311 protein-coding genes and 4 tRNA genes are annotated in these 416,440 nt (G+C 34.9%); 186 read left to right on the forward strand and 129 right to left on the reverse strand.

Annotated elements, in window-relative coordinates; all coding sequences use genetic code 11:
* Positions 1-558: 558 nt before the first annotated feature.
* From A8L32_RS00005 to A8L32_RS00020, 4 genes are all read right to left on the reverse strand, one after another.
* Positions 559-924: an alpha-L-fucosidase gene (locus A8L32_RS00005; protein ID WP_075589647.1), complete on the reverse strand. Its 366-nt coding sequence runs from the start codon at positions 922-924 to the stop codon at positions 559-561.
* Between the two features lie 321 nt (positions 925-1,245).
* Positions 1,246-1,968 (reverse strand): carboxypeptidase-like regulatory domain-containing protein, encoded by a 723-nt coding sequence (locus A8L32_RS00010; RefSeq protein ID WP_158027178.1) that lies wholly within the window; start codon positions 1,966-1,968, stop codon positions 1,246-1,248.
* 332 nt (positions 1,969-2,300) lie between these two features.
* Entirely contained in the window at positions 2,301-3,878 is a 1,578-nt protein-coding gene (locus tag A8L32_RS00015; protein ID WP_075589649.1) for a sulfatase family protein, read from the reverse strand.
* On the reverse strand, positions 3,878-5,425 hold the full coding sequence (locus A8L32_RS00020; RefSeq protein WP_075589650.1) for an alpha-L-fucosidase: 1,548 nt from the start codon (positions 5,423-5,425) through the stop codon (positions 3,878-3,880). Before A8L32_RS00020 ends, A8L32_RS00015 begins: the two co-directional genes overlap by 1 nt.
* Before the next feature lie 680 nt (positions 5,426-6,105).
* Here A8L32_RS00020 and galB point away from each other — a divergent pair.
* Positions 6,106-8,559, forward strand: coding sequence for a beta-galactosidase GalB (galB, locus tag A8L32_RS00025; RefSeq protein ID WP_075589651.1), 2,454 nt, complete (start codon positions 6,106-6,108; stop codon positions 8,557-8,559).
* 245 nt (positions 8,560-8,804) lie between these two features.
* The gene (locus tag A8L32_RS00030; protein WP_075589652.1) at positions 8,805-9,245 is read left to right on the forward strand and encodes a hypothetical protein; all 441 of its coding nucleotides are present in this window, start codon (positions 8,805-8,807) and stop codon (positions 9,243-9,245) included.
* Between the two features lie 223 nt (positions 9,246-9,468).
* Here the strand turns inward: A8L32_RS00030 and A8L32_RS23600 are convergent, their stop codons facing one another.
* The gene (locus A8L32_RS23600; RefSeq protein WP_075589653.1) at positions 9,469-11,340 is read right to left on the reverse strand and encodes a hypothetical protein; all 1,872 of its coding nucleotides are present in this window, start codon (positions 11,338-11,340) and stop codon (positions 9,469-9,471) included.
* Between the two features lie 188 nt (positions 11,341-11,528).
* Here A8L32_RS23600 and A8L32_RS00040 point away from each other — a divergent pair, with 188 nt between their 5' ends.
* The 4 genes from A8L32_RS00040 (at position 11,529) to A8L32_RS00055 (ending at position 16,106) form a co-directional block, all read left to right on the forward strand.
* Positions 11,529-13,145 (forward strand): tetratricopeptide repeat protein, encoded by a 1,617-nt coding sequence (locus A8L32_RS00040; RefSeq protein ID WP_075589654.1) that lies wholly within the window; start codon positions 11,529-11,531, stop codon positions 13,143-13,145.
* 175 nt (positions 13,146-13,320) lie between these two features.
* The gene (locus A8L32_RS00045) at positions 13,321-13,977 is read left to right on the forward strand and encodes a toxin-antitoxin system YwqK family antitoxin (RefSeq protein ID WP_158027179.1); all 657 of its coding nucleotides are present in this window, start codon (positions 13,321-13,323) and stop codon (positions 13,975-13,977) included.
* A 124-nt stretch (positions 13,978-14,101) separates the two neighbouring features.
* Positions 14,102-14,632: a PH domain-containing protein gene (locus A8L32_RS00050; RefSeq protein ID WP_075589656.1), complete on the forward strand. Its 531-nt coding sequence runs from the start codon at positions 14,102-14,104 to the stop codon at positions 14,630-14,632.
* On the forward strand, positions 14,625-16,106 hold the full coding sequence (locus tag A8L32_RS00055) for a PH domain-containing protein (RefSeq protein WP_075589657.1): 1,482 nt from the start codon (positions 14,625-14,627) through the stop codon (positions 16,104-16,106). The genes A8L32_RS00050 and A8L32_RS00055 overlap by 8 nt, the downstream gene beginning before the upstream one ends.
* Before the next feature lie 69 nt (positions 16,107-16,175).
* On the opposite strand, the gene A8L32_RS00060 is transcribed toward A8L32_RS00055, so the two are convergent.
* The 5 genes from A8L32_RS00060 to A8L32_RS00080 form a co-directional block, all read right to left on the reverse strand.
* Positions 16,176-17,648 (reverse strand): sulfatase family protein, encoded by a 1,473-nt coding sequence (locus A8L32_RS00060; protein ID WP_075589658.1) that lies wholly within the window; start codon positions 17,646-17,648, stop codon positions 16,176-16,178.
* A 103-nt stretch (positions 17,649-17,751) separates the two neighbouring features.
* Positions 17,752-21,576, reverse strand: a complete 3,825-nt coding sequence (locus A8L32_RS00065) for a T9SS type A sorting domain-containing protein (RefSeq protein ID WP_075589659.1) — start codon at positions 21,574-21,576, stop codon at positions 17,752-17,754.
* Between the two features lie 400 nt (positions 21,577-21,976).
* The gene (locus A8L32_RS00070) at positions 21,977-25,867 is read right to left on the reverse strand and encodes a VPS10 domain-containing protein (protein ID WP_158027180.1); all 3,891 of its coding nucleotides are present in this window, start codon (positions 25,865-25,867) and stop codon (positions 21,977-21,979) included.
* A 324-nt stretch (positions 25,868-26,191) separates the two neighbouring features.
* The gene (locus A8L32_RS00075) at positions 26,192-27,541 is read right to left on the reverse strand and encodes a sensor histidine kinase (protein ID WP_083631110.1); all 1,350 of its coding nucleotides are present in this window, start codon (positions 27,539-27,541) and stop codon (positions 26,192-26,194) included.
* Between the two features lie 251 nt (positions 27,542-27,792).
* Positions 27,793-30,252 carry a hypothetical protein gene (locus A8L32_RS00080; RefSeq protein ID WP_075589662.1) on the reverse strand — a complete coding sequence of 820 codons (2,460 nt, stop codon included), beginning with the start codon at positions 30,250-30,252 and terminating at the stop codon, positions 27,793-27,795.
* A gap of 179 nt (positions 30,253-30,431) precedes the next feature.
* Between A8L32_RS00080 and A8L32_RS00085 the strand changes: the two genes are divergently transcribed.
* On the forward strand, positions 30,432-31,619 hold the full coding sequence (locus A8L32_RS00085; RefSeq protein WP_143524961.1) for a hypothetical protein: 1,188 nt from the start codon (positions 30,432-30,434) through the stop codon (positions 31,617-31,619).
* 8 nt (positions 31,620-31,627) lie between these two features.
* Here A8L32_RS00085 and A8L32_RS00090 read toward each other — a convergent pair whose 3' ends face one another.
* The 6 genes from A8L32_RS00090 to A8L32_RS00115 form a co-directional block, all read right to left on the reverse strand.
* Complete coding sequence (locus A8L32_RS00090; protein WP_075589664.1) at positions 31,628-33,256, reverse strand: Na/Pi cotransporter family protein; 1,629 nt, start codon at positions 33,254-33,256, stop codon at positions 31,628-31,630.
* A gap of 388 nt (positions 33,257-33,644) precedes the next feature.
* Positions 33,645-33,875, reverse strand: a complete 231-nt coding sequence (locus A8L32_RS00095; RefSeq protein ID WP_075589665.1) for a bacterioferritin-associated ferredoxin — start codon at positions 33,873-33,875, stop codon at positions 33,645-33,647.
* Positions 33,876-33,962: 87 nt separating this feature from the next.
* On the reverse strand, positions 33,963-34,817 hold the full coding sequence (locus A8L32_RS00100; RefSeq protein WP_075589666.1) for a LamG domain-containing protein: 855 nt from the start codon (positions 34,815-34,817) through the stop codon (positions 33,963-33,965).
* Between the two features lie 57 nt (positions 34,818-34,874).
* Entirely contained in the window at positions 34,875-37,436 is a 2,562-nt protein-coding gene (locus A8L32_RS00105; RefSeq protein ID WP_075589667.1) for a VPS10 domain-containing protein, read from the reverse strand.
* A 22-nt stretch (positions 37,437-37,458) separates the two neighbouring features.
* Positions 37,459-39,009, reverse strand: a complete 1,551-nt coding sequence (locus A8L32_RS00110; RefSeq protein ID WP_075589668.1) for a sulfatase family protein — start codon at positions 39,007-39,009, stop codon at positions 37,459-37,461.
* A 279-nt stretch (positions 39,010-39,288) separates the two neighbouring features.
* Positions 39,289-41,517: a glycoside hydrolase family 3 N-terminal domain-containing protein gene (locus A8L32_RS00115; RefSeq protein ID WP_075589669.1), complete on the reverse strand. Its 2,229-nt coding sequence runs from the start codon at positions 41,515-41,517 to the stop codon at positions 39,289-39,291.
* Positions 41,518-41,862: 345 nt separating this feature from the next.
* Between A8L32_RS00115 and A8L32_RS00120 the strand changes: the two genes are divergently transcribed.
* Positions 41,863-42,096 carry a putative signal transducing protein gene (locus A8L32_RS00120; protein ID WP_075589670.1) on the forward strand — a complete coding sequence of 78 codons (234 nt, stop codon included), beginning with the start codon at positions 41,863-41,865 and terminating at the stop codon, positions 42,094-42,096.
* Positions 42,097-42,233: 137 nt separating this feature from the next.
* On the opposite strand, the gene A8L32_RS00125 is transcribed toward A8L32_RS00120, so the two are convergent.
* Positions 42,234-44,831 carry a sialidase family protein gene (locus tag A8L32_RS00125; RefSeq protein WP_075589671.1) on the reverse strand — a complete coding sequence of 866 codons (2,598 nt, stop codon included), beginning with the start codon at positions 44,829-44,831 and terminating at the stop codon, positions 42,234-42,236.
* Positions 44,832-45,107: 276 nt separating this feature from the next.
* Here A8L32_RS00125 and A8L32_RS00130 point away from each other — a divergent pair, with 276 nt between their 5' ends.
* Entirely contained in the window at positions 45,108-45,506 is a 399-nt protein-coding gene (locus A8L32_RS00130) for a hypothetical protein (RefSeq protein WP_143524962.1), read from the forward strand.
* Positions 45,507-45,742: 236 nt separating this feature from the next.
* On the opposite strand, the gene A8L32_RS00135 is transcribed toward A8L32_RS00130, so the two are convergent.
* The 7 genes from A8L32_RS00135 to A8L32_RS23455 all read right to left on the reverse strand — a co-directional run bounded on the left by A8L32_RS00135 (position 45,743) and on the right by A8L32_RS23455 (position 55,284).
* On the reverse strand, positions 45,743-47,203 hold the full coding sequence (locus A8L32_RS00135) for an FISUMP domain-containing protein (protein WP_075589673.1): 1,461 nt from the start codon (positions 47,201-47,203) through the stop codon (positions 45,743-45,745).
* Positions 47,204-47,579: 376 nt separating this feature from the next.
* Positions 47,580-49,082: a sulfatase family protein gene (locus A8L32_RS00140; RefSeq protein WP_075589674.1), complete on the reverse strand. Its 1,503-nt coding sequence runs from the start codon at positions 49,080-49,082 to the stop codon at positions 47,580-47,582.
* Position 49,083: 1 nt separating this feature from the next.
* On the reverse strand, positions 49,084-50,631 hold the full coding sequence (locus A8L32_RS00145) for a sulfatase family protein (protein ID WP_083631134.1): 1,548 nt from the start codon (positions 50,629-50,631) through the stop codon (positions 49,084-49,086).
* A gap of 287 nt (positions 50,632-50,918) precedes the next feature.
* Positions 50,919-52,412: a sulfatase family protein gene (locus A8L32_RS00150; protein WP_075589676.1), complete on the reverse strand. Its 1,494-nt coding sequence runs from the start codon at positions 52,410-52,412 to the stop codon at positions 50,919-50,921.
* Positions 52,413-52,596: 184 nt separating this feature from the next.
* Entirely contained in the window at positions 52,597-54,132 is a 1,536-nt protein-coding gene (locus tag A8L32_RS00155) for a sulfatase family protein (RefSeq protein WP_075589677.1), read from the reverse strand.
* A 443-nt stretch (positions 54,133-54,575) separates the two neighbouring features.
* Positions 54,576-55,133: a DUF6261 family protein gene (locus A8L32_RS00160; protein WP_143524963.1), complete on the reverse strand. Its 558-nt coding sequence runs from the start codon at positions 55,131-55,133 to the stop codon at positions 54,576-54,578.
* The gene (locus tag A8L32_RS23455) at positions 55,069-55,284 is read right to left on the reverse strand and encodes a hypothetical protein (RefSeq protein WP_075589679.1); all 216 of its coding nucleotides are present in this window, start codon (positions 55,282-55,284) and stop codon (positions 55,069-55,071) included. Before A8L32_RS23455 ends, A8L32_RS00160 begins: the two co-directional genes overlap by 65 nt.
* 769 nt (positions 55,285-56,053) lie before the next feature.
* Here A8L32_RS23455 and A8L32_RS00170 point away from each other — a divergent pair.
* The 3 genes from A8L32_RS00170 (at position 56,054) to A8L32_RS00180 (ending at position 58,461) form a co-directional block, all read left to right on the forward strand.
* A complete protein-coding gene (locus A8L32_RS00170; RefSeq protein ID WP_075589680.1) occupies positions 56,054-56,614 on the forward strand; it encodes an SUKH-4 family immunity protein in 561 nt (186 codons plus the stop codon).
* A 186-nt stretch (positions 56,615-56,800) separates the two neighbouring features.
* Positions 56,801-57,616, forward strand: coding sequence for an energy transducer TonB (locus tag A8L32_RS00175; protein ID WP_075589681.1), 816 nt, complete (start codon positions 56,801-56,803; stop codon positions 57,614-57,616).
* A 329-nt stretch (positions 57,617-57,945) separates the two neighbouring features.
* Positions 57,946-58,461 (forward strand): GNAT family N-acetyltransferase, encoded by a 516-nt coding sequence (locus A8L32_RS00180; protein ID WP_075589682.1) that lies wholly within the window; start codon positions 57,946-57,948, stop codon positions 58,459-58,461.
* A gap of 356 nt (positions 58,462-58,817) precedes the next feature.
* Here the strand turns inward: A8L32_RS00180 and A8L32_RS00185 are convergent, their stop codons facing one another.
* Positions 58,818-59,438 carry an NAD(P)H-dependent oxidoreductase gene (locus tag A8L32_RS00185; protein ID WP_075589683.1) on the reverse strand — a complete coding sequence of 207 codons (621 nt, stop codon included), beginning with the start codon at positions 59,436-59,438 and terminating at the stop codon, positions 58,818-58,820.
* Positions 59,439-59,631: 193 nt separating this feature from the next.
* Between A8L32_RS00185 and A8L32_RS00190 the strand changes: the two genes are divergently transcribed.
* The gene (locus A8L32_RS00190; protein ID WP_075589684.1) at positions 59,632-60,534 is read left to right on the forward strand and encodes a LysR family transcriptional regulator; all 903 of its coding nucleotides are present in this window, start codon (positions 59,632-59,634) and stop codon (positions 60,532-60,534) included.
* Between the two features lie 218 nt (positions 60,535-60,752).
* Here A8L32_RS00190 and A8L32_RS00195 read toward each other — a convergent pair whose 3' ends face one another.
* Positions 60,753-62,699 (reverse strand): serine hydrolase domain-containing protein, encoded by a 1,947-nt coding sequence (locus tag A8L32_RS00195; protein WP_075589685.1) that lies wholly within the window; start codon positions 62,697-62,699, stop codon positions 60,753-60,755.
* A 380-nt stretch (positions 62,700-63,079) separates the two neighbouring features.
* Positions 63,080-63,490, reverse strand: a complete 411-nt coding sequence (locus tag A8L32_RS00200) for a MotA/TolQ/ExbB proton channel family protein (RefSeq protein ID WP_075589686.1) — start codon at positions 63,488-63,490, stop codon at positions 63,080-63,082.
* Between the two features lie 539 nt (positions 63,491-64,029).
* Between A8L32_RS00200 and A8L32_RS23460 the strand changes: the two genes are divergently transcribed.
* Entirely contained in the window at positions 64,030-64,431 is a 402-nt protein-coding gene (locus A8L32_RS23460) for a LytR/AlgR family response regulator transcription factor (RefSeq protein WP_158027181.1), read from the forward strand.
* A gap of 300 nt (positions 64,432-64,731) precedes the next feature.
* Here the strand turns inward: A8L32_RS23460 and A8L32_RS00210 are convergent, their stop codons facing one another.
* The 4 genes from A8L32_RS00210 to A8L32_RS00225 form a co-directional block, all read right to left on the reverse strand.
* On the reverse strand, positions 64,732-65,688 hold the full coding sequence (locus A8L32_RS00210; RefSeq protein ID WP_075589688.1) for a mevalonate kinase family protein: 957 nt from the start codon (positions 65,686-65,688) through the stop codon (positions 64,732-64,734).
* 74 nt (positions 65,689-65,762) lie between these two features.
* Positions 65,763-66,836 carry a diphosphomevalonate decarboxylase gene (gene mvaD / locus A8L32_RS00215; RefSeq protein ID WP_075589689.1) on the reverse strand — a complete coding sequence of 358 codons (1,074 nt, stop codon included), beginning with the start codon at positions 66,834-66,836 and terminating at the stop codon, positions 65,763-65,765.
* Between the two features lie 33 nt (positions 66,837-66,869).
* A complete protein-coding gene (locus A8L32_RS00220; protein ID WP_075589690.1) occupies positions 66,870-67,820 on the reverse strand; it encodes a GYDIA family GHMP kinase in 951 nt (316 codons plus the stop codon).
* Between the two features lie 56 nt (positions 67,821-67,876).
* Positions 67,877-69,166, reverse strand: coding sequence for a hydroxymethylglutaryl-CoA reductase, degradative (locus A8L32_RS00225; RefSeq protein ID WP_233145433.1), 1,290 nt, complete (start codon positions 69,164-69,166; stop codon positions 67,877-67,879).
* A gap of 252 nt (positions 69,167-69,418) precedes the next feature.
* Between A8L32_RS00225 and A8L32_RS00230 the strand changes: the two genes are divergently transcribed.
* The 11 genes from A8L32_RS00230 to A8L32_RS00280 all read left to right on the forward strand — a co-directional run bounded on the left by A8L32_RS00230 (position 69,419) and on the right by A8L32_RS00280 (position 84,429).
* Entirely contained in the window at positions 69,419-70,831 is a 1,413-nt protein-coding gene (locus A8L32_RS00230; protein WP_075589692.1) for a sulfatase family protein, read from the forward strand.
* Positions 70,832-70,979: 148 nt separating this feature from the next.
* On the forward strand, positions 70,980-72,644 hold the full coding sequence (locus A8L32_RS00235) for a sulfatase-like hydrolase/transferase (RefSeq protein ID WP_075589693.1): 1,665 nt from the start codon (positions 70,980-70,982) through the stop codon (positions 72,642-72,644).
* Positions 72,645-72,873: 229 nt separating this feature from the next.
* A complete protein-coding gene (locus A8L32_RS00240; protein ID WP_198931706.1) occupies positions 72,874-75,789 on the forward strand; it encodes a glycoside hydrolase family 2 protein in 2,916 nt (971 codons plus the stop codon).
* A 156-nt stretch (positions 75,790-75,945) separates the two neighbouring features.
* Positions 75,946-77,559: a DUF5060 domain-containing protein gene (locus A8L32_RS00245; RefSeq protein WP_075589694.1), complete on the forward strand. Its 1,614-nt coding sequence runs from the start codon at positions 75,946-75,948 to the stop codon at positions 77,557-77,559.
* A gap of 133 nt (positions 77,560-77,692) precedes the next feature.
* On the forward strand, positions 77,693-78,124 hold the full coding sequence (locus A8L32_RS00250; RefSeq protein ID WP_075589695.1) for a VOC family protein: 432 nt from the start codon (positions 77,693-77,695) through the stop codon (positions 78,122-78,124).
* A gap of 158 nt (positions 78,125-78,282) precedes the next feature.
* Positions 78,283-78,600 carry a hypothetical protein gene (locus A8L32_RS00255; RefSeq protein ID WP_075589696.1) on the forward strand — a complete coding sequence of 106 codons (318 nt, stop codon included), beginning with the start codon at positions 78,283-78,285 and terminating at the stop codon, positions 78,598-78,600.
* Positions 78,601-78,763: 163 nt separating this feature from the next.
* Positions 78,764-80,143, forward strand: coding sequence for a sodium:proton antiporter NhaD (gene nhaD, locus A8L32_RS00260; protein WP_075589697.1), 1,380 nt, complete (start codon positions 78,764-78,766; stop codon positions 80,141-80,143).
* Between the two features lie 9 nt (positions 80,144-80,152).
* Positions 80,153-81,601: a TrkH family potassium uptake protein gene (locus tag A8L32_RS00265; RefSeq protein ID WP_075589698.1), complete on the forward strand. Its 1,449-nt coding sequence runs from the start codon at positions 80,153-80,155 to the stop codon at positions 81,599-81,601.
* A gap of 35 nt (positions 81,602-81,636) precedes the next feature.
* On the forward strand, positions 81,637-82,401 hold the full coding sequence (locus tag A8L32_RS00270; RefSeq protein WP_075589699.1) for an exodeoxyribonuclease III: 765 nt from the start codon (positions 81,637-81,639) through the stop codon (positions 82,399-82,401).
* A 29-nt stretch (positions 82,402-82,430) separates the two neighbouring features.
* Positions 82,431-83,387 carry a TIGR04222 domain-containing membrane protein gene (locus tag A8L32_RS00275; RefSeq protein ID WP_075589700.1) on the forward strand — a complete coding sequence of 319 codons (957 nt, stop codon included), beginning with the start codon at positions 82,431-82,433 and terminating at the stop codon, positions 83,385-83,387.
* Entirely contained in the window at positions 83,284-84,429 is a 1,146-nt protein-coding gene (locus A8L32_RS00280) for a radical SAM/SPASM domain-containing protein (protein WP_143524964.1), read from the forward strand. The genes A8L32_RS00275 and A8L32_RS00280 overlap by 104 nt, the downstream gene beginning before the upstream one ends.
* A gap of 362 nt (positions 84,430-84,791) precedes the next feature.
* Here the strand turns inward: A8L32_RS00280 and A8L32_RS00285 are convergent, their stop codons facing one another.
* The 3 genes from A8L32_RS00285 to A8L32_RS00295 are packed head-to-tail and all read right to left on the reverse strand — an operon-like array spanning position 84,792 to position 86,806.
* The gene (locus A8L32_RS00285) at positions 84,792-85,358 is read right to left on the reverse strand and encodes a hypothetical protein (protein ID WP_075589702.1); all 567 of its coding nucleotides are present in this window, start codon (positions 85,356-85,358) and stop codon (positions 84,792-84,794) included.
* A 44-nt stretch (positions 85,359-85,402) separates the two neighbouring features.
* Positions 85,403-85,591, reverse strand: coding sequence for a LytTR family transcriptional regulator DNA-binding domain-containing protein (locus tag A8L32_RS23820; protein ID WP_083631113.1), 189 nt, complete (start codon positions 85,589-85,591; stop codon positions 85,403-85,405).
* A gap of 18 nt (positions 85,592-85,609) precedes the next feature.
* Positions 85,610-86,806 carry a dipeptidase gene (locus A8L32_RS00295; RefSeq protein ID WP_075589703.1) on the reverse strand — a complete coding sequence of 399 codons (1,197 nt, stop codon included), beginning with the start codon at positions 86,804-86,806 and terminating at the stop codon, positions 85,610-85,612.
* A gap of 306 nt (positions 86,807-87,112) precedes the next feature.
* Between A8L32_RS00295 and modA the strand changes: the two genes are divergently transcribed.
* From modA to modC, 3 genes are read left to right on the forward strand one after another with little or no spacing between them, the layout of a single operon-like run.
* Complete coding sequence (gene modA, locus A8L32_RS00300) at positions 87,113-87,868, forward strand: molybdate ABC transporter substrate-binding protein (protein WP_075589704.1); 756 nt, start codon at positions 87,113-87,115, stop codon at positions 87,866-87,868.
* A 3-nt stretch (positions 87,869-87,871) separates the two neighbouring features.
* Entirely contained in the window at positions 87,872-88,597 is a 726-nt protein-coding gene (gene modB / locus A8L32_RS00305) for a molybdate ABC transporter permease subunit (protein ID WP_075589705.1), read from the forward strand.
* Positions 88,594-89,694, forward strand: coding sequence for a molybdenum ABC transporter ATP-binding protein (modC, locus tag A8L32_RS00310; RefSeq protein ID WP_075589706.1), 1,101 nt, complete (start codon positions 88,594-88,596; stop codon positions 89,692-89,694). The genes modB and modC overlap by 4 nt, the downstream gene beginning before the upstream one ends.
* Here the strand turns inward: modC and A8L32_RS00315 are convergent.
* Positions 89,680-90,174 carry a hypothetical protein gene (locus A8L32_RS00315; RefSeq protein ID WP_075589707.1) on the reverse strand — a complete coding sequence of 165 codons (495 nt, stop codon included), beginning with the start codon at positions 90,172-90,174 and terminating at the stop codon, positions 89,680-89,682. The two genes, modC and A8L32_RS00315, sit on opposite strands and share 15 nt — an antisense overlap.
* Before the next feature lie 157 nt (positions 90,175-90,331).
* Here A8L32_RS00315 and A8L32_RS00320 point away from each other — a divergent pair, with 157 nt between their 5' ends.
* Positions 90,332-91,483 (forward strand): BamA/TamA family outer membrane protein, encoded by a 1,152-nt coding sequence (locus A8L32_RS00320; protein WP_143524965.1) that lies wholly within the window; start codon positions 90,332-90,334, stop codon positions 91,481-91,483.
* Positions 91,484-91,544: 61 nt separating this feature from the next.
* Here A8L32_RS00320 and A8L32_RS00325 read toward each other — a convergent pair whose 3' ends face one another.
* The 3 genes from A8L32_RS00325 to A8L32_RS00335 are packed head-to-tail and all read right to left on the reverse strand — an operon-like array spanning position 91,545 to position 97,969.
* Positions 91,545-93,317, reverse strand: a complete 1,773-nt coding sequence (locus A8L32_RS00325) for an alpha-amylase family glycosyl hydrolase (RefSeq protein WP_083631115.1) — start codon at positions 93,315-93,317, stop codon at positions 91,545-91,547.
* Positions 93,317-95,968, reverse strand: coding sequence for an alpha-L-rhamnosidase-related protein (locus A8L32_RS00330; RefSeq protein ID WP_075589710.1), 2,652 nt, complete (start codon positions 95,966-95,968; stop codon positions 93,317-93,319). Before A8L32_RS00330 ends, A8L32_RS00325 begins: the two co-directional genes overlap by 1 nt.
* A gap of 27 nt (positions 95,969-95,995) precedes the next feature.
* Positions 95,996-97,969: a glycoside hydrolase family 97 protein gene (locus A8L32_RS00335; protein ID WP_075589711.1), complete on the reverse strand. Its 1,974-nt coding sequence runs from the start codon at positions 97,967-97,969 to the stop codon at positions 95,996-95,998.
* A 317-nt stretch (positions 97,970-98,286) separates the two neighbouring features.
* Between A8L32_RS00335 and A8L32_RS00340 the strand changes: the two genes are divergently transcribed.
* The 8 genes from A8L32_RS00340 (at position 98,287) to A8L32_RS00375 (ending at position 105,856) form a co-directional block, all read left to right on the forward strand.
* A complete protein-coding gene (locus tag A8L32_RS00340; RefSeq protein WP_075589712.1) occupies positions 98,287-99,762 on the forward strand; it encodes a cobyric acid synthase in 1,476 nt (491 codons plus the stop codon).
* A 289-nt stretch (positions 99,763-100,051) separates the two neighbouring features.
* Positions 100,052-101,389, forward strand: coding sequence for an NADP-specific glutamate dehydrogenase (gene gdhA / locus A8L32_RS00345; protein ID WP_075589713.1), 1,338 nt, complete (start codon positions 100,052-100,054; stop codon positions 101,387-101,389).
* Between the two features lie 156 nt (positions 101,390-101,545).
* Positions 101,546-102,319 (forward strand): TatD family hydrolase, encoded by a 774-nt coding sequence (locus A8L32_RS00350; RefSeq protein WP_233145434.1) that lies wholly within the window; start codon positions 101,546-101,548, stop codon positions 102,317-102,319.
* A gap of 19 nt (positions 102,320-102,338) precedes the next feature.
* Positions 102,339-103,364, forward strand: coding sequence for an asparaginase (locus A8L32_RS00355; protein ID WP_075589714.1), 1,026 nt, complete (start codon positions 102,339-102,341; stop codon positions 103,362-103,364).
* 153 nt (positions 103,365-103,517) lie between these two features.
* Positions 103,518-104,336 (forward strand): MotA/TolQ/ExbB proton channel family protein, encoded by an 819-nt coding sequence (locus tag A8L32_RS00360; RefSeq protein ID WP_075589715.1) that lies wholly within the window; start codon positions 103,518-103,520, stop codon positions 104,334-104,336.
* A 7-nt stretch (positions 104,337-104,343) separates the two neighbouring features.
* Positions 104,344-104,790, forward strand: coding sequence for a hypothetical protein (locus A8L32_RS00365; RefSeq protein WP_075589716.1), 447 nt, complete (start codon positions 104,344-104,346; stop codon positions 104,788-104,790).
* Between the two features lie 17 nt (positions 104,791-104,807).
* Positions 104,808-105,380, forward strand: a complete 573-nt coding sequence (locus A8L32_RS00370) for an ExbD/TolR family protein (RefSeq protein ID WP_075589717.1) — start codon at positions 104,808-104,810, stop codon at positions 105,378-105,380.
* Between the two features lie 5 nt (positions 105,381-105,385).
* Positions 105,386-105,856 carry an ExbD/TolR family protein gene (locus tag A8L32_RS00375; RefSeq protein ID WP_075589718.1) on the forward strand — a complete coding sequence of 157 codons (471 nt, stop codon included), beginning with the start codon at positions 105,386-105,388 and terminating at the stop codon, positions 105,854-105,856.
* 115 nt (positions 105,857-105,971) lie between these two features.
* Here A8L32_RS00375 and cobT read toward each other — a convergent pair whose 3' ends face one another.
* Positions 105,972-107,030, reverse strand: coding sequence for a nicotinate-nucleotide--dimethylbenzimidazole phosphoribosyltransferase (gene cobT / locus A8L32_RS00380; RefSeq protein WP_075589719.1), 1,059 nt, complete (start codon positions 107,028-107,030; stop codon positions 105,972-105,974).
* 127 nt (positions 107,031-107,157) lie between these two features.
* A complete protein-coding gene (gene gdhA, locus A8L32_RS00385; RefSeq protein ID WP_075589720.1) occupies positions 107,158-108,510 on the reverse strand; it encodes an NADP-specific glutamate dehydrogenase in 1,353 nt (450 codons plus the stop codon).
* A gap of 262 nt (positions 108,511-108,772) precedes the next feature.
* Between gdhA (A8L32_RS00385) and A8L32_RS00390 the strand changes: the two genes are divergently transcribed.
* Complete coding sequence (locus A8L32_RS00390; RefSeq protein WP_233145435.1) at positions 108,773-111,673, forward strand: PEP/pyruvate-binding domain-containing protein; 2,901 nt, start codon at positions 108,773-108,775, stop codon at positions 111,671-111,673.
* Here A8L32_RS00390 and A8L32_RS00395 read toward each other — a convergent pair.
* Positions 111,670-113,409: a response regulator gene (locus A8L32_RS00395; protein WP_075589722.1), complete on the reverse strand. Its 1,740-nt coding sequence runs from the start codon at positions 113,407-113,409 to the stop codon at positions 111,670-111,672. The genes A8L32_RS00390 and A8L32_RS00395 overlap by 4 nt on opposite strands.
* Positions 113,410-113,841: 432 nt before the next feature.
* Between A8L32_RS00395 and A8L32_RS00400 the strand changes: the two genes are divergently transcribed.
* A complete protein-coding gene (locus tag A8L32_RS00400; protein ID WP_075589723.1) occupies positions 113,842-114,690 on the forward strand; it encodes a hypothetical protein in 849 nt (282 codons plus the stop codon).
* Positions 114,691-114,817: 127 nt separating this feature from the next.
* The gene (gene ettA, locus A8L32_RS00405; protein WP_075589724.1) at positions 114,818-116,503 is read left to right on the forward strand and encodes an energy-dependent translational throttle protein EttA; all 1,686 of its coding nucleotides are present in this window, start codon (positions 114,818-114,820) and stop codon (positions 116,501-116,503) included.
* A 43-nt stretch (positions 116,504-116,546) separates the two neighbouring features.
* Here the strand turns inward: ettA and A8L32_RS00410 are convergent, their stop codons facing one another.
* On the reverse strand, positions 116,547-117,653 hold the full coding sequence (locus tag A8L32_RS00410; protein ID WP_075589725.1) for an adenylate/guanylate cyclase domain-containing response regulator: 1,107 nt from the start codon (positions 117,651-117,653) through the stop codon (positions 116,547-116,549).
* A 12-nt stretch (positions 117,654-117,665) separates the two neighbouring features.
* A complete protein-coding gene (locus A8L32_RS00415; protein ID WP_143524968.1) occupies positions 117,666-118,799 on the reverse strand; it encodes an adenylate/guanylate cyclase domain-containing protein in 1,134 nt (377 codons plus the stop codon).
* Positions 118,800-119,065: 266 nt separating this feature from the next.
* Here A8L32_RS00415 and A8L32_RS00420 point away from each other — a divergent pair, with 266 nt between their 5' ends.
* Positions 119,066-119,536, forward strand: coding sequence for a WbuC family cupin fold metalloprotein (locus tag A8L32_RS00420; RefSeq protein WP_075589943.1), 471 nt, complete (start codon positions 119,066-119,068; stop codon positions 119,534-119,536).
* 49 nt (positions 119,537-119,585) lie between these two features.
* Here A8L32_RS00420 and A8L32_RS00425 read toward each other — a convergent pair whose 3' ends face one another.
* On the reverse strand, positions 119,586-119,759 hold the full coding sequence (locus tag A8L32_RS00425; protein WP_075589727.1) for a PLDc N-terminal domain-containing protein: 174 nt from the start codon (positions 119,757-119,759) through the stop codon (positions 119,586-119,588).
* A gap of 182 nt (positions 119,760-119,941) precedes the next feature.
* On the opposite strand from A8L32_RS00425, the gene hisS reads away from it, so the two are divergent.
* Positions 119,942-121,303 (forward strand): histidine--tRNA ligase, encoded by a 1,362-nt coding sequence (gene hisS, locus A8L32_RS00430; protein WP_075589728.1) that lies wholly within the window; start codon positions 119,942-119,944, stop codon positions 121,301-121,303.
* A gap of 172 nt (positions 121,304-121,475) precedes the next feature.
* Positions 121,476-122,981 carry a histidine ammonia-lyase gene (gene hutH, locus A8L32_RS00435; RefSeq protein ID WP_075589729.1) on the forward strand — a complete coding sequence of 502 codons (1,506 nt, stop codon included), beginning with the start codon at positions 121,476-121,478 and terminating at the stop codon, positions 122,979-122,981.
* 51 nt (positions 122,982-123,032) lie between these two features.
* Here the strand turns inward: hutH and A8L32_RS00440 are convergent, their stop codons facing one another.
* From A8L32_RS00440 to A8L32_RS00450, 3 genes are all read right to left on the reverse strand, one after another.
* Positions 123,033-123,512 (reverse strand): hypothetical protein, encoded by a 480-nt coding sequence (locus tag A8L32_RS00440; RefSeq protein ID WP_143524969.1) that lies wholly within the window; start codon positions 123,510-123,512, stop codon positions 123,033-123,035.
* 10 nt (positions 123,513-123,522) lie between these two features.
* A complete protein-coding gene (locus tag A8L32_RS00445) occupies positions 123,523-123,951 on the reverse strand; it encodes a hypothetical protein (RefSeq protein ID WP_075589731.1) in 429 nt (142 codons plus the stop codon).
* Between the two features lie 115 nt (positions 123,952-124,066).
* Positions 124,067-124,627 (reverse strand): RNA polymerase sigma factor, encoded by a 561-nt coding sequence (locus A8L32_RS00450; protein ID WP_075589732.1) that lies wholly within the window; start codon positions 124,625-124,627, stop codon positions 124,067-124,069.
* 274 nt (positions 124,628-124,901) lie between these two features.
* Between A8L32_RS00450 and ychF the strand changes: the two genes are divergently transcribed.
* Positions 124,902-126,002 carry a redox-regulated ATPase YchF gene (gene ychF, locus A8L32_RS00455; protein ID WP_075589733.1) on the forward strand — a complete coding sequence of 367 codons (1,101 nt, stop codon included), beginning with the start codon at positions 124,902-124,904 and terminating at the stop codon, positions 126,000-126,002.
* Positions 126,003-126,137: 135 nt separating this feature from the next.
* Positions 126,138-126,740, forward strand: coding sequence for a DUF4294 domain-containing protein (locus tag A8L32_RS00460; protein ID WP_075589734.1), 603 nt, complete (start codon positions 126,138-126,140; stop codon positions 126,738-126,740).
* Between the two features lies 1 nt (position 126,741).
* Here the strand turns inward: A8L32_RS00460 and A8L32_RS00465 are convergent, their stop codons facing one another.
* From A8L32_RS00465 to A8L32_RS00485, 5 genes are all read right to left on the reverse strand, one after another.
* Positions 126,742-127,488 carry a LytR/AlgR family response regulator transcription factor gene (locus A8L32_RS00465; RefSeq protein ID WP_075589735.1) on the reverse strand — a complete coding sequence of 249 codons (747 nt, stop codon included), beginning with the start codon at positions 127,486-127,488 and terminating at the stop codon, positions 126,742-126,744.
* Positions 127,489-127,885: 397 nt separating this feature from the next.
* Positions 127,886-128,533, reverse strand: coding sequence for an isoprenoid biosynthesis glyoxalase ElbB (elbB, locus tag A8L32_RS00470; RefSeq protein WP_075589736.1), 648 nt, complete (start codon positions 128,531-128,533; stop codon positions 127,886-127,888).
* Positions 128,534-128,578: 45 nt separating this feature from the next.
* Positions 128,579-130,387 carry an alpha-amylase family glycosyl hydrolase gene (locus tag A8L32_RS00475; RefSeq protein WP_083631117.1) on the reverse strand — a complete coding sequence of 603 codons (1,809 nt, stop codon included), beginning with the start codon at positions 130,385-130,387 and terminating at the stop codon, positions 128,579-128,581.
* Positions 130,388-130,903: 516 nt separating this feature from the next.
* Positions 130,904-131,287, reverse strand: coding sequence for a DUF3859 domain-containing protein (locus A8L32_RS00480; RefSeq protein WP_075589738.1), 384 nt, complete (start codon positions 131,285-131,287; stop codon positions 130,904-130,906).
* 7 nt (positions 131,288-131,294) lie between these two features.
* Positions 131,295-133,493 carry a tetratricopeptide repeat protein gene (locus tag A8L32_RS00485; RefSeq protein WP_075589739.1) on the reverse strand — a complete coding sequence of 733 codons (2,199 nt, stop codon included), beginning with the start codon at positions 133,491-133,493 and terminating at the stop codon, positions 131,295-131,297.
* 167 nt (positions 133,494-133,660) lie between these two features.
* Between A8L32_RS00485 and A8L32_RS00490 the strand changes: the two genes are divergently transcribed.
* The 3 genes from A8L32_RS00490 to A8L32_RS00500 are packed head-to-tail and all read left to right on the forward strand — an operon-like array spanning position 133,661 to position 135,544.
* Complete coding sequence (locus A8L32_RS00490; RefSeq protein ID WP_075589740.1) at positions 133,661-134,590, forward strand: alpha/beta hydrolase; 930 nt, start codon at positions 133,661-133,663, stop codon at positions 134,588-134,590.
* The gene (locus A8L32_RS00495; protein WP_075589741.1) at positions 134,587-135,330 is read left to right on the forward strand and encodes a L,D-transpeptidase family protein; all 744 of its coding nucleotides are present in this window, start codon (positions 134,587-134,589) and stop codon (positions 135,328-135,330) included. Before A8L32_RS00490 ends, A8L32_RS00495 begins: the two co-directional genes overlap by 4 nt.
* A 28-nt stretch (positions 135,331-135,358) precedes the next feature.
* On the forward strand, positions 135,359-135,544 hold the full coding sequence (locus A8L32_RS00500; RefSeq protein WP_075589742.1) for a hypothetical protein: 186 nt from the start codon (positions 135,359-135,361) through the stop codon (positions 135,542-135,544).
* On the opposite strand, the gene A8L32_RS00505 is transcribed toward A8L32_RS00500, so the two are convergent.
* On the reverse strand, positions 135,541-137,778 hold the full coding sequence (locus tag A8L32_RS00505) for a peptidase U32 family protein (RefSeq protein ID WP_075589743.1): 2,238 nt from the start codon (positions 137,776-137,778) through the stop codon (positions 135,541-135,543). The two genes, A8L32_RS00500 and A8L32_RS00505, sit on opposite strands and share 4 nt — an antisense overlap.
* A gap of 284 nt (positions 137,779-138,062) precedes the next feature.
* On the opposite strand from A8L32_RS00505, the gene bla reads away from it, so the two are divergent.
* The 4 genes from bla to A8L32_RS00525 all read left to right on the forward strand — a co-directional run bounded on the left by bla (position 138,063) and on the right by A8L32_RS00525 (position 141,633).
* The gene (gene bla, locus A8L32_RS23265; RefSeq protein WP_083631118.1) at positions 138,063-139,319 is read left to right on the forward strand and encodes a subclass B1 metallo-beta-lactamase; all 1,257 of its coding nucleotides are present in this window, start codon (positions 138,063-138,065) and stop codon (positions 139,317-139,319) included.
* On the forward strand, positions 139,306-139,686 hold the full coding sequence (locus A8L32_RS00515; RefSeq protein ID WP_075589744.1) for a diacylglycerol kinase family protein: 381 nt from the start codon (positions 139,306-139,308) through the stop codon (positions 139,684-139,686). The genes bla and A8L32_RS00515 overlap by 14 nt, the downstream gene beginning before the upstream one ends.
* Before the next feature lie 3 nt (positions 139,687-139,689).
* A complete protein-coding gene (locus A8L32_RS00520) occupies positions 139,690-140,262 on the forward strand; it encodes a class I SAM-dependent methyltransferase (protein WP_075589745.1) in 573 nt (190 codons plus the stop codon).
* A 198-nt stretch (positions 140,263-140,460) separates the two neighbouring features.
* Positions 140,461-141,633 (forward strand): DUF418 domain-containing protein, encoded by a 1,173-nt coding sequence (locus A8L32_RS00525; protein ID WP_075589746.1) that lies wholly within the window; start codon positions 140,461-140,463, stop codon positions 141,631-141,633.
* 1 nt (position 141,634) lies between these two features.
* Here the strand turns inward: A8L32_RS00525 and A8L32_RS00530 are convergent, their stop codons facing one another.
* The 7 genes from A8L32_RS00530 to A8L32_RS00560 form a co-directional block, all read right to left on the reverse strand.
* Positions 141,635-142,759 (reverse strand): hybrid sensor histidine kinase/response regulator, encoded by a 1,125-nt coding sequence (locus A8L32_RS00530; protein WP_075589747.1) that lies wholly within the window; start codon positions 142,757-142,759, stop codon positions 141,635-141,637.
* A 39-nt stretch (positions 142,760-142,798) separates the two neighbouring features.
* Complete coding sequence (locus A8L32_RS00535; RefSeq protein WP_075589748.1) at positions 142,799-144,388, reverse strand: methyl-accepting chemotaxis protein; 1,590 nt, start codon at positions 144,386-144,388, stop codon at positions 142,799-142,801.
* Between the two features lie 152 nt (positions 144,389-144,540).
* The gene (locus A8L32_RS00540) at positions 144,541-145,983 is read right to left on the reverse strand and encodes a sigma-54-dependent transcriptional regulator (RefSeq protein ID WP_075589749.1); all 1,443 of its coding nucleotides are present in this window, start codon (positions 145,981-145,983) and stop codon (positions 144,541-144,543) included.
* 4 nt (positions 145,984-145,987) lie between these two features.
* The gene (locus tag A8L32_RS00545; protein WP_143524970.1) at positions 145,988-148,858 is read right to left on the reverse strand and encodes an ABC transporter substrate binding protein; all 2,871 of its coding nucleotides are present in this window, start codon (positions 148,856-148,858) and stop codon (positions 145,988-145,990) included.
* A gap of 295 nt (positions 148,859-149,153) precedes the next feature.
* A complete protein-coding gene (locus A8L32_RS00550; RefSeq protein ID WP_075589751.1) occupies positions 149,154-150,449 on the reverse strand; it encodes a porin family protein in 1,296 nt (431 codons plus the stop codon).
* The gene (locus tag A8L32_RS00555; RefSeq protein ID WP_083631119.1) at positions 150,433-151,002 is read right to left on the reverse strand and encodes an RNA polymerase sigma factor; all 570 of its coding nucleotides are present in this window, start codon (positions 151,000-151,002) and stop codon (positions 150,433-150,435) included. Before A8L32_RS00555 ends, A8L32_RS00550 begins: the two co-directional genes overlap by 17 nt.
* 15 nt (positions 151,003-151,017) lie before the next feature.
* Positions 151,018-151,803 carry a hypothetical protein gene (locus A8L32_RS00560; protein WP_075589753.1) on the reverse strand — a complete coding sequence of 262 codons (786 nt, stop codon included), beginning with the start codon at positions 151,801-151,803 and terminating at the stop codon, positions 151,018-151,020.
* A 188-nt stretch (positions 151,804-151,991) separates the two neighbouring features.
* Here A8L32_RS00560 and A8L32_RS00565 point away from each other — a divergent pair, with 188 nt between their 5' ends.
* The 9 genes from A8L32_RS00565 to A8L32_RS00605 all read left to right on the forward strand — a co-directional run bounded on the left by A8L32_RS00565 (position 151,992) and on the right by A8L32_RS00605 (position 160,341).
* Complete coding sequence (locus A8L32_RS00565) at positions 151,992-153,638, forward strand: dipeptidyl-peptidase 3 family protein (RefSeq protein WP_075589754.1); 1,647 nt, start codon at positions 151,992-151,994, stop codon at positions 153,636-153,638.
* 108 nt (positions 153,639-153,746) lie between these two features.
* A complete protein-coding gene (locus tag A8L32_RS23465) occupies positions 153,747-153,911 on the forward strand; it encodes a hypothetical protein (RefSeq protein ID WP_158027182.1) in 165 nt (54 codons plus the stop codon).
* A gap of 180 nt (positions 153,912-154,091) precedes the next feature.
* Positions 154,092-154,574: a hypothetical protein gene (locus tag A8L32_RS00575; protein ID WP_075589756.1), complete on the forward strand. Its 483-nt coding sequence runs from the start codon at positions 154,092-154,094 to the stop codon at positions 154,572-154,574.
* A 12-nt stretch (positions 154,575-154,586) separates the two neighbouring features.
* Positions 154,587-155,021 carry an energy transducer TonB gene (locus A8L32_RS00580; RefSeq protein WP_075589757.1) on the forward strand — a complete coding sequence of 145 codons (435 nt, stop codon included), beginning with the start codon at positions 154,587-154,589 and terminating at the stop codon, positions 155,019-155,021.
* 169 nt (positions 155,022-155,190) lie between these two features.
* Positions 155,191-156,687, forward strand: coding sequence for an IMP dehydrogenase (locus tag A8L32_RS00585; protein ID WP_075589758.1), 1,497 nt, complete (start codon positions 155,191-155,193; stop codon positions 156,685-156,687).
* 188 nt (positions 156,688-156,875) lie between these two features.
* Entirely contained in the window at positions 156,876-157,913 is a 1,038-nt protein-coding gene (locus A8L32_RS00590) for an SMP-30/gluconolactonase/LRE family protein (protein ID WP_075589759.1), read from the forward strand.
* A 117-nt stretch (positions 157,914-158,030) separates the two neighbouring features.
* Positions 158,031-158,939, forward strand: coding sequence for a helix-turn-helix domain-containing protein (locus A8L32_RS00595; RefSeq protein ID WP_075589760.1), 909 nt, complete (start codon positions 158,031-158,033; stop codon positions 158,937-158,939).
* 22 nt (positions 158,940-158,961) lie between these two features.
* Complete coding sequence (locus A8L32_RS00600) at positions 158,962-159,771, forward strand: SDR family oxidoreductase (RefSeq protein WP_075589761.1); 810 nt, start codon at positions 158,962-158,964, stop codon at positions 159,769-159,771.
* 156 nt (positions 159,772-159,927) lie between these two features.
* Positions 159,928-160,341 carry a hypothetical protein gene (locus A8L32_RS00605; protein WP_075589762.1) on the forward strand — a complete coding sequence of 138 codons (414 nt, stop codon included), beginning with the start codon at positions 159,928-159,930 and terminating at the stop codon, positions 160,339-160,341.
* A 51-nt stretch (positions 160,342-160,392) separates the two neighbouring features.
* Here the strand turns inward: A8L32_RS00605 and A8L32_RS00610 are convergent, their stop codons facing one another.
* Positions 160,393-160,854: a DUF4293 domain-containing protein gene (locus A8L32_RS00610; protein ID WP_075589763.1), complete on the reverse strand. Its 462-nt coding sequence runs from the start codon at positions 160,852-160,854 to the stop codon at positions 160,393-160,395.
* A gap of 108 nt (positions 160,855-160,962) precedes the next feature.
* Between A8L32_RS00610 and A8L32_RS00615 the strand changes: the two genes are divergently transcribed.
* A complete protein-coding gene (locus A8L32_RS00615) occupies positions 160,963-161,331 on the forward strand; it encodes a cytochrome c (RefSeq protein WP_143524972.1) in 369 nt (122 codons plus the stop codon).
* A gap of 59 nt (positions 161,332-161,390) precedes the next feature.
* Here A8L32_RS00615 and A8L32_RS00620 read toward each other — a convergent pair whose 3' ends face one another.
* A complete protein-coding gene (locus tag A8L32_RS00620; protein WP_075589765.1) occupies positions 161,391-162,548 on the reverse strand; it encodes a tetratricopeptide repeat protein in 1,158 nt (385 codons plus the stop codon).
* 179 nt (positions 162,549-162,727) lie between these two features.
* Between A8L32_RS00620 and A8L32_RS00625 the strand changes: the two genes are divergently transcribed.
* The 3 genes from A8L32_RS00625 (at position 162,728) to A8L32_RS00635 (ending at position 166,119) form a co-directional block, all read left to right on the forward strand.
* The gene (locus A8L32_RS00625; RefSeq protein WP_075589766.1) at positions 162,728-163,603 is read left to right on the forward strand and encodes a nucleoside phosphorylase; all 876 of its coding nucleotides are present in this window, start codon (positions 162,728-162,730) and stop codon (positions 163,601-163,603) included.
* A gap of 15 nt (positions 163,604-163,618) precedes the next feature.
* Positions 163,619-164,485 carry a transglutaminase-like domain-containing protein gene (locus A8L32_RS00630; RefSeq protein ID WP_075589767.1) on the forward strand — a complete coding sequence of 289 codons (867 nt, stop codon included), beginning with the start codon at positions 163,619-163,621 and terminating at the stop codon, positions 164,483-164,485.
* A 176-nt stretch (positions 164,486-164,661) separates the two neighbouring features.
* Positions 164,662-166,119 (forward strand): aminoacyl-histidine dipeptidase, encoded by a 1,458-nt coding sequence (locus A8L32_RS00635; protein WP_075589768.1) that lies wholly within the window; start codon positions 164,662-164,664, stop codon positions 166,117-166,119.
* Between the two features lie 38 nt (positions 166,120-166,157).
* Here the strand turns inward: A8L32_RS00635 and A8L32_RS00640 are convergent, their stop codons facing one another.
* Positions 166,158-168,272 (reverse strand): sensor histidine kinase, encoded by a 2,115-nt coding sequence (locus A8L32_RS00640; RefSeq protein ID WP_075589769.1) that lies wholly within the window; start codon positions 168,270-168,272, stop codon positions 166,158-166,160.
* 193 nt (positions 168,273-168,465) lie between these two features.
* Between A8L32_RS00640 and nrtS the strand changes: the two genes are divergently transcribed.
* From nrtS to A8L32_RS00715, 16 genes are all read left to right on the forward strand, one after another.
* Complete coding sequence (gene nrtS, locus A8L32_RS23470; protein ID WP_158027183.1) at positions 168,466-168,603, forward strand: nitrate/nitrite transporter NrtS; 138 nt, start codon at positions 168,466-168,468, stop codon at positions 168,601-168,603.
* A 214-nt stretch (positions 168,604-168,817) separates the two neighbouring features.
* A complete protein-coding gene (locus A8L32_RS00645) occupies positions 168,818-169,120 on the forward strand; it encodes an ArsR/SmtB family transcription factor (RefSeq protein WP_075589770.1) in 303 nt (100 codons plus the stop codon).
* Positions 169,121-169,192: 72 nt separating this feature from the next.
* Positions 169,193-169,426, forward strand: coding sequence for a thioredoxin family protein (locus tag A8L32_RS00650; RefSeq protein ID WP_075589771.1), 234 nt, complete (start codon positions 169,193-169,195; stop codon positions 169,424-169,426).
* Between the two features lie 15 nt (positions 169,427-169,441).
* Positions 169,442-169,945, forward strand: a complete 504-nt coding sequence (locus A8L32_RS00655; protein ID WP_233145436.1) for a nitrophenyl compound nitroreductase subunit ArsF family protein — start codon at positions 169,442-169,444, stop codon at positions 169,943-169,945.
* Complete coding sequence (locus A8L32_RS00660; RefSeq protein WP_075589772.1) at positions 169,945-170,643, forward strand: aromatic aminobenezylarsenical efflux permease ArsG family transporter; 699 nt, start codon at positions 169,945-169,947, stop codon at positions 170,641-170,643. Before A8L32_RS00655 ends, A8L32_RS00660 begins: the two co-directional genes overlap by 1 nt.
* A gap of 10 nt (positions 170,644-170,653) precedes the next feature.
* On the forward strand, positions 170,654-171,700 hold the full coding sequence (locus A8L32_RS00665) for a permease (protein WP_075589773.1): 1,047 nt from the start codon (positions 170,654-170,656) through the stop codon (positions 171,698-171,700).
* 147 nt (positions 171,701-171,847) lie between these two features.
* Positions 171,848-172,273 (forward strand): Holliday junction resolvase RuvX, encoded by a 426-nt coding sequence (ruvX, locus tag A8L32_RS00670; RefSeq protein ID WP_075589774.1) that lies wholly within the window; start codon positions 171,848-171,850, stop codon positions 172,271-172,273.
* Entirely contained in the window at positions 172,270-172,821 is a 552-nt protein-coding gene (def, locus tag A8L32_RS00675) for a peptide deformylase (protein WP_075589775.1), read from the forward strand. Before ruvX ends, def begins: the two co-directional genes overlap by 4 nt.
* Positions 172,822-173,033: 212 nt before the next feature.
* Positions 173,034-174,017, forward strand: coding sequence for a methyl-accepting chemotaxis protein (locus A8L32_RS00680; RefSeq protein ID WP_075589776.1), 984 nt, complete (start codon positions 173,034-173,036; stop codon positions 174,015-174,017).
* Between the two features lie 242 nt (positions 174,018-174,259).
* The gene (locus A8L32_RS00685; RefSeq protein ID WP_075589777.1) at positions 174,260-175,021 is read left to right on the forward strand and encodes a polysaccharide biosynthesis/export family protein; all 762 of its coding nucleotides are present in this window, start codon (positions 174,260-174,262) and stop codon (positions 175,019-175,021) included.
* A complete protein-coding gene (locus A8L32_RS00690) occupies positions 175,018-177,393 on the forward strand; it encodes a GumC family protein (RefSeq protein ID WP_075589778.1) in 2,376 nt (791 codons plus the stop codon). Before A8L32_RS00685 ends, A8L32_RS00690 begins: the two co-directional genes overlap by 4 nt.
* A gap of 12 nt (positions 177,394-177,405) precedes the next feature.
* Entirely contained in the window at positions 177,406-178,533 is a 1,128-nt protein-coding gene (locus A8L32_RS00695; protein ID WP_075589779.1) for a glycosyltransferase family 4 protein, read from the forward strand.
* Between the two features lie 20 nt (positions 178,534-178,553).
* On the forward strand, positions 178,554-179,804 hold the full coding sequence (locus A8L32_RS00700) for a glycosyltransferase (RefSeq protein WP_075589780.1): 1,251 nt from the start codon (positions 178,554-178,556) through the stop codon (positions 179,802-179,804).
* Positions 179,797-181,023: an O-antigen ligase family protein gene (locus tag A8L32_RS00705; RefSeq protein ID WP_075589781.1), complete on the forward strand. Its 1,227-nt coding sequence runs from the start codon at positions 179,797-179,799 to the stop codon at positions 181,021-181,023. Before A8L32_RS00700 ends, A8L32_RS00705 begins: the two co-directional genes overlap by 8 nt.
* Positions 181,007-181,900 (forward strand): glycosyltransferase family 2 protein, encoded by an 894-nt coding sequence (locus tag A8L32_RS00710; protein WP_075589782.1) that lies wholly within the window; start codon positions 181,007-181,009, stop codon positions 181,898-181,900. Before A8L32_RS00705 ends, A8L32_RS00710 begins: the two co-directional genes overlap by 17 nt.
* Positions 181,897-182,862, forward strand: a complete 966-nt coding sequence (locus tag A8L32_RS00715) for a glycosyltransferase family 2 protein (RefSeq protein WP_075589783.1) — start codon at positions 181,897-181,899, stop codon at positions 182,860-182,862. The genes A8L32_RS00710 and A8L32_RS00715 overlap by 4 nt, the downstream gene beginning before the upstream one ends.
* Before the next feature lie 39 nt (positions 182,863-182,901).
* Here A8L32_RS00715 and ppk2 read toward each other — a convergent pair whose 3' ends face one another.
* From ppk2 to A8L32_RS00735, 4 genes are all read right to left on the reverse strand, one after another.
* Positions 182,902-183,732 carry a polyphosphate kinase 2 gene (gene ppk2, locus A8L32_RS00720; RefSeq protein WP_075589784.1) on the reverse strand — a complete coding sequence of 277 codons (831 nt, stop codon included), beginning with the start codon at positions 183,730-183,732 and terminating at the stop codon, positions 182,902-182,904.
* Between the two features lie 119 nt (positions 183,733-183,851).
* Positions 183,852-185,711, reverse strand: coding sequence for a [Fe-Fe] hydrogenase large subunit C-terminal domain-containing protein (locus A8L32_RS23810; protein WP_075589785.1), 1,860 nt, complete (start codon positions 185,709-185,711; stop codon positions 183,852-183,854).
* Between the two features lie 153 nt (positions 185,712-185,864).
* Positions 185,865-186,584 (reverse strand): LytR/AlgR family response regulator transcription factor, encoded by a 720-nt coding sequence (locus tag A8L32_RS00730; RefSeq protein WP_233145437.1) that lies wholly within the window; start codon positions 186,582-186,584, stop codon positions 185,865-185,867.
* Positions 186,581-187,765 (reverse strand): sensor histidine kinase, encoded by a 1,185-nt coding sequence (locus A8L32_RS00735; protein WP_075589786.1) that lies wholly within the window; start codon positions 187,763-187,765, stop codon positions 186,581-186,583. Before A8L32_RS00735 ends, A8L32_RS00730 begins: the two co-directional genes overlap by 4 nt.
* A gap of 328 nt (positions 187,766-188,093) precedes the next feature.
* Here A8L32_RS00735 and A8L32_RS00740 point away from each other — a divergent pair, with 328 nt between their 5' ends.
* Positions 188,094-188,759 carry a DUF805 domain-containing protein gene (locus A8L32_RS00740; RefSeq protein ID WP_075589787.1) on the forward strand — a complete coding sequence of 222 codons (666 nt, stop codon included), beginning with the start codon at positions 188,094-188,096 and terminating at the stop codon, positions 188,757-188,759.
* A 128-nt stretch (positions 188,760-188,887) separates the two neighbouring features.
* On the forward strand, positions 188,888-189,364 hold the full coding sequence (locus tag A8L32_RS00745) for a hypothetical protein (protein WP_075589788.1): 477 nt from the start codon (positions 188,888-188,890) through the stop codon (positions 189,362-189,364).
* An 8-nt stretch (positions 189,365-189,372) separates the two neighbouring features.
* On the opposite strand, the gene A8L32_RS00750 is transcribed toward A8L32_RS00745, so the two are convergent.
* A complete protein-coding gene (locus tag A8L32_RS00750; protein WP_075589789.1) occupies positions 189,373-192,654 on the reverse strand; it encodes a sensor histidine kinase in 3,282 nt (1,093 codons plus the stop codon).
* Positions 192,655-193,077: 423 nt separating this feature from the next.
* Here A8L32_RS00750 and A8L32_RS00755 point away from each other — a divergent pair, with 423 nt between their 5' ends.
* Positions 193,078-193,881 carry a carbonic anhydrase gene (locus A8L32_RS00755; RefSeq protein WP_075589790.1) on the forward strand — a complete coding sequence of 268 codons (804 nt, stop codon included), beginning with the start codon at positions 193,078-193,080 and terminating at the stop codon, positions 193,879-193,881.
* A 106-nt stretch (positions 193,882-193,987) separates the two neighbouring features.
* On the opposite strand, the gene A8L32_RS00760 is transcribed toward A8L32_RS00755, so the two are convergent.
* From A8L32_RS00760 to A8L32_RS00790, 7 genes are all read right to left on the reverse strand, one after another.
* A complete protein-coding gene (locus A8L32_RS00760; protein ID WP_083631120.1) occupies positions 193,988-194,614 on the reverse strand; it encodes a tetratricopeptide repeat protein in 627 nt (208 codons plus the stop codon).
* Positions 194,602-195,927, reverse strand: coding sequence for a tetratricopeptide repeat protein (locus A8L32_RS00765; protein ID WP_075589791.1), 1,326 nt, complete (start codon positions 195,925-195,927; stop codon positions 194,602-194,604). Before A8L32_RS00765 ends, A8L32_RS00760 begins: the two co-directional genes overlap by 13 nt.
* A gap of 32 nt (positions 195,928-195,959) precedes the next feature.
* On the reverse strand, positions 195,960-198,176 hold the full coding sequence (locus A8L32_RS00770; protein WP_075589792.1) for an urea transporter: 2,217 nt from the start codon (positions 198,174-198,176) through the stop codon (positions 195,960-195,962).
* 58 nt (positions 198,177-198,234) lie between these two features.
* Complete coding sequence (locus A8L32_RS00775) at positions 198,235-199,593, reverse strand: type III PLP-dependent enzyme domain-containing protein (RefSeq protein ID WP_075589793.1); 1,359 nt, start codon at positions 199,591-199,593, stop codon at positions 198,235-198,237.
* A gap of 338 nt (positions 199,594-199,931) precedes the next feature.
* Positions 199,932-200,981 carry an ATP-grasp domain-containing protein gene (locus A8L32_RS00780; RefSeq protein WP_075589794.1) on the reverse strand — a complete coding sequence of 350 codons (1,050 nt, stop codon included), beginning with the start codon at positions 200,979-200,981 and terminating at the stop codon, positions 199,932-199,934.
* 2 nt (positions 200,982-200,983) lie between these two features.
* Positions 200,984-201,229 (reverse strand): PqqD family protein, encoded by a 246-nt coding sequence (locus A8L32_RS00785; RefSeq protein WP_075589795.1) that lies wholly within the window; start codon positions 201,227-201,229, stop codon positions 200,984-200,986.
* A gap of 225 nt (positions 201,230-201,454) precedes the next feature.
* Entirely contained in the window at positions 201,455-202,294 is an 840-nt protein-coding gene (locus tag A8L32_RS00790) for an ATPase (RefSeq protein ID WP_075589796.1), read from the reverse strand.
* 114 nt (positions 202,295-202,408) lie between these two features.
* Here A8L32_RS00790 and A8L32_RS00795 point away from each other — a divergent pair, with 114 nt between their 5' ends.
* Positions 202,409-203,908: a glycoside hydrolase family 10 protein gene (locus A8L32_RS00795; RefSeq protein WP_075589797.1), complete on the forward strand. Its 1,500-nt coding sequence runs from the start codon at positions 202,409-202,411 to the stop codon at positions 203,906-203,908.
* Between the two features lie 71 nt (positions 203,909-203,979).
* On the opposite strand, the gene trxB is transcribed toward A8L32_RS00795, so the two are convergent.
* From trxB to A8L32_RS00820, 6 genes are all read right to left on the reverse strand, one after another.
* The gene (gene trxB / locus A8L32_RS00800) at positions 203,980-204,978 is read right to left on the reverse strand and encodes a thioredoxin-disulfide reductase (protein ID WP_083631121.1); all 999 of its coding nucleotides are present in this window, start codon (positions 204,976-204,978) and stop codon (positions 203,980-203,982) included.
* Between the two features lie 137 nt (positions 204,979-205,115).
* Positions 205,116-205,988 (reverse strand): DUF4249 family protein, encoded by an 873-nt coding sequence (locus tag A8L32_RS00805; RefSeq protein WP_158027184.1) that lies wholly within the window; start codon positions 205,986-205,988, stop codon positions 205,116-205,118.
* Between the two features lie 93 nt (positions 205,989-206,081).
* Positions 206,082-208,739, reverse strand: coding sequence for a TonB-dependent receptor (locus tag A8L32_RS00810; protein ID WP_075589799.1), 2,658 nt, complete (start codon positions 208,737-208,739; stop codon positions 206,082-206,084).
* Positions 208,740-208,771: 32 nt separating this feature from the next.
* Complete coding sequence (locus tag A8L32_RS00815; RefSeq protein ID WP_143524973.1) at positions 208,772-209,767, reverse strand: FecR family protein; 996 nt, start codon at positions 209,765-209,767, stop codon at positions 208,772-208,774.
* 18 nt (positions 209,768-209,785) lie between these two features.
* On the reverse strand, positions 209,786-209,923 hold the full coding sequence (locus A8L32_RS23475; protein ID WP_158027185.1) for a hypothetical protein: 138 nt from the start codon (positions 209,921-209,923) through the stop codon (positions 209,786-209,788).
* A gap of 96 nt (positions 209,924-210,019) precedes the next feature.
* Positions 210,020-210,610: an RNA polymerase sigma-70 factor gene (locus A8L32_RS00820; RefSeq protein ID WP_075589801.1), complete on the reverse strand. Its 591-nt coding sequence runs from the start codon at positions 210,608-210,610 to the stop codon at positions 210,020-210,022.
* Positions 210,611-210,871: 261 nt separating this feature from the next.
* On the opposite strand from A8L32_RS00820, the gene A8L32_RS00825 reads away from it, so the two are divergent.
* The 13 genes from A8L32_RS00825 (at position 210,872) to A8L32_RS00885 (ending at position 232,668) form a co-directional block, all read left to right on the forward strand.
* Positions 210,872-210,946: transfer RNA gene (locus tag A8L32_RS00825), tRNA-Pro, on the forward strand.
* Between the two features lie 285 nt (positions 210,947-211,231).
* Positions 211,232-211,846: a hypothetical protein gene (locus A8L32_RS23605; protein WP_075589802.1), complete on the forward strand. Its 615-nt coding sequence runs from the start codon at positions 211,232-211,234 to the stop codon at positions 211,844-211,846.
* A complete protein-coding gene (locus A8L32_RS23610; RefSeq protein ID WP_075589803.1) occupies positions 211,847-212,215 on the forward strand; it encodes a site-specific integrase in 369 nt (122 codons plus the stop codon).
* A gap of 280 nt (positions 212,216-212,495) precedes the next feature.
* Positions 212,496-213,635: a helix-turn-helix domain-containing protein gene (locus tag A8L32_RS00840; protein WP_075589804.1), complete on the forward strand. Its 1,140-nt coding sequence runs from the start codon at positions 212,496-212,498 to the stop codon at positions 213,633-213,635.
* A gap of 367 nt (positions 213,636-214,002) precedes the next feature.
* Entirely contained in the window at positions 214,003-215,673 is a 1,671-nt protein-coding gene (locus tag A8L32_RS00845; protein WP_143524974.1) for a coiled-coil domain-containing protein, read from the forward strand.
* A 155-nt stretch (positions 215,674-215,828) separates the two neighbouring features.
* The gene (locus A8L32_RS00850) at positions 215,829-218,924 is read left to right on the forward strand and encodes a SusC/RagA family TonB-linked outer membrane protein (protein WP_075589806.1); all 3,096 of its coding nucleotides are present in this window, start codon (positions 215,829-215,831) and stop codon (positions 218,922-218,924) included.
* Between the two features lie 17 nt (positions 218,925-218,941).
* Positions 218,942-220,372, forward strand: a complete 1,431-nt coding sequence (locus A8L32_RS00855) for a RagB/SusD family nutrient uptake outer membrane protein (RefSeq protein ID WP_075589807.1) — start codon at positions 218,942-218,944, stop codon at positions 220,370-220,372.
* A gap of 21 nt (positions 220,373-220,393) precedes the next feature.
* Positions 220,394-221,833, forward strand: a complete 1,440-nt coding sequence (locus tag A8L32_RS00860) for an FISUMP domain-containing protein (RefSeq protein ID WP_075589808.1) — start codon at positions 220,394-220,396, stop codon at positions 221,831-221,833.
* A 73-nt stretch (positions 221,834-221,906) separates the two neighbouring features.
* Positions 221,907-229,433, forward strand: a complete 7,527-nt coding sequence (locus A8L32_RS00865) for a S8 family serine peptidase (protein ID WP_083631123.1) — start codon at positions 221,907-221,909, stop codon at positions 229,431-229,433.
* 234 nt (positions 229,434-229,667) lie between these two features.
* Positions 229,668-230,318, forward strand: a complete 651-nt coding sequence (locus A8L32_RS00870) for a hypothetical protein (protein ID WP_075589810.1) — start codon at positions 229,668-229,670, stop codon at positions 230,316-230,318.
* Positions 230,257-230,994, forward strand: coding sequence for a hypothetical protein (locus A8L32_RS00875; protein ID WP_143524975.1), 738 nt, complete (start codon positions 230,257-230,259; stop codon positions 230,992-230,994). The genes A8L32_RS00870 and A8L32_RS00875 overlap by 62 nt, the downstream gene beginning before the upstream one ends.
* Before the next feature lie 128 nt (positions 230,995-231,122).
* The gene (locus A8L32_RS00880) at positions 231,123-231,449 is read left to right on the forward strand and encodes a hypothetical protein (protein WP_075589812.1); all 327 of its coding nucleotides are present in this window, start codon (positions 231,123-231,125) and stop codon (positions 231,447-231,449) included.
* Positions 231,450-232,329: 880 nt separating this feature from the next.
* A complete protein-coding gene (locus A8L32_RS00885) occupies positions 232,330-232,668 on the forward strand; it encodes a hypothetical protein (RefSeq protein ID WP_075589813.1) in 339 nt (112 codons plus the stop codon).
* A gap of 344 nt (positions 232,669-233,012) precedes the next feature.
* Here the strand turns inward: A8L32_RS00885 and A8L32_RS00890 are convergent, their stop codons facing one another.
* Positions 233,013-233,435 carry a PepSY-like domain-containing protein gene (locus A8L32_RS00890; protein WP_075589814.1) on the reverse strand — a complete coding sequence of 141 codons (423 nt, stop codon included), beginning with the start codon at positions 233,433-233,435 and terminating at the stop codon, positions 233,013-233,015.
* 272 nt (positions 233,436-233,707) lie between these two features.
* Between A8L32_RS00890 and A8L32_RS00895 the strand changes: the two genes are divergently transcribed.
* From A8L32_RS00895 to rimK, 4 genes are all read left to right on the forward strand, one after another.
* On the forward strand, positions 233,708-234,118 hold the full coding sequence (locus tag A8L32_RS00895) for a hypothetical protein (RefSeq protein WP_075589815.1): 411 nt from the start codon (positions 233,708-233,710) through the stop codon (positions 234,116-234,118).
* Positions 234,119-234,457: 339 nt separating this feature from the next.
* Positions 234,458-235,441 (forward strand): sensor histidine kinase, encoded by a 984-nt coding sequence (locus A8L32_RS00900; protein WP_075589816.1) that lies wholly within the window; start codon positions 234,458-234,460, stop codon positions 235,439-235,441.
* A gap of 6 nt (positions 235,442-235,447) precedes the next feature.
* The gene (locus tag A8L32_RS00905) at positions 235,448-236,095 is read left to right on the forward strand and encodes a response regulator transcription factor (RefSeq protein ID WP_075589817.1); all 648 of its coding nucleotides are present in this window, start codon (positions 235,448-235,450) and stop codon (positions 236,093-236,095) included.
* Between the two features lie 102 nt (positions 236,096-236,197).
* Positions 236,198-237,571: a 30S ribosomal protein S6--L-glutamate ligase gene (rimK, locus tag A8L32_RS23895; RefSeq protein WP_075589818.1), complete on the forward strand. Its 1,374-nt coding sequence runs from the start codon at positions 236,198-236,200 to the stop codon at positions 237,569-237,571.
* Positions 237,572-237,624: 53 nt separating this feature from the next.
* Here rimK and A8L32_RS00915 read toward each other — a convergent pair whose 3' ends face one another.
* The 6 genes from A8L32_RS00915 to A8L32_RS00940 form a co-directional block, all read right to left on the reverse strand.
* Positions 237,625-238,173, reverse strand: coding sequence for a hypothetical protein (locus A8L32_RS00915; RefSeq protein WP_075589819.1), 549 nt, complete (start codon positions 238,171-238,173; stop codon positions 237,625-237,627).
* A gap of 20 nt (positions 238,174-238,193) precedes the next feature.
* Positions 238,194-238,763 carry an RNA polymerase sigma factor gene (locus A8L32_RS00920; RefSeq protein WP_075589820.1) on the reverse strand — a complete coding sequence of 190 codons (570 nt, stop codon included), beginning with the start codon at positions 238,761-238,763 and terminating at the stop codon, positions 238,194-238,196.
* 289 nt (positions 238,764-239,052) lie between these two features.
* Positions 239,053-240,117 (reverse strand): magnesium/cobalt transporter CorA, encoded by a 1,065-nt coding sequence (corA, locus tag A8L32_RS00925; protein WP_075589821.1) that lies wholly within the window; start codon positions 240,115-240,117, stop codon positions 239,053-239,055.
* A gap of 9 nt (positions 240,118-240,126) precedes the next feature.
* Positions 240,127-240,702, reverse strand: a complete 576-nt coding sequence (locus A8L32_RS00930) for a glutamine amidotransferase-related protein (protein ID WP_075589822.1) — start codon at positions 240,700-240,702, stop codon at positions 240,127-240,129.
* A gap of 23 nt (positions 240,703-240,725) precedes the next feature.
* A complete protein-coding gene (locus A8L32_RS00935) occupies positions 240,726-241,058 on the reverse strand; it encodes a hypothetical protein (protein WP_075589823.1) in 333 nt (110 codons plus the stop codon).
* A gap of 62 nt (positions 241,059-241,120) precedes the next feature.
* The gene (locus A8L32_RS00940) at positions 241,121-242,656 is read right to left on the reverse strand and encodes a carbon-nitrogen hydrolase family protein (protein ID WP_075589824.1); all 1,536 of its coding nucleotides are present in this window, start codon (positions 242,654-242,656) and stop codon (positions 241,121-241,123) included.
* A 149-nt stretch (positions 242,657-242,805) separates the two neighbouring features.
* Here A8L32_RS00940 and A8L32_RS00945 point away from each other — a divergent pair, with 149 nt between their 5' ends.
* The 3 genes from A8L32_RS00945 (at position 242,806) to A8L32_RS00955 (ending at position 247,816) form a co-directional block, all read left to right on the forward strand.
* Positions 242,806-243,720, forward strand: coding sequence for a mechanosensitive ion channel family protein (locus tag A8L32_RS00945; protein ID WP_075589825.1), 915 nt, complete (start codon positions 242,806-242,808; stop codon positions 243,718-243,720).
* 117 nt (positions 243,721-243,837) lie between these two features.
* Positions 243,838-246,786: a hypothetical protein gene (locus A8L32_RS00950; protein ID WP_143524976.1), complete on the forward strand. Its 2,949-nt coding sequence runs from the start codon at positions 243,838-243,840 to the stop codon at positions 246,784-246,786.
* 37 nt (positions 246,787-246,823) lie between these two features.
* Positions 246,824-247,816, forward strand: a complete 993-nt coding sequence (locus A8L32_RS00955) for a mechanosensitive ion channel family protein (RefSeq protein WP_075589827.1) — start codon at positions 246,824-246,826, stop codon at positions 247,814-247,816.
* 2 nt (positions 247,817-247,818) lie between these two features.
* On the opposite strand, the gene A8L32_RS00960 is transcribed toward A8L32_RS00955, so the two are convergent.
* From A8L32_RS00960 to A8L32_RS00980, 5 genes are all read right to left on the reverse strand, one after another.
* On the reverse strand, positions 247,819-248,211 hold the full coding sequence (locus A8L32_RS00960; protein ID WP_075589828.1) for a response regulator: 393 nt from the start codon (positions 248,209-248,211) through the stop codon (positions 247,819-247,821).
* A gap of 128 nt (positions 248,212-248,339) precedes the next feature.
* Positions 248,340-250,487 carry an ATP-grasp domain-containing protein gene (locus tag A8L32_RS00965; protein ID WP_075589829.1) on the reverse strand — a complete coding sequence of 716 codons (2,148 nt, stop codon included), beginning with the start codon at positions 250,485-250,487 and terminating at the stop codon, positions 248,340-248,342.
* A gap of 9 nt (positions 250,488-250,496) precedes the next feature.
* Entirely contained in the window at positions 250,497-251,342 is an 846-nt protein-coding gene (locus A8L32_RS00970; protein ID WP_198931708.1) for a mechanosensitive ion channel family protein, read from the reverse strand.
* Between the two features lie 29 nt (positions 251,343-251,371).
* Positions 251,372-252,202: a mechanosensitive ion channel family protein gene (locus tag A8L32_RS00975; protein WP_075589830.1), complete on the reverse strand. Its 831-nt coding sequence runs from the start codon at positions 252,200-252,202 to the stop codon at positions 251,372-251,374.
* Between the two features lie 581 nt (positions 252,203-252,783).
* Positions 252,784-253,647: an AraC family transcriptional regulator gene (locus A8L32_RS00980; protein ID WP_075589831.1), complete on the reverse strand. Its 864-nt coding sequence runs from the start codon at positions 253,645-253,647 to the stop codon at positions 252,784-252,786.
* A gap of 102 nt (positions 253,648-253,749) precedes the next feature.
* Between A8L32_RS00980 and A8L32_RS00985 the strand changes: the two genes are divergently transcribed.
* The 3 genes from A8L32_RS00985 to uxuA are packed head-to-tail and all read left to right on the forward strand — an operon-like array spanning position 253,750 to position 257,961.
* Positions 253,750-255,828 (forward strand): glycosyl hydrolase 115 family protein, encoded by a 2,079-nt coding sequence (locus tag A8L32_RS00985; protein WP_075589832.1) that lies wholly within the window; start codon positions 253,750-253,752, stop codon positions 255,826-255,828.
* A 55-nt stretch (positions 255,829-255,883) separates the two neighbouring features.
* Positions 255,884-256,690: an SDR family oxidoreductase gene (locus A8L32_RS00990; protein ID WP_075589833.1), complete on the forward strand. Its 807-nt coding sequence runs from the start codon at positions 255,884-255,886 to the stop codon at positions 256,688-256,690.
* A 53-nt stretch (positions 256,691-256,743) separates the two neighbouring features.
* Complete coding sequence (gene uxuA / locus A8L32_RS00995; RefSeq protein ID WP_198931709.1) at positions 256,744-257,961, forward strand: mannonate dehydratase; 1,218 nt, start codon at positions 256,744-256,746, stop codon at positions 257,959-257,961.
* 5 nt (positions 257,962-257,966) lie between these two features.
* On the opposite strand, the gene A8L32_RS01000 is transcribed toward uxuA, so the two are convergent.
* Entirely contained in the window at positions 257,967-259,142 is a 1,176-nt protein-coding gene (locus A8L32_RS01000) for a hypothetical protein (protein ID WP_075589834.1), read from the reverse strand.
* 259 nt (positions 259,143-259,401) lie between these two features.
* Here A8L32_RS01000 and A8L32_RS01005 point away from each other — a divergent pair, with 259 nt between their 5' ends.
* The 3 genes from A8L32_RS01005 to A8L32_RS01015 all read left to right on the forward strand — a co-directional run bounded on the left by A8L32_RS01005 (position 259,402) and on the right by A8L32_RS01015 (position 266,364).
* Positions 259,402-262,260 (forward strand): glycoside hydrolase family 2 TIM barrel-domain containing protein, encoded by a 2,859-nt coding sequence (locus tag A8L32_RS01005; RefSeq protein ID WP_198931710.1) that lies wholly within the window; start codon positions 259,402-259,404, stop codon positions 262,258-262,260.
* Positions 262,261-262,344: 84 nt separating this feature from the next.
* The gene (locus A8L32_RS01010) at positions 262,345-263,739 is read left to right on the forward strand and encodes a glycoside hydrolase family 30 protein (RefSeq protein ID WP_075589836.1); all 1,395 of its coding nucleotides are present in this window, start codon (positions 262,345-262,347) and stop codon (positions 263,737-263,739) included.
* Positions 263,740-263,787: 48 nt separating this feature from the next.
* Positions 263,788-266,364 (forward strand): glycoside hydrolase family 3 C-terminal domain-containing protein, encoded by a 2,577-nt coding sequence (locus A8L32_RS01015; RefSeq protein WP_075589837.1) that lies wholly within the window; start codon positions 263,788-263,790, stop codon positions 266,362-266,364.
* 196 nt (positions 266,365-266,560) lie between these two features.
* Here A8L32_RS01015 and A8L32_RS01020 read toward each other — a convergent pair whose 3' ends face one another.
* Positions 266,561-267,709: a hypothetical protein gene (locus tag A8L32_RS01020; protein ID WP_075589838.1), complete on the reverse strand. Its 1,149-nt coding sequence runs from the start codon at positions 267,707-267,709 to the stop codon at positions 266,561-266,563.
* A 239-nt stretch (positions 267,710-267,948) separates the two neighbouring features.
* Between A8L32_RS01020 and A8L32_RS01025 the strand changes: the two genes are divergently transcribed.
* The 3 genes from A8L32_RS01025 (at position 267,949) to A8L32_RS01035 (ending at position 272,332) form a co-directional block, all read left to right on the forward strand.
* Complete coding sequence (locus A8L32_RS01025; protein ID WP_075589839.1) at positions 267,949-269,247, forward strand: glycoside hydrolase family 117 protein; 1,299 nt, start codon at positions 267,949-267,951, stop codon at positions 269,245-269,247.
* 181 nt (positions 269,248-269,428) lie between these two features.
* Positions 269,429-271,213 (forward strand): glycoside hydrolase family 2 protein, encoded by a 1,785-nt coding sequence (locus A8L32_RS01030; protein WP_075589840.1) that lies wholly within the window; start codon positions 269,429-269,431, stop codon positions 271,211-271,213.
* A gap of 663 nt (positions 271,214-271,876) precedes the next feature.
* On the forward strand, positions 271,877-272,332 hold the full coding sequence (locus A8L32_RS01035) for a DUF1801 domain-containing protein (RefSeq protein ID WP_075589841.1): 456 nt from the start codon (positions 271,877-271,879) through the stop codon (positions 272,330-272,332).
* A 2-nt stretch (positions 272,333-272,334) separates the two neighbouring features.
* On the opposite strand, the gene A8L32_RS01040 is transcribed toward A8L32_RS01035, so the two are convergent.
* A complete protein-coding gene (locus A8L32_RS01040; RefSeq protein ID WP_233145438.1) occupies positions 272,335-273,483 on the reverse strand; it encodes a metallophosphoesterase in 1,149 nt (382 codons plus the stop codon).
* Positions 273,484-273,708: 225 nt separating this feature from the next.
* Positions 273,709-275,796: a S9 family peptidase gene (locus A8L32_RS01045; RefSeq protein ID WP_075589842.1), complete on the reverse strand. Its 2,088-nt coding sequence runs from the start codon at positions 275,794-275,796 to the stop codon at positions 273,709-273,711.
* 482 nt (positions 275,797-276,278) lie between these two features.
* On the opposite strand from A8L32_RS01045, the gene A8L32_RS01050 reads away from it, so the two are divergent.
* Positions 276,279-277,868 carry a methyl-accepting chemotaxis protein gene (locus A8L32_RS01050; protein WP_075589843.1) on the forward strand — a complete coding sequence of 530 codons (1,590 nt, stop codon included), beginning with the start codon at positions 276,279-276,281 and terminating at the stop codon, positions 277,866-277,868.
* Here the strand turns inward: A8L32_RS01050 and A8L32_RS01055 are convergent.
* The 4 genes from A8L32_RS01055 to bcp all read right to left on the reverse strand — a co-directional run bounded on the left by A8L32_RS01055 (position 277,849) and on the right by bcp (position 280,789).
* The gene (locus A8L32_RS01055; protein ID WP_198931711.1) at positions 277,849-278,247 is read right to left on the reverse strand and encodes a n-acetylglutamate synthase; all 399 of its coding nucleotides are present in this window, start codon (positions 278,245-278,247) and stop codon (positions 277,849-277,851) included. The two genes, A8L32_RS01050 and A8L32_RS01055, sit on opposite strands and share 20 nt — an antisense overlap.
* A gap of 66 nt (positions 278,248-278,313) precedes the next feature.
* Positions 278,314-279,201 carry an EamA family transporter RarD gene (rarD, locus tag A8L32_RS01060; RefSeq protein ID WP_075589844.1) on the reverse strand — a complete coding sequence of 296 codons (888 nt, stop codon included), beginning with the start codon at positions 279,199-279,201 and terminating at the stop codon, positions 278,314-278,316.
* Between the two features lie 103 nt (positions 279,202-279,304).
* Positions 279,305-280,312, reverse strand: a complete 1,008-nt coding sequence (gene recA / locus A8L32_RS01065; RefSeq protein WP_075589845.1) for a recombinase RecA — start codon at positions 280,310-280,312, stop codon at positions 279,305-279,307.
* Between the two features lie 9 nt (positions 280,313-280,321).
* Positions 280,322-280,789 carry a thioredoxin-dependent thiol peroxidase gene (gene bcp / locus A8L32_RS01070; protein WP_075589846.1) on the reverse strand — a complete coding sequence of 156 codons (468 nt, stop codon included), beginning with the start codon at positions 280,787-280,789 and terminating at the stop codon, positions 280,322-280,324.
* A gap of 276 nt (positions 280,790-281,065) precedes the next feature.
* Between bcp and A8L32_RS01075 the strand changes: the two genes are divergently transcribed.
* The 26 genes from A8L32_RS01075 to A8L32_RS01205 all read left to right on the forward strand — a co-directional run bounded on the left by A8L32_RS01075 (position 281,066) and on the right by A8L32_RS01205 (position 311,424).
* The gene (locus A8L32_RS01075) at positions 281,066-283,585 is read left to right on the forward strand and encodes a PD40 domain-containing protein (protein WP_075589847.1); all 2,520 of its coding nucleotides are present in this window, start codon (positions 281,066-281,068) and stop codon (positions 283,583-283,585) included.
* Positions 283,586-283,699: 114 nt separating this feature from the next.
* Complete coding sequence (locus A8L32_RS01080; protein ID WP_075589848.1) at positions 283,700-283,975, forward strand: ATP-dependent Clp protease adaptor ClpS; 276 nt, start codon at positions 283,700-283,702, stop codon at positions 283,973-283,975.
* A gap of 6 nt (positions 283,976-283,981) precedes the next feature.
* Entirely contained in the window at positions 283,982-284,449 is a 468-nt protein-coding gene (locus A8L32_RS01085) for an NfeD family protein (RefSeq protein ID WP_075589849.1), read from the forward strand.
* A 6-nt stretch (positions 284,450-284,455) separates the two neighbouring features.
* Entirely contained in the window at positions 284,456-285,439 is a 984-nt protein-coding gene (gene floA / locus A8L32_RS01090; protein ID WP_075589850.1) for a flotillin-like protein FloA, read from the forward strand.
* A gap of 200 nt (positions 285,440-285,639) precedes the next feature.
* A tRNA-Ser gene (locus A8L32_RS01095) sits at positions 285,640-285,728 on the forward strand.
* 29 nt (positions 285,729-285,757) lie between these two features.
* Positions 285,758-285,832, forward strand: a tRNA-Pro gene (locus A8L32_RS01100).
* Positions 285,833-285,862: 30 nt separating this feature from the next.
* Positions 285,863-285,937, forward strand: a tRNA-Pro gene (locus tag A8L32_RS01105).
* Between the two features lie 298 nt (positions 285,938-286,235).
* Positions 286,236-287,498, forward strand: coding sequence for a site-specific integrase (locus A8L32_RS01110; protein ID WP_075589851.1), 1,263 nt, complete (start codon positions 286,236-286,238; stop codon positions 287,496-287,498).
* Between the two features lie 89 nt (positions 287,499-287,587).
* The gene (locus tag A8L32_RS01115) at positions 287,588-288,421 is read left to right on the forward strand and encodes a hypothetical protein (RefSeq protein ID WP_075589852.1); all 834 of its coding nucleotides are present in this window, start codon (positions 287,588-287,590) and stop codon (positions 288,419-288,421) included.
* Between the two features lie 123 nt (positions 288,422-288,544).
* Positions 288,545-288,730 (forward strand): hypothetical protein, encoded by a 186-nt coding sequence (locus A8L32_RS01120; protein WP_075589853.1) that lies wholly within the window; start codon positions 288,545-288,547, stop codon positions 288,728-288,730.
* Between the two features lie 194 nt (positions 288,731-288,924).
* Positions 288,925-289,194 (forward strand): helix-turn-helix domain-containing protein, encoded by a 270-nt coding sequence (locus A8L32_RS01125; protein WP_075589854.1) that lies wholly within the window; start codon positions 288,925-288,927, stop codon positions 289,192-289,194.
* 14 nt (positions 289,195-289,208) lie between these two features.
* Positions 289,209-289,916, forward strand: coding sequence for a hypothetical protein (locus tag A8L32_RS01130; RefSeq protein ID WP_075589855.1), 708 nt, complete (start codon positions 289,209-289,211; stop codon positions 289,914-289,916).
* Between the two features lie 11 nt (positions 289,917-289,927).
* A complete protein-coding gene (locus A8L32_RS01135) occupies positions 289,928-290,575 on the forward strand; it encodes a P-loop NTPase family protein (RefSeq protein ID WP_075589856.1) in 648 nt (215 codons plus the stop codon).
* Positions 290,576-290,690: 115 nt separating this feature from the next.
* Positions 290,691-291,272, forward strand: coding sequence for a hypothetical protein (locus A8L32_RS01140; RefSeq protein ID WP_075589857.1), 582 nt, complete (start codon positions 290,691-290,693; stop codon positions 291,270-291,272).
* Positions 291,263-291,724 (forward strand): DUF5675 family protein, encoded by a 462-nt coding sequence (locus A8L32_RS01145; RefSeq protein WP_075589858.1) that lies wholly within the window; start codon positions 291,263-291,265, stop codon positions 291,722-291,724. The genes A8L32_RS01140 and A8L32_RS01145 overlap by 10 nt, the downstream gene beginning before the upstream one ends.
* 446 nt (positions 291,725-292,170) lie before the next feature.
* On the forward strand, positions 292,171-292,926 hold the full coding sequence (locus A8L32_RS01155; protein WP_075589859.1) for a hypothetical protein: 756 nt from the start codon (positions 292,171-292,173) through the stop codon (positions 292,924-292,926).
* 56 nt (positions 292,927-292,982) lie between these two features.
* Positions 292,983-293,165: a hypothetical protein gene (locus tag A8L32_RS01160; protein WP_075589860.1), complete on the forward strand. Its 183-nt coding sequence runs from the start codon at positions 292,983-292,985 to the stop codon at positions 293,163-293,165.
* 1,445 nt (positions 293,166-294,610) lie between these two features.
* Positions 294,611-295,135: a YceI family protein gene (locus tag A8L32_RS01165; protein ID WP_075589861.1), complete on the forward strand. Its 525-nt coding sequence runs from the start codon at positions 294,611-294,613 to the stop codon at positions 295,133-295,135.
* A 36-nt stretch (positions 295,136-295,171) separates the two neighbouring features.
* Positions 295,172-297,157, forward strand: coding sequence for a caspase family protein (locus tag A8L32_RS01170; protein ID WP_075589862.1), 1,986 nt, complete (start codon positions 295,172-295,174; stop codon positions 297,155-297,157).
* A gap of 14 nt (positions 297,158-297,171) precedes the next feature.
* On the forward strand, positions 297,172-298,362 hold the full coding sequence (locus A8L32_RS01175) for a CHASE2 domain-containing protein (protein WP_075589863.1): 1,191 nt from the start codon (positions 297,172-297,174) through the stop codon (positions 298,360-298,362).
* A gap of 5 nt (positions 298,363-298,367) precedes the next feature.
* A complete protein-coding gene (locus A8L32_RS01180; protein WP_075589864.1) occupies positions 298,368-299,213 on the forward strand; it encodes a hypothetical protein in 846 nt (281 codons plus the stop codon).
* Between the two features lie 119 nt (positions 299,214-299,332).
* On the forward strand, positions 299,333-300,226 hold the full coding sequence (locus A8L32_RS01185) for a hypothetical protein (RefSeq protein ID WP_143524977.1): 894 nt from the start codon (positions 299,333-299,335) through the stop codon (positions 300,224-300,226).
* Positions 300,227-300,335: 109 nt separating this feature from the next.
* Entirely contained in the window at positions 300,336-300,989 is a 654-nt protein-coding gene (locus A8L32_RS01190; RefSeq protein ID WP_075589866.1) for a hypothetical protein, read from the forward strand.
* 25 nt (positions 300,990-301,014) lie between these two features.
* Positions 301,015-304,050 (forward strand): caspase family protein, encoded by a 3,036-nt coding sequence (locus tag A8L32_RS01195; RefSeq protein WP_158027186.1) that lies wholly within the window; start codon positions 301,015-301,017, stop codon positions 304,048-304,050.
* A 27-nt stretch (positions 304,051-304,077) separates the two neighbouring features.
* Positions 304,078-308,217 (forward strand): caspase family protein, encoded by a 4,140-nt coding sequence (locus A8L32_RS01200; RefSeq protein ID WP_075589868.1) that lies wholly within the window; start codon positions 304,078-304,080, stop codon positions 308,215-308,217.
* Between the two features lie 42 nt (positions 308,218-308,259).
* Positions 308,260-311,424 carry a caspase family protein gene (locus tag A8L32_RS01205; RefSeq protein WP_075589869.1) on the forward strand — a complete coding sequence of 1,055 codons (3,165 nt, stop codon included), beginning with the start codon at positions 308,260-308,262 and terminating at the stop codon, positions 311,422-311,424.
* A gap of 77 nt (positions 311,425-311,501) precedes the next feature.
* Here A8L32_RS01205 and A8L32_RS01210 read toward each other — a convergent pair whose 3' ends face one another.
* Both A8L32_RS01210 and A8L32_RS01215 read right to left on the reverse strand, forming a co-directional pair.
* Positions 311,502-312,293 (reverse strand): tetratricopeptide repeat protein, encoded by a 792-nt coding sequence (locus A8L32_RS01210; RefSeq protein WP_075589870.1) that lies wholly within the window; start codon positions 312,291-312,293, stop codon positions 311,502-311,504.
* Positions 312,294-312,305: 12 nt separating this feature from the next.
* Complete coding sequence (locus A8L32_RS01215; protein ID WP_075589871.1) at positions 312,306-312,866, reverse strand: RNA polymerase sigma factor; 561 nt, start codon at positions 312,864-312,866, stop codon at positions 312,306-312,308.
* A gap of 156 nt (positions 312,867-313,022) precedes the next feature.
* Between A8L32_RS01215 and A8L32_RS01220 the strand changes: the two genes are divergently transcribed.
* From A8L32_RS01220 to A8L32_RS01270, 11 genes are all read left to right on the forward strand, one after another.
* Complete coding sequence (locus tag A8L32_RS01220) at positions 313,023-313,352, forward strand: hypothetical protein (RefSeq protein WP_143524978.1); 330 nt, start codon at positions 313,023-313,025, stop codon at positions 313,350-313,352.
* A 54-nt stretch (positions 313,353-313,406) separates the two neighbouring features.
* A complete protein-coding gene (locus tag A8L32_RS01225; RefSeq protein ID WP_143524979.1) occupies positions 313,407-313,886 on the forward strand; it encodes a hypothetical protein in 480 nt (159 codons plus the stop codon).
* A gap of 225 nt (positions 313,887-314,111) precedes the next feature.
* Positions 314,112-314,984, forward strand: a complete 873-nt coding sequence (locus A8L32_RS01230; protein WP_075589874.1) for a thioredoxin family protein — start codon at positions 314,112-314,114, stop codon at positions 314,982-314,984.
* Between the two features lie 13 nt (positions 314,985-314,997).
* Positions 314,998-315,795, forward strand: coding sequence for a hypothetical protein (locus tag A8L32_RS01235; protein ID WP_075589875.1), 798 nt, complete (start codon positions 314,998-315,000; stop codon positions 315,793-315,795).
* Positions 315,796-315,853: 58 nt separating this feature from the next.
* Positions 315,854-316,783: a glucosaminidase domain-containing protein gene (locus A8L32_RS01240; RefSeq protein WP_075589876.1), complete on the forward strand. Its 930-nt coding sequence runs from the start codon at positions 315,854-315,856 to the stop codon at positions 316,781-316,783.
* Positions 316,784-316,786: 3 nt separating this feature from the next.
* Complete coding sequence (locus tag A8L32_RS01245) at positions 316,787-317,533, forward strand: TonB family protein (RefSeq protein WP_075589877.1); 747 nt, start codon at positions 316,787-316,789, stop codon at positions 317,531-317,533.
* Between the two features lie 49 nt (positions 317,534-317,582).
* Positions 317,583-318,104: a YceI family protein gene (locus tag A8L32_RS01250; RefSeq protein ID WP_075589878.1), complete on the forward strand. Its 522-nt coding sequence runs from the start codon at positions 317,583-317,585 to the stop codon at positions 318,102-318,104.
* Between the two features lie 78 nt (positions 318,105-318,182).
* On the forward strand, positions 318,183-319,073 hold the full coding sequence (locus A8L32_RS01255; RefSeq protein ID WP_075589879.1) for a toxin-antitoxin system YwqK family antitoxin: 891 nt from the start codon (positions 318,183-318,185) through the stop codon (positions 319,071-319,073).
* Positions 319,066-319,287, forward strand: a complete 222-nt coding sequence (locus tag A8L32_RS01260) for a hypothetical protein (protein WP_075589880.1) — start codon at positions 319,066-319,068, stop codon at positions 319,285-319,287. The genes A8L32_RS01255 and A8L32_RS01260 overlap by 8 nt, the downstream gene beginning before the upstream one ends.
* 125 nt (positions 319,288-319,412) lie before the next feature.
* The gene (locus tag A8L32_RS01265) at positions 319,413-320,177 is read left to right on the forward strand and encodes an ankyrin repeat domain-containing protein (RefSeq protein ID WP_083631127.1); all 765 of its coding nucleotides are present in this window, start codon (positions 319,413-319,415) and stop codon (positions 320,175-320,177) included.
* 3 nt (positions 320,178-320,180) lie between these two features.
* On the forward strand, positions 320,181-320,654 hold the full coding sequence (locus A8L32_RS01270; protein ID WP_075589882.1) for a hypothetical protein: 474 nt from the start codon (positions 320,181-320,183) through the stop codon (positions 320,652-320,654).
* A 933-nt stretch (positions 320,655-321,587) separates the two neighbouring features.
* On the opposite strand, the gene A8L32_RS01280 is transcribed toward A8L32_RS01270, so the two are convergent.
* Positions 321,588-322,466, reverse strand: a complete 879-nt coding sequence (locus A8L32_RS01280; protein WP_075589884.1) for an AraC family transcriptional regulator — start codon at positions 322,464-322,466, stop codon at positions 321,588-321,590.
* 362 nt (positions 322,467-322,828) lie between these two features.
* On the opposite strand from A8L32_RS01280, the gene A8L32_RS01285 reads away from it, so the two are divergent.
* The 12 genes from A8L32_RS01285 to A8L32_RS01340 all read left to right on the forward strand — a co-directional run bounded on the left by A8L32_RS01285 (position 322,829) and on the right by A8L32_RS01340 (position 341,389).
* Complete coding sequence (locus tag A8L32_RS01285; protein WP_075589885.1) at positions 322,829-325,897, forward strand: SusC/RagA family TonB-linked outer membrane protein; 3,069 nt, start codon at positions 322,829-322,831, stop codon at positions 325,895-325,897.
* Positions 325,898-325,915: 18 nt separating this feature from the next.
* Positions 325,916-327,574 carry a RagB/SusD family nutrient uptake outer membrane protein gene (locus A8L32_RS01290; RefSeq protein WP_075589886.1) on the forward strand — a complete coding sequence of 553 codons (1,659 nt, stop codon included), beginning with the start codon at positions 325,916-325,918 and terminating at the stop codon, positions 327,572-327,574.
* Positions 327,575-327,588: 14 nt separating this feature from the next.
* Positions 327,589-329,307: an IPT/TIG domain-containing protein gene (locus A8L32_RS01295; protein ID WP_075589887.1), complete on the forward strand. Its 1,719-nt coding sequence runs from the start codon at positions 327,589-327,591 to the stop codon at positions 329,305-329,307.
* Between the two features lie 78 nt (positions 329,308-329,385).
* A complete protein-coding gene (locus A8L32_RS01300) occupies positions 329,386-331,335 on the forward strand; it encodes a glycosyl hydrolase (RefSeq protein WP_075589888.1) in 1,950 nt (649 codons plus the stop codon).
* A gap of 197 nt (positions 331,336-331,532) precedes the next feature.
* Positions 331,533-332,639 (forward strand): glycoside hydrolase family 26 protein, encoded by a 1,107-nt coding sequence (locus A8L32_RS01305; RefSeq protein ID WP_075589889.1) that lies wholly within the window; start codon positions 331,533-331,535, stop codon positions 332,637-332,639.
* Positions 332,639-333,820, forward strand: a complete 1,182-nt coding sequence (locus A8L32_RS01310; protein ID WP_075589890.1) for a glycoside hydrolase family 130 protein — start codon at positions 332,639-332,641, stop codon at positions 333,818-333,820. Before A8L32_RS01305 ends, A8L32_RS01310 begins: the two co-directional genes overlap by 1 nt.
* Positions 333,821-333,888: 68 nt before the next feature.
* A complete protein-coding gene (locus A8L32_RS01315; protein WP_083631129.1) occupies positions 333,889-335,109 on the forward strand; it encodes an AGE family epimerase/isomerase in 1,221 nt (406 codons plus the stop codon).
* A 12-nt stretch (positions 335,110-335,121) separates the two neighbouring features.
* Positions 335,122-335,331, forward strand: a complete 210-nt coding sequence (locus A8L32_RS01320; RefSeq protein ID WP_075589891.1) for a hypothetical protein — start codon at positions 335,122-335,124, stop codon at positions 335,329-335,331.
* 78 nt (positions 335,332-335,409) lie between these two features.
* Positions 335,410-336,786 carry an MFS transporter gene (locus tag A8L32_RS01325; RefSeq protein ID WP_075589892.1) on the forward strand — a complete coding sequence of 459 codons (1,377 nt, stop codon included), beginning with the start codon at positions 335,410-335,412 and terminating at the stop codon, positions 336,784-336,786.
* Between the two features lie 136 nt (positions 336,787-336,922).
* The gene (locus tag A8L32_RS01330; protein WP_083631130.1) at positions 336,923-338,692 is read left to right on the forward strand and encodes an arylsulfatase; all 1,770 of its coding nucleotides are present in this window, start codon (positions 336,923-336,925) and stop codon (positions 338,690-338,692) included.
* Positions 338,693-338,706: 14 nt separating this feature from the next.
* Entirely contained in the window at positions 338,707-339,957 is a 1,251-nt protein-coding gene (locus tag A8L32_RS01335) for an AGE family epimerase/isomerase (RefSeq protein ID WP_075589893.1), read from the forward strand.
* A 151-nt stretch (positions 339,958-340,108) separates the two neighbouring features.
* Positions 340,109-341,389, forward strand: coding sequence for a glycoside hydrolase 5 family protein (locus A8L32_RS01340; RefSeq protein ID WP_075589894.1), 1,281 nt, complete (start codon positions 340,109-340,111; stop codon positions 341,387-341,389).
* Between the two features lie 177 nt (positions 341,390-341,566).
* On the opposite strand, the gene A8L32_RS01345 is transcribed toward A8L32_RS01340, so the two are convergent.
* Positions 341,567-342,643: a hypothetical protein gene (locus A8L32_RS01345; protein ID WP_075589895.1), complete on the reverse strand. Its 1,077-nt coding sequence runs from the start codon at positions 342,641-342,643 to the stop codon at positions 341,567-341,569.
* Positions 342,644-342,914: 271 nt separating this feature from the next.
* Positions 342,915-344,321 carry a sugar porter family MFS transporter gene (locus A8L32_RS01350; protein ID WP_075589896.1) on the reverse strand — a complete coding sequence of 469 codons (1,407 nt, stop codon included), beginning with the start codon at positions 344,319-344,321 and terminating at the stop codon, positions 342,915-342,917.
* A gap of 107 nt (positions 344,322-344,428) precedes the next feature.
* Here A8L32_RS01350 and A8L32_RS01355 point away from each other — a divergent pair, with 107 nt between their 5' ends.
* The 3 genes from A8L32_RS01355 to A8L32_RS01365 all read left to right on the forward strand — a co-directional run bounded on the left by A8L32_RS01355 (position 344,429) and on the right by A8L32_RS01365 (position 348,592).
* Positions 344,429-345,250 (forward strand): helix-turn-helix domain-containing protein, encoded by an 822-nt coding sequence (locus A8L32_RS01355; protein WP_075589897.1) that lies wholly within the window; start codon positions 344,429-344,431, stop codon positions 345,248-345,250.
* Between the two features lie 108 nt (positions 345,251-345,358).
* Positions 345,359-347,632, forward strand: a complete 2,274-nt coding sequence (locus A8L32_RS01360) for a pyruvate formate lyase family protein (RefSeq protein ID WP_075589898.1) — start codon at positions 345,359-345,361, stop codon at positions 347,630-347,632.
* Between the two features lie 15 nt (positions 347,633-347,647).
* Positions 347,648-348,592, forward strand: a complete 945-nt coding sequence (locus A8L32_RS01365) for a glycyl-radical enzyme activating protein (protein ID WP_075589899.1) — start codon at positions 347,648-347,650, stop codon at positions 348,590-348,592.
* Positions 348,593-348,853: 261 nt separating this feature from the next.
* Here the strand turns inward: A8L32_RS01365 and A8L32_RS01375 are convergent, their stop codons facing one another.
* Positions 348,854-351,637, reverse strand: a complete 2,784-nt coding sequence (locus A8L32_RS01375) for a TonB-dependent receptor (protein ID WP_083631131.1) — start codon at positions 351,635-351,637, stop codon at positions 348,854-348,856.
* Positions 351,637-352,353, reverse strand: a complete 717-nt coding sequence (locus tag A8L32_RS01380) for a hypothetical protein (RefSeq protein ID WP_075589901.1) — start codon at positions 352,351-352,353, stop codon at positions 351,637-351,639. Before A8L32_RS01380 ends, A8L32_RS01375 begins: the two co-directional genes overlap by 1 nt.
* 233 nt (positions 352,354-352,586) lie before the next feature.
* Between A8L32_RS01380 and A8L32_RS01385 the strand changes: the two genes are divergently transcribed.
* The 5 genes from A8L32_RS01385 to yidC all read left to right on the forward strand — a co-directional run bounded on the left by A8L32_RS01385 (position 352,587) and on the right by yidC (position 361,029).
* Positions 352,587-353,783 (forward strand): DUF4249 domain-containing protein, encoded by a 1,197-nt coding sequence (locus tag A8L32_RS01385; RefSeq protein WP_075589902.1) that lies wholly within the window; start codon positions 352,587-352,589, stop codon positions 353,781-353,783.
* A gap of 115 nt (positions 353,784-353,898) precedes the next feature.
* A complete protein-coding gene (locus A8L32_RS01390; protein ID WP_075589903.1) occupies positions 353,899-355,098 on the forward strand; it encodes a DUF4249 domain-containing protein in 1,200 nt (399 codons plus the stop codon).
* Positions 355,099-355,147: 49 nt separating this feature from the next.
* Entirely contained in the window at positions 355,148-357,385 is a 2,238-nt protein-coding gene (locus tag A8L32_RS01395) for a hypothetical protein (protein WP_143524981.1), read from the forward strand.
* Positions 357,386-357,526: 141 nt separating this feature from the next.
* Complete coding sequence (locus A8L32_RS01400; RefSeq protein ID WP_075589905.1) at positions 357,527-359,128, forward strand: CTP synthase; 1,602 nt, start codon at positions 357,527-357,529, stop codon at positions 359,126-359,128.
* Between the two features lie 35 nt (positions 359,129-359,163).
* Entirely contained in the window at positions 359,164-361,029 is a 1,866-nt protein-coding gene (gene yidC, locus A8L32_RS01405) for a membrane protein insertase YidC (protein WP_075589906.1), read from the forward strand.
* 307 nt (positions 361,030-361,336) lie between these two features.
* On the opposite strand, the gene A8L32_RS01410 is transcribed toward yidC, so the two are convergent.
* Positions 361,337-362,326: a diacylglycerol/lipid kinase family protein gene (locus A8L32_RS01410; RefSeq protein WP_075589907.1), complete on the reverse strand. Its 990-nt coding sequence runs from the start codon at positions 362,324-362,326 to the stop codon at positions 361,337-361,339.
* 116 nt (positions 362,327-362,442) lie between these two features.
* Here A8L32_RS01410 and A8L32_RS01415 point away from each other — a divergent pair, with 116 nt between their 5' ends.
* Both A8L32_RS01415 and A8L32_RS01420 read left to right on the forward strand, forming a co-directional pair.
* Positions 362,443-363,138, forward strand: a complete 696-nt coding sequence (locus tag A8L32_RS01415; protein ID WP_075589908.1) for a phosphatase PAP2 family protein — start codon at positions 362,443-362,445, stop codon at positions 363,136-363,138.
* 293 nt (positions 363,139-363,431) lie between these two features.
* Positions 363,432-363,701 carry a DNA-binding protein gene (locus tag A8L32_RS01420; RefSeq protein WP_075589909.1) on the forward strand — a complete coding sequence of 90 codons (270 nt, stop codon included), beginning with the start codon at positions 363,432-363,434 and terminating at the stop codon, positions 363,699-363,701.
* A gap of 71 nt (positions 363,702-363,772) precedes the next feature.
* Here A8L32_RS01420 and nhaA read toward each other — a convergent pair whose 3' ends face one another.
* The 5 genes from nhaA to A8L32_RS01445 all read right to left on the reverse strand — a co-directional run bounded on the left by nhaA (position 363,773) and on the right by A8L32_RS01445 (position 371,096).
* On the reverse strand, positions 363,773-365,143 hold the full coding sequence (gene nhaA, locus A8L32_RS01425; protein ID WP_075589910.1) for a Na+/H+ antiporter NhaA: 1,371 nt from the start codon (positions 365,141-365,143) through the stop codon (positions 363,773-363,775).
* Between the two features lie 42 nt (positions 365,144-365,185).
* Complete coding sequence (locus A8L32_RS01430; RefSeq protein ID WP_075589911.1) at positions 365,186-365,920, reverse strand: nucleotidyltransferase family protein; 735 nt, start codon at positions 365,918-365,920, stop codon at positions 365,186-365,188.
* Positions 365,921-366,250: 330 nt separating this feature from the next.
* A complete protein-coding gene (locus A8L32_RS01435) occupies positions 366,251-367,675 on the reverse strand; it encodes a RapZ C-terminal domain-containing protein (RefSeq protein WP_075589912.1) in 1,425 nt (474 codons plus the stop codon).
* Positions 367,676-367,739: 64 nt separating this feature from the next.
* Entirely contained in the window at positions 367,740-368,189 is a 450-nt protein-coding gene (locus A8L32_RS01440) for a hypothetical protein (RefSeq protein WP_143524982.1), read from the reverse strand.
* A 15-nt stretch (positions 368,190-368,204) separates the two neighbouring features.
* Positions 368,205-371,096 (reverse strand): PD-(D/E)XK nuclease family protein, encoded by a 2,892-nt coding sequence (locus A8L32_RS01445; protein ID WP_075589914.1) that lies wholly within the window; start codon positions 371,094-371,096, stop codon positions 368,205-368,207.
* A gap of 171 nt (positions 371,097-371,267) precedes the next feature.
* Here A8L32_RS01445 and A8L32_RS01450 point away from each other — a divergent pair, with 171 nt between their 5' ends.
* Entirely contained in the window at positions 371,268-374,087 is a 2,820-nt protein-coding gene (locus tag A8L32_RS01450; protein WP_075589915.1) for a 2-oxoglutarate dehydrogenase E1 component, read from the forward strand.
* A gap of 69 nt (positions 374,088-374,156) precedes the next feature.
* Positions 374,157-375,410 carry a 2-oxoglutarate dehydrogenase complex dihydrolipoyllysine-residue succinyltransferase gene (gene odhB, locus A8L32_RS01455; protein WP_075589916.1) on the forward strand — a complete coding sequence of 418 codons (1,254 nt, stop codon included), beginning with the start codon at positions 374,157-374,159 and terminating at the stop codon, positions 375,408-375,410.
* 136 nt (positions 375,411-375,546) lie between these two features.
* On the opposite strand, the gene A8L32_RS01460 is transcribed toward odhB, so the two are convergent.
* Positions 375,547-376,920, reverse strand: a complete 1,374-nt coding sequence (locus tag A8L32_RS01460) for a right-handed parallel beta-helix repeat-containing protein (protein WP_075589917.1) — start codon at positions 376,918-376,920, stop codon at positions 375,547-375,549.
* Positions 376,921-377,341: 421 nt separating this feature from the next.
* On the opposite strand from A8L32_RS01460, the gene A8L32_RS01465 reads away from it, so the two are divergent.
* A complete protein-coding gene (locus tag A8L32_RS01465) occupies positions 377,342-378,556 on the forward strand; it encodes a glycoside hydrolase family 117 protein (RefSeq protein WP_075589918.1) in 1,215 nt (404 codons plus the stop codon).
* Between the two features lie 21 nt (positions 378,557-378,577).
* Positions 378,578-379,918: a T9SS type A sorting domain-containing protein gene (locus A8L32_RS01470; protein WP_075589919.1), complete on the forward strand. Its 1,341-nt coding sequence runs from the start codon at positions 378,578-378,580 to the stop codon at positions 379,916-379,918.
* Positions 379,919-379,983: 65 nt separating this feature from the next.
* Here the strand turns inward: A8L32_RS01470 and A8L32_RS01475 are convergent, their stop codons facing one another.
* Positions 379,984-380,427, reverse strand: coding sequence for a hypothetical protein (locus tag A8L32_RS01475; RefSeq protein WP_143524983.1), 444 nt, complete (start codon positions 380,425-380,427; stop codon positions 379,984-379,986).
* Between the two features lie 414 nt (positions 380,428-380,841).
* Positions 380,842-381,558 carry a DUF6261 family protein gene (locus tag A8L32_RS01480; protein WP_075589921.1) on the reverse strand — a complete coding sequence of 239 codons (717 nt, stop codon included), beginning with the start codon at positions 381,556-381,558 and terminating at the stop codon, positions 380,842-380,844.
* A gap of 865 nt (positions 381,559-382,423) precedes the next feature.
* Between A8L32_RS01480 and A8L32_RS01485 the strand changes: the two genes are divergently transcribed.
* Both A8L32_RS01485 and A8L32_RS01490 read left to right on the forward strand, forming a co-directional pair.
* Positions 382,424-383,815, forward strand: a complete 1,392-nt coding sequence (locus A8L32_RS01485) for an OmpA family protein (RefSeq protein ID WP_075589922.1) — start codon at positions 382,424-382,426, stop codon at positions 383,813-383,815.
* Positions 383,816-383,822: 7 nt separating this feature from the next.
* Positions 383,823-385,838 carry a hypothetical protein gene (locus tag A8L32_RS01490; RefSeq protein WP_143524984.1) on the forward strand — a complete coding sequence of 672 codons (2,016 nt, stop codon included), beginning with the start codon at positions 383,823-383,825 and terminating at the stop codon, positions 385,836-385,838.
* A gap of 216 nt (positions 385,839-386,054) precedes the next feature.
* On the opposite strand, the gene A8L32_RS01495 is transcribed toward A8L32_RS01490, so the two are convergent.
* The 10 genes from A8L32_RS01495 to A8L32_RS01540 all read right to left on the reverse strand — a co-directional run bounded on the left by A8L32_RS01495 (position 386,055) and on the right by A8L32_RS01540 (position 396,811).
* The gene (locus tag A8L32_RS01495; protein WP_075589924.1) at positions 386,055-387,779 is read right to left on the reverse strand and encodes an ABC transporter ATP-binding protein/permease; all 1,725 of its coding nucleotides are present in this window, start codon (positions 387,777-387,779) and stop codon (positions 386,055-386,057) included.
* 104 nt (positions 387,780-387,883) lie between these two features.
* Complete coding sequence (locus A8L32_RS01500; protein WP_075589925.1) at positions 387,884-388,630, reverse strand: hypothetical protein; 747 nt, start codon at positions 388,628-388,630, stop codon at positions 387,884-387,886.
* A gap of 416 nt (positions 388,631-389,046) precedes the next feature.
* Complete coding sequence (locus tag A8L32_RS01505; RefSeq protein ID WP_075589926.1) at positions 389,047-391,158, reverse strand: TonB-dependent receptor plug domain-containing protein; 2,112 nt, start codon at positions 391,156-391,158, stop codon at positions 389,047-389,049.
* 71 nt (positions 391,159-391,229) lie between these two features.
* Entirely contained in the window at positions 391,230-392,042 is an 813-nt protein-coding gene (locus A8L32_RS01510; RefSeq protein ID WP_075589927.1) for a hypothetical protein, read from the reverse strand.
* 125 nt (positions 392,043-392,167) lie between these two features.
* Positions 392,168-393,100: an MOSC domain-containing protein gene (locus tag A8L32_RS01515; protein ID WP_075589928.1), complete on the reverse strand. Its 933-nt coding sequence runs from the start codon at positions 393,098-393,100 to the stop codon at positions 392,168-392,170.
* Complete coding sequence (gene moaC, locus A8L32_RS01520) at positions 393,100-393,546, reverse strand: cyclic pyranopterin monophosphate synthase MoaC (RefSeq protein WP_075589929.1); 447 nt, start codon at positions 393,544-393,546, stop codon at positions 393,100-393,102. Before moaC ends, A8L32_RS01515 begins: the two co-directional genes overlap by 1 nt.
* A gap of 15 nt (positions 393,547-393,561) precedes the next feature.
* Entirely contained in the window at positions 393,562-394,365 is an 804-nt protein-coding gene (locus tag A8L32_RS01525; RefSeq protein ID WP_075589930.1) for a GTP 3',8-cyclase MoaA, read from the reverse strand.
* Positions 394,349-395,521, reverse strand: coding sequence for a molybdopterin molybdotransferase MoeA (locus A8L32_RS01530; RefSeq protein WP_075589931.1), 1,173 nt, complete (start codon positions 395,519-395,521; stop codon positions 394,349-394,351). Before A8L32_RS01530 ends, A8L32_RS01525 begins: the two co-directional genes overlap by 17 nt.
* A gap of 162 nt (positions 395,522-395,683) precedes the next feature.
* Positions 395,684-396,061 carry a winged helix-turn-helix domain-containing protein gene (locus A8L32_RS01535; protein ID WP_075589932.1) on the reverse strand — a complete coding sequence of 126 codons (378 nt, stop codon included), beginning with the start codon at positions 396,059-396,061 and terminating at the stop codon, positions 395,684-395,686.
* Between the two features lie 18 nt (positions 396,062-396,079).
* Positions 396,080-396,811 carry a HesA/MoeB/ThiF family protein gene (locus A8L32_RS01540; RefSeq protein ID WP_075589933.1) on the reverse strand — a complete coding sequence of 244 codons (732 nt, stop codon included), beginning with the start codon at positions 396,809-396,811 and terminating at the stop codon, positions 396,080-396,082.
* Positions 396,812-397,323: 512 nt separating this feature from the next.
* Here A8L32_RS01540 and A8L32_RS01545 point away from each other — a divergent pair.
* Positions 397,324-399,243 (forward strand): aldehyde ferredoxin oxidoreductase family protein, encoded by a 1,920-nt coding sequence (locus tag A8L32_RS01545; RefSeq protein ID WP_075589957.1) that lies wholly within the window; start codon positions 397,324-397,326, stop codon positions 399,241-399,243.
* 96 nt (positions 399,244-399,339) lie between these two features.
* A complete protein-coding gene (locus A8L32_RS01550; RefSeq protein ID WP_075589934.1) occupies positions 399,340-399,573 on the forward strand; it encodes a MoaD/ThiS family protein in 234 nt (77 codons plus the stop codon).
* A gap of 98 nt (positions 399,574-399,671) precedes the next feature.
* On the opposite strand, the gene A8L32_RS01555 is transcribed toward A8L32_RS01550, so the two are convergent.
* Both A8L32_RS01555 and A8L32_RS01560 read right to left on the reverse strand, forming a co-directional pair.
* Positions 399,672-401,768 carry a beta-galactosidase gene (locus A8L32_RS01555; RefSeq protein WP_075589935.1) on the reverse strand — a complete coding sequence of 699 codons (2,097 nt, stop codon included), beginning with the start codon at positions 401,766-401,768 and terminating at the stop codon, positions 399,672-399,674.
* A gap of 238 nt (positions 401,769-402,006) precedes the next feature.
* Positions 402,007-406,140, reverse strand: a complete 4,134-nt coding sequence (locus A8L32_RS01560; protein WP_075589936.1) for a hybrid sensor histidine kinase/response regulator transcription factor — start codon at positions 406,138-406,140, stop codon at positions 402,007-402,009.
* Between the two features lie 304 nt (positions 406,141-406,444).
* On the opposite strand from A8L32_RS01560, the gene A8L32_RS01565 reads away from it, so the two are divergent.
* From A8L32_RS01565 to A8L32_RS01580, 4 genes are all read left to right on the forward strand, one after another.
* Positions 406,445-409,567 (forward strand): SusC/RagA family TonB-linked outer membrane protein, encoded by a 3,123-nt coding sequence (locus A8L32_RS01565; protein WP_075589937.1) that lies wholly within the window; start codon positions 406,445-406,447, stop codon positions 409,565-409,567.
* Positions 409,568-409,619: 52 nt separating this feature from the next.
* On the forward strand, positions 409,620-411,467 hold the full coding sequence (locus tag A8L32_RS01570) for a RagB/SusD family nutrient uptake outer membrane protein (RefSeq protein ID WP_075589938.1): 1,848 nt from the start codon (positions 409,620-409,622) through the stop codon (positions 411,465-411,467).
* Positions 411,468-411,499: 32 nt separating this feature from the next.
* Positions 411,500-413,059 carry a hypothetical protein gene (locus tag A8L32_RS01575; RefSeq protein WP_075589939.1) on the forward strand — a complete coding sequence of 520 codons (1,560 nt, stop codon included), beginning with the start codon at positions 411,500-411,502 and terminating at the stop codon, positions 413,057-413,059.
* 466 nt (positions 413,060-413,525) lie between these two features.
* Positions 413,526-416,045 carry a glycoside hydrolase family 2 TIM barrel-domain containing protein gene (locus A8L32_RS01580; protein WP_075589940.1) on the forward strand — a complete coding sequence of 840 codons (2,520 nt, stop codon included), beginning with the start codon at positions 413,526-413,528 and terminating at the stop codon, positions 416,043-416,045.
* Positions 416,046-416,440: the final 395 nt, after the last annotated feature.

Here is a 416,440-nt window from a genome sequence, read left to right on the forward strand (position 1 = left end):
TTTTTTAAATTTAAAATAGCGTTTCAAACATTATGCCTATGTTGTAACTATCTGATAAAGTATGGTTGTTGTTTCTATATACATACAAAAACGTAAGCTTATACGTTAAGAAAGTACAAAAATGTAAGGGATTTATTTTAACTAATGCAAGTTGCATTTGCTTGGGGGTATGTGAGTGTAATATTCATTTTAACTGCTAGAAAGGTAAATAGCTAATTGTCTATTTGTCCAATAACTATTTACCTATAATTTATTTTTATTTGTTAAAGAGTCCTGATCTTACTATTCTGTTAGAATTTTCAGAGGATTTAAGAATAGAAGATTTAGTATTAGAAAGTGGTTCTAAGATAAAAGCCTCATCATCTTCAATTATTGTTAGTTTTGTGTAAGTTAATTCAGGAAATTGCACAGCACCTTTAACATCTCAACTCGATTATAGATTCCATGAATAAATCAATTGTGTTCATGACTTCGAAAAACAAAACGGTTAATTCTTGTTACGTTCCTGCTACTGGTTCATCATCGATTGTAATCCATTTCCAAGATTTACATAACAGATTAGTAATTCATTTCCTTTTGCTTAGAACCATTAACAATAACCTTATTGACAGGGTTACTGTTTAGTGAAAGTGAAAAACCATCATGGTGTTCGGCTATAGAACCAATAAACTTAGCACCCGAACCTTCAAACATATCTACCCACTCTTTGGTATTAAATTTGGGCGCCTTCCACATGGGGATAAAATCGTGGTAGTCAAAATCATCACCGTAGGTTTCTCTGTGCGTTTTGTATATTTTACCTCCCCATTGATTAGGATCTCTATCCGGAACATACATCCAGCGTGGGTACCATTCGCCATCGGTAGCAGGAACCGAGTACACTCCCCAATGGAAGTAAATACCTAGTTTGCATCGGCAAACCATTCAGAAACGGCTTTATATTGTTTTAAATTTTCCCAATCGGTAGTGTACTTATTTTGTGCATAAGAGATCTTTATTAAGCACAATAATAATAAGGTTGAAAATCTAATTTTTAGCATGATTTAAATGGTATGATTTTAAAAATGCAACTTACCGTTTACTTGGGAATGCGCATGGCGTTAATTGGGTTAACTAAAGGGGGATAATTTGCTAATAATTGTAGTTTTTCGAACATGATCTGGTGTTTTACATGGTCTTTCTTATTCTCTATCAGTCGTCTCTTAGCTGCTTTGATGGTATAATTCGCTATGTTACAGATCTTAATCAATTTCCGATTTTCTTTACAAAGTAAACTCCTTTACCTAGTTCATTTGTTTCTTTTGATTGCAATTCAATACTTATTTTATCAAAACCGTCGACTAATTCGGAAGGATTAGAAACTTGTTGATTGTCCTTGGGTTTTAAAATTTGAACTACATATGCAAACATATGCTTTTCGCTTCTGGTATATTCTCTAATTTTATCAATGGTTACTATCTTTGCTGTTAATCCATTAACCTTAATATCTAGCTCTTCTGCTGAGATATTTGCTGGTGCAATATTTAATGTGTCGGCAGTGATCTCTTTGGGTAAGCTTAATGTTTTTGTTAAACTCATTGGCCTAAAGTAAATCATGTATGAGTTAAACGGACCGCTTTGGGGTTCGAACGCATTAATTCCATAAATTTCAATTCGGTCATACTTAGGGTTTATTTCTAAATCTTTATAGATAGGTAAGTTCCATGCCCAGTATTCAAGTTTTGTTTTACCATAATCAACTTCTTTAATAGCATACAAGCAATAATAGGTGCCAGGTTTTACATCTATTGAAAACATCCCGTTTTTATCCGTAAATGTTTCGTAACTATTTTTAAATATTCCTTCTTTATCTTTAATAGACAACGAATCTATATTTTGTTTTAACCATACAGAAGCACTATCAACGGGTTGATTATTTGCATCTGTGACCTGACCATAGAGCCGTACTTCATTCTGTCCAAATAACATTGATGAAGAGATAATTATCAAGATTATTGCTGAAAAAAACTTATTTATTTTCATGTTTTATTAAAGATGTATGATAATACCATTTAAATAAAGTGAATAACAAATATAATAAGTATTTATGTTAATTATTGTAGTGCTTTGTGTTTCTAGGGGATTAGATATTGTAAAGAACAATCGTATTAAGTGCGAATTTGCTTGATTAGGCGAGCTCGCTACTATAATTATTTTACAAGAATGAGGTAAAAACGAGCTTGCCGTGTTATAAAAAAATAACACCTCACAGCTTATAAAGAACTGTGAGGTGTATTAGTTTTACTATTTTTAATGGGAGATTACCAGTTCTCATCTACAATTTTTTGAATATGTGGATAGTCGGCATCTGTTTCGTTGTATTCTTCGCGTTGTCTTTTTAGCTCAGCTTTAAGCTCTTTGATGATATCGGCGTAAGCAGGATTGTTGTATAGGTTATTTACTTCGTGCGGATCTTTGTTTAAATCGTAAAGCTCCCAGGAAGGTGGAGTTGGTCGTACTTCAAAAGACTTGTCTTTCTTTAGCCAGTTTCGCGATAGCTTGCCTGTTTCATTTAAATCCCAGTGTCTCCCGTAAAAAAAGATAAGTTTGTAATCTTTAGTTCGGATACCAAAATGCCCAGGAATATCATGATGCGTTAGGTGCAACCAATAACGGTTGTAAGTAGCCGTTCTCCAATCGGCAGGTTCTTCGCCTTTTAATAAAGGAGTGATGCTTTTACCTTGCATCTTTTCCGGAACTGTTCCGCCTGCTAAATCAATGATGGTAGGCGCAAAATCGGTGTTGTTAATTAATAGCTTGTTACGTTTACCCGCTTCAATTATTTTAGGGTAACGAATGATAAATGGCATCTGCATCGATTCTTCATACATCCAACGTTTGTCTACCATATCGTGCTCTCCCAGCATCATACCTTGGTCGGCAGAATACACAATGACGGTGTTGTCATATAAATCATTATCCTTTAAATACTCAAAGAATTTACCCAAATTATCATCCACGCCTTTCACACAACGTAAATACGATTTAATGTACTTTTGGTAAGCCATAGAGGTCGCTTCATCATCAGGAATATTCTCGTCAATGTTATAATATTTGGCATAACCATTGAATTTATGTCTGCGCGAAACAGAGGTGCCAATTTCATGAATCAGGCTATCGTTTTTGCCTCTGGTTCCTTCTGAGCCCCAGTTGGGCTGACTATACATATTTTCAGGCTCAGGTACTTGTGTATCTGCTAAATAACTTTCGTAGCGCGGTGCGTACTCAAACCAATCGTGGGGTGCCTTAAAATGATACATCAAAAAGAAAGGTTTCTTCTTTTCTTTTCGGCCTGTTAACCAATCCATTACTTTGCCCGTAATTACATCAGAAGAATGCCCTTTGGTTTTTACAATATTATCAGGATAGGTACCATTCCCTTTTTCATAAAAAACCGGATCGAAATATTTACCCTGACCTTTTAATACACTGTAATGATCAAAGGCTGAGGGTTCGCACATCAAGTGCCATTTACCGATAACTGCTGTTTCATAGCCTTGCTTTTTCATCTCCTCAGGTAAATACTGCTGTGATGTTTTTAACGGTCGACTAAAATCTAATATCTGATTACTTTGGCTATACTGACCTGTGATGATAGTAGCACGGCTAGGTGTACAGATAGAATTGGTAACAAAACAATTTTCAAAAACCATTCCTTCGTTAGCCAATTGATCGAGGTTAGGAGTCGGGTTTAAGGTTGCCAATCTGCCGCCATAAGTACCTATAGCATGAGCAGCATGGTCGTCGCTCATAATGTATATGATATTGGGTTGCTGTGGTTCCTGAGAGCAACTGAAAGTAACAAGAGCGATCAGTAAAAAATAAATGCAATGCTTCATTATTGTTTGATATTAAGTTTGTAAACCAGTGCTTTATCGTTAGGGAATGTGTTGGGTGCGGTAATGCTCAATCCTTTATCGGATTGCGACCATTTTATTTTCTCATCGCTACCTAATAGTTCCACTTGATTGATAGTGTAGCCACTTGCCACGCTATCTGTCGCAAAAGAGTGTAATATAAAGTCTTCTCCGCCTTTAGGCATGGCCAATTGCGTAATGTATAAATTTTCTCCGTTGGTTGTAAATCGAAAATCTTTTGCTTGATAGTTAATGCCAAACCCCTGAACACCACCAAAGTGATTTTTCTTAAGCTTGGTTACGCCTTCGCCATAGGTAACAAACGGACGCGTGTTAAATACGGCCTCACCATTGGTTTTTAACCATTCTCCAACTTCTAGCAATCCTGTTCGCATTTCTTTAGGAATTTTACCATCGTGTGTTGGTGTTATGTTTAAAAGCAAGCAACCGTTTTTACTCACAATATCCACCAACTCTGTAATGATAACATCAGGTGTTTTTAGATCTAAGTCAGCTCTCCAGCTCCAACCATGCCAGGCATACGAATCATCTGTTAACCAAGGGAACTCGGTTTTTTCATCCATCCTCCCTTTTTCTAAATCAATCACACCCACACCTTTGGGTAAATCGTTGTTTTTGTAGGTTAATACCAACTCCTTATTCCATTCCTGCTCTTTGTTATAATAATGAGCTACCATTTCTTGTCTATCCTTTTCGGGGATAACAAATACGCGACTATCAAACCAAAGTAAATCTGGCTGATATCTATCCACCACCTCATAAACCTTTTCTTTCCAAGTGTCTACAAACTTACGCGATGGGGCGTATTTTGGGTCTATATTATGGCTGCCTTGTCCACTGGCTGCAAATCCAGCACTCATTTTACCAAAGGTTTCAGGAGCAGTCCACTCACCATAAAATTCATCAAACTCCACATCGGTAGTATCAATATAACCGCTCCATCGGTTGTACCAAGCCCATTCCCAACTATGATGAAAGGTGGTTACAAACTTTAAATCTTGCCCTTTAATGGCTTTTTCTAGTTCGCCCACTAAATCGCGCTTTGGACCATAATTAACGGTATTGTATTTATTGACTTTACTATCCCAGTTGGAAAAATTATCGCAGTGTTCGGCTACAGGACCTGCAAATTGAGCACCCGATTTTTTAAATAGCTGTGCCCAATCATCCGCATCAAAATGTTCGGCGGTAAATTCAGGAATAAAATCGTGATAGTGCACAGAATCACCATAGGTATTTAAATGATGTTCGCGCAACCAATGATTCCAACCTTTGTCCTTGTCTTCGTACATTTGTCGTGAGTACCATTCTCCTTTACCCATGTAGGAATACACACCCCAATGAAAGTAAATTCCAAATTTAGCGTCTTTAAACCATTCAGGCGTTTGGTGCTTTTGTAGTGATTCCCAGTTGGCCTCATATTGGGATTTAACTTCGTTTTTAGTAGCCGTTTTTGTTTGGCATGCACTCAGAGTAATGAGTAGTAGAATGATAAGATAGTTTTTCACTGTAGTAGACTTTGATGATTCAGTACAAATGTAGCTAGCATAAGTCACGAAGCTTTGTACTATTCCGACATATCTTAGGACTTATTCGTTTTGTATTTTCTAATGGCTTAGATATCAGTCTTTTTAATATAACGAGAGAAGTTGGGTTTTGTTTTTGTGTCTTTTGTGTTGATATAGTATGGGTTACGGAGGTGTGTATAGATATTGTCCAGTTGCTTGGAGTATTAGAATCTTGAAGATAATTATTGAATGCTCAAATATATTAGATAATTAAACGAATTAATAATATTCGAAAAGATTTATGCTGATCGTTTACCCTTATCCACTAAAGAGAGAACTTGAAACTTCTATGTGTGATGGTGATTCTCCGCCTAGAAAGTCAGAGGGTGTAGTTAGGGAACTGATTACTCATTACTCCTTTTATCCGATACTCACAAACTTGAACGTTGTCATGATTTTTCGTCAATGTACATCAAGTTAGAATATTACACTCTAGTTAAATCGGATTTAACCATAGTTTTAACCTGCAAAAAACATAAAGCACCCTTGTAATTACTTCAATTTTACCCTGCTCAATCCTTATTAATTGGGTAATTTCACGATAAGTAAATTCAAATAAAGAATTCCTTTAAATCAAATCTGGTAGAAATGCTGGATATAAATCAATAAACATTACAAACATGAAGAAGTTAATTGGATTAACGCTGGTGTTTTTAGGACTGTTTGTTAGTCTTAATGCGCAGGACCAAAGTTTTAACGACTCATGGCTTTTCTTTAATGACAAAGCCGATGGAGCGGAAAAAGCTTCCTTTGACGACTCCGCTTGGAGAAACGTAACATTACCACACGATTGGGCTATTGAAGGACCTTTCGATAATAAGTATAACGCCCGTTGCGGGGGATTGCCTTTTCACGGAACAGGTTGGTATCGCAAACACTTTAATGTACCTGCTTCTGCCAAAGGAAAAGTGGTGAGAGTAGAGTTCGAAGGAGCCATGTATAATGGCCATGTATGGGTCAATGGTGAGTTTGTAGGAAAACGACCTTACGGATATATTGGTTTCGAATTTGACATTAGTAAATATCTAAAATATGATGGTTCGAAGAATGTAATTGCGGTGCGATTAACACCAGAGGATTTATCTTCGCGTTGGTATCCAGGTGCGGGACTTTACCGTAATACTTGGTTACACATTGATGAGCCTGTTCATGTGGGACAGTGGGGTACGTTTATTACCACGCCTACTGTAACTGATGTTAAAGCGTCGGTACAAAACGAAACTACCATTGAGAATAAAAGCAATAAAGCCGTTGAAGTAGTTGTGGCGCACGAGTATTTTTCTCCAGAAGGAAAATCGGTGGCAAAGGTCGAGGATAAAATGACTGTTGAAGCTAACTCTTCTAAAATATCGGGTACCTGGTGTTACGTTAAAAACCCAATGCGATGGGATTTAGATACACCTAATTTGTATAAAGCGGTAACTACCGTTAAGCAAGATGGAAAAGTGGTAGATACTTATAACTCGCGTTTTGGTATTCGTCATATTGGATATGATAAAGATGGTTTTTACTTGAATGGTCGTAAGGTTCGTTTTAACGGAGTCTGTTTACATCATGATAACGGTTCGTTGGGAGCTGCAGTTTATCGCAGAGCGGATGAACGTAAACTTCAAATCATGAAAAGCATGGGTGTGAATGCTATTCGTACAAGTCATAACCCACCTTCAAGAGAGTTGTTAGAGCTTTGTGATGAGTTAGGTTTAATGGTTCAGGACGAATCGTTTGATGTTTGGAAAATGGAGAAAGTACCAAACGGATATAACGTTTTCTTTGATGAATGGGCAGAGCGCGACATTAAAGATATGGTGCGTAGAGATAGAAACCACCCATCCATTGTAATGTGGAGTATCGGTAACGAAATTATTGAGCAAAAGGATAAGAAAAATGGCTGGAGAGTAGCTAAAATGTTGAACGACTTTATCAAGGAGATTGATACTACACGTCCAACTACAGCTGGTTTTAATCATTACTCAGGACCTTATGATAATAATATGGCGCAGCAAGTGGATATTGCTGGTATCAATTATAAACCTACGAAGTATGGCGAGGTAAGAGAAAACTATCCAGACCTTCCTATCTATGGTTCGGAGACTTCGAGCTGTACAAGTAGTCGTGGTGTATATCATTTACCTATTGAGAAGTATAAAACACACGAATCGCTTCAGGTAAGTAGTTACGATTTAATAGGGCCACCTTGGGCTTACCCTCCAGATATTGAGTTCCACTTTCAAAAGCAATTCCCACATAGTATGGGTGAGTTTATTTGGACTGGTTTTGATTACCTTGGAGAGCCTACTCCATACGGAGGTAAGGATAACTCTACCAATGGATATTGGAATGGTGATTGGCCTGTGCATAGTTCTTATTTTGGAGCTGTGGATATGTGTGGTTTTCCTAAGGATAGATATTTCCTTTATCAGAGTCAGTGGACAACAGAACCGATGGTTCACCTGTTACCGCATTGGAACTGGAAAGGCATGGAAGGAAAAACAATTCCTGTATTCTGCTATACGAACTGCGATGAGGCCGAGCTTTTCTTAAACGGAAAGTCCTTAGGTAAAAAAGTAAAAGGTAAAGATTTAGCTGAGATAATAGTTGGTTTCTTACGTTATGAGCCAAAGACCTTTGATTCGCCATACCGTTTGTCATGGGATGTACCCTATCAAGCAGGTGAGCTAAAAGTTGTTGGTTATAAAGACGGAAAAGCTATTGAGGAAGAAGTTATTAATACAGCAGGTAAGCCGGCTAAGGTAACGCTTTCTGTAGATCGTAAAGAGATTGATGCCGATGGTGTTGATTTATCTTATGTAACGGTTCGCGTTGAAGATAAAAAAGGGAACCTTTGTCCAATGGCTGATAACCAAGTATACTTTAAAGTAAAAGGGGCTGGTTCATTGTTAGCGGTAGATAATGGTAATGCAGCTTCTTTGGAGTCGTTTCAGGCGAATCATCGTAAGGCATTTAGTGGAATGGCATTGGCCATCCTTAAGTCGTCAGACCAAGCAGGAACTATTCAACTTACAGCCACTTCAAAAGGTTTAAAGTCAGCCAATGTAGTGGTGACAACTAAGTAAAAGTTTGTGGATTCTATATTTCTATCGGGGGCTTTGTAGTGATACGGAGCCCTCGATTTCTTTTTGATTCTGTCTGCTAGTATTGAGGCTAGAATTCCCATAAAGATATTTTTGGTTGTGTTTGTTGAACAGCTGATAGAGCTAGATGTAAGAATGGACTAGGCATTTCAGAAAACAAGAAATCATAAGGCTTTGTACCTAGTTTTATAATGATTAGTTTTATCAATTATTTAAACATCCATTAAATGCATTTCTTAACCATGCGACTCTTCAAAATACAAACAATAGCGCTACTAGTCGTAAGTTGCACAACACTTCTACTATCTTCTTGTCGTAACGTATATAAAACAACAGAATGTGTAGTTGTTAATCAATCGGATGAGGATTTTACCATATACTTTTCGGATAGAGGGCAAGGTGATTTTATTAAGTCGGGTGCAGAAAAGGTGGTGCATACAGGAGAGGCTAGGGATAATAATTTGTCCTTTCCCTTTGATTCGGATACGGTTAGAGTGAAGTTGGATGATAGTAAAATTGTACTATTTTTCGCGGAAAAGAATTTGGAGGAAGAGGATAATATTTTTGATGTCTATAATTGGACCTATCGTAATTATACCAACGAATATACGGTTGCAACATATACTTTTACCAATAGAGTTTTGGATAAAATGGAGGAGAAACAATAGTTTTAAACTTCACTTACTTCTTTCTGACAAAGGAATTTGCTAGTGCTTTTATTACTTCCCGTACAATCTCAATCGATTTTGATATAATTAAAACTCTAATCAGATGAAGTGTGATACCAAATCATTCTTTGCATGAAACAAAGCTGAGGTTTGTATTCATAAAGAAAACTCTGTGTTAAACTTCTAATATTAAGCTTTGCACAGAGTTTTAAATATCTACATTTTATTTCAGTACGATTTTTTTGGCTAACTTCTCAGCCTCCTCAAAACTCATGTTTTTATATAAAACAAATTTGTCTATTTGCAGAAACTCAGACCTTCCAGAAACTTGGAGGGTATAGAAACCTGGTTTATCAAACTTAACAGTCAACCATGGTTGTTTTCCATGTAGGTCCAACTGACCATTAAAGCCAAAGTCTCCTTTACTTCTTCCAACAAACTTATTGAAGCCAGTAATTGTTTCATGTCCTATTTGAGTAGCATCAGGAAAGTTTATCCATGCGTCATTCGATTTATCACCTTCTGCATTTTCTGGCTGGCGCATCATCCATTTAACTGTATAAGTACCTGCCTCTTTTACTTCGAACTGAGTCTCGCAAGTATGCTTTTTGATTACTTCAGGATAGTTATTCGCTCCCGTATACTGGATGTATCTTCCTCCACTCGCTGTTTTATCGCTAATGAATTCCCATTTGCCGTGTAAATCAAAATGCTCGCCTTCAATTACAATAAAGTCTTTAGGTGTGGCTTCAATTGAATTTTTCTTGATACACTCAAATTCTATCATTGTCCATCTGCCACGCGCAAAAGCAAAAGCATCACCTTCAGGTATTTTTCCGTTACTATGCGAATTAAATTCAACTTGAATATCGTTTCTTTCATTCAAAGAGATATTCTTGAAAGTATGTTTTAGTGCTTCGTAATCCTTATCTGAAGCGGTATTTTGAGTTTTTCCAATAAGCTCTCCATTTACGTGTAAGCGATATTCCGATTCCCCGTCTATTTCGGTTAAAGTAGTTAGTGTAATGTTATATATTCCTTCGGGAGCTGTTAAATGCACTTTTGAAGCGGCAAAATCACCTTTGTAGTGAACCGCATCAATAGCCATTGCTTTTCTGTATTTATCGATATATGGAGGAACAAAGCCAGGGATTGTAATGATAGGGAAGTCTTCCATGGCACTTAGTGTAAAACGATTGTTACTGTCCAACTCCTTAGTTACAGCGATTCCTTCTGCTGCATTAGGGATTCCATCACCGAGGAAATTTTTAAATTTCTCAGGACTTCCATTCTCATCACCAGTCAATAACCAATACACCATACCTACATCCGATATGTCTGCCTTACCAGTATCGTGAGCTTGGGCTCTGGTATACATCCAGCGAATACTTTCATCCTGATGATCTCTCATCCAATACCAAGGCGAAAAATCTTTACCCGAACACCATAGCACATCTTTAATGCCGCATGCATTCTGGTCTTTAATTTTATGATATTGAATACGGTTACCGCATAACTTCTGAATGTCAGCCCAAGTGCGATGCCAATCTCTTCGGGTTTCATTTTCGTTAAACCCACTGTGTGAAACGAGTTTTACATGACGAAGGTTTTCCATTCCTCCCATCTCAATGGCTTTCTCAACCGCTTGGTAAACAAATTCAGAAAGTCCTGCATGTATAAAATACAAAGGGTTATCTTCGGTTGAGATACTCATTTCTTTAGCCAGACTAGTTTTGGCAGCTTCCAATTGGGTGGTGACATCATAAAATTTAGAAGCATTAAAATGCCAATATATTATGCCTCCATCACAACTTATTTTGTTTTGGTTTTCACTATCAGGACCTGCAGGAGCATCAATAAAGTTATTGTAAGAGTAGTGTACAAGTTGATCTTGCAGTTCTAGTTTAGCCAATGTCGCTAAAATGGCTGCGTTTGCACCCCAATCATCCGGATCGCCAATTGGCCATTTATATTCATGATCAGGTGCGCTGTTTCCATCAGCACTAACTGCAATTCTGTTTTTATTATATCCCCACGATTGAGCATTGGCGATACTAAAAGATACCATTAAAAGGAATATTCCAAGTAATCTCATATTTTTAGTTTTAATCTAATTTAAATGTTTTAATTGATGAGTGCAAGTTGTTCATTTGAGCGCTTTTTTTCTCTTTTTGTGACTTATCTAAAACTTAACAAAGATAAATTTTTAGCATTTAGCAACTTAACAGGAGATAAAAAATGCCTAATTTTAGAGGGTGATATTTATTTATATAGTTGCTGTGTATGTTGTTGTTTGCTAGAGGTAAAAGATTAGATGTTTGCTTTGTTGTTTTTTTGTTTTTGTTGATGACTGTTTATGCAAAAGGTTATGCGCAAGATAAAGATGATATTAATAAACTTTACAAGAAGGCTAAAAGCCTTTCGGATGAAAAGCCCGACTCTGTATATAGTATCTTAGAAAATTACACCGAATATTTTGCTCGAAATAAAGATACGTCTAGGTGGATAGATGGCATTTTGGTGATGGCAGATATTAAAAAAAATAAAGGTGACTTTGGAAAAGCTTATGATCATTCCTGGGAAGCTTTATTGCTATCTGAAGAATTTAGGGATACTTTAAAAATAGCAGATTGCCATCAGTTGATTGGTATGATGTATGGTATTTTCAATAATCATGATCTAACCATACAGCATATGAAGAAATCGCTGGAACTAAGAAAAGCTTGGGCACATAATAATAGCTATAGACGGGCTAATATATCGAAACCATATTTTAGTATGGCTGTGCAGTATGTAAAATCGAAGCGGTACGATTTAGCGAATACCTATTTAGATTCTTGCTTGTATATAACTCAGAAGTTCCATAATAATACTGGTTTTATTCAAGTTGAACGGGCCTATATTGCAATTAAACAAGATGATTTAGATAGGGCTGAAACTATTTTAAAAGAGATTACGCCTTATTTTATAGAGAATAATTTAAGCTTTATGGTTATGATTTACTCTTATTGGGGTGAGCTATACCAAAAACAGAACAAGTCGATTGAGGCGTTATTGAGTTATAAAGCTTGCTTGGAAACTATGGCTGCCACTAATAAACACACGGACATTAGACCTAAAGTGTTAGAAGAAATGTCCGCTATTTATATACAAAAAGGAGAAAATGAAAAGGCAATATATTTTCTTTTGGAATCAAAGGCCTTGAATGACAGTTTGTTTAGTGCTCGAAATAATAACAAACTACTAGAAGTAAAAAATACCTATAGACAGGCTATTCAGTTGAAAAATAAGGAACTGGCCGAGCAGGACGTGTTACTTGATAAACGAAGAGACGCCAACTTTCGGTTAAAAGTAATTATTGGCATGATATTACTGGTTTTAGTTATTGCTTTACTGGTTATTAAGCAACGTTTCGAGCGTAAAAAGTATTTGCAAAGTAAAAAAGAGTTGGAGCTAAAAGCAAAGCTGGAGATGGAAAAGATGGATGAGGTGATGGAAGCCAAAAACAAAGAAATTACGTCGTACACACTGCAGTTGATAGATAAAGAACGTTCGGTGGATAATTTACTGGAGCAATTAAAAAAGAATATGGATGATAAGACCTTTAGAGGTATTCGTAATTCGGTAAAGGACACCAATAAAAACTTGTGGGATGAGTTTAATGCACGATTCTCGCAAGTGAATACCAGCTTTTACGAAAAACTGCTTATACAATTCCCTGTTCTTACCCCAACCGATTTAAAGCATTGTGCCTTAATTAAGCTCAATTTTAATGGTAACGAAATGGCCCAACTACTTAATATTTCCTTACCGAGTGTACATATTGCTCGACATCGTCTGCGTAAAAAACTAGGCTTAAAACGAGAAGATAATTTGGCTGTTTTTATTAGTCATTTGTAGAATTTGTTTGAAGATGTAATTATTTAACTCAATATTCAGGAAATCAGGGGTTAAGTTGTGCGTTATATTTTCAAATTATAAAATATTGACTTAGTTTTGCAAAATATTTCTATCTATAGTAATTAGATATGAAATTTTGTAATATTTTGAATATAGGATTCTTTAAACTATGGGTATGAACAATAAGAGTTTGTTTTTTTTAGTGTCTCTCCTGTTATTTGTAGGTTGTATTCACCGAAATGGTATATCTACAGAATATTATAAATCAGGCCAACTTAAATCCGCGGGTAAAGTTAAGAATGGTAAACAGAATGGAATAGTTAGAACCTATTATGAATCGGGAAGGCTGATGACCAAATCTAGTTTTAAAAATGGAAAGAGAGTAGGCGAGAAATTATCTTTCTTTGAAAATGGAGTGGTGAAGGAGCGAGAGATTTACAACAGAAAAGGAGTTTTAGACGGTAAGTATGAGAAGTATTTTGAAAGTGGTACCCTGCAGTATGAAGCTTTTTATAAATCCGGATTACTTGAAAGACTAGCGATTGAATTCTATGATAATGGTGATATTTACAAAATGTCGCAGTTTAAAAATGGCAAGTTAGAAGGGGAGCAACTAGCATATCATACAAATAAAGTTCTTGCTTTAAAAGCGTTTTCAAGAAAAGGGAAACAACATGGCGAATGGGTGTATTTTGACCTAGAAGGAGATACGCTGAAAAAAGAGGAATTTAAAAATGGATATTTAATGAATTCCGTGATGTATCAGGAAATAGAATCAGAATCTCTTTATAAGCTTGGTTTTGTTCAGCTACCAAGTAATCTTACTCCTTAAATATAGCGGCAAACATATAAATAACATGAGCTGTTTATTGGATGGCAAATGTTTTATGAAATAATTCTTTCAAATTGTCTATTTTTAGAAAGCCTAAAGTTTAGGATAACTTAATTTTAAAAATATGTCATTAAATAAAGAATTTTCTAATCTGGTTGTTTTGCCAGAGCAGCTTGCTCCGCTGGAACAGCAAGATTTTGTTGGGCTCGAAAATAAACTTAAAACTTTAAAACTGATATCTACAGCTATAATGCTAGTTGTAGTTACAATTGTATTCTTTGTAATTGGCTTGGTTTTATCTGACAATACTCCTCTTTCTGTTTTAATATCTGTTCCTTCTGCTTTTGTGGTATTAAGTACTTGGCGTGGTATAATTGTTATGCTTGGTTTTCCTAAAAAAGGGTATTTATTAAGAGAGCAGGATATATCCTACCGTAGCGGCTTGTTTTTTTATAAACTTACTACTATTCCGTTTAATCGTATTCAACATGTTGAAGTTAGTCAAGGTATGATAGAGAAGGCAGTTGGCTTGGCGAGCGTAAAGCTATTTACTGCAGGAGGCAGTGTGAGCGATCTTTCTATTCCAGGACTTTTGCCCGATAAAGCACATCAAATAGAATCGTTCTTGTTATCTAAAATAAGTAAGCATGAATAAGCTGGATTTGTCTATACCAACCCGACAAGAGTTGCGAGGTTTTCTGGTGATTTTTGCATTTCAGGCACTTAAAATGATGCGTGCCTTATGGCCCATGTTGATTATTCTTTTTACCAAAAGAAACAATCTGCCTAATGGACTGACAGTCCCTATGATACTAGGAATTGTACTTGTGTTGTTACTGGTTCATTCCATCCTTTATTATCTTAACTTTTACTTTTATGTAGAAGGTAATCAGTTCATCCTTAAAAAGGGTTATTTAAAAAAGGTGGTACTTTCTATCCCGTTAGAACGGATACAAAGTGTAAATACCAAACAAAATATTCTTCAGCAAATACTAAATGTTTATTCCTTGGAGATTGATACGGCAGGTTCGGCGGGGAAGGAGTTGAAGATTTACTCTTTAAGCGGATTGTATGCCAACGAGTTAACTCAGTTTTTGCAGTCGCATAAGGAAAGAGAGGTTGAGGAACAAGATGAGTCTGCTACTGAAGTTACAGAGGAGGAAGAGGTGATGAGATTAAGTCCTGCCGCTTTGCTACGCATTGGAATTAGCCAGAACCACATTAAAACAGCTATCATTATTATTGTGTTTGGTTCGCAGATAATAGGGCAAATAGAGGAGTTGTTTAAGCAGCAGACAGAAGCTTATTCTGATTCGGTTCATAGTGTTGTAACCAATTCTGGCGTAGTTTTTATAGTTGGGCTTGTTGTTTTATTTTTAATAATTTCTATCCTCTCAACGCTAGTATACACCGTTATTAAATACTTCGATTTTAAATTGGTGAAGCAGCAAAAGAGTTATAGAATTACAGCGGGACTGATCAATAAACGTAAGGTCTTGTTGCCTTTTAGTAAGGTGCAACAGCTCAACTGGGAAACGGGCCCTATAAAGAAGTTGTTTGGTATTTATAAAATTAGCTTTAAACAAGCAGTTAGTAAAGAGGTAAAGCAAAAGCAAGTGGCCGATGCTCCTGGGTGTCTACATCATCATATTCAAAGAATAAGAGAGGAAGTATTTAAGGGAGATTTGCCCGATGATGGCGAAAAGATTTATGCGCATCCTCGGTACTTTAATTTGCTATGGTTTTGGTCGGGAATGATACCAGCTTTGCTTCCTATACCCTTGTATATTTATGAACCCCTGTGGATAATTGCTGGAGGTGCATGGCTGTTGCTTTCTGCACTTTATTGCAGACTGATGTTACGAAAGCGCTATTTTCAGTTTAATAAAAGTCAAATTATTATTGGAAAAGGCGCTATATCTACAATTTGGCAACAGGTGGAATCTTTTAAAACTCAATCGGTGGATTTTCGTCAGTCGTTTTTTCAGAAACGAAGAGGACTCGCTTCACTTAATGTAAATAATGCCTCTGGAAAAATTGAGATACTGTACATACCTGAAGAAATGGCTCATCAACTGATGAATTATCTTCTTTATCATGTAGAAACATCTCGCGAAGAATGGATGTAACCATAGGGGGTAAAAGTGCTCAGTAGAAAGAAACTGGGGTAAACATAAATATGCAATTAATTAGAATAATTACTGGCTGATTACATCGTCTACTTTTGTGCCTGAAGGTACTTTATCTAAATTTAGAATTTGGTGAGCATCAATTACCTTATCACCTGTTTGTTTTTGCCAGGAGAATAAGGTTTTTTGAAATGAGTTTACTTTTTTCTGGTACTCTGGAAGGCTAACTAGATTATTGATCTGATGCGGATCTGATTCAAGTTGGTATAGTTCAATGGCTTCTTTTTCTTTATTAAAGTAGATACTTTGCAATGGATTGAGTTCATCTTTTTTGTATAGCGCAAGCATGCTTTTAAAAGTGAGTGCTCTTTTGGCGTATGAATTCGCTCTGTAAGGAATCTCAGGAAAGAAATGATGGATGTATTCATATTCTTTAGTGATGATAGCACGAGAGCAATCAAAGTAACCATCAAGACCATCTCGAGTCGCAAAAATATGCTTTCTTTTACTCTGCTTTTTACTGAGCAAATCTACGCCTTCCATGTTTGTAGGTACTTTTTGCTGACAAGCATTGAGAATGGTTGGTGCTATATCAATAATACTGGCGAGTTCATTATTTTGTATACCTGATTTAACATAACTAGGCCAACGAATAATCAATGGTATATGAATACCTGTTGTCCATAGGTTTTGTTTGTGCCGGGGTAGTGTAGCTCCATGGTCAGATAAAAGAATAACAATGGTGTTATCGCTCAGACCATCTTTGTCTAATGCATCCAAAAATTTACCAACTTCAAAATCTACATGAGAAACAGCATCTAGCGCGCTAGCTAATATATATCGCACTTCAGGTGTGTCAGCGTAATGCGGTGGTATTTCAAGGTCCAAGGAGTCAATGGCAATACCTCGATCTTTAGCCCAAACTCGCCCAGGTTCAAAACCATGCTTTTTACCTGTTTCAATATTCGCGTAAGCAAAAAATGGCTGATTATTAGCTTTATTATTCCAAACGCCTCCTTTAAAATAGGTTGAAATATCTGTTGGGTCAATAATTTGTAAATGTTCAAATACTTCTTTGCCACTTTCTAAATTATTCTCAGGTTTTCCTCTATCAAAATTTAAATCAGTTTTAGCGGTTGCGCCATAAATTTTGTTGTACATGCGATCTCCGTTACTCTTAAAGTTTACGTTAAAGTAGCCTGCTGAACTCATTATTTCTGTAAGTATCGTATATCCTTTAGGTAATTGTTTAATGTAATTGCTTCGGTGATGAGGACAGCCTATAGTGGTGGTGTAGCAGCCTGTAAAAAGTGATGTGTGGCTTGGGCTACATACGGTGCCCGCGGCATAAGCATGCGTATATAAGATGCCTTGATCAGCCAATTTATCTATGTTAGGTGTAGTAACCAAAGTATTTCCATAACATCCAAAATCTGGGTCTAGATCATCCAAAAATAAAACCAAAACATTGGGTAGAGATTGAGAATATGAACCAATTGAGAATATAAAAAATAATAAGAAGCTTAGTGTATACTTGCTCATGGTTTACTGTGTTTGGCTATTCAGGCTTTGGGATAATTAGAATAAAGGCACTAAAGTAAAAATAGACTATATATTTTACCCAGTGCCTTTTTATTAATAGGTATTATTTTTTTATAAACTTTTTAAAATAATGGTCACCACTAACTTTAACATTTAGGATGTAAACACCCGTTGATAGTTGGTTGGTGTTTACTACTATTTTATTAGCGCCTATTAGAGCAGCTTCATTTTTACTAATCACTTTTCTTCCATTGATATCAAGGATGTTGAGTTGCACATCATCAGGTTCCGTTAGTTCAAACTCAACAATACATTGGTTTCTTACAGGATTAGGATAAAGTGTTATTGTTTCCTTACCAGTTTCCTCTATAATGGAGTTGTCATCACCATCTTCTGGGGTATACTCGTTTACAATTACACCTTTTTCTATGGCTCTGGCCCAACCACTACCTTTTAGAGCACACCAATAAACACCTTCCTGATCAGGATCTGGTCTTAAATCAACAATTGTATTGGGCTGCCCAAGGTTTTTATTTACTTTTCGCCATGTAGCACCTCCATCAAGTGAAACATATGCACCCGGGTTAAATAGTGATCCTCCTTGCGATTCGTGAGGCATAGCTGCATTTACTAAAATGATATCTGGGTTTATGGGCGATGTTTCTGCTTGCCATATCCAAGGTAGGTAGAATATCTTTTTCCAACTTGCTCCGTTATCAGTGCTCTTCCACACACCACCTTCTTCAAACGATCCGATGTATCGGCCGCAAGAGATATATAAATCTTTGGTTGTTTTATCTATATGAATATTATTGACCGCTTTAATAACAGAAGGAATCGTCATCTTATGCCAATTGGCTCCTTTGTCTGTTGATTTATATAATCCACCAGCAACACCCGTTTTACTTTCGTTTAATGCTGCATAAAGCGTAGAAGAGTTTTCTGGATGCATTTTTAATCTACTCACACTTGCATCAGCAGGTAAGCCAGTATCTTCAATAGTCCAACTTACACCACCATTACTACTCTTATAAATTCCAAAATCGTTAAAGCCATCTGGTACGTTGTTTGAACTTACTTCCGTAATGGCATTTTCAGGCATTACAAAGTATATATTCTCAGGATTGGTATAATCAACAGTTAGGTTATATTGAAACATCATATCACCTGATTCATTGGCGGTCCAGTTGACAGGTTTTGAAACGTTAAACCATGTTTTACCTCCATCTGTTGATTTTCTGAATTGACCTCTATGGCTCTGACGGAACATCAGGATGTAAATTTCGTCTGGATTAGTTGGGTGTACTGCCACCGATGCTATGGAATGAGCACCTCCAGCGTTTACCTGACCTTCTATTTGCTTTACAGCTACAGCAGTTTTATCAGCGAAAGTGCCTATTGGAGAAGATTCCCACAAACCATGCTCACCACTGCAGAAGAATTTCCGACCAGGTTTACCTGTTTCTAATAACATAAACCTACCAGGTAAGTTACTGGCACCTCGGCCAACCCAGGCATGGCTTCCTGTTTCGGTTTCAAAATCATCTACTTGTTCCCAAGAACTACCATTGTTATTTGAGCGTAAAATCTGTTGATCTAAGCATATAAAAACTTCACCATCCTTATTTATTTCCAAGAATCGATTACCCCAAGTTTCTTCACGAATATCCATTTCGTGCTGAAGGTGAGCATAGGTCGTATTGGTTCCTGTAGGGCAATTTCTTGATGACCAATAGCTGTTGTCTTGGCCATCTATCCAATACTTACCACTACGTGCTGTTGCAAACCAAGTGTTACCGCCATCTGTTGTTTTCCATACATCGCCCGCTCCAAAGGTTCTATCGTGTTTTACATTATTGGCAATGTATATTTCATTTTTATTGTTCGGATTTACCCTTAAGCGATTATAAACAGGTAATATGCTTGACGGATAAGTAGGGTAGGTGTTTTTAGCTGTAGCTTTATCTACTCCGAACCAATAACCAATGGCATTGTGATATTTATCGCGTGTAGTATAACTAGTTACTCTGGTAAGATCCAGTGCTGCATTTCCTGTAATACTAGTCCAATTAACACCTCCGTCCGTACTTTTGTATATTCCACCTTCCGAAGTTACCGTTGAGCCTTGCGGGCTGTATGTGGTTTGAAGTACCGTATACAGGATAAATTCATCATCCGTTTCATTGTAATAATAATCCATGTCGCGGGCAAAATGATGAGGAAGGCCTGATGTGCTTGCTGTCCAATTAAGCCCTTGGTTGGAGCTTCTGAAAATACCATAATTGGTGATGGCAATAACATGGTTTGAATTACGAGGATCAACTATAATTTTACCAAACTCAGTATCAACAGCAAAGTTATCTGTTATTTTAGTCCACGTTTCTCCTTTGTTGGTACTTTTATAAAGATGGCCATATTGCGCATATTTATAGATATATCCTTGTGAAGGATCGTTGAAACTAGCGAGGCTTCGATGATTGGCTTTTACATTCCAAAAATCACCAGCACCCATATACCAAATATCATCATTGGATGGGTCTACCGCAAGTTCACAGTGTCTCCCACCAAAGTTTTTAGTAGCTTGATATTCCCAGTTGTGGCCCATATCTGTGGTTTGGTATAAATAACCTCTAACATCTATGGCCATTCCAAAATTAGGATCTTGATGAGAGAAGGTGATGGATTGAACTCTTCTCATATAAACGCCTGTTCCATCACAGTTTTTGATGGTGTGCCATGATTGTCCGTTATCCCAGGTTCCATAGCTATTATACATATCTGGTGATTGAAACATGACATTTTCATCTGTTGGGTGACACCAGAACTCTTCGCAATAACCAGCCATACCTGGTCCAAATTGTTTCCATACCACTGAATCAACGGATGCAACAGTTTTATTCTTTAAATCATTAAAAAAGGTAGGCATTCCTTTTTCTACATAAAAGTCCCACTCTTCGCCTTGTATTATTTTATCATCAGCATCGATGGCATCAATTTTCCATTTGTAGGTGCTTAGGTCTGCTAAATTATCAACATCCCATTGCTTTGCAGATATAGCACTAGCTACCTTGGTTAAGGATTCGCCATCTTTAGCAAACCAAACGTCATATGTATAGGTTTCTTCACCTTCCACATCCCATTTTAAAATAGTATTTAATTGAGTTACAGTTGAATTGTTTACTGGCTCAATTAATACAGGCGTTCCAGCTGGTGTTTGCCCTAGCCATTCTATAGCACTAATTCTTAGGTTAAGATCATTCACCACTCCTTCGTGAATAATAACACCTCCACCAGTTATATAATCTAAATCGGGAGTTCCTGTTACGGCACCTTGCGTAATATCTCCAATACCATTTGAAATATCAGTATGGTTATCAAGGTTAGAAGACAATGTGGCACTAACCTTCATCCATACAAAATCCTTTATATTAAAAGTCTTTTCAGAGCCAATAGCTAATATGCTATTCGCTATAGAAGAGTAAAACCAATTGCCATTAGCATCTTTAATCATAATGCCCAATTTATCTTCAGGAGCATCATCCATCATGCTTATTTTTACGCTACTTAAGCCGATTAAAGAATCGTTATTTAAAGGGTCAGCACTCGAATCGAATTGGCAATAAGCATATGCTCCCGCAGATTCCGATTCGTTTAAAAAGCATAAGCAGTTTCTGGAACTAGTCGCATTGTCACTAAATAAGTAACCTATCGGTGCCCAGTTATCACTGGTTTTAATAGCATATCCTCCCCATTCAAAATCGGTGTTGTTGGATCGAACAAAGTCGGTAGTTCCATCTGTGTTGAAAAGGAAAAACTTTTCGGAATAGAACTGAGGATTAAAGAAATTCTCTGTGATAACGGTATGTTGTTTGGCAAAAACATTTGATATCAACAGACAAAGTATAAAAAGCGTAGAGACTTTTTTCATGCGTAATAATTTTAATTTGTATAATCAATTAGCTCATATTAGCATCTGCTTATGCAAGAGTCAATTGCGGATACTGGTTTCATACTTGTAGTTTCAATTTGATTTGGTTTTTTTAAGATGAAACAAAAATGAAAATTATCCATGAAAGTGAGCTGATTATATTAACCTGTAAAACAGGGGTGTATGCAAACGCTGTTTAGATAAATATTAGTTGAATTTGAAATTTGGGGTAAAAATAAGGGTAAATATGGAGGATGTAGCTATAGGGTAATAATGGAAGCTTGTTTTGTTTAAGTTGCAGAAATTCAGGTTGTAGTATGGGGTGGTAATGGAAATGCGGGGTAGGAAATAAGACAAAAAACGGAGGCCTTAAGAAAGAGCCTCCGTTAGTTTGGGAAATTTACATTTTCACAAATTTGTGAAATGTTGTTTTATCATCGGTCTCTATTTTTAAAAGGTAGTGACCAGTACTTAATTCTGAAACATCAATCTTTTTGTTGGGAGTAGATAAAAACTGCACTCCTGAAGTTGAAACAACCGAATAAACAGCCGTTTCATTTACGCCGCTCACTTGTAAATTATTTTGTGCTGGATTTGGATAAATCTCCAAGTTATCACGAGTTGGGTATTTTACAGCAGTATCAATCTTTTTTACTTCTACTTTTACATCAATGGCATCGCTACCTTCGCTATTACTAACACTTAAGCCAAAAGTTAATACTTCATCATTTTCAACATCTGGAGCTGTAAAAGTAATTTTATGATTGGTGATGGTATATTCGGTCACTTCGTCAGGAACGGTCCAAGTGTATTCCAATTGAGAACCTATAGAACCATGTGCATACAAGGTGTGCTCATCGCGCATATCTACCACGGCATCATCACAAATAGCTTTTATCTCATCTGTTTTAATCATTCCTTTATACCATCCAGAACCCCAAGCAGCACTGTAAAGTATGTTTTCATTATAAGGATCAAGTTCTATATCTACCATTTTATCTGGCTGACCGATACCCTTATTAATTTTTACCCAATTAGCACCATCATCTTGCGAAAGATAAAAACCAGGATTTTTAAAAGCTCCACCAACCTGACCAGCAGCATTCACTAAAATAATGTCTGGGTTTACGGGCGATGTTTCAACATGCCACACATAAGGTGCTTTAAAAAACATCTCCCAAGAAGCACCATTGTCTTTACTTCTGTATACACCACCCGCATTATAATCGCCAGTACGAGCACCACAACAGATATACATATACTTGGTGTTTCGGTCGATGTAAATGTTATTTACTGATCTAATTTCAGTAGGTATGTCCATTTGAGTCCAGGTAACTGCTTTGTCTGTAGATTTATAAAGACCATAAGGATCGTTATTGCTCCATTGGTTTAATGCAGCATATAAGGTTTCTGGATTCTCTGGGTCTAGGATAATTCGGTTTACACTACCATTAGCAGGAACCCAGTCGTTACTTGCTGTCCACGAATTACCACCATTTGTAGATCGATAAACACCATATTCTCCCATGGTTAAATCTTGACCAGGACCAGAGTTTGTACCACAGGAAATCGGTTTGTAAATAGCCGTAAAATACATGTTCTCTGGATTTATAGGGTCAATTTTTAAGCTGTATTGACTTGCTGTAGCTTCCCATGAACCATTATCTGTATCGAATATTTGAACCACATTATTCCATGTTTTTCCGCCGTCGGTTGTTTTACGTAACCAACCTCTATGTTCTTGACGCCAAGCTAATATAAAGATGATGTTAGGATCATTAGGATGAACAGCAACAGTTGAAACCGAATGGGCATCATGATTACCATTGATGTCGTTCACCTGACCTTGAATCTGTTGGGCAGCGACAGCATCTTTATCTGAATAATCGCCTATGTCAGCTGTTTGCCATAAACCGTGCTCACCGCTACACATTAACATACGATCAGGTATGCCTGTTTCGGATAGAATAAAGCGTCCAGGTAGGTCGCTTGTCCCACGAGTAATCCAAGCTCCACTGCCCGGGGCTGTTTCTACATCATCAATTTGCTCCCATGTTTCGCCATGGTTAGTAGAGCGTTGTGTTTGCTGGTTAATTCCAATAAATACTTCTCCGTCTGCATTAATCGCTAAATGACGACAAGCTGAGGAGGATTCAAGAGATTGGTCTAAGGAAGCCTGTAGGTGTGCAAATTCAACATTCGGAGTAGTAGTCATTCCTTTTGATTGCCAATAGCCAGCATCCGAATTTTCGTGCCAATAGGTTCCGTGTTTGGTCACAATTTTCCATGTCTGTCCACCGTCTGCACTTCTCCAAATATCGCCAGGACCAAATGATTTATCATGTCTTTGGTTAGCATATAAGTATAGCTCGTTTTTATCCTTTGGATTAACGACTAAACGTCTGAAGACCTGTAGCGTGTTTGTTGGGAAATCTTTAGCCGCAATGACGCTTTTATCTTTTCCTAACCAATATGCAACTAGTTTGTTATAACCATCCCTAAATGAGCTATTTGTAATCTGATTAAAATCAAGACCTAAATCTCCAGTAATGCTTGTCCAGTTATCTCCGCCATCAGTACTTTTATATACTCCGCCAGAGGTGGCAATAGTATTTCCTGATTCGCTATAAACTGATTGTTCAACTGTGTATAAAATATACTCTTTGGTAACAGGGTCGTAGTATTCGGCTAAATCTTTTGGCAGGTCGTTTGGTAAGCCCGTATTACTTGCATTCCATGTAGCACCTGCATCAGTACTTACAAACATTCCTTGCCCTGTTGCTATTACAATTCTATCGGAATTGTTTGGGTTTACCCTAATTCTACCAATATCCAACATATCATCAATGTCAGTAGCTATTTTGTCCCAAGTTGCACCGCCATCAGTCGTTTTTAGAATATATCCATAGGCAGAAATTGGTCGGTGTGTACCTTGTGGGCTTGCAGCTGATCGCCAGTTGCCCTTCACGTCCCAGAAACCACCAGCACCTATATACCAGGTGTCATCATCGTTTGGATCTATTACCACTCTGGAATGAGCGTTGTACCATGGGCTTGTTGCAGCGTGATCCATTAAAAACTTTAGTTCCCACGAGCGTCCCATGTCGTTGGTAACAAATACCTTTCCTCTTCGCTCAATAGCTACTCCAAAGTCTGGGTTGGATGAGGAGAAGGTCAGATCATTTACGCGTTCTAAATCAAGTCCATCTCCGTCGCTATCTTTTAGTGTTTGCCACGATTCTCCATTATCCCAGGTACCGTATGCTACATGCATATCAGGGCCCATAAACATCACTTCGACTTGTGTTGGATGACACCAAAATTCTTCGTTGTAACCTGACATACCTGGGCCAAATTGCTTCCATTCAACAAGGTCGCTCGATTCCATCCTTTTGGTTTTGATATGCTCAAAGAAGTCTAGTTCAGGTTCTACGTATACTGATTTAAGTACCGCATACCCATCAATAGCGTTCATCTCCCAGATATCCTCAAAATCTAAATCTGGGTAGTTTGTCGCATCTGCTAATTCTGTGTCATCTAATCCAGTTGCATTGGCATCTGCCTCAGCAGTAGATGATTTATAATATGACTTGGTTGGAGCAATACCGGCTTTATTGGCTGTACCATCGTTTTGTACTGTAACAATTGCTGGTCCTCCAGAAACGATACCGTAAAATGCTACTTGTGTAATCTCGTGCTCGCCACGATTGGCACCTACTATTCCTCCTGAACCCCAGCCTGCAGTTACTGTGGTAGTGCTATAGCAGTTGTTAATACTCTTTGTTCCTCCTGAAAAAAGTCCACCAACAATACTACCAGTCCAACCTCCACTACCTGCAGAAACTGTACCTCCCAAACTATAACACTGTGATATTGAACCACCAATTAGTTCTCCCACAAAAGCACCAATTCTACTGCTATTATTTCCAGCAGATGCATCAATCGAAATGTTTATAATACCAACACTGGTGATGGTTCCATTGATAGCTCCAAACAGACCTGTACCTTGCTGGTATAAACCATCAACATTGGCAACAGGTGTTACTGTTAAGTTAGATATTGTATGGAATTTTCCGTTTAGGTGTCCGTTAAATACGCTAACAGTATTACCAATTGGCGTAAAAGAAACACCACTCATATCTATATCAGCACCTAATTCAAAATATTTTTCTCCAGTCCAATCTCCAGTTGTTGTAGATAAGGTACTCAAATGAGTAGGTTGATTTATAATGTATGGATCGCCAGATGTTCCATTTCCTCCTCCGTACTGAGCCATTAGCGCAGTCTTCATAAGTGCTAGTGTAAACAGAAGCACAATAGATTTTAACTTCATACGATTGCTGATTTTTTATTATTGTAGATTTTACTTTGTTTTAAGTATTGAGTTACATAAAAGTTCTTGACTTATTTGTAGTTAAATATGTCATCTCTTTTGTAGACTGCCTTAGACATGTACTGGTTAAAAACTGTACATGAAAAATAATTCTATTTACACCCTAAAACGAGATACAAAATTACCTTATGAGTTTTGGTAGTGTAGGTGTTGTATAGGTTAGTGAGGTGTTTTTAACCTGATGTAAAAGTTTTAATAAGGGGGTATGAATACTAAGTTTTACTATTGTAAAGGCAATGAAAAGTAAAAAGTAGAACCTTTATTTACCTCCGATTTTACATCCAAGCTACCTCCTAAAGTTTCAATAATACCTTTAGAGATTGGAAGACCTAAACCTGTTCCATCCTTTACTTTATTTTTGCCTTCAATTTTTACAAAGCGTTTAAAAATTAGTTCTTGGTCAGTACTTTCAATTCCTGCTCCAGTATCTTGTACGTAACATTGTAAGGTGTTGTTATTTATTTGATAACCAATTTCCACATATCCTTTATCGGTAAATTTAATAGCGTTGTTAATCAGGTTAAAAAGCACCTGCTTTATTCGGTGAGAATCGGAATGTAAGGTTAATGGACTATTCTGCTCGGCTTGTTTAAACACGATATCTACGCCATGTTTAGAATTAACATCTAATTCATACACTTGTTTTATTTCCTTTAATGTTTGTGTAAAATCAAATGGCTCAATTGAGTGCTTTAGTTGGCTCGACTCTATCATGGAAAAGTCAAGGATGTTTTCTATAATGTTAAGCAAATAGTTTCCGCTTTTATTGATGGTGTTAATATAGTGCAGCATCTCAGCTCTGGATCCATACATCTCGTTCTGCATTAGCTCAGAAAAACCTAATATCGAGTTTAGCGGTGTCCGCACTTCGTGACTCATATTAGCTAAGAATTTTGTCTTTAGCTTATCCGCCTCTTCAGCGTTATTCCTAGCTTCTTCCAGTAGAACTATTTTTTCTTTTAATTCATACTGTAAACTTTTTTGTCCTGCAATAGTACTCTCTAAACCTTTTACAAGCACAGCCAAAGGTATAGATGACATGGCGCTAACAGCAAACACATTAATGGAAACCGTTAACCAATGCATTATTTCATACTTTGAAACTAGTAAAGACCCAAATATATTGAAATGCAGTCCTACAGCAATAAAAGCAATTAAGCCTATAGTAATAATTAAACTGTTGATTGCCCCTCTTAATCCTAGCAGAAGTGAAGCTAGTAAGGAAAATCCAATGATGTAATTAAAACCTGCACCTGTTTCTCCTAAAATTAAGGTGAGAGTTACTCCGATAAAAAATATAAGACCAACGATAAAATATATTTTCTGAACGAGCTTAATTCTATGGGTAAAAATGATGAAGATGATTGACGCGTAGACAAAGGTGTCTACGATAGCAACAGAATATACTTTAAACGTAAATGACATGTACATGCCAAATATATACGGAACAAAACCGATGCCTACAATGATGATGAGTATACTTTTAAAAACGCGTTCTCGCCAATAATTCAAGCCATCGCTAGCAACGTATTCTCCTTTACTTAAATATTCCTTAACCCATCTTATCATCATCCAACATCTATAATTTAAGATTATTTTATAGTTTAATTAAATCATATCATTCATTCAATAAGTTAAAACACCATATGGGGTTTTTTGTTTTGAGCTAATGTATTGAGCTAATGATCTATAAAATAACTAACGTAGTACGATGCTAGTAGAAAAAGGATACAGTTTGTTGATAATTAATTATAGAGGAAGTCCTTTAACTTTTCCATAAAGTCGCTTTGGGTTTAACGACTTTATGGAAATAGTTAGAAAATTTACTCTGCAGATAAACTGCAATAAGCAATGATTAAATCGCCCGATTTTGTTTTTCCAAGCAGTTTACAAACGAAGTTGTCTTTCGTAATACCATTGCTGGCACCATTAAATTCAATGATTAAGTCCTTGCCTTTTTTCTTTGTTTTAAGTACTTTGCATCCTCTGCCGTAGTCAACTTTTTCGCATGCTCCCAATCGTAAACTTTCTAGTTCGATATCTTTTTGCGCGTTAAAACCGTTTTCAGATTTAATTAGAACTTTGATTTTCTTTGTATCCGAAGTAACCTTTTCCGAGTTAAGCATCTTTAGCCTTTTATGCACAGTAAGTGGTAAGATAATATTCTTGGAACTATGTTTGTCTTTTGCAAGATCGTTAGCTTTTAGTACGTCAATAACGGCTAAAGAAAGATGGGTTGCTCTTCCATATTTGTCTGTTAAAACATGCGGACGCTCAAGTTTATACCAATGTGTACGAGTACCATCCTCGTAACTCGTATTATTAGGTGTATATGCAGTTCCAGGGTTAAATTTCCAGTTGATGCCATCAGGAGAACGTAAATATATAGCGCGATAATCCCAGAATGCATTAATCATCATATGATACTGTACTTCATCTTTCCAAAGCACAGGGTCTTCATAATTTGAGTTACGATATTTTTCGGGGATGATTGGGTTACCTTGAATAGGACCAGTTTTTATGTGATAGGGGCCAAGTGGGTCTACTCCCTCGCTCATCATCATAGCGCCTCCTTTGGTAACGAATAAAAATCGCCCGTCGTGCATTTGTACACCAGATAGATTCCTTTCAAAGCGATAGTATTTATTAGGTTCTTCCAGTTCGGTTTCTTTATTCACTTTCATCACGCCCAAGCGTTTCCAAGGTCCGTTCATAGAAGGAGCAGTGAATAATGTTGCTTCCCAGTTAATCAAGGAATACATTATATAGCTACCATCGTTTAGTATTATAATATCTGGATTATGGCCTAAGCCGTCTGCATATAAATAAGCCTTGTCCTTCTTAACTTTATAAGGGCCAATAGGGTTATCTGATATTGTATGAGCAACGGTTGAACGCGGCCATTCCCAATGTCCTTTAGTTGCATTTGCAGGCCAACGTGTTATATTCATGTGGTATCTACCATCTTTATCTTTAACAGGACGACCTCCCCAATAACTCCACTCGGGATCTTCAATGCCGTTAAGTATATCACGAGGTACAACACCATCAGCACCCCATGTTTCACTAGTCAATTCTTGCAAAATAGGCATGGGCAAAATGAGGTCGCTAAAGGAAGCTCCTGTAACCATTTTTGGTTTAGTTTTTAATAGCTCCGAACCCATACTTACATTACCGCTATAATCGTGTGCATAAACTACGTAAGTATTATAAATATCTTTGGTTGGCGTAAAATCCAAATAAAAATCTTTATTGATATTATGTGCTATCTCTTGCAAATTATTACCATTTTCATCACCTCTATATAATGAGTAATGCTGTACATCATTATCCACACTTTTATCCCATGAAATCTTTATTTCAGAATCAAAAAAATCTGCATTAAGTGCTGTAGCGGGGGAGGGTGGGGTAGTATCTATTTTTGCTATAATTACTTTATTCGAGGCTCCAGACTCCTCCTTCTCAAACCGTGTAACCACATAGGTGTAATTTATACCATTGATGATGGTTTTATCTATAAAATGGTTTTCAGTGGTTTCCCCGATTTTTTTATACCCTTCCTTTGGATTAAATTGACGATAGATATAGAACTTGCTTTGGTTCTTGGCCAATTCGTCACTCCAGGTTAATTGAATCCCAGTTGCTTTAGCTTCAGCATCAAGCGTTGGACCAGCTTTGCTTTTGTCATAGATGCTTATGTTTACATAATGCAGAAACACTTTAATCTCGTCTTCGGAATAAAAAGTTACTTTAACCATAGGGTGTCCAGCCAAGGCATCTTCTTTATTGAGTATGTAACTTCCATTAAAATGTTCTACTATTTTATCGGAACCTATTAGTTTTACTCTATCAGCCAGCGTCTGTTCATGTTCTCCAAAAATTAGGCTTAAGGAAATACTTCCATTACTAGTATATTCTAAATCGGCACCAAAGCTCCAAAGAAGCAAATCACCTTCTTGCGGATTTTGATAGTTGGGATTAGTGTTTAATACAACGGATTCTGCAATGCCCACATCATTAATACTAAACATTGTTCCATGATGAATACCCATTTTGTATTCGCCAAGTCCTTCAACGTTATAGGTTTTCCAAAAAGGAGACTGCTTGGATTGTCGCCAATAACCGTTTACGGCTTCAAAATTACCATCATTTACATTGGCATGAGGAGCATTGTCGCCTAAAAGAACAATTTGACTGTTTATGCTAAACGCATAGGTCAAGAATAGTAATAGTGTTAGAAGAGTTTTAATTGGAGCTATGTTTAAATGTAGATTATTAATCATGGTTGTTTTATCTGGATATTTAAAATGGGAAATTACTTAAATTATTTTTTGAGGATTGCACATAAGCTCTAAAACAACGTTGATTAGCTGTTAAAATTTGGGTTAAATTAAATTAACACCCCTTATAAACCGTGGAATACCTCCTTTTGAGAGATGTCTTTTTTTCGTATTTTGTCGCTATGTCAGCAAAAGAAAAAAACGATATTATTCTTCCATATTTAAGTCGTGTCTGCGAAAATAGGGCTTTTGAAAAGTCACCACGTAATGTCAGGCTCCTGAAATTTTTAGTGGATCAGAGTCTACAAGGTAAAGATGTGAACGAATATGTGATAGGACTCGAGCTTTTTGCAGATAATTATGATCCGGATAAAAATGATAGTAAAGTGAGGGTTTATATGTATAACCTCAGAAAAAAGCTTTACGAATATTATCATTCCGACGGAAAAAATGACGCTATTAAATTTTCGATTGATAAGGGCCAATACAACTTAAGGTATGAGGAAAAGGAAAAAGAGTTGTTGGATGATAAAGGCCAAGGGATGGCGATTTTTTTTAATAAGCATAAAAATATATTGCTAAGTCTTGTCCTGTTATTGGTGCTGATAAGCGCCCTGTTTATTTGGGTATTTAAGTATAGTTCGGAACAAAAGTATTGCTGGTCTGAGTTTTTTGTTGAAGAAGCCAATAACATTTGTGTGATAGCTGATCAGGTAATTTGCTGGCAACCATTAGGAGATAGAGTAGATCCTCGAATCAATGAGCATATCAATAGTGAAGCCGATTTTATTACATATAAACAAAAACATCCTGAAGATTCTATCCGATTAGCTAATTATAGTTTGTATTCTAAAATGGCACCATTTGCAATTAAGGATTTAAATAGTTGGTTTATTGAGCATGGCAGTGATTTTGCTTTACGGCAAGAGAGTCGCTTTGATTTGGAAGAGTTGCGCAATCATAATGTGGTATATATTGGTCAGTTTAAAACGATGACTACCTCAAAGTCCGTTTTTTTAAAGGATAGTAAAAAGTTTAAAGTCCGATATAAACCACACGGTTTTATTTATCAGGAAGGAGACTTGAAAAAGACGTATATACCTAATAATTATCCTAATATTCAGACTGAGTATGCTATGGTATCATATATGAAACTGAGTAGTGGAAAAAAAGGTTTATACTTTGTTTCGAATAATGATATTGGAGTAATGGCTACGGTAAACAAGTTTACAAATAAAGACTGGATGGTAGATTTTTATACCAATTTATCTTCTGAAGATAGTTACTTTAATGCTTTATTTGAAGTTAACGGCCTGCAACGAACAGAGATTAGTTGTGAGTTGATTCATTTTGAAGAGATTAATTATTAATCTCTTTCTTAACTCGAAGAGTCTTGATTTAGTTGTAAACGCGCAATTCGTCTCCCTAGAGAATGCAATCTAACAGTTAGCTCTACAATCTCCGATTCAAATCGGATGATCGCTATTCTATTAGCATCTTGTTTTGATAAGCGATCGATTAAATGATTCTTTAATTCAAAGGCATGCTTTTTTAAAGGCTTTTTGCTTTCCATCACTAGTTTGGCCAACTGTGTATTGTTATTGTAATATGCCTCAAAACTAACGGCTAATGCGTTAATGCTTTGCTGATAAATTCTATTAAACATAGCTTTGGTTTCATCACTAATAGGAAGATCGTAATTGCTTCGATGTTCTGCTGCCTCTACCATATCCGTGGTTACTACATCTGCTGCAGCTTCCAAAATATTAGTAATTTCCATTTGATGTTTAATACGCTTCGATTCTTTTTTTTTCAACTGTTCTTGTTGTAACTGCTGTAGGTACGATAATATTTGTGTTTGGCGAAAGTCAATTTTTTTATCCGATTTTCTTAATGCTTCAAGGTCACTCATAGAGCCCGTAAAAATGGTATCCAAACCAGTTTTAAATATCATTTCAGTATTCTTAGATAGCTTTTTTAATTCTTTATCTACCAACTCAATAGCCATGGATGGGTTTTGAAGGTAGTAATTGTTTAATAATAAAATTTCCTTTTCTTGCTCCGACTTTTTTACAGGAACTAACTTGGTTATCAATTTAGCTATAGGTTTAGTAAAGCCAATGAGCAGAAAGGCATTACTCACATTAAAAATGGTATGTGCATTTGCTATTTGTCGGGCTATATCTTTAGGTGTTATCTCCGTGGTAATTTCTGCTAATTGTGGAATAAACCAAACCCATAATATTGCGCCTATAACCTTAAAGAAAATATGAGCCATGGCTACTTGCATAGCTGCACGAGGTTTACCAATGGCCGAAAGAAATGCGGTAACACAGGTTCCAATATTGGCTCCAATAATGATAGAAATTCCCCCTTGCGTGGATATTAACCCTTGCGATGCCAATACAATAACAATACCGGTGGTGGCTGACGAACTCTGCACCAAAGCAGTAAACGCTGCGCCTATTAATATACCGTAAATAGGGTGACTCAGGTTTTGCATGGTTTCTAAAAAGGGAGGGTAGGATTTTAGGGGATGCATACCTTCGCTCATTATATTCATGCCCAGAAAAATTAAGCCCAGACCTACAAATATTTTACCTATTTCACGATGCGATTTTTTATTGGAGATAAGATGAATCAAATATCCTACAATAACCAGAAAAAGAGCAATTTTAGTAACCTTAAAAGCTATAATTTGTGCAGTAATAGTTGTGCCAATATTGGCACCCAGTATTACTCCAAGCGTACTTTCAAAGGTCATAATACCAGCAGAAACAAAACCAACGGCCAATACTGTTGTAACAGATGAAGATTGAATAACAGCCGTAATACCCGTTCCTGCAACCATAGCCTTCCAGCGATTAGAGGTCATTCGGTGTAAAAAAGCTTTAAGCTGATTACCCGCCGATGACTTTAACGATTTCGTCATTACATCCATCCCAAATAAGAATAGCGCCAAGCCTCCCAATAGCTGGTATATCAATATCCACCAATCAATCATCATAAAGTATTGTCCAAATGCGTTATGTTTACAAAATACAAATTAAAAATTATTTCCTATAGGATATATGATATTTGTTGGTGCAACAGCAATAAGAGCCAATAATCATTGGGCAATGATAGGTATTCCTACTTTACCTTCTTTTTTTAAGTACAAATGCAAGGCGTTATGCCAAAGATGGGGAATTCCAAAAATAAAGGATTGTAAATAGCTATATCCAAATATTGGCTTTAATGTGCAATGTTTAATTTGAGTATGGTGAGAATATGATTGGGAGCTGTATTGCAAAGATTCGGTATTTATCACCTAATAATTGGTTGAAATAAATTATCAAGGCATAAAAAAAGCGAAGCTATGAACTCCGCTTTTAATTATCATTTTTTCTCTTGTTTTATCCTCCACAGCAAGTGCAGTAGTCTTCAATGCAACCATGTTCGGCTACAATCATTGCTTTAATCTCATCTTCGCAGCAAACACCTTTCGGGTTGGTTGTAGCACATCGGTTATCTTTACACGCAGCTGTAATCCAGCGAATATCTTCAATAGATTTAGCACCATCTTTTATTACTTTCGCCAAGGTTTCTCTATCCACATTTCCGCAGTAACAAACAATATCTGACATTATAATCCTTTTTTATTTTGAGCTGATAAAAGTAAAACTTATTTTCTTAGGGCAAGACATAAAAAATATAGTTTTGGAATATTTCTTCTATTCTAGCTTCCAAGTTCTAATCCATTCATATTTAGTAGTGCGTTGCTCCCATGTTCCACTTTCCACTATGCCACCATCTTCAGGAATCGGGTTCCAGCTATACGTTTCTATTGCCATGTGTAAGTAGGCTGGATTATCCCATTCTACCTTAGGATTGATAGAGTATTGATATTCGCCATCTAAAAAGAATTGAATTTCTTTGGGAGATTTCCACCAAGCGGCATATATGTAATAACGTGCATAGTTAGGTTCCTTTAGTTTGCTTGCATTTTGCAATTGTAATTTCTCAGCACATGCAGTATGGCGATGTATAGCGTTAGAATGGAAGATACTGTCCCAACCTTTTGACCAAGGTTCAGATAATTCGGTGGTTCTGCCGACACATTCTTGAATATCTGTTTCTAGCTTCTTTTTGCAATTATATTTAGTCATTAACCAAAAGGTAGATGACATTACTGTAGCATTGGCTTTCATCTTACATTCAAAATACCATCCAACATTACCTGGTTTTAAAGATCGAATAATAGCACCTTGATGGGTAAAGTTTTTTCCATTAATGGTTTGTGGTTGATCCAGTTTACTTACCGTAACATTCATGTTTCCATCATTCACTACAATGTTCTCTTTACGAAATAAACCAGGAGGGCGACCAATCCAAGCCCAATCGTTTCCAACAGGATCGACTTGCCATTTCGATAAATCCATTTTATCACCTTCAAACTCGTCAGATAAGTTTTCAACGGGAACCCATTTCTTGTCTGAAGGTTTAGGGTCGTTACCCGATTTAAAAGTAGGTTGAGCACTAATAATGGTAAATAATATGGAGAATGTTATTGTGAATATTGTTTTCATAGGATATAGTTATTTGTATTAGTGATTACACTGAATAATAAATTTACCATTTTTCTTTTACTTCTCCGACCAGCCATTCTTGGTTCCTTTTAAATAACCAATAGCCCAGCCACTTCCTTTTTGAGAGCTCCAAAAAATATCTTCGCGATAAGGGTCTGGTTTAAAATCTACTATTCTATCCTGCTGTCCTAAATTATTATTGATTTTATTCCAAGTTTTTCCACCGTCCATAGACACATATGCACCAGGGTTTAACCTCTTGTTCGCATCTTTAGTTTTAGGAGGAAGTGCTGCACAAACGGTTATAATATCAGGGTTAATAGGGGAGGGTTCGCATTGCCAGATAAATGGCAAGTCAAATATCTTTTCCCACTTTTTACCACCATCTTTACTGCGCCAAGCACCACCACCAGCATCTGTGGCTTGTTCATTACCGCACGAAATATAAATATGCTGGTTGTTTCTATCCACATAAACGTTATTGACAGATTGTATTGTAGAAGGAATGTTTACTTTTTTCCAATTTAAACCTTTGTCAATTGATTTATATAAAGCACCGTTTTTATCGTTAGCTGCAGCATATAAAATTGCAGGGTTTTTAGGATCCATCATCACACGTCGTATACTGACATTGGCATGAAAGCCATTGTTGCTGAGTTCCCAATTTTTGCCTCCATCGGTAGAACGGTAAAAACCATAATCTCCTTTAGTCAGTTTTTTAGCATATGGTCCAGCCACCTCAGAAATAGGATTTCTTGTTGCACAGAAATACATATTATCTGGGGTGATAGGGTCGATGATTAATGAGTTTTGAAATACCAAACGCTGGTGCATTGGGACATCTGCATCAAAAATGGTAGAAATGTTTTTCCATGTTTTTCCTCCATCGATTGACTTACGTAGTTTTCCTCTGTTCTCTTGGCGATAAGATAAAAAATAGATGATGTCTGGATTTTGCGGATGAATCGCTACTGAACTTGCAGAGTGCGAACCTCCATGATGAATTTGTCCATCTAATTGCTCTACAGCAACAGCCATTTTATCTGGGTAGTTACCTAAGGGTGCCGTTTGCCATAAACCGTGCTCTCCGCTGCACATCAAATATCTATCCTTCTTTCCTGTCTCTAGTAACATCAAACGGCCTGGTAGGTTACTATCGCCACGACCTACCCAATGATTGCAGCCAGGCTCAGTTTCGTTATCATCAATTTGCTCCCAGGATTTGCCTCCATTTTTAGATTGGAGAACTTGTTGGTCCAAGCAAATATACGCTGTTCCATCTATGCTAAGCTCTAAAAAACGATTACCCCAAGTTTCTTCTCTTCGGTCCATTTCTGGTTGAAGATGTGCGAAAGTGGTATTGGTGCCAATCGGGTTATTTCTCGATTTCCAATACGCATTATCCTTGCCCTCAATCCAGTATTTTCCTTCTCTGGCTGCTGCTATCCATGTTTTACCTCCATCGTTACTTTTCCATGCTCCGCCAGGTAAAAAAGATTTATCGTGTTTATTATTGTGCGATAGGTAGATTTCGTTTTTATTCAGCGGGTTAACCTGAATTCGATGCCAAACATCAAATGCTTTAGTGGGTAATTCAGGATGTTTCTGTTGAATGCTTTTAGTATTCGATTGAAACCAAAATGCTAAAGAATTCCAATATTTATTGCGCAGGATGTTACTGCTTATTTCGTTCATATCTACCGCTAAATTGCCAGATATATTTTGCCAACTTGCTCCATGGTCAGTACTCTTAAAAACACCACCTTGCACACTTACCGTTTTTCTATCTGCCTCAAAAGCGGTTTGCTCTAACAAGTAAAGGATAAATTCTTTTGAGTCTGTATCATAAAAGTAATCTAAATCGCGCGGACGATTAACGGGCAGTCCTTGCGCACTGGATTTCCATGTTTTTCCTTGGTTGGTACTTCGAAACAAACCTTTGCTGGTAGCTGCAATAATTACTTTCGAATCAGTTGGGGCTATAGCAATACGACCTACATCCAGATTTTCAAAATCTCCAATTATAACTTTGTTCCAGGTTTTACCTTTGTTGGTACTTTTGTAAATGCCGTTATTTTTAAAGTTACGAGTCTGCCCATCTTTAAAGCGATGATTGGCTTTTACATTCCAAAAGTCTCCAGGACCTACATACCAGTTATTGTCATTGGAAGGGTCTACCACAATATCGGCAGACCGTCCTTTAAACTTATACGTTTCTTTCCAACTTTTACCAGTATCCTTGGTTATAAATAGGGTGCCACTTCCTGTGATGGCATATCCAAACGCTGGGTTCTGGTGTGAGAATTCAAATTTGCGCACACGAGCCAAATCTTTACCTATTCCGTCGCAATCCTTCATGGTATGCCATGATTTACCAGCATCCCATGAGCCATAAGTGTTATACATATCCGGCGACATCATAATTACATTGGGGTCTGTTGGGTGACACCAAAACTCTTCGCAATACCCAGACATTCCGGGCCCTACTTGTCTCCATTCAACTAGGTCACTCGATTCAACTTGTTTTGTATGTAACGTGTTAAAATACGCTTTATCTATTTGAGCATGTAAAGTCAGACACAATAGAATAATGATGGCACTTAATGTTAATCGTATCATTTTATGTAGATTATCTTTTTATTTATTCAGGTTTAGGAAATTTCCGTATTTTACTATACCTAATATAACTATCAAATATTTCTTTATCAGGACCAACTACTCGGGGATCCTTTGTTTTGGTGAGCTCTTTAATCAGTTCGTTCTTTAATTTTTTAGCGATTTTCTGATACTTGTTGTCTCCCATTTTATTTAATAAACAGGCTTCATCTTTTTTTAAGTCGTATAATTCAAACTCTTGTCGCTTTTCAGTAGCCCATCGGAAGAAAACATGAGTTTCGGAAAAGCCTTCTCCACCAATAATGTTGCTTTTAGATGGAGAACCATCAATATCAGTAAAAGCACCCTTATACATAGGTAATAATTCAGTGGTATCTTTAGGATTATAGAGTTGTGGATCGCCAGCAGGCCAGCGCTCAGGTTTCATATTCCAAATTAATAAATAGTCGCCTTTACGTATGGCGCGTTGTGGGTAACCCCAATTTTGGTAACGAGATGAGGAATGACGCTCGCGCCCTGAGAATACAGCTTTGTTTTTAGGTTCACTTTTGCCTTTTAAAGTATTGAGCATACTTGTTCCTGTTAAAGGCTGCATTTGCTTTGGAGTTGTATTTGTAACATCCAAAATGGTAGGAGCTAAATCAACAAAGGAGGTGGGTGTATGAATAACACGTTGACTGGAAAATTCTTTAGGGTAACGAATGGCTAATGGAACATGAGCTCCAAAATTGTAGGTGTTAGCCTTGGCTCTGGGAAAAGGCATTCCATTGTCGGAAGTAACAATAACAATGGTGTTATCTAACTCACCTACCTTTTCTAGGTACTTTAACATTTTCATTAAATGATGGTCGAACCATTCAATTTCCACAGCATAATCTAACAAATCACCGCGAATAATCGGGTTGTCAGGTAAAAACTCAGGAACCTGAACATCTTCTAATTTTTTACCACTTTTCTTCCACGAATCCTTCTCGTATCCTCGATGAGGTTCTTTGGCTCCAAACCAAAAGAAAAAGGGTTTATCTTGTTTTACTTCGTCTATAAAATATTTAAAGTTGGCAAAGTAATTAACGTCATAAATTCCTTTTGCAGGACGAACATCATTCTCTTCGGTATATTTAATTTCATTATGGCAGATACCTGCAGCATTTGTTTCTCTCCATAACGATTCTTGCTCGTTTTTGGCATATCTAAATGGGTCAACCCCTTTGCCTGTTCTACCAACTGCATAACCATTGCTTTGCAATTCATCTACAAAAGGCACATATTTCTTCATCCATGATGAGCCATGCTGACCCGATTGTTCATTTTGCCAAGGATACCTTCCAGTTACAATAGAACTACGCGATGGAGCGCAACCTGGAGAGCCTGCATAACAGTTGGAGAAATAAATACCTTCGCTTGCAATGCGATCGAAAGCTGGAGTATTTACAAATGAGGACCCGGCAAAACTAGTATGCGCATAGGATTGGTCATCACTAATGGCAAATAAAATGTTTGGCCGTTTTTTTTGTTGAGAAAAACTCGTGGTGTTCGCAAAAGCAATGATTGCAAGTAATAAAATGAAGCGGGACATATATTAAAATTTAGTTAATGTATTCATGAGTGTATGAAAGACTAAATTATAAAAACTGCCTTTAAATTAGTGGGGAGAATTGAGCTGTAAAAAGGGGATGAATAGTTGATTTGTTGGTGGTGGTTTATAGCTAGGGGTAAAAAGTGGGTTAAATAGAGCATGTCTATAAAGTCAACTATTTCGTTATGTTTGTCATAAAAACTTCATTTATAAAAAAGCTCCTTATTAATTAGTAAATAACTTTATAATAGGGAGCTTTTCTAATGCATATGTATATTCTTAGAACTTACCGTAAAACATTTTCTTTTTATTAGCAATTTGAATTTCAAATTCGCCAGATTCAGCTACTTCTGCTAGGTCAGGATTAATAAAAGTAAGATCGCTTTTATCCAATTCAAATTCAAGTATTTTGCTTTCACCTGCCTTTAGAAATACTTTATTGTATTTGCGAAGTTTTCGTATTGGAGGTATTACCGTAGCTACTATATCTTTTACGAAAAGCTGTGTTTGAATAGCTCCATCAACTTTCCCTGTATTTCTTACTTCAATTTTAACGGCCAATTTTAATGATACGTTTAAAGTATCAGTATTTAATTGAATATTTCCGTATTCAAAAGTGGTATAACTCAAACCATAACCAAATGGCCATTGCGGATTGTAATATTTTTCGCTGCGAGCTGGGGCATCATATGTGGTAATATTTCCAGAAAACTGAGGGTAGGAGAAAGGTAGTTTACCACTTGGGTTATAATCGCCAAAAAGCACATCAGCAATAGCATTAGCACCTTTGCTTGCCGGGCGATATGCCATAATGATACCATGTATATCTTGCTCAATTTTACTAATAATTCTAGGGCGACCTTCTGTTAATACTAACACAATTGGTTTTCCTGTTTCTGCAGCAACTTTAGCCAGTTTAATTTGATCTTGCGATAATTCCAGGTCTTCAATGTTACCAGGTGTTTCAGCATAACTTCCTTCTCCCAGGCATAGCACAATGCAGTCTGCTTTGCGGGCTTGTCTTTTTAACTCTTTTAGCTCTTTATCGCTTACCTGATGAAATCCTTCAGGAGAAATACAATTCACATTTTTAGCTCCAACTTTAGCCTCAATAGCTTCTTTAATAGTCAATGTTGATTCTGGAAATACTTTTTCATTCGTTCCCTGCCAGGTGTATGACCAACTTCCGTGCAGTGAGGAAAGAGATTGAGCGGCTGGTCCCGCTAATAATACTTTGGTATTCTTAATTAAAGGAAGAATTGCTTTACCCTTTAAAGTATCATTTTTCAATAAAGTCATGCTCTCCAGTGCGGCTTGAAGCGCCACTTTAGGGTATTCATCCAATGCAAAATGTGCAACAGCTTCTTTTTCAGGATAAGGATTTTCAAATAAACCTAATTCATGTTTTACTTTCAGGATTCTACGTACGGCATCATCAATACGCTCCATGCTTACTTCACCTTCTTTAATCAATTCAACTAAATCGTGGTAAAAGCTTAAGTCATTTGGCACCATGCTCATATCAATACCGGCATTAATGGCCATTTTAACCGCTTCTTTGTTGTTGTGAGCCACCATGTGTTCTTTATGCAGATATAAAATGTCTTCCCAATCGGTTACAATTAAGCCATCAAAACCCCATTCATTTTTCAATAAATCAGTTAATAGGTATTTATTGGCATGCACAGGAACTCCATTGATACTTCCTGAGTTTATCATGATGGTTTTTGAACCTGCTTCAACCGCTTTTTTGAAAGGAGGAATAAAGGTATTGTACAATTCGATATCGGAGATGTATGCAGGTGTTCTATCTTTTCCGGTACGCGGAACGGTATATCCAATGAAGTGTTTCATACATGAAGCTACGTTGGGAATGTTTTTTACATCATCTCCTTCGTAACCTTTGATGGTAGCTAGTCCAAACTCCTCTACCATTAATGGATCTTCGCCAAAAGTCTCCTCAAAACGCGACCATAATGGCTGACGTCCCACCCCCAAAACAGGATCAAAGTTCCAACGAATACCGCTAGCACGAACCTCTTTGGCTGTTATTTGCGCTCCTTGGTAAGCTATTTTAGGGTTTCCGGTTGCTGCTAAACCTATGTTATGAGGGAATAAAGTGGAGTTTTTGGTGTAGGTAGTTCCATGGATAGCATCTATACCATATATTACAGGAATCTTCATTCTGGTTTCCTGCGCCAAATCCTGAATCAAGGTAATTACCTCATGCCATTTTTCTATGCTTGGAACACCTGGTTTTGGTATATTTAATACTGAGCCAATATTGTACTTTACAATGTATTCTTTCAGTTTTTCCGTTTGTAGTACATTCTTTTTGTAGAAAGCACCCAGCGTTATTTGCGTCATCTGACCCACTTTTTCTTCAGGAGTCATTTCTGCAATTAGCTGTTCAATTTCAGCAGGTACTTTTATTTTTTTTGTTTGTGGTGTTTTATGGCATGATACCAAGGATAGCATAGCCGCAATAAAAAGAATCCAATTTTTCATTCGTATGTATTTTCTGTTTTACACAAAATTTGAATTGCGAAAATACTTAGATATTTTAGTATATAGCACTAAGATTCGTTCTATTAATGGTGTCATTTGATAACAATGAGTCTGCATTTTGTAATATGTATTCTTTTTGTTCTTTATACGCTAATTTGATTTTGCACTGCTACCTCTTGATATACCATTGTTTACATTTCTGAAGATAATAATACAGCATATTCACTTTTGTATCTCAATTCTTTTAATCGTACTCAGTTTAATACAATGAATTCTTTTTTCATTAGTACATAATGCTTAACTTTAGTGAGATACATTATTAATTAACCAATTGTTTTAAAAATTATGACAGAGACCGAATTGATTTCCGTTTTTAACGGTAGCCCGATTGATGCAGATATTATTAAAGAGATATTAGAGGATCATGGAATAATGGTTCAAGTAAAAAATGAGCTGATGGGAAGTATTGCACCTTGGCATGTTTCGCCTGGAGGTATTGACCCTACTGAGATTGTAGTTTTAGAGAGCGATAAGGAAAATGCGCTTCTGCTGATTGATGAATTTAATAAGAGTAAATAACTAATTCAGGGTTTAATCCGAATTTATTTAAGGTATATGTTATTCACTAGGTTCAGTGTAAATACTGAACCTAGTGAATAATTAGTCTATTTAAGTAGCTTGAAATTAAATTAATAGTTAATAGCGAAGTAACTTATTTACTTCTGCGACCATCCTTTTTTACTTCCTTTTATATAGCCAATAGCCCAACCACTTCCTTTTAAAGCACACCAAAACACATCTTCGCGATAAGGATCAGGTTTTAGATCAACAACTTGGTTCGGTTGCCCTAGGTTATTATTGATTTTATTCCATGTTTTGCCTCCATCTAAGGATAAGTAAGCACCACAATTGAAAGTAGTCGCACCTTTTCTTTCGTGCTGTAGCGGAACAGACACGGTTATAATATCTGGATTAATAGGAGAGACTTCCGTTTGCCACACATACGGCATATCAAACACTTTTTCCCACGATTTACCTTCGTTTTTACTGCGCCAAACGCCGCCTTCCTCAAACGTTCCTTCTGAAGTTCCGCACGAGATAAATATATCATGTGTTGTTTTATCTATAAATACATCGTTAACGGCTTTTATTTGAGCGGGTATTTTTACTTTTTCCCAGCTTGCAGCCTTATTTTTACTCATATATAATCCACCTGTATTTCCGTTTAAACTTTGGTTGGAGGCAGCGTATAAAATCGAAGAATTTGTTGGGTGCATTTTTATTCTGCGAATGCAAACATTTGCTGGCATTCCTGTATTTTCGGGAGACCATGTATAACCACCATCATTACTTTTCATCACGCCAAACTTCGAGAATCCTTTAGGTAAACGATGTCCGCTAACTTCGGCAATAGGGTTTTTTATCACCACAAAGTAGATGTTATTCGGGTTTTGCGGATCAATAGTTAATGAATGCTGAAAAATATGCTGCATAGAATAATTGCTATCGTGTTCCAAAGGAACCGACAAGTTCTCCCAAGTTTTACCACCGTCTGTTGAACGACGAAAAGCGCCACGATGGTCTTGACGGAACATAATCATGTAAATAGTATTTGGGTCGTTTGGATGAACGGCAACCGAAGCGATAGATGTGGCTCCTTTATGGTTTACCTGACCTTCAATCTGCTTTAAAGCTACGGCTTTTTTATCTTTATAATCACCCAGAGGCGCAGATTGCCACAAACCATGTTCGCCACTACAGAACAAGTATTTGTTCTTGTCTCCAGTCTCAGTTAAGATAAACCTCCCAGGCAAATTGCTGCCTCCGCGTCCAACCCAATGGTGGGTTCCTGCAGAAGTTTCGTAGTCATCAATTTGTTCCCAGCTTTCGCCGTGATTTTCAGAACGCATAATCTGTTGTTCAAGGCAAATAAAAACTTCACCTTGGCTATTGATTTCCATAAAACGATTACCAAATGTTTCTTCTCTATTGTCTTGCTCGTGTTGTAAATGGGCATATTTAGTATTAGGTACTGTCGGATTATTTCTCGATTCCCAGTAGGCGTTATCCTTGCCTTTACTCCAATATCTACCTGTACGAGCTGTGGCAATCCATGTTTTTCCACCATCTGAAGTTTTCCAAACATCACCAGGTAAAAAGGCCTTATCGTGTTTGGTGTTGTGTGAAATGTATATTTCATCCTTATTTAATGGATTTACTACAATTCTGTTATATACAGAATATACTTTCTCTGGTAATTCCGGATATTTAGTTTTAGCCTCTTTGTCGTTTTTTAAACCTAACCAATGTGCTACCGAACGAAAGTACTTCATCCTTGCTCCATAGCTTGTCATCTTGTTCATATTTACCGCCAAATTACCCGAAATATTGACCCAACTTTTACCATGGTCAGTACTTTTGTAAATACCACCTTCAGATGTAATTGTTTTTCCTTCGGGAGTAAAACTGGTTTGATCTACAGCATATAAAACGAATTCATTATTCTCCTTATCATAGTAAGAAGTTAATGCGCGAGGTGAATTATTGGGTAAACCTTGACCTCCCAACTTCCAACTGTTACCTGCATCATTACTTAAATAAATACCAGAATTAGCGGCCATTATAACGCGTTTTGAATCGCTTGGGTCAACAATGATTTTAGCCACATCTAATGTTTCGGGTAGACCTTTAGTTACTTTCTTCCAGCTTTTACCTTTATTGGTGCTTTTGTAAATATGCCCGTAACTTGCATACTTATAAAAGTAACCTTGCGCAGGATCATTTAAGCTAGCTTGAGTGCGATGATTTGCTTTTACATTCCAAAAATCGCCAGCTCCCATATACCAATTATTATCATTGTTCGGATCAACGGCCAATTCGCAATACTTTCCGCTTCCTTTAAATAATGTGGGTTTCCATCTTTTACCCTGGTCGGTAGTTTTATATAAAGTTCCTCTTACATCTATAGCTAAACCAAAATTGGCATCTTGATGCGAAAATGTAATGGACTGAACCCTGCGCATATTCATTCCTGTGCCATCCACATCTTTTATGGTTTGCCATGATTCTCCATTATCCCAAGTACCGTAGCTGTTATACATGTCGGGCGACATAAACATTACATTGGCATCTGTAGGGTGACACCAAAACTCTTCACAATATCCAGCCATACCTGGCCCTACCTGTGTCCACTCAACCAAATCACTTGATTCTACTCGCTGAGATTGAAGCGTTTTAAAATACTTTTTATCGGTTTGGGCTTGCATATTCATTGCCATTACTAAGACCAATGCGGAAAATATAAGCTTCATCATATAAATTGTTTATTAAAATTTCTCCTTTAATCATTCTCTTTTTGTTAGGGGTAAAAGTAGCTTTTACGAAGAGTGGATTGAGGGTGGCTTTACTATCTAAAAACGAGTAGTTTTGTATTCTCAATACTGATAAGGACAAATGATACTTGTTTGCTTGTATTCAGGTTTTGTTATTGGAGCTACGCTAACCGAGATATGTTAAGAATTTCGTGCTTGTTTATTTGGGCTTATTAAATTATTTTGGCTGAAAATCTATAAATACTAAACCTAATTATGATGAAAAAATTAAGCTTAATATTACTTGTTTTAATTCTATCAATTTCAACGTTTGGACAAAGCGAAAAACAAGGCCTTATAAAAAACTCGCTTACTATAAAAACAACAGGAATACGGGTTAAAGATTTTAAAATTAAGAAAGCTCTTACTGCGTATGATATTGCCCTCAATTGTACTTATATGCATTTTGTATCAGAAGATATAAATAGCGACTATCTCGTTCTGCCTGTGCTTGCCATTAACAAATTACCCATTTCAGCAAAAGAATTAAAAAAGATTAAAGCGGAAGATGTTATAGAGTATCAGTTTAGCACAGGTATTGAAACACGAGCTTTGTATGGCACAAGTGCATATTATGGTCGTTTAGTGTTTAAGTTGAAAGAAGAGAAGAAAAGGTAAAAACGGTTAAGTATCAATGTGCTATAGTTGTGTTTTATAGTTCATTCTTTTTTAATTTATAAGGATGTAAAAAAAAATAGCATAAAAAATCAATCCATACAAAACATTATTCTGTATGGATTGAAGATTGATATTATAATGATTTCAATGGTTTCCCATTCTTCTCGTCCAGTAGTTTTTAAAATTAACTGCCAGTAATTATTTCCCCAAATATTTAATCAATTTGCTACTATCTCCTAGTCCTTTATATAGCGTACGGATAAACCAGAGGCATTATTACTTGATTGTTTGATTACGTCAGAACCAATTATACTTCGTGAATAATATGTGTAAGCGGCTTCTTTGGTAGAAGTCCAATAGAAAGCTTCGTATCCTATTTCTCCAAATCCACCATGGCTGCTATATCCGCCATGGCGAGAACCTCCTGGTAATGCAGAAAAGCCGCTACTATTATTGGCATAAAAATTATATCCAATATGTTCTTTTGCATTTGTTTCCATCCAGCCTATTTGTGCAGCTAATTTTTTGGCTATTTTTCCACGATCTTGGCCATGTTTGTTGGCATCACTCGCACTCATACCTAGTTGCATTTCTAGTGTTTTCCATTCCGCATCACTTGGTAGGTGCCATCCGCTAGGGCATGCATTTAGTGCCGCATGTTTATTGTACAAGACTCCATATGTCTCATAACAATTAACGGTCATTTTATTCGATCCATTCTGATATTCTATACCATCGCCGTTCCAATCCACACCTCTTACTTCCTCGGTATGCTTTTTTGCTGCAGCAATTTCGCTACCTTCGTATCCATAAACATAATAGCGGCTTTCATCATTAGATCCAACACCTTCTGTAGACGGATAAACACTTGGTAGATAACGTAAATTTTCAGCCATCCATGTTTGATTACCTATTTGTATTGTCTTGTACACTTCTCCATCACGCGCATCTGTAAAAGACCCATAGTTTAAATCAGGGTTTAAAACTTCGTTCATTTCTCTTGGCGTAGCAGTTATCATTACACCTTTCGATTCTTCCAAATCAAAACCTATTATTGTTTGAGTTTTTACCGCAAAAACATATTCCTTATCATTAGTAAGTTCTGGAACTACCACAAGGCTGTCGCCAAAGATTACGGGAAGTGAGAGTTCGGTAGTAGGCTCCGTCGCTGTTTTGCCTTCATTGTAATAAAATGTAAGCATATAATTGCTTTTATCCTCCAAAGGAGTCCAAATTAATATTACACGTCCGTTTCGGGGTATAACCTTCAAATTGCTTATATTCATCTTGTTGGCAAAATCTGTAGTGGTAGCTATTATCGTAATTCCTGTTGTTTTATTTCCTTCTGTATCTACGGTTCTAAGCAAGAAAACATACTGCGTATCAGCCACCAGATGTTCAATATATGTACCTCCGTCATCACCAGTGCTAGTATAGAAGGTAGTTGCATCCGCAGCGCTAGAGCCTTTACCATAATAAATTTCAACATGGTCAAAATTATCCGTCTGAGGGTTGTCCCACGACAGCCACAGCGAAGCAGACTTGACTTGAGCAACTTGTAGATCAGATATACCTCCGAACTCCGAACTCGATTGCAATTTAGGCTCCTCATCTTTACCGCATGATGTAAACATGCTCAGCAAGCTTATTACAACGGTTATTAGCATTAGTTTTGATAATCCATTTTTTGTCTTCATTTTCTTATGTTTTTATATGAACACTGTTTTAAGTTTCGTATGTTCAAGTCCATTGATTCATTTGCTTTTATACCAATATCATGTTGTTACTGGTATTACTATGTCACAAATAAATACAATACCTAAGAGCTAAATTTGCAACATTTGAATATGAAGTAAGAAAGTTTGAATACGAGGTGTTATATAAAGAAATTGTATATCAAGAAAAGTAGGAACTTAATTATATATTATTCCTTTAATTATTGAGATAAAACATGCAGGTGGTATTTAGGGCTATAAAAAAATCAATCCATACAAAAACAATGTTCTGTATGGATTGAAACTTATTATAATAATTGTGTGAGTGGGCAAATGTATTTGCTTCAATGCCTATTTACTAATAGACCGTTGAAGCATATGTTTTACGAAGTTCAAGGTAATTGGCCTTCATTTGTTCAACTCTTTTTGCATATTCTGGATGACTTAGCAAATTTTTAGATTTGTCTTCCTGCACATTGTCTTTAAGGTTATATAGAGCAATTGGTTCAATGGTTTCCCATTTTTCTCTTCCAGTGGTTTTTAAAATCAACTTCCAGTCTCCTTCGCGTAAAGCGTAAAATGGTCCGTTGGCAGCTTGCGAGGCATGCATCAAATATTTATGCAATGGCTTAGTCGATTGCTTGGTGAATACAGACAATAAGTTGGCCGAATCGTGTACTTTGCTTTTATCCAGCTTTACCTGAGAAAGGGCGGCTAAAGTGGCTACCATATCGTGGGCAACTATAGGAACATCTGATTGTGTGTTGGCTTTAATTTTACCTGGCCAAACTGCTATAAACGGAATGCGATGACCCCCTTCAGCAATGGCTCCTTTTTTACCCGATAGATGATTACTGGAGTTATGACCTGCTTTTCGGAGCGCTACATTATAATTAAGTCCACCGTTATCAGAAGTAAAAACGAATAGTGTGTTTTTAAACAAACCGTTTTTCTTTAGTGCTTTTATCATCATTCCTACTTGTGTGTCCAGCTCTTTAATCATATCACCATGGCTGCCTAGGGTTGTTCCGGCTAGTTTAATGCCATCTAATTCTTTGGCTGGCGTATGCGGTACATGCACTGCCTGACTGCAATAATACAAGTAGAATGGTTTAGCATCTTTGGCTTGTCCTTGTTGGTTGATATAATCAACGGCCTTGTTGGTCAATATAGGACCTGCTAACATAGGATCCCAGTTAGAATCTCCAATGCCATCTCTGTTTTTGTTTTTTTCTTTGCTTTCGTATTTAGTCTGTTCAAAAGGTATATGAACCAGTTTAGAGTTGTCTTTAATTTTCATCCATTTTCCGTTCTCGTAAAAAACGTATGGTTTATTCTGAACCCCTTGCGGTAATTCAAGGGAATAATCAAAGCCATAATACTGAGCACCTTTTTCCATGGTTTGGTAGTCTTCATGCTCTTTTGGCCAACCATCCCATTCGCCACCAAGTCCCCATTTACCTAAGAAAGCGGTTGTGTATCCTCCTTCTTTTGCTATTCGGGCAATGGTGGTAAATTTAGGTTCTATACCCGCATCAATAGCGGGTTGCCAAACGCCCCATGGAGTAGGTGTATTACGATGAATATAATTCCCCGTCATCATAGAAAAACGAGTAGGAGCGCACAATGAAGAAGGGGAGTGGGCATCTGAAAAACGCATCCCTTGCTCTATTAATTTATCTAGATTAGGTGTAGGGACTACTGGTTGTTTGCCCGTACGTTGCTGATGATAATATCCAATGTCACCCAAGCCAATATCATCGGCCATAACAACCACAATATTGGGTTTGCTTTGACTACTTATGTTGAAGGAGAAACCCAAACAGATGATAACTGCTAATAAATATTTTACCTTTTGCATATTATTTCTTTTTTTTTGCTTGTTTTTTCTTTTGCTGTATTAGCATTTCCTCATAGGTTCCCGTTAAATAATCCTTTTTATCTTCTGCTTTAGCCTTTCGGCTGAATAAAGTAGCGTACTTTTGATAATCGTGATGGTCAAGGGCATTTTTTGAGATATGCTTGACCTGCTTATCGTATTGCTTACGCATTTTAAGTAATTGCTTTTTAAAGGTAGGATTATTTACCTGATTGGTCATTTCAAGTCTGTCTTTACTTACATAAAATAGTTCTTCAGCAGGTTCCATTTTATCATCGGCATATTGCCAATAGATATATTTCCAATCTTTAGAGACTACCGTCATGGCCTGAATTTCGTCGTTACCCCACATATTAAACAATGGAATGCTTCCACGCTTAAACTTTTTAGGTTTATTAATCAATGGATTTAAATCCTTACCGTCCATATTACCAGGAATATCAACTCCTGCATAGCTCAAAATGGTAGGAGCCATATCCATATTTCCGGTTACCGTTTCCCTTTTGATGCCACGTTTGTTTTTAGGCGTACGCGGATCAAAAATAATGAGTGGCGATTTAGAAGCCTCTTCGTAAGGAAGTACCTTTCCAGCTAAGCTGTGTGCCCCACAGCTATAACCATTATCACTGGTAAAAATGATGATGGTATTATCAGCAACACCCTGCTCTTCCAATGTTTTTCTGATCATACCCAAAGCATAATCAACACCATGAATTAACTGGTTATATTTGGTGATGGCCTCTTGATAGGATTCCTCTGAATCGCGCCAGAAATTGTAACTGTTGTATTGGCGACCCGATTTTGCTTGCGCAGATAGGTGCTCCGCATTCTCTGCACCATAGTTATCTGGTTTCTGATATTTTTTGCCTTTATAAACGTAATCGAAATATTTATCGGGCGTAAATGGTAGGTGAGGTGCTTTAAAGCTGATGGACATGCAAAAGGGCTTTCCCGTTTCTTTGGCTTCGACAATAAAATCCTTGGCCCAAGCCCCATAAGCACGACTACTGTGCGGATATTTATCGGCATACTTAGCCAAGTATTTGTTATTGGCCGTTTTGTAACTGGTTTGACCTAAACCACCAGCCCAGTTGTCAAAAGCATCCACTGGAAGAACATCCCAGCTTTTATCGTCCCAACTAGCACCATCGGAAACAGCTAAGCCAAACTTACCGGCAAAACCGGTATAATAACCATGCTTTTGCATGATAACAGGATATGAGTGTGCAAATTTATCTTTACGCAAAGGGCCATGCATAAAATTACAACCCGTTTTGTACTCGTACATCCCCGTTAAAATAATTGCTCTACTGGCCATACAGATAGAGGTGGTGTTATAATGGTTCGAAAACATCACACCATCTTTAGCCAATTGATCCATATTGGGCGTTACTACCTGATCGTTACCGTAACAGCCCGTAGCAATGCTGGTTTGATCATCTGAAAGTAAAAAGACAATGTTGGGTTGTTTTTGAGCTGATAATTTACAGCTCAACAAGAGTATGATTGCAATGTGTATTATTCTATTCATGGTATTTACTTTAAACTCAAAATATATATTGGAATTCAATATGGCTATGAAACCAATGGGTGCTTCGCCCAAACCAGACCTTATTCAGAAACGTTTATGAATACTCAATTCTTAATTGTTCCGATGTTTTTGATAACAAAAACTATTTTGTTTTGATGATGTGTTGTTTTAAAAGAGACAGGATTTACATGTAAAAAGATAATCCTGTTTTATCATGTAAATCATGTCTTGAGTATTGTTATGCATAAATATATGCGTGCATAATAACTCACTTTCTACTTTACAAACTATTGCACCTTATACTGTTCTTTCAAGCGTTTAAGTTCTGCCTTCATCTCTTTAATAACACCTTGTATCTTGGAGTTTGAATAGATGTTATTCATCTCTGAAGGGTCTTTTTTAAGGTTGTATAGTTCCCATTCTTCGCCGCCTTTTACATCTTCGCCATAAAAACGAATAAGTTTATATTGTTTGTTTGCTACCCCTTCGTGTCGGCGAACCGCATGTGCTCCTGGATATTCGTAATAATGGTAATACAAGGATTTACGCCAGTCCTTTGGCGTTTTACCTTTAATAATAGGAACAATACTTTTTCCTTGCATATCATCCGGAATAGGCGCTCCTGCTATATCCAAAAAGGTTTCTGCAAAATCAATATTTTGGATTAAATCCTTATTTACACTGCCTGCTTTTGCTTGGCCGGGCCAGCGCACAATTAAAGGTGTGCGAAAGGATTCTTCGTACATAAAACGTTTGTCGAACCAACCATGCTCACCCATGTAAAACCCTTGGTCGGAAGAGTACATAACGATAGTGTTGTCATCTAAACCAGACTCTTTTAAGTAAGCCATCACGCGTCCTATGTTTTCATCTACACTCCAAATGCAACGTAAATAATCCTTCATGTAAATTTGATATTTTAAGCGAGCAAGCTCTTCGTCAGAGAGATTTAAATTGGCGTACTGCTTTCTGCGCTCATCAAATCTATCATCAATACCTCCTTTTTTAAACCATTCCTTTTCCAGTTCTTTCATCTTAAGATCACGATCCAGATTCATGTCTTTTAGTATACTCATTTCCTGTCCGTGTGCAGCTGTAGTTCGCGTTGCGTAATCATCAAATAAATTGGCAGGTTCAGGAATGCTTATATCCTCATACATGGTCATATGTTCGCGTTTAGGAACCCAAGGACGATGAGGTGCTTTATGGTGCAACATCATCATAAAAGGCTTGTCCTTATTGCGTTTGTTTTCTAACCAATCGATGGATTTATCCGTGATGATATCTGTGGTATACCCTTCGTATTGCTTTTTACCATTTTCGGATAATAGGGTAGGGTTTACATACGATCCCTGACCAATTAATACCTCCCAATAGTTAAATCCTTGCATATCTCCATCCAAGTGAATTTTTCCAATCATAGCGGTTTCGTAACCATTCTTGCGCAGGATTTTTTGAAACTGCTGCTGATCGTGATTAAAAGGATGCTTTTTAGTATTGGTAAATTTACCGTTCATATGGCTCATTTTACCTGTTAATAAGGCGGCTCTACTGGGTGCACAAATGGAGTTTTCCACATAACACTTATCAAAGCGAATACCTTCAGCCGCTAATTGATCAATGTTTGGCGTTGGGTTAAGACTTTGCAACCTACCACCATAAGCACCAATGGTTTGGTACGAATGATCGTCGGTAAATATCCAAATGATATTGGGACGTTTGTTTTTTGCACCTGCGCTTATTAGGCATAATAGCAGAATGAGTGTAGATAAGATTTTCATATTTTTTTTTTAGTATAAAGTATAAAGATATAAGTATAAAGATTTGATAATGGTCAATAGTCAATAGTCAATGGACAATAGTCAATACTTTTGCCAACTGCCAACTGCCCACTGTAGACTGTTTACTGTCCACTGCCTCCTGTCCACTGCCTACTGCCTACTGAATACTGTCCACTCCCCACTTCTAGCGCTTCCCTGTTGGAATTCTGCTATCTCTGGTATCGTTATATTTGGCCAATAGGTAGTTTACTTTTCGTTGATATTTAGGATGATCGATCAAGTTAAATTCTTCGTGCTCCCATATATTTTTATTTAAATCGAATAGCGCTACTGGCGTTCTGGTTTTATCGCTGCGGTCTTTTTTATCAAACTGAATAATCAGTTTCCAACCATCTTCAATAATCATACAGGCTTTTTGCGAACCTCCCTGAAGCATTACATAAGGGTGTGTTTTAGCATTTTTTTCTTGCTTTAAAACGGGTAGTAGATTATACGAATCAATGGCTGCTCCTTCTTTAATTTCTTGCTTTGCTATGGAGGCAATGGTGGCCATAATATCTAAGCCAATAACAGGCTGCTTGCTTTGTGTATTGGCTTTTATTACACCAGGCCACGATACAATAAAGGGCACACGACTGCCACCCTCGTAATAATCGTTTTTGCATCCGCGATAAATATCGCTGGGTTCATGACGGGCATTCCAAGTATCACCATCTACATGCAAACCACCATTGTCTGAAGTGAAAATAAACACCGTATTTTCATAGATGCCTTGTTTCTTTAATTCATCTATCATCATACCCATCTGCACATCTAGCTCTTTAATCATATCCATATGGTTGGATGGTGTTGTTCCTGCAATTTTTACTCCGTTTAACTCCTTGGGAGCGGAGTGAGGTGTGTGCACAGCCTGCGAGCAGTAATACATAAAAAAAGGTTTGTCGCCTTTAGCCTTACTTGCAATATAATCAACGGCCTTGTGGGCAATAAGAGGACCAATGTTGGTTGGGTTCCAATGACTATCGCCTAAGCCTTCTTTTTTTTCCATAGCTAAACCAAGGCGCTCCATATGCCCGGTATCTATTAAGCTAATTAATGATTCTTGGTGTAACGGAAACCATTGATCGTTTTCGTAAGCTAGATAAGGTTCGTTCTGAATGCCTGAAGGAAGCGTAAAATTATAGTCGAAACCATTTTGGCTGGGTCCACCATCGGCAATTTCACTAAGATCGACATGCAGATTTTTTTTGCCTTTGCCTTTTAGCAGTTGGTATATTTTATCAGGATTCTTTTTATCGCGAAAGCTAGTGCCCAAGTGCCATTTACCAATAAAGGCGGTGTGGTAGTCGGCTTGTTTCATTAAGCGACCAAGGGTTAATGTTTCTGGCGTAAATACCGAAGGGGCATAACCACTCCAAACACCCCATGGCAGCGGACTGCGATAATTGTGATTACCCGTCATGATAGCATAACGCGAAGTAGCACATAGGGCTGCTGGTGCATGCGCATTGGTAAAAATCATACCACCAGAAGCCAACTTATCCATATTTGGCGTTTCTAATTTTATATCGGGGTTGTGCAATCGGCGGTAATGAGAAACATCGCCAACGCCCAGGTCATCTGCCAAAACAACAATAATGTTGGGTTTATCTTTGCTCTGAGCTAAAGAAACAGCGTAAAGGCAAACAAGGAAGTTTGCCAAAAATAATAACTTCTTCATTTTATGTAGATTTTTAAATATTGTCTGATTTTTATAGTATTCAAAGTTGAAAAATTATAAGCGAAGAAGCGTCCATTATTGAGTATAATACAAGGGGGTAAACAGACAGGCAAGGTTTTAATTGTTTCTGTCAATATGCTTTTGTCTGTACAAGTGTAATTTATTGAGGATAGTTGTTTTTTTATATGGTGAAGGTTTGATGATGGCGCATTGGCTTTTTGTTTATTGGCGCCGCCAAAAGGTTTAATACCTCGAGGCTTGCCTCGTTACTAAATTTAGTATTCTAATTCATACCTCTGGGCTTGCCCCGAGGTGGTTGATTGTAGTACTTATATAAATATTAAAACCACCTAGGTTTTTGAAACCTGGGTGGTTTAATTTCAGTTGTTACAATAGCAAATAATAAGTTGGTTAATCTTTTTTTTGAGGGTAAAACGCTGGTTTTAGTTTTTATTATAACGGTTTCTAATCTTTTGATTAATTTTTTCCATTATTTCAGCCACCACAGCAGCCACATCTTTATATTTTTCGGGCTGTGCCACAAGCATGGCGTTTAGGTATCCAATGGTTTGTTTTTGCAACTGATGTACTTCTTTTTTTATAGACGAAGCAGCCACTAGTTTTTCTTTGCTGGCTTCTGCAGATATGGATTCACGATATTTGCTTTTAAAAGTCTCTTCCGAACCTGTGTATTGGGTAATTAGATCGGTTAAATTTAAATCGCTAATAATACTTACCATTTCAGGCTTGGCCAGTTCATTTAATAATGATGTAGTTAAGTTACTTTGCACCGAGTAGCTTTCTCTGTCCATGGCTAAGCCATGTTGTTTAAGCAATTGATATACTTCGGCAGCCTTACCTGTTTTATCGTCTGTAGGTAAAGCCATAAAGCCGCGAATAAATAATTTTAGTGCATTATGGTAAGCATCCCGGTTTTCATCCAGTGCTATTAGTTCCTCGGTATTTTCTCCACCTCTGTCCGAAGCTATAGAAATGTTCATCTCTTTGCCCCTTGCTGCCTAGCTCTTGGGCTTGTTTGGTTAAAAAGGCATCATCAACTCCTTTTTCTAAAATAGCTACAGATAAATCAATGGCTGTTTCGCTGCTTTCACTTACAGTTGTACGTGCACTGGGATTTTCAATTTTTTTCATAGAATAATGTTTTTTTGCTTATGGTTTGCTATTGTGTAGATTGAAATTAAGTAAAATAAAATATATTTCAAAATATAGAATGTAATTTTATTTAGTCTGTTTAGTAGTGTGTTATGGTGAGTGTGGTTTGTGGGTGTTTAATTTCTATAAAACAGTATTGAGGTGCTTAATTGAATAGCATGTAAGGGAAAATATAGAAGTGTTAGCGCCATTTTATTGTATTAATGCCGTTGCAAGTTTACGAGAGCTCTAATACAAGTTAATTAATGCCCTCGCAGATTTACGAGAGCATTAATACAAGTTAATTAATGCCCTCGCAGACTTACGAGAGCATTAATACAAGTTAATTAATGTCCTCGCAGACTTACGAGAGCATTAATACAAATTAATTAATGTCCTCGCAGATTTACGAGGGCATTACTACAAGTTAATTAATGTCCTCGTAAGTATGCTTGTGCATTATTTCAAGAGAAAACACTTTAAAGTAGATATAATCATGTCATGTTTTATGATACTTTTATGTATGAAATATATGATTACTAGGATAAAATACTAAATTAGCGTGGCTTTAATTCCTCACAATGGGGATGCTTTATTTTAGGGAATATATGGTTAAAAATTACCTAAAATTAAGTTGTTGAACATATTGAGGTGTAGTTGCCATACCTATACGGCATGGAAAGTACACCTTTAGGAAATATAAAAGCGAAATAAAGCTACCTGGTGATTTTGTTAGGTAGTTGGCAATCATAGAAAAAACAGAAAACAAATGAACTGGAGTGAAAAGTTTGAATCAATAATAATTTACGATACGAGAAGGATTGAAAATTATGAATTTGATAAACCTACAGCAATGTTTTTAACGACTGTTGGACTACCAAAGGATTCTGCTCCTTTTTTATCATTTGCGGAAAATAATGACATTCAGTATGAAGGAATTCTTAGACTAACTGACTATTTTGATTTTTTAGAAACAGAATTTGAAAAATATATTGTTATTGGTTCAAATGGAAATGGAGACCAAATAGTAATTGACGTAGAAGATAATTGTAAAATTAAACTTCTTGACCACGATAATAATTTCTCAGAAGAATTCATTAATAATTCCATTGAAAAATTGCATTTCAGTTTAATTATTTATCAGGAATTTATAGATAATATTCAAAAAGAACTTGGAGAAGATGCTCTCTTTGATTATAAATATACAGACGAACACTTGAATTTATTAAAAGTTAAATTGGAGAAAAACGACCCAGAATCATTAATTGAAAATACTTTCTGGACAGAAGAAATAGAGATATTAATTGCGAATAGAGATGATAATCAATAAACTACGCTTGCCAACAATAAATATACGTAATGCGGGGCGATTTAGTAAATTTAATCATTAGAGCATTTAATAAACAAACTAGCAGTTTGATAGTGAAGTGCCTTGAAATCCCGCACTACACATATTCGAGCCGTTAGCTACCATTATCCATGCCGCTTAAAGGAATACATTTTAATTTTATACATAATGAAAACAATCTTTTTGGGAATCATTCTAAGTTTAATCTCTTCAATATCTTATTGTCAGTTAAATGACACCATATATTTTGACACTCAGGGAAAGGTGTGCTCGAATGATAATTTTAATAGTTATCGAATTGCAAGTCAAGATAAAATAAATGGACTATTTATACTAACCGATTATTATAGTAATGGTTCTGTTGAAAGTGTACATAGTTATAAAACCGATAAAGGAGAAAAGAAATTCGGTGAATCACTTACTTATTATGATAATGGTCAAATAAAATCAAAATGCAATTTTACCAATAACAAAGAAAACGGAACTTTCACTAAATGGTTTAGAAATGGTTCTGTTGACCAAATTGGTTTGTACTCAAAAGGAAAAAAAGAAGGATTATGGTCATACTACTTTAAGAGTGGAAAGGTAAGTGCTGAAATTAATTACAAAAAGAATAAAATTATTTCAGAGAGGTATTTGAATGAAGATGGAACTCACTTGGACGATGTTACAAAAGCCTATAAAACCGCAGAATATCCTGGTGGTTTGGAAAAGTTAAGATTAACAATAGCAGATAATCTAAAATATCCAGTAAAAGCACAAAAAAAAGGAGTAGACGGAAAAGTTTACGTGACATTTATTATTGACCCATTAGGAAATATGACTTCTATTGAAATAGCCAAGTCATTAAATCCCGAATTAGACGACGAAGCATTAAGGGTTGTGAACTTATTAGAAAAGAAGTGGGTTCCAGGTAAGAAATTCAATAGACCGTATGATATAAGTTTTACATTGCCTGTTAATTTCGAATTAACAAGAAATTGAAAGAAGCTTTGAAATGAAAGTGAAAAATAACGGTAGCTAATAAATAGAACTATGAGTGGTCGGCACGACCCAGCGATGAGTTCCGGTTGAACTCTATCCCGGATTATCTATGCACTTATCGAAGGTTATATGTGTTTTAGCATTAGATTGTAGATGTTTATGTTAATTATTTCATAGTGTATAGTGAATAAAACTTCACGTACGGTTCGATGAAGGGGGTGCTGATAGTTTACTTATTATTGTTACTTTTAGTCACAGTAATTTGAGTAAGCTATCAGGCTCTACTCTACGTGGTCAGCTTGAATCCAAGAACAGAGACATTAAAATAAGTGAAAGAAATTGAATATATAGAAACGGAAAGAACTATAATGCGTAAACTGACAACGGAAGACGCAAAGGATTTCTATACATTAAATCTTGACGCAGAAGTATTAAAATTTACTGGGGATAAACCATTTGAAGATTTACAATCCGCAATAGATTTCTTGACTAACTATGATCAATATGAAAAATTTGGAGTTGGACGACTTGCAGTTATCGACAAAAAAACTTCAGAATTCTTAGGTTGGTGTGGGCTTAAATTTAATAAAGACAAAAATGAATATGACCTTGGGTTTCGATTTCATAAAAGGTTCTGGAATAAAGGACTTGCAACTGAAACTTCAAAAAAATGTCTTGATTTTGGTTTTAATGAACTTAAAATTGAGAGAATAGTTGGACGAGCAATGAAAAAAAATATTGGCTCAATCAAAGTTCTTGAGAAAATAGGTATGGTATTTAAAGAAAAATTTGACTTTGAAGGACAAGAAGGAGTTATTTACGAACTGAAAAAAAGAATTGAATAATAAAAAGCCGAACCGCCAATAAATAGAACTATGAGTTGTCGGCACGCCCCAACGATGAGTTATGGTTGAACTATATCTCGGATTATCTATGCACTTATCGAAGGTTATATGTGTTTTAGCATTAGATTGTAGATGTTTATGTTAATTATTTCATAGTGTATAGTGAATAAAACTTCACTTACGGTTCGATGAAGGGGGCGCTGATAGTTTACTGATTATTGTTACTTTTAGGGGTATTAATTTGAGTAAGCTATCAGACTCTACTCTACGGTGCAAGCCAAAAGCCCAGAACGACATTAGTTTCGAAAACGATTGATGAATTGGTATAATGCAGTTCTGGTTTTGGAAGATTGCAATTAATTAGGAGTTTCAACCGTTTCCAAAAAAATCTTATTTATTTCATCTAAGAAAATATTGTAATTGGCCAATTCTTGAGGAACATCAGCATTTTTCTCCATATCATGGAAATGATGAGTTGCCAATAAATCCATACCAGTAAAAGTATTCATTTTATGAAATCCAAACATTACACCTTCATCAACGCTTTTCTGTTCAAAAAATTCATTTTCTAAAGTAAATGCCGTTTTGGGAGCATTCCAACTAGTCGTTAGAATATATTTTTTCCCTTTCATTAAACCACCCGTACCATAATTTATTTTTGGATTTTTTCGACTTCTTCCATCACTTTCATAAATCCCATTTTGGTGTCCTTCAGTAAAAACACTGTCCAAGTATTTTTTAAACCCAAAAGGAATTTGAAACCACCAGATGGGTGTATGGTAAATAATTAAGTCAGCCCATTTAAATTTTTCAACCTCTTCTTTAGGGTCGTATTCATCTCCAACTTGTATTGCTTTTACATTATATCCGTCTAACGCATTAAAAAAAGAGACTGAATTTTGAAAAAGTGTCTCATTAAATTTGCCTTCGGAATGTGCAAATGGATGACTCCCATTTATTATAAATACATTTTTCATCTGTTTATAATTTGTTTGATTTGCCAAATGGAACTCTCAAGAAATTTCAATCATTCTCCTGTGTGAAAATGAATATTTGAAATTTACATGGTCGTTTCATTTGCTTATTTTTAAATTCTTGACAAATTTATAACAACCACATCTATTATAAAAACAATGTAATTAATACCTTTGTATTATAATATTAATAGGTATGGTGAATTTAGAATGGTATAGAACTTTTAAGGAGATATATGAAAATGGGACTTTAACAAAAGCCTCGATTGAATTATACACTTCGCAACCAGGTGTAAGTGTGCACTTAAATGCTCTGGAAACATATGTTGGCAAGAAATTATTTGAACGAACTTCCCGTAGAATGATTCCAACAGAAGAAGGAAAAGTTTTATATGAGTATATAATTGAAGCTATTAAAAAATTAGAAAATGCAGAACAGCATTTTAAAAAAACTACACAAGATAAATATCCATCTATAAATATTGGAATGTGTTCTGAAATGTTTCAACTCATTGTTGAACCCGAACTTTCAAAATTAAACTTTGATTTAATGGCAAGGTTTGGAACTCATACGAATTTGATAAAAGATTTGGATAACGGAATTTTAGACTTAGTAATAACACCAAGAAAACATATTGAAAAAAAAACATTGCTTGAGTATATTCCATTTGCAAAAGAAAGGATAGTGTTAATTGCTGGAGGTAAAACAGACACCTCTATAATAGAAACACTAATAAAAACTAACAATTGGAAAGATTTAGAAGACGAACTCCTTCAAAATACTTGGTACAGCTCTTCAAATGAAATGGAGCATTTTAGGCGATTTTGGTTTGAAAATTTCAATAAAAAGCCAACATTTAAACCTAACTATATATTACCAAATATATCTTCAAGTATTAGATGTTTGAGTGATGGAGATGGCCTTGCCATAGTTCCTGATTTCTTATGCAAAGATGAGATTTCAAATAGCAAAATAAAATTGATTTGGGAGGGTAAAGTAAGGACTGAAAATATTTTATACTTTGCATCAAGAACTGATTTGAAATATAAAAATGAATTAGATGTTATTCGAAATATATTTAAAAGAAAAATGAAATAAAAGCAGTACAATAAATAGAACTATGAGTGGTCGGCACGATCCAGGGATGAGTTTCAGTTGAACTATATCCTAGATTTTATTTAAGCTATCCATTCAAAAATGCACACAGTTATTTATTATTTTGTTGTTTGATGACTAAAAGCAAAACATGTTACGATTCAGAATCGGGAAGTAAGGTGAAAATGGGCCCTACTTGAAAATGCAGAGCCCATTTTATTTTAATTAAACCCTATTAAATTGTAATACTGTAACCAAGGAATAAAAAGCAAAGTAGCAACAAGTACTAAGGATTGATAGATTATACCCATCGTTTTTAACTCTTTAAATCGGATGACTTTTACTAATAAATATATGCCAACTAATACCAATGGAATAATGATTAAGGGTATTACTAAAGCAAATTTTAGAAGCAATGGTATGCCATATAAAAACTCCATCGGATCGACCGTCATTAATGTGTAGGCTAAAAGCACAATAAAAAGTAGGCTTAATGAGGCCAATAAAAAGTTAACCCTTTTAAGTAGGTGACTTTTTCTTTGGCGAACAAATATTCTGCGTACTGCAGACGCCATCATGTAAATCAATAAAATAAGTACAATGCTACCTAACCAAAACATCTGAAATTTAATAGGTTCGTACCATTTTAGTTTATGCCACACATAATACTCAAAACACGATTCTACAAAGAAATAAGATATTTCTTCATTCACGCCCTTGCCAAAAGCTATATGTCTATTAAGAACCGAATGGAAGGTTAAATCAGAGACAGGCGTAAGTTTATCGTTCCATTGAGGTATTTCAAGCGTATTATCTTTTTCCACAATTTCCATTTCCATAAATTTCCCCATTAAGATGCCTAATTTATCCAACGATGAAGTTCCATGAAAGGCATATCGGTACTTCCCGGTGAAGGCCTCCAATGGTTCATCAACAGAACCTATGGCCTCCAATGGTTCATTAACAGCACAAGAGTTGTCAACAGAGCAGGTGGCAGCTTTATCATTTACCGTTTCATTAGCATCCATGCTTTCCATCATAAGCTTTGTCAGAAGCTCATTAGAAATATTGTTAAGAAAAAACTTACTTTTGGGGGTTAGTGGATTCCCGGAATTAACGGAAATAAACAGGCCTGTGTTTTTTTCCGGAATCAAGGTTAATTGACTATTAAACCCCTGTGCTGTGCCAGTGTGATAATAAACTCCTATTCCGTTCCAATTCGATTCGAAAAATGCCAACGATCGTCCACAATTCGCTTTGGGGAAATGTTTGAAAGATTCGTGATACATTTTTGCAACGGAGGCAGAATCTATAATTTGCCGTCCTTTATAAGTACCATTATTTAAGAGCATAGCTATATAATGCCCCATATCTGAAGCCGTGGCATTTAATGATCCTGACGGATAATCTAGTTTAAAATCAGGTTTGTACGGAATGAGTTGTTGATCTTTTTGCAAGTAACTGCTAACGTAGTTGTCTTTGAGTTCCACAGTTCTTTTAAAACCACTGCTGTTCATCTCCAGTGGTTTCAGTACATTATCTCTGATATACGCAAAACATGGCACGCCAGACACCTCTTCAACAATAAGCCCCAATAAAGCATAGCCTTGATTGCTATAGTTAATAATTTGTCCTGAAGGCCTTATTTGCAATGGTTTTTGTTCTTTTAAATACTGAGCTAAAGGAGCGACATCTTTTTCAGCCCGTACTGCCGTGCCTGTAATCAAATTGTCCAAACCCGATGTATGCAATAAAAGCTGCCTTACGGTTATTGAGTCGTTGAATTTGTACTTTAATTGGAAGCTTTTGAGGTAACGATTAACATCCTTATCCAGCTCCAGCTTTCCTTCCTCAATCAATTGCATGGTTGCTGTTGCTACAAATGTTTTTGAAATGGAGCCCACACCAAATATAGAATGGTGAGCATCTACCGCAGTTTTCGATTCAATTTCGCTTACACCATAACCATTAAGGTGACGAATGGAGTCGTCTTTTATTAATACAATGGTTGCCCCTACAATATTTAAAGAGTCAATACCTTTTGTCAGCTTTGAATCGATCCATGCACTTAAAGCTTCTGTTTGGAGATTTTCAGTTTGAGAATACACTAGGTTTCTATTTAAAAAGAAAGAGCCTAGCATTAAAAATGTAATGATTAAATGTTTCATCTGTTTAAATTTATTTTTCAATGGTCAGATGGAACTCCCAAATAAATTTAATCATCCTCCTGTGTGTAAATTGGATAATCAAATTTGCATGGTCGTTTCATGTGTTTAAAATTTGATTTTTAATTGCCACATGGAACTCGCCAATTAAAACCTCTTCCTGTGAGAGAATATTGGCTCCTGACTCGTTTCATGTGTCTATTTTTCTCTGGTTAATTACTTCTGCCAAAGTATATGAGGCAGAGAGAAATAGCAATGTCGAATCCAGTTCTAAACAGGTTGTTTGTCGACTCTCACAGGGTTTTGATGCGTTTTTAAGCGTAACGCAGAAAATGAAGTTTTCTTGCAGAGACTAATTAACAGATTTTAAAGGCCTATCAATGTCAGGAAGAGAGTTGTTTTTTATTAATCGCCTTAATGGCAATAAAGCAAAATAGCAACGAAAACGAATAAATAAGTAGTCCATAAATGGTAACAATCATAGAAACGCTTATGCCATCAAATACCAATTCAGGTTCAGGCTTTATTCCACTTTCGGTAATAATTTCACTTTGAAGGAACATTGAATAAAGTCCAAGCATCGAACCGCATATTCCGAATACGAGCGTAAACAAGCCCATAATTTTCCCATATCCAAGTCTGCGAATTACTTTTTCGCTGCTTACTTTTTTAGAATAATGTGCAAGTACAAAATGATATATTAACCAAGCAGTCGTAATTATTAATAAAATGGTTAGCATGACCATAAATTCAATACCTCCCAAGTAAAATAATTCTTTTATCTGTTTAAGCATATCTATATTATTGTAATTCTTTAATGAAAAATGCCAAGGTTGAATCAACTTCTTTACGTTTTGCTCATCGATTCTAAACAGTTTTCTTTATAATTGCCCCGAAATTAGAGCAAAATATTAAACAATGAAACGATAAGGTAAACATGTTTAAACAGATCAATAAAAAATTTAAAAAAATACATTATCATATCGCTTACTGCATTTTTGTTCTATTTGTTTTATTATTTGTATTTCGGTCTGCATGGGTTAACCTTAAATTGCTATTTTTCTATATCGGTTTATTCTTGCCCATTGTTTTAGCTACTTCCTATTTCTTTAATTATGTAATTGTACCCAACTATTATCTTACCAGAAGGTATGCAAGGTTTATATTTTATACTTTTTGTACAGCCGTTATTTCATGGTATCTCGAAATATTAGTATTGGTATTTGCCTATGTAACGCTGGCAAAATTTAGTTACATAACTCCAAATTCAGTTCAGGTAGCTCGGGTACCTATAGTCCTGTACATGTTAGTTTTTGTAGGATCCTTTTTATTCATGATGAAACAAATCATTGAAAAAGGCCAGGTAATTAATAAACTGGAAATTGAAAAAGAGAAAACTAAAAAGTCATTTCTTGAAATAATGTCTAATCGTAAGATGATTAAAATTCCTTATGATGAAATTATTTATATCGAAAGTTTATCCGACTACATTAAGGTAACTACAATAAATAATGAGATTAAGAGTAAAGAAAAAATAAGCAAACTATCAGAAAAATTACCTGATATTTTTTTAAGAATTCATCGTTCGTTTATTATCAACACCGACAGAATTAAAGAACGCTCTTTGGAGCAGGTTTTAGTTGATGGCTATCAATTAAATATTGGTAGAAGCTATAGAAAAGATGTTAAAGAAGTATTGAATTCCAGAGATACAACAACTACCGCCAATAAATAGAGTATATAGGTAGTTGGCACGCCCCAGCGATGAGTTTCGGTTGAAGTTTATTCCACTCAACAGGTTTGGTATATTCTTGCCAAATGTTACCACCAAGCTTAGGGAAAATCATCATATATAATAGCAACATTAGGTCATTCATAGTCTGTGAATTATTAGGGTTTTAATTGAAATCAAAGAACTATGAAATTGCTCCATTTGACGCTGGGTAATTGACTTTAGAAAATGCAATAGTACTTGGGAGTTGTCCTACTATCAATTGTATTTAAACTAATTAATTAAAGGTATACTGCCTAAAAATCAAAACTCCTGATAAACAGGAATAACTTCGAGTCCTTTGTCTGTCAATTCTTTTTTAACCTTGCTAAATTCGCGGGTAAAGCCCAGTAAGTAACCACCGCCACCCGAGCCACAAAGCTTAAGCAGATAACGATTGTTAGAAATACCATCTTCCCAATGTTTTAAAAACTCATCAGGAATCATCTCCTTTAAATATTGCAGTTGAAATTTAGAAAGCTGCTTTAGGCTTTTGTAAAAATTATTTAAATCGCCAGCCAGTAAAGAGCTAATGCATTTATTAGTGGTGGGTATTAAATCGTTTTTTATACGTTCTATATAAGTAGGGTTCAAGCATTTTTTCATAAACAAGTCCACCAAGGGAGCTGTTTTACCAACCTGCCTGGTGTTCACAATAAAAACGGCATCATCCGATTGTATGTTTTCGCGCGAAATACCTATGGAAGAAATATTCTTTTGGTCCTTGATAAAAAGCGGATGTTTCAAATAACAAATCAAAGGGTCAATACCTGAGCTTTTACCATGAAAATAGGATTCTAAGCGTGAGAAAATAGATTTTAATTGTTGTGTTTCTTCACTCGCAAGCCCTGCTTTTGCATGGATGCGCTGTATACCATATTGCTTGTATATAGCGGCTACCAAAGCACCGCTACTACCTAATCCGTATCCCTCAGGAATGGTCGATTCAAAATATAAACCTTTATCAATATCAGCTAAAAGCTTTTCTGTATCAATAATGTCAGGCGTATTTTCTTTTAAGTAGGTGGCAAATTGTTTTAGGTGCTCATTAGAGTGTTTGGCGTAATCTAAATCGGTATATCCCGACGAATTAATAAAACCCAACGAACCGTTAAAGTGAGAGTACGGAATAGTTAATCCGTTAGAATCAAATAGTATAGAGTACTCTCCAAATAAAAGAACCTTGGAGTAAAAAGTGCTGTTTTTTTTGTTAAAAGACATGCCTTATTTCATCTGTTTAAAAATTAACAAAACCCTTATAACTGGTGCAAATTTCAATCAAACTCTTGTGTGACTTAACTTTTTGCTCCGGCCACGCCGGTTTCGTTAGGGCCAAAACCCAATTCATCATTAATTACCACATTATTGCTGCAGTACTTGGCCAAACTATTTTCAATAAACTCTTCAATTTCCTTTTTGTTCGATAAAGGATATAATACATGAATATTTGGCCCCGCATCAATGGTAAAACAGATATTTACGTTTTTTTGTTCTCTAAATTCTCTGATTAGTTGAACAATCTTTAAGGAGTTGGGATGTAACAAGGTATAACCAGGCGTAGAGCTCATCATTAAACCGTGCAAGCTTAAAGCTTCCGATTCGGTGATTTCTATAAACTTTGCCCAATTGCCTTTTTTCAATACATCTAGCAAAGCATTGGTATTTTGCTTTGCTTGTTCAATTCTTCCTGCTTGGTACGGATGATTTTTCATTAATTGATGTCCCACAGTACTGCTAATGCTTTTTTTATCTGAACTCACAATCAGTATCGAGTCCTGAATATTTTTAAAGTCATCATGCACTTGATCGTCTATATTAATGGCGTATTCATCATCGCTGTTGGGTAAAGAAGAAGTTCCCCAAGTATTCCATCCACCATAAACAGAACGGCAAGCACTACCTGAACCCAAACGAGCTATGTTTGAAACGGTGTTTATTCCTAATTCTTCACCCGTAATTTGAAAGTGTACTTTGGCCAAACAAAGCGCTAATGCACTATAGCTACTGGCTGATGAGGCAATGCCCGAAGAATGTGGAAATGTATTTTCACTATTTATTTGGAGTTTGTACTCGTTTAACCAAGGTAAGGTATCCATTATTCTATCGAAAAATACCTGTAGTTTTTTCTCAAAGTCAGGATTGTTTTTGCCTTCAAAAGCAAAGCTAAAATCCAGAGTGTTGTTTCCCTTGGTATATTGATAGGCTACCGAAGTATGCGTAACAGCATTTTTAAGTGTAAAACTAATGGATGGATTTACAGGAATTTGAATGCCTGTTTTACCCCAATATTTTACAATGGCTATGTTAGACGGGCTTTGATAATTAACCTGTCCGCTTTTACTCAAATATGTTTGCTCTTTGTTATTCATTTATTCATAAACTACACGAGCTAAGGGATTTGTTTAACATTCCATACAAGGGTTGTTGAGTACCAAATTATCATAGTCAAAAATCACTTTTAAATCTTTGCCATGAAAGTAGTTTAGCACATACTCTTTGGGTTGACTTGTTACTGCCATCACAAAATCTCCGCCCCAAGCTCCTAATGATTTGATAGAACCATCAAAGTCGCTAAAATGTTCTTGTTTTACGGTCTTTTTTCCAATCACTCGGCCAACAATATCTTCGTGTTCGTTAATGAGTTCCTGAAACTCAGCAATATCATTACAAACTGTTAGGTAAGTAGAGATCGCACTTATTCTATTTATATCTTCTTTATCTACCTTCTTTTTATGAAAACCTCTAATGGCGGACTTCGAGCTTTGTTTGTTTCCTCTATATATAAAGTAAATATTTTCCTTAAACTTAGGGTCAAAGTTGATTTCTACGCTGCGAGGTTTGTCATTAATTAAAAGGAAAAAAATAGGCATTTGGTGTGATGCATTGGCAATATCGTATCCCGATCCTTTAAAAGTCTCTTGTAAAAGTTGGTAGGGGTCTATCTCTAAATATCGTGCTAAATTGTATACTAAAGTAGAGCTGCTTCCTAATCCCCATTCAGGTAAAAACTCTAAATGCGTAATTATCTTTTTACCCATCAGGTCTTTAATATTCAGCTTGCTGTGTTTTATACCTGCACGTACAATTTTTTGTAACTGTTTAGCAAAACCTTCGTCCGAACAGCTGGTAATAGTTAATCTATCATTAAAAATAACGGAGTTCCAGTTGCCTTCAATATGTGTGGCTTCCCACGTTAAATGATTATTGTTGGATTCAAATACTTCAAAACTCTGTCCAATTTTTAAGGGTACTGATAAAGCTTTTGCTCCTTTTAAAACCAGGTATTCACCCGAAATCATCAGTTTTCCGTTTCCTCTTGAAGAAAAAACAGGGACTTGCTCTTGTTTTTGCATAAAGACTAGTTACCGATTCAACTAAAGTTAAATAATTAGTTTGCCAGGATTAATACTCATTCGTTATTTCTTAATAGTTCAAGGTAAGATTTAACAGCAGAGTGACTAATTACATGTGTACCGAAGTGATCAATAGCCATGCCAATTTCTTCTGATGTAGCATTAAATGTAGATAAAATATTTGACAGATGCATTTTCATATGACCTTTTTGAATGCCTGATGTAACTAACGCTGCAATAGCCGAAAAATTGTTGGCCATACCTGCTGCTGCAATAATTTGCATTAATTCTGTGGCGGAAGGATTACCCAACAAACGCAAAGAGAGGCCCGCTAGTGGATGTAATTTTGTAAGTCCACCAACGGTTCCAAGTGCTAAAGGAATAGTTAGTGTATATTTAAATTCATTTTCTGTTAGTTTCACTTTAGTTAAGGATGAATATTGTCCCGATTGTGCAGCATAGGCATGCACACCTGCTTCAATTGCTCTAAAATCGTTACCAGTGGCCAGTACAACTGCATCAATACCATTCATAATACCCTTATTGTGCGTAACAGCGCGAGATGAATTATGCTGAGCCAATAAAACTGCTTTTTTAAATCGTTGGGCAAATTCATCTGGTGTATAATCGCCCGAATAGGCTTTTAAGTCTTCTATAGCACAAGATAAAGTACACTCAACGATACAATCAGGTGTATAGTTAGATAAAATCGCCATGTTCACTTCTGCTTCTGCACCCTTCGACTTTAAATAGTTGCAAAGTGCTTCACCCATTTTCTCCAGACAAGAATTAATAAAGTTAGCACCCATCGAATCCACGGTTTCAAAACTAACCATCAAACAGTAGGTTTCTTTATCCACAAGAGGTTCTTGATTCAGCTTCATCGTATGAATTCCGCCACCTCTTTGCTCCATACTGTGTGAAATTTCAGTAATGCTAGACAGTAGGTGTTCTTTTATATCAGTCAGTTCTTCAAGAAGTTTAATATATCCAAAATCGGTCGTGAAAAATAACTGCCCAACTTTAAGTGTTGATATTACTTTAGTCTGAAATCCACCTCTGTTACTCCAAAATTTAGCCGCTTTTGAAGCTGCTGCCACCACCGAACTTTCTTCAATAGTCATTGGAATAGCATATTCTTTACCATTAATAACAAAGCCTGGGGCAACGCCATAAGGCATGTAAAAGTTACTTAAGGTATTCTCCGAAAATTGGTTGTATATTTCTTGTAGTTCTGAGTGCTGATGGTGCTCAAGAGTGTCTTTAAACGACTGTGGTAATTTAAATTCCTCGAGTAAAACATCTATTTTTTCTTTCTGCGAAAGCTTTGAAAAACCTTTAATCATAAGTGTAATTGTTATCGGTATGCAAGGGTAAACTGTAAAAATAAAGAATTGTTTAAAATCATATAATGATAAGTGGCATGTTGAGTATTCAAGATTAAAATGTCATGTTTTGTCGATATAAGTAACCGTAAATTTTACGCGTTAAATGTAAAGCCCCCCCTTTATTGTGTATAAAATTGATTCTATAAACTAAGGGTTTCTTTATACTTTTGGTAAGGATAAATATTACACGATATTCAAAAACTATATACAATGAAACAATTTCTATTACTGCTGCTTATTGCAGTTCCTTTTTTATCAGTTCAAGCCAAGAAAAAGAAAACACCTAATGTATTAATTATATTATCCGACGACCAAGGTTGGGGTGATGTTGGTTTTAATGGCTGTACCGATATTCCAACACCTAATTTAGATGCCTTAGCGGCGGATGGGGTTATTTGTTCGCAAGGATATGCATCACATCCATACTGTAGCCCTAGTAGAGCGGGTTTACTTTCTGGTAGATACCAACATCGTTTTGGTCATGAGTGTAACTTGCCTTACACCACAGCTAAAGCAGATGACGGATTGCCGTTGGATGAATTAATGATGTCGGAGTTGTTTAAAGAGGAAGGTTTTAAAACCTGTGCAATTGGTAAATGGCATTTAGGAGATTCTATAGCCTACTGGCCAAACAAAAGAGGTTTTGAAGATTGGTACGGCTTCTGGGGAGGCGGAATGAGCTACTGGGGAGATACAGGAAAAGGAAGAGGACCTATGGGAGGTGTTCTTAGAGATGGAGAACCAGTACCTATGTCGGAAATTACTTATTTAACCGATAACTTTTCGGAAGAAGCAGTGGATTATATTGATGAGTACAGTAAAGAGGATAAGCCATTTTTCATGTATTTGGCCTATAATGCACCGCATTCACCCATTCATGCTACAAAACAATATACCGATATGGTAAGTCATATTGAAGATGGATACCGAGCGGCTTATGCGGCTATGGTAGTAGGCATGGATGTAGGCGTAGGTAAAGTGATTCAAAAACTAAAAGATGCTGGCGAGTATGAGAATACTATCATCTTTTATTATAGCGATAATGGAGCAGCGACTAACGGAGCAAGTAGCGAACCTTATAGAGGTCATAAAGGAATGCTTTTTGAAGGAGGTATCCGTGTTCCTTTCTGTGTAACCTGGAAAGGCAAGATTGAAGGTGGAAAGGTTTATGATAAAGCAGTATCCGCTTTAGATATTTTTCCAACAGCCTTAGCTGCAACCGATGTTAAATGTCCAAAGGGTAAAAACCTAGATGGTGTAAACCTAATGCCATTTTTAAATGGAGAGAATCAAGCTTCTCCGCATGAAACTTTATTTTGGAGATATTCTGATGGAGCAGGTTATGCTGTATTAAGAGGCAAATATAAAATGGTGATGTCTGGTTTTAAAAACAACGACTTCTTTTTGTTTGATATTGAAAAAGACCCATTTGAGCATACTAATATTGCTAGCGAAAACCCAGCAAAACTAGCTGAACTGAAAAAGGCTTACCAAGAGTGGAACAAAGGAACAGTTCCTGGTTTATGGGAAGATCCACATGCAGCAAATATCTATAAAGAAGTAAATAAGCGCGAATCTTTTATCAAGAAAGCCACATCTGGCGAAGGGAAGAATCAGAAGTAGAGAGGTGGCATTCTAAAGTGCGCAGATAACACCAAAGGGGAAAAGGCAATAGCCCAGAGCAATGTTCTGGGTTAATAATAATCTCAATCATTACGAGGATTGAAATTATAAATATGCTAACACCTATTAAAAGTTTAAAATCATCATAATGAAACTAAAATTATTAATACCAGTCCTATTTTTACTAATTGGGTTGGTAGTAAAAGCACAGGATAGACCAAATGTTATCTTTATTCTTACGGATGACCAACAATATGGTCTTTTAGGTTGTGAAGGAAATGAAATTGTAAAGACTCCTAATATTGATAAGTTGGCGAGCGAAGGAGTTCGTTTTAGCAATGCGCATATTACAAGTGCTATTTGTACACCAAGTCGTATCTCTATCTTGTTGAGTCAGTTTGAGCGTAAGCACGGTGTAAACTTTAATTCAGGAACTAGTGTTTCGCCAGAGGCTTGGGCTAAATCATACCCTGTTATCATGAAAGATAATGGTTATTACACAGGATATGTGGGTAAAAATCACTCACCAATTGGTGAGGGTGGTTACCAAAGTGGCCTGATGGAGAAGTCGTTTGATTATTGGTATGCAGGTCATGGCCATCTATCATTTTACCCTAAAAAGCGTCATAAAATATTTAAAGGAGCGAAGTACGATACGCAGGTGGAGATTATTGGCGAAGGTGTAGATGATTTCTTTAGTAATGAACACCGAATGGAAGGAGCCTTGCATTTTATTAACGAAAGGCCAGATGATAAACCATTCTGCTTAAGCATCTGCTTAAACTTACCTCATGGTTCAAGTACAGGTACCATGAAGCAATTGCCAACAGATTCTGTTATCTATCGCGATTTATACAGAGATCAGGAGATTGCAATGCCTGAAGATTATGTGGCTAAAGCTGATATTAAAGAACCTAAGTTACCTATTGAAATACATCGCGCATACGACAGACAAGCTGGTTATAACTATGTAGATAACGAAAAGGATAACAAAGAGCGTTATATTCGTCAGATGCAGGCCATGACTGGTATTGATGGATTATTTGGCAACCTAAGAAAGACATTAAAAGAAAAAGGTTTAGATAAAAACACCATCATCTTTTATACATCTGACCATGGTTTATTTATGGGTGAGCAAGGATTAGGCGGAAAGGCTTTGTGTTATGAGAAAACCACAAAAGTGCCTATGGTTGTTTACAATCCTTTTGATAAAAAGAAGCACAGAGGTAAAGTTAGCGATGAGTTAGTTCAGTCCATTGACGTAGCGGCAACGATGTTGAGTTATGCAGGAATAGAGCAACCAGAAGAGTTTCAAGGAAAAGACCTTTCCATGGTATTAAAAGGAGAACAAGAGTCTGTTCGCGAATATCTTTATACCGAGAATTTATGGTCTACACAGTTTGGCAACCCTCGTTGCGAGTCCATTCAGGACAAGGAGTGGAAGTATATTCGTTATTACAAAAACGAAAATTTATCAGCTTCATATAAAATTAAAGCGGCTAAAAGCTTAGGATTAAATGTAAATAAGATGTTGTATTCGGTTCATGATCCTGATATCGCTTTGTATCGCTCGTTTGTTGAAGGTCCTTTAAATGGAGAGGAAGCTGTTTATGAGGAATTATATAATCTAAAAAATGATCCGAATGAGGTAAATAACCTAGCAGGTGACGAAAGGTATAGCGAAGTTTTAAATCAACTGAAGGATGAATGGAAAGTGGCTATAAAAGAAGCTCGCGGAACAGGAAACCCGAAAGTATTGCGTTACACTGCAGATTCAATGATGGAGAAGTATGGATATGTAAAGAATGAATAATATTATTTGCCCGATAGAAAAAATAAATGATGAATTAAAAGCAATTATATATGTCTGGAAAGGTGTATGTAGTTGCTTTTTTTAATTTAATATGGTAATTAACGGTTAAGTAATTTTATTTAACCTCAAATTCTACTAATTATCCCCCTTTATAAAATTACTTTCTCTCCTTACTTTACCTTAAATAACATAATTTAGCTTGTAGTTTTAACACCTTAAAATGATTACAATGCTAAAAATGAATCTACTGCTCGCATTAGTTGTTGCAGTTACTTGTGTATTTGCAAAAAACAAACAATTACCTGATGGATATCCCGATTCCAATCGAAGTAAACAATGTATAAACACCGCTTGGAAATTTCATTTAGGCGATCCTGAGTCTAATTTCTACGAAAATACTTTTGATGATAGCCAATGGGAGATAGTAAGTGTGCCGCATACTTTATCGCCAACATCATTAACTCTGGATTTTTGTAAGGATGGAAAAGATCAGCCTACCTTTCAACGTAATGTAGGTTGGTATCGTAAGGATATTAAAGTAACATCTGATGCAAATAAAATAGTAATACTTGAATTTGAAGGAGCACATCAGGTAACTGATTTATGGGTGAGCGGAAAGCATGTTGGACAATTTGCCGTAACGGGATACACACCTTTCCATTTCGACATTTCTGATTTTGTAAAAAGGGGAGAGGTCAATCAAGTGACCTTATTGGTAGATAACCGCAGAAATGAAAACCTACCTCCTGATGCAGGACCGTTTGATTACGTTAAGTTTAGTGGATTATATCGTGATGTATATCTGGTAGAAACCGACAAAGTGCATATCACTTACAATTGGGAATCTATTCGTTCAGGTATTACTATTACCACCCCAAGTGTTGACCCTGTCAATATGAATGCTACTATCAACATTATTGCTGAAGTTAGAAATGAAGAGAAAATAGCTAAGACATGTAAGGTGATAAACCGAATTGTTAATGACGAGGGCATTGTGGTTCTTAAATTAGTTTCTGAGCAATTGATACCTGCAAAAAGCGCTATGGAGTTTAACCAAGTAGGAGGTATTGAAGATGATTTACATTTGTGGGATACGGATAATCCTTACTTATATCGTGTAAATACCGAGGTATTGGTAGACGGAAAAAGTGTGGATTGTGTAGAAAATAAATTAGGTGTTAGAAGCTTTAGATTAGATAACGAATTGGGTTTTATGCTGAACGGAAAACCAATCGATCTCATTGGTTTTAATCGCCATCAACATTATGGTTACCTTGGAGATGCGCTTCCTAATTCGCTGCATTATAAAGATATGTTGCAGTTTAAGCAGCTTGGTTTTAATGTGATGCGCACCGCGCACTATCCGCACGACGATGCCATTATGGAGGCGTGTGATGAGTTAGGTATTCTAGTTTACGAAGAGGCCCCTACCTGGATCACGATGAATAATACGCCTTTATGGTTCGAGAATCTGGAAAAGTCTGCCAGAATTATGGTTCGTAATCATCGTAACCATCCATCTATTGTTATTTGGGGTGCTGGTATTAACCACAGAGGTTATGTGCCACAGGTACATTATGCCATTAAGCAAGAAGATCCAAATCGTTTAACCGCTTCGCAAGGGGCACGCTGGACGGGATGGCAAGCTTCTGGTTTAACCGATATCAATGCCAATATGTTGTACGGACCATTTATTTGGGATAGATCGGAAACCATGTTGGCTATGGAAGGTCACTCAGGACCTGCAACTGTAGCAGTGCACAAACGTGATCCAAAAATGACGGGAATTATTTCGTGGACAGCCCATGCTTATTATACTTTTCACCCAACTCATGCCAAATATAAAAGCATGAAGGATAGAACCCGAAGTGGAAAAATGACCATCTTCCGTCAGCCAAAAACAGGCTTGCTTTGGTATCCATCTGAAATGAGAGACGAGCCATACTTGCATATTGAAGAAGATTGGAAAGCTGGTTTAAAAGAGCTAAACCTGTATAGTAATGCCGATGAGGTGGAGCTTTTTGTCAATGGCAAATCATACATGAAACAGAAACCTTCTTCAGATACCACTTATTTAGGTTTAGATCATCCTCCTTACTTATTTAAGATTAAGAATTTTGAAGCTGGAGAATTAAAAGCAGTAGGTTATGTGGATGGTAAGGAATATGTAAGCCAAACGATTCGTACTCCGGAAAAAGCACGTCAACTCAAAATTATTTTAGATAATGAAGGGCGTCAATTCGAAGCAGATGGTTCGGATATTTTGGTGGCCTATGCGCGCGTTTTAGATAAAAACGGAACATGGGTGAAGGATTCCATTGGTGAGGTGACTTTCTCTATTTCTGGTCCTGCTAAAATTTATGGAGATGATGCCAATATTAATGCCAACCCAATGTTTATTGAAACAGGGGAAGCGCCAGTGCTTATCCAAGCTGGTACAACTCCGGGTACAATTAAGCTAACTGCCAAAAGTAAGGGCTTAAAGTCAGCAACTGTTAGTTTTAGCACTGTGGCTAAAGAAAATGATATGGTGATAGCGAATGCTAAACCTATCTATGACTTTGAAAAAATAAGAGTTGATATGGGTGCTCCTGATCAATTGATTCAGTTTGGTTGGACACCTTGGAGCTCTGAAGATAATCAGCCATCTACTATAAAATTAGATGCCTTCGGAGGTATTGATGCTAGCGTAAAAGCTAATTCAAGCAATGGAGTATTGCGTTGGTTAGGTGAGATGAACGTCATTGGTAAATATGGTTTTGCTTACGGCGAAGGTGTTATCGGGATTGATGAAAAAGGAATAAACCTTGAATTTGCAAAGCTTCCTAAGGGAACCTATAAATTAACTACTTGGCATCATGCACCGCGTACGAATACCGATTTAATGGATACGAATGTTGATAAGATGAAGAAACTTCAAATTCATAAATTACCGTATGCTTCGGAAATTGCTATTTTGGTAGATGGCCAAGAGGTTTCTCCTGTAAAAACAACAGAAGGTAAAGAAATGCAGTTTGCTCCTGTTGCCACTGCCGAAACAATTCTTATTTCAGATGGAGTAAATCCGGTAAAAGTGACTTTTAAAGATGCTAAAACCAATAAAGGAATTTGGTTAAATGCGTTTGAGTTAAGCGAATGGAAATAGGATATTCATAACTGAATTGAAAAATACAAAGGGTGCAATTGGCGAAAATTGTACCCTTTTATGGTTAAATCCTACAATAGTGTAAAAAATAGTAAAGTTTGATTTTGAATACAAAATACAGAAATGTAGATTTGTAAAAACATTAAAAATATAAATATGAAGCAAATAAGAATCGTAACGTTATTGCTTGCTTTGGTTTTAGCATTTAACGTTAACGCTGAAATTAAACAAGTAAGCAGTAAGGCTAAATCTGCAAGTATTAACAAATGGGAAGTGATTGATATTAGTTTTAAAGGAAAAGCCAAGTCTCCTTTTACAACTGACTTTTATGCTACATTCACTTCTCCTACAGGGAAAACACAAAAAGTACCTGGTTTTTATAATGGAGGTAGCGAGTGGTTACTTCGTTTCTCTGGTTCGGAAGCTGGAGAGTGGATTTATACCACCACTTCGGAAGTTTCATCTTTAAATAGTAAAAAAGGAAAAGTAACTATCCTTGATAAAGCAAGTGAAGGAGAAAAAGGAGGAATCATCATTCCAGAAAAAGATAATCGTCATTTTTATTATGAAGATGGATCACCATATTTTTTAATGGCCTTTGAGTGCGATTGGTTATATGCATTGGATTACCATAACAAAGAGGGTTTACCAAAATCGGAACACCTATTAAACCTTTTACAGCAGAATGGCTTAAACCAAGTGGTGATGAATGTTTTTTCCTACGATGTGAGTTGGAAAAAAGACGAGTTATTAGCTAAACATCCAGAGCATGAGTTTGGTGGTCCAAAGGATATATTTCCATTTTTAGGCAACAACGAAAATCCTGATTATTCAGCTTTAAATGTTGAATTCTTTAAAAAGTTCGATCGTACCATTGAACTAATGCAAGAAAAAGGAATTGTTTCTCACTTAATGGTTTACGTGTGGAATAAGTTAGTGGCGTGGCCAGATATGTATTCGGATGCAGACAATATGTATTACGACTATGTGGTAAAACGTTATGGTGCTTTCCCAAATATTATGTGGGATGTTTCTAAAGAAGCTTTGTTCTATGGCCGTGCTGATGATGAGTATATTCTTGAACGTTTAGAGCGTTTCAGAAAAGCTAATTACTTCAATCGTTTGGTAACTGTTCACGATTATGGGTTTTGTAAGCGTCATCCTGAATCAGTGGATTATATTTCGCGCCAAGATTGGACTTACGCACTTTATACCAATATGCTTAACGACTTTAATAAGTATAAAGGTAAGCCTGTTTTTAATATTGAGCATGGAGGATATGAAGAATCGCCGTATGTGGTTTTTCCTGGAAGTTATATTAATGCAGAGCAATGTTTAAAGCGTAACTACCAATGTGCTTTTGCAGGAGTTTATTCTACTTACTATTGGCAAGGAACTTCATGGAATGCCTTAATTTATAATCCGTTTGAGCAAGAAGATGGATTCTATAAACCCAAGTTTGAGTACTTTAAGCACATAACGCAATTGTTTACTGATTATCCTTTTAAAGATTACAAGCCTGTGCCTTGGCATAATCAGGCAGGTTATTGTATGCAACACAAAGAGAAGGAAGAGTATTTAAATTACGTTCCAAAAGAGACTTATCAATATCGCAAAGAATATATGTTTAAAGATAAAAAGCCAGTTTATTTTAAATGGTTTAATACTTTAACGGGCGAGTATTCTGAGGAGTTTAAGTACGACAAAAAGAAAGAATTTATTAGTCCATGGTATGGCAAGGCAGATGCTGTTTTAATTACTTGGAAGTAGTTTTTATCGAATGAAATATAGAAAGTCGAGGTAATGATATCACGACTTTTTTTGACCGTTTTTTAATAAAAGACTAACTAGTCCGAATTAAAGTTGTAACTTGAGAGGAGTCTAATTTTAAAAACTTATAACAATGACAACAGTAAATATCTATCTGACTTTTGATGGTAATTGTGAAGAAGCTTTTAATTACTACAAAACTGTTTTTGGAGGTGATTTTGAAATGGTGAGTCGCTTTAAAGAAATGCCTCCAATGGATAATTGTCCTGAAGTGTCGGCTGAAGATGCCGAAAAAATAATGCACATTACCTTACCTATTGGTGGAGATACGGTTATTATGGGTAACGACACAGGAGGAGAGTGGGCTACCAATTATAAAGCAGGTAATAATTTTTCCATTTCAATTTCTACCGATAGCCAAGAGAAGGCCGATGACTTTTTTGCTAAGCTATCTAAAGGTTCGGTTGTAATGCCAATGGATAAAACCTTCTGGGGCTCGTATTTTGGTATGTGTGTCGATCAATTCGGAATTACATGGATGGTGGGTTGTGAGTTAGAGGAATAGCTTAAATAATACTATCATATTTTTTTTAATGTCTAAAACTTAATCTTTCGTGAATTAGGTTTTAGACATTTTATTTTTAGCATTTATTAAGACCTTTTTAATACTTGCTAACGCTGCAAATCTCTTAAATAAATTACATTTGTGCCGTATTATTCAATATGAGCAATTTCTATATTCACTTTATTGTCGCGCTGCTTTGGTTTATCAATGCGTATAATCCAAATGCAAAAGATACTTTTCTTCAGGAAGAGGAGAGTGGGTATTGTTTCGTGTTGAGTGATTCTTCTACCTCCGCAGATATTGATTTTTTTGATGTGGAAGAAGATGAAGAAGAAAACGTTGATAAATATTCGACACTTCATCCTACACAAGTTTATAGTTCCTATTTTATCCCCCAAACAGATTTTAAAAATAGGAATCCATATTTCATTCATTTTATTCTTTTCGAGACGGATACTTCACCACCGTTAGTTTAAAAATCCCCGGTATTATTTTATTTAAGCTATGCAGATATTCTTCTGTATGGACATTTTATATGTTTTAGAATAGCGTAGATCGGATCCATTTTTAGGTGGACTCATTTTCTGTGGTACTTCGTTATTTGCTCCAGTTATGCTGGTTTTATTATATTTTTCAATCATGTTTTTATTAATGTTTGCAGTATTTGTGCTAGGATATGGATTTATTGTATTTGAGCATATCAATCATATTAACAAGGCGGCTATTGCGCTTTTAATAGGCTCCTTAACCTGGGCTATTTATGCTTTAGGTGCTGAGAATATACTAAGCTTAGGTTACAGTACTTCCTGGCAAAATTTCACTTCTTCATCAGAAGGTTTAAGCTCTGTGCGTGAGTTTATCACCCATCATGAACTGTACCATCATCTGGCCGAAATTTCTTCTATACTCTTTTTTTTAATGGGGGCAATGACCATCGTTGACCTCGTAGATAAATACCAAGGTTTTAGAATTATCACGAGTAAAATAAATAGTTCGAGTGCTGTAAAACTGTTGTGGATCATCAGTGCACTTACTTTTTTTATGTCCGCAGTGTTGGATAATCTTACCACTACTATTGTTATTATTACAGTGTTACGAAAGCTCTTAACTCAGAAAGATAACCGCTGGATTTTTGCAAGTATGGTAGTTGTTTCAGCTAATGCAGGAGGGGCGTGGTCTCCCATTGGTGATGTAACCACTATTATGCTTTGGATAGGCGGACAAGTTACGGCGGCGCATATAATTACATCGGTTTTTTTACCTAGCTTGGTGAATGCCGTGGTAGCAACGGCTTTATTTTCGCTATTAATAAAAGGACAAACCATTAGGCCTGTTTTGCCAGAGGATGAAACCCGAGAATTTACGACCTACAAGGAAAGAGTGTTTATGCTGGTAGTGGGCACGCTTGCGCTGATTTCGGTTCCCATCTTTAAAACCATTACACATCTGCCTCCTTTTTTAGGGATGCTATTAGGTTTGTCTGTTTTATGGATTATGACGGATCGTTATCTTAAAAACCGTTCGGCAGAAGATAAACGTACCTTAACCGTAACTGCCGTTATTAAAACCATTGATATACCTACCGTACTTTTCTTTTTAGGGATTTTAAGTGCTGTAGCAGCATTACAATCTGCAGGGCATCTCGACCTTATGGCCCATTTTATGGATGATAAACTGAAAAATGTTTATGCCATTAATATGATTATAGGGGTAGTTTCAGCAATTGTTGATAATGTACCTTTGGTGGCGGCATCAATGGGAATGTATCAAACTGCAGCGGCAGAGTCGGTTGGCTATGTTTCTAATTTTATTCAGGATGGTAATTTTTGGTCGTTTTTAGCCTACTGTGCAGGTACGGGCGGAAGTATATTAATCATTGGTTCAGCCGCGGGTGTAGCTGCAATGGGTTTAGAAAAGATAGACTTTATGTGGTACCTGAAAAAGGTGAGCCTTATTGCATTGCTGGGTTATTTGGCAGGTGCGCTTACCTATTATCTTCAAACCTTATTGTTTGTTTAAATAGTACCCATGTTAGATAAAAGATTTATACTAAGTGCTTTTGGATTGGCACTGGTATTCGAGAGCCTTTTTATGCTTATCTGTGCAGGCGTTTCCGTTTTATATGGCGAGGCGGATACGCATACTTTTATAAGTTCTTTTGTCATTACCTTTTTAACCGGAGGAATATGCTGGTGGTTCAATCATCGTAAAGAAAAAGAACAGCTAAAGCGAGAAAGCTTTATTGTTGTTACTGCTGTTTGGGTAGTCATGTCTTTATTTGGTGCTTTGCCTTACCTATTAAGTGGTGCCATCAATAATTTTACAGATGCTTTTTTCGAAACAATATCTGGATTTACCACAACAGGTGCTTCTGTTATCAATGATATTGAGGCCTTATCGCATGGTATTTTATTTTGGAGAAGTACAACTCACTTAATAGGAGGTATGGGAATTATTGTGTTGGCAGTGGCCATACTTCCGTATTTTGGTTTTGGAGGAATGCAGTTGTTTAGTGCCGAATCTGCAGGAGTTGTCAACGAAAAGTTGCATCCTAAAATTACCCGAACTGCCAAAAGTTTATGGGGAATTTATGTTTTGCTTGTGGCTTTAGAAACCATATTCTTGCTCATTGGCGGCATGCCCTTATTTGATGCCTTGTGCCATAGTTTTGGCACGTTGGCTTCGGGTGGTTTTTCAACAAAAAATGATAGTGTAGCGGGATACTCACCATACATTCAATATGTACTGGTTGTATTTATGATTTTTGCTGGAACCAACTTTTCCTTGTTTTATTTTTTAGGAAAGGGGAATTGGCGCAAACTGCTATGTAATGCAGAATTTAAGATTTACTTGAGTATCATCCTTATTACCTCTCTTATTATAACAGCATCATTGTGTATTATTGATCATGCTCCAGTAGAGCAATCTTTTCGCGCTGCACTTTTTCAGGTGAGTAGTATAATTACGAGTACTGGTTTCGTTTCTGCCGATTATAGCCTTTGGCATCCTTATCTGGTTTTTCTTATTTTTTTACTGATGTTTAGCGGAGCTTGCGTAGGAAGCACCTCTGGAGGAATTAAGTTATTCAGACATATGATTCTGTTTAAAAATATCCGTATCGAGTTTAAAAAGATGACGCACACACATGCTGTTATTCCGCTTAAAATTGGCAAAAAGTCGGTTTCGAGCGAGGTGGTTTATAAGGTGCTTGCATTTTTAGTTTTATACATGGTAATATGTGCTATCGGAACGTTTCTGCTCACATTTGTTGGTATGAGTATTGATTCTGCAGCGGGAGCAGTGGCCACATCGATGGGAGGTATTGGTCCGGGTTTGGGTTCAGTAGGACCTGTAAATAATTTTTTGCATGTACCGCATAGCGGAAAATGGATTTTATCCTTCCTGATGCTTTTGGGGCGCTTAGAGTTATTCTCGGTGTTAATATTGTTTTCGCCTAACTTTTGGAGGCATCAATAATCTTTCAGTATATTGGCTCGCAAAAAAATACGATCATGAAAATAATATCTTGGAACGTGAACGGTATTAGAGCCGTGGCCAAAAAAGACTTTTTTGCCGATTTTGAAAAGATGAATGCGGATATTTTGTGTTTGCAGGAGACAAAAGCACAAGATGATCAGGTAGCTGAAACATTGGCATCTCTAGAAGGTTACCATATCTATTCCAATTCGGCTGAGAAAAAGGGCTATTCGGGTACAGCCATTATCTCAAAAACGGAACCTATCAGTGTAAATAAAGATATGGGTATTGATGAGCATGATACAGAAGGCAGAGTATTGGCTTTAGAGTATGAGAAGTTTTACTTGGTGAATGTGTATGTGCCTAATTCGGGAAGTGCATTAAAACGCCTTGATTATCGTCAGGATTGGGATAAAGCTTTTTTCGATTTCTTAAAGAATTTAGAGAAAGAGAAGCCTGTATTGGTTTGTGGCGATTTTAACGTGGCGCATACTGAAATTGATTTAGCTCGACCAAAACCTAATTACAATAAGTCGGCAGGTTTTATGCAAGAAGAAATTGATGGTATGGATCGTTTTACTCAAGGTGGCTTAAAGGATACTTTCCGTCATTTTTACCCAGAGCAAAAAGATACTTATTCTTGGTGGAGTTACAGGGCAGGAGCGCGTGGTAAAAACGTAGGCTGGAGAATCGATTATTTTTTAGCCAGCGAAAGCTTCCTTCCATCACTTAAAGATGCTTTTATCCTTAACGATGTAATGGGATCGGATCATTGCCCGGTTGGGATAGAGTTGAAGTAAGATGAGTCCTAATTTTTAATCAAACCTATATGCAAAGTATTATTGAGACACTTATAAATATGCCTGGGCCATGGTTTTTATTATGGTTTGGTTTATATGCTATAGCTATTATTTTAGCAGTTTCAAGCTTAATAAAAAATAATGATCCAACAAGTAAGCTTGAAATTCCAGAACCTACCAGTTTAGATGCTTTAGATATTGCTATTTTGCGAAAAGGAGTGCGAGGGGCAATTGTACATTCTATTTTTAATTTATGGAGAAAGAAAGTAATACAGATTAATGGGAAGTTTCTTTCAATGCAAACAATTAACCCCAATGCCAAAGGATTAAACAAAGTAGAGGAGGCAATCTGTAAACTTTCAGAAAAACCATTATTGTTTAAAAATATTCTTCAAAAGAAGACAATGCCATCTTTGGAAGTGCTAATTGAAGAGAATAAAAAACAGTTGGAAAAGAAGAAATTAACGCCTAATGATGATCTGAAGAAATGGGTGGAAAGATGGTTTACATTGGGAATCTTGCTAATTTATATTCCTGGAAGTTTAAAATTATTTTTAGGTATATCTAGAGACAAACCAGTATTGTTTTTGGTACTATTATTAATTGTAATTGGATTTATTGCTGTATTAATTATACGACCCAATAAAGTTAGAATTACTACACTAGGGAGAAAATTTATTGAACGTTGTAAAGATCGTTTTGAATGGATAAAAACTTCTACAGAAGGAGAAGCTTTGTTGGAGCAAGATAATCTTTTATATGGAGTTGCTGCTTTTGGTGTAGCAGCAATAGCAACAGGTGGATTAATGGGTGTTATTGAAGATCCGGCTGCCTTTGATAAAAAAGCTACTGCGATGACAGCTGGTTTTGGTTGTGCTAGCTGTGGAGGAGGATGTACTTCAAGTGGATGTTCTGGGGGCGGTGGATGTTCAAGTGGATGTGGAGGTGGCGGCTGTGGTGGTGGTTGCGGAGGTTGCGGAGGTTGATATGATGGAGCAACTTCCCGCAGATATTACTTTTCAATGGCATATTACCGATCAGTGTAATTTTAGATGTAGCCATTGTTATCAGGATTCTTACACAGAACCAGGAGCTTCCTATGAAGATCAATTGCTTATTCTTGAAAAGCTGAGTGCTTTTGTGTTGGCCTGTAAAAAAGTACATGGTAAGGTTAGGGCACATATCAATTTTACAGGAGGAGAACCTTTTGTAAGAAAGGACTTTTTAAAGTTGCTTAAAGCGACTAAAGCCAAAAGGTTATTTTCGTTTGCTATACTTTCAAATGGTTATCTTTTGAGTGATGAGGGATTAAGTGAACTAAAACGATTGGGTCCAAGGTTTATTCAAATAAGCTTAGAAGGTGGACGAAAAACCAATGATAGAATAAGAGGCAAAGGGAGCTATACTAAGATTATATCTGCAATTCGTACTTATCGGAAATTTAAGATTCCTGTAATGCTTTCCTTTACTGCAAATGCTGTCAATTATAACGAGTTTGGTAAGGTGGTTAAAGTTGGCCGGAAGTATGGAGCTTTTAAAGTCTGGACAGATAGGTATTTGCCCAGTAACGATTCAGATGAATTATGCCTAAGTACAAGCCAAGTGCGTGAGTTCTTTGAAATAATAAAAAAAGAACAACATAAAAGTAAGTACTATTTCTTCTCAAAAACTCAAGTGTCGGCTAATCGGGCACTTCAATTTTTAGTTTCGGGCGGCCATCCATACCGATGTTCGGCAGGAAGAACTTTATTGGCTATTTTACCTCAAGGAGATATTATGCCTTGCAGACGTCTGCCCATCACCGTTGGAAATATCTTAAAAGAAGATTTAGTACAGCTTTATTTGAATAACGATATCTTAAAAGATATTCGGAAGCCTGAAGTAGATGAAGCGTGTACTGCTTGTTATTATAAAAACAGTTGCGCAGGTGGTTTAAAGTGTTTGTCTTACGCTAAAAGCAACAACTACAAGCTAAAAGATCCTAATTGTTGGATTGCAAATAAGGTGCAAGAAAGCAGGACGGTATAGTAAATGAGGCCCTCTTTTTACAGTGAAACTTAATGCTCTGTGATATTTTCTCCAAAGACTACCTTTTTTTCTTCGATGCTTTAGAAAAAAGCTTAAACGGTCAAATAAAATAGCTCCGATGTTTAAATAAATAGCTTAAGGTTTTAAGCAAATAACTTAAAGCTTTAAGAAAATTTCAGAAAGTATTGAGCAAAAACATTAGCAATTGTAGCAATTATCTAAAGGCATGTAGTTGTATTGCTTCAACCTTTAAGTAAAAAGCTGAAGGATTGAAGCGCTTTGCTAAGTAATTGCAGAAAAATGCTGAGGAACCGGAGCTAATTTCTTGAGCTGATATGTAAAATATATGAGGCTTGTTGTAATTACCAGATTGACTCGAAATATTTAAATGATTGCTCAAAGTCCTTAGTGACAAAGATATTGCTGCAATTTATTTCTCCGTTCTTAAATTCAACAAATATTCGATAAAAACCTTCTTCATAATCTGTTGTATTAAGCATTATAGACTTACCTGAAATGTCAAAAGTAGTAAAAGCGGCTTTGTCTAGTTTTGTATTATTGAATGAAGCCTGACTCAATAAGTCTGTAAAGTCAATGTTTTTATGTGCATTGGAAGGTTCAGCTTTAATCATCCATGTTTTTACAATTTCAATGTCAGCATTAATGGAGATAAAATCATCACAAGGATTAGGGTATGTTCTTAGGCCTGAATAATCGTTGCTAATAATTCCTGACTCAGTATTCAACTTTTCTTTTACTTCGGAATAAACATTAGGATTACCATAAACTGCTAAGACACTTTGTTCATTGTCTGATGTATATATGCCCGTAACAATATTCAATTGTTCAGGTGTTGAAGGAGTGTCATCTTTAGAACAAGCTTGTAAAAAATAGCAGCAAACTATTAATAAGGTAAATGACTTAATCATGTTTAGAAATTATATGGTTAAAATATGACTGCGAATATAAAACTTTAATTATTATTTATTCTTTTGTCTATCTCTTTTTTATAGCTTGCTCCAATCGGTACTTTGGTATTATTTAAATGTATTAAATTACCTTCCACACTTTCTAATTTCATAAAGTTAATGGCATGACTTTTATGTGTTCGTATAAAGTTAGATGAAGGAAGTTTTTTTAATAGATTCTGAATCGCTACTATCGATGAAAAAAACGATTCCTATTCTCTAAGCTTCTCCACCTCTTTAAACACCCTTAAAAAGTTACCACCCCATATTTTATGGATATCTTCTTCAGAATAACCTCTGGCTATTAATTCTTCAGTAATTTTTGGGAAGTCAGCTACCGATTGGCAATCTGCTAATCCGCCGCCGCCATCAAAGTCCGATCCAATGCCAACGTAATCCACCCCAACCAATTTTACCACATGGTCAATATGGTCAACGGCATCTTTAATTGTAGGGAGTACCTGAGGCCATTTTTCTTCAATCTGATGCCATTCTGCCCAAGCAGCTTTACGTTCATCATCATTCTTAAATTGGTAGTTATTGTATTTTAGTCGAAGTTCTTCTTTCTTCAGATAGTTTGTAGAAGTGGTATCGGCAGGGCGAATATAATCACCCAAAATACAAATTTGAATAACACCATTGTTTTTGGCCAAAGCTTTAATCATTTCATCACTCATGTTTCTAGGATGATCGCATTCGGTGCGCACGCTAGAATGAGAAGCAATAACCGGAGCATTACTAATTTCGAGAACATCAAAAAATGATTTATCAGAAATGTGGGAAACATCCACAATCATTCCAAGGCGGTTCATTTCTTTAATTACATAGCTACCAAATTCACTCACACCATTGTGTTCGGCTCCTTTTTTATCCGTAGATGAATCGCAAATATCATTATTCGCCGTATGGCATAATGTTAAGTAACGGATGCCTTGTTTGTAGAACTCCTCAACTCGGTTAATATCTTTGGCTATTGGAAAACCATTTTCCATGCCTAAATAAATGGCCTTTTTATTTTTACGGATGGCTTTGTTTAAATCATTACTACTTAATGTGAGTTGAGCTGTTATTTTATTTGCTTTTAGGCTGGCTTTGGTCGAGTCTATCATTTGATAAGCCAAATCGTAGGCTTCTTTGTAGTTTTCTGGAGTTCGTTCTTTTTGCCCCGTAAATACCGCAAAAAAGATGGCATCTAAACCACCTTCTTCCATTCTAGGAATATCCACTCTACTCGAAGGAGCTTCGTGCGAAACACTAATATCAAATCCTTTATTCACAAATTTCATGGGTGTATCGCAATGTGTGTCTATAGTTATTGCACTTTCGTGAATAGTTTGTACTGACTTGTTAGTGCCTTTGGGTGTTGATATTAGCGTAAAAACTGCAAGAATAAGTTGAATAGAATACATGTTTTCTTTTTTGATGATTGGACTGCAAATATAAGATATTCTAATCAATGGCTATTGTTGCTATTCAATGGCAAAATGAAGAGTTCTATCCATCTAACTTAAATGGTCAAATTGTGTGCGAAAGTTCAATTCTATAATAATAGTATACCACTATTTGGTGGAGTTAATAAATATTCCCTACATATTTGTAGGATAACAAAAAGAATGAAAAAGTATAACCTTCATAAAACCATATTTATAAGTCTTATGTTTGTAGAATGGCATAATCATAGTTAGTTATTGAGCATGATGATTAAAGTGAAATTGATGAAAGGAGTTATCTATACTATTATAGCAATTGTGATTTGTTCGTGCACCAATACGGTTAAGCAGGACAATTTGAGCATTTTTGTAGCAGCTAGTTTAACCAATGTGATGAATGAATTGGTGGACTCATTTAGAGTGAATAATCAGGTAAAGGTGAACCTTAATTATGCATCATCAGGAATTTTAGCTAGACAGATTACACAAGGAGCAACATGCGATATTTATATTTCGGCCAATGAAAAATGGATGGATTATGTGCAGGAAAGTAAAATGATATTGGATAGTTCAAGAATTTCACCTGTTTCAAATCATCTGGTTTTAATTAGTCCTAAAGGAGAAGAATTGCCAGCTATTAGAATTGATCAGCTACCTAGTAAGCTAAAAGGAAGACTTTCTATGGGAGATCCCAATCATGTTCCTGCGGGAACCTACGCTTTTGAAGTGCTGAATAATTTAGGTGTTTATACACAATTGGAAAATCGCGTTTTACCAGCTAAAGATGTTCGAGGTGCTTTAATGGCTGTAGAAATGGGAGAGTGCTCTTATGGAATTGTATATTATACAGATGCCTTAAAATCGGAGAAAGTAGATGTATTGCTAAGTATAGAGGATAGTTTACATAGTGCGATTGATTATCATATGGCCATGATAAAAAATAACGAACAAGCACAATGTTTATGGGCATTTTATTATTTTTTGGAAACAGAAAAGGCACGATTGATTTGGGAAAAGAATGGTTTTATTGTAAAAAAATAATAAATGTATAGTATTGATTATAACGCCATATGGTTATCACTTAAAGTTGCGGTTTACACCTCAGTTATCGCACTGCCTTTGGCTGTTGTAATAGGTTATATATTGGCCAGAAAAGAGTTTAAAGGGAAAATTTTGTTAGAAGCCATTCTACATTTACCTATGGTAATGCCTCCCGTTACAACGGGATATTTATTACTTATTGTATTTGGAGTAAATGGTTTTATAGGCAAATGGCTGTTTGAGTTAACTGGTATTAAGCTGGCATTTTCATTTGCAGCCGCTGTGATTGCTTCGGTGGTGGTTTCCTTTCCTTTAATCATTCGCTCGGTAAAAGTAGCCATGGAAATGGTGGATGCTAATTTAGAAGAAGCTTCAAAATCGTTAGGTGCGTCTCCAGTTCAAACCTTTATTAATATCACTTTACCTTTGGCCTGGCCAGGTATACTAGGTGGTTTTGTGTTGGCTTTTGCACGTAGTCTTGGCGAATTTGGTGCTACCATTACTTTTGCAGGAAACATTGCAGGCGAAACACGAACCTTACCATTGGCCATCTATTCTAAAATGCAAGTGCCAGGACAGGAATCAGAAACCTTTATCCTGGTCGCTTTTTCGGTGGGAATATCTCTAGTGGCCATTGTTTTATCAGAGTATTTTTATCGAAAGAAGAAAAAACAGGCTGGAAGCTCCGGAACGATTAAATCATCATTAAAGAAATACCCATTTAAATGAGTAGCGATTTACATATACAAGCTTCGTTGGAATTACCAGGTTTCTCTTTTGAGGTAAACGAGGTGTTTTCAAGTGGAATAACTGGTTTATTCGGACATAGTGGCGCTGGTAAATCTACTTTTTTGCAATGTATTAGCGGAGTTGTAAGTCCACATCAGGGCGAAATTTCTATTGGTGAGCACAAACTGTTTTCTTCCAGTAAAGGCATAAATGTACCCACATATAAACGAAAGGTGGGATATGTTTTTCAGGATGGAAGATTGTTTCCACATTATACAGTTGAGAAAAACTTAAAATACGGTACTCGCTTTGTCAAGGATAAAAAAGGTAAAGTGGATTTTAATCAGGTAGTAGAGATGCTTGAGATAAGCAACTTGCTACATAAAAAGCCTTCAGATATTTCAGGAGGAGAGCGTCAACGTGTGGCCATTGGTAGGGCTTTGTTAACATCGCCAGAGGTGTTGCTGCTGGATGAGCCTTTTAGTGCTTTGGATCAGAAATTACGTAAGCAAGTCATTCCTTTTATCTCAAAAGTAGCTGAATTCTTGGATATACCAGTTCTACTTGTAAGTCACGATTTACCTGATATTCTTAAACTAACCGATAGACTATGTTTGGTAAAAGGCGGGAATGTAATTTCGCATGGTAACTATGAAGATTTAATTCTGGATACAAGTTTATTTAATATTTTGCCTGTTTCAGAGACTTTAAATGTGATTAAGTTAGAGGTTAAACATATTAGTCAGGAAGATGGTATTATAACGCTTAATGGATTTGGAGCCAATCGTAAACTAAATATCTTACTGGAGACCGAAACTAGGAAGTACAAAAAAGGAGACCTTGCGAAGGTGTTTTTAAAGCCTGATGATATTATCCTTTCTAGCAAACTGGTTGAAGATATTTCTTTTAGAAATTCACTCAAGGGCTCCATCGTAAAAGTAATATTCGATGAAGCTCGTGTATTAGTGGTGGTGGATTGTGGTTTTATTATTTTAGCCGAGGTCAGCAAGGCATCCTTTATACAAATGGGACTGTATAACGGACAAGTTATTTACTGTAATTTTAAAACCTTGGCTTTGGATTCAATGCGTATTTAAAGCCTCCTTCTCTTGAGTTTTGTCGTAGGGTAAGCTCTCCAAAACCATAATTATATATTTTTCGGTTTCAAAAGGAAATAACCTAGTTGAGTACTGAAGTTTGATATTTATTTTCTCACCAGATTCGTTATAAAAAGGTCTTTCAATTTTCTTGAATTGAGTAACTGAGTCGTTTATGTAAGATGATAAAGCACTAATTCTTAATTCACAGTCTCTGCATTTTGTAGTTGAGCCGCACTCTGTTTGTTCATCAACTTGATGCGCACACCCAATGGCCTCTCCGCATTTTATAAACTTAAGGTCGGATTGTCTGGAGAGTGGAAATAGAGTTTTTATGGCGTCATTAAATGATACCAACTCCATTTTGTTGTTAAGTAGTAAAACACAGCTGTTAATGTTATCTAAGATAATGTTTAAGAATTCACTTGAACCTTTTAGAAAACTAAAGGATACATTCGTTGATGTCGTTAAATTTTCCATTTTGTTTGTGATTTGGTTTACATATTCAAGTTACTTAAATAAAATAACAAGCACAAGTGCTTAAGGTGCAGATGTAATATTTCCAATCGGCATAAATTATTTTTTATGTAAGTGCTTAATTCGCTATCTTTCGTGCACTTTAATGATAAAGCTAAATATGACCTTAAGAATAAAAAGAGTTTTTGTTGTGTGCTGTATTTTAGTGCTTGTAGTAATTGCATCACAAGTATATGCTTCAGATAAGGATTCTACTTCTATCAACCCCATTAAAAACTTTACGTTTAATCCATATATTGCTCCTTCATATTCTCCTGAACTAGAGTTGTTAGTTACAGCAGGAGGTTTGGCCACCTTTAATTTACAACCAGGTAACCTAGATTTAGGAAGATCAAATGTGCCTTTTTCTATTGGTTATAGCACCAATGGTTCCTTTGCTATCTCTTTTCTTCCGTACCTGTATTTAAAAGATGATAAATATAGAATTGCAACCGAATTTTACTTTAGAAACATGCCTGATAATTATTGGGGTGTTGGTTATCAAGCTGGAGAGAGAGAATCGGAAACGGGAGTTACAACCGCCTACCATCGTAATTGGTGGTCTGTTTCAGGGAGTGTAATTCGTCAAGTGTCAGATGGTTTTTTTGTGGGAGTAACATACGATGTGAATGAAACTAAAGCTTCAGATTTAAATGATTATATGAAGAATGATCCATACATCATTAGTTATGGAACTAATGTGTTAAATGTTGGATTGGGGCTTACTGTACAATTAGACACTAGAGATAATCCACAGAATGCTTATGAGGGGTATTTGTTGAGTTTAGCCATAACGGGGTATGATAAGTTTTTTAAAGTATCGGGAAATAGTTATACCAAAATGACTTTGGATGCGCGTAAGTACTTTCCTGTGGCTGAAAGAAAGACTGTTGCTATGCAGATGAAAAGTGTTTTTGCAGATGGTAATGTTCCTTGGTCTGAGATGCCTCAGTTGGGCTCTATGTACGACCTTCGAGGTTACCAATTAGGCCGATTTAGAGATAAGTCTATTTTGTTCGGTATTGCCGAATATCGACATATGTTTAAACGAAGAAAGGTCAATAAAAAAGGTAACTACGAAAGTCCATTTGGTTTTGTGGCTTGGTGCGGAGCAGGTTCTTTAGCTAAAGATTATCACGAAATGGATAATTGGTTACTAAGTGTTGGAGCAGGTATTCGATTCGAAATACAACCGCGACTAAATGTGCGTATGGACTATGGAATGGGTAAAGACAACAATGCTGTTTATATTTCAATTAACGAAGCCTTTTAAGCATTAAGTAACAAGCTGGCGGTGGGTTTACATCCAACTTGCTACTTGGAGCTGACATAAACTAATCAGCCAGCTCCATTAAAACTACTCCATTTTTCACCTCGAATGTTACTTCGGAATCCTTTACTATCGATATCTCTTGAGTATAATAGTTTCTTAGTTTGGTTCCTTCGGAGAAAAAATCTGCAATATCAAAAGTTTGCCTTGGGTTTTCTGATAATCCTATGATGATTTTATCTATAGTATTTTCTCCTGTGTATGTTCTTCCATAGGTGAGGGAACTAAGTTGTGACTGATATCCGGCTCCAACAGCTATGTGCTTTTTTCTATAGTGCCCTATCGTTTGCCAATGTTTTAATACTGCTGTATTTGTGTTGTTCCAGTCATAATCCCCTCTATATCCATGTGTGGGGTCTGAGGCCTTATTCAGCACTTCCTCTCTGGCTACTTCATCGCCATAAAATATCTGAACTGCCCCCGGGCTAAGTAATAGCGCTGTGCCATTGTTAAGCATTTCGTTTGGTTTAGTATCTCTTTTGTAGGTGTTGTTTAAAAAGCTGAGCGTATTCCAGCCTTTCTGTTTACTGAAACAATCGGAATAATCTTGCCATACTTCTCCAATACTGTCTAGTTTATATTTTTTTGGAAAAGTAAAATTTACTATGGACTTAAAACCTAATTCGGCATATTTTTCATGATAAGAATAATCAGCACCCCAAATATCACCTGTCATCCAAAAGTCATCTGCCCATTGTGTGCATATATGCTCAGGATGATTACTTCTCCATTTTACTAATGCCTCATTACATTTTTTATGGAGCAACTCCCAGCTGTCATCGTCTACATTCTCCAGAACATCACATCTAAATCCATCAATGCCAAATTCTTCAACCCATGAAGCTAACCAGTTGGTCAAGTGCTCTGAAACAGGTGCTTGAAGGTTTTTTCGATATTTTATGGCAGATGGATTAACCCAAGCGTTATAATATCCACCATCGGTTTTCCATTTGTTTTTCATAACAGGTGGTAAACTAACATTCGTAGAGCTCTCTGTCCTATAGTCAGGAAGGCCAAAAATACTCTCAGTGAGTAAATTTTGATCAACTTCATGTTTAGATCGTATCCAATTATTGCCCCACCATTTGTTCCAACTCGAACTATCTCTATCTTCAAAATGAGAAAGATACTCGTAAGCATTATAGTGGGCTTTATCGGTATTGTTATTTAATCCAGAGGTATGGGCTGCAGCTTCCTCTTCTGAAATTTTTACTCCACCAAAATTATACTGAACGGCATCTAATAAGGTATGATAACCTGGGTGATTGATGCCTGCGTCCATCATAATTCTGATGTCTTTAGCATGCGCCAAATCAACAAAAGCCCTCATTTCATTAATGGTTCCAAAATTTTTATCCATCTGCGTAAAATCAAAAGGATAATAACCATGATAAGCATAATGCGGAAAGTCGTTAGTGCTTCCACCGCCTACCCATCCATGAATTTGTTCGTAAACGCCAGTTATCCAAATTACATTAATACCTAGCTGTTCAAAGTATCCTTCTTGCAGTTTCTGAGTAAGACCAGCTAGATCACCACCATGGAAAGTAGCCACATTTTTTGTTGGCGTGCCGTAATCATTTATTCTGCCATAATTGCTATCGTTACTGGTATCTCCGTTTAAAAACCTATCTATATAAACAAAATATACAGTGGCGTTTTTCCAAGAGAATTGGCCTGTGTTAACTTTTTTATTTTCTGATAAATGGCATGAGTTTAATAGTGCTAGAAAAAGAATAATTAGGATTGCTTTAATGGGGTTTAAGTTGGTGTTCATTATTTGTTTAGTTTTTTTAATATCATGTTGGTTAATAAGGCCTTGTTCTCTACTATATTCATGTTTTCATTTTCTGCCTCAAATGAAATTTTAAACGAATTATTGCCTTTCTTTAATTCAGTTTTAATTACATTGGTTTCGCCAATGCTAGCCCACTCGTTAATTCCTCTTTGCGGCATGACTATTGGAGCTTTCTTATTGTCATTTACCCATAAAGTTCTGATGGCGCATTTGTTATCCGTATTCCAAGGTCCATTTCCGTTGGTGTATTCAAACAGTATACTATACATTCCTTCTTGAGGAACTTTAACCGTCCAATCAATTGTTTTATTCTTTGTTTTTGAAATTTCAATGGCATTATCAGGAAATGATGCAGTGCTGATAGTTTTATCCTTAACAAACTGTTTAAGGTTGGTTTTAATTTCATTACCAATATAAATGGGCTCGCTAATGAATGAGTTTTTACCAGCTGCATCTATTGCAATAACCCCATACTCTCCGTTCTTTTTATCTGTATTGTAGCTAAAGTTTGAAGTAGTATTAACTAATTCTCCATCTTTATAGATATCATACGAACTTGCATCCTTCACAGGTTTCCAGGTTAGAGTTGAACCTTCAATATTAATTTCAGGAGTATGTAGATGAAAACTATTACCAACCATGTTAATGCGTCCATCGTTCTTCTGATTAGACATGGTTATCTCAATATGATGTTCTCCTTCTCCAATTAACGAAACAGCATGTTCGTTTTGCAATTGACCATCAACTTTAAACTCCGTAATTTTATTACCAAACCCACTTATGCTAATCTCAAATTGTTTATTTCTAATTTTCAGATTTGATAGTTGTAGCTTACCTTGGTATGATTCTGGTATAAAGGGTGAAAATTGCATGTTATTTTCAGGAGTAAACTTTATCCCAAACAGCACTTTATAAACCATGCCTAAATTTCCTGCTACACTCCATAACTGCCTATCAGAATTTAATGCAGTAATAAAGTCTCCATTATCTGCAACCATATTTTCTTTGTTCGTTAAAAATAGGGCGCTTGCTCTATAAAGGGAACTTAAGCCATGTTCTAAGGCTGTTTCGTTTTCTGCTTTAGCAGAGGCCATATTCCAATAGGCTTGTACAAAAGGCCAAATGCCATTGTTATGGTAAGCGCGTATATCTGGTATCTGCGGATAAACGCAAGGGGTACCCCATGTAGCAATAGGTGTATTTTCAATGACGGATAATGATTTTTCATCGGCTACATTGAATAAAACGGAAAAAGCTTCTCCTAAGGATTCTGATTTATCTGAAATGTATTCGGCATTGCGACCATAAATAAATTGCGCATAATAGCCTTTGTCGTTGAGCCAAAAGTGTTGGTTGATCGAACGTTTCAGTTCCTTTGCCCAAAGTTTATATTTGTCTGCTTCTTCATTTAACTGGCGAATTGTTGCCATTTGCGATAATATATCCAAGGCCTTGTAATGAACCATGTTGGTTCCTAAATTCATTGAATTGAAGATGTCCACATTATCCAGCCATGCAGGATATGTTTGTACTCTCCAATCTAAAAATGATGACTCACCACGATATAAACCATTGGCACTATTGTATACTACCTTTCGATCATCTTCAATGGTGTTTTTAATGACTTTGTAGCAGTATTCTAACCAGTCTTTATCTCCAGTGATCAGGTACACTTCCCAAGCAGCAATAGCCCATGTGGTTCTATCTGATGATACAGGCCAAGCTCCACCCGAACCTGTATCTTGAATAATTCGGTTTCTTTTTACTTTCTTTAATAAAGACACCCTGGCTCTTTCTACGTCAGCTATGCCCATTCCAAGATCGATGGCGTAACTCACATCACGTGTCCAAACGCCAGCCCATTTAGCTCCAGTTCTAAAAGTACCATCCGCTTCACTCAGTAACGCTGTTTCCTCCAAAGCCATATTATACAAGGCCTGCAACAGAGCATTGTCAGTTTTTAAGTTAGGATATGCAGATATATCTTCAGATAGTTTCCAACTTGGTTTTATAAATCGATCAGGATCGTGTGTGTTTATATTTAATGTCAACTTGTAAATATGATCACCATCCTTATCTTCTAGCATTACATCGCCAGGTAAATTTTCAAAGTCGAAACTTAAGGGGGTGACATTTCCAGCCACAAAAACACCTTTAAAGTCAGCCTTGTATATTTTGTCGCCATTTAAATCTTCATAAAAACCATCTTCTTCAAAGGCTTTAAAAACATGACGCATATCCAACTGAACTGTCAATGGTGTATTTATTTCTAAAGCTTCATTTAAACCAGCATTTTCATCTTTAAACTGTTTGCCAAATGTAATAATAGGCGTAGTGTAATTTCCATTTTCAGGTTTAACAACAATCTGATGATTCGTTGCAAACGGCAATTCGTTGTCCTTTTGGTTGATGCTAAACTTAAGTTCAATGGTTCTTTTTCTGGCTTCATTGGCAGAGCTTAAGTAATTACTGGTCATTGAACCATCAGGAAGAACCTGAGCAGTATATTCTCCTTGAACAACTTTGTTGGTGTAAACGCTAAAATCTTTATTCTGATATAACATTTGAGATTCGTTTTTACATCCTATTAATGCAACTAAAAGGGCTAAGAAAGCTATGGCTTGTTTCATAATATGACTGTTTTCTTTAAGTGAGACTTATTCTGCTATAAATTCGATGGCGCAGCCACCTCCAGACGCGAGTTGTATTTGAATAGATTCTTTAGCAGATACTGCTTTTTGATATATTTTATGATCGTAAGGATTGTTCTCCCAATGGGCTTCTTTACCATCTTGATATATGATGGCTTGATATGTTTTTCCCTCTTCTAAAAAGTCCAAAGTAATTTCGAACTCTCGGCCTTCTTCATTGGTAATAGAACCTAAATACCAATTGCTGCTTTTTCTGTCTTTTCGTGCTATGGTGAAGTATTCGCCAATCTCTGCATTAAGCACTTTTGAATACTCCCAATCAACAGGAACAGATTTGATAAACTCAAACATTTCTGGATGTCGCTTATAGTGTTTAGGTAAATCACAGGCCATTTGCACAGGAGAATATATAGTTACATACAATGCTAATTGTTTAGCCAGCGTGGTTGATACTCTGCTAGGGAACCCAGGCTCTCTGTATTCTTCGTAGGTCATTTGAAAAGCTCCTGGCGTAAAATCAGTTGGTCCAGCTAGTCCTCGTGTAAAAGGAATGATGGTAGTGTGATTTGGAGGGTTTGAAGGATTTGCCCAAGCATTGTATTCTTGTCCACGAACACCTTCACGTGATAGAAAATTGGGGTAAGTTCTTCGTAAACCGGTTGCTTTAATGGGCTCATGAGCAACCACTGCTACTTTGTTTTTTGCAGCCAGCTCAAGGGCGCGTTGATAATGGTTGACCATCCATTGTCCATGATGATATTGACCATTGTCTATTTTGCCTACATATCCTGTTTTAACTGCTTTTATACCTAAGTCACCGTAAAACTCAAACGCTTCTTTCATCTGAGGTTCGTATTCGTATGCAACTTTACCGCCTGTTTCATGGTGACCAATGATGGTCATATTATTGTCCTTGGCATACTGTTGTACTTTTTCAATATCAAAGTCGGGGTATGCTTTAGTAAAATTCCAATTGCTCCAGGTTTCCCACCCTAGGTTCCACCCTTCAATTAACAAACCCCTAAAACCATTTGCCGAAGCAAAGTCAATCATTTCCATGGCATATTCTGTGGTAGCTCCGTGGTTCGCTCCTGCATGCCAGGTTTTAGTATTCAGATGCATGTCCCACCAAATTCCCATATAGCGCATAGGTTCAATCCAGTCAGTTTGCTCTAGCTTATTAGGTTCGTTGAGGTTTAAAACCATGTCCGATTCTATTAAATCGCCTGCATTGTTGCCCGTAATAATCACGCGCCATGGGGATTTTAGAGTTTTTTCGGACTTCACCTTAATGCCATCTGGCCACGGTACAAGGTCGCAATCAAATCCTTCACCATTGTTTTTAAGTGTCATTGAAGCGTAATCAACTAAAGCAGCTTCGTGTATAGAAATGTGTTTACCACTTTTAAACTTGGCCGTTATTGGAGTATGAGCAGTATCAATTTTTGCCAGTTTGGTTTGGTTATATAATAACTCATAGCTATCGTAATCCGCATGTATCCACCAATAGTCTCCTTTTTGAGCCATATTAAACTGAGATAGTTCTTGTGTTAAATGGAGGCTATCAAGCTTTTGTTCAGGAACTATGTATCTGTACGCTACTCCATCATTAAAGGCTTTGAAATGAATTTCAACTATATGTTTGCCCGATTTGGCTTCTAAACTTAAAAAGTGATGATTATCTTTTATTATTTTGTTCTCTCCCCATATGGTTTCCCAGCTTGAGTTATTGTAAGTTTCAGAGATGACGCTTAATTTGTCGAAAGTACTTAAATCAACTTCTTCAAAAATTAAACCAAGTCTGGAAGGAGAAATCAGTTGCTCCCCATCTTTGCTTACGGTATAGCTTAGTTTTCCGTTGTTAAAAAAAATGTCAACTTGATTGCTAGTATCTGGCGATGATAATGAATAACGATTGTTCGATTGACAAGCGCTCAGTATAAGCAATAATAAAATGGATACAAAGGATAGTAGTTTCATGCGTAATTTATCTTGAAGTGGATATTTATCAATACATCAAATAAAAATGAAATTTCACCTTTTTAATAAATGTATAAAAAAAATATAGAATAATAAAAGTGAATTGTATTGTAAGTTAGGTAGATATGTCCGTAGCTGTAGATTTTAATATAGATGCTATAAAGACGAGTTGGTGCATTTTTAGGCTTGATTTTAAATAAGGTGTGATGTAGTTAGTATGTGAGAGCCACTTTAGTATTAACTTTGAGGTCTATGTTATATGTTGAATAAAAGTTGAAGATGACTTCACCCAATTTTTATCATTAAGTAAAAAGTCAATGAATCAAAATAAACTAAAACCCATCATGTTTGTGGGTACCTGTTCAGATGCTGGTAAAAGTATGGTTAATGCAGGTTTTTGCAGAGTGTTTCAGCAAGATGGATATCATCCAGCTCCATACAAGGCACAAAATATGTCTTTAAATAGTTATGCTACGCCAGATGGATTGGAATTAGGTAGAGCGCAGGCCGTTCAAGCAGAAGCTTGTAAGTTAGAACCTGAGGTAGATATGAATCCAGTTTTATTAAAACCAACAGGTGAGCTTAAATCGCAGATTGTTTTGTTAGGGAAGCCTGTGGGTGACCAATCTGCGTATGAATATTTTCAAGAAAATGATAGGGTTGAGCTATTTGATGCAGCTTATGATTCTTTTCAAAAGCTAGATAAAAAATATAGTCCCATTGTTATGGAAGGGGCAGGAAGTATTTCTGAACTTAATTTAAAGAAAAGAGACATCACTAATATGCGAATGGCTTTGAGGGCAGGAGCTGATGTTTATCTTATTTCGGATATAGATAGAGGTGGAATTTTTGGAAGTGTATATGGAACCATTGCGCTATTAACCCCAGAAGAGAAAGCCGCTGTTAAAGGAATTATAGTAAATAAGTTTAGAGGAGACGCTCGTTTATTTCAGGAGGGAAAAACTATTTTGGAAGAGATTACTGGGGTAAAAGTGGTTGGTGTTTTGCCATATTTTCAAGATTTATATATTGAAGAGGAGGATTCAGTTAGTTTAATTAATAAAAGAACACATGCTGTTTCGGGTAAGGTAAATGTGGCCATTGTAAAGCTAGCGCAATTATCCAATTTTACTGATTTTAATGCCTTATCCATGCATCCTGAGGTTAATTTATATTATACCTTGGATAAGTTTGAATTAAGAAATGCAGATATAATAATAATACCAGGTTCTAAAAATACAATTTCCGATTTAAACACTTTAAGAGAGTTAGGTATAGATAAGGAAATCCACGGCGCTTATAAAGCAGGTAAAACGGTCATTGGTATTTGTGGAGGTTATCAAATGATGGGAGAGTCCATTCAGGATCCGCATGGAGTAGAAGGGGAGCAAAAGCAGATTGAAGGATTAGGACTGTTGCCCGTTGAAACCATCATGGAAAAGAATAAAGTAACTGAGCAAGGTGCTTTCTATTTTAGAGGAAGTCAGGAGTTGTGCGAAGGTTACGAAATTCATATGGGTAAAACCATTTCTACGAACGCTGAGTATGAAGCAGTAAACGTACTTTCGGATGGAAGTAGCGATGGTTGCTGGAAGAATGAAAATTGTTGGGGTTCGTACTTTCATGGTATTTTAGATAATCAAGTTGTCATTAATGAGATACTAAAAAAGTTTAATGCATCGATAACTGATTTTAATTACAAAAGGTTTAAGGAAGAAAACTACGATAAATTAGCTGAACACATTCGCGAGTATATGGATATGGAGTATATATATGCTTCTCTAAAACGCTAATATGCTTTTAAATTGTAAGTAAATATTTCAGGATGAAATTTATTTTATTGAAGTTGTCAATATTAATGGTGTATGAAGTATGATTTCAATTTGAAACATTACATTTGTCGCTTTCAATGATGCTTATCATGTAACTATTTTTAGTGTGGGTTTTTATCATTGTAAATTATTGTAATTTAGACAGAAGCAATTTTGTGGGAAAAATATTATAAATTGCTAAAAGTCATGATTTAGGTATGTTGAAATATTTAATTTTGATTCAAAACAAACACAATTTAAAAGTATTGCCATGGATGCAAAAATAAAAGAGTTCATAGATGGTGTTAGGATGAAAAATACGGGAGAAGATGAGTTTTTACAAGCTGTTGAAGAAGTGGTTGAAACAGTTTGGGATTTTTATCGCGAAAATCCGCACTATCAAAAGGCAAAGATTCTTGAACGCATGACGGAACCAGAACGTGTTATCATGTTTAGAGTGCCATGGGTAGATGATAGTGGAGAAGTACAAGTTAATCGAGGATATAGAGTAGAGTTTAATAGTGCCATTGGACCATATAAAGGTGGACTTCGTTTTCACCCCAGTGTAACATTAAGTGGATTGAAGTTTCTAGGATTTGAGCAAACTTTCAAAAATAGCTTAACCAGTCTTCCTATGGGAGGTGGTAAAGGAGGTTCCGATTTTAACCCTAAAGGTAAATCTGACAACGAAATTATGCGTTTCTGCCAGGCTTTCATGAGTGAACTTTATCGTCATATTGGTCCTAATACTGATGTTCCAGCTGGAGATATTGGTGTAGGTGGACGTGAAATAGGCTATTTATTTGGTCAGTATAAGAAATTGAAGAATGAGTTTACTGGCGTTCTTACAGGTAAAGGACAGGAGTTTGGGGGGAGTTTAATTCGTCCTGAAGCAACTGGTTTTGGTGCTATATACTTTGTGCGTGAGATGCTGGCTTTAAAAGGCGATTCTTTAAAAGGTAAAACTATTGCGCTTTCTGGCTTTGGAAATGTAGCCTGGGGGGCAGCCATTAAAGCAGTTGAGTTAGGTGGTAAAGTAGTTACTTTATCAGGACCTGATGGTTATATTTATGATCCAGAAGGAGTGTCAGAGGATAAAATAGAATTCTTATTAGAATTAAGAGCATCTAATCAAGATATTATTCAACCATATGCCGAAAGATATGGAGTTGAGTTTTTCGAAGGTAAAAAACCTTGGGAACAGAAAGTGGATATTGCTATTCCGTGTGCTATTCAAAATGAGTTGAACGAAGAGGATTGTAAAACGCTTATTGCTAATGGTTGTGAGTTAATTGCTGAGGCTTCTAATATGGGTTGTACTGCTGATGCTGCATTCCTGGCCACAGAAAAAATTGCTTTTGCACCAGGTAAAGCGGTAAATGCTGGAGGTGTAGCTGTTTCGGGTTTAGAGATGAGTCAAAATAGTATGCGATTAAATTGGAATGAGCAAGAGGTGGATCAGCGATTAAATGATATCATGAATAATATTCATAAAGTTTGTGTTCAGTATGGAACCGAGCTCAATGGGAAAATAAATTATATCAAAGGAGCTAATGTAGGTGGTTTTGTAAAAGTAGCAGATGCCATGATTGCTCAAGGAGTTGTATAAATTTACTTAGAATATAATTATACATAGTACAAAACCTTGAGTAGATGATATCTCTATTCAAGGTTTTTTCATTAAAAAAACTTAAATGCCAGAGTCTGTTTAAAATTCAAGAGGCTTATTTATTAGCTTTGAGTTTTAAATATTTAGATTAAGAAAATGTCGATAATTGATACGCACTCCCATATATATTCAGAACAATTTGATGAGGATAGGGATGAGATGATTCACAGAGCTTTTGAGGCTGGAGTTGAATATATATTAATGCCCAATGTTGATGTGGAGTCAATAGATGCCATGTTAGCTATAGAGGATAAATATCCAACGCAATGTATTTCTATGATGGGCTTGCATCCTACTTCCGTAGACGAAAAATACCAAGAGCAGTTAAAAATCATGAGGTCATGGTTTGATAAGAGACGTTTTTGTGCTGTAGGCGAAATCGGGATCGATTTATATTGGGATAAAACATTTTTATCGGAACAAATTAAGGCATTTAAAACTCAAATACAGTGGGCTATTGATTTGGATTTACCGATAGTAATTCATGCAAGAGACGCCTTTGATGAAATATTTGAGGTGTTAGATAATATGGATATTACAGGGCTAACGGGAGTGTTTCATAGCTTTACTGGTAATATTGAACAAGCGAAAAAGGTACTTTCGTATGGGTGTTTTAAGATGAGCATAAATGGAGTGGTAACCTTTAAAAACTCAGGATTAGGAAAAGTAGTGGAGCAATTGAGTATTCAAGATTTGGTGTTGGAAACGGATGCACCTTATTTAACGCCAACTCCTTTTAGAGGAAAAAGGAATGAACCTGCCTATACTGATCTAGTATCAAAAAAGCTGGCAGAACTATTTAATATGTCTCAAGATGAGGTAAATTCAATTACATCAGCATCTGCAAAAAGCTTATTTAAATTAAAGTAATAATTAGGAGGGGAAGATTTTGAAACGAAAAGTACTTATAATCTATACGGGTGGAACCATCGGAATGGCCAACGACCCAGAAACTAACTCACTTGTGCCCTTTGATTTTTCGATGATTGAGGAGAAAGTGCCTGAGTTGAGACGTTTTGATTTTGAGGTAGATAGTACATCTTTTAATCCAATAGTAGATTCTTCTGATATGAATCCTGAAATATGGGTTAAAATCGGTACGATTATTGAAGAGAGATATGCAGTGTACGATGGCTTTGTGGTACTACACGGAACGGATACTATGTCGTATACGGCCAGTGCTTTAAGCTTTATGTTTCAAAACTTGAGTAAGCCAGTTGTTTTTACGGGTAGTCAGTTGCCTTTAAGCACTATTCGTACGGATGGAAAAGAAAACCTAATTACAGCGTTAGATATTGCCTCTACCTATCAGGATGGAGTGGCTATGGTACCAGAGGTTTGTATCTTCTTTCAGGATAAATTATTTAGAGCTAACCGAACCACCAAATATAACGCGGAACACTTTAGAGCATTCCGATCAGATAATTATCCACCATTAGCAGAGGTGGGCATACATATAAAATATAACGACCCGTATATACAAAAGACCAAAGAGGGAACAGTGTTTTCTGTAAGTAAGAACATGGATAACAATGTTGGACTTTTGAAATTATATCCAGGTATGAATTATGCTTTTTTAGAAACGATGTTAACAACACCAGGACTTAAAGCATTGGTTTTAGAAACCTTCGGTTCGGGGAACGCACCTACCGATAAACGTTTTTTGGGTATCATTGAAAAAGCAGTTCAAAATGGGCTCATTATTTTAAATGTTACGCAGTGTTTAGCAGGAAGTGTTGCCATGGGAAGGTACGAAACTGGCATTCATTTGCTTGAAATGGGTGTTTTTAGTGGTGGAGATATAACTACTGAAGCAGCACTAACAAAGCTTATGTATCTGTTAGGTAATGCAATAAATACTGAGGAAGTGAAGATATGTTTAAATAAATCACTAAAAGGGGAAATCTATATTTAAACAGTTTGTATTTCCTGATTTTTTTGTATTTTGCACACCTGAAAATCTAAGAATTTCAATTATTAACTTGTTTATTGCTTTAAAAAGGGAATTAATAGCAATTAAACTTATAGTATTAACAAACTAATACAAATCAAAAAATTTTTACAGACTATGAAAAAGCTATTTGCGTTTTTTGCAGTTTTTGCGATGATGACTCTTGGAGCATCAACCATTTATGCTCAGAATGATGCTGGTGAACCAGCAGAAGGTGATTCAACAACAGTTGAAGAAGTTGTAGAAACAGAAACTGTTGTAGAAGAAGTTGCAGCAGACGAAACAGAAGCTGAAGCTCCTAAGGGAATTCACAAACAAATCAAAGCTAAGTTTATTGAAGGTGGTGCAGCTTTCATGAGCTTTGTACTTTTAGCATTAATCTTTGGATTGGCTTTATGTATTGAAAGAATCATTTATTTGAATCTTGCATCAACCAACACAAAGAAATTACTTCAAGCAATTGAAGATGCGTTAAACGAAGGTGGTGTTGAAGCTGCTAAGGAAGTGTGTCGTAACACAAGAGGTCCTGTTGCTTCTATCTTTTACCAAGGTTTAGACCGTATCGACGAAGGTATCGAAGTAGTTGAAAAATCAGTTGTAGCTTATGGCTCAGTTCAAATGGGTCTTTTAGAAAAAGGTTTAACTTGGATTTCTTTATTTATTGCTCTTGCTCCTATGCTTGGGTTTATGGGTACAGTAATCGGTATGATCGACGCTTTTGATAAGATTCAGGCTATGGGTGATATCTCAGCAACTGCAGTAGCAGGAGGTATTAAAGTAGCACTTATTACTACTGTATCTGGTTTGATCGTTGCTATCATCCTACAAGTATTTTACAACTACATCGTTTCTAAAATTGATGGTATTGTAAATACAATGGAAGATGCTTCTATCTCTCTATTAGATATCTTAGTAAAATACAACATGAAAAAATAATTAGAACATGACTAAGCTTACAAAAATATTAAGTTTCGTACTATATGCTTTGTTAGCTGTAACAGTGGTGTTAACAATTATGTATTTTACGGGAGGAGAAATTCCTGGAGAAACATATGAAACACCAGTTTACACTGACTTATTTTTGAACTGGGCTAAATTTCTAGTAGTAGCTACTGCTGGTATTACTGTTTTGTTCGAAATCGTTAATGTAGTATTGAATCCAAAAAATGCGATGAGAAGCCTTATTTCAATTGCTGTTTTAATAGTAATTGCATTAGTTTCTTATAGCCTTGCAGACGCTACGCCTTTAGCTTTAGGTGGATACGAAGGAGAGGATAATGTTCCTTCGATGCTTAAATTAGCAGGTGCTTTCTTATATGGTACTTATGTACTTTTAGGAATTGTAGTTGTTGCTATCTTAGGTACTGAGGTCTCAAGAATTTTTAAATAATTAATAAATAGTTATTTATGGGAAAAAGAGATGTACAAGAGGTGAATGCTGGGTCTATGGCCGATATTGCATTCCTTCTACTCATATTCTTCCTTGTAACTACTACCATGGATACGGATACAGGTTTGGCAAGACGTTTGCCTCCTCCTGTTGAACAAGTTGATCCAGATACCCCACCAGTAAAGGAACGAAATGTATTTTCCGTTCTTTTGAACAGTAAAAATCAATTGTTGGTGGAAGGTAAACCAATGAGGGTAGAAGAGCTCAAGGATGCTACTAAAGAATTTATATTAAATGAAAATAATGCAGATAATTTACCAGAGTTTAAGGAAACAGAAGTTCCTTTGTTTGGTTTTATCCCAGTTTCAAAAGGTATAATTTCTTTACAGAATGATAATGGAACTCAATATCAACAGTATTTGATGGTTCAAAATGAACTTCAAAGAGCGTATAATGAGTTGAGAAATGAATTGTCTCGTAGAAAATTCCGCAAGGATTATGAAGAGCTTGAAGATGAAGAAAAGAAAGCGATTCGTACAATTTATCCTCAAAGAATTTCAGAGGCAGAACCTAAAAATATTGGTAAATAAATATTATGGCAAAGTTTAGAAAGAAAAAAGGTGATGGACAAACAGCCATCAATACAGCTTCTTTGCCTGATATCGTATTTATGCTTTTATTCTTTTTTATGGTATCAACTACTATGAAAGAGGTTACAATGAAAGTTAGTATTCAGGCTCCTGAAGCAACTGAATTAGCTAAATTAGAGAAAAAGAGTTTGGTAACTTATATTTATGTAGGTGTTCCAACTCGTCAGTATCAAGGAATGTTTGGTACAGAGCCTCGAGTTCAGTTAAATGATGCATTTGCTACAGTAGAAGATATTCAAAGTTATATTGCGCAAGAGCGTGATGCAATGAAAGAAAATGATCGTCCTAAGATGACCACTTCTATCAAAGCGGATTTTGATTGTCCAATGGGTATTATTACCGATATTAAACAGGCATTGCGTAAAGCTCAAGCGCTAAAAATTAATTATTCAGCGCGTCAAAAATCAGAATACTAGAATTAGTTAGTATACTTATATAAAAAAAGGGAATCGAAAGATTCCCTTTTTTTGTTTTACATACTTATCGCAAAATGAAGCAATGACGAATTACCTGTTTTTAATAATCTCTTCATTATACTACACTTGTTCCAGTGTCAGTAGTATCTGTAATTCCTGCTTCATCAAAACTAGTCATGTCATTAATCATTTTTATGGCCCCTTCAATTATGGGGTAAGCTATGGCTGCACCGGTACCTTCTCCAAGGCGTAGGTCTAAATTTAAGACAGGATCTGCCTGTAAGTATTCCATCATTAACGCATGTCCTCCTTCTTTTGAATGATGAGAATGAATAACATATTCCATTATTGTTGGATTAATGGCTTGTGCAGCCAAGAGAGCTGAAGTAATAATAAAGCCATCATTTAAAATAAGCATTTTTAATTCGGCTGCTTGTAGCATGCCTCCTGCTATTGTAGCTATTTCTAAACCACCAAAATAAGCTAATATCTCAAATGGATCTGCAATATCTGGTTTTGTAGATACGGCTTTTTCTAATGTCGCTAATTTCTTTTTTACACCTTCCGCATTATGACCACTGCCAGGGCCAACACATTTATCTAAAGGAATATTGCAATATAAACTCATTAAAATAGAAGCAGGCGAAGTGTTTCCAATGCCCATTTCGCCAAAACCAATCACATTACACCCTTTCTCGTGTAAATTGCGCACAAGTTTAGCGCCATTTTCTATTGCCTTATTGCACTCTTCAGTTGTCATCGCAGGCTCTTTGGCAAAATTACCACTTCCGTTTTTCACCTTGCAGTTTACAATAGAATCATAAGTGCTTAAATCATAATTTACGCCAGCGTCAACTATAGTTGTTTCAATATTATAAAAGCTTGAAAATAGACCAATTCCTCCTCCTTGTTTAGAGAAGTTAATCATTTGTTGCCAAGTTATCTCTTGGGGATTAGGATTTACGCCCTCTTCACAAATGCCGTGATCTGCTCCTACCACTACAATATGAGGTTTTGCTAGTTTCGGACTTGTGGTTTCTTGTATGCGACAAATTTGATAAGCAATTTTTTCTAGCTGGCCTAGTGAACCGAGAGGTTTAGTTTTATTATCTAGTTTATGTTTTATTTTTTCATTTAGTTCGTTAGATAGGGGAACTATATTGAAGTTTGTCATTATACCTGTTTTTATTTGGTACAAATATGACTAAAAAAGTAAAATGAATAATATAATTACAGCCTATTCTTTACTTAAGTTGCCCTCTAAATATGATTATAGCACTCATATATGATTTATTTACTTATTATACCGCTCCTTGATCTAACATTGTATCCGCCACTTTAACAAATCCACCAATGTTAGCACCATCCATATAATTCACAAAACCACCTGGCTTTGTGCCATACTTAGCACATGTTTGGTGTATATGTTTCATAATCTTTTTCAATTGAGCATCTACCTCTTTTCTTGTCCATGTAATGCGCATCGAATCTTGACTCATTTCAAAGCCAGAAACGGCTACACCTCCTGCGTTTGCAGCTTTTCCTGGGCCGTATAAAATTTGATTATCAATAAAGATATCTATAGCATCTGGAGTACATGGCATATTAGCTCCCTCTGATACGCAAATACAGCCATTCTTTATCAATTGTTCTGCTTCATCTTTATTCATTTCATTTTGTGTAGCACAAGGCAGAGCAATTTGTCCTTTTTCAGCCCAAGGACGAGCTTTTGGGTGAAAAAGAATTTTAAATTTTTCAGCATATTCTTTTATTCTACCTCTGTGCTTGTTTTTTAAATTCATTATAAATTTAAGCTTCTTAGCATCAATACCCTCTTTGTCTAGTATATATCCATCACTATCCGACATTGTAAGGACTTTACCTCCTAATTCAATCACTTTTTCTGCGGCAAACTGAGCTACATTACCCGAACCCGAGATAAGAACTTCCTTTCCTTTAATACTATCGCCTTTGGTTTTTAACATTTCTTCGGCGAAGTAAACGTTCCCATAACCAGTAGCTTCAGGCCTAATTAAACTTCCTCCCCAGTTAATTCCTTTTCCGGTGAGTACACCTGTAAATTCATTTTTAATCCGTTTATACTGACCAAAAAGAAAACCGATTTCTCTACCGCCAACACCAATATCTCCAGCAGGTATATCTGTGTTTTGACCAATGTGTCGATATAGTTCAGTCATAAAGCTTTGGCAAAACCTCATAACCTCATTTTCTGATTTGCCTTTAGGGTCAAAGTCAGAACCACCTTTACCACCACCTAGAGGTAAAGTGGTTAAGCTATTTTTAAACACTTGTTCAAAAGCTAAAAATTTTAAAATCCCCAAGTTAACACTAGGGTGAAAACGAAGGCCTCCCTTATAAGGGCCGATGGCACTGTTCATTTCTATGCGAAAGCCACGATTAATAACAATTTTACCCACATCATTTAACCAAGGAACTCTGAATATGATAATTCTTTCAGGTTCTATTATTCTATCGATAATGCCACTGTTTATATAATGAGGATTTTCTTCCAGATAATCACTGATTGAAGTGAGTACTTCTAAAACGGCCTGGTGGAATTCAGGTTGTGCAGGGTTCTTTTCTATTAAGCGAGCCATGAAATGCTCAACGTAATTATTGGGTGAAGATTTCATAATGCGTGATTTAGGAATTAAAACATTGCTGTAATAAAAGTTAAGAATTTATCTTCAATCTAACCTAGTAATTGTAGGTTAATGTGTTTAAAGTAAATGTATAATTGATGTAAGTATAAAAGTGGTTTATGTAAGGTGTTATTTGTCAATATTTGAATCTAATATTTAAGTAACTTTACATTATAGGTGTGATAAGAATGATTTAATTTGTTTTATGATGGACTTCTCAAATATATTTACGCAAACAGCATTTGATAAATTAATGCAAAAGCGGATACAATCTATCTTATTAATTTCGAGTAGTTACGATGCATTTTTACTAGAGGAAGATGGAAGGATTGAAGAGCAAATATTTAACGAATATGTGGCATTAAATCTTAGGTATCCGCCACGTTTTATACAAGTGACCACAGCTGAAGAGGCTTTGTCGATATTGCAATCAGAGCCCATAGATTTAATTATTTCAATGCTCAGTGTAGGAGGGATGGATCCATTCAACTTATCGAAGAATGTAAAACTGGAATTCCCTAACATACCAATTGTTGTATTAACACCTTTTTCTAGAGAGGTGAGTTTAAAGTTAAGTAGTGAAGATACTAGTGCTATTGATTATGTGTTCTGTTGGTTAGGTAATGCAGATATTCTTGTGGCAATTATAAAATTGATTGAGGATGAGATGAATGCCGAACATGATATTTTAGCGGTGGGTGTTCAATGTATTATTTTGGTGGAAGATTCAATTCGTTATTATTCGAGTTATTTACCTATTATTTATCGTATAGTTTTTAACCAGAGTAAAAAGTTTATGAAGGAAGGGCTGAACGAGCACCAGAAGATGATGCGTATGCGTGGCCGACCGAAAATATTACTAGCCAGAAATTACGAAGAGGCTTTGGATATTTATCAGAAATACAAGGCCAATGCCTTGGGGGTTATTTCAGATGTGTCTTTTAATAGAGGCGATGTAAAGGATAATAATGCTGGGATAGAATTGGCGCAGACGGTTAAAAAGGATGATAAGTATATGCCTTTTCTATTGCAATCGTCAGACATAAATGTGGCGCAAACAGCCAAAGAAATACGGGTAGGTTTTTTATATAAATATTCAAAAAGCCTTTTACAGGAGCTGAAACAATTCTTAAAGGTGAATCTGGCTTTTGGCGACTTTATTTTTATTGACCCGAAAACAACTAAAGAGGTAGGAAGAGTAAGCGACTTGAAAGAGCTGCAAGAAAAGTTGTTTGAATTACCTGATGATTCTTTACGATACCATTTTCAACGCGACCATGTTTCAAAGTGGCTTAAAGCTAGAGCTCTGTTTCCTATAGCAGATGTGTTGAAGAATTTACGTGTTGAGGATTTTAAGAGTTTAGATGCCTCCAAGCATTTTTTGCATAGTACGATTGTAAATTTCAGGATTTCAAAAAATAAAGGAGTGATAGCTACTTTTGAACCTAGTAGGTATGATAAATTCGTGAAATTTGCACGGCTAGGAGAAGGATCTATTGGTGGTAAGGCACGGGGGCTAGCTTTTTTAAATACTATTATAAATAAAAACGCTGATCAGCTTAACTTTGAAGGCGTAGAGGTGACTATTCCAAGAACAGTGGTTATTGGGACCGATATCTTTGAGCTTTTTATGGAGTCTAACAATTTGTATGAAATAGCTTTGTCTGAAGCATCTGATGAAGAAATTTTAGATCGTTTTGTTAAAGCGAAACTCCCGCATCGTTCCAATCATTATTTAAGACAATTTATATCCGTTATCAGTAACCCGATTGCCATAAGGTCGTCAAGCGTTTTGGAGGATAGCCATTATCAGCCATTTGCAGGTGTCTATTCTACTTATATGGTTTCTAACACTGATGATGTAGAGGTGGTTATGAAACAAATTGGAGATGCTGTTAAGTGCGTTTATGCATCGGTATATTATAAATCGAGCAAGGCATATATGCAGGCCACCATGAATATCATTGACGAAGAAAGAATGGGTATTGTTCTTCAAGAAGTGGTAGGTCAGCAGCATGGTAATAAATTTTACCCAACCATTTCGGGAGTAGCACGTTCGGTAAATTTTTATCCTATAGCACCAGAAAAAGCTGAAGATGGAATTGTAAATGTGGCACTTGGCTTGGGGAAACAAATTGTAGATGGCGGTGTGTCATTGCGCTTTTCTCCTAGCTATCCGCAAAAGGCATTACAGTTATCTACCCCTGAAATGACGATTAAGGATACCCAGAAAAAGTTTTTTGCCTTAGATATGGATAACGAAAATTTTGTACCTAATGTGAATGATGCAATAAACCTTTTAAAACTGGATATAAAGGCTGCAAAAGAAGATGGATCCTTAAGATGGTTGGGGTCTGTTTATGATTATCAAAATCAAATAATTCGTGATGGAATTATGGCTAAAGGATTGCCCTTAGTTACCTTCTCCAATATTTTAAAACATGATGTTTTTCCATTGGCTCAGGTGGTTAAAAAAGTGATGGAAATAGGTCAGAATGAGATGAACCAACCAGTGGAGGTAGAGTTTGCTGTTGATCTTCAAAATCCAGATGGTAATCCAATCTTTTACCCTTTACAGATCAGGCCCATTGTTGAGGGAGAGGAAAACTTGAAGGATAACTTAGAAGAACTAATTCCTGAGGAGCAAATGGTTTATTCCAAATCATCTTTAGGTAATGGCATAATTGATGATATATATGACCTTGTATTGGTTAAATCAAAAGATTTTTCTCCTGCAAATATGATTAAAATGGTTCCTAATATTGAAAAAGTTAACGATGCTTTGCTGGCCGAGGATAGGAACTATATTTTGATAGGTCCAGGCAGATGGGGGTCTCAAGATCCTTGGTTAGGTATTCCTGTTAAGTGGCCTCAAATATCGGGAGCAAGGCTTATTGTAGAAACAGCTTTAGATGGTTTTTGCATGGATCCAAGCCAAGGCACCCATTTCTTTCAGAATTTAACATCTTTACGCGTAGGTTACATGACAGTTAATCCTGTAACAGGAAATGGTTATTATAACGAGAACTATCTATTGTCTCAAGAAATTATATACGAAGATGAATGGATTTTACATGTCAGATTTAAACACCCAGCAGTAATAAAGCTGGATGGCAAAAACGGTATCGGAGCGGTTGGTATTCCAGAAAACTAACTTAAGTGATGTTTAATTTTTCCAATTAAATCTTCAGGCTGAAATGGTTTACTGATATAATCATCCATACCACTGGCCATACAACGTTCTTTATCTTCAGGAAATGCGTTAGCTGTTACGGCAATAATTGGTGTATGCGTATTGGTACTTTTCTCAATTTCTCTAATTTTTTGAGTTGCCTTAAAGCCATCCATAATTGGCATTTGAACATCCATCAAGATCAAATCGTATTTAGCTTTTCCAAATTTATCAAGTGCCTCTTTTCCATTGTAAGCAACCTCAATTTTTCTCACTTCGTTTTTAATATATAAAATAATGATTTGCTGGTTGCTAAAGTTGTCTTCAACCAATAATATATTAGCATCCTTCATGTCAACAGAAGGTTTATAAAACGACTCGCTAATTGGTGATTTTTCACGAATATTCTGAACAGAGAAACTTTCGGTATTCTCCATAAAGGTTATTCCAAATTCAAATGTAGTTTCATCTCTACCTATATTAATAGATAATGAATGATTGTCCTGCTCAATTAATTTTTGAGTTAACCCCAGCTCTAGAAATTGTATATATTTTGATGTGTTAAGTCTTATGATATCATTGTTATATAAAGACTCTTCGGATTTATATTCTTTGGGGAATGGGATTTTGCCGTAACTCGTTAATTTAAATAAAAGTTCAATTGTACCAGGCATATTATTAGCTCTGGATACTTCAATATTAATTTGCTTAGTTTCCGAAATATTATACTTAGCTATGCTATTTAAAATATTCAGGAATACTTGCTTCGTTTTTATAGCATTTCCTGTCATGGTAGACGGAATATCAGCAGAGAATGAAAGGCTAAACTTCTGTTTGCTATTATTCTCTGAGAATAAACGGATTGTATTGTTTAAAGTAGAATATAGGTTGAAGCTAATTTTTTCCTCTTGAATTGGATTTAACCCCATTTTCTGGTTAGAAACCATATTAGAAACTACACTCACCAAATTATTTGCAGAAGCGTGTATCGTGTTGATGTAATCACGTTGATCGTCCGTCAGATTAGTTTTGCCCAATATGTCTAATATACCAGTGATATTACTAAGCGGCGTTCTAATTTGTCTTGATAAGTTAGAAATCTCTTCCTCTTGCGATGATTTACTATTTTGGGAGTTAATCATGGCTCTTTCTTTTGTAAGCATTACCTCTGCAAAAATAAATTTAAGTGCATAAGCAAGAATAAAAGAGAAGATAAAGTAAATTGAGATCAGTATTTGTAAATTAAAAGTATATGATTGGGCATTAGGAATGATATCGCTTAGTAGCAGGAAATCAAGTAGTATAAAAAAGAATACCCCCACGGAATACCAAGTTCCTTTTTGTCTTCCTAATAGGTTAATTGCAATAAAAGGAAAACTGCCTAGCCAAATAATATTAACACCGGTAGATCCGCCAAATACAATGAAAAAAACAAAAGTTATTAATACAAATGAAAATAGTATCTCTTTGTAGTATTTAGCGTTTGACCTTCTTCCAGTGTATAAATAATTAAATGCAAAAAGTACACTAAAAAACAATAAAGGTCCTGCAAAAAATAAATTTTCTTCAAGCAAAGAAACAATACCTTCAACAAAGACGATTACAAATAAAAAGAAGTTTAAGACATTAGTTAATAGTAATGTAGTTTTTGTTTCAACTTCAAGTTTTTCATCTTGGTCAAAGGCAAAAAGTAATATCAATTTATTAATAAACTTCATATTCAATTATGCTAGTATTCTATATTATAGTATAAGACTTTTTCCAAAGCTTTATATTTTTTATGTATAAAGCTACTCATCGTTGTTTGTCTTAGTTCTGGTACAAATATGGCATTAAAATGATAAAATACGATTGAAAATTTAAAAGTATTATAAATTTATGATAAAAACGTATTGAATTATTTTCAATTATAATTACGTTACATTAAGTAATTGATTAAAAGCAAAAAATGTAAACTGTAATGTCAGAATAGTGTATTCGTTTTCTTATCTTGTTGTAACAATAATCAGGAATTCTCGTTATCTAAAAAGTTTGTAATACACTCTAATTATATAACTTTAATTAGGGTGATTTGTTTAATAGTCTAATTTTCAATTAAGGACTGTAATATATGGTTCTTTATTATTTAAGTATAACAATCAACTGACAATATGAAAAAGGTAGTTTTAAATTTATTATTATTAATGATGGTAACAGCTGTAAGTGCTGAAAAAAGTTTGCCATCAGCTCAGGATTATAAGGATTTTTTAAATACGAAAACCTATGTCGTATTAGATGAAAATCCCATGTCCGATTTCAATTTTATGATTAAAAAAGTGATGCCTCGTATATGGGAATTAACAGAGTATGAGGTAATATCACATGCCGAGTTTGATGAAAAGAGACGTGATCCTTCTTATTCATTTATTGTAACATCAACGGTTACTTTTGATAAGGATAAAACAAAAGCTAGGTATACTTTTGTGAGTTTGTTAATGGGTAAGGACGTTTATTCTATTACCGACATGCCTGATTTATGTTCTATACCTCTTTCCTATTTACGAGTTGAGGACGACAGTTATGCATATAAGATGGAAGGTTTTATTCGATTTATTCAAGATCATGTAAAACTTGTCAACCAAAATCCTAAAATGATTAGTCCTAATATGTTTAAGTATTATAATAAAAACATTAAAGGATTGAGTAATAAAAAACTATACGTTGTTAAAGAGGATTTAGCACCTGATGCGAATACTATTGCAAAAATTCATAAATATTATCCGTATACTGTAGAAATTGTTACGCAAGAAGAGATAGCGAAAGCGATAAAAGATAAGGATCCTGATGTTGTGTTTTTGCACAAGGTAGGGCCTGAAGGAACAAGGTATAAAGCTAGATGTTATAAGATTATAATTGGTGCGGCCGATTCTCAGTTTTATTATTTCGATTGGCATATGGTGAGTGTGAAAAATAGAGATGGTCTTTTACAAAAAGACTTTAAAGCCATGGGGAAAGAATAGATTTAAACTAAATATTTCGAACCCTGCTAATTAGTTTTAGCAGGGTTTTTTTGTGCTTGTTTTTTATACACCGTAATTTATAATAAATTTGCGCATCAAAAATAAATAACAACATATTAAAGCAGTTATGTCTGACGATAAAAAGATAATTTTTTCAATGGTTGGGGTAAGCAAAGTTGTGCCACCTCAAAAAAAAATATTAAATAATATTTACCTGTCGTTTTTTTACGGTGCTAAAATCGGTATTATCGGTTTAAATGGTTCTGGTAAATCTACCTTAATGAAAATCATTGCTGGTGTAGATAAAAATTTTCAAGGCGAGGTGGTTTCATCCCAAGGTTATTCTGTAGGATACCTAGAGCAGGAGCCTGTATTAGACGAAGAGAAAACAGTAAAACAGGTTGTTGAAGAAGGAGTGCAAGAGGTGGTTGATGTGCTAAATGCATACAATAAAGTAAATGAGCGTTTTGCAGATCCTGATGTATTGGAAGATCCAGATAAAATGGATGCTTTAATGAAGGAGCAAACAACGCTACAGGAAAAAATCGATCAATATGATGCTTGGAATCTTGATACCAAGCTAGAAAGAGCCATGGATGCATTACGTTGTCCTGAGGAGGATAAATTGGTTAAGTATTTATCTGGAGGAGAGAGAAGAAGAGTTGCTCTTTGTCGTTTATTATTAAAAGAGCCAGATGTGTTATTACTAGATGAGCCTACCAACCACTTGGATGCAGAATCGGTTCAATGGCTAGAAATGCACTTGCAGCAATATAAAGGAACAGTGATCTCAATTACCCATGACCGTTACTTCTTGGATAATGTAGCAGGTTGGATTTTGGAACTTGATAGAGGTGAAGGTATTCCTTGGAAAGGAAATTACTCATCTTGGCTTGATCAAAAAACCAAGCGTATGCAGCAGGAAGAAAAGTCTGCTTCAAAACGTAGAAAAACATTAGAGCGAGAGTTGGAATGGGTTAAAATGGCTCCTAAAGCAAGACAGGCTAAGTCAAAAGCACGTTTATCGGCATATGATAAATTAATGGATGAGGATGTAAAGCAAAAAGAAGAAAAGCTAGAGATTTTCATTCCTAATGGTCCTCGACTAGGAGATAAAGTAATAGAAGCGCATCAAGTAGCTAAAGGATTTGATGATCGTTTGCTATTTGACGATTTAGAGTTTGTTTTGCCTAAAAATGGTATTGTAGGCGTAATTGGACCTAATGGTGCTGGTAAAACCACTCTGTTTAGGATGATTATGGAAAAAGAGGGTGTCGATAAAGGAACCTTTGAGGTGGGAGAGACTGTGAAAATTGCATACGTCGACCAAAGTCATGAAGCTATTGACCCTGAGAAATCAATTTTCCAGGTAATTGCGGATGGCCAGGAAACTATAAAAGTAGGCGGGCGTGAGTTGAATGCTAGGGCTTTTATTAGCAGGTTTAATTTTGCAGGAGGTGATCAAGAAAAGAAATGTGGTGTTTTATCGGGTGGTGAAAGAAATCGTTTGCATCTGGCCATGACTCTAAAGGAAGAAGCTAATGTACTGTTGTTAGATGAGCCAACCAATGATATTGACGTAAACACCCTACGTGCTCTAGAAGAAGGTTTAGATGATTTTGCTGGTTGTGCAGTAGTTATTTCTCACGATAGATGGTTTTTAGATCGTGTGGCAACGCATATTTTAGCCTTTGAAGGAGATTCTGGTGTATATTACTTTGAAGGATCTTTTAGTGAATATGAAGAGAATAAAAAGCGTAGACTAGGAGATGTAACTCCTAAAAGAATTAGATATAAAAAACTAATGAAATAAGTAATTATTAATGAATGGCTGCCTTGGTGCAGCCATTTTTTATTTAATACAAATCGAAATTTGAATATATATTTGATAACTCTATGTCTGAGTATATATTCATGACATGGTAAATATCAATTTCATTCATTCCTTTTAAGCTTACCTTTCCTTGCTCTTCATAAATAAAACCATCGTTTGTAAGTTCGTAGGTTGAACTACTAACGGCAATATTCATCGGCGAACAATGACTTTGAATCCTAGAAGCAGTATTTACATTTTCTCCAAATACGTCAAAAAGGTAATTATCTATACCAATTAAACTTCCTACTATTTCGCCACTAGTTATACCTGTTGTAATTTCCCATTTTATGGAGTTTATCATATTTCTTTCAAAAATAAACTGTCTAAACTCTATGGCTGCATGAATAAGGTTTACCGCATGATTAGGATTTTCTTCAGGTAGTCCTGATACCGCTAAATAGGCATCACCAATGGTTTTTATTCTGGTACAGTTATGTTTCTTTATGATTTTATCAAACGCAGAAAAGATTTCATTCAGCTCATTAATCAACCTTTTGGGCGACATGGTTGAGGTTTTTTTTGTAAAACCTACTAAGTCTGTAAACATGACCGATGCTGATTTATAGCGTTTGGGTTTAGATGTTCCGGTTTCTTTTATCTCCTGTACAATTTTAGGGGGCAATAAACCATTTAGAATGTTTTCAACTTTCTGTTGTTCTTTTTTAAGTTCCTCTTGCTTTCTGTGCAGTTCTTTAAATGATTTGGTTAATGCTAATACTGACTTAACACGGGCCACCAGTTCAGTTGAATCAATAGGTTTTTTGATGTAGTCAATAGCTCCAGCATCAAGCGCTTTTTTTACATTAATGGCATCAGAAAATCCTGAGGATATAATAACAGGGATATCTTTAATAGAGTCCTTTTTCTTAATTAATTTCAAAGCTTCAATACCGTTCATTTTTGGCATTTCCCAATCCATTATGATTAAATCGGGTGCAACTTGTTGAGCTATTTTGCAGGCATCTCGGCCATTTGAGGCTTTTAAATAAAGAAAGTCTTGATCGATGGTGTCTAAGTACGAAATAATAATATCCATTATAATATCCATATCATCAACCAGCAATATTTTCAATGGAGTGGAGCTCATTTCTTATTTGTTTTAAATAGCAATTTCTGATGGATAGCTAAAGTTATCCTGTAAACTTTGACTTATAGTTTCATAATCAGATAATGTGCTAGATTTTATTTTTGATTTTATATAGTACATGCTTTTAACTCCCACCCCTTTAATATCATTAGGTAGTCGTTCAATAAATCTAAAAGAATTTCGTGTTTTTAAGTACGTATTCTTACCTACATTTATTTGGTTAGGCTCACAGTTTTTTTCCATTCTCGAAGCTACATTAACTGTGTCCCCAAATACATCAAACAAAAAGTTACTTGTACCAAGTACACTTCCAATAACCTCTCCCGAGTTAATGCCAATTTTAGCATCCCACTTTACAGGGTTTATTTGATTGCGTTCAATTAAAAAGTCTCTTACCTCAATAGCTGCATTTATCAAGTTCTGCGCATGATCCTTATTTGGATTAGGGATGCCAGATACAGCTAGGTATCCATCGCCCATTGTTTTAATTCTTGTACAATGATGTTTTTTTATGATGGCATCAAAGGATGAAAAAATGCTAGTTAATTCATCAATTAGTATTTTAGGAGAAAGTTTGGTGGATTTTTTGGTAAAGTCTACTAAATCAATGAATAATACAGAAGCGTCTCTGTATTTTTTGGGTTTTGACTCACCTGTTGAGGTAAGTTCATTTATTATTTCTTTAGGTAATAAACCAGATAAAACTTCACTAATCCTATTTTCACCTTCGCTAATTAAATGCGCTTGTTTATCTAACTTTTGAATAGAACTAGAAAGGGTTAAGCCTGTTCTAACTCGGGCGAATAATTCAATGGTTTTAAAAGGTTTATGAATGAAGTCTAAAGCTCCTGCGGCTAATATTTCTTTAATCGAATTGTTTTCGGCTTCTTGTAAACTAATCAGTATAGGGGTGTTCCAATTTTTATTAGATTCCTTTATCTGATTGATTTTGTCAATTAACTGAGGAGATGAGAACAAGCAGTCTACTAATATTAAGTTGTAAACAGAAGCATCCAGTTCCATTTGTGAATCATGGCATGATTTGGTTATGATCAACCAGTTTTCATCAAACTCTAAAAGTCTACCTTTTATAATTTGCTGACTGATTTTGTCGTCTCCAATAATAAGTATTTTTACTGCGCTCATTCTTTCCCAAATAAATAGCTTTTCTTGCGCTTTACAAGATATTGTAATCAGCTTGTTTCCATTTTGTATATTTGTACTGTGCTTTACTGAATACTGTTTGGTTTTAATGGCGAATACTCCAATTTTATATACAGGCAACTGCTTTTATAGGATTAATTTTTCAACAAGAAATTATTGCTTGTTAAAATGGGTAATTGGCGTTGAAAAAACATCTAAGTAGAATGTTTAATGAGGTACATGTTTTCGATCACATTTATAATGTTACAATGAAACTAATTGAATTAGAAAAGTTAGATGAGCTAACTAGTGATGCTCAGAAAAATGATAGAAAAAGAAAGAATTTTAATTTTCATGATGTTGATGATGATCCCGTTCAAAGAATGTTAAATGCATTTGAACCTGGTACATATGTGCACCCGCATACACATACCAATCCAGATAAGCGTGAGGTTTTTATTGTGTTAAGAGGAAGACTTTTGGTTCTTTTTTTTAATGATAAGGGTGAAATAAGTCGACATGTAATATTGGATGCTGAAAAGGGAGTTTTTGGTGTTGAGATTGCGGCAGGAGACTGGCACACCGCAACGGGACTAGAAAAAGGAACGGTGGTTTATGAAATAAAAGATGGTCCGTATATTCAGGTTGAAGATAAAAACTTTGCAAAATGGGCTCCCAAAGAAGGATCAGAGGAGGCACCTTTAATTATAGAGCGTTGGTTAAAAGAGTTAAATCTTTAAGCGAAAACATATCCATAATGAAAGGCTCGGATATGTTTTCTTATACTGTTTATTTTTGTTTAACTGTAAGGTAATATACTATAGCAGCGATGATACTAAAGAAAAATCCAAATACAATCCATAAGACTTTCTTTCCAGTAGACATACTCTTTTGGTTGGTAACAACGTCATAAACAAGCCAAACAAAGGCAGCTAAAGCAACGAGGTAAATTAAATTTGACATAATTAAATATTTAAGTTTATAATGCCTGAATATACAATGATTTGTTCAAAATACTAAATAGGAGCCGGGTATTGAATTTATCCTTGAAAGAAGAAGTTGAACTGTAATATTGTGGTAGGTGCTTTCATTAAGTTTAAAATAAATGAATAACTTTGCGCCTCAATTATAAAAAAAGTAGAAGCATGGCTCAAAAACCCTCTATACCCAAAGGAACTCGTGATTTTTCACCAGTAGAAATGGCAAAGCGTAATTATATTTTTGATAGCATTAAATCGGTGTTTTTAAAGTATGGTTATCAACCCATTGAAACGCCTGCTATGGAAAACCTATCTACGCTGATGGGTAAGTATGGTGAGGAAGGTGATAAGTTGCTTTTTAAAATTCTTAATTCGGGCGATTTTTTAGCTAAAGCGGATGAGCAGTTATTAGCAGATAAAAACTCAGTTAAAACAACCACCCAAATTTCAGAGAAAGGCTTGCGTTACGATTTAACCGTTCCTTTTGCTCGCTTTGTGGTGCAACATCAAAATGAAATATCATTTCCTTTTAAGCGATATCAGATACAACCTGTATGGCGTGCAGATAGACCTCAAAAAGGACGCTACAGAGAGTTTTATCAATGCGATGTGGATGTAGTTGGGTCAGATTCGTTGATGAACGAAGTGGAATTGATTCAAATTGTAGATGATGTTTATAAGGCGCTGAATATAAATGTGCTTGTTAAAATGAACAATCGTAAGATTTTAACAGGAATTGCCGAAATTATTGGGGAAGCGGATAAAATTATTGACATCACTGTAGCTATTGATAAGCTGGATAAAATAGGATTGGATAAGGTTAATGAAGAACTTATCTCTAAAGGGATTCCTCAGGAAGCTGTAGATAAACTTCAGCCTATTATTAATTTATCAGGTACAACGGAGGAAAAAATCAATACGTTAAAAACTGTATTAGCACCTTCAGAAATAGGAATGAAAGGTGTTGAGGAAATGGAAACAGTTTTTTCATATTTAAATAGTTTAGAAGTTGAAACAGAGGTGGAGTTGGATTTAACCTTAGCCAGAGGTTTGAACTACTATACAGGTGCTATTTTTGAAGTTAAAGCGCTGGATGTTCAAATTGGAAGTATTACTGGTGGAGGAAGATATGATGATTTAACAGGTATTTTTGGTTTAAAGAATGTATCTGGAGTTGGTATTTCGTTTGGGGCGGATCGTATTTATGATGTGATGAATCAGTTGAATTTATATCCTAAGGAATCTATTGCTTCTACGCAGCTTCTATTTATCAACTTTGGCGAAAAAGAAGCGTTGTATTCTTTAAAAGCGTTAAAACAGATTCGTCAAGCAGGTATTAAAGCTGAGCTTTATCCTGATAATGCTAAGATGAAAAAGCAAATGACTTACGCCAATAAAAAAGAAATTTTATTTGTGGCAATGGCAGGTGAAGATGAAATGAATCAAGGTAAACTTACCTTAAAAAATATGACTACGGGGGAACAGCAATTAGTTACCGTAGATGAGCTGATTAATATCATCGGCTAAAAGAAAGATTTTATCTAGTTTGCACGAGTTAATCATGTATTAGCTCGTGCTTTTTTATGGGTAGAGTTTTTAAAAATAACGAAATAAACATACTGTCCTTTGGAGGTGACATTCGCTTCCCTTGAGTTCTATTTTTTGATTTGCACTATTGTTAAACTCAGAAAATCATAAAATGGAACAAATACATTATATATCTCCAGCACCATTAACATTCGAAAAGCTTGATGACTTATTAAGTCAAGATATTAAGGTTAAATTATCAGAAGAGGCTACACAACTTATACAGCGTTGTAAAGATTATTTGGATAACTATTTAGTGCAGCATGATGGACCCGTATATGGAATTAATACAGGTTTTGGAGCGTTACATAATCGTTCTATCTCAAAAGAAGATTTAAGTAAGTTACAGGAGAATCTATTAAAGAGCCATGCTTGTGGGGCAGGAAAAGAAGTGCCTAAGCAAGTGGTTAAGTTGATGTTGCTTTTAAAAGCTCATGCCCTAAGCCAAGGGAAATCTGGAGTGCAGGTACTAACTGTTCAACGCTTGCTCGATTTCTATAATAACGATATTTACCCTATTGTATTAGAACAAGGTTCACTGGGAGCTTCTGGCGATTTGGCTCCATTAGCCCATTTATTTTTGCCTTTAATTGGTTTTGGAGAGGTTTATTATAAAGGTAAAAAAGTATCTGCACAGAGCATGCTTAAACAAGAAGGTTGGCACCCAATTAAGTTGGAAGCAAAAGAAGGACTAGCTCTATTAAATGGAACGCAGTTTATGAGTTCTCATGCTATTTATACTTTGTTAAAAGCGTTTCAGCTATCGAAATATGCAGATGTTATTGCCGCTTTATCTATAGATGCTTTTAACGGAAGGTTGGATCCGTTTAAAGAACAATTGCATACTATACGACCGCATGCAGGACAAATTGAGACTGCTCGTAATATATGTTCCTTATTAAAAGGAAGTGAAATAATAAGTCAAGAGAATAAGCAAGTTCAGGACCCTTATTCATTTAGGTGTGTTCCCCAAGTGCACGGTGCAATAAAAGATGCAATAAACTATGTGGCAGGAGTAGTTTATACGGAAATAAATTCAGTTACAGATAATCCCATTGTTTTTCCAGATGAAGAAATGATTTTATCTGGAGGTAATTTTCATGGTGAACCATTGGCATTAGCTATGGACTTTCTGAGTATTGCCATGGCAGAGATAGGTAGTATTTCAGAAAGACGTACCTACCGATTAATCTCGGGAGAAAGAGGCCTTCCAGAATTTTTGGTTGCTAATCCAGGCTTAAATTCCGGCTTTATGATACCGCAATATGCAGCAGCCTCTATAGTAAGTTTAAATAAACAAATGGCCACACCTTCATCTGTAGATTCTATACCTTCTTCCAACGAGCAAGAGGATCATGTAAGTATGGGGGGTAACGCTGCTACTAAGGCATTAAAAATTGCCATCAATGTAGAACGAGTTATAGCTATTGAATTATATAATGCGGCTCAGGCCATTGAATTTAGAAGGCCTTTAAAAACATCAACTTATCTTGAATCTTTTTTGGCTGAGTTTAGAAAATCCGTTCCTTTTGTTACTGAGGATATCATCATGTATAAAGAAATGGAAGCCGCGGTTGAATTTCTACAGAGTGGTCAGTTTGATGAGTTTAATTCATAAAAAAAAGCCCCAATGATTCCAGTCCTTGGGGCTTCTTAGTATATGGTTGTTTTACTTTCGTTGAAAGTTTCTGTTCGAAGGGTTGATGTCTCTAGAACCTTGCCCTTTAATTTGTTTTAAAAGAAATGTTTTAAACTGATTTTCTACATTGTACAGTTTCATCAGTTTATCAATAGATAATACTTCTTTTAGTTTTGTGTGATATTCTTGTCCAAGAGTAGCTTCCTTTAGTCTAAATGCAATTAATTCATCTAATAATTGCGTTTTCTCATCTTCAGAATAGCTTTTCCAGTTCTGATATAGCTCTCGTGAAGCTGCCTTTTTGTCGTTATTAAGCTTTTCTTTTTTCCTAAAAAACTCATTGTATACTGGCCAGAATTCTTGTGCTTCGGCAGAGCTTAATTCAAGTCTATTGGTAATAAATGCTACTTTTTGAGCTTTAATTCGTTCTAATTTTTCTTGTTTTGAGATTTGTCCCATCACAGAAAAACTAGCGATTAAAAATATGAGTGTTATAAAAAACTTATTCATCATCGCTAAATTAAAAAATTACAAGGCTTTCTACATCTTCAATGCTCAATCCTTCTAATATATTTTGGTTGGTTTCTAATTCTTCAAATATAGGTGAATTATCCTCTTCTACTATAAAATCAATTATATCTGTTTCATTTAGTCTCGAAGCTAAAAAATCTAAGGATACTTCTTCTGTATTATAAGCTAAATTAGTATTCTTTGCCGTAAAATATGGTATGCTGTAATAAGCCATGGCAATAAATATCATCATCGCAGCCAACGAAAGCCATGGTTTCATCATGATAAGAATACTTTTCTTAGGCGTACTTTTTTCTTCGGCAATAATTTTATCCATCATTTTATCTTCAAACGAATCGAAGTAATTGTCAGGTACCTTAAAACCCGCCGAGGGTGCCTGCTTCTTTATGCTGTTTAATATGTTATTCTCTTCTTTCATCTCATTTATTGTTACTAATAATTAATTGATGGATTCAGATTTATTAGTATCGCTTGTTAGTTGTTTGATGCTCAAAAATACAAAAGGTTTAATGCTGAGCTGATATTATTTTACATTATTCTATATTTTCCTTTAAAAAGGCTTCAATTTTTTTTGTTGCATGATGATAAGAAGCTTTTAAGGAGCCTATAGAAGTATCTGTTATTTCAGATATTTCCTGATATTTCATTTCTTCAAAATACTTCAAGTTAAAAATAATACGTTGCTTATCTGGTAATGTGGCAATAGCTTGTTGTAACTTAAGTTGTAAGTCGTTTCCATCGAAATATGGATCGCTTTTTAGGGCATCTCCATGGTTGTTGTCTTCATCATTAATGGAGTATTGACTTACCTTTTTCTTCTTCTTTAGTAAAGTTAGAGCTTCGTTGGTTGCAATACGATAAAGCCAAGTGTACAAAGCTGAGTTACCTTGGAAGCCTCCAAGGTTTTGCCAGATTTTAATAAAACAATTCTGAAGTGCGTCATCAGCATCATCATGTGTAACTACAATTTTTCTAATGTGCCAATATAAGCGTTCCTTATATCTGGACATTATCAACCTAAAAGCATCCTGTTGTTTGCCTTCGGAATTAAATAGTTCAATTATTTCTATATCTGTAAGTTCCTGATCGACCATTAATACATTTCAATAACCATCGTACCATTTGACGAAGATTGTATAAAAAGGTTTAATCTTTTAATTAAAATATTTTGGTGAGATGTGTTGAATGTGCTTTTGTTGGTTGTAAATGAGGAGTATAGGTGTGAGGGTGTTTTAAAGAAATGATTATATGACTATGTTGTTCAAACTTATAGAGGCAGATTATGAGTTTGTATTTTTACCAACCAAAAAATTGATGTACTTTTGCACCACTTTTTGATAATCTAGTGACACTGAAATAAATATAAAAATGGCATTACAATGTGGAATCGTAGGTTTACCCAATGTTGGTAAATCAACCTTATTTAATTGTTTATCAAACGCAAAGGCCCAATCGGCTAACTTTCCTTTCTGTACTATTGAGCCCAATGTTGGTGTTATAACAGTGCCAGATGATAGATTAATAAAATTAGAGGAATTGGTAAATCCTCAGCGAGTTTTACCTGCAACGGTTGAAATCGTAGATATTGCGGGTTTAGTTAAAGGAGCCAGTAAAGGTGAGGGTTTAGGAAATAAATTTCTTTCTAATATTAGAGAAACCGATGCAATTATTCATGTGCTTCGTTGTTTCGAAGATGATAATATTACGCACGTTGATGGATCGGTAAATCCTGTTAGAGATAAAGAGGTGATTGACCTTGAGTTGCAGCTAAAAGATCTTGAAACGGTTGATGCCAGATTACAAAAATCTGAGAAAGCAGCTAGAGCTTCTAACGATCCTGATATGAAAAAGCTGGTTGAGGTACTTCATTTATATAAAGCAGCCTTAGAAGAAGGTAAATCTGCTCGTTCTGTTGAGTTATCTGAATCGCAAGAAAAGGTAGCGAAAGAATTATGGTTGTTAACAAATAAGCCTATTTTATACGTTTGTAATGTGGATGAGGCATCTGTTATTGATGGAAACAATCATGTAGAAGCTGTAAAGGCAGTTGTTGCTGATGAAAATGCTGAAGTATTAATAATTGCTGCTCAGACAGAAGCTGATATTGCTGAGTTAGAATCGTTTGAAGAACGTCAGGAATTTTTAGAGGATATTGGATTGAATGAATCAGGAGTAGCTAAATTAATTCGCTCAGCTTACAAGTTGTTAAATTTAGAGACTTACTTTACTGCAGGAGAAAAAGAGGTAAGAGCATGGACCTATCATAAAGGAGCTACTGCGCCGCAGGCTGCTGGGGTAATTCATACCGATTTCGAAAAAGGTTTTATTCGTGCAGAGGTTATTAAATATGACGACTACGTTAATTTAAAAACTGAAGTAGCTTGTAAAGAAGCTGGTAAAATGAATATTGAAGGGAAAGAATACATTGTTCAGGATGGAGATATCATGCATTTCAGATTTAATGTTTAAGAATATATACTAATTCTATATTTAAGCCGATCTGTTTTTAATAGATCGGCTTTTTTTATCTATGTGATAATTTTTGTTCTTGCATATGCAACCAGTACGTATTAATTTCGTTCTGTATAAGTCGCAGTTGTATAAATGATTTATAAATATTTTTTCATACTAGTGTTGGTGCTATCTACGAGCTGGATAGTAAGGGGGCAATCGAGAGAATCGATAAATCCAGGGGTGAATTATGTAGAAAAGAAGTTAGTGGAAGGTGATACGCTACCTCATGTAAACATTGATGAAGTGAAGGTTGTACAACCATGGAAGTTTAAAAATAATCGTCAGCAACGCAGATATAGTAAGTTAGTTATTAATATAAAAAAGACCTTACCATATGCTCGATTGGCAGAGAAGAGGCTAAAAGAGATTGCATTGGAATTAGAAAATATAGAGGGAGAAAAGAATCGGAAAGTCTTTTTAAAGGATGCGGAAAAAGAATTGTTTGAGGAATTTGAAAAACCATTACGAAAGTTGACCTACTCTCAAGGTAGAATGCTTATAAAACTGATTGATAGAGAAACGGGTGATACCAGCTATGAGCTTATAAAGGATCTTAAAGGTGGTTTCTCCGCATTTATGTGGCAGTCAGTGGCTCGACTTTTTGGTTCTAATTTAAAGTCGGAATATGATGGAGGAGGCGATGATGCCATGATTGAGCACATCATATTAATGATTGACTATGGTATGTTATAGATTAAATAAAATTATTAGCCAATTTTGATAGCTCCTCTATTAAAGGCTTTAAGTTAGCTGATGCTAAAGGGATTTCGATGTTAGAAAGCAAAATAAGGTTTTTCTCTTTATCTATTTCCGTGATGAAATTAAGATTTACAATACTAGATCGGTGTGTTCTGAAAAAATGATTCTTAGGTAAATTTTCTTCAATACTTCCTATTGTTCTTGAAACATATAATGGATCGCCTGTAGTCTTGTATATTTTGCAATAGTTACCATCAGCAACAATAGCTTTTATTTGATTGTATGATACAATATGAACCCCTTTTTGGTGGTTAACTAGTAATTTGCAGGTGTTATAAGCAACATCGGTATTTTGATTAATATTGTTATTATTCGATGAGTTCTTTTTAAGATTAATTTTTAAAACAGCATCAACAATGTCTTTAGGTTTAATAGGCTTCAGTAGATATCCAGAAGCACCTAGACCAACAGCATCAACAGCATATTGTTGGTGCGCTGTAATAAAAATAACATCAAAATTAACAGTATCTAAATAGTTGAATAAGTCGAGGCCAGATTGATGTGGCATAGAAATGTCCAGAAAAACTATGTCAGGATCGTGTTTCTTTATAAAAGATATACCATCAGTTAAATTATCACCAGAAGCAACTACCTCAATAACATCATGTAGATACATTTGAAGAATCTTTTCAATGCTTTGTCTTGCAGAAACTTCATCATCTATAATTATTGCTTTTAGCATATATACGGAATAAAATCTATGGTATTTGGTATTTCTATAGCGTAAACTTAAGCAAAAAATATAATACTGTAAAGAAAACTTTTATTTATAAAAGGGGGTATTTCGTTTAAAAAAGTATTGTCTTCACTAAGTGGATAACGAAAGAGTTTTATTTTCAATTAAAATAATCCAACTTTGTAAAAGTAACCTAACACTTAAGTTATGAGTAAAATTACATTAAATTATCGATCATGGTTTGGCATTAATAAAATAGAATTCCCAAATTTTATTCTGTTTGTTCAATGTGTAATTGTTGCAACAGTTGCACTCTTACTTATAGTTCATTAAATACTTATTGTTTTCCAAAGAAAAGTATTACCAAACCAAAAGAAAGGCTTCTAAACGTAGAAGCCTTTTTTTATATCATTTTCAATAGTTCTGTCACTAGCTTATTTGTTCCAGTCTCAATATCAATAATACTAGCATCTAACATGTAGCATGGGGTTGTTACTATTTTATTATCAGCATCCACTATTACTTCTCCATGATTAGATGATGTATGAATAGCACCCATTATTTCAATGGCTTCAGACGTTGCTTTATCCGATCCAATGGATACGTTTACATTTCTTAAAACATTAGCTAATATAACAGGCGAAATACACATTGCTCCAATAGGTTTTTGTTTGGAATGGAACTGTTTAATGATTTCTGCAATTTCGGAATTAACCACGCAGTTTTCTCCGTTGAATGCAAAGTCTGAAAGGTTTTTTGCTGCACCGAAACCACCTGGTAATATCAATGCATCAAAGTCATCTATCTGCAAGGTCGAAGTAGGGTAGATATCACCTCTAGCTATTCGAGCAGATTCCTCAAGTACGTTTCTTGTTTGCTTAACTTCATCACCATTTATATGATTGATAACGTGATGCTGGTTCATATCTGGAGCAAAACATATGTACTTGCAGTTATGCTTTGCAATGGCTAATAGAGTTAAGGTGGCTTCATGAATTTCAGCCCCATCAAAGACGCCACAACCAGATAATATTACAGCTATATTTTTCATGATATTAAAAGTATGTGTTGAAAAAAAATGTTGAAACAGATAATTTTACTCAAACTCTAATATAATGGCAGACTTTGGGTCGAGTAAAACATTACTTAAATTTGTATAACTAATTTTTGAAATAGGGTTGATAGCCTTACTGTATTTATTGCTTACGTTACTAATGCTAGTTAAATCTATTTTTTGGTGACTGGTGTTATTGTTGTATACGATAAGAATATCGGAATTGCTATTGTATCTTAAAACGGCATAAATACCATTCTTGGGGTTATAGTGTTTTGTATTACCCCTTTGTAGAACGGTTTTGTTTAATCTCCAATTCAGTACGTCTGAGATATACTTGTGTGTTTTTAAAACATTAGAGCTCATATTACTTTTGTCAGGAAAAGCACCTCTAACATAATCTACCCCTCTTTGGTTTGAACCTTGTAATAAGTATTCACTACCATATAAAATTGACGGAATTCCCCTATTTGTTAAAATATAGGTGTATAACATCTGAACAATTCCAGGATCTTTATCAGCTATGTTATAGGCTCTTGAAGATATGGAGTTATCAATAAATACAACTTGGTTCTCAGGTTGCTTGTAATTAAAGTCTCTACTTAAGTTTTCTAAAAGTAAATTTACCCCTTCTTCTGCTGAAATATATTCTGAGAATGAATTTCGAAGTGTATGATGAATAGGATAATCATAATTAAAAACAGAAAGATCAGAAGGAATATGTTTACTATAATTTGCTAATCTATCTTGGTCTTTCGTATTAAGATCCGTTACTATTTGTAGGCTTGGAAAGTTAGTGTTAATCTCCTTTAGTAATTCAGCTATAAAATGAGTTTTATTTAGGTGTGTTTCGCAAATTTTAATAGCATCAGGCATACATTTTTCAATCCACCAAATCGTGTTTTGTATTAAATATTGTTTTGAGATAGGAGCGTCTTGATTAATTAATTGGCTCGTGGTGATGTTGTCCTTATAATATTGATACGGAATTAAGTCCTGATCGTTATATGGATCAGATAGGTAATGGTTTTTGTCTGAGTAATCTATGTTTAGCTCCATAGGAATCACCCAGCCCTTTATGATTGATTTACCAAAAATATGATGAATGTAACTAGACTCGTGTAGTACTAGGTTTTGAATGTACTTAATGTTACTAGCTTTACAATTTTGCCTAAAAATATTAAGATCGGCAAAGGAGCCAAAACGTTTATCTAGTTTGTAATGATTGGTTATCTCATTACGATAATAGGAGTGTGAAAACTGATTGCTTTCGTATATAGGAGAAAGCTCTACGGCTGTAAAACCCATCTCTTTAATATAATCGAGTTTGCTAGTAATCCCTACTAAATCACCTCCATGTATACCTGAAATGCTAGCGTTATCTGGTTTCTCAAAATATCCTTCAGGTTGATCATTTTCAGAATCTCCATTAATAAATCGATCTATTACAACTTGGTATATTGCATCTGACGAACTTAATTTTTCGGTATTAAAGTTTTTGTTTTTTGCGGTTAATGTAAAATTTATGCTTTGTTGTAATCGTCCTGACTGATAAATGTTTATTGGAACAACGCCTGGCGTTGCATTGGCTAAGATTTCTAAATCAAGAAATACTAAACTAGGAACCTTTGTAAGAATGACTTTATTTAATTTTACACTGGAGTGAGAAATCTGAATATTAGAGGATGAAATGGCTGTTCCTTCAATTGAAACAAGGATGTTATTATACTTCATTCCTGTCCACCAATTTTTTGGAAAATAATCTTTTACTACATTTTTCCCAAAGACATTCATAGATGTAAATAGAAAAAATACTACAAGTAATATGTTAAATGAAATTAATCTTTTCATGCTGCCAATTTATATCTGCGATAATACTCAAAATTATCCATAAATATGCAATTCTCCAAAAAGGGGTTTTTTGTTGAGTAATAGTCATGAGGTGTAAAATAATACCTAATAGGGGTTATTTTATAACGCATGTTTCAAAAGGGTGTACATTTAGTTCAAAATTAGTACTCATGCGTACTATTAAGGTTTTTTAACTTGTGTGATGAACCTTTTTTTAATAGTTTTAAGATATGAAGGTCACTAAAAGGGCAAAAATAGTGGTGACATTCAGGTAGAAAAACAGTGTTGTATTTAACGTAATTTGATAAGGGGCTGGTTTTCTATTTTTTATTTGAGAGTAATTTTCGGGTTTTATGAAACTAAAATTTAAGGACATGTTTAGAAAGACGGAGGATAATACCGTAAGGTTGAAGAGAAAGATATTTTGGTTCTTTGTAATTGAGGTATTATTAGTAATTGCATTATTAGGCTTTACTTTTTTCTTAATAACGGTAGTATTAAACTAGCAGTTTATATTTACTTTACATATAGGGATTTTTGAAATAGTATTTTCCCGTCAAGCCAAGTGGTCAACTTCCATTCACCTTTTTTATTGTGAATGGGTTCCCATATGGTATCTCCTAAAAAGAATTCGTAATTGTTAGAGTTAACAAAGTACTCTCCTGTAAACGGAGGTGCTGGGTTACCATCTTCATCAGGAAAAGCTGGGTGGTATATTTCAAATTGTATACGTTTACCCTTGGCTCCTTTTATGCGTACCACATATCCGAATTCAACATCTAACTCGCATGGTATCTCCGTAGTTATTTTTTGAAGCTTAGGGAGGTCTTTTGAGCCGCGTTCCCAACGACTGTAAATTCCATAACTATATAATTCAGAGTCTATTTTCTTTTTTGCCATTTGTAATTTATTCTTCCAGTTGATATTTTAATTGGTCTAGTATGATTGGAATATCCGTTTGCTGAATTCCATTTGATAAAAGTACGGGCATGTCTTCTTCAAAAGTCTCATAAAACTCAGTAAACCCTTTAGGTAACTGAGAAATGGCCTTAGCGTAAAACTTCAATGCTTCTAATCGATTATCCTTACACCAAAATACATGACCAATATTTATTAGGTCGTGTGTTCCTGTTTCTGAAATAAGTAGTTTTTGGTAATACTTTTCCGCCTGATCAAACTTGCCATTGACCAAGGAGCACCATGCGATTGGTCGCCATACTTTTGTGTTGGACTGATCGAGATATTCTACTTTAAAATAATACTTTAAAGCCTCATCGTAATCCTTAAGGTCTAAAAAGCAATGACCAATGGAGGCCTGCGTATGTAAATCTTCAGGATTAATTCTTTCTGCAACCTGATAATATTCAAGTGCTTTATCAGGATTCTTAAGTTGTTTGTATGTTAAGGCTATTTTCTTTGTTGTCCACAGTTGCTCTGGTTTTAAAATGTCAGCCTTTAAATAGGCATTTAAAGCCTTTTTGTGTTGCTTAAGCTGTTGATAACAATACCCAAGTTTTTGCGTTATTTCAAGGTTATTAGATTCTGCAGAATCAATACTTCCAAAGCATTCAGACGCTTCTTGAAAATATTCCTTCTTAAAAAAGAATTCAGCAATTTGACGTGTTTTATCATTATCGGTAACTAGAGTTTGAAAAAACCATTTGTTATAGAAATCCATCCTCCACGAAAAGATATCTTCAAACTGACTATGCTGAGGATGTACTTTGTAAAAACGATACAAATCCTGAATATACCTATTAGATATCATCGAATTTTCTTTGTTGGATGACAACATTTTTTCATCCTTTTCAATCTCATCCATTTGCTCCAGTTGTTGTTTAAACATAGTTCCCATCATGTCTTTTTGAAACTGAGGCATGTGAGGAACACTAAGAAAAAGAGAGTACTTGTCAGAGTTACACAAGAAACCGGAATTGGCTAAACTGTCTTGAATTTCTTTAGATGAAAAGATATGTGTTTCATCCTTTAATGTTTCCTTTAATTCTTCATTATCTAGATGAAAGGGCATCAGCCAATTGTGCATCGTATTGAAAAAACTAAAATGCTTTAGCATCTTAAATGTATTTAGAAAAACATCTGCGCCTTCCATTTGCAGTTCTGTCAATTCTTCCAATTTACTCATTAACTCAGGTGAATCTTTAAAGAAGTCTTCCCATTCTGGGTTTTCGCCTTCGTTAAATTTCTCGCCTAACATATTATCCAAATCTAATTTGTCTCGAAGGTTAGGTTGCATTTTTACAACTTCAGGAATAATCTCATCCATCAACTTTTTCGAAATCTTTTCCGTTTCTCGAGTTCTGATTAATTGAATAGCTATGGTTAAAATATTAGAAATTAATTTCTCATCTTCTTGCATGATGCTTAAGCGAGAAGTAATTTCAGGATACAATTTTAAGCGCTTGTCATATTTAAATAAAACCAGTAATAAACTGGTAATTACTCTTTGTTTTATTTCCTTATAGTCTATTGCCAAAAAGTCAAATAGCAAAAGTACTTTCTCTAAACAAAACTCTTTTAGCGTACCAATACTTAATGCCGAAACAAAAATGCATTTGTAACTATAATGCAAAGTTTCATCATGGATTAAATCTTTAATAAGAATGCATTCTTCTTTAGAAATTGAATTGCTAACCCAAAGTTTATTAAATAAGATTTTTAGGGCTTCTTGTTGATTATTACTAGTAAGCCCAGTTTGTTCTGTAATTTGCTTTTGAGCTATTTCACCAAATAAATTATCGATGTTTTGTTTTAAACTCTGAGTAACACCAATATTTCGTTTGGTTTCGTAAAAGAGACCATTTGATTGTTTACTGTTAATTTCTGAGAATAATTTATCAGATAAATGGTAACACGAGGTTAATATATTGTCGTATACTTTCTGGCGTTCTGGGTCGCTAACTCCTTGAACGGTATACTTAAGCATGCTTTTGTAAGTGAATTCGATATTATAATGCTCATCAATGAAATCACCAATGTGCTGGTCTTTTATAAGTGCACCTAAAATGGTTAAAGCATCTTTAATTCTTTTCTCGCTTAAAGCTAGCTCTACCTCAGTTTGTTTTGACTTTATATTTGATATACTCATTGCTCAAGTGGTATGTAAATTCGAATTAGCAAAGTTATTAATATTATGTATATGGCGAAAAACACAAGCTCCAATATATTACTTTTTAAGTGATACTTTTTGTTTGTTAGAATAATTCAATAAAATGTTTTATTAAATTTAACCAGCATTATTATTTAAAAGGTAAAATGAAGACTAAATATAAAATACTTGTTTCTATCTCTACACTCATTGTGGCAGCCGTTTTAGTGTTTGGAAATATAGCAGGACGTTTAATTATTCAGATTAATAATAATACGCATAGAGCTAAGCACGTGCACAAACCGTTAGTTTATGGATTAAAAGATAAAAAAGTTGTTTATACTTCAAAAGACGGGTTAAAGCTTTCTGCTATTTTGGTGCAAACAGAAATAGAACAGCAAAAAGGAACAGTAATATTAGTACATGGTATTCGTTCAGGAAAAGAACATTATTTGCCAGTAAGCAAATTGTTATCAAAACATGGATACAATTCGGTATTGGTTGATTTACGAGCACATGGCCAGAGCGAAGGAAAGTATACTACATTTGGCTATCATGAAAAATATGACATGAGCATATTAGTGGATTCTTTAATGAAAATGAATAATGTAAGCCATCATATTGGAATATGGGGTAATTCTCTAGGTGCAGCCGTTTCGTTGCAGGCGATGTCTATCGATAAGCGAATTAAATTTGGAATTATAGAGAGCACTTTTGCTGATTTTAAAACAGTTGTTCATGAATATTCGGCGGGAACAGTTGGCTTCAATGTCCCAATATTGAATAATTATGCCATTTGGTGGGCCGAAATAATAGGCGATTTTAATGGGAAAGAGGTGGTTCCATCAGAAGCAGTAAAGAATATAAGCCAAGCTGTGATGATGGTGCATGGAACCGTAGACAGTAATATTGATATTAAATACGGAAAAAAGAATTTTAAGAACTTGGCAAGTACAGAGAAGAGTTTTGTGGAAGTGCCAAATGCTAATCATGGTAATGTATGGCAAGTAGGAGGGGAAAGATATTTTCAACAGGTTATTGATTTCGCGGATAGTGTATCGATGAAAAAAGTGTCATCTTATCATACAGCACTATGAAAAAGGTAGTTGTAGTGCTCGCATGTTTGATCTTGATGTCTTTCGTTTCAGATGGGTTTAAAGCAGAGCAAAAGAGATACCCGAGAGTTAGAAAGGCTTACGAGGAAAAAGGAGCAAGTGTAAATCAAATATTAGAAGCTACATCAATAAAAGTGGATGAGCTTGAAATTTACATACGTGTTTTTAAGCACAGTAAGGAATTAGAGCTGTGGGGGAAAGCCAAAAAAGATAGCACTTTTAAAATTTTAAAGATTTACGATATCTGTAAAACTTGTGGCCTTCTTGGCCCTAAACGACAACAAGGCGACATGCAGATTCCGGAAGGTTTTTATCATATTGATGCTTTTAATCCTGCAAGTAATTTTCATTTATCTATGCGTGTAAACTACCCCAACAAGTCGGATAGAATATTAGGCGTAAAAGGAAAGTTAGGCGGTAATATTTGTATTCATGGAGCATGTGTTACTATTGGTTGTATGCCAATAACTGATGCGCAGATTCAAGAATTATATTTGTTTTGTATTGAAGCTAAAAATAATGGACAAGTGAAAATTCCGGTTAGTATTTTTCCTGCACGATTAGGTGATAACAATATGAATGTTTTAAAAGATAAATATGCTTCGGATAAGTCTAAATTAGATTTATGGGAAGATTTAAAGCAAGCTTACGATAAGTTTAATGAATCAAAGAAGTTACCTAGTATTCAGTTTTTAGTGAATGGAAGGCACATGGTACTATAAAGTGAATACTGAATAAAACTATAAACACATGAAAGAACATAATTGCGACAATTGTAGTATGAGGTCAAAATTCGATTCTAAACCAAAGTCCTTAGTAGGACGATTTTGGAGATGGCATATTAACTTTTGTCCTGGTTGGAAAGCTTATTTTAATGATTTAGATGAAAGCAGTAAACAGGAGTTGAGAATTAAATACAATCTGAAAAATAGCTAAATTCCTTTATTGTAATTAGCATTTATTGTAGGCTTAATAGATTCTTGAATGCTATTACTTGATTCGGATGAATCCTTGATTAAGCCATTAAACTGCTCAATTATTTCATGTTTATTATTTCCTAAATCAGTAGCTGTTTTAATCTGACTAAAATCAGTACAGAAAGAGTCAAATTTGTTGGGGAAATCAGTTATGATATCTGTATTTAGGCAATTATGAGAAGCATAAACGTAGTGATGACTTCCCTTGTTTTTGTCTATGATAAAAGAGCTTCCATTTTCTTTAGTAATACTTGTTTGCTTTACGCAGTCGTTTATGCAATGCTCATCCACTTGTGGTTTATAGCAACCAGTTGTTTGCTGAAATAAGCATTGTCTTGTAGTCATTAGCACAATGGGGTGATAGATTTGATAATGTAATTCAAAATCTTTTGGCGCTTTAATACCCAGCATCTGTTGCTTATTTAATTCATCAGAAATAAAAGCTCCTGAGCAATTAAACTCCTCTTTTAAACATAGAATACTGTATGAGTTTGTTAAGTTTAATTGAGGCCCAGCAATCCAATTTATATCTTGCTTAAATGCCTCCATGGCTATCCCCAAATTATCTGTAACTATACGCGTTGGTTGAACTTTTTTAAGAAATGAAACTGCCTGTGCAAACTCATTTCCAATTAATATACTTGGAAACCAAGGAGTGATATTTCTGTGTTTTAAGAAAAACTCTTCCAAGCGTTTCTCCTGACTAGTTAAATCACTAGGCATTTTGTAAAAAGTAGAACTAGCCTTGGTGCTTAAATCTTTGTCATCTATCGAAGAAATAATAATAGATAATGCCGTTTCTTTCTTATGTGAAACTTCGTGTTTTAACTTAGGAAGTTTAATAGGTGCAACAAAAGCCTGCTCGTTTAGCAAATAAAATAAGTCGTTTTTTAAAGTAGTAAGTTCTTTAAATGGCAAAAAGACTTGCTCTGAGAGTTCACTTAAATCAATATCAGAAATTGTATAGTTAGTTTCGTTGAGTGCTTTTAATCTTTTATATATGGAATCGTAGTTTAAAGCTTCCGTTTTATTAACTCGTAGTTTAAGTTTCGATTCAAGTATATAAGTGTCGGTGGGAGTTTTTGCCGTAATTTTCAAGGGCTGGCCTTCCGTCCCAGATACGTAGAGTTTTAAGTCTAACTTTTCTATTGAAATTGCATTAATTCGCGCCTCAACAATAGCTTTCAACTCCTCTTTGTGCCTAAGAAGTTCTCGCTCGGCATGCTGCCTTTCTGCATCCGAAACATCGCTATGTATTTTCTGAACTCGCAAAAGGGTATTGTCTCTAGGGTTGTCGATAAACATGGAATTGGAAATGCCTGAATGCAAATATCCGTTTGAAAAATCCCTGTTAAATACGGTATATAATTTCTCTTTATCGTTTAGTAAATCTTTATTTTTTAAATAGCTATTAATCTGTTCTTTATAAGTGCTAATTACGGTGTGTATATAGTCATGTTTTTTAATTCTACCTTCAACTTTTAAAGAATAAACACCAGCGTCAATTAAACTATTAACATCCAAATAAGCAGCATTATCCTTCATATTTAAAGGATAGGTTTTTCCCATGCGGGTGGGCTCAAATTTATCTCTACAAGGCTGACTGCATCGACCTCTATTGCCCGATTGTCCACCATATACCGAACTCATATAACATTGGCCAGAAAACGAAATGCAATTAGAACCATGCACAAATACCTCGGTAGAAACTTGGTGTTGTTGGCCAACCGACGTTAGATGTTTTATTTCAGATAAATTAAGCTCCCGCGATAGATTAACACGTTCTGCCTTTAATTTACTCAATGCTTTTATCTGCCCCTCGTTATGCGTGGTAAGTTGTGTAGAAGCGTGAACTCGAAGTGTTGGAAAGTAATTTGTAAGTATGTAGAATAAACCTAAGTCCTGAATGATTACACCATCAATAGAGGTGTTTACAAGCTTGTTAAGCAAGGTGATGAGGTTCGGAATTTCACTTTCCAGGATAAGGATATTTAGGGTAAGAAATACTTCGCAATGGTGCTGGTGGGCTAAATGAATAACGCCAACTAATTCTTCAAAACCAATGTTGGAAGCCCTGTTGCGTGCGTTAAACTTATTTAATCCACAATAAACAGCGTCCGCTCCAGCTAATATTGCAGCTTTAATACTATCCAAATCTCCTCCAGGAGCCAATAACTCAATTTTCTTATCCACAAGGCAAAGGTAGATTAATTGTTATCACAACAAAAAGGTTAATACGCATGCTTTTTCATTCAGCATCGCTAAAATATGACTGCGTTTCATTGTTTTTTTATTCAGTGCTACTACTTTTTAATTGGTAACTGAAGCTTTGTTAAATGCTTAGGGTGACGAATCAATTTTGCGTGATGACGAGTTAAGTTATCAGTATTTGCATGTTATAAATAGCTTAAATAAAATGGTTTTAAAAGTGTTTGTCTTGAATTTATTATACGATATTTGTGTAAAACCCTTTTATCATGAAGAAACTTCTTTTTATTATTTTAGCGCTGTTACCATTAACAGGAGCTTACGCGCAAAAGTCTACACAGCAAATTATTAATCAATATTTTGAAGCTTTTAATAAGGCCGACCTTGTCTCCCTTAATTCTTTAATTACAAATGATTTTGTAATGCAGGAGGGCAGTTTTGTAATCTGTAATAACCGAAAAAGCTTTGCTACTATTTTTAGATGGGATTCTGTTTTTCAACCTAAGTTTGAAGTGCAAAAGATTACACCTAATGAATCGGGGGCAATTGTGCGTATTGCCAAAACAGGTACACGAATTCAGTTTTTGCATGATTCCCCAATGGTATCAGATATTCATATTAAGATTATAGACCATAAATTAAAAACCATAACTATCAACGATTATGTGAAGTTTGATAATGAAAAATGGCAAGGTAGGTTAAATGATTTAAAGAATTGGGTAAGTAAGCATCATCCTGATTTAAATGGCTTTGAACGTGACTTAACTAAACGCGGTTCTCAAAATTATTTGAAGGCTATTAAGCTATACTCAAAGAGAGAGCTGGCTCTCGAAGAAAAAATATTTATAGATAAAACCTTACAATTAGTTCATTTAAAGGATTCTATTTTTTTGCATGTTAGTTGGTATCCATACGGAGGAGGCAAGCCTTATCCTTCAAATGGACTATTGGTGGTGAAAAATGGAAAAGCAATTATGATTGATACGCCACCTGACAATAAAAAAACAAAAAAGCTTTATGAGTTTTTGTTGAGTAAAATGAATATTGAGGTTACTTATCTAATTCCAGGGCATTTTCATATTGACTGTATGGGAGGTATTGATTTTTTGCATAAACAAGGGGTGCATAGTTTGTGTGGAAGTATGACATACGAAAAGTGTAAAACGGAAGGATTAACCTTACCAAATGAATACTTTAAAAAAGAAAAGGTGCTCAATTTTAACGGCCTTACAGCAGAATGTAAATATTTTGGTGGAGGTCATTCTTTTGATAATATTACGGTTTGGTTGCCGGAATCTAAGGTGCTGTTTGGAGGCTGCATGATTAAGGATGTGAAGGCTAATGGCATGGGGAACTTAAGTGATGCAAGCGTTAATGAGTGGGATGGTACAGTCATGAAAATACAAGATGAATACCCGCAAGCTGAAATTGTTATTCCTGGTCATGGAGATTATGGAGGTAAGGAATTACTGGCCCATACGATTGAAGTCGTTCAAAACTATAAAGCGAGCAATGTCACAAAGTAAATTCTCCTTCCTTAAAAGGTTGCATAGTTTTAAATATGCTTTTAATGGATTAAAAATATTATTAAAGGAAGAGCATAATTCAAGGATTCATTTGTTTGCAACAATTGTGGTATTAGCACTTGGGCTTTTTTTTAAAATAAGTAAAGGAGAGTGGATTGCGGTGATATTGGCCATCGGAATAGTTATTTCTATGGAGTTAATTAATTCGGCTATTGAAAGTTTAGCGGATTTTGTGAGCGCTGATAGACACCCGCTTATTAAAAAGAGCAAAGATTTAGCTGCAGGAGCTGTTTTGTGGGCAGCGATTTGTGCATTTGTGGTTGGATCGATTATCTTTTTACCTAAAATTTGGAATTTAATTTTTTAAAAGATGAAGAGTAAGTTTTACAAAGAGCAAGAAACAGTTGATCAGTATATTAAGATGGCCCAGGAGCATGATGGTGCTAATATTATCGAAAAACTAAAACCATATTTAAATAAAGAGGATCAAATTTTAGAGTTGGGTTCTGGTCCTGGTTCCGATTTTAAAATTCTTAGTCAAGATTATTCTGTGATTGGGTCGGATTATTCCGATGAGTTTATTAAGCGCTTAAAGGCGTTATACCCAAATGAAAAGTTTTTAAACCTGGATGCTATTACGTTATCAACGGATTTAAACTTTAATGCAATATATAGTAATAAAGTATTACATCATTTGGAAGATGAAGAACTACAAGCATGTATTGTGAGACAAGCTGTAGTTTTACGTCCAAATGGAATAATATGCCATACTTTTTGGAAAGGGAATGGAACGGAGGATTTTAATGGAATGTTTGTAAATAATCATAAGGAGGAAGAGTTAAAGGACCTGTTTTATGATTTATTTGAAGTTTTAGAGCTTCAATCCTACAAAGAGTTTGAAGAAGGGGATTCTATTTTAGTTATAGCAAAAAAGAAGAATTAACGGTTCGTTTAACTATTTTAACTTCTGGATGTTTCGTTAATTTAACGAGCTTTTTGTCTAACTATATTATAAACAGATAGTAATTAGTAACAATCTTACCACAGTAAAGTCATCGTATATTCATAGTTTTATATAGAACGCATGTTGTTATTGCTCAAGAATAAATAGCTAAAAACTAAGACTTTATTAAAAAATCCTATGACAAATCAATCTACATCTATTCGTTTTCATGTGGTAGACGCCTTAAGAGGTTTTGCCATTGTTTCTATTATGCTTTTGCATAATATCGAGCATTTCGATTATTATTTTAAACCTACAGGTTTACCTGATTGGATGGTTAGCTTAGATACAGGTATTTGGGACACTTTATTTTTTCTGTTTGGAGGAAAATCCTATGCTATATTCGCCTTGTTATTTGGCTTAACCTTTTTTATTCAATCCAATAATCAGGAAAAGAAAGGAAAAGATTTTAGAGGGAGGTTTGCCTGGCGTATGGTTTTGCTATTTGCATTTGGAATCTTCAATTCGGCATTTTACCAAGGCGATATACTTACGCTTTATGCGGCTGTAGGAGTCCTACTGATTCCCTTTGCTAAAGTGAACAACAAGGTGGTTCTTGCGGTAATTATTATGTTAATTCTTCAACCACTTAATTTATATCACTTTATTACTGCGGTTCAAAATCCAGATATGGAATTGGCAAACCCTTCTTCGTGGGCTTATTTTGGTAAGGCAAAGGCCTATCTATCCGATAACTCGTTTTGGACAAATGTTGTAGGTAACCTCACTAATGGAAAGAGTGCGGTTGTTTTATGGAGTTGGGAGAATGGTCGTTTTTTCCATATGTTGGCCTTATTTCTAACGGGCATGTTAATAGGTAGAAAACAGCTTTTTGCAGAAAGTACAGGGAATAAAAAGTTTTGGATAAAGACTCTAATTGTTTCTTCAGTTGCATTTGTTGTGTTGTTTTTTATTCAAAAAAATGCAGGTGAACATCTTACTACTAAAGCTTTAAAAAGAACATTTATGGTATTGGAGGTATCGTATACCAATCTTGCTTTTATGTTGGTGTTGGTTTCAGGGTTTACTCTATTGTTTTGGAGTAGAATAGGAGTTAAGGTTTTAAGTGTATTTTCACCCATAGGTAAGATGAGTCTTTCTAATTATATTTTCCAGTCCATAATAGGGGCAAGTTTGTATTATGGTTTCGGATTAGGCCTTTACAAATATATAGGAGCTACCTATAGCCTTTTAATTGGTGTTGTATTAGCCATTTTGTTAGGCGTTTTCTGTACTTGGTGGGCTAAAAGATTTAAGCATGGTCCGCTAGAACGTATATGGCATAAACTAACTTGGATAAACTTGAAGTAGATTAAGGTACTTCTGTAAAATTAAAGTAAAAGGTAGTTTGATTAATGTAAGAGGAGGTATACGAAATATCTCCTCCGATACTTTTGGCCAATGATTTTGCATTAAAAAGTCCCAGTCCTGAACCTCTCTTTTCAGGATAAATATTGTTTCCTCTGTAAAAGGGATCAAATAAGGATTGTTCGCTAATCTTGTTATTCATTACTCCTTTATTCCATACTGAAAATTGCCAATCATGATGGTGTTTTTTCTTTAATTCAATTTTTACGCGACCATCTTTAGAGTAATTGACTGCATTGTCAATGATGTTACTTAATATTTTGTAAATACTTTCTTTATCAGAGTTCAAATTAATATCAGGGTTAACCAAATTGTTTAATTCAATATTGTTCAAATTATAATATTTAAGTTTTATATCTCGAGTAATATTAGTTATCAAATTAAAAGGGTTAAAACTATGGGTGACATGGTTTGTTTGTCCTGTAATAATTAATGATGCTTCTAAAACATTTTCAACTGTATCAAGTAATTCCTTACCGCTTTTATAAACTAATTCTAAATAGGGTATGAGATGGGTATCTCCTGTTTCATTTTTAGCATATTCAGTAAATCCAAGAATACTATTTAAAGGTGTTCTTATTTCGTGCGAAATATTATTTAGAAACTCTCTTTTAAGTTTATTGGCTCGTTGCTCATTTTTTAGAGAAACCTGAAGGCTTTCCATGAGCTGTTTTTTCTCTATTTGTAATGCGTATTTTTCAAGGGCGCTGTATAAAATAGATTTTAAATGTAAATAATTCCAAGGTTTTTGAATAAACTGAAAGAACACATTAAAATTAAAGGCATTTATAACTAAATCCATATTTGTATAGGCTGTAACAAGAATGAAAATAGCATCAGGAAACTGATCCTTAATTCTCATGACAAATGATAAACCATCTTCATCCGGCATTTTAAAATCAACCAAAAATACAGCAATTTTATGTTCATCTAAAATCTGATTGGCTTCCGTTTTATTGCTGGCGGTTATGATATTAAAATCCTTATAGTAGCTTGTTTTAAAACCAAGTAGATTTTCTTTTTCATCATCTATGTAAAATATGGCTGGGTATTCTTTTCCATTTCTCATATGATATTAGTTTATAATTGTTTTTACACAGATAATGACTTATAGTATGGCGTTATTCACTTGTAAATCGCTTACCATTTTGGTTTTAAAATAAGAGATGGATTCTTTTAACTGCTCTGATTGGCTAGCTAATTCTTCTGCACTGCTTGCCAACTCTTCACTGGCAGATGCATTTTGCTGTGTAATACCACTAAACTGAAGAATGGCATTGTTTATTTCATTAGCTCCTTTATTCTGTTCTGTACTTCCCGCAGAAATTTCTTCAACCAAATCTGTGCTTTTTTCAACTTTTGGAATGGTAGCCTGAAGCTCGGTGTTGGTTTCTTGGGTTAATTTATAACTTTTCTCAGCAAGACTTACTATCTTATCAGCTGCAGTTTTACTTCTTTCGGCAAGTTTTCGTACTTCAGCTGCTACCACAGAAAAACCTCTCCCTGCTTCTCCTGCGCGTGCTGCTTCAACAGCTGCATTTAATGCCAGTATATTGGTTTGGAAGGCAATATCGTTAATGATTGATATGTTTTCTGAAATAATTTTGCTTGCCTCAGAGGCTTCCTGTGTAATGGCAGATAGTTGCATTATACTATTATTAGCATCGGTTGAGATATTTACAGCGGATTTAGAATTGGCACTATTTTGCTCAATGTTTGCGGCCATTTCTTCCATGGTTGATGATACTTCCTCAATGGATGATGCCTGTTCATTGGCTCCTTCTGATATGGTTTGCGAAGTGCCACTTAATTGCTCACTTGCTGAAGCTATTTGTTCTGATCCAACTATGATTTCTGAAATTACTGTACGGAATTTTTCTATCATTGAATTCATGCTTTGAGATAGGACCCCAATTTCATCCTTTGAAACTACGTTTATAGATACGTCTAAATCACCTTCGGCGACTAATTTTACTTTTTCAACTACCTCAATTATTGGATTGGATATTTTTTTGCCAATAACGAATGATATTAATGTAGCTACAACTAGAATAAGGATTACAGATATTAAAAACGAATATAGAATTCTTCTCATTGCGGCTTTATTTTCTTGTTCTTTGCTTTTGACAATGGTTTGAATTTCATCGATATAGTTTCCTGTTCCTACTACTAAGTTAAATGGTTCGTAGTATTTACTATAACTCCTTTTAGGGAAAGCATCGCCTCCACCTGCTTTAGGAAACCAATAATCCGTATATCCACCACCTTGTATTCCAGCATTAATAATATTTTGAATAAATAGGTTTTTTCGAGCATCTACTGCATTGTATCTATTTTGTCCTTCAGCATCTTTCCCAAGTAATACAATACAGTTGCCATCTTTGTCATCGGCCCAAAAGTAGCCACTTTCACCATACCTAATATCTCTGAGTGTGTTAATGGCAAGTGATTTGGCTTCATCTGCGCTAATTTCTCCCGTTTTGTGCAGGTGATTAAATCTTTCAAACATGGAAATAACAGTTTCAACTTCTTGTTTAACCATTAAATCAAAGTCTTCAAGCAAGGTGTTGGCAATCATTTCAACATCTTTTTTTTGCTTGCTAGTGTTTAAAACGTAAAAAATAATTCCTCCAATTAGCCCCACGAATAAACCACAACTTATAGCTAGTAGTACAATTTTATTAGCAACCTTCTTCATTTTAGTGTGTATTAGTTTCAATTACACTGTTTAAATCAAATTGGCTGCCAAAGTGTGTATGTTGTATGTAGTTAGTGAGTTAGGGTTTGAGTATGAGTGTAGGTAATAAGATAAATACACGATATTTAGTATATATACTAAATATCGTGTATTTAAGATTTGCTAATACCTAGTTTTTTTAGTTTGGAATCCAGAGTAGAGGGGTGAAGTTCTAAAAGCTCAGCAGCTCCACCTGCACCTCTTATTTTCCAGTTAGTATATTTAAGCACTTTTGTTAGGTATGTTTTTTCATGTTCTTCAAGACTAACGATATTATTAGGAATTGATGTTTGTCCTGTTTGCAACCTGAGTTGCGACTTATCAATAACAAGTTTTTCTCCTTCAGATAAAACTAGATATCTTTCAATAATGTTTTCAAGTTCTCTCACATTTCCAGGCCATTGATATTTTAGTAAATGCTCTAAAGATGATGGGGAAATAGAAGATATTGTTTTGCCGTATTTTTTATTGTATTTATTTACAAAGTGGTTTGTTAAAAGTGGAATATCTTCTTTACGTTCTCTTAAAGGCGCAATACTGACTGGGATTACGTTTAAGCGATAAAACAAATCTGCCCTAAATGTTCCTTTTTTCAATTCTGCTTCCAAATTTTTATTAGTAGCTGCAATGATTCTTACATTTACTTTTAAATTCTCAGTCCCGCCAACACGCTGTAGCTCTCCCTCTTGCAATACTCTAAGCAGTTTAGACTGAATTAAAAGAGGAAGTTCGCCTATTTCATCCAAAAAAATAGTTCCTTTATTGGCCAATTCAAATTTTCCGAATTTACGCTCGTTGGCTCCAGTAAATGAACCTTTTTCATGACCAAATAGCTCACTTTCAACTAGGTTTTCGGGAATTGCAGCACAGTTTATTTTAATTATATTTTCTTCCGATCTATTACTTTTGCTGTGTATTTCATTTACAAAGACTTCTTTGCCAGTGCCACTTTCTCCCATTAAAAGTACGGTTGCATCTGATTTGGCAGCCATATGTACCATCTTTATGGTTTGCGTTATAGCTTTAGAGTTACCTATTATTCTGTTGCTTAAGTTATTATTAAGCTCATACTTAAGTTCAGTGTTTTCCTGTTCTAATTTGCTTTTGAGGTTACTTATCTCTTGAAAGGCTATTTCTAATTGGTTGTTTTTATTGACCAAATCACTCATTAAAAGTTCATTCTTACTTTTAAGGTTATATGTGTTAAATGCAGCAATGAGTGTTTGGTGTAAGTCGCTTAATTCCCATGGTTTAAGAAGGTATCTAAAAATATTACCCTGGTTAATAGCTTCCATAACAGTTGAACTATCGTCAAAAGCTGTTAATATAATAATTATGGTTTTGGGGCTTTGTGTTCTAAGTATTTTTGCTAATTCTAACCCAGTTATTTCTGGCATGCGCTGATCAGTAATAACTACTTTATATGCATGTTCTTTAAACATTTGTAAAGCTTCTTTCCCGTTAATAGCTGTGTCTACCTTATACCATTTTGAAAGGGATATTTTCAATGGCAATAAGTTATCTGTTTCGTCATCAACGTATAAAATCCGATCCATGCGTTTATTTTAAAGGTAGTTTAATGATAAATTCAGTGCCATTTTTTAAGGTTGGGTTTAGGTTAATTGTGCCATTATGTTCTTCAATAATGCCGTGAACAATGGCTAAACCTAAACCAGTGCCTTTACCTACATCTTTTGTTGTGAAAAATGGGTCAAATACTTTGGAATGTAAGGGCTTATCAATTCCTGTTCCATTGTCTTTAATAGAAATGTAAACATCATTTTCTCCTTCAAGATATGTCCTGATTGTGATAGTTCCCTTTTCTTTAATAGCCTCAATAGCATTGATTAATAAATTTAAAAATACTTGTCCTAATTTACCGGCAAAACAATTAATAGAAGGGACTTCTTCGTATTTTTCTATCACCTCAATGTTGTTTTTGGTTTTATTATTTAAGATTACCAGAGTTGATTTAATAATTTCGTGTAAATCAGCTTCCACCTTTTTTTCAGAATCTAAACGAGAAAAGGTTCTGAGACCTCTCACAATTTCGGTGGTGCGCGAAACGCCATTACGCATAGATTGAATTAATTCTGGTATGGTTTCAAATATTTCAATGGTATCTTTATTACAGCTATTACATACATTATTTTTAATATTACCTCCAATAGTCTTCGTTATCTCGTTCAAATAAATTTCTAATCCAGTAAGACCGCTATTTATAAAGTTAATTGGGTTGTTAATTTCGTGAGCTATACCGGCAGTTAAAATACCTATTGAAGCCATTTTCTCGGATTGTACAAGTTGTTTTTGTGTTTGTTTTAAAGTGTCAATAGTGTGTTCTAGTTCATCGGTTTTAATTAATAAATCATCATTGGTTGCATTTAATTCAGCATTGCTTTCAATGAGTAATTCGTTTAATTCTTTTACTTTTTTTGTTCGTTGATTTACCAATGATTCTAAATTAGTTTGATGTTTAAGTAATTCGCTTTTTGCTTCCAGTAATTCGCTGTTTTTATCACTTAATTGGTGTTCTACCTTTTTTTGATGAGAAATATCTATGGCAACTCCAATAATTCCTTGTACATTTCCTTTGTGATCTATATGAGGGATTTTGCTAGTTAAAAACCACCCTTTTTGTTCTTTCCATGACCAAGGTTCTTCGTAATTGAGTTTAGCTGTTTTTTGCTTCATTACTTCAAGGTCATCCTTAAAATATAAATCGGCTAATTCCTGATTGTAAAAGTCGGAAACATTTCGGTTTATCATTTGGCTTCTTTCTAGGCCTGCACTATCGGCCATAAACTTATTGACGTATTTAAAATGGTTTTTAGTGTCTTTATAAAAAACCAAACCAGGTATACTGTTGATGATTAAGTGTAATTCGTCAGATAAGGATTTGTATCGTTCTTTACTTTCGATTAGTTTATTTTCTGTGTTTTTTTCATTGGTAATGTCAAATAAAATACCTTCCATAGTAAGGATATTGTTGGAGTTATCTCTAATATATCTTCCCGCTTCGTAAACCCATTTTATTTTATTTCCTACTTTAATTCTGTATTGTATTTTCCAAAAGTCATCTTGGTTAATATTGTGGCGTCTATTTTCAATAACCATTTTCACATCTTGATTATAAATGAAATGATTGTAAAAATCTATATTTTTATTTATAAAATGACTAGCTTTTAAATTACACAATGATTCAATGTTTTCGCTGATATAAATTACTTTATCGTTGTCAATAACATCTACTTGATATACCGTTCCTGGAATGTTAGAGATGATGGATTCCAAGCGCAATTGTTTAAACTCTAATTCTTGTTTAATTCGTTTGGTTTTGTTTAAGGCGAAGGTTAATATAATGATGAAAACAAGAAGTATTAGAATAACGGTAATAATAAAGTTTACTACTTTTCTATATTTTTGAAATACAGAAATAGGTTTATGGAGGATTATACTATTAGTAGGAATTTTACTTTCATCAATATGGTTCTTTATTAATTCAGGATAATCAAAAATGTAATTGTGCGTTGTAGAGTACTGTACGGGGATGCTATCTATAGGGGTGCCCAACAACAGTTGCAATGCTGTGTTAGCTACATCCATTCCATGGGCATATGAGTTTACAACGTATCCTCCTATGATTCCGTTTTCAATACTAAAATCCCACGAAGCATATATCGGTGCGTTGGTATTTTGAGTAATTAGTTTTGTCCCTTCGTCGTATTCATAGGTTTTTCCTAGTGCATCTCTAAAAAAGAAGGTAAGTAATACTACGTCTGATTCTCCTAATTTTTGTAAAGACTTTTTCAACTCTTTTTCGGATATAGTATGTATAATATCGATATATGGAGTGGAATATTTTTTACGAATGTTTTGCAACTCTCTCTGTAAATGAATGCCTGTATGCGTATCGTCAGTAATGGCAAATATTCTTTCGCACTTAGGGTGGAGGGATTTAATTAGCTCTATGTTTCTCTCTAAGTCAGCTATTTCGCTTATTCCAGTAGCATTATATAAGCTATCGTAATCAGCTTTATTAAAGTAGTTAGTTCCGCAAAATGCAATGGGTGTGTGCTTGAAAATACAAGTACGGTTGTTGTAAACAAAGTCCAATGCATTATCATCGCAGGTGATTATTAAATCAAAGGTATCCTTAAGGTATTTGATATTTATAAAGTCAATTAGACCTTGCTGAAATTCATCATCAAAATGATTTTTAGTATCCATATATTCAATGGATAAATTGATGTTGTATGGAGCAAATATATCCTCCACACCTTTCACTATATCATCTGACCATTTATAACCTTTGTGATAAGAGTTTAGAAGCAATACACTTTTGTGGGAAAGTTCGGAAGATATTTCATTTGCGAAAAGATTAGGCATTGTTACAACGAATACCAATATATATCCAAGTAGCCACTTCACGGGATTTTATTTAAAATGATGATTTCCTAAGGTAATATTAAATTGCTATAATCAATAAAATTTGCTTGCTAATTTTAATAAATGATGTATTCTGCTTATTGTATTATAATAGTGAAGTAAATTATTGTAATCTCTTAAAGTTGAAATTTGAATAATACTGACTAAATGTTTTTTAGCTTTATTTATTATTTGTAATTGAATACAATTAAATAGCCTAAAATGCCTAATAACTTAATCGATCTATTGAAAGAAGAGTTTACATATAAATCTAGAACGTAGACTATATAAGTAGAATTTATGGATTTCTACTATTTTCCTGTTTGTTAAACCTATATCCTACTTTAAAATTCAGTCCATACGATTTACTCTTAACTTTCAAAAAGCTATGTTTCTGCATCGATAGTGAGTAATAAGGCTGAAGTTCTAAATTCCATCTTTTATTGAGCTGGTATGCATAACTAATACCAAAATTAAGTTTTGCTAAAGGGTGTATGTTTTCAAAGGCGCCAAGTTCTGTAGTTTGGCTTTTAGGATTCTCTTCAGGGATTCTCATTGAAGAGGTGTATTTTTCCGATAAGTAGAACCTAGCTACAGTTCCTAAGCTAAGAGATATACTATGTTTATTTGCTTCGTACAGTTGATATTTTAACTGTAACGGAATGTCTAAATATTGCCAATCTACTGACCTGAATAAAGTAGAATCTACCGAGTTTTGAACGAAAGTAGAATCATCTACAGTTACCCATTTATAACTTGTATAATCATACGAATGATCACCATAACTGCTACCGTAATTAATTCCTCCAGAAAGGTTTAGTCGTGGACTAATGTTTCCACTGACTCCAATACCAATGGCTTTGTTTAATAAGCTCATTGAGTCTAGATTATTCTCATTGCTAATGTTGGTTAATAAATAAACTGTGTTGGGTCCAGTAAATTTTTGACTAGAATTTTTCTGCTGCTTTAAATCAATTTGTGGCCAGTTTAGTTGAAACTTCCTTTTGGTTTTTTTGTGTTCCTTTTGGGAGCTCTTTGGAGTAATCTCAATTGTATTTAATGTTCCTAATTGAAGCTTGTATTCCTGTTGAATTATTTCTTGGCGTATAGGTAAAGCGGCCAAGGTACTTTCAGCACCTGTGTTTCTTCCAGATGTTGGATGTTGAATTTCAGGCTCAATAAAAATATATTCCTTTTTAATGATGGGTTTGTGTTGGCTTTCGGTAAATAGTATTTTGTTTTTATCTGTTGAATTACTACTAGTTATAGCTGCTTTTTCCTTACTTTCTGCTTGCAATTGTTTTAGTTTATTTACTTCCTTTTTAAGCTCATTTACTTCTTTAGATAAAGCTGCATTAAGCTCTATGTGTTCAGCTGTATCGGAGCTGTTTATTGTGGTGTAATACAGAGTAAGCATGATAATTAAGCCGCAACCAAGTCCGTAAAGCCATGGTTTTAACCATACAGGAGCACTGCTTTGACTACTTAAGCGCGCACTCATCTTCCCCCAAGCTTTTTCGTTAAAAGCAGGTTCATAGCCTTCAAGCTTTCGCTTTAAGCTATCCGTAAATTTATCTTCACCTGGCCTTCCCATAATAATCGTAGTCTTTAATTAATTCACGTAGTTTGTGTTTTGCTCGGGTAAGGTTTGAGCGCGATGTGCTAGCTGTAATTTCTAGTTTTTTCGCAATCTCGTCATGATTATAGCCTTCTAATATGTATAAACTAAATACCATACGGTATTTAGCAGGTAGTTTTTGTAATAAGGCTATAATTTCTTCTGCATCAATAGTATTTAGGTTAAGGTCTACTTGCTCAGGATGGTCAATTTCTTCCAGAACAATGAGTTGATTATTCTTTTCATTGGCCCTGTAATTGTCAATGGCGGTATTTATAATTATGCGTCTAAACCATGGTTTAAAACTATCTCCCTTTGTATGAAGTTCAATTTTGGTAAATAGTTTATAAAAGGCATCATTACAAACTTCTTCGGCTTGTGTGTACGATGAAGTGTAGCGCAAAGCAATACTCATGGTATAACCATAGTATAAACCATAAAGATGCTCCTGGGCTTTTCTGTTACCCTTGGAGCATCTCTTTAATAGTTTTTCAGTATTTGCTATGTCTTTCGACGTTTGAATGATAATAGGTTTTAGGCTTGTTTAATTAATCTCTTCTATTTCTTCAATTTTAATACCGAGTACAATGTTTTTTTGTGTGAATTCGCAATCACTTACATTTTTAATATCCTGCAAAGGTATATATTGTAGCTTTACTTTTAGCTTATCATTTAATTTAGGTGTGTAATTAACTTCATCATTTATTTCGTCAAACACATAATTAAATGTAGAATCTTGATGTGATCTTTCTAACCATAGGTTTTTCCAAGCTCCAATTTGGTTGCAAGGTGTTTCTTTAACGGTTAGTGTTTCAAAATAATAATGTATAACTGGTTCTGTTGGCTTATCATCTTTAATCGGTATATTCTTAAAAATAATATGGTTATCAGTTTGCGCATGGTTGATGACATCAAAATACAAATTGTCTTCTTTTAATAGTGAAGTTGGAATTTTTAGTTTATCTAAACTAATATGTAAGGAATCCTGTATGGTAGAAGTTCCATTGTCATCATCTGTTAAATGAGAGATACTTATTTTTAATGTTTTTTTATCTCCTTCCTCTATGATTTTCTCATCCCAATGAACAGAAAATTCATGACCTTTTTCTCCCCCTGTGTACGAGAAGTTTAAAAATAAATGGTTGTAATGCATCCCTGCACTCAAAATGGTAAAAGGTGCTCCATTAGTTGCTAAATCCGAGGCAGACGTACTGGCGTACTTCAATTCCGATTTTAGTTCTGATTCATCAATTATTGTTTCAGAATCCTTGTTGCAGGCTAATGTTGCAACCATAATAGCTAAGCTTGTTAAAAATAAATTGAACTTCATAACTTCATGTTTTTGTTTAATGTACCCCCCTAAACGAGTGAATAAGCAAAAGTGCTGCGTGGAATTTATTTTTATTTCAAAATTAGTTCAACTTTTTCGTATTTGTATTTATAATTTGCTGCAACCATAGTGCTTTTATACCTTTAAGGCCAGATAATAATTATTACCTATCAACAAAAAATAGAATAATGAAGAGTAGCTATTTGTATGTATTAGGATGTGTTATGTTATTGAGTGCTTGTAATTCCCCAAAGCAAGTAGATACAAAATACACCGCATCCATCCCTAATGTAAAGGAGAAAGTAGAAGAGTTTACCAAGTTTGAACTGAATGCTGATATTTCAATTTTATCCGATAACCAAAAGAAAATGTTGCCTTTGTTATTTGATGCAGCTCAAATAATGGACGATTTATTCTGGAAACAAGCCTGGGGTGATAAAGCTTCTTTGTTTTCGAAAGTGGAAGATGAGTATATTAAACAGTACTTGAAAATCAATTATGGTCCTTGGGAGCGATTAAACGGGAATAATTCTTTTATCAAAGGTATTGGAGAAAAGCCTGCTGGGGCCCAGTTTTACCCTGCTGATATGACCAAAGAAGAGTTTGATGCTTTAGAAGATGATAGCAAAAATGGTTTGTACACCATAATTGTTCGCGATAATCAAGGGAAACTAAAGGTTGTGCCTTATCATGTAGCTTACGCCGAGGAATTGAGCAAAGTAGCCAGCTTATTAAATAAAGCAGCTGCTTTAGCTGATGATGCAGGCTTTAAGGATTACTTGCAAAAAAGAGCAGTGGCCTTGATGGATGGAGAATACTTTGAAAGTGATTTGGCTTGGATGAGCATGAAAAGTAATAAAATTGACTTTGTAGTGGGGCCTATCGAAAACTATGAAGATGCACTTTATGGTGCCAAAACGAGTTTTGAGGCGTACATCCTGATTAAAGATTTAGAGTGGTCTGAGAAGCTGACGCACTTTGCATCATTATTGCCTGAATTACAAAAAGGGTTGCCTGTGGATGCCAAATATAAAGCTGAGGTTCCTGGTAGCGATTCTGATTTAGGTGCCTATGATGTGGTGTATTATGGAGGAGATTGTAATGCGGGTAGTAAAACCATAGCTATCAATTTGCCTAACGATCCTAAAGTGCATTTGCAAAAAGGTAGTCGTAAATTACAATTGAAAAACTCCATGCGTGCTAAATTCGATAAAATATTGATGCCTATTAGTGAACTGTTAATTGTTGAAGAGCAACAAGAGCATGTTAGTTTTGATGCCTTTTTTCAGAATACCATGTTTCATGAAGTGGCGCATGGTTTAGGTGTTAAAAATACTTTGGATGGAACAGGAACTGTGCGTGAAGCCTTAAAAGAAACTTCTACAGCCATTGAAGAAGGTAAGGCCGATATTTTAGGTTTATACATGGTGGATATGCTTACGCAGATGAATGAGCTTGGCGAGGATCAGGTTTTAATGGACAACTATGTGACCTTTATGGCAGGTTTATTTCGTTCTATTCGCTTTGGGGCTTCAAGCTCGCACGGAAAAGCCAATATGATTCGCTTCAATTATTTTAAGGAAAAACAAGCCTTCACAAAAGATGAGTCAGGTAAGTATAAGGTTGACTTTGATAAAATGCGTGAGGCTATGATTGACCTTTCTGGAGAGATACTTGTAATGCAAGGAGATGGAGACTATGCCAAAGCCCAAAAAATGATTAAAGAAATGGGGTTTATTCAGCCAGAACTGCAAGCTGATTTAGATAAGATTGCAGCAGCAGGAATACCACGCGATATTGTATTTGAGCAAGGAGCACATATGTTAGGGTTGTAAGTTTTTTATTTAAATATAATGTAGAATCCTTTAGCGACATTCGTTGTTAAAGGATTTTGTATATTTGTGGATTCGCTAATTGGATAATTAACCATGCAACCAGAAACCATGAAAAAAATACTACTCGACATTATTTTTATCGTAATTGCTGCAGCTACCTTAGTTGCGCTTAATCAATATGGCCTTTTCGAAAAATACATAGGGTTTGCTCTTATTCCTATTTTAATAGCTTATTACTTGGGGCAATATGTTGCTAAAAAGCATCATAGCTAACAAGTCATACTTTTTTTATATATTGCGCAAAAATTAGTCAACCTATATTGAAATCCCTAAAGGATGAGAATTCTTCTCATTATACTACCGCTATTTACTTGAGTGGGTAGAATCCTTTTATTATTTAAGGTTGCCTAATGTTTTTTACAAAACCTTATCAAGCAATTATCGCAACACGTCATGAAAAATTTAAAACTAGTTTTTATTGGACTGTTGGTTTCCAGTGCATGTATTTTATCGGGGCAAAATACATCGGATTCCATACAAGTTCAAAAAAAGATGAGTACCATCTTTATGCAGGAAGGCAAAAGGTTAACGCCTAAACAACTGCTGCAAATTACAAAAGTTAATACCGAAGCGTATGAATTAATGAAGTTGGCAAAATCAAATTATAATGCGGGGGCTGTATTTGGATTTGCTGGTGGAGCTTTAATAGGTTGGCCTTTGGGCACAGCTCTTGGTGGGGGCGATCCTAACTGGGTATTAGCTGGCATCGGGGCTGGATTTGTATTGATTTCAATTCCATTTTCTGTGGCATATACCAAACATGCCACAAAGGCCGTAAGCATATATAACGACGGTATTGCCAATGCTGAATCGCGCAAAGTCGATTTTAATGTAGGGTTAACTAGCGTTGGTGTTGGATTAACCATGACATTTTAAAACATAATTACTATGAGTTTTAAATTGTCAAAAAAGGCAACAATACTATTGTTGCTGTTATCGTCATTAAATATTGATGCGCAAATTCCTCATCAATTTAAATCATTATTGTGTGATGTTGATACAACTGGTTTAGTATTTAAACCTGATGTTAAACCTCATTTTAAAGGAGGTTATAGTGGTTTAGTAAATTATTATACACATAATTTTAGGTATCCTGAAAAGGCAAGATATTATGGCATTGAGGGAGATGTTAAGGTACTTTTTGTAGTAGAAAAGGATGGGCATTTAACGAGTATTAAAGCGACGAATAAAGTGAACAAGGAGCTAGAAGAATTTGCTGTAGAGTTTATAAAAAATATGCCTAGGTGGGTACCAGGGGAAAAGAATGATAGTATTGTGCGTGTGTTAAATGTTAAAACGGTTAGTTTTAAGTTGAGACACTAAGTAATATCTTTATAATACTAAAATAATTTAGTATTGTAATTTGCACGTTAGTAGTCGGTTACTGTGGTTTTAAAATAGACCTCAAAAAATCACTTGAATTAAGTTTGTAATTATAGCGTAGGGTATTGAAAAATTACATATTTTTGCGCAATTTTTCATTCGAACGACTATGGCAAATATAATTAACGAAGTTTCAAGAACCTTTAATGAGTATCTCATTATTCCAGGTTTAACAACCAAAGAACATACCCCTGACAAGGTAGATTTAAAGACTCCGCTTGTGAAGTATAAAAAGGGTGAAGAAGCTAAAATCTCTTTAAATGTTCCGTTTGTGTCATCTATTATGCAATCGGTTTCCGATAGCGGTATGGCAAAAGCATTGGCAAAAGAAGGTGGGCTTTCATTTATTTTTGGTTCGCAGTCGATTGAGGAGCAATGTAAAATGGTTAAGCTGGTTAAGAATTACAAAGCTGGATTTGTTGAAAGCCGTGCAAACTTAACTCCTGAGCATACCTTAAGAGATGTAATTGAGTTAAAAGCCAAAACGGGTTTTTCTACTATCGGTATAACTGAAGATGGAACAGCAACAGGTGTTTTTAAAGGCTTAGTTACAGGTAGAGATTATCGTCCGAGTAGAGATGATCATAATACAAAGGTGAAAGATTTTATGACACCTTTAAAAGGTCTAATTTACGCCAAAAGTGGAGTTTCTTTAAAAGAGGCCAACGATATAATTTGGGAGCATAAATTAAACACGCTTCCTGTTCTGGATGAGGATGGAAATTTGCTTTATTTTGTTTTCCGTAAAGATTATGATAGTCATAAGGAAAATCCATACGAATTATTAGACAATCAAAAGCGTTTATTGGTTGGAGCTGGCATTAACAGCCGCGATTTCCAAGAACGTGTACCTGCTTTAGTTGAAGCTGGCGTTGATGTACTATGTATCGATTCTTCAGATGGTTTCTCAGAATGGCAAAAAGATACCATTCAATATATCAAAGAGAAAATTAGCAGCGATGTTTTAGTTGGAGCTGGTAATGTTGTAGATAAAGATGGTTTTCTATATTTAGCTGAAGCTGGTGCTGACTTTGTAAAAGTTGGTGTTGGTGGTGGTTCTATTTGTATTACACGTGAGCAAAAAGGTATTGGTCGTGGCCAAGCTACTGCTTTAATTGAAGTAGCTGCAGCTAGAGATGAATACTTTGAAAAAACAGGTGTTTATATTCCAATTTGTTCTGATGGTGGTATCGTTCAAGATTACCATATGACCTTAGCTTTAGCTATGGGAGCAGATTTCTTGATGATGGGTCGTTACTTTGCTCGTTTTGATGAGAGTCCTACTCGTAAGTTATTAGTAGGTGGAAACTACGTAAAAGAGTACTGGGGTGAAGGTTCAAATAGAGCTAGAAACTGGCAGCGCTACGATATGGGAGGAAACAACAGCCTTAAATTCGAAGAAGGTGTAGATAGTTATGTACCGTATGCAGGCAAGTTAAAAGATAACTTAGATATGACGGTGGGTAAAATTAAATCAACCATGTGTAGTTGTGGAGTGGCTTCTTTAAAGGAGATGCAAGCAGATGCTAAACTTACTTTAGTATCTTCAACAAGTATTATTGAAGGTGGTGCACATGATGTTATCGTAAAAGAAACGAAGAATTAGGTAACTAATTAATTCTTATAAAATATAACGTCCTACTTGATTATTCAGGTAGGACGTTTTTTGTTGGGGTATTGTGAGCTAGGATAGGGTAATATTGTGTAGGTGTTCCTGATTAATAATGGTTTAATTGTATTTTATGTAAGTGTATATTAAACTATACTGTTATCAATAGGGATAAAAACAATATTATGACAAAATCAATTATTTTAAGTATTCTACTTGTTGTCTCCATGAATCTGTGGGCGACAAATAAACCTAAATCAGACAATGCAATTCCTCAGCCAGCCAAGTTATTTGTAGAGCTGCCGGATTATTGTCCAACGCCAGATGCATTTGCTATTGCGCCCGATGGTAGTTTGACTTTATCGTGTCCAAATTTTGCAGATAGAACAAAGCCTGGAGTTTTAATGAAAATTACTAATGATGGTAAAATATATAAGCTTGCAGAGTTAAAAGGTGTAAAAGAAGGAAGTAAAGCCAATCCGATGGGTTTAGCCTATGCTCCAGATGGTAGTTTATACGTGTGTGATCCGCAAGGCAAAAATGGTAGGATATTACGCTTAACATTTAAAAATGATGAACTTCAAAAAACGGAAGTGGTGGCAAAGGGTATGAGTAATCCCAATGGAATACGTTATTATCAAGGCGCTATATATGTGACTCAGCCTAAGTTAGAAAAGTTTAAAACAGAAAAGCTGACGAGCGGAGTGTATCGATTTTTGGCAACAGACCGAGATGTTCAGGTAAATAATGATAGTACAGATACTAATCTTATTTTTATTTCTCAAACGCAAAATTCCGATCGTCAGTTTGGCATAGATGGTTTGGTGTTCAATAAAAAAGGTCGATTGTTTGTAGCTGATTTTGGTGATTCAAATATATATCAGTTGACACTAAATAAAGATGGTAAAGTAATTAACCAAGAGTTATATGTAGATTTACCCAATACTACTGGTATTGATGGAATGGCCATAGATAAAAAAGGAAATTTGTATTTGGCTGGGTTTTCTCAAAACCAAATACTTCAAGTGGATAAAAAAAGAAGAACAACTATTCTTGCTCAATATCCAGATAATGATGGTTCTAATGGGCAGATTGATCAACCTGCAGACTTGATTGTATATGGCAATAAGCTCGTAATTTCTAATTTTGATTTGATGGTACAAAAAGGAATGATTAACTCAGGTCATAGTAAACCTTATACTATTTCGTATATCGATTTATAAAATAAACCTCTTCAAAGGGGAAAAAGTATACGAGTTAAACAAAAATGTATTGGGATGTATTAAACTGTTTGTGCGATATTTGTTGTGTAATATTTCAGAAAGAAAAAAGAAAAACACATGCAACACTTCTCAACACTCTCTGCATTCTTAAAATATGCTGGACAGCCTGCTCCAGAGCATCCTCAATTGTATGTTCTGGATTTGGCAGCCAATCAAACAGAGATGGAGTGTTCGCGTAAAAGCAGTCCTCCTATCACTGGCGATATTTATAATATATCGCTCAAGAAAGTAACCCAGGGAAGTGCACATTACGGTCGCACTAAATACGACTTTCAAAAAGGAGTAATGGTTTTTACTCCGCCTCGTCAGATTGTACAGTGGAATAATGTTTCTATTGCACCAAGTGGTTTCTCTATTTATTTTCACGAAGACTATATTAAGGGTTATGATTTAGCCAGAAAAATTAAGCAGTTTGCCTTTTTTGATTATGCTACTTATGAGGCTTTGCACCTTTCTCCCAAAGAAGAGGGCATACTAACGTCTATTTTTAAAACCATTGAAACGGAGTATTACAACAATCAGGATGATTTTAGTAAGGATATTATCATAAGCCATCTAGAAGCATTGCTGAGTTATTGCGAACGTTTTTATAAAAGACAATTTATCAACAGAAAAGAGTTGAATTCAGAACTGTTTTTTAGATTAAAGACGGTGTTGATGGATTACTTACAAAGTGGAAGTTTTGAAGTAAATGGAATCCCTAAAGTTGAATGGATTGCGGATAAGCTAGAAGTAAGCCAGCGCTATTTAAATGATAGCTTAAAAGTGGAAACAGGAAAAACCACTATAGAACAAATTAACCTGTTTTTAATGGATGAAGCCAAAACTATGCTGTTGAATAAATACTCCATTTCAGAAACGGCTTATAAATTGGGCTTTGAATATCCACAATATTTTTCTCGATTATTCAAGAAAAAAGTAGGCTTAACCCCTTCGGAATATATACATCAGAATATTTCAAATTAATTACCACTTAACAAAAACACTTATGAAAACGATTTTTATGACCGGTACATCAACCGGTTTAGGGCGATCGTCTGCCCTATTATTTGCAGAAAAAGGATGGAAAGTAATTGCAACTATGCGTAATCCAGACAAAGAAACGGAGCTTGGAAATCATCCTAATATTACTTTAATGGCTTTGGATGTAACCGATGTTGAACAGATAAAACAAGTGGCGAAAAACACCATAGCCATGGGTAAAGTAGATGTGGTTTTTAATAATGCAGGTTATGGTTTAGCAGGACCGTTTGAAGGTGCTTCGGATGAGCAGATGATGCAGAATATCAATACTAACTTATTTGGTGTTATGCGAGTGACAAAGGCTTTTTTGCCTCATTTTAGAGAGAATAAAGGCGGTTTGTTTATTACAACTACCTCTATTGGAGGTAGTTTGGCCTTACCTTTTAATTCAATATACCATGCTACAAAATTTGCTCTTGAAGGGTGGAGTGAAAGTATGGATCTAGAATTAAAGAAGTTTGGCATTGGAATTAAAACAGTAGCGCCTGGAGGAATTAAAACGGATTTTGCAGGGCGTTCATTAGTATTGGCAGAACATGAAGCATATAAGGAAATGTTGGATAAGGTAGTTGCTGTTTTTATGGATCCAGAGCGTGCTCAAATGCAATCTACACCTGATCAAATTGCAGCCGTGGTTTATGAAGCAGCAACAGACAATAAAGACCAATTGCGTTATTATGCAGGGGATGATGCTAAAGCTATGTTTGCCAGAAAACAGGAGTTGGGTTATCAGGCATTTAGAGATGAGCTAGATGCTACATTTTTTGGAGAATAAACTTAGTTTTGTAAATGAAGAAAGGCCGCATCGAAGCGGTCTTTTTTGTTTTAAGAAATATATTAAGTGAGTTAGTGATAGATGAATTATATGCCGTAATGAACTGATTTGATTATGTGGATGTTATGTTTATACACCATAATAACATGTAGTAAAATGAAAGCAAAATATAATATAGATGAGGATAAAGCATTATTGTTTGAGGTGTTTTATGGGGATATCAATTTAGCGGACTTGGAGGATATCGTTCGTCATCAGATGCAAAACCCTGCCTTTAATGATGTGAAGAAGGTAATTTCAGATACACGAGGAGCTAATGTAATTATAAGTGCTCATCAATTAAATGATTATGTAAATGGATTAAAAGAATACCTCTCGAAGGTAAAAATAAGATGGGCTATAATTGTTGATGATCCCAGAACAGCTGCACTTTCTATATTAATTAAAAAGGATTCCTTTTTTAAGAATAGGGTAGAGGTGTTTAGTACCTTTGAGGCGGCTGTACATTGTTTGCAACTTGCATTAAGTCAGTATGAAGTGGAGCAATTTGAGTATACTCCTGTAGAATAAAAAAAGCTGCACGATGGCAGCTTATAATATTTTATAATAGATGTAAAGTTATTACCTAATTCTATCCATTGATCTCACTAAAGCTTCGTCTTTACCAATAGCTCTTAGTGCTAAAAAGTTTAAGATTGCCCCAACAATAGGAAATACCATACTTAATTTGTACGAAATAATTGTAGTGCCTAACTCCTTATTGGCAACTGTTCCAAAATAATATGCCAAAGCTGTAACGCCAATTAATAATCCAATATTAGCCGAACAAAGTCTTATTTGGATCATTCTCTTTTTAAATAAAAGAATAGAAGCGAGTGAAACTAAAGGTGTAAGAACTAATAATATAGTTAGTGCCGTGGTGGCTATGCTTTTTGTTGTTTCTGATGGTTCAACTGCATTAATACCCTTGAAGTTTAAAATATATTCTACTTCGGCCATAAATGTAATTTGTGGTGTGAAAAACATCGATGCCCCAAAGGCAAAGGCTAGTAATAAGTAAATGGTTTGTATTCGCTGTATCATGTTTATTTTTTTTTGCCAAAAATATAAAGAAAATTGTAAGGATTACGACTTTTGGGGACTAATTAAAGAAATACAAAGTTGTTGTTACACTAATTATATAATATGGGTATGAAAAATATATTATTAATTGCTATGCTATCCGGTTTTGTGATAGCTTGTTCTTCATCTGAGGATCCTAAGCCTGATAAGGATGGAGATGTTGGAGGAGGTGGTGATAATACGGAATTGGTGGCTGCCGAAACATATTTCACAAATAACCTGAAGTCCTTAATTTCGAACAATTGCGTTTCGTGTCATTCAAATTATCATTCCGGAGGATCGAAAAATTACAGTGTTTTTACCAATGCTAAAAATGCAGCATCGGGCATGTATGGTCAAGTAAATGCAGGAACAATGCCTAAGGGGGCAGCAAAGCTATCGCAAAGCGACATTGATAAGTTTAAAGAGTTTTTAGATTTGGTAAATGCCATACCATAGGTTATAGCAAAGCCAGAACAAATTAACATGTTCTGGCTTTGTGTTAATTCGTAGCTGTTTTATTTAAAAGCCACATTTTCTACGGCGTAAGTTACTTTCCAAGTGTCTTCCCACTTGTTCCAATATAAGGTCCAATTACCTTCTTCCGTTAATATTTTACCATCTTTAAATTTACCAGTTACATTAAATTTTTGTGTTACCATTGCTTTCTTTGGGTTCATCATATGTATAATTTCATTATCGATACTAACCTTGTATGTTTTTAATGATGCGATATTTTTAGCTTGTAGTTCCTTTAAATCTTTTAAAGTAAATACTTTTTCGCCATTAATTACCATTTTAAATGTTCCATTATCAGCAAAATAACTCTGAAATTTGTCTAGTTCTCCTAGGTTATAATACTCTACCATGTCTGACATGATTTTTTCAACTTCGGGTTTAGCCATTTCGCACTTATGGGTAAACATGGCCTTTTTTGCTTTTTTTTGTGAATAAGTAAAATGGCTATTTAATTCAAATGCTTTGTTAAAGTGCTCTTTGGCTTTTTTGTATTCTTTTTGAGCCATAAAATAATCGCCTTTTGAATCGTAAGGGTTGGCTCTGTTTGGTGCTAGTTCAATATATTTATCAAATGCGACTTTTGCTTCATCCATTTTATTTTTTTTCATTAAAATATAGCCTTTCATATTATTGGCCGGAGCAAAATCAGAATGAAGGTCTAGAGTTGAATTAATGGATGCTAGTGCTTTGTCAGTATGGCCGTATCTGTTTAAATGATAGGCAAGCATTAAATGAGTAAAAGCTACTTTAGGATAAGCTTTTACTAAATCCGAATAATGTTTAAGGACGGTTTCTTCATCACCTTTGTAGTTAATAACTATTTGCTGTAAAATCTTTTCTCCTTTGTTTAGTTTTCCATCAAAATCACTCACAAGTTGAATATACTTTTCGCGCTCTTCTTTATCTTCGTTATAGGTGAGTAAATAGTGTCCCATAAAAAACGAGGCATCTTTCTCTAAAGCTTGTTTTGCAAATTCACGTCCTTCAAACCATTCGCTATTGGTGTATGCATCCATAGCCTTTTGGTATAGTTGTTTGGCTTCTTTCGATTTAGTACTTGCAGGTAAATATAAATTCTGAGCAACAGCAGAAAAAGAAAAGCTAGCCATTATAAAGGCTACCGAAATCAACCTAATTAATCTTTTTGTAGTTTCCATCTTTAAGTTATTAATGAGCGTATTAACTTAATATAGTGATAAATTAACGCTAAGTCAATGCTTGAGTCGATTAAATAGGATGATATTGTCTTTTTATTTAAGAAATCAGATTTGTTAGGCTATCTGCTTTTGTTTTTCTAAAAATAAATTACCTTGCTTTTAAATTAGTATTTCAAATTATGGACCGTAGAATAGAAGAGTCAGAATTAATCATAAATAAGGATGGGAGTGTGTTTCATCTGCACCTAAAACCAGGCGAAATTGCCGATAATATAATTTTAGTGGGTGATCCTGGTAGGGTAAAAACGGTGGCTTCTTTTTTTGATGACGTAGAGTTAGAGCATAGCAATAGAGAGTTTGTAAGTATTACTGGAAAATATAAAGGTCAGCGCATGTCGGTTGTGGCAACTGGTATTGGTACCGATAATATTGATATAGTAGTAAATGAACTGGATGCGTTAGTAAATGTTGACTTTAAGAGCCGAACCGTTAATAAGGAGCTTAAAAAACTAAATTTAGTTAGGATAGGAACATCCGGATCATTACAAAAAGATTTGCCTGTTGATAGTTGTTTGCTTAGTGATAAAGCCATTGGTTTTGATGGTTTGTTGAATTTTTATGCAGGTAGAAACGAAGTGGTTGATATAGCCTTTGAAGAAAGTTTTAGAAAAGAGCTTGATTGGAATCCGTTGCTTACTGCCCCATACGTGGTGGATGCTTCTGATGAGTTGATAAAAAAGCTTTCGGTTAATGGGTTTAATCAGGGAGTTACTATATCTGCACCTGGTTTTTATGGACCTCAAGGAAGGGTGATACGTTTGGGTATTCAAGATGAGGATATTAACGAAAAAATCAGTAAATTTAAACATGAGCAGCACAGAATAACTAACTATGAGATGGAATGTTCTGCTATTTATGGCTTGTCAAAATTACTAGGGCATAACGCAGCTTGTGTGTGTGCCATTATTGCCAACCGAAAAGCGGGAGAATACAGTAAAGATTATAAACCAGTGATCAAAGATTTGATAAAGAAAGTGCTGGATAGTTTAGTTTAATTAAAAACATTCGCCATGGATAAATCAAAAGTACATGCTTTAATTACTTTGTTAGATGATCCGAGTGAAGTTGTTTTTAACTCAGTGGAAGAGGAGCTTTTAAAAGAAGAGGTTGAGGTAGTAATTGAGTTGGAAAAGGCTTGGGAAGAATCTCGCGATGATAATTTTCAACGTAGGCTCGAGAATATAATACATACGCTTCAACTGAAGGATGTAAAGAGCCTTATGGCTAAATGGGTAAACGAAGGAGGTAAGGATTTATTCTATGGTTCGTTCTTGGTAGCAAAATACCAATACCCCGATTTAAATTTTGAGGATTTAAATAATAAGATTAATGTGCTTAGGCGCGATATATGGCTGGAGTTAAATGATCACTTAACCTCATTGGAAAAGGTTCGCATCATTAATCATGTGATGTTTGATATGCATCAATATGTTAGGAATAGCAGTAATTTTTTTGCTCCTCAAAATTCGTATATAAGCGAAGTGGTGGATAGTAAAAAAGGAAATCCCATTTCATTATCAATTATTTATTCGGTGGTGGCTCAACGGCTTGGATTACCTATTTATGGGGTAAACCTGCCTAAAAATTTTATTCTATGTTATATCGATGAAAATATCAATTTAAAATCTTCAGATCCACATGCTGATAATGTGATGTTTTATATCAACCCTGTTAATAAAGGAGCTATTCTAGGACGGAAAGAGATAGAGTATTTTATCAAACAACAAAAGCTTAATAATATACATTCATATTTTAATCCATGCAGTAATTTAGATATCATTAAGCGAGTGTTATATAATCTTTCGTACGCCTACGAAAACCAAGGTAATGAATTGAAAAAGGATGAAATTAAAGTATTGCTCAATTTGTTTGAATGATATTTTAATTAGTTATGAGATAAAAGCTTTAGTAATGCATTAAAAGCAAAAGGCGATTGGTAAACACACTGATCGCTTTTTTTTATACGGCAGAAGACGAACAACTGAATTATTTCATAAGTTAAATTGTGATGTGTTTATATATTTACAACTTCTAAAAACTAAGAGATAACAAAATGAATATATTAAAAGATTTGAAGCCAACGGTAGTTTGGGACTACTTTGAGCAAATTTGTCAGGTGCCTAGACCATCAAAGAAAGAAGAAAAGATAATTGCCTTTCTAATTGCTTTTGCAGAAGAAAAGGGTTTAAGTTATAAGCAGGATGAAATTGGAAATATTCTAATTTCTAAACCAGCCACCAATGGGTGTGAAGATATAAAGTCTGTTTTATTGCAATCTCATATTGATATGGTTTGTGAAAAACATGCTCACATAAAGCATAACTTTGAGAAAGATCCGATTATCCCGCAGATTGATGGAGAATGGGTGAAAGCTACAGGAACTACATTGGGTGCAGATGATGGTATTGGTGTGGCAGCTCAGTTGGCTTTGTTAGCAAGTAGCGACATTACTCATGGAGATATTGAGTGTTTGTTTACTGTTGATGAAGAAACGGGCTTAACAGGCGCATTTAACTTAAAGGATGGCTTTTTTGAAAGTGAGATTCTGCTTAATTTAGATTCGGAAGATGATGGCGAGCTATTTATAGGTTGTGCTGGAGGTATAGATTCTGTGGCTACCTTTAATATAGAAACTAAAGATACTCCAGAAGGATACTTTGCCTTTAAGATGGAAATTTCTGGATTAAAAGGAGGACATTCTGGCGACGATATTGATAAAGGGCTGGGGAATGCCAATAAAATATTAAATCGTTTTTTGTGGCAAGCTACTCGTACCTATGGATTGGAACTTCATAGTATTAAAGGAGGTAATTTAAGAAATGCCATTGCTCGTGAGGCATCAGCAGTAGCTGTTGTTCCTTCTTCTCAAAAAGAACCTATCAGAGTGGCGTTTAATATATATTACGATGAATTGTGCACTGAACTTGAATCTACAGAGCCAGGGTTAAAAATGCACTTAGAGTCGTGTGATACGCCTAAAACGGTTTTTACTAATGAATTTCAAACTGCGTTGTTAAATGCAATTTATGCGTGTCCGCATGGTGTAATTGAAATGAGCAGAAAAATTGAAGGATTGGTTGAAACTTCTACCAATTTAGCAGCCATCAAACAGGAAGGTGAGCAATTAATTATAACAACGAGTCAGCGTAGTTCAGTAGAGACTGCTAAGCATGATATTGCGGCAATGGTACGTAGTGTTTTTGAATTGGCTGGGGCCGAAGTTGAGCATGGTGATGGTTATCCAGGTTGGGCACCTAATACAGATTCTGAAATTTTAAAAATTACTAGAGATTCATATGAGCGACTATTTAATCAGAAACCTTTGGTAAGAGCTATTCATGCAGGCCTAGAGTGTGGTTTATTCTTAGAAAAATATCCATCATTGGATATGATATCTTTCGGACCAACCATCAGAAGAGCACATTCGCCAGATGAAATGATAAATATTGAAACCGTAAATAAGTTTTGGCTACATCTATTAGATGTCTTAGCTAATATACCAGTAAAGTAAAGTCATATAGATAAGCCTTGTTTATTCAGAAGCAAGGCTTATTGTTTTCTAGTATATGGTAAAGTAAACCAAAATGTAACTCCTTTTCCTTCTTCCGAATGAACACCTATTTCCCCTTGGTGAGCTTCAATGGCTAGTTTGCAAAATGCTAAGCCTAGTCCCGAGGAGTGCGACCCATAATTGTGTTGTTCGTCTGAACTTATAAATTTATCAAATAATGTATCTAACTTTTGTTGTGAGATAGGGTTGCCTGAATTAAAAATATTGATTCGTAAATACTCTGTCTCATTTCTCATTTCGTTTTGTGAAGTAATCTTAATGTAGATATCTTCTCCTGCATATTTTGCAGCATTGGAGAAAATGTTGACAAAGACTCTTCCAATTGTCTTGTTATCAATTTCAAGGTTTATATCATTCGAAATTTCATTCTGCAATTCTATCTTACGAGTTGAAACTAGGAAGTAAATATTATTGTATGCCTCCTCTATGAGCCTTCGAATATTAACCAAGGATGTATTTGGCTTATAATTAGCAGATTCATATTTATCTACATCAAGTATATTTTGAATAAGGTTTTCCATCTCCCAGCCAGAACGTAAAATGTATTTACTATTATCATTTTCAAGAAGATTTAATTGTGTAAAACCCATGATGCTATTAAGAGGAGCCTTTAAATCATGAATCATCATGCTCGTCATGTCTTGCTTAAAACGAGCGAGTTTAACTAATTTGTTATTAGTCTCTTCAAGTTCCTTCGCTTTATGTTCGATCTGTAGCTTTTGCCTCTGAACTTCAGTGGTTCTTTTTTCAACTTTTAACTCAAGATTTTGAGCATGTTCGCCAAGTTTAATATATAGTTTCTCACTTCGAGCATATGCCGAAGAGGTTTTTTGTGCTAATACATATGCCTGAGAAAAAGAAGCAAAAAACAACCCTAAAGGCATTAGATATAAACTGTTAATTGTGTTTATATACACTAAAGCATCATGGATAGATAATAAAAAGAAAATAAAAAAGCCTATAAATATTGGGGCTGCATATGCTCTTCTTTTCATAAGCGCCACTCCAATTTTCACCAATAAATAACATGCCAATATTCCAAAAGGAATTAATGACAAAGAAGGTATGTAAGAAAATGTAGTTGGAGAGAAAAATAAAACGATGGCTGAAAATAATATACTAAAGGCAATGGTAATTTGTACAATTAATCTAGATATATCTTTTGGGAACAAACTCCTAACAAATAGAGAAGTATATACGGGTAATGCAAAAAAAGATAAATATTCCAGTTTAATAGAAATGTTCCAACTTAAAAAAGGAAACATTTCTAGCATTATCCTTTCGCCCGTATAACCTAATCTTAAAAACATTACAAAACAGAGTATACTAAAGTATAAAATAGATTTGTCTTTACGTCGGAAGGCAAATAAGGAAAGGTGGTAGATGAATAATATAAATAATGAACCGATAATAAAGAGTTCAATTCCTGCTTGTTTACTTTTTCTGTATGAAATTTCTCTGGGATGTCCAATTACTATAGATCCCGTTAGGCCTCCTTTTTTATGATGAAAATTAGATACTTGTATAACCACATCAATTAGATCTCGCGATGTGGAAAAATAGTATTCCATCTGATAGCGTGATGGACTCATATCTTTAGAGCTTGTACCTACTTTTCCCGAACCTCCTAATAATTCTCCATTGGCAAATATCTGATACGCTGATTTAATATCTTTTATCTTAATTGCGTATAACCCAGGTTCAGGCGTTAATACTTTAAATCGATATGTGCCATACCCATGACCATTGCGTAAATTTGATTCGGTTATGAATTGATTCCAGTTCTCGGATATTTTTGGATAACCAGTAGGAGTGGTGTTGCTCTCAATAAAGTTTTCAGGAAATAATAATGTATCTAAATAAAACTCAACTTCTCCATTTAAAAGAACAACTTTATCTTCTTCAAAAGAAATATTTCTTAAGTCAAATATGGCATTTTCAACGTCTGGATATTTAGTATGGTTAGAAAGTGTAAATTTGGCATAATAGAGTATCATTGCGCCAATAATTAATATTACAACTCCCCACAGAATAGCCAGTATACGTTTATTCATCTCTCCCTGTAATTTGATTCCCAAATATAATACGAGCATAGTTCAATAATGTTTAACATTAATGAAACTCGTTGAATATTATTTTAATATGATGTTTTGGGATGCGCAAATATAACGTTTATTGTATATGAGATGTGAATATTATGGACTTTTTTATAAGAATGGTTTTTTGTTTTATCAGTTTTCCTGTGTTTATATACTATTCAGGTGTAATTAATTAAAGATTATATGTATGCGGGGAATATTTTTTTCAAGAAAAGTAGTTTTAACGGAGCTAAAAATGTCATTTATTGTAGGTAGTATTTTGGCATTAATAAATCATGGAGGTGCTATTGTAAAATTTACTTTGCCAGCAAGGCAAACAGTTTAAATATTAACAAGCTATTTAGTTCCATATTTCGTATCAACTTATTCTGCAGCTAAATCTATAATTCATGTTACTAAAGAGTCTAATTAACTGCCTAATTTGATTTAATTTATATTCTAGTTTTTTTTCGAGGTAACACTAGTGTTGGTGATATAAATTTTGAATTCAAAAAAATGTTATTACTTTTGTTCGTAATAATACGAACAAGCGCACATATATGAGTTTTAAATTAGAAATAGAGGCAATTAAGCAGCAAAAGTTAGCTAGGTATTCAAAAGCACTTAGTCATCCAATTAGGGTGTATGTACTTGAGTTGCTTTCAAAACAAGCTTGCTGTTATAGTGGTGATTTAAGCGATGAGCTAACTATTGCTAAATCAACCTTGTCTCAGCATTTAAAGGAGTTGAAGGATGCCGGGTTAATTCAAGGAGAAACAGAAGCGCCTAGAGTGAAGTATTGTATTAATAAAGAGAAATGGGCAGAAGCACAGCTTTTGTTTAAGGAATTTTTAAGATTGTAAAAAAATTTAAAAATAATGTTCGTTGTTTTGCGAATGACGAATGATTGTATCATCATCATAAATTAATTAATCATGGATATTAAAGTTTTAGGAACAGGATGTACAAAATGTAACAACCTGCTAAAAGTAACAACCGAGGCCGTAAACGAATTAGGAATTGATGCAACAATAACTAAAGTAGAAGATTTTCCAAAAATAATGGAGTTTGGTGTTATGACTACTCCTGCTTTGGTTGTAGATGGTAAAGTGATATTAAAAGGATCTGTACCAAAGTTAGACGAACTAAAAGGTTTATTGAATCAGTAAAATACAGGTAAAATTATGAAGAATATTACCCAGATTTTAGCCGCAATTTTCTTTGTGGCAATAATAAGTGCTTGTAATACTAAAGCAAAAGAACAAACAAGTAAAATAGAGAGCGCTTGTTGTTCAGATGATTCTAAAGAAACGTCAGAGTCATGTTGCAGCGAAAAAAAGTCAGAAACGAAGTCCTGTTGTTCAACAGAAGCAGTCGCCGATAGTGAAGTTCAGGCATATTATTTTCATGCGACAAGAAGGTGTGCTACTTGCGAAGCTGTAGAAAAAGTTACTGCAGAAACAATTGAAGAAGACTTTAAAGGCAAAGTGGCTTTTGTCTCTATTAATAGAGAAGAGAATAAGAAGAATCCTTTGTTAGAAAAATATAAGGTAGATGGACAAACTCTAATCTTGGTAAAGGGTGATAAAGTAGAGAATTTAACAACAACAGCTTTTTTGAATGCTCGTAGTAATCCTGAAAAGTTTAAAGAAAAACTGAAAAGTTCAATTAATACATTGTTAAACTAGTGGAGATTCTCAATCAAATATTAGAGAATACAAATTCTCCTTTTATCATGGCTTTGGTTTTAGGATTAATGACTGCCATTAGTCCTTGTCCTATGGCTACTAATATTACCGCTATTGGATTTATTAGTAAAGATATAGAGGACAAACGAAGGGTGTTTGTAAATGGAATTCTATATACGATAGGAAGAAGTATTACCTACACTTTTATAGGGTTATTGTTTTTCTTTGGAGCTGACGAATTTAATTTATCGGGTTGGTTTCAGGAATGGGGTGAAAAGTTGCTTGGACCTTTACTTGTTATAATTGGTTTATTTATGTTAGGCTTGTTTAAGTTTTCATTACCAGGAATTTCAAAATTTACAGACCGTTTTGAAGATACCTTTAAAAATGGGTATAAAGGAGCACTGTTGTTAGGTATAGTGTTTGCGTTGGCCTTTTGTCCTTATAGCGGCGTTTTATTTTTCGGCATGCTAATTCCCATAACTATAAACAGTGCTTCTGGACTGTATTTACCTATTGTATTTGCTATTGCAACAGGTGTTCCTGTTATTCTATTTTCTTGGTTGCTGGCATATAGTGTGGGCTCTGTTGGCAAGTTATATAAAGGAATGAAAAGTTTTGAATTTTGGTTTCGAAAAGTGGTTGCCGTGCTTTTTATAGGCGTTGGTATCTATTATTCTATCATGTATTATCTGTAAAAAAATTATAATGAGTCAAAATCTCGTATTGTCAGAAAAATCTAACCGTTCGTGGTTGCTACCTCTTTTATTACTTCCTATATGGATATTGTTGTACATCAACCTGCAACCTATAGCGGATTATTTAACAGATACTGTATTAGGCTTAAGCACAGGTACGCATCTAACAGAAACTATTCGATTTTTTATATTCGAAGTGCCCAAAGTAATGTTACTGCTAGTGGCTATTATTTTTGTGGTTGGAATGGTACGGTCGTTTTTCACTACTGAAAAAACACGCAAGGTTCTAGAGGGGAAATCACTATTTGCAGGCAATGTAATGGCTTCGTTGTTAGGAATAGTTACGCCCTTTTGTTCGTGCTCTGCTATTCCTCTGTTTTTAGGCTTTGTTGAAGCAGGAGTTCCGCTTGGTGTTACCTTTTCATTTTTAATTGCTGCACCTATGATTAATGAGGTGGCGTTGGTATTGCTGGTTGGACTTTTTGGTTGGAAAGTAGCTGCAATTTATGTAGCAACGGGATTATTTATCGCTATTTTTTCGGGTTGGTTGATTGGTAAATTTAAACTGGAAAAATATGTTGAGGATTGGGTTTATCAAGTAAAAACAAATCATGAAGGTGAGCAAGAACAAAAGCTTACTTTAAATGATAGAGTTAAATCAGGGTTTGCTGCAGTGAAGGAAACGCTGGGTAAAATTTGGATTTACATTATTATTGGTATTGCTGTTGGTGCTGGTGCTCACGGTTATGTACCTGAAGATTTAATGGGGCAATTATTGGGTAAAGATAATTGGTATGGAGTGCCTTTAGCTATTCTAATTGGAATTCCGATGTACTCTAATGCAGCAGGTATCATTCCTATTGTAAGTGTATTGATTGAAAAAGGAGTTTCATTGGGGACAGCTTTGGCATTTATGATGTCTGTAATAGCGCTTTCGTTACCCGAGATTATCATATTAAAAAAAGTACTAAAGTGGCAATTAATTGCCTTTTTTGTAGGAGTTGTAGCTATGGGAATTATTACCGTGGGATTTATTTTTAATTACATTATGGTATAAATTAGCAAAAGTATTATTTAAAGGTAGGATTAAATAAGTTGAAGAGGTGATGTAATGAAGTGTTTCATACTTGTTTATGAATATAATGACTCATTATTTTAACTTTCCCTAAAAACAACTACTTTTGCGAGTTATAAATATAAGATTGTGGGAAGGATAATAGCTATTGATTACGGAAAAAAGAAAACAGGTTTGGCTGTAACTGACCCTTTGCAAATTATTGCAAATGGATTAGAAACAGTTCCGTCCCATACCTTAATAGAGTATTTAGAAAGGTACTTTAATAATGAGGAGGTGGAACTTATTGTGTTGGGTTATCCCAAACAATCTACCGGCGAGGATTCGGAATCAATGAAATATATTAAGCCTTTTTTTAATCGTTTAAAAAACAAATTTCCCCATATGCCTGTTGAATGGGTAGATGAGCGTTATACATCAAAAATTGCCTTTCAAGCAATGATTGATGGAGGGTTAAAAAAGAAAGCAAGACGGGATAAGAATTTGGTGGATAAAATTAGTGCTACCATTATTCTACAATCTTATTTAGAACAAAAAGGAAATTTTAGTTTATGATATTACCAGTTTATGTATACGGACATCCTGTATTAAGAAAGGAGTCTGAAGAAATAGATGAGGATTACGAAGGATTAGAAAAGTTGATAGATGATATGTGGCAAACCATGTATCATACCGATGGTATTGGTCTAGCAGCTCCGCAAATAGGAAAAAATATCCGTTTAATGGTTATTGATGCCACACCAATGGCAGAAGAGTTTCCAGAACTTGAAAATTTTAAAAAAGTATTAATTAATCCGATTATTACAGAATTTGGAGATGATTCTTGTAATGAATCTGAAGGTTGTTTAAGTCTGCCTGGAATTAGGGAAGAGGTAAAAAGACCGAAGAAAATTACGATTGAGTACGAGAATGAGAATTTTGAATTAGTGGAGGAAGTATTAGAAGGGTTTGCAGCTAGAGTTGTACAACACGAATACGACCATGTTGAAGGTAAATTGTTTGTTGATCATATTTCGTCTTTGAAAAAGAGGTTGATTAAAGGTAAACTAAACGCTATATCTAAAGGTAAGGTAGATGTTAGCTATAGAATAAAAACAGCTTAGTAGAACGATATTTTTACAGCATAAGCACAAAGGGCGTTAATTTAATTAATGCCCTTTTTTTATGCTCAAAAACATAAATTACTGTAAAAGGCTAGTTATTACTTATAAATCGATAGTAAAACCTGTAATAAATAATAAAACTGAAATATAAATTAGGGGTGTTGCGTTGAAAAATATACATTTTCGACGTATTACCTATTAATTTACTACGTATGGTTGCTTATTTATGGCTCTTTTTGTTGGGAGTGGTATGTTTTTGTGTATGGTTGTTTCTAAAAAACAAGAAACTTAAAAAATTAGTTGAATCTCATCTACATTTTCCTCAAATAGAAAAGGAAGTATCCGCTAAGGATACTCTTAGTGATGAAAAGCAGCAAGAGATGGAGCGTTTGTCCATTGTAGCTAAGCAAACAGATAATGCTATTATGATTATGGATCCTAAGGGAAATATACAATGGATCAATAATGGTTTTACACGAATGTATGAATATACTTTTGAGGAGTTTACTCGTTTAAGAGGAACTAATATTTTACAAACGAGTTTTAATCCTCTTGTGCGACAAAGTATTGAGCAATGCCTCCATACCAAAGAACCTGCATATTACGAGGCCATTAACAAAATGCCTTCGGGCAAAGAAATTTGGACCCATACTTCGCTTTCACCTGTTTTAAACGAACAAGGAGATATTATCAATTTAGTTGCGGTTGATTCTGATATTAGTAAAAGAAAGGAAGCTGGAGATGCCTTAGTACAACGCGTAGAGGTGTTGACCGATAAGATTGCTATTTTATCACAACAGCAAAATAGTTTGAATACCTATACGCATAATTTAATGGATGAGGTAAGCGCTTCCAATTCGAAAATTCACGAAACGGATCAAATTATTAATTTTATCAAAGATATGTCGGATAAGATTAAGTTAATGGGATTAAATGCATCAATTGAGGCGCAACGTGTAGGTGAAGGAGGAAGCGGTTTTAGGGTAATTTCTGGTGAGATTGTACAAATGTCGGATTTAACCAAACGTTATTCTCATGAGATTTCTGAAATTATTCAACAGATTCAAGATTCTTCCAAAACACTCCATGCCGGAAAAGAACTCGTGGCAGAAGCTTCTCATAAATATGAAAAAACAGTAAAAGAACTCAAGCAAGAGGTGAGTTTAGTTCATCAAGTGGTGGCAGAATTAAACTAATAGTGTAGTTCAATTATATTATGGCAAAATATTTGAAAATATGGACATCTGATTAACTCGATTTCTACTAAAAAAGATTGTTCTACTTCGTCCATCTCTATTGCTTTTCAGGATTTCCGCAACCTTTAAACAGTAGGATAAAATCCGTTAATAATAAAAAATGTAGATTTTATAAAAAAACGCCCATATATTGATGGAGAATAGATATTTTAGGAGATCAAATTTGAAAAACTAAAACTCGCATGAGGAAATTCTCCTTAATTATAGGAATTGCACTATTGTTATTCAGTTGTGTTCCGCAAAAGGACGTTGTATATCTACAAGGTTCTGACCTTTCTGTAGCAGAAAATATCTATGAAAATGTAAAGACCGAAAACAAGATTAAGATTTTTGATCAGGTTTATATTCAAGTGTCTAGTTTCGACGACGGTAAGGTTAATTTTATGAGCAATGATCAAAACCGTTATGGAGGTGGTCGATCGGAAGCAGATTTAGCCATGGTGGCTTTTACTGTGGATAAAGATGGAAGCGTAAAGCTACCCATTGTAGGCAAAACAAAAATTGAAGGATTAACCACAGAAGCTGCTGCGGAAAAAATAAGATCGGATTTAGAAAGATATTTGAATACGCCGTCTGTTAGAATAAGTTTTGTAAATAAAAGTGTAACTGTACTTGGTACTGTAAATAAACCTGGTAGGTATTTCTATGCTTCGGAATATTTAAGTGTTTTTCAGGCACTCGGACTGGCTGGAGATATCCAAGAATATGGTAACAGGCGTGAGGTGGTTATTATTAGAGATAAACAAGATAAGGTTACTTACAAAACTTTAAACCTTACGGATGTTCATTTGCTAGCTCACGAAGATTTATATGTACAGCCTGATGATGTATTGTACGTTCAGCCATTAAAAAGAAGGCATTGGGGATTTCAATCTTTCCCTTGGGCGCTTGTCTTAAGTTCCGTTACTACTGTAATTCTAGTTGCTAACTACGTTGAAAAATGAGTATAAAAAATAGTGCTTCAAACGAAAACCATGTAGATGTTAAGAAGGTTCTAAAACATGTTTTTAAAAACTGGTTTTGGTTTACCATCTCGTTAATGTTTTTTCTGGCTCTAGCCATCGCAACATTAAAAGTATTAAAACCTAAATATTTAGTTTCTTCTAGTATTTATATGAAGGAAGATACTGGTGCGCAAGGCCAAAAGGCCATGGAGTTTATTCAAAGTTTTAGCCTGTTCGATCAGAAAAAGAACTATCAAAATGAAATGCTAATCTTAAACTCTTCTCCATTACTTAGGAAAACCATTGAGCAGTTAAATTTTGAAACAGAGTATTATCTAGAAGAGAACTTCTTAACTAAAGAAATTTATAAAGATTCGCCGTTTACGGTAGTTATAGACTCATTACATAACCAAATATCAAACGTTGTTTTTAATGTAGAATTTGGAGATGATGGAAGCTTTTTGCTAACAGCAAATGAATCTGAATATAGAGTCATTAATTATTCAACAGGTAAAAGTTATAAAGCAAATAAGTCGATTGAGATTATAGATATTTTCTTTCAGTCTTCTCTTGTTGAAGGTGATGACTATAAGTTTAGGATTTATTTAAACGAAGATGTCGATTTAAATAAAATCATCGATAAAAAATACTCTTTTAGCTTTTTTGATGTTGAATTATTGGTTCGTGAATACCAGGAAAAGTTAAAGGTTAAGCCTGTGAATACAGAGGTGAGTGTGGTGCAAATGTCTTTAAAAACAGAGACGCCAGCCAAAGGAATTGATTTTGTAAGTACTTTGGTTGAGTTGTATTTGGATAAAAATCTGGAAAGAAAGAATCACTTAGCTTTAAACACCATCGATTATATCAATAGGCAGTTGGATGAAATATCAGATTCTTTAAGTTTTGCTGAAAGTAAACTAGAGAATTTTAGAGCTAGAAACCAGGTGATGGATATTACCACCAAGGCAACACGTGTTTTGGAACGCCTACAACAGTTAGAAATTCAGAAGAGTACAACAGAAAGGTCGTTTAATTATTATAAATATCTGGATGAGTACTTTCAACAAGATGAGGATTATAGCAAGATTGTGGTGCCTTCTTCAATGGGAGTTCAAAATGTAACGCTGAATGAGTTTATCCGCGATTTATTAATCTTATCGAATCAAAGAAATGATTTAATTGCTCGCGATCAGCAAGAAGGGCCCTTCTTTAAAAACCTCGAAATAAAAATAGAGAATTTAAGAAATAGTATAATGGAGAATATTTCTTTCTCCAAAACCTCTTTACAGCGTGAGGTAGAGAAGTTTGAAGATCAGATTGCGCAGTTGGAGATTCAGGTTCAATCTTTACCTAAAACAGAGCGACAACTGGTGGGCATGGAACGTAAGTATAAAATTAATGATGCCATTTATACTTTCTTACTTCAGAAAAGGGCGGAAGCTCAAATTGCAAAAGCGGGGAATCTTCCAGAGCATGAAATTGTTGAGCCAGCTCGCCTGATGCATAAGGTGTTCCCGAATACAAAAATTCATATTGCATTAGCCTTGTTTTTAGGTTTAGCTATTCCTGCTGTGATTCTTTTAATCGTGCATTTTGCAGATGATAGAATTAAGCGAGAGTCAACTTTAAAAGAAGACTTTAAAGAAGTGCCATTTTTAGGAAGTATTGTTAAAAGTGAAGAAGGACAATCAGAATTAGTGGTGCAGACAGAACCAAGTTCAATTATTGCCGAAACATTTAGAACTATACGCACAAATATCTTCTTTTTTATGGAAGGAGAAGGGCATAAAACCATTTTGGTTTCGTCGTGTTTAGCGGGTGAAGGCAAGAGTTATATTGCCAGTAACCTTGCAGCTTCGATGGCTCAATTGGGAAAAAAGGCCATAATTGTTGGCTTTGATCTAAGAAAACCAGGGCAGTTCTCAGAATTTAAACATGACAAAAAGATTGGTTTGAGTTCATATTATTTGAAGGCAAAAAACGTGGATGAAATAATAGTAGATTCTGGTATTGAAAACTTGGATTTCATCCCACAAGGTATAATTCCTCCAAATCCTTTAGAATTGATAGGGAACGAATTGACCAAGGATTTATTTGCTGAACTAAAAAAGAAATACGACTATATAATAATAGATACACCTCCAATTGGCGTTTTAAGCGACGGCTTTATGCTGATGAAATATGCCGATGTTAACCTGTTTGTTGTACGCGAGAAACATACAAGTAAAAATGTATTAACTTCTGTGTTAGAAGAAATCCAACAGAAAGGTTTCCATAATATTGGTATGGTTTTAAATGCCAGTAGAATGGAAGGTAAAAAGTACAAGTATGACTACTATAGCAAATATGGTAATCATAAGGATTTATCCTGATTTAGTTAATATATGAATAGCTCCGAGGATAAAAGTATTTGTTTTGTTATACCGCACTTTGTTACTTTTAGTACGGGTGGCGCTGAAATACAGATACATTACCTTACGCAGTCTTTTATTAAAAGAGGATGGAAGGTTGAAGTGATATGTGCAGGTCTTGGATTAGAGCAGAGGATGAAGGCATCGCCCTTCTATAACGGAGCTATCACTTACCATTATTACAAAAAAAGAACCATCCGTTTTATGGAATATTGGGATGTGTTAAAACTGCTCAAGTTAACTAATTGTAACTATTATTATCAACGAACAGACTTTGCTTTAACAGCAGCTACATATTCATTTGCAAAAAGAAACAGAAAAAAAATGGTATTCGCTTTAGCGAGCGATTCTGATGCGGAAAGAAACAAGTATAGCAAGGCATTCAAGCAATTTAAATATACCGGAATCGTAAAGAAACTAGTTAGGAAAGTAGATTTTAAGGTGTTGGATAAAATGATTGAATGGGCAAAATCAGGAGTCAAGCATGTAGTGTTTCAAAACGAATATCAAGCACAAACATATCTAACAAACTTCAATAAAAAGGGCGTGATTATTCCAAATTCGTTTTTGCCGAGTAATCAGGAATCAACCACTAAAGAAAATGTGATATTGTGGTGTGGAAATGACAGTCCGGTAAAACGACCACAATTATTCGTGGATTTGGCCAAGCAGTTGTCCGACTTTAAGGATTGGACTTTTGTAATGATAGGTTCAGCTTGCAATCAAATTAACGAAAAGAATATATCTGCTAATTTGAAGGTTCTTGGATCTGTAAGTTATCAGGAAGCGAATAACTGGTTTGCTAAATCTAAGATTTATATAAATACTAGTGAAGTTGAGGGAATGCCAAATACTTTTATTCAGTCATGGTATTACGAAACACTTGTATGTAGCTTATCTGTTGATCCGAATGCTTGTTTCTCGAATGAAAATACAGGAATATTTGCTGACGATGACTTAAATGAAATGTACCAGGTGTTAAAAGATATCATGCAGAAAGGTGTGAATGAGCAAATAATTACAAATGGAACAAAGTACTTTAAAATGTATTTTGATTTAGAGCAGAATACGGAAAAATTAATCAATTATATTACGGCTTAAATAAAATCTTAAAGAGCAACATGAAAGTACTTCAATTATGTGGTAAAGATTTTTTTGGTGCAGGAAGAGCTGCCTATCGATTGCATAAGGGCTTGCTAAATGCAGGTGTTGATAGTGTAATGTGGGTGGGTGCCAAAAGAACAAAGGACGACACAGTAATTGATATTCAGAAAAGTAACTATAAAAAAAAACTAACCAAGGTATATGTAAATCTTGAAAAATTAATAATAAAAGGTTCGGCAGGAGGGGCAACGGAGATGTTTTCCTTGGGGTATCCAGCGCATGGAATTCGTAAAAAGATAGAGCATGAAAAGCCAGACTTAATTCATATACATTGGATAAATAGAGGATTTTTTAATTTAAGAGACTTACAAAAATTGAATATTCCCATTGTTATATCTTTACATGATATGTGGTGGTATACAGGCGGCTGTCATTACGATGAAGAATGTGGTGCTTATGTCAGAGGCTGTGAATCATGTCCCGTTTTAAAAAAAGATGCTCAGCAAGGATTAAGTTATCGTCAGTTAAGGGCTAAGAAAGGAATATTGCAAACCACCAAACATCTTACATTTATAGGTTTAAGCGCATGGATGAAAGACTGTGTTTCTGAAAGCTTAATAGGTAAAGAACATCAGGTAGTAGGTTTACCCAATGGTATTGATACAAATAAGTTTAAACCTTTGCACAAGGATGAATGTCGAGAAAAGTTAGGACTTCCTAAGAATAAAAAGCTAATCATGTTTGCTGCAGTAGACGTTTTGTCAGAATCCCGCAAAGGATATCGTTATATTAGCGAGGCCTTAAAGAAACTAAATAACGATAAATATGAGTTGGTGGTTATTGGCGAAAAGAGTCAGGAAACTACCATTGGTGGATTAAAAACATATTTTTTAGGTGAAATAAATGATGACCAGTTAATGATTGAGTATATGTCGTCTGTAGATGTTGCGGTAGTCCCATCCTTACAAGAAAACCTTTCAAATCTAATTATGGAAAGTTTATCTTGTGGAACACCTGTTGTAGCTTTTAAGATTGGAGGAAATGGTGATATGATTCAGCATCAAAAAAATGGTTACTTGGCGGAAGATAAGAACGTAACTGATTTAGCAAAGGGGATTGAATATTGCACGATAGATGAATATCAAGAAGCTTTGTCAAATAGTGCAAGGCAAAATGTTCTCGATCATTTTAATATAAGGGATATTGCCCCAAAGTATATCGATTTATATCAATCTATCATTAAAAACATATCAGGTAATAATGCTTAATCTTTCAAAAATAACGGACTATATTCTGATATACCTGATGATTGCATTTTCGGGTATTCCTTTTTTTTATAAGGCACATATAGCTATGATGATTGCATTTTTGGCCATCCCAGCGTTGGTATTTGCTATTCGTAAAAGAAAGATTGACCGTTATTTTGTTATTTATGTGGTGGTTCTTATTTGTATTCAACTTGGACAAACACTTAAGTTTTACGACTTACCTATAGCTACTTACATTGGGATGCATGTGCGGGTTATGTTTGCCTATCTTACTATAAAAGCTGTTGGAAGGAAAACTGTTGATTACTATATCGATATCATGGTGTTTTCGGTATTGGCTAGTTTGGTGTTTTACTTGAGTTCGTATATCGGACCTGTTGAGCGATTTATGGAAGGTACCATAGCTCCATTATTTGAAAACCCGCTGATTAAAGAATCTAACTATAAGGTATGGCCTAATATTATTCTGTACACCTTTAATTCGCAGGGAGAAGGGCTTGTATTGCTTAAGCGTAACTCAGGTCCATTCTGGGAACCAGGTGCTTTTTCGGGATTTTTAATTGTTGCTTTACTATTTAGTATTATTAAAACGGGGAAGCTACATACCCGAAAAAATAGAATTCTTATGCTGGGCGTTATTACCACATTTTCTACTTCGGGATTAGTGGTGGTGGTTGGTCTGATTATCTTCTATCTGTTAATTAATAAAAATAGTACGCTGCGATATATTATGATTCCGTTGGTCGTTGTAACAGGCTTAATTGCTTTTTTTAGCCTCAACTTTTTGGGTAATAAAATCATTCAAAAGATGAGCTACTCTAGTGCTACTTATAATACTCGCTTTAAAAGTGCAGAGATAGATTTTTATGATTTCTTGAAGCATCCATTAATTGGTATGGGGCGTTCGGAAGATACACGCTTTCAAGGAGAGAAAGAAGCCCGAACGATTCACCGTAATAATGGCGTTACTAATCATTTGGTCATGTACGGAGGAATCGCTTTTATCCTTTATTTTTACTTGATGTACCTAGGATTTCGTAGAATGTGTATAGCCTACGAAGTAGATAAACGGATGGCTTTTTTCGCTATTGTTACTATATTTCTGATTGGGTTTTCACAAGTTTATTTTATTAAAGTTTTTTTCATTGCACTGACTTTGTTTCCTGTGTTATACAATGATGATACGAATTCAATAGAAAACCATGTTAGCACTAATTGATGGTATGAAGATATTTGTTGTAATAGCTGTTTTTAACAGAAAAGAATATACCCATCAATGCATCCAATTGCTCCAACAGCAAAGCATTAAGAATATTGGTATTGTTATCGTTGATGATGGTTCCACAGATGGCACTTCAGAAGAAATCAAAGCCAAGTATCCTGAAGTGAATGTAGTAAAAGGAACAGGTGATTGGTGGTGGACTAAATCCATGAATGAAGGTTGCAAGGCTGCTATTAAGTTTGGTGCTGATACTATTATCACTTTAAATAATGATACCTATTTTGCACCTACGTTAATAGAGAGTTTAGTAAAGCATCATCATAACAAACAGAAGGCTATCATCGGTTCTTTAAATCTTGTAAAAAAAGAAAAGGAGTATATATTCTTTTCGGGGGTAAAGGATATTGTTTGGTGGAAGGCTAAGGAAGTTAAATATCATAAAGCATTTACGCCTCTTACTAATAGTTTAAGCGGACTGTATAATAGTAAATGTTTAAATGGACGAGGAACTTTAATTCCAGTATCTATTTTTAAGGAAGTAGAAGGTTATAACGAACAACTGCCACAATATGCATCTGATTATGATTTAACCTTGCGTATTCAAGAAGCCGGTTACGACGCTTATATCAGTTATGACTCTCCCGTTTATTCTTATATTGAAGAAACAGGAGGAGGAAAGAGTTTTGTAAAGCAATCTAGTTGGTCTTTCTTTCAATCATTTAATAATGCTTATGCACAAACGAGCCTTAAAATGTGGTTCAGATATTATAAATCTCACGCTCCCAAATCAGTCTTTTTATTAGGTTTTGCAATGCAACAACTAAGGGCGGTTTATGCTTTTTATAAAAAACGAAATACGCTATCTAAAATATGATATCATTTATAATTATTGGTAGGAATGAGGGCTGGCGTTTAGAGTTATGCTTAACAAGTACGGTGAAAGTTTTAACTGATGGTCAACTGGATGCTGAAATCATATATGTAGATTCTAAATCGACAGATGATAGTATAAAAGTCGCCAATCAGTTTTCTGAAGTAAATACTTTTTTAATTACAGGAAGATACAACGCGGCCATTGCACGAAATATTGGAGTTAAAGAATCTAAAGGAGATAGTTTAATATTTCTGGATGGCGATATGGAAGTAAATCCTGATTTTTTGAATTTAATTTTAGATGAGCAGGGCGTACTAAAACATGATTTTGTTTCAGGTAATTTTATGAATTACTATTACGATGTGGATGGTAATTTTTTACGAAAGGATTTTTACAGAAAGATTTATTGTGAAAAGGATACGCTCCAGAATACAACCGGAGGATTATTTGCTGTCAAGCGCTCCGTTTGGGATAGTGTTGGAGGAATGCGTAATATGTTTAAAAAAGGGCAGGATTTAGATTTTGGCTACCGTTTGGCTTTAAAAGGAATTCCGCTTTTAAGGAAAAAGGAATTGATGGCAAATCATCATACCATAGACTATAATGATACCAGTAGATTATGGCGTTCTTTTATTGATGGAAGATATCTTTATACACGATCTGTGCTTTATAGGAGTAACTTTTACAACAAGTATGTAATTAAAAGAATGCTGACGAGTGACCCAACTTGGTTGTTACTTATTGGAATGATTGTATTAGCTGCGCTGACTCATCAAGTATGGCCATTTATGGTGTACGGATTTTTAACCGCTATTGCGGTTGCTTATAACATGCGAAAGGGTAGTTTTGTATCTTATCCAAACAGACTCATAAACCATATGTGTCGTGATTTATATAGCCTGTTTGCATTTATTTTTATCTATCCAAAAAGAAAGTTAAAACTAAAGTATAAGCGGGTTTGATTGCCTAACGACTAAAACTAAACTCTAATTGCTTAATCGCTAATATACTTTAGGTACGTATGTTTGTTCATCCTTAGGAGGTCGAATGTAATTATCCTTGTCTTGTAATTCAGGAAGTTCTAATTTTTCGTAAGAAACTTTCTTGTACGGAATCTTCGATAATAAATGAGAAATACAGTTTAAACGAGCTTTCTTTTTATCATCACCATCTACCACAAACCAAGGTGCTTTCTTGGTATCTGTATACTGAAACATTTTATCCTTGGCCAAAGAATAATCTACCCAATGGGTGCGTGAAGCCATATCCATGGGACTAATTTTCCATCGTTTCAAGGGTGTTTTAATGCGCTCCGAAAATCGTTTTTCTTGCTCCTCATCGCTTACAGAGAACCAATATTTAATGAGTGTGATACCAGATCGAATAAGCATGCGCTCAAATTCAGGGCAGGAACGAAAAAACTCTTCATATTCATCATCAGAGCAAAATTTCATCACCTTTTCTACTCCCGCACGATTATACCAACTACGGTCAAAGATAACCATTTCGCCAGCAGCGGGAAGGTGAGAAACATAGCGTTGAAAGTGCCATTGGGTTTTCTCTCGCTCGGTAGGAACAGGTAGGGCTACCGTTTTAACAATACGCGGATTCAAGGGTTGGGTAATGCGCTTGATGGCACCTCCTTTACCGGCAGCATCTCGGCCTTCAAAAATTACTACAACTTTTAAGCCTTTGTGTTTTATCCACTCTTGTAGTTTTACTAATTCAAGCTGTAAACGTTCCAGTTCATTAAAGTAATACTCTTTATCCAGTTTCCCATTCTCTTGGTAGATAGGTTCTACTTTCTTTTTTTTATGATTCCCGTTACCCATTATTTCTTTAGTAGATTTATTTCAGGATTATAATATACATATAATCATAAGACTTTCCTGATGTTGAAATCAATAAGTTGTTAATATCAACAAGGATTCAAGCGGACCAAATAAGAAAATTATATATCCATCAGATACATATCTTCTTGATTTATTTTAAATTCGGAATCATGTAGTGTTTGTGATTCATTTAACGCTAATGTACTTGTTTTCTGATTAAGTTGTTGAATCGCATTATTCATTTCATCTACTGCATCCGAAACTTTTAAGAACAGATCAGAGGCTTTTTTACATTTATCTGTCGACGATTTTAGTTTAGTCTCTGTAATATCAAAATACTGTTTTACTTCTATAGAATTACTTTTAATTTTCTGCGTTTCAAGAGTCGTATTTTCAGCAAGCTTTTTTACCTCACTTGCCACTACTGCAAATCCTTTTCCTACATTACCCGCTTTAGCTGCTTCAATAGCCGCATTGAGCGATAAAATGTTAGTTTGAACCGAAACCGCTTGAATGGTATTTGCTATTCCATCAAATTTTTCAACGAGTTTACCTTGTTTTACAAAGGCTGCTTCAAGTTCATCAAATTCACCCTTTAGTTCTTTAAAAATTAGCAACATGTCGCTAATCGATTTAAACTTTTTATGTAATTCAGTAATGGTTTCCGATACCGAAGTTGAGATATTTAGAATAACGGAACTTTTAAAATAATGGCAATTTTCCTTCTTATTAAAACCATTAAATATAGCAGTTGCCATATCTTCGCACGAACCATATCCACACGAACAGCAATTATACACTTCTTTTTCAGAGGATTTATTCAATGTTTTATAAATCTCCCATTTCTCTGTTTCACTCGGAATCAATATGGTATTATTGGAGCTTTTATCAATATATGACCTATTGTACAAACCTTCTTCCCAAAAACTATTCACTGTTCTTGAAAATACTTTTTTCCCCTTTCGATTATTATACTCGGCAATCATTGTATTTTTTCTGGCTTCAATCAATGATTCAATTCTATCCAATGATTTATCATGCGTTAAAGTCCCTGGGCCTCCATTACACCCGTGGTGGCAATTCAAACAGTCTATTAGTAATGGGGCAATTCCATTTTCTATATCTGCAGGTAAGTTATCCAAGTAATCGTAAATAACTTCCTTTCCTTCTATTTTTCTGGTTTTGTCTACTATTTCAGGAACTTCTCTGCAAGCGGTTCTTAATAATCCTCCAGGTGTAGAGAACAATACTGCACGTTCGGCAGGAGGGTTATCAAAATCGATTGGAGAAAAATCGAAAAGGTTAATCTTATTTGAGGTAAAGTATTGGTTAAAAGATGCAAAAGTTACATTTAAAATGTCGTATTCACTATCTTCAAATTCTCTGGTTTTAGCCAAACAAGGCGATACAACAATAAACTTATAATCGGCGTACTCACTATAGAATTCCTTTACCATTTTAATGGTGTGTAACATGGGACTGTCTGCAGGGGCGAGGTATTTAATTAGCTCGGGTTTATACAATTCAATGTATGAAACAATGGCAGGGCATGGTTGGGCAATAACTGACTTAGGCTCAGATTTAAGATGTTCTAGATACGATTTAACGGTAAGTTCAGCACCAAAACTTACATCAAAAATGGCTTTAATACCAATACTCTTTAACCATCCATTAAACTCGTTGTAAGCTCCCGGGAAACTTGCTGCAATGGCAGGCGCTACAATGGCCACGTACTTATCGCCTTTGGATAAATTTTCAAATAGCAAATCAAAATCATCTTTTGGAACCCTGGCATCGTGTTTACAAGCAGGTATGCAACTAGCGCAAGCAATACATAAATCGCTATTAATTGACATGTGATTGCCTTTGTCTATGTTACAGAATTTTACAGGACAAGCAGTTATGCAGGCATGACAGTTAACACATTTTTCTTCATCAACAAAAATAACTTTCTTTAAAGGATAAGTTTCTGTACTCATTGTGTTGGGATTTAAATTCACGATCAATAGGTTTGATATTCAGCGAATTGTTGTTTTATATAAGTTACAGAATCTAAATGATGAAAGAATTGCTCGATTGATTAAAGGAGTTATTATTGAGATAAACGTGAATGTAACTGTTATGAGTGAATATTAAGTTAGAAAGTTTTCATCAATATATTTCTGAAAAGCCTCTTTATATTGCTCACTTACAGGAATACGAACATCTTCGTTAAAGATGATACGCATACGTTCTATGGTGGTAATTTTTTTGAGATTAACAATGTAGGAGCGATGCACACGCATAAAGCTATTGTGCGGTAGCTTCTCCATCAGCTTTTTAAAGCTCAATAAGGTAATAACAGGTTTTTGGTTGGATAGATGAATACGAACATATTCGCGCATTCCCTCAATATAGGTGATGTTTTTAAGCTCTACGCGAATGATTTTGTACTCCGATTTAATAAACAAATAATCGTTATTGCCTTTTAATTCTTCGGTTGATTTATTTTCCTGAGAAAGACGTTGTTTGGCTTTATCCACAGCAGTGATAAAGTTATCGTATCCAATGGGCTTTAAGATATAATCGATGGCGTTAACTTTAAATCCATCCAGTGCGTATTCACTATAGGCAGTGGTGAAAATGATACCGATGTTTTGTTTGAGAGATTTGGCAAAATCCATACCCGATAACTCGGGCATATTAATATCTACAAATAGTAAATCTACCTCGTTATTATCCAACACCTCGTAAGCCGATGTTGCACTACTTAAAGCAGCCACTAACTCTAAGGAGGGAGTTCGTTCTATGTAGCTCGAAATCTGTTTTAAGGCCAGTGGCTCATCATCAATAGCAACGCACTTTATAATCATATTGGTAATTTAATAATGCTTGAATAAATTTTATCGCTTTGGTTTACTTCCCAAATGTACTTATCGCCATAGTACAAGTCAAGTCTTTTGCGCGTATTTACTAATCCAATACCACTACTTTCGGCCTGTGGTAATGATACCTCTGCCTGTTTGCAGTTGCTGCAGTCCACCACTAAGTAGTTATCTTTAACGGTAATACTTAAATGGATAAAACAGTTTTTATTGATGGCAGCTCCATGCTTAAATGCATTCTCTAAAATAGTAATAAATACAAATGGCGGAATAGATATTTTTGGCGTTACCTCTGGAAATTTAAGTTTCACCTCCAATTCATCTGAATAACGCATTCGCATCAGGTTGGTATAACTTTTAATAAACTCAATTTCCTTTTCCAAGGAAGTCTTTTTATCTTCTTTTTCGTACAGCAAATAACGAAGCATATGTGATAATCCAACAATAGAATGCTGCGCATCTTTGGGCGCCAATTCAACCAATGCATGAATATTATTTAATGTATTCATTAAAAAATGGGGACTAATTTGATGCTTTAAAAAAGCTAATTCAGCCTGTAGTTTTTCTTCGCTTAGCTGATGTCTTAAACGCTCTTCGTTCACTAGCCTGCCTGCCTGTTTAATAGCCGTGTTAAATCCAACTACCATGGCAGCTAAAAGCATAGTGTTTAGGTAACGAATAAAAATACCTTTTCCCGGTGGTGCCATTCCTGCTCTAAAGGTCTCCAAATTCTGACCGCGAGGAGGTCTACTTAAAGGAGAAAAACCAGATCCGTGAGGACGCACATTAGGTCCTAGTGGCTGCAGATTATCGGGTAGCGGAATAAGTTCGTGCAATTGCCTTATAAGGGCTGGATGACTTAAACCAAGGATTAAAATACCAGTAATGCTAAAATACCAAATGTATTTTTTCTTGAATAATAGATGTGGTGTAAGCCATTTGTTATTGATAAAAAATATAAGAAAAAACGGAAGCATTGAAGCTAAATCGTGCATTACCTTGTACCATTGAATCTCGTCGTTTCTTTCGGATAAAAAAGTGACAAAGGTGACTAGAATAGTCCATACAGCTAGGTATATGATATTTTCTATTTGTTTGTGTTTAAGTGTTGTTTTCATCGGTTGTTTTTGTTCAATAGATAAGGTGATAAGATCAAAGTCAATAGTCATAAAGTTAAATGTTCCCCCATTTTCTTACCAATGCTTTATCAAAACTAATAAAACAAAAGCTATTGACTTATTTTATATTACAATTTTAAGATGGAATGGGTTCGAAAACAAATACTTTCAACAAACCAATTGATTTTATCAATGAAACGGCTTTGGATTTCAAGTATAGTATTACTAATGTTAATTGTTTATGTTGAGTAAAACATAACCTTTAGTCATAATATCAGTATTTGTAGTTTCAGGATTATTAAAGAGGAGTCAGAAACCTATTACAAAAACGAGGCAAAGCCGAAAAGCCATTACATCGGCACAAAAACCTAAATGAATAATGAATTGGTATTTAAAAGCTTTAAGGCAATACGCCGATTTTAGCGGAAGAGCAAGAAGAAAAGAGTATTGGTTATTTTCCTTGTTTAATCTGCTTTTTTTAATAGTAGCAGGTGTTGCAGATAATTTACTTGGTTTAACCATTTTATACCTTCCGTATGGCGCTTTCTATTTTCTATATGCATTTGCCGTTTTTGTGCCTGGCCTAGCCGTGGTTGTAAGGCGGCTACATGATATTGGCAAAAGTGGTTGGATGATCTTAATCAGTTTAATCCCTATTGTGGGAACCATTTGGCTTTTGGTTTTATTATGTACAGATAGTGAAGAGGGCGATAATGAATATGGAAGCTGTCCAAAACAAGGAGAAAATCTTGAACCAATATCAAATACAAACGCAGACATGGCCATGTTTATTTTGGTTATTTGGTTGCTTGTAACAAGAGTTTTTTATTTTGTAACACCTAAGTTGGTTGATGATTTTTTTAATACACCTACTTTTCAGATTGTTAGTGGAATTATGGGATTTATTTGGGCTTTAATACCTATTTGTATTGGCATAGTTATAGCGGATAAAACAAAGAAAACCATTGTTTTTGTGCTCGGAGCTATCTATTTGTTGTTAAGTTTATACGAAACATTTTCGCAGTACTTAATGCCTTGGTGGTAGTGTCGTTTTAAAAAAAAGAGATATATCAAAACCTATTAAATTTACGGATTTAATAGGTTTTGTTGGTTTATGTAAAAGCAACCGGCCACTAATTTTCCCATCTTTACTAAAAACAAACCCATAGTAAAATGAAAAAGGTTCACCTTGTATTAGCTATTGTTTTATTAGTCGTTGTGCTCATCTCTTGCAATAACGAAATTACTAAAACCACTTCTCTTTTATCCAATGTTATAATGACCACTTATCATGAGACTGAAATATTTACTTCTGACGAATTAAAGGTGTACGGCAAATGGAAATTAGTGGATATATCTGGAGGTTTTGCGGGGAGTGGTTATGAGAATAATTTTGATTACCTAGAGCTAAAGGCTTATGGAATCTACGCTTTTGTTAAGGAGGGTAAAATACTAGAATACGGTAAGATAATTCCAGGCATTCAACATAAGGATGATGATCGATTTTTAGTGACTTTAGAGGAAGATAATAAATCGGATTTTTTCCTTGCTGATAAAGAAAAATACTTGGTGTTAGAAGATGATAATCAACTGGTACTACAAGCACCTTGTTGCGATAGGTTCAACTATCATTTTGAGCGTATGAAATAGACATTTTATTATAAAGGTAAGGTAATGATAACGGTAGTGCCTTGGTTCATTTGCGAGCTAAAACTTAAACTACCTTTATGTTCTGATATAAACTGGTTGGTTAATGACAGTCCAAGCCCTGTGCCTTGTCCAGGGTCTTTGGTGGTAAAGAATGGTTCCATAATTCGGTTTTTAATATGCTCCTCAATACCAACTCCATTATCCGTTATATGTACTTCTAGTTTGCCATCATTTTGTAGGGTAGTAATCTCAATTTTTCCTTTTTCAGGAATAGCATGTACGGCATTGCTTAGTATATTTAAAAAGGCCTGATGTAGTTTACCAGAGTTACCTTTAAGTATATCTGTTGCGTGGTAGTTTTTAATAATATCAACTTTTTCTTTGCTTAAGTTATTGAGCATAAGTAAGCAGTTGTCAATTATTTCGTGAATATCACATTGCTCATCAAAAGAATCGTTGGTTCGGCTAAACTGATTTAAACTAGAAACAATTTTTACTACGCGCGAAACACCCTCTTTTATCACCTTGATATAATATTTAGATTCATCAGACACCAGTATGTTGTTGTCGTTTAGGTGATTCTCAAAACCAGAAACGCCAGAATGAATAAAGTTGATGGGGTTATTAATTTCGTGTGCAACCCCAGCTGCCAGCATACCTATAGAAGCCATTTTTTCGGACTGTACGGCCTTGCCTTTTACCTCAGCCAACTTATTTAGCGTTTTTTCAAGCTCCTCGTTCTTCCTCGAAATTTCTTTGGTTCTTTCTTTAACCATTCTCGAAAGGCGCTTTTTTTGCTTTTCTAATGATCTAACTCTGAAAGAATAAATGCTATATACGATTAATAAGATAAGGCTAATAAATAGCATGATAGCCCAATACCTGTTCCACCAAGGTTTTTCAATTAAAATATATAAAGCACGGCTTTGCTTGTTCCAGTATCCCTCCGAATCGAGCGCTTGCGCCATAAATACATACTTGCCAGGTTTAAGGTTAGAGTAGTTAACAGATCGCTGTCGCCCCACATAAACCCAATCACTCTCAAGCCCTTCTAGCTTTACCCTAAAAGAGTTTTTTGTAGGCTCAGAATAGTCCAATAAAGCATAGTTAAGCGTAACGAAATTCTGGTTGTATTTTAAATGCAAGGTATCGAGTAAATGAGTTGCTTTATCTGTTTTATGTATTTCGTTAAAGATTTTTATCTCGGTAAAATGCAGTTTAAAGTGCGACTTTATTGGTTTTATATTTTTAGGATAAAAACTATTAAAGCCATTAATACCACCCACTATAATTTCTCCATCATGGGCTTTATGTGCTGCACCCCAAAAAAAGTGATTATCCTGCAATCCATCTGTAATATCATAGTTAATAATATTCTGATTTTGAAGGTTAATTTCAGATAAACCATGATCGGTGCTTAGCCACAGGGTATTGTTGTCGCCTGGTAAAATGCCAAAAATAATATTACTCCAAAGACCAGATGAAATATCGTAATGCTGCAGCGAATCGGCTTTTATATGATATTGGTATAGTCCATATCCAAAAGTACCAATCCACAGGGTGGAATCATTTTGTTGATAGAGAGAGATAACGTGGTTCATATTAGCCCACTCGTCAGAATTTTTATCCTTAAGTCGGTGCGCCTTGTATTTTAAAGGTTCTTCCGATAATATTTCAATATAATTTAAACCTCCGGTCCAAGTGCCAGCCCAAAAATTCCCTTTTTTATCTTGAATAAAAGCCTGCGATTGAAAAGAATTAGCACTAACCGAGTTGTCATTAAAAGGATCGTGTTTGATTGCTTGAACTGATTGATTGTTTGGATTATATCTATTAATCCCATTTTCTGTGGCTAACCATAGTGTGCCATTAGGGTCTTCGTGTATGGCCTGAATCCTATTGTCTATGAGTGAGATGTTAGATTTAAAGGAATTTGTGATCTCGGTATACTTACCCGTTTTAGGATTAAATTGAAGCAGACCATTATCCCAATCGCCAATCCAGAAATAATCTTCAAATCGTGATTCCCTGATATTGGATATTTGCTTAGCAACCTCTCGACCTTGTTTATTTTTATAATAAGGGTAGGTACGATATTTATTGTCTTTAGGGGAATACTTCACCATCCCTTTATCAATCAGTCCTATCCAGATATTACCATCGCTATCCTTGAATAAGGAGCGTGTAATTCCCATGGGTAAGGTATTTGTTTTAGTAATGTCGTGCTGGTAGACTTTAAATTGGGTTCGCTTAATTAACTTATCTACACCTGCTTCATTACCAATCCATAATATTCCCTTCGAATCAAGAAATAATTTTCTGATACGATGATCGGTTAATGATTTCTTTTTAGAAAGATTTTGCTGGAAATTATCGCTGACTTGCTTTGAAAAAAGGTAGGTAGAAATACCATATTCCGTTCCTACCCATAATTCTTCATCCTTATTCACAACAACGGAATAAATTAAATCAGAAATCAATTGTTTATTTACAATGTCTGCAGAATGGTCTTTAAAAGTTTTTTCTTTGGGGTTGTATGCTAGCACTCCGTTGCCATAGGTTGCTATCCAAACTATTCCATTTTTATCTTCGGTAGCGGATAATACTAGACTAAGTGGAGTTTCCTTTTTATTTATAACGGTTGCCGAGATATTGGTTCTATCACCATTTTTATCAAAAATATAAATGCCATATCGGTCAGTGCCCACATAAACATTTCCGTTTGAATCCTGAAAAAGCATGCGAATGGTGCAGCTTCCTTTAGTAGCTAACAGCTCTTTTGTAATGATAGGGATATGCTTAAGTGTATGCGATTTTCGGTCGTAAATAGCCAGCTGGTTATCTTCCATACCAATCCAAAGTAAACCATTGTCATCCAACAAAAGGCTCCATACATTATTGTTGTTGAGACTTAGCTTATGATCTTCAGATGTTTTGAAGCACGAAAACTGATCCGTTTCAAGATTCAGGATATTTAAACCTCCGTTCTGCGTTCCAATATACATGATATTAGAAATGGAGTCATATAATAATGTGCGAATGGTTTGACTGGATAATGAGTTGGGCTCCGTTTCCGACTGACGGTATATTTTCACCTTTTGCCCATCGTAACGATAGAGTCCTTCAACCGTACCAAACCAAATAAAACCTTGCTCATCTTCCGCAATGCCAAAGGTGGATGGAATATTCATTCCAACGTCGTCGGTTATTTTAGAAATGCGCACGTCATACTCCTGTGCATTGGTTAATAAAGCAACCAAAATAAAACAGAATATAACGAGTGCCCGCATATATGTAAGGTTTAAATGAGCAATTGGGATTAAGATAGTAATTTAGGAAAAAACAGATACAAAGTAAATTTTTATGATATAAATTACTTGTGTATTAATGCATATCACATTTTAACAGAAAACTATACTCCAATTAATATAAATTTAAAGCATCAAGAAAAAAAAGAGGAGCTAGGTTTAGCGAATTAAATAGATCAGTCTAACTTATTTAATAAGGACTAATAAAAAGGTTTTATTTAGTTTGGAAGGATACACCCTTGTATTTTTTCATACTTTAAGCGTTGAAGTATTGATTTTATATAACTACCCCTCTTTATTTAGATAGAATATGTATTTGTTGGTGTAACTTGTTTTAACAGTATTTTATATTTTTTATTACACATAAGATATACATTCGCGGCATAAACAATTTATACTATTAAAATGAGACCTATTCAGTTTATAGTAGCCACACTGCTATTATCATTGACATTAGCTTGTAACACTACGAGTAAAAAAGAAAACACCAAGCATAAAGAACATTCAGGAACGGAATTAGCCCATTGGGGTTATGAAGGTGAAGAAGGGCCTGAGGAATGGGATAAGTTATGTCCAGCATATTCAGATTGTAGAGGGCATCATCAATCCCCAATTGATATTTCATCTGATTTATCTACGACAAGCAATATCGAAATCCATCAAAATTACAGTTATGTGTCGGGTGTTGACTTTGTTAATAATGGTCATTCAATTCAGGTAAATTTTAATAAAGGTCAGGAAAATAAAATCAATATTGAAGGGAAAGATTTTGTGTTAAAACAGTTTCACTTCCATTTTCCGAGCGAACATACAATTGATGGTAAAGAATTAGCTGGGGAAGCTCATTTTGTACATGTGTCTGAAGATGGTCATATATCTGTATTAGGTGTATTTATAGAGGAAGGCGAACCCAACGAGTTTATCGAGAAACTAACACATCATATTCCTACAGAAGTAGGCAAAAAAACAATAGTTACGGAATCTATTTGTGCACAAAGTGCTTTTTCGGAGCATGATGAGTTTTATATTTATGAAGGTTCCTTAACCACACCTCCATGTACAGAGGGTGTGCATTGGTTTGTTAGAAAAACGCATATACAAGCTACGCATGAGCAATTAGAAGCGTTGCACAAAGTTATGCCAAAACATAACAATAGACCTGTGCAGCCTATCAACGACAGAAAGATTGGAGAACTGGCAGACCTGTAGTTTCCATTCATAAAAATAAGCGTTAAAGCAATATGTAGGTTGTGTTCATTAAGTGAGTACAACCTTTTTTGTTTGCAGAATAAGGTATTATTCTGCAGATATTATTTTACTCCAATAACTTTAAGCTCTCTAAAGCAGCAGCATCTTCTGGATTATAAAGCAGTACCTTGTTGTATAGTACTTTTGCTTCACGAAATTTTTTAAGATGATAATTGGTGTGAGCCAACATGATAAGCGCATCGTAACCAAAAGGGAATAAATCTACTACCTTGCTATATAATTTAGCCGCTCTATCGTATTCTCCTGCATAAAAATAAACTGTTCCTAATTGGTATAGAGCTTGCGTATTATTGGGTGCAGCCGTTAAAATTTCATTATATAAGTAAATGACCTTCTGCATATTCCCTAAAGCATATTCAGGGTAAATGAGTCCAAATTTGGCCTCGATAGAAAATGGTTTTAAATCAATGGCTTTTTTATAGTATTTCTGCGATTCCGTGTGATTAGCTGCTGAATAATACAACCATCCTAAACGTAGATTGCACTCATACGAATCCTCTACATAAGCCTTTATTAATGGTTCAATAGCGGCATCCCATTTTTCAAAAGCTTCTTTCTCATAGCTCGTCTTAAAGGCTTCTCTAAGCTTTTCGTAATTGGCACTTTGTGCAATTGCTGAGTTAGTAAGTAAAATCAGAAATGCTACAGCAAATAGTCTTTTTAAAGTTTCCATATCAGGCCTCCTGTAAAAGTTAGTGTGTTATATGAAATTCCGTTTGTTTTATTTAATGGGTCTTCCGTTTGTACCAAATAGGATACATTGGTATTGCTTGTTACTCCTAGGGTAAAAGATAACTTATCGTTTTTAGTTAGGAATATATTATTGATGCTAAATGTGTTTTTGTTGGATTCCAGACTATTGTACAGAGCTCCAGTACTAAAGTCGTAAAAATTATTGTATTCTGGTAATATAACGCTGGCTTCTGCCCACCAATAATTCGATATTTTAAAACCTATGGTATTTTTAACGATAATATCAATGTTTTGGTGCTTTGTTACTTGCTGTTGTTGCCAATAGGTATCTAACGAATAGTATAAGTTAAGGTTAGCTTTTGGGTACCAAGTAAAATGTCCACCTATTTGAATGTTTTTTACATCGTTAAGTGTTCCTACCAAAGATGATGTTCCAAGGCTTACTTTGTTTAACTCATACTGGGCTTTTAAGCTATATAGTGAGGTGTTAAATTTTAGATTTTTGTATGTCGTGGGGATGTATATTTTGATGTGATGAAATCCCGGAGTAACGGTAAAACCAGTAAAAGGTGTTATCTGCATATTTAAACCATAAGTCCATTGGTGTAAGGCTTGGTCATTAAGCACGTATGGAGTACCTCCATTAATTATATAATTGTATTCATTTTTATATAGATAATCCAGCGAGTGATTTACAATAACAGATTTGCCCATACGATGCGATAAAAAGCTATGGGTATTATGAAAGTAATTGGTGGTTTTTTGAATGGCATCTATTGATAAATTAGCATTGCTATTATGTGTAAAGTCCACATCGTTGTTTGAGCCCGAATACGAGTATATTATTCCACCAGCTAAAACCGACTGTTGATATTTTGCTTTCAAATCAGGTAATTTTTGGCCCGATATTTTTGAGGAGAATTTTAAAGCATCATTAGCTCTACCTGCATATGCATAACACTGCATTAAAAAATATTGCGCGTTGGCATCATTCGCGTTAAAATTAAGTGCTTTTATATAATGAGGAATAGCTAACCTATACTGACCTTTACTATAATAGGCATAAGCAATACGCATACGTAAATAAAAGTAATCAATGCCGCTTGAAACGGCTCGCTGTCCGCTTTGTATTAAGGCATCCCAGTCGCCTGTCATATACTGGGCGTATGTAGTACTGTCGGTGCTTGAATATGTACTTTGCGTTTGAGCCTGCGATGGCATCCATAACAACATCAAAAAGATAGCTCCAATGCTTATTCGCTTTATAGTGTGTGGGATACGTAATTTTTTCATTGTATTGGGGCTTGTCGCTTTGTTGAGTGGGTTTAATTAATGATTCTCTTTAAACTGATTATTTGATCAGACTGATGTATCATAAAACTTTCTAAACCTTGATGATTAATTATTATGGGGTAATTATATTCTTGAATGGTTTTTCCTAAAAAGGTATTGGTTCGTTTTGCACTGAGTTCAATTCTAGAAGGAGAAAATAAGTCGTCTATATGATCATAACGCAAGGTGTATTTCGCGCTGATTAATTGTATAAACGGACTGATAAAATCGTGCAACCACAAATACTTTTTAGGGATGGAATGATTTAAAGGAATAGAGTCTTTAAGCTGATGATTAGCATAAAAACACTTCTGCACTTTAAAAGCTCCCATGTAAAAATGATGTAGGATAGAGCCTTTTTTTCCTTCGAAATGTGTAAAGTAAAACAGGTGCTCGTTGGATACAAAGTAGGCTTTCGATTTACTATGCTTACATTCTAAATATGTTTCGTTATTGGGCGTAAGGTTAACATCCCAGTTTAACTGGCTTATTGTATTATTGATGTTTAATTCAAACTTAAGCTGTTGCCCGGGTATAAATCGAAAGGCATTTTCTATTAGAGCGCTGCTTTCAGAATTGGAGATGATATCGCCTTCTTTAGGATAGGTATAATCCTCTAAACTCAATTCTTTTTCTTGATGATGAAGAAAACTACTGATGGGATGATTTAAAGTTTGAGAACCCACATATGGATACGATTGCAACTGAAAATGAATATGTGGATACGGAGAACGACCAGAGTTTCCACATTTGCCAACGACCTGACCAAAGGAAACCGCATCACCTTTTTTAACCGTAATGCTGTCTTTTTTTAGATGGCTTATTTTAGAATATACATATTCGTTGTGTTTGATGATGACCGAGTTTCCCCAGTTATTTTCAAGGTTTACCTCGCCAATATTATTGTCTTCAATATAATCAATAACCTCTTCTACTACGCCTTTTTCACAAGCTATTACTGGCTTGTTATAGCAATAATAATCCTCTAAAAAATTACCATCCGTTTTAAACTGTTTATCCTGATTGTCGGTAATAACAAAATCCCAGGCGTGTTGGTAATTATTTTGGTGCGTATAACTACCATTGTGTCCTTGCGAAACTTTCCATTGACCGCGAAACGGTAGTTTGATGGCCAGATAATTAAGAAAGTTATATCGTTTAAGGTTATTAATGTGTGTGTATAAATTTACCTCAGGTGCATTGTGTTGATAATAAGCTTCTGCCAGTTTGGGTGAATAACTCATCCTAAATTTAAGGATGTATAAAAACATCAATACAATTACATTAAAAGGCAAGGAATAAATAGCCAGATTAAATTTTAAGAATACTGTGCTGAAACTAATGGATAGGATTGCAACCAAGGGTACCAAAACACCGACACTGAGGTAAGATCGAGGAGAAGGAATTAAAAAGAAACCTCCAATGGCAATGGCTGTGAGTATATAATTAAAACCAATATAGCTGTATTCCAGTAAAGTGATATCGGCATTAATGCCTTGGTAAAAGGAGTAGGCAATAAAAAAACCGATGAGCGATAAAGAAAATGCGATGCGACTATAAAGGAGCAAGCCAATGGATAGAATTAATCCCGCGAGTACGTTATATTGAAATAAGATAGCACTCAAGGAAATGAAATATACTTTTAAAAAGGCGGGTATTTCGGCCATGTTAAAATACTCGTAAACCTGCACTAAAGAGTGTCCGCCAATCACATAAAGCTCGTTCATGGTGTAAATGCCTCTTTCGCTGATGCCCAAAGCTTCAAAGTGTTTGGTGGCTAAAGTAAAGGTCCATATACCCAATAAAAACGGGATGCTTAAAAACGGAATATTGTATTTACCAATAACGCCTTGTAGTGTAACCGAAATAAACAAAGTTAGTATGGCTGCTAGAATAACGATAAAAACCAGATATCCGCTAAAGCCATAATACATGCCTAAACCCAAACCAACCAATAAGCTATTAAATCCATACAAACCTTGAGCTACCGTTTGCTTATTTAGGTTTAGCAGAAAACCACTGATGGAGGTTGTAACAACCGCAAGTAAACCCACCATACCTGTGTAAAAATCAATAAACGTTACCAGAAATATTAAGGCCGCAAAGGGTTTGTAGGTAGAGAAGAAAATTTGCGAATAGCTGTTGAATAAGCTATCCACAAATAACCTGAAGTTTTCTGATTGAGTATGTTGCTTTATGCTTGATATCATCTTTCGAATATAGATAAAACCTTGTATATCCTAATGTTTTTAACCCTTGATAGGAGTTTTATAAATTGAAATCTTTTAAATGCTCAGGTGTTCTGTCCAATGCATTCATAGTTTCATGGTTTTCATTTTCACGAACGACATGGGTATTGCCATCTAAATCTATCATTACAATCTTAGGTCTGTAAGTGATAAACTGCATCCATTGCGTCATATTATAAGCACCAATCCTGCTAATCACTACATGCTTTCCTTTTTCTACTTCGGGGAATTTAATAGCCTCTCTAATCACATCAATATTCATACATAAAGGACCATAAATAATGGTGTCCTCCATATGTGATGAGGAAAGTTGAGCAGGCGCAATTTGATGTTCGTACCAAAACGAAGTAAATAACATATTCACCCCAATATTAATGACTAAGGAACGTCTGCCATCGGGTAATCTTTTGTTAGCTAAAGCAGAGCCAATGAGGCTACCCGCATCATCAATTAAAGCACGACCTGTTTCTAAAATAAGTAGAGGCATGTGCTCGTACTGAATATCAGACTGCTCCAAGGCATTGGTAATGGCTTCGGCATAATCATCAAAAGTAGGGCAGGTATCGCTACCTGGTAAGTAAGCTCCTTTCAGCGTATTTTTGGATGCAAAACCTCCACCTAAATCAATATACTTGATGTTGTGGTTGTACTTGTGTTGAATACGAACAGCTAACTGAGATAGTTTGGTGGCCGCTACACCGTATGCATTAGCATCCATAATATAAGTGCCAATATGCGTGTGCAAGCCTACTAATTCAAAACCATCGTCTACCATAATTTTATTCAGGATAGCCCAAGCCTCTCCATTTTCAAGGTTGAAACCAAAACGTACCCACTTAGGATAAATACCCGTATCCATATTAACGCGAATGGCAACTTTGGCTTTTTTGCCTATTTTTTTAGTGATGAGTTTGATATCATAAAATTCATCTTGATGGTCGATGTGAATAAGCGACTCATTTTTGATGGCTAAGGTTAAATCATCAATACTTTTATCGGGACCATTAAAAATAATTTTGTTTCCAGGTACTCCATTGGCAATGGCCTTTTCGTATTCAAATCCTGAAACAACCTCAGCCCAAGAACCCTCTTGATGATAAATATTACAAACTGCATTGAGGTAGTTGGTTTTATACGACCAAGCAAATTGTACTTTATCATATCTGGTTTTAAATGCATTAACAGCATTGTTGTAGGTGTTACGAATGGTTTTTTCGGATAAAACATAGAGTGGCGAACCATATTCTTCAACCAAATCCGTTACTGATACTTTATCAATTTCAGTAATAGGTTGAATGGTAGAGCTCATTCCAAATTTATCTGGCACTCCTGCACTTATTTTATTGATGATGGGTTTTTCGTATGCTAATTTTTTCATGATAATCTGTTTTTAGCTGTTTCTTGCTTACTACTCTCTGTTTCTTGTATGTTTTTCGTTCTTCCTGTTATGAATAATCATTCAGGGGTACTTATTTTTTATTTCAGATCCTACAGGACGGCTCCAGATCTAACAGGACAAGCTCAAGTTAATACAGGACGGCTTCAAGTTCATCAGGACTAGGAAAAGATCTTACAGGAAGACTCCAAGTCCATCAGGACAAACTCCGGACTCTACAGGACGGGGCAAAGGTTCCACAGGACGTCTCCAAGTTGATCAGGACAGACTGAAAGTTATACAGGAACTTAACATTCTGTTCCTTTCTCCCTTTTCCCTTTTTATAGTTTCCCTTGAATAGATATCTTTTCAAAGTCGGACAGGTTACCTATTAAATCGTATGAATAACGGATAAACATTTTACCTACCTCGTAATCTGTCATTGGTTCTACATTTTTACCAAGAGCGAGCAGAGTTAGAGCTTCAGGTATGTTCTGGCCTGCACCAACCGAAAGATACACCCATGCAGGAATACGAGGATTTATCTCAATTAAGTAATACTCGTTTTTATCGGTTCGGATAATTTCGAGCTCCATACCGCCTTTCCACTTACTTTGTTTTATGAGGCGGTGAGTTATTTTCAGCAACACTTCGTCACCTAGTGTAACACCGCTCCATGCCTTCCCTTTGTCTGTGATGTATTGTTTTCGCATGGGAACTGCAGCCACCGTATTACCTTCTCCATCACCCAAGGCAACCACATTTACTTCGGTACCTTTTACAAACTCCTGAATAATGATAGGTAATCCCCATTGAGCACTTACTTTATTAAAGGCTGCCATTACTTGGTCTGGATTATGAGCCACATAAGCATCATAAAATTTTCCCTTAACAAGCACTGGGTAGCTAAACTCATCTTCAATTCTTCGTATTTCATTATAAGATGTAATACTTATGCTTTTCGGAACCTTGATATCATATTTTTGGCCATATGTTACCAAGTTGCCTTTGTTTCGTTCTTCAAGTTGAGCCAGCGAAGGCAAATAGGTTTTTATACCATTTACATCCAGTATTTTTTGCGCTTTAATAAAGGTGTGTAACTCAGCATCTAAGTTTGGGATGATTAAATCAATGGGATCCTCATGATGAATTTGTAGCAGTCGAGTCATATAGGTTTCCATACCCATTGAAGGATAGGGCATCATATATGTTTTGTCCACCATATCATTCATATAAATGCCTGGTTCCAAATTTTCGTAAGCTAAACCAATAATACGCGCATCAATTAATTCAGAGTCTCTGATTCCTCTAATGACAGGTATTCCAGGCCCTGGATTATCCGTATTGTTTAAACCAGTAACCGCTATGGTTAATTTAATTTTATCAGCCATAACTATTCTGTTTTATCTAGGTTATAATGAACTAACATTTGTAAAAAATCATCCAAATGTTTACTAAAAGTAATTTCATCCACCTCATATTTTGCAAATATATATTCCTTTATCTCGTCCTCGGTTTTATCTAACTTGAGTAATTGTAATATTTCCTTGGCTATAGGGTTTAACGAAAAAGATTCTCCCGTTTGCGCATCAAAAACAAAGCCTGATTCGCTAATAGATATATTGTTTTTTAGTTTCATAGGATATGAAGTAATATGAGTTACTGATTTTCTTTATTCAAATGTATATAGATATGCTAGGCTTGACAAAACTATTCAACAAACCAGCGTATTCTTTCAACGAAATGAATCAATGGCTTGGACTTAGATTCATATCATCTCCAAAGGTTTAATGCGTAAATAAATTATCAGTTATATATTTTTATAATGTTGTAGTAAAGGTTTGTTAATAAGCGTTTTTATTAGCTATTCATGGTTTATGTGATATTCAATTAATCCTTGCATAGGAGAGGCAGTTACCTGTCCTAATTGCAAAGAATGTTGTTGAATAGCCTTACTTAATGGTTGTTTGAAATAAAAAGCAATACTGCCTGTAAAGTGAATGGGTAACTCAGCGTATCGCGAGTACTGAAGCAGGTTTCTATTAATAAAATCGTTAAAGGATTGAGAAACGATGGCTTCTATCTCAGGATGATGAATTTGTTGAATCATAAACTGAGAGAATTGAGCTAGATACCTGTTGGGGAACGGTTCTTTATAAACCGCATTCATTATATCTTGTGGGGTGAGTTTATAGGTTTCATAAAACAATTGTTGTATTTCAGAGGGTAATTGGTTCTTTAGTAAATCTGCCATTAATAATTTACCCAATACGGCTCCACTTCCTTCATCTCCTAATATATATCCAAGGGGAGATACGTTCTCTATTATCTCTTTTCCATTGTAATAGCAAGAGTTTGAGCCAGTACCCAATATACACGCAATTCCAGGTTTATCCTGACAAAGAGAATGAGCTGCACCAAGTAAATCGCTATTTACCTGTATATCTGCACCATTAAAAAAAGAAGATAATGCTTCCTTAACGATGTTATTTTGCTCCTCATTAGCACAACCAGCTCCATAAAAATATACATTATCAATGTTGTCTTTTATTAGGGAATAGTCACTTTTAAGCGATATAATAATATCCTCAACACTTTGATAAAATGGATTGATTCCTTTTGTAAAACACGTTTGAGAAGGGTGTTTACTTTCGATCAGTTGCCATTCTGTTTTTGTGGATCCGCTATCGGCAATTAGTATCATACACAAATGTAAAAAATAAATGAAAGGAGCAGAGGTGTTGTTCTATAAAAAGGAAGGATAGTTCATTATAAAACCTCTAAAAATATTAGTTTTATGCTTTCAATATAATTGTTTATGAGGTTTATAATTATTACTGTTTTTTTGAGTTGCGTCCTTTCTATTCAAGGAGAAAAAAAGACCTATCCCAAAAGAGAAATGCGTGCCATGTGGATTGCTACTGTAGCTAATATTGATTGGCCATCGAAGCCTGGATTAGCCGTGGATATGCAAAAGAATGAGATGGTTGAATTACTGGACGTAGCGAAAGATTATAACCTCAATACCATTGTTTTTCAGATACGACCTGCGTCAGATGCTTTTTTTCAATCAGAGTTAGAACCTTGGTCGCAATGGTTAACCGGGGAGCAAGGATTGGCACCTGAGCCAGATTACGACCCGTTGCAGTTCACCATTGATGAATGCAGAAAAAGAGGCTTAGATGTGCATGTTTGGTTAAATCCATATAGGGCAGTATTTGATACCGTTAGATGCTCCGTGGCTGATGATCACCCAATAAAAACTAACCCAGAGTGGTTTGTAACCTATGGCAGCACTGCTTATTTTAATCCTGGATTACCAGAAACCAGAAATCATGTTTCGTCTGTAGTGGCAGATATCATTAGACGTTACTCGGTGGATGCGATACATTTTGACGACTATTTTTATCCGTATAAAATTGCAGGAAGAGAGTTTCCTGATCAGGAAGCTTTTGAAGAACATTCGCGTGGATTTTTGCCGGAGGAAAAGGATGATTGGCGACGTGATAATGTGGATTTAATTATCCAGCAATTGCACGACAGCATCAAAGCTATCAATCCAAGTGTTGAGTTTGGTATTTCTCCATTTGGCGTTTGGCGCAATAAATCTAAGGATCCTCAGGGTTCCGCCACTAAAGCGGGAGTGACCAATTACGACGATTTATATGCGGATATATTAAAATGGCAAAAGGCTGGTTGGATAGATTATGTAACGCCTCAAATTTATTGGCATATAGGGAAAACAGTGGCCGATTTTAAAATCATAAGTGAATGGTGGAACGATAATGCTTATGATTGTCCCGTTTATACAGGGCATGGTTTATACCGATTAAATGAAACAGCCAAAGCGGAGCAGTGGAGGAGTTCGGAGGAAATTAGCAGGCAAGTGGCTTTAGGAAGAGAACTTCCATCTATTGCGGGTAGTATGTTTTATAGCGCTAAGTGGTTAAAGAAAAATCCATTGGGCCTTAAAGATAATTTAAAAGAGGAGCTATATTTTCATTCTGCTTTGCCTCCTGTAAATCATAGGGTAAAGCCTATGTTGCCTAGTCAACCTCAGCAAGCATCTTGTGAGGTCAAAAATAAAACAGTTGAACTTAGCTGGGAACACGGTACGAACAACGATTATTTTGTGGTATATAAAACCAAAAAACGGAAAGGTTTTACAACAGCTAATGTGGAGGACATTATTTATATAGGTGGTAAGCTAGGCCTAAAGGCGAAATTATCGCGAAAGAACAAGCCTAGAAAATATAATTATTTTGTAACAGGAATTAGCCGAACCAACCACGAATCAAATTTTTCAGTTTGCGAATAAAGAAAGAATAAACAAAAAGAGTCTACCTAAAAAAATAGATAGACTCTCATATATTATTTAGAAAGCGAAGATTAGTTTTCGCCTAAAAATCTTTCAGCATCAATGGCAGCTTTACAACCAGAACCTGCAGCAGTAACTGCTTGGCGGTATTGGTTATCCATTACATCACCACATGCATATACACCTTCAACGTTTGTTTTAGAAGTGTTTTCAAAGGTTTTAATATAACCCACTTCGTCCGTATCAATATATTCCTTGAAAATATCTGAGTTAGGCGTATGTCCAATAGCTAAAAAGAAACCATCAATAGCTACTTGTACTTCTTCCTCGTTGGCCTCTCCTTTATTTTTGTATAAAGTCATGCCTTCAACAACACCATCACCGGTTAATCCTTTAGTTTGGTGTTTCCAAAGAACCTCAATTTTTTCGTTTTCGAATACTCTATCTTGCATTACTTTAGAAGCTCGTAACTCATCTCTACGAACTACCAGGTATACTTTTTCTGCTAAGCCAGCTAAATATAAAGCCTCTTCACAAGCCGTATCTCCACCACCAACTACACCAACTTTTTTACCTCTGTAAAAGAAACCATCACATGTTGCACAAGCAGAAACTCCTGAACCAGCATACTTTTGCTCGTCCTCAAGTCCTAAATATTTAGCAGTTGCGCCAGTTGCAATAATTACACTTTCAGCCTCAATTATTTTGTTTCCATCAACGGTTACTTTAAATGGACGTTCAGAAAAATCGGCAGCGCTAGCATATCCAAAACGAATATCAGCTCCAAAACGCTCTGCTTGCTTCTTTAAATCTTCCATCATAGCAGGACCAGTTGTTCCATCAGAATAACCAGGGAAATTTTCCACTTCGGTAGTGGTTGTTAGCTGTCCACCAGGCTGCATTCCTTCGTACAACACAGGGCTTAAGTTAGCTCTTGAAGCATAGATTGCTGCAGTATATCCAGCAGGACCCGAACCAATGATTAATACTTTAACTTTTTCTGTATCTGAAACTTCGTTTGAAGAATTATCGGTAGCACCTAAATTCTCCATTTTCTCGAATAATGCCATATTTATATATTATTTTTTATTATTACTCATTTATATATTTACATTTCTATATCTCAAATTTAATGCCTTTTTAATATTATTCAAAAAAACTAAATTTTGTCAGTATAAACACTGACAAAAGTACAACAATCTAATTTTTAAGGTAGAACAATTATTGTTGTGTCAACTGCTAAACCAGCAATTACTCCAATGCCATTATCTACATTACTGAATAAATTGATAGGTTCAAACACTGGATAATCCCTATAGAATTCCTCTTCTATTTTAGTACGGATAAATTTATAATATTCAGGACTTAAGTTATATAAGTGGATATGGAGTTCTTGGTTTAATGTTCCAGAATCATCGGTTAAATACTCAAAAGGAACCAATAGCTTTACTTTATAAGTTTGTCCGTTAAACAGGTAATCAGAAAAAGTACCCTCGTAATCTATGTTATTAATTAAGGCTGTCTCATCTTCACGTATTAAAAATACTTTGTCCTCTTTAATGTATGATATAGTTTCAAATTCGTTTAACTCGGGCGTAGATGTTGAAGTAGCTTTGTAATCAACTCTTATCTGATAATAGTTTTTTATAATAATCGGATCGTTTAACTCTATAATGCACCTTAACATTTTCTCTTCTATACCTTCTTGGTTGATATAGAATGTACTTACCGTATCAATACTTTCTATGTTAATGGCCTCAGGTGCTATTGTTGTTCCTTTTACAACACCGCCATCTACTAGATTATAAGTGAGTTCTATTTTATTATTTGTACTAATAGGAGAAATAGGAATATTGACCCAATCTTCACCTTCCGGATAATTACCACTTGCAACTAATTTATCGTCTATCTTAATACTATAGTTCATATCAGGTAATACTTCCGAATTATCGGTTGATAATATATTAGCGGATAAGCTAGCATGTATCTTTAGAGTACTATCTGGCATAGGAAAGGCATACATCACCACTTGTGGTTTTTCATTTTGCAACTGATAACTTAATTGCTTTTCGCAACTCATGACAACAAGCAATAGCACCAACGTAATTATTAATTTACAAGAAGAAATTAATAGCAGTGATTTATGAAGTTTATATTTAATAAGTGCACCCATTTAAAACTTTAAAGTATAGCGAATGTAGGGTAGAGGAACAGGAAAAATACTTAATTGTTTTAAAGACCTATTTACCTCACCTGTATCTTCATTTAGTTCATCGGCAAAATATACCGAAAAGGCATTCTGTTGACCATAAGCATTGTATAAACCAACACTCCAGGTTCTTTCTCCAAGTTTAATTTCTTTTTTAAAGTTAGCACCAATATCTAACCTATGAAATTTTGGCATTCTATAGTTATTAACATTGCCTACATATTCAGAATATGAATCGTCAACCAGGTTGCCTTGCGATGGCAACGAAGGAGAATAAAACTTTTGTGTTGGCAATGTAACTGCGTTCCCTGTACCAAAGGACCAGGATAATGAGAAATCTACTTTTTCGTTGAGTCTATAATTACTATAAATATTAACACTATGTTTTCTATCGTTGGCAGATGGAAATTCGTTTCCGTCATTAATTAGCTCAAATCGTTGTCTTGATTTGGATAGAGCATATCCTATCCAGCCAGTTAAATCACCTGTTTTTTTATGAAGTAAAAACTCAATTCCTTTTGAATATCCATCTCCATAGGTGAGCTCCTCAGCAAAATCTGAAGAGTTACTATATAATGGCCGATTATAAATAGAAATAAGCAAATTCTTATATTTTTTATAGTAGGCCTCAACGCCAATTTCAAAACCGCGCTGCAACTGCCATTTTGCTCCTAGGGCATATTGGTCAGCATCTTGCGGTTTAATGTAATCGGTAACAGGAATCCATAAATCGGTAGGTAGAGAAACAGATGAGGATCCTAACAGGTGCATGTACTGTGTCATCTCAGAATAGGCTGCTTTTATCGCCACTCTTGGACTAATTAAATATCTGGCTGAAATTCGAGGTTGAAAGGACTGATATATATTATTATTGGTTTTATATAATGATGCATGTATTCCTGCATTGACTTTTAGTTTATCTGTAATTTCAAAATCATCCTCTATATAAGCAAACATCTCGTGACCATATATTATATCCCCTCCAAATGTGGAATCTAATACCGTGGTTGTATTCTGCGTTCGCCTTAAAATATCGGCTCCAGGGTTGAAATTATGATGCGTATATGATGCCCCAAATCTTATATGGTGTTTAGGGTTTAAAAAATAATCGAAATTAGTTTTTACCATGGCGTCGGATATTCCACTGTGGTATCTTTGTTCAAAATAACTCCACAAATTAGGCGTAATATCATGCTCCTCGTATCCAACAAAATAGGAGTAGTTGCTATAAGAAACAGATAGGTTAGAAAACAACTTATCGTTATATATGTAGTTCCACCGCAAGGAACCAACTATATTTCCCCAACCAGAATAACTTTGGTCGTTTACATCAATCATCTCATTTCCATCACTGGGTTGATCTGGATTGCGAACCTCATTATAGTTGTATTTGGTATAAAACTTATCTCTACCACCGTAAAAACTTAGGAAGAGTTTACTTTTGTCGGATAGTTTGTGTGCAATTTTTCCGTTGGCATCATAAAAATAAAATGCAGTACGCGAATTACTTTTTGATTGTATAGGCATGGCAAATAAATCGAAATAAGACCGTCGAGCCGACACACTAAAAGTGGTTTTATCCTTGATTAAAGGTCCATCCAGAGCAATCTTAGAAGACATCATACCAATACTGACTGTACCACTAATCTTTTCATTATTACCATCCTTCATTCGTATATCAATCACCGAAGAAAGTCGTCCTCCATACCTTGCTGGAAATCCACCTTTGGTAACAGATATATTATTTAAGGCATCTGCATTAAAAACAGAGAAAAAGCCAAATAGGTGAGAAATGTTATAAACAGGAACATCGTCCAGTAAGTATAAGTTTTGGTCTACACCACCGCCTCGTACATGAAGTCCGCTGATTCCCTCGTTTCCACTATTTATACCCGGTAGTAATTGAAGTGTTTTAATAACATCAACCTCTCCTAGAAAGGAAGGGAATTTTTGTATTTGATCAACAGGTACATTGATGGTGCTCGTACGGGTTGTATTGATACCTTCCTGAGCAATATATCCGAGTATGGGCACTTCTTTTATATGCGAATTATAGAGCAGATCAAAATTAATAGTGGTATCCTTATCCAATATAAAGGCATGCTGAATAGGCAAATATCCAACAAAAGAACAAGAAAGCAGAGTTCGCCCTGCTGGCAGTGTTAAACTGTAAAACCCAAAATTATTAGAAGTAGTTCCTTCCCACTTTAAAGCATCATAAACCGATGAACCAATGAGTATCTCGTCACTATCAATATTTTTTACAAATCCGCTGATTACAAACTTAGGAGCAGAGGTCTTTTGTTTGGGCAAAATGATGATTTTCTTTTTACGTTCCTCTAACTGAACATCGCAAGCAGAAAAAATTTCATTCAATAATCCTCGAAGAGTATTTTGCTGGGAAGAAAGATGAATTGATTCGCTAATGCACACCTTGTTACTATAGCTAAAGGCAATACCTGTTTCATTTTCAATAGCATCCAGTAATTCAACAGTTGATCCATGCTGAATATTAATATAGACTTCCTTATTTAATATAGATTGCGCACCTAACCCCGTAGAATATAAAAAAAGGGTAAGGAACAATATGGTGGTTATATATGCGTAACGGGATGTTTTCATTAACTCGAACAATCCCGTAAAAGTATATATTTTTAATCAGAGACAGTTAATGTATAACCTTCAAATGTAATTTTTTTGCTAAAGTGTATTTCTAGTTCTTCAATAATTTCCTGAAGGCTTTGATTATTAAAGCTTGTGGTTACCTTAGTGCTTAAATCTTTAGTGTTTATTTTAACAATCTTAACTTCTTCAAAGTTATTTTGTAACTCTTTGCATATATCGGCTATACTAGCTTGCTTAAACTTAAGGCTTTTACTATACCAGTAAATATCATTTAAAGTCTCTGCTTTTTCTTCGTTTAATACTCCATCGTTCACCCAAGCACGTTCACCAGCAGTTAAATCCACTTTAATGTTATTGTTTTTAACGGCTACTTTACCAGAGATCACAGAAACAAGAATGTCTGACTGTTTTTCTTCGATGTTAAACTTTGTTCCCAGCACGCTAACTGTTGTTGATTGTACTTCAACACTAAAAGGAGTGGTGTTATGAAATACTTCGAAAAAAGCTTCTCCTTGTAATTTTACATTACGCTCACTGGCCGAAGCAAGATTTTTAGGATATATAATTTTACTATCCTTATTGATTGTTACTTTTGATCCATCAGGAAGTTCAATTGTTTGGACGGAACTTTTCATTTCAGAGGCAGTAAGACGGCCAAATCCAGGAACATTCCAATAAACTAATCCGCTTAAAGAAATAAATATAATAGGAACAAGAATTGCTGCTATTTTTCTGGCAGATATAAAGAAAGTATTGGCATGTTTAACGGGCTTTTTTAATTCCTCAATTTTATGGCACACGTTTTCCCAATCTTTACTTACATCAATCTGGTTAAATACTGCTATCGACTCAGATTTATTCCATGCAACCACCATTTGATCAAACTTATCCTGATTGTCATTACTAAGTAATTTCCAATCATTAAGCTCTTTCATTTCCTTTTCTGTGATATCTTCACATAAAAAGGCCACGATGATTTCGTCAATATTTTTATAATTCTCTTCCACGCTTCTCTCCGTTCTCAATTAAAACTCTTCAGTTTTTTAATGAAAATGCATCATCCCAAAAATATTCTCCACAGATTCTTCCTCGGCAGTTACCAATTCTTCTGAAGGTTCAATTTGAGTTTCATTTTCATTAACATTAATCATTTCTGCGATAAGTTGTAATAGAAATTCCATATTTTCGGTGTTTCGGTTATGTTTTGTTATAATGAGACAATCAGTTTTAACTATACACGTAAAAAAAAATAAAGAAAAAATTATTTATTTAATGTGTTAGCTAAATAGAGTGGAGTTATATAAAAAGATAAAGAATGCAATGCCACAAGTAACGAGGTGGTTAGCTAGTTTTGAGCGTAGCTTCTTTAAAGCATTACTAATTTGAGTTTCTACGGTTCTTTTGGAGATATTTAACTCCTCTGCAATGTCTCCATTTGATTTACCTTCGAAACGACTCATTTCAAAAATCTTCTGACATTGCTTTGGTAAAGTGTTAATTATCCCATATATCTTATTTTCGAACTCTGTCTGCTCCATTAAATCTTTAAAATCTTGATGTTGATTTTTTTTCTCCTCAAATATATTGGAGTGATGGCCTCGTATAACTTGTTCTCGTTTTAAGTAGTTTAAACAACGATTACGAACAGACTGGTATAAATGAGCTTTTAAGGAAGTGTGTATTTCAATAGAAGTTCGTTTCTCATAAAAATTGACGATAACCTCTTGAACGATATCTCTGGATTGATCCAAATCGTAAACCATTTTAGAGGCAAATACCACTAATTGCTGGTAGTACAGCATAAAAATTTCCTTAAATGCAGATTCCTCACCTAAGGATAATTTATGTAATAGATCTTTATCGTTCATTATTTGCTAGAGTTCACATGCAAAATTAACTAAAATACTCCGTTGTATTTAAAAAAAGGTACCAATGGTAGAATTTTATGGTTGAATGGTAACTTTTATAATATAAGACAAGCTTAAAAAGTAAAGGTTGCATCAAAAAATATTTTATTTATGTAGAAATATAAAATATATGTAGCAGTTCAAATTACCAAAGCATTGCTAGGAAGTGTGCTATTCGGTTTCAGTTTTCAATATTTTTATATATTTGCGTTCGTAATTAAGCGGGATGTGGCGCAGTCCGGTTAGCGCACTGGTCTGGGGGACCAGGGGTCGCAAGTTCAAATCTTGTCATCCCGACGAATAAAGAGATTAAGAATGTCAAAAGCTTGTAAACTCTATGGTTTACAGGCTTTTTTGTTTTTTAATAAATCAGTTTAAATCAATGTAATTCATATTTGAGGTGTAACTTGAGTGTAACCTTAAATTTATATACTTTAGTTACACTTAAGAGTTAATTTGACTGACACACTGATGTTTATCTGATTATTCTGCCATAGATTTTGATTGATATTAATTGTGAATAAAACAAATTCAGGTGTCTTAGGATGTCAAATTATATTAACCACAATTAATTACAATGCCATGTCAAACAACCAATTACTTTACTTAAAGTTCTTTTTAAGAACAACAAAAAAGAATCCTGAAAAAGGAATGTTATACCTCAGGATATCTTATAATACCAAGCGGGTTGACTTTTCTTTTAACCAACCTATAAATGTAAATTCATGGAATTCGGCTAGTGAAGTAGTTAAAGCTTCAGAAAAGGAATATCAAAGAATAAACCGATCAATAGCTTCTGCTAGGAGTAAGATTCTAAGCATATTTGATAAACTGCGTTTTGAGGAAAAACTGATAACTCCACTTATTTTAAGAAATTATTACTTAGGTAATGTGGATAAAGGTAAAACACTCTTGGAATGGATTGAAAAGGATCCATTTACCAGGTATAAACTTTCCTTTAAAAAGACAGAACGAACTTTTTTGACAGAAAAGGAACTTAATGTGATCGTAAATAAGAACTTTAATAACCAAAGGATGGAGTTCGTAAGAGACATGTTCGTATTTGCTTGTTATACCGGTATGGCTTATATAGATGTTATGCAATTACGGCCAGAGAACATTAATATTGGTATTGATGGAGAATATTGGATTTCGACCAAAAGAAAGAAAACAGAAGTTGATTTAAATATTCCTTAATTGCCTATTGCACTCGGATTAATAAATAAATATAAAGATCATCCACGTTCATTATATAGAGAAAGTGTGTTTCCGCGCATACCTAACCAAAAGTTAAATAGCTATTTAGAAGAAATTGCAGACGTCTGTGATATCAATAAAGTATTGACATTTCATATTGCACGACATACGTTTGCTACAACAGTTACTTTGAGTAATGGAGTGCCGATAGAAACAGTAAGTAAGGTATTAGGCCACACTAAGCTGTCCACCACTATGATTTACGCAAGGGTTCTTAAGAACAAGATTAGTGAAGATATGAATACTTTAAAAGCTACTCTTCAAGCAAAGGAGAATAAGCCTGTTAAAAGAAAGAACTATAATACATAAAACTCGAAAAATTCAATAAATGTCTTATGTAGAAAGGGAAATGTAACCAAGGATATAACTTACATTTTTTTTAATGAAATTGAAGAAATGAGCTTGCGGTATTAATACAAAAATCATGAAATACTAATTGGAATGATTGTTATCACAATAAATCCAAAAAAGGGTTTTTATTTTTGTTCAGGATATCGAATTGCCTTGTGAATATCTCCAAAAATTCAATAACTTGTTCTAGATTTAAGTTTCTAGGCGCATTGAAACGAAGAAAATAAACAGAGTCTTTATGGATGTTGGAAATATGTTTAATATTGTTTTGTTGTTAGGAGCAATATTCTCGATTCTATTATCGTTTTATTTGTTTTTTTATCCGAGTAATTTTTTTGCGAATAAAGTATTAGGGGTGTTGACCTTTTCGTGGGCGATCACTGATTTTGCCTTTATGATTCAATCCCCAGATTTTTTTGCTAAGTATCCTCACTTCTTTTTATCTCTTGATATTTTTACTTTAATGTTTTTTCCTTTGATGTATATTTATATTAGAACATATTTATATGAGGATGCTCGTAAAGTAAAAAAGAATATAATGCATTTTATACCAGCTATTTGTCATGTCATTGTGTTTATGCCATTCTTTTTAATAGGAACGGAGGAGAAAGCTTTAATGATACAAAGCAGAAGTTTTCCAAGATGGTTAATGCCATTACAGTTGTTCTTTAATCTTGTAATTATAGGCCAAGGGATTATATACTCTATATTGTCATTAAGAAAACTTCATCATTTTCAATATTTTAGGATGGTTCATTTAACCAGATATCAGCTGAATTCTTTGAAATGGTTAAGAAACTTTGTAATTGTTAATATAATACTTTGGTTAATTGGTACTGCAGGTATTGTTATTGATGGATTTCAGGTTGACATCAATGTTGATTTATTTGCTGTGTTTTATTTGGGATTAACAGTTTTAACTATTGTATTAGGAATTTTTACTATTAAAAGGCCAGAGTTTTTTGCAGAAGAAGAGGATATCGTTAAATATGTTTTTAACAAGCCAGCTGCAGAGAATAGAAAAATAGAAGAGGTGAAGCTAAGTGATAAAGATATTCTATTAGCGCATTTTGAAAAAGATAAACCGTATTTAAAGCCGGATTTAAAAATGCAGGATATTGTGGATTCAACGGGCTTTACATATAAACGAATTTCGGAGATACTTAATGTAGAATTTCAAAAGTCATTTTTTGATATCATAAATGATTACCGAATGAAGGCTGTTATAGGATTAATACATGAAGGATTTCACAAACAACATACCTTACCTCATTTAGCCGAACAGGCTGGCTTTAATTCAAAAACCTCGTTTAATAGAATTTTTAAGAAGTATACAGGCAAAACACCTACTGAATATATTCAGAACGAAAACCTATAGAAATTTCCACTTCTAATAACTTATTAATACGATATCTTGTGTATGAAATTTACAGGTGTGTCTCATAAAAAAGATATATTTCTTCATGATACCCTGTTTAAATACCATCGTGTCTGTTCGATTTCTGCATTTTTATGGCAAGAGTCTAGTAAAATAAGTTTCTAAATAGTAAATCAATAATAATATCTCAACTATCAGGATTTTAGCTGATTATAGGTGTGTGTGCCAATGGGTACCACCTCTTATCCGTCATTGGGACATCTGTTTTTTTATTGGTTCGCCGCTTTTTGCATATGTTTTTATACTTGCAAACACACAGTTGTAAAAGGATTGTGGAACTAATTTAAATTTCTAAAAACAATAACCGATGATGAAAAAACTATTACCATTTATTCTGATGGCTTTTTTAGCCTTTATGGGGAGTTGTGTCGCCGATGACATTGATGATTTGCAAGGACAAATTGATGACCTAAATGAAAAAGTTGATGATTTAGAGCAGTCACAACAAGAAGCTCTATTAGCTGAAATAGCCAAACTGCAGGCTACAATTACACAAATGCAGACGGATATGGAAGCGGGAGATGCTGATTTAAACGATAAGTATACTTCACTATTAAGTAGTTTAGAGTTGTTAGAGACTGAAGTAGAAAATAATAACGCTGCTGTTTATTATGGCAATCTTTTAACGGATGCTGATTTTGCTGCGGTATTGGCTCAAGGAGCAACCATTGTAACAGGTAAAGTTATACCTACAACTCAAGGGCATATTGATGCTATGGTAAATTTAAAGATGATTGGTGGCGATCTTATAATTAAAGGTGGTAACCAACTTTCTTTAACATCAGTCCAAGCTGTTGGTGGAGAACTAGGAATTACAGGTGTTGATGGTACTGATGTGACAATAACATTTCCTTCATTGACTTCAGTTGGAGATGATTTTAGTGTTTATGAAAATGAAGGTTTAACTAGTGTTACTGCTGATGCATTAATTCTCATTAACGGAGGTTTATCTGTATATATGAACACAGTTTTACAAAGCTTCTCTCTTACTGCGCTTGACCAGGTTGAAACTGTTGATATCAATGGTTATGATGAATCGCTTTGGGGCGCAGGTACCTTGAATTCAGTAGAGCTGTCATCAACGAATGTGAGTGGAGATGTTTATGTACAGTATATTGCTGGAGGTACATTGTCATTGGGTAATGTTAATGGTAGCCTAAGCATCGAAAATACTGCAATTACAGAATTCATTATAACAGGATCACTTATTGATGGTGACTTTAATTTTACATCAAATAGTGCTATAGCAAGTGTGGATGTTACTGCTTTAACTAAAGTGAATGGAGGTCTTAATTTTAGTTTTAATGGAACTGGAGGTACAGGAATCTCGTCCACTTCAACTTCTGACTTTAGTACAAATTTTCCATCATTTGAGAACTTGGAGGAAATTAACGGAGATGTAGTTATTTCTACGAATACAACAAAAAGCATAGAAGCTTTTAACTCAGTAACAACTTTTACTGGAGGCAAAATTGATATCCAAAGTAATGGTTTCGAAGTAGCTATGCTAAATATCTTTAATGGATTAGAGTCTGGTGGAACATCAGCTTATTCTCATGTTAATGTTAGCGTATTTGGTAGCTATGCTTGGTTCGACTCTTTCGAAATGTTACAGAATGCTGGTGCAGTTATCTTGAATGTATCACCAACTATGGATCTATCTACATATCAATATGCAGATAACCTTCGTATAGATGGCTTTGATGCGCTTACCCAAGCTACATCTATTGAACTTTATACGCCTAAGGCAACTGTATTCTCTGCATTCTCTGCATTGGATCATCTTACAGGATGGGGAACTGATTTAAAAGTAGAAATGCCAGACGATGCAACTATAGGATTCTGTAGTATGGAACCTTTCTTTACTAAATACAATTCAGATCCAACGAAGTACGTTGTTGAATTTAATCAAGGATGGGGCAATACGCTTGTACCTGAGGATGCAATCGATTTACTATTAGCACCATGTAATAATTAATAATTGTGTATTTAATAGGAATGTTACACCTGTAAAAGGGTGTAGCATTTTTATAATCTGCACCCAATCTATACCCAATCTCAAACAAAGGCATTTTAAATACTAAGTAAAGTACGCTTATAATAAGTTGATGGAATAAATTTAATAAAATGACGATGAAAAGAATTATAGGTGTATTACTATTACACTTGTTGTTAATAAGTTCTGTTTTTGCCCAAGCTTTTACTGTTGAAGGCGTAGTAACTGATGATACTGGCCAAGCTTTACCAGGTGTAAATATTTTATTAGAGGGCACACTAAAAGGAACTGTTACAAATATAGACGGTAGCTATCATATTGAATTACCATCTCACGAAGGAACATTAGTGTTTTCTTTTATTGGCATGAATGTGGTAAAAGAAAATATTAACGGTCGAGTACGTATTGATGTTGTATTAACAGATGATAGTCAGCAGTTAGATGATGTAATGGTTGTGGCTTACGGTACAACTACAAAAGAGGGATACACAGGTGCAGCCGAAGTTGTGAATAAAGAAGTAATGGAGAACCGACCAGTTACTTCATTTGAAAAAGCATTGCAAGGAACAACTGCAGGTGTGCAAGTAGCCAGTAGTTCGGGGCAGCCAGGCAGTCAAGCTTCTGTAATCATAAGAGGTATTGGATCTTTAAATGCCAGTAGTTCGCCATTATATGTAATTGATGGTGTTCCTATGGCAGGTGGATTAAGTGATATTAATCCTAACGATATTGAAAGCCTTACCATCCTTAAAGATGCTGCAGCTGCTTCTTTATATGGCTCCAGAGCGGCCAACGGTGTTGTAATTATTAGTACCAAAAAAGGTGCAGCTGGACAAACGCGAATTTCCTTTAATAGTCAGGTGGGAGTTGCCTCTCGAATATCTAATGGTTATGAATTAATGAATTCAACACAATTTTATGAACACTCATGGATGGGTTTATATAATTGGGGACTGTTATATGGTGATCATGACGATGGTAGTTCGTTTACGATAGATGATGCAAAGGAGTACGCTCATGAAAAAGTAGAGTCTACTGTTGGTTTTAACCCTTTTGGAGTAGAAAATCCGCTAGATGCTAATGGTAAATTAATACCAGGAACAAAAACAATAACAGATACCGATTGGAGAGATGAGGTTTATAAAGTCGGGATCATTCAAAACTATAACCTTAATGTAGCTGGCGGAAACGATAAAACGGATGTTTATTTCTCCTTAGGTTATTACAATGATAGTGGAACTACATTAAGTTCTAATTTTACAAGATATACCAGCAAGATAAATGTTAATCATCAAGTCAATAACTTTATTACAGCTGGAATAAGCAATAATCTTACTTATTCTGAAACTAATGCTCCTCCAGGAGGGAATGGTTTTGCAAATCCAGTACGTTCCGCCGAAGTGATTAATGCGGCAACACCTGTTTATAATAATGATGGTTCCTATAATTGGGAGAATAAAGCTGTTTTTGATTTTAATCCTGTAGGACTGTCGGAGATGGACTTGTACGAATATCAGGATGTTCGAGGTCTTTTGAATACTTATATAAACCTCGATCTTTTACCAAGTTTGTCTTTTAGGTCAACAGGAGGTGTAGATTATTCTAATAGTAAAGGGGTTAATTATTATAATCCACACCATGGAAATGGAGCTGGAGTCAACGGAAGAAGTACGATGTCGAGTTCTGACAATATGATTCTAAGTATCTCCAATATTCTTAATTGGAAAAAAACGAATGATATATCAAGTTTTGATGTTTTAGGAGGACAGGAATTTACATCTGGTAAATATTCTTTCTTATCTGCTGGAGTTACTGATTTTCCAATTAGTGATTATCCTGATTTAAGTTGGGGAGCTAAGCCCGAGAATCCGAGCAGCGGACCTTCAGAATGGAGTTTGTTATCTTACCTAGGGCAGTTTAAGTATAACTATGGAGGACGTTATTATTTAAGTTCAAGTGTTCGTGGTGATAGAAGTTCACGATTTGGTGCCGACAATAAATGGGGAATATTCTACTCTGTAGGTGCTAGTTGGAGAATTACTGAAGAGGAGTGGATGCCAGATTTAACTTGGTTAAATAATTTGAAACTAAGAGCTAGTTACGGAACTTCAGGAAATAGCTCAATAGGAAATTTTGCATCTCTAGGATTATATGGTAGTGGATCTAACTATGGAGGTTATCCAGGTATTGCTGCTGCTCAACCTGCAAATCACGACTTAGCGTGGGAGTCTCTCGCTAACTTTAATGTGAGTTTAGAGGCGAGCTTATTCAAGCGATTGGATATAAATGTAGAGTATTATAAAAAAGATTCTGACGGTTTATTATTTGGTAAACCTTTATCAGCTTCCAAGGGTTTTGGATCTATTATGACAAATCTTGGTGCTATGGTGAATCAAGGAGTTGAGGCTACCTTGAATTACAAAGTAGTGAAGCAAAAAGATTTTAATTATACCATAAATTTCAATTTTACTGCTAATAGAAACGAGATACTTAATTTGGTTAACGATAGAATTGTTTCAGGTTCAAAACTTTTAGAACCAGGAGCAAGTCTGCACCAATTCTACTTACTGGAGTGGGCTGGTGTAAATCCTGACAATGGTAAACCAATGTGGTTTGTAAATTCACAGTCCGATGACAAAGAAGGTAACACCAGTACGGAATCTTCATATGTGGATCCACACGGAAGTGGTCGTGATGTAACGAGTAACTATTCTGATGCAGAAAGAGTGAGAATGGGAACAGCTTTACCCGATTTCTATGGAGGATTAACGAATAGTTTAAATTATAAAGATTTTGATCTTAGTTTTTATTTCTATTATAGTATTGGAAATCAGATTTATAATGATGATTATGCCGCCAGTATGCACGATGGAACGCAGGCTGGTAATAATTTGGCTACGGATGCTTTGGATGCATGGACTCCAGATAATCGTTATACCAATGTTCCGCGTTATGTAACCAATGGTATCGATGAAGGTAACCAGATGTCATCAAGGTTTTTAGAAGATGCTTCTTACCTGCGATTGAAAAATATCACTTTAGGTTATACACTTCCTCAGTCATTTGCTGCACGACTTCACTTGCAAGGTTTAAGAGCATTTATTTCAGGCGAAAATATGTTTACACTAACAAAATTCAAAGGATTCGATCCTGAAGCCGCATTGAATGGTCGTTTAAGTAATGCTATACCGGGGGTTAAGGTAGTTACTATGGGACTTAAAATTGATTTGTAATATTCTAAAGGTTAAAGATGAAAAGTTCAAAACATATATATAGCTGGTTCAGTGTATTCGCATTATTTTTCTTCATCACATCATGTAATGAAGAGTTGCTTAACCCTGAACCACAAACAGCGATTGAAGAAGAAGAAGTGTTTAAGGCTTATGAAACATCACAGGCCGCTTTGGTTGGAGTGTATGATCAATTAAGCAGTCCTGAATTTGAAGGTCTTTATGTGCCTATATTCGGTGATCTTGTTGGGGATGACTTAATGATCAGTCCAGATAATAATTATAATTGGTTCGTTGCTGTTTATCAGATGAATATTTTACCCAATTATAGTGCTTCGGATTATCCATGGTGGGCAGGATATAAGGTGATATTCGATGCCAATAAAATTGTGGCTAATGCACAAAGTATTCCTGATGCCACATCAGATCAAAAGAACCGATTAGAAGGGGAAGCCAAGGCGATGCGGGCATTTGTAATGCTTAAGTTGGTTCAGATGTTTGCTCCATCGTACATTTCCAATCCTGAAGCTCCGTCCATTTTATTGGCAACAGAGCCGCTTTTGCATAATGATGCCGACTTATCACGAGCTCCATTATCTGAGGTTTATGCTCAGATGGAAGCTGATTTATTATCGGCTATTAATCTCTTGGAGTATCGTGATGATATAGATGATAAAGGTTTCTTTGATAAAAGAGCTGCACAGGCCATTTTGGCACGCGTATATTTAAATATGCAGCAGTGGGAAAAAGCCAGGGATATGGCAGTTGAAGCTTATACAGATGTAGATTTGGTTGCTGTGGCGAATTTATTTGATGGTTTTTATTATCGTAATTCCGAAACCATATTTACAGTTGCTTATACTCAGGAGGATAATAATACCTACTTAACTATTCCATCTTTTTATTATCCAATCTATGGTTACAGTTCAATGCGAGCTAACAACAAGTTTGTAGATCTATTTTCTAGTAATGATGTACGTTCTAACTATTTTTTAATAGAACCAGAAATTGATAAGGATCGCAATTTGATTCTAAAATTCTTACATAATCAATCTGTAGGTAATGCCGAACGTATTAGTATTCGAGCTTCCGAGATGTACTTGATTGCAGCAGAATGTGAGGCTGAACTAGGAAATAATAAAGAAGCTCAGGATGCACTTTATACAATTCAGTCCAGAGCTAACCCGAGTGTCGTAAAAAGTACAGCTACGGGTCAGGACTTGGTGGATGAAATACTAGTGGAGAGACGAAAAGAACTGTTTGGAGAAGGTTTTAGGTGGAATGATATAAAAAGAAGACAAAGTCGATTTATAAGAGAGGGTGATCATTGGGTAAAGTTTGATTTTAGTGCTGAAGATGAGGATGATTATCGCTTAACCTACCCTATACCACAATCAGAGATTGATAACAATGTAGAGTTGACTAATGAGGATCAAAATATTGGTTACTAGTAAAAAATAATACTGTTCGATATGAAATATAGAACTCTAAAGTCTTTATTGCTTTTGCTAGCGATTATAGCTATTGCAGGTTGTAGTAAAGATGAGGAACCGATTATACTTAATCCAGTTGCAGGAACGAATTTATTGGATGTTGAGAACGAAGGATATGTTGTTGAATTAAACGCAGTACCTGCTCCAAAAGGGCAACAGGGTACTTGGCGAGTGTATATAGGAGAAAATGGTCGATTTGAAAACGTAAATGATCCTAAAACCAATTTTTATGGTGAGCCAGGAGAAAAGTATGTGTTGGCCTGGGAATTAAGTGAGCGAGGGGAGTATAAATCGGCTTCAATTGATGTGTCATTTAAACCATTAAATCCCATCATAACAAGTATTCCTCAAGATACACTTCATAATAATATCTCGTTTTATCTCGAAGCTGAAGCACCGCGTTTTGGCGCTAAAGGGCAATGGAGTATTGTGAGTGGAGATGGTGCTGAAATTGTTGGTGAGGAAAACAATGAGTCCGTTTTTATTGGAGATAAATTTAATGAATACACTTTGCGTTGGACACTAAGTTATGGATCAAAAGAAGCTTTTAAAGAAATACAGTTTGTTACCGATGAACTAAAGGCCTTTGCAGGAGAAGATAACTTGGACATTGTTGCCTCAAAAACAGCGAAGACCAAGTTTTTCACGCTCGAAGGTTTTTTACCTGCCGGAGCAACTGGAAATTGGAACATTATAAAGGGACAACAAGGTACTGTGCATTCCGAAGCAATTGATAATTCTCTATTTGAAGGGCTTGCTGATACTGCATATACCTTAACGTGGACTGTAGATTTGGCTGGTTTGCAATCAGTTGATACCGTTGATCTACGCTTCAGAGGTAAGTGGGGCATGTGGATTGATGAGCGAGATGGTCAGAGCTATCGATTTACCGTAGTAAATGGCCTGGAATGGATGGCTGATAATTATAACTATGCAGAGGAGCCTGGTTATGGTTCGTGGTATTATGGTCACGATGAAAGAAGTATTGTGGAGGATGGTCATCCCTTAGAAAATGAAGATGAGCGAAAATACTATGGGCGCTTATACGACTGGCATAATGCAATGGATAATGCACCTGAAGGGTGGCGCTTGCCAAGTGGTATGGAGTTCAATAACATGGTTGTTGCTTTGGGGGGAGATTTATATGCAGATCCAAAAATTAAAGAAGGTGGAGATACTGGGATCGATCTAAATTATGCTGGATACTATAATTTGGCAATTCCATCCGACCCATCTTTTAGGAATTCTTTTGTGGGTCAGGATAAATCGGGATTATACTGGCTGAGTGATTATACTGAAATATATGATTATGCTTCCGTATTTGAAGTAACATCTAGTTCTGCTACTCCAGGTTCAGGATATCTTCCTACCAAATTTTTTAAGTTATCAGTGAGATATGTGCGCGAGATTCAGGAGTAAGTAGGCTCATTAAAAACAAATGGATGGGTTACGCTGGAGATCTTTATAGAAATGGGGATTAAAATAATAAGAAATGAATAAGAAAAATAGACATATATACTTTTTCATCACACTCCTGATAATGGTTACTAATGTTGTTATGGGACAGGGTGTTGTTAGCCAGGAGGACTGTGAAAAGGGAAGGATACGCATCAAGCTTAAGCGCGAGCAATTAGTCAATGTTAATTCTCAATTAAAATCGGCAACAAGTGTTAGTGATGGTTCTAATTTAGGTATACAAAGTATCGATAACATTAGTCAAGATGTTGGAATTATACGTATAAAGCGTGTGTTTCCGTTTTCTTTAAAAAATGAAGCTAAACATAGGGAGTACGATTTACATTTATGGATGGAGTTGGAGTTTGATGAGGCGATTAACCCTCTCGATATTGTTAAACAATATGACGGACTTCAGGAGCTTGAGTTAGTTAAGCCTATTTATAAAAAAGTAAGAATTGATTCAGACAAAGAAGCTGTTCCGTATAAGGTAAAGGTTTTAAATACAGGGGCAACAAAAGTTGTATCATCGTCTGCTAGTACTATTACTTCTTCAAATTACGAACCTTTTTTTGATGATCCTTTGCTAAATATGCAATGGCATTACCAAAGTGATGGGAGTTTAATGGAGGATGGTTACGATATTGATTTGTTCGAGGCATGGAAGCAGACAACAGGTAGTTCAGATGTTATTGTATCTATTGTTGATCAAGGAGTAGATGTGTATCATGAAGACCTTCAGGATAATATTTGGCGAAACGAAGCTGAAATAAATGGTGAAGAAGGTGTTGATGATGATATGAATGGTTACATAGACGACTTTCATGGTTTTAACTTTCGGATGGAAGGGGCTATTGTGCCAGGAGATCATGGAACGCATGTAGCTGGTACAGTGGGAGCTGTATCGAACAATGGAATTGGGGTTTCTGGTGTTGCAGGAGGCGACGGAAGTGGCAATGGTGTAAAAATGATCTCTTGCCAGGTGTTTGATCATCGAGCACGTGGAGGTACTAATTTTGCGCAGGCAATAGTTTATGGTGCCGATAATGGTGCTGTAATTTCCCAAAACTCTTGGGGTTACGATGGAGTAGGCTACTATGAGCCTGAGGTATACGATGCTATAAAATACTTTATTGCAGAAGCTGGCCAATACGAAGGAAGTCCAATGAAAGGTGGAATTGTTGTATTTGCTGCAGGAAATGAGGGAGTTGAGTTGGATAGGTATCCTGCTGCATTTGATGAAACTATAGCGGTAACAGCTTTAGGACCCAACGGTATGCCTGCAGGATATACTAATTATGGAGATTGGTCTTCTATAGCTGGTCCTGGAGGATATCAGCCAGACTTTGGAGAAGAAGGTGGTATTTTAAGTACCTTGGCAAATGATAAATATGGCTATATGGATGGTACATCTATGGCCTGTCCTCACGTTTCGGGTGTTGCAGCTTTAGTTATTGCAAAATTTGGGGGAGATGATTTTTCAGCTGAAGATTTAAAGCGATTCATCCTTAATTCCACACAGCGTTTTACTTTTCAGCACAATAATAAATATGGATCAGGCGCACTAAATGCAGCAAATGCTTTAGCTGATGATAACCGTATTCCTCCGGAAGCAATAAGCGATTTAAATGCTTCAGAAATATTTCATGACGAAATTAGATTAGAGTGGACAGTGCCTGTTGATGAGGATAATGGTGAACCTCGATACTATTACCTTTGTATTGCCGGTGAAAATATAACGGAACAAAATTTTGATAACCAGGCTTTGTACTTGCTGCAGAATGAGTTGCGTGCTGGCGAAACCTATAATATCAAAATATCTGGTTTCAGGAAGTTAACGGATTATTGGTTTGCCCTTAAGTCAGCAGATCAGTTCGATAATTTCTCAGATATATCAAATGTATTAAAAGTTACCACATCTAACTTACCACATTTTATGGAATCAACACGGTTGGTTAGTGTTGATGTTGATGTTACACAAAGCTCAACCGTGAAGGTGCCAATTGGTCTATCTAATATTGGTGATGGTATTATTTACTACAACTCTACGATTCGAAATGAAAAATTTTATTGGGAACCAGAAGAGGAAGATGTAAATCAGGAGATTGCAGCTTCGATACAAGAAAAAAAGGAAGAGGCTGAAGCTAATCCTGCATTGTATGAAACAAATCAAGCTATTTTTAAGGAAATTCCTTCCTTAAAATCTACAGCTGCTACAACTTCAGATTTATCGCATTGGAAAAATGACAATACCGAGTGGATAGCGGGATTGTCTTATCAAAATGCTAATCCTCCAGCTACTTTACTAGGTTCAGGGAATTCAAATGTTGGAGTTGTGGCTGCAACCCGATTTGATATACCCTATGATTATTCATTAAACGTTACACATCTTGAAGTAGCATTGCTACCAGAAGTGAATGATAAACCAATTATCATTGAACTTAGGAAAGGTTCAAAATGGGTTCAGGAATGCGAAACTGTTTACATGCAAGAGTATTATCCTGATACAACCAATGTGCTTCAATACTATCGAATACCACTTTATAGGCCTCAACTATTTGAGGATAATGAAATATTTTGGGTGATACTGCATTTTCCTAAAGAGATGAGCTATCCATTGGTGTTGCAAAATGGAGAATTGGAATATGGATATTGTGTTGTTTCAAAAGATAATGAAGTAAGTTATAGAACTCTTTCTACATTTTTCTCTACACCAAAGTTACCTATGCTGTCGGTATTAAGTTCTGGTGACGATGGATCATATGTTTTTCTTGATCCTACATCAGGTGAGATACCCTCAGGGCAGTCTGTTAATGCAGATGTTTTAGTGGATGCAACAAACCTGACTAATGGTAAACACTTGGCTTCATTAGGTATACTAACCAATGATATTCATAAACCAGTCGTTAATATTGAAGTTAAGGTAAATGTGTCAGGACAGGTGCCGGAAATTGATACAAATAAAAGTTATCCGTATAAGGCGTATTTCAACGAATCCAATACATTGTTATTAGATATCCAAAATAAGGGTTTAGCTGATTTGGAAGTGTTTGATGTTATCTCAACTACTCCGGGTATTAGTAAGGCTTTTAATGACACTGTTGTATTTACGCCTAATATGAAAGGAGAGGTACCATTCTCATATGTTCCTGAATTAACTGGTTTTATTGAAACTCAGGTAACATTACGAACAAATATAGGAGATGTTAATTTGGCCTGTGAATTTTCTATTGTAGATGCTCCAGTTTTGGAGATGAATGCCAATAATGTGGTAGATATAGTTTATGGAGAAAAGAATGCGTTTAACCTTCAGCTCAGTAATAAGGGAGTTAGTACTCAACTTGAATACGACCTTAGTCATTATAATACCTTGAATACTTCTAAAGGTTTATTTCCATATAAACTAGCGTATGAAATACTATCTTCGAAAGAGATAGATGGACCTATAGAAGGAGCATGGGACGATATAACAGCTTATGGTAAAGCTTATAATCAAGAAGAAGTAAAAGCAACAGGATTTGAATTGGGTATGAACTTTCCATTCTTTTCCGAAACGTTAAATAAAGCCTATATCAGTACCCGAGGGGAATTGTTTTTTTATTACGATGGCCTTTTTTACGATGATGTAGATGCGGAATATTATGGATATGCCAAGGGAGTTCTTGTCCCTGTGAGGATACAAGGTTACTATTTATCAGTAGCACAAGTGTATGTTTACTCTTTTGGTGATAGATCTGTTTTTACGGTTAGGGCAGATATTAAAAAACCAGGAAATCCTCCAAATCAATCTGAAGGCAGTTTAGAATACCAGATTGTTTTATCTCGAGATGGTTCAATAGAATTTAGGTATAATAAGGTGAGTGATTTACAAGAAGATTGGGATTACAGAGTCGGTATACAGGGCCTAATTGGAGATGATTTACTCATATATAAAGATTATGAAGAAATAGATAAAAATCTATATGATGGTAAGGTGCTTAGCTTTCAGCCGCTAACAGATGTTAGTATGGTTGTGTCGGCAACGCCAACTAAAGGTCTTATAAACGCAGGCGGACAAACTCCAGTGCAAATAGAACTTGACCCTGCGTCTATGGGGCTTACGGAAGGAGTGTATAAAAATAATGTTGTAGTAAAGACCAATACGCTTAATAAGGAGGAGTTATTTCCGCTGACCATCAATGTTACAGGTACACCTAAACTAATTGTAAATGATACAATTAGTTTTGATACAATTAAATTGGGGCGTAATGTAGAAGGTTTTATTGTTGCAGAAAATGTAGGCTCATCAAATGTTACGGTTGATGCTATCAGTTTTGATAACCCAAACTTTGTATTTAGCGGATCGTTGCCACTTGTTATAAAAGCTAAATCCAAGCAGCCATTAAAAGTTGTTTATACTCCAATCGATGCTTCAGAAGAAGAGAGTTTGGCACATATCAGTTTCAGTGATGGTACAACAAAAAGTATTGTGCTCAATGGCAAGTGTATCGAGGATGTTACTTATGATATTACTGTAGCAGAGAATATAATTGTTGACATAAATGCTGGAGAAAGCCTTCGTTTACCAATTACGTTGACTAATCATGACAAGGGAGAATTGTTAGAATATACCTTTAAAGGTAATTGGTTGTCGTATGTTGAAGCTGAGGAATTAGATCGAGCAATTGGAAATAATAGTCATGATTCTTATTATGGTTATTGGTGGCGCATAAGTGATTCAGATAAACCTTATTTTAAGTGGGAGGATATTAGTGATGATGCTGAAGTGCTGAGCATTGAGCAGGATGAGCAAAAACAAATTGAATTGCCATTTCAATTTCCATTCTTTGGCGAATACTATAATACTATCTGGGTTTCAAAAAATGGTTATGTAACTGTTATTGAGCCCGAGTCAGATCATTGGAGTTTTGAGTTTGCAAAAGAGGATGGTTTAAGTGGTATGATTGCTCCTTTCTGGTCGCCAATATTGCCACCAGAAGATGGTAAAGGTGTTATGCTCAAGATGGACGAATCAAGGCTGGTTCTTCAATGGGATAATTTTACTCCAGAAGAAGGAGGCTTAGGTATATTAACATTCCAATTAGAAATAATGGCTGATGGTACAATCCATTTCCATTACAATAATATTGATCCCTTTAGTGGCGGATTACAGTATGGATTGGAAAGCCCAGATGAAGAGGAGACGGTTGAAAACGAGAAAACATGGATTTTAACCTGGTCGAAGTTATCAAATAAGAGTAGTATAAGTTTTATACCACCTTTAAAAGATTCAATTGTAAGCGGGGGTCAAAAAGAATTAGACCTAGTGTTGTCTGCTGAACGTATCTATAAATCAGGAGTGTATAGAGATACTGTTGAATTGCTAACCAATAGCCAGTCGCAAGCTTTATACCAGGTTCCTATCCAGCTTAATGTTACAGGAAAACCCATTTTAGATGTAGTTACACCGCTTGATTGGGACGAAACTGTTTATAAATCAAACTTGTTATTAAACCGTAAAATTAAATTGGTGAATAAGGGTTTTGATGTATTGCACCTAAATAAAGTAGAATATCAACAACTTGATGATTTAGTATTATATGAAACAAATGGTGAAAAGATTATAAAAAGCAATGCAGGTGAGTTATTTAAAGATATTGTTATTGAACCTTGGGAGGCATATGAATTAATAATTGAAATTCCAGTTAAAGAACAACAAAATGTAGCTGGATCAATCAATTGGCTAGGTAATTTCGAAAGTCAACAAACATCAGTAAGTACTTCAATTGTAGATTCTCCAATATTTAGTTGGGATGCTACGGATCAATCCTATTCATTAAATAATACAGAGGTAGCAGAATATAGTTTTACCGTTAAAAATAAAGGGGAAACTAAGCTTAAATATAATTTTGCTCCAGCAGTTGCACCAAGTGGTGGAGAATCTGAATTTCCTGTGATCATCGAAGAGGAAGGTAATTTTACTTTGAATTACCCCATAACAGTAGACTCTTTATTTTTAGATAAAAAGGAAAATGCTGATGGAGTTTTAATCCCTTGGATTGAAGGTAATAATAAAGGATTTTCGAATCGTTTTACGGCACCGCAAGGAGGTTTCTTTTTAACACATGTTAAAGCATATACTTGCTTGTTGAATGTAGATGAGATTGTTAAGGTAGAAATTTGGATGGGTGGTGACTTGCCTCAAGATGGAGAAAAGCTTTACGAAGAGTTGTATGTGGTAGATAAAGTTGTGGACGAAAAGTGGGTATTCTTTTCTTTGTCACAACCTATTACTATCCCTGAAGGAGAACAGTTTTTTGTTACAATTTACCAAAACAAATCCACGAAATATATGGGGTTTGAAAATGTGACTGATGAAAATTTAAAATCCAATTGTTTTTCAGGTAATCATGTTGGAGAAGAGGAGTATTATTGGTGGCCACATTATGAGGATTTAATTTGGAAAATTAGACCTTTAACTGCAGCAGGTGAAGACTCCTGGATTGAGTTGGATAAATACAGTGGAGAATTACAAGCGAATGAGTCTGTAGAAGTTTCTGCTACTATTTATCCTTTAGCCGCGGGAAAAGGTGCGCATGTTGGTAAAATAATCTCATTAAGTAATGATGTTAATAATTCTTCAAGTGAGTTTAATATTGCATTAACGATTAATGGAGCGCCTGAATTTAAATTTTACCCAAACATTTATAAGGATACTATACGCGTAAGAGAAACAGAAGAGCTTTTACTTAATTATCTGTATGAGGATCCAGAAGGGGAATCAATCAGTTTTACTTTAGATAGTTCTAATCAAGGGCCACAGTTAAAGTATGAAGTAACGGGCAATACTACTGCTCAGGTTAAGATTAAAACCGACTATAATGACGAAGGCACTTATACTTACCCAGTGATGCTGACAGACGCTTCTGGTAGTATTTCGAGCGATACTATTGTGATTCAAGTTGAAGATAAAAACAGAGCACCAGTATTAAACGAGGAATTTGCTGTGATCACTTTAAATTTAGCTGATCCAAGAGCATTGACTATCGATCCTACAGATGTCTTTTCGGATCCTGATGGTGACGCACTTCAATTTTTAGCAGGTAATTATACGCCCGAAATAGTAGATATGTCATTAGGCTCCAAATATATTAACTTAAATCCACTTACTGCAGGTACAGGGTTTCTCGCATTCGCTGCCGACGATGGTAAAGAAGACGGGTTTGTGGTGTATGGTGTTTATGTGCAGGTAATTGATGATCCAGATGCTGTAAATGCATCTCTAGATGGTAATCAAAAACCGTCGGATAATATTTTGGGTGATGATCAGTATTTAATGGTCTATCCTAATCCAGTTTCTAACGGCGAATGTAATGTTATTTATAAAGTGGATGAAGATGCTAACGTTTTAATTGAAGTTTATAGCGCTACAGGTTATAAGGTAGAAATGATTCAGTATAATAATATTACTAAAGGAGAATACAGCAATCAACTTAATGTAGAGCGCTATACTCAAGGGATTTATTTATGTCGACTTTTGGTAAATGGTGTCTTAATTGAAACAAAAAAACTGAACGTAAGATAAATATAAAGAGTCAGTTTTCGATTAATAAACAAGTTAAGGGAGGAGGGGGGCGTACTCTTCTCCCGTTTTTTACTGAAACTTATAAAGCTCTTGTTACTATTGAGTTTAGTAGAGTACACGAATGATACCAGTATTTATATTATAAACTGTTCGAAGCCACATCTTACTATAAATGCTTACTGGTAGTTTTTTAAAAAAAAGTAGAATAAATTGTATTAGAAATTAATAGTAAAGATGAGAAAGGATATTATTGTTTTGGTTCTAGTAACAATTGTAATGCTCGTACTAATTAAATATTTAGAATATGATTGGTTATACATGTTAGTAATCTTAGCATTAGGCATATTGGGCGGAGTGTCGACAGCATTATTTAACGCCTATGCAAAGCCGAATGACTTGATCTATAAATTTATGTTTATCATAAAAGGAGCCGGTTTGGGATTGCTAATAGGAGTAGGGATGTTTGCTGGTAAATATTTAGATAATCCGTTGATTAGTATCAATGACTTACTAAAGATTCTTGCAGCGTCAATGTTTTCTGGAATATTTACTGTTGGAGGGATTTCATACATTTCAAAGAGACTGTTAAGTAAGAAAGCAAGACGAGTTTTCTCAGATACGATTTTACTTATGGATTCATCACGTATCACTACTACCGATATTCATGGTCGAGAAGGAGTTTTAGTATTAACACAAAATGATTTGGTTTGGTATTCAAATTCGTTTCAGGATAAACTGACCTATAATTTAAAAGATACTAAAGTCAAGATAGTTTTTTCCCAAAGACTTAAAATTCCCAAAGACATTATAATTAATGATAAGGATGAGTTGGCGGTTGCCTTTCCAAAGTATTGGAACCGAAAAATCACCCAGCAAAAAGCTTAAAATACTCAAGGATATATTTATGGTTAGAATACGTATTGTTGAAATTCTTATGTTAGTTGTATCAACGATTGGTTTAGTAACACTCTTTCGTTACGCTTACGGTATGTCAAATACACAAATCATTGTATTGATCTCAATTGGTGTGTTTGCTTATTTAATAAAAAAAATAATTGTAGCATACCTAAATCCTCCGCAGTGGCTTTTTAAGCAGCGATATTTTTTCAACTTAGTTATATTGGGTCTAATAGGAGGCGTTTCTTTTTGTATATCAGATGCCTTCTTTGATCTACAAGTCAACACTGAAATCTACAAAATGGGCATCATTGCTTTTTTAATAATGATTTTTAGGAATAGGGTTGATTTTAAGCAGCTTTATAAACATCGAGGCTTTTTGTCTTTGGAAAGAGAAGTAGCAAGTGGTGCTGCGACATGGATTTCAGCTGATAATAAAAAATATAAAGGTCGTTTGGTTCTTACCAATAAACGATTATCATTTGTCAGTTTAAATGATTTGATAATGGAATTTGAAATTGGCAGCAATAACAAATCAGTAACAATAAGTAAGTCAAAAATATTGAAGATTCCAGATGGTATAAGAATTAATGATCATGATGGAATTCTTTATCTAGAATATCCCAAATATTGGGTGACAACAATAAAGATGTTAGTGGTCTGAAGGGCTTAGTTTATGTATGAATTGTGTGTTTCAAGGTGATGAAGTTAAGGGTAAAGGTAAGTTTTAAGACCCTATAAATACAGGTGATAACGCATAGAGATTAATAATAATTGATAGAGGTTTAAGATATGAGCAATAATGTAGAAATAAACACGATTAAACCAGATAATATATTGGTGGAAGCCTCGGGAAAGTTAATTTATTCAAATTGTCGAGAAAAAGGCAAGCTTATTTTATCTAATAAACATCTGAAATTTACTAGCAAAGATGGGGATATTCAACAGGAGTTCATCCTATCAAAAATATCAAATGTAGGAATTTTTAAAGTGTTAGGATTTTTAAAGAAGGGAATTAAACTGAGTTATAATGAGCGCTATATTATGTTATTTGTTAAGTACCCAGACGATTGGATTAAGCTTATCAATAAACAACTAGCAGTTGAATGTGCAGAATAGGAGCTTATTAGTTAAATGATTTAACAATAGAGTCCTATGTGGCCTCTTGTTGTTTTGGTGGGGCTGCCTATTGTGGGAGATAGGTAGCCATTTTTAAGATTTTAGCAGTAATAGTTAATTCAGAAGATCAAATAAGTTTCGCTCCGATTTGATCTAACTTTTTCAAATATGGCATATGGTTTTCACTGTGCTATGGTTGCAGGAGAGAGTGAATAAAAAGGTCTAAACTTCCTATATTTTGAGGAAATTTAAACATCAACATTGAGTAAATATCGCATATCGCGACTTTTTATATTTCAAATTACTTCGTAATAAACTAAAATGTATGATATATAGTAGTTTACGTTTTTAGTTGTATCCGTTTAAATCAATATAAATCATATTTTCTGGTGAGTAAATCGGGAGTAAAATAATTTGCTATTTTTACTCACTGGGAATCTTATATTGATTTGTAATTTAATGTATTACGATAAATTAATTTCTGAATTGTATGCCTGTTTTGATTGAAATTGAGTTGTTTTAAATGATTGTATACTTAATCTAGTTATGGATTTAATACAATAAAATCATCCGATAAAGACTGAATTATATCTCAAAATATTTAGGAAAATAAAAAATAACTGAAAACATAGAAATAAACAATTCGAACTATATTATGAAATAATTTACTTTTATCTTTCTGTTAACACTTAGCATTTTTTGTTGTTCAGCTCAAAGCGAAGGGTATTTTCCTGGAGCCATCATAGATCTTCAAGGTAATGAAATAGAATGTTTAATTAAACCTGGAGATCAGAAATGGCTAGGTGTAAAAATAGACGAACAGAATTTCACCTATAAACCTTTTCAATTAAGAGGTTACCATGTAAAAGGTGACGATTTTGTGGTTCTTAAGGATATTAAGATTAAAACAGAATTGTATGGGGCAAAATATACATACGTATTTGCTAAAACAATTAGTTTAGGTCGCATTAATTTATATCAAGTACCAATTCAAACTTTTTTAGGAGGTACGCATCTAACAACAGTGGATATTTATATTCTTGAGAAGAATGGCCAACAAGAATTATCGCAAGTTCCTAATAGGATGAGTAAAATGCGAGATCTGATTAATAAACTTACTGCTGATGAACCAAAAGAACTAGATTTTGAAACGAATAAAAAGATTTATCACGAAGATATTCCTCATTTGATTAAAAATTACAATATCCGTTTTAGATAATAGTTTATAATAAAAATGGTGGAAAAATTTTTAAGACTAAAGGCGCATTATAAGTTTCTTGTGCGTATATAAGGCATTTACTTTATATCCTTTTTTTGGTTAGAACTATAGATAAAATAACTCTATTATAGAGTTTGAAATAGAAACGGAGGATTCTATTGGGGATTAAACATACTCGAAACATAGCTTATGGAGTGAGTTGTAATTGTCATAATATCAAGGGTGTAGGAGTTATTAAAAGGGTAGTTACCTATAGAGTAAAATGTAATATAGACCCCATGTATATGACCTATGTACAAAAAAAAAGGGTGCCTATATACAGCACCCAGAGAAATAATACACACCTATTTATCTATATATTCTCCTAATTCATCAAAGGTAAGTTTAACCTTATCTTCACCAATTAAAAGAATAACCATATAGCTAATTTTACCTTTATTATTGGTTATCTGTTGAGCTTGTTTTAACTCAAACTCTTCATAGGTTTCTAATATGTAATCAGAAGTAGCTTCTGGCAATTCATCTTCAAATATCACAGCTGCAGTTTTTAGCCACTTACCATCTGGAGCGAAAAATGCCTGATGCTTGGTTTCATCCTTAAACTGAACCATGTAGTTATCTTTGGCTTTCTTCCATACAGGTTTTTCTGCGTCAGGAAATTTTTTATCAAAAGCTGATTTTACAGCCTTTGGCACATTGATGTCTTGTGCAAATACTACTGTTACTGCAAAAAGTAACGCCGAAATAATAAGCAATTGTTTTTTCATTTTGTCTTTATTAAGAATTAAATATAACCTTGAGACTTACTTTTTTATAATGGTCACTCTTTTACTAAAGAAATAATGTTCCTCTTAACAAAAACGTGCAGCCTTCCTTGATTTTTACAAGCTTATAAATACTTAGGTGCTGAATTTATTTTTACATCAGAATATAACTTAAGTGATGATAACAAGGCGATGTGTAGTAAGAACGAGTGGTGTTTTGAGTTTTCAATAGTGACCATAGTCGTCTTTGTTGTCTAATTAGTTAAAGAAAAAGTATGCCTGTAAAAAAGATAATAGTTCCTTTCTATGGCAATGTTAAGTCGAAATATGTATTAGAGTATGCATCAGAATTAGCATTGGCATCTAATTCAAAATTAAGTTGTATTTGTTCTTTTAATGATAAATCAGGAAACAATCTAAGAAATGATTTTAAAGACACCTACCATACAAAAATTAGCTATTTAAATATCATCAATAAGATATTGTATAAAAAGAATGTACCATACGAAGTTATACTATCAAAAAATAATATTATAAAAAACATCCAGGAAATTAGTTCTTCTGGTTGTTTGATGATGGTTGTTGCAGGTATGTCAGATCCTAATATGATTTACTTAGCTGAAGAGCAAATGCATGTAACCACTCTGTTATTATGTGAAGATAAATTTATGTTTAACTCAGACTAATTAAAAAGCCGATTATTTGAAGGAACTCATAATAACCGGCTTATAGACTCAATTTGATAATGAAAGGCCTATTGCATATAGGGAGTCAGAAGTTTACTGATCTTCAACTTCCTTTAAAAGGTGATAACGAAGGTTAGGCTTTGAACCTTTCTCCTTCTTAAAAGGAGTTTTCACCTTTTTCTTTAATATTTGACGTTTTATGGTTTTAGACATTTGTAAAAGGTTTAATACAATTATTAATTGATGAAACATTTCTTTTTTAGACATTCGTTAAGCTAAAAGGTCACAGTATTTTCATTACATTTTTTACATTTATAAAATATTTTAGGGTTTAAGAATATGGATGAAAAAAATGCCTCTTTTTCAGAGACGCAGATAAAGAAAATATTGAATGATATACCCATTGGTATTATGGTGTTAGATGGAAATAACGAAGTGTTAGTTTGTAACAATACTTTGTTGACGTATCTAAACCTCGATAGTATAGATTTGTTGTGTACATCTACTATATATACAAAGATTGTTTCTACGGTAAATATCTTTAAATCTCAGAATAATAAGGAGTTTGAAATAAAGCATATTTTGAGCCCGCAAAATACTTTACTCATACATGGCACTATATCCGATGAGGATATAATAATAAAGGTTGAGCCTGAAATTGCCAGTGAAGAGGTTGAAGCAGAGTCTGTACAAGCTATTCTTGAAGGACAGGAAAATGAACGCAGAAGAATTGGTAGGGAAATTCATGATGGAGTGGGGCCTATGTTATCTTTTATTAAGTTAAGTTTTGACTCGGTACTTGATGAAATAAGTGATACAGATTTTAAACAACCAGAAGTTTTAAAAAGTATAAGCGAGACTATAGATTTGGTAGCAGCAGACTTAAGAGTATTGTCGCATAAATTGGTTCCTAGAACATTAGATGAGTTTGGTTTATATTCTGCCTTTCATAGTTTATTATTTAAGCTCAACGAATCCAGAAAGGCCAACTTTGAGTTTTATTCTAATTTAACCACCGAAAATCGTTTTGTAGTTGATCTGGAACTAAGTATTTACAGATGTGCACAAGAACTATTAAATAATGCCATCAAGTATGCTAAAGCTTCTCATATATTGGTACAAATTATTTTGCATAAACAAAGTATCATCCTTATGGTGGAAGATGATGGCGTTGGTTTTGATATGTCAGAGTTGGAAGACAATCACCAAGGAATAGGTTTAACAAATGTAGAAACTAGGGTAAGATTATTGGATGGAGAATTTAATATAGACTCTGTTAAAGGTAGAGGAACTGTGGTTAGCATAGAAATACCACTAACATAACAAGCAATGGATAAATTACATATTTTATTGGCCGACGACCATAAAATTTTTAGAGAAGGCATTAAAGCTTTATTAAGTAAGGAGAAAGAGGTAGAATCTATTACGGAGGCTTCTAATGGTAACGAAGTTCTCGACTTAGTTTCATCTAACCAATATGACGTTATTATACTCGATATTGATATGGGAACGCCTAATGGAATTGAGGTGACAGACAAACTAACTCAAGCATATCCTAATACTAATATCCTAATACTATCAATGTTAGGTTTACCAGAGTTTATTATGCAGGCGTTGGAGCTTGGTGCCAAAGGTTATTTATTAAAAAATGCAGGTAAGGATGAACTGCTAACAGCTATAAAATGCGTGGCAAAAGGTGATAGTTATTTTAGCAGGGAAGTATCTGTGAGCTTGATGAAACAAATTCAAAATCCTCAAAGTCAACGTTCCAAGAAAAAAGCTGTACCACTTTCAAAAAGAGAGGTTGAAATATTAAAACTAATTAGTCAAGAGTATTCTAATCAGGAAATTGCAGCTAAATTATTTATTAGTAATAGAACTGTAGATACGCACAGAAGAAATTTATTAGAAAAGCTAGGGATAAAAAATAATGTTGGTTTGGTGAAATACGCTATTAACAACGGACTATTAGACTAAGACTAAAAATCATTTTTACTTTTTAAAACGTTACTTTTTTTAAAATATATGTCTAAACAATTGTAAATGCAATATTGACAATGTTTTGAATATAAGTAAACAATGAATTCTAAAATAGTGATTGGTAGTGAGGAGTGGTGTAACCTTCCTCAATTAAACATTCCAGGAATAAAAGCGAGGGTTGATTCTGGAGCTAAAACCTCAGCCTTACATGCGGTAAATATCAGTACGTTTACTAAAAATGAACAACCGTGGGTTAGCTTTGATGTTCATCCTTTGCAAAATGATGGTAAAACTACTATTCGTTGCGAAGCTCCTTTGCTGGACAAGAGGAAGGTTAAAAGTTCAAGCGGTTCCAGTGAAGTTCGGTTTGTAATTAAAACCATGTTGTCGTTTAAAGAAGAAGCCTGGGAAATAGAGGTTACTTTAACCAATAGAGACTCCATGGGTTATCGCATGTTACTTGGCCGACAAGCTATGTCAGGAAAAATGTTAGTTGACCCTGAATCTTCCTTTATATTAGGAGATTATTCGCTAGAAATATTGGATGGATTTTATTCAACTAATATAACTAAACCAACCGGACTGAAAATAGGTTTGTTAGCGAGCAATCCTGATTTATACAGTAATAAAAGAATTATAGAAGCAGGACAGTCGCGTGGTCATGAAATGGAGTTTTTAAACCTTAAGGACTGCTATATAAAATTAGATGGAAAAAGGCCTGAGATGCATTATAGAGGAGGTCGCATTTTAAGTAATTTTGATGCTATTATTCCAAGAATAAGGCCTAGTGCAACATTTTATGGCTGTGCACTTACCAGGCATTTTGCAGCTATGGGAGTTTACACGCTTAATTCGGCATCTGCCATAACACAATCGCGGGATAAACTGTATGCCTTACAATTATTGATTAATAATGGGCTACCTATTCCTACGTCTGGTTTTGCTAATTCGCCTTTAGATACCGATGAGCTTATTAAAATGGTTGGAGGTGCTCCATTGATAGTTAAACTTTTAGAAGGAACGCAAGGCAAAGGTGTTGTTTTGGCAGAGACTAAAAAAGCTGCAGAAAGTTTAATTAATGCCTTTAAAAGTTTACGGGCTAATATATTGGTTCAAGAATTTGTTAAAGAAGCTAATGGAAAGGATATTAGATGTTTTGTGGTGAATGGTAAGGTAGTTGCGAGTATTATGCGTACTGCAGCGCCAGGTGAATTTAGAGCTAATATTCATATGGGCGGAACTGCATCTATTACAAAAATAACTACTGAGGAACGCAGAATAGCCATATTAGCAGCTAAAACCTTAAATTTAAAAGTAGCTGGAGTTGATATTATTAGAGGTAAAAATGGTCCACTTTTATTGGAGGTGAATTCTTCACCAGGTTTAGAGGGTATTGAAGGAGCTTCTAATATTGATATTGCAGGAAAAATGATTGAAGCACTTGAACGTGAGCTTAAGTATCAACCCAAATAATAAAAAAAAGTGTTTGCTGAAATTATAAACGGCAAACACTTAATTTTTTAATACTACATTATATCTAAAGGAAAAGCATCCCAGGATTTTACATCGTTTATGGTATGCTCACGATGATTCGAAAATTGATTAATCAATGGTTGGGTTTGGGTTAAAATACCACTTCTGTTTTTAGATATTATCCAAACTTTTCTGTCGTGTTCCTTTAGTTCATTGTTAAACCCAGCAGGAATAATATTTGAAATAAAATCCTGATAGTCGAATACCCAAAGATAACTCTCCGATAATTTTCTTTGTAAAGGACAATCTTGATAGTTCTCAAATGAGATATCAATTCTAGTTCCATGTCTATGACCTATTGGCTTGTCATTGCCTAATATAATATCTGAATACCTTTTGTTTAAACTGTCAAATAGCTCATTAGATGATTCTTCTTGTGTTTTAGCACATTCTAGATATTCGTTATACAAAAAGTTATTGTTATGAATAATGACTAATATGTGTAAATCAACACCAAGGTTTTTAGCTAATTCAACAGCTATGCTTTGCGATTTTATGTTGGAGTTTTCCAAATAAAACGGATATAGAATATTTTGCTTCATGGTAATATAATTAGAAATGATTAAATAACCTTTTGATAGTGCTTACCTACTTTTTGACGTGCTCTCATCAATCTCATTTTAATGGCACTTTTAGATAAGTTCAGTTCAGTTTCAATTTGCTTTACTGAATAGTTGTTTTGGTATTTTAGCTCCAATAATATTTTGTCCTGTTCGGGTATTTCGTCTAAGGCCTTAAATAGTAATGCTTCGCGTTCTTCTCTAAACTGTCTATCTTCAATCATTTCCATATCATTTTCATCCGAAATAAATGAAGGGATAGATTCATAAGATTCAGTCCTGTTTTTCTTCTTACGTTTCATAGACGAAACACAATGATTAAACGTAATAGAGTACAACCAGGTAGAAAATTGAGAATTCCCTTTAAATGCATTTTTTTTAGAAAAAGCCTTTATAAAGATGTCCTGCGTAAAATCAAAAGCATCATCTGGGTTTTGGGTAAATGATAAGCACTTATTAAAAACCTTTAAATAGTATCTACTATATATTGTTTCAATACTATTAGAATTTCCATTGTAATAATCTTGGATTAATACTTCATCTGTTTTTTGTGGTTGTGCTAAGCTTTTCATTTTTCACATTATTAATCTATTAAAATTGTTATGTGAAAATATTTGAAAACGGAAGTGTAGGAAAGAGTGAAAAAACGTATTTTTTCACTCAAGGAATTTCCTAATTTCTACTAGAATTAATGATGAAAGAACCTAAGAGAATCTCGCACTTTTTATATTGTAGTGTACCTTACGAGTTGGTCAATTGATAGATATATAGTGTTTTACGAGGCGAGTTTGTATGTTGGTTAATACAGTAATGTTTTTTACAAGTTGTGCCAGAGTTAGTCTGCTGTTTATGAAGAATTACTTAAATCCACTTTTTCTTTTTAAAATAGAATAACATTCCTCCAGCTGTAACAAGCATTAAAATTAGCATAAGAGGATATCCGAACTTTAACTTAAGTTCAGGAATAAATTCAAAGTTAGTTCCGTAAATTCCAGCAATAAAAGTAAGAGGAATAAAGATAACTGAAAATACAGTCAAGAACTTCATAATATCATTTAAGCGACTGCTAACCTGTGTATGATAAATATTCAACAGGTTACTTAATATCTCTTTGTAGTTGTTTAAAGAGTCTACTGCATTATTAATATTGCTCTGTAACTCTTTATAAAAGTTCTCATTGTCAGAATCAATAAATTCCGATTCGAGTTTAATAAGGTTAAAAATCATCTCTTTACACGGGTATATGGATTTATGTAAATAGACTAACTCCCTTTTGTATGCATTAATATCTACTAGAATAGATTGATCTGTAGCAGAAAGTACTTGCTCATCTAATACCTCAATATTTTCACCAATTTTACTAATCACATAGGTGTAATTATCTAGAATAACATCTATTAGTGCAAATAATAAATAATCAGAATTAAGCTTTCTAATTCTTCTTTTACCATTTCTTAATCGTTCTCTCACGTTTTTAAATACGTCTCCTTTTCTTTCCTGAAAGCTTATTAATTGGTTGTTTTTAAGTATGAAAGCAATGTTTTCGGTGTCAATTTTTACATCGTCGGTATTTTTTAAACTTATCATTTTAGCAGATACGTATAAGCAGTCCTCATATTCAACAACTCTTGGCCTACTATGCGTATTTAAAATTTCCGACATAATGATAGAATCAATGGATAATTGTTCAGAGATGGAACGCATAATATCCTGATCGTGGAGGCCATAAATATTAATCCACGAGTTTTTATATGTAATGCAATTATTTATCTCCTCTAGGTCATTTACCTCTTGTTCAAGTATCGAATTTACATCATACCTCATTAATTGAACAATCGTGTCGTCAATCTTTTTTTCGCCCCTAAATAATAAACTGTCAGGCGATAATCCAATATATTCTTTTTTGCTTTTTAATAATCGAGACATAGTTTCCAGTTAAATTATTCCACAAATCTTTAAAAAGTTTTTTACCATCAACATACCATCTTCACCAGATACCTCTGGATGTGATTGAAAACCATAAATAGGTTTTTTAACATGTTTAATAATTTCTGTTGTACAGGTATCAGATGTTCCAATGCATATAAAAGTATCTGGTAATTCCGACACGTAAAAGGAATGTCTTTTAACCAAAGATACTTCTGTTTTATTTAAGCCTTCAAAAATAGGATCTTCAGGTTTTGTAATGGTAATTATTTCTTTTTTACCATGATATTCAGGTAACTTTTTAATTCGTCCTCTATGAGCAACGGCTATAATTTCATGGCCAAGACAAAAACCCAGTACCGGAACATTAAAGTTGAGCATAGCTACAAAGTTAGTGGTCAGATTTAAGGGTTCATAAGGGTTACCTTTACCGCCAGATAAGATGATACCTTTTATTTTTGTTTTTGCGGATAAGGTGATCGGTTGGTTATGATCAAAAAAAACGTAATCAAAATTCTCTTCCGATAAATATTGACGTTTAAATTTTTTAATGAAAGCACTTTGGTTATCAATAACTAGTAGCATTGTATGAAATTTTTTATCAGTATTTAATCTTCCGAATATACAAGATAGTCATTATCTGCATGTTTATCAGTGTAAGCTATTTTCTTGTTCGATTTTAAGGAGTAATCATCGTTAAAATCGTCATCATCATCCATAATTTCACAGGCCAGTTCTTTTGACATTCGAATCATGTAAATAATTGTATCTGTTTCAAATCTTAATGCAGAAATGCGTTGTCCTTGCGCGTCTTTATAAGTAATTAGCTCTTCATGGTAGCCATCGCTATACATGAGTTTTAACTGTTCTTTTAAATCAATAGGTAGTTTATTATAATCTATAATAGATTTTTTTTTGGAGCGTTGAATGGTGGATTTCATGATTTATCAATTAAGTAATATTTAAGTGATCAATTTAGATAGTCTGTAGTGTCTGTTAGAGACTATTTACATTTATTATTTCGCATTAGCTTATAGATATCCTTTCTTCTATCTGCCATGTTCATTACACTTCCATGATTTCTAAGTTCTCGGAGTAAATCCAAATCAACATCAGCAATTAATATCATTTCGGTATTGGGCGTTGCTTCTGCTTTAATGCCATTGGTAGGAAATTGAAAATCGCAGGGAGTAAATACCATGGACTGTGCATATTGTATGTCCATATTATGTACCTTAGGTAAATTACCTACGCTCCCTGCGATAACCACGTAACACTCATTTTCAATGGCTCTAGCTTGAGCACAATTTCGTACACGAGAATAACCATTTTGCGTATCCGTTAAAAATGGTACAAATAGCATTTCCATTCCATCATCGGCTAATAATCTTGATAGTTCTGGGAATTCCGCATCATAGCAAATCAGTACGCCTATTTTGCCACAATCTGTGTCAAAGGTTTTTAAATTTGTACCCCCCTGCAAAGCCCATACTTTTCTTTCGTCAGGTGTTACATGAAGCTTTTCAAACCTCTCGATACTACCATCTCTTTTGCATAAATACCCTACATTATATAAGCTATTGTTAACCAACTCGGGCATGCTTCCAGTAATAATGTTAATATTGTAGCCAATGGCTAATTCTGACATGGCTTGTGTAATCTCTTCAGTATGTTTGGCAAGTTCTCTAATTGCTTCGGGCTCACTTAAGTGATTGTATTCCGCCATTAATGGAGCGTTAAAAAACTCTGGGAATAATGCAAAGTCGCTTTTATAACCACTTAATGCATCGATAAAATATTCTGCTTGTTGCAATAATTCTTTTAAGTTGTTATATGGGCGCATTTGCCATTGAATAACTCCAAGGCGCACTATTTTTTTTATTGTTTCCGCTTTGGTTTGTGGTTTCTCGTAAAAAATATTGTCCCACCTTAATAATACCGCATATTCCTCCGACTCAACATCTCCTTTTAAATAATTTTTTAAAATCCGTATGGGATGAAAGTCGTTTGACATTTGAAAGTTTAACACGGGGTCGTGTATCTCTTTATCTTTAACCTTCTCAATGTATTGACGTGGCGAAATTTCTTTAGAATACTTATGGTAATTGGGTATTCTTCCCCCAAACAATATTCCTTTAAGGTTAAATCTTTCGCAAAGCTCTTTACGATAATCATATAATCTTCTTCCTAACCTAAGGCCTCTAAACTCAGGTTTTACAAAAACATCAATACCATAAATTACATCTCCATCGTTAGTGTGGGTGTCAAATGTATAGTTGCTTGTTATGTCACTATAGGTATGATAATCATCCAACTCCAGCGTACTAACTATAATGGATAAGGCGCAACCTGCAATTTCATTATTTACTTTAATAACAACCTGACCTTCGGGAAAAATATCAATTAATTTTTCTATTTTATCCATGGCCCAATAAGCGTTATCTAAGGCATGATAAGAACTAATCATCACTTCTTTTAGTTCTGAATAATCCTTAATATTTAAATAACTAAGCTCAATATTGCTAATTTCTTTTTTCATACTGGTTACAGAGAATAATTATATTGTAATGGTTTAGACTCGCAAATTGAATTTGGTAACATTTAAATTGGTTTATACCTGTGTTTTATTGAACCATTGTTTTGTTATATTGTAACTATAATTAATAATCATTATTAAACCCGAAGCATATGTTTGAATTTATTAATAAAGAAATACTTGTAGAGCAACTAGAGAAGGTTCAAAAATGGTTTATTGTTGAGTTGCCTGTTATTATTGTTTTGCTAATTGCGGTTGTTATAGCTATAAAGCTTACAAAAGTGACCATTAAGCGATTAAAAAAGACCTTGATAAGTCGTGCAGACAGAAACAAATATGTAGATACCCTGGAGGCCGAAAAAAGAATAAATACCCTGACTGGAATTTTATATGGTAGTATTAAAGTTGTGCTAATTGCTATAGTTATCATGATAATTCTACAAAAAGTAGGGGTAAACATAGGCCCCATATTAGCCAGTGCAGGAATTATTGGATTAGCGGTTGGTTTTGGGGCGCAGGAATTGGTGAGGGATGTGATTTCTGGATTTTTTATATTGCTTGAAAATCAGATTAGAACTGGAGACGTAGGAATTATTAATGGAACAGGAGGTTTGGTAGAGAAAATAGAATTACGTACCATCACTTTAAGAGATTTTGCAGGTGTAGTTCATGTTTTTCAGAATGGTAAAATTAATACATTATCAAACATGACTAAAGAATGGTCGGCTATGGTATTTGATATTGGTGTTGCGTATAAAGAAGATGTAGATAAAGTGATGGATATTATGCGTGATACGGGAAAGGAGTTGCAAGAGGACGCGGAACTGGGAGGTAAAATAATAGAACCTATTGAGATACTTGGTTTGGATAAATTTGCAGACAGTGCTTTGGTGATTAAAGCTCGTTTAAAAACTAAACCGATTGCGCAGTGGGAAATTGGTAGGGAATATCGCAGAAGACTTAAAGTAGCATTTGATAAGCATAATATTGAAATACCGTTTCCACATACCACTGTATACTGGGGAGAAGAGATTAATCCGCTTAGTTTAAATATTAATCAAAAGTAAAAGCGATGTTAGATCAACATTATAAGTTTAAAATATAGTTGTAAATTGTATTAATATAACATGGGATAACAGTTTATGAACCAGGCGTTTTTATTTGCTATAAACTCAATTGAGTTATTGTTTTCTGAGAAGTTTAAACTTATTTCAGAGAAAAGGAATAGCAACATCGTTCTTGTTGCAAAAAAAATGCGAGACATTCATTCTACTTACCTTGAAAAAATTAACAAGGATGTAGATCTGGAAAAGTTTGATTCACTTCTGCAAATACATCAAGATTATTTATATAATATTCAGGAATTTAATGGGGTTTCGTACCTTATAGATGGACATGTTAATTCTAAAAAAGAACTAGGTTTATTTTTTGAGGAGAGAAACAAGCTATTTTCTAAACTAGCTGTGTATACTTTAGGTGTAGAAACGAAAATTAATCGTCAGGCTAAAAAAAGTAATCCTTTACATATCCGATTTAATAAAACATTAAAAAGAGTTAGATATGGTTATTTAAAACTGTTTAACAGAAAAGACCGAAATGTTATAATCAAACGATGGGTTCCATTAAAGTATTATTTGCTTATTGAAATGTATTTGGATGTTTTTCCGTTGATATGGAAGTTCCACAAACAATTAATACATCACGAAATAGAATTTCTTAACTATTTAAAGATTGCTTCAACTCAAATTAATAATTTATATAAAGTTACGGAAGTAAAAAGCATTGATGAGTTAAAGAAAGCAATTAATGAAGTAATCGAAAAATGCAATTACTGCGAGAATTTGTTAATCGATTTTAATCGAAAAAAAGACAAAGATATAAATTCGGTCATAATATCTAAGAGGGAACATATTGATGCAGATTTTGGTATTCTAGGAACTCTGGAAAAAAAACATTGGAAATATAGTCAGTGGTATACATCGAGAGAGATCAAAAGCGTATCGAAACAGCAAATAGAGCAACTTTCATCTTTGGAGGTATCGTTGTATAGTATTTCAGAAGATTGGTGTTTTGATGCCGACTTATGTATGCTAAAAAATAATTCGTTAATAGCTTTACAATCTCGTGTGCTAATTAATAATTTAAATAGGATAAATACGATTAGAGAAAAGTTAATAGTCAAAACCAATCGTATAGTTCAAGAATATGAAAGAGTAAATAAACGGTTTAATAAATTTCTCACAGATAAAGAGTCAATACATAAATATAGCCAACAGATCAGTGATATATTTGCGTCAGAAGAATTATTCATTTCTAAAGTTAATCACTCTCAAACTATTTTATATGCCATAAATGAAATAGAACAAAGTGTAAAAGTTAAGGTAGATGCTACAAATGACAAGCGGATGATTTCATCTGGGAAGCTTGATTGGGAAAAGATGCAGCTGTCAAATTTAAATTCTGTATTTTTAAAAGATCTGATCAAATTTGAGATTATTCCTCAGTTTACTTCCTCCATTAATAATCTAAAACAGCTTGTTTCACAAAAAGTAGCGATGTACGAGAGTGAATTAAGTAATCTTGTTCATATCTCAGAATATAATTTTGAAACCATCACCTCTATTTTAAATAATAATGAGGCTGATAAAAAGTTAGAGAATGCTTCTGCAATTATTGAGGAGGGAAAAGAGAAGATATTATTTAAGCTAAATGAAATTGCAGAATCCTTAAACGAACTACAAAACAAGGTTTATAACTCTTTGTATTGTAGTATTGAAAACTTAACAAACGACCTTATTGCATTAACTGAAAATGAAAAGGTTGGGGAATTAAATTTAAGGTTACTTAAAGCCAAAGCTATATCAAAATCAACCAAAGTAAAGGATAGATTTATAGTTTTAGCGAGTAAGTTATTTCAAAAAAGCCTGGTGCAATGGCAACGGATTCAAAAACAGGGTTTCAAGTACAGTAAACATCTGGTTAATATCTATTCGCAAGAAGAGGTGCAGGCAAGTATTAACAACGAAATCTCGGTTTTTTTAAGTGAGATTGCTAGCACAACGGATAAGTTACCATTTTTATACCAAAGGCTTTTTAAACTTGAACCTGTTGAGGGAGGATATTTATATTTTAAGCGATCTGCAGAAATAAACAATCTAAAGCAGGCTTACAATAATTGGTTAAAAGGTAGGTTTGCTAACATTGCTATTACTGCAGAAAAAGGAGCTGGCACAACATCCATTATTAATTATGTTTTAAAAGATAGTCAACTGCCATTTACTTGTGTTAACTTTCAAGAATTCAACAATATATATCGTCAAGACGAATTTATCTTTACCCTTTCTGAGATAATGGATTTAACACCGTTAAATGAAGTTGAGTTGTTTATCGATGAGCTAAATAATACTAAAGGTATAATTGTTCTTGAAGGACTTCAATATGCTTATTTAAAAAAGGTGGATGGTTTTGAGACATTAAAGCTACTGTTTGAAATTATATCTAAAACGAATAAAAATATTTTTTGGATATGTACGTGTACTTTACATGCGTGGAATTATTTAAATAAGGCTATATCTATAGAGGAATACTTTGGTCATGTAATAAGGTTGGGTGAGTTTTCAAATGTAGAGATGGTGGATATCGTCAAGAAACGTCATCAAGTGAGCGGATATAGCCTTGTTTACTTAAAAAGCAAAGAAGATGTGCTAAATAAAAAGCTGTCTAAACTAAACCAAGAGGAAGTTCAAAATTATTTAGAGAAACAATATTTTGAAGTTTTAAATTCTATTGCAAAAGGAAATATTACTATAGCTTTTATTTTTTGGTTACGATCTATTAAACGTATTGAAAAGAATACTTTGTATATAAATTCTATGAGTGATTTTAATATATCATTTATAAGAGAGTTAAAACAAGATAAACTTTTCTGCTTATATGCTATTCTTTTACATGATGGCCTTGATTTAGATGGGTTTTGTAAAGTTATGAGATTTTCACCAGAACAGGGGAGGATGAAGTTATTTCAAATGGTGGATGATGGACTTTTATTAGAAATTAGTAAAAGATATGTTATTAACTTATTACTCTATCGCTCTACCATTGATGCCTTAAAGGCAAAAAATATTCTGCATTAACACAGGATAGTAAAGTTGCACATTTAATCTTGAATCAATGAAAAAAATACTCACATTACTAGTTTCTATTATTTTAATAAGTGGGTTAACTTTTAATACTTATGGCATAGAAGCAGATAACTCTGCAGATTCATTAAGTACTTCTGTGCAAACTATTGATAGTGTAGTCGTTCCTGTGCGTATCGAAGGAGTAAATGAAACTGTTAAAACATCCAAATTTCAAGATAAAATTAATGAATTAGGAGCTCCTTCTGTTAATAAGATTATTACAACAGGTAAAATAGTTTGGTCTCTTATTATTATACTAATTGGTTTTTTAATTTTAAGGTTACTGGATGCTTTATTAAACCGGTTTGGGAGTAAGAGTGTTCAGTATAGAATATTCATAAAACGTATAATACCAATTGTTAAAATAATAGGTTGGTCATTTGTTATTTATATTATAATACAAGGAGTAATTCGACCTCCATTGGCAACGGTAATAGCCTTTTTTACATCGGTGGGTGTTGCCGTTGGTTTTGCGGCTCAAGATTTATTAAAGAATATTTTTGGGGGACTAATGATATTGTTTGATCGCCCTTTTCAAATTGGAGATAAAATTGAAGCTAGTAATTCATATGGAGAAGTTATAAAAATAGGATTGCGCTCTACTCGAATTGTTACTGCGGATGATTCAGTAGTGACTATACCCAATGCTGAAATGATGAATCATTCTATTTCAAATTCCAATAGTGGAGAAACTAATTGCCAAGTTGTTGCTGAGTTTTACCTACCCCTAGATATTGATACACAAAAAGTTCGAAGAGTTGCAACGGAAGCAGCAATGGTTTCAAAATTTATTTATCTTAATAAACCTGTTACAGTCTTGTTTTTTAATGAAATGAAAGACCGTAGAAGTATTATAAAAATGCGACTAAAAGCCTACGTTTCTGATATTCAGAATGAGTTTGTTTTTAAAAGTGATATGACTGAAATTACCATAAGAGAATTGATCAAGGAAAAACTAGTTAGCAAAGAGTATTATAATTAAACCTAGATTTCATGTACGTCCAAAAACGTGCGTTGATTAGGAGGAAGTTTCATGGATTGATATATGGATTGTAGTTTATTCCAGCAAAATGGTTTTTGGATAAAACCATCGAAGCCTCTTGTTTTACAATCATGAATAATAGCGGCATCATATGTTTTGCTTGAGCCTATAACTGGGATGTATCTATTTACGTATTTAAAATGTTCAATAGCTTCAAGTCCGCTTATGTCAGGCATGTTTATTTCCATTAAAATAAAGCGAAGCATTTTTTCTAATGCTACAGTAATTCTTAGGCCCTCAAAAACATCCTTTGCTATTAGCGTTTCTCCATTTTCGGATAAAACAAGTTGTGCAATAAGCGCATCGCTTGCATTACTTTCAATAATTAGAATCATATTTTAATGATTAAGAAATTTTTTATGGATCTTATTATCTATGGGGCGACAACTTTCTTTATGTTCAAACGAAGCTAGAATAGTAAAACATCCCTTAAATCAGTTGTTTTAAGGGATGAGTGAAATATTTAGATTTTCTCATTCAGTAGAAGAGCCAAGAGCAAAGCCCTATCAGTTATACTGCTTCGGTATATAAATTCAGCCCATTTTTTATCGTAACCTCCAGTAGGGCCCAGACCATCAATTTTAGGACATGCTTTTGTAATATTGCATATGTTTGAAGAGCTCCAACGATGTTCTTTTTTTATACTTACATCTGTTGCCTTCGATAGTTTTTTTAATACATTAAAAACTTTCAGGCTGTCCTCTGATTCAGGCATCGGAATCCTTGAAATTCCACCTTGCAACTGGCTACTATATAGTTTGCTCTGAGCTCTGTTTGGGGTTACAAGCTTATTTACTTTTGCATCTATGGTATCATATTCTTCCTTGTTGTTAAAACGCACACTTATTTTGGAAGAACCACTAGCAAATCCTTTAAAGATATTAGACTTAAAATTGGTATTGTATGGAGCCAAAACAACTTCTGGATTATTCTTTGAAATATCTACTATTGATGCCAAGGTTTTATAAAAATGAGCCGATACTTTGGCTACATTCTCAGCAGTATTGGCGGTTAGTTTTACATCATAAATATAATTTGCCGAACCTGAACGACTAGTAATAACGCTGCCTTGTTCATTACCTCCATGTAAAGCTATAATCCTTTTGGCTTTTAACGCTTTTACATTTAATATCTCTTTCGAATATTTCCCTCCAATATTGGTGTCCGGAATTACTATAACTCCAATTTTAATTTTCTTTACCAAGCGACTAAATCTTAACGATTGTAAAGCCAAAATGGCTGTAATAATGCCGCCTTTATTTTCCCAAACACCAGTGCCAAAAAGTTTATGCTCTGTTGCATAAAAGGATTCTTGATCCTCTAGTTTTTGTTGGTCGTCCAACGAAAGAATCAATAACCAATCTAGTTCTTCATCGAATGAGTTAGAAAAATATACAGTATTCCCAACCTCAAGATTTGGAAATACTTCTTGCGTAAAACCAATGGGAGCAAGCTCTGCCTTAATTAAATTTGAGGCTTGATTAATACCGTTTACGTTACGAACATGCGTATTAATATTTACTAATTTTTCTAATAATTTCTCTGCATGGTCAGTTCTACTTCTTATAAATGTTCTTAACCTGCTGTGTAAGGGCAATTTTTTTGTGTCTCTATTTTCTTTGGCAGTTTGTAAAGTGCCAAAGTACCTAATCGCTGCAACATCTAACATGCGATTCACTAATTTCTGATAATCATAACCTGCCACTTTAGCCGCATGAGGGTACGAACCAGAAACACCTAAACTCGCCATTGAATTAATTTCTAGCAAGTATATATTATCGTCTTCGTCTAAACGAATATCTACCCTTGCAAAATCTCTAAGGCCTAAAGCCTTAAATGCATCAATGCTGAATTTCTGCATTTTTTCTGCAAGTTCAGGTGATATGTTGGCAGGACATACTTTTTGTCGTGGTCTTTCTTTCTTGTCATCAGCGGATTGAATGGCATCTGGGTCACCTTCAAGGTCAATTTCTAAAACAGGAAATGCTTCAATGGGGTTATTGCCCAATAATCCAACACAAAATTCTCGCCCTCTAATAAATTGTTCTACCAGGGCTTGTTGTTGAAACTCCGTTACAATAAAATTTACCGCTTCCTTTAAATCATTCTCATTATAAACAACCTTTAGTCCAAAGGATACACTTTCCATTTTTGGTTTTACAATAACAGGGTATTGGACCGTAGAAAAATCATCTTCAGCACCATTAAACACCCAAAAACTAGGTGTTGGTAATTGATGATTCTGCCATACAATTTTTGTCATCACTTTATCTAAAGCTAAGGCGTGACCAGAAGGTGTTGAACCAACGTATGGAATACCTAGCATCTCTAACATGGATGGTATGTGAGTATACCTACTTTCTCCTTGTATACCGTAGGCCATGTTAAATACCATACCCATTTGTTCGCCATCTATAACCCTTGGCATAAAGTGCTGCAGCCTTTCTATAATATACATATTACCATCCAAAATATGAACATTATGTCCGGCCTTTTCAAGGCTTTCAGCAACTCGTTTTACATTCGTTTCAGAATAAAACTCTTTATTCTGCATACCTAAAGTGTTGATTACACCCGTTAGGTCTTTGTTATAAATTAATGCAATTTTCATTTTGTATAATTAAAACTCCTTCGATTTAAAATGGATATCCAATTGAGGGAATGGAATTGTTATTTCATTTTCATTAAGTCTGGCGTAAATTATTCGCCTTATATCACTCTTTACTCTTTCTATTTCAAAAATATTTTCACTATAAAAAAGTACCTGGAAATCAATTGATGAATTGCCAAAGTCAACTAATCTTGCTTCTATTAAGTTTTTGTTATAAATGTCGTGGTGTTCAAGTACACTTGATTCTAAAACCTTAATCACTTTTTCTATATCGCTGCTATAACTAACACCAATATTTACTTTAAATCTTGTTTTTTTAGACTGATGACTCCAGTTGATTACTTTGTTTGTGGTAATTAATGAGTTTGGTATAATTACTGTTATTTCATCTCTATTTAAACCTTTTGAGGTTCTTAGTCCAATAACCTGAACTTTTACAATGTCTGCGTCAATTTCCAAGATATCACCAATTTTTATAGAGCGTTCTGATAACAAAATGATACCTGAAATAATATCATTAAAGGTTTGTTGTAAGCCAAGGCCAACTCCTACCAAAAGAGCAGCAGAACCAGCTATTAGTATAGTTAGCTTAACTCCAACAGATTCTAAGAGAAATCCAATAGCAATAACCCATACTATATATTTAATAATTTGAAAAATTGCATATGAGGTTCCATCATCTAATCTTCGAACTAAACGTTTTTGACTAAGCGCCTTTTTTATGATTCTCAAAAGTATTTTGGTAATTAAAAATATAGCTATAATAATGATAAGGCTATAAACTTTAATCTGTGTTTCTCCAAAACCTAAAAGGGTAAAGTCTAATATTATTCTAAGTTTTTCAATAAAGTTCATGCTACAAGTCTTCTTTCAGATATGGCTATTTATTGCGGATTAATAATTAAAGTTTGGTGCGGGTAAGGGATAGAGATATTTTGAGCTTTAAATAGCTTTGGAATACATTCATTTAAATCACATGAAATGGTAAATGCATCATCGTTATTGTTTGTCCATACCCAAGCTCTTATGCGATAGGCATATTCTTCAATGGTAATAAGTCGTACCATTACTTTAGGAGAGCCTTTCTCTATTTGCTCTGGAGTTCTCATGTCTAAAGTTAATGAGTGGTTTTCGGTTTCCCTTTTTAATATTTCCATGGCCAAATCAACATCCGAATTAAAATCAATTCGAAACTCAATGTGTTTCTTTATCTTAACATCAGAAATAGAGCTATTAACTATTGTTTCTTCACTGATTATACCATTAGGGATAATAATCCTTCTGTTTTCATAGTCTCTGATAACGATATGACGTAGTGTTATTTCTTCAACGACACCTTTATATAGATTTCCTATGGCAATTATATCTCCAACCCTAAATGGTCGGAATATGATGATGAAAATACCACTTACTATATTACCAAATGCCTTTTGAGCTGCAAAACCAACAATGGCAGCTAATATACCTGCACCAGCAAATAAGGCGGTGCCTATGTGTTTTAAACTAGGAACTTGTTGTACAATGTAAACGGAAACCACGATAAATAGAATAAAACCTGCGGAATTTTTTAAAAATGAAAACGAGGTCGCATCTGCCGATATTTTTTTAGCATATTTGGTCATGATAAGCTTTATCAATTTTCTTAAGATAAAGTTAGCTATAACGGCAAGTAGTACTACGGTTACTATTTTAATTAAGGTATAATATTGTTCCATATGACTTTGAGCTGAATACTAATTGCTAAAACGATATAAGTATTCTTATTAATAAACTATGTAAATACAAGTATTTATACTTTTAGACTCAGCAAGCCAATTTGGTAACAGGAAAATGATTTATTATTTCAATTAATTTACTAGGAAGGAATTATTAAGTATAAAATCACATTTTAATAGAAGTTTTCAGTTGCTCAAAATAAAGTTTGTAGAATATAAATTAGAAGATGAAGTACTATAAGTTATATAAGGTGAGAAGTGATAATTTTTAATTCGAATGTGTATTGTAAAAGTTATATAGGATGGATTTTTGGGGCTTTTCCTGGATCAGATTCCGGATCAATGTAGCATATACAATAAAAAAGCCACTGTCAAACGTTATGACAGTGGCTTTCAATCTTTAACCAAACCTAACCCTAAACTATGAGTTAATACAAATATAGCAAAAGTTTTTAGAAATCCAAAAGAAAGGAGAAAAAAGATAACTTTATCAGTGTTTTTTCTTCTTGACTTGAATATTTTATCTCTGATATTCTCATTTATTAGGATGGTGCTTATAAACTTTAGAGGGATAAATGGTATTAAAATAAACTTCTATATTCTTTCGGTGTTAATTCAGTTACCTTTTTAAATACACGGTTAAAGTTAGAAAGATTTTCAAAGCCCACCTGAAATGATATTTCAGCTATTTTTAATTCTACATTTTCTTTTTTTCTTAATAACTCGCACGCCTTGCTAATACGGTACTCCTGCAGAAAGTTGGAAAAGGTTTTAGCAGTATTACGTTTAAACCATAAACTAAACCCTGTACTTGTTAAACCAGTTATAAGACAAAGATCTTTTAAATAAATACTGCTACTGTAATGCTCATTAATAAAGGTAAATACTTTACCAAGTCTGGTGTTTTCCTTGTATTCCTCTTTTTCTGTATCTAATCCAATTAACTCGTAATCTTTACTTTCATGTACAAGTTGAAGCATTTCTAGAAAGAAAAATAATCGTTTTAATCCGGTTAGCTGAAACATTTCGTTCAATCTGATGACTATTTCTTTTTTAGTTTTGCCTATAATTTTAAGTCCATGTTTACTGTTCTCGAGTAAATGCTTAATGCCAATAAACTCAGGATAGGAGGAGATGACTGTTTTAAAAAAATCATTAGGTAATTGAACAACTATTCCTTTTACTTTTAATTGGGGTTTGTTATGGTAAAAGGCTTTATCACTTTCCCAACAATGAGCAATGAAAGGAGCTAGTAAAACCATATCTCCATCGCTAAAGTCTTCCACCTTACCACCAACGTATCTTTTGCCATACCCTTTTTCTACGTATACTAATTCGTACTCCTTATGATAGTGAAATGGGAATGTAAAATGAGGTTCATTTTTCCTTTTTAAAATAATGGATGAATTGGCTGGAAAAAGCACCTGTTCATTTAATATTGACATTTTACAAATGTATATAATTTAATAATAGTATCACTTTTTTGAAAATAGTTATCAAAAACTAAACATTGATTTACATTCCTTTGTCTTTTAAAATTAGATCAAATGAATAATAAACAAAAAGTTGTTTTGAGAAGCTTATTATATCTTATTTTGCTTCTAGTTTCTTTCTCAGATGTTTTGGCGCAAGGCTGGGATGAGCCGATTCGTGGCTCTTGGGTTTTAGATGAAAAACAATCCGATTCTACCTTTGTATTAGTCTCCAATAATGAATTAGTAGATATTGTAGTTTCTTCTAAAGAGAAGTCGTGTGTTTTGCAAGCTGCAAAATTTCTTGCGTCAGATATCCAAAAGATTACAGGCCAAAAACCTAATATAATAGACAAACCAGTCAAGGGTAAGAAATCAATAAGGCTTGTTACGCTGGGTAACGTTGCTGTAGGTAAAACTATTCAAAATTCGAAGTTAAAAGGGAAGTGGGAAGCACACCACATAAAAAATGAAGGCAGTACATTGTGGTTAGTAGGCTCTAATTCAAGGGGGACTGCTTTTGCTGCTTATACCCTAAGCGAACGATTGGGTATTGATCCGTTATATATTTGGACCGGGTATACACCCCAAAAAGTAAAAAAACTTGCTATTAAAAAGGTGGATCATTTTGTGGATGAGCCTATCTTTAAATATCGTGGGTTATTTCATGATGATGAAGATATTCTTCCTAATGAACTAGACGATAGAGGATATACTGTTTTTGCTGGAGGAACTGTTGATGTTATGTGGTACAAACGTTTTTTTGAAACAGCACTTCGCCTTCGGATGAATCAGGTTGCACCATTTGTTAGAGTAAAGCGCCCATATGAAGTGCGTAAGATGGCCAGTGATTGGGGCTTGTTTTATAGCTCGCATCATTACGATATTTTATTGTCAAACCCTTTTGGATATAATCGCTTTGATTTGGCCAAAAAGCGGGGAGTAGAAGGTGAGTATGATTGGTCCAATAACAAGGAAGGAATTAATAAATATTGGAAATGTGGCTTAGAAGATAATAATGAGCTAGATTGTATATGGCCAGTAGGTCTTAGGGGTACAGCAGATAATCATTATACTTTCCCAGAAGGAACTTCTCAGGATGAGAAAAACAAAGTGTTTGCCCAAGCCATCGTCGATCAGGTCGATATGGCTAAAAAAGTTCTTCCCAAAGGCGTAGAACCTATTTTTCATTTCACACTGTATAACGAAATGTTAAAGGCATTTCAAGCTGGTACATTAAAGCTACCCGACGAGGTGATTCTGGTTTGGAATGATAACGGAGATGGAGAAATGCGTGCGTTGCCAAAGAATACCAGAAATCGTAAGCATGGAGTATACTATCATTTGGGATTTTACGGACGTACTACTAAACAGACTCATCATACCATAACTCCACATCGCATCGAAGAACAGTTTAGAAATATTGTAGAAGCAAATGCGACAGAGTATATGCTGCTGAATGTTTCCGATTTACGGGAGCACGTTATGAATACCCGTTTTGTGGCTGAAATATGTTGGGATGCAGAATTAGCATTTGCAAAGGAAAATGCGGCAGATAGGTTTGTAAAATGGTGGTCAAAAGAATATTTTGGAGAAAAAGCGTCAGAAGATGTGATAGAATCTTACCATAATTATTTTGATATCATACACTCTAACGACCAATTATGGCAGGGTGCAATGGCTTTGGATAGGGCTTTGTACTTGTTGCATTTTAGAATGGCTGGCGACCATCATACAAAAATGAGTGCCTATAATCGAGAAGACTATAGGCAAATTCAAGCGCGTGTTGCTTGTTATGATGAAATACTACAACTTGCCAAGAAGGCCAAAACACAAATGTCGCCTCAACAGGCTGTTTTCTTTTACGAAAATGTAATACTGGGGATGTTAATTGATGCACGCCCCACCCAAGCTGCAGATATTTGTTATAAAGCATTATTAACATGGCCACAAACCGACGTTTTTCCTAAAATGAAAGAAGCTTTAGATATACTCGAAGATTTTGAGGTAGAAGTAAAACAAGCAGAAAGGCATCCATTTGAAAGTTGGTACAAAGATACATGGATACGCCGTAAAGATAGTTTTACCAATGTTCATTATTCTTATTATCAACTACAAAAGTTTTTCGAAAATTATAATCCAAGATACAAATAAGTATAAATATTAGGCTGGTAAAAATTGAAGTCAGATAATAATAAATTGATAATAAATGTTTGAATTAAAAAATAAAGTAGCTGTGGTCACTGGAGGAGGTGGTGTATTAGGTGGGAGTATAGCTAGAAGCTTGGTTGAAGCTGGAGTGAAAGTGGCAGTATTAGATATTCGTAAAGAAAATGTCGATAAGCGAGTGGCTGAATTACAATCAATGGGAGGGGAAGTTGTAGGTTTTGAGTGTAATGTTTTGAGTGTGGATGATCTTAAACAAAACCGTCAATTGATAACAAATAAGTGGGGAAGAGTAGATATACTGATTAATGCGGCAGGTGGAAATATGCCTGGTGCTACTTTAACCGAAGAGCAGACTGTCTTTGATATGAAGATAGAAGACTTTCAAATGGTAAATGATTTAAACATGAATGGTACGGTTTATCCTTCTTTAGTTTTTGGAGAAATCATGGCTTCGCAAGGACAAGGAAGCATTATTACCATTTCATCGATGGCTACATATTCGGCTATCACCCGTGTTCCAGGTTATTCTACGGCCAAAACGGCCATTAATATTTTTACACAATGGCTGGCGATGGAAATGGCCACTAAATTCAGTGAAAAGATAAGAGTAAATGCCATAGCTCCCGGTTTCTTTATCGGTGATCAAAATCGAAAAGTACTCATTAACGAGGATGGATCTTACACGGATCGTAGCAAAAAAGTACTAGCTCGTACACCTATGGGGCGTTTTGGAGATATTAGAGAGCTTAATGGTGCGGTTCAATTTTTATGTTCTGAAGCTGCTTCGTTTATAACTGGAGTCATACTTCCTGTTGATGGTGGATTTAGTTCCTTCTCGGGAGTTTAATATTTGAATGAAGTTTTTATTGTGCTTGGCGGTTAACGCCATGAAGTAATAATATGATGGAGAAATTGGAAAAGACATGGCGATGGTTTGGGTTTGAAGATCAGATTACGCTAGATGATTTAAAACAAATGGGTGTTGAAGGTGTAGTTACAGCCTTGCATCATATTCCTAATGGTGAAGTTTGGCCTGTTGAAGAGATTTTGAAAATAAAAAAGGCCATTGAAGAAAAGGGAATGAGATGGAGTGTGGTTGAGAGTTTACCCGTTTCGGAAGGCATTAAACTACATACCAAGGAATATCCGAAACTCATTCAAAACTATCAGGAATCGATGCGTAATTTGGGACAATGCGGTATTCTTACCATTTGTTACAACTTTATGCCCGTGTTAGATTGGGCTCGAACCAATTTGCAATATAAACTTCCGAATGGGGGAGAATCTATGTTATTCGACTTCCCAACTTTTGTAGCATTTGATATTTATATATTAAAGAGGCCAGATGCTCGTAATGATTACGCCGAAGATCTCATTCAGAAAGCTAAAGTCATTTATGAAAGCATGAGTAATGAAGAGGCTGAAAAGTTAGCTTATAATATTATAGTGGTAACGCAAGGTTTTATCGATGGCTTAATTGATGGCGCAGTGTCCGATCCTAAGGCTATGTTTCTTGAATTTATTAAGCGTTACAAAGGAGTAGATAAAAACAAACTAAGAGAGAATTTAAAGTCATTTTTAGAAGATGTAATTCCTGTAGCGGAAGAAGCTGGGATTAAGATGTGTATTCATCCTGATGATCCTCCCTTTCAAATTTTGGGTTTACCACGAATTATTGGAGGAACAGAAGATTACAGGTGGTTGTGCGAGGCTAATGCTTCTCTTCATAATGGCATTACATTTTGTACGGGCTCTTTATCGGCTAAAGCAGAAAATGACTTATTACAAATAATTAAGGATTACGGACATAAAATCCATTTTGCACATTTGCGAAATACCCAATTGCTTGAAGATGGTAGCTTTTACGAATCAGGTCATGCTGATGGTTCTATTAATATGCCTTTAATTATTAAAGCACTATTAAAAGAACAAAAAAGAAGGGCAGACCTTGGCGAGGTTAATAATAGAATACCTATACGCCCTGACCATGGTATAAAAATGATGCAAGATTATCAAAGTAATTATAATCCAGGATATCCACTTATTGGCAGGTTAAAAGGCTTGGCTGAGATACAAGGAATGGAAAGAAGTATTATTGAGTTAGAGAAAGATATTTAAACGATTTATTCAATAACCTCCAACTCCACCAATTCACAACTAATATCAGTTCTTTTAAGTCCTTCAACTTTAAAAAGAGCGTTAAACTCGATGGTGTGTTTAGGTATTTGCTGATAAAATTCTTTAAGCCACTTTTTATTAGTAAACTTATTTACCGTTGCCATAACGCCTATATCATTATTAGATACAAAATAAATAGAAGGTTTACCATTGTTGTTTACTGAGGAAGCTACCATAGCATATTCTATTTTACCATTTTTACCATGTGTGGTATTATAAATAAGGGTAGTATCCTTGTTCTTATATTTAAAGCCATCATGAAAAGTGCTAAACACTTTGCTCTTTTTCAAAAATAAAGAACTCGAAATATTCATAGTTTTAAACTGACCTATAAAAATGATGTTGCTGTTGTATACATCAGCAGCTGTTATTTTACTTTCCATTTCTATGGAATAGTCGCTGTTGTTGAGTGTAAACCATTTACTTAATATGCCAACCCCATAAGGAGCCATTTTAGACATAACAGTATAGTCAACCGTTTTCATTTTTCTGTTGGGGTATTGTTTCAAATGAGTTAGAAAATCATCATGATTATTTATTTCCTCATAAAATACAGCATGCCATTTTTCGTCATCCAACTGCTCATTAATAACATATTGATCAGATACTACTATGATATTCTGAGCGTTTTTACTAAAAAAGCCTTCCCATAAAGGAAGTGGCTGATTAACCATTTTATAGATGCCTGCGCTCAATGCTATTATAAAAATCAATCCTAAGGCTGAATATTTTAAGCTTTTATAGCTAATTTTTAAATAGTCCTTGCTGGAACTAAGTTGATGTGGATATTCCTTTGCTGAAGAGAAGCTTAGGTTATACTGGCCTTTTTTTATTTCAAAGTATACTTCATGTTTAAGGCTCGAATCCGAATAATATTGTTCTAATTTTTTTCTTAGTTTGTAAAAGTAAGAACGAACGGTACCATTACTTTTATCCTCGGCATAATTAATTCCATAAAGTTCAGTGCCAATGGTGTATTCCTTTAATTCATCTCCAGCGTATGCTTTGTCAATCAGGTATTTCAAAAGTCGGATATGACTAGGTGAGTTTGCGAATAGTTTATGTTGGCAAATATTCTCTAGTTCTGTTTCTATATGTTGCTTATCCGCTGTTGAATTCATAGCTTCAAAAATAGCTTTTATTTAAGATTATAGAAATTTCTATTGAAATCTATTTGTTAGAGGTGTTTTAATTAGATTATAAAAAGATGTATTTGTAACTTACAGTAGAGTAGTGTTTTGGTGTAACATATTTAACGGTTAAGTCACCGTGACTAGCACCGTTTCGACACAGCAAAAGGTTTTGTTTTCTCTTTATTCGGCTATTTGTCGTGTATTATTGTGAGAACGAAAATTCTTTTTCACCAAAATCATTATAGTTATGATGAAAATTCTACATATCACTTTATGGCTGTTTTTATATACTACTTATAGTAATGCACAGCTACCACAAGGTTATCCTGAAACCAATCGCGAAAAGCAAAATATCAACTTAGGTTGGATGTTTTCGAAAATGCCAGAAGCGGATAAGCCAATTGAAATTGATTTTGACGATAGCCAATGGGAGGCTGTTGCTCTACCTCATAACCCAGATCCACTATCCTTATGGTTAGATAGTGTGCAGCATAAATGGCAGCAGAAAGAGTTTATTAGAGACCATAATTGGTATAGGAAAAGCCTACATATTGATTTAAACAATGATGAAAAAGCGTTTATAGAGTTTGAAGGGGTGCACAGCGCAACGGAGCTTTATGTCAACGGAAAGTTTGTAGGAAGATTTGACATCAATGGATATGTGCCCCATCATTTTGATATTACAGACTTTGTAAAGCCAGGAAAAGAAAATACCATTGCTGTTTTAGCCGATCATAGCTTCGATCCTAGTATAGCGCCTGATCCAAACGAAACGGATTATTTAAAATGGGGAGGTATCTATCGGGATGTATATTTGGTAAAAACCAACAAACTACATGTAAATTTTAATTGGGAGGATTTTGATGCTGGTGTGCATATCACTACGCCAAGCGTTAAAAGAAATAACGGAACAGTATCGGTAAAAACAACGGTTGCGAACGAATATACTGAGCTAGTAGATTGCCGTATTGAGACTATGGTACTTGATGCTGATGGATATTTGGTTACAAAGCTAAAATCAGATTCAAAAGTAAAGGCAGGTCAGACTTATACTTTCAGACAAACTACAGAAATAGTTGATGAGTACCGCCTGTGGTCACCTAATGATCCGTATTTATATCGTGCAGTTTCTGTTATTTATATGGATGATATAGCGGTTGATTTTGTAGAGAATAAATTTGGATTTCGCTCGGTAGAGTTAGTGGATGGACAAGGTTTATTATTAAATGGAGAACCATTTTTTATGGTCGGAGTAAATCGTCACCAAAGCTATCCACACATTGGCGATGCTGTTCCAAATTCTATTCATTACGAAGCAGCATTAAGATACAAGGAAGCAGGTATTAATGCCATTCGCCTTTCGCATTATCCACAAGATAATTCTTTTATTGAAGCTTGTAATGAGCTGGGCATTTTGCTTTACGAAGAACCTTCTACCTGGATCCAATGGCAACAGGGAGAATGGATGGATAAACTGGAGCAATCGCTACGTATAATGGTACGTAATCATCGTAATCATCCTTCCATAGTTATTTGGGGAGCAGGTATCAATCATCGTGGGCCCGTTCCACAACTTAATAATGCCGCCAAGGAAGAAGACCCATTCCGTTTAACGGCCAGTGCTTCTGCCCCGTGGAATGGTATTAAAAATGCTGGAGTTACCGATATATATGCCACCATGGATTATCGTAAAACAGATTTTCCTGAGGGAGACTTTTGTATGGTAATGGAACATGGGTTTACGCATAACGGATTGGGACAACAACATCATATCTCACGTTACAAAAAGCGTAAAAATAATATTGGCTCTATACTTTGGGTTGGTGCCGATTATAATCGATTACAACCCAAGCCAGAAACCTATGATTTTATTACAGAATACGGTTTGCAAACGGCCTATAGAATTCCTCGACCAGGTTATTATTGGTACAAATCCGAATTAACAGATGCTCCTTATGTTCATATTGCAGATGAGTCGGTTTATAAGAACAGAAAAGTACATGTTTATAGTAATGCTAAAGAAGTAGCCCTTTATGCTGATGGAAAATTAATCGCTACACAGAAAGCAGATAACGACCCTTTAAGATTGTGGAATGAGCATCCATCAATAACTTTTAATTATAACTGGACAGGAGAAAAACTAACGGCAAAGGCTTTAAGTTTTGGCCAAGTAGTAGCTAAGCATTCACGTACTAAGGTTCAAGAGGCTTATGCTATTAAGTTAGCTCTAGATAATTCTGACATAGCATTACAAGCAGGAGGATCAGATTTAAAAATGATACGAGCTTATGTGGTAGATAGAAATGGAGAAACAGTTACAAACGCTGATGTAAAAGTGCATTTTGAAGCAAAAGGAGCTGGGTCTATTCTATATGATGATAAACATTTTATTAGTCAAGCTCAAAGTTATCATGGAGTAGCTACAGTATATCTAAAAGGTGCAGAAGCAGCAGGGGAGATAAAGGTTAAAGCCACTTCGGGTAAATTAAAGTCAGGTGCTCTCACTTTAAAAACGGAAGCATTTAAGGCTGATGAATTATTGGTAAAAGGGAAAGCAATTTATGACTATCCTAATTATAAGATAGATATTCAGACCGAAGACCAGCTAGAGCAATTTGGTTGGCAAATGGCCAATGGAGGTAATGCCGAGCAGTTTAATTTCAAGTTTGGAGAGGCTTCGTTTTCTGTGAATTCGGAGTCGGAGTTGAAATGGAGAAAAGGGACATATGCAATTTTAGGTGATTTGGCTTTTATGGCTTGTGATGGACTTTTTGTTGAGAAAGGAAAGCTTGTTTTAACGATAAAGGATTTACCTAAAGGTAAGTATCAACTGAAAACCTACCATCATTCTTTCCAAGACCTAAAGAAACTATTTCCATATAATATGAAAGTGGCCTTAAAAGATGCTAACGGAGTGTTTGAGTTTATTTCAGATGATGCCGCATTGGGTATTCAAGACGGAAAAGATATTGGAGAAAGAGAGCCTATGTCGGTAACTAATTTTGTTGAAAGTGATGGAGTTAACCCAGTGACTATTTCTTTTGAAACAGATAAAAAAGATGCGCATACTTGGTTGAATGGTTTAAGTTTTAAGCGAGTTAAATAGCCAATATACATATGAATGCTGAGGTAATTATTTTATAAATGCCAGATGAAAATATATCGTACTTTAAATAAAAGACATTGTACTATGAAAAAAGGAAATATAAAAAATCTATTAATTCTAAGCAGTTTGATGCTTTGTTTTACCGCTTTTGCACAAACACCACAAGTGAAAGTGTATGCTGTTAAATTGGATGAGGGAGAAGCCAACCCTTTAATTGAGGTGAAGCAAGAAAATGTAGAAGATAAAATTGGGTGGAAGAACCTAATTTACTTGCAACCTGAAGTTACTTTCCAAACCATTGAAGGTATTGGAGGAGCATTTAATGAAATTGGAGGAGAAGCGCTGTTGAGCTTAAGTGAAGAGAAACAGCAAGAGGTGATGGAAAATATGTTTTCGGGAGATAAGGCAGGTTTTACTTTTTGCAGAACAGCTATTGGAGCAAGTGATTTTGGTATAGATGCTTATAGTTATTCGGAGGTTGCTGGTGACTACAAAATGAAACAGTTTTCTATAGAGCGCGACAAAAAATATGTGTTACCCTACATAAAAAGTGCTTTTGCAATCAATCCAAATTTAACCTTATTTGGTTCGCCTTGGAGTCCTCCTGGATGGATGAAAGAAAGTGGATATATGGTTGGTTTAAAAGAGCCAAACAACAACCTTAAACAAGATCCGAAAACTTTGCAAGCTTATGCTAAATATTTTGTGAAGTATGTTGAGGCATATGAAAAGGAAGGCGTTAAGGTAGATCGTATTTGTATTCAGAATGAAAATGATGCCAATACAAAATATCCGAGTTGTACTTTCCCTGCAAAGGATATGGTGAATTTTGCTAATACATATTTAATTCCAGCTTTCGAAAAAAACAAGATAGAGGCTGGTATATATGCAGGAACATTTCGTGCTGCAGAAAAAATGGACTTGATGGATTTTATGACTGCAGATGGTAAAGAAAATCTGGAAGGAGTTGGTATGCAGTATACCGATACCAGATTTTTGGGTGATGCTAGAGCCATGATGCCAAATTTAAAGTTTTTTCATACTGAAGGCCACTGCTATAACGGTAAAAATTCTGTTGAGCAAGCAGAAGATCGCCTAGAGGAAATAGCGGGTTATATTAATGCCGGTAGTACCACTTTTACATATTGGAATATGATTTTGAATGAAACTACGGAAAGTGGTTGGAACTGGACGCAAAATTCCTTGATTAATATTGATCGTAAATCGGGTGAAATCATTTACAATCCCGATTATAATGCCATGTATATCATCAGTAAGTTTGTTAAGCCTGGTGATGTTAGAATAGCCTGTGTTCAAAGAGGTAAAGAACCTTTAATCGCAGTTAAATCTCCAGATGGACAAATTAAAGTTCTTTTTCAAAATACCAATGCCAATGAAAAATCATTTGAAGTGGTAATGGGTGATCAGAATATTAAAGTTAAAGCGCCTGGAAAATCAATTATAGCTATTGTTTTATAGTAGAATGAACCGCATAAAATTGAACTAATAATCTTAAAAATATAATTAATGATACGACAAACTATATTTTATTTATTATTTGCTTGCATAAGTATATCTAGCTTAAATGCTCAGGTTTGGAAAGATCCAAATGCAAATGTTGACGAGCGTGTGGAGGATTTACTTTCGAAAATGACTTTGGAAGAAAAGATCAGTTATTGCGGATCGAGGATTCCTGCCATAGAGCGTTTAGGTGTTCCTTATTTTGAGTGGTATGGCGAAGCACTTCATGGTATTATTGCTTGGAACTGTACTCAGTTTCCCCAAAATATTGCTATGGGTGCTACTTGGAATCCAGAATTAATGTTTGATGTGGCTACGGCTATTTCTAATGAGGCCAGAGCTTTGAAAAATACTGGTTCAAAGGAAGTAATGATGTTTTCACCAACGGTTAATATGGCGCGTGACCCTCGTTGGGGACGTAATGGTGAGTGTTATAGCGAAGATCCATTTTTAATGTCGGAAATAGCGCGAATGTATGTACGAGGCATGCAAGGTAACGATCCTAAATATACCAAAACAGTCACTACAGTTAAGCATTATGTTGCTAATAATGTAGAGACAAAGCGTGAGTGGATTCACTCTAATATCAATAAGAAAGATCTTTATGAGTATTACTTTCCTGCTTACAAAACCTGCCTTGTTGATGAAGAAGCTACAGGAATAATGACTTCATTAAGTGGCTTAAACGGAATACCTTGTTCTGCTCATGACTGGGCAGTAAATGGTGTATTGCGCGATGAGTGGGGCTTTAAAGGTTATGTAATTGCCGATTGGGCAGCAGTTCAGGGATTACAGAAAAGAATGAAATACGCCAAAACGCAAGAAGAGGCTGCTGCAATGGCCATAAAAGCTGGGGTAGATCAAGAGTGCTTTCGTCATAAAGAGCGACAAGCGCCTATGGTAATTGCATTAAAATCAGCCATTGAACAAGGTTTGCTTAGCGAGGAAGAATTAAATGTTTCGGTTCGTAGGTTACTTCGTTTACGTTTTATGACGGGTGACTTAGATGATCCGGCATTAATTCCATATTCGAAAATACCAGCCAGTGTTTTAGAGTGCGATGCGCATAAAAAGCTAGCACTAAGAGCTGCAGAACAGTCGATTGTTTTATTAAAAAATGAGGATGTTTTGCCCCTAAAGAAAGATGCAGAAAAATTAGCTGTAATTGGTCCTTTTGCTGATAGATGCTGGATGGGTATTTATTCTGGTCATCCTAAAAATAAAGTAACGCCTTTAGACGGTATTAAAAAAGCAACAAACGCAGAAGTAAAATATGCACAAGGTTGCGAAGTGACAGAAGATGATGCGGATGAAGCAAAAATTAAAGAAGCAGTAGAATTGGCTAAAAAATCAGATCGCGTTATTCTTGTAATGGGAAATGATGAAACTACTTCTACCGAAAATACAGATCGTACTTCAATTAAATTACCTGGAAATCAACACAAGCTGATTAAAGCGGTACAGGCGGTTAATAAAAATGTTGTTTTGGTACTCGTACCAAGCGGACCAACAGCCATTAGCTGGGAGCAAGAAAATATACCTGGTATTGTGTGCGCATGGCCAAACGGACAAGAGCAAGGAACAGCTTTGGCAAATATGTTATTTGGAGATGTAAACCCTGGAGGAAAGTTAAATTCTACTTGGTTTAAGTCGGATAACGATTTACCCGATTTTCATGATTACAATATTCAAACTGGTCGCACTTACATGTATTTTAAAGGAGAAACCTTATATCCTTTTGGTTATGGTTTAAGTTATACCACGTTTAAAACGGATGAAGTAGAACTAAGCACTAAAAAGCTAAATGCTCAGGAAAGTATTTTGGTTTCGGCAAGAGTTAGTAATGTGGGTAAAGTAGATGGAGACGAAATTGTTCAGGTATATATTCGTGATGTTAAGTCCTCGCAACAAACACCAATTAAAGCCTTAAAAGGTTTTAAGCGCGTGAGTGTTCCTGCTGGAAAAACTGAAAAGGTGGAGATTTCTTTACCCTATGAAGCTTTTGCACACTACGATACTATTAGTAATCAGTTTGTAGTAGAGGCAGGTAAGTTCGAAATTATGGTAGGTAATTCAAGCGATCATATTTCTTCCACTAAAACCATTAGCGTAAAAGGTGGTGTTATAGCGCCTATAAAAGTCGGACAAAAAAGTGGGTATTTTAATGCGGAGGATGAGGTTCGTAGTAAAAAATGGGATTACCTATATACGGACAAAGCTTCTATGAGCAGTTCTAAAGCCAAGGAAAGTGATAATAATGCATGGGTTGAATATGAAATTACTTTTATTGATCCTGGTTTTTATGTAAATACTTGGGATGCTGAAATAAGCCTTAACTCGGCGACAAAAGAAGCTATTGTGGAAACCTCGATGGCGGGAGCCACTATTGGTAAATACACTATTTTAAACAAGCAACGTATGTTACCTATTAAAATTCCAATTCCACCAGAATATGGTAAGCCAGTTTTATTAAAAATTAAAACATTACACGGAACGGTAGATGTTAATTCAATTAAAATTATCCCTCCTGGAGATAAACAACCTTTTGTGATTAGTAAAGTTAAAAACCAATCCAACAAATAGTAGTAAAACAACTAAGTTCAGATAAGCATTGCAAATTATCCCATGTCGTCATTTTTCGGCATGGGATTTTTATTTAAGAACTTGTTGTGCGTATGTAGGGTTTAATTTGTAAGTTGTTAAAGCAATATAAAGGAGTGTTAGTTCGTGAATTATTACAGAAATCTATTGTATTAGAATTGCTTAACTGTAAGCTATTTTACTGGTTGTTATCGATAAATATTAATTCCATCGAAATATTAGTGCGGTCTTTTCCTTTTACATTATATAGAGCAATAAATTCATTCGATTCTTCTATATATTTATCAGAGAATGCGACTAAGGAATCTGTATTGGTAAAATATTCAACCAAGGCAACTAGCCCGATGCCATGGTTAGAGAAAAACATCTTATGGCGTGTATTATTTGGGCCATTAAATACACCTACTAAGGCGAGTTCCTCATTCACCGATTTGGCATTTAAATGGTAGGTTTTGTTGTTGAGTATGTGCAGTAATTTATCAGGAACATTTAGTTTGCCATCCAACTTTAGTTTTATATTGATAGCTAACTCATTAAATAAATCTATAAAGGCATGCTGTGTAAAATAAGCTCCTGCGTAAATGGTATTTTCTACTTTTACGGCTCGAATATTAAAATCAGAAGTCGGTCGGATGGAAAAATCATATTTGTATAATGCCAGATATTGTGATATGGGCTTTATGATATATGAGTTCTCAAAATTTACAAAAGTAAAGCGACCAGGTTTATAAGCATTGTATTTTGCTGGGTTATTATTTGTTCGCTCATAGAACTCTTTAGGAGAATTAATGCTGAAATCCCTGTGCCAGCCATTATTTCCAAATGCGGTGGGTCCATCATAGCCAAATACATCACCTAGGTATAAGGTGGTTTCATGCCCGTTTCTCAAGGTCTGTTGCCAAACTTTTTCGTTCGACTTACTAAAGAAAAATATGAAAGCGATAATAATTGCAATCACAGAAAATCCAAGTATGAAAACATTCCTTTTACGCTTAGGTTTAGCTTTACTTTTTTTAGTAAAAGATACACGATACTGGCCAGGTTCAATGGAAAGAATAATAGAGTCATTTATACCTTCGTCTTGGTAATATTGAATTAATCGCTTACGAAGGTGGGATATATTTACTCTAATGTTAACGTCATTCTTTTCGGGATTATATCTATTCCCAAATATTTCTAGGCCTATTGTAGTGGCACTAATTTCTTTGTTTTGGATGGTGCATTCAACTATATATTTTAAAAGAACCTTTGTTGTGGTGGCTTTAGTAAAAATCTTACTTTTTAAGATACACTCCAAGGTTTCGTACTTTTCCTGCTGACTGACCATTTACTTTACCTAATTTTTGGTGATATACAAAGGTAGTATTTCCAATTAAACATCTATACAGGCCAGTATAACTATATGATACCTTTGGTTATGGTAATGGTATCTGCAAGAGAGTTATAGCGTGTGCTTTTTACGGTAAAAGTAAGCGTAAAACTTTGTAAAAAGTATAGATATGTAGGCTTGTTTCGTAAGTTTGTTTTAGAGTTGATAAAACATTATTTTTTATAAAAACATAATTTATGAATGTAAAGTCATTAAAAACTATTTTTCTAGTATCATGCAGCATATTATTAGCTTGTACTCCAAAGGAGAAAATGCCGAATAAACCTTTTCCTATGAATATCGCAGATATTGAACCAGGAAGAGAAATGAGTTCAGCAATGAAAAGAAGTTTTGAGCATTATGAAGCTCCTCGTCTTTTAGATAATGAGTTATATACTAATTTTCTTTATACGGAATTAAAAGGTTTTGATTATAAGGATTTTGATGGAACTATTTCGCGACGCGATCCGTCCAAAATAATTTTCGAGAATGGGAAGTATTATATTTGGTATACATATCGCCATACTGCCACAGCGCCTCAAGGCAGAAAACTAGCCAATGATTCTATTCCATCAACAGATTGGGATTTAGCAGAAATATGGTATGCAACGAGTATAGATGGCTTTACTTGGGAAGAGCAGGGTGTAGCTATTACCCGACCACAAAAGCCTCAACCTGGTTGGCGATCAGTAGCTACTGCCGATATTCTAAAATTTAATGACAAGTATTATTTATATTATCAAGCGTTTAACGCACCCAGCGGGACTTACGATGCAGATAAAGATGCATATGATATTTGCCCAGTAGCCATGTCGTACGCCGATTCTCCCGATGGTCCTTGGATTCCGTTAAATCAAGTAGTGATTCCTTTTGGAGAAAGTAACGATTGGGATTGGCGCGTTATTCACGACCCTATGCCTTTGGTACATGATGGTAAGATTTATTTGTATTATAAATCGGGAATGGAGCAGCGCGATGCTAATGGTAAGCATTGGGATTGCTGGGGTTTAGCAATTGCAGATAAGCCAGAAGGCCCTTTTGTAAAACATCCTTTAAGCCCAGTAATGAACTCAGGACACGAAACCATGCTTTTTCCTTTTCGCGAAGGTGTGGCTGCTATTGTAGGTACTGATGGAATAGAACATTATACCATTCAATATGCTAAAGACTGGGTAAATTTTGAGGTGATGTCTGTTACCCAATTATTGCCAACTGCTGCTGGCGTTTTTTCACCAGATGCATTTGCAGATGTGGCTAATGCTGATGGTATTACGTGGGGCTTATCTCATTTTATTAATGCAGGTAATAACTGGAAAAAGCAATGTAGTAAGTTAGGTAGATTCGATTGCGATTTAAGTTTGAGTACTAACGATAATAAAATGAAGAACTCCAATATATTGTTGCCTAACGACGTATATTTTAAATACGGTTTATCTGCCAAACAAAGAGAACGTATAAAACAGCAAAATGAAGATCTGCTTAATACTAATAAATAGGTAGGAGAGGCTTTTAATTTATTTGTAAATACGAAATGTTAGTTAATTGGAGTATTTAAATAAAGTAAAACTATAAGTAGGTAAAACGGCCATGAAAAACTTTACGTCCAGTTTTTTACAAAGGAGGATGATTAGATTTTTCTTGATGGTTTCATTGTCAAATAAAAGATAATTTAAACAGATGAAAAATATACTATTAACAACCGTATTGTTTGCGGTATTCATGAATCTAGGTGCTCAGTCTTTTATGATTAATGCCTATGGGAGACAGGATAAACTTTCCTTAAACGGAAAATGGAATGCGATTATTGATCAATATAGTCGAGGTGAGAATAAGAAATTCTATTTAAATCAAACGGCCACGGAAGACACTAAGTTTTTTGAGTATGCTTTCGCGAATTCTATGCGTTTGGATGTTCCTGGAGATTTTAATTCTCAATATCCTGAGTTAAAGTATTATGAAGGTGATATTTGGTATCAACGATTTTTTGAAGCAGAAAAAAAGGATGGAAAAAGAGCGTTTATATATTTTGCTGGTGTAAGTTACGAAGCAAGTGTTTGGTTAAACGGTAAAAAAGTGGGCGTTCATGAAGGCGGTTTTACGCCTTTTCAGTTTGAAGTAACTGATATAATTAAGGAGGGTAGAAATGATGTGGTTGTAAAAGTGAACAATAATAGAAAGAAAGACCGCATTCCTGCAATGAACTTCGATTGGTGGAATTATGGCGGTATTCTACGTGATGTTTTTCTAGTACAAACTCCAGGTACCTATATTCAAGATTATAAAGTTCAGCTTAAAAAAGGAGAGCAAAGAGTAATTAACGGTTATGTGCAGTTAAACGGAAAAGAATTAACTCAGCAGCTTAATATCTCTATTCCAGAACTCAAAATTAGTAAAACCATTTCTACAGATAATAATGGATACGCATCTTTTGAAGTAAAAGCTAAGCCTGTGTTATGGGATCCTCAAAACCCAAAGTTGTATGAGGTGAAAATTACTACATCATCCAATGAATTAGTAAGTGATGAAATAGGATTTAGAACTATTGAAGTAGATGGAGCGAAAATTGTTTTAAATGGAGAATCTGTTTTTCTGAAAGGTATTAATTTTCATGAGGAAATTCCGCAACGTCTCGGAAGAGCTTATTCGCAAGCGGATGCTGCAATGATTATTGAGGAGGTAAACGCCTTGGGCTGTAATTTTATTCGCACAGCGCATTACCCACAAAATGAGCATATTGTTAAAATGGCAGAGAAAAAGGGGTTGATGATTTGGGAGGAGATTCCACTTTGGCAAGGTATCGATTTTAAAAATCCTGTAGTGCTAGAAAAAGCGATAAATATGTTGCGAGAAATGATTTATCGTGATAAAAATAGAGCAGGGGTTATTATTTGGAGTGTGGCTAACGAAACACGTCCAAATAACTATAGAAATAAGGTGTTGACTGATTTAATTAACTTAACTCATGAATTGGATGATACCAGACTAGTAGGTGCTGCGTTTGATAATTCACGTTTTAATCCAGAGACTTCTACTGTTTTAATAAAGGATGATATTTCTAAGATAGTGGATGTAATTGGGGTGAACGAATATTTTGGATGGTATGCACCTTGGCCAGTTGCACCTTCAGAAATGAAGTGGAATGTAGCTGCCGACAAACCGTTGATATTTACCGAATTTGGTTGTGAGAGTCTGTATGGTAAGACTGGGGATGGCAATAAAGCGCATTCTTGGAGTGAAGACTACCAGGAAGATTTGTACAAAAAGAACCTAGAGATGTTTAAGAATATCCCTAACCTTTGTGGTACTAGTCCTTGGGTATTATTCGATTTTCGTTCCCCATATCGTTGTCACCCAACTAATCAAGAAGGCTGGAATAGAAAAGGCCTTTTATCCGATAAGGGCCAACGAAAAAAAGCTTGGTACATTATGAAAAAGTATTACAAAGAAATGGAAGAGAAGTAACCTTTAGTGTATAACTCTGTGGTTGTTTTAATAATCACGGAGTTGTATGTTGTTGAATATTTCAAGATGGACTAGCAATCTAGAATTTTAAAATCTTATTAGTAAAAGACGGTGGTAGATGCTCGAGTGGTTTTATAGCCAAAATAATTCCCTTTCTCATAGGGGATGAATTCTTCATTTTCAACAAAAAAAGTTAGGATCAAGAACTATAAAATGAAATGCCCCGTGATTGAAAGAATAGTATGATTTTTTCATGCCTAGATTTTATATAGCTACTTGTTTGGAGCATATATCCATATCATGATTTCCCAGGGTGTGGTGCTTTGGGCCAGTAAAATCATTCCAATTATTTATAAATGCATCGTTTGCCTTTTGAGCACAGGATATGCTAATTAGATAAATGAAAATAAGTATTTTTAATGTTTCATCTAGATTTGTTTTGTGATGATTATGGGCGTTTACATCTGCGTAAAAGCAAGACTACAAGTGTATAGATTTCCTTTATCTTACCTTATAGGTGCTGTATATTATACTAATTCTTAAACCTGACTCAAGAAATTACTTAAATGACTTTCTCTTTATTTAAAGAGGAAGTGGAGTGTGTTGAATTCAACATATTCAGGTTAACTATGTTTCTCTAAAAAGAATATCAAATTTGTAAGTATGAAAATACAAGCTCATTCACCCGAAGAATATATCAATCAACTACCAGATGATAGAAAAGAAGCAGTTATTAAGTTACGTAAAGTTATTTTAGAGAATATTCCCGATGGTTTTAAGGAAGAGATTAGTTATGGTATGATCGGTTATGTAGTGCCGCATTCGTTGTATCCTGCAGGTTATCATTGCGACCCGAAGTTGCCGCTTCCGTTTACAAATATCGCATCGCAGAAGAATTTTGTGGCACTGTATCATTCAGGTATTTATGCAGATAAAGAAATACATGATTGGTTTGTGCAAGAATATCCAAAGCATTGTAAATATAAAATGGATATGGGTAAAAGCTGCGTGCGGTTTAAAAAGATGAATGATATCCCTTACGAACTCATTGCTCAATTGATGCAAAAAATGAGTTCGCAGGAATGGATTGATCTTTATGAAAAGAATATTAAACGCTAATGTTATTCAAACTCTAGTGTGAATTCCAATATTTCTGGTCGGTTTCCTAATCTTACAGGTGGTCCCCAGGTACCAAAACCAGTACTCACATAAAAGTGTGAATTACCTTTTTGCTTGTATCCTCTGCTAACTTCGAATAGTTTACTGGTGATATAGCCAAAAGGCCAAAGCTGACCATGGTGGGTATGTCCGCTAATCTGAAAGTCAATTCCTGCTTGTTGAGCTAGTTCTAGGTTATAGGGCTGATGATCTAGTAATATTAGAGGTTTAGAGTTGTCGATGTTTTCAACAAGCTCTTGCACTGTCTTTCGAGGCAGGTTAGTAAAAGCTGTTTTCTCTCTATCTTCTCGTCCTATAATATAAAAGCAACTGTCTATTAAAACGGACTCATCTCGTAAAATTTTAATATCGTGACTTTCTAAATAGTTAACCGCATTATCTGCACCTCCAATATATTCGTGGTTGCCAGTGGAAGCATAAACACCCAAAGGTGCTTTAAGTTCCAGTAGATTCTTGCCTAAATTTTGCTTAATCACTGGTTTTACATCCTCATCAACAACATCGCCTGCAAACAGAATGATATCTGGTTTTAAGCTGTTAATGGTTTTAACGAGTTTTCCAGTTTTTCGGGGACCTATAATTGTACCTAGATGAATATCGGAAGCAGCAACAATCTTTACACTTTTTCGCTCATTTCCGGGTTTGTTTATTTTAATAGTTTGTTTTACAATTTTTGGCGTCCAGGCATTTATATGTCCTATCACTACCGTAACTACAACAATCCCTGTTACTACATATGTAGTTATTAGTTTTACTTGTAGATAGCTGTCACCTAGTTTTTCGGGTAAAAAGTTGAGTGCTATATTACTCCATCTGATAATATCAATGGTAAAAATGAGTAAAACAAAATATAGCATTCCGGCAAACCAAAAAGCACCACTCCAGTGGATAAAGGATGAAACAGGAGAATACCAAGCTTTTTCGAGGAATCGGCCAACAGGATAAGCAAGAACCAAAAACAACATAACACCTCTTAAATATGGAATTAATTGTGGCATGGCTTCAAGGCCTTGTAAACCTCGTTTATAAATATAGAAGTTAACTAAAAAGTGTATTCCAAGTATGATTGAAAAGAAGATTATAAAGCGCATATTTTTCATTGTATAAATTGTATTTAACTCCAACTGTATTACAGCAGCTAAGTTCATAGAAATAACAAAGCGCTAATTTAAAAGTTTATAGTTTTATAGAGAATGGGATTGTAATAATTAGGGTAAAATGATAATTCAAACGGTGAATATTAGGCCTGAGCTGTAAAAACAAAAAATCCTCAAGAGCTCTCCTGAGGATTTTAGTTTTTATCATATGATTTTCCATTACTTCAAATACTCATCAAGCCATCTGAAGAACTCACGATGCCATAAAATTCCATTTTGAGGTGTTAATACCCAATGACTTTCTTCTGGGAAGTACAAAAAGCGTGCTGGCACATTTCTTAGTTGCGCGGTATTGTAGGCTCCCATGCCTTGTGTATATGGAATCCTAAAATCTTTTTCTCCATGGATTACTAAAATAGGAGTATCCCAATTAGCTACAAATTTGTGTGGTGAATTAGCATAGGTGTTTTGAGCCACCTTATTATCCTTTTCCCAATAAGCTCCTTTCATGTCCCAATTTACAAAGAACATCTCTTCTGTAGTTGAGTACATTTGTTCAAAATTAAAAATGCCGCAATGCGAGATAAAAGCTTTGAATCGTTTGTCATGATTCCCAGCTAACCAATAAACCGAGAATCCCCCGTAACTTGCACCAATAGCTCCTAATTTATTCTCATCCACAAATGGTTCTTTGGCTAATTCATCAATGGCACTTAGGTAATCTTTCATATTCTGTCCGCCATAATCTCCACTGATTTGCTCATTCCATTCTTGTCCAAAACCTGGTAGACCTCTGCGATTAGGAGCAACGATAATGTAATCGTTGGCTGCCATTAGCTGAAAGTTCCATCTTAAACTCCAATACTGACTAATAGTGGCTTGCGGGCCCCCTTGACAATATAGTAGGGTAGGGTATTTTTTATTCGGATCGAAATTTGGTGGGTAAATTACCCAAGTCTGCATTTTCTTATTGTCGGTAGTGGTAATCCATCTACTTTCAACCTTACCCATTTTTAGCTGTGCTAACACATCCTTATTTACTGTAGATAAAGCCTTGTCTTCGCCAGTCTCGGTATTTACAATAAATATTTCAGTAGGATGATTCATGGTGGTTTTGGTTGCTACCAATTGTTTACCAACAGGAAATACTGAATTGTAGTTTTGTTGTCCCTTTGTAATTTGTGCAATTTCTTCAGAACCAATATTTACATTGTATATTTGATATGGACCTAAGTGGTTACTCGTAAACCAAATCTTATCACTCTCTGAAGACCAAGCCAAGGCACCTGCATTTTGGTCGAAACCAAGCGTTAAATCTTTCTTTTCGCCAGTTGCCAAATCCATTAAAAATATTCTGTTTTTATCCGCTTCATAACCATCGCGTTCCATGCTTTCCCAAGCTAGGTATTTACCATCCGGAGAAAAAGTTGGATTTAAGTCGTACCCATACATACCCTCCGTTAGGTTGGTAGTTTCGTTGTTATCGGTATTAAATAAATAAATATCCGCATTGGTTGATGTAGCGTATTCTTTACCAGACAGTTTTTTACAACAATAGGCTAATTGTTTAGAATCCTTTGTCCAGGCTATCTGCTCAATTCCACCAAAGGGATTAAGTGGAGAATCAAACTTTTCACCTTCCATGATGTCCGTCGCACTTGTTATTAATCCGTTACTAGCATCAGTTATATAAACATGGCTGTACGAACCATCTTCCCAGTCATCCCAATGGCGATACATTAAGTCATCTTCTATGCGTGCGTTTGCATGAGGAAGGTCGGGGTACAAATCCTGAACATCTTCATCTAGTTTAACTTGAGCGGTATAAGCTAACTTTTTCATATCAGGAGAAAATACATATCCGGTTATTCCACCTTTAATGTTTGTAATCTGGCTTGTCTTAGAGGATTCTAGATGGAGTTTCCATAATTGCGTAGTTCCTGATTTTGAGGATAAATAGAAAATATCATCTCCGTTAGCAGAGTAACTAAGGCTGGATTCAGATTCTTTAGAATTGGTAATTTGAGTTGTTTCTGAACTAGCAATATTGGCTTTATATATGTCAGTGTAAGATTTGTTTTCCTTGATATCCGTATGTGCTACGGTATAAATAACATCTTTGCCATTCGGCGAAACGCAAACGTTTCCCACTCTGCCAAGTTGCCATATGAGTTCTGGCGTAAGCCTGTCTCCATTTAGTTTAAGATTATTATTGGTATAGCCAGATTCCGAACTAGTTGTATCGTCTGAATTACATCCTATTAATGCGAATAGGAATAATAGATAGAATAAATGTTTTTCCTTCATTTTATGAAATATTTTAATATTTGTTTTTAACTACTTTGAAGTGTTGAAATTACATATTTTTAAAGGATTAAATAATGACATCTTTCATTGCTTCAATGATGAAGTTCGCACAACGCCACATTCTTATCTATATTCATTACAAATAACGTTATTTTATAACCTATACTGCATACTAGTTGTATTGAATAAAACATAAAGTATGCAATGCATATTAATTTGGTATTAGATTATTTAACTCAATGGATGAATTGGTCAAGTTGTAGAGGTATAGTGAGTTAGTGTGTTTGTTTTATGCTTATTTATATCTTTTAGTATAACAATGGTTAGTTATTACAAGCTTAAGCTATTTATTTGAGCTTTGTATTAAGTTAATGACAGAAACAATTTTGATGTAATAAATAAAGAAGGCTCCATCGGTGGGCTAAACCTTTGTATTAACCTGTCGTAACATAAGCTTACTGAATAAATAATAATAGGACCTTATGAAGAAGTTGTCACTTTTTAAATCAAAATCAATAACGGGAAGAATAATTTCGGTGGTTTTGGTAATGATAACCATAATGGCATTATCAATAGCTGTTCCTTTTGGAGTTTTATCGTATAGAGCTCAATTAAAGAAGCTTGTTGCATTAGAACAATTGTTGAATAGAAACTACGACAGAGCTTTAAAGCATGAAGTGGAGACTACTTATAGCTTGATTGAGCAAGTTTACAATGAGTATATAAATACTAATGGTGAACAATCGGAAGAGGAGGCAAAGTTATTAGCTGCAAATTTAGTACGTGGATTAAGTTATGGCGAAGGAGGCTATTTTTGGATAGATACTAAAGATGGTACAAACGTGGTTTTGTTGGGCCTAGATGCTGAAGGAAAAAATAGGTACAATATGAAAGATGCCCATGGTAATAATTTTATTCAGGAGATTATTAAAAAAGGTGTGGATGGTGGTGGATATACGGAGTATTGGTTTCCTAAAAAAGGTGAGAATGAGGCTTTGCCCAAAAGGAGTTATTCTTTATATTTTGAACCGTTTAATTGGGTTGTTGGAACTGGTAACTATATAGATGACATTAAAAAACATGTAGACGAGGAAAGAGAAAGTGAAATGTCTCAATTACGAAACCTGCTAATGGTGATGGGTGTTGTTACTTTGTTGGTTTTAATACTTGCAACGTTAGCAGCTATTATTTTTGGTAGAAGCTTTTCAAGGCCGATTATAAAACTATCCGAAAAAACTAAAAAATTCTCAGAGGGTGAGTTAGATGTAGTTTTTACTAGAACTAGAAAAGATGAGTTGGGTACCTTACAAGAAGCCTTGGGTAATTCCGTGGGGAGATTGAGAGATGTAATAAGTGAGGTTATAGATGGTTCGCAAAATGTTGCTTCAGCGAGTTCGCAAATGAGTAATACTGCAGAGCATTTGTCTCAGGGTGCTAGTCGCCAAGCGGCATCTACCGAAGAGATATCATCTTCAGTGGAGGAAATGGCTGCTAATATTCAATCGAATACCGAAAATGCCAGAGTAACAGAAAAAACTTCGGTTGTAACAGAAGAGGGCATTAATTCACTGCAAAAGATTATGAAAGTGAATCTGGAGTCTATGCAGGATATTAGAGCTAAAACTAATATTATTAATGACATTGCAACGCAAACTAATTTATTGGCATTAAATGCGGCTGTGGAGGCAGCTAGAGCTGGTGAATATGGAAAAGGTTTTGCTGTAGTTGCAGCTGAAGTGCGTAAATTATCAGATAATACACAACGAGCAGCAACAGAAATTGATGAGTTAACCTCAAACAGTTTAGGATCTGTTGAGGAGTCTTGGCAAAACTTGGAAGAACTCTTGCCGGAGATTCAACAAACCGTTGAAAAGGTTCGTGAAATAAGTGTATCAAGTAAAGAACAAGATATAGGCGCAGGTCAAATTAATAATGCAGTGCAAGAGTTGGTAGGTATTACTTCACAAAACGCTGCTTCATCTGAAGAGCTAGCTTCTGGTTCAGAAGAACTAGCCCGTCAGGCAGATTTACTTAGTGAAACAATAAAGTTTTTTAAAATGAATAAGAAGTAGAACTTTCTAAATTAAATTCTTCTTCAGAGAATGTTTCAAGGTCGATTTCTTCTAGAATCGACCTTCCTTTTTCAAATTTGTTGCAAGTCCATTGCCAATCTTCTATAATTCTTAATTTACCGTTCGGTAGTAAATCAGGTGTCGAAGTGCATATTCCTGTAACTAGTTGATTGTTAATGTTTGTATGGTAGTATTGCATTTGTAAGTTACCATAGTGATCAGCACTGGCTTCTAAAAAACCAGATTTAATGGATCCTCCTTTATAGGTTGCAGTAACGGTACTCCCAGATTGTTTGTAGTAGAATACTGTATTTTCATCAGTATCGCCGTTTTCGGAGTTACTCCGCGTAATAAAAATTTTATTATCGTAGTTAATCATGAGCTAGGGTTTGATAAATTCGATAGAAAGATATGGTTTTTTATTTATAATATAAAAAATAGTAGATTAAATTTTCTTCTTTTTGTCCTCATTAACAAGAGAATATATGTATAGCCCTATGGCTAACCAAATGATGGAAAAGGCAATTATCTCATTTGTCTTAAAAGGTTCATTATACACAAATACACCTATTAAAAGCATTATAGTAGGTCCTAAATATTGAAAAAAGCCAACAGTGGTTAAGTTGATTAGCTTGGCCCCATTGGTGAACCAGTATAAAGGTAAAATAGTAATAATACCTGTTCCAATTAATAGCAAAATTGAAATTGAATCGTGAGATGTAAAACTCATTCCTCCATACATATGCATGTATACTTGATACCCTAAAGCAAATGGAAATAATACGGTGGTTTCAAATGTCAACGAAGGAAGTGTTTCTACTTTAGTCGTCTTTTTAATTAATCCATAAAAGCCAAAAGAAAAAGCAAGTACAAATGAGATGTAAGGAAAATATCCCAATTGAATGGTTAAGAATATAATGGCGCCAGATACTAATGCTAAAGCAATAATTTTCAGTTTGGTTAGTCGTTCTTTTAATATTACAACACCCAAAAAAACGTTAACCAGTGGAGTGATGTAATACCCTAGTCCAGCCTGAACAATTTTATCTGCATTTACGGCATAGATAAAAACGCCCCAGTTTACTGCAATTAAAGCAGCTGTAGTTAACAAGGCGTTTCTATGTTTTGAGTTAAGCCAAATTGTTTTGATTTGCGATTTTTTTGTAATAGCCAGAAAAGCAGTCAGCATTAAAAAGGACCAAATAATACGATGGGTAATAAGTTCCCAATCGCCTATGTGTTTTAATTGTTTCCAATAAACGGCCAATACACCCCACATTATAAAAGCTTGTATAACGTATATGTATCCTTTAATATTCGATTTACCTTTCATGGGTTCCTAATTAATTTGCTCTGGTTAAGTTGGTTTTATGGGTATATGGTACAAAAAAACCGGGTTAAAAAAACCCGGTTTAAATATTTTGTAAAAATATAAACTAGTTCTTTTGAATCGCTTCAATAATCTTTTGCTCCAGTTCATCCATTAGTTCAGGATTGTCTTTGATAACTGTTTTAACAGCTTCTCTACCTTGACCTAATTTAGTGTCGCCATAGCTAAACCATGAACCACTTTTCTTAATGATTTCATTGTCTACACCAAGGTCTAGTACTTCACCTACCTTAGAAATACCTTGACCATACATAATATCAAACTCAGCTTTTCTAAACGGAGGAGCAACTTTGTTTTTCACAACTTTAACTCTAGTGTGGTTACCAACAACATCCTCACCATCTTTAATTTGAGAAGCTCTACGGATATCTAATCTTATAGAAGCGTAAAATTTGAGCGCATTACCTCCAGTTGTAGTTTCAGGATTTCCGAACATAACACCAATCTTTTCTCTTAACTGGTTAATGAAGACGCAACAAGTATTGGTTTTATTTATAGAGGAGGTAAGCTTTCTTAAGGCCTGAGACATTAATCTCGCCTGAAGTCCCATTCTTGAATCTCCCATTTCACCTTCAATCTCTGCTTTAGGCGTAAGTGCAGCAACAGAATCGACAACAATAATATCAATGGCAGAAGAACGAATTAACTGATCCGCAATTTCAAGCGCTTGCTCACCATTATCGGGTTGCGAAATAAGTAAGTTTTCAATATCTACGCCCAGCTTCTCAGCATAAAACCTATCAAAGGCATGTTCTGCATCAATAAATGCAGCAATACCTCCTGCTTTTTGCGCTTCTGCAATTGCATGAATAGCTAAAGTTGTTTTACCTGACGATTCAGGTCCATAAATTTCAATAACACGTCCTTTAGGGAATCCACCCACTCCCAAAGCTAAATCTAATGAAAGCGAACCTGTAGGGATAACTGGAATATCTTCTATTGCTTCATCACCCATTTTCATGATGGTACCTTTACCATAGGCCTTATCAATCTTATCCATGGTGAGCTGAAGCGCTTTTAACTTTTCCTTATTTACTTCTTGTTTATCTGCCATTTTTATATCTTAATTTATTTCTAATTCGGTATATATTTGGTTTGTATGATCTTTCGTTTTTACCTTTTCAATAATCTTTTCAATGATACCTTCCTCATTAATAATAAATGTCTTTCTTAAAACGCCCATATACTCACGCCCATACATCTTTTTTAGGCCCCAAGCATTGTATTGTTCAAGAATAACTTTTTCAGTATCTGCAATCAGGTTAAACTGAAGGTCGTGTTTGGCTATGAATTTAAGATGCGAAGCAGCACTATCTGGGCTTACCCCAATAACTTCAAACCCTTTCTCTGTCAGTTCGCTATAACTATCGTTTAAATTACACGACTCAGCGGTACAACCCGGGGTGCTATCCTTAGGGTAAAAATATAAGATTACTTTTTTTCCTTTATAATCACTTAAGGATATGGTTTTATCGTCTTGATTTAATCCTAAGAAAATAGGAGCTTGATCTCCTTCTTTTAAAATTGCCATCTTATTTTTAATTTTTCGGTTACAAATATATTCCTTAAAAACTATTTATTGACCGATAGGTTCAAAAGAGTTATGAACAACTCCTGTATTTGAAATTAAATATAGATAGTTTGTGCTTATTATTGTGATAAATAATAAATTATTTTAAATGCTTAAAGCTATACATGAGTGCTTTAATATTGTTGTGAAATTTAATTGTTGGCTTTATAAGTAGGTAATTAACCTTATATTTTTAATTTTGGACATGTTTTTAATGGAATTGTTTTATATATAGTTATGGTAAAGTATTTACGTACAGTATTATTTGTGCTACTTATTTTTGTAGTTGGGAGTTTTTCTGTATTGGTAGGGCAGGAGCAAAATTATACACCTAAAAAAGGTATTGAATATATTAAGGCTGAGGATTATAAAAATGCAGAGTTTGTATATCAGCATCTATTAAAAAAGTATCCAAAGGATGCTGCTTATAATTTTTATATGGGAATTTGTCTGCTTTATAATAAAGGAGATATTTCTCAATCTATAAAAATGCTGAACTACGCCCGCGTTAAAAGGGTAAGCCGTAAAGTGCATTTTTATTTGGGTAGAGCGCATCAGTTGGCTTTTCATTTCGATGAGGCTGTAGCTAATCTTGAAACCTATTTAAAAACTGCAAGGCCAACGGATAAGCAACTTAGTGATGCAAAATATTATTTAGAGCTGAGTAAAAATGCCCAAAGAATTTCTTCAAAGATTTATGAATTAGAGGTGTTGGCAAAATCATCTACTACAAAAGATAATATATTAGATTTATATCAGCCTATTGAGGATGTGGGTAAGTTGTATAAAAATGGAGATTTCTTCGAGTCAGGCGTAAATCCAAACCATGTAATGTTTGAAACAGAACGAGGCGATGTGGTATACTTCTCGATGGAAACGAGTGATGAGGATACCTTGAGCATCTTTAAAATGGAAAAACTTTTAGATGGCTGGGGAGATAGTAAAAGCCTTGGTTCTCCTGTTAATTCTGAGTACAACGATGCTTATCCATTTATGGAAACGGATGGACTTACGTTCTATTTTGCTTCTGACCGTCCAGGTGGATTTGGTGGATATGACATATATAAAATATTCTACGACAGTGAAACGCAGGAGTTTTTGGAGCCGATAAATATGGGTGTTCCGTTTAATTCTCCAGAGGATGATTTTATGTTTGTGTCGGATGAATATAGTGAGGTGGCTTGGTTTGCTTCCAATAGAGAAACTACTGGGGATACCGTATTAGTTTATACGGTTAAGTGGGATGGCCATCAGGTTCGTAATATGGCAGACGATGCAAATCAAATAGCAGATGCTGGTAAATTAACCGTTGGCGGAGCAAGTAGTGCAGGTATTCAAAATAACGCGATAAATAGCAATCGCGATAGTCAACGTACAAGAAAAAAGTCAGGTTTATTTTCATTTGCCTTAAATGATACTTTGGTTTATACGGATTTTGATGAGTTTTTAGATGAAGAGGCCAAAGAGTTATATCGATTAGGTTATCAGCTGCAGCTTAAAAAGGATAGTTTATCTTCATTAATGAAAGCCAGAAGGGTGGATTATAGCAGGGTAAGCAATGAAACGGAAAGAAATGATATTGTAAATGAGATTTTACTATTAGAGAATAAAGTATACAGTTTAGAGGATCAAATTCAAGAGAAGTACTTGTATGCCCGCCAGAAAGAACTCAACGAAATACAAAATAGAATTAACTCAGGCAGTTATCATGCTGCTGTAAAACAAAATTCGGATGCTCCTAAAGCACTTAACTTAGAAGGTGTTTTTATTCCCGAGAAGTACGTATTTCATTCATCGGATGAGTTTGAGCGTTATTATGCCAAACAAGAAGATGTGTATGAAGCTTTATTTTCGGCCAACGACATTGTATCCTTAAAATATGCAGATTCTTTATATGTATGGGCCAATATTTTAAATCTTGAATCATCTAGGCTGTTGGAGCAATCGGCTAATGTAGAAGAAATAGAACCAATTAAATTAGGTAATTTATTAAATGGTAATAAAGATGAGGAGCCTGAAGAGCCTACTTCTAATGATATGATTAAGGAGTCGAAGGAACTGAAACTATTATCCAATAGAATTTACCATAAAGCTTTAGATAAAAAGTATCCGATCTATTATTTAAAACTGAAGGATGTTTCGAGGAATTTAAATGAGGAGAATAGTAAAGATATATTATTGAATGCCCAACAAGGGAACGCTTTATATAGAGAATCGAAGGACTTATTAAGCGGTATGGCTGGATTAAGTTTAGAATCCTATGAAAAATCGGGAACGCTTAAAAAAGCAGGGGTAGAAAAACAAGAAAAAGCATTACGCATCTATTACAATTTAGATAAAGAGGGATTGGTAAGTAGTGAAGTGACTGCTGTTGAAGAAACAGCTGGAGTTGTGCAGAAATCGTATGCAGAGTTGCAAAAAGGTGAAGAGGCTTTTGTTCCAGAAGAGAAAGAGGTAAGTGAATTTGTAGAAGAACCTGTTGCGGAGGTTGTAGCAGAAAAAGAGCTTAGCTCAGCTAGTGTTTATAAGGTTCAAATTGGCGTTTTCAGAAACCCACCTAAAAAGGAGGCTTTAGATAATATACCCCCAGTGAGTAAAGAAGTGCTTGAGGGGAGAGGGTTGACTAAATATTTTTCGGGTAATTATAAAACCTATAAAGAAGCTCAAAATGCCATCCCTTCAATTGTAAATGCTGGATTTGCAGGTGCTTTTGTGGTATATTTTCAGGATGGTAAAATTAGTGCCATACCTAAATAGGGTATTGGTTTAATGGTATTTATCAATACTATGGTTATTCTTTTAAAACTTTCGGAAATAGAGCTGCTTTTTAATAATAAAAGTGCTATTTTGGGTAACATAAATTTTTGACAAATGGAAGCTTTTGGAAAACAATGGGAAAGTGAACATCTCCATAAGGGAAATGGAAATCAGAAGATGCTTGTTTTATTTAATGATGATATAAATTCATTTGATTATGTAATAGATACTTTATGCAGTATTTGTGAGCATGATGATATACAGGCAGAACAATGTGCTTTTTTAACTCACTTTAGAGGACAGTGTCAGATAAAAGTGGGTGATTTGGACGAGTTGGTTTCCATAAGAGAACGATTATTAAATAAAAATCTCACGGTTTCTTTATACTAATATTTTATGACTACTGTTGTTATTATTCTTCTAATATTATTAGGATTATTTCTTCTTATTCTTGAATTCTTTGCCTTACCTGGAGTAACCTTTGCAGGCCTCGGTGGAGCATTGTTTGTAGGAGTAGCTATCTTTATGTCGTATCGAGAGTTTGGTGCGGTAGGCGGAAATATTACCATGGCTGGTACTTTAACAATTACTGTATTGGTTATTGTTTGGTCTTTAAGGTCGGGTACGTGGAAAAAGCTGATGCTTGATTCATCTATAGATGGGCAAGTGGAAGTGAAAGATGATAATGCAGTTAAAGTGGGAGATGAAGCCCTTGCAGTTACTCGTTTAAATCCAGTTGGAAAGGCAAGTGTAAATGATATAATTATAGAAGCGAGATGTCCTGGGCATTTTGTGGATGAAAACACCACGCTTGAAGTAATGAAAGTTTTTAAAACTTATATAATAGTTAAACCTAAAAGTTAATTTTACATGGAAAGTTTAGGATTTTTTGGCCTATTGGCAGTCATTATTGTACTGTTCTTCTTATTTCTTTATTATGTACCCATTCTACTATGGTTCTCGGCTTTAGTATCAGGAGTACGAATTTCACTCATTCAGTTGGTGTTAATGCGCGTGCGTAAAGTACCACCATCAGTTATTGTACGTGCTTTAATTGAGGCGAACAAGGCAGGATTAAAGGATGTTCAGCGTGATGAGCTTGAAGCTCACTATTTAGCCGGAGGACACATAACAAGTGTTGTTCATGCGCTCGTATCTGCAGCAAAGGCAAATATCGATCTATCGTTTCAAATGGCAACAGCTATTGATTTGGCGGGACGTGATGTGTTTGAGGCTGTACAAATGTCGGTTAATCCTAAAGTAATTGATACGCCACCTGTAGCTGCAGTAGCAAAAGATGGTATTCAGTTAATTGCTAAAGCAAGGGTTACGGTACGCGCAAGTATTAAACAACTTGTTGGGGGTGCTGGAGAAGAAACTGTATTGGCTCGTGTAGGAGAAGGTATTGTATCTTCTATTGGTTCTTCAATGTCGCATAAGGCGGTTTTAGAGAATCCTGATTCAATTTCTAAAGTAGTATTGGAAAAAGGATTAGATGCAGGAACTGCTTTTGAAATATTATCTATTGATATTGCCGATGTTGATATAGGTAAAAATATTGGTGCGGTACTTCAAATAGATCAAGCTGAGGCTGATAAAAACATTGCGCAAGCAAAAGCAGAGGAAAGAAGAGCTATGGCTGTTGCTGAAGAGCAAGAGATGAAAGCAAAAGCACAAGAAGCAAGAGCAAAAGTTATTGAGGCAGAAGCTGAGGTACCTTTAGCCATGGCAGATGCATTTAGAAATGGTAATTTAGGTGTGATGGATTATTTAAAAATAAAAAATGTTGAAGCAGATACTTCAATGAGAGATTCAATTTCGAAGACTCCACCCGAAAAACCAAATAAAAAATAAAAATAATTGGAGCACGTAAGTGCTCCTTTTTTTTTGTGCTCCAATCCGTTACATATATCGAACAAAAAAAAGCTATTTTTTAGCGCTATTTTTTTTCTCAAAACTATTGCAGCATTAAAACATTTTCCTACATTTGCACTCGCAATAACGGAATATGTATTGCGCACAGAGCTTGAGAAGTCAGGCATTCTGATAGTATTGGAGAGGTGGGTGAGTGGCTGAAACCACATGTTTGCTAAACATGCGTACTGGGAAACTGGTACCGGGGGTTCGAATCCCCCTCTCTCCGCATTTTATTGAAATCAAAGAAAAACATCACGGGGTGTAGCGCAGTCCGGTTAGCGCACCTGGTTTGGGACCAGGGGGTCGGGAGTTCGAATCTCTCCACCCCGACTGATTTTTTCAATGATTTTTTAACCGTTTCGGGGTGTAGCGCAGTCCGGTTAGCGCACCTGGTTTGGGACCAGGGGGTCGGGAGTTCGAATCTCTCCACCCCGACATTAAAAGAGATTAAGAATATTAAAAGCTTGTAAACTTTATGGTTTACAAGCTTTTTTGTTTTTTATCAAACTAGTTTAAACCAATGTAAATCATATTTGAGGTGTAACTTGAGTGTAACTATTATTTATTATACCTTGGTCACACTTAAAGGTAAAATTGAATTGCCATCGATTTTTACCGATAATTGCACGAAGTGTAACTGCCATTGATTTTGATTGATTTTGATTGTGAAAAATAGGCTTCAGGTGTAACCTGATGTCTGTATTATTTATTAACCACAATTAATAACAACGTCATGTCAAACAATCAATTACTGTATGTAAAGTTCTTTTTAAGAACGACAAAAAAGAGTCCTGAGATGGGTATGGTGTACCTTAGAATCTCTTATAACACCAAGCGTGTTGATTTTACATTTAATCATCGGGTTAAAGTTTCATCCTGGGATTCAAAAAATGATCTGGTTAAATCTTCAGAAAAAGATTATTTAAGAATTAACAGGGCAATTACATCTGCCCGAACTAAAATCCTTGGAATTTATGAGAGACTTAGATATGAAGAAAAGCTTATTACCCCTGAAATTCTTAAGAAGCTATATTTAGGAAATAAAGAGGAAAGTAAAACTCTTCTTTATCTTATGGATTACCATAATGAATCGCAGGCAAGCGTTTTAAGTTATGGAACCCTAAAGAATTATTTTACTACACAGAAGTATTTGGCTAAGTACTTGAACAATGTAAAGCGTGTTGATGATATTTATCTTCAAGATTTGAATTATCAATTCATAACCGAGTTTGATGCTTATTTACGCAATTATAAACCGCTAGATCATCATAAGCCATTAACGAATAATGGCATTATGAAACACCTGGAAAGATTAAGAAAAGTGACTTCTATGGCTGTTAGATTAGAGTGGTTAGAAAAGGATCCGTTTGAGAAGTATAAATTTTCGTTTACTAAAGTGGATAGAGAATATCTAACGGAAAAAGAACTGGATATCCTGAAGAATCGAACATTCTCTATAGAACGGCTTCAATATGTTAAGGATTTATTTGTATTCTCCTGTTATGCTGGACTTTCTTATATCGATGTACAGCAACTGAAACAAGATAATTTAATTCTCGGCATTGACGGTGAATACTGGATTCAAACGGTAAGGCAAAAGACCGAAATGGTGGTTAACATTCCAATTTTGCCGGTTGCATTAGGAATAATCAATAAGTATAAGGACCATCCCAGGGCTATACATAATGGCACTGTATTTCCCAAACTATCCAATCAAAAGCTAAACAGTTATTTAAAGGAGGTTGCTGATATATGTGGAATTAAGAAAGTGCTAACTTTCCATATAGCCAGGCATACTTTTGCAACTACGGTAACATTAAGTAATGGCGTACCTATTGAAACTGTTAGTAAGGTTTTAGGTCATTCGAACTTATCTACGACCATGATTTACGCGAGAGTTCTTAAGAATAAGATTAGTGAAGATATGAATACTTTAAAAGCCACTCTACAAGAAAAAGAAAGTAAGCCCATTAAGCGAAAGAAGTACAATACATAAAATTCGAACAAATACAATTAATATTTTATTCTGTTGGTAAAGTTTTTGTTGTTAAAGCGATATTATTTAATACAAAACAACCTAAACGAATGCCATACCTATTTAAGAAATTTGAAAGGGTTGTTCAATTGCTGAACAATCCTTCTAAATACACCGACTTACACCAAATCGAGGCGCTTGTAGGGCAAGAACTTACCCAAATTATTGAAGAAGAGTTAATATATGAGCAAGAGCTTCTTCAGATAGTAGCTTCCGGTAAGAATCCCAAATCCATCAAGCATACCATAAGAATAAACCAAATAGGTATTATTCGAATAATGGATACGCTTGAAAAATCGTTAGCAAGGTTTAATAATGAATCTTTAAAGGTTCTGGTAAACCATGTGATTGATATTTTGGTTAATGCATTGCATTTTATTTGTCAGCAATTAAAGCCATATATGGATAAGCAACAGGTTATTCCACAGGTGTTGTATAATAAATTTAAGCAAAAGTTATGTGAGCAGCTTCCATGCTTTGAGAGATACAGCCAGAGTTTATATGACTTAAAAGCAATTTATCATCCATATTTAAAGATTGCAGGATCTATTGATAATAATTACACCTTTGGCAAAATATGTTATCTGGAAAACACATTATTAAAACTAAATGAATGTTTGAGTAGGTATGGATGCTCAATTGAACTCCTAAGATTTACGGTATCATATAATTTAAACTCAAAAAGTGTATTTGATTGTATAATATCATTTATCAAAGAGAGGTTGGGCGCAAATAGTAACAAATCAGATAGAATACGGAGATTAAGATATTTGGTTAAGATGGTGTCTCAGGTTGTTGAGATAGATGCAGAAGGACTGAACAAAGAGAGGTCTTCATTAAAGAAGTTAATTGTTAACTGGTTAAAAAAGGAAATAGGTTATTAAGATTATGAGTATCGTGTTTATGAGGAAGAAGTCGTTGTTCAGCCAATCACTCCTAAACAAGGAGTAGAATCTAAGATTAAAACCAGCATTTCTGTTGGTCAGATAGCTTGTATATTGCGTCAAATGATTAAAACCAATATTGTTGTAACTAAAAACCAAAAAGAAACCATTAGAAAGGTTGCAGAAGTTTTCTCCTCAAAAGAAAGTGAAAATGACTCGCCCAAAAGCTTGCATATATTACAGCATAGATATGGCCTCTTTGGATGCTACGAAAGAAATATTCATGAAACTATTAAGAGGATTATCTAAACATTACAAAACTTAGTTGATTTTCACCTGTAAAAGTCCTTATTATATCCTCTTTTTATAAGCTTTTTAAAAAATATTTCAGTTGTAATGGGTTGGTAATCATAGGGGTGGTTTGGGGTGGTTCAACCCCTAACCACTGTTTTGGTATTGTTTTTCTACTTTCCTTTGTGTCATATCAATGTCAATCAAAAATTATGGCAACAGAGATTATTACAACAGATGATTTACGAGAGTTTAAAATTGAACTTTTAGAAGACATTGAAAAGCTACTAAAAAAGACAGCAGGTAATCAGCAGAAGAAGTGGTTAAAGTCCTATGAAGTTAGAGAATTGCTTAATATTTCTCCTGGTGCATTACAGCACTTGAGAGTTAGTGGAACATTACCCTATACAAAAATAGGAGGAACCATCTACTACGATTATGGAGATATCCAGGATATGATTTCAGAAAACAAAATCCAGTAGGAAAATGAAAAACTATGAACTACATCAAGCACCAAACCAATGTGTTTGCTTTGATGGATCAGGTTAAAAGCATTAAAGCTTATCACATTAGTTTATACCTGGCGCTTTTTAGGATGTGGAATGCAAACCGTTTTAAGAATCCAATTAGTATTTCCAGAAGTGAAACCATGCAAATGGCCCGAATAGGTTCGCCAAATACCTATGTGCAAGCGCTTAAAGATCTGCATCAATACGAATTTATTCGTTACGATCCATCCTATGATAAAACCAAAGGAAGTCTGATTATCCTGTACAGATTTGATACTATATCCTGTACACCTTTAGTATCAAAAATGAGCCCTTCTATAAACATACAAACAATACACTCTATAGAAGAGGATGAAAATTTAATTTCTAAACAAGAAAAAGAAGAAACTATGAAAGCGAAATCAAAATTCAATGCTCCGCCATTGGAACACATCAAAATCTACTTTCAGCAAAAGGGACATTCCGAAACCGAGGCCGAACGATTTTTCAATTATTACGAAAGCAATGGATGGCTTGTTGGCGGAAAATCCAAAATGAAAGATTGGAAAGCTGCAGCACGAAACTGGATGCTCAATATCGAAAAGTTTCAAACCTCATCGTCAAAACCAGCAAGCGAGAAATCAAATATAAAGAAAGTATCTCAACCGGAATACAACAAACCATTTTCCGGAAAGGACTATAACGAACCCTTGTAAATCTTTACCACATGTTTTACACCATCCAAAACAACCAGATTATTTACAACTTCCAAAAGAGCCTGGAATTTATCACCAGGAAAGGCGAGGAGTTGTATGGACAACATTTCAAACTGCTCCCGGAGGATTTACCAATTATCCGCAAACTCTTTGCATATGTTATCCGTGATGAGGAAAATTGTAAGCTACATGATTTAGACATGAGAAAAGGGATGATGCTAAGTGGCCCCATTGGAGCCGGTAAAACTTCCCTGATGCATCTAATGCGATTGATTGTTCCGGAACCGCAAGGATACCAGATTAAATCCTGCAGGGATGTAAGTTTTGAGTTTCATAAAGACGGTTACGATGTAATCCAGCGCTATAGCAGGAGAAGCCTGAAGTTTATCCATGGTCAAAAGAAAATGCAAACCGTTTGTTTTGATGACTTGGGCGCAGAACAAACCCTCAAACACTTCGGCAATAAGTGCAATGTGCTTTCAGAAATCTTATTGTCCAGATATGATTTGTTTATCACAGATAACCTCATCACCCATGTGACCACCAACCTGAATGCAACTGAAATAGAAGAGCAATATGGAGCCCGCGTAAGAAGCCGACTAAGAGAAATGATGAATATGATTTCCTTTCCGGATGAGGCAAAGGACAAACGCAAATAACTTAAACAAAAGCAGATGAAACGAACATGAAAAATCGGCATCCAATTTTTTACATGTGGATGATTAGATTTTTCTTGAGAGTTCCATATGGCAATTAAAAGAAAAAATTATTCATATGAAGAAGAATCTATTAAAATCCACTTTGATAAAGAAAGGATTGCCATTACTGGCCAATGTATTAACCGGAGGCACTGCCAAACCAGCCTTTGAGATGTGTAAAGCCATACTGGGCTTGAGGTTTAACGATGAGAACCATTTCTCGGACCTCTTGAACCATAGACCAGACCTGGTAGAAAAACTCAAGGAGTTTGAGATAAACCAGAAAGTTGAACTGGAAAAGCTGGCTTTACAGGCAACCCGATTGGAAATAGAAGAATCCAAGGCTTACCTGATGGATAAACAAAGTGCCCGGTTAAGAGAAACGCAGTTGGCCAAAATCACCGGTCAAAGAGATTGGTTGATGCTTGCTTTGGCCATTGTCGTAGTGGTTGGTTTTTTTAGCCTTATTACGGTGATGATTGTTGGAGAGAATGCCCAGAAAGTAACGAATAATGGTCCGATGAACCAATTGTTTGGTGCCTTGGTCGCTGGATTTAGCATGGTGCTGTCTTACTTCTTTGGTTCCAGCAAAAGCTCTGCAGATAAGGACAAAACCATTGCTTACCAGCATAAAGAGAAAGGCCTTTTATGGAACTAAACGTGGTAAGATATAGCTCAGGTAAAGAAAGCACGCTTGGTCTGCTCTTTATCGATGGCAAGTTTGCCTGTTATACGCTGGAAGATGAACATCGGGAAGTTAAAGTACCAGGAGAAACAAGGATTCCTGCAGGAAGGTATAAGGTCAAACTCAGAACAGAAGGTTCGCACCATTGGAGGTACAAAAAGAAGTTTCCGGAAATCCACAAAGGAATTTTGCATGTAATAGATGTTCCGAACTTTACACACATTCTGATTCATATTGGAAATACGGATGATGATACCGCCGGCTGTTTGTTGGTTGGGGAATCTTCTTTTTCAAACGTAACCCAGGCAGGAAGGATTAATAATAGCACTATTGCCTACAAACGAGTATATCCGATGATTGCCAATGCTATTGCAAACGGTGAAGATGTATGGATTACATATCAAGATGAGGTAAAGTTTGAATAAGTATAAAACGAACTAAATTTAATGATTGAGGGGAGTTGCTATGTAACAATCAGGTAAGCTTAGTTTTTATTCCTCCAAATAGATTTGAATGGATTCAATGGAAATGCCGGAATACTCGGCGAATTCCTGGGAGGTGATAAACTGGTGGTTTTCTTTTCCTAATTCCTTTTTGATTTTGGATAAGAGTCTTTGACAGGATTTTTCGCTTTTACCCGTCATGCGCTGTATGTCCTTTGGATAGACACACAGGCGTTTCAGTTTTATGCTCATGATGCTTTATCTATACTTTATCCATACCGTTGTATAGCTTTTTGAATACTCTAAGATAGGCAATATTGAGGGCAAATAATGACAAATGCGACAAAAGGGGACAAAATGGACACCTTGATTTGTGAGGATGCTGAAATAGCATTTACTTTTCGCTTGTAAATCAATAATTGTGTGTTATGGCAAGACAAAAAGGAGTAATTAAGTTAGAAGGAAGAATCGGGGATTTATCCTTTTACAAGAGCGGAGGGGATTACCTTGCCCGAAGCAAAGGAGGTGTGGATGCGGAAAGAATAAAAAAAGATCCTGCATTTGCCCGAACGCGTGAAAATGGGGCTGAGTTTGGCAGAGCTGGTAAGGCCAGTAAGCTTTTAAGAAGTGTTTTTAAAGCACCGATTGCACAGTCTGCAGATAATAAGGTAGCTAGCCGATTAACCACAGCTATGCTGAAAGTTGTTCAGGCAGACACGACCAATAAGAGGGGCGAAAGAAATGTTGTTGAAGGTGATTTGAATCTGCTTAAGGGCTTTGAGTTTAATGGCAATACCAGTTTAGATGAGGTACTAAAAGCAGCTTATACCGTAGCTTTCGACCGAAGTGCCGGAAACGCCCAGGTGTCTGTTGAATTTGAAGACCCGAGTATGGAACTGGAACAAATTGATGGAGCAACTGAAGCTCGTTTAACGGTTGGCGTTGCAGCAATTAATTATGAAACTTCGGAATACGAAGTGGATGTGGTTCAATCTGCTACCATTGATTTAAATTCAAAGGTTGCTTCCACGGTAGACACTTCGGCCAGTATTACGGCTGACAGTACTCAACCTGTATTTGTAGTGTTGGGCATCGAGTATTACCAAACGGTAAATGGTGAGCTTTATATCATCAATAACAAAGAAAGTAGGTCGTTGGCGATGGTAGCTGTTGATATACCGTAATAGGGATTTAGGTCAATAGGTTATTAGTCATTAGTTAATTGAAGGGACTAAAGAAAATGGAACAAATACATCAGGATGGTAAGGCTGGCTTTGTAGGAGGTTGTTTTGTGAGTATCATAAAAAGTGTGGCGATAGATAACGTGATTGAAACGATTGTTTATGCTGCTATTGGGACAGTGGTCAGCTTTATCATTTCGATGTTGTTGCGTTACCTGGCAAGCTTGTTTAAAAAGAGATAGGTTGGTTGTTAAATAGTTCGTGGTTAAAGGTCTTTGCAGAAATGTAAAGGCCTTTTTTATTGGTAGTCATTGGTTGATAGTCAATGGTCATTGGTGAAAAAATAAAGTAATCAAATCTATTGATTTAATTGGTTGGAGAGCAAGTAAAATAAACTATCCTCATCAACTATTTATATCAATGGATTTCAGCCTGGGGGTTTGGGGCGATGGTAATGAATGCCCCCAATTCAATATGAAAATGCGGAGCATGCCCAAGGCAATCGGGGAGGAGAGGAGAATGATTGGTTGAGACGGGAGAAGTTGTAACCCGGTGGGTGGGCTAGTATGGTTGTTTCTGCGATGAAGGTGCGATTGGGCGCTCGGGCCAAGCGGCTATTTAGCATAATGCCGCTATATGGACCGCCGAAGAAATTGAGTTTACACCATTGAAGATAGGCGAGTTATATAGGGGAGCATTATGCTAATATAGCTTTGGGGTGCTGTTTATGGCGAAACTTTTGCCTGGGTTCAGCTTTTAATGCTTTGGAGCAAGTAGAGTGGAGTGAGGTACGAACGTATCCGTCTTGTGAGAAAGTATTAAAGGCTATGGGCTTGCGCCAAGATTTTCTTGGGGCTCGGTTTTTAGCTTGTTGTTAGTAGCCGTTCCGGCTGTGCAATAAGTTAAATATCGAATGTGGGTAAGGGCAAAAGGTATGACATAAGCTGCACCAGAAGGGTTGAGTACTTCTATCGTAGGTTTGAGGGTTAAGAAGCTTTTGTGGCTTTGGTCAATAGTAGAATGGGAATTGGATATTGGTCAATGGTGAAAAGGTAGAAAGATGAAAGGCAAAAAGTTAAGCAAATGCTGAAGGGGAATGGAGGTTTTTGTGGCTGACTGGGCAGTGGTCATTAGATAATAGTCATTGGTTGATTTAGGAAATGGAATGCTTTTGAGGTTAGGTTAAAACAAATACCGCACGCGGGTGAGAAAAAGGCTCGATGGCAGCTTTTTAAGCGTTGGGAGAGAATGACCATCAAATACTAATTTACAAAAAAAAATAGAACTTTTTAAAGAGCTTTGTTTTACAAAATAATTATAAACGAATATTTTTATAGTACTGCAGGAAGTAGGTGAATTTTAAAGTTTTCGATAATGGAATGTTTGAGATGGATGAAGTTAGAGATTTATTCCATGAATGATTTGTGTATTAAATTTCAATTTATTTAGGATATATGAATATATATAAATTAAGTTTAAATGCGTAACTGGTTGTTATTCAGAATCAATATAAAAAATAGATGATTCTACGAACGTATGATTCAATCGTAGAATATTAACCTATTTTTGTCGCTTAATTATTTAGAAATGGTACTGTGTTCTTGTTCTATTAATGAATATCTGTTTAATCACAATAGGATAATGAACATAGGTATTAGTGTGTTAAATGGAGTAAGTGTGTTATTATATGAGGATAATTTGCTGTATATTTTTTTCTATATTTCTAAGCCTTTTAAGTGCCAATTGTCAACTGTTAGATATTCAAAAGTCCATCGTTGACTTTAAGGTAAAGAGTATGAAGGTGCATACGATTCATGGTTCCTTTAGATTGGTTTCAGGTATAATCAAGCTTGATTCAGTATATCATGAAGATGAAATGTTGGTTTTACATATAAATGTTCCTTCGATTAATACTGGTATGGCAAATAGAGATAATGTATTAAAGAGTGAAGACTTTTTCAATACAGAGCTTTATCCTACCATTAGTTTCTACTCAGAGCAAGTAGTTAAAACTTCAGAAAATAAATGGTTAGCCAAAGGGATGTTAAATATAAAAGGTGTTTCAAGAATTGTTGAAATACCTTTTTTACTTACTGAAAAAGAGGTGAAAGGCGATATTTGGATAAATAGGTTGGATTATGGTATTGGAGGTGAGGGTACTTTTTTAGTTGATAAGAAAGTAAATATCTCATTTAATCTTTCCTGTTCCTAAAGTGTTGATTAGAAACGAAAAAATAAGATAAATAATATGAAGTATACATTGTTAGTTTTCATGCTAATTTTAAGTAATGTAATTAATGCAGGTTCATCAATGAAACATGCATTAATAATTGCTATTGGAGATTACCCTGCGGAAGGGAAATGGACTAAGATTTCATCAGGTAATGATATTGACCTAATAAAAGGGTCATTAGAATTTCAGGGTTTTAAAGATGAAAATATAAGCATTTTAAAAGATAAGCAAGGAACAAAAAAAGGGATAAAAGAAGCTTTTTCTAAATTAAGATCTAGTGTTCAGCCTGGGGATGTTGTAGTGATTCATTTTTCGGGTCATGGACAACAAATTGAAGACGATACTAATGATGAGATTGATGGTTATGATGAATCTATTATACCATATGATGCTCAAAGGATATTTAGAAAAGGAATTTATGAGGGCGAGAATCATTTTAGAGATGATGAACTGGGAGAGGAATTGTCATTGATAGCAATGAAATTAGGTGCTAATGGTAACTTGGTAACGATATTTGATGCATGCCATTCTGGAACTGCAACTAGGGGAACAGCAAAGGCTCGAGGAACTTTTCATGTGTTTGAGGAGAAAGCTCAAAAGCTTAAAGGTGATGATGTAAATAAAAAAAGTGGTATGCTCGAATCTAAAGGTACTTCAAGAGGAATGATAGAAGAATTGGCTCCGATGGTATTGATATCTGGAGCAAGTGATAAAGAGCTTAATTATGAGTATTCAGATGATAAAGGTATGTCTTACGGTTCTTTGTCCTATGCTTTTAGCAAAGCTTTAAAAAGTGCCGATGAAAATTATACTTATAAAGCACTTTTTGAGGATATTAAGCGAGAAATGAATGTTATTGCTCCACACCAGACGCCACAGTTAGAAGGTGAAATTGATCAACAATTATTTGGAGGTGATATTGTTGAGCAAAAACCTTTCTTCACGATGGAGGAATGGATTGATGAAAAAACACTGGTACTTGGTGCAGGTAACTTGAATGGATTAAACGATGGTACTATTGTAGGATTATATCCTGGTAATACTCAAAATACAGAAGGTGTAAATTCGATAGTTAAGGGGAAGGTAGTTAATTCCAGTATGTTGGAGTGCGATGTTATTCTTGAAAAACCTCTTTCAAAGGCAGAGGCTAATAAAAGCTGGATTTTTATTGAACAGAACAACTTTGGAGGAATGTCAAAAAAGATATGTATTAAAGGGATTGAAAAAAACAAAAAGATACATTCCGAAATTGTTGAAATTGTATCGTCAATACCAACAATTGCTGTTGATTCAACAAATCCTGATTTATATGTGGAATTTAACGATGAGATGTCGTCTGTCTTTGTTTATACATCAGATGATCAATTGATATATAATCAGGTAATTAATTATAATTTGGATAACCCTGCGAAAGAAATAACTGATGAAATAAAGAATTATATTCAGGGTGATATGGTTAGAGGCCTTGATATGAGAGATGAAAGTTTAAAGGTAACATTTGAAATAATACCTATTAAAGTTGAAAAGGTTGGAAGATACTATAAAGAAGTAGAGCGATTCGATCTTAATTCTAAAATTGATGATGGTCAGTATATATTTAAAGATGGGGATGTATTTAAACTAAAAATAACCAATCATGGTTCCAGGAATGCCTATTTTCAGATTGTAGATATTAAACCCGACCATAAGGTCGATGTTTTAGTACCTAATGAAAAACAAACACCTACCGAATTTATGATTAAAGCTAATTCTACTCTTGAACTTAATAGTATGTTTTTATTTGAAAAACCATTCGGTAATGAAATGTTTAAGCTTGTGGCAACCAAATATCCTATAAATTTAAATAGCATTATTACAAGTAGAGGTAAAAAAGCCAGAACTTCTGAAAATCCATTAGAGCAAATAATGCAAAATTCGTTTTTGCAGACAAGAGCAGCTAGTCTTGGGGCTTCTCCAAAGTCAGCAAATATATATTCAATAGTATTTAAAGTTCAAGAATAGGTAGATTGTCATTTATGAAAAGAGTTTTTGATTTAGATACATTACTTGCGAATATAGCCCTATTTATCGTAATAGGGCTATTTGCATTAGTGCCTATAACGTTTAGTGTCTTCGACCCAATTAAGGATTCGCTTATTGATTTTAAGTACACGGATATGTTGTATTCTAAATTTAATAAATCGGAGAACCCAGATACTAATATTGTATTAGTAAATATTGGTCATTTGTCAAGAATTGAAATAGCAGAACAGATAAATGTCATTAATTCATTTCACCCAAAGGTAGTTGCTATTGATGCGTATTTCTCAGAAAGAAAAGATAATTATTCAGATTCGATTTTAGCTGATGCCTTAAGCAAAACTCAGAATCTGGTTACAGCAGGGTATTTTGATCATAACAATAAAGAAAGCGATATACCTTTATATAAGGAATCACATAGTTTTTTTGGAGATCATACTTCAGGTCATGCCAATTTTTTTGGAAAATCCAGTTCAATTTCAGTTGTTCGGAAATATTCTCCGACAATACTGCACCATGATCAAGAAGTTAATTCTTTTACATCCGAGATAATTCGTAAGTCGTATCCCGATAAGTACACAAAAAATGCTGAACAAGATAGTCGTAATATAAACTATACTTCCCGTTTAAGTGACTTTGTTCATTTTGATGCTGTGGATATCTTTTCAAAATCAGATCAGCTGAGTATTATAAAAGATAAGATTGTCATCCTTGGTTATCTCGGTGACCCGATGGATTCAAAGACAGATGTGGAAGACAAACATTTTACTCCAATGAATAGTAAAATGGCTGGAAGAAGCTTACCTGATATGTTTGGTGTTGTTATTCATGCCAATATTCTTAAAATGGTACTGGAAGATAATTACCTGAAAAAGTCACCTGTTTGGATTAATTGGTTTCTTGCATTTATTCTATCGTATTTTCACCTAATTGTATTTATATATTCTTATTTGAAACCTCATGTTTGGTATAGTTTGATAGTGAAAGTTATACAATTAATATCAAGTGTCTTTCTAATGTTCATGTCACTTTATCTATATTATTATTTTAATCTAAATATCAACATAGCTCCTTCTCTTATTGCCATTGTGCTTTCTGTAGAAGTAATCTATTTTTATGATGGTTTAATGATTTTTTTACGAAGGAGATATAATTTTAAAACAAGGTTTTCGGGATTTAGTAAGTAGTGATTATGTATAAAATATTATCATCGGTATTAGTATTATTGTTTTTGATTAGCAATGGTTTATTTGCTCAAAATGCAATGATAAAAGTGTATTTCGTTAGTGGTAGAGTTTTGTGTAATAACATGCAAATTGTAACAGGAGATACTTTAGAAAGTAATGAAATTTATTTAGAAGGTGATTCTCAATGCATATTAATTAAGGATGATAAGCCGGTGTTGTTAAGGGGTAAAGGTTTTTATTCTCAAAAAGATATTGATTCTCTGATTGCGAATAAGGACTTAGAATTTACAAAGGAATATCTTAAGTATATCTCACAAAAATTTATTAGTAGCAATAAGGAAGTAAATAATAGCCAAAACATAAAAGGAGCGGTTAGTCGTCACTCTCTCATAAAAAGTTTATTGCCACATGAGGGTTCACTAATTATTGGAAATTCCATTTTGTTTGGGTGGAATGATCTTGGTTGTTCGAAATATTTTGTTGGTATTTTTAACCAAAATAATGAGGAAGTATATAGAGGTACTTACTTAAAGCATTATGCACTTTTAGATATTTCTGATTTAAAATTTCCGCCGGGAGATTATTATTGGTTAGTGCATGATACGGATAATTTTCCATCAAATATCAAAGGATCTAAATTCTCAATAGCATCAAACAAAGCAACTCAAGAGATATATGACGAGATGAATTATTATCGAAATACTATTTGGAAGAGTATGGAAGGTACAGAGTTAGAGTTGTTGTATTATCTCGAAAAAGGATTATTCATGCAAACATATTTGATGTATAAGAAAGAGAATATAGCGTTAGAGGAAATTGTAAATCGTATTTTAAAAATTGATATAAAGTAATTATGAAGTTTATTAACCTTACAAGGAGTCATTATTTAATATATGTATTGCTTTTACTCTTATTTACTAGTTGTGCGAGCTATAAGTATTCCAACAAAAGAAAGAATGAGTTTGTTTTTATGGAAGTAAACGAGGATCCTAATGGTATTTTTAATAAAAGAGATATAAAAGAACAAACAATACCGAATGGATTTGGAGCATCACGAGGACTTATGACAGATGCTTTTTCGCTGGCTACAGAAGGAGTTAAAATGTTAATTGATTTGGATAAAAAGAAGTATACAGCAAATTACTCTACAGGAAAGCGACAGTTGTATTTTTATAATTACATCTCAGATAAAGAGGCTGTTGATGCGAGAGGAATGCAGTTTAAAGGTGTTCAAATAACCAGGTTAGTTGAAATGGAGAAAAATAATATTGACACTGCATTTTATATCCGCCTGGTAGTTGATACCGAAAACGTTCAGGAAATTGTAAACAACTCTATTTTTAGACTAAAAGTCGATAGTTTATCCTTACCTCTTGCAAAAGCCAAAATTCCTACTTTTAAATGGTATATGCCATGGACAGTGTTTTATCATGATAGAGATCAAGTTAGCTTTGACCTTACACTTAAGCTAAAATCATCGTGGATGGATAAAAATGGTAACGTTGCAAGAGATGTGTTACTTGGCTCATTTATACTAAACCTTAGAGATATTCCTTTAAATAGAGAATCGGAACAATATGAGGAGTATTATAAAAATGTTATAGGTACACAATTAGATGGTTATTCGTTTTTAGTGCCTCGCTCATATGGTAGTTTTGTTAGCAAAGATGGCGAAACGAAAAGGTGTTATGGACAAGGTCAGTATAATATTTCGGTATCTATAAATGAAACCGGAACGGAACATTTTATAAACAAAGCAGTACAAAATAATTCAAATGCATTGATTGATGCACTTACCCAAAAGGATGGTCAGGATGTTTATAATAAGATGTTGATTAATGAAATGCGTTCGTTGATTAAGTAGAATACCAAAAGAACACATTTATATGCAAAAAAATGTATTGCGAATATCCGTAACATTTATTTTAGTTCTCTTTTTCTTTCGCTATTCGGAAGGTCAGAGTATTTCATACATGATTAGTTATAGGACACCACTTCGTTTCGGATTTGATTTAAATAATATTGAACAAGAAACTTCAGATAATTGGGGAGATTTTTTAAGTTATCAAGCCGGTTATTCTCCTGTTGGATTGAATATGAGCTACATAAGGTTTGATGTGTTCTCGTCATTAACATATCAAAGACAACGTTTTAAGGTAAAAGATTTAGATTCAAAGATGCAGTTAAATAAGCTTGATTTATCGTCATCTTTGATGTATAATTTCTCTTCGAACCTAGATGTAAAGTATCTTATTGGAATAGAATTTGTTTATTCAAATCCGCTTCAGAATTATAAAAAACATGAAGTAGTTTTGAATGATTTATATGAATCTATTGATCTAATGTATGATAGTCAATACATAAATTATCATGAGCAAAAGATAACCGATAAAACAAAAACCTTTAGTTCGTTTAAAAAAATGTTTAAAGGGAGTCTTGATTATTATTTTGTTATCGGATATAAGTTTAAAGGACGTGTAGGTAAAGGGTTGATAAAAACAAATAGTTATGTGACTATAGGTTATTCTCCTAAAAAAACTGAGCTTTTCATTAAGCTTAGCTATACTATAAAAATAATTCATTCTTTTAATAAAAGATCAATATATATACATGGTTATTCAAAATAAGATAATATATATAACAATATGCTTTATGTCACTATCGTTCATGCTAAAGGGCAATGAGCTTATCGTCCAAATGGGGCACTTAGATGAAGTTATTGGAGCTAGATTTTCAAATAATGAAAAATATATTGTATCGTTTGATAAAAAGAATGTTGTAATAGTATGGGACATTAAGTCAGGAGCAGAACTTTTACGGGTTGATCAAGATTTCACTATTACTGATTGTTATTTTTCAGAAGATGATTTAGATATAATAACGTTTGATGTTAATGATAGGAGATTAGTTAGAAATATTAATACAGGTGACTTAAGAGGTACTTCTTCTGGAATGAGTATTACAAAGAAGTATAATGATAAGAATGCAATATTCTATTCCAGAAAATGTGTTGCAGAAAAAAACGACACAATTGAATTGTTAGGAGATTTTATTAGGTATAATGGTATTGGAAGAAAGGGAAAAAAATACTATACGAATAAACGTGACGAAATTTTTACTACAGTTAATTCATCAGTTGTAAATAAAATATGGCTTGTTGGAGATCAACTTGGAAGATTACATGTTTTTAAATTAGGTTCTGTTACTAAACAAAAAACACTATTACCCCACATTAGCAGGATCAATACAATTCAGTTTAGCAAGTCTGAAAACCATTTTGCGGTAGCAAGTAGTGATAGAAGTATTGCTGTATATAGAAGTAATTCATTAAATATGGTAAAACGTTTATATCCTAAAGTTTTCCCTATTAATTGTTCTGATATAGATACTGTAAGGTCTAAGGTTGTAATAGGTAATGATGCTGGTATTATAAGAAGTGTAAATTACAAAGATTTATTAGAAGTTGATAATGGTAAAGTATTTTATAATCAGCCGATTAATGATGTTAAATGTATAAAACATACAAATAAAATTGTATCATGCTCGAAGGATAAATATGTGATAATAAGTAATGATTCATCAATAAATCACTCTAGAATTAATAATAATAGTTTATTTAAAAGAGTAGATAAAAGAAAACGAATAGCACAATATAGATATAAATATTTTCCAAAAGATATTGTCTCTCATATTGCAGTAAAAGATTCTTTATTTACTGTGAGTGCCTATAATGATGGTTTTTTCAATAAAGGATACATATTTAATACATATTCAAAAAACAAACACCTATCAAAATCTGTAATCAAATGTGATAGTAATACTTTAGGTAATTTGAAATACAATACGGATGGTTTATGGGGATTCAATGAGAATGGAATTTTTTGTGTAGATAATGATGGAGAGTATTCGAGAATAGTATCAAATGACACAACAGCAGTAAAATCATTTACATTTTATGAAAATGATTTAGTTGTAGGAATGGATTCAGCAATTGGATTTTATAACTTAGATTCCAATAAATTCTATGATAATATTACTGTTCCAATACATTCGCCTCAACTAATTACAGTTTCAACAAAGAAAAATATTGCAGTTGCTTCTAATCAAGAAGTTTTTATTGTGGATAACAAAAAGCAGCTGGTAGATATAGATGTACCTTTCTTTCATACAGAGGATGTAACAGGTTGTCATTTTTCAAATAATGATTCATTATTAATAAGTACAGGAAAAGATGGACTGATTAAATTATGGGATTTAAATAAAAATGTAGAACGGGTTTCCATTGCACCTTTAGGTCTAAATAAAAAAGTGTGTTTTACGAAAGATGGTTACTATATGGTTGATAGAGGGAGTGTTGATGGATTGTTTTTTAAACAAAAAGGGAAAGCATATCCTATTGAACAATTTGATTTAAAGTATAATCGTCCAGATATTATTCTTTCAAGATTAGATGCAGATCAGGAGTTAATCAGGTTTTACAAAAGAGGATATTATAAACGCTTAAAACAGATGGGTATGAAAGAAGAAGATTTGAGCAATGATCTTCATCTTCCTACGACCCAAATAATAAACGTTGAAAAAATTTCTCAGACAATAAAACAACCAGAGATATCATTTGATGTAAAATGTACTGATAATAAATATCAACTTAATAACCTTTACGTATGGATTAATAATGTTCCCGTTTTTGGGAAAAATGGTATATCTATAAAAGATTCAACAACTAATGTTTTCGAAAAAACAATAAATTTAGAATTAATGTCTGGAAATAATAAGATCCAAGTTAGTTGTTTGAATAATAAAGGTGTTGAATCATATAAAGAAACATTTGAAGTTAAATATGAAACCAAATCCATTAAACAGGATTTATATGTTATTTCTATCGGTACTTCCAAATATCTTTATGGTAACAATCTAAAATATGCAGCGAAAGACGCAGATGATATAACCCAATTATTTAAAAAAGACAAACAATTCAAAAATAGTTACATAAAGACTCTAAAGGATGATCAAGCAACGAAAGAAAATATTTTAGAACTTAAGTCTTTTATTGCTAATGCACGAAGAGATGATGTTGTTATTTTGTTTATCGCCGGTCATGGAATCTTAGACTCTAAATTAGATTATTACTATTGTACTTATGATACTGATTTTTCCAACCCTGCAGAAAGAGGTTTAAGTTATAGCAATATTGAACAGATGTTAGACGGTATTACTGCTCTTAAAAAGATTATTCTTATGGACACTTGTCATAGCGGGGAAGTTGATAAAATTGAGGTTGAAGGGCAAACATCATTAATTAGTGAGGAGGTTACTTATAGATCAAATATAAAAGTACTTAAAAGGGGAGCAAGAACACTTAATGGTGAAAAAGAGGAGGTGAAAACCAGGAACAAATTGATGAAAGTCGCTTTTTTAGATTTAAGAAGAGGAATTGGGGCAAATATAATTTCCAGTTCCGGTGGGGCTGAGTATTCAATAGAAGGAGATAAATGGCAGAATGGATTGTTTACTTATTGCTTAATGAATGGCTTAGAATCAGGAAAGGCTGACATTAATAAAGACAAGGAAATATCATTGTCTGAAATTAAGATGTATGTAAATAAGGAGGTTAGTAAACTTTCAAATGGTCAACAAACACCAACTTCAAGAAGGGAAAATATTGAGTTCGATTTTAAATTTTGGTAATTTTTAAATTCTAACCATCTTAAAAGCATGAAAATATCATTAAAAATAAATACTTATATCTGCTTTTTGTTTTTTAGCATTGTAATAAATGCTCAAATAGAAACAAATAAAGTATTGGAAATACCTAATTTTGTTTATTATTTAGAACAGAGCTTTGACTCTAAGTATATCCTATTTGCTGAAGACTCTGTAATAAATGTTATTGATATTTCTACTCAAAAAAAGGTTAACCAAATACCTTATTATCGTCCAGGAACAACATTTTCAAATTTTGCAGGAAAGAGTCATTTTATAACTTCAAAAAAGAAACATCACATTGCTTATTTTGAAAAAAAGAATGTGAATACCTATATGTTGGTATACAGAAACTATATCACAAATGAAATTGTTTTTGAACATCCAATGGAGCCATTGTCAGTAGTTTGGGGACGCGAACCATATGGATTTGATAGTGCGCCAATAGATAGTTCATTGGTTGTGTATTTTCAGAATAAGAGTTTCATTATTAATGTTGAAAGTAAACAAATTGTCTTTTTTGAAGAAACGAAAGAGAGCATTAATGGTATTTCTTTAAGTCCGGATAGGGAGAGAGTGGCTATTGGGACGGATAAATCATTAATTATTTATAATTGCGATGATAAAAAGGTTTGTGATAAACTTAATTGGGATGATGAAGTAACTGCACTCAAGTTTATTAATAATGATAGTATTGCAGTAGCAGTTGGGGGTAAAATCTATATACAACAACTAAGTTCAAAAAGGAATTTGAAAATATTTTCAACTGGGGTAAGTGAGGTTTCTAATATATATTGTAATAATAACGTTTTTACATATTCTGGAATTAAAGCTTTAAGCAGAAACACTATTATCCATGTTTGGAAAATAAGCAACTTACATATAGTTGGAGAGTTTGTAATTCGTGAAGGTCGATCCGTAATAAATTTAGGGATAAATACCCCCAAGTTATTATCGTATTCAAGTAAGCAATTAAGTACTTATGAATTAGTAAAAGATAAACTACCTCGTATTGTCTCTCAGAATGGACATACTAACCAAATTGGAGGGATTAACTATTCATACGATAAACGTTATATGATAACATATGAGGCATATAATTCTGAGTGTATTATTATATGGGATGTAAAGCTAAATAAAGTTCTGAAAAGATATAAAGGAAATATTAAGAATGCATGTTTTTGCCCTTATAGTTATGATATTATTACATATGATGGTATTAATTATAATTTTATTTATTGGGATATAGTAAATAATTATTCCAACGATTTAACAAATAAATTAACCTTCAATAATGATGATGCAGAAAAGAAATACGAGGAAATATCTAATGATATAGAAAGGTATGCTAAGATTAAGGAAAGAATATTTAGAGAATATAAGGTTGAAGCTTCATTAATTGATTGTAATAATAAAAATGCCGCATTTTATTATTATGATAATTCTTTGTACAAAGGAAAATTAGTGGTTTATAATATAAAAACAAATGTATTCGAAGAGATTGTTTTAGATAACAATATTGGAGGGTATGGTGATAAACCCATTAAGTTCTTTAATTCTAGTACGGTAGCAATACCAGGGTCGAAATATTCAATAGTGTTGTATAACTGGAAGACCAATGAAGTAATTCAGGAATTTACTGGGGATGATAATCGAATTGAAGGACAGTATATTGCAGGTATTCATAAATTAATTCTTTCTAATAAAGGAGATACTTTAATTAGTAGTCACGATGGTGCACGAACTATAATTTGGGATCTTGTAGCTGCTGAAAAATCAAAACAAATAAATAGAGAGCAAGCTGCTATAGGAAAGCAGAGTTTACTTTCGTATCAAAATAATTTACTTGCACTTGAAACATACTCAAAAGATAATTATCAAAGTTTATTTAATATCTATAATTTATATACAGATAGTTTAAATATTATAGTTTATCTCGACACTTTATTTAATATTAATAAAGGTTATCTCTCACTAAATTCTATTGGTAAAAAAGGAATAATTAATTCTGCAATATTAAGTAATGATAATTCGTATGCACTTATACAGGCTTCGTATGCACCTATACAGGCTAGTGATGTAGATAATTGGATTGATTTAATAGATTTAGAATCCGGAAATGTAATTAAAACATATGGGTTAAATAAGGAATTTAAAAATCCAAATATGTCGGTTAGCCCCAACTTTAAATATATTTGCATATGGGAGGATGGGTGTGATATTGTAGTTATTGATATTAAAAAGGGGAAAAAAGTAAAATTGGTACCCGAGAAGTTTAAAATTGATAGAATCAATAATACAGACCTTCAGTTTTCTAAGTTAAACGACAATATGTTAATCATTAAAGATGATTATGACCAGCTTTTAAAGTTTATTGATTTTACGACAAAAAAAATTGTAAAAACAATTGATCGAAAACAAGAAAGAAGCATTTTGAAGGCTGACTATAATAAAGAATATGGAGGAATTTATTCGCCAATAGTAATAGATGAAAAAAACGGATCCGTCTATCACAATGGTATTCACCCTACCGATTTTAAAAGAAATTGCAATATTATATGTACTTCTATAGAAAACAATAAATCAGAATTTTCAATACATGCTAATGATGCAGAAGTTCAGAATATTGCAATCGCAAGAGATGAGCCGTATATGGCTGCAGGTTTGTATAATAATTCAATTATTTTATTTGATACTGAAAGTCAGGAGCAATTGGTAAAAATTATTAATACTACAGGAAAGTCTGTTTTTTTGACTCCGGAATATTATTATAAAGCAGATAAAACGTCACTAAAAGAAGCTTATTTTAGATTTAATAATAAATTGTTTCCGTTTGAGCAGTTTGACTTGCGCTTAAATAGACCTGATATCGTACTAGAGCGGATTGGCCTTGCGGATACAACCGTCGTTGAGGCATATAAAAAGGCATATTTAAAAAGGCTTTCAAAAATGGGTATCTCTGAAAAATCGTTTTCATCAAATTGGCACACTCCTGAAATTGAGATTACAAATTATGGCGAGATTCCTATAAAGACAAGTGAAAAAATAGTAAATATAAAAATTGAAGCAAATGATTCAATTGAAAAACTTAGAAGTATAAACGTTTGGGTTAATGATGTTGCCATTTATGGTTTAAGAGGTGTTAATATAAGTCAGATAAATACAGGTAGTATTAGTAAAGAATTAGAGATCCAACTATCTAGTGGTAAAAACAAAATTCAGATTTCCTGCCTTAATGAAAAAGGTGCTGAATCTTACAAAGAAGCAATGATTATAACCTACGAACCCAAAGAACAAAAGAAACCAAACCTATATTTTATTGCCTTAAGCACTTCGGAATACCAACAAAGTCAATTCAATTTAAAATATGCAGTAAAAGATGGTCGTGATTTGGCCAATCAATTTTCATTGTCGACCAATGAATATGAAAATATTTATGTTGATACTCTATTTAATGAAGATGCGACTATTGAAAATACGATAAAACTTAAAGAAAAACTGTTACAATCGGATGTTGACGATCAGGTAGTATTGTTTGTATCTGGTCATGGCTTGTTGGATGATAATTATGATTTTTATTTTGCATCGCACGATATCGATTTTAATAATCCGGCAGAAAGGGGCATTAGTTATGATAAACTTGAATGGCTCTTAGACAGTATACCTGCTCGTAAAAAACTATTTATGATGGATGCCTGTCATTCAGGAGAAGTTGATAAGGAAGAACTAACTGCTTCAAACGGAACAAAAAAGGAAGAAGGGATTAAAAGTGGAGTGAAGTCCTATTCTTATCGAGCGAGTGTATTTCAGTCTGGAGATGATGAAAAACAAGGACAAATTGGTCTCCAAAACTCATTTGAGTTAATGCAGGAACTGTTTACCAACTTAAATAGAGGCTCAGGAGCAGTGGTCATATCTGCTGCTGCAGGCGATAGCTATGCCCTGGAAAGTGATGTGTGGAACAATGGCGTATTTACCTACTCTGTATTAAACGGCTTAAAAAATAAGGAGGCAGATACGAATAAAGATGGCGAGGTAACCGTATCGGAATTACGAGAATATGTAATAAACAATGTGCAGGATTTAACCAATGGTAAGCAAAAACCAACCACACGACAAGAGAATGTTGAGTATGATTTTAGGGTGTGGTAGAAGTTCAATACAATAAATAAATTTGAATTAGCTTTCATGATAATGAGATATCTAATATTTTTATTAATTTTTAGCATAAGCTTTCCTTCAATTTCGTTCGGAGCGGTTATATTAAAATCAAAATCAATTGCCGTACCTGACTCAATAATTCCTTCATTTTTAGAGTTTCACAAATCTCATGAAATTAGAGCCTTTTTTTATAAAGAAATAAGCAATGTAGGATTTGAATGGACTAAAAAAGCAATGGAAGAAATCTCTTTTTATAGAGTAATCACACTTAAATCAGATTCTTCACAACATGTAAATAAATTTCTAGACTACCACCCCAATGGCAACTTTATCAGATTAGGTGAGGTTCTTAAATGTAGTGTTACAAATGATGGAAGTACAGTGGGCTACGATTTGCAAATCCAGGAGTATTACCCAACAGTAAAAGATGGTTCTCCTGTATTAAGATGTAGTTACCCTACATATTTGGAATCTATTTATTATGAATTTTCAGGTAAAAATGAATTAATCCTACCTCATATTATAACTGCGCAGCTTAAATTTAAAGAGTGGTACAAAGAAGGAGGTTACCTATCTGATACACTATCAGCGGGGAATTATGAGTACTATCATCCTAATGGAAAAGCATCATTGACTTTCTGGATTAAAGAAGGATTCCCGAATGATACTGTGAAGCGTTATAGTTCAAATGGAGAGCTGATTGATTATGCTGTTTACAAAAATGGAAAACAAACTGTAGGCTTTAAACCTTCTATGCCAATAGTTTCTGGCAATAAGAAAGCTTTAATTATTGCTATAGGCGACTATTCAGAAGAAAGCAGGTGGCCTAAAATTGAAGTAAATAATGATGTGGATTTAATACAAAAGTCATTAAGATATAATGGTTTTGGTGAAATTTCCTTAATTAAAGACTCGTTTTGTACGAAAAAAGATATTGTACTGGCTTTAAAAAAACTTGCTAGTGAAACAAAGAAAGGAGATGTCGTTTTTATTCATTATTCAGGTCATGGACAGCAAATACTAGACGACAATAATGATGAACTAGATGGTTATGATGAAGCAATTGTACCATATGATGCACATCGCATTTTTAAAGCAGGTGTATATGAAGGCCAAAATCATATACGAGATGATGAGTTGATTTTATTATTAAACCAAATAAGAGAAAAGGCGGGACGTTCAGGGCAAGTTGTGTTTAGTCTTGATGCCAATAATTTTGGCCCTGAGCAAGACGAAGTAAATTCAAATAAAACAAGGTCCATTTTAACTAGAGGTGGGTTCTTCGAAATAGATAGTCAAATTAATAACTTAAAGTTTGCACCATTTATAATGTTAACAGCATGCCAAGCTAAGGAGATTAACACTGCTTACCTTGATGGAAATGGAAATGATTATGGTTCATTTTCATACGCTTTAGGAAATATACTTCAATTAATAAATAGTGATGTTTTATTCCACGAACTTTTCGACTTACTAAAACATCATATGGATTTGATTGCTCCATATCAAACACCGGGTATCGCAGGATCTATAGAAGAACATGTATTAATGCCGAAAGAAATAGAAAAACAACTTTTTATTGAAAAAGGTGATTTATATGTTTTGTCGATTGGCATAGATAACTATTATGATATCGATAATAGTGTATTTGATAATTGCGATACGGATGCGCAGCTTTTTTCTTCGTTTATGAAGGAACAATTTAAAGATGCTGCCGGTTCCGATTCAAAAGTATTCTCTTTTACCCTATTAAATGAACAAGCTCGTAAAGATTCTATTACCCATTACCTCAATTATATAATAGATAATTCAAAACCAGAAGATTATTTTGTGTTTAATTTTGCAGGTTACTCAGATAGAGATTCAAATTTTACAACAGGTGTTAATGTAACCAATTTCTATACATATCGCGACAGCTTACTGTCGAAGGATTTGAATGATTCAGAAAAAATATCACTACATCAGCTGAGAGATTTATTAGAATTTATTCCAGCAAACAATCAACTGTTTCTTACGGAATCAGGAAATACAAAAGATTTTCAAAAAAACTTTATCAAAGCTCTAATTGAAAATAATCCAGATATTTCAAAACTCAGAAAAAGAAATAGGGTAATTATTTGTCCAAAAGAAGTAGGGTTTGATAATGTCAGTTGCGATGGGAATATAATACCTCATGGTCCACTCATTTATTTCTTAAGTTCTATTCCATCTTATCTAAATGTTTTTTACTTTTTTGATAAAGAAGAAAATGCAGAATTAGTTATTCATCAGGTACTCAAAAAACAGATTCAGTGCAAGGTGTTAGATAGGAGCTACTCAGATTTCTTTTTTGAGAAAAAATATTTCGAGGAGATGGAACATCTATTCCCATCAGGTTCATTAAAATCAAGGGGAGCAGGAGTATTATCGCCTGTTAAAGACGAAACGATAAAAGGAATGGGTAAAAAGCATGCCTTAGTAATTGGTATTAATAATTATTCCAATGGAAATCCAATGTGGTCAAACCTAAATAATCCCACATACGATGCTGAGAAAATTGGACATGAATTAGAAACAGGCTATGGTTTTAAGGTAGATTTATTGTTGGATGCCAATAACAAAGATATTTTCTCAAGCCTGAAAACTTATTCTGAAACCTTGGATGAAAATGACCAGTTATTTATTTTTATTGCAGGACATGGCGATTTTGATAATGAATTTTTCCATGATGGTTTTATCGTAACCTCAAGTTCCAGACCTACAAATGACGACCAATATAGAAATACCTATATTTCATTCTCTGAGATAGAAACCATAATTAATAATCTTCCTCCCAAACAAATTTTACTTTGTCTCGATGTATGTTTTGGCGGAGGTTTCGATGTAAAAGTGAAACAAAATAGAAATAAACAAGATATTTATGAGGAACAAGAACTGGACGATTTTGTGTCTGATAAAATAGATTTAAAAACAAGGTTGTATATAACCTCTGGTAGTTTAAATGAAGTGCCTGATGGTTACGCGGGTAGGCATTCTCCTTTCGCTTATAAAATACTCGAAGCTTTACGCACCTCAGGAGGATCCAGAGGTTATCTTACTTCGAATCAGGTATTCAATTTTGTTGAAAGGTTGCCTTCAAAACCAATGTTTGGAAGTTTTGGAAGTAACGAACCTGGTAGTGCATTTCTGTTTATTTCAGAAGATGAGAATAAAGATTAATCGATTAATTTTGAATTGACATTAGGATATTTATTATTTTGAAATGGTATTTTAATGTTAATACTCCATTTTATAGTTTATTCTTGTAGATCATTAAGTAATGCATCTCTAGAATCGACGTTAACCCATTCATTTTGTACTTCGGTTTTTAGATATTTTATACAATTCTTTTGATCTCCTTTACCGAGATAACTCAGTGCTATTAACCAACTCACAGAGCCGTTATTATTTAAATAGTGTTTTTCTAGTGGTTTTAACATATCTAGTGCCTTGTCGTAAAGTTTTAACTCCATTAAACAAGTTCCTTCCATTAGTTTTGCTTTAGGGAAATTGTTTGGGTAAGCTTTATTAAAAGTAGTAAAGCTTTCTAAGGCTAATGAAAAATCTTTTCGTTCGTATAGTACAACTGCTCTTTTAATCAATTCGAAATCTTTCTGGTTCAGATCGAAATAGTGCTCGTCGAGATTACCACCGCGGGCATTGATGGGGATTATAGATGGGTTATGCGAATAATATTTATGATATAGCTCTTTCGAATTATCTTTATTGGTAAGGAAAAATAAAGTGCCAACAAGAATAACTATACTTGCGGCATACTTCATCCATGGTTGAATGAGTTTAACTTTTTGTATTCTAGGTGGATGATTAGCGTCAATTTCTTTAAGATTATCAATAAACTCTTCTTTATAGATGTTTAGTAATCCTGAATGTAAATCTTTATGAATCTGAAATTTTTTGTTTAAAACTTCATCTTGGCTGATGTTTTTCTCAAAATCCTGCTTTTCATTAGTATCCATCTTATTTCTAAGATAATTATCAAACTCCTCTTCAAAAAAATGTTCATTTATGTCCATGCCATTGTTTTCCATAATTAGTTATATTTAATTGTACAAGTCATTTTTATCAACATCAGATAGTACACGTTTTTTTAACTGATTAAAACATTTGTATTTCTGTGTTTTAACAGAATTTACAGTTGCGTAATTTAACTTGTCTTTTATTAACTCATTAGGCATGTTATCAAAGTAGAATAGTTTAAGCAGAGCCCTGCATTTATTTCCTAGTTCAAGTAGAGCTTTTCTAAGTACTTCTATCTTTTCACTATTAGAATCATCTATATGATCATATGTTTCACTTTTCTCAGACTTAAAGCTTATTTCATCAGTTCTTTTTGATCTATTTAATTCATTTAGAAACAGATTTCTACCTATTTGGAATAGGTAAGTCTTTAATGAAGAAGTTAATTCCTGAAGTTTCCCTGTAATAATATTAAGATGAAATGCATAAAATGCTTCGTGATAAACTTCTATCGCAATATCATTATTCACAGAATATTTTCTTTTAAGAAAAAATAGGAACTCATCTCGATATTTAAGATATACTGATGCAATGACTTCCTTATTTCCAGTTTTTAATTCGTTTAAAACTTCTTTATTCGTCATGATTAATGCGCGTAAGATTTCCTTTAAAGCTTCTTGTTTACTTATGAATAGTTTAATGAGAGCAAGATAATTTAATAATTTGAAAAAATAATTCTCGTTTGGAGGTTACTTTTTAGGTTTTGAAATATAAACTCATAAACAATAAAACTAAAAGGTATGAAAACAGACAAGATTAACGGAAATAAAAGAATTAAGGTAGTGCTAATATTTGCAGTAATGATATTTGGAGTAAACACCTATGCTCAACGTGGGTGGAGTAGCGGTAATTTTTATAGCGAACGTGGTAATGTATGGAAGGAGTATAGTTGTGATAGAATGGCATACCGCACTGTTGTTTGGCATCAAGAGTATCATGAAGGGTATGTTCGTACTTGGCGATATAACCCTTATAACGGAAGATATTATTGGGCAAGCGAATGGCGTTCTGGTTATTTCTGGAACTATTCTTGGAGTCGTTGGTATCCTGTTCGCAGATGCAGATGGTAAGGAAAGATTATTTTGAATTTTAAAAGTTAAATAATAATGAGAAAACAGAATATTATGAAAACAGTATTTAAATTTTTAGTGGTAATAATGATTGGACTTATGAGTGTTTCATGTGACGAAGAACCAATTGAACCCGATAATAAACACGAGGAATGTATAGAAGGGAAGTATGATTTTTATAGAGTTTTGGCACAAACAAGTATTAATTGCTTCGACAACCAGTTTGGTTCTCTGTATCAAAATAGGGTTTTTACTGTGTTAAATATCGTTCAAAACCAGTATAAAACTTGCCGTGATGGTAGAGAGCAAATAGTTACGGAAGATATTATAAAGTTCAGAAATGTAACTGCACATAATGTGACTTTTGATTTTAGTATCTCACAAAATGTGAATGGAAATTTCAAACAATACCAAGGACATGTATCTGGCTTGAAAGGTGGAGAGGTGTACGAAATAAATACAGGGGAAAATACATTTTATAATGTAAGTATGGGGCCGATAATGATACAAGGCAATAGTATTATATATAATTAATCTTCGTCTAAAAATATTAACTGTTGTGTTATACGTATCAATAAATCGGTACTTTACGAAAGCAAACTCCTTGAACTTATTGACTCGCAAGCCTTGTATTTAAACTTTATAGTTCAACCACCTGACTTTACAGACAGACTCTAATTAGTTTAGGAATCTATTTAAATAATAGAGACCATCTCATCTTAGTAAAAAAAACAATTCATTATTTTAATTTATTCCATTATGAAAAATGTAAAATTCATTTATATAGTACTTATCGCATTTTGTTTATTCAGTTATACCAACCTAAAAGCCTCAGATGGCATCAAGTTTATAAAAAACGATTGGGAGAAAGCAAAGGCTCTGGCAAAAAAGGAAAATAAACCCATTTTTGTAGATGTGTATGCTACCTGGTGTGGTCCATGTAAAAAGTTATCAAACGAAACGTTCACAGATGAAGAAGTTGGTGAATTCTTCAATAGTGATTTTATCAACCTTAAAATTGATGGTGATGCAGATGAATCTCAAGCATTTTTGCAAAAATACCCAATAGATGCATATCCAACGCTCTTCTTTATTTCGCCTCAAGGAGAAGTCATCAAGAATAAAACAGGTTTTATAGAAGCTGCAGATTTATTGGTTATTGCAGATATTGTCCTTCACCCAGAAAATGACCCTATATTTAAGTTACAAAAGACAATTAGTACAGGAGTATTCAGTAAAAAGGAATTGTTTGAGTATATCATATTAGGAGCAAAAGATGATGAGTTAGATTGTAGTGCTGAAGCAGAAACGTATTTAGCTTACTATACACCCGAGGATTTAATAAAAAATGATTCTGTTTTTGTAGCTTTTTACATTTACGATGATGATTATATGTCGGGTTATAATCAGTACCTAGCCAAAGAACATGATCAACTGCTTTATATATGGGAAGATTATGTAAGTAAAAAAGTGTATAAAGTACTTGAGCGTAATATTGAAAGAATAGCTATGAAGCAAGATAAAAAGGAGTTAAAGAAACTAAAGTCTTACGTAAGTCTTTGGGTTCCTAAAGAAGATAAGAAAGAGGTTTTTGGATTGCTGGATTCTTGTTTTGAAGAGTACTCAAATTGAATATTAACTTTAAATGAATAAAACTAAACTCCTTGTATTGATCACAGCATACTTATTAGTTTCATTTGTCAGTATGCAAGCTCAGCATATAAAAGCCAATCCACATACTATTGGAACTTTAATTTACAATACTCATGTTGATGTTGATTCAGCTCGATTTCCTTTTTTCTCCAATGGGAAGAATTATCAGTTAGAATTTGAAGTGAAGGATATAAATGTAAATGAAAACGGCTTTAAGCAAGAGATAAATAGCGGAAGTGTTTGTGTACGCGTATTAGATAAGCAAAAAGTAATATGTGATACCTTAATTAATGGCGATTACCATATCGTTAGAGTAATTCGTATGACACCTCAAAAAAGGTATTCTGATTTATTGGTTTTAGCTGATTGGTCTGGAGGTGCTAGTTCGCCTCCAACATATGAGTTTTACATCTTCAATAATCACCGATTTATTCGTTTAAAAATGCCATTACTGGTGTACATCGACGGTTATCAATTAGCAGATATTAATGTGGATGGGATTATAGATGTAACAGGACTCGATTTTATGGATAAGTTAAATGATTTACTTCATACCGATAGGTTTACTAGAATTAGTCGTCCCAGATTTTACAACTTTAATGAACAGGAAGGTAAAATGATAAATGTAGATTATCTTTTTATAGATGATCATGAAGTATTGGCGTATAAGAATGAGCTTTTAATGATTAAAGCTACGACTAATGATGAACGAATAAAAATGGAAGTGCTTCAATTGTTAGAATATGAGAATGAGCAAAGGAGATTATATTTTAAAGTTAAAGCAAAATAGTGAAAACGAGCATGTGTGTGTTTGAGAGTTACATGCAATAAATGAAAATAATATACGCATGAAAATAAGAGTATTAATATCTCTAGCAGCAATCATGTTACTGTATGTTCAACTTGCTGCTCAATCAAAAAAAAGATATACAAAAACAGAGTATATTCAACAATATAAAGATTTAGCAATAAAAGAAATGAAAAGGACTGGAGTGCCTGCGAGCATTACTATGGCACAAGCAGTGTTAGAGTCAAGATATGGCAATTCAATTTTGGCGCAAAGGTCAAATAATCACTTTGGAATAAAATGCCATAGCGATTGGAAGGGAAAAACAATTACCTATTCGGATGATAATCCTGATGACTGTTTTAGGGTATACAAAAAGGTTTACAATTCCTATATAGATCATTCCAATTTTTTATTAAAGAATGCTAGATACGCAAGTTTGTTTGAGCTTAAAGTTACTGATTATAAAAATTGGGCTTTGGGTTTAAAAGAAGCAAATTACGCAACTGATCCGGCATACCCTTATAAACTGATTCGAATAATTGAGGAAGAAAGGCTCTTTTTATTAGATAAAAAAAGATGGAATAAAGTAACTGCACCAGAAAGTGCTATTGACGATTTTGAAATTATATTATTTAAAACACACGAAATAAAGTATAACAATGGTGTAAAATATATAAAAGTAGAAGATGGCGATTCATTTGGATCTATATCAGAGGAGTTTGGTTTGCGTGCGTGGGAGTTATATACATATAATGATTTAAAGGAAGATGCAAATATAAAAAGGTATCGTTATATATATATTCAATCAAAAAGGAGTAAGGCACACCGTAAACATGTATATCATGTTGTAAAAGAAGGAGAGTCATTACATTATATTTCGCAAAAGTATGGTATAAAAGAAAAGAATTTGCTAAAATATAATCATCTTAAAAAAGGTGAGCCCTTGCAAAAAGGAATTAAACTAAATTTACGCAGGAAGAAAAAGTAACACATGAATAAAACATATAACAAAAAAGCTACTATTGGTGCAGTATTATTTCATGCCATTTTATTCATTCTTCTTCTTATTGGAGGTTTTAAAATTATTCCTCAAGAAGAAGGAATCATTGTTAGTCTGGGAGCCGAAGAAAAAGGAACTGGTTTAAAACAAAAAGCTTACGCAGCTCAAGAGCCTGATATTCCTATACCTACTAAGGTTTCTGTAACTGTGCGCTCAAAACCTGCACCTGCAGTACAAGTAAAAGAAACACCCAAAGCTCAGGATTTTGAAGATGCACCTGAAATTAAAAGCGCAAAGCCTGAAGTAAAAAAGGTTAATGATGAGGAGGCAAAGAAGAATAAAGAAAAGATAAAGCAAAAAGAATTAAGTAAGAAAGTAGATCATCAGGTTTCCAATGCTTTTAACAAAACGGTGAAAACCAGTACTACTTCCACTAATGTTAGTATAAATGGTAATGATACGGGCAGTGGAGTTAGTTTAAATGGTAGGTCTCTTCAGGGATCATTGCCTCCACCCGAATATGTAGTTCAGGAAGAAGGTATTGTTGTGGTTCAGATTACTGTAAATAAAAAAGGCGATGTAACTAGCGCTGAATACCAAATGAAAGGTTCTACAACTCAGCATTCTGAACTTATAAAGGCGGCAATTACTGCAGCTAAAAAAGCTAAGTTTAATGTGGATAGTGATGCTCCTCGGGTTCAAAAAGGTACGATTACTTATCTGTTTGAGTTGAATTAATATTAATAAGGCTATCGATAATACTATTAACCTTAAGGGAAAATGCTTAATGAGAGTATTTTTAATTCTATTGTGTAGTTTACTGTTTCATATCTCGGTATTTACTCAGACAATAAATGTGGAAAAATCCTTTGTAGAATTTAAGGTGAAAAGCATGAAAGTTCATACTATAAATGGTTCTTTTAAAGTGGTATCAGGTATTATACAATTGGATACTGTGAATCATTTTAATGAGATGTTAGTGTTACATATAAGTGCAAGTTCAATTAATACGGGAATTGAAAAAAGGGATAGGGTATTAAAGGGTGAGTTTTATTTCAATACTGCGATGTACCCAACGGTTAGTTTTCTTTCTGAAAAAGTATTAAAAATTTCACAGAATAAGTGGGAGGCAAAAGGTATGTTAAATATTAAAGGGGTTGCTCATGTGGTTACTATTCCCTTTAGTATACAAAAGAATATTGCTAAAGGAAATATTTGCATCAATAGATTAGATTATGGAGTCGGTGGAACTGGAACATTTTTCGTTGATAAAGATGTTCAAATAAACTTCAAATGTGTAATAAACTAGGTCAGTTTTATTAATGTAAAATTGAATGAGTAATACATATTATTAAGAAGGTACTGTAAAATTTAAATAGAATGTTGTATGATTCAAATCTGTATCGTATTAAAACCTAGGTTGTGTTTGCTATTATTGCTACTAAGTACTTTAACTCATGCTCAAACGTTAAAGATAGATAGCTATCCTAACGGTCAGAAGAAGGCTGTTGGCGATATAAAAGATGGTAAAAGGGATGGAGATTGGACTTGGTATTATTCCAATGGTAAGATTGCCAAAACACAGACTTATTATAAAGGTCAATTGCATGCAGAAGAAAGAGAATATAATGAACAGGGACAATTACTTAGTATTAGAAATTATTATAGAGGTACTAAAGCAGGTTATTGGGAGCAAAGAGATTCCTTAGGTAGGTTAGAATGGTATAGGGAATACGATTCCAATGGAAAGCAGAAAGGTGTTAGTAAATCTTTTTATAGTAATGGGAAGGTGAGGTGTGTCACATACGAAGCGAATAAAGATGGTTATAGTAGAGTACAGCATTTTTATAAAAATGGAGTGCTTGAATCAGAAGGTGAATATTACGATACGTATGCCAAAACCGGCGTTTGGATCTACTATTATAGCAATGGGAACATAAAAGAGAAGGGTTACTGTTATACAGGTCGTTGTTACGGTATTTATAAAAGTTATCGTTGGGAGCATTATTATGAGTGCGGAAAACTTGAGAGCACCGGGTCATATTGTGATGATTATAGGGAAGGACAATGGTTGTTCTATTACAAGAATGGGAAGTTACGAGCAAAAGGTAGTTATATGACGATTAGAGATGAGGAGTATGGAGAATGTACACAAAGTTATAAAGATGGCCATTGGGAGGAGTTTTTTGAGAGTGGGGCGTTAAAATCCTCAGGCAATTATTCCGAGGGGGAGAAAATTGGAGAATGGTTTTATTATAAAGATAGTAGGGATGAGTAAGTTTTATAATTATCGGTTGTTTTATGTTTTTTTCCTGGTTACCGCATTAGGTATCGTTAATGCAACTGCACAGAATAAGAGTTTCTTTTCTGAAGAAAAGTTTATAGAACTGCTTGAAGAAGAAATAGGTCATCAAATAAATATTGCCAGAAGTAATCCTGGTGCTTACATAAAATATATGGAAGAATTAGGAAGGCTTGATTCTTCAAGATAGGAAACATGAGGACACCGAAAAGCAATATTTGAACCTGATTCAAAATGCTTTGGAGTTGGGTGGGTAGTTAAATCGTCATTTAAGCTTACGATTGCTGTAGAGTTTGGAGATAGACCTTTGAATTAATGAGAAAGTTAAAACTTGGTATGATAAAGTTTAAAATAGTTGTTGCCTTATGGCTTATAGGTTGTGTATATGTAATGAGTCAGAAAACAGCTAACAAGTTATTAAAAGAAGAATTGCTTAAAGAGGCAACAAATCTTGATAGTATTAAAAAATATCTAGAAAATGGAGCTGATGTAAATGAAAGTATTAATGCATGGGAAGATCGTCCTCTTCATATGGCAACGACTAAGGGCAATGCAGATCTTGTTAAACTGTTATTAAATAATGGAGCAAATATTGATTGTAAGAATGAAGGAGGAGAAACACCCTTATTAAAAGCCATCCATGAAGAGAATTATAAATTAGTGGCTCTATTGATAAATAATGGAGCTAATGTAAATAAACACGATAGACATGCCAGTCCTTTACACTACGCTGTCTTACGAAATGATTACGCAATAGCCAAACTACTTGTTGATTCAGGTACAGAGATTAATTGTCAAACGGCGTCTTTATATACTCCATTATACTTTGCTGTTGAAAAAGGACATAGTAATTTGGTTGAGCTACTAATTCAAAGTGGTGCGGATGTAAATATGTCTGATTTCAAACAGATATCTCCGATATATCTTGCCGTACAAAATAGAGATGTTAATATGGTTAAAAAGTTACTCAACGCTGGAGAAAATACTAATACGCTAAACGTTATGGGGGAGAGTCCGGTATCTATAGCCAAAAATAATGGCTATGATGAAATTTTAAAATTATTAAATATAAATAATTAGAATATGTATTTTATTGGTTTACTACTTTTAGTTATACATATTTTAGGTTTGTTTCTTTATAAAAAGAAATGGCAAAAATGGCTGTTTTTACCTGGTGCTGGGTGGTTGTTGTATGCCTGGCACGTCTCAGATGTTCAGGTGGGTGCAATAAGAGCAGATGTAATTCTATTTGGCGGTCCTTTGTTTTTATTGTCGTTGTATCAGTTTGTATTTTTTATTATTAGATTGATATATGAAGATAAAAATAGTGCTATAGGTGATAAAATTGCAAAAAGTGGCCCATGGTCTATTGTAATATTTGTAGCTTTTATTGTGTTAGATTTTATGTTGTCGGCATATGGATTTACCATTTATTCCAAGGTGATTGTATTTGTTATGCTGTTAATTTCAGGTATAATTAAAATGAATTATCGTAAATATCGAATAATTGGATTGATAGAATTTGTTTTGGCTATTATTGTTGTCATTGCAAGATAGGAGGTTAATAACACATGACCAATTTTAAAACAGCAGCTAAAAAAATAGTAATTTTGGTAAGCCAATGAAGATGCTATCCAATTATATCAAAAGTAGCAAAGAGCGTTACTATACAAAGAGCAGAAAACAAGCTTTTGATACTGCTATAGGTTGCGTAGTCTCTATTGTTTATCCATTTGTAGCTGTGCCTCTTGAGGAAAGTGTTTTAGGAGGCATATTGGGGTTTCTTACATTACTTGCTGTACTTATATACTTTTAAAGAATATATATATAATGGGGAGTTATTCTGGTTGTAATAATTGGTTTTGGTGTTTCTTTAATAACAGCAGCAATTCTATTGGCTGCAATGTTGAGTGGATTTAAAGGTTAATAATTATTGGTGGGCTTAAGTTTTTATGTGAGTACAGCAATAATTAGAATGTGTATTCCTTCAGTTTTCTACTTTTATATATTGGTTTGTTTCTTTATGAAACGAAATGGCAAAAATGGGTTTCCCAGCAAGGAGTAGCTTGGATTTTATTTAGTTGCCTTTGTTTAAAAGGTTTTTATAATATTGTATAAGAGGATGTAAACCTTGTTTTTTTAGATAATATTTCCGTTATATCAGGTGGTGTTTTTATCATTAGATTAAAATATTATGACAGGAGTTGGGGGGAGAATTGTGTTGTTTTTGTGATAGTATATAACCATAATATTTGCTTAATATTAAACTACAAAAGCAATGTTTTTTCGTATCTTTGTACTATACAAAAGACCACAAATCAATACATTATAAGTCAAATGGCAGGTGTAGATTAAGTGTAACTTAACGGTTGTGATCTAAGTATGTTTTTGGTTTAATGAAGTTTAGAAGAAAAGATATTCGTCTCTCCACCCCGACGAAAAGCAAAAAGCAGTTTCATTAATTTGAAGCTGCTTTTTTTGTTTGCAAAATTAAAGCACATTCTTTACTCCAGTAAAGTTTACTCTAAACTCGCTTGGTGTGCAATCTTGTCGTTTTTTAAATATCCTGTTAAAATTAGATATGTTGTTAAAGCCGCACTCGTAGCATATTTCCGATACGCTTTTGTTGGTTTCTATCAGGCTTCGTGTGGCTATGCCCAGTCGTATTTCGTTTACAAAATCTACAAACGACTTACCAGTTCTTTGTTTAATCAATCGGCTAAAAGAAGCTACCGACATACTGACTAGATGGGCGGCGTCTTCCACTTTGAGTTTGTTGGCATAGTTTTCTTTTATATAATTATAAACGGTCTCAATTCGTTCGCTATTATGGAAATCGCTTTGGCGTTGAAAAGCGACATTGGTTAATAGCTGCTGATCTCTGGAAATGGCTAAATCGTACAAAAGTGATTGGAAAGCTAAAAAGCTATCAAAGCTTCTTTTTTTGCTTAATTCTAAAAGTTTTGGTTCTATTTGTTTAATGGTTTCTTGTGAAAATAGAATGCCCTGATTGGCATTATTGAATAGCTCTTTGATCGGTTTAAGCAGGTTCCTATTAAATAAAGCTTCATCAAAAAGTTCACGCGGAAACTGAATGGTAATCTCGTGCATTATATTTTCCATGTTGTATTTTCCATTTTCCCAACCGTGATAAAGGTTTGGGCCTGCCATAACAAGTTCTTTGCCCTCTACAGTACCAATATGGTCGCCAACAACTCTTTTGGCTCCATCGGCATGAGCGATATAGTTTATTTCAAATTCAGGATGAAAATGAATGGGGAAAGTAAAACCTTTTCTTTCTCTGTCGAATATTAAAAAACAATCATTGTCTTTTAATGGTGTTATCTCTCTATGGATAGAATCTTTCATGCTTTTGATTTAATATGTAAGTTGAAAGTGATATAAAAGTATCACTAATAAATGAGAAAATAATACTAAAAAGTAAATAAGTATTAGCTTTTAGTGTGAATAATTGTAAATATTAGATGTCTTAAATGTGTGGTATAAGTTGTTTAAGTATATTTAAATCAGTATTAAAGGTGCTGTTTGGTTATTTTTTAATTTGAGTAGTAGAGTTGCAAGTAGTGAATATGCATGTGTTTAAAAGTATCATTAAGTGATATAATAATACTTGATGTAGGGTAGGATTGAATATATGTTTGTATCGATGATTTATTTCCGGAAATCAGATTAATAGAATGTATAATTTAAATCTTACAAAACAGATGTTTATGAAAAGGAATCTGCGATTATTCTTGACGCTGTTAATAATGTCTACCTGCTGGGTGGCATTTGCACAGGAGCGATCAATAAGCGGAGAGGTAGTTGATTCAAAAGGAGAATCGATGCCAGGAGTTTCTATTGTAGTAAAAGGAACTACCAATGGTACCATTACCAATATTGATGGTAATTATGTTATAAGTAATGTATCGGAGGATGCAGTTTTAGTTTTTTCATTTATTGGTTTCGATAAGCAAGAAATTGAGGTAGCAGGTAAAGCTACTATTGATGTTGCATTAAGTTCGTCGGTGCAAGATATTGACGAAGTTGTGGTGGTTGGTTATGGATCATTACGTAAAAGTGACTTAACTGGTGCTGTGGCCAAGGTTGGTGGTGAGGAGCTTAAGGGGCCGTCTACACCAGATGCGGTACAGGCCTTGCAAGGAAAAGTAGCAGGTGTAAATATTACGCCTACCTCAGGAGAGCCAGGAGCTGGTATGAATATTAGTATTCGTGGTACGGGTTCGTGGAGTAATTCGTCACCTTTATATGTGGTAGATGGATTTCCTATGGGTGATTTAAGCTCTGTAGATCCAGCTAACATTGAAAGTATTGAAATACTAAAGGATGCATCGGCAACAGCTATTTACGGTTCGCGTGGAGCTAATGGAGTTGTGCTTGTATCTACCAAACAAGGTAAAGAAGGTAAGACACAATTTGAGGTTTCTGCATATGGAGGGGCACAATGGGCTTCTAATACCATTGATATGGTAACGGCTTCTGAGTTTGCTACTTTACGATTAGAGGCTTATTCTAACGACGGTGCTTCGGTACCATCGGATGAACAACGCATATTAAACGAAGTGATTGCTAATAATAGTAAGGGTACTGATTGGCAAGACGAAATGTTCAGGGTGGCACCTATTCAAAACTATTCTATTTCGGCTCGTGGAGGTAGTGAAAAAAGCACTTATAATCTGGGTGTTACTTATTTCAACCAGGAAGGTTTAATCAAGAATAGTGGCATGAAGAAGTTATATACTTACATCAATAACAAGTATAATTTTACTGAAAAAGTAAGCTTAGATGCCAATATTTCCTATTCTACTTACAAAAAGAATAATCATAATAATGACAGTTTTACGGGTGCTTTACCAGTGGGAATTCGTATGGATCCTTTAACGCCAGCATGGGACGATTTTACCAATAATTATGGTTCGCGTTTTATGGGTGGTGTGGTTGTAACAAACCCTATGCGTGCTATTGATGCATCAAAAGATCAAACACAAGGCGATCATCGTTTGGTATCTAATTTCACCTTAAATATTGATGATATTTTTGTGGAAGGATTAAGTTTTAGAACGATGGGAGCAGCTCAGCTAACTTTCTTTAATTCTAAAAACTATTACGAAGAGTATTACATTGCTGTTGATCAGCGAAACGACTTAAGTTCGTTATACGAGCAACGTGGTAGCAATACGGCTTTAACATGGAATGGCTTTTTCAACTATGTAAAAAGAACAGGTAATCATAGTATCAATGCTACATTGGGATCAGAAGTGCAAGTGTTTAAATCGAGCAGTATTTCTGGTACGCGTTACAACATACCAGGTGTGCAGGATTTAATGTATTTCGATCAGTCTAAAGATCCAGTTACCTTTCAATTGAATGGTGGTGGAGAAGAAAACAGAATACTATCTTATTTTGCACGTGCCAATTATTCTTTCAAGGATAGATACTTATTTACGGCAACTGTCCGTGCCGATGGTTCTTCTAAATTTCACGAAGATCAACGTTGGGGATATTTCCCATCGTTCTCTGCAGGTTGGAATATCAAAGAAGAAGCCTTTATGCAAGATGTTGATGTGCTTTCCCGCTTAAAATTTCGCGGAGGTTGGGGACAAGTAGGTAATGCCAACGCGGTAGGAGCCTGGAATTATTTGTCGCTAATGCGTTTGGGTTATACTTATGCATTTGATGGTTCTGCTGCAGAAGGAGCTAAAGCGGCTGTTTTAAGTAATCAAGATTTAAAGTGGGAGGTATCGGAGCAACTGAACTTAGGTTTAGACATTGGTTTATTCGACCAACAATTAGATATTACTTTAGATTGGTTTGATAGACGTACCAACGATATGCAGATCAGTAAGCCAATTCCTTATTATGTTGGAGCCGGGCGACCAGTGGTGAATGCAGCTTCTATGAAAAATTCAGGTTTTGAATTTACCGTTGGCTGGAATCAACAAAAAGGTGATTTTAAATATGATATCAGCTTAAATGGTTCCTTAGTGAAGCAAGAAATAACTGACATGGCTGGAGGAGAAGCTATCTCTGGTGGACGTATGAATGGTTGGGCAGGAAATGCCGAGTTTACAACGAGAACAGAAACAGGTCGTGAAATTGGTTATTTCTATGGTATACAAACGGATGGGATTTTTACTTCCCAACAAGAGCTTGATGCGCATGTGAAGGATGGAAGTCCTATTCAGCCTAATGCTCAAATTGGAGATGTAAAATTTGTAGACGATAATGATGATGGAAAAATTGATGGTGAGGATCGTGCTTATTTAGGAAGTGCAGCACCTGATTTTTCTGGAGGTTTAAATCTAGGCTTAGGATATAAAGGGCTTGATTTTAGAGCTTCTTTAATCGGTGTGTTTGGTAACGAAATTGTAAATGGTATCAACTACTGGATTAATACTTCAGGCGTTCTTTCTAATTATCGTACGGATAGATTAGACCGTTGGTCTGCTGATAACCCAACAGGTATGGAGCCAAGAATGACTGTGGCAGATGCCAACCAAAATGGTCGTTTCTCAGATCGTTATGTAGAGGATGGTTCTTATGTGCGCCTACGTAATATCCAGTTAGGTTATACACTTCCAAAGTCTATTGTTGCACCATTAAAACTTTCCAAAGTGCGTGTTTATATGTCATGCGATAACTTGTTAACCTTGACTAGTTATTCGGGTTGGACACCAGAACTGGGAAACTTAGATGGTGCTAACCTTGCTCCGGGAGTAGATTACGCAACCTATCCAACGCCAGTTATTTTAACGGGTGGTATCAATGTTAACTTCTAAATTGAAAAGTAGATAGAGATGAAAAAGTTATTATATATAAGTGCAATACTAACTGCGTTCATGGTTTCGGCTTGCTCCGATTTCTTAGAAGTAGACCCAATTGCACGTGAAACAGAAGAGAATTTCTTTGAAACGCCAGATAATGCCATACTTGCCATCAATGGTATTTATGATGTTATTGGTCAGTCAGAAGGTTCTGGTCCTGATGGACAATGGTTAACGCATAATTACGAGTTTTTCTTTGGAGATTTATTAGCTGATGATGCCGAGAAAGGATCAAAAGAAGCGGATTTACAGCCTATACAAGATATGGTTGAGTGGAGATCTGGTACTTCAAATAGTGTATTAGAGTCTGTGTGGATTAAATGTTTTGATGGTATTTACAGAGCTAATGTAGCTTTAAAATGGTTACCACAAAGTTCTTTGGATGCAGAGTTAAAGTCCCGATTAGAAGGAGAGGCTTATTTCTTGAAAGGTTATTTTTATTTCTATATGGTTCGTGTATTTGGCGGTGTGCCATTATTTGATGAGCCAGTAGGATCAGCAGAGTTCGGAAGTATTCCTCGCGCTTCATATCACGAAACTTTTGAGTATGCAGCTTTACAATTTGAAAAAGCTATTGAACGCTTACCAAACAAATCGGAATATGCAAGCTCAGATATGGGACGTGCCACTTTAGGTGCAGCTCAAGGTTATCTAGCTCGTCTTCGTATGTATCAAATTGGCATGGATGCGGAGTCAACGGTAACTTATCAGGAAGTTAAAGACCTGACAACCGCTATTATGGGTTCAGGTCAATATTCTTTAATGACTAATTATGCACAACTGAATGAATTCGTAGGTGAAAATGCAAGTGAGTCTATATTCGAATTACAAATGATTGAAGGAAGTACGGCTAATGCACCTGAAAAAACAGGAACTAATTTGAATCAGTTTACGGGTAACCGCGGTGATTGGGGATGGGGATTTCAAAATCCTACACAGGACCTAGTGGATGCTTTTGAAGACCAGGATCCTCGTTTAAGTTGTTCGGTTTATGGACCTGTATATAACGGAGGTGTTGTTCAAGGAATGGCCTACGACTATAAGCTAGAGGAAATGATGACGCCGTATTTAAATAGAAAAACAGCTATGGCTGATGCGGAGAAACCGTCCATTACTAAAAGTAGTGCTTACAATATCCGTAAAATGCGTTATACCGAAATTCTTTTGTTACATGCCGAGGTTGAAATTGAATTAGGTAATTATACAGTGGCCGAAGACATTATTGAGTCCATCCGAGCTCGTGCTCGCACAAGTACTATGGCGCGCGGTTTTGCCGAAGGTCAGTTAAGCTATCCTTCAACAGGCTGGGGAGGTAACTTACCTTATTTAGGAGTGCCAGCAGAAAGAGATGCTGCCATTGATTTATTGCTGAAAGAAAAACGTGTTGAAATGGCTAATGAGGGGCTACGTTTTTGGGATTTAGTTCGTCATGGTAAGTACTTAGATATGCTAGACCACAAACAAGCAACTTTTACAAATAACGATGGCAACCTTCGTTACGAGAATGTGAGCTTGCGTGCAAACTGTGTAGAGAAATGTATCGATGGTAAAAATGGTGTACAAGTGCCATTAATGCCTATTCCAGAATCTGAAGTAAATGACTGGGGCTTAACTCAAAATAAAGGATACTAATAAATTATACCGAAATGAAAAATATATTAAAATATAGCTTATTCTCCTTATTAATTGGCTTGTTAGTATTTACAACAGGGTGCGAGGAGAAAGAGTTGTCGCAAGACTATGATATAAACTGGCCAATACCAGAGCTTACAGAAATTTCTGTTTCTGGTGATGTGGCAATAGGTTCGCAAATAACCGTTAAAGGAGCGCATTTTGCAGATGCTGTGGTTACTATCAATGGTACCGAATGTAAGGTGATCAATGTAAATGGTACAGAGACGGAAATGTCGGTAGAGCTACCAAGAATCTTTGAACAAGGATTATTGCGTGTGGCTAATGTGTTCAGTCGCTATAGCGAGAGCGATGAATTACTCAACCCTGTTTATCCCGAAGTAACCGTTACAAAGGTTAATGATATTCCGCAAGGACTTCAGTTTAAGGTGGAAGGTGAAAATGTTGATGTGATTACAGAAGTATATATCGATGGAGAGAGTGTGCCTATCTTAACACGTAAACCTTCGGAAATATTAATAAACTCTGGTGAAGTTGACCTAAAGCCTGGACAGCTTGTAACGGTTAGTTTTAAAAGCTTAGGGCCTAATGCTATTCCTGAAGTACCAAACGTAAATGTTACTTATCCGTTTATCGAATACAAAGAATTAATTATTTGGGATTTTGAGGATGGAAACCATCTATATGTAGGAGAGCCAACGGCAACTGTTGAGGCTGGCGGATCTGATTGTCCGGGTAATGTGGATAAGTTTTTCCAATTAAGAGCGCCTGGTTATGGTTGGGATAAAGCAACAGGAGAAATGACTTCTGATGAAGTACCTGATGTATCTACCTTTGTAAATCCATACTTGACGTTTGTTGTGCGCACTCCAGTTGGTAGCGCTGGTTATTTCCAAATGGAAGACCAAAATGGTAATTGGCGTCATTTTAACTATGGTTTCAGAACGGAAGGCGAATGGATGATTATTTCTCAACCTTTGAATGAAGGATGGGAAGGCGGCGAGTTTGATGCCAGAGCATTCAAACCAAAGTTAGGCTTTAAAGCAGGTAATGCAGGAACACAGCAAGATGTTGATATTGCCTACATGAAAATTACTGAAGGAATGTACGACGGTGTGTTGGAGCCAGGTGATCCAATTGGTTCAACAGATATTCCTGCAAAGATTGATTTATTAACTTTTGAGGATACCGAAAACCATCCCGATCAGGTTAATAATGATATAACTATTGGTTCGTTAGATAATACTTTGCGTCCAGCAGCCGATCAAATATCTGCTTTTAATGGTAGCCATTTTTATACGTTTGGTAACGATCCTGCTGCAGGTGGCTGGGGCGGTTACTGGGGTAATACCATCTCGGTAGATACTAAAACAACTGACTTATCTAAGTTTAAAGATCCGTATTTATCGATGGCTTTAAATACAGGAAAAGGCCTAGGGCAGCAATATATTATTGTTCGTATGTACCAATATGACGAACAGTTAGTTATGGTTCGTAAGTTCTTCCCGAATAACGATGGGCTTTGGACTAATCATCAGTTTAGCTTATTTAACGAAGATCTTGAAAACTGGAGTGATGATTCTACAGAATTAGGTGCTCATTATAAGACCTTAAAAAGAATGAACCCAGCTGAAGCGATTGATAGAGTTGAAATCATTGTTTCTCGAAATGATCAAAACGAAGTTTTAATCAGTATGGATGAGTTCTCTATTACGGAAGGTCCTAGATATTAAAAGCGATCTGAATTATTAATAATACGCAAGCCAACTGATTACGGTTGGCTTGCATTATCAACATTTTATTTATTCATCATGAGGCAATTGTATAAGCAAGTAATAGGCGCACTTTTAATTCTTATTACTGTAGTGGCGTGTAGCAAAGAGGAGGATACAAAAAGTAATTTGTCCGAATTAAATAGTTTCTCTGTGCAGGAGTTAATGATTACTTTTCAGCAAGATGCAGAGGGTAATTGGTACTCAAAAGCAAGCGAAGATGATGATTTGAGTGATTTAACAGCAGAATTTGATATATCACCACTTGCCATGATGTTTATTGGCAATACTCCCCAAACTTCTGGATATAACAAAAACAACTTCAATAATCCAGTTACTTATACTGTACGTGCCGAAGACGGTACAAAAACAAATTATACAGTATCTATTTTTAAAGAAGCTTCTATTGCTTCATTTAGTATAAAAGAATTAAGCGATGTTGAGTTTATAATCACATCAAATGATATTACAGCTACCGTTATAAATGGTACTGATTTAAGTGCATTAACCGCCATTTTTGAAGTAACTGAAGGAGCCAAACTATATGTGGATGGCGCGGAACAAGTATCTGGAACAACAGTCAATAATTTTGCAACACCACTGGTTTATAAATTGATAGAAACGGATGGAGCAGAGAAAGATTATACAGTTACGATTACGGAAGCAGACAACCAAGCGCCTATAGCCGATGCGGGCGAAGATAAAACGATTTTGGTAAACCAAGGCCAGTCTAATGCGAATGTTCAATTGGATGGTTCGGGTTCCTCAGATGCCGAAGGTTCTATTGCTACTTACGAATGGAAAAAAGGGAGTACACTAATTGCTTCAGGAGTGAAACCAGAAATAACATTAGGAATTGGGTTGCATGAAATTGAGTTAATGGTGAGTGATGGGCAAGGAGCTACAGGTTCTGATGGTGTAACTATAATGGTGCAAGAGGCTGGCGTTTATACTCCAATAGATGGTGATGCAACACAGGCTACAAAAAACTTGTTAACTAATATGGGAGCCATGGCAATTAGCGAAAATTTTGCTTTTGGTCAGGAGTTTCCTATGTCCTTTAAATTAAATGGGCTTAGAAACGATTTAAGCACTTCTGATTGTAAAGAAGTAAGTGGCGACCATCCGGGCGTATTCGGAATTGACCCGCATTATATGATGTACAAAACAGCTGAACAGCGTCAGTTACACATTGATGAAGCCAAAGCGGCTTATGCCAATGGAGCCATTGTTACGTTTGATTTTCATCAGCAAAGTAAACACGACCATAAGATATATATGAGCGATATAACATCAGCCAATGACAAAAGCTTGATGTATGATATTGTAAATGATAATAATGAAGCCCGAGCATGGTTTTATGATGAGTTGGATGATATATTAGGAATTATTAATGATGATTTAGGATTCCCTGTAGTATTCCGTTTGTATCACGAAATGGATGGAAATTGGTTTTGGTGGGGAAGTTCTGCTACTCACCATAATGCTCAGTTGTATATCGATTTTTATCGCCTTACAGTAGAATATATAAAGGAGCGTAGTAATCAAATACTATTTGCATGGTCTCCTAATGGTCAGGTTCATACGCAATATTACCCAGGCGATTCTTTTGTTGATGTGGTAGGTTTTGATATTTACGAACCTAATGTAGCGGACCTTAAAACTAAGCTCATCGATTTATCAATATTTGCTTTGAATCATAACAAGGTGGCTATTCTGGCCGAAACGGGTTACCGCAACGACTTTATTAATAATGCATCTGGTTTTTGGGGCGACGTGATTTTAGAATCCATAAAACAAGGAGGAAGTGAAGTGAGAATAGCGTGGGTGCTCTCTTGGTTTAATGCTCCCTGGCACGCTAATCAAAGTGATTTATTTATTCCAGACGAAAATAGTCCTCAAAGCGCTAAGGATAAGTTTATCGATTTTAAGAACGACGGTAAAACGCTTTTTATGGATGATGTTAAAGTCTTAAATATGTATGAGTAGTAGGATAGAAGCTTTAGCTCAACGGAGCAATAGTTCAGTGCAATGCATAGGAAACTTAGAAAAGGAATAAATCGGCGCAATAAACCTGTGAAGTGAAGAAATAGGTTGAAACGCAAAAATTCAAACAAATACAATTTTACGTTAAAAGAAAAATGAAACCAGTGTCCTTGAGATGCTGTGTTTTTAAACTGAAAATAATGTCTATAAAACAATTAACAATCACGGTTCTAATAGCCATCGTCACATTTATCTCTTGTAATAATACAACGGATAAAGCGAGCGAAATCAATCCAATTTTCACTCATCTAAATAAAATAAAAGGACAAGGTATTTTATTTGGACATCAGGATGACCTAGCATACGGAATGCATTGGAGCTACAGTAAAGGAGGTTCTGATGTGAAAGGTGTATCGGGCGATTATCCAGCTTTATTTGGATGGGAACTTGGCGGAATAGAAGAAGATAGAGAAGTGAACTTAGATAGTGTTCCTTTTGATGCCATGAAGCGTTTAGCTATCTATGGGCATGAAAAAGGAGGTGTTAATACTTTTAGCTGGCACCCATTTTCACCAATTGATAGCATCAGTTCATGGAATGGAGATGCAGTGGTAGTTAAGCATATTCTACCAGGTGGTTCGCATCATCAGGCTTTTAAAAATCAATTAGATAAGGTGGCTCAATTTCTTAACGAGCTAAAAGATAATACTGGACAATCCATACCATTTATATTTCGTCCTTGGCACGAGATGGATGGCGGATGGTTTTGGTGGGGTACCAAGGCCTGTACGCCTGAGGAATTGAAGCTCCTGTTTCGATTTACTGTAGCGTATCTTAGAAATGAAAAAGGAATGTCGCAAATGTTGGTAGCCTATTCTCCTGACAGAAATTTTGATACAAAAAATGAATACCTGACTTGGTATCCTGGTGATGATGTGGTTGAGATTCTAGGCATGGATAATTACTGGGATTTTAAACAGGAGAATGGAGAACAAGATGTGATTAAAAAACTGCATGTTGTTATCGAAACAGCCAATGAAAAAGGCAAACTATCCGCATTAACCGAAACAGGATTATCTAATGTAACAGACTCTTTATGGTTTACACAAAAGCTCGGAGTAGTGCTTAGCGATTCATTGGTTAAAAAAGAATTAAGCTATGCCATGGTATGGAGAAATGATCCCAAAGTACATTTCTTTTTTCCCTACCCAGGTCACCCCGCAGCCCCTGATGCCAAAGTAATGTTAGAGGCCAATCACATACTATTATTAAACGACTATATTGACTTATTAAAGAAGAATTTATAATGGAGAAGCTATCATTTGAGGAAAGGTTGAGCAAGATTAAAGCCGACCATAACGCACTGATTGAAAAAACGAATAAAGAAAAATTTAGCACCAATGGCATATATGCTCGTTACGAAAACCCAATTGTAAGCAGAGATCATATTCCGTTGAGTTGGCGCTACGATTTAAATAAGGAAACAAATCCGTTTTTAATGGAACGTATTGGTTTTAATGCGGCATTTAATGCAGGAGCTATCAAGCTAAATGGTAAATATTTATTGGTGGTAAGAGTGGAAGGGAACGATAGAAAATCATTTTTTGCTGTTGCGGAAAGTCCCAATGGTATCGATAATTTTAAATTTTGGGATAGACCAATAACACTTCCTCAAAATGATAAGCCTGATACCAATGTGTATGATATGCGTTTAACCCAGCACGATGATGGTTATATTTACGGAGTTTTTTGCACCGAGCGAAAAGACCCTAATGCACCAGAAGGTGATACATCAACCGCTATGGCTGAAGCGGGTATTGCACGTACTAAGGATTTAAAAACATGGGAGCGTTTGCCCGATTTAATATCTACCACAGGACAGCAACGTAATGTTGTACTTTTTCCGCATTTAATCGAAGGCAAATACGCTTTTTATACCCGTCCTCAGGATGGATTTATTGATACAGGTAAAGGTGGTGGAGTAGGTTTTGGATTATCTGAATCAATTGAAAAACCGGAAGTGAAGGAAGAACTTATAGTTGACCCGAAGACTTATCATACCATCTATGAGGTGAAGAATGGTTTAGGGCCTGCTCCAATTAAAACAGAATATGGTTGGCTGCAATTAGCTCATGGTGTTCGTAATACGGCAGCAGGTTTAAGATATACGCTTTATATGTTTATGACCGATTTAGAAAAACCTTGGGTAGTAACGCATAAGCCACACGGACATTTTATAGCACCTTTACAAGAAGAACGAATTGGAGATGTATCTAATGTGGTGTTTTCAAATGGTTGGATTAAGGATGACGATGGGCAGGTGAAGATATATTATGCATCATCAGATACAAGAATGCACGTGGCGACTTCAACAGTGGAACAGTTACTAGATTACTGTATGAATTCGCCTCAAGATAAACTACACTCACATTTGTCTGTAGAAACTATTAACGAATTAATTGATAAGAATTATAGTTTATGTAAGTAGTTTTTAGGGAACACCTCATGGGGTGTTCTCTAATTATTTATTCTATTTACTAAAACAATAAATAAAATATGAATATAATAGCTGATAACTCAATAAGGACTGAGTTGAAAAAGTTAGGTCAGGAGGTGACGCAAGAATTAATTAGGCTTTTGAATTATTGGGCCAATGAAACGCGGGACGAAAAAAACGGAGGTTTTATTGGGCAGATAGACCACTTTGGTAATATAAATGAGAAAGCTACCAAAGGTATGGTTTTAAATGCCCGTATTTTATGGACCTTTTCCTCTGCTTATCGAGTTACAGGAAAAAAGTCATATGAAAAACTGGCAGATGTTGCTTACCATTATTTAATGCAAAATTTTTGGGATAAGGAAGAAGGTGGTTTTTATTGGTCTGTTGATTATTTAGGAGCGGTAGAGAACTCTCGAAAACAAGCCTATGCCCAAGGTTTTGGTGTTTACGGTTTAGCAGAATATCATAGGGCAACGGGCCATCAGGAAGCCCTAGAATATGCGAAAGAGCTTTACTTTATTATAGAAGAAAAATATTGGGATAAAGACTTTGGAGGTTATATAGAAGCCTTGGGTAAGGATTGGCAAAATCTTGAGGATATGAGGTTGAGCGATAAAGATGCCAATATGCCCAAATCAATGAATACTCATCTTCATTTATTAGAGCCGTACGCCTGTTTATATAGGGTTTGGCCTAATCATTCATTAAAAGCAAGTATTAAGTCATTACTCCATATTTTTCAGGATAAAATAATCGATAAAAAAAGTGGTCACTTCAATCTATTTTTTGAAATGGACTGGACAATTAAATCAAAAGCTATTTCCTTTGGTCATGATATTGAAGGAGCCTGGTTGATGCATGAAGCAGCAGAGTTAATTGACGATGAAGAGCTGCTTATAAACATACAGAAAACTGCTCTTAATTTAGTTGATATCACCATAAAAGAGGGCTGTGATACAGATGGTGCTTTATTTAATGAGCAAGAAGAGCATCATTTAGATAGTGACAAACACTGGTGGCCTCAAGCCGAAGCTATGGTTGGTTTGGTAGATGCCTGGCAAATAAATGGCAACACTGCATATCTAATTAGCATGGAGAAAATATGGAAGTTTATTAAAGATAAACTCATCGATAAAGGACATGGAGAATGGTATTGGAGGGTAGATAAAAATGGTGATCCTATTACATGTGAAGATAAAGTGGGTTTTTGGAAATGCCCGTATCACAATGGACGTGCATTAATGGAGGTTTCTGAACGAATTAATAGGTGCAAATAAAAACTAATAAAGATGGTGTCGTGGGATGGGATTAATTTAATAATTCAGCGTGTAGAAAGTATAAATCTAGTCACTGTATTTAATGAATCAGGGCAATGTATATATGAAAATTCACCTCAGGAAGTAATTGGAATATCGGCTAAATTAGCCAATGATAAACGACTTTTAGTGGTGCTGAATTTTAAATTTAGCGATAGTAAGAGTTACGTACTAAAGGCGTAAAAAAAAGAATCAATAAGCGTGTTGTAATAAGCAAAAAAATGGGGTACTTAAAATTCCTTGTTTGTAAATCAAAATATTATGTCAGAAAAACTACATATTAAAGAAAAAATAGGCTACGGATTTGGAGATTTTGCATCCTCTATGTTCTGGAAGATTTTTGCCATGTACTTAACTTTCTTCTATACAGATGTGGTGGAGTTGAGTCCTGAATCGGTGGCTATGATGTTTATAATGGTTCGCCTTTGGGATGGTTTAAACGACCCCTTGATGGGAATCATTGCCGACCGAACCAATACCTCAAAAGGCAAGTTTCGTCCATTTTTATTATGGGTAGCTATACCATTTGGTGTCATCGGAATTCTGACTTTTTCGGTGCCTGATATTGGTCCCTCTGGAAAATTGATTTATGCCTACATTACTTACACCTTAATGATGATGGTGTATACAGCTATTAATGTACCGTATGGCTCGTTAATGGCAGTGATGACGGATGATCCTAAAGAGAGAACGAGCTTGGCTTCATTCAGGTTTATCGGAGCTTACTCAGGAGGAATAGCCATGACAGCTTCTGCTCCTTATATACTCGATTTCTTTAAAAATGCAGGTGCTTCTGATGCCAAAAGTTATTCATATATGGTGGTGATATACGCCATTGTTGCTGCTTTCTTTTTTGTAATGACTTACCTATGGACCAAAGAAAGAGTAAAAGCGCTAAAAAAAAATAATTCTATAGGAAGTGATTTAAAAGATTTAGCCAAGAATGTACAATGGTTTATTATGCTAGGAGCGGGAATTTTAATGCTGGTATTCTTAACATTCCGAGAATCGAGTATTATGTATTATTTCAAATACTTTGTGCAAGATCAAAGTTTAGCGTTTTTTGGTGATGTAAGCTGGGGTAAATTATCAGGTGCTTATATGACAATTTGGTTGGTGGCGAATATGGTTGGTGTTTTATTGGCTATACCAGTTTCTAATATATTAGGTAAAAAAACTACATTTATTGTAGCCATGTTCATATCCGCAATTTTAAGTATATTAATGTATTGGTTAAACCCACAGCAAGTATATTTAATTTTTGCACTTAATTTTATTAACGGCGTAAGTGCGGGCATTGTGTTACCCCTAGTTTGGTCGATGTATGCCGATATTGCGGATTACTCCGAATGGAAAACAGGAAGGCGAGCCACAGGGTTATTATTCTCGTCTTCGTCCATGTCGCAAAAGTTAGGTTTGATGGCAGGAGGAGCATTACCATTGTATATTCTTGCTTCTTATGGTTTTGAAGCTAATGCGGAACAAACAGAGCAATCGTTGGAAGGAATCAAGTTAATGATTAGTATTTTTCCTGGCCTCACGGCTGCTTTATCTGGCGCCTTACTGTTGTTATATAAGTTAAATGATAAGTTCATGGCAAAAGTTACGGACGAACTAGCGAGTAAACGAGAAGGATAGCTTATACACGTCTTCGATATAAATTAGAGATTAATGATATATCAAACTCAGGTTATTAAAAGTAAAGGCCACGGATAGTAAAGGGCAAACATTTACCTCTCATAAATCATTGAAATAAAAAATTAACTTTCCCTTAATGAAAAAATCTTTTCAATTTATAGTCTTCGTATTGTTATTACTCGGTACATTCAGTTGTCATGTGCCCATGCATGATGAAGTTAAATCACCTAATGTTTTGTTAATTATTACCGACGATCAAGCATATGGCGATTTATCTATGAATGGGAATTCATGGGTTGAAACCCCCGTTATCGACAAGCTTGCGAGTGAAGGAGCTTATGCTAACCATTTTTATGTAAGTCCTGTTTGTGCGCCAACCAGAGCCAGTTTATTAACAGGACGCTATCATCAGCGAACTGGTGTTACTGGAGTTACTCGCGGACGTGAAGACATGCGTCTGGATGAAGTAACGGTGGCAGATGTTTTCAAATCTGCTGGTTATGCAACCGGAATATTTGGTAAATGGCATAATGGAGCACATTATCCTTATCATCCAATGGGACGTGGTTTCGATGAGTTTGTGGGTTTTACCTCAGGTCATTGGAGCAATTATTTTAACACTACCATCGAAAAGAATGGTAAACCTTATAAAACGAATGGTTATTTACCTGATGTTCTAACAGATGAAGCCATCTCATTTATCAATAAATCAAATCAGGAAGGGAAGCCATTTTTCTGTTATTTACCATATCAAACTCCGCATACACCTTTGCAAGTGCCTGATAAGTATTTTGATAAATATAAGAGCAAGGGGGTAGATGATTTTAATGCATGTATTTATGGGATGTGCGAAAATATAGATGATAATGTTGGTAAACTCCTATCTACTCTTGATAATTTACAAATAAGAGAAAATACGGTAGTCATTTATTTATCAGATAATGGGCCTTTGAATTACCGTTTTAACAATGAGTTAAAAGGTAGAAAAGGCCAAGTGGATGAAGGTGGCGTCCGTGTGCCGTTTATTATTAATTGGGCAAAGCAAATTAAAAAAGGAGTTATCATAGATGAGGCACTGGCACACATAGATATATTACCCACTTTATTATCCTTAACTAATATTAAATATAGTTTCGATAAACCTTTAGATGGAGAGAGTTTTAAAAGCCTTTTGGAGGGAGATAAAGCATTCCCGAAACGATATTTGTTTAATGAGTTCTTTGGAAGAAAACGCGTGTTAGCCGACCCTTATCTGATGGTGGAAAATTCTTTGTATGACATACGTAAGGATGCCAGTCAAAAAGATGACCTAAGCCATGAAAAACCTGAGTTATATGATTCTTTGAAAAATGCTTTTGATACTTGGTTTCAAGAAGTCTCACCTAAGCAAATAGAGGAAAAATTTATACCTGTTGGTTATAACGATTACCCCAAAACAATTTTGCCAGCTCACGAAGCGGATTTGTTTCCTCCGTTTGAAGCGCGAAAAGACAGACGTCATACAGGTATTGCCTATCATAGTTTGTATGGCTGGGCACACGATTGGATTGATTTCTGGACAAACACAGAAGCCTATGCGCAATGGCAGATTGAGGTGATTGATTCAGGTGAGTATGAATTAGAAATATATTATGCGCTTGCACCAGAGGATGTAGGTACTAATCTGCAAATTCAAATTGGAGAACAATCCGTCGAATTTGCAATAGATATACCGTTTGAGCATGAGGCTTTTAAGAATTATGATAGGGTGGTGAGAGAACAGGAGGCGCCTGAAACAAACTGGAACAGACTGAATGTAGGTAAACTAAATCTTACAACAGGAAAATATAAGGTGCAGGTTCATGCGTTGGAAATTAAGGGCAGTAAAACAATTGAGTTAAAAGAACTTCATTTAATAAAGAATTAAACTAAGAGAATTTTATGGTGTTTTTGAATAAATATAGTTTGTTATTTCTGGTTGGATTAGTCTTGTTGTCTTGTGCACAATCAAAGGTGAAAAAGGAGAATACATATGATTCCTCGATTAAGAATTCTATTTCATTTTTCGATAAAGCTTTTGATAATAGTCGAGGAGTATATTTGTCGGAAGTTGACTTTTTGGGAGATACCATATCATCTAAAATTCATACGGTTGCTTTGAGCCGTTTAATTTATGGCTTGGCCTACTCTTCAAAATACTTTCCTGAGAATTTAAAGCGAGCTGAACGTTTGGCTAAGTTTCAAATGTCAAGAATGTTGGAAAAAGACAGTGTTGGACTTTACTTTATTCCTGAAGTAGGAGAAGGAAAAATCAGTCAATCCGAAAGTTTGGATATCTGGCAACAAGCATATGGCTTATGCGGACTTACAGAGCTTTATCGTTCTAGTAAGGACGCTGGATTATTAGCTGAAATACATCACCTTAATGAGGCATTTATAGAACGCTTTAGAGACACAGAGAATGGAGGTTTTTATAGCGAGTATAATCTTAATTCTGGTGTAGTTTCAGGAACAAAGACCATTCAGTCGTTGATGTATCCCATAACCGCTTATATGGCTAATTTATGGTTGGCTGATAAAACAAATCGTCTCAAGTACGAAGAGATTATCAAAGAACACTTATCGATTGCTTACAGTAAGGTTTGGAATGATTCCATAGGTTGGGTAAATACAAAGTTCGACGACAAGTGGAACCCTATGATTGAATCAAAAGAAAAAGCCTGGGTAACGCCAGGACATAACTTTCAGTTTGCGGCTTTAATGCTTCGAAGTGCAAAATGGCCTTTTGTTTCTGTTGAAAATCAAGTGAAATATGAAAAAATGGGCACAAGCATCCTTAAAGAAACATTAACAAAAGATATCTGGATAAACGATTCTATTACTAAAGGATTTTATGGAGGAATCAATCCATTAACCAATAAGGTGCTGGATAAGAATCGTTCCTGGTGGCAGCATTGTGAAGCTTTAATTGCCTTGTCTTTTTGTCCGGAATTAAAAGAAGAGTTCGAATCCATCAAGCAATTCTATTTTGATTCTTTTGTAGATGTTAAAAATGGAGGAGAAATTGCCAATATCGATTTAGAAGGGAAGCCAATCATCGAACCCAAAGGCCAAAAAGGAAAATCAGTTTATCATCATATCGAAATGTTAAGAGTATTAAACGAAACCGGCATGGCCGGAGCAAATAATTAGGTCATCTAGAAGTATATCTATCTCACCAAAACGGAAATTGAAGATTACACTAGTTATCATGTTTTTGCTAATTTTTAAAGATATAAATAAATCAAAAAAAACTCAGTGCCCCTGTGTCTCTGTGTTCTTTTGTCCCGGAAAACTAACTAAAATGAAAAACTACCTGTATTATTTAACTACTTGGATAGCTGCCACAATTGTTCTATTCTCATGTCAACAAGCTGATTTGCCAAATGAATTCGTACAGGTTAAAGACGGCTCATTTCTTCTAAACAATAAACCTTATCATTTTAAAGGAGCTAATTATTGGCAAGGGATGAACCTTGGAGCTCCTGCATCAGGTGATAGAGACAGGTTAAGACGCGAGTTGGATCAGCTGAAGGAAATAGGTGTTTCAAACCTTAGGGTGTTAGCGGCAAGTGAAGCTGACACCTCAATGCGTTTTGCGATTCATCCCGCTTTACAGACAGCGCCAGGAGTATATAATAAGGATATTTGGCAAGGCTTAGATTTTTTATTAGATGAAATGTCTAAACGAGATATGAAGGCTGTAATGGTGTTGAGTAATTTTTGGACTTGGAGTGGTGGATTTCCACAATACATAAAATGGGCCGATGGTGTGCCTATTCCCTATCCTCAGGATGAAGCCCATTCGTGGGATGAGTTTCAGCAATTTTCTGCAGGTTTTTATTCCAATAGCATGGCGCAGGATATGCTGATTAGTCACATTGAAAAAGTGATTAATCGTGTAAACTCAATTTCTGGCTTATCCTATAAAGATGACCCAACGATTATGGCTTGGCAATTGGCCAATGAACCTAGAGGTATAAATGTGCCTGAAAAGTTTAGAGCATGGACTGCTAATACTTCGGCTTATATAAAATCGTTGGATAAAAACCATTTGGTAGGCCTAGGAACTGAAGGTAATACAGCAGGAATAATGGCTGGAGTAAATGTATTGTTAGATAATGATGATATTAATATCGATTATATAACGATGCATATTTGGGCGCAAAACTGGGGTTGGTTTAAGCCTGGCGATGGGGAAAAAGTTTTTGAAGAAACATTGCAAAAAGTAGATGCTTATTGGAATGATCATGTAAAGGTCGCTAAAAAACTAAATAAGCCTATTGTGTTGGAGGAATTTGGTATTGCCCGCGATAGCTCTTCATATTTACCTGCTGCAACAAGCTATTGGCGCGACAAATATTTTGAATATCTATTTAAAAAAGTAAAAGAATCTGTAGCAGCTAATGAGCCTGTAAAAGGTTTTAATTTCTGGAGTTACTCAGGGGAGGGAAGACCATCACGACCTGGTGAATATTGGCAAAAAGGAGATGTACTTTTAGGTGACCCTCCGCATGAGTTACAAGGATGGTATGGTGTGTATGATACAGATAGTACTACGCTTAATCTGATAAAGAAGTATTGAGTTTCTCTATTAATCTTAAAATGAATTAGGAAAAACTTATGAATGTTGGAAGTAGGTGTTGTGATTTAGATATTTAAAGGAATGAGTTCGAACCTCTCCATCCCAAACGAAAAGCAAAAAAGCAGTTTCATTAATTTGAAGCTGCTTTTTTTCAATTATCAGTGTAATTATTTCATGCTACAAACCAAACCTATATTGGATACCTGTTAAAACAAAATCATTTCCTGTTCCTTTGCCAAACTCTCCTCTAATGGTAAGGTTTTTGTTTATTTCGAGGTTATATCCAAACTGTACACTCCAATTGTTAATGATATCCTTTTTAATACCATAGTCTACATCAGAAGCTATAATGTTCTCAAAAGCAGTTCCTAATTCTCCGAGAATCTTATTTTGTTGTTCAAGAAGCTCTATCTGTTTTTGTTCAAGCGGTTTGTTAGGATCTAGCCCTGCTATCTTTTGGTTATTAGAGTCAATTTTATCATCTATAGCAGGGAGTGCATTGCTACCGAGATTAGGTAAGGCTTGTTGAATTGCGATAGAACCAAAGTTGCCATCGTTATCCATAAAACCTCTGTACATACCTCCTACGTATAGTGCTAACATAGAGTTTTTTCCTACTTTTATTCGATCTCCAACTCTAGCAGAGACTACAGCAAGCCTGGCTGGTGTTTTCAATAATTCAGAATGCGACCAAGTCATGTTAGCATCTATAGAGAAAAAGTAGTCACGATATAATTTACCAACTACTGTTGTACCAATACCATAGCTATTGGCAGCGAAATCTACTGAGCTTTTTATTTCGGGAAGAGCTAATATAAGATTTCCCTCTTCATCAAACCATGTCGGTTTTAGTGAAACCTCAGTAGTACCTGTGTTGTTAGCATATATGCCATACATATTTAAAAATGGTAATATCCAAACATCGGCTCTAAGATTCATTCCATTTGATCGAGCTATTGTGTTGGTGAAATTTAAATTATCCAATGTTACGTGTTCAGAAATAAGCTGATTAAGTGGAGAATTGGGGTCGTTACCAATGGTCATGTCAAAGGATGAAATCTCAAGATCCATTCTGTTGTATACGTAATTTACATTTAAGCCATAAGGTAGTTGTATTTTGTAACCACGTTCCGAAGCTTGTTTGCCTAAAATAGGCATGCTGTAGGGCCAATCATAAGATTGACGGGTCGTATCAATTTGCCCATGCGAAATAATTGATATTGAGAAGAAAACAATAAATAAAAACTTTTTCATTATTAAGGATTTGATGATTACGTAATTCGTTAAAAATGTTTAATATGCTGCCGTATACTCAGAAGCATGTAAACATATAACATTCAATATAGGCATTTTGATTAAGCCTGTATGAATAATTATTTACAAAACTAGTTAAAATGCTTTTGAAAAAACATCTTCAGAAGACTGTTAATTCATCAAGCTTCCTTAAGTAAAGTATTATAAAGTTAGGTTTATTGTATCTGAGAGCAATTGCGAAAATTATTAAAGTTGAAAATGATTCAAGTCTCTACTGTAGCCAACTTTTCTCAATTTCTTCTATGGTTCTTCCTTTGGTTTCTGGCATCCAATAGCGAACAACAGGGAATAAAAGAAGTAATTCTCCAGCAAATATTAAGAATATTATACCAGTGCTCATACTTTCTCTCATAACAGGGAATAGGAAGTTGATGGTAGCACTGGCAGCCCAAATGGTAAAGGTTGATATGGCAATGGCTTTTCCCCTTACTTTATTCGGAAAAATTTCGGAAACAAATACGTACTTAACGGGACCTAGAGCCATGGCAAAAAAGGCAACAAATAAATTGATGGCTATTACAATAGGCCAGCCTGTTTGACTTGTAGAGAATAAATACCATATAAAAATATGCGCGAAAAATGTACCAATAATACCAACGGTAAGCAGTTTTTTTCTTCCTGCAGAATCCACAAAGCGTAGTGCAAATATGGTGGCTATAAAGTTAACAATGGCTATGGTAGCAAAACCACCTAAAGAATCACCTAAAGCAAAACCTGCTTCTTCAAATATTTGTGGGCCGTAGTAAAACACAACGGATACTCCACAGGCTTCGGATAGAAAACAGATAAGCACGGCTATTATTAATGGCGTTCTTAATTTTTTGGTAAATAAATCAGAGAATTTTACGTTGGATTCTTCTTTTACAGTACTTTCTATTTCTTCACCAATTTCTTCTGCTCGCTTTGCGGGGTTAAAATATTTCAGAATCTTTACAGCTTCAGTCTTCCTTTCTTGTTGCATTAACCATCTTGGACTTTCAGGAATGAAAAAGGCTGTAGCCATAAATATTAAACCAGGTATTGCTTCTGCTAAATACATGGCTCTCCAGTTTTCTGTAACGAGTAGGTATTTCTTCCAAGTAGCTATGTCGCTAGTCTGGTTATTCTCGGCATAGGTGAATATACCCCAATTGGCAAATACACACATAATAATACCAATGGTTATGGTTAATTGAAATAAAGTAACCATCCTGCCTCGATATTGCTCTGGCGATATCTCCGATATATATAAAGGGCAAACCATAGTTGCGGCACCAATTCCCAATCCTCCGATAAGCCGGGCCGAAATTAATTCTGGAACCGACTGGGCAACGCCGCTCCAAATAGCAGAAATCAATAATACAAATGCAGCTGTCATCAAGGTCTTTTTGCGACCCAATTTATCTGCAACCCAACCTGCAAGTCCTGAACCAACCATACATGCCCATAAAACACAGCTCACGTAAAATCCTAGTTCGGCAGATGAAAATGTAAATTGTGTTTCAACTTGCGAGATGGTTCCTGATACTACCACGGCATCATATCCGAATAAAAGACCGCCACAGGCAGCAACTATACTTACAAACCATAAGTATACTATTGATTTTTTTTCAGGTGATTTAATAGAGTTGTTAGTCATGCAAATAGTTTGCTTATTTAAAGATGTATTTTATCGATTACAAAAAAAAGCTATAGCAGATAGAATAAATTTAACTAACATTGCAAATACTTGGATAATCTTATTATATGTCAGTAAACTTTAATTCAAATATTAAGCTACTAAATGGTGGTGCGTATTGCGGAGCTAGTGATTGGAATAAATCAGCCAACGATATTGATAATTGTTTTAAGTTGTACTTTTTAAGGAGTGGCAAGGTTGAATTTTATAGTAATAATAAGGTTTATACAATTGAAGGTCCTAATTTGTATTTAATTAATGGTTATGCAATCAGTTCACAAAAATGTATCGATAAATTTGTAGTGGATTGGCTTCATTTTATACCAGAGTCTGTATATTTCAACCACCTTTTACGCTCAACATCTTGTGTAACTATCCTAAATATTAATGAGTTTACCTCGTTTCAGCCCTTATTTAAAAAGTATAATCCATATTTTTTGTGTAGGATGAGTAACGACCAAGAAAGAATTACGAAGCTTGAAATTCAATCTTTTTTGCAGTTTGCTTTGGCTAAGGTATTTTACTCTATTGATACAAAGTTATTTGAAACCAATAATACTATTCTTCGTTTGTTGCCAGCTCTCGAATATATTGCACAAAACTATACATCTGAAATTCGATTAAGCAAATTAGCCGAAATTTGTTTTTTGTCGCCTAATTACTTTCATCGTTTATTTACAAAGAATTTTGAAGTTTCTCCTTTGGTGTATATTCGACAAATGCGATTAGAGGAAGCTATAAGGCAATTGGTTTATACCACCAAAAATGTGAAAGAAATAGCTTTTTTCTTAGGTTATGAAGATGAAGCTTATTTCTCTCGGACATTCTCTAACGTATATAAAATAAGTCCTGGTAGGTATCGAAAAGAAAATCGCAAAAAATTGCCTTAATATTAGATAAGGTAAGATTATCCAAGTTTTAGAAAAATTAGTCCAAGGCGTACTTGTTTCTTATGTCCGACCTTTGTCAAGGAATTTATAATTAATTTCTTAATAAAGATGAAGGAATCTAAAGTTCGGAAAAAATTTGTACCTGATAATAGGATGCAAGCCTTAATTGATAGGCGTTTACAATTGGTTGTTGGTCAAAAACGACATGTGTTATGTGATAATGCTGAGTTCCTTGTATATCATTGGTCAGGAAAAGCATCAACGTTTGCTCCAGCTACAGGAGAGCATGCGGATAAAGAAAGTAGAATAGAGATTGGCGACCATAGTGCCAGGGTGGATAATGGGATGGATTTTCCTTTTACGCAAGAAATACCTTCTCGTAAAAATAATAGTTTCGAATTATCAGCTTTAAACTGGGCCAAAGACTATGCCTTTTTTATCGACCACAGTCCGGCAGAAGTTTATGCGAACGAAGCATTGGTGGGTGAATTTCATTGGCAATTGGATGAGGCGCGACACTTTCAATATCCTGATGAACAAAAGGAAGCTGGGTTTTTAGCACGAGAGCTAGGAGCAGGAGGAATTAGCTTTGCGCATACTTGCCCCGATTTAAGTATTGGTTTAAAATTAGGATGGACTGGATTACTTGATAAAGTAAGAAAGTACAAGAAGCAATATCAGGAAAAAGGAGAGAGTGAAAGAGTCGAGTACTTAGCAGGATCTGAGTTAGTCATTGAATCCATCATCCGTTATATACAACGCCATGTGGATAAGGTGAAAGAACTTGCTGCTAGTGAGATAAATAATGATCAGCTCAATATTTATTTATCTATTGCTGAAACTTGTGAAGCAATTGCGACCAGAGCCCCTCAAACCTTAAAAGAAGCGGTGCAATGGATTTGGATGTTTCAGGTAGTGGAGCGTATGCATGGTCATGGCAATGGTTATGGAAGAACAGATCAGTTATTAATTGATTTTTATAAGTCTGACATGGAAAAAGGTATCCTTACACGTCAGGAAGCTCGCGAACTGGTAGGGGAGATGTATATTAAATATGGTAGTTACACAGCTTTGGGCGGTCGTTTACAAGATGGTAGTGATGCAACTAACGAGATGAGCTGGGTGTGTTTAGAAGCCTACGATCTAGTAGGTGGAATTAATCATTTGGGTGTAATGTGGCATCCGGAAATGGATAAAGAATTTTATGCATATGCCAATGATATTTTAACCCGCCATGGTTGTGGGGTTCCTACTTTGGTTAATTATGATGTATTAAAAGCCAGTGAAGTACGATCAGGGTATAAACCTGAGGATGCTTGGAATATTGCCTACAGTGGGTGTCAATGGTACTGTGGAGTAGGAACGGAATATAATGATCAGGATGTAAATAGTTTGGTGTTGCTTAAACCAATGCAACGTGCCATTGAATTGGGAATCGAGCAAAAGATTGATTCATTTGGGGCTCTGTGGAATATTTATAATGAAGAAGTAGATAAAACTGCCAATGCGTTAGTGGATTTTAAGAATGCAACTTACAACTGGCAAGCAAAGGTATGGCCAGAGATGGTAACCACTTTTTGTATGCACGATTGTATTGAGAAGGGGCGTGATTGCACGGATATTGATGCCGTGAGGTATAATTATACTTCAGTAAATGTTTTGGGAGTTCCTAATGTATCTGATTCGCTTTATGCTATAAAAAAACTAGTTTTTGAAGATAAAACATACACCCTTGCTCAAATGCAAGCGGCTATTGAGTCGGATTGGGAAGGCCAAGAAATCATGCGTCAGCATTTTCTGAATTGCTCTAAGTTCGGAAATGATGAAGATGCCAGTGATGATATGGCAATTCAAGTTTCTGAAAATGTGCGTGAGATTCTGGAAAGTAAGAAAAATATAAAGGGTTTTAATTTCCGACCTTCCTTGTTTCAATATATGGGACATACCTATGCTGGTCCTATGTTAGGCGCAACTCCAGATGGCCGAAAAGCCTCAGAGCCCATTGCACATGGTATGAACCCAATGCATGGAAGGAATCATAAAGGCATTGCTGCTACGGTGGAATCTTTCTGTAAACTTGATTTTTCTAAATATCAGGGAGGCTCATTTCAATTAGAGTTAACACCTAATTTCTTTAAAACAGGTTCTGATTCAGGAAAACTAATGGATAGCTTTTCGCAAAACTTTTTTAATAAAGGAGGTGTGCAGATTAATTTTAATCTAGTGGATTTTAAAGTTCTTGAAGAGGCAATGAATGATAATGAAAATCCAATTTATCATGATATTAATGTAAAAGTTACCGGGTACTCGAGTCATTTTGTGACTATGGATAAAAAATTTCAGAAAGAGTTTATAGAGAGAGTTAATTATCAGAATTTATAAAGGATAAAGCTTTTAATGAATAAAGGTCTTATTTATAAAATAGACAGACTTAATACGCATAACGGTTCTGGTTTTAGGACCGTTATTTATTTTAAAGGATGTCCTTTGCACTGCAGTTGGTGCCATAATCCAGAAGGTATTAACCCAAAACCTGAAGTTTGGATTAATTCGTTAAAATGTATGGGTTGTGGAACATGTATATCACAATGTCCAGAACAAGCTTTAGGATTAATTGAGAAGGGAGTTTATCTAAATAGAGAAAAATGCACGGGTTGTCAACTATGTGTAAATCCTTGTCCTACTATAGCAATTGAACCATTGGGGGCATATTATACAGTGGATGACTTAATGAAAATTATCCTTCAGGATAAGATGTTATTTGAAACATCAGGAGGTGGAGTAACTGTTACCGGAGGAGAGCCAGGAATGCAGTCGGACTTTGTGGTTGAATTATTAAAGGCGTGTCAAGATGTTGGAGTAAATACTGCTTTGGATACCTCTGGAGTTGTATCATTACCTTCTTTAGGTAAGATGTTACAGTATTGTAATACTGTATTCGTCGATATTAAATTGTTCGATGATCAAGCATCTAAGTATTATACAGGATTGCCATTAAAGAAATTAAAGGAAACAATTAAGTATTTAAACAATTATAAAAAGGATACTCAAAATTTAAATATAGAAATTCGTACGCCGCTAATACCAGGAGTGAATGACGATAATGAAAGTCTAAAAAAGATTGCGAGTTTTATTCAGAAAACATTTACTCATGCACCCAAATGGGAGCTTTGTATGTTTAATGATTTGTGTGAAGATAAATATAATCGCATGAACATGGCTTGGGGTTTCAAAGGAAAAAAGCATGCTGCTAAAGATTATGAACGAATTAATCATCTTAAAGAGTCATTACCTATCGATGTAACAATTAGTGGATTTGTAGAAAGAAATAATAAGGACTGAATATTTTTAGTATTCAAATATGTGGGCTTATTGTCTCTTGTCTTTTTTTAGATATTTGATGTTCTTTTTTACAAGTATAAATGTTAGGCTAAAGAATCCTAAAAAGCTTATTGTTGAAAATATTATTCTCCAAGTTTCATTAGAATCGAAACTCTTAATCGTTATGAATAAAGACCATATTAAAATTCCTATGATTGGGATAAATGATGATATAAATTTCTTTTTGGAATCAGTCATGCTAGCTAAAATATTTAATGAGTATTAAAAGTCATCTTTAGCATTTCCACGAAGCTTGAAGTTATAAGTAACAGTAAATATTGGTTGTCCGTAAATAGACATTTGGTATCCTTTAACTTTACCTCCTTCGCTTCTGAAAAATACGGAATAAGGATTTTTTCGTCCTAATACATTGTACACCGCGAATGTCCATGAGCTATGATTCATTTTTTTGCGAATCAAATTCCCGTGTAATGTTGCAGCAATATCCCACCTCATGTAATCTTCCATTCTCAGTGCATTTCTTTCGGTATAGTAAGGTCTTATTGAGTTTTTAAATTTGTAGTATGCTATGGGAGCCGTAAAAGGTCGACCGCTGCTATACATAAAGCTGGAGGATAAGTTAACTCTTCTGCCAGCTTTGTAATTAGCGGTTAGCTTAAAGTCGTGTGGTTTATCATAATTAGCAGGATAATAATCACCGTTATTTATTTCCTCTTGCTTAAATGGGGTGGAAGATTTGTGCAATATACGGGAATAGGTATAATTAACCCATCCTGTAAATTTACCCATCTTTTTTTCCATCATTAATTCAACACCATAGGCCTTGCCATCTCCATTTATAATGTCAGTTTCTAAATGTTCATTCATCACTAACTTTGCGCCCCCTTTGTAATCAATGATGTTATCAAGTTTTTTGTAATATGTTTCTGCCGTAAATTCGTATTTCTCACCAATTTTCTGGTAAAATCCGATAGAGTATTGGTCACTTCTTAATGGTTTTAAATATTGATCAGAGAGTTTCCATATGTCAGTAGGAGATATAGTGGCAGTGTTGGAAATCATCTGAATGTATTGGTGCATTCTGGAAACTCCCAGTTTAATTGAGCTACGATTACTAAGAGCAAAATTTGCGGATAAACGAAATTCTGGGTTCGAATAAAACAGAACTAAGTCACCCGACTTATATGTTGTAGTATCTGTTATGTTTTCAGTATGTAGAGGTTGATCATTAGTATAGTTAAATTGGGTTTTGGGACCAAAGTTTGCATATGTAGTAAATCTTATTCCTGCAGATACTGATAGAAAATGTGTCAGGTTAAATTGATCGCTTAGGTATAGTGAAGTTTCAATTGCTCTCTCATCTTCTAGCTTTTCAGGCAGTATGGTAGACTCTTCACCAAAGGGGGTTCTTTCACCAGGGCTTAGGTCGTACCACGTGCTATTCAGTCCAAAGTCAATTTTATGATTTGATGCTGTGTGGTAGGTGAAGTCAGTCTTTATCGAATATTGGTTGAGTTTATATTTTACTTCATTATATGTAGTGGGCTTAACATTTGAAGACATGTTATAATTGTATTGACTCATGTTTGCCGAAAAGGAAGAAAAAAGTTTTGGACTGAAAGTTTTATGCCACTTAATAGATGATGCTAAAGTGTTGTAGCTAAACCCTTCTTCTTGATGATAATCAAAATCATCATGGCTATAGTAACCAGATATGTATAAACTATTCTTATCGTTTAAGTCAAAAGAGAAATTACCTTGTAAATCATGGAAATTAGCATTACTATTCTTAAGCTTCACATCGTCGAGTAATTTTAATACCCAGTTTGAATAGGTGGATCTTGCACCTAAGATAAATGAACTTTTGTCTTTTTTAATTGGACCATCTACAACTAGTCTTCCTGAGACAGGGCTAATGCCTCCTGATATTTTGGTTTGTTTCCTATTACCATCTTTTAAGGTTATATCCATAACAGAAGATGCTCGTCCTCCGTATTTGGCCGGAACACCACTTTTGTATAAGGTAACATCTTTAACTAAGTCTGCATTAAAACCTGAGAAGAATCCAAAGAAGTGTGAGGTGTTCATGATTGGGGTTTCGTTAAGTAATACCAGATTTTGATCTGAACTACCACCGCGTACATTAAAACCTGCCGATGCTTCGCTCACCGCTTGTACTCCGGGTAATAATAGTGTTCCTTTGATGATGTCAGCTTCACCAAAACCAGAAGGCATACGTTTTAATGATTTAATGCTGATTTTCTCCACACCCATTTCTAGGTTTTTTACCTTATCATCAGCGGTCGCTTTAACTGTAATTTCGTTAATTGAAGTAGGTTTACTTTTTAGCTCGATGTTTAATACCCCATCCGAATAAATATTTACATTTCTGTGGGTTGTACGCATACCTAATGAGCGATATTCAATTTTATATTGCCCCTTTGGTACCGTTAGTGTATATGCTCCATAAGCATTAGAAACACTTCCTTTCTGAATCTTGTCAATATAAACAACTGTTCCAACTAAAGATTCTCCTGTTTCAATATCTTTAACAACACCATTTATTGTAGCTGTTTTTTTGTTTTTGTTAGCGGAAGGGCTTCCTATGTTATATGTTTTATATTCTTTGTTTATAAGTGTTTTTTCAAGGTTGGCTCTTGGTAAAGGCGCGTATTCAATGGTGTCGGTATTTTTAGTAATGTTAGTTTTTAAATATTCATGGTAGCTTTTCGCATAGTTCGATTTTATTGCATAATCTTTTGTGAATAATATAGTGCTTTCATCTAGAAAGAAATAGGCTAAATGATTAGATTTTGCAAGATGATTAAGTGCTTTAATAAAAGGTTTTTCTAAAATGCCACGCTCTAAGGTTGGGATTTTAATCCATTCCGTTTTGTAAAAAATACGTGCATTATTATTTTTCTCTAATATTGAAATGGCTTCACTAAAACTTAGGGAATCCTTTCGTATAGGACTTGTGATTTCTTGCGCAGAAATACTATGAAAAAGTGAGGTCAGTATAATATAAAACAAAATTTTCTTCATTATATATCACTTTTTAAAGACGTGGTATTAATAAAATGAAGAAGATCCGTAAAGTCATCTTTTGTCATTTTTTTATAACTAGTATTATATGTTGTCATTTTTTTACGAATGCTTTTGCGTTTTAACCAAAACTGTTTAAGTAAGGCTCTTTTACTGTTTATTTTTGAATATACCCCCTCTTTATAAATGATTAAGTCATGCTTAAATATAAAATTATCGTAACCTTTACTAGAGTTAGTACTTACCTTATTTTTCAATAACAACTTCACTTCTTCATTATTATACAATATTTCATAAAAACCATTATGGAAGTTATTATAATTAATGTCAATATTAATTAGTTTACTTTTGTCTTCTCCCGATTCAATGTAGATTGAATCAATATTGCTTTTGTTTAATTGTATATATATTGAATTGGAGTTTAAATTCTGGGTCTTTAATACTACTTCATCTTTTAATACATCATACATCAAATATAAATTAGAATATTCAAACCCTTTAAGGAAAACTGACCCTTTGCAAAGTCTAGAATATAAGAAAGGAGCTGGTAGATTAGGTGGGTATATTATTTTATATTCTCGTCCATATATGTACTCTAAGTCTTCGTATGATAGGGTTTTGTGTTTTTTAGTTACATTTTCTTGATTCTCGTTGTATTTTGAATTAAGTTGTAAAGAGGTGTTTTGAATGGATTTAGATTGGGCCTTTACAGTCATTGTGCATAGGACATAAATAAATAGGGGGATGATAAATTTCACAGGCATATTTAATTGGCAACTATAAATGATGAAATATTTATTGTTATAGAAAAACTAAATGATTTATAATTATTTTATAAAAATAAACAAAATTTAGTTTTTTTAGTAGTAAATAGGAGAAACTATTCTATTTTTATGAAAAATATATAATTACTTAAATTGTAAAAAGACTAAATATTATAAAACATAAAATGAAATTATATGTAATTCACATCTTGTTGATTTTTCTTTTTATTACATCGTGTATTGAGCCGTACCAAATAAATACAGAAGGAGAAGGTAAGTTTTTAGTAGTAGATGGGTTAGTAACCAATAGGGAGGGACCATATTCGGTATTGCTCAATTATTCTACACCAACATATACACCAAAATTCGAAAATGTTGCGAATGCTGAGGTGAAAATTGTAGAAGATTTAGATGAGGTTTATGTTTTAAATTATGTAGATAATGGAAAGTATCAAACAGATCCAAACTTTAGAGCAATAATTGGGAAGTCTTATAAATTACAGATTGATATAGATACAAAGCATTATGAATCTGATTTATGTTTATTAAGAGAGCCTAGCTGTATTGATAATATTTCCATGCAAAAGAAAACTAAATTCGGGGGAGGCTATGGTGATGACGTATTGCAGCTTTTAGTAGATGCGAATGTTTGTTCTGAGGATGAAACTTGTTTAAGGTGGGATGTGAAAGAGGATTGGAAAATTCACCTTAGAAATCCAGAGTTTTTTTATATGGTAAATGATAGCACATTCGGTTGGACAAAGGATGTTATAACTGACTGTTATAAGAGTGATAAGATTGACCGGATAGTTATTCAATCGTTTCAAAATCAAGCAGTAAGAAGTCTGGTAGCTAAGGGTGTGGCTTCTGTTTCTCCCTATATTTCGGATAGGTTTTTAACGCGATATAGGGCTACAATAAACCAATACTCAATTTCTAAGCAAGAATACCATTTTTGGGATATGTTAAGGTCTTCGACTGAAAACAGCGAGGATTTTTTTGGTAGGCAGCCTTATAGTGTATACGGTAACATCAGTTGCATAACCAATCCTGATGAGAATGTATTGGGTTATTTTCAGGTTGCTGGCGTTACAAGTAAGGAAATATATGTTGATAGAGGTGATATTAGTCGTTTAGGTTTAGGAGTGTACAGTTATAGGCCTTGTGCTGTGGATACCATTCTCGTTTCGGATGAATATAGTTTATATGAAGAATATATAAAAAAGATAAGGTCTAATGAGTGGATTTATAGCCAGAACTACTATACAGAAACTGCAAAGCCTGTTTTATTAGGTATTACATTTTTAAGTGCTGAGTGTGGAAAGTGCTCTAAAAATAATGCACGTGTTGAACCTCCTTTGGGATGGGTAGATAATGATTAAATAGGGCGTTTTGATGTATAGGTATTTAGGTAGTAGGGTTCGCTGAAAATGAAGAATCTCGAACGAGAATAAATACCTTATGTAACTATAACTTGACAAAAAGGATAAAAATAAAATGAAAATATATGTAATTAACTTAATGCTGGGTTTTCTTTTTATTACTTCATGTATTGATCCTTATCAGATAAATAGCAAAGGGGAAGGAAAGTACTTAATAGTTGATGGATTAGTGACCAATAGAGAGGGACCTTATTCGGTATTGCTCACATATTCTACGCCTCGATTTTCACCAATTAATGAAAAAGTGACGAATGCAAGTGTTAAAATTATTGACGATACAGGGGAGGAGCATCATTTAATATACCAAAACGATGGAAAGTATCAAACCAATCCTGACTTTAGAGCAAAGATTGGGAAATCGTATAGGTTACTTATTGAGAATGATTCAAAGCGTTATGAATCTGATCTGTGTTTGCTGCGTGAACCTTCGTGTATTGATAATATTTCGATTCAAAAAAAGACCAAACCAGGAGAGTATTATAAAAACGATGTTTTGCAACTAAAAGTGGATGCGAGTATTTGTTCGGATAAAGAAACCTGTTTAAGATGGGATGTTAATGAGGATTGGAAGATTCATCTTAGAAATCCAGATTATTTTTATATGGTCGATGATACAACATTTGGATGGCATGACGATGTGATAAAGGAATGTTATAAATATGATAAGATTGAAGGCATTGTAATAAAGTCATTTCAAAATCAAGCAGAAAAAATTGTAACGGATAAATTGGTTGCTTCCATTTCTACATATACTTCGGATAGATTTTTTACACGCTATCGTGCAACGATAAATCAATACTCTATCTCACCTAAGGAATATAGTTTTTGGAATAGGTTAAAAGAAACGTCAGAAGAGCAAGAGGATTTCTTTGGTAAGCAACCTTATAGTGTTTATGGTAATGTAAAATGTATTGATAACCCAGAGGAGCAGGTGTTAGGTTATTTTCAAGTTGCAGGTGTTGCAAGCCGAGAAATATATATAGGCAGAGGTGATATTAGTAATTTAGGTTTAGGGGTATATAGTTATGAGCCTTGTGCTGTAGATACCTTGTTTGCATCTGATGAATATAGTATATATGAAAAGTATTTGTTGAAGATTAGAAGCGATGAGTGGGTTCTAAGTAGTGGATTCTATAAGGAGGAATCTTTACCTCCAACTCTCGAATTGCTTGGAGTTGTATTTATTGGTGCTGAGTGTGGAAAGTGTTCTAGAAATAATGCTCGGGTTGAACCTCCAATGGGCTGGATGGAATAATTTAATAAATGATTAGTAGATACTGATATAATTTTTTTATTTTTTTGTGATGAGATTTTTTAAATTGTTGACTTGTATTGCCATTAGTTTATGCTATAGTGTTATTTTATATGCTCAGGAAAGTATAGATATTAGAACAGATAGAGATTATTATATCGCGGGGGAGTCAGTATGGTTAAAACTAGATTTTTTTGTTGAAGGTGAATTTAAGGATACAAGTATTAGTAATGTGGCATACGTTGAGGTTCTTAATAAATATAAAAACCCAGTTTTAAGAAAAACATTTCATGTAAATGCGGGTAAGGTTGAGTCGCAATTTGTATTGCCTGATAGCATTAAATCAGGTAATTATCAGATACGTGCCTACTCTAGTTGGATGAAGAACTATAATTCAAAGTTTTATGCACGTAAATCTATTTCGGTAGTTAATCCTTTTAAGTCAGGTAAGTACCCAAAAACAGAATTTGCCTTTGTTGATGATACTGTCATATTTTATCCAGAAGGAGGTGCTTGGATAGCAGAGCATGAAAATCAGGTTTTATTTCAAGTGGTAGATAAACATGGTTTACCAAAAGAATTAGAAACTTACCTTACAAACCAATATGACGATACGCTTGATGTTGTAAAAACGAATGCATCCGGTTATGCAAAGGTGCATATTAAGCCATTAGAGAGTGTTAGATACTATATAAGTTATTCATCTGATTCTTTATCTTTTTCTCAGGAAATTCTAATGCCGGTAATAAGTAAATATGGTATACGCTTAAAAAATATTAATGCAAGTAGTGTTGTGTTCGAGGCTTTAGGAAATGATTTTCGAGGTTATTTAGATGTTGTTAATTCAAAAGGTGATTCAATTACAAGTATACGTTCTAGAAATAATTTGTTTGAACTGAATAAGCGGGGATTACCTATGGGTTATTTGTGTGCGTACCTATATAATGACAATGATACCTTGTTAGGGGCTCGATATTTTACAGTAAAAGATGAGGAACGCTCAAAAAAACTGGAAATTAAAATTACGGATAATGGATTTATATGTCGAGAAGGAGTAGAAGTAACTATTGAAAATGCTAGGCAGTTAAAGCAAAAGAGTGTTTCTGTTGTTCAAAAAGAATTGGTTCATCAGTCGTCTGTTATTCAAAATATTTATAGCCCTAACGCTATTTCATACAATTTATTGACAAGCTGGACTAGTAACGAAGTTGGTTTAAATGATTTATTACAGTGTTTTAGAGTTATTAATCCTGTAAATATTACAACTTTTGAGGACTTTCATTGGCCTGAAGTTGATGGACAATATTTATCTGGAACTTTAATAGATGCTGAGAGCAATAAAGCAATAGAAGGTGTTTCTTTAATACTGAATGTGGTAGGTAGTACCTCGCAAATGGATATTGCTACAACGGATTCTTTAGGTAAATTTAGGTTTGTGGTTAATCAGTTTGGAGAAAAAGAAATCGTTATTCAGCCTTTACTTACGCAAAATGCGGATGGTTTTAAGTATATTATTGAGCTGGATGAAAACTATTGTAATGTGTTTAAAGATGTTTCTATTTCAAGATTTCACATGACTAAAGAGAAAGCAAATGCAATTAATAGCGCATTTGTTAATATGCAAGTTAATTCGGTTTATAGTGTTGTAAATAGTATTGTTAAGAACGAAAAAGGTATTGGTGTATCATTTTATAATTTTCCAGAATATACAATTCCTATATCTAAGTATATTGAGCTATCATCAATAGAAGAAATAATTAAAGAAATAGTTCCATTGGTGTTTCTACAAAAAAAGAAAGGTGAATATTCCATTTATATTGAGGAGCCAGAAGGTATTAATAAAAGTGAAGGGGGTACATTTATATTGGTGGATGGTGTGTATATTAAGGATGTAGATAAGTTGTTGCAAGTCCAGGCTGAGGATGTTGAGAGGATTGAGGTAATTAATTTAAATTACTATTATAAAGGTCATGAGTTGGGTAGGATATTATCTGTGTATACAAAGAAAAACGATTTAAGTACTCTCGTTTTTGATGATCAAATCTTTAGGCAGTCTCATGATTTTTTTAGTGGGGATTATAGTTTTTTAGCCACAGATTATTCAAAAGAAGATGTAAATAAAAAACATTTGCCTGACTATAGGAATGTGTTGTATTGGAACCCTAGATTAGAGGAGGATAAGTTTTCGTTCTACACTTCCGACCATAAAGGAAATTATACTATAGTTGTGGAAGGTATCAATGCACATGGTGTAGCAGAGCGTTATGAAAAAAGTTTTCAGGTGGAGTGAGGTGACAAAGGTATTATGCTACCTGTAGTATATTATACCTATTTATCTGCACCCAACTATCTTTTTATTTACCCATTAATTTTTACCTTTGTATCTTTATTTTTGGCAAGAATTTTTAGTTTAATTTAAATAGTTGATACAGTGCCGGATACAAGATATATTTTTGTAACAGGGGGAGTTGCCTCATCGTTAGGTAAAGGAATTATTTCAGCTTCGTTAGCAAAGTTGTTACAGTCTAGAGGGTATAAAGTAACCATTCAAAAGTTAGATCCATATTTAAATGTGGATCCAGGAACGTTAAACCCTTATGAACACGGAGAATGTTACGTTACTGAGGATGGTGCTGAAACCGACTTAGATTTAGGTCATTACGAACGTTTTTTAAATGTTCCGACTTCCCAGGCTAACAATGTAACAACGGGTAGAATCTACCAAAATGTAATCAATAAAGAACGTAAAGGTGATTACCTTGGAAAAACCGTTCAGATTATTCCTCATATTACAGACGAGATTAAGCGTAATATTAAACTATTAGGTACTAAGCACAAATTTGATGTGGTAATTACTGAAATAGGTGGTACTGTTGGTGATATTGAGTCTCTTCCTTATGTAGAGGCTGTTCGTCAGTTAAAATGGGAGTTAGGCAGCCGTGCCTTGGTGATTCATTTAACTTTAGTTCCTTTCTTAAATGCTTCAGGCGAGTTAAAAACAAAACCTACACAGCACTCTGTTAAAACATTATTAGAGGCAGGAGTTCAGCCAGATGTTTTGGTTTTACGTACAGAGCACGATTTAGGTCCCGATATCCGTAAAAAGGTAGCACTATTTTGTAATGTTAATCCAAGAGCGGTTATTCAATCTATTGATGTTTCAACCATATACGAGGTGCCTGTAAAGATGCAGGAAGAAGGTTTAGATGAAATCTGTTTAGAAAAATTAGAATTGCCAGTTGATAAGGCGCCTGATTTAAAGAAATGGAAGAATTTCTTAACCAAAATGAAAGGTGCTGAAAAGACAGTAACTATAGGAATTGTCGGTAAATATGTAGAGTTAGCGGATGCCTATAAATCGATTATAGAAGCTTTAATTCATGCAGCTACATACCATGATAGAAAAGCAAAAATAAAATTAATTCACTCTGAGGAGATTAATGATGAAACTGCAGCTGAAAAACTAGCTGGTTTAGATGCTGTTTTAGTGGCTCCTGGATTTGGTAACCGTGGTATTGAAGGAAAACTTGAAGCGGTTCGTTATGCCAGAGAAAACAATATGATTTTCTTAGGTATTTGTTTAGGTATGCAGTGTGCAGTGATTGAATATGCACGTAATGTAATTAATCTAGAAAAAGCCAATTCTACCGAAATGGATCATTCAACTAAGTTTCCTGTAATTGATTTAATGGAAGACCAGAAGAATGTGACCGACATGGGTGGAACCATGCGTTTAGGTGCCTACGAGTGCGAATTAAAAGAAGGAAGTAATGCATATGAAGCTTTTGAGGGTAAAACAACCCACGAAAGACATCGCCATAGATATGAATTCAACAATGATTTTTTAACTCAATTTGAAGAAAACGGTATGCTTGCCACGGGAACTAACCCAGACACAGGATTAGCCGAAATTGTTGAAATACCTGCATTAAAGTGGTTTGTTGGGGTGCAATTTCACCCAGAATACAGTAGTACTGTGTTAAAGCCGCATCCTATTTTTATGTCGTTTGTAAATGCAGCAATCAACAAATAGTATTTCTTTAATTAAAACACGAAATAACATTTAAGATGGATAAAAATTCCGTTACGGGTATGATATTGATCGCCGCTATTTTAGGGGTGTTCTTTTGGATGAATAAACCCAGCGAAGAGGAAATAGCAGCGCAAAAAATACGTCAGGATTCAATTGCTCAAGTTAAAGCATTGGAGGCTGAAAAGATTGTTGCGCTTGAACTTAAAAAAGAAAAGCAAGAGCAAGCAGAAGCTGCTGCGGTTAATGATACTGTTTATCAGAAAAAAATGGCCGATAAATATGGTCTATTTGCTGATGTTGTTAAAGGTGAAAGCAAATTATTTACTTTAGAAAATAACTTGGTTAAAATTAAGTTTACCAATAAAGGAGCTAAAGTTTATTCTGTAGAACTTAAGGATTTTACCAACTTTAAAGATGAGCCATTGATTCTGTTTGATGGTGACGATAATGTTTTTGGTTTCAACTTTACGCACAACCTACGTAATTTAAATACGAATAATCTATTTTTTCAAGTAGATGAATCAGCCAGTAACGATTCTACTTTAAGATTCAAACTTTCTTTGGGAGATAATGAGTTTTTAGCTTTCGATTATACTTTGCCTGTTAACTCTTACATGTTAGATTATAATATTGTAAGAAATAATGTAGAAGAATTAATTACTAGTGGTTCTGGTGCTGGATTTGAGTTAGACTGGAAAACTAATTTAATAGCGCAAGAAAAAGGGCGTAAGTTTGAGAGTCAGTATTCGGGTGCGGTATATAAGTACGACCAGGATGTTGTTGAAGAAATTGCAGGAAAATCGGATGAGGAAGAGTTCAGAACACCAGTAAAATGGTTAGCTTTTAAAGATCAGTTCTTCTCATCAGTACTTGTTGCTAAAAATAACTTTTCTGCAGGTAGCATTAATACACATATTTATCCAGAAGAAGAGAATTCTCCTTTTATTGCTACAAATACGGCAAAGCTTACCATTCAAAATGATGGAGCTGCCAAAAGCGTTCAATCGTTCCAATTTTATTTTGGTCCAAATCAATATAAAACACTTAAGCAGTACGAAGGTTTAGAGTTACAAGAAATCATCAATCTAGGATGGTGGATGTTCGGAGCGATTAACAAGTATGCTATTATTCCAATCTTTAACTGGTTAGAAGGTGGTATTGCGAGTTATGGTCTGATTATTTTGATACTGACCTTAATTCTTAAGCTTGTTCTTTTCCCATTGACGTATAAATCATATATGTCTACCGCTAAAATGAGAGTTTTAAAACCTCAAATTGATGCGATTAACGAAAAGATTCCTTCAGATAAAGCGATGGAACGTCAGCAGGCAACAATGGCATTGTATCGCAAAGCAGGAGTAAGTCCGTTAGGTGGGTGTTTACCAATGTTATTGCAGATGCCTATCTTATTTGCCATGTTCCGTTTCTTCCCGGTTTCTATTGAGCTAAGACATGAGAGCTTTTTATGGGCAACAGATTTATCTAGTTACGATTCTATAATTGACTTACCTTGGAATATACCTTTTTATGGTGACCATGTTAGTTTATTCTGTTTGTTGATGTCAATCACCAATATAGTATATACAAAAATGAATCAAGAGATGACTCAATCATCTGCGCAAATGCCTGGTATGAAAGGTATGATGTATATGATGCCTGTTATGTTCTTAGTGTTCTTTAATAATTACGCAGCAGGTTTAAGTTATTACTATTTTGTATCTACCTTAATTACTATTTTACAAACGATTTTAATTCGTCGATTTGTAGATGAGGATGCTATTTTAGCAAAGCTGACTGCCAACCAAAAGAAACCAAAGAAGAAAAGTGGTTTCCAGGCACGTTTAGAGGATATGCAAAAGCAACAGCAGTTGCAGCAACAAAAAAAGAAGAAGAAAAAATAAGCGGAAGTAATAAAGCTTATCAAAAAAATATAAAGTTGGAAGTGGTTTATCTGCTTCCAACTTTTTTGTTTATAAATGGTTTACGATTTAACCCAAAATATGCATTAAAACATCTATTCCGCAATCAAACTACTTCAAAACAAAACGTTACACTTATTTAAAAGCCTCACCATAGCGGTGCTATGGCTGTGTTTTGTAAATGCTTGTTTTATTGTAGTTTGAATGCTCATGACAATGCCTTAACGCATAATTCGGGTTTAAGCACTTGAGGTTTTATCGCAGAGACTTTTAACTTAAAAGCATATTGCTATCCCAATCCTTCCATTAATTTCAATTTCCAGATATTTTCCAAATTAAAATTTTCAGTAATGTTTGGGATGATTTCCTTGATAGGATCTAAAATAGAGTTTTCAATCAAGTGAGCAGGAGGAACGATAACTTTTAATGATAAGGGTTTAATTTCAATGGTCGCTTTATTACCTAACGAAACAGGCTCGCCATCTATATGAGCACTTAAAGCTGAGTCATGTTCAATCTCTATCTTTTGAGCTCTAACTACTTCGTCATTATCATTTTTATTAATCGATTTATCCAATAAACTAAAAACCATGGCTGGTGCATTAATTTTCGGAAAATCGTGTATAATACTTACATCAATTAAGCCATCATCAATTTTTGCATTAGGCGCGATATGAATATTATTACCGTACTGCGATGAATTGGCAAAGCTGATTAAAAATGCTTTTCGAGTATATTCTTGTCCATCAATTTTCAAATGGTAGGTTTCCGATTGATAGCCGCCAAATTCTGATGTAATTAATTGCAGATAGCCCAATGGACCTCTTAGTTTCCTTCCTTCAAAATTATGGCTTATATGAGCATCAAAACCGATGCCTGCAACGTTTACTGAGCAAAACTGATTTACTTTCATGGTATCAATTTTTTTCTCAATAAAATAATTCAGACTTTGAACCGCCTTTTGCAAGCGCATAGGTATTTGCATGTATCTGGCCAAGCCATTACCCGATCCAGTAGGAACGATGGCTAAAGCTGTATCTGTACCAACTAATTTTGAAGAAACCTCATTTACAGTGCCATCACCACCCACAGCCACAACAGCATCGTATTTACCTACCGCTTTTCCAGCTAATTCTCGCGCATGCCCTCTAAACTCAGTATAACTGATGTCAACGGAAAGCTTATGGCTGTCTAATTCAGATTCGATATACTTCTCAATTGTCTTTTGTTTTCCTATTCCAGAAACTGGATTGATAAGAAAAAGAATCCTTTTTGTCATTGTTGCGTATGGTATTAGTGTTTGCTAATCTACAAAACAATACCGATATACAGGAATGTTTTTTTTAGTATCAAAAAAGAGTTAGTTTTAAGTATTAAAATATTAATTATTACCGTATGGATGCACTTTTACAATTTGACACGCAGTTGTTTCAGCTGATTAACTTTTTTCATAGTAAATATGAGGATAATGCATTTTGGTTAATTTCCAGTACTATTATTTGGGTACCGATGTATTTAGTTATTATTTATACATTTATTAAAAGTCAAAAATTACAAAGTTGGATAACTATTGTTGCTGTATTATTATTAATTGTTTTGTGCGACAGAATTTCTACCGATATTTTTAAATATGGTTTTGAACGGTTAAGACCATCTCACGACCCTGATTTAATGGGTATCGTAAAAAACGTATTTGGATATAAAGGTGGTAAGTTTGGATTTGTTTCTTCACATGCCACCAATACAATGGGTATAGCGGTATTTACATCCTTAATATTTAGAAATAAGGTGTTTTCAATATTTATATTAATATGGTCGCTCGTAGTAGGTTATTCTCGTATATATTTAGGCGTTCATTTTCCTGGTGATGTATTGGGTGGTTTTATGCTAGGAGCGCTTTTAGGTTACCTTGTATATAAACTTTATGCATTGGTTATTCCAAGGTTTGTGCGATTGACTTATTTTAATAGAAAAGGATTACGAAGGGGGATTGCTGAACAGTTTGAACAAGGAGCAGTTTATCAAATCGTTTTTACAGGAGTTGTTTCTTTTATTTTAATATTATTAGCTGCAAAAGTAATGTTGGTTTAAAATTGTATTCGTTATTTATATATGTAAAGCTTCAATTTTTATTGAGGCTTTTTTTGTGTTAAAATTCAAAAAATGACATAGTAACGATAAAATGATAGGAAGGTGATAATAGGGTTTGATCACTCATGTTCAAATATTTTCTAAAAAAAAACATAAGCTCTCCATATGCTGTAGTTTATAGGAATTCATGTATTATTTAACTGATAAACATGTTATTTCAAGCTTAAGCCTATTTTAATTTTCAAATTTATTCGCTATATTTAAAACACTTCAAATTTTAAATTTTATAGCTTATGAGCACTACGATCACTTTCAATCAGCTAAGAAAGCTTAAAGACAGCCTGCCAAACGGCAGCATGAGAACTATCGCAGAAGAATTAGAATTAAATGTAGAAACCGTTCGGAATTATTTTGGAGGGAAAAATTACGAAAGAGGTAGAAGTGTAGGTATTCATATGGAACCGGGCCCCGATGGAGGTATTGTAGAACTTGACGATACAACTATTTTAGAATATGCTAAGGATATCTTAGAAGGTAAAAAAGGTGTTCACGCATATAACTAATCGCTTGTAAAAAGAATAAATAAAAAAAGGTGCTATAAGCACCTTTTTTTATGGAATATAATGAAGTAATACTATTTCACTTTTTCTCCTCTGTTCATGATGTCTTCATCACGTTTTAAAGAATACTTTAATAAGTAGAATCCTGCAAACCCAGCAACGATAGACCCAATGAAAATACCTATTTTAGCTTGATTTAATATTTCTGCTGAGTTGGTATATGCTAAACTGGCTATAAATATTGACATGGTAAAACCTATACCTCCTAATAAACCTAATCCAGCAAATGATAACCATGAGGATCCCTTAGGTTTAATTGAAATACCTAATCTTACTGCAAGCCATGAGAATAAGGTTATTCCTATTACTTTACCCATAACTAAGCTGATGGCAATAGCAATAGACACTAGGCCTAGAACTTCTCCACCCTCATGACCAGCGCTTAGAACAACCCCTGCGTTAGCCAAGGCAAATACAGGTAGTACAAATACACTGATAAAACCATGAAACTGATGCTCGATATATTGTAAAGGGCTACGCACTTTGCTAACCGCATATTCTAAATCACTCACGGCGTGTAATTGTTCATCGGTTAACACAATTTCATGCGTGTGTTTAGGAACCTGCTTAAACTTATTTAAACCTCTTTCAATACGAGGTAAAAAGTTATCTATATGTACTTTTGGTCTGGCAGGAATAGTAAAGGCAATAAGTACCCCTGCTATGGTGGCATGCAGTCCAGACCCAGGACCATCTACCCCTGATACAATAAATAAATACCAGATAACAAAGCCTAGGAAAGTATAAAGTCTTAAATCTTGAATGTTACGTAGGTTGGCAAATACTAATATTGCTAATAGACCAGCTGCTACCATTAAATAAGTCCATTGTAACTCACCACCATAAAATAGAGCAATAACTACTACGGCTCCTAAGTCATCCACAATAGCCAGGGCTGTTAAAAAAACCTTTAAGCTTAAAGGAACTCGTTTTCCTAACATACCCAGTATCCCTAATGAAAAGGCGATGTCAGTAGCCATTGGAATTCCCCATCCAGCACTAGATTCTCCTTCTAAACCAAACATGAAAAAGAAAATAATTGGAACAACCATACCTCCAACTGCGGCAAATATCGGCAAAGAGGCTTGCTTAAATGAGCTTAACTCACCTGCTAAAAACTCTCTTTTTATTTCTAATCCAACTACAAAAAAGAAGATGGCCATTAATCCGTCATTGATCCAATGGTGCCAGCTCATTTTTAAATGGAACATATTTACGTCTATCGAAAGGATATCATGCCATGTGTGCTCGTAAAAATGATGATCGATATTAGCCCATATAACGGCTATAAATGTGGCTATCATTAAAAGTGCGCTTCCTCCTGTTATGGCTTTGAAAAACCGTTGAAAGAAACTCTGATCTTTTTTAACTTCAGTCTGTGTCATCTTATATCAATTATTTATTCTTTTTTAAGCGTTTAGTATCCCTTACTTGGGAAGGCCTTTGGTCTTTAAAAATGATTCGGCTATTTCAAGTTTCTCAGGCGTACCGATGTCAAACCAGTATTCGTCCCAATTATCCCAACCATATATTTTATTCTCTTTAGATAAGTCAAGATAGCCATTGGTGATGGAAAACTTACGTACTTCTCCTAATTTAGACAATATTTCGGGGTTGATGATATGAATACCTGAAAAAGCTAAAGATTTTCGTTTACTTGTTTCAATGGTAATTCGTTCTTCTTTGGTGGATATATTCTCCCATCCGGAAAGGCGATTATCATCATCGAATATAAAATATCTTGCTGTACTACGGTCTTTTACCATCAGGGTTGCAATACCTCCCTTTTGCTGATGATATTTTAGCATCTTGTTAAGATCAATTCCAGTAAGTACATCCGAATTGTATAATATAATAGGTTGGTCTGCAATAAATAAAGGAGCGGCTTTTAATAAGCCCCCACCTGTTTCAAGTAATTGATCAGATTCATCCGAAATGATTAAATCAACAGAAGGGTAATTTAAAGTGCTAACGAACTGTTTAATTTGCTCGGGGTGATGATGCACATTTATAACAACACGAGTAACGCCCACTTCTATTAGTTTTTCGATAGCGTGCTGAAGCATAGGCTTTCCATTTACTTCAACTAATGCCTTGGGTTTACTTTTAGTAATAGTAGCTAAACGAGTGCCCAGTCCAGCTGCAAAAATAAGTGCATTCATTCAATTTATTGCTTTGTTGTTTAATGTGCAATAATAAGAAAATTAAAGATAATCAGTATAAAAGGTGGGGCAGAAGTAACTAATAAAAGCAATAATAATAGTAGGAGTACGCTAAAAAATGATGATGTAATAATAAAAGCGACTTATATCCATTGATTTTAATAGGTATAAGTCGCGTTGTATTTCTTAAGTTATTGTTTCTCTGGCTTACAGAGTTTTTTTTCTTTGTTAGAAGTTAATTTGCATTTTTTGCATTGAAATTTGTCGTCACTGTCCATCTCAACTCCCTTATCGCACTTTTTTACTTTCTTACACTTCTTCGATCCCATTTTAGGCTTTTTTAATTTCCTGCTCTACGTGTCGAAGCTTAACGCTTACAGGATACTTTTGTTGTATGTATTTAGTTAGCTGCTCGGCACTATATACCGACCTATGCTGTCCACCTGTACAACCAAAATTCACCATTAAATGTTTAAAATTTCTCGAAATATACTTTTCAACAGATTTAGAAACAACCGAAAAAACATCATCTAAAAACTCTTTCATTTCAGGCTCCTTTTCAAAAAACTTAATCACGGCTTCGTCCTTGCCTGTTATTTGTTTGTATTCTTCGTATCTGCCAGGGTTGTGTATTGCACGACAATCAAACACAAAACCACCACCATTTCCACTCATATCAAAAGGAATACCTCGTTTAAACGAAAAGCTATTAATGGTAACAGTTAAAGCGTTTATTCTTAATAGTTTTTCATTGGTAGTTAATGCCTCTAATACTCTACTAAGCTCAGGGATTTGAATAGGTAAAGGATGACTTTTGAGCAAGTAAGATATGTTTTTAAGCGCATATGGTATACTCTTTAAAAAATGCTCTTTTTTCTCGTAGAAGCCTCTAAATCCGTATGCTCCCATGGCTTGCATAATGCGTATATATACATAACCTGTAAAATGATTCTGGAAGGAACTCTCATCTACCTCTTTGTGTTTTTTTAAGGTGTCGATGTAATGGCTGTATAATTGTTCTCTAACTTCCACTGGTATATCCGCTTTCCCGTCGTAAAGTAAAGAAGCTAAGTCGTATTGCAAAGCACCCTTTCTTCCTCCTTGATAATCAATAAACCAGGGTTCTCCATTTTTCACCATCACGTTTCTCGATTGAAAATCGCGATATAAAAAGTAATGGTGCTCAGCCTCTAAAAGAAAGTCCATGAGGCTCTTAAAATCTTCTTCGAGAGCTTGTTCATCAAACGGTACCTGAGCCAATTTTAAAAAGTAGTATTTAAAATAATGCAAATCCCATTGCATCGATTGTCTGTCAAAAGCTTTACGCGGATAGCAAAGATCAAAATCTAAATCTTCTGATCCTTTAAGCTGAAATAGCACCAACTCCTCAATGGTCTTTTTATATATGTCCATTAAAGATTCTGAGAATTCTCCCTCAACTCTGTTGGCCTGCAAAAAATCGAAAAGGGTGGTGTTTCCTAAATCTTCTACCAGGTAAATATCTTGTTCCATATCCTGGTCGAATACTTTACCTACCTTTAAACTTTTACTCTTAAAATGCTCAGAAAATCCAATAAAAGCTGCATTTTCTTTTTTATCGGAATTAAAAACCCCTAAGGCACTTTTTCCGCCTCCAGTAAAGCGAACATATTCTCTGTAAGATCCTGATGGAGGAAGCATTTCTGTAGTTTCTATCTGCTCGCCAGTAAAGCGAGTAAACATTTTGCTGAGTTGTTCTATTTTATTTAAATCCATTATTACTATCAATTATTTCGGTATGATTCATATTTCATCCTCATTTCAATCGAGTGATGAATAATTACTCTAGTCTTTGTAGAATCTTTTCAAATTTTCTAGACACTCTTTTATCATTCAACGAAATTAAGATAATCCCTGTAAAAGGTTTATTAATATGCAAGTTCTCAGGAACTTTGTCCATAATTAATATGCTTTCTAACTTTTCGTATGTTATCAATTGTGATATTTTTTTTCTTGAAGCATAACCTAGTTCTGTTTCAAATACTCTACCTGCAATAAGAATAACAGGAGTTGCTATTTTGTCAGAATCTAAATCTATTTCAAGATTTGAGGAATCTAAAAAACGCTTATAAATATAATTCCATTGCGTTTTTTTATTTGAGTTTTTCACTTTGTTAAGCCAAAGGTTATTTTGTGAATGACTCATATATAGGCTTCTGTCATTTTCTTGTGCAGAAGACTTGAAAGTGCTCAAAATGAAAATCGTAATGTATATTAAAAAATATTTCATGATTTTGTAAATATCCTATTTCCCACAAATACTTTTATAGCTACAAGATAAGCAGCTATCGGTATATTCGGTTTGCGAAAAGGCAATATCTTTATTAAAAAGATCGGCCAAATGTTGTTTTAATTCATTAATATATTCTTCCTCTACGGTTTGTAAAGTCAAGGTTTCGTTATTACTTGGTGTTCCTTTTTTAAGCGAATAATCAGGAGAGGTAAAAATCTTTTTAATCCATACCACTCCTGGATAATAGGATGAAATATCTGATTTGCTTTGTTTTAAAATATAGCTGTATAACAAAGTTTGAAAAATAGCCTTTTTAGCCTTGTGTTTACTTTGTAAAAATAATTCTTCTACTTTACTAAAGTGCTCGTCGCCTGCACCCGTTTTGTAGTCAATTACCCTAATATTATTATCTTTTTCATCTAACCTATCAATCGTACCACCCAGGCAAATTGTTTTATCGCCTACTATAATGTTTGCATCCACCAATTTCTCTAATCCTTTTAAATAAAAGGGCGCATGCTTTTGTTCTACCTGTAAAAACTGCTGCACATATTTTTTAATGATATCAAATACTAATATGTTTTTACCCTGAATATCCTTAAAGTCACTTTGATTTAAATCGTGGTTGAAATAATTACTAAAGCTTTTGTGCAGTGCCTGATTAATGGTGTTTTTATCCAGTCTTAATTTTTTAATGTCCTCAGGAAGTACCTCTTTACCCACGAATGGTTTATATATTTCTTCCACGGTTTCATGAAATAGAGTCCCAAAAATTCTGGGGTCAATATCTTCTGAAATTTCGTCAGGTTCTGCAGCTTTTAGCACGTATTTGTAATAGAATCTCAAAGGGCACTCAAAATAGGTACTTAAGGCACTAGGCGATAACTTACGAGTACCGTCTTGCAAATATTGGTTGAGTACCGACATTACTTTTTCATCCTTATCTACAAAATAGCTCTGAGAAGGGGATATATTAATATTATCAACTGCTGTAGAAAAGCTGAGTTTATCGGCAGGGTACTCATATTTAAGCTGGAATAAGAAACGACTCATTTCTCCGGTTTGCATTCCTTGTGCCGACGAATTATATAACATCTGTACCTTTTTAGCACGATGAATTAATCGGTAAAAATAATAAGCGAAGATGGCATCCTGATGCTCGATAGTAGGCAACATAAAGGCCTTACGCAAACTGTATGGAATTAATGAATTGCTTGCTCCTGTCTGTGGAAAAACACCCTCATTCATATTGAGAATGATAAGATTCTCAAAATCTAAAGCACGAGTTTCTAGAATACCCATTACCTGTAAGCCCTTTAAAGGTTCTCCACTAAAAGGAATGCTTTTTAACTCAGCAGCACGTTTAAATAGTTTAATCCAGGTATCCGGACTAATTTCTACCTTCAGCTTTTTAATGAGATCAGCCAGTTGGGTAATGGTTAAATGCAGCTGGTAAATAAATTCCTTTTCAATAACCTGGTCGTTGTCGTTCTTTTGCAGACCACTATATATGAGCTGTAATAAATCGATTAAGTAAGTAGAGAAGTTTTCGCTCTTTTCTACCACTTTAAATATGGTGTTTAAAAGTTTACTTTTATCTAATTCATTGGCCTCAATGTAGGTTTTGTTTTGCTTGGTTATTGAGTAGGCAAGCTTTTTATGCAGCTCGGGGCTGATAGGTTCAATATACTGATGACTCAGGATAGGTAACACATTTCTAAAATAAAACCAGGTTTTACCCGCTTTAGTCTTCCTTCCGTTTTTTTGCAAGTCAAAAACCAATTCAAGTAAACCATAGGCAGGTGTATTCTTAATGGGGTAACCCATCGTAATATTCACCTTTTCAATTTCATCGGGGATGGAATGTAATACAGGTAATAGTATGGTTTCATCCGTTAGTATAACCGCAGTTCGTAATGCAGAATCTAATTGAGAAGAATTACTTTCTGCAGGAATATCTTGTAAGTATTGGTGTACTATCTGTGTTTGCGCAGTATCCGTAGCAACCGAAGTAATCTTTATTTCAGGTAACTCTTTATTTGCAGGGAAATCCCAATCATGCGGAGGTGGAAATTTCTCCAGATTTTCTTCGATAAATCGAATGGCCTCATGCTCTTTCATTCGTTCATGAGGGTTGGAACCTGTATTTTTATTTTGTAGTAACCAAGGAGTATAATCCCAAATAAAATCGGCTTTGTTACCAATAGCCAAGTGATGAAACAACTTTTTCTCGCAGCTATTTAAAGCATTAAAGGCAACAAATATAATTTTGGGGTATTTTATATTTAGCGGTTTCTTTTGATCAATGTCATCGGCTATGGAGCGATATACTGCCCCTTCGTAGGTCATGTTTTTTTCTAGTAAACGCTTATTAAATAGGCGGTAAACTTCATAGAGTTTTTCCCATACCTTAATAAATTCTGTTTGATGATCGGATAGCTTGTGCGGATTAAAGGAATGCCAAAAGCTTTTTATGGTTTCTATTTGCTCTTCGCTTAAAAAGCTATAATCATCTTCAATTTCTTTGATGGAAAGAAGGTTCGAAAAAACTTGTTCGGCATTGGCCCTATATTTATCAATGTCATCAAAATCATTTAAGATAATTTCGCCCCAAGGCAAAAACTCATCAAAACTGGTTCCAGTTTTATATACTTCTTCATACACTTGATACAGCTCAAAAACCAAAGTAATTTTGTCGGCTATTTGATGAGAAGTAAAATCCTGAACAAATTCATTTATAGTTATTGTTCTTGGCGACCAAAGTGGCTCTGAGATGAGCGTACTAAGGTGCTGTTGAAAAAAAAGTCCTGCTCTTCTACCGGGAAATACAAAACAAAACTCCGATATGTTGGTTTGATATTTATTAAAATAGTACTGAGCAAGTTGTTGAATAAAATTTGTCATGAAGATATTTGCGATGATTCTTTATACAAAAGAATAAAAATTAATAGTTTTTACAGCTAAAAAGTTAAGATTTCATGCATGTTTGAGAATCATGAATACTTAAAATACATATATTGCATTTTATAATCAGAAATTAATTGGCGCACATAGCGGTTTATCATATATAAGTCCATGGAAGAATTTTCATTTGTTGGTAATAGTGACATAGAAGCAATAGAAGAGCTTTACCAAAATTATTTAAATGATCCCGAATCTGTTGATGAAAGCTTCAGATTGTTTTTTAAAGGGTTTGACTTCGCTCGTAAAAATTACGAGACCTCAACAGGAGGATTAGTGAGTAAAGAATTTAATGTAGCCAACCTTATTCATGGGTATAGGCAAAGGGGACATCTTTTTACGCATACCAATCCAGTTCGTTCGCGCCGTCAGTATTATCCTACTTTGGATATAGAAAATTTTGGTTTAGAAAAGGCCGATTTAGAAACTGAGTTTGAAGCAGGTGCTAAATTAGGTATGGGTAAGGCAAAGCTAAAGGACATTATAGCTCACCTGCAAAAGACATATTGCGAATCCATCGGTGTAGAGTACTTGTATATCCGCCATCCAGAAGTGGTTGAGTGGATGAAGAAAAGGATGGAATCGGTATGTAATACGCCTTCTTTTTCGGAGGCAAAGAAAAAGGTAATCTACGATCAACTAAACGTTGCGGCCGGCTTCGAGGGTTTTATCCATAAAAAATTTGTTGGACAAAAGCGTTTCTCCTTAGAAGGTAGTGAGGTGATTATTCCAGGCTTACATGCTTTAATTCGCAAGGGTGCCGAAATGGGTGTTAAAGAGGTGATGATTGGTATGGCGCACCGTGGACGATTAAATGTGCTGGCCAATATCCTGAAAAAGCCTTATGAAAATATTTTTAAGGAATTTGTGGGTGATGAATATGCTGAAGGTATTTCGCTGGGTGATGTAAAGTATCACTTGGGTTATCAAAACGATATTTTAACTGATGATGGAAACAAAGTACGTGTTAATTTAGCACCAAATCCATCACATCTCGAAACGGTAGGACCAATTATTGAAGGTCTCACACGTTCTATCATCAACAATAAATACGAAGAAGATTATAATAAGGCCATTCCTGTTTTAATTCATGGAGATGCTGCCATTGCTGGGCAAGGTGTAGTATACGAGGTGATTCAAATGAGTCAGCTGAAAGGATATAAAACAGGAGGTACTATTCATATTGTAGTGAATAACCAAGTGGGTTTTACCACTAATTATTTAGATGCCCGTTCGAGTACTTATTGTACCGATGTGGGTAAGGTAACGCGTAGTCCTGTTTTTCATGTAAATGGAGATGATGCTGAGGCAATGGTTTATGCCTTAGAATTGGCTGTTGAGTTCCGCCAGACCTTTAATGCCGATGTATTCATAGATGTATTAGCTTATCGTAAATACGGCCATAACGAAGGTGATGAACCCAGATTTACACAACCAACTTTATATAAGGCCATCGCTAAACATCCTAATGTAAGAGATGTGTATGGACAAAAGTTATTAGAGGATAAGGTATATAAGCAGGAGGAGTTAAGTGCCCTCCAAAATGGATTTGATGTTTATTTAGATAAACAATTAGATGATTCTAAGAATATAGATAAAGTAGTCATTCAACGTTTTCTGGAAGATTACTGGAAAGGATTTAGATATTCAGAGCCAAGTGATTTTATTGAGTCAACTGAAACCGGAGTAGAGAATAAAACTTTACTTGAATTAGGAGAAAAGTTAACCGACCTGCCTAAGGATTTGCCATTCTTTAAAAAGGTTCATAAAATCATGAGCGATCGTAAAAAGATGATTGAGAACGATCGTTTGGATTGGGCCATGGGAGAACAATTGGCTTATGCTACTTTAGTTACTGAAGGTCATCAAGTCAGGTTAAGTGGTCAGGATTGTGTGAGAGGAACCTTTGCACACAGACATGCTGGATTAACTATCCAAGACTCAGAGCAGTTATATTTTCCGTTAAAGAATTTATCAGAAGAACAAGCTCGTTTTAACGTTTATAATTCGCATTTATCGGAATACGGAGTAATGGGTTTTGATTATGGATATGCCTTAGCTACGCCTAATGGATTAACCATTTGGGAAGCGCAATTTGGTGATTTTTATAATGTAGCTCAGGTAATTATCGACCAGTATATTAGTTCGGCAGAGGAAAAGTGGGGTTTGATGAATGGCTTGGTTTTATACCTACCGCATGGTTTCGAAGGACAGGGGCCTGAGCATTCGAGTGCACGTATTGAGCGCTTTTTGTCTTTGGCTGCCAATAATAATATGCAGGTGGTTAATTGTACTACACCTGCTAACTTTTTTCATGTATTACGCAGACAGGTAAAACGAGATATTCGCTTGCCATTGATTGTGTTTACACCTAAGAGTTTGCTAAGGCATCCTAAATGTGTATCAAAAATGGATGAGTTGGCAACCGGTAAATTCCAAGAGGTGATTGATGATAATAATGTGGATACGGATAAAGTTAGAAGAGTCGTATTCTGCACCGGAAAAATATATTTTGACTTATTGGCCCGTAAGGAGGAATTAGATGCAACGGATATTGCTTTGGTTAGAATTGAGCAAATGCATCCATTCCCCGAAAAGCAGTTAAATGGCATTGTAGCTAAATATAAAAATGCCATCCTACATCTTTGGGTACAAGAAGAACCTGAAAATATGGGTGCTTGGAAGTACATCAGGGGTATGTTTAAAACAGTTAAGCTTATTCCTGTGGCACGTTTAGCCAGTGGTAGTCCTGCAACAGGATTAAATGGTTTGCATATGGTTGGACAAAAGGAAATTGTAGATAAGATATTTAAGAAATGTCATTGTGACCTGAAAAATAAGTATTGTGGATTACAATGTGTTGAAGGAAAAGACAGAAAGGAAATATTAAATCAGCACAGATATTTTTCTGAAGAGTCAAGATTTTCTATTTAGTTATCTTCATTAGAAGAATAGTGTTTTAAAAGTATTCCGAATAAACAGATATTGCAAAAAGATTAAACTATGATCATCGAAATAAAAGTTCCTTCGCCAGGAGAATCTATAACGGAAGTAGAAATTGCTAGTTGGTTGGTTAATGATGGCGATGTTGTTAACAAAGATCAGGAGTTAGCAGAAATAGAATCGGATAAAGCTACGCTTACCTTAAATGCGGACAAAGCAGGAAAGATAAAAATATTAGTAGAAGCTGAACAAGCGGTAGCGGTTGGCGAAATTGCTTGTACCATTGATACATCGGTGGCTCCTGCGGAACCTGTTGAAACACCTGCTGCTCCAAGCGCAGAAGTAAGCGAAACAAAGGAGGAAGTTAAACCAAGCGAAAAGAAAGCTGTTTCTGAAGAATTATCTAAAGTTAAGGTAACGCCTGTGGCGCAAAACTTAATGGAAGAAGAAGGATGGACGGTTGAGGACGTAATCAATGGTCTTCATCGTATTTCGAAAAAGGAGATTGGAGCTATTAAAGAAGCAGGAGAAAATGTTGCAGCAAGTGCTGGTGTGCCTGCTGGTCTTTCGGCTCAGCCTAAGGAGAGGGAGCAGAACAGACAAAAGATGACTTCTCTGCGTAAAAAGCTAAGTGCGCGTTTGGTTGCTGTAAAGCAAGAAACAGCTATGCTGACTACTTTTAACGAGGTTGACATGACTAATATTATGGCCATGCGTAAAAAGTACCAAAACCTTTTTGTAGAAAAGCATGGGGTTAAATTGGGCTTTATGTCGTTCTTTATTAAAGCATCAGCTTTAGCTATGCAAAAGCATGCCATGGTTAACTCAATGATTGATGGTGATGAAATAGTAACACCTAATTATGTAGATGTTTCTGTTGCCGTTCAAACACCCAAAGGATTGATGGTTCCGGTTATTAGAAATACCGAGTCCATGAGTTTAGCGCAGATTGAAGATACCTTAAAGCAATTAGCGGTAAAAGCCAGAGCAGGTAAAATTAGTTTAGATGAGATGACAGGTGGAACTTTCACCGTGACCAATGGAGGTGTTTTTGGTTCTATGTTATCTACGCCTTTAATTAATCCTCCACAATCGGCTATTTTGGGTATGCATAATATCGTAGAGCGCCCAATGGCTGTAAACGGTAAGGTGGAGATTCGCCCTATTATGTACACCGCTTTATCCTATGATCATCGTATCATTGATGGGAAAGACTCTGTGGGCTTTTTGGTAACCCTTAAAAAGATGCTTGAAAATCCTGAGTTGATGTTAAGTGGTGGAGATGAACTACAGAAGTTAGTACTGGATTTATAAAAAAAACAAGCAGCTTGTATGTTTATTCCTAAACGATACAAGCTGCTTTACTGGTGCCAAAAGGTTTAATACCTCGAGGCTTGCCCCGAGGTTGTTCATTATATCTTCAATTTTATATTGCAACTGTTATTATTTATCACCATCCATCCAGCACACATTGAAGTGTATAAGGTTTGCTTTCTAATAAAGGAATATCTTCTAAATTATCTTCCAAGTAATTGCCACTTGCAACACCTGTAGCATTTTTAAAACGGTACGACCAACAATATCTAAGATTAGGATGGTCTTCAGAATAGGTAACTAGGTTATCCATTAATATAAGGTTCGAGAAATCTGAAAAGGCAATGAAATAACCTAAGCATTTATTTTTGCGAACATCTGCACCTGAACTATTGTACATATACATTCCGCAACTATTCATTACATTATCGTGTACATAAGTTGCACGATTATGTCCTTTATCTCCACCACTCGAATACTGAATGTATCCTAAACGTCCGTTTGCAGAACCATCTACCATTGTAATAGTATTTCGAGCAATAATATTATGTGTTTTATGCCAACTAACAATTGGCCCATCTACATATTTACTTTCGGCACCTTGTTCCATGGTATTATCTAAAATATATACGTTTTTTCCAGAAGCATTTACAATGTCGCCGCCTGCATTGTGATGGAAATTATTGTGCTCAATCAGAATGTCCTTATCGATACGACCAGCGCCTTCAATATCAATTCCGAATTGGGGCGCAGTACCATTAATATGATGTATCTCGTTATCTTTTACGTGCACACGTACACCTCCTACAACTGAAATGCCTTGACGACGGTTGTTGTAAATAGTATTGTTTGTAAAAGTAATATCTTCCGATTCTAGCACCAAAGAGCCATCGCCTGTTAAATCGCGAATTTTCATGTTATCTACCAAAACATTACTGTTGTTGTTCATGCAAATGCCATGGCCTTCATCATGTGCGGTACCTTCATCGCTTTCTCGGGGCGAATAAATATGCGTATCTCTATCGCCTACTATGCTACCATCTCGTATAATTATGTTATCGCCTTTTAAGCTTAAAACGCAATAGTTCCATTTGTTGTTGGTTTCGATACCAATAATAGCACCATCGCTAAATATAAATTCCGTATTACCGTAAATTTCTATTCCACCTTGATAAATGTCGTTTATCTCTTCGCCCACAAGGTATTCACCTGGCGGAAGTATTACTTGTGTATAGGCTTCGTCATGTGCCCAGTCAATTGCTGCCTGCAGATTGGCTGTAGTTTTTGCAGCATCAGAATAGTTGTTCGGGATATCCCAATGTTCTAGGTCGATTGTGTATGATGCTTTGTTTTCGATAACAGGTACTGCTACTTCAAAGTCCATTATGGGGAGACCATTGTCGTCTAGGTTTTCTTTATCAACATCTTTATAGGTGTTGTAGGAGTTTTCTTTTTTACAACTTGCAATAAGCAGAATGAAAATCAGTAGAAAGTTGGTTGTGTTATTCATAATATGAAAATGATTGAAGTGCTGAAATTAATATAAAACTTTGCGAAAACTTCAATTACAAAAACGAATCAATAGTTGATAAAGTATCACATTAGTAAAATAGTATTGATTTTCTATGTTTATTGCGGGTTTAATGCAAAAATCCTGAAAGGATTAAATATGAAAAGCCCTGTACGAAGTGCAGGGTTATGATTCGAAATATTATAGCAAACCCACACCTTAAACATGATGCAGCTGAGTGCTTGTCTATTATAAATTAGGGTTTGTATAGTTATCTTTTACCACTCATTTGGTTATCAAATACCTCTTTCGTTTTCATATACCCCGTTATTCATAGGATTTTACAACGCTATTATACCTATATCTATAAATATATTTGTTGTTGAGAAAAAGTAAATGTTAATCTATTAATAAGTATATGATGAAGGGTATTAAATCTACATTAGGACTTGCTTTAGTTTTGATTTCGTTTGTAGCATGTAATCAAAAAAAGAGCGAATCATGTTGTTCAGATCAAACAGAAACAAAACCAACAACAGAAGAAATTGATCATTTAGGAATTACTAATCCAGAATATTTAAGTGCAGCATCTAAGCGTGCATTAAAATGGCCTAAGCACGGTAATGAGTGGTTTATTGAGTTTGAAGTATTCGACTTAAAAGGTGACTTCGCTTACGAAGAGGGTGTCGTAAGAAGAGATCCAAGTGCTATCATTAAAGAGAACGGTAAATTTTATACATGGTATTCCAGAAGTACTGGTAAAGTAGATGGTTTTGCTGGAGATATTGAAAACGAAAAGGTTTTTCCTTGGGATAGATGTGATATTTGGTATGCTACTTCGGAGGATGGAATTACCTGGGATGAGCAAGGACCTGCAGTAACCAGAGGTGAAAAAGGGGCGTATGACGACCGTTCTGTGTTTACGGTAGAAATTATGAAACACGAAGGAAAATACTACTTGTGTTATCAAACCGTAAAATCGCCATATAATGTGCGTGTAAAAAATCAAGTAGGTTTAGCTTGGTCCGATTCTCCTGATGGACCATGGACTAAAAGCAAAGAGCCTATCTTAAGTCCTGCCGATAATGGTGTTTGGAAAGGTGATAAAGACAACCGTTTTATGGTAGAGAAAAAGGGTGATTTTGATAGTCATAAAGTACACGATCCATGTATTATTCCTTACAATGGTAAATTTTATTTGTATTATAAAGGTGAGCAAATGGGTGAAGAAATCACTTTTGGGGGTCGTCAAATTCGTCATGGTGTGGCTATTGCCGATAATCCTCAAGGACCATATGTGAAGTCAAAATACAATCCTATCAGTAACAGTGGACACGAAATTTGCGTGTGGCCTTATAATGGAGGTATTGCTTCATTAATTACTACAGACGGACCAGAAAAGAATACGATACAATGGTCGAAAGATGGAATCAACTTTAATATTATGTCTTCCATTCCTGGAGCTCCACATGCTATTGGTTTAAATCGTTCGGCAGATACCGAAAAGGAACCAACAGAGATTTTACGTATGGGACTAACGCATGAGTATGTAAGCTATGATTGGCAATATATTCGTGGTTTTAAATCGCACCGTAAAACAAGCCATGTGGCACCTGGTGAAGAAGGAAAAGAATAAACACTTTTGAAGGAAATTGTGATGAGGAGATTAATAATTGCTGGTTTATTCATAAGCAATGTTGTTTTGGCTCAGGACTGGAAAGATTTTCCAGTTCCAGCTGAAGCAGGAGACGGATATAAGTGGGAGATACAGGAAGACCCATCGGATGATTTCAACTATAGTTTTGAAGCAACAAACGCATTAACCACATTCGGAGATAAATGGACTAATTTTTACCACAATGGGTGGGATGGTCCAGGAACTACCTATTGGCAATATAATCATGTAGCTGTTGATGGTAACGATTTGGTGATTAATGCATCTCGCAATCCGAGTATCAGTAAAATGGGAGTACCAGGTGTTAATGCGGGTTGTATTACTTCTACCAATCGTGTTTTATATCCTGTATTTGTTGAGGCAAGCATTAGTGTTGCAGATATTGTTTTAGCGTCTGATGTTTGGCTGTTGAGTCCGGATGATACGCAGGAAATAGATATTATAGAATGTTATGGAGGGGCAGACCATGGCAATGCTTATTTTGCTGAGTTTATTCATTTAAGTCACCACTCCTTTATTCGTAATCCGTTTACGGATTATCAACCACGCGATAAAAATAGTTGGTGGAAAAGGTCAGGTGTAAATAGTTGGGGCGAATATTGTTGGAACGACGGCGATCGTAAATATGTTAGAGTAGGAGTAAACTGGATTAGTCCGTTCCATTTTGAATACTTTGTTGACGGAGAATTGCAAAGGGTTTTATATGATAAGGCATTTGCCACTAAAGTGGGCGATACCTGGTATTATACCTATCCAAGCATGACTGATGGTCAATTAGATTTTGAAGGTGGATACCAAAAAGCCAATCAGCATTCAACAAGTTCCACTTATTCGTTTGAATCATTAAAGGCAGCTAGTAATGTTTCGCAGGTAAGCGTTATCGACCCTTATAATTACCAAGGCGGTAATGGATTTACCAAGGAGCAGGACATTATTATTAATGTTGAATCGCAGGATTGGCATGTGGAAGCAGGCCGAACACCTAGCGATGCTGATTTATTAAATGATGCTAAAAATAAAATGAAGGTAGACTGGATTAGGGTATATAAACCAGTTGTGGATACGCATGTAAAAGAAACCAAGAAAAATAGCTTACGTGTATTCCCTAATCCTGTAGAGAATACTTTGTATGTAGAAAGAGAGTTATCTGATGATTTTAATTATCTTCAAATACTATCTATGTCTGGTTCTGTTTTATACAATCAGTCGGTAAAAAACAACGATACTACCTATAGAGTAGATGTTAGTTTTTTGTCACCAGGAGTATATATTGTGAATTTAGAGGGCAGCATAAGGGCAACACAAGTTTTTGTAAAGTCATAGAAATATGATTTGGGAATAAGGGTAGCCTGAGACTTTAATTAGTTTCAGGCTTTTTTTTGTTAGGACTAGTGGATTTTATTTCCTTCAATTTTACAAATTATGTTTTGACCATCCATAAAATAATAACTGATTCTTAAATACTGACCAGTTGAATCTATTATTCCTCCATGGATGGAAGTCTTTGAATATCCATATATATCATCAAACTCAGAATAGGAAAACTTTACTCCAGAAATCTCAAAACTTTCATTAGGTTGGTCTCGATTGTAGGCAGGAGAAAAGCTTTCAATTCTACCCTCAATCGTTTTATAATAATTATTTTTAATTATCTCTTTAACTTTTCTCCGCTCAATCAATTCTATCGGAATCTGAACAAGCATAACTATTAAGATGATAAAACCGAAAAAGGCAATAATGAAAGCGAAGAACTTTCCTATCATTGTAAAGTTTAGATTCGGAAAGAATCCCAAAGTCTGCATTGGATGATTAAAACCGTATCGTTTAATCAATTTAATCGCATTAACACTAAGAAAAATCAAACACATTGGAATCAAAAGGACATGCCACCGAAATGGGTCAAAATCCAAATTATATAAAACTTCAAATTCCATTTACTTCTTCTCCATATTAAATATCCATTTAATTTATTGCTAACTGTCAATATGAATCAAGATATTATTTCTATCACAATCTTCGGATAGCCAAGTTGCCCTGCCATTGGTGCCAACGGTATTGAATAAGGGGGCTTTAGTGCGTGTTGTGCACTTTTATTTCTCCTTTTGGTAAATCCAAAGGTGCACAATACATCTCATCTGACCAACTATAGTGCGTCTAAATATGTTAAGGGGAACTTCAAGCTTTAAAACAAAAGAGGCCATCTCATTTGAGACAGCCACCATTAAACTATGAAGTGTTGCTAAATATTAATTATTGCTTTGTGTTTTACTATAACGCATAGCAACCGTATTGTTATATGCTTCAATTAACTCGTTGAGTTTATTCACCAGGGAGGTTAGTGCTTCCGACGGGTTAAGCACCATATTGGCATCTATAAATGTGACTAATTCATCCCATTTAATAGTGGCCTCTTTAATTAACTCAACAGTTTTTACATCATCATCGTCCGCTTTTTCATCCAGACGATTTAAATACTGGGTATTAAACTGCTTGTTGGTACTAATCATATGATCGCACACATCGCTTAAGCCAAGTAATTCGATAGCTGCTGCAGCTTCAGGTTGTTTTAAATCATTACCTAAATTAGTTAATACTGAAGTTTGTGCCTGGTAATTTAATCTATATATTTTTTTACCATACTTGTCAATACTTCTTAAAATTAGACGAGCAGCTTCCGACTTAGCATCGTCGAAATGTCTTGTGTAGGCATCAGCAATGTTTTTTACAAGTCGAATATCTGTATCTCTATCGGTGTCTAATTCTGTTAAACTTGATGTAAATGCGCTTGCCAGCTCGTTTTTAAAGTTATTACTTAAATTAAGCGTAGCTTGCACCAGAGCATCAACTTGAGTTTGCAGCTTTAAAGCGGCAATATCTACTTTTTTACAGGTACTTCCTGCATCTTCAAAAAATTGTAGGCGTTCCGAATTTCTGTACTTCGAAAAGCTAGGATTTTGTTCCATAATCATTAAATTTTAAGAACTCAATTGGTTAAAGTCTATTTACATTAATCAGTTGAGTTAAGAGGTTAAACATTTAAAAACGCAACACTTCATAGTTATTGTTTAATATCACGGCTTCTTGCTTTATAGGCAATAAGCTATGGTATATTCTGTTATTCAACGTTATCAATACTTTAAATTATAATTTTTATATCAAGAGACCATATAAATCGTTAACAAAATTCAGATTAAACACATGATAGGCGTGCAATTTTTCACCAACTAAGACGCGCTGTCTAGGGCAGCGACTAAAAACACGACTTGCAAAGCTTCGTGCCCACGGCAGGAATGTTTCGGAGTGCCAAGAAAGCTTCGTGCCCTGGGCATTGCAGTATGGGAACGACAGAAAAGCTTCCTGCCAGCGGCGAGAAGCTTTGGGAATGAAAGGAAAGGTTCCTGCCGCGGGCATCAAGCCTTTTCCTGGAAAAAATGACGTCCTGCCCACAGGAGTTAAGCAAATAGGGGAGTTGAACAGGTTTAAATAACTAGCTATGGGTTTTAACCCAGAGAATTAAGATTTCGTACACCTGGGTTTTAACCCCAATATATAGGCTAAAGCCGACTATGCGCTTGTATAAATTTACCTAGGTTAAAACCTAGGGCTAGTAAATGATGATGAGTATGCTGATGGAATGATTTATGGACAATTATAGGTATATCCAGCTAAAAATTTTGTAATGATATTATATAACTGAAATGTAACTTTACATAAATAAATTCGTTTACAGATGATCCGTTTACACTGGTTTATGGCAGTTCTTGCTGTAATCTTAACATTAAACGAACCTATTTAAATATATTCAACACAACATAATTCCATTTAATAATGAGGAAACTCTACCTAAAGTATCTTATAGCATTAAGTATTATTTTCACCTGGTTCCAATCATCTGCGCAAGTTCAGAATATGGTACTTAACCCTAGTTTTGAGGTGTATGAAGAATGTCCTCAAGGTTACACTAATATGAATAGGTCGCATATATTAATACCTAACTGGACCTATCCAACGGCTACTACTCCCGATTATTTTAATGAGTGTGGTTTGGGCGAAGTAAAAGTGCCCGATAATTTTGCAGGATACAGCAAGGCTAAATCGGGTAAAGGTTACGTAGGAGCCATTTTAAGTGGTAGTAATCGCAATTTCAGAGAATACATTCAAGGTACCTTAGACGGCTCTATGGTTGCTGGTCAAAAGTATTGCATTTCATTCTGGTACAAATTAGCATCGGGAAGTAAATTTGCTGTTGACCAGTTGAGCATGCATTTTACAACCGCAAAAATACTTAATGATAACAATTCCTTTTTACAATTAACGGCCGATTTAACGAACAAAGAAGGTTTGTTTTTAGACAATACAGAAGAATGGGTGCAATTCTGTCAAGTATATACGGCAAAAGGAGGTGAGCAGTGCTTTGTTGTGGGTAACTTTAATAATTACGACCATACAAACTATGTAGTTACTGGTCGTGATACTAAAAATAAAAAAGGCAAATCATATGCATATTACTTTTTCGACGATTTTGATATGCGTCCGCTAGTTGATTGTAATATGTGTGCATGCGTTCCTAAAGATTTAAAAACCACGCTTATTGATTCCGCTTATACAGGAGGTCAAAATCCTTTTACGGGTCATGTAGATAAAATAAAAGATGATGGTATCATCAGCATAGGAATAACAGGAGGAGAAGCTCCTTATAATATTGAATGGAGTAACGGAACAAAAAATGCACGAAAAATTGAGCACCTAAAAGCAGGTTCATATACGTACTATGTAAGTGATAAAAACAATTGCCACTCGGAGGGTACTGTTATTTTTAAAGAGCCTGTACTGCCTAAGGATGCTTTTACCGAAGGATTGAGAAATATTGAAGAAGGAGGAGCGCTAATTTTAAATAATATTTTCTTCGAAACTGCTAAGAGTACGCTTTTACCCACTTCTTTTGAAGAGCTTGATAAAGTAGTTGATTTTTTAAAAGAAGGAACAGTTAGTTTGATTGAAATTAGTGGTCATACTGATGATGTGGGTTCTGATAAGTTAAATCAAAATTTAAGTCAACAACGCGCACAATCTGTAGTTAAGTATCTTGTTAGTAAGGGTGTCGAGGCTCAAAGAATTAAAGGTGTGGGGTATGGAGAATCTAGGTTTTTAGATACCAATAAAACCGAAGCTGGACGATCAAATAATCGTCGTGTCGAATTTTTAGTACTAAAAAAATAAGCGCTTAATGATGAATTCAAAAAAAATAAATATACTCGTCCTATCATTGCTAATATCAACTATTAGTTTAGCTCAGAATCCTAAAAGAGTAATTACTAGTAATTTATTCAAAGGCATGGAAGCGCGTACAAGCGCCGATATTGATAATGAACTTGATAAGGCTAAAGAAAGTTTAGATAAGGTATTATTAAAAGAACCTGAATCGGCCATGGCTCATTTAGGACTTGCCATGGTTTACTCCTACGATAAATATTCTAACAAAGACTTTATTAAAGGCTTGGCACACTTTAATAAAGCTTATAAGACACAATCGCAGTTTACAGACGGAGATATAGCTGTTATAGATGATTTGGTATTTAAACTAGATAGAACGAGAAGAAGTAGAGCTTTAAGTGACAATATGAGTTGGCTGCATCAACAGATAGAAGATAAGTTGATTAAGTTTATACGAGAGGAAAATAATACCGATTATGCCAAGAGTTTCTTAAATGAATTTCCTGATTCGAAATACTATGCCAATGTTTCACATATTCTGACCTACATAAAGTTTCGAGAAGCCGAGAATGAAAATACTGTTGCTGCATTGAATCAATTTTTAAAGGATTATCCAGAATCAGCTCAAGCTGATATAGCAAAAAAGATGCGCAATGACTTAGCCTATAAAAATGCTATAAGTGATGGCTCATTAAATAGTTATCAGAATTTTATTGAAAAATATCCGGAGGCTAAGCAGGTTGAAGAAGTTAAGAAGCTGATGGTAGGAATAGCTTTTAAAGAAGCATGCGATAAAAATACACTTGAAGCTATTGAGCGTTTTATGGTAGATTTTCCTCATTCATCAAAACTATCACAAGCCAAAGTCATAAAACATAAATTGCTTTTTGAGTGGGCTAAGCGTGAAAATAACTTAGAGGCTTACAATAAGTTTGTGTCTTCATGCCCCGATGGCAGTCGTTTTGTGGATATTTTCAATCTAAAAGCTAGTGTATTGGCAGAGCAGGTGCTTAAGGAGTTTCCATCCGAAAATTACCAGTTTATAAAAGGGTTTGATAACCAAGAATTGAATGATTTTGGCGGAGGAATTGCTAAACGCCCAAATGGAGAGCTGGTAGTAGCTGCATCATCGCGCAAAGCAGAAGGCCAAATGTATGACTCTTGGCTTTTAGGCTTAGATGCTAGTGGGAAAATGATTTGGAATATGTTTTTAGGAAACCGTTTTGATGATTTGGTAAACAAGGTTAGCATAAGTGCACAGAACGAAATTTACGTTGCAGGTATTACGGGCGCTATAACGGATAGTTTGAAAGGCCAAGGCTGGCTTTATAAACTTGATGCCAATGGCAACAATATATTTAATCAAAGAATTGATATTGATGAAGTACTTGATTTTGTAGTTTATCCCGACAATAATATTTTAATTGCAGGCTATAGCAAAAAAACAAATGAATCAACTTTTACGCCTAATTTGGTAAAACTCAATGCCAATGGTAAAAAGTTATGGTCGCGTGCTTACTCAGGTAAGGGTAAGGTTTATAGTTTAGCTAATGATGCGGAGGGCATTGCTTATGTTGCCGCTGGCAATTGGATTTTTGCTATTAATCAAGCAGGGTATTTAAAATGGGATTTATTATTGGATCAAGATATAAAATGTACCGCTGTAAGTATTAATACGAACAATAAATTAGTCTTTGCTGGTTTAAATCCTACAGGAGCTTTTGCAAGTGCATATAATATTGATGGAGAAAAGCTTTGGGAATCTCCTATTGGTGTTTCTGAAAATGGGAATGTTGAACAAATTATAGCCTTGCCAGATCATAGTTTTGTTATTGCAGGAACATTTAATAACAAAATAAAGGTTGTCCATATAGATGAAACAGGTAGTATTAAATCAGAAAAAGAATTTAGTTTGCCACAAGGAATTAAACTAAACGATTTGACCGCTATTGATGGTAATTTTATAGCCATCAGTGCTACAAGATTATCGGAAAAAGGTGATTTAATTGTTTTTAAAATGGAGCTATAGTGTAAAAATGCCTTGTTGCAGGTACTCTTCATCTAGCGAGGAAGGTTTAGATGGGTATAACTAGCTCTGGGTTTTAACCCAGAGAATTAAGATATGGTATACCAGGGTTTTAACCCAAATATATTTAGGCTAAAGCCGACTGTGCGCTTGTGTATATTTACCTAGGTTAAAACCTAGGCCTAGTGAATGATGATGAATATGCTGATGGAATGATTGCTACAATTCAATCACTTTGTTAGCAAAATCCAACACTTTGTTTTTACGTGATACGATAAAGGCAATATCTACTTGTTGCTTGCATTTTTCAATGATATAATGCACATCTTCTTCGTCCAGCGAAGAAAACACTTCATCTAATATTAACACTTTAGGCTGACAAATTAACGCTCTTAAAAAAGCTACCTTTTGCTTTTGTCCGTCGGAAAGGTTAACACCATCCTTACCAATTACCCAATCGAGATGAGAGGTTTCTTTTAGTCCGATAAACTGGATAAATTCTTCTTTAAAATCAGGATTAATGGATGTTCCGCTGTATTCAATGTTTTGTAGGATACTACCATTAATCATTAGGCTGTCAGTTCCTAGATAGATGCAAAGCTTTCTTTTTTGAGCTGCAGATATGTTGTTTTGCTCATTAAATAAAATATGGCCTTGCGTAGGCAAATAGAATTCAGGTATAAGGTTTAATAAGGTTGTTTTTCCTGTACCCGTTTTTCCTTTTACCCCAACAATATCACCTTTATAAAACTGGTAGTTTATGTTTTCTATAACAGAGCGCTGATCATCGGGATATGAAAAGCTGACGTTTTTGAATTGAAGCGATTCAACATGCTCCAGAGAGTTTTTTTCTGCTGTCGTGGTAGACTGCTCTTCTTCTTCATCTAACAGGTTGAAAATCTTTTTGGTGCTGACTAAGGCAACATGTAGCTGCCCCCATGCTTGCGCTACTTTTTTAACAGGTTTGTAGGCTGTTTTTACCAGATATAAAAAGAAAACAATATCACCTAAAGTACCTGAACCTTGTGCCAGCTTATAACTGTAAAACACATAAATCACAGATAGAACAATCATTCCTAAGAAATCACTTCCCGGGTTTAAGGCAAATTTTAGTTTAATAAGTTTCAGGTTATGGCGGTAGTTTTCCTCAACCAAACCATTAAAAGTATCTACTTCCTCTTGCTCTTTCTTGTATGATTTAACTAGCTTAATGCGGTTTATCTTTTCTTCTAAAAATGCTGTGTAGTCACCTACGTTATCCGTTATTTTTTTACTCACTTTTTTAATGTGCTTGGTAATTCGGTCTATTAAAATAAGTGATAATGGAAAGTATAAAATAGTGAATAAGGAAAGCTCCCAACTCATGTAAAACATGACCGGTATAAAGATGAGCAAGTAGATAGATGCTCTGGCCACTTCAATCAGCAGGTCAATAATTTCATTCAGCGTGCTTACATCATAGGTTATTCTGGAAACAACGTCTCCAGTCTTATTTTTATGAAAAAAGAAATAGGGTAGACGTACTACTTTATCATAAATATCGGATTTGAAATTTAGCAATATTTTTTGCGTAGCGGCATTCATAAATACTCTGCGCAGGTAATTAAATAGGGATAGTAGGAAATATAAACCGACAAAAATAAGGCACAATACCAGCATGCCTTCTAGTATGTCATCTTTACCTTTTAAGGTATCATTAAAAATTTTTACTTTCTCGTTGGTGATGGGGTTTTTGATGCTGAATTTTGCAGGCAGCTTGGCATTTTTTATCATTCCATCGGCAAAGGTTCCAGAAAACTTATCGATTAAATCAATCAGGAATTTGAGCATAGAACCCGTAAATAGCTCTACCAAGCCCATTAATAGGGTGGCTAATACGCCGAGTGAAATAAGCTTTCTTTCTTTTTTGACGTACTTATATAGTCGTTGGGAATTACTTTGCATATTGTTTTAATTAAGGATTAAGATGAAAGTATAAATACATAAGACTGATTTGCAAGAAAATATAAGAATAGCCTTTCGTCTTTATACTTTTGTCTTATAGATTTCTATTTCGTGTACGCTGTTTCTAATTGATCGAAGGTATATTCCTTTTTTACAGAAATGGTTTGCCAGGTATCATTAGCAATTGATGTAACAGGAACGGTTAATCGCCCTCCTAATAAATGAGGACGTAATGAGTTTTGGTTATCTATTTTATGGTCGTCGGGAATAAACTCAGCATGGCGGTTTGTCGACATAATATGTATTCCTCTTTCGCGTAAAATAGCTGCACTGGTTATTTGTGGTAACTCTCTGATGTCGGCATAATCTACTATTCGGCCAGATTCGCCATAGTAGGTAAGGCCAATAGCTGCAACGGCCCCAATAATTCCATCGTTGGTTCCTCCATGCCCTGACAAATGAACGCCTTTAGCGGCTTCCTTAGCTTCGGCTTGTGAGGTTTTTGTGCCCGTACATTTTATACCAAAGCTAATTAAAGGGCTTAAATCGTCATTTTCAGATGCCACGCAAAAACCTGGATCGCTACCTTCGAAAAAGTTATTTTTGATATGCGCAATACCTAACTTTATTAAACGCTCGCGGTACGATTCATCAGGCGCTTCAATAACGCAGCATAAAGAAGAGTTGTGCGAAGTCATAGGCACATCAGGCGAGTGTAATAACTGCTGACGCACCACCATCGTTTGTTTACATTCCGCCGGAATAATATCGCCAAACCATCGCGCTAACTTACCTGTTCCTCTTCCACAATCAATGGTGTCTGTATCGTCAAATGCTACGTAAAATATCATTTTATTTTTTTTAGTATCGAGTGTTTTGCTAAATAACTTGTGTTTCTAGTTTCCGATGCAAAGTATGATTGTACATGTAATCAAAATGGTGATGCATCGATTGATTTATATTTCTCATCTCCTGGGTTAAAACTCAGGGCTATTTATATTTTCGCACCTACAGTGCTTGATTTACATGATGTCAATAATCAATAGGAAAAGATGAATAACTATTCTGATCAACAAATCACTTCCTACAGCTAAATGCGTATTTCATTAGCGAACTGTAAATCCCGTTTTCCCTTCTCCTTGTTCCCTTTCGCCTTCTTTTCTAAGCTGTAAATCACTGCCTACTGCCAACTGTGTACTGCTTCTAAAGCTGTAAATTCCTTTCTCCTTTTTTCTTTCTGCTTTCTCCTTCTTTTTTAAGCTGTAAATTAAAGCGTAAAACTCAATCCCACTCTAATATTACGCCCTACAATTTCCGACTCGGTAACAGCGCCTTGCTTTATCTCTATCTTTTCGTTGAATAAATTAACCGCGTTTACATATACACTTCCCCAAGGTTTAAAGAAATATTTTAAACGAGCATCCCATTGTGTGTATGGCTGATAAACTTGTGCATCTATTAAAGTGCCTTCATCCGTTCCACCCGCAATATACCTATTGCCCACATGGTTAACCCCCAAGGAAAACTGTAATTTTAAACCTGAGTTAAAGTAATCTAACGAAGAATTGGTCATGTATTCTGGTTGTTCATTTAATCTGCGCAGCTCGCTTGTGCTGGCATCTCTAACTTCTGAGCCCAACCACGAAAGATTACTATTCAGGGTAAGCTCATTCTTTTTATAGGATAAAAGAATCAGGTGCAAATCCACATCTAATCCCCATATCAGTCCGCTGTCTACATTTACTGACTGAATGACCTGATAGCCCGTATTATCATCAATACCTACGTTTTTCTTCTCAATTACATCGCGCATCACACTATAAAAACCCCGGAATGTGATATAACTGTTATTCTCAAAATATTTTTCAACGCCAGCGCCCATGGTGTATGCTTCCGAAGGAAGTAAATCTTTATTTCCTCTTTCGATAGTTGATTTTTTGTGCTTTATTTTATCGATAGGAACCTGCGCATTAAAAGGTGGACGAGATATTTGACGTGCTACATCGGCCTTAAAAAATAGTTTATCGTTGTGTTGGTATTTGGTATGCAACGATGGGTTAAAAGAGGTGTAAGTAAAATCACCTTTATCATCAATGGTTTCGTAGGAGCGGGTGTCGTAATCCAAACGCAAAGAAGGAACCACTTGCCATTTATTTAGGAGTATTTCATCCGTTGCATATGCGCTGGCTCTATATTCACTTAAATCGTATGAGCCATCGGTAATATCATCCCAAAACATGTTGCCATGTATTTTTGTGTATACCATCCGGGAATAATCGCGCCATAAACCTGATGCTCTCACACCTAGTTTTAGGGTCTGCTTATTCAGTATTTTTCGGTAATCACTGCGAAATACAGATTCCGAGTTCTGTTGGTCTTCATCCTCTAATGTTTCTGTAAGTCCAGATGATTTAGCTGTTAAACGCCATCTATCTTTTTTATCAAAGTGTTGCGAAAAGTTTAAGGAATTAGTCCATCTCCAATCACTGCCTTTGGTTTCGTAACTTAAAGTTTGTGTATGTAGCCTTCTGATTTTAGTATCAGAAGCAGTGTCAGAGGTAAAGTTTAAAGAACCATCAGAACGATGTTTTATATCGGCTACAAAATCCAATGTTTCGTTGTAATCGCTGTAAAAAGTTTCAAATTTCAGTTTAGAGTTTTTGTTTAATTCGTAGTTTAAACTTCCCGTAAAACCATGAATTTTCACGTTGATGTCATCCAGTTCTGTTCCTGATATTTCACCATCAGAAAGTGTGTTGAGGTTAATGCGGTTAAACTGATTGTAGCTATAACTTGCTATAAATGATAGTTTTTCGTACGAATTCCCGAAGGTTACAGACATATCCGGATTTAAACTGCCTTTTGTTGAAGTATGGTCGAGCGCGATATTGGCATTGAAGTATTTTTCGTCGGGCGCATCTTTTAGTTTGATATTAACCACACCCATGGCTGCATCGGCACCCCATTCGGCAGGTGGATTGTAAATAATCTCCACTTCTTCCACCATTTCAACAGGTATTCTATCCAGTTTTAAATCTCTGTAATCCTCGCCACCTGCAGGCCTGTTTCCATTGATTAATACCGACTGAAATTGTTTATCTAAGCCACCCATCATAATATTCCTATTAAATGAAGGAGGACCTTGTACAAATATTCGGGGTAAGCGTTTTAATATATCACCAACGGAATGGTTGCCATAATTATTTAGCTCTTTGCTACTAATTACAATTTTAGCCGGAGTAGATTCTTTCTGCTGTTCTATAGCATCCGTTTTTGCTTTAGCTTCAACGGTTACCTCTTTTATATGATGCACCTTTTGAGCATGCCCAACGGTTAGTGCAAATATTAGAAAGAAAGCAAGTAATAAATTTTTAAGCATGATAGAAGTGGTAAGCAATAAAAAACCTGTTAGGCTTTAAAAACCTAACAGGTTCAGTTTAAGGAATAGTTTTACTCGGTGTACTCGTATACCTTTAAAGCAAAGCTTCCTGGTATTGTATTTTTAATGTGTATTTTGATGTTTTTGTCATCAGCTTCGGTTAAGATGTACTTTTCGTCGCCTGTATGACTTTTATTCTTATCTAAGAAATCTTTTCCTTTAGCTACATCTTTGTAAAAAGTTGTACCATCGGCATGTAATACCGAACCCATAATGTCTGCAGTATATTCTCCTGCTGCATCTGGTGAATCTACTTCTTTCCAAACGATAGCTAGGTGCTTAGAACCATCATACTTCACTTTAAACCCTAAAATTTCATCTTGTTTAATAGTTAATTCAGTCCAAGTTTCAGAAACTTCTAGATCGGCATAATCTACAGTTATTACACTTGTAGTCTTAGCTCTAAGAGCAAAAGTGCCTGGCGTTTCAGTTCCTCCAATGGTAACTTTTATTAAAAAGTTTACTTCTCCTATAGCCAAAGGGAATGATTTTATTTTATCTCCATAACCATTGTCTTTATCTTCAATATATGGGGTGATTCCATCCATTAAAAAGGCTGAAATTTTCACATCACCTGTGTAATCACGATCTTCGCCTTGTCCTGCTGATTCAGCCCACTCTACGTAAGCCGTAGTTGAACCTGCATCGCAAGTTACTTTATACCATAACTCATCTCCAACTTTAATTTCGTCTTCTACCCATTTATTATCAGAAGTCATTTCTGTTGGCTTTACATCAGGATTAACATCATCTTTGGTACAAGATGCAAATGTTACCACGCTGGCTAAAAAGAATAATCGTATAAATAAGTTGTTTAATTTCATAATTGTTTGTTGTATTTAGTTTGTTTTAAAAATCGGTACATAGGTTTAATAGTGCAAGCTCAGTAGCATAGAGGTGTTGCAATTAAGATGCTTGGCTGCTATACTAACTGCGAACTGTCACTCCATTAATGAAAATCTACCCCATGAATCATTCTTAAGGAGTGCTCAATGGTTGGAATTATTTCGTTTAGATATTCGTTAACAGCCTTGGGGCTTCCTGGTAATACATACACTAAAGTACTTCCCATAACACCTGCAATACTTCTGCTAATAAGTGCATTGGGTTTTTCTGATCCATACTTTACTCTGATGTGTTCCATAATGCCAGGTATTTCTTTGTCGAGCATAGGTTTAACCACATCAGGAGTAATATCTCTTTTAGCTAAACCAGTACCACCTGTAGTAATAATGATATCGTATTTATCGTCCTTAGCTTTTTTCAGAGCTTCTTGAATCATGGCTTCATCATCGGGTAATATTTTATTGTCGATGGTGAAATGTCTTCCAGTATTTTCGAAAAATCCTGTCATCATTTTCTCAGCAAAAGGACCGCTTTTATCTTCGTAAATACCTTTAAAAGCTCTGTCACTTAATGTAATAACTAAGGTTTTTATTACGCGTGGCTGATATTCAAAAGTATCACCAGGCTTTAACTCACCCTCTTTAATTACCTGACAAAAGATTCCTTCTACAGGCATAACGCAATCACCAATTTGCTTCATAATATCGCAACCTTGATGACATTTTTTACCTATCTGAGTTACTTCTAAAACTACATCTTTATGCACAAATCGGTCGAATATGTTAGTTTTATGAAGCTCTATACCTTCCGTTGTAATATTCTCAGCAAATACACCAAGGTCTAATTTAGTTCCTTCTTTTTTAGCTTCCATCTTGCGGTAGCTCTCAATAGCCAACATACTAATTTGACGATGCCAGTGACCTGAATGCGCATCACCATCCATACCTTTAAAGTTGATGGTTGCTTTAGGAATGGGCTGTTTAATAGTGCCCTTTTCAGAAGATGTATTTAGAGATATAACTTTTATAGTACTCATTATTCTTTTGTTTTTTCGATGAGTTTAATACTGCGCATCACCATATTTTTATCAACCGCTTTACACATATCGTAAATGGTTAGTAATGCTACGTTTACTGCAGTAAGTGCTTCCATTTCAACGCCTGTTTTACCAATGCATTTACTCATGGCCTTAACTTCAATACCATCTTCGTGTACGATAAATTCAACCTCAACTTTAGAAAGTTGTAAGGGGTGGCACAAAGGAATTAGGTTTGAAGTCTGCTTGGCACCCATGATACCAGCAATGCGGGCAGTGGACAAAACATCTCCTTTTTTTAGCGTGTTGGCATTTACTTGTTTCATAGTTTCTGCGGATAGCTGAATAAAACCAGTTGCTCGCGCCGTTCTGGTTTGATCAGGTTTTGCAGAAACGTCTACCATGTTGGCTTCTCCCTTTTCATTTATATGCGATAATTTGCTCATATCCTTTTTGTTTTCTTACCCACCTATATTATAAAAGCCATGTTTATGACTTGTTTTTCCTTTTTCTGGTTTGTTTTGTAGCGCTGAATTAAACGCCTTCTCAATACCTAATTCTTTAATACTGTATGCCTGATTGCTAAATAAGCAAGGTTTTAAATATCCATCGGCACTTAATCGTAAGCGATTACATATAGAACAATTTCCACCCTGACCACCTTCAACTTGCGAAAAGGTTCCTGTTTCAAGGTTCATTTGTTTGATGTACTGAATTTTTAATTCTTCCTGTTGACAGAATTCTTCTAATTTTTCTAACTCATCCTTATTAGAAGAATCCATCTTAACTACATTAATCTTTACAGGAGTAAGTTGCACTTCTTTAGCGGTTTCTATTCCTTTAAAGACATCTTCAATGTTGCCACCTCGTGTAACATCTTTAAATTTGTCAGGATTCAGCGAGTCAAGGCTAATGTTTACTCTGCTTAGCCCAGCTTCTTTTAGCTCGCTGGCGTATTTAGAGAGTAAAATTCCATTGGTAGTCATGCTAATTTCATCAATATGTTCAATAGCTTTGAGCATTTTCACCAAACTAACTATTCCCTTTCTAACCAGCGGTTCTCCACCAGTTAATCGTATTTTTTTTATACCGAACTTCTCTGCACCTATTCGAGCTACTTCCGCTATTTTTTCCAATGAAAGAACCTCATCATGACGCATCAATTGAATACCTTCAGCAGGCATACAATAAGTACATCTTAAGTTACAGCGGTCGGTTACCGAAATTCTTAAATAGTTAATCTCTCTTTTATATCCGTCTAACATCAACTATCTCTCCTTCACTAAATTTTGATACTCCAATAGGCATTTGAATTAGCGCATTGGCATGCACTAAAGCATTAATATGCGCAGCACCATGGTATTCAACTGGCATAACCGTTAGGTCTTCTTTTAAAAATGCTGGTATAAATTTTAACCTATCTGTTTTTTTACGGATGTACTCTGCGCTAATTTTGGCTTTAACTATAGTAGGCTCTAACTCGTACCCCATTAACTGATATAAAAATGGCTTGATGTATAATTCGAACTGAACGTACGATGAAGCAGGGTTTCCTGCTAAGCCAAAGCAATATTTGTTTTTATTTTTGGCAAAAATTAAAGGCTTACCTGGTTGTACGGAAATTCTGCTGATTAAAGTCTCAAAACCTAAAGCTTCTATTACTGAAGGGATAAAATCAAAGTCGCCTTCCGAAACTCCACCCGATAAAATAACTACATCACTTTTTTCAAAGGCGTAGGCAATTTTCTGTTTGGTTTCTTCAAAGTCATCCGTAATAATACCTCCATATTTTCCGGTAATACCAATTTCCTCAATTTGAGCCATCATTTGCGATGAGTTGGTATTTCGAATTTGAAAGGGGAGAGGTTGTTCTGATGGTTCAACTAACTCGCTCCCTGTGGCGAAAACAGATACTCTTGGTTGACATTTAACTTCAGGATTTGTAATTCCTGCGCCAGCCAAAATAGGCATATGTCGCGAATTAAGAAGGGTGTTTTTGGGAAGTGCCAAATCTCCAACTTTCACATCTTCGCCTGTATAACAAATATTGGATTTAGTTTTATCGATAGTAAAAGAAACTCTATTCTCTTTTTCCTCCGCGTACTCTCTCATTACCACACAGTCGGCACCTTCAGGAACTACAGCTCCCGTCATGATTTTAGCACATTGGTTTTCTCCAATTTCATGTTCAGGTTTTTTACCTGCATGTACCACCTCTAAAATATCAAGCTCCTTGGCTATATCACTCATTTTGCAGGCATATCCATCCATCGCTGATTTGTTGAAAGGAGGTAGCGCAACATCGTAAAAAGTATCTGCAGCCAGAACCCTATTATGCGCACTCTTTAACGGTACTTTCTCTGTACCTAACACTTCAACATTCGTAAGAATAGTTTGGATAGCCTCTTTAAAATCTATCATCGTTATTTGTCTTTTACCTTAAATTCGGAGGGTTAGCGAGTGGAAATAATATGCAATTCGGATGCAAATGTAATGGAATTGCAATAAAATGCCATTCGCTACAGTCTATTTATATTTAGAATAAATAAGGAAAAGAGTCGAGCGCTAAGATTAGATAACTCCCTAATGATTTAACTCTTGGAAGAACTTCTTGGTCATATCATGGATGGATTTGTCGAACTCTTCTCTCAGTCCTGAATAGGCATGGATAAGTTTTATACCATCTTCGGTCAGTGTTGTTTTTCCCCCATGAGAGCCTCCACGTTGACGATTGACTACGCTAAAACCAAGCTCTTCTTCCATTTTTTGAATAATGCCCCATGCTTTGCGATAACTAATACCCATGTGCTCTGCTGCTTCTTTTATAGATCCAATATCCTCTATTGCATTAAGAAGAGCAAAATGAAGACTATTCATTATCTCACCCGTTTTTTTGTGGTTTAACTGAATGGAGTAATCCAGAAATATATCGTAGTATTTTGAACCTTTTGATCCTGCCATGATGATTAAAGTTTTAAGTTAGAGATGACTGCAAGCACTGCAATTTTCATTTTTCTCGATAGGAAGTTTATGATATTCTAAACCCAAGGCATCAAAAAATAATAAAGTATTTTCCACCGAACTCTTAGCCGTTAAGTATTTAATAGTTTCCAATGCTTGCAATGTTCCAACAGCACCAGCCACAGCACCTAAAACTGGTTTAGGCTCATCTGTATCAATAGCTTCATCAAACAGACAACTCATACAGGCTGTTAGAGGTGGGTTTAACAAGGTAAGCTGCGCATTCCATCCATCAATTCCAGCATGCATTACAGGAATTTTATTTTTTATGCTGAACCTGTTTAATACGTTTCGGGTGGCAATATTATCCAAACAATCTACTATAATATCGGCCATACTTGCAAGCTGTTCAATATTATCGTCATTAATGGAAGTGTTATGTGTTTCAATAACTATTTCTGTATTTAGGTTTGATAGCGTTTTGTTGGCAGAATCAGCTTTGGGTACATCAATTTCAGCGGTGCCATGAAGTATTTGCCTGTTCAGATTGCTTAAATCTACTGTATCTCTATCGCAGATAATAAGTTTACCAATTCCTGCAGCAGCCAAATAAAAGCATACAGGACCACCTAATCCACCTGCACCAGCTACAAAAACGGTAGAGTTCTTCAATTTTAATTGAGCACTTTCGCCAAAATCAGGCAAAATAAGTTGTCGTTGATATCTTGATTCTTCTTGTTTGCTTAGCATCCTTAAGACTAATTTTGAAAATGCAATTTATAAAATAAAAATTGATTGCCCGATAAGTCTAATTAGCTCACATTTATTTTTTCAGATAATTGTATTTGTGTGCTAAGTATTTTACTAATTTTCTTTCATTAATAAGCTAAATTAAACCATCGAAAAAATGAGAAATTCTTGTACTTAGTTTTAGTGCTGATCTTTTTATAAGATGAATTTATATTTATTAGTTCTCCCTCATAATTCCGTATTTGTAATGCTTAAATAAGGTATGTATAGTTATTGTTCAGGGTGGTAAATGATAATAATAAACTGAACAAAGCTTCTGAAACTAAAGTTTCGTGATAATCTGTAAAATATAACTTATTGTTTTATTGTAAAGTAGGATTCGCAGAAAAATGCAACTCGAAAAAATTCATTATCAGGTAAATAAGTCGTAAATACCCCTGTAGGATAAAAGCGAAATGATTATTTTTGAGTATCGTTTAAATCTAAATTTTAATCATTATAATTTTATCGTAATGGCATTCGGTTTCAGAAATAAAATTTTGCGTATTAATCTTACAGATTCTTCTGTGAAGGTTGAAAGTCCAGGTGAGGATTTTTTTAAGCAGTATATTGGTGGTACTAATATCATCGGATATTTTTTAAATAAAGAGGTTGGTGGTGATGTTGATCCATTAAGTCCTGAAAATAAATTAATCGTTGCTCCTAGTGTTATCACAGGGTCTCCGGTTGCAGGTACTTCTCGTTTCTCTGTAGGAGCTAAGAGTCCATTAACTGAAGGTTTTGGTAAGTCTGAGGCGGGAGGTTTCTTTGGTCCAGAATTAAAATTTGCTGGATACGATGCTATTATAGTAGAAGGAAAAGCTGCTGAACCATGTTATATATGTATTCAGGATGATAAAGTAGAAATAAAAAGTGCTAAACACCTTTGGGGTAAAGACACTGGTCCTGTTCAAGAAGCTATTCGTGAAGAGATGGGCGAAAAAAGAGCACGTGTTCTTCAAACAGGTCCTGCAGGAGAAAACTTGGTTCGCTTTGCTGCGGTTTGTAACGAATTAAAGCACTGGAATGGCCGTGGAGGTATGGGTGCTGTATTTGGTTCTAAAAACTTACGTGCTATTGCTGTTAAAGGCGATAACAAGGAGTTTATGAAAGAAGTAGGCAAGGTCAAAGAATATGCCTCGTGGTTTGGTAAAAACTGGAAAGATCAGGATAGTTTAGATGGATTTGGTAAAGTAGGTACCATGTGCTTGCCAACTATTTTAAGCGGTATGGGAATTTTACCTACGCATAACTTCCAGATGGGAGAGTTTGAACATGCTGAGCAAATTGATAGAATTACTATTGAAAAGGAAATGGAAACCAAGCGTGAAGGTTGTTTTGCATGCCCTGTACGTTGTAAGCAAGTGGTGAAAAAGGAATCTAAAGATCCAGATAAAAATATTGATCCAGCATACGGTGCTCCAGAATATGAAACATTAGGATCTATCGGTTCTAACTGTGGTATCCCTAATGCAGTAACTGTTTGTAAAGGAAATGAAATGGTAGCTCGTTTCGGAATGGATTCTATTGGTTTAGGTATGACTATTTCCTTTGCCATGGAGTGTTACGAAAAAGGTATCATCACCAAAGAAGATACAGATGGATTGGAACTAGAGTTTGGTAATGAGAATGCCTTTTTACGAATGATTGAGAATATCGCTCATCGTAAAGGGTTTGGAGATATTTTAGCAGAAGGAGCTTATCGTGCAGCGGAAAAAATTGGTGGTGATGCACCAAAATATGCAATGACTTCTAAAAAGATGGAATTTGCGGCGCATGAAGGTCGTGGTAAATGGAATGTTGCTTTAGGTTACGCCGTTTCTCCAAATGGTGCCGATCATGTTGTAGTAGAGCATGATCACTGTTTTATGGGTGAGCCAAACGAAGATCCTAAAGCTTTAGCTGATGGTAATGTTTATACGCTTTTTAATTGGGGTATTCGTAAACCATTAGATCCATGTTCATTAGATCATGAAAAAGTACGTGCCTTTGTTATTCTTCAAAAGCTATGGGGAGTGATGGATATGCTAGATATTTGTATTTTCCTTGCGGAGCCGAGTCGACGAATGATATTAATGGAGCATTTACCAGATTTAGTAAATCACATTACGGGTTGGGACCTTTCTTTGGAAGAATTGATTCAAGCTGCAGAGCGCAGTATTGTAATGGGACGTTTATTTAATACCAAGTGTGGTATTACAGCTAAAGATGAAGTCTTACCAGAGCGTGTATTTACGCCAATGACCAACGGTGCGGTTAAAGGTGTTGCTATTGATAAAAAGGAATTTGAAGAAGCTAAAGAGCTGTATTATCACATGGCAGGTATGGATGCTGATGGTGCTCCTCTTAAAGGAAAACTAGTAGAGCTTCGTTTAGAAGAGTTAATGAGCTAGGGGCTCATCAAAAGCTTGTGATAAGAAAATTGAGAATTAACTGAAATAAACTTAGTTTTGTAACCTAAGTTTATTCAGTTAAATTTTATTACATAGATGAAAAAAATAACTATTTCTGCGTTAGGAGAGTTGAGAAAAAAGATAGTAGGTGAGGAGACTTTAGAATTAGAAACTTCAATGACTGCTTTTGAATTGGTTGAGAAATATTTTGATATTCCGAAGACTGAACCTCGTATGGCTTTTGTTGTAAATGGTAAAATGCAAAAAGGAGCTTACGTAGTAGACGATGGTGATAGCATTAAAGTGCTAAAAATGGGTGGAGCAGGATAGAAGTTTATACAAATGATATATAGAAAGCGTGTAGTTAATTATTGGCTACACGCTTTTTTTATTGTCTATTTTTAAATGATGCTTTGTCAAGTATTTTCCTAGTTCTCAGTTCTGTATTCGTACATGCCATAACATGTTTCTTGCACTTTTTCAATGAGTTCGTAATGCGGAATGTTACAAACGTTGACCAAACCAACGTTATAGTTTTCACCATCACCTCGCCCCGTCAAAGGTTGATCGGTATACTGAAACCAATGCGCTCCAACAATGTAAGAATTACGCAAGGCTCCTTGTATATACTCCTGATATTTTATACCTCTATCTGTTTGATTACTGGCTTTTTTTACCCCAACATGCAACATACCTCTGTCTAAGGCACCAAAGTGGAATTCGCCAATCATAATAGGTTTATCAACACCCTCTGGCATTTCAATGTGTTCAACGCTATACTCGTATTTATTAAAGCTTACAATGTCACAGTATTTAGCAGCCGCACTAATTGTAATGTCGTTATTGGCCCAGGCAAAACGACAACCTAAATAGTTTTGGTGAGGTGCAATACGTTCTAATTCTTCACTTACAATTCGGAAATACGTTTGCGTTATTTTTGTATAGAAATCAACTAAATCTTTATGAGCAAATTCTTCATTAGGAATAGTTTCAGAAGCCAGTAACTCCTCCCATGTATGATGTGTGGTTTGCCATTGCTTATTTAAGGACTCAACTGTTCTGTATTTTAATTTTAAATCATGAATAAACTCAATTTTAGCAGGCTGTGTGGCAGGACTTTTTAACGTACCTATAGATAAAGAACCCACTTTACCCCAGGACATTTCATTATCTATAAAAAAGCCAATGCACCAAGGATCTCCAGCTCCGTTTTTCTGACGCTCCATGGAACTTCTAACGGCCTCTCTGAATCCGGGATCAAATACATCATGAAATTTACCCCAAAAGCCACTACTTCCCTCAATGGTTGGCGTATTCCGAATCCACACTGAACCTACATAAGGCGTTTTTTGCTGCTCGGTTAATCCTCTGTCCGACATAAACCCTATGGTAGTTATTCCCCAACTTCTTAGTCTTTTATGCGTTAAGGTGCGGAATTCGTCTAGCCAATTGTTACCATTTTTTTTATAAAGGTTTGAGGCGATGAAATTATAGGTGTCATAGGGTTTATGATCTTTATAAAAACCATGAGATGCCCAGTTGCTGCGTCCATAAAAAGGGGTAAACTCACTTTCTTTATTAGGTAGGTTTTCAAAATAGTCCTCTCTATATTCAACGCCTGTTGTTCCAGTTCCACTGGAAACGCAATTGATACCAGCGGTCCAAAATAATCTGCCTTCAGGATCTACCATCCACCATTTGTTGTTCACTTTTTCTGTTCGGAAAAATCCTGTTGCTTTTAACTGTGGGCCAGCGGTCCATCCTCCGTATTTATTACGATCTTTTGCTTCAGGAGAAAGTTTTAGTTGTGCTAACTCGGTTTCTAATGATTTTTTTAATTCATCATCATTATTCACTTTATTCTTCCATTCCTTGTGTTTATATTGTCCATATTCATCTACAAAAGGAAAAAATCCAGAAGTATCTCTTTCTTCTGTTTTACCAGTGGCATATAGTTTATGGATGGCAAAAGAACTAGGAGAGGTTGCATAACGGACATTAAAAGAAACTTGATCAATGGCTTTGAGATCTGTTTTAATTTTTCCTGGAATACCTCGCATACCCACTATATTAAGTTGCGGATTAAATACCCAAGGAGTCCATGATAAATCAACGGTTATTGTTTTAGCTTCTCCTGGTAACAAATCCACATAATCGGAGCAGTACCATCGTGTTAAACCATCTGGATCGTTACCCACAAACATTTCCACCTGCATGTCCTCATTACTAGTATTTGAAACATCAGCTTTTACTTGAAAATATCCTTCTAAATCCCATGCTTTCTCCTGAGGTTCTTTAATGATGATACCCGGTTTAGGAATGTTGTTGCCAGTTTTAACTTTAATTATAGGCTTTCCGTTAATATTTTCCTGCTCAACCTTAGCATCGTTAGTAATAATACTTGTCGGATTATTAGCTGTTGAAAGAGGGTAGAGCATCAGTTGCTCATTTTTCTCATTGTGGTTACAAGCATAAGATACGATCAGTATTATTGCAAGTAACATGGAGGTATTTTTCTTCATCATTTTTTAATTAGTAAAAAAGGTGATAGTCAGAGCAAATTAATTAGGTTTTAGTGCCTAATTAATTTGTTATAACCATGTTAGTTTCTTTTTTTTATTTTTTTAGTAACCTAAAAGTAAGATGAATTAGAAACGATTAGGGGAGGGTAATTAAATAGATACAGGCTGTATTTGAAAACTATAACCTCAGTGGATAGGTCATTATGGTATAATTACCGATGACCTATCAAATATGAATTTTTTAAGTATTACTATTGGCAAACTCCGAAGGACTAACGCCAAATTTCTCTTTAAATCTAGTTCTGAATGTTTTAAGATCATTATACCCAACCATCCAAGTAACTTCTGAAACATTCATTTCTCCTTGCTTTAGTAATTCAGCAGCGTGTTTTAGTCGAATGTTTCTAATGAACTGATTAGAAGTTTCTCCTGTTAAGGCTTTTATCTTTCGGTTCAAATATATTCTTGAAACACCATACTTTTCTGCCAGCATCTCCACAGAAAAGTCAGAGTCGGATAAGTGCTCTTGAATAATACTTAATATCTTATCCATAAACTTAGAGTCGGTAGAATTGTTGGCTACCAAATCTGGTGATATTTCAATCTCTTTCTGAAACTTTTTTCTTAACTGTTCTCGGTTTTTTAATATGGATTGAATAGAGGCTTGCAGCACATCCATATTAAAAGGTTTATTTAAGTAACTATCTGCACCTGTTTCGTATCCTTCAATTTGTGATTCTACAGTGTTTTTGGCTGTAAGTAAAATCACTGGAATATGGCTTGTTGCTTCGGTAGTTTTTACTTGTTTGCAAAGTTCAATTCCATCAATCTCAGGCATCATAATATCACTGATAATTAAATCGGGCATATGCTCAATGATTAATTCTAGTGCTATTTTTCCATCTTCAGCCTGTATTACATCAAAATCATTTTTTAAAGAGGTAGCAATAAATATGCGTAAGTCATGATTGTCTTCAGCAATTAAAACACGAGGTTTTATCTCAGGTGATTGAATCACTTCTGATATGCTATCATCAATGGCGTTAGCTCCTGTACTAGGACTGGTAAATTCGTAACTTGTGTTTAGTTCTGCAAAATCAGCACTATTATAGTGATCTTTTCCTAATGGAATACAAACTTTAAATTCACTTCCTACATTTTCAGTACTTTCAAATGAAATTTCACCTTTATGCAATTCCACCAAGCTTTTACTGAGTGCTAATCCTATACCTGTGCCACCCACATTACCTTGTAACTGACTTCTGTCTCTAAAATAACGCTCAAAAATATGTGCTTTAGCTTCTTCTTTTATACCTATTCCATTGTCTTTTACATAGATAATTACTTTAGTTGAATCCTTAATTACTCCAACCTCAATACTTTTATTGTTGGGAGAATATTTAAATGCATTGGCTATAATGTTGTAAATAACTCTTTCAAGTTTTTCCGGATCAGCATAAATAGTAAGCTCAGGATTAGAAGTTTTTATCTGATAATCGATTCCGTTTTGTTTGGCCAGTTCAGTAAAGGAGAAATAGATAGTTTTAACAAAATCACCTATATTAAACTCTTGAACGTTAAGTTTTAATTTGTCCTGTTCTAACTTTCTAAAGTCCATTAATTGATTAATCAAACGTTTCATGATTTTAATATTCTGATCCATCAATTTAAAATAGGTCATGCGTTCCTTAGGTCGTGATATATCATTTTCTTTTATCAACTTATCCAGAGGTGCAGAAATTAAAGTGAGTGGCGTTCTAAATTCATGAGAGATATTAGTAAAGAATTTTAGTTTCATCTGCGAAACTTCTTCAACTTTATTCTTTTCAATATTAGCCAGAACAAGCTCGTTACGTCGATTGTTTTTTTGTGCTGATAAATACCTTTGTAGTAACATAAAACCAATCACAATTAAAAAGTAAAGTGCAAATGCTTTATTGCTTCTATATAAAGGCGGTTCAATAGTAATTTTTATCTGGGCCGGTTCATCGCTCCATACATTATCACTATTTGAGGCGATTACTTTAAAAGTATATTCACCAGGTGGTATATTGGTGTATTTCGCAATGCGATAGTCAGAATGGGCTTTGTACCACTGCTCGTCGAATCCCTGTAATATATATTGGTAGTTATTTTTTTGTGGCGCATTATAATTTAAACCTACAAAACCAAAAGAGAAACTGTTGTCTCGATATTTTAAATTTATTTCCTCGGTAAACTGTACAGATTGTTTCAAAACACTGTTTGGACTAGGCGTGATTTCTTGATTTTTAATATAGAACTCCGTTAAAAAAAGTCTAGGTTCTTCGGTATCCGATTTTATTTCTTCGGGATAAAATGCATTAAAGCCTTTAATTCCTCCGATCACTATTTGTCCATTTGCTCTTGTGGCCGAGCAAATCTCAGCGAATTCATTATCCTGAAGACCATCCTTAATATCGTAATTGATAACTTCTTCTGTTTTAGGGTTAAAGCGGGTTAAACCTTTGTTGGATGATAACCATAAATAACCATTTTTATCCTCATTAATAGATTTGATGGTATTATTGGGTAGTCCGTTTTCTGTGGTATATGAAGTAAATGAAATGTGCTCATCACTTAAAGGTAACGTGTGTTTTAATAAACCGCCTCCCATTGTTCCAATCCAAATGGTACCGTCTTTTGATTCGAATACTTGTAATATGTATTCATGAGGTAAACTTCCTGTTTCTTGACCTTTAGTAAAAACTTCAAATTTAGGCTGATCCGAGTTTGTTTCATCAAGAGGTAACTTGTTTAAACCTTTGTCCGTTCCTACCCATAAGTTTCCCTTACTATCCTGAAAAATACTACGAATAATAAATGAAGAAATAGCGCCTTCTTGCTTAAGATCAGGAAGCATATTTATTCTGGAAATGATTTCTCCATCTTTATCTAAAGTAAAACGATATAGTCCGTCACCATATGTACCTACCCATAAAGTAGAGTCGTTGGTTGACTTCAACGCAAAAATAAAGCCTATGTCAAAATTAGAAGCAGGTGTTGGTTTGGCTTGTAAAGTTTCAGGATCAATAATAGTTAAGTTGTTAGGCCAGCTTGTACCTATCCAAATTAAACTTTTGTGTTTTTTCGAATGTGGTAAAACCGTTTCTTCTATACAATAGGCTCTATTGGTTGAAATAGCATTGTTGACATCAATTTTCTGAAATCCATTGCTATAGCTGTTGTTTTTGCGAAGAAAGTTAACGCCTTGCTCTTCAGTTCCAATCCAAAGGTTTTGTTGGTGGTCTTCAAAAATGCTTCGACATAAATTGTTACTCAAACTACCAACTGTAATGTTGTGTTCATAATGCTGGAATTTCTTGATTTGCTCAAAAGCTACATTAACACCACCGCCACGTGTTCCTATCCAAATCTGTTGGTTAATGTCCGTACTTAGGTGCGAAATTAAGTTGCAACTGATGCTGTTGCTAGTAAAATCTTCTTGAAATCTATTTGTAATATTCCAAGTGTTTCTACTATTCTTTTCTAGTGTGTATAAACCAGTTCTGTTACCTATCCACAATGTGTTGTTTTGATAGATTACAGCACTTCCGCGAGTATTGTGTAGTATTTCAGGTGTACTGTTCTTATCTGTATTAGATAAATGTGAAACATTATCGTATGAACCTATAAAAATACCGCTATCGCTGTTACATATGCTTTCTACATTTATTTCGTATTCTTTAAACTTTAAAGCAGCAATAGAGGCGTTGGGATTGATGATTTTGTACAAACTTAAGTTTGTCCCTATCCATATATTATCATTTTTATCTTGATGAAGGGCTTTTACTTCATTTACAAACTCAGGAAGCTGAATGTTTTCTGAGTTAATTACATCTACCTGAATAATCTTATTCATGGTAGAATCTAACTGAATTCTGTTTACGCCTAGCCAATTACCCGACCATACTACATTATTTTCATCAACAAGTAAAGAGGTTACATCATTGCTGTTAAATAACTTGTTGTCTGAGGTATTATAAAAATTAGTAAAAGTTTCCGTTAAGGGATCTAATTTAGATATGCCTTTATTGTAGGTGCCAATCCAAATATTGCCAAAACTATCTTCGTCAATACTTTTTATTAAGTTACTTTGTATGCTATTTCCATCAGCTTGTACTCTATAGGTTTTATAAACATAGCCATCATAACGATGCAGTCCATCCAAAGTACCTATCCACATAAAGCCATGTCTGTCCTTATATATATAGTTAACATCATTTTGTGCCTGCTCCTTTAAGTGAGATATTTTAAAAGAAGAGGTACTACCTTGAGCATATGACTGACCAGTGATGATGAATGCAATAAGTAATGTAAGAAAGGTAATATGGTATTTGAGTGCGTCTATTAGCATTATTTAATATTTAAGTAATGTAACTAATTCAAAAATAACCATTTTTTTATATTTAATACTAAAAGTGTTAAAACTTAATAGTCTTTAATAAATACGCGGTTTTCATACGCCCCCTTTGTGTTTTCATATGCCACTTTTGTAATCAAATAACCTCCCTCAAACTGCTTTTTTGCGCCCCTATGTGCAGTGCCATACAATTTACATTTGTTAACATGATTCAGCATTTAATAACAAGTTGCAAGAAGACTTAAGCTGAATTATAAATTGAATGAATCGGTAAATTATTAAATCAAAATTTCAGTTTATGAAACAAATTAGAACAAAATCAAGAAAGCTGTTACTCGTGGTAGCATTCCTGATTACTTCTATGGGTACTCTTTTAGCCCAAGAAAAACAAATAACAGGTGTGGTGACCGAAAAGGAATCGGGCGAACCTATTCCTGGGGTAAGTGTGGTAGTTAAAAATACTACTAACGGAACCATCACAGATATTGATGGTAATTATGCATTACAAGTTAAGACAGGTGATGTAGTGGTATATTCATTTATTGGTTATACTAACCAAGAAGTAACTGTAACAGATCAAACGCAAATAACTGTTGCGCTTGCAAATGATGTAGTTTCTTTAGATGAGATTGTAGCGGTTGGTTATGGTGTTCAAAAGAAAAAGGAGTTAACAGGGGCAGTTGCTCAGATTAAATCTGATGAGATGACCAAAATCGTTGCTTCGGATTTTACCAAAGCATTACAAGGTCAGGTAGCTGGTGTTAATGTAACAGAAAGTAGTGGTCGTCCTGGTGATGAAGCTAATATTCAAATTCGTGGTTTAGGTTCTATCAACGGTTCTACACAACCATTATATGTTGTCGATGGGATTCCGTATGAAGGAAATCCTAATATAGCATCTGAAGATATTGCTACTGTTGATATCTTAAAAGATGGTGCCGCAGCTGCTGTATATGGTACTCGTGCTTCTAACGGTGTAATTTTAATTACTACCAAAAGAGGTAAGGTTGGACAAATGAAAGTTAGTTTTGCTGGGTATTATGGTATTCAAAATATTACTTCTGGTACTGAGCTACTTAATGCTGAAGAGCATATTTATGTAGACGAATGGAAACAAAGTTTAGTAGGTTCAAGCTCTCCTATTATTAGAGATAATCCTGATGCTATGGATTATGATTCTGATTTTGTAGATCAGGTTCAGAATGACAATGCTTCTATTGAAAATTATAACTTAACCTTATCGGGAGGTACAGAAGACTTAACGTATAACTTTAATACCAATTATTTTGCTCAGGATGGAATCTTGATCAATTCAGGTTATGAAAGATTTACAACAAGGGCTAATGCCAATCTTAAAAAAGGTAAATTTTCTGCATTTACGAGTTTAAGTATGTTGCATTCTAATAAAGCACAAGAGCCTTGGGCATTATATGAATTAGCGATGTATCAAGGTCCGTATAGACCACCGTTGCAACAAATTGATCCTAGTGTAAATGAAATCATCATTTCAGGTACAAACCCAGATCATGTTGGTTACTTAGCACGTCAGTTAAATGTAAATGACGATAGACAAGAAAATAGCTATAATCTAGCAACTAACTTAAAATATGAATTTATACCTGGTTTAACTTACCAAGTAAACTTAGGGATGAATTACTATAACTATCATAGAAAGCAATTTCAACCTCAATTGTTAATTTATAATAGTGCAGAAGATACTGAGCCTAATGCTTTAGGAAGTAGAGCAGAAGCAGAGTTAAGAGAGGATCATCAAACTCGCTTGAAATATACTATGGAGAATGTATTGAGTTATACAAAAAGCTTTAACAAGCATACGGTATCTGCTCTATTAGGGTATACAATTGAGAAAATTGATATACATAATTCTTCAGCTACGAAAAGAAATTTTCAGAGCAATGAAACATCGGTATTTGATGCAGGTTCAGATATGATTTCTATGACAGGTAGGGATAATTATCGCCGAATCGTAGGTAAACTAGCTCGTGTACAATATAATTACGACGATCGTTATTTATTTAGTGCAAGTGTTCGTCATGATGGATCTTCTGTATTTAGTGAAAATAATCGCTACGCTTCATTTCCTGGTGTTTCTGCGGGTTGGAATATTAGTGAAGAAAATTTTATGGATGGTGTTGATGCTATTGATAATTTAAAGTTAAGAGGTAGTTATGGTGAAGTAGGTAACCAAGGAATTCCAGATTATCTTTACTCTGCTTACGTTAATTCAAACATAGATTATCCATTAGGAGCAGAAACGGATAATGATGGATCTTTAGGAGCTGGCTCTATTACAAGAGGTTTTGCAAGTGATGTGAAGTGGGAAACGAATGTTTCACGTAATATAGGGGTCGATTTATTAATGTTTGGAGGTAAATTTAGTTTTACTGCAGATGTTTATAAAAATGACAAAAAGGATATGTTATTAGCGGTAAACCTACCAGCTTCAACAGGTACTAATGTAGAGCATGATTATTCAAATCAATATAAATCTTTATGGATGAATATTGGTAACATGACCAATCAAGGTATCGAGCTTTCTTCTTACTATAAGTCTAGAACTAAATGGGGACTTGCTTGGCAAGTAACTGGTACATTTACTAAAAATATAAATGAAATTACCAGCTTAGGAACAATGAATGAGATTGCTTTAGCAGGAAGTCAACCAACAGCTTGGATTCCAAACCAGGATGTAACTACTTACATGAAACCTGGATATGAGGCTGGAGCTTTTTTCCTAATTGAATCAGATGGTATTTTTAATACACAAGAGGAAATTGATGCACATGTTCATACAGATGAAGACGGTAACGAAACGGCTATTCAACCCAATGCAAAATTAGGAGATGTGAAGCTAATGGATGCAAATGGAGATGGTAAAATTGATGAAGGTGATCGTGTGTATCAAGGTTCAGGGATGCCAGATTTTGAAGCAGGTTTAATTTTAAATGCAGATTATAAAGGATTTGATTTAAGTATGCAATTGTATTATTCTCATGGAAATGAGGTTTACAATGGTTCTAAGTTATTTGCTTATGCTAACGGACGTCATAAGGATTTATATTATATGTGGACGCCAGCAAATCCAGGCTCAAATATTCCAACTTCAAGACCAGATAGTAAAGCCGAGAGTTTCCGTTCTAGAACTGATTATTTCTTAGAGGATGGTTCTTTCTTAAGAATACGAAATATCTCTCTAGGTTATACTATTCCTAAAAAAGTGTTTAATGGAGGTATTGATAAAATAAGATGCTATGTAACTGCTCAAAACCCATTGACATTTACTAATTATGAAGGTTATGATCCTGAAGTAGGAGGAAATGGAGTTTCTACAAGAGGTATTGATAAAGGGAATTACCCTGTTACACGTAAGTTTTTAATAGGGGTACAAGTTGATTTTTAATTTTTGTAGTCATTATTTGTACTACCCTGTGTAATATTAAAATTATAATAAGATGAAAAAAATATTAAAATATACTTTGGGTGTAGCTTTAGCGTTTTCTTTGCTTACAAGTTGTGAAGATGAATTGCTAAATCAGGCTAATCCAAATGCAATCACTACAGATACTTTCTGGAAAAGTAGAAGTGATTTCGATAAAGCGCAAAACTCTTTATATAGTTCTCTACAGTTTAATAGTGTTTGTGGTGGAGGAAATGTAAATGTTATGGCTAGAGCCGATTTAGGTAGCGGCGAAACATGGATGGGGACCTACCCATGGAATAACTTGGTATGGAATGATGCAACAACTTTTGTAGAGCGTCGTTGGTCAGAGTTATATATTGGTATTTATCGTGCAAATCAAATTTTGTATTATTTAAAAGATGCCAATTTTTATACTGAAGATGAGAAGAATTTGATAGCCGCTCAAGCGCGTTTCTTACGTGGCTTAAATTACTTCTGGTTGGTAAACGATTTTGATGCAGCTATAATACACGAAGCGTTACCAATGACGGATGAAGAAAGACATAAACTTCCAAGCGAGTCTGAAGAAGTTTATAGCACCATTATCTATCCAGATTTTGAGTTTGCTATGGAGCACTTGCCTGCAACCTGGGATGGTGTGGATAATAAAGGTCGATTCACTTGGGGAGCTGCTACAGCCATGTTAGGTAAAGCATACTTATATAATGAAGACTGGGATACCGCAGCAGGTTATTTTAAGCAAATTATTGACAAAGTAGAGGAAGATAGATTGTATGGTTTTGTGGATAATTTCATGGATAACTTTACTGATATCAATGAATTTAATCAAGAATCTATTCTTGAAGTATCTTATTCAGATAAGTATAAACAAGGAATTACAGGAACAAGAACTGATGATGTAGGTGATGTTGCAGGTTCTGAAGCGCAAAGTTGGGCCAACTATTTAACTTCTATTTTTGCTGGTGGTTACAACTCTTTAATGCCAACTTATTGGATGCAAGAACTTTTTGTTGATGGTGATGAGATTGATCCGACTAACCCTATTAATAGCGGTAAATTATTGTCAAGCCGTTCATATGCTACTATCGTTGCATTAGTTGAACGCGATGATGTGAACAATTGGGGCGAAGATGGTGAGCGATATTATAACGCACCATTATTAGATACGGATAATGGCAAGAGTAAGGCAAACTTTAACTATGGTCAAGGTTCAAAAGTTAGAAAGTATATAAGCTGGTATAGTAAAGATACTGAGGATAATCAAACGCAGGCTAGAAGTGGAATTAATATTCGTCTGATCAGACTATCTGATGTTTACCTAATGTATGCCGAAGCATTATTAGAGGGTAGTGGAGATTATACTACGGCTCTTAATTATGTAGATGATGTAAGAAGAAGAGCTGGAGTAATTACTTTAGAAAATTATATGGTTAATAATGGAGGATCATTTCCACAGTTAGATAAAGTAAGATTTGCAAATGAGTTAGACGAATTTGATTATGTGCCAATGAATGCAGCTAACTTACTACACCATATTAGGATGGTTGAGAGACCATTAGAGCTTGCTTTCGAAGGTCATAGATGGTACGACCTGGTAAGATGGGGAATGGCCAAACAAGTGTTTGATCAAAGATATGCTGAAGAACTAACTCTTAGGGAATTATTGTTAGATGCTAACGGTGACATTCCTACAGAAAAGGAAAGGTTGTATCCATTGTATTTGACTGAGCGTGTACGTCCAAGTTATGGTAGTGCATCCAATGATTATAGTAGTGGTGTTCATGATTATTTACCAATTCCAGCAATTGAGTTACAGTCTAATTTAGCTATTCAGGAGATTATGAGAGCGTTGGAAGAAGCTCTTAAAGAATTGGAATAAGAGGAGTAATCCGATAAATTAAAACAAAAGAGATGAAGAAAAAATATATTAAACTAAGTATAATTACAATGGTCGCGGTGTTATTTGCGGCTTGTGATTCTAGTTACGATGCCCCTACAGGCGAGCCAAATCATAGTTCTGTAGAATCTTCGTTAAAAAATTCAGGAAATACTGTTCAAGTAAATGGTTCCTTTTATTTGTATGATTTCTCAAGAGGAGTTAAGTCAAGAGCATGGGAGTTAACAGCTGATGCAACTAATCTTGAAGGTGAGGAGTTATTAAGCTCAACAGACCAGCGTTTAGATGTTATTTTTACAGTACCTGGCGAAAAGGTAGTTAAACTACATCAAGTTTTTAATGATAGTGTTTATGTAAATGATGGATTCATTGATGGTAACGAAGTTGCAACTGAATTTACGATTACGGTATTGGACAGTGTAAGAGCTAACTTTGTGGCTGAGCATGTATTAGATAATACAGAACTAAATAATGCGAATGGTGCATTAAACGAGGTTCAAGCGGGTCGAGAGGTGAAGTATATGGACCTTTCAACAGGTGAGCCTACAAATGTTAAGTGGATTCTTACGAGAGAAGATGGTAATCAAGTGACCACGGAAGCAAAAAATGGCGAAGCAGTAGTTAAAATTAGTGGTGTAGGCGTATACGATTTAGCTATGGTGTCGTCTAGTGATTTTGGTAGAGATACTCTTGTATATACAGATTACCTTAATATAGTTCCTTCCACTGATCCAATGATTTTGGAGTATGTGAAAGCTATGGATGGAAAATTATACTTAAAGTATGGTAGAGATGTGTTAAACCCAAGTACTTGTCCTGTCTCAGCATTTACTTTACAAGTAACTAACGATGGACAAGATTATCCTGTTGAGGTAAGTTCTATTGCACTAGATAGTACTGACCCAAGTGTTATTGTATTAACACTCGATGAGTTAATTTATAATACAGATGAAATATTAGTTAGTTATGATGATGCAATAGGTACCTTAATATCTGCAGATGCTATGGTAATTGATTCATTCGACGACGAAATGGCCGATTTTGTTCGTAAAGATTTATTCGTAGAAACAGGCTATGATGGAACTGTTGAAAATTCTGAAAACTCTAACTGGCCTTATGCTTGGTGGGGTGGCGAATGGGGAGAATACAATCAAGGTAACAATGTTACTACCTCAATGGCTTACGAAGGATTAAAAAGTTTATACTTCAATATGAATACCAACGGTGGTGCGATTTTGGATTACCGAACTGATGCTGGTGTTAAGCTTAATACTGTTCCAGTGGTTGAAGGTAAAACTTACGAAGGTTCATTTATGGTATATATTGATGAAATTGGAACTGAGGATTGTAATTTCCTTTGGATGTTGCCAAATAATGGATGGGCAACTATGATGGGAGTTTACTTTAATGGCACTGAAACGACAGGCCAATGGTATAAAGTAACAACTCGTTATGAAGCTTCAGCTTCTGAGGATTTAGGCTTTGTTATTAGAGGACATAACCCAACGGCTACAGGACCTCTTAAGATTTACATTGATAACATGAAGTTTGAAGAGTTAGAGTTTAGACCATAATTATAGATTTTAGAAATTGATATTATTTGGGATGGCCTTCGGGTCATCCTAAATTTTAATATTAAGAGATTTTCAATATCGATTAAATACCATATTAATACGACTCATCCTTACCTAATTACCTTATAGTTCTATTTAATATCGATTATTGTTTTACTCTTTGTGAGTTATACTTATTTATTATGAACAATAAATGTCATATACAAGTTTATCATCATTTGGCCAATATCATTAAAAGAGTGGAGTGGTGATAGTTTTGTAATTGATAAAGTGTTTGTTGTGATAATGCTTAATTATAGACACGAAAGTTTAATTGAAATAGATAACCTTATCCCCAGCAGTGTGCTTTTTATAGTACACTTTTAGCAGACAAATTAACCATGTAAGAGGATGATCCTGTAAAATAAAATAGGATGAAACTACTTAGGTGAAAAAAAATCTGATGAATTAAAGAATACATAATCCCATGAAAAATCTATTGATATATTCTGCAATGCTTTTAACTATTCTCGCCTGCAATAAACCCCAAAGCTTCAATAGAGAATCTAATTTTAATAATAATTGGCAGTTTTATTTAAGTAAGGATACTAATGCGGTTGATATGAATGCGGTTGATTGGCGTAATGTTAATTTACCTCACGATTGGAGTGTGGAGTTCGCTTTTGATTCTATCAATGGTGAAGGATGCACAGGATATTTACTGGGAGGTATTGGTTGGTACAAAAAGCAATTTAGTACCCCGGTAGCTGAGGATAAAAAAACATTCGTTTGGTTCGATGGTGTTTATAATAATTCTGAATACTGGATTAACGGACAAAAGTTAGGTGTTCACCCATACGGGTACTCTCCCTTTTACTTCGATATAACAAACTACTTAAATACCCATGGAGAATCGAATGAACTCGTGGTTAAAGTGGATCATTCACGATATGCTGATAGTCGCTGGTATACAGGTTCTGGTATCTATCGAAATGTAAAATTAATTACAGTTAATCGTTTACATATTCCTATATGGGGCACGTTTATAAGCACACCCAAAGTAAGTGAAGAAAAAGCAGAAGTAGATATTGAGCTCAACGTTTCTAATGCGTGGGCTAGTCATCAAACCTGCGATTTAGTAACTGAAATATTTGACCCGAAAGGAGCTTTAGTATCGAAAGTAATGGATGAAGGTTGCTTTTTTAAAGTTGGAGCAAGTCTTCTTAAAAAGAATATTACTATTGTCAAACCTCAGTTGTGGGATGTAGATTCACCCCATTTATACACCGCCAAATTAAGTCTGATAAAACAAGGAGAACTAATTGATGAGTATAAAACATCTTTTGGAATCCGCTCTTTTCAGTTTAGTAAGGATAAAGGTTTCTTCTTAAACCAAAAGAATATGAAGATAAAAGGGGTTTGTTTACATCATGATGCAGGTTTGGTAGGTGCTGCCGTTCCTAAAGGTGTTTGGAGAAGGAGATTGCAATTTTTGAAAGAAGCAGGCTGTAATGCCATTCGGGTATCTCATAATCCAGCTTCAGATGAATTTTTAGACTTATGCGATGAAATGGGTTTTCTAGTTCAGGATGAATTCTTTGATGAGTGGGACTACCCAAAGGACAAGCGCCTAAATATGAACGAACGTCATGATGATTACATCACCAGAGGATATGTTGAGCATTTTCAGGATTGGGCCAAGTCTGACCTGACCAATACCATACTTGCTCATCGTAATCACCCATGTGTTTTTCAGTGGAGTATTGGTAACGAAATAGAATGGACTTATCCAAGAAATGCCAAAGCAACAGGGTTTTTTGGTAATATGAACTGGGATGGTAACTACTTTTGGTCGCAGCCGCCATATACTCCACAAAAGATTAGAGCTGAGTATAATAAATTACCTGCAGAAAAATATAATATTGGAGAGACGGCTCAAAAGTTATCGAAATGGACTAAAGAATTGGATACCACCCGACCTGTCATTGCAAATTGCATTTTACCTTCTGCAAGTTTCGAAAGTGGATATACAGATGCTTTAGATATTGTGGGGTATAGTTATCGCAGAGTAATGTACGATTATGCCAAGGAGTACTATCCCAATAAAGTAGTGATGGGTACCGAAAATGTACCACAGTGGCACGAGTGGAAAGATATTGAGAATCGAGACCATATTTCAGGTACTTTTCTTTGGACTGGTTTTGATTATATGGGCGAATCTAACGCTCGCTGGCCTCGAAAAGCAACGGACAGTGGTTTAATGGATTTAATAGCCTATCCAAAGCCAGCTTATCACATGTACAAATGCTTGTGGTCGGATGAACCTCATATTTATATTTCCTCAAACACAGCAGAGGATTCACCTTATAAAATTCTCGAAAAAGGAGAAATTATAGAAAAGAAAGAAGGTGCTTGGCAAAATGTATTATGGTTTTGGCACAAGAGTAATGAACATTGGAATTACAAAAGGCAAGAAAGTGTAATTGTTGAAGTGATTTCTAATTGTCCCGAGATAGAGTTATTTATCAATAATAAGTCCTTGGGTACAAAAAAACTGAACGATTTTCAAGATAGGATTTATAAGTGGGAACTTCCTTTTGTAAATGGAGAATTAAAGGCGGTTGGACGAAATTTAGGAACAACAATTCAAGAATCGATTAAGACCTCAAGCAATGCTTCAGAACTTCACGTTGATGTTGATGTATTAAAATTAAGCGGAGAAAAGGGAGATGTAGCTCATGTATTGATACAGGTAGTTGATGAAAATGGAGTACCAGTTAAAAATCAGGAACAGACCATTGCATTTGCATTAGAAGGCCCTATTAAAAACTTGGGGGTAGATAATGGTGATCCATCAAACGTAAATAAATTTCAATCTAACGTTATTAAAACTTTTAAAGGTAGAGCTATGATGATTGTTCAGGCCTTAAATGAGAAAGGGGAGGGCAATATTATCATTTCTTCAGAAAACCTTAAAAATACCAAAGTGAAAATTGATGTACAATAAACGCATAGATTTGAAAATATACGTTTAGAAAGAGCTCTTAGGTTTTCTTAAAATCAATATTAAAACCTTTTAATTCGGAATATTTTCAATAACTTTTCAAAGTCAAAATGCGATTTAACAAATCTACTTTTTAAAATTCTTATAAAAGGGAAAATTATATAAGCTAAATGGCTTGTTTTTTTAGATAGGTGTTTAAAATTGATTGAATGCGTGGTATTTGAAATACTGAACAAATACTATACATGGCTTCTAGTGCTTTGATGTTTAGGTGTATATTGATATGTATATGAAAGAGGCTGTCTATAATAAATATAGATTTTACACCCCTAGAATTTGAAATAATAGATCTAATTTTGTTTGAAATTTAAAAATAAGTAACAATTATTAATTCATAT

The sequence above is a fragment of the Labilibacter marinus genome, assembly GCF_001659685.2.
Taxonomy (GTDB): Bacteria; Bacteroidota; Bacteroidia; order Bacteroidales; family Marinilabiliaceae; genus Saccharicrinis; species Saccharicrinis marinus.

Bases quoted from the DNA above. Each gene is read 5' to 3' on its own strand.
- A8L32_RS00005 (WP_075589647.1), bottom strand. From the start codon at position 924: ATGGTTTGCCGATGCAAACTAGGTATTTACTTCCATTGGGGAGTGTAC.
- A8L32_RS00010 (WP_158027178.1), bottom strand. From the start codon at position 1,968: ATGTTATTTGGACAGAATGAAGTACGGCTCTATGGTCAGGTCACAGAT.
- A8L32_RS00015 (WP_075589649.1), bottom strand. From the start codon at position 3,878: ATGAAGCATTGCATTTATTTTTTACTGATCGCTCTTGTTACTTTCAGT.
- galB (WP_075589651.1), top strand. From the start codon at position 6,106: ATGAAGAAGTTAATTGGATTAACGCTGGTGTTTTTAGGACTGTTTGTT.
- A8L32_RS00030 (WP_075589652.1), top strand. From the start codon at position 8,805: ATGCATTTCTTAACCATGCGACTCTTCAAAATACAAACAATAGCGCTA.
- A8L32_RS23600 (WP_075589653.1), bottom strand. From the start codon at position 11,340: ATGAGATTACTTGGAATATTCCTTTTAATGGTATCTTTTAGTATCGCC.
- A8L32_RS00040 (WP_075589654.1), top strand. From the start codon at position 11,529: ATGTTGTTGTTTGCTAGAGGTAAAAGATTAGATGTTTGCTTTGTTGTT.
- A8L32_RS00045 (WP_158027179.1), top strand. From the start codon at position 13,321: ATGAACAATAAGAGTTTGTTTTTTTTAGTGTCTCTCCTGTTATTTGTA.
- A8L32_RS00050 (WP_075589656.1), top strand. From the start codon at position 14,102: ATGTCATTAAATAAAGAATTTTCTAATCTGGTTGTTTTGCCAGAGCAG.
- A8L32_RS00055 (WP_075589657.1), top strand. From the start codon at position 14,625: ATGAATAAGCTGGATTTGTCTATACCAACCCGACAAGAGTTGCGAGGT.
- A8L32_RS00060 (WP_075589658.1), bottom strand. From the start codon at position 17,648: ATGAGCAAGTATACACTAAGCTTCTTATTATTTTTTATATTCTCAATT.
- A8L32_RS00065 (WP_075589659.1), bottom strand. From the start codon at position 21,576: ATGAAAAAAGTCTCTACGCTTTTTATACTTTGTCTGTTGATATCAAAT.
- A8L32_RS00070 (WP_158027180.1), bottom strand. From the start codon at position 25,867: ATGAAGACTGCGCTAATGGCTCAGTACGGAGGAGGAAATGGAACATCT.
- A8L32_RS00075 (WP_083631110.1), bottom strand. From the start codon at position 27,541: ATGATGATAAGATGGGTTAAGGAATATTTAAGTAAAGGAGAATACGTT.
- A8L32_RS00080 (WP_075589662.1), bottom strand. From the start codon at position 30,252: ATGATTAATAATCTACATTTAAACATAGCTCCAATTAAAACTCTTCTA.
- A8L32_RS00085 (WP_143524961.1), top strand. From the start codon at position 30,432: ATGTCAGCAAAAGAAAAAAACGATATTATTCTTCCATATTTAAGTCGT.
- A8L32_RS00090 (WP_075589664.1), bottom strand. From the start codon at position 33,256: ATGATGATTGATTGGTGGATATTGATATACCAGCTATTGGGAGGCTTG.
- A8L32_RS00095 (WP_075589665.1), bottom strand. From the start codon at position 33,875: ATGTCAGATATTGTTTGTTACTGCGGAAATGTGGATAGAGAAACCTTG.
- A8L32_RS00100 (WP_075589666.1), bottom strand. From the start codon at position 34,817: ATGAAAACAATATTCACAATAACATTCTCCATATTATTTACCATTATT.
- A8L32_RS00105 (WP_075589667.1), bottom strand. From the start codon at position 37,436: ATGATACGATTAACATTAAGTGCCATCATTATTCTATTGTGTCTGACT.
- A8L32_RS00110 (WP_075589668.1), bottom strand. From the start codon at position 39,009: ATGTCCCGCTTCATTTTATTACTTGCAATCATTGCTTTTGCGAACACC.
- A8L32_RS00115 (WP_075589669.1), bottom strand. From the start codon at position 41,517: ATGAAAAATTGGATTCTTTTTATTGCGGCTATGCTATCCTTGGTATCA.
- A8L32_RS00120 (WP_075589670.1), top strand. From the start codon at position 41,863: ATGACAGAGACCGAATTGATTTCCGTTTTTAACGGTAGCCCGATTGAT.
- A8L32_RS00125 (WP_075589671.1), bottom strand. From the start codon at position 44,831: ATGATGAAGCTTATATTTTCCGCATTGGTCTTAGTAATGGCAATGAAT.
- A8L32_RS00130 (WP_143524962.1), top strand. From the start codon at position 45,108: ATGAAAAAATTAAGCTTAATATTACTTGTTTTAATTCTATCAATTTCA.
- A8L32_RS00135 (WP_075589673.1), bottom strand. From the start codon at position 47,203: ATGAAGACAAAAAATGGATTATCAAAACTAATGCTAATAACCGTTGTA.
- A8L32_RS00140 (WP_075589674.1), bottom strand. From the start codon at position 49,082: ATGCAAAAGGTAAAATATTTATTAGCAGTTATCATCTGTTTGGGTTTC.
- A8L32_RS00145 (WP_083631134.1), bottom strand. From the start codon at position 50,631: ATGAATAGAATAATACACATTGCAATCATACTCTTGTTGAGCTGTAAA.
- A8L32_RS00150 (WP_075589676.1), bottom strand. From the start codon at position 52,412: ATGAAAATCTTATCTACACTCATTCTGCTATTATGCCTAATAAGCGCA.
- A8L32_RS00155 (WP_075589677.1), bottom strand. From the start codon at position 54,132: ATGAAGAAGTTATTATTTTTGGCAAACTTCCTTGTTTGCCTTTACGCT.
- A8L32_RS00160 (WP_143524963.1), bottom strand. From the start codon at position 55,133: ATGAACATTTCTATAGCTTCGGACAGAGGTGGAGAAAATACCGAGGAA.
- A8L32_RS23455 (WP_075589679.1), bottom strand. From the start codon at position 55,284: ATGAAAAAAATTGAAAATCCCAGTGCACGTACAACTGTAAGTGAAAGC.
- A8L32_RS00170 (WP_075589680.1), top strand. From the start codon at position 56,054: ATGAACTGGAGTGAAAAGTTTGAATCAATAATAATTTACGATACGAGA.
- A8L32_RS00175 (WP_075589681.1), top strand. From the start codon at position 56,801: ATGAAAACAATCTTTTTGGGAATCATTCTAAGTTTAATCTCTTCAATA.
- A8L32_RS00185 (WP_075589683.1), bottom strand. From the start codon at position 59,438: ATGAAAAATGTATTTATAATAAATGGGAGTCATCCATTTGCACATTCC.
- A8L32_RS00190 (WP_075589684.1), top strand. From the start codon at position 59,632: ATGGTGAATTTAGAATGGTATAGAACTTTTAAGGAGATATATGAAAAT.
- A8L32_RS00195 (WP_075589685.1), bottom strand. From the start codon at position 62,699: ATGAAACATTTAATCATTACATTTTTAATGCTAGGCTCTTTCTTTTTA.
- A8L32_RS00200 (WP_075589686.1), bottom strand. From the start codon at position 63,490: ATGCTTAAACAGATAAAAGAATTATTTTACTTGGGAGGTATTGAATTT.
- A8L32_RS23460 (WP_158027181.1), top strand. From the start codon at position 64,030: ATGATGAAACAAATCATTGAAAAAGGCCAGGTAATTAATAAACTGGAA.
- A8L32_RS00210 (WP_075589688.1), bottom strand. From the start codon at position 65,688: ATGTCTTTTAACAAAAAAAACAGCACTTTTTACTCCAAGGTTCTTTTA.
- mvaD (WP_075589689.1), bottom strand. From the start codon at position 66,836: ATGAATAACAAAGAGCAAACATATTTGAGTAAAAGCGGACAGGTTAAT.
- A8L32_RS00220 (WP_075589690.1), bottom strand. From the start codon at position 67,820: ATGCAAAAACAAGAGCAAGTCCCTGTTTTTTCTTCAAGAGGAAACGGA.
- A8L32_RS00225 (WP_233145433.1), bottom strand. From the start codon at position 69,166: ATGATTAAAGGTTTTTCAAAGCTTTCGCAGAAAGAAAAAATAGATGTT.
- A8L32_RS00230 (WP_075589692.1), top strand. From the start codon at position 69,419: ATGAAACAATTTCTATTACTGCTGCTTATTGCAGTTCCTTTTTTATCA.
- A8L32_RS00235 (WP_075589693.1), top strand. From the start codon at position 70,980: ATGAAACTAAAATTATTAATACCAGTCCTATTTTTACTAATTGGGTTG.
- A8L32_RS00240 (WP_198931706.1), top strand. From the start codon at position 72,874: ATGCTAAAAATGAATCTACTGCTCGCATTAGTTGTTGCAGTTACTTGT.
- A8L32_RS00245 (WP_075589694.1), top strand. From the start codon at position 75,946: ATGAAGCAAATAAGAATCGTAACGTTATTGCTTGCTTTGGTTTTAGCA.
- A8L32_RS00250 (WP_075589695.1), top strand. From the start codon at position 77,693: ATGACAACAGTAAATATCTATCTGACTTTTGATGGTAATTGTGAAGAA.
- A8L32_RS00255 (WP_075589696.1), top strand. From the start codon at position 78,283: ATGAGCAATTTCTATATTCACTTTATTGTCGCGCTGCTTTGGTTTATC.
- nhaD (WP_075589697.1), top strand. From the start codon at position 78,764: ATGTTTTTATTAATGTTTGCAGTATTTGTGCTAGGATATGGATTTATT.
- A8L32_RS00265 (WP_075589698.1), top strand. From the start codon at position 80,153: ATGTTAGATAAAAGATTTATACTAAGTGCTTTTGGATTGGCACTGGTA.
- A8L32_RS00270 (WP_075589699.1), top strand. From the start codon at position 81,637: ATGAAAATAATATCTTGGAACGTGAACGGTATTAGAGCCGTGGCCAAA.
- A8L32_RS00275 (WP_075589700.1), top strand. From the start codon at position 82,431: ATGCAAAGTATTATTGAGACACTTATAAATATGCCTGGGCCATGGTTT.
- A8L32_RS00285 (WP_075589702.1), bottom strand. From the start codon at position 85,358: ATGATTAAGTCATTTACCTTATTAATAGTTTGCTGCTATTTTTTACAA.
- A8L32_RS00295 (WP_075589703.1), bottom strand. From the start codon at position 86,806: ATGTATTCTATTCAACTTATTCTTGCAGTTTTTACGCTAATATCAACA.
- modA (WP_075589704.1), top strand. From the start codon at position 87,113: ATGAAAGGAGTTATCTATACTATTATAGCAATTGTGATTTGTTCGTGC.
- modB (WP_075589705.1), top strand. From the start codon at position 87,872: ATGTATAGTATTGATTATAACGCCATATGGTTATCACTTAAAGTTGCG.
- modC (WP_075589706.1), top strand. From the start codon at position 88,594: ATGAGTAGCGATTTACATATACAAGCTTCGTTGGAATTACCAGGTTTC.
- A8L32_RS00315 (WP_075589707.1), bottom strand. From the start codon at position 90,174: ATGGAAAATTTAACGACATCAACGAATGTATCCTTTAGTTTTCTAAAA.
- A8L32_RS00320 (WP_143524965.1), top strand. From the start codon at position 90,332: ATGACCTTAAGAATAAAAAGAGTTTTTGTTGTGTGCTGTATTTTAGTG.
- A8L32_RS00325 (WP_083631115.1), bottom strand. From the start codon at position 93,317: ATGAACACCAACTTAAACCCCATTAAAGCAATCCTAATTATTCTTTTT.
- A8L32_RS00330 (WP_075589710.1), bottom strand. From the start codon at position 95,968: ATGAAACAAGCCATAGCTTTCTTAGCCCTTTTAGTTGCATTAATAGGA.
- A8L32_RS00335 (WP_075589711.1), bottom strand. From the start codon at position 97,969: ATGAAACTACTATCCTTTGTATCCATTTTATTATTGCTTATACTGAGC.
- A8L32_RS00340 (WP_075589712.1), top strand. From the start codon at position 98,287: ATGAATCAAAATAAACTAAAACCCATCATGTTTGTGGGTACCTGTTCA.
- gdhA (WP_075589713.1), top strand. From the start codon at position 100,052: ATGGATGCAAAAATAAAAGAGTTCATAGATGGTGTTAGGATGAAAAAT.
- A8L32_RS00350 (WP_233145434.1), top strand. From the start codon at position 101,546: ATGTCGATAATTGATACGCACTCCCATATATATTCAGAACAATTTGAT.
- A8L32_RS00360 (WP_075589715.1), top strand. From the start codon at position 103,518: ATGAAAAAGCTATTTGCGTTTTTTGCAGTTTTTGCGATGATGACTCTT.
- A8L32_RS00365 (WP_075589716.1), top strand. From the start codon at position 104,344: ATGACTAAGCTTACAAAAATATTAAGTTTCGTACTATATGCTTTGTTA.
- A8L32_RS00370 (WP_075589717.1), top strand. From the start codon at position 104,808: ATGGGAAAAAGAGATGTACAAGAGGTGAATGCTGGGTCTATGGCCGAT.
- A8L32_RS00375 (WP_075589718.1), top strand. From the start codon at position 105,386: ATGGCAAAGTTTAGAAAGAAAAAAGGTGATGGACAAACAGCCATCAAT.
- cobT (WP_075589719.1), bottom strand. From the start codon at position 107,030: ATGACAAACTTCAATATAGTTCCCCTATCTAACGAACTAAATGAAAAA.
- gdhA (WP_075589720.1), bottom strand. From the start codon at position 108,510: ATGAAATCTTCACCCAATAATTACGTTGAGCATTTCATGGCTCGCTTA.
- A8L32_RS00390 (WP_233145435.1), top strand. From the start codon at position 108,773: ATGCAAAAGCGGATACAATCTATCTTATTAATTTCGAGTAGTTACGAT.
- A8L32_RS00395 (WP_075589722.1), bottom strand. From the start codon at position 113,409: ATGAAGTTTATTAATAAATTGATATTACTTTTTGCCTTTGACCAAGAT.
- A8L32_RS00400 (WP_075589723.1), top strand. From the start codon at position 113,842: ATGAAAAAGGTAGTTTTAAATTTATTATTATTAATGATGGTAACAGCT.
- ettA (WP_075589724.1), top strand. From the start codon at position 114,818: ATGTCTGACGATAAAAAGATAATTTTTTCAATGGTTGGGGTAAGCAAA.
- A8L32_RS00410 (WP_075589725.1), bottom strand. From the start codon at position 117,653: ATGAGCTCCACTCCATTGAAAATATTGCTGGTTGATGATATGGATATT.
- A8L32_RS00415 (WP_143524968.1), bottom strand. From the start codon at position 118,799: ATGAGCGCAGTAAAAATACTTATTATTGGAGACGACAAAATCAGTCAG.
- A8L32_RS00420 (WP_075589943.1), top strand. From the start codon at position 119,066: ATGAAACTAATTGAATTAGAAAAGTTAGATGAGCTAACTAGTGATGCT.
- A8L32_RS00425 (WP_075589727.1), bottom strand. From the start codon at position 119,759: ATGTCAAATTTAATTTACCTCGTTGCTTTAGCTGCCTTTGTTTGGCTT.
- hisS (WP_075589728.1), top strand. From the start codon at position 119,942: ATGGCTCAAAAACCCTCTATACCCAAAGGAACTCGTGATTTTTCACCA.
- hutH (WP_075589729.1), top strand. From the start codon at position 121,476: ATGGAACAAATACATTATATATCTCCAGCACCATTAACATTCGAAAAG.
- A8L32_RS00440 (WP_143524969.1), bottom strand. From the start codon at position 123,512: ATGAATAAGTTTTTTATAACACTCATATTTTTAATCGCTAGTTTTTCT.
- A8L32_RS00445 (WP_075589731.1), bottom strand. From the start codon at position 123,951: ATGAAAGAAGAGAATAACATATTAAACAGCATAAAGAAGCAGGCACCC.
- A8L32_RS00450 (WP_075589732.1), bottom strand. From the start codon at position 124,627: ATGGTCGATCAGGAACTTACAGATATAGAAATAATTGAACTATTTAAT.
- ychF (WP_075589733.1), top strand. From the start codon at position 124,902: ATGGCATTACAATGTGGAATCGTAGGTTTACCCAATGTTGGTAAATCA.
- A8L32_RS00460 (WP_075589734.1), top strand. From the start codon at position 126,138: ATGATTTATAAATATTTTTTCATACTAGTGTTGGTGCTATCTACGAGC.
- A8L32_RS00465 (WP_075589735.1), bottom strand. From the start codon at position 127,488: ATGCTAAAAGCAATAATTATAGATGATGAAGTTTCTGCAAGACAAAGC.
- elbB (WP_075589736.1), bottom strand. From the start codon at position 128,533: ATGAAAAATATAGCTGTAATATTATCTGGTTGTGGCGTCTTTGATGGG.
- A8L32_RS00475 (WP_083631117.1), bottom strand. From the start codon at position 130,387: ATGAAAAGATTAATTTCATTTAACATATTACTTGTAGTATTTTTTCTA.
- A8L32_RS00480 (WP_075589738.1), bottom strand. From the start codon at position 131,287: ATGGCAAAAAAGAAAATAGACTCTGAATTATATAGTTATGGAATTTAC.
- A8L32_RS00485 (WP_075589739.1), bottom strand. From the start codon at position 133,493: ATGAGTATATCAAATATAAAGTCAAAACAAACTGAGGTAGAGCTAGCT.
- A8L32_RS00490 (WP_075589740.1), top strand. From the start codon at position 133,661: ATGAAGACTAAATATAAAATACTTGTTTCTATCTCTACACTCATTGTG.
- A8L32_RS00495 (WP_075589741.1), top strand. From the start codon at position 134,587: ATGAAAAAGGTAGTTGTAGTGCTCGCATGTTTGATCTTGATGTCTTTC.
- A8L32_RS00500 (WP_075589742.1), top strand. From the start codon at position 135,359: ATGAAAGAACATAATTGCGACAATTGTAGTATGAGGTCAAAATTCGAT.
- bla (WP_083631118.1), top strand. From the start codon at position 138,063: ATGAAGAAACTTCTTTTTATTATTTTAGCGCTGTTACCATTAACAGGA.
- A8L32_RS00515 (WP_075589744.1), top strand. From the start codon at position 139,306: ATGTCACAAAGTAAATTCTCCTTCCTTAAAAGGTTGCATAGTTTTAAA.
- A8L32_RS00520 (WP_075589745.1), top strand. From the start codon at position 139,690: ATGAAGAGTAAGTTTTACAAAGAGCAAGAAACAGTTGATCAGTATATT.
- A8L32_RS00525 (WP_075589746.1), top strand. From the start codon at position 140,461: ATGACAAATCAATCTACATCTATTCGTTTTCATGTGGTAGACGCCTTA.
- A8L32_RS00530 (WP_075589747.1), bottom strand. From the start codon at position 142,759: ATGAGAAATGGAAAAGAATACCCAGCCATATTTTACATAGATGATGAA.
- A8L32_RS00535 (WP_075589748.1), bottom strand. From the start codon at position 144,388: ATGAAGAAGGTTGCTAATAAAATTGTACTACTAGCTATAAGTTGTGGT.
- A8L32_RS00540 (WP_075589749.1), bottom strand. From the start codon at position 145,983: ATGGATCGGATTTTATACGTTGATGACGAAACAGATAACTTATTGCCA.
- A8L32_RS00550 (WP_075589751.1), bottom strand. From the start codon at position 150,449: ATGGGAAGGCCAGGTGAAGATAAATTTACGGATAGCTTAAAGCGAAAG.
- A8L32_RS00560 (WP_075589753.1), bottom strand. From the start codon at position 151,803: ATGAAGTTCAATTTATTTTTAACAAGCTTAGCTATTATGGTTGCAACA.
- A8L32_RS00565 (WP_075589754.1), top strand. From the start codon at position 151,992: ATGAAGAGTAGCTATTTGTATGTATTAGGATGTGTTATGTTATTGAGT.
- A8L32_RS23465 (WP_158027182.1), top strand. From the start codon at position 153,747: ATGAAAAAAATACTACTCGACATTATTTTTATCGTAATTGCTGCAGCT.
- A8L32_RS00575 (WP_075589756.1), top strand. From the start codon at position 154,092: ATGAAAAATTTAAAACTAGTTTTTATTGGACTGTTGGTTTCCAGTGCA.
- A8L32_RS00580 (WP_075589757.1), top strand. From the start codon at position 154,587: ATGAGTTTTAAATTGTCAAAAAAGGCAACAATACTATTGTTGCTGTTA.
- A8L32_RS00585 (WP_075589758.1), top strand. From the start codon at position 155,191: ATGGCAAATATAATTAACGAAGTTTCAAGAACCTTTAATGAGTATCTC.
- A8L32_RS00590 (WP_075589759.1), top strand. From the start codon at position 156,876: ATGACAAAATCAATTATTTTAAGTATTCTACTTGTTGTCTCCATGAAT.
- A8L32_RS00595 (WP_075589760.1), top strand. From the start codon at position 158,031: ATGCAACACTTCTCAACACTCTCTGCATTCTTAAAATATGCTGGACAG.
- A8L32_RS00600 (WP_075589761.1), top strand. From the start codon at position 158,962: ATGAAAACGATTTTTATGACCGGTACATCAACCGGTTTAGGGCGATCG.
- A8L32_RS00605 (WP_075589762.1), top strand. From the start codon at position 159,928: ATGAAAGCAAAATATAATATAGATGAGGATAAAGCATTATTGTTTGAG.
- A8L32_RS00610 (WP_075589763.1), bottom strand. From the start codon at position 160,854: ATGATACAGCGAATACAAACCATTTACTTATTACTAGCCTTTGCCTTT.
- A8L32_RS00615 (WP_143524972.1), top strand. From the start codon at position 160,963: ATGAAAAATATATTATTAATTGCTATGCTATCCGGTTTTGTGATAGCT.
- A8L32_RS00620 (WP_075589765.1), bottom strand. From the start codon at position 162,548: ATGGAAACTACAAAAAGATTAATTAGGTTGATTTCGGTAGCCTTTATA.
- A8L32_RS00625 (WP_075589766.1), top strand. From the start codon at position 162,728: ATGGACCGTAGAATAGAAGAGTCAGAATTAATCATAAATAAGGATGGG.
- A8L32_RS00630 (WP_075589767.1), top strand. From the start codon at position 163,619: ATGGATAAATCAAAAGTACATGCTTTAATTACTTTGTTAGATGATCCG.
- A8L32_RS00635 (WP_075589768.1), top strand. From the start codon at position 164,662: ATGAATATATTAAAAGATTTGAAGCCAACGGTAGTTTGGGACTACTTT.
- A8L32_RS00640 (WP_075589769.1), bottom strand. From the start codon at position 168,272: ATGCTCGTATTATATTTGGGAATCAAATTACAGGGAGAGATGAATAAA.
- nrtS (WP_158027183.1), top strand. From the start codon at position 168,466: ATGCGGGGAATATTTTTTTCAAGAAAAGTAGTTTTAACGGAGCTAAAA.
- A8L32_RS00645 (WP_075589770.1), top strand. From the start codon at position 168,818: ATGAGTTTTAAATTAGAAATAGAGGCAATTAAGCAGCAAAAGTTAGCT.
- A8L32_RS00650 (WP_075589771.1), top strand. From the start codon at position 169,193: ATGGATATTAAAGTTTTAGGAACAGGATGTACAAAATGTAACAACCTG.
- A8L32_RS00655 (WP_233145436.1), top strand. From the start codon at position 169,442: ATGAAGAATATTACCCAGATTTTAGCCGCAATTTTCTTTGTGGCAATA.
- A8L32_RS00665 (WP_075589773.1), top strand. From the start codon at position 170,654: ATGAGTCAAAATCTCGTATTGTCAGAAAAATCTAACCGTTCGTGGTTG.
- def (WP_075589775.1), top strand. From the start codon at position 172,270: ATGATATTACCAGTTTATGTATACGGACATCCTGTATTAAGAAAGGAG.
- A8L32_RS00680 (WP_075589776.1), top strand. From the start codon at position 173,034: ATGGTTGCTTATTTATGGCTCTTTTTGTTGGGAGTGGTATGTTTTTGT.
- A8L32_RS00685 (WP_075589777.1), top strand. From the start codon at position 174,260: ATGAGGAAATTCTCCTTAATTATAGGAATTGCACTATTGTTATTCAGT.
- A8L32_RS00690 (WP_075589778.1), top strand. From the start codon at position 175,018: ATGAGTATAAAAAATAGTGCTTCAAACGAAAACCATGTAGATGTTAAG.
- A8L32_RS00695 (WP_075589779.1), top strand. From the start codon at position 177,406: ATGAATAGCTCCGAGGATAAAAGTATTTGTTTTGTTATACCGCACTTT.
- A8L32_RS00700 (WP_075589780.1), top strand. From the start codon at position 178,554: ATGAAAGTACTTCAATTATGTGGTAAAGATTTTTTTGGTGCAGGAAGA.
- A8L32_RS00705 (WP_075589781.1), top strand. From the start codon at position 179,797: ATGCTTAATCTTTCAAAAATAACGGACTATATTCTGATATACCTGATG.
- A8L32_RS00710 (WP_075589782.1), top strand. From the start codon at position 181,007: ATGTTAGCACTAATTGATGGTATGAAGATATTTGTTGTAATAGCTGTT.
- A8L32_RS00715 (WP_075589783.1), top strand. From the start codon at position 181,897: ATGATATCATTTATAATTATTGGTAGGAATGAGGGCTGGCGTTTAGAG.
- ppk2 (WP_075589784.1), bottom strand. From the start codon at position 183,732: ATGGGTAACGGGAATCATAAAAAAAAGAAAGTAGAACCTATCTACCAA.
- A8L32_RS23810 (WP_075589785.1), bottom strand. From the start codon at position 185,711: ATGAGTACAGAAACTTATCCTTTAAAGAAAGTTATTTTTGTTGATGAA.
- A8L32_RS00730 (WP_233145437.1), bottom strand. From the start codon at position 186,584: ATGATTATAAAGTGCGTTGCTATTGATGATGAGCCACTGGCCTTAAAA.
- A8L32_RS00735 (WP_075589786.1), bottom strand. From the start codon at position 187,765: ATGACTATTGACTTTGATCTTATCACCTTATCTATTGAACAAAAACAA.
- A8L32_RS00740 (WP_075589787.1), top strand. From the start codon at position 188,094: ATGAATTGGTATTTAAAAGCTTTAAGGCAATACGCCGATTTTAGCGGA.
- A8L32_RS00745 (WP_075589788.1), top strand. From the start codon at position 188,888: ATGAAAAAGGTTCACCTTGTATTAGCTATTGTTTTATTAGTCGTTGTG.
- A8L32_RS00750 (WP_075589789.1), bottom strand. From the start codon at position 192,654: ATGCGGGCACTCGTTATATTCTGTTTTATTTTGGTTGCTTTATTAACC.
- A8L32_RS00755 (WP_075589790.1), top strand. From the start codon at position 193,078: ATGAGACCTATTCAGTTTATAGTAGCCACACTGCTATTATCATTGACA.
- A8L32_RS00760 (WP_083631120.1), bottom strand. From the start codon at position 194,614: ATGGAAACTTTAAAAAGACTATTTGCTGTAGCATTTCTGATTTTACTT.
- A8L32_RS00765 (WP_075589791.1), bottom strand. From the start codon at position 195,927: ATGAAAAAATTACGTATCCCACACACTATAAAGCGAATAAGCATTGGA.
- A8L32_RS00770 (WP_075589792.1), bottom strand. From the start codon at position 198,176: ATGATATCAAGCATAAAGCAACATACTCAATCAGAAAACTTCAGGTTA.
- A8L32_RS00775 (WP_075589793.1), bottom strand. From the start codon at position 199,593: ATGAAAAAATTAGCATACGAAAAACCCATCATCAATAAAATAAGTGCA.
- A8L32_RS00780 (WP_075589794.1), bottom strand. From the start codon at position 200,981: ATGGCTGATAAAATTAAATTAACCATAGCGGTTACTGGTTTAAACAAT.
- A8L32_RS00785 (WP_075589795.1), bottom strand. From the start codon at position 201,229: ATGAAACTAAAAAACAATATATCTATTAGCGAATCAGGCTTTGTTTTT.
- A8L32_RS00790 (WP_075589796.1), bottom strand. From the start codon at position 202,294: ATGATACTAATTGCCGATAGCGGATCCACAAAAACAGAATGGCAACTG.
- A8L32_RS00795 (WP_075589797.1), top strand. From the start codon at position 202,409: ATGAGGTTTATAATTATTACTGTTTTTTTGAGTTGCGTCCTTTCTATT.
- trxB (WP_083631121.1), bottom strand. From the start codon at position 204,978: ATGGCATTATTCGAGAAAATGGAGAATTTAGGTGCTACCGATAATTCT.
- A8L32_RS00805 (WP_158027184.1), bottom strand. From the start codon at position 205,988: ATGAGTTGCGAAAAGCAATTAAGTTATCAGTTGCAAAATGAAAAACCA.
- A8L32_RS00810 (WP_075589799.1), bottom strand. From the start codon at position 208,739: ATGAAAACATCCCGTTACGCATATATAACCACCATATTGTTCCTTACC.
- A8L32_RS23475 (WP_158027185.1), bottom strand. From the start codon at position 209,923: ATGGAATTTCTATTACAACTTATCGCAGAAATGATTAATGTTAATGAA.
- A8L32_RS00820 (WP_075589801.1), bottom strand. From the start codon at position 210,610: ATGAACGATAAAGATCTATTACATAAATTATCCTTAGGTGAGGAATCT.
- A8L32_RS23605 (WP_075589802.1), top strand. From the start codon at position 211,232: ATGTCAAACAACCAATTACTTTACTTAAAGTTCTTTTTAAGAACAACA.
- A8L32_RS00840 (WP_075589804.1), top strand. From the start codon at position 212,496: ATGGATGTTGGAAATATGTTTAATATTGTTTTGTTGTTAGGAGCAATA.
- A8L32_RS00845 (WP_143524974.1), top strand. From the start codon at position 214,003: ATGATGAAAAAACTATTACCATTTATTCTGATGGCTTTTTTAGCCTTT.
- A8L32_RS00850 (WP_075589806.1), top strand. From the start codon at position 215,829: ATGAAAAGAATTATAGGTGTATTACTATTACACTTGTTGTTAATAAGT.
- A8L32_RS00855 (WP_075589807.1), top strand. From the start codon at position 218,942: ATGAAAAGTTCAAAACATATATATAGCTGGTTCAGTGTATTCGCATTA.
- A8L32_RS00860 (WP_075589808.1), top strand. From the start codon at position 220,394: ATGAAATATAGAACTCTAAAGTCTTTATTGCTTTTGCTAGCGATTATA.
- A8L32_RS00865 (WP_083631123.1), top strand. From the start codon at position 221,907: ATGAATAAGAAAAATAGACATATATACTTTTTCATCACACTCCTGATA.
- A8L32_RS00870 (WP_075589810.1), top strand. From the start codon at position 229,668: ATGAGAAAGGATATTATTGTTTTGGTTCTAGTAACAATTGTAATGCTC.
- A8L32_RS00875 (WP_143524975.1), top strand. From the start codon at position 230,257: ATGAGTTGGCGGTTGCCTTTCCAAAGTATTGGAACCGAAAAATCACCC.
- A8L32_RS00880 (WP_075589812.1), top strand. From the start codon at position 231,123: ATGAGCAATAATGTAGAAATAAACACGATTAAACCAGATAATATATTG.
- A8L32_RS00890 (WP_075589814.1), bottom strand. From the start codon at position 233,435: ATGAAAAAACAATTGCTTATTATTTCGGCGTTACTTTTTGCAGTAACA.
- A8L32_RS00895 (WP_075589815.1), top strand. From the start codon at position 233,708: ATGCCTGTAAAAAAGATAATAGTTCCTTTCTATGGCAATGTTAAGTCG.
- A8L32_RS00900 (WP_075589816.1), top strand. From the start codon at position 234,458: ATGGATGAAAAAAATGCCTCTTTTTCAGAGACGCAGATAAAGAAAATA.
- A8L32_RS00905 (WP_075589817.1), top strand. From the start codon at position 235,448: ATGGATAAATTACATATTTTATTGGCCGACGACCATAAAATTTTTAGA.
- rimK (WP_075589818.1), top strand. From the start codon at position 236,198: ATGAATTCTAAAATAGTGATTGGTAGTGAGGAGTGGTGTAACCTTCCT.
- A8L32_RS00915 (WP_075589819.1), bottom strand. From the start codon at position 238,173: ATGAAGCAAAATATTCTATATCCGTTTTATTTGGAAAACTCCAACATA.
- A8L32_RS00920 (WP_075589820.1), bottom strand. From the start codon at position 238,763: ATGAAAAGCTTAGCACAACCACAAAAAACAGATGAAGTATTAATCCAA.
- corA (WP_075589821.1), bottom strand. From the start codon at position 240,117: ATGTCTCGATTATTAAAAAGCAAAAAAGAATATATTGGATTATCGCCT.
- A8L32_RS00930 (WP_075589822.1), bottom strand. From the start codon at position 240,702: ATGCTACTAGTTATTGATAACCAAAGTGCTTTCATTAAAAAATTTAAA.
- A8L32_RS00935 (WP_075589823.1), bottom strand. From the start codon at position 241,058: ATGAAATCCACCATTCAACGCTCCAAAAAAAAATCTATTATAGATTAT.
- A8L32_RS00940 (WP_075589824.1), bottom strand. From the start codon at position 242,656: ATGAAAAAAGAAATTAGCAATATTGAGCTTAGTTATTTAAATATTAAG.
- A8L32_RS00945 (WP_075589825.1), top strand. From the start codon at position 242,806: ATGTTTGAATTTATTAATAAAGAAATACTTGTAGAGCAACTAGAGAAG.
- A8L32_RS00955 (WP_075589827.1), top strand. From the start codon at position 246,824: ATGAAAAAAATACTCACATTACTAGTTTCTATTATTTTAATAAGTGGG.
- A8L32_RS00960 (WP_075589828.1), bottom strand. From the start codon at position 248,211: ATGATTCTAATTATTGAAAGTAATGCAAGCGATGCGCTTATTGCACAA.
- A8L32_RS00965 (WP_075589829.1), bottom strand. From the start codon at position 250,487: ATGAAAATTGCATTAATTTATAACAAAGACCTAACGGGTGTAATCAAC.
- A8L32_RS00970 (WP_198931708.1), bottom strand. From the start codon at position 251,342: ATGAACTTTATTGAAAAACTTAGAATAATATTAGACTTTACCCTTTTA.
- A8L32_RS00975 (WP_075589830.1), bottom strand. From the start codon at position 252,202: ATGGAACAATATTATACCTTAATTAAAATAGTAACCGTAGTACTACTT.
- A8L32_RS00980 (WP_075589831.1), bottom strand. From the start codon at position 253,647: ATGTCAATATTAAATGAACAGGTGCTTTTTCCAGCCAATTCATCCATT.
- A8L32_RS00985 (WP_075589832.1), top strand. From the start codon at position 253,750: ATGAATAATAAACAAAAAGTTGTTTTGAGAAGCTTATTATATCTTATT.
- A8L32_RS00990 (WP_075589833.1), top strand. From the start codon at position 255,884: ATGTTTGAATTAAAAAATAAAGTAGCTGTGGTCACTGGAGGAGGTGGT.
- uxuA (WP_198931709.1), top strand. From the start codon at position 256,744: ATGATGGAGAAATTGGAAAAGACATGGCGATGGTTTGGGTTTGAAGAT.
- A8L32_RS01000 (WP_075589834.1), bottom strand. From the start codon at position 259,142: ATGAATTCAACAGCGGATAAGCAACATATAGAAACAGAACTAGAGAAT.
- A8L32_RS01005 (WP_198931710.1), top strand. From the start codon at position 259,402: ATGATGAAAATTCTACATATCACTTTATGGCTGTTTTTATATACTACT.
- A8L32_RS01010 (WP_075589836.1), top strand. From the start codon at position 262,345: ATGAAAAAAGGAAATATAAAAAATCTATTAATTCTAAGCAGTTTGATG.
- A8L32_RS01015 (WP_075589837.1), top strand. From the start codon at position 263,788: ATGATACGACAAACTATATTTTATTTATTATTTGCTTGCATAAGTATA.
- A8L32_RS01020 (WP_075589838.1), bottom strand. From the start codon at position 267,709: ATGGTCAGTCAGCAGGAAAAGTACGAAACCTTGGAGTGTATCTTAAAA.
- A8L32_RS01025 (WP_075589839.1), top strand. From the start codon at position 267,949: ATGAATGTAAAGTCATTAAAAACTATTTTTCTAGTATCATGCAGCATA.
- A8L32_RS01030 (WP_075589840.1), top strand. From the start codon at position 269,429: ATGAAAAATATACTATTAACAACCGTATTGTTTGCGGTATTCATGAAT.
- A8L32_RS01035 (WP_075589841.1), top strand. From the start codon at position 271,877: ATGAAAATACAAGCTCATTCACCCGAAGAATATATCAATCAACTACCA.
- A8L32_RS01040 (WP_233145438.1), bottom strand. From the start codon at position 273,483: ATGCGCTTTATAATCTTCTTTTCAATCATACTTGGAATACACTTTTTA.
- A8L32_RS01045 (WP_075589842.1), bottom strand. From the start codon at position 275,796: ATGAAGGAAAAACATTTATTCTATCTATTATTCCTATTCGCATTAATA.
- A8L32_RS01050 (WP_075589843.1), top strand. From the start codon at position 276,279: ATGAAGAAGTTGTCACTTTTTAAATCAAAATCAATAACGGGAAGAATA.
- A8L32_RS01055 (WP_198931711.1), bottom strand. From the start codon at position 278,247: ATGATTAACTACGATAATAAAATTTTTATTACGCGGAGTAACTCCGAA.
- rarD (WP_075589844.1), bottom strand. From the start codon at position 279,201: ATGAAAGGTAAATCGAATATTAAAGGATACATATACGTTATACAAGCT.
- recA (WP_075589845.1), bottom strand. From the start codon at position 280,312: ATGGCAGATAAACAAGAAGTAAATAAGGAAAAGTTAAAAGCGCTTCAG.
- bcp (WP_075589846.1), bottom strand. From the start codon at position 280,789: ATGGCAATTTTAAAAGAAGGAGATCAAGCTCCTATTTTCTTAGGATTA.
- A8L32_RS01075 (WP_075589847.1), top strand. From the start codon at position 281,066: ATGGTAAAGTATTTACGTACAGTATTATTTGTGCTACTTATTTTTGTA.
- A8L32_RS01080 (WP_075589848.1), top strand. From the start codon at position 283,700: ATGGAAGCTTTTGGAAAACAATGGGAAAGTGAACATCTCCATAAGGGA.
- A8L32_RS01085 (WP_075589849.1), top strand. From the start codon at position 283,982: ATGACTACTGTTGTTATTATTCTTCTAATATTATTAGGATTATTTCTT.
- floA (WP_075589850.1), top strand. From the start codon at position 284,456: ATGGAAAGTTTAGGATTTTTTGGCCTATTGGCAGTCATTATTGTACTG.
- A8L32_RS01110 (WP_075589851.1), top strand. From the start codon at position 286,236: ATGTCAAACAATCAATTACTGTATGTAAAGTTCTTTTTAAGAACGACA.
- A8L32_RS01115 (WP_075589852.1), top strand. From the start codon at position 287,588: ATGCCATACCTATTTAAGAAATTTGAAAGGGTTGTTCAATTGCTGAAC.
- A8L32_RS01120 (WP_075589853.1), top strand. From the start codon at position 288,545: ATGATTAAAACCAATATTGTTGTAACTAAAAACCAAAAAGAAACCATT.
- A8L32_RS01125 (WP_075589854.1), top strand. From the start codon at position 288,925: ATGGCAACAGAGATTATTACAACAGATGATTTACGAGAGTTTAAAATT.
- A8L32_RS01130 (WP_075589855.1), top strand. From the start codon at position 289,209: ATGAACTACATCAAGCACCAAACCAATGTGTTTGCTTTGATGGATCAG.
- A8L32_RS01135 (WP_075589856.1), top strand. From the start codon at position 289,928: ATGTTTTACACCATCCAAAACAACCAGATTATTTACAACTTCCAAAAG.
- A8L32_RS01140 (WP_075589857.1), top strand. From the start codon at position 290,691: ATGAAGAAGAATCTATTAAAATCCACTTTGATAAAGAAAGGATTGCCA.
- A8L32_RS01145 (WP_075589858.1), top strand. From the start codon at position 291,263: ATGGAACTAAACGTGGTAAGATATAGCTCAGGTAAAGAAAGCACGCTT.
- A8L32_RS01155 (WP_075589859.1), top strand. From the start codon at position 292,171: ATGGCAAGACAAAAAGGAGTAATTAAGTTAGAAGGAAGAATCGGGGAT.
- A8L32_RS01160 (WP_075589860.1), top strand. From the start codon at position 292,983: ATGGAACAAATACATCAGGATGGTAAGGCTGGCTTTGTAGGAGGTTGT.
- A8L32_RS01165 (WP_075589861.1), top strand. From the start codon at position 294,611: ATGAGGATAATTTGCTGTATATTTTTTTCTATATTTCTAAGCCTTTTA.
- A8L32_RS01170 (WP_075589862.1), top strand. From the start codon at position 295,172: ATGAAGTATACATTGTTAGTTTTCATGCTAATTTTAAGTAATGTAATT.
- A8L32_RS01175 (WP_075589863.1), top strand. From the start codon at position 297,172: ATGAAAAGAGTTTTTGATTTAGATACATTACTTGCGAATATAGCCCTA.
- A8L32_RS01180 (WP_075589864.1), top strand. From the start codon at position 298,368: ATGTATAAAATATTATCATCGGTATTAGTATTATTGTTTTTGATTAGC.
- A8L32_RS01185 (WP_143524977.1), top strand. From the start codon at position 299,333: ATGGAAGTAAACGAGGATCCTAATGGTATTTTTAATAAAAGAGATATA.
- A8L32_RS01190 (WP_075589866.1), top strand. From the start codon at position 300,336: ATGATTAGTTATAGGACACCACTTCGTTTCGGATTTGATTTAAATAAT.
- A8L32_RS01195 (WP_158027186.1), top strand. From the start codon at position 301,015: ATGTCACTATCGTTCATGCTAAAGGGCAATGAGCTTATCGTCCAAATG.
- A8L32_RS01200 (WP_075589868.1), top strand. From the start codon at position 304,078: ATGAAAATATCATTAAAAATAAATACTTATATCTGCTTTTTGTTTTTT.
- A8L32_RS01205 (WP_075589869.1), top strand. From the start codon at position 308,260: ATGAGATATCTAATATTTTTATTAATTTTTAGCATAAGCTTTCCTTCA.
- A8L32_RS01210 (WP_075589870.1), bottom strand. From the start codon at position 312,293: ATGGAAAACAATGGCATGGACATAAATGAACATTTTTTTGAAGAGGAG.
- A8L32_RS01215 (WP_075589871.1), bottom strand. From the start codon at position 312,866: ATGACGAATAAAGAAGTTTTAAACGAATTAAAAACTGGAAATAAGGAA.
- A8L32_RS01220 (WP_143524978.1), top strand. From the start codon at position 313,023: ATGAAAACAGACAAGATTAACGGAAATAAAAGAATTAAGGTAGTGCTA.
- A8L32_RS01225 (WP_143524979.1), top strand. From the start codon at position 313,407: ATGAAAACAGTATTTAAATTTTTAGTGGTAATAATGATTGGACTTATG.
- A8L32_RS01230 (WP_075589874.1), top strand. From the start codon at position 314,112: ATGAAAAATGTAAAATTCATTTATATAGTACTTATCGCATTTTGTTTA.
- A8L32_RS01235 (WP_075589875.1), top strand. From the start codon at position 314,998: ATGAATAAAACTAAACTCCTTGTATTGATCACAGCATACTTATTAGTT.
- A8L32_RS01240 (WP_075589876.1), top strand. From the start codon at position 315,854: ATGAAAATAAGAGTATTAATATCTCTAGCAGCAATCATGTTACTGTAT.
- A8L32_RS01245 (WP_075589877.1), top strand. From the start codon at position 316,787: ATGAATAAAACATATAACAAAAAAGCTACTATTGGTGCAGTATTATTT.
- A8L32_RS01250 (WP_075589878.1), top strand. From the start codon at position 317,583: ATGAGAGTATTTTTAATTCTATTGTGTAGTTTACTGTTTCATATCTCG.
- A8L32_RS01255 (WP_075589879.1), top strand. From the start codon at position 318,183: ATGATTCAAATCTGTATCGTATTAAAACCTAGGTTGTGTTTGCTATTA.
- A8L32_RS01260 (WP_075589880.1), top strand. From the start codon at position 319,066: ATGAGTAAGTTTTATAATTATCGGTTGTTTTATGTTTTTTTCCTGGTT.
- A8L32_RS01265 (WP_083631127.1), top strand. From the start codon at position 319,413: ATGAGAAAGTTAAAACTTGGTATGATAAAGTTTAAAATAGTTGTTGCC.
- A8L32_RS01270 (WP_075589882.1), top strand. From the start codon at position 320,181: ATGTATTTTATTGGTTTACTACTTTTAGTTATACATATTTTAGGTTTG.
- A8L32_RS01280 (WP_075589884.1), bottom strand. From the start codon at position 322,466: ATGAAAGATTCTATCCATAGAGAGATAACACCATTAAAAGACAATGAT.
- A8L32_RS01285 (WP_075589885.1), top strand. From the start codon at position 322,829: ATGAAAAGGAATCTGCGATTATTCTTGACGCTGTTAATAATGTCTACC.
- A8L32_RS01290 (WP_075589886.1), top strand. From the start codon at position 325,916: ATGAAAAAGTTATTATATATAAGTGCAATACTAACTGCGTTCATGGTT.
- A8L32_RS01295 (WP_075589887.1), top strand. From the start codon at position 327,589: ATGAAAAATATATTAAAATATAGCTTATTCTCCTTATTAATTGGCTTG.
- A8L32_RS01300 (WP_075589888.1), top strand. From the start codon at position 329,386: ATGAGGCAATTGTATAAGCAAGTAATAGGCGCACTTTTAATTCTTATT.
- A8L32_RS01305 (WP_075589889.1), top strand. From the start codon at position 331,533: ATGTCTATAAAACAATTAACAATCACGGTTCTAATAGCCATCGTCACA.
- A8L32_RS01310 (WP_075589890.1), top strand. From the start codon at position 332,639: ATGGAGAAGCTATCATTTGAGGAAAGGTTGAGCAAGATTAAAGCCGAC.
- A8L32_RS01315 (WP_083631129.1), top strand. From the start codon at position 333,889: ATGAATATAATAGCTGATAACTCAATAAGGACTGAGTTGAAAAAGTTA.
- A8L32_RS01320 (WP_075589891.1), top strand. From the start codon at position 335,122: ATGGTGTCGTGGGATGGGATTAATTTAATAATTCAGCGTGTAGAAAGT.
- A8L32_RS01325 (WP_075589892.1), top strand. From the start codon at position 335,410: ATGTCAGAAAAACTACATATTAAAGAAAAAATAGGCTACGGATTTGGA.
- A8L32_RS01330 (WP_083631130.1), top strand. From the start codon at position 336,923: ATGAAAAAATCTTTTCAATTTATAGTCTTCGTATTGTTATTACTCGGT.
- A8L32_RS01335 (WP_075589893.1), top strand. From the start codon at position 338,707: ATGGTGTTTTTGAATAAATATAGTTTGTTATTTCTGGTTGGATTAGTC.
- A8L32_RS01340 (WP_075589894.1), top strand. From the start codon at position 340,109: ATGAAAAACTACCTGTATTATTTAACTACTTGGATAGCTGCCACAATT.
- A8L32_RS01345 (WP_075589895.1), bottom strand. From the start codon at position 342,643: ATGAAAAAGTTTTTATTTATTGTTTTCTTCTCAATATCAATTATTTCG.
- A8L32_RS01350 (WP_075589896.1), bottom strand. From the start codon at position 344,321: ATGACTAACAACTCTATTAAATCACCTGAAAAAAAATCAATAGTATAC.
- A8L32_RS01355 (WP_075589897.1), top strand. From the start codon at position 344,429: ATGTCAGTAAACTTTAATTCAAATATTAAGCTACTAAATGGTGGTGCG.
- A8L32_RS01360 (WP_075589898.1), top strand. From the start codon at position 345,359: ATGAAGGAATCTAAAGTTCGGAAAAAATTTGTACCTGATAATAGGATG.
- A8L32_RS01365 (WP_075589899.1), top strand. From the start codon at position 347,648: ATGAATAAAGGTCTTATTTATAAAATAGACAGACTTAATACGCATAAC.
- A8L32_RS01375 (WP_083631131.1), bottom strand. From the start codon at position 351,637: ATGAAGAAAATTTTGTTTTATATTATACTGACCTCACTTTTTCATAGT.
- A8L32_RS01380 (WP_075589901.1), bottom strand. From the start codon at position 352,353: ATGACTGTAAAGGCCCAATCTAAATCCATTCAAAACACCTCTTTACAA.
- A8L32_RS01385 (WP_075589902.1), top strand. From the start codon at position 352,587: ATGAAATTATATGTAATTCACATCTTGTTGATTTTTCTTTTTATTACA.
- A8L32_RS01390 (WP_075589903.1), top strand. From the start codon at position 353,899: ATGAAAATATATGTAATTAACTTAATGCTGGGTTTTCTTTTTATTACT.
- A8L32_RS01395 (WP_143524981.1), top strand. From the start codon at position 355,148: ATGAGATTTTTTAAATTGTTGACTTGTATTGCCATTAGTTTATGCTAT.
- yidC (WP_075589906.1), top strand. From the start codon at position 359,164: ATGGATAAAAATTCCGTTACGGGTATGATATTGATCGCCGCTATTTTA.
- A8L32_RS01410 (WP_075589907.1), bottom strand. From the start codon at position 362,326: ATGACAAAAAGGATTCTTTTTCTTATCAATCCAGTTTCTGGAATAGGA.
- A8L32_RS01415 (WP_075589908.1), top strand. From the start codon at position 362,443: ATGGATGCACTTTTACAATTTGACACGCAGTTGTTTCAGCTGATTAAC.
- A8L32_RS01420 (WP_075589909.1), top strand. From the start codon at position 363,432: ATGAGCACTACGATCACTTTCAATCAGCTAAGAAAGCTTAAAGACAGC.
- nhaA (WP_075589910.1), bottom strand. From the start codon at position 365,143: ATGACACAGACTGAAGTTAAAAAAGATCAGAGTTTCTTTCAACGGTTT.
- A8L32_RS01430 (WP_075589911.1), bottom strand. From the start codon at position 365,920: ATGAATGCACTTATTTTTGCAGCTGGACTGGGCACTCGTTTAGCTACT.
- A8L32_RS01435 (WP_075589912.1), bottom strand. From the start codon at position 367,675: ATGGATTTAAATAAAATAGAACAACTCAGCAAAATGTTTACTCGCTTT.
- A8L32_RS01440 (WP_143524982.1), bottom strand. From the start codon at position 368,189: ATGAAATATTTTTTAATATACATTACGATTTTCATTTTGAGCACTTTC.
- A8L32_RS01445 (WP_075589914.1), bottom strand. From the start codon at position 371,096: ATGACAAATTTTATTCAACAACTTGCTCAGTACTATTTTAATAAATAT.
- A8L32_RS01450 (WP_075589915.1), top strand. From the start codon at position 371,268: ATGGAAGAATTTTCATTTGTTGGTAATAGTGACATAGAAGCAATAGAA.
- odhB (WP_075589916.1), top strand. From the start codon at position 374,157: ATGATCATCGAAATAAAAGTTCCTTCGCCAGGAGAATCTATAACGGAA.
- A8L32_RS01460 (WP_075589917.1), bottom strand. From the start codon at position 376,920: ATGAATAACACAACCAACTTTCTACTGATTTTCATTCTGCTTATTGCA.
- A8L32_RS01465 (WP_075589918.1), top strand. From the start codon at position 377,342: ATGAAGGGTATTAAATCTACATTAGGACTTGCTTTAGTTTTGATTTCG.
- A8L32_RS01470 (WP_075589919.1), top strand. From the start codon at position 378,578: ATGAGGAGATTAATAATTGCTGGTTTATTCATAAGCAATGTTGTTTTG.
- A8L32_RS01480 (WP_075589921.1), bottom strand. From the start codon at position 381,558: ATGGAACAAAATCCTAGCTTTTCGAAGTACAGAAATTCGGAACGCCTA.
- A8L32_RS01485 (WP_075589922.1), top strand. From the start codon at position 382,424: ATGAGGAAACTCTACCTAAAGTATCTTATAGCATTAAGTATTATTTTC.
- A8L32_RS01490 (WP_143524984.1), top strand. From the start codon at position 383,823: ATGATGAATTCAAAAAAAATAAATATACTCGTCCTATCATTGCTAATA.
- A8L32_RS01495 (WP_075589924.1), bottom strand. From the start codon at position 387,779: ATGCAAAGTAATTCCCAACGACTATATAAGTACGTCAAAAAAGAAAGA.
- A8L32_RS01500 (WP_075589925.1), bottom strand. From the start codon at position 388,630: ATGATATTTTACGTAGCATTTGACGATACAGACACCATTGATTGTGGA.
- A8L32_RS01505 (WP_075589926.1), bottom strand. From the start codon at position 391,158: ATGCTTAAAAATTTATTACTTGCTTTCTTTCTAATATTTGCACTAACC.
- A8L32_RS01510 (WP_075589927.1), bottom strand. From the start codon at position 392,042: ATGAAATTAAACAACTTATTTATACGATTATTCTTTTTAGCCAGCGTG.
- A8L32_RS01515 (WP_075589928.1), bottom strand. From the start codon at position 393,100: ATGAGTACTATAAAAGTTATATCTCTAAATACATCTTCTGAAAAGGGC.
- moaC (WP_075589929.1), bottom strand. From the start codon at position 393,546: ATGAGCAAATTATCGCATATAAATGAAAAGGGAGAAGCCAACATGGTA.
- A8L32_RS01525 (WP_075589930.1), bottom strand. From the start codon at position 394,365: ATGTTAGACGGATATAAAAGAGAGATTAACTATTTAAGAATTTCGGTA.
- A8L32_RS01530 (WP_075589931.1), bottom strand. From the start codon at position 395,521: ATGATAGATTTTAAAGAGGCTATCCAAACTATTCTTACGAATGTTGAA.
- A8L32_RS01535 (WP_075589932.1), bottom strand. From the start codon at position 396,061: ATGGCAGGATCAAAAGGTTCAAAATACTACGATATATTTCTGGATTAC.
- A8L32_RS01540 (WP_075589933.1), bottom strand. From the start codon at position 396,811: ATGCTAAGCAAACAAGAAGAATCAAGATATCAACGACAACTTATTTTG.
- A8L32_RS01545 (WP_075589957.1), top strand. From the start codon at position 397,324: ATGGCATTCGGTTTCAGAAATAAAATTTTGCGTATTAATCTTACAGAT.
- A8L32_RS01550 (WP_075589934.1), top strand. From the start codon at position 399,340: ATGAAAAAAATAACTATTTCTGCGTTAGGAGAGTTGAGAAAAAAGATA.
- A8L32_RS01555 (WP_075589935.1), bottom strand. From the start codon at position 401,768: ATGATGAAGAAAAATACCTCCATGTTACTTGCAATAATACTGATCGTA.
- A8L32_RS01560 (WP_075589936.1), bottom strand. From the start codon at position 406,140: ATGCTAATAGACGCACTCAAATACCATATTACCTTTCTTACATTACTT.
- A8L32_RS01565 (WP_075589937.1), top strand. From the start codon at position 406,445: ATGAAACAAATTAGAACAAAATCAAGAAAGCTGTTACTCGTGGTAGCA.
- A8L32_RS01570 (WP_075589938.1), top strand. From the start codon at position 409,620: ATGAAAAAAATATTAAAATATACTTTGGGTGTAGCTTTAGCGTTTTCT.
- A8L32_RS01575 (WP_075589939.1), top strand. From the start codon at position 411,500: ATGAAGAAAAAATATATTAAACTAAGTATAATTACAATGGTCGCGGTG.
- A8L32_RS01580 (WP_075589940.1), top strand. From the start codon at position 413,526: ATGAAAAATCTATTGATATATTCTGCAATGCTTTTAACTATTCTCGCC.